General features: G+C 69.5%; 417 protein-coding genes, 9 tRNA genes and 10 pseudogenes. 161 read left to right on the forward strand and 275 right to left on the reverse strand.

Annotation, left to right across the window (positions count from 1 at the left end; all coding sequences use genetic code 11):
• Positions 1–167 precede the first annotated feature (167 nt).
• Both CKW28_RS12600 and CKW28_RS12605 read left to right on the forward strand, forming a co-directional pair.
• Positions 168–473 (forward strand): hypothetical protein, encoded by a 306-nt coding sequence (locus CKW28_RS12600; protein WP_003925406.1) that lies wholly within the window; start codon positions 168–170, stop codon positions 471–473.
• 177 nt (positions 474–650) lie between these two features.
• Positions 651–1,022: a hypothetical protein gene (locus tag CKW28_RS12605; RefSeq protein WP_003925407.1), complete on the forward strand. Its 372-nt coding sequence runs from the start codon at positions 651–653 to the stop codon at positions 1,020–1,022.
• 20 nt (positions 1,023–1,042) lie between these two features.
• Here CKW28_RS12605 and ppc read toward each other — a convergent pair whose 3' ends face one another.
• Complete coding sequence (gene ppc / locus CKW28_RS12610) at positions 1,043–3,850, reverse strand: phosphoenolpyruvate carboxylase (RefSeq protein WP_003925408.1); 2,808 nt, start codon at positions 3,848–3,850, stop codon at positions 1,043–1,045.
• Between the two features lie 154 nt (positions 3,851–4,004).
• Between ppc and CKW28_RS12615 the strand changes: the two genes are divergently transcribed.
• A complete protein-coding gene (locus tag CKW28_RS12615; RefSeq protein ID WP_050811962.1) occupies positions 4,005–4,712 on the forward strand; it encodes a hypothetical protein in 708 nt (235 codons plus the stop codon).
• Positions 4,713–4,741: 29 nt separating this feature from the next.
• Here CKW28_RS12615 and CKW28_RS24150 read toward each other — a convergent pair.
• Together CKW28_RS24150 and CKW28_RS12625 are read right to left on the reverse strand one after the other, a co-directional pair.
• Positions 4,742–5,077 (reverse strand): annotated as a pseudogene (locus CKW28_RS24150) (helix-turn-helix transcriptional regulator); the annotation flags it as partial.
• Positions 5,058–5,804 (reverse strand): SDR family oxidoreductase, encoded by a 747-nt coding sequence (locus CKW28_RS12625; RefSeq protein WP_040546697.1) that lies wholly within the window; start codon positions 5,802–5,804, stop codon positions 5,058–5,060. The gene CKW28_RS12625 and the pseudogene CKW28_RS24150, both read right to left, overlap by 20 nt.
• Positions 5,805–5,891: 87 nt before the next feature.
• Here CKW28_RS12625 and CKW28_RS12630 point away from each other — a divergent pair, with 87 nt between their 5' ends.
• Positions 5,892–6,773, forward strand: a complete 882-nt coding sequence (locus CKW28_RS12630; protein ID WP_003925411.1) for a LysR family transcriptional regulator — start codon at positions 5,892–5,894, stop codon at positions 6,771–6,773.
• Between the two features lie 18 nt (positions 6,774–6,791).
• Here CKW28_RS12630 and CKW28_RS12635 read toward each other — a convergent pair whose 3' ends face one another.
• Positions 6,792–7,880, reverse strand: coding sequence for a methyltransferase (locus tag CKW28_RS12635; RefSeq protein WP_040546887.1), 1,089 nt, complete (start codon positions 7,878–7,880; stop codon positions 6,792–6,794).
• Between the two features lie 177 nt (positions 7,881–8,057).
• On the opposite strand from CKW28_RS12635, the gene CKW28_RS12640 reads away from it, so the two are divergent.
• On the forward strand, positions 8,058–8,459 hold the full coding sequence (locus CKW28_RS12640) for a hypothetical protein (RefSeq protein ID WP_003925413.1): 402 nt from the start codon (positions 8,058–8,060) through the stop codon (positions 8,457–8,459).
• Positions 8,460–8,462: 3 nt separating this feature from the next.
• On the opposite strand, the gene secG is transcribed toward CKW28_RS12640, so the two are convergent.
• The 9 genes from secG to uvrC are packed head-to-tail and all read right to left on the reverse strand — an operon-like array spanning position 8,463 to position 17,550.
• Positions 8,463–8,696: a preprotein translocase subunit SecG gene (secG, locus tag CKW28_RS12645; RefSeq protein ID WP_040546889.1), complete on the reverse strand. Its 234-nt coding sequence runs from the start codon at positions 8,694–8,696 to the stop codon at positions 8,463–8,465.
• Between the two features lie 37 nt (positions 8,697–8,733).
• Positions 8,734–9,519: a triose-phosphate isomerase gene (tpiA, locus tag CKW28_RS12650; protein WP_003925415.1), complete on the reverse strand. Its 786-nt coding sequence runs from the start codon at positions 9,517–9,519 to the stop codon at positions 8,734–8,736.
• Positions 9,516–10,730 carry a phosphoglycerate kinase gene (locus tag CKW28_RS12655; RefSeq protein ID WP_003925416.1) on the reverse strand — a complete coding sequence of 405 codons (1,215 nt, stop codon included), beginning with the start codon at positions 10,728–10,730 and terminating at the stop codon, positions 9,516–9,518. Before CKW28_RS12655 ends, tpiA begins: the two co-directional genes overlap by 4 nt.
• 4 nt (positions 10,731–10,734) lie before the next feature.
• A complete protein-coding gene (gene gap / locus CKW28_RS12660) occupies positions 10,735–11,757 on the reverse strand; it encodes a type I glyceraldehyde-3-phosphate dehydrogenase (RefSeq protein ID WP_003925417.1) in 1,023 nt (340 codons plus the stop codon).
• A gap of 42 nt (positions 11,758–11,799) precedes the next feature.
• The gene (locus tag CKW28_RS12665; RefSeq protein WP_003925418.1) at positions 11,800–12,510 is read right to left on the reverse strand and encodes an ABC transporter substrate-binding protein; all 711 of its coding nucleotides are present in this window, start codon (positions 12,508–12,510) and stop codon (positions 11,800–11,802) included.
• A gap of 39 nt (positions 12,511–12,549) precedes the next feature.
• The gene (gene whiA / locus CKW28_RS12670) at positions 12,550–13,527 is read right to left on the reverse strand and encodes a DNA-binding protein WhiA (protein WP_003925419.1); all 978 of its coding nucleotides are present in this window, start codon (positions 13,525–13,527) and stop codon (positions 12,550–12,552) included.
• Positions 13,524–14,585 (reverse strand): uridine diphosphate-N-acetylglucosamine-binding protein YvcK, encoded by a 1,062-nt coding sequence (yvcK, locus tag CKW28_RS12675; RefSeq protein ID WP_003925420.1) that lies wholly within the window; start codon positions 14,583–14,585, stop codon positions 13,524–13,526. The genes whiA and yvcK overlap by 4 nt, the downstream gene beginning before the upstream one ends.
• On the reverse strand, positions 14,582–15,538 hold the full coding sequence (gene rapZ / locus CKW28_RS12680) for an RNase adapter RapZ (protein ID WP_003925421.1): 957 nt from the start codon (positions 15,536–15,538) through the stop codon (positions 14,582–14,584). Before rapZ ends, yvcK begins: the two co-directional genes overlap by 4 nt.
• Positions 15,535–17,550, reverse strand: coding sequence for an excinuclease ABC subunit UvrC (gene uvrC, locus CKW28_RS12685; RefSeq protein ID WP_003925422.1), 2,016 nt, complete (start codon positions 17,548–17,550; stop codon positions 15,535–15,537). Before uvrC ends, rapZ begins: the two co-directional genes overlap by 4 nt.
• A gap of 60 nt (positions 17,551–17,610) precedes the next feature.
• On the opposite strand from uvrC, the gene ggt reads away from it, so the two are divergent.
• Complete coding sequence (gene ggt, locus CKW28_RS12690) at positions 17,611–19,578, forward strand: gamma-glutamyltransferase (RefSeq protein ID WP_003925423.1); 1,968 nt, start codon at positions 17,611–17,613, stop codon at positions 19,576–19,578.
• Between the two features lie 226 nt (positions 19,579–19,804).
• Here the strand turns inward: ggt and CKW28_RS12695 are convergent, their stop codons facing one another.
• From CKW28_RS12695 to CKW28_RS12710, 4 genes are all read right to left on the reverse strand, one after another.
• Positions 19,805–20,278, reverse strand: coding sequence for a PH domain-containing protein (locus CKW28_RS12695; protein ID WP_003925424.1), 474 nt, complete (start codon positions 20,276–20,278; stop codon positions 19,805–19,807).
• Positions 20,275–20,754 carry a 6,7-dimethyl-8-ribityllumazine synthase gene (ribH, locus tag CKW28_RS12700; protein ID WP_003925425.1) on the reverse strand — a complete coding sequence of 160 codons (480 nt, stop codon included), beginning with the start codon at positions 20,752–20,754 and terminating at the stop codon, positions 20,275–20,277. The genes CKW28_RS12695 and ribH overlap by 4 nt, the downstream gene beginning before the upstream one ends.
• Positions 20,751–22,076, reverse strand: a complete 1,326-nt coding sequence (locus CKW28_RS12705; protein ID WP_003925426.1) for a bifunctional 3,4-dihydroxy-2-butanone-4-phosphate synthase/GTP cyclohydrolase II — start codon at positions 22,074–22,076, stop codon at positions 20,751–20,753. Before CKW28_RS12705 ends, ribH begins: the two co-directional genes overlap by 4 nt.
• An 87-nt stretch (positions 22,077–22,163) precedes the next feature.
• Positions 22,164–22,772, reverse strand: a complete 609-nt coding sequence (locus tag CKW28_RS12710; RefSeq protein WP_003925427.1) for a riboflavin synthase — start codon at positions 22,770–22,772, stop codon at positions 22,164–22,166.
• An 88-nt stretch (positions 22,773–22,860) separates the two neighbouring features.
• Here CKW28_RS12710 and CKW28_RS12715 point away from each other — a divergent pair, with 88 nt between their 5' ends.
• The 3 genes from CKW28_RS12715 to CKW28_RS12725 all read left to right on the forward strand — a co-directional run bounded on the left by CKW28_RS12715 (position 22,861) and on the right by CKW28_RS12725 (position 25,916).
• Complete coding sequence (locus CKW28_RS12715; protein WP_003925428.1) at positions 22,861–23,604, forward strand: LppX_LprAFG lipoprotein; 744 nt, start codon at positions 22,861–22,863, stop codon at positions 23,602–23,604.
• The gene (locus CKW28_RS12720; protein WP_003925429.1) at positions 23,604–25,280 is read left to right on the forward strand and encodes an MFS transporter; all 1,677 of its coding nucleotides are present in this window, start codon (positions 23,604–23,606) and stop codon (positions 25,278–25,280) included. Before CKW28_RS12715 ends, CKW28_RS12720 begins: the two co-directional genes overlap by 1 nt.
• A 75-nt stretch (positions 25,281–25,355) precedes the next feature.
• Positions 25,356–25,916 (forward strand): type 1 glutamine amidotransferase domain-containing protein, encoded by a 561-nt coding sequence (locus CKW28_RS12725; protein WP_003925430.1) that lies wholly within the window; start codon positions 25,356–25,358, stop codon positions 25,914–25,916.
• Positions 25,917–25,966: 50 nt separating this feature from the next.
• On the opposite strand, the gene CKW28_RS12730 is transcribed toward CKW28_RS12725, so the two are convergent.
• From CKW28_RS12730 to CKW28_RS12760, 7 genes are read right to left on the reverse strand one after another with little or no spacing between them, the layout of a single operon-like run.
• Positions 25,967–26,938, reverse strand: a complete 972-nt coding sequence (locus CKW28_RS12730; protein WP_110844409.1) for an endonuclease/exonuclease/phosphatase family protein — start codon at positions 26,936–26,938, stop codon at positions 25,967–25,969.
• Positions 26,939–26,964: 26 nt separating this feature from the next.
• Positions 26,965–27,966, reverse strand: coding sequence for a bifunctional diaminohydroxyphosphoribosylaminopyrimidine deaminase/5-amino-6-(5-phosphoribosylamino)uracil reductase RibD (gene ribD / locus CKW28_RS12735; protein WP_003925432.1), 1,002 nt, complete (start codon positions 27,964–27,966; stop codon positions 26,965–26,967).
• Positions 27,963–28,640: a ribulose-phosphate 3-epimerase gene (rpe, locus tag CKW28_RS12740; protein ID WP_003925433.1), complete on the reverse strand. Its 678-nt coding sequence runs from the start codon at positions 28,638–28,640 to the stop codon at positions 27,963–27,965. Before rpe ends, ribD begins: the two co-directional genes overlap by 4 nt.
• 4 nt (positions 28,641–28,644) lie before the next feature.
• Positions 28,645–30,078 carry an RsmB/NOP family class I SAM-dependent RNA methyltransferase gene (locus CKW28_RS12745; RefSeq protein WP_003925434.1) on the reverse strand — a complete coding sequence of 478 codons (1,434 nt, stop codon included), beginning with the start codon at positions 30,076–30,078 and terminating at the stop codon, positions 28,645–28,647.
• Positions 30,075–31,019, reverse strand: a complete 945-nt coding sequence (fmt, locus tag CKW28_RS12750; protein ID WP_003925435.1) for a methionyl-tRNA formyltransferase — start codon at positions 31,017–31,019, stop codon at positions 30,075–30,077. Before fmt ends, CKW28_RS12745 begins: the two co-directional genes overlap by 4 nt.
• A gap of 58 nt (positions 31,020–31,077) precedes the next feature.
• Positions 31,078–33,024 carry a primosomal protein N' gene (locus CKW28_RS12755; RefSeq protein WP_081475497.1) on the reverse strand — a complete coding sequence of 649 codons (1,947 nt, stop codon included), beginning with the start codon at positions 33,022–33,024 and terminating at the stop codon, positions 31,078–31,080.
• Positions 33,025–33,074: 50 nt separating this feature from the next.
• Positions 33,075–33,782 carry a lysoplasmalogenase gene (locus tag CKW28_RS12760; protein ID WP_085975126.1) on the reverse strand — a complete coding sequence of 236 codons (708 nt, stop codon included), beginning with the start codon at positions 33,780–33,782 and terminating at the stop codon, positions 33,075–33,077.
• Here CKW28_RS12760 and CKW28_RS12765 point away from each other — a divergent pair.
• Complete coding sequence (locus CKW28_RS12765; protein ID WP_040546901.1) at positions 33,781–34,770, forward strand: alpha/beta hydrolase; 990 nt, start codon at positions 33,781–33,783, stop codon at positions 34,768–34,770. The two genes, CKW28_RS12760 and CKW28_RS12765, sit on opposite strands and share 2 nt — an antisense overlap.
• Positions 34,771–34,772: 2 nt before the next feature.
• Here CKW28_RS12765 and metK read toward each other — a convergent pair whose 3' ends face one another.
• The 12 genes from metK to pyrR form a co-directional block, all read right to left on the reverse strand.
• On the reverse strand, positions 34,773–35,981 hold the full coding sequence (metK, locus tag CKW28_RS12770; RefSeq protein ID WP_003925439.1) for a methionine adenosyltransferase: 1,209 nt from the start codon (positions 35,979–35,981) through the stop codon (positions 34,773–34,775).
• An 80-nt stretch (positions 35,982–36,061) separates the two neighbouring features.
• Positions 36,062–37,315, reverse strand: a complete 1,254-nt coding sequence (gene coaBC, locus CKW28_RS12775) for a bifunctional phosphopantothenoylcysteine decarboxylase/phosphopantothenate--cysteine ligase CoaBC (protein WP_003925440.1) — start codon at positions 37,313–37,315, stop codon at positions 36,062–36,064.
• 15 nt (positions 37,316–37,330) lie between these two features.
• Positions 37,331–37,645 carry a DNA-directed RNA polymerase subunit omega gene (gene rpoZ, locus CKW28_RS12780; protein WP_003925441.1) on the reverse strand — a complete coding sequence of 105 codons (315 nt, stop codon included), beginning with the start codon at positions 37,643–37,645 and terminating at the stop codon, positions 37,331–37,333.
• Positions 37,646–37,814: 169 nt separating this feature from the next.
• Positions 37,815–38,387: a guanylate kinase gene (gene gmk, locus CKW28_RS12785; RefSeq protein WP_040546704.1), complete on the reverse strand. Its 573-nt coding sequence runs from the start codon at positions 38,385–38,387 to the stop codon at positions 37,815–37,817.
• An 8-nt stretch (positions 38,388–38,395) separates the two neighbouring features.
• On the reverse strand, positions 38,396–38,713 hold the full coding sequence (gene mihF / locus CKW28_RS12790) for an integration host factor, actinobacterial type (RefSeq protein ID WP_040546706.1): 318 nt from the start codon (positions 38,711–38,713) through the stop codon (positions 38,396–38,398).
• Between the two features lie 369 nt (positions 38,714–39,082).
• Entirely contained in the window at positions 39,083–39,934 is an 852-nt protein-coding gene (gene pyrF / locus CKW28_RS12795; protein ID WP_003925444.1) for an orotidine-5'-phosphate decarboxylase, read from the reverse strand.
• Positions 39,931–43,284: a carbamoyl-phosphate synthase large subunit gene (gene carB, locus CKW28_RS12800; protein ID WP_003925445.1), complete on the reverse strand. Its 3,354-nt coding sequence runs from the start codon at positions 43,282–43,284 to the stop codon at positions 39,931–39,933. The genes pyrF and carB overlap by 4 nt, the downstream gene beginning before the upstream one ends.
• Complete coding sequence (gene carA / locus CKW28_RS12805) at positions 43,284–44,513, reverse strand: glutamine-hydrolyzing carbamoyl-phosphate synthase small subunit (protein WP_003925446.1); 1,230 nt, start codon at positions 44,511–44,513, stop codon at positions 43,284–43,286. The genes carB and carA overlap by 1 nt, the downstream gene beginning before the upstream one ends.
• Positions 44,510–45,010 carry a PH-like domain-containing protein gene (locus CKW28_RS12810; RefSeq protein WP_003925447.1) on the reverse strand — a complete coding sequence of 167 codons (501 nt, stop codon included), beginning with the start codon at positions 45,008–45,010 and terminating at the stop codon, positions 44,510–44,512. The genes carA and CKW28_RS12810 overlap by 4 nt, the downstream gene beginning before the upstream one ends.
• A gap of 13 nt (positions 45,011–45,023) precedes the next feature.
• The gene (locus CKW28_RS12815) at positions 45,024–46,328 is read right to left on the reverse strand and encodes a dihydroorotase (protein WP_003925448.1); all 1,305 of its coding nucleotides are present in this window, start codon (positions 46,326–46,328) and stop codon (positions 45,024–45,026) included.
• The gene (locus CKW28_RS12820; protein WP_003925449.1) at positions 46,325–47,278 is read right to left on the reverse strand and encodes an aspartate carbamoyltransferase catalytic subunit; all 954 of its coding nucleotides are present in this window, start codon (positions 47,276–47,278) and stop codon (positions 46,325–46,327) included. Before CKW28_RS12820 ends, CKW28_RS12815 begins: the two co-directional genes overlap by 4 nt.
• Complete coding sequence (gene pyrR / locus CKW28_RS12825; RefSeq protein ID WP_040546905.1) at positions 47,275–47,832, reverse strand: bifunctional pyr operon transcriptional regulator/uracil phosphoribosyltransferase PyrR; 558 nt, start codon at positions 47,830–47,832, stop codon at positions 47,275–47,277. The genes CKW28_RS12820 and pyrR overlap by 4 nt, the downstream gene beginning before the upstream one ends.
• A 121-nt stretch (positions 47,833–47,953) precedes the next feature.
• On the opposite strand from pyrR, the gene CKW28_RS12830 reads away from it, so the two are divergent.
• Positions 47,954–49,159: a serine hydrolase domain-containing protein gene (locus tag CKW28_RS12830; RefSeq protein WP_003925451.1), complete on the forward strand. Its 1,206-nt coding sequence runs from the start codon at positions 47,954–47,956 to the stop codon at positions 49,157–49,159.
• 98 nt (positions 49,160–49,257) lie between these two features.
• On the opposite strand, the pseudogene CKW28_RS12835 reads toward CKW28_RS12830, so the two are convergent.
• The 3 pseudogenes from CKW28_RS12835 to CKW28_RS24510 all read right to left on the reverse strand — a co-directional run.
• Positions 49,258–51,172 (reverse strand): annotated as a pseudogene (locus CKW28_RS12835) (fumarate reductase/succinate dehydrogenase flavoprotein subunit); the annotation flags it as partial.
• Positions 51,169–51,486: pseudogene (locus tag CKW28_RS12840) on the reverse strand (ABC transporter ATP-binding protein); the annotation flags it as partial. The pseudogenes CKW28_RS12835 and CKW28_RS12840, both read right to left, overlap by 4 nt.
• A 280-nt stretch (positions 51,487–51,766) precedes the next feature.
• Positions 51,767–51,913: pseudogene (locus tag CKW28_RS24510) on the reverse strand (hypothetical protein); the annotation flags it as partial.
• Between the two features lie 162 nt (positions 51,914–52,075).
• On the opposite strand from CKW28_RS24510, the gene CKW28_RS12850 reads away from it, so the two are divergent.
• A complete protein-coding gene (locus CKW28_RS12850; protein WP_003925454.1) occupies positions 52,076–53,041 on the forward strand; it encodes an ERCC4 domain-containing protein in 966 nt (321 codons plus the stop codon).
• 6 nt (positions 53,042–53,047) lie between these two features.
• Here the strand turns inward: CKW28_RS12850 and nusB are convergent, their stop codons facing one another.
• The 3 genes from nusB to CKW28_RS12865 are packed head-to-tail and all read right to left on the reverse strand — an operon-like array spanning position 53,048 to position 55,203.
• Complete coding sequence (nusB, locus tag CKW28_RS12855) at positions 53,048–53,530, reverse strand: transcription antitermination factor NusB (RefSeq protein ID WP_003925455.1); 483 nt, start codon at positions 53,528–53,530, stop codon at positions 53,048–53,050.
• A 2-nt stretch (positions 53,531–53,532) separates the two neighbouring features.
• Positions 53,533–54,096 carry an elongation factor P gene (gene efp, locus CKW28_RS12860; RefSeq protein ID WP_003925456.1) on the reverse strand — a complete coding sequence of 188 codons (564 nt, stop codon included), beginning with the start codon at positions 54,094–54,096 and terminating at the stop codon, positions 53,533–53,535.
• Between the two features lie 21 nt (positions 54,097–54,117).
• Positions 54,118–55,203, reverse strand: coding sequence for a M24 family metallopeptidase (locus CKW28_RS12865; RefSeq protein WP_003925457.1), 1,086 nt, complete (start codon positions 55,201–55,203; stop codon positions 54,118–54,120).
• Positions 55,204–55,236: 33 nt separating this feature from the next.
• Here CKW28_RS12865 and CKW28_RS12870 point away from each other — a divergent pair, with 33 nt between their 5' ends.
• Positions 55,237–55,779: a B-4DMT family transporter gene (locus CKW28_RS12870; protein ID WP_003925458.1), complete on the forward strand. Its 543-nt coding sequence runs from the start codon at positions 55,237–55,239 to the stop codon at positions 55,777–55,779.
• Between the two features lie 42 nt (positions 55,780–55,821).
• On the opposite strand, the gene aroQ is transcribed toward CKW28_RS12870, so the two are convergent.
• Genes aroQ through aroC form a run of 4 tightly spaced genes read right to left on the reverse strand, consistent with a single transcriptional unit; the run spans position 55,822 to position 59,241 of the window.
• The gene (gene aroQ, locus CKW28_RS12875; protein ID WP_003925459.1) at positions 55,822–56,271 is read right to left on the reverse strand and encodes a type II 3-dehydroquinate dehydratase; all 450 of its coding nucleotides are present in this window, start codon (positions 56,269–56,271) and stop codon (positions 55,822–55,824) included.
• A complete protein-coding gene (aroB, locus tag CKW28_RS12880) occupies positions 56,268–57,359 on the reverse strand; it encodes a 3-dehydroquinate synthase (protein WP_003925460.1) in 1,092 nt (363 codons plus the stop codon). The genes aroQ and aroB overlap by 4 nt, the downstream gene beginning before the upstream one ends.
• Positions 57,356–58,027 carry a shikimate kinase gene (locus CKW28_RS12885; RefSeq protein WP_040546708.1) on the reverse strand — a complete coding sequence of 224 codons (672 nt, stop codon included), beginning with the start codon at positions 58,025–58,027 and terminating at the stop codon, positions 57,356–57,358. The genes aroB and CKW28_RS12885 overlap by 4 nt, the downstream gene beginning before the upstream one ends.
• A complete protein-coding gene (gene aroC, locus CKW28_RS12890) occupies positions 58,027–59,241 on the reverse strand; it encodes a chorismate synthase (RefSeq protein WP_003925462.1) in 1,215 nt (404 codons plus the stop codon). The genes CKW28_RS12885 and aroC overlap by 1 nt, the downstream gene beginning before the upstream one ends.
• Before the next feature lie 156 nt (positions 59,242–59,397).
• On the opposite strand from aroC, the gene CKW28_RS12895 reads away from it, so the two are divergent.
• A complete protein-coding gene (locus tag CKW28_RS12895; protein ID WP_003925463.1) occupies positions 59,398–60,933 on the forward strand; it encodes an HNH endonuclease signature motif containing protein in 1,536 nt (511 codons plus the stop codon).
• A gap of 982 nt (positions 60,934–61,915) precedes the next feature.
• On the opposite strand, the gene CKW28_RS12900 is transcribed toward CKW28_RS12895, so the two are convergent.
• The 6 genes from CKW28_RS12900 to CKW28_RS12925 all read right to left on the reverse strand — a co-directional run bounded on the left by CKW28_RS12900 (position 61,916) and on the right by CKW28_RS12925 (position 68,145).
• Positions 61,916–62,356 (reverse strand): prepilin peptidase, encoded by a 441-nt coding sequence (locus CKW28_RS12900; RefSeq protein ID WP_003925464.1) that lies wholly within the window; start codon positions 62,354–62,356, stop codon positions 61,916–61,918.
• Between the two features lie 10 nt (positions 62,357–62,366).
• On the reverse strand, positions 62,367–63,200 hold the full coding sequence (locus CKW28_RS12905; protein WP_040546712.1) for a shikimate dehydrogenase: 834 nt from the start codon (positions 63,198–63,200) through the stop codon (positions 62,367–62,369).
• Positions 63,190–64,434 (reverse strand): endolytic transglycosylase MltG, encoded by a 1,245-nt coding sequence (locus CKW28_RS12910; protein ID WP_003925466.1) that lies wholly within the window; start codon positions 64,432–64,434, stop codon positions 63,190–63,192. The genes CKW28_RS12905 and CKW28_RS12910 overlap by 11 nt, the downstream gene beginning before the upstream one ends.
• Entirely contained in the window at positions 64,427–64,945 is a 519-nt protein-coding gene (ruvX, locus tag CKW28_RS12915; protein ID WP_003925467.1) for a Holliday junction resolvase RuvX, read from the reverse strand. Before ruvX ends, CKW28_RS12910 begins: the two co-directional genes overlap by 8 nt.
• Positions 64,946–64,947: 2 nt before the next feature.
• Positions 64,948–67,656, reverse strand: coding sequence for an alanine--tRNA ligase (gene alaS / locus CKW28_RS12920; RefSeq protein WP_003925468.1), 2,709 nt, complete (start codon positions 67,654–67,656; stop codon positions 64,948–64,950).
• 87 nt (positions 67,657–67,743) lie between these two features.
• Positions 67,744–68,145, reverse strand: coding sequence for a secondary thiamine-phosphate synthase enzyme YjbQ (locus tag CKW28_RS12925; protein WP_040546714.1), 402 nt, complete (start codon positions 68,143–68,145; stop codon positions 67,744–67,746).
• A 165-nt stretch (positions 68,146–68,310) separates the two neighbouring features.
• On the opposite strand from CKW28_RS12925, the gene CKW28_RS12930 reads away from it, so the two are divergent.
• Both CKW28_RS12930 and CKW28_RS12935 read left to right on the forward strand, forming a co-directional pair.
• Positions 68,311–68,934 carry a hypothetical protein gene (locus CKW28_RS12930; protein WP_040546716.1) on the forward strand — a complete coding sequence of 208 codons (624 nt, stop codon included), beginning with the start codon at positions 68,311–68,313 and terminating at the stop codon, positions 68,932–68,934.
• 64 nt (positions 68,935–68,998) lie between these two features.
• Complete coding sequence (locus tag CKW28_RS12935; protein WP_003925471.1) at positions 68,999–69,292, forward strand: GlsB/YeaQ/YmgE family stress response membrane protein; 294 nt, start codon at positions 68,999–69,001, stop codon at positions 69,290–69,292.
• 43 nt (positions 69,293–69,335) lie between these two features.
• On the opposite strand, the pseudogene CKW28_RS12940 reads toward CKW28_RS12935, so the two are convergent.
• The 3 genes and pseudogenes from CKW28_RS12940 to CKW28_RS12950 all read right to left on the reverse strand — a co-directional run.
• Positions 69,336–69,512: pseudogene (locus CKW28_RS12940) on the reverse strand (gas vesicle protein K); the annotation flags it as partial.
• 148 nt (positions 69,513–69,660) lie between these two features.
• On the reverse strand, positions 69,661–71,001 hold the full coding sequence (locus CKW28_RS12945) for a replication-associated recombination protein A (RefSeq protein WP_003925473.1): 1,341 nt from the start codon (positions 70,999–71,001) through the stop codon (positions 69,661–69,663).
• 61 nt (positions 71,002–71,062) lie between these two features.
• A complete protein-coding gene (locus CKW28_RS12950; protein WP_003925474.1) occupies positions 71,063–71,899 on the reverse strand; it encodes a DUF3097 domain-containing protein in 837 nt (278 codons plus the stop codon).
• 84 nt (positions 71,900–71,983) lie between these two features.
• Between CKW28_RS12950 and CKW28_RS12955 the strand changes: the two genes are divergently transcribed.
• The 3 genes from CKW28_RS12955 to CKW28_RS12965 are packed head-to-tail and all read left to right on the forward strand — an operon-like array spanning position 71,984 to position 74,128.
• The gene (locus CKW28_RS12955) at positions 71,984–72,775 is read left to right on the forward strand and encodes an SDR family NAD(P)-dependent oxidoreductase (RefSeq protein ID WP_040546718.1); all 792 of its coding nucleotides are present in this window, start codon (positions 71,984–71,986) and stop codon (positions 72,773–72,775) included.
• A gap of 1 nt (position 72,776) precedes the next feature.
• The gene (locus CKW28_RS12960) at positions 72,777–73,634 is read left to right on the forward strand and encodes an LLM class F420-dependent oxidoreductase (RefSeq protein WP_003925476.1); all 858 of its coding nucleotides are present in this window, start codon (positions 72,777–72,779) and stop codon (positions 73,632–73,634) included.
• Positions 73,631–74,128 (forward strand): nuclear transport factor 2 family protein, encoded by a 498-nt coding sequence (locus CKW28_RS12965; protein WP_003925477.1) that lies wholly within the window; start codon positions 73,631–73,633, stop codon positions 74,126–74,128. Before CKW28_RS12960 ends, CKW28_RS12965 begins: the two co-directional genes overlap by 4 nt.
• 263 nt (positions 74,129–74,391) lie before the next feature.
• Here CKW28_RS12965 and aspS read toward each other — a convergent pair whose 3' ends face one another.
• Together aspS and CKW28_RS12980 are read right to left on the reverse strand one after the other, a co-directional pair.
• Positions 74,392–76,158, reverse strand: coding sequence for an aspartate--tRNA ligase (gene aspS, locus CKW28_RS12975; protein ID WP_003925478.1), 1,767 nt, complete (start codon positions 76,156–76,158; stop codon positions 74,392–74,394).
• Between the two features lie 74 nt (positions 76,159–76,232).
• Positions 76,233–77,768 carry a carboxylesterase/lipase family protein gene (locus tag CKW28_RS12980; protein ID WP_003925479.1) on the reverse strand — a complete coding sequence of 512 codons (1,536 nt, stop codon included), beginning with the start codon at positions 77,766–77,768 and terminating at the stop codon, positions 76,233–76,235.
• Here CKW28_RS12980 and ypfJ point away from each other — a divergent pair.
• The 4 genes from ypfJ to CKW28_RS13000 all read left to right on the forward strand — a co-directional run bounded on the left by ypfJ (position 77,767) and on the right by CKW28_RS13000 (position 81,536).
• Complete coding sequence (ypfJ, locus tag CKW28_RS12985) at positions 77,767–78,654, forward strand: KPN_02809 family neutral zinc metallopeptidase (protein ID WP_003925480.1); 888 nt, start codon at positions 77,767–77,769, stop codon at positions 78,652–78,654. The genes CKW28_RS12980 and ypfJ overlap by 2 nt on opposite strands.
• Positions 78,641–80,296, forward strand: coding sequence for a DUF885 domain-containing protein (locus CKW28_RS12990; protein WP_003925481.1), 1,656 nt, complete (start codon positions 78,641–78,643; stop codon positions 80,294–80,296). The genes ypfJ and CKW28_RS12990 overlap by 14 nt, the downstream gene beginning before the upstream one ends.
• A complete protein-coding gene (locus tag CKW28_RS12995; protein ID WP_003925482.1) occupies positions 80,289–80,987 on the forward strand; it encodes an MBL fold metallo-hydrolase in 699 nt (232 codons plus the stop codon). Before CKW28_RS12990 ends, CKW28_RS12995 begins: the two co-directional genes overlap by 8 nt.
• A 105-nt stretch (positions 80,988–81,092) precedes the next feature.
• Complete coding sequence (locus CKW28_RS13000) at positions 81,093–81,536, forward strand: DUF1801 domain-containing protein (protein WP_110844424.1); 444 nt, start codon at positions 81,093–81,095, stop codon at positions 81,534–81,536.
• Positions 81,537–81,551: 15 nt separating this feature from the next.
• Here the strand turns inward: CKW28_RS13000 and CKW28_RS13005 are convergent, their stop codons facing one another.
• Together CKW28_RS13005 and CKW28_RS13010 are read right to left on the reverse strand one after the other, a co-directional pair.
• Positions 81,552–82,451, reverse strand: coding sequence for an acyl-CoA thioesterase (locus CKW28_RS13005; protein WP_040546721.1), 900 nt, complete (start codon positions 82,449–82,451; stop codon positions 81,552–81,554).
• 28 nt (positions 82,452–82,479) lie between these two features.
• Entirely contained in the window at positions 82,480–83,328 is an 849-nt protein-coding gene (locus tag CKW28_RS13010) for an LLM class flavin-dependent oxidoreductase (protein ID WP_003925485.1), read from the reverse strand.
• Between the two features lie 47 nt (positions 83,329–83,375).
• On the opposite strand from CKW28_RS13010, the gene CKW28_RS13015 reads away from it, so the two are divergent.
• The 4 genes from CKW28_RS13015 (at position 83,376) to CKW28_RS13030 (ending at position 87,779) form a co-directional block, all read left to right on the forward strand.
• Positions 83,376–84,017, forward strand: a complete 642-nt coding sequence (locus CKW28_RS13015; RefSeq protein ID WP_003925486.1) for a TetR/AcrR family transcriptional regulator — start codon at positions 83,376–83,378, stop codon at positions 84,015–84,017.
• A 101-nt stretch (positions 84,018–84,118) separates the two neighbouring features.
• Positions 84,119–85,351, forward strand: coding sequence for an amidohydrolase family protein (locus CKW28_RS13020; protein WP_003925487.1), 1,233 nt, complete (start codon positions 84,119–84,121; stop codon positions 85,349–85,351).
• Positions 85,352–85,353: 2 nt separating this feature from the next.
• Positions 85,354–86,514 carry an acyl-CoA dehydrogenase family protein gene (locus tag CKW28_RS13025; RefSeq protein ID WP_003925488.1) on the forward strand — a complete coding sequence of 387 codons (1,161 nt, stop codon included), beginning with the start codon at positions 85,354–85,356 and terminating at the stop codon, positions 86,512–86,514.
• The gene (locus tag CKW28_RS13030) at positions 86,511–87,779 is read left to right on the forward strand and encodes an acyl-CoA dehydrogenase family protein (protein ID WP_003925489.1); all 1,269 of its coding nucleotides are present in this window, start codon (positions 86,511–86,513) and stop codon (positions 87,777–87,779) included. Before CKW28_RS13025 ends, CKW28_RS13030 begins: the two co-directional genes overlap by 4 nt.
• A gap of 12 nt (positions 87,780–87,791) precedes the next feature.
• Here CKW28_RS13030 and CKW28_RS13035 read toward each other — a convergent pair whose 3' ends face one another.
• The 3 genes from CKW28_RS13035 to CKW28_RS13040 form a co-directional block, all read right to left on the reverse strand.
• Positions 87,792–88,808 carry an Rv2578c family radical SAM protein gene (locus CKW28_RS13035; protein ID WP_003925490.1) on the reverse strand — a complete coding sequence of 339 codons (1,017 nt, stop codon included), beginning with the start codon at positions 88,806–88,808 and terminating at the stop codon, positions 87,792–87,794.
• Between the two features lie 176 nt (positions 88,809–88,984).
• Positions 88,985–89,113, reverse strand: coding sequence for a hypothetical protein (locus CKW28_RS24315; RefSeq protein WP_003925491.1), 129 nt, complete (start codon positions 89,111–89,113; stop codon positions 88,985–88,987).
• A gap of 161 nt (positions 89,114–89,274) precedes the next feature.
• Positions 89,275–90,219 (reverse strand): helix-turn-helix domain-containing protein, encoded by a 945-nt coding sequence (locus tag CKW28_RS13040; RefSeq protein WP_003925492.1) that lies wholly within the window; start codon positions 90,217–90,219, stop codon positions 89,275–89,277.
• Between the two features lie 89 nt (positions 90,220–90,308).
• On the opposite strand from CKW28_RS13040, the gene CKW28_RS13045 reads away from it, so the two are divergent.
• The gene (locus tag CKW28_RS13045) at positions 90,309–92,021 is read left to right on the forward strand and encodes a thiamine pyrophosphate-binding protein (RefSeq protein WP_003925493.1); all 1,713 of its coding nucleotides are present in this window, start codon (positions 90,309–90,311) and stop codon (positions 92,019–92,021) included.
• Between the two features lie 7 nt (positions 92,022–92,028).
• Here the strand turns inward: CKW28_RS13045 and CKW28_RS13050 are convergent, their stop codons facing one another.
• Positions 92,029–92,451, reverse strand: a complete 423-nt coding sequence (locus CKW28_RS13050) for an Rv2576c family protein (RefSeq protein ID WP_003925494.1) — start codon at positions 92,449–92,451, stop codon at positions 92,029–92,031.
• A gap of 231 nt (positions 92,452–92,682) precedes the next feature.
• On the opposite strand from CKW28_RS13050, the gene urtA reads away from it, so the two are divergent.
• From urtA to urtE, 5 genes are read left to right on the forward strand one after another with little or no spacing between them, the layout of a single operon-like run.
• Positions 92,683–93,948, forward strand: coding sequence for an urea ABC transporter substrate-binding protein (gene urtA / locus CKW28_RS13055; protein ID WP_061252289.1), 1,266 nt, complete (start codon positions 92,683–92,685; stop codon positions 93,946–93,948).
• 4 nt (positions 93,949–93,952) lie between these two features.
• Positions 93,953–94,837 (forward strand): urea ABC transporter permease subunit UrtB, encoded by an 885-nt coding sequence (gene urtB / locus CKW28_RS13060; RefSeq protein WP_003924344.1) that lies wholly within the window; start codon positions 93,953–93,955, stop codon positions 94,835–94,837.
• A gap of 20 nt (positions 94,838–94,857) precedes the next feature.
• A complete protein-coding gene (gene urtC, locus CKW28_RS13065) occupies positions 94,858–95,964 on the forward strand; it encodes an urea ABC transporter permease subunit UrtC (RefSeq protein ID WP_040546215.1) in 1,107 nt (368 codons plus the stop codon).
• Positions 95,961–96,761, forward strand: coding sequence for an urea ABC transporter ATP-binding protein UrtD (urtD, locus tag CKW28_RS13070; protein ID WP_003924342.1), 801 nt, complete (start codon positions 95,961–95,963; stop codon positions 96,759–96,761). Before urtC ends, urtD begins: the two co-directional genes overlap by 4 nt.
• On the forward strand, positions 96,761–97,453 hold the full coding sequence (urtE, locus tag CKW28_RS13075; RefSeq protein ID WP_003924341.1) for an urea ABC transporter ATP-binding subunit UrtE: 693 nt from the start codon (positions 96,761–96,763) through the stop codon (positions 97,451–97,453). The genes urtD and urtE overlap by 1 nt, the downstream gene beginning before the upstream one ends.
• A 92-nt stretch (positions 97,454–97,545) precedes the next feature.
• Here the strand turns inward: urtE and hisS are convergent, their stop codons facing one another.
• Both hisS and CKW28_RS13085 read right to left on the reverse strand, forming a co-directional pair.
• Positions 97,546–98,805: a histidine--tRNA ligase gene (hisS, locus tag CKW28_RS13080; protein ID WP_003924340.1), complete on the reverse strand. Its 1,260-nt coding sequence runs from the start codon at positions 98,803–98,805 to the stop codon at positions 97,546–97,548.
• A 36-nt stretch (positions 98,806–98,841) separates the two neighbouring features.
• On the reverse strand, positions 98,842–99,507 hold the full coding sequence (locus tag CKW28_RS13085; protein WP_003924339.1) for an MBL fold metallo-hydrolase: 666 nt from the start codon (positions 99,505–99,507) through the stop codon (positions 98,842–98,844).
• Between the two features lie 108 nt (positions 99,508–99,615).
• On the opposite strand from CKW28_RS13085, the gene CKW28_RS13090 reads away from it, so the two are divergent.
• Positions 99,616–100,512, forward strand: coding sequence for a peptidylprolyl isomerase (locus CKW28_RS13090; RefSeq protein WP_003924337.1), 897 nt, complete (start codon positions 99,616–99,618; stop codon positions 100,510–100,512).
• Positions 100,513–100,595: 83 nt separating this feature from the next.
• Positions 100,596–101,189, forward strand: coding sequence for a TetR/AcrR family transcriptional regulator (locus CKW28_RS13095; protein WP_110844378.1), 594 nt, complete (start codon positions 100,596–100,598; stop codon positions 101,187–101,189).
• Here the strand turns inward: CKW28_RS13095 and CKW28_RS13100 are convergent.
• Positions 101,186–102,358: a PucR family transcriptional regulator gene (locus tag CKW28_RS13100; RefSeq protein WP_162292334.1), complete on the reverse strand. Its 1,173-nt coding sequence runs from the start codon at positions 102,356–102,358 to the stop codon at positions 101,186–101,188. The genes CKW28_RS13095 and CKW28_RS13100 overlap by 4 nt on opposite strands.
• A gap of 172 nt (positions 102,359–102,530) precedes the next feature.
• Here CKW28_RS13100 and CKW28_RS13105 point away from each other — a divergent pair, with 172 nt between their 5' ends.
• Complete coding sequence (locus CKW28_RS13105; RefSeq protein WP_050811894.1) at positions 102,531–106,109, forward strand: indolepyruvate ferredoxin oxidoreductase family protein; 3,579 nt, start codon at positions 102,531–102,533, stop codon at positions 106,107–106,109.
• Here CKW28_RS13105 and CKW28_RS13110 read toward each other — a convergent pair.
• The 16 genes from CKW28_RS13110 to CKW28_RS13185 form a co-directional block, all read right to left on the reverse strand.
• Positions 106,001–106,897 (reverse strand): fumarylacetoacetate hydrolase family protein, encoded by an 897-nt coding sequence (locus CKW28_RS13110; protein ID WP_040546201.1) that lies wholly within the window; start codon positions 106,895–106,897, stop codon positions 106,001–106,003. The genes CKW28_RS13105 and CKW28_RS13110 overlap by 109 nt on opposite strands.
• A gap of 34 nt (positions 106,898–106,931) precedes the next feature.
• Entirely contained in the window at positions 106,932–107,465 is a 534-nt protein-coding gene (locus CKW28_RS13115; protein WP_003924332.1) for a YceI family protein, read from the reverse strand.
• Positions 107,466–107,477: 12 nt separating this feature from the next.
• Positions 107,478–109,175, reverse strand: a complete 1,698-nt coding sequence (locus CKW28_RS13120; RefSeq protein ID WP_003924331.1) for an FAD-dependent monooxygenase — start codon at positions 109,173–109,175, stop codon at positions 107,478–107,480.
• Complete coding sequence (locus CKW28_RS13125) at positions 109,172–109,684, reverse strand: VOC family protein (RefSeq protein WP_003924330.1); 513 nt, start codon at positions 109,682–109,684, stop codon at positions 109,172–109,174. Before CKW28_RS13125 ends, CKW28_RS13120 begins: the two co-directional genes overlap by 4 nt.
• A 147-nt stretch (positions 109,685–109,831) precedes the next feature.
• Complete coding sequence (locus CKW28_RS13130) at positions 109,832–112,159, reverse strand: RelA/SpoT family protein (protein ID WP_040546212.1); 2,328 nt, start codon at positions 112,157–112,159, stop codon at positions 109,832–109,834.
• Positions 112,160–112,218: 59 nt separating this feature from the next.
• Entirely contained in the window at positions 112,219–112,761 is a 543-nt protein-coding gene (locus tag CKW28_RS13135) for an adenine phosphoribosyltransferase (RefSeq protein WP_003924328.1), read from the reverse strand.
• Entirely contained in the window at positions 112,758–114,398 is a 1,641-nt protein-coding gene (locus CKW28_RS13140) for an ABC transporter substrate-binding protein (protein ID WP_234785043.1), read from the reverse strand. Before CKW28_RS13140 ends, CKW28_RS13135 begins: the two co-directional genes overlap by 4 nt.
• Positions 114,399–114,420: 22 nt before the next feature.
• A complete protein-coding gene (gene secF / locus CKW28_RS13145; RefSeq protein WP_003924326.1) occupies positions 114,421–115,707 on the reverse strand; it encodes a protein translocase subunit SecF in 1,287 nt (428 codons plus the stop codon).
• A gap of 6 nt (positions 115,708–115,713) precedes the next feature.
• Complete coding sequence (gene secD / locus CKW28_RS13150) at positions 115,714–117,579, reverse strand: protein translocase subunit SecD (RefSeq protein WP_003924325.1); 1,866 nt, start codon at positions 117,577–117,579, stop codon at positions 115,714–115,716.
• A 69-nt stretch (positions 117,580–117,648) separates the two neighbouring features.
• Positions 117,649–117,975, reverse strand: a complete 327-nt coding sequence (gene yajC, locus CKW28_RS13155; protein ID WP_040546200.1) for a preprotein translocase subunit YajC — start codon at positions 117,973–117,975, stop codon at positions 117,649–117,651.
• A gap of 213 nt (positions 117,976–118,188) precedes the next feature.
• The gene (locus CKW28_RS13160) at positions 118,189–118,950 is read right to left on the reverse strand and encodes a hypothetical protein (protein ID WP_095176450.1); all 762 of its coding nucleotides are present in this window, start codon (positions 118,948–118,950) and stop codon (positions 118,189–118,191) included.
• A gap of 61 nt (positions 118,951–119,011) precedes the next feature.
• Positions 119,012–119,476, reverse strand: a complete 465-nt coding sequence (locus tag CKW28_RS13165) for a hypothetical protein (protein WP_003924322.1) — start codon at positions 119,474–119,476, stop codon at positions 119,012–119,014.
• Between the two features lie 93 nt (positions 119,477–119,569).
• A complete protein-coding gene (gene ruvB / locus CKW28_RS13170) occupies positions 119,570–120,646 on the reverse strand; it encodes a Holliday junction branch migration DNA helicase RuvB (RefSeq protein WP_003924321.1) in 1,077 nt (358 codons plus the stop codon).
• Complete coding sequence (gene ruvA, locus CKW28_RS13175) at positions 120,643–121,236, reverse strand: Holliday junction branch migration protein RuvA (protein ID WP_003924320.1); 594 nt, start codon at positions 121,234–121,236, stop codon at positions 120,643–120,645. The genes ruvB and ruvA overlap by 4 nt, the downstream gene beginning before the upstream one ends.
• Entirely contained in the window at positions 121,233–121,811 is a 579-nt protein-coding gene (gene ruvC / locus CKW28_RS13180) for a crossover junction endodeoxyribonuclease RuvC (protein WP_040546199.1), read from the reverse strand. The genes ruvA and ruvC overlap by 4 nt, the downstream gene beginning before the upstream one ends.
• Positions 121,812–121,930: 119 nt before the next feature.
• Complete coding sequence (locus tag CKW28_RS13185; RefSeq protein ID WP_003924318.1) at positions 121,931–122,686, reverse strand: YebC/PmpR family DNA-binding transcriptional regulator; 756 nt, start codon at positions 122,684–122,686, stop codon at positions 121,931–121,933.
• Positions 122,687–122,891: 205 nt separating this feature from the next.
• On the opposite strand from CKW28_RS13185, the gene CKW28_RS13190 reads away from it, so the two are divergent.
• Entirely contained in the window at positions 122,892–124,103 is a 1,212-nt protein-coding gene (locus CKW28_RS13190; RefSeq protein ID WP_003924317.1) for an acyl-CoA dehydrogenase family protein, read from the forward strand.
• A gap of 55 nt (positions 124,104–124,158) precedes the next feature.
• Here CKW28_RS13190 and pdxT read toward each other — a convergent pair whose 3' ends face one another.
• From pdxT to CKW28_RS13245, 11 genes are all read right to left on the reverse strand, one after another.
• On the reverse strand, positions 124,159–124,758 hold the full coding sequence (gene pdxT / locus CKW28_RS13195; RefSeq protein ID WP_003924316.1) for a pyridoxal 5'-phosphate synthase glutaminase subunit PdxT: 600 nt from the start codon (positions 124,756–124,758) through the stop codon (positions 124,159–124,161).
• Positions 124,755–125,630, reverse strand: a complete 876-nt coding sequence (gene tesB / locus CKW28_RS13200) for an acyl-CoA thioesterase II (RefSeq protein WP_003924315.1) — start codon at positions 125,628–125,630, stop codon at positions 124,755–124,757. Before tesB ends, pdxT begins: the two co-directional genes overlap by 4 nt.
• Before the next feature lie 9 nt (positions 125,631–125,639).
• The gene (pdxS, locus tag CKW28_RS13205) at positions 125,640–126,575 is read right to left on the reverse strand and encodes a pyridoxal 5'-phosphate synthase lyase subunit PdxS (protein ID WP_050811895.1); all 936 of its coding nucleotides are present in this window, start codon (positions 126,573–126,575) and stop codon (positions 125,640–125,642) included.
• Positions 126,576–126,635: 60 nt separating this feature from the next.
• Entirely contained in the window at positions 126,636–127,688 is a 1,053-nt protein-coding gene (locus CKW28_RS13210) for an NUDIX hydrolase (RefSeq protein ID WP_040546209.1), read from the reverse strand.
• A gap of 28 nt (positions 127,689–127,716) precedes the next feature.
• Positions 127,717–128,841 (reverse strand): glycosyltransferase family 4 protein, encoded by a 1,125-nt coding sequence (locus CKW28_RS13215; protein ID WP_003924312.1) that lies wholly within the window; start codon positions 128,839–128,841, stop codon positions 127,717–127,719.
• Positions 128,842–129,759 carry a phosphatidylinositol mannoside acyltransferase gene (locus tag CKW28_RS13220; RefSeq protein WP_003924311.1) on the reverse strand — a complete coding sequence of 306 codons (918 nt, stop codon included), beginning with the start codon at positions 129,757–129,759 and terminating at the stop codon, positions 128,842–128,844.
• A complete protein-coding gene (pgsA, locus tag CKW28_RS13225) occupies positions 129,756–130,448 on the reverse strand; it encodes a phosphatidylinositol phosphate synthase (protein ID WP_040546208.1) in 693 nt (230 codons plus the stop codon). Before pgsA (CKW28_RS13225) ends, CKW28_RS13220 begins: the two co-directional genes overlap by 4 nt.
• Positions 130,449–130,464: 16 nt before the next feature.
• Positions 130,465–131,073 carry an ATP adenylyltransferase gene (locus tag CKW28_RS13230; RefSeq protein WP_003924309.1) on the reverse strand — a complete coding sequence of 203 codons (609 nt, stop codon included), beginning with the start codon at positions 131,071–131,073 and terminating at the stop codon, positions 130,465–130,467.
• Positions 131,070–133,148, reverse strand: coding sequence for a threonine--tRNA ligase (gene thrS / locus CKW28_RS13235; RefSeq protein WP_003924308.1), 2,079 nt, complete (start codon positions 133,146–133,148; stop codon positions 131,070–131,072). The genes CKW28_RS13230 and thrS overlap by 4 nt, the downstream gene beginning before the upstream one ends.
• Before the next feature lie 69 nt (positions 133,149–133,217).
• Positions 133,218–133,718 (reverse strand): TIGR02611 family protein, encoded by a 501-nt coding sequence (locus tag CKW28_RS13240; RefSeq protein WP_003924307.1) that lies wholly within the window; start codon positions 133,716–133,718, stop codon positions 133,218–133,220.
• Positions 133,719–133,744: 26 nt separating this feature from the next.
• Positions 133,745–134,377: a PaaI family thioesterase gene (locus CKW28_RS13245; RefSeq protein WP_003924306.1), complete on the reverse strand. Its 633-nt coding sequence runs from the start codon at positions 134,375–134,377 to the stop codon at positions 133,745–133,747.
• Positions 134,378–134,455: 78 nt separating this feature from the next.
• Here CKW28_RS13245 and CKW28_RS13250 point away from each other — a divergent pair, with 78 nt between their 5' ends.
• Positions 134,456–134,722, forward strand: a complete 267-nt coding sequence (locus CKW28_RS13250) for a hypothetical protein (RefSeq protein WP_003924305.1) — start codon at positions 134,456–134,458, stop codon at positions 134,720–134,722.
• Here CKW28_RS13250 and CKW28_RS13255 read toward each other — a convergent pair.
• From CKW28_RS13255 to CKW28_RS13270, 4 genes are all read right to left on the reverse strand, one after another.
• Positions 134,719–135,711: a 1-phosphofructokinase family hexose kinase gene (locus CKW28_RS13255; protein WP_040546198.1), complete on the reverse strand. Its 993-nt coding sequence runs from the start codon at positions 135,709–135,711 to the stop codon at positions 134,719–134,721. The genes CKW28_RS13250 and CKW28_RS13255 overlap by 4 nt on opposite strands.
• A 101-nt stretch (positions 135,712–135,812) precedes the next feature.
• The gene (locus CKW28_RS13260; protein ID WP_003924303.1) at positions 135,813–136,304 is read right to left on the reverse strand and encodes a hypothetical protein; all 492 of its coding nucleotides are present in this window, start codon (positions 136,302–136,304) and stop codon (positions 135,813–135,815) included.
• A 76-nt stretch (positions 136,305–136,380) separates the two neighbouring features.
• Positions 136,381–136,932 (reverse strand): RNA polymerase sigma factor SigC, encoded by a 552-nt coding sequence (gene sigC, locus CKW28_RS13265; protein ID WP_003924302.1) that lies wholly within the window; start codon positions 136,930–136,932, stop codon positions 136,381–136,383.
• A gap of 66 nt (positions 136,933–136,998) precedes the next feature.
• A complete protein-coding gene (locus CKW28_RS13270; protein WP_003924301.1) occupies positions 136,999–137,766 on the reverse strand; it encodes a zf-HC2 domain-containing protein in 768 nt (255 codons plus the stop codon).
• A gap of 190 nt (positions 137,767–137,956) precedes the next feature.
• Here CKW28_RS13270 and mspA point away from each other — a divergent pair, with 190 nt between their 5' ends.
• Positions 137,957–138,595: a porin MspA gene (gene mspA / locus CKW28_RS13275; protein WP_040546197.1), complete on the forward strand. Its 639-nt coding sequence runs from the start codon at positions 137,957–137,959 to the stop codon at positions 138,593–138,595.
• A gap of 167 nt (positions 138,596–138,762) precedes the next feature.
• A complete protein-coding gene (gene phoU / locus CKW28_RS13280) occupies positions 138,763–139,425 on the forward strand; it encodes a phosphate signaling complex protein PhoU (protein ID WP_003926734.1) in 663 nt (220 codons plus the stop codon).
• Between the two features lie 28 nt (positions 139,426–139,453).
• Here phoU and CKW28_RS13285 read toward each other — a convergent pair whose 3' ends face one another.
• Positions 139,454–140,383 carry a universal stress protein gene (locus CKW28_RS13285; RefSeq protein WP_040547289.1) on the reverse strand — a complete coding sequence of 310 codons (930 nt, stop codon included), beginning with the start codon at positions 140,381–140,383 and terminating at the stop codon, positions 139,454–139,456.
• 105 nt (positions 140,384–140,488) lie between these two features.
• Here CKW28_RS13285 and CKW28_RS13290 point away from each other — a divergent pair.
• Positions 140,489–141,157, forward strand: a pseudogene (locus tag CKW28_RS13290) (phosphoribosyltransferase); the annotation flags it as partial.
• Positions 141,158–141,193: 36 nt separating this feature from the next.
• Here CKW28_RS13290 and CKW28_RS13295 read toward each other — a convergent pair.
• Positions 141,194–141,961, reverse strand: coding sequence for a ribosome hibernation promotion factor (locus tag CKW28_RS13295; protein WP_040547291.1), 768 nt, complete (start codon positions 141,959–141,961; stop codon positions 141,194–141,196).
• Between the two features lie 164 nt (positions 141,962–142,125).
• Between CKW28_RS13295 and CKW28_RS13300 the strand changes: the two genes are divergently transcribed.
• Together CKW28_RS13300 and CKW28_RS13305 are read left to right on the forward strand one after the other, a co-directional pair.
• Complete coding sequence (locus CKW28_RS13300; protein WP_003926738.1) at positions 142,126–142,530, forward strand: phage holin family protein; 405 nt, start codon at positions 142,126–142,128, stop codon at positions 142,528–142,530.
• Entirely contained in the window at positions 142,523–142,831 is a 309-nt protein-coding gene (locus CKW28_RS13305) for a DUF3618 domain-containing protein (RefSeq protein ID WP_003926739.1), read from the forward strand. Before CKW28_RS13300 ends, CKW28_RS13305 begins: the two co-directional genes overlap by 8 nt.
• 42 nt (positions 142,832–142,873) lie before the next feature.
• On the opposite strand, the gene CKW28_RS13310 is transcribed toward CKW28_RS13305, so the two are convergent.
• Positions 142,874–142,948 (reverse strand) — tRNA-Val (locus tag CKW28_RS13310).
• A 174-nt stretch (positions 142,949–143,122) separates the two neighbouring features.
• On the opposite strand from CKW28_RS13310, the gene CKW28_RS13315 reads away from it, so the two are divergent.
• From CKW28_RS13315 to CKW28_RS13325, 3 genes are all read left to right on the forward strand, one after another.
• A tRNA-Gly gene (locus CKW28_RS13315) sits at positions 143,123–143,195 on the forward strand.
• A gap of 36 nt (positions 143,196–143,231) precedes the next feature.
• A tRNA-Cys gene (locus CKW28_RS13320) sits at positions 143,232–143,305 on the forward strand.
• Positions 143,306–143,317: 12 nt separating this feature from the next.
• Positions 143,318–143,392, forward strand: a tRNA-Val gene (locus CKW28_RS13325).
• Between the two features lie 551 nt (positions 143,393–143,943).
• On the opposite strand, the gene CKW28_RS23620 is transcribed toward CKW28_RS13325, so the two are convergent.
• The 3 genes from CKW28_RS23620 to CKW28_RS13335 all read right to left on the reverse strand — a co-directional run bounded on the left by CKW28_RS23620 (position 143,944) and on the right by CKW28_RS13335 (position 146,243).
• The gene (locus CKW28_RS23620) at positions 143,944–144,291 is read right to left on the reverse strand and encodes a DUF732 domain-containing protein (protein ID WP_157997569.1); all 348 of its coding nucleotides are present in this window, start codon (positions 144,289–144,291) and stop codon (positions 143,944–143,946) included.
• Positions 144,292–145,322: 1,031 nt separating this feature from the next.
• Positions 145,323–145,871 carry an RES domain-containing protein gene (locus CKW28_RS13330; protein WP_003926741.1) on the reverse strand — a complete coding sequence of 183 codons (549 nt, stop codon included), beginning with the start codon at positions 145,869–145,871 and terminating at the stop codon, positions 145,323–145,325.
• Entirely contained in the window at positions 145,872–146,243 is a 372-nt protein-coding gene (locus CKW28_RS13335; protein WP_197700589.1) for an antitoxin Xre/MbcA/ParS toxin-binding domain-containing protein, read from the reverse strand.
• Between the two features lie 506 nt (positions 146,244–146,749).
• Between CKW28_RS13335 and CKW28_RS13340 the strand changes: the two genes are divergently transcribed.
• Positions 146,750–147,733, forward strand: coding sequence for an LLM class flavin-dependent oxidoreductase (locus tag CKW28_RS13340; RefSeq protein ID WP_003926743.1), 984 nt, complete (start codon positions 146,750–146,752; stop codon positions 147,731–147,733).
• 27 nt (positions 147,734–147,760) lie between these two features.
• On the opposite strand, the gene CKW28_RS13345 is transcribed toward CKW28_RS13340, so the two are convergent.
• Both CKW28_RS13345 and CKW28_RS13350 read right to left on the reverse strand, forming a co-directional pair.
• Positions 147,761–148,144, reverse strand: a complete 384-nt coding sequence (locus CKW28_RS13345; RefSeq protein WP_040547296.1) for a heme-binding protein — start codon at positions 148,142–148,144, stop codon at positions 147,761–147,763.
• A gap of 193 nt (positions 148,145–148,337) precedes the next feature.
• On the reverse strand, positions 148,338–148,577 hold the full coding sequence (locus CKW28_RS13350) for a hypothetical protein (RefSeq protein WP_040547298.1): 240 nt from the start codon (positions 148,575–148,577) through the stop codon (positions 148,338–148,340).
• Between the two features lie 144 nt (positions 148,578–148,721).
• Between CKW28_RS13350 and CKW28_RS13355 the strand changes: the two genes are divergently transcribed.
• The 5 genes from CKW28_RS13355 to CKW28_RS13375 all read left to right on the forward strand — a co-directional run bounded on the left by CKW28_RS13355 (position 148,722) and on the right by CKW28_RS13375 (position 151,464).
• Entirely contained in the window at positions 148,722–149,441 is a 720-nt protein-coding gene (locus CKW28_RS13355; protein ID WP_003926746.1) for a Clp protease N-terminal domain-containing protein, read from the forward strand.
• Positions 149,442–149,502: 61 nt separating this feature from the next.
• Complete coding sequence (locus CKW28_RS13360) at positions 149,503–149,847, forward strand: ArsR/SmtB family transcription factor (RefSeq protein ID WP_003926747.1); 345 nt, start codon at positions 149,503–149,505, stop codon at positions 149,845–149,847.
• Positions 149,848–149,865: 18 nt separating this feature from the next.
• Complete coding sequence (locus CKW28_RS13365) at positions 149,866–150,363, forward strand: SRPBCC family protein (RefSeq protein ID WP_003926748.1); 498 nt, start codon at positions 149,866–149,868, stop codon at positions 150,361–150,363.
• A gap of 62 nt (positions 150,364–150,425) precedes the next feature.
• Positions 150,426–150,926 carry a hypothetical protein gene (locus CKW28_RS13370; RefSeq protein WP_040547300.1) on the forward strand — a complete coding sequence of 167 codons (501 nt, stop codon included), beginning with the start codon at positions 150,426–150,428 and terminating at the stop codon, positions 150,924–150,926.
• A 10-nt stretch (positions 150,927–150,936) separates the two neighbouring features.
• Positions 150,937–151,464 (forward strand): GNAT family N-acetyltransferase, encoded by a 528-nt coding sequence (locus CKW28_RS13375; RefSeq protein WP_003926750.1) that lies wholly within the window; start codon positions 150,937–150,939, stop codon positions 151,462–151,464.
• Here CKW28_RS13375 and zapE read toward each other — a convergent pair.
• Positions 151,440–152,477, reverse strand: coding sequence for a cell division protein ZapE (gene zapE / locus CKW28_RS13380; protein WP_003926751.1), 1,038 nt, complete (start codon positions 152,475–152,477; stop codon positions 151,440–151,442). The two genes, CKW28_RS13375 and zapE, sit on opposite strands and share 25 nt — an antisense overlap.
• A gap of 35 nt (positions 152,478–152,512) precedes the next feature.
• On the opposite strand from zapE, the gene CKW28_RS13385 reads away from it, so the two are divergent.
• From CKW28_RS13385 to msrB, 4 genes are all read left to right on the forward strand, one after another.
• Positions 152,513–153,322 carry a pyrimidine reductase family protein gene (locus tag CKW28_RS13385; RefSeq protein WP_081475544.1) on the forward strand — a complete coding sequence of 270 codons (810 nt, stop codon included), beginning with the start codon at positions 152,513–152,515 and terminating at the stop codon, positions 153,320–153,322.
• Between the two features lie 25 nt (positions 153,323–153,347).
• Positions 153,348–154,919: an alpha/beta fold hydrolase gene (locus tag CKW28_RS13390; RefSeq protein WP_040547781.1), complete on the forward strand. Its 1,572-nt coding sequence runs from the start codon at positions 153,348–153,350 to the stop codon at positions 154,917–154,919.
• Between the two features lie 21 nt (positions 154,920–154,940).
• Positions 154,941–156,266 carry an arabinofuranan 3-O-arabinosyltransferase gene (gene aftC, locus CKW28_RS13395; RefSeq protein WP_081475545.1) on the forward strand — a complete coding sequence of 442 codons (1,326 nt, stop codon included), beginning with the start codon at positions 154,941–154,943 and terminating at the stop codon, positions 156,264–156,266.
• Between the two features lie 83 nt (positions 156,267–156,349).
• Positions 156,350–156,766, forward strand: coding sequence for a peptide-methionine (R)-S-oxide reductase MsrB (gene msrB / locus CKW28_RS13400; RefSeq protein WP_003926755.1), 417 nt, complete (start codon positions 156,350–156,352; stop codon positions 156,764–156,766).
• A 24-nt stretch (positions 156,767–156,790) separates the two neighbouring features.
• Here msrB and hemQ read toward each other — a convergent pair whose 3' ends face one another.
• Genes hemQ through hemE form a run of 3 tightly spaced genes read right to left on the reverse strand, consistent with a single transcriptional unit; the run spans position 156,791 to position 159,913 of the window.
• On the reverse strand, positions 156,791–157,486 hold the full coding sequence (gene hemQ, locus CKW28_RS13405) for a hydrogen peroxide-dependent heme synthase (protein WP_003926756.1): 696 nt from the start codon (positions 157,484–157,486) through the stop codon (positions 156,791–156,793).
• Between the two features lie 4 nt (positions 157,487–157,490).
• The gene (locus tag CKW28_RS13410; RefSeq protein ID WP_040547306.1) at positions 157,491–158,852 is read right to left on the reverse strand and encodes a protoporphyrinogen oxidase; all 1,362 of its coding nucleotides are present in this window, start codon (positions 158,850–158,852) and stop codon (positions 157,491–157,493) included.
• A complete protein-coding gene (hemE, locus tag CKW28_RS13415) occupies positions 158,849–159,913 on the reverse strand; it encodes a uroporphyrinogen decarboxylase (protein WP_003926758.1) in 1,065 nt (354 codons plus the stop codon). Before hemE ends, CKW28_RS13410 begins: the two co-directional genes overlap by 4 nt.
• 108 nt (positions 159,914–160,021) lie before the next feature.
• Here hemE and CKW28_RS13420 point away from each other — a divergent pair, with 108 nt between their 5' ends.
• The 3 genes from CKW28_RS13420 to CKW28_RS13430 all read left to right on the forward strand — a co-directional run bounded on the left by CKW28_RS13420 (position 160,022) and on the right by CKW28_RS13430 (position 163,707).
• Entirely contained in the window at positions 160,022–160,615 is a 594-nt protein-coding gene (locus CKW28_RS13420) for a DUF3000 domain-containing protein (protein WP_003926759.1), read from the forward strand.
• Positions 160,616–160,617: 2 nt separating this feature from the next.
• Positions 160,618–161,931, forward strand: coding sequence for an HRDC domain-containing protein (locus tag CKW28_RS13425; RefSeq protein WP_003926760.1), 1,314 nt, complete (start codon positions 160,618–160,620; stop codon positions 161,929–161,931).
• A 72-nt stretch (positions 161,932–162,003) separates the two neighbouring features.
• Complete coding sequence (locus CKW28_RS13430) at positions 162,004–163,707, forward strand: alkaline phosphatase D family protein (RefSeq protein WP_003926761.1); 1,704 nt, start codon at positions 162,004–162,006, stop codon at positions 163,705–163,707.
• Here CKW28_RS13430 and dxs read toward each other — a convergent pair.
• From dxs to CKW28_RS13450, 4 genes are all read right to left on the reverse strand, one after another.
• Complete coding sequence (dxs, locus tag CKW28_RS13435; RefSeq protein ID WP_003926762.1) at positions 163,688–165,607, reverse strand: 1-deoxy-D-xylulose-5-phosphate synthase; 1,920 nt, start codon at positions 165,605–165,607, stop codon at positions 163,688–163,690. The two genes, CKW28_RS13430 and dxs, sit on opposite strands and share 20 nt — an antisense overlap.
• 29 nt (positions 165,608–165,636) lie before the next feature.
• On the reverse strand, positions 165,637–167,007 hold the full coding sequence (nhaA, locus tag CKW28_RS13440; RefSeq protein ID WP_435405796.1) for a Na+/H+ antiporter NhaA: 1,371 nt from the start codon (positions 167,005–167,007) through the stop codon (positions 165,637–165,639).
• Positions 167,008–167,074: 67 nt separating this feature from the next.
• Positions 167,075–168,295: a class I SAM-dependent RNA methyltransferase gene (locus tag CKW28_RS13445; RefSeq protein WP_003926764.1), complete on the reverse strand. Its 1,221-nt coding sequence runs from the start codon at positions 168,293–168,295 to the stop codon at positions 167,075–167,077.
• Positions 168,292–170,289, reverse strand: coding sequence for an APC family permease (locus CKW28_RS13450; protein ID WP_003926765.1), 1,998 nt, complete (start codon positions 170,287–170,289; stop codon positions 168,292–168,294). Before CKW28_RS13450 ends, CKW28_RS13445 begins: the two co-directional genes overlap by 4 nt.
• Positions 170,290–170,400: 111 nt before the next feature.
• Between CKW28_RS13450 and CKW28_RS13455 the strand changes: the two genes are divergently transcribed.
• Together CKW28_RS13455 and CKW28_RS13460 are read left to right on the forward strand one after the other, a co-directional pair.
• Positions 170,401–171,072, forward strand: coding sequence for a potassium channel family protein (locus CKW28_RS13455; protein WP_040547308.1), 672 nt, complete (start codon positions 170,401–170,403; stop codon positions 171,070–171,072).
• Positions 171,072–171,737, forward strand: a complete 666-nt coding sequence (locus tag CKW28_RS13460) for a potassium channel family protein (protein ID WP_003926767.1) — start codon at positions 171,072–171,074, stop codon at positions 171,735–171,737. The genes CKW28_RS13455 and CKW28_RS13460 overlap by 1 nt, the downstream gene beginning before the upstream one ends.
• A 4-nt stretch (positions 171,738–171,741) precedes the next feature.
• On the opposite strand, the gene CKW28_RS13465 is transcribed toward CKW28_RS13460, so the two are convergent.
• Positions 171,742–172,356, reverse strand: a complete 615-nt coding sequence (locus CKW28_RS13465) for a DUF3159 domain-containing protein (RefSeq protein WP_081475572.1) — start codon at positions 172,354–172,356, stop codon at positions 171,742–171,744.
• Positions 172,357–172,442: 86 nt separating this feature from the next.
• Complete coding sequence (locus tag CKW28_RS13470; protein WP_003926769.1) at positions 172,443–172,814, reverse strand: OB-fold nucleic acid binding domain-containing protein; 372 nt, start codon at positions 172,812–172,814, stop codon at positions 172,443–172,445.
• Positions 172,815–172,992: 178 nt separating this feature from the next.
• Between CKW28_RS13470 and CKW28_RS13475 the strand changes: the two genes are divergently transcribed.
• Positions 172,993–173,748 (forward strand): serine aminopeptidase domain-containing protein, encoded by a 756-nt coding sequence (locus CKW28_RS13475; RefSeq protein WP_003926770.1) that lies wholly within the window; start codon positions 172,993–172,995, stop codon positions 173,746–173,748.
• Here the strand turns inward: CKW28_RS13475 and CKW28_RS13480 are convergent, their stop codons facing one another.
• Positions 173,749–174,531, reverse strand: coding sequence for a DUF3710 domain-containing protein (locus CKW28_RS13480; RefSeq protein ID WP_003926771.1), 783 nt, complete (start codon positions 174,529–174,531; stop codon positions 173,749–173,751).
• A complete protein-coding gene (gene dut / locus CKW28_RS13485; RefSeq protein ID WP_003926772.1) occupies positions 174,531–174,995 on the reverse strand; it encodes a dUTP diphosphatase in 465 nt (154 codons plus the stop codon). The genes CKW28_RS13480 and dut overlap by 1 nt, the downstream gene beginning before the upstream one ends.
• 42 nt (positions 174,996–175,037) lie before the next feature.
• On the opposite strand from dut, the gene CKW28_RS13490 reads away from it, so the two are divergent.
• Entirely contained in the window at positions 175,038–175,526 is a 489-nt protein-coding gene (locus tag CKW28_RS13490) for a DUF3093 domain-containing protein (protein ID WP_040547310.1), read from the forward strand.
• 11 nt (positions 175,527–175,537) lie between these two features.
• Here CKW28_RS13490 and CKW28_RS13495 read toward each other — a convergent pair whose 3' ends face one another.
• The gene (locus tag CKW28_RS13495; protein WP_003926774.1) at positions 175,538–175,840 is read right to left on the reverse strand and encodes a DUF4193 domain-containing protein; all 303 of its coding nucleotides are present in this window, start codon (positions 175,838–175,840) and stop codon (positions 175,538–175,540) included.
• Positions 175,841–176,001: 161 nt separating this feature from the next.
• Here CKW28_RS13495 and cei point away from each other — a divergent pair, with 161 nt between their 5' ends.
• Positions 176,002–176,652: an envelope integrity protein Cei gene (gene cei / locus CKW28_RS13500; RefSeq protein ID WP_003926775.1), complete on the forward strand. Its 651-nt coding sequence runs from the start codon at positions 176,002–176,004 to the stop codon at positions 176,650–176,652.
• Positions 176,653–176,715: 63 nt separating this feature from the next.
• Here cei and CKW28_RS13505 read toward each other — a convergent pair whose 3' ends face one another.
• Positions 176,716–177,588: an inositol monophosphatase family protein gene (locus tag CKW28_RS13505; protein ID WP_003926776.1), complete on the reverse strand. Its 873-nt coding sequence runs from the start codon at positions 177,586–177,588 to the stop codon at positions 176,716–176,718.
• 113 nt (positions 177,589–177,701) lie between these two features.
• On the opposite strand from CKW28_RS13505, the gene ppgK reads away from it, so the two are divergent.
• Both ppgK and CKW28_RS13515 read left to right on the forward strand, forming a co-directional pair.
• Positions 177,702–178,523 carry a polyphosphate--glucose phosphotransferase gene (gene ppgK / locus CKW28_RS13510; RefSeq protein ID WP_003926777.1) on the forward strand — a complete coding sequence of 274 codons (822 nt, stop codon included), beginning with the start codon at positions 177,702–177,704 and terminating at the stop codon, positions 178,521–178,523.
• Between the two features lie 127 nt (positions 178,524–178,650).
• Complete coding sequence (locus tag CKW28_RS13515) at positions 178,651–180,240, forward strand: RNA polymerase sigma factor (protein WP_081475546.1); 1,590 nt, start codon at positions 178,651–178,653, stop codon at positions 180,238–180,240.
• Positions 180,241–180,294: 54 nt separating this feature from the next.
• On the opposite strand, the gene CKW28_RS13520 is transcribed toward CKW28_RS13515, so the two are convergent.
• The gene (locus tag CKW28_RS13520) at positions 180,295–180,657 is read right to left on the reverse strand and encodes a DUF952 domain-containing protein (protein WP_003926779.1); all 363 of its coding nucleotides are present in this window, start codon (positions 180,655–180,657) and stop codon (positions 180,295–180,297) included.
• A 169-nt stretch (positions 180,658–180,826) separates the two neighbouring features.
• Between CKW28_RS13520 and CKW28_RS13525 the strand changes: the two genes are divergently transcribed.
• Both CKW28_RS13525 and CKW28_RS13530 read left to right on the forward strand, forming a co-directional pair.
• Entirely contained in the window at positions 180,827–181,018 is a 192-nt protein-coding gene (locus CKW28_RS13525; protein WP_003926780.1) for a DUF7455 domain-containing protein, read from the forward strand.
• Between the two features lie 87 nt (positions 181,019–181,105).
• The gene (locus tag CKW28_RS13530; protein WP_003926781.1) at positions 181,106–182,128 is read left to right on the forward strand and encodes a YihY/virulence factor BrkB family protein; all 1,023 of its coding nucleotides are present in this window, start codon (positions 181,106–181,108) and stop codon (positions 182,126–182,128) included.
• Here the strand turns inward: CKW28_RS13530 and CKW28_RS13535 are convergent.
• The gene (locus CKW28_RS13535; RefSeq protein WP_003926782.1) at positions 182,118–182,354 is read right to left on the reverse strand and encodes a DUF3039 domain-containing protein; all 237 of its coding nucleotides are present in this window, start codon (positions 182,352–182,354) and stop codon (positions 182,118–182,120) included. The two genes, CKW28_RS13530 and CKW28_RS13535, sit on opposite strands and share 11 nt — an antisense overlap.
• Positions 182,355–182,431: 77 nt before the next feature.
• Between CKW28_RS13535 and CKW28_RS13540 the strand changes: the two genes are divergently transcribed.
• From CKW28_RS13540 to CKW28_RS13550, 3 genes are all read left to right on the forward strand, one after another.
• Entirely contained in the window at positions 182,432–182,830 is a 399-nt protein-coding gene (locus CKW28_RS13540) for a DUF3099 domain-containing protein (protein WP_003926783.1), read from the forward strand.
• Between the two features lie 150 nt (positions 182,831–182,980).
• Positions 182,981–183,940 (forward strand): sigma-70 family RNA polymerase sigma factor, encoded by a 960-nt coding sequence (locus CKW28_RS13545; RefSeq protein ID WP_003926784.1) that lies wholly within the window; start codon positions 182,981–182,983, stop codon positions 183,938–183,940.
• Positions 183,941–184,080: 140 nt separating this feature from the next.
• A complete protein-coding gene (locus tag CKW28_RS13550; RefSeq protein ID WP_003926785.1) occupies positions 184,081–184,770 on the forward strand; it encodes an iron-dependent transcriptional repressor DtxR in 690 nt (229 codons plus the stop codon).
• Between the two features lie 46 nt (positions 184,771–184,816).
• On the opposite strand, the gene CKW28_RS13555 is transcribed toward CKW28_RS13550, so the two are convergent.
• Positions 184,817–185,857, reverse strand: a complete 1,041-nt coding sequence (locus tag CKW28_RS13555; protein WP_003926786.1) for a DUF4192 domain-containing protein — start codon at positions 185,855–185,857, stop codon at positions 184,817–184,819.
• Between the two features lie 156 nt (positions 185,858–186,013).
• On the opposite strand from CKW28_RS13555, the gene sthA reads away from it, so the two are divergent.
• The 3 genes from sthA to CKW28_RS13570 all read left to right on the forward strand — a co-directional run bounded on the left by sthA (position 186,014) and on the right by CKW28_RS13570 (position 189,359).
• The gene (gene sthA, locus CKW28_RS13560) at positions 186,014–187,423 is read left to right on the forward strand and encodes a Si-specific NAD(P)(+) transhydrogenase (protein ID WP_003926787.1); all 1,410 of its coding nucleotides are present in this window, start codon (positions 186,014–186,016) and stop codon (positions 187,421–187,423) included.
• Positions 187,424–187,594: 171 nt separating this feature from the next.
• Complete coding sequence (locus tag CKW28_RS13565; RefSeq protein WP_040547312.1) at positions 187,595–188,590, forward strand: proteasome assembly chaperone family protein; 996 nt, start codon at positions 187,595–187,597, stop codon at positions 188,588–188,590.
• 82 nt (positions 188,591–188,672) lie between these two features.
• Positions 188,673–189,359 carry a PhzF family protein gene (locus CKW28_RS13570; protein WP_003926789.1) on the forward strand — a complete coding sequence of 229 codons (687 nt, stop codon included), beginning with the start codon at positions 188,673–188,675 and terminating at the stop codon, positions 189,357–189,359.
• 6 nt (positions 189,360–189,365) lie between these two features.
• On the opposite strand, the gene nrdR is transcribed toward CKW28_RS13570, so the two are convergent.
• Both nrdR and CKW28_RS13580 read right to left on the reverse strand, forming a co-directional pair.
• A complete protein-coding gene (gene nrdR, locus CKW28_RS13575; RefSeq protein ID WP_040547313.1) occupies positions 189,366–189,839 on the reverse strand; it encodes a transcriptional regulator NrdR in 474 nt (157 codons plus the stop codon).
• 127 nt (positions 189,840–189,966) lie between these two features.
• Positions 189,967–190,500 carry a LysM peptidoglycan-binding domain-containing protein gene (locus CKW28_RS13580; protein WP_003926791.1) on the reverse strand — a complete coding sequence of 178 codons (534 nt, stop codon included), beginning with the start codon at positions 190,498–190,500 and terminating at the stop codon, positions 189,967–189,969.
• A 218-nt stretch (positions 190,501–190,718) separates the two neighbouring features.
• On the opposite strand from CKW28_RS13580, the gene lexA reads away from it, so the two are divergent.
• Positions 190,719–191,423, forward strand: coding sequence for a transcriptional repressor LexA (lexA, locus tag CKW28_RS13585; RefSeq protein ID WP_003926792.1), 705 nt, complete (start codon positions 190,719–190,721; stop codon positions 191,421–191,423).
• 1 nt (position 191,424) lies between these two features.
• On the opposite strand, the gene CKW28_RS13590 is transcribed toward lexA, so the two are convergent.
• The 5 genes from CKW28_RS13590 to CKW28_RS13610 form a co-directional block, all read right to left on the reverse strand.
• Positions 191,425–193,656, reverse strand: coding sequence for an LGFP repeat-containing protein (locus CKW28_RS13590; protein WP_003926793.1), 2,232 nt, complete (start codon positions 193,654–193,656; stop codon positions 191,425–191,427).
• Positions 193,657–194,366: 710 nt separating this feature from the next.
• The gene (gene hflX, locus CKW28_RS13595; RefSeq protein ID WP_003926794.1) at positions 194,367–195,803 is read right to left on the reverse strand and encodes a GTPase HflX; all 1,437 of its coding nucleotides are present in this window, start codon (positions 195,801–195,803) and stop codon (positions 194,367–194,369) included.
• 25 nt (positions 195,804–195,828) lie between these two features.
• Positions 195,829–196,746, reverse strand: a complete 918-nt coding sequence (dapF, locus tag CKW28_RS13600; protein WP_003926795.1) for a diaminopimelate epimerase — start codon at positions 196,744–196,746, stop codon at positions 195,829–195,831.
• Between the two features lie 4 nt (positions 196,747–196,750).
• On the reverse strand, positions 196,751–197,692 hold the full coding sequence (miaA, locus tag CKW28_RS13605) for a tRNA (adenosine(37)-N6)-dimethylallyltransferase MiaA (protein ID WP_003926796.1): 942 nt from the start codon (positions 197,690–197,692) through the stop codon (positions 196,751–196,753).
• Positions 197,689–198,399 carry a class III extradiol ring-cleavage dioxygenase family protein gene (locus CKW28_RS13610; protein WP_003926797.1) on the reverse strand — a complete coding sequence of 237 codons (711 nt, stop codon included), beginning with the start codon at positions 198,397–198,399 and terminating at the stop codon, positions 197,689–197,691. The genes miaA and CKW28_RS13610 overlap by 4 nt, the downstream gene beginning before the upstream one ends.
• 201 nt (positions 198,400–198,600) lie before the next feature.
• Here CKW28_RS13610 and CKW28_RS13615 point away from each other — a divergent pair, with 201 nt between their 5' ends.
• Positions 198,601–199,932, forward strand: a complete 1,332-nt coding sequence (locus CKW28_RS13615; protein WP_050812009.1) for a DUF349 domain-containing protein — start codon at positions 198,601–198,603, stop codon at positions 199,930–199,932.
• On the opposite strand, the gene CKW28_RS13620 is transcribed toward CKW28_RS13615, so the two are convergent.
• Entirely contained in the window at positions 199,929–200,615 is a 687-nt protein-coding gene (locus CKW28_RS13620) for an Rv2732c family membrane protein (RefSeq protein WP_003926799.1), read from the reverse strand. The two genes, CKW28_RS13615 and CKW28_RS13620, sit on opposite strands and share 4 nt — an antisense overlap.
• Positions 200,603–202,141: a tRNA (N6-isopentenyl adenosine(37)-C2)-methylthiotransferase MiaB gene (gene miaB / locus CKW28_RS13625; RefSeq protein WP_040547316.1), complete on the reverse strand. Its 1,539-nt coding sequence runs from the start codon at positions 202,139–202,141 to the stop codon at positions 200,603–200,605. The genes CKW28_RS13620 and miaB overlap by 13 nt, the downstream gene beginning before the upstream one ends.
• Positions 202,142–202,280: 139 nt before the next feature.
• On the opposite strand from miaB, the gene CKW28_RS13630 reads away from it, so the two are divergent.
• From CKW28_RS13630 to CKW28_RS13645, 4 genes are read left to right on the forward strand one after another with little or no spacing between them, the layout of a single operon-like run.
• A complete protein-coding gene (locus tag CKW28_RS13630; RefSeq protein ID WP_003926801.1) occupies positions 202,281–203,009 on the forward strand; it encodes an amino acid ABC transporter ATP-binding protein in 729 nt (242 codons plus the stop codon).
• A 25-nt stretch (positions 203,010–203,034) separates the two neighbouring features.
• Positions 203,035–203,868: a glutamate ABC transporter substrate-binding protein gene (locus CKW28_RS13635; RefSeq protein WP_003926802.1), complete on the forward strand. Its 834-nt coding sequence runs from the start codon at positions 203,035–203,037 to the stop codon at positions 203,866–203,868.
• Between the two features lie 13 nt (positions 203,869–203,881).
• Positions 203,882–204,562 carry an amino acid ABC transporter permease gene (locus CKW28_RS13640; RefSeq protein WP_003926803.1) on the forward strand — a complete coding sequence of 227 codons (681 nt, stop codon included), beginning with the start codon at positions 203,882–203,884 and terminating at the stop codon, positions 204,560–204,562.
• On the forward strand, positions 204,559–205,440 hold the full coding sequence (locus CKW28_RS13645) for an amino acid ABC transporter permease (protein WP_003926804.1): 882 nt from the start codon (positions 204,559–204,561) through the stop codon (positions 205,438–205,440). Before CKW28_RS13640 ends, CKW28_RS13645 begins: the two co-directional genes overlap by 4 nt.
• 39 nt (positions 205,441–205,479) lie before the next feature.
• Here the strand turns inward: CKW28_RS13645 and recX are convergent, their stop codons facing one another.
• Both recX and recA read right to left on the reverse strand, forming a co-directional pair.
• A complete protein-coding gene (gene recX / locus CKW28_RS13650) occupies positions 205,480–206,037 on the reverse strand; it encodes a recombination regulator RecX (RefSeq protein WP_003926805.1) in 558 nt (185 codons plus the stop codon).
• Positions 206,003–208,138, reverse strand: a complete 2,136-nt coding sequence (gene recA, locus CKW28_RS13655) for an intein-containing recombinase RecA (RefSeq protein ID WP_003926806.1) — start codon at positions 208,136–208,138, stop codon at positions 206,003–206,005. The genes recX and recA overlap by 35 nt, the downstream gene beginning before the upstream one ends.
• 278 nt (positions 208,139–208,416) lie before the next feature.
• Between recA and CKW28_RS13660 the strand changes: the two genes are divergently transcribed.
• The 16 genes from CKW28_RS13660 to hypD all read left to right on the forward strand — a co-directional run bounded on the left by CKW28_RS13660 (position 208,417) and on the right by hypD (position 221,413).
• Positions 208,417–209,307 (forward strand): alpha/beta hydrolase, encoded by an 891-nt coding sequence (locus CKW28_RS13660; RefSeq protein WP_003926807.1) that lies wholly within the window; start codon positions 208,417–208,419, stop codon positions 209,305–209,307.
• Between the two features lie 239 nt (positions 209,308–209,546).
• A complete protein-coding gene (locus CKW28_RS13665) occupies positions 209,547–210,602 on the forward strand; it encodes an NADH-quinone oxidoreductase subunit B family protein (RefSeq protein ID WP_003926808.1) in 1,056 nt (351 codons plus the stop codon).
• An 87-nt stretch (positions 210,603–210,689) separates the two neighbouring features.
• Positions 210,690–212,489, forward strand: coding sequence for a nickel-dependent hydrogenase large subunit (locus CKW28_RS13670; protein WP_003926809.1), 1,800 nt, complete (start codon positions 210,690–210,692; stop codon positions 212,487–212,489).
• Between the two features lie 3 nt (positions 212,490–212,492).
• Positions 212,493–213,386 carry a NifU-related iron-sulfur-binding protein gene (locus CKW28_RS13675; protein WP_003926810.1) on the forward strand — a complete coding sequence of 298 codons (894 nt, stop codon included), beginning with the start codon at positions 212,493–212,495 and terminating at the stop codon, positions 213,384–213,386.
• On the forward strand, positions 213,383–214,033 hold the full coding sequence (locus tag CKW28_RS13680) for a DUF5947 family protein (protein ID WP_003926811.1): 651 nt from the start codon (positions 213,383–213,385) through the stop codon (positions 214,031–214,033). The genes CKW28_RS13675 and CKW28_RS13680 overlap by 4 nt, the downstream gene beginning before the upstream one ends.
• Complete coding sequence (locus CKW28_RS13685) at positions 214,030–214,686, forward strand: DUF6084 family protein (protein ID WP_003926812.1); 657 nt, start codon at positions 214,030–214,032, stop codon at positions 214,684–214,686. Before CKW28_RS13680 ends, CKW28_RS13685 begins: the two co-directional genes overlap by 4 nt.
• On the forward strand, positions 214,683–216,053 hold the full coding sequence (locus CKW28_RS13690) for a hypothetical protein (RefSeq protein WP_003926813.1): 1,371 nt from the start codon (positions 214,683–214,685) through the stop codon (positions 216,051–216,053). Before CKW28_RS13685 ends, CKW28_RS13690 begins: the two co-directional genes overlap by 4 nt.
• On the forward strand, positions 216,044–216,163 hold the full coding sequence (locus CKW28_RS24515) for a DUF6893 family small protein (protein ID WP_085975143.1): 120 nt from the start codon (positions 216,044–216,046) through the stop codon (positions 216,161–216,163). The genes CKW28_RS13690 and CKW28_RS24515 overlap by 10 nt, the downstream gene beginning before the upstream one ends.
• Positions 216,160–216,681 (forward strand): hydrogenase maturation protease, encoded by a 522-nt coding sequence (locus CKW28_RS13700; RefSeq protein WP_003926815.1) that lies wholly within the window; start codon positions 216,160–216,162, stop codon positions 216,679–216,681. The genes CKW28_RS24515 and CKW28_RS13700 overlap by 4 nt, the downstream gene beginning before the upstream one ends.
• 3 nt (positions 216,682–216,684) lie before the next feature.
• Positions 216,685–216,945, forward strand: coding sequence for a HypC/HybG/HupF family hydrogenase formation chaperone (locus CKW28_RS13705; RefSeq protein ID WP_040547320.1), 261 nt, complete (start codon positions 216,685–216,687; stop codon positions 216,943–216,945).
• A 46-nt stretch (positions 216,946–216,991) separates the two neighbouring features.
• Complete coding sequence (locus CKW28_RS13710; RefSeq protein ID WP_003926817.1) at positions 216,992–217,342, forward strand: hypothetical protein; 351 nt, start codon at positions 216,992–216,994, stop codon at positions 217,340–217,342.
• Between the two features lie 117 nt (positions 217,343–217,459).
• The gene (locus CKW28_RS13715; RefSeq protein ID WP_003926818.1) at positions 217,460–218,206 is read left to right on the forward strand and encodes a HypC/HybG/HupF family hydrogenase formation chaperone; all 747 of its coding nucleotides are present in this window, start codon (positions 217,460–217,462) and stop codon (positions 218,204–218,206) included.
• Positions 218,203–218,904, forward strand: coding sequence for a D-sedoheptulose-7-phosphate isomerase (locus CKW28_RS13720; RefSeq protein ID WP_003926819.1), 702 nt, complete (start codon positions 218,203–218,205; stop codon positions 218,902–218,904). The genes CKW28_RS13715 and CKW28_RS13720 overlap by 4 nt, the downstream gene beginning before the upstream one ends.
• The gene (hypE, locus tag CKW28_RS13725; RefSeq protein WP_003926820.1) at positions 218,901–219,986 is read left to right on the forward strand and encodes a hydrogenase expression/formation protein HypE; all 1,086 of its coding nucleotides are present in this window, start codon (positions 218,901–218,903) and stop codon (positions 219,984–219,986) included. Before CKW28_RS13720 ends, hypE begins: the two co-directional genes overlap by 4 nt.
• Positions 219,987–220,004: 18 nt before the next feature.
• Entirely contained in the window at positions 220,005–220,277 is a 273-nt protein-coding gene (locus CKW28_RS13730; RefSeq protein WP_003926821.1) for a HypC/HybG/HupF family hydrogenase formation chaperone, read from the forward strand.
• Positions 220,278–220,288: 11 nt separating this feature from the next.
• Positions 220,289–221,413 (forward strand): hydrogenase formation protein HypD, encoded by a 1,125-nt coding sequence (hypD, locus tag CKW28_RS13735; RefSeq protein WP_003926822.1) that lies wholly within the window; start codon positions 220,289–220,291, stop codon positions 221,411–221,413.
• A gap of 81 nt (positions 221,414–221,494) precedes the next feature.
• Here hypD and CKW28_RS13740 read toward each other — a convergent pair whose 3' ends face one another.
• Together CKW28_RS13740 and CKW28_RS13745 are read right to left on the reverse strand one after the other, a co-directional pair.
• Entirely contained in the window at positions 221,495–221,689 is a 195-nt protein-coding gene (locus tag CKW28_RS13740; protein WP_003926823.1) for a DUF3046 domain-containing protein, read from the reverse strand.
• A 10-nt stretch (positions 221,690–221,699) separates the two neighbouring features.
• A complete protein-coding gene (locus CKW28_RS13745; RefSeq protein WP_003926824.1) occupies positions 221,700–222,872 on the reverse strand; it encodes a glycosyltransferase in 1,173 nt (390 codons plus the stop codon).
• Between the two features lie 74 nt (positions 222,873–222,946).
• Between CKW28_RS13745 and CKW28_RS13750 the strand changes: the two genes are divergently transcribed.
• Both CKW28_RS13750 and CKW28_RS13755 read left to right on the forward strand, forming a co-directional pair.
• Complete coding sequence (locus tag CKW28_RS13750; RefSeq protein ID WP_040547797.1) at positions 222,947–223,372, forward strand: limonene-1,2-epoxide hydrolase family protein; 426 nt, start codon at positions 222,947–222,949, stop codon at positions 223,370–223,372.
• A gap of 60 nt (positions 223,373–223,432) precedes the next feature.
• Entirely contained in the window at positions 223,433–223,870 is a 438-nt protein-coding gene (locus tag CKW28_RS13755) for a DUF5313 domain-containing protein (RefSeq protein WP_003926826.1), read from the forward strand.
• Positions 223,871–223,912: 42 nt separating this feature from the next.
• Here the strand turns inward: CKW28_RS13755 and pspM are convergent, their stop codons facing one another.
• From pspM to pgsA (CKW28_RS13780), 5 genes are all read right to left on the reverse strand, one after another.
• Positions 223,913–224,731 carry a phage shock envelope stress response protein PspM gene (gene pspM / locus CKW28_RS13760; protein ID WP_003926827.1) on the reverse strand — a complete coding sequence of 273 codons (819 nt, stop codon included), beginning with the start codon at positions 224,729–224,731 and terminating at the stop codon, positions 223,913–223,915.
• 10 nt (positions 224,732–224,741) lie between these two features.
• Positions 224,742–225,587 (reverse strand): phage shock protein PspA, encoded by an 846-nt coding sequence (gene pspA, locus CKW28_RS13765; RefSeq protein ID WP_003926828.1) that lies wholly within the window; start codon positions 225,585–225,587, stop codon positions 224,742–224,744.
• Positions 225,588–225,701: 114 nt separating this feature from the next.
• Positions 225,702–226,073, reverse strand: a complete 372-nt coding sequence (clgR, locus tag CKW28_RS13770) for a transcriptional regulator ClgR (protein ID WP_003926829.1) — start codon at positions 226,071–226,073, stop codon at positions 225,702–225,704.
• A 167-nt stretch (positions 226,074–226,240) separates the two neighbouring features.
• Positions 226,241–226,732 (reverse strand): CinA family protein, encoded by a 492-nt coding sequence (locus CKW28_RS13775; RefSeq protein WP_003926830.1) that lies wholly within the window; start codon positions 226,730–226,732, stop codon positions 226,241–226,243.
• The gene (gene pgsA / locus CKW28_RS13780; RefSeq protein ID WP_040547323.1) at positions 226,710–227,315 is read right to left on the reverse strand and encodes a CDP-diacylglycerol--glycerol-3-phosphate 3-phosphatidyltransferase; all 606 of its coding nucleotides are present in this window, start codon (positions 227,313–227,315) and stop codon (positions 226,710–226,712) included. Before pgsA (CKW28_RS13780) ends, CKW28_RS13775 begins: the two co-directional genes overlap by 23 nt.
• A 50-nt stretch (positions 227,316–227,365) precedes the next feature.
• Here pgsA (CKW28_RS13780) and CKW28_RS13785 point away from each other — a divergent pair, with 50 nt between their 5' ends.
• Positions 227,366–227,884 carry an amino-acid N-acetyltransferase gene (locus CKW28_RS13785; RefSeq protein ID WP_085975144.1) on the forward strand — a complete coding sequence of 173 codons (519 nt, stop codon included), beginning with the start codon at positions 227,366–227,368 and terminating at the stop codon, positions 227,882–227,884.
• Between the two features lie 60 nt (positions 227,885–227,944).
• Here CKW28_RS13785 and CKW28_RS13790 read toward each other — a convergent pair whose 3' ends face one another.
• Positions 227,945–230,539 carry an FtsK/SpoIIIE family DNA translocase gene (locus tag CKW28_RS13790; protein ID WP_085975145.1) on the reverse strand — a complete coding sequence of 865 codons (2,595 nt, stop codon included), beginning with the start codon at positions 230,537–230,539 and terminating at the stop codon, positions 227,945–227,947.
• Between the two features lie 138 nt (positions 230,540–230,677).
• Here CKW28_RS13790 and CKW28_RS13795 point away from each other — a divergent pair, with 138 nt between their 5' ends.
• Together CKW28_RS13795 and CKW28_RS13800 are read left to right on the forward strand one after the other, a co-directional pair.
• Positions 230,678–230,992 carry a putative quinol monooxygenase gene (locus CKW28_RS13795; protein WP_003926834.1) on the forward strand — a complete coding sequence of 105 codons (315 nt, stop codon included), beginning with the start codon at positions 230,678–230,680 and terminating at the stop codon, positions 230,990–230,992.
• Positions 230,985–231,845: a mycofactocin-coupled SDR family oxidoreductase gene (locus CKW28_RS13800; RefSeq protein WP_003926835.1), complete on the forward strand. Its 861-nt coding sequence runs from the start codon at positions 230,985–230,987 to the stop codon at positions 231,843–231,845. Before CKW28_RS13795 ends, CKW28_RS13800 begins: the two co-directional genes overlap by 8 nt.
• Before the next feature lie 24 nt (positions 231,846–231,869).
• On the opposite strand, the gene CKW28_RS13805 is transcribed toward CKW28_RS13800, so the two are convergent.
• The 3 genes from CKW28_RS13805 to thyX are packed head-to-tail and all read right to left on the reverse strand — an operon-like array spanning position 231,870 to position 235,275.
• Positions 231,870–233,561, reverse strand: coding sequence for a ribonuclease J (locus CKW28_RS13805; RefSeq protein WP_003926836.1), 1,692 nt, complete (start codon positions 233,559–233,561; stop codon positions 231,870–231,872).
• Entirely contained in the window at positions 233,562–234,464 is a 903-nt protein-coding gene (dapA, locus tag CKW28_RS13810) for a 4-hydroxy-tetrahydrodipicolinate synthase (protein ID WP_003926837.1), read from the reverse strand.
• A 58-nt stretch (positions 234,465–234,522) separates the two neighbouring features.
• Positions 234,523–235,275: an FAD-dependent thymidylate synthase gene (thyX, locus tag CKW28_RS13815; protein WP_003926838.1), complete on the reverse strand. Its 753-nt coding sequence runs from the start codon at positions 235,273–235,275 to the stop codon at positions 234,523–234,525.
• Between the two features lie 105 nt (positions 235,276–235,380).
• Between thyX and CKW28_RS13820 the strand changes: the two genes are divergently transcribed.
• Positions 235,381–235,947 carry a hypothetical protein gene (locus tag CKW28_RS13820; protein WP_003926839.1) on the forward strand — a complete coding sequence of 189 codons (567 nt, stop codon included), beginning with the start codon at positions 235,381–235,383 and terminating at the stop codon, positions 235,945–235,947.
• A gap of 10 nt (positions 235,948–235,957) precedes the next feature.
• Here the strand turns inward: CKW28_RS13820 and CKW28_RS13825 are convergent, their stop codons facing one another.
• Positions 235,958–237,343, reverse strand: coding sequence for a glycine--tRNA ligase (locus CKW28_RS13825; RefSeq protein WP_003926840.1), 1,386 nt, complete (start codon positions 237,341–237,343; stop codon positions 235,958–235,960).
• 88 nt (positions 237,344–237,431) lie between these two features.
• Between CKW28_RS13825 and CKW28_RS13830 the strand changes: the two genes are divergently transcribed.
• Together CKW28_RS13830 and CKW28_RS13835 are read left to right on the forward strand one after the other, a co-directional pair.
• Complete coding sequence (locus CKW28_RS13830) at positions 237,432–237,803, forward strand: ArsR/SmtB family transcription factor (protein ID WP_003926841.1); 372 nt, start codon at positions 237,432–237,434, stop codon at positions 237,801–237,803.
• On the forward strand, positions 237,800–238,210 hold the full coding sequence (locus CKW28_RS13835) for a Fur family transcriptional regulator (RefSeq protein ID WP_003926842.1): 411 nt from the start codon (positions 237,800–237,802) through the stop codon (positions 238,208–238,210). Before CKW28_RS13830 ends, CKW28_RS13835 begins: the two co-directional genes overlap by 4 nt.
• 44 nt (positions 238,211–238,254) lie before the next feature.
• Here the strand turns inward: CKW28_RS13835 and CKW28_RS13840 are convergent, their stop codons facing one another.
• Positions 238,255–239,187 (reverse strand): decaprenyl diphosphate synthase, encoded by a 933-nt coding sequence (locus tag CKW28_RS13840; protein ID WP_003926843.1) that lies wholly within the window; start codon positions 239,185–239,187, stop codon positions 238,255–238,257.
• Positions 239,138–240,001, reverse strand: coding sequence for a DNA repair protein RecO (recO, locus tag CKW28_RS13845; RefSeq protein WP_003926844.1), 864 nt, complete (start codon positions 239,999–240,001; stop codon positions 239,138–239,140). The genes CKW28_RS13840 and recO overlap by 50 nt, the downstream gene beginning before the upstream one ends.
• A 63-nt stretch (positions 240,002–240,064) precedes the next feature.
• Between recO and CKW28_RS13850 the strand changes: the two genes are divergently transcribed.
• Both CKW28_RS13850 and CKW28_RS13855 read left to right on the forward strand, forming a co-directional pair.
• Positions 240,065–241,552: an amidase gene (locus tag CKW28_RS13850; RefSeq protein WP_003926845.1), complete on the forward strand. Its 1,488-nt coding sequence runs from the start codon at positions 240,065–240,067 to the stop codon at positions 241,550–241,552.
• Positions 241,553–241,706: 154 nt separating this feature from the next.
• The gene (locus CKW28_RS13855) at positions 241,707–242,168 is read left to right on the forward strand and encodes a hypothetical protein (protein WP_003926846.1); all 462 of its coding nucleotides are present in this window, start codon (positions 241,707–241,709) and stop codon (positions 242,166–242,168) included.
• Positions 242,169–242,180: 12 nt separating this feature from the next.
• Here CKW28_RS13855 and era read toward each other — a convergent pair whose 3' ends face one another.
• The 19 genes from era to CKW28_RS13950 all read right to left on the reverse strand — a co-directional run bounded on the left by era (position 242,181) and on the right by CKW28_RS13950 (position 274,105).
• Entirely contained in the window at positions 242,181–243,134 is a 954-nt protein-coding gene (gene era, locus CKW28_RS13860) for a GTPase Era (protein ID WP_003926847.1), read from the reverse strand.
• Positions 243,131–243,448, reverse strand: a complete 318-nt coding sequence (locus CKW28_RS13865; protein WP_003926848.1) for a cytidine deaminase-like protein — start codon at positions 243,446–243,448, stop codon at positions 243,131–243,133. The genes era and CKW28_RS13865 overlap by 4 nt, the downstream gene beginning before the upstream one ends.
• Positions 243,441–244,754: a hemolysin family protein gene (locus CKW28_RS13870; RefSeq protein ID WP_003926849.1), complete on the reverse strand. Its 1,314-nt coding sequence runs from the start codon at positions 244,752–244,754 to the stop codon at positions 243,441–243,443. The genes CKW28_RS13865 and CKW28_RS13870 overlap by 8 nt, the downstream gene beginning before the upstream one ends.
• A complete protein-coding gene (gene ybeY / locus CKW28_RS13875; RefSeq protein ID WP_003926850.1) occupies positions 244,751–245,287 on the reverse strand; it encodes an rRNA maturation RNase YbeY in 537 nt (178 codons plus the stop codon). The genes CKW28_RS13870 and ybeY overlap by 4 nt, the downstream gene beginning before the upstream one ends.
• A 57-nt stretch (positions 245,288–245,344) precedes the next feature.
• Positions 245,345–246,388, reverse strand: coding sequence for a PhoH family protein (locus tag CKW28_RS13880; RefSeq protein WP_003926851.1), 1,044 nt, complete (start codon positions 246,386–246,388; stop codon positions 245,345–245,347).
• 121 nt (positions 246,389–246,509) lie between these two features.
• Positions 246,510–249,422 carry an MMPL/RND family transporter gene (locus CKW28_RS13885; protein ID WP_003926852.1) on the reverse strand — a complete coding sequence of 971 codons (2,913 nt, stop codon included), beginning with the start codon at positions 249,420–249,422 and terminating at the stop codon, positions 246,510–246,512.
• Positions 249,419–249,811, reverse strand: coding sequence for an MmpS family transport accessory protein (locus CKW28_RS13890; RefSeq protein WP_040547809.1), 393 nt, complete (start codon positions 249,809–249,811; stop codon positions 249,419–249,421). Before CKW28_RS13890 ends, CKW28_RS13885 begins: the two co-directional genes overlap by 4 nt.
• A 152-nt stretch (positions 249,812–249,963) precedes the next feature.
• A complete protein-coding gene (locus tag CKW28_RS13895; RefSeq protein ID WP_003926854.1) occupies positions 249,964–250,713 on the reverse strand; it encodes a 16S rRNA (uracil(1498)-N(3))-methyltransferase in 750 nt (249 codons plus the stop codon).
• 54 nt (positions 250,714–250,767) lie between these two features.
• The gene (gene dnaJ / locus CKW28_RS13900; RefSeq protein WP_003926855.1) at positions 250,768–251,925 is read right to left on the reverse strand and encodes a molecular chaperone DnaJ; all 1,158 of its coding nucleotides are present in this window, start codon (positions 251,923–251,925) and stop codon (positions 250,768–250,770) included.
• A 42-nt stretch (positions 251,926–251,967) separates the two neighbouring features.
• On the reverse strand, positions 251,968–253,002 hold the full coding sequence (hrcA, locus tag CKW28_RS13905; protein ID WP_003926856.1) for a heat-inducible transcriptional repressor HrcA: 1,035 nt from the start codon (positions 253,000–253,002) through the stop codon (positions 251,968–251,970).
• A gap of 355 nt (positions 253,003–253,357) precedes the next feature.
• A complete protein-coding gene (locus CKW28_RS13910; protein ID WP_040547811.1) occupies positions 253,358–254,056 on the reverse strand; it encodes a phytanoyl-CoA dioxygenase family protein in 699 nt (232 codons plus the stop codon).
• A gap of 104 nt (positions 254,057–254,160) precedes the next feature.
• Positions 254,161–254,373 carry an MbtH family protein gene (locus CKW28_RS13915; protein ID WP_003926858.1) on the reverse strand — a complete coding sequence of 71 codons (213 nt, stop codon included), beginning with the start codon at positions 254,371–254,373 and terminating at the stop codon, positions 254,161–254,163.
• Positions 254,354–255,664, reverse strand: coding sequence for an NADPH-dependent L-lysine N(6)-monooxygenase MbtG (gene mbtG / locus CKW28_RS13920; RefSeq protein WP_003926859.1), 1,311 nt, complete (start codon positions 255,662–255,664; stop codon positions 254,354–254,356). Before mbtG ends, CKW28_RS13915 begins: the two co-directional genes overlap by 20 nt.
• On the reverse strand, positions 255,661–260,073 hold the full coding sequence (locus CKW28_RS13925; protein ID WP_003926860.1) for a non-ribosomal peptide synthetase: 4,413 nt from the start codon (positions 260,071–260,073) through the stop codon (positions 255,661–255,663). The genes mbtG and CKW28_RS13925 overlap by 4 nt, the downstream gene beginning before the upstream one ends.
• Complete coding sequence (locus CKW28_RS13930; protein ID WP_003926861.1) at positions 260,070–265,424, reverse strand: non-ribosomal peptide synthetase; 5,355 nt, start codon at positions 265,422–265,424, stop codon at positions 260,070–260,072. The genes CKW28_RS13925 and CKW28_RS13930 overlap by 4 nt, the downstream gene beginning before the upstream one ends.
• Positions 265,421–268,501: a mycobactin polyketide synthase MbtD gene (gene mbtD / locus CKW28_RS13935; protein ID WP_003926862.1), complete on the reverse strand. Its 3,081-nt coding sequence runs from the start codon at positions 268,499–268,501 to the stop codon at positions 265,421–265,423. The genes CKW28_RS13930 and mbtD overlap by 4 nt, the downstream gene beginning before the upstream one ends.
• Positions 268,498–269,826 (reverse strand): beta-ketoacyl [acyl carrier protein] synthase domain-containing protein, encoded by a 1,329-nt coding sequence (locus tag CKW28_RS13940; protein ID WP_003926863.1) that lies wholly within the window; start codon positions 269,824–269,826, stop codon positions 268,498–268,500. Before CKW28_RS13940 ends, mbtD begins: the two co-directional genes overlap by 4 nt.
• Positions 269,823–270,569, reverse strand: coding sequence for a thioesterase II family protein (locus tag CKW28_RS13945; protein ID WP_003926864.1), 747 nt, complete (start codon positions 270,567–270,569; stop codon positions 269,823–269,825). Before CKW28_RS13945 ends, CKW28_RS13940 begins: the two co-directional genes overlap by 4 nt.
• A complete protein-coding gene (locus CKW28_RS13950) occupies positions 270,566–274,105 on the reverse strand; it encodes a non-ribosomal peptide synthetase (RefSeq protein WP_040547330.1) in 3,540 nt (1,179 codons plus the stop codon). The genes CKW28_RS13945 and CKW28_RS13950 overlap by 4 nt, the downstream gene beginning before the upstream one ends.
• A gap of 99 nt (positions 274,106–274,204) precedes the next feature.
• Here CKW28_RS13950 and CKW28_RS13955 point away from each other — a divergent pair, with 99 nt between their 5' ends.
• Positions 274,205–275,881 (forward strand): (2,3-dihydroxybenzoyl)adenylate synthase, encoded by a 1,677-nt coding sequence (locus CKW28_RS13955; protein ID WP_003926866.1) that lies wholly within the window; start codon positions 274,205–274,207, stop codon positions 275,879–275,881.
• Positions 275,882–275,914: 33 nt separating this feature from the next.
• On the opposite strand, the gene CKW28_RS13960 is transcribed toward CKW28_RS13955, so the two are convergent.
• Positions 275,915–281,191 carry a type I polyketide synthase gene (locus CKW28_RS13960; RefSeq protein ID WP_003926867.1) on the reverse strand — a complete coding sequence of 1,759 codons (5,277 nt, stop codon included), beginning with the start codon at positions 281,189–281,191 and terminating at the stop codon, positions 275,915–275,917.
• A 140-nt stretch (positions 281,192–281,331) separates the two neighbouring features.
• Positions 281,332–282,504: a radical SAM family heme chaperone HemW gene (hemW, locus tag CKW28_RS13965; protein ID WP_003926868.1), complete on the reverse strand. Its 1,173-nt coding sequence runs from the start codon at positions 282,502–282,504 to the stop codon at positions 281,332–281,334.
• Between the two features lie 412 nt (positions 282,505–282,916).
• Here hemW and CKW28_RS13970 point away from each other — a divergent pair, with 412 nt between their 5' ends.
• The 4 genes from CKW28_RS13970 (at position 282,917) to CKW28_RS13985 (ending at position 287,451) form a co-directional block, all read left to right on the forward strand.
• The gene (locus CKW28_RS13970; RefSeq protein ID WP_003926870.1) at positions 282,917–284,602 is read left to right on the forward strand and encodes a nitrite/sulfite reductase; all 1,686 of its coding nucleotides are present in this window, start codon (positions 282,917–282,919) and stop codon (positions 284,600–284,602) included.
• Positions 284,603–284,606: 4 nt separating this feature from the next.
• Positions 284,607–285,341, forward strand: a complete 735-nt coding sequence (locus CKW28_RS13975) for a phosphoadenylyl-sulfate reductase (RefSeq protein WP_003926871.1) — start codon at positions 284,607–284,609, stop codon at positions 285,339–285,341.
• Positions 285,338–286,090, forward strand: coding sequence for a sirohydrochlorin chelatase (locus tag CKW28_RS13980; RefSeq protein ID WP_003926872.1), 753 nt, complete (start codon positions 285,338–285,340; stop codon positions 286,088–286,090). The genes CKW28_RS13975 and CKW28_RS13980 overlap by 4 nt, the downstream gene beginning before the upstream one ends.
• A 152-nt stretch (positions 286,091–286,242) precedes the next feature.
• The gene (locus tag CKW28_RS13985; protein WP_040547817.1) at positions 286,243–287,451 is read left to right on the forward strand and encodes an NAD(P)/FAD-dependent oxidoreductase; all 1,209 of its coding nucleotides are present in this window, start codon (positions 286,243–286,245) and stop codon (positions 287,449–287,451) included.
• Between the two features lie 12 nt (positions 287,452–287,463).
• On the opposite strand, the gene CKW28_RS13990 is transcribed toward CKW28_RS13985, so the two are convergent.
• The 5 genes from CKW28_RS13990 to CKW28_RS14010 all read right to left on the reverse strand — a co-directional run bounded on the left by CKW28_RS13990 (position 287,464) and on the right by CKW28_RS14010 (position 291,811).
• Positions 287,464–288,489, reverse strand: coding sequence for a sulfate/molybdate ABC transporter ATP-binding protein (locus CKW28_RS13990; protein WP_003926874.1), 1,026 nt, complete (start codon positions 288,487–288,489; stop codon positions 287,464–287,466).
• A 14-nt stretch (positions 288,490–288,503) separates the two neighbouring features.
• Positions 288,504–289,343 carry a sulfate ABC transporter permease subunit CysW gene (cysW, locus tag CKW28_RS13995; protein ID WP_003926875.1) on the reverse strand — a complete coding sequence of 280 codons (840 nt, stop codon included), beginning with the start codon at positions 289,341–289,343 and terminating at the stop codon, positions 288,504–288,506.
• On the reverse strand, positions 289,340–290,188 hold the full coding sequence (cysT, locus tag CKW28_RS14000) for a sulfate ABC transporter permease subunit CysT (protein ID WP_003926876.1): 849 nt from the start codon (positions 290,186–290,188) through the stop codon (positions 289,340–289,342). The genes cysW and cysT overlap by 4 nt, the downstream gene beginning before the upstream one ends.
• The gene (locus tag CKW28_RS14005; RefSeq protein ID WP_003926877.1) at positions 290,185–291,243 is read right to left on the reverse strand and encodes a sulfate ABC transporter substrate-binding protein; all 1,059 of its coding nucleotides are present in this window, start codon (positions 291,241–291,243) and stop codon (positions 290,185–290,187) included. Before CKW28_RS14005 ends, cysT begins: the two co-directional genes overlap by 4 nt.
• 343 nt (positions 291,244–291,586) lie before the next feature.
• Positions 291,587–291,811: a hypothetical protein gene (locus tag CKW28_RS14010; RefSeq protein ID WP_003926878.1), complete on the reverse strand. Its 225-nt coding sequence runs from the start codon at positions 291,809–291,811 to the stop codon at positions 291,587–291,589.
• A gap of 186 nt (positions 291,812–291,997) precedes the next feature.
• Here CKW28_RS14010 and CKW28_RS14015 point away from each other — a divergent pair.
• The 4 genes and pseudogenes from CKW28_RS14015 to CKW28_RS14030 all read left to right on the forward strand — a co-directional run.
• Positions 291,998–293,929 (forward strand): annotated as a pseudogene (locus tag CKW28_RS14015) (glycoside hydrolase family 15 protein); the annotation flags it as partial.
• A gap of 92 nt (positions 293,930–294,021) precedes the next feature.
• Entirely contained in the window at positions 294,022–294,957 is a 936-nt protein-coding gene (gene cysK, locus CKW28_RS14020; RefSeq protein ID WP_003926880.1) for a cysteine synthase A, read from the forward strand.
• A 7-nt stretch (positions 294,958–294,964) separates the two neighbouring features.
• Positions 294,965–295,549 carry a serine O-acetyltransferase EpsC gene (epsC, locus tag CKW28_RS14025; protein ID WP_003926881.1) on the forward strand — a complete coding sequence of 195 codons (585 nt, stop codon included), beginning with the start codon at positions 294,965–294,967 and terminating at the stop codon, positions 295,547–295,549.
• A 21-nt stretch (positions 295,550–295,570) separates the two neighbouring features.
• Positions 295,571–296,497 carry an amidohydrolase family protein gene (locus tag CKW28_RS14030; protein ID WP_081475547.1) on the forward strand — a complete coding sequence of 309 codons (927 nt, stop codon included), beginning with the start codon at positions 295,571–295,573 and terminating at the stop codon, positions 296,495–296,497.
• A gap of 13 nt (positions 296,498–296,510) precedes the next feature.
• On the opposite strand, the gene CKW28_RS14035 is transcribed toward CKW28_RS14030, so the two are convergent.
• The 3 genes and pseudogenes from CKW28_RS14035 to lepA all read right to left on the reverse strand — a co-directional run bounded on the left by CKW28_RS14035 (position 296,511) and on the right by lepA (position 300,515).
• Positions 296,511–297,635, reverse strand: coding sequence for a CapA family protein (locus CKW28_RS14035; RefSeq protein ID WP_003926883.1), 1,125 nt, complete (start codon positions 297,633–297,635; stop codon positions 296,511–296,513).
• A gap of 28 nt (positions 297,636–297,663) precedes the next feature.
• Entirely contained in the window at positions 297,664–298,416 is a 753-nt protein-coding gene (locus tag CKW28_RS14040) for a sensor domain-containing protein (RefSeq protein ID WP_003926884.1), read from the reverse strand.
• Between the two features lie 164 nt (positions 298,417–298,580).
• Positions 298,581–300,515: pseudogene (lepA, locus tag CKW28_RS14045) on the reverse strand (translation elongation factor 4).
• An 11-nt stretch (positions 300,516–300,526) separates the two neighbouring features.
• Between lepA and CKW28_RS14050 the strand changes: the two are divergent.
• Complete coding sequence (locus tag CKW28_RS14050) at positions 300,527–301,138, forward strand: type II toxin-antitoxin system PemK/MazF family toxin (RefSeq protein WP_003926887.1); 612 nt, start codon at positions 300,527–300,529, stop codon at positions 301,136–301,138.
• Here CKW28_RS14050 and CKW28_RS14055 read toward each other — a convergent pair whose 3' ends face one another.
• Together CKW28_RS14055 and CKW28_RS14060 are read right to left on the reverse strand one after the other, a co-directional pair.
• Positions 301,139–301,576, reverse strand: coding sequence for a CBS domain-containing protein (locus CKW28_RS14055; RefSeq protein WP_040547336.1), 438 nt, complete (start codon positions 301,574–301,576; stop codon positions 301,139–301,141). It abuts the gene before it with no gap.
• Between the two features lie 58 nt (positions 301,577–301,634).
• The gene (locus CKW28_RS14060) at positions 301,635–302,246 is read right to left on the reverse strand and encodes a GNAT family N-acetyltransferase (RefSeq protein WP_003926889.1); all 612 of its coding nucleotides are present in this window, start codon (positions 302,244–302,246) and stop codon (positions 301,635–301,637) included.
• A 129-nt stretch (positions 302,247–302,375) separates the two neighbouring features.
• Between CKW28_RS14060 and CKW28_RS14065 the strand changes: the two genes are divergently transcribed.
• Positions 302,376–303,245, forward strand: a complete 870-nt coding sequence (locus CKW28_RS14065) for a ribonuclease Z (protein ID WP_003926890.1) — start codon at positions 302,376–302,378, stop codon at positions 303,243–303,245.
• An 89-nt stretch (positions 303,246–303,334) separates the two neighbouring features.
• Positions 303,335–303,595: a 30S ribosomal protein S20 gene (gene rpsT / locus CKW28_RS14070; RefSeq protein WP_003926891.1), complete on the forward strand. Its 261-nt coding sequence runs from the start codon at positions 303,335–303,337 to the stop codon at positions 303,593–303,595.
• 72 nt (positions 303,596–303,667) lie between these two features.
• Here rpsT and holA read toward each other — a convergent pair whose 3' ends face one another.
• The 4 genes from holA to CKW28_RS14090 form a co-directional block, all read right to left on the reverse strand.
• The gene (holA, locus tag CKW28_RS14075; RefSeq protein WP_040547820.1) at positions 303,668–304,630 is read right to left on the reverse strand and encodes a DNA polymerase III subunit delta; all 963 of its coding nucleotides are present in this window, start codon (positions 304,628–304,630) and stop codon (positions 303,668–303,670) included.
• Positions 304,631–304,647: 17 nt separating this feature from the next.
• Positions 304,648–306,213, reverse strand: a complete 1,566-nt coding sequence (locus CKW28_RS14080) for a ComEC/Rec2 family competence protein (protein WP_003926893.1) — start codon at positions 306,211–306,213, stop codon at positions 304,648–304,650.
• Positions 306,214–306,219: 6 nt separating this feature from the next.
• A complete protein-coding gene (locus CKW28_RS14085; protein WP_003926894.1) occupies positions 306,220–307,149 on the reverse strand; it encodes a ComEA family DNA-binding protein in 930 nt (309 codons plus the stop codon).
• A 101-nt stretch (positions 307,150–307,250) separates the two neighbouring features.
• On the reverse strand, positions 307,251–307,670 hold the full coding sequence (locus tag CKW28_RS14090) for a RidA family protein (protein WP_003926895.1): 420 nt from the start codon (positions 307,668–307,670) through the stop codon (positions 307,251–307,253).
• Positions 307,671–307,854: 184 nt separating this feature from the next.
• On the opposite strand from CKW28_RS14090, the gene CKW28_RS14095 reads away from it, so the two are divergent.
• Positions 307,855–308,160 (forward strand): hypothetical protein, encoded by a 306-nt coding sequence (locus CKW28_RS14095; RefSeq protein WP_003926896.1) that lies wholly within the window; start codon positions 307,855–307,857, stop codon positions 308,158–308,160.
• A gap of 55 nt (positions 308,161–308,215) precedes the next feature.
• Here the strand turns inward: CKW28_RS14095 and CKW28_RS14100 are convergent, their stop codons facing one another.
• The 8 genes from CKW28_RS14100 to CKW28_RS14135 are packed head-to-tail and all read right to left on the reverse strand — an operon-like array spanning position 308,216 to position 315,202.
• Positions 308,216–309,052: a DegV family protein gene (locus tag CKW28_RS14100; protein ID WP_003926897.1), complete on the reverse strand. Its 837-nt coding sequence runs from the start codon at positions 309,050–309,052 to the stop codon at positions 308,216–308,218.
• 1 nt (position 309,053) lies between these two features.
• Entirely contained in the window at positions 309,054–309,803 is a 750-nt protein-coding gene (octT, locus tag CKW28_RS14105) for a diglucosylglycerate octanoyltransferase (protein WP_003926898.1), read from the reverse strand.
• Complete coding sequence (gene gpgP, locus CKW28_RS14110; protein WP_003926899.1) at positions 309,793–310,485, reverse strand: glucosyl-3-phosphoglycerate phosphatase; 693 nt, start codon at positions 310,483–310,485, stop codon at positions 309,793–309,795. The genes octT and gpgP overlap by 11 nt, the downstream gene beginning before the upstream one ends.
• Complete coding sequence (gene rsfS, locus CKW28_RS14115) at positions 310,485–310,880, reverse strand: ribosome silencing factor (protein WP_003926900.1); 396 nt, start codon at positions 310,878–310,880, stop codon at positions 310,485–310,487. Before rsfS ends, gpgP begins: the two co-directional genes overlap by 1 nt.
• Positions 310,877–311,551 (reverse strand): nicotinate-nucleotide adenylyltransferase, encoded by a 675-nt coding sequence (nadD, locus tag CKW28_RS14120; protein WP_081475549.1) that lies wholly within the window; start codon positions 311,549–311,551, stop codon positions 310,877–310,879. The genes rsfS and nadD overlap by 4 nt, the downstream gene beginning before the upstream one ends.
• Before the next feature lie 42 nt (positions 311,552–311,593).
• Positions 311,594–313,036: a vWA domain-containing protein gene (locus CKW28_RS14125; protein WP_003926902.1), complete on the reverse strand. Its 1,443-nt coding sequence runs from the start codon at positions 313,034–313,036 to the stop codon at positions 311,594–311,596.
• Between the two features lie 8 nt (positions 313,037–313,044).
• The gene (locus tag CKW28_RS14130) at positions 313,045–313,935 is read right to left on the reverse strand and encodes an AAA family ATPase (RefSeq protein WP_003926903.1); all 891 of its coding nucleotides are present in this window, start codon (positions 313,933–313,935) and stop codon (positions 313,045–313,047) included.
• A gap of 19 nt (positions 313,936–313,954) precedes the next feature.
• Positions 313,955–315,202, reverse strand: coding sequence for a glutamate-5-semialdehyde dehydrogenase (locus CKW28_RS14135; RefSeq protein ID WP_003926904.1), 1,248 nt, complete (start codon positions 315,200–315,202; stop codon positions 313,955–313,957).
• Between the two features lie 140 nt (positions 315,203–315,342).
• Between CKW28_RS14135 and CKW28_RS14140 the strand changes: the two genes are divergently transcribed.
• The 3 genes from CKW28_RS14140 (at position 315,343) to CKW28_RS14150 (ending at position 317,772) form a co-directional block, all read left to right on the forward strand.
• Positions 315,343–316,248 (forward strand): ribokinase, encoded by a 906-nt coding sequence (locus CKW28_RS14140; RefSeq protein ID WP_003926905.1) that lies wholly within the window; start codon positions 315,343–315,345, stop codon positions 316,246–316,248.
• Positions 316,245–317,075, forward strand: a complete 831-nt coding sequence (locus CKW28_RS14145; protein ID WP_003926906.1) for an enoyl-CoA hydratase/isomerase family protein — start codon at positions 316,245–316,247, stop codon at positions 317,073–317,075. The genes CKW28_RS14140 and CKW28_RS14145 overlap by 4 nt, the downstream gene beginning before the upstream one ends.
• 70 nt (positions 317,076–317,145) lie before the next feature.
• Positions 317,146–317,772: a methyltransferase family protein gene (locus CKW28_RS14150; protein ID WP_003926907.1), complete on the forward strand. Its 627-nt coding sequence runs from the start codon at positions 317,146–317,148 to the stop codon at positions 317,770–317,772.
• 4 nt (positions 317,773–317,776) lie between these two features.
• Here the strand turns inward: CKW28_RS14150 and CKW28_RS14155 are convergent, their stop codons facing one another.
• Positions 317,777–319,819 carry an NAD(+) synthase gene (locus CKW28_RS14155; protein ID WP_003926908.1) on the reverse strand — a complete coding sequence of 681 codons (2,043 nt, stop codon included), beginning with the start codon at positions 319,817–319,819 and terminating at the stop codon, positions 317,777–317,779.
• 42 nt (positions 319,820–319,861) lie between these two features.
• Between CKW28_RS14155 and CKW28_RS14160 the strand changes: the two genes are divergently transcribed.
• Positions 319,862–320,401 carry a cysteine hydrolase family protein gene (locus CKW28_RS14160; RefSeq protein ID WP_003926909.1) on the forward strand — a complete coding sequence of 180 codons (540 nt, stop codon included), beginning with the start codon at positions 319,862–319,864 and terminating at the stop codon, positions 320,399–320,401.
• A gap of 35 nt (positions 320,402–320,436) precedes the next feature.
• A complete protein-coding gene (locus tag CKW28_RS14165) occupies positions 320,437–321,279 on the forward strand; it encodes an NAD-dependent protein deacetylase (RefSeq protein WP_003926910.1) in 843 nt (280 codons plus the stop codon).
• Between the two features lie 14 nt (positions 321,280–321,293).
• Here CKW28_RS14165 and proB read toward each other — a convergent pair whose 3' ends face one another.
• The 21 genes from proB to CKW28_RS14270 form a co-directional block, all read right to left on the reverse strand.
• Entirely contained in the window at positions 321,294–322,394 is a 1,101-nt protein-coding gene (proB, locus tag CKW28_RS14170) for a glutamate 5-kinase (protein ID WP_003926911.1), read from the reverse strand.
• Positions 322,391–323,839: a GTPase ObgE gene (gene obgE / locus CKW28_RS14175; protein WP_040547338.1), complete on the reverse strand. Its 1,449-nt coding sequence runs from the start codon at positions 323,837–323,839 to the stop codon at positions 322,391–322,393. The genes proB and obgE overlap by 4 nt, the downstream gene beginning before the upstream one ends.
• 78 nt (positions 323,840–323,917) lie before the next feature.
• Positions 323,918–324,184 (reverse strand): 50S ribosomal protein L27, encoded by a 267-nt coding sequence (rpmA, locus tag CKW28_RS14180; protein ID WP_003926913.1) that lies wholly within the window; start codon positions 324,182–324,184, stop codon positions 323,918–323,920.
• Between the two features lie 12 nt (positions 324,185–324,196).
• The gene (gene rplU / locus CKW28_RS14185; RefSeq protein WP_003926914.1) at positions 324,197–324,520 is read right to left on the reverse strand and encodes a 50S ribosomal protein L21; all 324 of its coding nucleotides are present in this window, start codon (positions 324,518–324,520) and stop codon (positions 324,197–324,199) included.
• A gap of 190 nt (positions 324,521–324,710) precedes the next feature.
• Positions 324,711–327,938, reverse strand: coding sequence for an Rne/Rng family ribonuclease (locus CKW28_RS14190; protein ID WP_003926915.1), 3,228 nt, complete (start codon positions 327,936–327,938; stop codon positions 324,711–324,713).
• Between the two features lie 464 nt (positions 327,939–328,402).
• Complete coding sequence (gene ndk, locus CKW28_RS14195; protein WP_003926916.1) at positions 328,403–328,813, reverse strand: nucleoside-diphosphate kinase; 411 nt, start codon at positions 328,811–328,813, stop codon at positions 328,403–328,405.
• A 17-nt stretch (positions 328,814–328,830) separates the two neighbouring features.
• Positions 328,831–329,223: a DUF4233 domain-containing protein gene (locus tag CKW28_RS14200; protein WP_003926917.1), complete on the reverse strand. Its 393-nt coding sequence runs from the start codon at positions 329,221–329,223 to the stop codon at positions 328,831–328,833.
• Between the two features lie 82 nt (positions 329,224–329,305).
• Positions 329,306–330,727 carry a bifunctional tetrahydrofolate synthase/dihydrofolate synthase gene (gene folC / locus CKW28_RS14205; protein WP_040547825.1) on the reverse strand — a complete coding sequence of 474 codons (1,422 nt, stop codon included), beginning with the start codon at positions 330,725–330,727 and terminating at the stop codon, positions 329,306–329,308.
• Between the two features lie 40 nt (positions 330,728–330,767).
• Positions 330,768–333,437, reverse strand: coding sequence for a valine--tRNA ligase (locus tag CKW28_RS14210; RefSeq protein ID WP_234784924.1), 2,670 nt, complete (start codon positions 333,435–333,437; stop codon positions 330,768–330,770).
• A gap of 58 nt (positions 333,438–333,495) precedes the next feature.
• Positions 333,496–334,752 carry a saccharopine dehydrogenase family protein gene (locus CKW28_RS14215; RefSeq protein ID WP_003926920.1) on the reverse strand — a complete coding sequence of 419 codons (1,257 nt, stop codon included), beginning with the start codon at positions 334,750–334,752 and terminating at the stop codon, positions 333,496–333,498.
• Between the two features lie 78 nt (positions 334,753–334,830).
• Positions 334,831–336,852 (reverse strand): S9 family peptidase, encoded by a 2,022-nt coding sequence (locus CKW28_RS14220; protein ID WP_003926921.1) that lies wholly within the window; start codon positions 336,850–336,852, stop codon positions 334,831–334,833.
• A 96-nt stretch (positions 336,853–336,948) separates the two neighbouring features.
• Positions 336,949–337,464 carry a transglycosylase family protein gene (locus CKW28_RS14225; RefSeq protein WP_003926922.1) on the reverse strand — a complete coding sequence of 172 codons (516 nt, stop codon included), beginning with the start codon at positions 337,462–337,464 and terminating at the stop codon, positions 336,949–336,951.
• Positions 337,465–337,680: 216 nt separating this feature from the next.
• Positions 337,681–338,001: a transglycosylase family protein gene (locus CKW28_RS14230; RefSeq protein ID WP_003926923.1), complete on the reverse strand. Its 321-nt coding sequence runs from the start codon at positions 337,999–338,001 to the stop codon at positions 337,681–337,683.
• 999 nt (positions 338,002–339,000) lie between these two features.
• Positions 339,001–339,606: a molybdenum cofactor guanylyltransferase gene (mobA, locus tag CKW28_RS14235; protein ID WP_081475550.1), complete on the reverse strand. Its 606-nt coding sequence runs from the start codon at positions 339,604–339,606 to the stop codon at positions 339,001–339,003.
• A gap of 11 nt (positions 339,607–339,617) precedes the next feature.
• Positions 339,618–340,721, reverse strand: coding sequence for a 2-oxoacid:ferredoxin oxidoreductase subunit beta (locus tag CKW28_RS14240; protein WP_040547342.1), 1,104 nt, complete (start codon positions 340,719–340,721; stop codon positions 339,618–339,620).
• Positions 340,718–342,679, reverse strand: coding sequence for a 2-oxoacid:acceptor oxidoreductase subunit alpha (locus CKW28_RS14245; protein WP_003926926.1), 1,962 nt, complete (start codon positions 342,677–342,679; stop codon positions 340,718–340,720). The genes CKW28_RS14240 and CKW28_RS14245 overlap by 4 nt, the downstream gene beginning before the upstream one ends.
• 541 nt (positions 342,680–343,220) lie before the next feature.
• Positions 343,221–344,501, reverse strand: a complete 1,281-nt coding sequence (gene clpX, locus CKW28_RS14250) for an ATP-dependent Clp protease ATP-binding subunit ClpX (RefSeq protein ID WP_003926927.1) — start codon at positions 344,499–344,501, stop codon at positions 343,221–343,223.
• 373 nt (positions 344,502–344,874) lie between these two features.
• Positions 344,875–345,537: an ATP-dependent Clp protease proteolytic subunit gene (locus CKW28_RS14255; RefSeq protein WP_003926928.1), complete on the reverse strand. Its 663-nt coding sequence runs from the start codon at positions 345,535–345,537 to the stop codon at positions 344,875–344,877.
• Positions 345,530–346,117, reverse strand: coding sequence for an ATP-dependent Clp protease proteolytic subunit (locus CKW28_RS14260; RefSeq protein WP_003926929.1), 588 nt, complete (start codon positions 346,115–346,117; stop codon positions 345,530–345,532). Before CKW28_RS14260 ends, CKW28_RS14255 begins: the two co-directional genes overlap by 8 nt.
• Positions 346,118–346,252: 135 nt before the next feature.
• Positions 346,253–347,686 carry a trigger factor gene (tig, locus tag CKW28_RS14265; protein ID WP_003926930.1) on the reverse strand — a complete coding sequence of 478 codons (1,434 nt, stop codon included), beginning with the start codon at positions 347,684–347,686 and terminating at the stop codon, positions 346,253–346,255.
• Between the two features lie 74 nt (positions 347,687–347,760).
• Positions 347,761–347,837: transfer RNA gene (locus CKW28_RS14270), tRNA-Pro, on the reverse strand.
• A gap of 134 nt (positions 347,838–347,971) precedes the next feature.
• Here CKW28_RS14270 and CKW28_RS14275 point away from each other — a divergent pair.
• The 3 genes from CKW28_RS14275 to CKW28_RS14285 all read left to right on the forward strand — a co-directional run bounded on the left by CKW28_RS14275 (position 347,972) and on the right by CKW28_RS14285 (position 350,308).
• Positions 347,972–348,042: transfer RNA gene (locus tag CKW28_RS14275), tRNA-Gly, on the forward strand.
• A gap of 258 nt (positions 348,043–348,300) precedes the next feature.
• A complete protein-coding gene (locus tag CKW28_RS14280) occupies positions 348,301–349,545 on the forward strand; it encodes a serine hydrolase domain-containing protein (RefSeq protein WP_003926931.1) in 1,245 nt (414 codons plus the stop codon).
• 10 nt (positions 349,546–349,555) lie between these two features.
• Entirely contained in the window at positions 349,556–350,308 is a 753-nt protein-coding gene (locus CKW28_RS14285; RefSeq protein WP_040547829.1) for a hypothetical protein, read from the forward strand.
• A gap of 33 nt (positions 350,309–350,341) precedes the next feature.
• On the opposite strand, the gene CKW28_RS14290 is transcribed toward CKW28_RS14285, so the two are convergent.
• The 4 genes from CKW28_RS14290 to CKW28_RS14305 form a co-directional block, all read right to left on the reverse strand.
• Complete coding sequence (locus CKW28_RS14290; RefSeq protein WP_003926933.1) at positions 350,342–351,148, reverse strand: Fpg/Nei family DNA glycosylase; 807 nt, start codon at positions 351,146–351,148, stop codon at positions 350,342–350,344.
• A complete protein-coding gene (locus CKW28_RS14295) occupies positions 351,149–351,628 on the reverse strand; it encodes a ribose-5-phosphate isomerase (RefSeq protein ID WP_003926934.1) in 480 nt (159 codons plus the stop codon).
• 51 nt (positions 351,629–351,679) lie between these two features.
• Positions 351,680–353,548, reverse strand: a complete 1,869-nt coding sequence (locus CKW28_RS14300; RefSeq protein ID WP_003926935.1) for an AMP-dependent synthetase/ligase — start codon at positions 353,546–353,548, stop codon at positions 351,680–351,682.
• 128 nt (positions 353,549–353,676) lie between these two features.
• Complete coding sequence (locus CKW28_RS14305) at positions 353,677–354,285, reverse strand: mycothiol-dependent nitroreductase Rv2466c family protein (protein WP_003926936.1); 609 nt, start codon at positions 354,283–354,285, stop codon at positions 353,677–353,679.
• Positions 354,286–354,508: 223 nt separating this feature from the next.
• Between CKW28_RS14305 and pepN the strand changes: the two genes are divergently transcribed.
• The gene (gene pepN / locus CKW28_RS14310) at positions 354,509–357,094 is read left to right on the forward strand and encodes an aminopeptidase N (protein ID WP_003926937.1); all 2,586 of its coding nucleotides are present in this window, start codon (positions 354,509–354,511) and stop codon (positions 357,092–357,094) included.
• A 13-nt stretch (positions 357,095–357,107) separates the two neighbouring features.
• Here the strand turns inward: pepN and CKW28_RS14315 are convergent, their stop codons facing one another.
• From CKW28_RS14315 to CKW28_RS14390, 15 genes are all read right to left on the reverse strand, one after another.
• On the reverse strand, positions 357,108–358,637 hold the full coding sequence (locus CKW28_RS14315; protein ID WP_003926938.1) for a class I adenylate-forming enzyme family protein: 1,530 nt from the start codon (positions 358,635–358,637) through the stop codon (positions 357,108–357,110).
• A gap of 9 nt (positions 358,638–358,646) precedes the next feature.
• Positions 358,647–358,943 (reverse strand): hypothetical protein, encoded by a 297-nt coding sequence (locus CKW28_RS14320; RefSeq protein WP_003926939.1) that lies wholly within the window; start codon positions 358,941–358,943, stop codon positions 358,647–358,649.
• An 82-nt stretch (positions 358,944–359,025) separates the two neighbouring features.
• Positions 359,026–359,448 (reverse strand): Zn-ribbon domain-containing OB-fold protein, encoded by a 423-nt coding sequence (locus CKW28_RS14325; protein ID WP_003926940.1) that lies wholly within the window; start codon positions 359,446–359,448, stop codon positions 359,026–359,028.
• Positions 359,445–360,626, reverse strand: coding sequence for a thiolase C-terminal domain-containing protein (locus CKW28_RS14330; RefSeq protein WP_003926941.1), 1,182 nt, complete (start codon positions 360,624–360,626; stop codon positions 359,445–359,447). Before CKW28_RS14330 ends, CKW28_RS14325 begins: the two co-directional genes overlap by 4 nt.
• Positions 360,619–361,791 (reverse strand): CaiB/BaiF CoA transferase family protein, encoded by a 1,173-nt coding sequence (locus CKW28_RS14335; RefSeq protein WP_003926942.1) that lies wholly within the window; start codon positions 361,789–361,791, stop codon positions 360,619–360,621. Before CKW28_RS14335 ends, CKW28_RS14330 begins: the two co-directional genes overlap by 8 nt.
• Positions 361,791–363,101 carry a CaiB/BaiF CoA transferase family protein gene (locus CKW28_RS14340; RefSeq protein ID WP_003926943.1) on the reverse strand — a complete coding sequence of 437 codons (1,311 nt, stop codon included), beginning with the start codon at positions 363,099–363,101 and terminating at the stop codon, positions 361,791–361,793. The genes CKW28_RS14335 and CKW28_RS14340 overlap by 1 nt, the downstream gene beginning before the upstream one ends.
• A 65-nt stretch (positions 363,102–363,166) precedes the next feature.
• A complete protein-coding gene (locus CKW28_RS14345) occupies positions 363,167–363,937 on the reverse strand; it encodes an SDR family NAD(P)-dependent oxidoreductase (RefSeq protein WP_003926944.1) in 771 nt (256 codons plus the stop codon).
• 25 nt (positions 363,938–363,962) lie between these two features.
• Positions 363,963–364,901: a PDR/VanB family oxidoreductase gene (locus tag CKW28_RS14350; protein WP_040547833.1), complete on the reverse strand. Its 939-nt coding sequence runs from the start codon at positions 364,899–364,901 to the stop codon at positions 363,963–363,965.
• Between the two features lie 76 nt (positions 364,902–364,977).
• Positions 364,978–365,364 (reverse strand): ester cyclase, encoded by a 387-nt coding sequence (locus CKW28_RS14355; RefSeq protein WP_003926946.1) that lies wholly within the window; start codon positions 365,362–365,364, stop codon positions 364,978–364,980.
• 34 nt (positions 365,365–365,398) lie between these two features.
• A complete protein-coding gene (locus CKW28_RS14360) occupies positions 365,399–366,628 on the reverse strand; it encodes a cytochrome P450 (protein WP_003926947.1) in 1,230 nt (409 codons plus the stop codon).
• 16 nt (positions 366,629–366,644) lie between these two features.
• Entirely contained in the window at positions 366,645–366,845 is a 201-nt protein-coding gene (locus CKW28_RS14365; RefSeq protein ID WP_197700591.1) for a ferredoxin, read from the reverse strand.
• Positions 366,846–366,849: 4 nt separating this feature from the next.
• Positions 366,850–367,683: a mycofactocin-coupled SDR family oxidoreductase gene (locus tag CKW28_RS14370; RefSeq protein ID WP_003926949.1), complete on the reverse strand. Its 834-nt coding sequence runs from the start codon at positions 367,681–367,683 to the stop codon at positions 366,850–366,852.
• Positions 367,684–367,959: 276 nt separating this feature from the next.
• Positions 367,960–369,753, reverse strand: a complete 1,794-nt coding sequence (locus tag CKW28_RS24160) for a TIGR03619 family F420-dependent LLM class oxidoreductase (RefSeq protein WP_003926950.1) — start codon at positions 369,751–369,753, stop codon at positions 367,960–367,962.
• 133 nt (positions 369,754–369,886) lie between these two features.
• Positions 369,887–370,267, reverse strand: coding sequence for a hypothetical protein (locus CKW28_RS14385; protein ID WP_040547345.1), 381 nt, complete (start codon positions 370,265–370,267; stop codon positions 369,887–369,889).
• On the reverse strand, positions 370,264–370,632 hold the full coding sequence (locus tag CKW28_RS14390; protein ID WP_040547347.1) for a hypothetical protein: 369 nt from the start codon (positions 370,630–370,632) through the stop codon (positions 370,264–370,266). The genes CKW28_RS14385 and CKW28_RS14390 overlap by 4 nt, the downstream gene beginning before the upstream one ends.
• A gap of 109 nt (positions 370,633–370,741) precedes the next feature.
• Between CKW28_RS14390 and CKW28_RS14395 the strand changes: the two genes are divergently transcribed.
• Positions 370,742–372,649: an oxidoreductase gene (locus CKW28_RS14395; RefSeq protein ID WP_040547839.1), complete on the forward strand. Its 1,908-nt coding sequence runs from the start codon at positions 370,742–370,744 to the stop codon at positions 372,647–372,649.
• A 48-nt stretch (positions 372,650–372,697) separates the two neighbouring features.
• Here the strand turns inward: CKW28_RS14395 and CKW28_RS14400 are convergent, their stop codons facing one another.
• The 11 genes from CKW28_RS14400 to CKW28_RS14450 all read right to left on the reverse strand — a co-directional run bounded on the left by CKW28_RS14400 (position 372,698) and on the right by CKW28_RS14450 (position 386,987).
• The gene (locus CKW28_RS14400) at positions 372,698–373,183 is read right to left on the reverse strand and encodes a nuclear transport factor 2-like protein (protein ID WP_003926954.1); all 486 of its coding nucleotides are present in this window, start codon (positions 373,181–373,183) and stop codon (positions 372,698–372,700) included.
• Between the two features lie 39 nt (positions 373,184–373,222).
• Complete coding sequence (locus tag CKW28_RS14405) at positions 373,223–374,887, reverse strand: FAD-binding protein (protein WP_003926955.1); 1,665 nt, start codon at positions 374,885–374,887, stop codon at positions 373,223–373,225.
• Complete coding sequence (locus CKW28_RS14410; RefSeq protein WP_003926956.1) at positions 374,884–377,625, reverse strand: PEP/pyruvate-binding domain-containing protein; 2,742 nt, start codon at positions 377,623–377,625, stop codon at positions 374,884–374,886. Before CKW28_RS14410 ends, CKW28_RS14405 begins: the two co-directional genes overlap by 4 nt.
• Positions 377,626–377,792: 167 nt before the next feature.
• On the reverse strand, positions 377,793–379,769 hold the full coding sequence (locus CKW28_RS14415) for an oxidoreductase (RefSeq protein WP_162292335.1): 1,977 nt from the start codon (positions 379,767–379,769) through the stop codon (positions 377,793–377,795).
• A gap of 402 nt (positions 379,770–380,171) precedes the next feature.
• The gene (locus CKW28_RS14420) at positions 380,172–380,984 is read right to left on the reverse strand and encodes a tyrosine-protein phosphatase (protein WP_050812011.1); all 813 of its coding nucleotides are present in this window, start codon (positions 380,982–380,984) and stop codon (positions 380,172–380,174) included.
• A 155-nt stretch (positions 380,985–381,139) separates the two neighbouring features.
• Positions 381,140–381,688 carry a nuclear transport factor 2 family protein gene (locus CKW28_RS14425; RefSeq protein WP_003926959.1) on the reverse strand — a complete coding sequence of 183 codons (549 nt, stop codon included), beginning with the start codon at positions 381,686–381,688 and terminating at the stop codon, positions 381,140–381,142.
• On the reverse strand, positions 381,678–382,784 hold the full coding sequence (locus CKW28_RS14430; RefSeq protein WP_003926960.1) for an alpha/beta fold hydrolase: 1,107 nt from the start codon (positions 382,782–382,784) through the stop codon (positions 381,678–381,680). The genes CKW28_RS14425 and CKW28_RS14430 overlap by 11 nt, the downstream gene beginning before the upstream one ends.
• Before the next feature lie 27 nt (positions 382,785–382,811).
• Positions 382,812–384,017, reverse strand: coding sequence for an LLM class flavin-dependent oxidoreductase (locus CKW28_RS14435; RefSeq protein WP_003926961.1), 1,206 nt, complete (start codon positions 384,015–384,017; stop codon positions 382,812–382,814).
• A gap of 66 nt (positions 384,018–384,083) precedes the next feature.
• Entirely contained in the window at positions 384,084–385,151 is a 1,068-nt protein-coding gene (locus tag CKW28_RS14440; protein WP_003926962.1) for an LLM class flavin-dependent oxidoreductase, read from the reverse strand.
• A complete protein-coding gene (gene ribB, locus CKW28_RS14445; RefSeq protein WP_278044447.1) occupies positions 385,148–386,542 on the reverse strand; it encodes a 3,4-dihydroxy-2-butanone-4-phosphate synthase in 1,395 nt (464 codons plus the stop codon). Before ribB ends, CKW28_RS14440 begins: the two co-directional genes overlap by 4 nt.
• 4 nt (positions 386,543–386,546) lie before the next feature.
• A complete protein-coding gene (locus tag CKW28_RS14450) occupies positions 386,547–386,987 on the reverse strand; it encodes a nuclear transport factor 2 family protein (protein WP_003926964.1) in 441 nt (146 codons plus the stop codon).
• A 237-nt stretch (positions 386,988–387,224) separates the two neighbouring features.
• Between CKW28_RS14450 and CKW28_RS14455 the strand changes: the two genes are divergently transcribed.
• The 3 genes from CKW28_RS14455 to CKW28_RS14465 all read left to right on the forward strand — a co-directional run bounded on the left by CKW28_RS14455 (position 387,225) and on the right by CKW28_RS14465 (position 390,147).
• A complete protein-coding gene (locus tag CKW28_RS14455; protein WP_003926965.1) occupies positions 387,225–388,070 on the forward strand; it encodes a nuclear transport factor 2 family protein in 846 nt (281 codons plus the stop codon).
• Positions 388,071–388,246: 176 nt separating this feature from the next.
• Positions 388,247–389,506: a PucR family transcriptional regulator gene (locus CKW28_RS14460; protein ID WP_131588061.1), complete on the forward strand. Its 1,260-nt coding sequence runs from the start codon at positions 388,247–388,249 to the stop codon at positions 389,504–389,506.
• Positions 389,507–389,607: 101 nt separating this feature from the next.
• Positions 389,608–390,147, forward strand: coding sequence for a flavin reductase family protein (locus CKW28_RS14465; RefSeq protein ID WP_003926967.1), 540 nt, complete (start codon positions 389,608–389,610; stop codon positions 390,145–390,147).
• A gap of 45 nt (positions 390,148–390,192) precedes the next feature.
• On the opposite strand, the gene CKW28_RS14470 is transcribed toward CKW28_RS14465, so the two are convergent.
• The gene (locus CKW28_RS14470; RefSeq protein WP_003926968.1) at positions 390,193–390,960 is read right to left on the reverse strand and encodes an SDR family NAD(P)-dependent oxidoreductase; all 768 of its coding nucleotides are present in this window, start codon (positions 390,958–390,960) and stop codon (positions 390,193–390,195) included.
• Positions 390,957–391,313, reverse strand: coding sequence for a putative quinol monooxygenase (locus CKW28_RS14475; protein WP_003926969.1), 357 nt, complete (start codon positions 391,311–391,313; stop codon positions 390,957–390,959). The genes CKW28_RS14470 and CKW28_RS14475 overlap by 4 nt, the downstream gene beginning before the upstream one ends.
• Positions 391,314–391,607: 294 nt before the next feature.
• Here CKW28_RS14475 and CKW28_RS14480 point away from each other — a divergent pair, with 294 nt between their 5' ends.
• The 9 genes and pseudogenes from CKW28_RS14480 to CKW28_RS14515 all read left to right on the forward strand — a co-directional run bounded on the left by CKW28_RS14480 (position 391,608) and on the right by CKW28_RS14515 (position 399,475).
• Complete coding sequence (locus CKW28_RS14480; RefSeq protein WP_003926970.1) at positions 391,608–391,961, forward strand: EthD domain-containing protein; 354 nt, start codon at positions 391,608–391,610, stop codon at positions 391,959–391,961.
• A gap of 46 nt (positions 391,962–392,007) precedes the next feature.
• A pseudogene (locus CKW28_RS24320) lies at positions 392,008–392,136 on the forward strand (cytochrome P450); the annotation flags it as partial.
• A 191-nt stretch (positions 392,137–392,327) separates the two neighbouring features.
• Entirely contained in the window at positions 392,328–393,884 is a 1,557-nt protein-coding gene (locus CKW28_RS14485; RefSeq protein WP_003926971.1) for an aldehyde dehydrogenase, read from the forward strand.
• A gap of 90 nt (positions 393,885–393,974) precedes the next feature.
• A complete protein-coding gene (locus CKW28_RS14490; RefSeq protein ID WP_003926972.1) occupies positions 393,975–394,766 on the forward strand; it encodes an enoyl-CoA hydratase/isomerase family protein in 792 nt (263 codons plus the stop codon).
• A 147-nt stretch (positions 394,767–394,913) separates the two neighbouring features.
• Entirely contained in the window at positions 394,914–395,693 is a 780-nt protein-coding gene (locus tag CKW28_RS14495) for an SDR family NAD(P)-dependent oxidoreductase (RefSeq protein ID WP_003926973.1), read from the forward strand.
• Positions 395,694–395,750: 57 nt separating this feature from the next.
• Positions 395,751–397,256 (forward strand): class I adenylate-forming enzyme family protein, encoded by a 1,506-nt coding sequence (locus CKW28_RS14500; protein ID WP_003926974.1) that lies wholly within the window; start codon positions 395,751–395,753, stop codon positions 397,254–397,256.
• Positions 397,257–397,324: 68 nt separating this feature from the next.
• The gene (locus tag CKW28_RS14505) at positions 397,325–397,966 is read left to right on the forward strand and encodes a TetR/AcrR family transcriptional regulator (RefSeq protein ID WP_003926975.1); all 642 of its coding nucleotides are present in this window, start codon (positions 397,325–397,327) and stop codon (positions 397,964–397,966) included.
• Between the two features lie 73 nt (positions 397,967–398,039).
• Positions 398,040–398,372 carry an EthD family reductase gene (locus CKW28_RS14510; protein ID WP_003926976.1) on the forward strand — a complete coding sequence of 111 codons (333 nt, stop codon included), beginning with the start codon at positions 398,040–398,042 and terminating at the stop codon, positions 398,370–398,372.
• Positions 398,369–399,475: an MBL fold metallo-hydrolase gene (locus tag CKW28_RS14515; protein ID WP_003926977.1), complete on the forward strand. Its 1,107-nt coding sequence runs from the start codon at positions 398,369–398,371 to the stop codon at positions 399,473–399,475. The genes CKW28_RS14510 and CKW28_RS14515 overlap by 4 nt, the downstream gene beginning before the upstream one ends.
• Before the next feature lie 34 nt (positions 399,476–399,509).
• On the opposite strand, the gene CKW28_RS14520 is transcribed toward CKW28_RS14515, so the two are convergent.
• From CKW28_RS14520 to CKW28_RS14530, 3 genes are all read right to left on the reverse strand, one after another.
• Entirely contained in the window at positions 399,510–400,238 is a 729-nt protein-coding gene (locus CKW28_RS14520) for a TetR/AcrR family transcriptional regulator (RefSeq protein WP_234784925.1), read from the reverse strand.
• 219 nt (positions 400,239–400,457) lie between these two features.
• Complete coding sequence (locus CKW28_RS14525) at positions 400,458–401,081, reverse strand: MspA family porin (RefSeq protein ID WP_003926979.1); 624 nt, start codon at positions 401,079–401,081, stop codon at positions 400,458–400,460.
• A 150-nt stretch (positions 401,082–401,231) separates the two neighbouring features.
• A complete protein-coding gene (locus CKW28_RS14530; RefSeq protein ID WP_003926980.1) occupies positions 401,232–403,193 on the reverse strand; it encodes an ATP-binding cassette domain-containing protein in 1,962 nt (653 codons plus the stop codon).
• 303 nt (positions 403,194–403,496) lie between these two features.
• On the opposite strand from CKW28_RS14530, the gene CKW28_RS14535 reads away from it, so the two are divergent.
• From CKW28_RS14535 to CKW28_RS14565, 7 genes are read left to right on the forward strand one after another with little or no spacing between them, the layout of a single operon-like run.
• A complete protein-coding gene (locus CKW28_RS14535; protein WP_050812012.1) occupies positions 403,497–404,660 on the forward strand; it encodes an acyl-CoA dehydrogenase family protein in 1,164 nt (387 codons plus the stop codon).
• A complete protein-coding gene (locus CKW28_RS14540) occupies positions 404,657–405,031 on the forward strand; it encodes a Zn-ribbon domain-containing OB-fold protein (RefSeq protein WP_003926982.1) in 375 nt (124 codons plus the stop codon). The genes CKW28_RS14535 and CKW28_RS14540 overlap by 4 nt, the downstream gene beginning before the upstream one ends.
• The gene (locus CKW28_RS14545) at positions 405,028–406,188 is read left to right on the forward strand and encodes a thiolase family protein (RefSeq protein WP_003926983.1); all 1,161 of its coding nucleotides are present in this window, start codon (positions 405,028–405,030) and stop codon (positions 406,186–406,188) included. The genes CKW28_RS14540 and CKW28_RS14545 overlap by 4 nt, the downstream gene beginning before the upstream one ends.
• A 17-nt stretch (positions 406,189–406,205) precedes the next feature.
• On the forward strand, positions 406,206–407,387 hold the full coding sequence (locus CKW28_RS14550) for an acyl-CoA dehydrogenase family protein (RefSeq protein ID WP_003926984.1): 1,182 nt from the start codon (positions 406,206–406,208) through the stop codon (positions 407,385–407,387).
• Positions 407,384–408,355 carry a phosphotransferase family protein gene (locus CKW28_RS14555; RefSeq protein ID WP_040547351.1) on the forward strand — a complete coding sequence of 324 codons (972 nt, stop codon included), beginning with the start codon at positions 407,384–407,386 and terminating at the stop codon, positions 408,353–408,355. The genes CKW28_RS14550 and CKW28_RS14555 overlap by 4 nt, the downstream gene beginning before the upstream one ends.
• Before the next feature lie 20 nt (positions 408,356–408,375).
• Positions 408,376–409,584 (forward strand): acyl-CoA dehydrogenase family protein, encoded by a 1,209-nt coding sequence (locus CKW28_RS14560; protein WP_003926986.1) that lies wholly within the window; start codon positions 408,376–408,378, stop codon positions 409,582–409,584.
• On the forward strand, positions 409,577–410,335 hold the full coding sequence (locus CKW28_RS14565; RefSeq protein ID WP_040547353.1) for an SDR family NAD(P)-dependent oxidoreductase: 759 nt from the start codon (positions 409,577–409,579) through the stop codon (positions 410,333–410,335). Before CKW28_RS14560 ends, CKW28_RS14565 begins: the two co-directional genes overlap by 8 nt.
• A gap of 270 nt (positions 410,336–410,605) precedes the next feature.
• Here the strand turns inward: CKW28_RS14565 and CKW28_RS14570 are convergent, their stop codons facing one another.
• From CKW28_RS14570 to CKW28_RS14580, 3 genes are all read right to left on the reverse strand, one after another.
• The gene (locus CKW28_RS14570) at positions 410,606–411,091 is read right to left on the reverse strand and encodes a DUF5130 domain-containing protein (RefSeq protein WP_003926988.1); all 486 of its coding nucleotides are present in this window, start codon (positions 411,089–411,091) and stop codon (positions 410,606–410,608) included.
• Positions 411,078–411,311: an aa3-type cytochrome oxidase subunit CtaJ gene (gene ctaJ / locus CKW28_RS14575; protein ID WP_003926989.1), complete on the reverse strand. Its 234-nt coding sequence runs from the start codon at positions 411,309–411,311 to the stop codon at positions 411,078–411,080. The genes CKW28_RS14570 and ctaJ overlap by 14 nt, the downstream gene beginning before the upstream one ends.
• A gap of 96 nt (positions 411,312–411,407) precedes the next feature.
• Positions 411,408–412,082, reverse strand: a complete 675-nt coding sequence (locus CKW28_RS14580; protein ID WP_040547355.1) for an HNH endonuclease — start codon at positions 412,080–412,082, stop codon at positions 411,408–411,410.
• A gap of 208 nt (positions 412,083–412,290) precedes the next feature.
• Between CKW28_RS14580 and CKW28_RS14585 the strand changes: the two genes are divergently transcribed.
• Positions 412,291–412,686 (forward strand): globin, encoded by a 396-nt coding sequence (locus CKW28_RS14585; RefSeq protein ID WP_040547357.1) that lies wholly within the window; start codon positions 412,291–412,293, stop codon positions 412,684–412,686.
• A 27-nt stretch (positions 412,687–412,713) separates the two neighbouring features.
• Positions 412,714–414,311: pseudogene (locus CKW28_RS14590) on the forward strand (glycoside hydrolase family 13 protein).
• Positions 414,312–414,337: 26 nt separating this feature from the next.
• Here the strand turns inward: CKW28_RS14590 and CKW28_RS14595 are convergent.
• From CKW28_RS14595 to CKW28_RS14635, 9 genes are all read right to left on the reverse strand, one after another.
• The gene (locus CKW28_RS14595; RefSeq protein WP_003926994.1) at positions 414,338–414,997 is read right to left on the reverse strand and encodes a DUF8185 domain-containing protein; all 660 of its coding nucleotides are present in this window, start codon (positions 414,995–414,997) and stop codon (positions 414,338–414,340) included.
• A complete protein-coding gene (locus CKW28_RS14600) occupies positions 414,994–415,407 on the reverse strand; it encodes an acyl-CoA thioesterase (RefSeq protein ID WP_003926995.1) in 414 nt (137 codons plus the stop codon). Before CKW28_RS14600 ends, CKW28_RS14595 begins: the two co-directional genes overlap by 4 nt.
• Positions 415,404–420,272 carry an NAD-glutamate dehydrogenase gene (locus tag CKW28_RS14605; protein WP_040547860.1) on the reverse strand — a complete coding sequence of 1,623 codons (4,869 nt, stop codon included), beginning with the start codon at positions 420,270–420,272 and terminating at the stop codon, positions 415,404–415,406. The genes CKW28_RS14600 and CKW28_RS14605 overlap by 4 nt, the downstream gene beginning before the upstream one ends.
• Positions 420,273–420,367: 95 nt before the next feature.
• The gene (gene ettA, locus CKW28_RS14610; RefSeq protein WP_003926997.1) at positions 420,368–422,044 is read right to left on the reverse strand and encodes an energy-dependent translational throttle protein EttA; all 1,677 of its coding nucleotides are present in this window, start codon (positions 422,042–422,044) and stop codon (positions 420,368–420,370) included.
• 85 nt (positions 422,045–422,129) lie between these two features.
• The gene (locus CKW28_RS14615) at positions 422,130–422,660 is read right to left on the reverse strand and encodes a single-stranded DNA-binding protein (RefSeq protein WP_003926998.1); all 531 of its coding nucleotides are present in this window, start codon (positions 422,658–422,660) and stop codon (positions 422,130–422,132) included.
• Between the two features lie 181 nt (positions 422,661–422,841).
• Positions 422,842–424,857: a bifunctional copper resistance protein CopD/cytochrome c oxidase assembly protein gene (locus tag CKW28_RS14620; protein WP_003926999.1), complete on the reverse strand. Its 2,016-nt coding sequence runs from the start codon at positions 424,855–424,857 to the stop codon at positions 422,842–422,844.
• A gap of 51 nt (positions 424,858–424,908) precedes the next feature.
• The gene (locus CKW28_RS14625; protein WP_003927000.1) at positions 424,909–427,266 is read right to left on the reverse strand and encodes a glycerol-3-phosphate 1-O-acyltransferase; all 2,358 of its coding nucleotides are present in this window, start codon (positions 427,264–427,266) and stop codon (positions 424,909–424,911) included.
• Positions 427,263–428,942, reverse strand: a complete 1,680-nt coding sequence (locus CKW28_RS14630; RefSeq protein WP_003927001.1) for an HAD-IB family hydrolase/lysophospholipid acyltransferase family protein — start codon at positions 428,940–428,942, stop codon at positions 427,263–427,265. Before CKW28_RS14630 ends, CKW28_RS14625 begins: the two co-directional genes overlap by 4 nt.
• Positions 428,939–430,438, reverse strand: a complete 1,500-nt coding sequence (locus CKW28_RS14635) for a wax ester/triacylglycerol synthase family O-acyltransferase (protein WP_003927002.1) — start codon at positions 430,436–430,438, stop codon at positions 428,939–428,941. Before CKW28_RS14635 ends, CKW28_RS14630 begins: the two co-directional genes overlap by 4 nt.
• Positions 430,439–430,574: 136 nt before the next feature.
• On the opposite strand from CKW28_RS14635, the gene CKW28_RS14640 reads away from it, so the two are divergent.
• From CKW28_RS14640 to CKW28_RS14655, 4 genes are all read left to right on the forward strand, one after another.
• Positions 430,575–430,648: transfer RNA gene (locus CKW28_RS14640), tRNA-Arg, on the forward strand.
• A gap of 135 nt (positions 430,649–430,783) precedes the next feature.
• Entirely contained in the window at positions 430,784–431,644 is an 861-nt protein-coding gene (locus CKW28_RS14645; protein WP_003927003.1) for a TspO/MBR family protein, read from the forward strand.
• A gap of 103 nt (positions 431,645–431,747) precedes the next feature.
• Positions 431,748–432,887, forward strand: a complete 1,140-nt coding sequence (locus CKW28_RS14650; RefSeq protein ID WP_131588062.1) for a hypothetical protein — start codon at positions 431,748–431,750, stop codon at positions 432,885–432,887.
• 23 nt (positions 432,888–432,910) lie between these two features.
• Complete coding sequence (locus CKW28_RS14655; RefSeq protein ID WP_040547361.1) at positions 432,911–433,663, forward strand: enoyl-CoA hydratase; 753 nt, start codon at positions 432,911–432,913, stop codon at positions 433,661–433,663.
• A 90-nt stretch (positions 433,664–433,753) separates the two neighbouring features.
• Here CKW28_RS14655 and CKW28_RS14660 read toward each other — a convergent pair whose 3' ends face one another.
• The 8 genes from CKW28_RS14660 to CKW28_RS14695 all read right to left on the reverse strand — a co-directional run bounded on the left by CKW28_RS14660 (position 433,754) and on the right by CKW28_RS14695 (position 443,256).
• Complete coding sequence (locus CKW28_RS14660; RefSeq protein WP_003927006.1) at positions 433,754–434,944, reverse strand: dihydrolipoamide acetyltransferase family protein; 1,191 nt, start codon at positions 434,942–434,944, stop codon at positions 433,754–433,756.
• Positions 434,941–435,966, reverse strand: a complete 1,026-nt coding sequence (locus CKW28_RS14665) for an alpha-ketoacid dehydrogenase subunit beta (RefSeq protein WP_003927007.1) — start codon at positions 435,964–435,966, stop codon at positions 434,941–434,943. Before CKW28_RS14665 ends, CKW28_RS14660 begins: the two co-directional genes overlap by 4 nt.
• A gap of 2 nt (positions 435,967–435,968) precedes the next feature.
• A complete protein-coding gene (gene pdhA / locus CKW28_RS14670; RefSeq protein ID WP_040547363.1) occupies positions 435,969–437,066 on the reverse strand; it encodes a pyruvate dehydrogenase (acetyl-transferring) E1 component subunit alpha in 1,098 nt (365 codons plus the stop codon).
• Between the two features lie 102 nt (positions 437,067–437,168).
• Positions 437,169–437,987, reverse strand: a complete 819-nt coding sequence (locus tag CKW28_RS14675; RefSeq protein ID WP_003927009.1) for an HpcH/HpaI aldolase/citrate lyase family protein — start codon at positions 437,985–437,987, stop codon at positions 437,169–437,171.
• Positions 437,988–438,014: 27 nt separating this feature from the next.
• Positions 438,015–438,509 (reverse strand): MaoC family dehydratase, encoded by a 495-nt coding sequence (locus CKW28_RS14680; protein ID WP_003927010.1) that lies wholly within the window; start codon positions 438,507–438,509, stop codon positions 438,015–438,017.
• Positions 438,506–439,666 carry an acyl-CoA dehydrogenase family protein gene (locus CKW28_RS14685; protein WP_003927011.1) on the reverse strand — a complete coding sequence of 387 codons (1,161 nt, stop codon included), beginning with the start codon at positions 439,664–439,666 and terminating at the stop codon, positions 438,506–438,508. The genes CKW28_RS14680 and CKW28_RS14685 overlap by 4 nt, the downstream gene beginning before the upstream one ends.
• Before the next feature lies 1 nt (position 439,667).
• Positions 439,668–441,686: an acetyl/propionyl/methylcrotonyl-CoA carboxylase subunit alpha gene (locus CKW28_RS14690; protein ID WP_003927012.1), complete on the reverse strand. Its 2,019-nt coding sequence runs from the start codon at positions 441,684–441,686 to the stop codon at positions 439,668–439,670.
• A 7-nt stretch (positions 441,687–441,693) separates the two neighbouring features.
• Positions 441,694–443,256 carry a carboxyl transferase domain-containing protein gene (locus tag CKW28_RS14695; protein WP_040547367.1) on the reverse strand — a complete coding sequence of 521 codons (1,563 nt, stop codon included), beginning with the start codon at positions 443,254–443,256 and terminating at the stop codon, positions 441,694–441,696.
• Between the two features lie 94 nt (positions 443,257–443,350).
• On the opposite strand from CKW28_RS14695, the gene CKW28_RS14700 reads away from it, so the two are divergent.
• Positions 443,351–443,983: an SACE_7040 family transcriptional regulator gene (locus CKW28_RS14700; protein WP_003927014.1), complete on the forward strand. Its 633-nt coding sequence runs from the start codon at positions 443,351–443,353 to the stop codon at positions 443,981–443,983.
• A 33-nt stretch (positions 443,984–444,016) separates the two neighbouring features.
• Here the strand turns inward: CKW28_RS14700 and CKW28_RS23815 are convergent, their stop codons facing one another.
• From CKW28_RS23815 to CKW28_RS24325, 4 genes are all read right to left on the reverse strand, one after another.
• Positions 444,017–444,172 (reverse strand): DUF6131 family protein, encoded by a 156-nt coding sequence (locus CKW28_RS23815; protein ID WP_085975147.1) that lies wholly within the window; start codon positions 444,170–444,172, stop codon positions 444,017–444,019.
• On the reverse strand, positions 444,169–444,432 hold the full coding sequence (locus tag CKW28_RS14710; RefSeq protein WP_003927016.1) for a hypothetical protein: 264 nt from the start codon (positions 444,430–444,432) through the stop codon (positions 444,169–444,171). The genes CKW28_RS23815 and CKW28_RS14710 overlap by 4 nt, the downstream gene beginning before the upstream one ends.
• Before the next feature lie 82 nt (positions 444,433–444,514).
• Entirely contained in the window at positions 444,515–446,398 is a 1,884-nt protein-coding gene (locus tag CKW28_RS14715; RefSeq protein WP_003927017.1) for an alpha/beta hydrolase family protein, read from the reverse strand.
• A 3-nt stretch (positions 446,399–446,401) separates the two neighbouring features.
• On the reverse strand, positions 446,402–446,536 hold the full coding sequence (locus tag CKW28_RS24325; RefSeq protein WP_003927018.1) for a hypothetical protein: 135 nt from the start codon (positions 446,534–446,536) through the stop codon (positions 446,402–446,404).
• On the opposite strand from CKW28_RS24325, the gene CKW28_RS14720 reads away from it, so the two are divergent.
• Positions 446,535–447,296: an MmpS family transport accessory protein gene (locus CKW28_RS14720; protein WP_003927019.1), complete on the forward strand. Its 762-nt coding sequence runs from the start codon at positions 446,535–446,537 to the stop codon at positions 447,294–447,296. The genes CKW28_RS24325 and CKW28_RS14720 overlap by 2 nt on opposite strands.
• Positions 447,297–447,299: 3 nt before the next feature.
• On the opposite strand, the gene CKW28_RS14725 is transcribed toward CKW28_RS14720, so the two are convergent.
• Positions 447,300–448,619: an MFS transporter gene (locus CKW28_RS14725; RefSeq protein WP_040547369.1), complete on the reverse strand. Its 1,320-nt coding sequence runs from the start codon at positions 448,617–448,619 to the stop codon at positions 447,300–447,302.
• A 25-nt stretch (positions 448,620–448,644) separates the two neighbouring features.
• Between CKW28_RS14725 and cmrA the strand changes: the two genes are divergently transcribed.
• Positions 448,645–449,451, forward strand: coding sequence for a mycolate reductase (gene cmrA / locus CKW28_RS14730; RefSeq protein ID WP_003927021.1), 807 nt, complete (start codon positions 448,645–448,647; stop codon positions 449,449–449,451).
• A gap of 25 nt (positions 449,452–449,476) precedes the next feature.
• Here cmrA and CKW28_RS14735 read toward each other — a convergent pair whose 3' ends face one another.
• Complete coding sequence (locus tag CKW28_RS14735) at positions 449,477–451,084, reverse strand: helicase HerA-like domain-containing protein (protein WP_003927022.1); 1,608 nt, start codon at positions 451,082–451,084, stop codon at positions 449,477–449,479.
• A 174-nt stretch (positions 451,085–451,258) separates the two neighbouring features.
• Here CKW28_RS14735 and orn point away from each other — a divergent pair, with 174 nt between their 5' ends.
• Both orn and CKW28_RS14745 read left to right on the forward strand, forming a co-directional pair.
• Positions 451,259–451,906, forward strand: coding sequence for an oligoribonuclease (gene orn / locus CKW28_RS14740; protein ID WP_003927023.1), 648 nt, complete (start codon positions 451,259–451,261; stop codon positions 451,904–451,906).
• Between the two features lie 40 nt (positions 451,907–451,946).
• Positions 451,947–452,019 (forward strand) — tRNA-His (locus tag CKW28_RS14745).
• 268 nt (positions 452,020–452,287) lie between these two features.
• Here CKW28_RS14745 and CKW28_RS14750 read toward each other — a convergent pair.
• The gene (locus CKW28_RS14750) at positions 452,288–453,508 is read right to left on the reverse strand and encodes a L,D-transpeptidase (RefSeq protein WP_003927024.1); all 1,221 of its coding nucleotides are present in this window, start codon (positions 453,506–453,508) and stop codon (positions 452,288–452,290) included.
• A 163-nt stretch (positions 453,509–453,671) separates the two neighbouring features.
• On the opposite strand from CKW28_RS14750, the gene CKW28_RS14755 reads away from it, so the two are divergent.
• A tRNA-Lys gene (locus CKW28_RS14755) sits at positions 453,672–453,744 on the forward strand.
• A 681-nt stretch (positions 453,745–454,425) separates the two neighbouring features.
• Here the strand turns inward: CKW28_RS14755 and CKW28_RS14760 are convergent.
• Entirely contained in the window at positions 454,426–454,806 is a 381-nt protein-coding gene (locus tag CKW28_RS14760) for a hypothetical protein (protein ID WP_131588063.1), read from the reverse strand.
• Positions 454,807–454,927: 121 nt separating this feature from the next.
• Here CKW28_RS14760 and CKW28_RS14765 point away from each other — a divergent pair, with 121 nt between their 5' ends.
• Positions 454,928–455,470, forward strand: a complete 543-nt coding sequence (locus CKW28_RS14765) for a TetR/AcrR family transcriptional regulator (RefSeq protein WP_040547371.1) — start codon at positions 454,928–454,930, stop codon at positions 455,468–455,470.
• Positions 455,471–455,940 lie beyond the last annotated feature (470 nt).

Consider the following 455,940-nt stretch of genomic DNA (forward strand, 5'->3'; position numbering starts at 1 on the left):
GGCACGACCGCACGATTGCTGCGCCGTCACCAACGGCAGGCCCCGTGCTGGTACCCATATCCGCTGCTCAGGACGGTGCGGGCACGTCACGCCAGAAGTGTGGTTTAGCCAGTAGGTGACACCACCTGCTGAAGACCTTCTGGACCGGCGGACGCGGATGGAGCGATGTGCAGCTTCCGGACGGCACGGTGGTGTGGCGGGCGCCGAGCGGCCGGACGTACACCACCACTCCGGCCGGCGCGGAGTTCTTCGCACAGCTCGGCCGGCCGACCGGCGAGGTCGAGGTCTCGCAGACCAAGCCGCCGGACGGCGCCGACCGCGGCGCGAAGATGCCGCTGCGCAACCGCACCCGCGCCGAGGACGAGGCCTACCGCATCGCGCTGGAGCGGCAACACAACGCGGCGCGCATCGCCCGCCGGGATCTACTCCTCGCCGAACGGCTCGCCCGGAACGACAAACCGCCGCCGTTCTGACTCCCGGCGCCCGTCGCGGAATCCCCGCTCGAAGTCGGCGCCGGTCTGGTTCGGTCCGCGCACGACGCGAAGCGGGTCGTCCCGGCAGCGCCGGGAGGCGGTATCTGGCGTCTCCACATCCGGTCAGACGCCGCGTTATGCCCAGCGGTTCCCGCTGGGGCCGTCATAATGTGCGGCATGGCGGACAGAAGCGGTCGACCTGCGCGGACCGGACCGGAGCGGATCAGGAAACTCGCGCAGGCGGCGCTCAACGCCGACGTCACGGTCGAACAGGTCGACACCATCCTCGAGGGGCTCAGCGAAACCCTCGAAGACCTGGACAAGTCGACGGCCAACCTCGACACCACGTTGGAACGGTTCAACAACACCATCAGCCGCATCGACGAGCTGGCCCCGCGGCTGATCGCGGTGGTGGACCGGATGGAGGGGATCGTCACCCGGGTGGAACGGCTGGTCGAGCTCGGCGAGTCGGTGTTGTCCCCGGTGGCGATGACCGAATCGGCGGTGCGCGGCGTGGTGAACGCATTGCGCGGCAAACCCGGGCGCTAGCCGAGTCCGGGCTCCGGTGCTCAGCCGCTGTTGCGCAGCGCGGTGGCCAGCCCGCTCATGGTCAACAGGATGCCGCGTTTGACCCGTTCGTCGTCCTCCCCGGAGCGGTACCGGCGCAGCAGCTCGACCTGCAGGTGGTTGAGCGGTTCCAGGTACGGGAACCGGTTGAACACCGAGCGGGCCAGCGCGGGGTTGTCCGCCAGCAGTTCGTCGTCGGTGATCAGCCGGTGCATCCGGAGGGTGCGGGCGTGTTCGGCGACGATCTTGTCGAACACCCGGCGGCGCAGTGCCTCGTCCTCGACCAGTTCGGCGTAGCGGGCGGCCAGCCCCATGTCCGACTTCGCCAGCACCTGGGCCATGTTCGACAGCACACTGGCGAAGAACGGCCACCGCCGGTACAGATCCTGCAACAGCCGCAGCCGCTCCTCGGCGGGTTCCGGGCCGGCGTCGATGAACTCCTCGAACGCGGTGCCGGTGCCGTACCAGCCGGGCAGCATCACCCGCGACTGGCTCCAGGCCAGCACCCACGGGATCGCCCGCAGATCCGCGATCGAGGTGGTCGGCTTGCGGGACACCGGGCGACTGCCGATGTTGAGTTCGCCGATCTCGCTGACCGGTGTGGACGCCTTGAAATAGTCCACGAAACCCGGTGTCTCATGGACCAGTTCGGAGTAGGCGCGGCGGGCCCGGGCGGCCAGCTCGTCCAGCGCCCGGTAGGCGGGTTCGGCGGCGTCCCCCAGCCCCTCCACGTCGAGCAGGGTGGCTTCGAGGGTGGCCGCCACCAGGGTCTCCAGGTTGCGGTAGGCCAGGCGCGGTTCGGCGTACTTCGCGGCGATGACCTCGCCCTGCTCGGTGAGCCGCAGCGATCCGCTCACCGCGCCGGGTGGCTGCGCCAGGATCGCCTGGTAACTGGGCCCGCCGCCGCGGCCGACGGTGCCGCCCCGGCCGTGGAACAGCCGCAACCGGATCCCGGTCCGGCGGGCGGTCTCCACCAGGTCGAGTTCGGCGCGGTACAGCGCCCAGTTCGCCGCCAGATATCCGCCGTCCTTGTTGGAGTCGGAATACCCGAGCATCACCTCCTGGGTGTTCCCCCGCGCCGCCACCAGCGTCCGGTACAGCGGAACATCCAGCGCCGCTTCCAGAATCGAAGCGCCGCGCTCCAGGTCGTCGATCGTCTCGAACAGCGGCACGATCCCGATCGGGCAGTACGGGCGCTCCCCGGCCGCGTCGAGCAGCCCCACCTCCTTGAGCAGCAACGCCGGTTCGAGCATGTCCGACACCGACTGACACATCGAGATGATGTAGTTCGGGATCGCCGGCGGACCGTACACCCGCACCGCCCGCGCCGCCGCGGCGAAGATGTCGAGTTCCTTCCGGGTGAGCTCGGACAGCCCGGACCGGTCGTCGGGCCGGGTCAACGGACGGCGGATGCTCAGTTCGTCGACCAGCAGCTTGATCCGCTCGGACTCGGTCAGCGCACGGTAGTCCGGGTGCACCCCGGCCCAGGCCAGCAGTTCGGCGACGACCTCCTCGTGCACGTCGGAGTTCTGCCGCAGGTCCAGCCCGCACAGATGAAACCCGAAGGTGCGCACCGCTTCGCGCAGCCGGGCCAGCCGATCGTCGGCGATCACCGCGCTGCCGTTGCGACGCAGCGAGTCGTCGACGACGTCGAGGTCGGCCAGCATCTCCGCCGGGCTGTGATAGCGGGGCAAGCCCAGGTCGAGGGTGTGTTCCGGCCGGCGGTCGAGGATCTCGGCCGCGGTGGCGGTCAGCCGGCCGTGGATGACCCGCAGCGCGCGGCGGTACGGTTCGTCGCGGCGGGCCGGTTCATCGCACCGGTCGGCGAGTTCGGTCAGCTCGGGGGTGACGCGGGCGAGCCGGGCCGACAGCGACAGTTCCTGCTCCAGGGCGGTGAGCTCGTCGAAGTAGTGCCGCAGCGCGGTGTAGGCGGCGTTGGAGGCGGCCGACCAGACGATCTCACCGGTGACGTTGGGGTTGCCGTCGCGGTCACCGCCGATCCACGAGCCCGGCCGCACGATCGGCTCGTCGAGCACCCGGGTCTGCGGCCAGCGAGCCTGCAACGCGGACCGCACCTCGGCGTTCAATTGCGGGATGACCTGGAAGAACGCGGCCTCGTAGTAGCGCAGTCCGGTGTCGATCTCATCGGATATGGTCAGGCGCGACAGCCGGATCAGCGCGGTCTGCCACAACGTGTGGATGTGCCGGCGCAGTTCCCGCTCGATCTCGCGGCCGTCCTCGGTGTGGGTGTGACCGTGCAGCCGCAGCCGCATCAGCTCGGTCACCCGGTGCTGGGCCTCGAACACGGTGCGCCGCCGGGTCTCGGTGGGGTGTGCGGTGATCACCGGTGACACCACCGCCCCGGTCAGCGCCGCGGCCACCCGGTCGGCGGGCAGGCCGGCGGCGTCGAGTTTGCGATAGGTGGCGGCCAGCGTGCCGTCCGGCGGCGGTTCCCCGGCCGCGACGTGGACGGCCCGGCGTCGTTCCCGGTGGATGTCCTCGGCGACGTTGGCCAGCAAGGCGAAGTAGGTGAACGCGCGGATCACCGGGATCGCCTGCTCGGGGGCGATACCGCGGAACTTGGCCGCCAGTTCGGCGCGGTCGATCTCGGAGCGGCGCACCCGGAACGACTCCACCCGCGCCCATTCGACGAGGTCGAACACCTCTTCGCCGTGGTGTTCGCGGATGGTGTCGCCGAGGATAGCTCCGAGCAGCCGGATGTCCTCCCGCATCGGCTCGGTCGCCTCCCGGCCGACGTGCGTTCGGGTCACCGACCCGATCGGTTCCAGGGAGTCAATGGATTCAGCCATATCCCCCAGTATGTCCGCCGCCAGAATTCGAAAGCAGATGCCGTCGCGTGCCACTAGCGTCGGTTCGACGGAAAATCACATAAGGAGGATGATGACGCTGGTTATGGCGCGCGGTTCTGCCGCCGTGTTCCTAGGCACGGTTCTCACGCTGTTCATGACCTCGTGTGGGAGTACTTCCGACACCGCAGACGGTCCCGAATCCGCCGGCCACGACAAGCACTATTGCGCCCACAACGCCGACCCGAACTGTCCGACGGGCAGCTATGTGGGACCGCACGCCGCGCTGGATCGCGGCGTGGGCCATTGGGACGCCAATGGCCAACCGGTCAACGGCGGACCGGTCGGCGCCGACGGCTCCACAGGTAACAACCTGACCCTGGAGTACTGTGCCCGACACGAGGATCCGGCCTGCCCGGCCGGCAGCTTCGTGGCGGCCGACGCGATCCCGAACCCGGACGGTAGCGCCAGCTACGTCACGTGCGAGGGCACCATCTGCACGAACCCGAACCACGGTGCCGGCGGCGCGCCCGGGGCGTGGGACGCCAATGGACAGCCGGTCAACGGCGGACCGACCGGCGCCGACGGTTCCACCGGAAACAACCTCACCCAGGAGTACTGCGCGCAGACGGAGGACCCGGCCTGTCCGGCCGGCAGTTACGTCCATCCCTACGCCATCCCCAATCCGGACGGCAGCAACAGCTACGTGCCGTGTGAGGGCACCATCTGCACGAACCCGAATCACGGCGGCGGTGACGACCCTGCCGGCGCGGATTCGGCGCCGGAGGACACCGCAGAAGACACCGCAGAAGACACGGCACCCGACGGGACTGAACCCGACGAAGCACCCGAGGATGCTGGGTGAGGCCCCGCTGAGGAGCCATTGCGGTACGCGCTGGGCGCCATGCCCACCCGGTTCTTGAATGTGGTGGCAAAGTGGCTCGGCGTCGAAAAGCCCACCGCAGTAGCGACATCGGTGATCGCCCGCGCCGTGGTGCGCAGCAGCACCTTGGCGCGGGCGATGCGTCGGTCCAGGACGAACTGATACGGGGACGTGTGGAAGGCCGCACCGAAGGCCGCGGTGAATTCTCGGACCGTCAAGCCGACGTGTTCGGCCAGCGTGGCCAGGTTGATGTCGGCGGCGAGTTCATCGTCCAGATACTGCAGCAGTCGGGCCCGGTCGGTCGCGTCCAGCTTGGCGCCGCCCGGGTCACCGGGTCGTGTATCCACCGTTGGCGAAGATCGTCTGACCGGTGATCCAGTGCCCTTCGTCGGTGAGAAACGCCACCAGCGGGGCGATGTCCTCGATGCGGGTCAGCCTGTTGCCCAGACCCTGCGACTTGTGGAACGTCACCCGCTCGGGTGTCTCCTGACCGTAGAAGAACGGAGTGTCCATCGGCCCCGGCGCCACGTTGTTCACCGAGATCTGCCGTGGTGCAAACTCTTTGGCGGCGGCACGGGTGAAGTGTTCGACCGGGCTCTTCGCGCCGGCGTAGGTGGAGTATCCGTCGGTGAATGCGGCCAGCAGAGCGGTCAGGATCGTGACCACCGAACCACCGTCGTTGAGCCGTTTACCGGCCTCCTGCAGGAAGAAGTAGGCGGCTTTGGCGTTGATGTCGAACATCGCGTCGTATTCGGCCTCCGTGGTTTCCACGATCGGCTTACGCAGCACCCGACCGACCGTGTTGACGGCGATGTCCACCCCGCCGAACGCCTCGACGGTGGCGTCGAACAGCCGGGTGACGTTCGCCGGTACCGTCAGATCGCCCTGCACCTTGATGGCGCGGGCGCCGGTGGCTTCCACGGCCGCGACGGTCTTGTCTGCATCCGGTTCGGTCGCCGCGCTGTGATAGTGCACCGCGACGTTCACTCCACGCTCGGCCAGCGTGGTGCTGATCAGGCCACCGAGGTTCTTGGCTCCGGCCGCCACGACTGCTGTTTTCTGCGGTTTCGTCATAAACAGGACGGTAGGGCGAACATGCACAAATGAAAAACAGAAAAAACCGTGATATACACAAGAGAAGTTTGTGGATAGGCTGACAGCGTGCCTTCGCCGAAGATTGATCTACGGCGGCTCGCCCAGTTCGTCGCGGTCGCCGAACTGGGCAGTTTCACCCGGGCCGCCGCCACTTTGCACCTCAGCCAACAGGCGCTCAGCAGCGCGGTGCGGGCGCTGGAGAACGACGTGGGCGCGGACCTGTTCACCCGCGATGGGCGGCGTATCTCATTGACGACGGCGGGCCGGACGCTGCTCGCCGAAGGCAAGCCGTTACTGGCGGCGGCGCGCACCGTCGCCGAGCACGTCCGGCAGACCGAAGCGGCCGCGCAGGCACACTACGTGATCGGTCACACTCCCGCGCTCAGCGGCGCCGAGGCGTACGCATTGATCGAACCGGCCGTCACCGCGTACCCGAGCACCTCGTTCACGCTGCGCCAACTTTATCCGGATGCGTTGACCGACGCGGTTTTTGACGGCACGGTGCAGCTGGGATTGCGCCGCGGGGTGGTCCCGACCCCGGAACTGGCGACGGCGGTGATCGGCTACCACCGGGTCCGGGTAGCGTTCGTCGACAGCCATCCGCTGGCGGCGCGGGAGTCGGTCGACATCACCGAACTCGCTCGCGAGCAGGTAGCGCTGTGGGCTCCACCCGGGACGTCCTACTACAGCGATTTCCTGATGGGCGCGTGCCGGCGCGCCGGCTTCGAACCCGACTACGTGGTCAGCCGGGTGCAGGGTGCCGCAACGGTGGCCGCCCCGTTGACCACGGGTGGCATCGCCTTCGTCACCGCCGCGGCCGGTCCGACGATGAACGGTCGAGTACAGGTCGTCGACCTCACTCCACCGCTACTGGTTCCGGTACAGGCGCTCTGGCAGCGTCACACGCTGTCCGCGATCCGGGATCGCATCCTCGAGGGACTTGGCTAGCTTCGCTTCCCGGTACGCCTATGCCGCGCGCGCCTCGATCACGCTGTAGGGGCCGGCAGTGGCCACGACCCGGGTCATCCGCAGGTTCGCCCGAGCAAGCAGGCTGCGGTATTCGTCGGCGGTGCGTTCCCGGGCGTTACCGCCGTTGAGCATCTCCAAGTCGACCATGTTGCCCAAGAATTCGCGATGGTGCGACGGTATCACCATCTCCACCAGCAAGATTGCGCCCCGGTCGGACAGGGCGGAGCGGATGTTCCCCAGAATCGGCAGTGCTTCGTCATCGTCCCAATCATGGATGACGTTCTTGAGTACGTATGCGTCTCCGTCTGGCACCGCGTCGAAGAACGAACCTCCGACGATGTCGACGCGGTCGGCGACTCCGTGGGCGCGCAACAGCGCCGGAGCATCAGCCACCACGTCGGGAAGGTCGAACAACACTCCGCGCGCGGTCGGCGTCGCCGCCAGGATGGCAGACAAGAGTCGGCCGTGCCCGCCGCCCACGTCCACGATCGTCGGGAACGGTGAGAAATCGTAGGCCGCCGCCACCACGGGGGCGCTCAACTCCGAGATGCTCGTCATCGCCCCGTTGAAGAGATCGCCGAATTCGGGGTTGGCGGCGCTGAATTGCCACCAGTCCATCCCGCGCAGCGTGGGGACACCGGGTTTTCCGGTCCGCACCGAGTCCGTCAGCATGCTCCAATGCTCGCGATGCAGCCGCGATCCGTAGAACCGCGCCGCACCCGCCAGCGACGCCGACGCATCCGACCGCAACGTCGTCGCCAGCGCATTGAGCGCGTATCGGCCGTCGCGGCGCTGCCGGAAGACTCCCCTACTGGTCAAGGCGCACATCAACCGTGCGAGCCGCTCCGGGTCGGCGTCGACCTTTCGCGCCAGATCCCCGATGGCCAGCGGACCGTCCGCCAGCGCATCGGCCACCCCGAGGTCGGCGGCGGTAGTGAGGGCCTGTGATGTCCAGCCCGCGAGGATCATCTCGAGCATCACCGCCTGCGGCGCGGTGAGCTTCTGCTGCAACCGCAGCAGGTAGTGCCTCGCGGCGTCGGCCGTCCGGGCAATCCTGGCTGGCGGGACCCGCACACGTGCAGACATCACGACCCCCCCCGATCGGGTGATCGGATCGTACCGCCGGGACCGGACCGGCGCGATCCGTGTGACCTCGACATATTCCGTTTGCAACGATCTCTGGGGCGGTGGTCGGAAATTACCGAAAGGCCACCCTGCGACCATCTCCGGCGCATGCTGAAAGCGGCAACGGGGAGGACGAACATGACCGACCACATCTCCCACCGCAACACCCGATATCTCGGTCGTTTGGCGACCGCGTGCGGTACGGCACTCCTGGCGTTCGGCCTGGCGGCGAACGCCGCGGCCGTGCCCGACGACGACCCCTGGGACATCGAGGAGTACGACAACTGCATGAAGAAGACGATCCGCGACCCGGTCAAGTGCTGCTTCGACTCGGGCGGGATCCCCGATCCCACCACGCCGGACGAGTACGGCTGGCCCACCTGCCGGGCCCCGTCAGCCGAGACCCAGGGCGACCAGCCGGGTCCGCGCGGAATTCCACCCGGTCAGATCAGCGACCTGCCGGCCGTGGTGCTCGATCCGGCCCAGCCGCCACCGGCCGTGGTGCCGCCGACCGTTCCGGTCGGCCCGGCGATGGGGTGACGGTCAGCCGTACTTGATCTGCAGCGCGACGCCGATGATCGCCACCAGCCAGATGCCGGTGACGAACAGCGTCAGCCGGTCCAGGTTCTTCTCGACCACCGTCGAGCCGGACAGGCTGGACTGCACACCGCCGCCGAACAGGGTGGACAGACCGCCACCCTTGGCACGATGCAGTAGCACCAGCAGGATCACCAGAACGCTGGTGATCAACAGGGTGATCTGCAGGGCCAGAATCATGGCCGCCACCTTACCGGACCCGTCACGGCGGGGCGCCTCACGGTAGCGGCCCGCCTGCTGCGATGGCCGACAGCGTCGCGAACTGCTCCCCGTCCAGGGACGCACCGCCGACGAGGGCGCCGTCGACGTCCTCCTGCGCGACGATCTCGCCGACGTTCTTGGCGTTCACCGACCCGCCGTAGAGCACCCGCACCCCGGCGGCGATCTCCGGCGAGGTCAGGTTGCCCAGCTCGTCGCGGATCGCCTTGCACACCTCCTGCGCGTCGGCGGCGCTGGCCACCCGGCCGGTCCCGATCGCCCACACCGGTTCGTAGGCGATGACCGCGCGGCCGATCTGTTCGGCCGACAGCCCGGCGAGCGATCCGCGCAGCATCTCGAGGTTGTGTGCGACGTGGTTGCCGGCCTCGCGGACCTCCAGCGGCTCGCCGATGCACACGATCGGGATCAGATCGTGGCGGAACGCCGCCCTGGCCTTCGCGGCCACCAGCGCATCGTCCTCGTGGTGGTAGGTGCGCCGCTCGGAGTGGCCGACGATCACGTAGGTGCAGCCCAGCTTGGCCAGGAACGCCCCGCTGATCTCACCGGTGTAGGCCCCCGAGTCGTGCTGCGACAGGTCCTGGGCCCCGTAGGTGAGCCGCAGATCGTCGCCGTCGACCAGGGTCTGCACGCTGCGCAGGTCGGTGAACGGCGGCAGCACCGCGACGTCGACCTTGTCGAAGTACTTCGCCGGCAGCGCGAAGGCGATCTTCTGAACCAGTGCGATCGCTTCGAAATGGTTCAGATTCATCTTCCAGTTGCCGGCGATCAGCGGCTTACGGCTCACGATTCCAGTACCTCCAGACCCGGCAACACCTTGCCCTCAAGGTATTCCAGTGACGCTCCGCCACCGGTCGAGATGTGGGAGAACCCGTCTTCGGGCAGCCCCAGTTGCCGCACCGCGGCGGCCGAATCCCCGCCGCCGACAACGCTGAACGCGCCCTTGGCGGTCGCCCCGATGATCGCCTCGGCCACCCCCTTGGTGCCCGCCGCGAACGCCGGGAACTCGAACACGCCCATCGGGCCGTTCCAGAACACCGTCTTTGCGTTGGACAACAGGTTGGTGAATCGCTGCACCGTGCCCGGCCCGATGTCCAGACCCATCTTGCCGTCGGGGATTTGGTCGGCGGCAACGATTTCCGACGGCGAGTCGGCGGCGAACTCGTCCGCGACGACGATGTCCACCGGGACGTGGATGACGTCGGCGTAGGTGTCCAGCAGCTGCCGGCAGGTGTCGATCATCTCCGGCTGCACCAGCGACTTGCCCACCGAGAGTCCTTGCGAGGCAAGGAAGGTGAAGCACATGCCGCCGCCGATGACGAGGCTGTCGGCCTTCTGCGCCAGTCGCTCGATGACCGCCAGCTTGTCCGACACCTTCGAGCCGCCGAGCACCACGGCGTACGGCCGGTCGGTGGACTCGGTGAGCTGCTCGAGCACCTTGACCTCGGTGGCCACCAACGTGCCGGCGTAGGCCGGCAGCAGCTTGGCGACGTCGTAGACCGAGGCCTGCTTGCGGTGCACCACGCCGAACCCGTCCGAGACGAAGGCCGCGTCGTCTCCGACCAGCTCGACCAGCGCGCGGGCCAGCGCCGCCCGCTCGCCGTCGTCCTTGCTGGTCTCCCGCGGATCGAACCGGACGTTCTCCAGCAGCAGGACGTCACCGTCGGTGAGGCCCTCGGCGCGGGCCAACGCGTCGGCGCCCACCACATCGCCGGCCAGCTGCACGTGCCGGCCCAGGCGCTCCCCGAGCGCGGCGGCCACCGGAGCGAGCGACAGCTTGGGATCCGGGGTGCCCTTGGGCCGGCCCAGGTGTGCGGTGACGACCACCTTGGCGCCGGCTTCGGCCAGCGCCTTCAGGGTCGGCACCGAGGCGATCACCCGGCCCGGGTCGGTGATGTCGCCCGAGTCGTCCAGCGGCACGTTGAGGTCGGACCGCACCAGCACGCCGCGGCCCGACACCCCTTCGGCCAGAAGGTCTTCGAGGGTTTTGACCGTCATCGGGCTACAGCGACTTACCGACCATCGCCACCAGGTCGACACACCGGTTGGCGTAGCCCCACTCGTTGTCGTACCAGGACACGACCTTGACCTGGTTGTCGATCACCTTGGTCAGCCCGGCGTCGTAGAGCGAGCTGTGCGGATCGGTGACGATGTCCGACGACACGATCGGCGCGTCGTAGTACTTCAGGATGCCCTTGAGCGGACCCTCCGCGGCCGCCTTCATCGCGGCGTTGATCTCGTCGACGGTGGCGGCCTTGGCCAGCTCGGCGGTCAGGTCGGTGGCCGAGCCGGTGGGGATCGGCACCCGCAGCGCGTAGCCGTCGAGCTTGCCCTGCAGCTCCGGCATCACCAGACCGATCGCCTTGGCGGCGCCGGTCGAGGTCGGGACGATGTTGATCGCGGCGGCGCGGGCGCGGCGCAGATCCTTGTGCGGGCCGTCCTGCAGGTTCTGATCCTGGGTGTAGGCGTGCACGGTGGTCATCAGGCCCTTGACGATCCCGAACTCGTCGTGCAGCACCTTGGCCAGCGGCGCGAGGCAGTTCGTGGTGCACGAGGCGTTGGAGATGATGTTCTGGCTGCCGTCGTACTTGTCGTCGTTGACGCCGAGCACCACGGTCAGGTCCTCACCCTTGGCCGGTGCGGAGATGATCACCTTCTTGGCGCCGGCCTCCAGGTGGCCGCGGGCCTTGGCGGCGTCGGTGAAGATGCCGGTCGACTCGAGGACCACGTCCACCCCGAGATCGCCCCACGGCAGCGCCGACGGGCCCTCCTTGATGGCCAGCGCCTTGATCTTCGTGGAACCGATGACGATGGTGTCCTCACCCTCGAGCGACACCTCCTCGGGCAGCCGGCCGAGGATGGAGTCGAACTTGAGCAGATGCGCCAGCGTGGCGTTGTCGGTGAGATCGTTGACCGCCACGATTTCAACGTCGGTGCTCTTGCCTTCGGCCTGCTGCGCGGCCAGAGCCCGGTAGAAGTTGCGTCCGATGCGGCCGAAGCCGTTCACGCCTACCCGGATCGTCACGGTTCTCTCCCTTAGTCGCTGATCAAACTGCTATCGGCCAGCCTAATGGGCTGCAAGACGCTGGTCGGTATAGGGGTTGCCGAGCCATTTGCGGCGTAATCGCTGCAAGGTGCCGTCGTCCTCGAGTTCTGCCTGCGCGACGGTGAGCCGGCCGAGTAACCGCTGATCGTCGGGCCGCACCGCGATCGCGATCTCCTCGGTGGTCAGCCGGCTCTGCACCACGTCGACGCCGGAGACCGGACCGGCCGCCGCGGTCAGCACCGGGGCGAGTTCGAGCACCGCATCGCATTCGCCGGCGGCCAGGCCGGCCAGCACGGCGGCGAGGTCGCCGTAGTCGTACCTGCGCACCCCGGCCGCCGCCCCGTCGGCGACCAGCTGTTCTGCCAGCCGGACCGCCGAGCGGCCGCGCTGCACGCCGATCGTGCGGCCGGCCAGCTCCCCCACCGAGGTCACCTGCGGCAGCCGCGCGGCGGCGACGGCCAGCGCCTGCCCGGAGATGAGGTAGGGCGGGGCGAACGCCACCCGGGCCGAGCGCTCCGGCAGCACGCTGACGCCGGCCGCCACACAGTCGCAGGCGCCGGCGGTCAGCTCGTCGAAGACGCCGCTGAAGTCGGCGCCGCGGAACTCGACGAACCGGACCTCGGTGCCGAGCACCCGGCCGACCTCGGTCATCAGGTCGACGTCGAGCCCGGCGCCGTGGCTGTCGCAGAACGGCGGGGTCGACGGTGCGATCCCGACCCGCAGACATTCCATGAGTCGACGGTAATTCGTTCAGGTGGTGCACACCACCCGCTAGGCCTCTTCGAGCAGCTCCGGGGTGACCGCCGACTCGGTGTCGGGAATGCCCTCCTGCTTCGCCTTGCGGTCGGCCATCGACAGCAGCCGCCGAATTCGGCCTGCCACAGCGTCTTTGGTCATCGGCGGATCGGCCAGCCGACCGAGTTCCTCCAGTGACGCCTGGCGGTGCTCGATCCGCAACCTCCCGGCGGCGGCCAGGTGTTCCGGCACCGAATCACCGAGGATCTCCAGGGCCCGCTCCACCCGCGCGGCGGCGGCCACCGCGGCGCGCGCCGAGCGGCGCAGGTTGGCATCGTCGAAGTTCGCCAACCGATTCGCCGTCGCACGGACCTCGCGGCGCATCCGCCGCTCCTCCCAGGTGAGCCTGGTGTCCTGCGCGCCCATCCGGGTCAGCAACGCGCCGATGGCGTCTCCGTCGCGCACCACCACCCGGTCACTGCCGCGCACCTCACGCGCCTTGGCGCTGACCCCGAGCCGCCGGGCCGCACCGACCAGCGCCAGCGCCGCCTCGGGCCCCGGGCAGCTCACCTCCAGCGCCGACGACCGTCCCGGCTCGGTCAACGATCCGTGCGCCAAAAACGCACCACGCCAAGCGGCTTCGGCATCGGCGATGCTGCCGCCCACCACATGGGCCGGCAGTCCACGCACCGGCCGGCCCCGCATGTCCAGCAGGCCGGTCTGTCTGGCCAGCGCCTCGCCGTCCTTGACCACGCGTACCACATAGCGGGTGTTCTTTCGCACACCGCTGGCCGAAAGTACCTGCACCGCAGCGGTATAGCCGTACAGGTCATAGATCGCCTGCCGTAGGCGGCGGGCGGTGATACCGAGGTCGACCTCGGCCTCCACCACGACCCGGCCATTCACGATGTGCAGCCCGCCTGCGAAGCGCAGCAACGACGCCACTTCAGCCCGACGGGCGGTCACCGACGTGACCACCAACCGGCTGAGTTCGTCCTTGACCTCGGCTGTCATCGCCACGGGTCGTCACCTCTCGGTCCGTTCAGTGTCTGCTGTTCACGCGCACCCTCGCCCGTCAGGCTGACGGGAGTGGGGACGGTTGGTTCCTGCGAATTCCTGCTGGCAACCGCTCGGTGCGCAAGAGCACCGGACAATGCCTCGGCCAGCTTCGCCGGGTCATGTAAAGGTGTACCAGGTCGGGCCACGTCGGCAAATTCGACCTGAGCCCGAAGGATTTTCGCGGTGCGGCTGAGCTGCTCGCGCTCCCGCGCACTGGGAACCCGGCTGGCGTCGACGATGATGTCGTGCACGGTGAAGTCCGGCGCGTGCTGCGACAACACATGGATGTGGCGTTCCACCGAGAACCCGGCGGTCTCCCCGGGCTCGGCGGCCAGATTCAACACCAGGGCCCGGCGGGCAGCGGTGGCCTTCAGCGCGGCCGCCAGGTCGGGCACCAACAGATGCGGGATGACGCTGGTGAACCACGACCCGGGACCGAGCACCACCAGATCGGCGGCCATGATCGCGTCCACCGCCTGCCTGGTGGCCGGCGGGTTCCCGGGGAGCAGCCGCACCCGGCGCACCTTGCCGACCGTGGTGGCGATGGCCACCTGCCCGCGGATCACCCGGCTCATCCGCGGATCGGCCTCCAGACCGGAGACGTCGGCCTCGATCTGCAGCGCGATCGGGCACATCGGCAGCACCCGGCCCTTGACCCCGAGGATCCGGCCGAGTTCATCGAGTGCGGCCACCGGATCGGCGAGCACCTCGTTGAGTCCGGCGAGCATCAGGTTGCCGATCGGATGACCCGCCAGCGCGCCGCTGCCACCGAACCGGTGCTGGATGATCGTCGCCCACAGCCTGCCGTGCGGGCTGTCGGAAGCCAATGCCGCCAACGCCATTCGAAGATCCCCGGGTGGGATCACGTCCAGTTCGGCGCGCAGCCGCCCCGAGGAACCGCCGTCGTCGGCGACCGTCACCACCGCGGTGACATGGGGCGTGATCCGCCTCGCCGCCGACAACGTCGCATACAGGCCGTGCCCACCACCGAGCGCAACGATCCGCGGGCTCATTCGCGGCCCAGATCCCGGTGCAGCACCCGCACCGTCAACTGATCGCCGCCCTCCAGACGCGCTGCCAACGCCTCGGCGATGGCGACGCTCCGATGTTTGCCGCCGGTGCACCCGATGGCAACGGTCATATATCGCTTCCCCTCCCGGCGGTACCCGTCGATGACCAGGTTCAGCAACCGATGGTAAGTGTCCAGAAAGTCCGCGGCGCCGGGTTGACTCAACACATAGTCCCGGACCGCCTCGTGCTGACCCGAGTACGGCCGCAGCGCGTCGACCCAGTGCGGATTGGGCAGGAACCGCACGTCCATCACGGTGTCGGCGTCCATCGGCAGCCCGTACTTGTAGCCGAACGACTCCACGGTGACGTTGGTGTGCGCCACGGTGTCCCCACCGAACGCCCGCTCGATGTTCTCCCGCAGCGCGGGCACCGACAGCGCCGACGTGTCGATGACGAGATCGGCGGCCGCCCGCACCGGCGCCAGCATGGCGCGTTCGGCGGCGATGCCCTCGGCCAGCGTCTGACGCCCCTGCAGCGGGTGGCTGCGCCGGTTCTGCTCATAGCGGCGCACCAGGATGTCGTCGGAGGCGTCGAGGAACAACACCCGCGGGACGATGTTGCGGGTGGCCAACTCCTGGCGCACCCCGTCGAGGTCCCCGGTGAACCCCCGGGACCGCACATCCATCACCACCGCCAGCTGGGTGATGCGCGACCCGGCGGCCAGGCCGAGTTCGACCATGCGGGCGATCAGCTCCGGGGGCAGGTTGTCGGCGACATACCAGCCGAGATCCTCGAGCACCTTGGCGGCCGTGCCGCGGCCGGCCCCGGACAGCCCGGTGACCAGCACGACATCGATGCCCGACTCGGTACCGGCCTCCGGATCTGTCCCAGAATCCAAGGTGGCCCCAACCCCGGGGCCACCGCGCAGTTCGTCGTCTGAGTGGTAGTCCGTCATCCCGATGCCCTGTTCTGATCATCGCCCATCACGACCGGCTGTGCACCGGATTCCGGCCGCACCGGCGCCGGGCGCAGCTGCTTGTCGAGTGCCTCCTTGACCGCTTTCGCGGTGGCGATTCCGATTCCGGGCACCTCGGTGATCTCCTCCAGCGTCGCCTCACGCAGCCTGGCCACCGAACCGAAGTGGGTCACCAACGCCTTGCGGCGGTGCTCCCCCAGCCCCCGTATCGAGTCCAGCGCGGACGCGGTCATCCGCTTGGATCGTTTGCTGCGGTGGTAGGTGACGGCGAACCGGTGCGCCTCGTCGCGCACCCGCTGCAACAGGTACAGCCCCTCGCTGTTGCGGGGAAGGATGACCGGATCCGGTTCCCCGGGCACCCACACCTCCTCCAACCGCTTCGCCAGTCCGATCACCGCGACATCGGTGACCCCCAGTTCGTCGAGCACCCGTTGCGCGGCGTTGACCTGAGGCGCACCGCCGTCGACCACGAACAGGTTTGGCGGATAGGCGAATTTGCGGGACCGCCCCTCCGCGGCCATCTCGGTGACCGACTGGGTGTCGAGCAGATGCCGCTGGAACCTCCGCCGGGTCACCTCGGCGATCGACGCGACGTCATCGGACCGACCGTCACCGGCCGCCTCCCGGATGGCGTAGCGGCGGTAGTCGGACTTGCGCGGCAGGCCGTCCTCGAACACCACCAGCGAGGCCACCACATCGGTGCCCTGAATGTGACTCACGTCAATGCATTCGATGCGCAACGGGGCTTCGGACAGCCCGAGGGCCTCTTGAATGTTCTGCAACGCAGCGGATCTGGCTGTGAAATCGCCGGCGCGCCGAAGTTTGTGCTGCGCCAACGCATCCTGTGCGTTGCGTTTGACGGTGTCGGCGAGCGCCTTCTTGTCACCGCGCTGCGGCACCCGCAACACCACCTTGGAGCCGCGCAACTTCGACAGCAACGCCTCGATCTCGTCGGCGTTGTCCGGCAGACACGGCACCAGCACCTGCCGCGGCACCGGGTTCACCAACTCGTCCCCGCCGCCGTCGCTGGCGCCGCCGAGTTCTGCCTGTTCCCCGTAGAACTGGGTGAGGAACTGCTCGACCAACTGTTGTTCGCCGGAATGCTCCGGATCACCGGACTTCTCGACGATCCAGCCGCGCTGCCCACGCACCCGGCCGCCCCGGACGTGGAACACCTGCACGGCCGCCTCGAGCTCGTCGTCGGCGAACGCCACCACATCGGCGTCGGTGCCGTCGCCGAACACCACGGCCTGCTTCTCCAACGCGCGTTTGAGCGCCGAGATGTTGTCCCGCAGCCGGGCCGCGCGCTCGAAGTCGAGCTGCTCGGCCGCCGCGTTCATCTGCTGCTCCATGTCCCGCGCCAGCCGGTCGGTCTTGCCGGCCAGGAAGTCGCAGAAATCGAGCACGATCCTGCGATGCTCCTCGGCGCTGACCCGCCCGATGCACGGCGCCGAACACTTGTCGATGTAGCCGAGCAGACACGGCCGGTCGATCTGCCTGTGCCGCTTGAACACTCCGGGGGAGCAGGTGCGCGCCGGGAACACCCGGGTGAGCAGATCCAGCGTTTCGCGGATCGCCCAGGCGTGCGAGTACGGGCCGAAGTACCGGACCCCCTTGCGCCGCGGCCCGCGGTAGACCATCAACCGCGGGAACTCCTCGTTGAGTGTGACCGCCAGCACCGGATAGGACTTGTCGTCGCGGTAGCGGACGTTGAACCGCGGGTCGAACTCCTTGATCCAGTTGTATTCGAGCTGCAGGGCCTCGACCTCGGTGCTGACCACCGTCCACTCCACGCTGGAGGCGGTCATCACCATCTGCCGGGTCCGCGGCGGCAGGCTGCTGACGTCGGCGAAGTACGAGGTCAACCGGCTGCGCAGGCTCTTGGCCTTTCCCACGTACAGCACGCGGCCGTGGGGATCCCGGAACCGGTAGACGCCCGGCTCGACCGGGATGGACCCGGGTGCAGGTCGGTACGTCGATGGATCGGGCACGCCCCCAGGTTAGTCGGCTACCCGCACCCCCCGGCCAGGGCGATGTTTTACCGTCGAACAATGCGGATTCTGCGTTCCGCCCGCACCGTGACGGCGCTTCTCGCCGGTGGGGCCCTCGTGCTGGCCGGGTGCGCCGGTGACGGACCGCGTCCGATCCCGGCGGCGACCGTGCCGTGCGACATCATCTCCAACGGCACCCCGGTGCCGCCGACGCCGACGGCCCCGCCGTCCCCGATGGCCGAACGCGAACTGGCGATCAACCCGGAGCTGGCCATCGGCTACCGCAAGAACATGACCGCGGTCCACACCAAGCGGTATTCGGTGGTGACCGCCAACCCGCTGGCCACCCAGGCGGCCTGCCGGGTGCTGCGGGACGGCGGCACCGCGGCCGACGCGCTGGTGACCGCGCAGGCGATGCTCGGGCTGGTGGAACCCCAGTCGTCGGGGATCGGGGGCGGCGGCTTCCTGCTCTACTACGACGCGGCGACCGCGACGGTGGAGGCCACCGACGGTCGCGAGGTGGCGCCGGCCGCGGCCACCGAGGACTATCTGCGGTGGGTCAGCGACGCCGACCGCACCGAGCCCAGACCCGACGTCCGGGCGTCCGGCCGGTCGATCGGGGTGCCCGGGATCGTGCGGCTGCTGGCCGATGTGCACGCCAAGCACGGGGCGATGCCGTGGCGGGATCTGTTCGCGCCCGCCGTGAAGCTCGCCGACGACGGGTTCGATGTGAGCCCGCGGCTGGCCGCGGCGATCGCCGACGCCGCCGAGCAGTTGCGGCTGGACCCGGACGCCGCGGCGTACTTCCTGGACGAGAACGGTGAGCCGAAACCGGCCGGCACCCGGCTGACCAACCCGGCCTACGCCAAGACCCTGACCGCCATCGCATCCGACGGTCCGGATGCCTTCTACACCGGGCCGATCGCGGAGAACATCGTCGCCGAGGTCGCCGACGCCACCGACGGCCGGACCCCGGGCCTGATGACCACCGAGGACCTCGCCCGGTACACGGCGAAGCAGCGCGAACCGCTGTGCACCCCGTACCGGGGGCGGCAGGTGTGCGGGATGCCGCCGCCGTCGTCGGGCGGGCTGGCGGTGGCGGCCACCCTGGCCATGCTCGAACGCTTCCCGATGGGCGACCACCGGCCCACCGACATCGACCGCAACGGCGGGCGGCCCACCGTCGCGGGGGTGCACCTGATCACCGAGGCCGAGCGGCTCGCCTATGCCGACCGGGACCGCTACGTCGCCGACACCGATTTCGTACCGCTGCCCGGCGACGGTCCGCGGACCCTGCTCGATCCGGGCTATCTGGCCGCGCGGGCCGCGATGATCTCCGCCGACCACACCGTGGGCACCGCCCCGCCGGGCGAATTCGACGCACCCGCCGGAGCGCCGGTTCCGGTCCCCGAGCACGGCACCAGCCACATCAGCATCGTCGACGCGCACGGCAACGCCGCGGCGTTGACCACCTCCATCGAATCGTCGTTCGGCTCGTTCCGGATGGTCGACGGGTTCATGCTGAACAACCAGCTGACCGACTTCGCCGCCGAACCGGTCGACGAGGACGGGACGCCGGTGGCCAACCGGGTCCAGCCCGGCAAGCGCCCGCGCAGCACGATGGCCCCGACGATGGTGTTCGACCCGGCACCGGCCGGGCCGCCGGGGGCCCGCGGACAGCTGTTCGCGGTGCTGGGCTCGCCGGGCGGCGCCGCGATCATCCAGTTCGTGGTCAGAACGCTTGTGGGGGTTCTGGACTGGGGGCTGGACCCGCAGCAGGCGGTGTCGCTGGTCGCGTTCGGTGCGGAGAACTCCCCCACCACCAGGATCGGCGGTGAGCACCCCGGTATCGACACCGCCGACGACGGCGCTCACGACCCGCTGGTACAGGGACTGCGGGCGCTGGGCCACCACGTCGACCTGGCCGATCAGTCCAGCGGGCTGGCGGTGCTGGTGCGCGACCGCGACGGCTGGGCCGGTGGGGCCGATCCGCGGCGGGAAGGCCTGGTGGCCGGCGACACCCGCTGAGCAGCCGCCGACCCGGAAGCGCAGACCGCGGCCCAGCCTTCGGTGTGCCGCGGTGACGTCGAGTGTGAGGTGGTGGCGACGACAGTGAGGTGGTGGCGACGAGAGTGCCACCACGGTGCGATTCGGCGCGATTCGCCACCGCGGCCGCACCATCAGATCAGTCAGCGCACAGTCACCACGAGCCGCGCACACTCAGCGACGGGACCGGTCGAGGCGCAGCGCCCGGTCAGTTCGCCGACCGGGTCTTCGACTGATGCTGGGCCTTGTAATAGGCGACGCGCTCGCGCACCCGCTCCATCGCATCCGCGGCGTGCTCCTTGTCGACGAGCTGGATCGCCATCGCGGGCACATACTCGTCGTCGGGCAGATCGACGCGCGCCCACCGCGCCCCGGGATGCAACGACACGTCGATCACCTCGGACCACGGCAGCACCCGGTACCCGAACAGGTTCCGGACCGCGACGCCGGGCGGGCCGACCCGCAGCCGCGGCCGGGTGAAGAGCAGAATCGCCCCGCCGAGCACGAGGCCGAGCAGCACGAACGCCACCTGATCGGCGGTCCGGTAGATCACCCCGGTGGGCTTGACCGGAAGCAGGATCGCCAGCACGACGTTGACCGCGACCATGATCGCCGCCGCGACGTAGGCGAACCGCGGTGTCATCCGGGGCCGGACCTCGATGTCCCAGCGTGCCTTCGTCATATCTGCGAGCGTAGCTCGCGCAGCGTCAACGCGGTGGACAGCGCGGCGGCCGCGGCCTGACCGCCCTTGTCCTCGGCCGAACCCGGCAGCCCGGCGCGGTCGAGCGCCTGCGCTTCGGTGTCGGTGGTCAGCACACCGTTGGCCACCGGCGTGGACGCGTCCAGCGACACCCGGGTCAACCCCTGGGTCACCGCGTCGCACACGTAGTCGAAATGCGGTGTCTCCCCGCGGATCACCACACCCAACGCGATCACGGCGTCATGGTTGGCGGCCAAAGCCTGTGCCACCACGGGGATCTCGATCGCGCCGAGGACCCGCACCACGGTGGGGTCGGTGATGCCGGCGTCGGCGGCCACCTTCCGGGCCCCGTCGAGCAGCGCATCGCAGATCTTCTGATGCCAGGTGCTGGCCACGATCGCCAGCTTCAGTCCGGAGGCGTCCAGCTGCGGCAGATCCGGGACACCGGCTTTGCTCACAGCGCCCCGCCCAGGTCGAGATCGGTGGGACGGCGATCGCCGAGCAGGTAGACCCCCTCGTCGTAGTCGTCCATCCGCACCGATTCGTCGAAATCCTCCAGCCCGACCAGGTCGTGACCCATCCGGTCCCGTTTGGTCATCAGGTAGCGGATGTTGTCGGCGGTCGCGCGGACCGGCAACGGCACCCGTTCGATGATGTGCAGACCGTAACCGTCCAGGCCGGCGCGTTTGGCCGGATTGTTGGTCAGCAGCCGCATCGAGCGCACCCCGAGGTCGACGAGGATCTGGGCGCCGATGCCGTAGTCGCGGGCATCCGCCGGCAGGCCCAGCTTGAGGTTCGCGTCGACGGTGTCCTCCCCGGCATCCTGCAGCTGATACGCCTGCAGTTTGTGCATCAGCCCGATGCCGCGGCCCTCGTGCCCCCGCATGTAGAGCACCACGCCCCGGCCCTCGCGGGCCACCATCGACAGCGCGGCGTCCAGTTGCGGCCCGCAGTCGCAGCGGCGGGATCCGAACACATCCCCGGTCAGGCATTCCGAGTGCACCCGCACCAGCACGTCGTGCCCGTCGCCGTGCGGGCCCGCGATGTCGCCCATCACCAGCGCGACATGTTCGACGTCGTCATAGATGCTGGTGTAACCGACCGCCCGGAACTCGCCGTGCCGGGTCGGAATCCGGGCCTCGGCGACCCGTTCCACGTGCTTCTCGTGCTTGCGCCGCCACTCGATGAGATCGGCGATCGAGATCATCGCCAGGCCGTGGTCGTCGGCGAAGACCCGCAGTTCGTCGGTCTTGGCCATCGCGCCCTCGTCCTTCTGGCTGACGATCTCGCAGATCGCGCCGGCGGGCTGCAGACCGGCCAGCTTGGCCAGGTCGACGGCCGCCTCGGTGTGGCCGGGCCGGCGCAGCACCCCGCCTTCCTTGGCGCGCAGCGGCACCACGTGGCCCGGCCGGGTGAAGTCATCGGCGACCGCGTTCGGATCGGCCAGCAGCCGCATCGTGGTGGCCCGGTCCGCCGCCGAGATCCCGGTGGTCACACCGTGCTTGGCGTCCACCGTGACGGTGTAGGCGGTGCCGTGCTTGTCCTGGTTCATCGCGTACATCGGCAGCAGGCCGAGCCGGTCGCAGATCTCGCCCTCGAGCGGTACACAGAGGTAGCCGGAGGTGTAGCGGACCATGAACGCCACGAGCTCGGGCGTCGCCTTCTCGGCGGCGAAAATCAGATCGCCCTCGTTCTCGCGGTCTTCGTCATCGATGACGACGACGGCCTTGCCGGCCGCGATATCGGCTACCGCCCGATCGACGGAGTCCAGCCTCACCATGTACCTGCCACCTTCGCCGGTTCCGCGGTGGAACCTGTCCTGATCCCTCAAGTATGGCCCACCACGTCGGAAGGGTCCTGCCCGCGCTCAGCGGCCGTCCGGGCGCATCAGCCGTTCCACATACTTGGCGATGACGTCGACCTCGAGGTTGACCGGGGCGCCGACCTCGACGGTTCCCAGGGTGGTGAGCTCCAGCGTGGTGGGGATCAACGACACCTCGAACCAGTCCGGACCCAGGTCGGACACGGTCAGCGACACCCCGTCGACCGTGATCGACCCCTTGTGCACCACATACCGGGACAGCTCCGCCGGCAGCGCGATCCGTACCACCTCCCAGCCCTGCGCCGGAGTGCGGGAAATCACATTTCCGGTGCCGTCGACATGGCCCTGCACGATGTGGCCGCCCAGCCGGCTGTTGACGGCCGCGGCCCGCTCCAGGTTGACCCGGCTGCCCGGCTTCAGCACAGCGAGGCTGGACCGGTTCAGCGTCTCCCCCATCACGTCGGTGCTGAAGGCCCCGTCGGCGACCTCCACCACGGTGAGGCACACCCCGTTCACCGCGATCGAATCGCCGTGCCGGGCGTCGCTGGTGACGACCGGGCCCCGGATCACCAGGCGGGCCGACGACCCCGCCGGGCCGACGAAATCCTCCCGTTCGACGATCTCACCCAACTCTTCGACGATTCCGGTGAACACCAGGTCAGGCTAGTCGACCGGGGAACGCCCGCCGCGGGCGGCGCGTCGACCCCTCGGTGCACTCGGTCACACCCTCTACGATGCACTCATGCAGACGCGCTTCCGCCACGCTGGACGAACCGTTCCGGTCCGAAATCTCTTTGCCCTGTTCGCGCTCGTCGCCCTGATCGTGGGGGTCGCGGGCTGCTCCTCGGGGGAGGATCAGGCCGACCAGTCCGAGCAGCCGACCCCGGATGCCGCGACGCTCCTGGAGGAAGCCGCTCAGACCACCCGCGACCTGCAGAGCGTGCGCCTGGATCTGACGGTGCAGGGCGAGATTCCCGAACTGCCGATCGAGACGCTGCAGGGAGACCTGACCAACGTGCCCGAGGTGGGCGCCACCGGCACCGCCGACATCATCATGATGGGGCAGCGTTTCGAGGATGTGGACTTCGTCGTCGCCGAGGGCAATCTGTTCGCGGCGCTGGCCGCCGGCGACTACATCGACTTCGGGCCCGCCGCCGACATCTATGACGTCTCGGCGATCCTGAACCCCGACACCGGCCTGGCCAACCTGCTGGCCAACTTCTCCGACGACGCCACCGTCGAGGGCCGCGAGACCATCAACGGGGTGCGGACGCTGCACGTCACCGGCACGGTCACCCCGGAGGCGGTCAACGCGATCGCACCGCAGATCGGCGCCGAGGCCCCGGTGCCGGCCGGCGCGTGGATCCGCGCCGACGGTGCCCGTGATCTGGTCCAGGCCCAGCTGGAGCCCGACTCGGGCACCACGGTCACCATGACGCTGTCCGAGTGGAACAAGCCCGTCACCGTCGTCAAGCCGGAGGTGTGATGCGGCGCGCCACCGCCGCCGCCATCAGGCCGCCGCGCGGCCACAACCGCACGATCGCGATCAGCGCGGGCAGCCTCGCAGTGCTGCTGGGTGCGCTCGACACCTATGTGGTGATCACGATCATGGTCGACATCATGCGGGATGTCGGCATCGCGCTGAACAAGATCCATCAGGTCACGCCGATCATCACCGGCTATCTGCTCGGCTACATCGCGGCGATGCCGCTGCTGGGCCGGGCGTCGGACCGGTTCGGCCGCAAGATGCTGATCCAGGTCGGGCTGGCCGGGTTCGCGATCGGTTCGGTGGTCACCGCGCTGGCCGGGGATCTGCAAAGCCTGCACATGCTGGTGACCGGCCGCATCATCCAGGGCGCCGCCAGCGGGGCACTGCTGCCGGTGACGCTGGCCCTGGCCGCCGACCTGTGGGCGGAACGCAACCGGGCCGGGGTGCTCGGCGGGATCGGCGCCGCGCAGGAGCTCGGCGCGGTGCTCGGCCCGTTGTACGGCATCGCGATGGTGTGGCTGTTCGGCGCCTGGGAATCGGTGTTCTGGGTCAACGTGCCGCTGGCCGCGCTGGCGATGGTGATGATCCACTTCAGCCTGCCGGCCCGCGATCCGGACGGGCCACGCGAGAGGATCGACGTCGTCGGCGGGGTGCTGCTGGGGATCACGCTCTTCCTGATCGTGGTGGGCCTGTACAACCCGCAACCCAGCGCCCGGGAAGTGGTGCCGACCTGGCGGTTGTGGCTGTTGGCGGCCGCTGCTGTCACGCTGATCGGGTTCTTCGTCTGGGAGCGGCGGGCCCGCACCAAACTGATCGATCCGGCGGGTGTCCGGTTCCGGCCGTTCCTCGCCGCGCTCGGGGCCTCGTTCGTCGCCGGTGCGGCGTTGATGGTGACCCTGGTCAACGTCGAACTGTTCGGCCAGGGCGTGCTCGGCAAGGATCAGTTCGAGGCGGCGATGCTGCTGCTGCGGTTCCTCATCGCGCTGCCGATCGGCGCGCTGATCGGCGGCTGGCTCGCCACCCGGGTCGGCGACCGGATCGTCACGTTCGTCGGACTGCTCATCGCCGCGGGTGGATTCTGGTTGATCTCGCACTGGCCGGTGGATCTGCTGGCGGCCCGCCACGACCTCGGCGTGGTCACGCTGCCGGTGCTCGACACCGACCTGGCGATCGTCGGTATCGGGCTCGGTCTGGTGATCGGACCGCTCACCTCGGCGGCCCTGCGGGTGGTACCGGCCGCCGAACACGGCATCGCCTCGGCGGCGGTCGTGGTCGCCCGGATGATCGGCATGGTGATCGGACTCGCCGCGCTGTCCGCGTGGGGCCTGTACCGGTTCAACCAGCACCTGCAGAGCCTGGCGGCCCGGGAGCCCGGCGGCGACTCGCTGGCGGCCCGGCTGGCCGCGGAGGCCGCCCGCTACCGCGAGGCGTATGCGATGCAGTACGGCGAGATCTTCGCGATCACCGCACTGCTGTGCGTGGCCGGCGCGCTGCTGGGGCTGTTGATCGCCGGCCACGGTGACCGCGCCGACGACACCGGTACACCCGACGGCAGCGTCTGGGACCTGCACGGGTCCGGGGACGACGACACACCCACCCGGGTGATCGGTCGACAGGTGCCGCTGCCCAGCATGGAGCAGACGGTGCGGATGCCCCGCCCACCCGGAGACTGACCCGAGATTGCCGCCCCGCGAGGTGGGGTACTCCCGCTGAAATTCCTCTGCCCCATCCTCGTGAGGGAGGCGTGTATGACAACCGCACTGAACGGCAAGAAGGTCGCATTCCTGGTCGCCCCCGAGGGGGTCGAACAGGTCGAGCTCACCGAACCGTGGAAGGCGGTCGAACAAGCCGGTGGCACACCGCAGCTGGTGTCCACCGAGGTCGGCAAGGTGCAGGCGTTCAATCACCTGACCCCGGCGGACACCTTCGACGCGGAGGTGGCCGCCGACAGCGTGTCGGCGGCCGACTACGCCGGGCTGGTGCTGCCCGGAGGCGTCGCAAACCCGGACATCCTGCGGATGCACCCCCCTGCGGTGGCGTTCGTGAAGAGCTTCTTCGACGCGGGTAAGCCGGTGGCGTCGATCTGCCATGCCGCGTGGACGCTGGTGGAGGCGGACGTGGTCCGGGGCCGGACGCTCACGTCGTGGCCGAGCGTGAAGACCGACCTGATCAACGCCGGCGCGAACTGGGTCGACAAGGAAGTGGTGGTGTGCACCGACGGCCCCAACACCCTGGTGTCCAGCCGCAGACCCGACGACCTCCCCGCGTTCTGCACCGCCACCCTGGAGGCGCTCGCCGCGTCCGGTTAGCTAGGGACGTCGCCCGGGCCTCAGGAGTGCAGGGCTCAGGAGTGCAGGGCTCAGGAGTGCAGGGAAATGTCGCTGATGACGCCGTGATGATCGGAGCCGGCGATGCCCACCCGGCGGAACGACAACGGGGTGGCGCCGCGGGTCAGGATGCGGTCGATCGCCAACAGCGGCGGGGTGCGCCGGCCGACCGGATAGGTCGGCACGATGCCCGCCCCGGTGACGACGGCGGCATCGCTCAGCCCGGGTGAGCCGGGATGTCGGGATCCGGCCAGCAGATCGCGGAACCGCTTGTGGTCGTAGGTCGCATTGACGTCGGCGCCGATCACCAGGGGACGGTCCTCGAGGGCGAGCACCTCGGCCAGCCGATCGACCTCGGCGGCCCACCGCCACGGCGGCTCCGGGAATGGCGGCAGCAGGTGCAGCGCGTACACCCGCAGCGGCGCGGCGCCGGGCGCCGCGACGTTCGCCCGCACATTGTGCAGTTCGAAACCCGGCAGCAGTTCGCCGTCGGACAGCGGGTAGCGCGCATAGATCCCCACACCGCCACCGCCGGGGCGGCTGCGCAGGAAGGCGTGCGGCAGTTCATCGCCGATCCCGGCGGCCGCCAACGCCGGCACCGCCTCGTCGGTCAGCTCGCTGACGGTCAGCACATCGATCCGCTCGGCCCGCACCCTCGCGACCAACGCCGCCGGATCCGCCCGGCCCAGAAAGATGTTGGCCTGCATCACGCGCAGTTGCGGCCCGGCCGCGGACGCGTCGGCGAAGACCCCGACGGCCCGGTAGAGCGGCCACTGCCCCCACAGACCCACCGCCAGCACGACCGCGGCGAGCAGCGCCGCGACATGCCACCGGCTCAGGATCAACACCACCGCGGCGACCAGCGCACCGATCAGGAACACCGGGGTGAACGACGCGATCCGGATGAGCCGCGGCGCGTCGGTGAAATGGGTGGCGATCCCGGCGGCGCAGCCGGCGAGCAACAACACCCCTGAGGTCCCGGCGATCCATCGGACCCATCGCACGCCACCATGCTGCCGCACCGTCGGCGTCAGCGGGGCACCAGGCTCAGCAGCACATCCGGTCCGACGGAGGTCATCCCGTCGAACCGCCAGCGGTGCGCGTTGCCGATCGTGGTCACCCCGACGTCGTCGACCACCGTGACCGGGCCGCCGAGCAGCACCGGCGCCACATACGCCAGGATCCGGTCGACCAGACCGGCCCGCACGAACGCGCCGGCCAGGGTGGGGCCGCCCTCCAACAGCACATCGGTGCGGTCGGCGAGCGCGCGGACCACCTCGTGCGGGTCGTGGGTGCGGATCACCATGGTGCGGGAGTCGTCGTTGAGCACGTTGGCGTCCGCGGAGATGTCGCGGGTCCCCACCACCACCCGCAGGGGCTGGCGTTCGGCCAGGCTGCCGTCCGGGCGCCGTGCGGTCAGGGTCGGGTCGTCGGCCAGCACGGTGCCGGTGCCGACCACGATCGCGTCGGCGGCGGCGCGGCGGCGGTGCACGTCAGCGCGGGCCTCCTCGCTGGTGATCCACTGGCTGGTGCCGTCCGCGGCGGCGCTGCGCCCATCGACGCTGGCGGCGAACTTCCACGTGACATGCGGGCGCCCGGTGCGGGTCTTGTGCAGCCATTCCCGCAGGGGACCGGCCGCGACCTCGTCGGCCAGCACCCCGCCGGTCACCCGCACCCCGGCCGCCGCGAGCCGCCGCGCACCGCCGGACGCGACCGGATCCGGGTCGGCGACCGCGTAGATCACCGTCGAAACACCTGCCGCCAGAAGGGCATCCACACACGGCGGGGTCCGTCCGTGATGATTGCACGGCTCCAGGGTCACCACCGCGGTGCCGCCGGCGGCGCGTGCACCGGCCTGGCGCAGCGCCACCACCTCGGCGTGCGGGCCGCCGGGCGGTGCGGTGCCGCCGGCACCGACCGGCTCCCCGGCGCGGTCCAGGATCACCGCCCCGACCGGCGGGTTGGGGTAGGTGGCCCCCTTGACCCGGTCGGCCTGCTCGAGGGCCGACCGCATCGCCGCCTCCGGGGTCATGAGGTCAGGTGTCTGGAGGCCGCGGCGGCCTTGCGCCGCAGCAGCTCCACCGCGGCCGCCGGGTCCTCGGCGCTGTAGACCGCCGACCCGGCCACGAAGCAGTCCACCCCGGCCTCGGCGGCCGCCTCGATAGTGTCGGCGTTGATCCCCCCGTCGATCTCCACCAGGATCGTCAACTCCCCGGCGTCCACCAGCCGGCGGACGATGCCGACCTTCGGCAGCACCTCCGGGATGAACTTCTGCCCGCCGAACCCGGGTTCGACGGACATGATCAGCAGGGTGTCGAAGTCGCGCAGGATCTCCAGGTAGGGCTCGAGCGGGGTGCCGGGTTTGATCGCCAGCCCGGCCTTGGCGCCGGCGGCGCGGATGTCGCGGGCCACCGCGGTCGGGTTGTCGGTCGCCTCGGCGTGGAACGTGACGTTGTACGCCCCGGCCTCGGCGTACGGCGGCGCCCACCGCTCGGGGTTCTCGATCATCAGATGGCAGTCCATCGGGATGTCGGTCGCGTTGAGCAACGACTCGACGACCGGCAGGCCCAGGGTCAGATTGGGCACGAAATGGTTGTCCATCACGTCGACGTGCAGCCAGTCCGCGCCCTTGACCGCGGCGGCCTCATCGGCCAATCGGGCGAAGTCGGCAGCCAGGATCGACGGCGCAATGAGGGGTCGTGCCATACCGTCAGCCTACTTTGAGCGCGGCGGCGAACATCGCGTCGGTGCCGTGCCGGTGCGGCCAGAGTTGCACGTGCGGCCCGGCGCCAATCCGGTCGACCGGCGCGAACAGGTCCCGGGTGTCCAGCGCGGTCACCGGGTGCCGGCGCAGGGCGTCGTTGACCACCCCGACCGTCTCGGCCAGATGCGGTGAACAGGTGGCGTAGAGCACCACGCCGCCGGGCCGGGTCAGCGCGATCGCCGCGCTCAGCAGTTCGCGCTGCAGCCGGGTCAGGGCGGGCACATCGCTGGGGGTGCGCCGCCAGCGGGCCTCCGGGCGGCGGCGCAGCGCACCCAGCCCGGTGCACGGCGCGTCGACGAGGACCCGGTCGAAGCCGGGCGCGAGCCCCGGGTCCCGCCCGTCGACGCGCAGCACCTCGACGTTGAGTCCACGGGTGTTCTGTTCGACCAGTTCGGCGCGCCGCGGGTTGGGTTCCACCGCGGTGACCCGCGGCACGGAACCATCCGGGGTGCAGTGGGTTCCGCTCGCCGCGATCGCCGCCAGCAGAGCGGTCTTGCCGCCGGGGCCGGCGCACAGATCCAGCCACCGCCCGGTGTCCCGGCCGTCCAGCGGGGCGAGCGTCAGCGCCCGCGCGACCAGCTGACTGCCCTCGTCCTGCACCAGCGCCGCGCCGTCGCGCACCGGCGCCAGCGCGGCCGGATCACCTCCGATCAGGTAGACCGCCCACGGCGAGTATCTGCCCACGGTGCCGCCCACCTGCTCGGCGAGGTCGGCGGCGGTGAGCACACCCGGCCGGGCCGCCAGATGCACCAGCGGGCGGTCGTCGTCGCTGGCCAGCAGGTCCTCCAGTTCACCGGCGTCGGGGCCGAGCGCGTCGGCGAACGCCTGGGCGATCCACCGCGGATGGGAGTACCGGAAAGCGAGGTGTCCCACCGGATCCCGATCGGCCGGCGGGGCCAGTTCGGCGACCCACGACCGTTCATCGCGAGAGGCGATGGTGCGCAGCACCGCGTTGACGAATCCCGCACGGGCGGAATCGAATTCGGCGCCGGCATGTTCGACCGTCGTCGACACCGCGGCATGCGGTTCGACCCGGGTGCGCAGCAGTTGGTAGGCGCCCAGCCGCAGCAGGTCCAACAGCACCGGGTCGATCTTCTCCACCGGCCGGCCGGCGGCGTGGGCGATCACCGCGTCGAGCAGCCCGCGGGTGCGGCACGCGCCGTAAGCCAGTTCGGTCGCGAACGCGGCGTCCCGGCCGGTGATACCGCGTTCCCGCAGCAGGGCGGGCAGCACCAGGTTGGCGTAGGCGTCGCGTTCGGACACCGCCCGCAGCACGTCGAAGGCGGCCCGGCGGGCCGGGTCGAGGCGGCGCCGCGGGGGCCGCGACGACCGGGTCGGCCGCTTGGCCCGATGGGGCCGCGACGGTCTGCGGTCGGTCATCGGGCCCGTGCGGTGTCGTCGAGGCGGGCTCCGCGGGCCCAGTCCGGGGCGTTCATCGGTTTCTTGCCGGGCGGCTGGATCCAGCCCAGCCGCACCGGGTGGGTGCCGGTGCCGAACCACACCGCCTGCTTACCGGAGCCGTCCCGGCCGGCCCGGATCTCCCCCGGCGCAAGCGGTTCGGCGTCGTCGTCGACGGTGACCGGGCCGAGTTTGACCCGCAGGTCGCCGATCATCGTCCACGCGCCCGGATTCGGGGTCATCGCGCGGATCCGGCGTTCCACCACGTGGGCCGGCAGATCCCAGCGGATGCGGGCGGCCTCCACGGTGATCTTCGGCGCGTAGCTGACCCCCTCGGACGGCTGCGGCACCGCGGTCAGGGTGCCGTCCTCGATCCCGTCGAGCGTGCGCTCCAGCAGTTCGGCGCCCGAATCCGCCAACCGGTCCAACAGATCCCCTGCGGTGTCGGTGGGCCGGATGGTCTCGGTGACGACGCCGTAGATCGGGCCGGAGTCCAGGGCCGGTTCGATGCGGAAGGTGCTCGCCCCGGTCACGGTGTCGCCGGCCGCGATCGCCGCCTGCACCGGCGCGGCGCCGCGCCAGGCCGGCAGCAGCGAGAAGTGCAGGTTGACCCAGCCGTGCCGGGGCACCGCCAGCAGCCGCTCGGACAGCAGCGCACCGTAGGCCACCACCGGGCAGCAGTCCGGCGCCAGCTCGGTCAACTCGGCGATGAACTCGTCGGTGTTCGGGCTCGGCGGCCGCAGCACCGGAATGCCGTGTTCCGACGCCAATTTCGCCACCGGTGACGGTGCCGGGCGGGCGCGGCGGCCGGCCGCGGCGTCGGGCCGGGTGAGCACCGCCACCACCTCATGGCGGGGTGAGTCGATCAGCCGGCGCAGCGACGGCAGGGCAGCTTCCGGGGTACCGGCGAACACGAGGCGCATCCGACTCAGTCTAGGAGCGGTGATCCGCCGCACCGGACACCCCGGCGCCGGTCCGGCGTCAGCCGATGTGCAGCGGGTCGATCTGCACCCGCACCGGTGCGTGGTCGTGCCGCGCGCTGAGCACCCCGGTGGCCCGGCGCAACGCCGCCGCCAGCGCCAGGCCGCTCTCCCGCGGCACCCGCACCAGCATCCGGTGCACCGGACTGTCCGGGCCGATCCCCGGGGGCCGGCGCGCCCCGAACGGCAACTCGACAGGGCCGAGCGGTTCGGCCTCCGGCGGCAGCTCGGCGACCTCGAGCAGGGCGCGCACGGCGTCGGGGGTGCCGTCCAGCGCGGCGATGTGCACCGCCGGCGGCAACCCCACTTCGGCGCGGGCGTCCAGCTCGGCCTCGGCGTGGCCGACCGGATCCCAGCGGATCAGTGCCTGCACGGTCGGCAGCGCGGATTCGGCGACCACGGTGACCACCCCGCCCGCGCCGCGGGGCCGGACCAGCGCCGCCGCGATCATCCAGCGTCGCAGGGTGTCCTCGGCGGCGCGCAGGTCCTGGCGGCCCAGCAGCGCCCAGGCGTCCAGCAGCAACGCCGCCCCGTACCCGCCGGCCGCGACCGGTTCGGCGCCCGGGGTGGCGACCACCAGCGCGGGGCGGCCGTCGACGCTGGGCACCACGGTGTCCCCGCCCGAGGTCACCACGGTCACCCCCGGAAACGCCCGGCCCAGTTCCTCGGCGGTCCGGCGGGCGCCCACCACCACCGCGCGCACGGCGTCCGAACCGCACCGGGCGCAGCGCAGCGCCGGATCCTGGCGGCCGCACCACCGGCACACCACCCCCGGCGCATCCCGGTCGGGCAGCGACAACGGACCGGTGCAGTGCCGGCACCGGGCGATCTGGCGGCACCGCGCGCACGCCAGCGCGGGCACATACCCCCGCCGCGGCACCTGCACCAGCACCGGGGCGCCGGCGTCCAGCGCGCCGCGCGCCGCCCGCAACGCCACCGACGGCAGCCGCGCGGTGCGGGCCGCCGGATCACGCTCGTGCTGAAAGTTGCTGTCGTCCAGCGCGATCACCCGAGGTGTGCGGTCCCGCACCACCGGCCGGGTGGCCACCAGATCGTGCGCCCAGCGGCTGCGCACCAGCGCCTGCGCCTCGGCGGTCCGCGCGTAGCCACCGATGATCGCCGCGCAGCGCAGCTGGTGCGCCCGCAGCATCGCGACCTCGCGGGCATGCGGGTAGGGGGCCCGCGGTTCGGCGAGGGTGTCGTTGCCGTCGTCCCACACCATCACCAGGCCCAGGTCGGCGACCGGCGCGAACACCGCGCTGCGGGTGCCGACCACCACCCGGGCCTGCCCGCGCAGCACCGCCAGCCACCGGCGGTAGCGTTCCGCCGGCCCCAGCCCCGCCGACAACGCCACCACCCGGCCGGTGTCGAGCCGATCGGCGAGCGCACCGTGCAGGTCGTCGACGTCGCGCTGATCGGGCACGATCGCCAGCACACCGCGGCCGGCCCGCACCGTCACCAGCGCAGCCTCGGCGAGCCGGTCGACCCACCGCTCCCCCGGCAGCGCCTGCCACACCGCCCGGGCGGCCCGCCCGTCGCGCAGCGCCGCCAGGAACTGCGCACCGCGCCCGTAGGCCGCCCACCCGGACTCGTCGGGCGGTTCGACCGTCATCACCGGCAGGTCGGGGACCGGTTCCCGCTCGACCCTGGCGTGCCGCGGCGGCACCGCCAGCCGGATGACGTCGGCGCGGGTGCCGGCGTACCGGGCGGCCACCGCGTCGACCAGCCGCCGCACCTGGCCGGTGAGCACCGGTTCGGCCGAGATCACCCGGTCCAGCCAGCCCAGCTTGCCGGTGTGGTCGGTCTCCGAGCGCCGTTCCAGGATGAACGCGTCGACCAGCCGGCCCCGGAACCGGACCCGCACCCTCACCCCGGGCTGGGCATCGTCGGACTGCTCCGCCGAGACCAGGTAGTCGAACTCGCGGTCCAGGTGCGGCACCTCGAGCATCGGCAGCACCCGCGCGACCGGTTCGTGCTCGGCGGGTGTGCGCTGCAGCGTCACGTGGCTTCGGCATGCCGGCCGAAGAAGAAGCCGGCGGTGATCAACAGCAGCGCCGCGGCGTAACCCCACCAGATCGGCACCGCCAGCGCCTCGGAGCCCAGCACGAACTTGTTGATGCCGATCATCGCGTCCGAGGCGGCGAAACACACCGCGCCCAGCGCCGTCCACGGGGTGGGCAGCCGGGCCAGCAGCGCCGCGCACACCATCGCGCCGAGCACGGCGATGTACAGCGTCACCGGGACCGCCATCCCCTCGGCGAGCAGTTGCGGCCAGAACCACACCAGCAGGCCGAGGCACGCGGCCACCACCACACCCGCCGCCACGAGCCGGCCGGTGCTGCGCCGCACCAGCGGGATCAGCGCCGCGAGGAAGAACAGGTGGGCGATCAGGAACGCCGACAGCCCCAGCAGGAACGACATCTCCCACCACGGCAGCGCCAGCAGGAAGTCACCGGCCGCGGAGAACACCAGCGCCGCGATCAGCCGGCGGCGTTCCCGCGGGACCGGATGCCAGCACGCCGCGACGGCCAGCAGCACCGCGGTCAGCGCCTTCACCGCGGGCTGCAACACGAACTGCCCGGTGAGCTCCGCGCCGGCCGGCACCCGCAGGGCGGTCACGATCAGGAACAACCCGTACGCCACACCGGCCGCCAGTGCCGCCACCCACAGCGCCGTGGTCTGGCGGCGTGCGTACGGTGTGGCTATGTCAAACTCCGGACCTGTGTCTGCTGCGAAACCGGGCGTCGATCCCACGCTGTTGAAGGTACTTGAAGCGGTCCCGTTCCAGATCAGGACTGACGACGGCGTGGCGGCGCTGCGTCAGCAGTTCCGTGATCTGCCGCGCCGCCCGGTGTATCCGGAGGTGCTCAGCGAGGACCGCCGCATCGACGGGCCGGCCGGTCCGATCCCGGTCCGGTTGTACCGGCCGCCCAACACCGGCGACCGGCGGCTGCCGGTGGTGGTGTTCCTGCACGGCGGCGGCTGGTCGATCGGCGACCTCGACAGCTACGACGGCACCGCCCGCGAACACGCGGCCGTCGCCGAGGCGTTGGTGGTGTCGGTGGACTACCGGCTCGCGCCGGAGCATCCGTATCCGGCGGCGGTGGAGGACTGCTGGGCCGCGGTGCGGTGGACGGCCGCGCACGCCGCGGAGCTGGGCGGTGACCCGGCCCGGATCGCGGTGGCCGGTGACTCGGCCGGCGGGAACCTGTCGGCGGTGATGGCCCTGCTGGACCGCGACCACGCCCGCGCCGACGGGTCGGCACCGATCCTGCGGTTCCAGCTGCTGTGGTATCCCGCGACCACATGGGACACCTCGCTGCCGTCGTTCTCCGAGAACGCCGACGCCCCGGTGCTGGGGCTCGACGCCGTCGCCGGGCTGTCCCGCTGGTACGCCGGCCACGTCGATCTGTCCGATCCCCCGGTGACGCTGGTGCCGGCCCGCGCCGACGACCTGTCCGGTCTGCCGCCGGCCTATATCGCCGTCGCCGGGCACGACCCGCTGCGTGACGACGGCGCCAAGTACGCCGAACTGCTGACCGCGGCGGGGGTTCCGGTCGAACTGCACAACGCCGACACCCTGGTGCACGGCTATCTCGGCTATTCCGGGGTGGTGCCCGCCGCCACCGAGGCGACCGAGCGTGCGCTCAAGGCGCTGCGCGCCGCCCTGCACGGCCCCGGTTCGGCGTCCTGACGCTAGATGACGGACTTGAGCGCCTCGACCTTGTCCAGCCGCTCCCACGGCAGGTCGACATCGGTGCGGCCGAAGTGGCCGTACGCGGCGGTCGGCGCGTAGATCGGGCGCAGCAGGTCCAGATCGCGGATGATCGCGCCGGGCCGCAGGTCGAACACCTCGAGGATGGCCCGCTCGATCTTGGCCGGGTCCACGGTCTCACTGCCGAAGGTCTCCACGAACAGGCCCACCGGGGCGGCCTTGCCGATCGCGTAGGCCACCTGCACCTCGATCCGATCCGCCAGCCCCGCGGCGACGACGTTCTTGGCCACCCAGCGCATCGCGTACGCGGCGGACCGGTCCACCTTGGACGGATCCTTGCCGGAGAACGCGCCGCCGCCGTGGCGGGCGAATCCGCCGTAGGTGTCGACGATGATCTTGCGGCCGGTCAGCCCGGCGTCGCCCATCGGGCCGCCCAGCACGAACTTGCCGGTCGGGTTGACCAGCAGGCGGTAGTCGGAGGTGTCGACGGTGTCGTGGCCGAGGTCGTCGAGCACGGTGTTGACGACCTTCTCCCGGATCTCCGGGGCCAGCGTCTCGTCCAGATCGACGTCGGGGGCGTGCTGGGTGGACAGCACCACGGTGTCCAACCGCACCGGCCGGGTGCCGTCGTACTGGATGGTCACCTGGGTCTTGCCGTCGGGCCGCAGATACGGCAGCACACCGTTCTTGCGCACCTCGGTCAGGCGCCGGGCCAACCGGTGGGCCAGCGCGATCGGCAGCGGCATGAGTTCGGGGGTGTCGCGGATCGCGTAGCCGAACATCAGGCCCTGGTCGCCGGCGCCCTGGGTGTCCAGCGGATCGGCGGCGCCCTCCACCCGGGCCTCATGGGCGGTGTCGACCCCCTGGGCGATGTCGGGCGACTGGGCGCCGATCCCGATGTTCACCCCGCAGGTGGCGCCGTCGAAACCCTTCTCCGACGAGTCGTAGCCGATGTCGAGGATGCGTTCGCGCACCGTGTTGGTGATGTCGGCGAACGCCTCCTTGGCGTTGGTGGTCACCTCGCCGACCACATGCACCTGTCCGGTGGTGACCAGCGTCTCGACCGCGACACGCGAATTGGGGTCCTGCGCCAGCAGCGCGTCGAGCACCGAGTCGCTGATCGCGTCACAGATCTTGTCGGGATGTCCCTCTGTGACGGATTCACTGGTAAACAGCCGACCTGTGCTCACTGCGCCATCCTTCCGAATACTTAGTTAGCCGAATAGTAGGTCAGGTGCAGCCAACCGCCTGCGCGGCCCCGGCGCAATGGTTACGCGCTGCCTGAGGTTTGCAGGAAGGCTGCGATCGCGTCCACGATACGACTCGCCATCAGCGTCTTCGAGCCGTGTTCGAGCTGCGATTCGGCGCCGTCGGCGGCCAGCAACCAGCCGGCGTTGTCCTCGACCTCGAACGCCCGGTTCTCACCGACCGCGTTGACCACCAGCAGATCGCAGCCCTTGCGTTTCAGCTTCGCCCGGGCGTGGTGGAGCACATCACCGCTGGCGTCCCCGGTCTCGGCGGCGAACCCGACGATCGCGCGCATGTTCGGCAGCTGCCCGTCGGCTCGGGACCGCACCACCCCGGCGAGCACATCGTCGGTGCGGGTCAGTTCGATGACCGGCGCGGGCGCATTCGGATCGCTGGACTTCTTGATCTTGGTCTCGGCCGGATGCGCGGGCCGGAAATCGGCCACCGCGGCGGCCATCACCAGCACATGTGCCTCGGGGGCGGCCTTGTTGACCGCATCGCGCATCTGGGCGGCGGACCCGACGTGCGACACCTCGACGCCGGCCGGGTCGACCAGCCCGGCGGTGTTCCCGGCGATGAGTTTCACCTCGGCGCCTCGCTGGGCCATCACCCGGGCCATCGCGTAACCCTGCTTACCGGAACTGCGGTTGCCGATGAAGCGCACCGGGTCGATCGGTTCCCGGGTGCCGCCGGCGGTCACCACCACCTTGACGCCGGGCAGGTCGTAGGGCAGGGCGTCGGCGCGGTCCAGCAGCAGCTTGGCCAGCGTGGTGATCTCCTCGGCCTCCGGCAACCGGCCGGCGCCGCTGTCCGCGCCGGTGAGCCGGCCGGAGGCGGGTTCCAGCACCACCGCGCCGCGCCGGCGCAGGGTGGCGACGTTCTCCACGGTCGCCGGGTGGAACCACATCTCGGTGTGCATGGCCGGTGCGAACAGCACCGGGCAGCGCGCGGTGAGCAGGGTCGCGGTGAGCAGATCGTCGGCCCGGCCCGCCGCGGCACGCGCCAACAGGTCGGCGGTGGCCGGCGCCACCACCACCAGATCGGCCTGCTGTCCGATGCGGACATGGGCCACCTCGGGCACGTCCTCGAACACCCCGGTGTGCACGGGGTTCCCGGACAGCGCCTCGAAGCTGGCGGCTCCGACGAATTTCAGCGCGGACTCGGTGGGCACGACCCGGACGTCATGGCCGGCCTCCGAGAGCTGCCGGACCACGGTGCACGCCTTGAAGGCGGCAATACCTCCGGATACGCCGACGACTATCCGCTTGGAGTCCACCCGGCCAGCCCCGGCCTATTCGCCTTCGGTGTGCTCGAGCAAGTCGGCGTGGATCTCGCGAAGCGCTATCGACAGCGGCTTCTCGTGCAGACCCGGCTCGACCAGCGGCCCGACGTATTCGAGGATGCCGTCGCCGAGCTGGTTGTAGTAGTCGTTGATCTGCCGGGCGCGCTTGGCGGCGAAGATGACCAGCGCGTACTTGCTCGACACCCGTTCGAGAAGTTCGTCGATGGGCGGATTGGTGAGGCCCAGCGGGGTGTCGTAGACGGCGGTGGCCGACGAGTCACCGGCCACGGCGTTCGACCGCGCGTCGGCGGACGGGGTGCTCACGTAAAACTCTCCTGCTGTTCAGCGGAATGCTCGATGGTTCGTCAGACTTCTTCAGGCTGTCGTCGAGCTTCTTCGGTGGCTCAATTCTCTTCGGGTTTCGTCGGGGCTGAATCCCCGGGACCCAAATCGCCGAGCACGCTCTGCATCAGGGCATCAGGCGCGGGGGTCATCAGGGGTCCACCAGCAAGGATACCAATTCGGCGCAGGCGGTCTCCAAATCGCTGTTCACCACGATCCGGTCGAATTCGCTCTGCGCGGCCAGTTCGGCCCTCGCGGTGTCCAGCCGCCGGGCGATCACCTCGGGCGTCTCGGTGCCGCGACCGACCAGCCGCTCCTCGAGGGTCTGCCAGTCGGGCGGGGCGACGAACACCGTCATCGCCTCCGGCATGGCCGCCTTCACCGCGCGGGCGCCGGCCAGATCGACCTCGATCAGCACCGGCCGACCGTCCTTCACCGCCCGCCGGATCGGTTCGGCCGGAGTGCCGGAGCGGTGCAGACCGCCATGGATCTCAGCCCACTCCAACAACTCGCCGCTGTCGATCAGTTCGGCGAACCGTTCGGGGCTGATGAACGAGTAGTCAACGCCGTCCACTTCGCCGGGGCGGGGCGCCCTGGTCGTGACCGAGACGGAGAAGTACAGGTCGGGAACCCTTTCTCGGATGCAGCGCACCAGAGAGGTTTTCCCGACGGCAGAGGGACCAGACAGCACCATCACCCGCCCGGCCCCCCGGCCGACGTTCACTTGCCTCCTCAGGCCTGGTCGAACTTCTCCAACAGCGCCTTGCGCTGACGATCGCCCAGCCCGCGCAGCCGGCGGGTCGGAGCGATCTCGAGTTCGGTCATGATCTCCTGCGCCTTGACCTTGCCGACCTTCGGCAGGGCCTCCAGCAGCGCGGAAACCTTCATCTTGCCCAGGACCTCGTCGGTCTCGGCGTCCTTGAGCACCTGCTTGAGGGTCGTACCGCCGCGCTTGAGCCGATCCTTGAGTTCGGCACGGGCTCGACGTGCGGCAGCAGCCTTCTCCAACGCCGCCGCGCGCTGTTCGTCGGTCAACTGGGGAAGGGCCACGGGTTCCTCCGTCTCTCGCCTATTGGGCCATCGGGATCAATTTTATTTTGGCTGGTCGTGGAATCAGCCAGCGACGACGACCGTACCCACGCCGTCCGACGAATGCGAACCCCACCCCCCGGCGAACAACCTCAAAATCCCAGCTTGTAGTGGGCAACATCACCAGTGTCGCAGCCGCCGGCACCGGCCGCGACCGTTGCTCGCCACCCCGATTCCGGACGGAATTTCCTGCATATCGGGGGTTTTGCGGTGTTCGCCGGACCCGCCCGGCCGAACCCCGCCGGCCGCGGCGCGCTCGGCGGGCGGCTGAAAGAGAATTTTTAGAAAGTTCTCGCTGGTCACGGCGTGTCGGGCGTGTCGCCGGGGCGGTCAGGCCAGATGGGCGACCGCATCGCGGATGCGTTCGGCGGCGCTGCGCAGCGCGGTGGGATCGGGTCCGGACCGCAGCACCGCCCGCGACACCGCGGGCAGCAGTTGCCCGCGACCTGCTCCACCGAGGCCGGAGAGCTGCTCCGGCCGGCCGCCCTGCGCCCCCACGCCCGGAACCAGCACCGGGCCGCCCAGCCCGCTCAGATCGGGCGGTTCGGCGACGGTGGCACCCACCACCACCCCGACCGAGCCGGAGGCGGCCTGGTTCGCTCCCGCCGCGGAGGCGGCCTGGTTCTCCGCCGCCGCGGAGTCGACGATCCACTGGGCCACGGTGCGGTCCCCGACCCGCGCCCGCTGCAGCGGCACCCCCTCCGGATTGGAGGTGGCGGCCAGCACGAACACGCCGCGGCCGTGGGCGGCGGCGGTGTCGAGCAGCGGCCGCAGCGACTCGAACCCCAGATACGGGGAGGCGGTCACCGCGTCGGCCGCCAACGGTGAGTCCCCCGCCCACGCGGCGGCGTAGGCGGCCATGGTGGAGCCGATGTCGCCGCGTTTAGCGTCGGCCAGCACCAGCACCCCGGCCTCGCGCAGCGCGCCGATGGTGCGTTCCAGCACGGCGTAGCCGGCCGCGCCGTACGCCTCGAAGAACGCCACCTGCGGTTTGACGATCGCCAGTTCGGCGAACGCCGTCACGCAGATGTCGCTGAACCGGCGCAGCCCGTCGGCGTCGGTGTCCAGCCCCCAGGCCCGCAGCAGCTCCGGGTGCGGGTCGATACCGCAGCACAGCGGGCCGCGGCGGGCCACCGCATCGGCGAGCCGGGCGCCGAATCCGCGGGCCGGTGCGGCCGTCAAGCCGACCCCAGGGTGCGGTGCAGCTCCTGCAGCGAGCGCACCCCGATGTCGCCCCGGATCGCCGCTTCGATGCCCTGCACCGCCGCGGAGGCGCCCTGCACCGTCGTCACGCAGGGAATGTTCATCGACACCGCGGCCGCGCGGATCTCGTAGCCGTCGCGGCGGGGCCCGGAGTTGCCGTACGGGGTGTTGATCACGATGTCGACCTCACCGGCCCGGATCGCGTCCACCGCGGACATCGCCGGTCGGTCCGGGCTGGGTTCCTCGAAATGCTTGCGCACCACATCGCAGGGGATGCCGTTGCGGCGCAGCATCTCCGCGGTGCCCTCGGTGGCCAGCACCCGGAAGCCGAGGTCGGCCATCCGTTTCACCGGGAACACCAGGGACCGCTTGTCGCGGTTGGCCACCGACACGAACACCGTGCCCTCGACCGGCAGCGACCCGTAGGCGGCCGTCTGGCTCTTGGCGAACGCGCTGCCGAAATCGGAGTCGATGCCCATCACCTCGCCGGTGGACTTCATCTCCGGCCCGAGCAGGTTGTCGATGCCGGTGCCGTCGGCGCGGCGGAACCGGTGGAACGGCAGCACGGCCTCCTTGACCGCGATCGGGGCGTCCGGCGCCGGGGTGGCACCGTCACCGTCGGCGGCCAGCAGTCCCTCGGCGCGGAGCTCGGCGATGGTGGCGCCCAGCATGATCCGGGCGCAGGCCTTGGCCAGCGGCACCGCGGTGGCCTTGGACACGAACGGCACGGTACGGCTCGCCCGCGGGTTGGCCTCGAGCACGTACAGCTTGTCGTCCTTGAGGGCGTACTGCACGTTGAGCAGCCCGACGACGCCGATGCCGTGGGCGATCGCCTCGGTGGCCCGGCGGACGGCGTCGATGTCGCTGCGGCCCAGGGTCACCGGCGGCAGCGCGCACGCCGAGTCGCCGGAGTGGATGCCGGCCTCCTCGATGTGCTCCATCACCCCGCCGATGTAGACCTCGGTGCCGTCGCACAGCGCGTCGACGTCGATCTCGATGGCGTCCTCGAGGAACCGGTCCACCAGCACCGGATGTTCCGGCGACAGTTCGGTGGCCCGGGTGATGTAGGCGTGCAGCGTCTCCTCGTCGTAGACGATCTCCATCCCCCGCCCGCCGAGCACATAGGACGGCCGCACCAGCACCGGATAGCCGATGCGCTCGGCGATCTCGCGGGCCTGCTCGAAACTCGTCGCCATCCCGTACTTCGGCGCGGGCAGTCCGGCGCGGGTCAGCACGTCGCCGAACAGGCCGCGGTCCTCGGCCAGGTCGATCGCCTCCGGGCGGGTGCCGACGATCGGCACTCCGGCGTCGGCCAGCCGCTGCGCCAGCCCGAGCGGGGTCTGCCCGCCGAGCTGCACGATCACCCCGACCACCCCGGGCCCGGTGCCGTCCGGTCCGCGTCCGGAGGCGTCCTCGGCGTAGTACACCTCCAGCACGTCCTCGAACGTCAACGGCTCGAAGTACAGCCGGTCGGCGGTGTCGTAGTCGGTGGAGACCGTCTCCGGGTTGCAGTTGATCATCACGGTCTCGAACCCGGCCTCGGACAGCGTGGTCGCGGCGTGCACGCAGCTGTAGTCGAATTCGATGCCCTGGCCGATGCGGTTGGGCCCGGAACCCAGGATCAGCACCTTGGGTCTCTCGGTCTGCGGCGCCACCTCGGTCTCGGCGGCCGGGTCGAGTTCATAGCTGGAGTAGTGGTACGGCGTCTTCGCCTCGAACTCGGCGGCGCAGGTGTCGACGGTCTTGAACACGGGGTGGATGCCCAGCCGCTGCCGGAGCGCACGCACCCCCAGTTCGCCGGCCAGTTCCGGGCGCAGCGCGGCGATCTGCCGGTCCGACAGCCCGCAGTGTTTGGCCCGGCGCAGCAGATCGGCGTTCAGCACCGGCGCGTCGACCAGTTCGGACCGCAGCCGCACCAGTTCCTCGATCTGCGCGACGAACCACGGATCCACGCCGGAGGCCTGGGCGACCTGCTCGACGGTGCCGCCCAGGCGCAGCGCGTGCTCGATGTCATACAGCCGGCCGTCGGTGGGGACCTTCAGCCGCTCCAGCAGCTCGTCGAGCGTGACGTCGTCGTCGGGTGCGGTCCAGAACCCGGCCCGTTTGGTCTCCACCGAGCGCATCACCTTGCCGAGCGCTTCGATGAAGTTGCGGCCCAGCGACATCGCCTCGCCCACCGACTTCATCGTGGTGGTGAGCAGCGGGTCGGCGCCCGGGAACTTCTCGAACGCGAACCGCGGCGCCTTGACCACCACGTAGTCCAGGGTCGGCTCGAAGCAGGCCGGGGTCTCACCGGTGATGTCGTTGACGATCTCGTCGAGCGTGTAGCCGATCGCCAGTTTCGCGGCGATCTTGGCGATCGGGAAACCGGTGGCCTTCGACGCCAGCGCCGACGACCGCGACACCCGCGGGTTCATCTCGATGACGATGAGCCGACCGGTCTTCGGGTTCACCGCGAACTGGATGTTGCAGCCCCCGGTGGCGACTCCGACCTCCCGCAGGATCGCGATGCCCAGGTCGCGCATGCGCTGATACTCGCGGTCGGTCAGCGTCATCGCCGGGGCGACGGTCACCGAGTCGCCGGTGTGCACACCCATCGGGTCGACGTTCTCGATCGAGCACACCACGACGACGTTGTCGTTGCCGTCGCGCATCAGCTCGAGCTCGTATTCCTTCCAGCCGACGATGGATTCCTCGATGAGCACGTTCGCGGACGGGGAAGCCGCGAGTCCATCCCCGGCCATCCGGTCGACGTCCTCGACGGAGTGCGCGATGCCGGAGCCGAGCCCGCCCATGGTGAACGACGGCCGCACCACCACCGGCAGGCCGAGTTCGGCGACCGTCTCCCGGACCTCGTCCATCGTGTAACACACCCGGGACCGGGCCGATTCGCCACCGACCTTGGCGACGATGTCCTTGAACCGCTGGCGGTCCTCACCGCGCTGGATGGCGTCGATGTCGGCGCCGATGAGTTCCACGCCGTGGCGTTGAAGCGCGCCGTTCTCGTGCAGCGCCACCGCGGTGTTCAGCGCGGTCTGCCCGCCCAGCGTGGCCAGCAGGGCGTCGATCTTGTTGCCCCGCTCGGCCTGCTGGATGATCACCCGCTCCACGAAGTCCGGGGTGATCGGCTCGACGTAGGTGTGGTCGGCGTACTCCGGGTCGGTCATGATCGTCGCCGGGTTGGAGTTGATCAGGCTGACCTGCAACCCCTCGGCGCGCAACACCCGGCAGGCCTGGGTGCCGGAGTAGTCGAACTCGGCGGCCTGACCGATCACGATCGGCCCGGACCCGATCACCAGGACGTGGTTGATATCGGTGCGGCGTGGCATTAACGCGTCTCCCCATCCCCGTGAGAGTCCCCATTTGTACGCGACACGCCGCTGGTTGGTGTGCAGACACGGTCGCTCGCGGCAGAGGCCATGACATCGATGAACTGATCGAACAGATTGTTGGCGTCGTGCGGGCCGGCCGCCGCCTCCGGGTGGTACTGCACCGAGAACGCGCGGCCGCTCACCAACCGGACACCCTCGACCACCCCGTCGTTCGCGCAGGTGTGGCTGATCTCGGCCCGGCCGAACGGGGTGTCGAACACCTCCCCGGCCTCACCCTCGAGCGCGAACCCGTGGTTCTGCGCGGTGATCGCGACCCGGCCGGTGCGGTGGTCGATCACCGGCACGTTGTGACCGCGGTGGCCGAACACCATCTTGTAGGTCGACCGGCCCAGGGCCCGGCCCAGGATCTGGTTGCCGAAACAGATGCCGAACAACGGGATCCCGGCCTCGAGCACCGATCGGGTCACCGCCACCACGTGGTCGGCGGTGGCCGGATCGCCCGGACCGTTGGACAAGAACACCCCGTCCGGTTTCAGATCCCTCAGCTCGTCGAAGGTGGTTCCCGCCGGCATCACGTGCGTCCGTACCCCGCGCTGCACGAAGTTGCGCGGGGTGTTGGTCTTGATGCCCAGGTCGATGGCCGCGATGACGAAACGGTGCGGGCCCTCGGGTTCGAGCACATACGGCTCCGGTGTGGTGACCTCGCCGGACAGGTTGGCGCCCAGCATCGACGGCTGCTCGCGCACCCGGGTCACCAGTTCGTCGATGTCGGCCAGCGCCGGCCCGGAGAACACCCCGGCCTTCATCGTGCCGCGGGTGCGCAGATGCCGCACCACCGCGCGGGTGTCGATGCCGGCGATGCCGACGATGTTCTGCCGGACCAGTTCCTCCTCGAGGGTGCGGGTGGCGCGCCAGTTCGACGCCCGCGGCGACGGGTCGCGCACCGCGTAGCCGGCCACCCAGATCTTGTCGCCGCGGCTCTCGCTGTCCTCGTCGTTCCAGCCGGTGTTGCCGATGTGCGGTGCGGTGGCGATGACGATCTGCCGGTGAAAGCTCGGATCGGTCAACGCTTCCTGGTACCCGGACATCCCGGTGGTGAACACCGCTTCGCCGAGCGTCTCCCCGACCGCACCGAACGCGACACCGGTGAAGACCCGGCCGTCCTCGAGAACCAGGACCGCCCTGGTCGCCGCTGTGGTCGCCTGCGTGGACGCTGTCATGGTCATGCCACCTCTCCCAGCCAGGGCGCGTACTCCGTGCGGTCGTCACCGCGGAACCCGGTGTCGATCTCGGTGCCCGACGGCAGGCGCCATCGGATCACCAGGATCGCGTCGGGCGCGATCACCTTGCCGGCCAACGCTTTCTCAGTGCGGATATTGACGATCGACTCGTCGGGGATCCAGATCGGGTGCGCGCCGCTGCGCTGCAACATGATGCCTTCCGGGTAGCGGGTGAGCACGGCCTTGGTGCGGTAGCCCAGATCGCCGAAGGCGATGCGGTCGTTCCAGTGCGGCACCAGGGTGCTGCCGACGTAGAGCCCCTTCGTCGGCGGGACGAGGGCCGGGCCGACCGTGTCGGGCAGGGGCGGCAGGCTGCCGATCAGCGCGGCCTGCCGTTCGGCCCGTCGCCGCCAGCCGCGCATCATCGCCTGGATCACCAGCGCGATCAGCACCACGACGACGAGCGCCATGATCAGCGATCCGATCAGGGTGCCGGTGTTCATCAGGTCCCCGCGCTCATGACGTCGCGGCCTTCCCGTCGCGGGCGGTGATCTTGCCGCGCAACATGGTCAGCGTCACGGTGGCCGGCAGCGTCATCGATTCGTAGGGGGTGTTCGCCGATCGGCTGGCCAGCCCGGAGCCCTCGACCACCCAGCTGGCGTCCGGGTCGACGACGGTGAGGTTGGCCGGTTCCCCGACCTCCAGCGGGCGCCCCTGATCGGGCAGCCCGACGATGCGGGCCGGGTTCTCGCTCATCACCCGCGCCACCCCGCGCCAGTCCAGCAGCCCGGGCGTCACCATGGTCTGCACCACCACCGACAACGCGGTCTGCAGACCCAGCATGCCGGGGCGGGCGGCGGCGAACTCGCACATCTTCTCGTGTTCGGCGTGCGGCGCGTGGTCGGTGGCCACACAGTCGATCACACCGTCGGCCAGCGCCCGCCGCAGCGCCTCGGCGTCTCCGGCCTCGCGCAGCGGCGGGTTGACCCGGTTGCGGCCGTCGTAGCTGGCCAGCCGGGAGTCATCCAGCATCAGGTGGTGCGGGGTGACCTCGGCGGTGATCGAGATTCCTTGGGCCTTGGCCCATTTCACCAGTTCGACGGTCCCGGCGGTGGAGGCGTGGCAGATGTGCACGCGCGCGCCGGCGTCGCGGGCCAGCAGGGCGTCGCGGGCCACGATCGACTCCTCGGCCGCCCGCGGCCAGCCGGTCAGCCCGAGCCGGGCCGCGTTGGGCCCCTCGTGGGCGACGGCGCCGACGGTCAGCCGCGGCTCCTCGGCGTGCTGGGCGATCAGCACCCCCAGCCCGCGCGCGTATTCCAGGGCGCGCCGCATCACCAGCGGGTCGTGCACGCAGAGGCCATCGTCGGAGAACATCCGCACCCGGGCGGCGCCGGCGGCCATCAGGCCCATCTCGGTGAGCTGTCTGCCCTCCAGGCCGACGGTCACGGCGCCGACCGGATGCACGTCGACCAGCCCGACCTGCTGGCCGCGCCGCCAGACGTGGTCGGTGACCACCGGGCTGTCGGCCACCGGATCGGTGTTGGCCATCGCGAACACCGCCGTGTAGCCGCCGAGAGCCGCTGCCGCCGAACCGGTTTCGATGTCCTCGGCGTATTCGCGGCCGGGCTCGCGCAGGTGGGTGTGCAGATCGACGAAGCCGGGCAGCAGGATCTGACCGTCGGCGTCGATGACGTCACCGAGTTCACCGTCGCCGGGAATCGGCAGCTTCTCGCCGATCTCGGCGATCTGACCGTCGGCGACCAGCACGTCGACGGGTTCACCCTCGCCGTAGGGTCGCACGTTGCGGATCAAAACCCTCATACACTCACCTGTTCGTCGGCACCCACGAGCAGGTGGAACAGCACCGCCATCCGCACGTGGACCCCGTTGGAAACCTGTTGCAACACCGCCGATTGCACCGAATCGGCCACCGTGGACGCGATCTCCATGCCCCGCAGCATCGGACCCGGATGCAGCACCACCGCGTCGCCGGACAGCATGGCCTGCCGCTGCTCGCTGAGCCCGTAGAGCACCGAGTACTCCCGCGCCGACGGGAAGAAGCCGCCGTTCATCCGCTCGGCCTGCACCCGCAGCATCAGCACCGCGTCGGCGCCGGGCAGTTCGGCGTCGAGATCGTGCGACACGGTGGCCGGCCAATCGGTAACCCCCACCGGCAGCAGTGTGGGCGGGGCGACCAGCACCACCTCGGCGCCCAGGGTGTGCAGCAGCGACACATTGGACCGGGCCACCCGGCTGTGCAGGATGTCGCCGACGATGACGACCCGCCGGCCCTCGATACCGCCGAGCCGCTGCCGGATCGTCAGCGCGTCCAGCAGCGCCTGGGTGGGGTGTTCGTGGGTGCCGTCCCCGGCGTTGATGACGCTGGGCCCGCCGCCGTCCCCGTCGGCCGTCCAGTGCGCCAGCTGCTGGGCCGCCCCGGACGCCGGGTGGCGGATGACCAGCGCGTCGGCGCCGGCCGCCCGCAACGTCAGCGCGGTGTCGCGCAGCGACTCCCCCTTGCCCACCGAGGACCCGGTGGCGCTGACGTTGATCACGTCGGCGCTCATCCACTTGCCGGCCACCTCGAACGACACCCGGGTGCGGGTGGAGTTCTCGTAGAACATCGTGATGATGGTGCGGCCGCGCAGCGTGGGCAGCTTCTTCACATCCCGGCCGAGCAGCGCCTGCCGGAACCGGTCGGCGTCGTCGAGGATGGCCACGGCCTCGTCACGTGACAGATCGGCCGCCGACAGCAGATGCCGAGCCGTCATCTGGAGATCACCACCCCGTCCCGGTCGTCGTGTTCACGCAGCAGCACCCGCACGCTCTCACTGCGGGAGGTCGGCACGTTCTTGCCGACATAGTCGGCGCGCAACGGCAACTCGCGGTGCCCGCGGTCGACCAGCACCGCCAGCTGCACCGCGCGCGGCCGGCCGATGTCGCGCAGCGCATCCAGCGCCGACCGCACCGAGCGGCCGGAGAACAACACGTCGTCGACGAGGATCACCAGCGCGTCGTCGATCCCGCCCTCGGGGATGGTGGTGTCCTCCAACGGGCGGGGCGGTTTGATGTTCAGGTCGTCGCGGTACAGCGTGATGTCCAGTGCGCCGTGCGGCACCTGCACGCCGGAGAATTCGCGGATCTTGGTGGCCAGCCGGTCGGCCAGCGTCACCCCGCGGGTGGGGATTCCCAGCAGCACCACCCGGGGCGCGTCCGGACCGTCGAGCGCGGTCTTCTCGATGATCTGATGGGCGATGCGGGAAATGGTTCGGCCGACGTCCGCCGCGGACAACAATTCCCGGGCGGCATCTGAACCGTCAGCCATCGAGCCCACGAGTGACCCCTGACCTCCTTCTCCGCCTCACGGGACGGATCGTTAAAGGACGTCGAACTGCGGCGAGCTTAGCACCCGATGGCCGCTGCGCCGAACGTCGTAGGCTGGCTCGGTGCAGCTCGACGCGAATCGATCCTCGATCATCGAAGCCATCGACTCCGGTGTCCTGGCCGGGGCCGTCACCCTGGTGTGGCGGGGCGGACAGGTGCTCCAGGTCAATGAACTCGGTCACCGCGATGTGGAGGCCCGGCTGCCGATGCGCCGCGACACCATCTTCCGCATCGCCTCGATGACCAAACCGGTCACCGTCGCCGCGGCGATGACGCTCGTCGACGAGGGCCGGCTGGCGCTGACGGACCCGGTGACCCGCTGGCTTCCCGAACTGGCCGACATGCGGGTGCTCGACACCCCGGGCGGACCGCTGGACCGCACCCATCCGGCGCGGCGGGCGATCACCGTCGAGGATCTGATGACCCACCGCAGCGGGCTGGCGTACTTCTTCTCGGTGACCGGTCCGCTGGCGCGGGCCTACTCGCGGATCTCCACCCGCCAGCATCCGGACCACTGGCTGGCCGAGCTCGCCGAGCTGCCGCTGGAACATCAGCCCGGTGAGCGGCTGACCTACTCGAACGCCACCGACGTCCTCGGCATCCTGCTGGAACGCATCGAGGGCAAGACCCTGCAGGACGTGCTCGCCGAACGCATCTTCGGGCCACTGGGCATGGTCGACACCGGGTTCTATGTGGCGGCGGCCAACCGCAACCGCACTGCGACCATGTACCGGCTCACCGACGACGACACGCTCAGCAACGACGCGATGGGTCCGCCGGCGGTCACCCCGCCGCCGTTCTGCATGGGCGGCGGCGGGCTGTTCTCCACCGTCGACGACTATCTGACCTTCGCCCGGATGCTGTTGGGCGGCGGGGCCGTCGACGGGGTGCGGGTGCTGTCCGAGGAGTCGGCGCGGGCGATGCGCACCGATCGGTTGACCGCCGAGCAGAAGCAGCACCCGTTCCTGGGCATGCCGTTCTGGCTGGGCCGCGGCTTCGGGCTGAACCTGTCGGTGGTCACCGATCCGGCGCAGTCCCAGCGGCTGTACGGACCGGGCGGGCCGGGCACCTTCAGCTGGCCGGGCGCCTACGGCACCTGGTGGCAGGCCGATCCCAGCGCCGATCTGATCCTGATCTATCTGATCCAGAACTTCCCGACGCTGGGTGTGGACGCGGCCGCGACCATCGCCGGCAACACCTCACTGCTGAAGCTGCAGTCGGTGCAGCCCAAGTTCGTCCGCTGCACCTATCAGGCGCTGGACTTGTAGAGCGCGCGGCGGGCGTAGGCACGCACGTCGGCGTCGGTGTCCTTGAGCGCGAGTTCCAGCGCGTCGCGGGCCGCCGGGTCGTCGGCCCAGCGGGTGAGGCTGGGCACGTACACCGCTACCGACCGCACCAGCGGGTCAGGTAATTTCAGGTGCACCGCAACAACTTCGGGTCGCGGTAACACGTCGACCAGTTCCCGCAGCCCATCCGCGGCGACACGGCGCACCTCGCCGTCGTCGTCGTGCAGGGCGTGCAGCAGCACGGCCGAATAGCCGTCCGGCAAGTGCTCGACCAGGGTGGCGACGGCGGTGCGGCGCACCCCGGCGTCCGGGTCGGCGAGGTAGCTGCCGAGGTCGTCGACGGTGGGTGCCTCCAGGGCCAACACCTGCGCGATCCGCGGCGACGGCGGCGGTCCGGCGGTTTTCCGGATCCTGGTACCCGCCGCGGTAGACGCCGGCCCGCCCACCAACGGCGGCTGCTCGACGGCCACCACGGGCCGCTGCGAAGGCACATGCTGCAGCTCCGGCACCGGCACCAGATACAGGGCGACCGGGCGTTTACGGAACCGCATCTCGCTGTCGTCGTCACACCTCCACCGCGCGCATCAACTCGTGTGGGGTGCGCGCGCCCATCTCGGCGATCTCGTCACGCATCCGCTCGAAGGTTTGCACCGCGATGGACAGTTTCGTCGCTGTCTTCGGCGGTGCGACGTAGTCGTTGACGAACCGCCGCAGCTTGTACTCCACCTGCGGTTGCGGTGGGCCGTCGGGATGGCGCAGCGGCCGGTAGATCAACTAGTGGGCTTCGCGCAGTTGGTCCTCGGGAAGCTGCTGCGGTAGTTGGGTTTCGGTCAGTGTCGAGGCGGCGTGTTCCCCGGCCAGATCACCGTGGACGAAGGCACCGATCATGTAGTTGTGCTGCACGCAGGCCAGGTCACCGGCGGCGTACAGGCCGGGCACCGTGGTGCGGGCATGTTCGTCGACCCACACCCCGGAGGCGGAATGCCCACTGCACAGCGCGATCTCGGAGATGTGCATCTCGATATCATGGGTGCGGTAGTCGTGGCCGCGGTTGGCTGGAATGTGCCGCGGGTGGGCCGTTCGGTGGTATGCAGGATGTTCTCCAGCGTGCTCAACGTCTCGTCGGGCAGATGGGAGACCTTCAGGTAGATAGGCCCACGGGCGGATTCGATCTCGCTTTTGACCTCGGCCATCATCTGGCCGGACCAGTAGTCGGAGTCGACGAACCGCCCCCCGCTGCGTTGACCTGATACCCGCCGAACGGGTTGGCGACGTAGGCGCAGGCCGGGCCGTTGTAATCCTTGATCAGCGGGTTGACCTGAAAGCATTCGATACCCGACAGTTCGGCACCGGCGTGATACGCCATCGAGTAGCCGTCACCGGCGTTGGTGGGGTTCTCATAAGTGCCGTAGAGATAGCCGAGGCCGGCAGACCGAGGCGCCCGCATGCACCGGTGGCCAGGATCACTGCCTTGGCGGCCACCGCGACGAAGTCCCCCGTGCGGGTGTGCAGGGCGGCGGCACCGACGGCCCTCGTGCCATCGGTGAGCACCCGCACCGGCGTCAACCGGTTCTCGATCTGGATCTTCTCCCGCATTTTGCGTTGCCGCAGCACCCGGTACAGCGCCTTCTTGACGTCCTTGCCCTCCGGCATCGGCAGCGCATAAGAGCCGGACCGGTGCACCCGACGCACCGCGTACTCGCCGTGTTCATCTTTCTCGAATTTCACGCCGTAGCGTTCCAGCCGCTGGACCATCGCGAATCCGCGGGTGGCGGTCTGATAGATGGTGCACTGGTTGACGATGCCGGCGTTGTTGACACCGTCCATGCCCATGGCCAGCGCACCGGAGTGGCGCACATGCGCCTTCTCCAGCAGCAGCACCCGCGCACCGTGTTCGGCGGCGGTCAGCGCGGCCATGGTGCCGGCGGTGCCGCCGCCGATCACCAGCACATCGGTGTCGAACCGAACGGTTTCGCTCAGTTCCGGTATTCTCATGAATTCTCCAGTGCTGCAATTAATTTCTTGCGTAAGGCGACGCGGGATATGTGCTCGGTGCGTGGTTCGGAGACGTCGAGCACCGCCCGCAGCGGTTGGCCGGCGCGACCGAGCACAGCCACCCGATCGCCGAGGATCAACGCTTCGTCGACGTCGTGCGTGACGAACACGATCGTGGTGGGATGGGCCCGCCAGGTGTCGATCAACAGGCGTTGCATTGCGGCGCGGATCTGGGTGTCCAGCGCGGCGAACGGTTCGTCCATCATCACCGCGCGCGGCGCCCCGGCCAGTCCGCGAGCCAGCTGCACCCGTTCCGCGGAGATGACGCAGATCCAGGCCACCCCCATGCCCACCGACAGCCCGCCGAACAGCCCAGGCAGGAACCACCTGTGCGCCGGGCTGCAACCCCAACCGGCGCGCCACGGCGGGCGGGGCGGCAAGGGTCATCGCGGCACGGACTCGTTGCGTACCTCGCCGTAGTTTGGACGTCTCCTTGAGGCCGACCAGGGCGTCGAGCCCATGCTCGTACTTGCGCACCAGTACGTGCGTGCCGACCTTCGGGCCGCGACCGATCAGGCCCTCCGCCTTGAGCGCGGCGAGCGCTTCGCGAACGGTGTTACGGGAGACGAAGAAATCCGCCGCCAGCTGCTGCTCGACGGCAGTCCGTCGGGATAGGCCCCGGCGTGAATTTGCTGGCGCAGCACGCAGCTCATGGTAGGTGCGCCAAAGGCACCGCTTCACGCCGTCACTTCGGGCGTTGAGAAGCCGAGCCGCAATGCGCCGCCCCGTGTAGTGCCGCTACCTGCAAGAACGCAGCCGGCGGGGCGCTATACGCCACCGCAGCCGGCGGAACGGCCTTTTGATCGCGCTGATCCGAATCGGGCACCGACTAACCTCACCCACGTGGAACTGCTCATCGCGGCGAACCCGAACCCCGAGTCGCGGTTGCCCTACCTGATCCGCCTCCCCCTCGGTGCAGGACTGGTGTTCTCGACGTCGGGGACCTGGCCGCGAACGAAGGCGTTGTACTGTCACCCGCTGGACCTCGAGCAATGGCCGGCCGACGCCGAGGTGGTCGAACGGATCGAACTGCGGGCGTGTCAGCGGCGCGGCGCCGCGATCGACATCATCGCCGCCCGGGGCCGGGAGAACCGCTCCCAGTTGGTCTTCACCACCGCGCGCGGACGCGAGGTGGTGTTCTGGCAGGGCCCACGCACCACCAGGCAGTCCCGGCCCGGGGTACGCACCCCGTCAGCCCGGGCCGCGGGCATCGCCGACCTGCACGTCGTCGTGGACACCCATGAGCGCTACGCCTACGACTTCGCGGACAAACCCGTCACCGTGAGCCGACGCGCCCTACCCTGCGGTGATTACGGCGTGGCCGTCGGCGAGCGGCTGGTGGCGGCGGTCGAGCGAAAGTCGTTGTCGGACCTGACCAGCGGTCTGCTCAACGGCAAGCTCAAATACCAACTCACCGAGCTCGCCACGCTGCCGCGGGCCGCGGTGGTGGTGGAGGATCGGTATTCGGAGATCTTCAAGCTGACCTACGCCCGGCCTTCGGTGGTCGCCGATGCGCTGGCCGAACTGCAGATCGCGTTCCCGACGGTGCCGATCGTGTTCTGTCAGACCCGCAAGCTCGCGCAGGAGTACACCTATCGGTATCTGGCCGCCGGCCGCACCTGGGCCCTCGACAACGCCGATGCGGCCGCGGCCTTCGGTGTCGACGCGACAGCCGATCACGGATCTCATCGAGTCGAGCCGAGCTCCGCGCAGATCCGCACCTGGGCACGCGACGCGGGCCTGCCGGTGGCGGACAAGGGGCGACTACGCGCGGAGATTGTCGCCGCCTGGCGCGAAGCCCATACGTAACGGGAGTCACTCGGTACCGCGCACCGCCTGGGCGGCCGCGCGGATCTGCGGGGTCACCAGCATCACCTGTCCGAGCACCCCGTTGACGAAGCCCGGCGACTCGTCGGTGGACAGTTCCTTGGCCAGTTCCACCGCCTCGTCCACGGCCACCGGCTCGGGAACGTCGTCGGCGTGCAGCAGCTCCCACACCGCCACCCGCAGGATGGCCCGGTCCACCGCGGGCAGCCGCTCCAACGTCCAGCCCTGCAGGTGCGCGGAGATGAGGTCGTCGATGTGCGCGAGGTGCTCGGTCACCCCGCGCACCACCTTCACCGTGTACGGGTTGAGCGGCGCGATGTCGGGTTGCTTCTCGGCCAGGGCGTTTCGCTGCTCCGCCGCCTCGGCGGGAGTGATCTGCCTGGCCTCCGCCTCGAACAGAAGGTCGACTGCTCGTTTACGGGCTTGATGCCGGCCCCGGTCGGCGCGACGTTCGGGCTTCTTGTCGGTCACAGCTAGTTGGTCACACGTCCCAGGTAACTGCCGTCGCGGGTGTCCACCTTGACCTTGTCACCGGTGTTGATGAACAACGGCACCTGAATCTCCGCACCGGTCTCCACGGTGGCCGGCTTGGTTCCGGCGCTGGACCGGTCGCCCTGCAGGCCCGGCTCGGTGTGGGTGACCTCCAGCTCCACCGACACCGGCAGCTCCAGATACAGCGGGGAGCCGTCGTGGAAGGCGATCTGCACAGGCAGGCTCTCCAGCAGGAACTTGGCCGCGTCGCCGACCATCGACTCGGGCAGCGGGTGCTGCTCGTAGTTCTCGGAGTCCATGAACACGAAGTCCGAGCCGTCCCGGTACAGATAGGTGGCGTCGCGCCGGTCGACCGTGGCGGTCTCGACCTTCACCCCGGCGTTGAAGGTCTTGTCGACGGTCTTGCCCGACACCACGTTCTTGAGTTTGGTCCGCACGAACGCCGGCCCCTTACCCGGCTTGACGTGCAGGAACTCGACGATCTGCCACAGCTGGCCGTCGATCACCAGCACCAGCCCGTTCTTGAAGTCGGCGGTCGTTGCCACAGTCGGTTCGTCTCCTAAATCTCAGTCGAGAACAGCCAGATCCTTGGGGAACCTGGTGAGCAAGTCGGGGGTCGTCTCACCTACGACCAGCGTGTCCTCGATGCGGACACCGCCACGGTCGGGCAGATAGACACCTGGCTCCACGGTAACCACAGAGCCAGCAAGCAGTGTACCGACGGCGGCGGCGTTGATCCCCGGCGCTTCGTGGATGTGCAGTCCGACGCCGTGCCCAAGACCGTGGCCGAAGTTGTCGGCATACCCGGCGTCGGCGATCACCTGCCGCGCCGCGGCGTCCACCTCGCGCAGCGGCGCCCCCGCCCGCAGCGCCTCGGTCCCGGCCCGCTGCGCGGTCGCCACCAGCTCGTAGAGCTCGTGCTGCCACTGCGCCGCCGGACCGAGCACGAAGGTGCGGGTCATATCGGAGTGGTAGCCGGCCACCAGCGCCCCGAAGTCGATCTTGACGAAGTCCCCGGCCTTCAGCTCGGCGTCGGTCGGGCGGTGGTGCGGGATCGCCGAATTGGCTCCGGCCGCCACGATGGTCTCGAACGACGGCCCGTCGGCGCCGTGGTCGAGCATCAGCGACTCCAGGTCGCGTCGCACCTGCTTCTCGGTGCGGCCCGGACGCAGCCCCCCACCGGCGACCAGATCCGTCAGCGCCGCGTCGGCGGCTTCGCAGGCCAGCCGCAGGATCGCGATCTCCCCGGCATCCTTGACCTCGCGCAGCCGTTCGACGATCCGCGGGGCGCGCACCAGCTCGACACCCTCGGCGGCCTGCTGCAACGCCGTGTGGGCGTCCACGGTGACCACATGGCTCTCGAAACCCAGCCGGCGGATCCCGTCGGCGGCGGCGCGGCCGGCCAGGTGGGGCCCGCACGCCCGCTCGATGACCAGTTCGACGTCGGGCGCCTGCCGGGCGGCCTGGGTGCGGTAGCGCCCGTCTGTCGCCAGCACGGCGGTGGCGCCGTCCGCCTTGACCAACAGTGCGGCATTCGACCCGGTGAACCCGGAGAGATAACGGACGTTGGTCAGATCGGTGACCAACATCGCGTCGAGTTCGGCGTCGGCGAGGTGGTGTCGCAGTCGATCCCGTCGTTGTGAAATAGTCACAGTTGATGAAGCTACTCGCTACGCTGAGGCCCCATGAGTAAGTGGCTGCTGCGCGGACTGGTGTTCGCGGCCCTGATGGTGGTGGTTCGACTCTTCCAGGGCGCGTTGATCAATGCCTGGCCCGTCCGGGCGACATTGATCAGTGTGACCCTGGTGGTGGCGTTCGCCATCGTCGCCTTCGTGTGGGGCTATCTGGACGGCAGGTCCGACGCACGAGCCAACCCCGACCCGGATCGCCGCTCGGATCTGTCGATGGCCTGGCTGCTGGCCGGGTTGTTCGCCGGGGTGGTCAGCGGTGCGGTCTGCTGGTTCATCGGGCTGTTCTACGAGAGCCTGTACGTGGAGGCCCTGATCAACGAGGTCACCACGTTCGCGGCGTTCACCGCGCTGCTGACGTTCCTGGCGGCGCTGAGCGGGGTGGCGCTGGGCCGCTGGCTGGTCGACCGCAAGACGCCCGACCAGCCGCGCCGCCGGGTCGGAGCCGACGGTGACACGAACGCCGACACCGACGTGTTCGCCGCGGTGCAGAACGGCGGCGGCACGACCGTCGAGGCCCCGCCCCAGGACCGCACCTAGATCTTTCCGGGGAGTTTCCCGGCTTTCGGGGAGTTTCCGGGTTCAGGCGCTCTTGCCGGTGTTCGCGAGGTAGCGGAGTGCCAGCAGGTAGCCCTGCACGCCGAGCCCGACGATGACCCCGGTCGCCACCGCGCTCAGATAGGAGTGGTGCCGGAACTCCTCCCGGGCGTGCACGTTGGAGATGTGCACCTCGATCAGCGGTGCGCGCAGTTCCGCGCAGGCGTCCCGCAGGGCGATCGACGTGTGGGTGAACGCGCCGGCGTTGAGGATCACCGGCACCCCGGCGTCGGCCGCGTCATGGATCCAGCCGAGCAGCTCGGCTTCGCTGTCGCTCTGCCGGACAACGGCTTTCAGCCCGAGGTCGGTGGCCTCCCGTTCGATCATGGCAACCAGATCGTCGTGGGTCGTACTGCCGTACACCTCCGGTTGACGGCGGCCGAGCCGGCCCAGGTTCGGCCCGTTGATGACGTACACCGTGGACTGCGCGGTCATGCCTTGCTCCCCTGTGCGGCGATCTCCGAGTAGGCGGCGGTCAGCAACGACGGGTCCGGGCCCTCCAACCGTCCCGGTTTGGCCAGGCCGTCGAGCACCACGAACCGCAACACCCCGGAGCGGGTCTTCTTGTCGCCGCGCATGAACTCCAGCAGCTCCGGCAACGCATCGGCGTCGTAACTGACCGGCAGCCCCAGCGCGGTCAGCACCGAACGGTGCCGATCGGCGGTGGCGTCGTCGAGCCGGCCGGCCAGCCGGCCCAGTTCGGCGGCGTACACCAGGCCCACCGACACCGCCGCGCCGTGACGCCACTGGTAACGCTCGCGCCGTTCGATCGCATGAGCCAGGGTGTGGCCGTAGTTGAGGATCTCCCGCAGTTGCGATTCCTTCTCGTCGGCGGCCACCACCTCGGCCTTGACCGCCACCGCCCGCCGGATCAGTTCGGGCAGCACGTCCCCGGCCGGGTCCAGCGCGGCCTGCGGATTGGCCTCGATCAAGTCCAGGATCTTCGGGTCGGCGATGAATCCGGCCTTCACCACCTCCGCCATACCGGCGACGATCTCGTTGCGCGGCAACGTCTCCATCGTCGCCAGGTCGATCAGCACCCCGATCGGCTGATGGAACGCCCCGACCAGGTTCTTGCCGGCATCGGTGTTGATGCCGGTCTTCCCGCCGACCGCGGCGTCGACCATGCCCAGCAGCGTGGTGGGGATGTGCACGATGTCGACCCCGCGCAGCCAGGTGGCCGCGACGAATCCGGCGACATCGGTGGCCGCTCCCCCACCCAGGCTGACGATCGCGTCTTTGCGGCCGAGCCCGATGCGGCCCAACACTTCCCACACGAAACCGACGACCGGGAGGTCCTTGCCCGCCTCGGCGTCGGGGATCTCGATGCGGTGGGCATCGACGCCGCTGTCCGCCAGCCGGGACCGGATCGCCTCGGCGGTCTGGGCCAGCACGGGCTGATGCAGCACGGCCACCTTGTGGCGGCCGCCGAGCAGGCGGTCCAGCTCCCCCAGCAGCCCGGTGCCGATGATCACCGGGTAGGGCGGGTCGACCTGGACGTCGACGGTTACCGGTTCAGTCATTCTCTTCGCTCCGCGTGACGGACGGCCAGGGCCGCGGGGGTGGGCGGATTGTCGGTGCTCGGTTCCGCTGTCAGGGTGGCCGGCTCTCTTCGGGAGCGGCCGGAGCCGCCACGGCGACGACGGCGCCGTCGCGGCGAGGTGTTCTGAGCGTTCTCCGGCCGGGAATCCTCCAGCCGGCTGACGATCTGGCGGACCACGGCACCCGGATTGCGCCGGTTGGTGTTGATCCGCATGGTCGCCACCTGCCGGTACAACGGACCGCGTTCGGCCATCAGCTTGCGGAACTTCTCGGTGCGGTCCCCGCCGGCCAGCAGTGGCCGCACGGTGCTGCCGCCGGTGCGGCGAACTCCCTCGGCCAGACCGATCTCCAGATAGATCACGGTGTGCCCGACCAGCGCCTCCCGGACTCCGGGTGTGGTGACGGCGCCGCCGCCCAGGGACAGCACACCGTCGTGGGTTTCCAGCGCCTCGCGGATGACCTCCTCCTCGATCCGGCGGAACTCCGGTTCGCCGTCGGTGGCGAAGATGTCGGCGATGGTGCGGCCGGTGCGCTCCTCGATCACGACATCGGTGTCGAGCAGGGTGAGATCCAGGGCCTTGGCCAGCCGCCGGCCGATGGTGGACTTGCCGGAGCCCGGCAATCCCACCAACACCGCCCTGGGCGCCATCAGCCCGACGCCTGGGCCGCCGGGCGCGCTGACGGTTCGCGGGCCGCCACCGCGCGCAGGTAGTTGTCGATGTTGGTGCGGGTCTCGGTCAGCGAGTCCCCGCCGAACTTCTTCAGCGCGGCGCGGGCCAGCACCAGCGCGACCATCGTCTCCACCACCACGCCGGCGGCCGGGACGGCGCACACGTCCGAACGCTGGTGGATGGCCGACGCCTGTTCACCGGTGGTCATGTCCACGGTGGACAGGGCGCGCGGCACGGTGGAGATCGGTTTCATCGCCGCCCGCACCCGCAGCGGCTGGCCGTTGGTCATGCCGCCCTCCAGCCCGCCGGCCCGGTTGGTCGACCGGCTCACCCCGTCGGGTCCGGGATACATCTCGTCATGGGCCTGGCTGCCGCGGCGACGGGCGGTTTCGAAACCGTCGCCGATCTCGACGCCCTTCATCGCCTGGATGCCCATCACCGCGCCGGCGAGCTGACTGTCGAGGCGGTCGTCGCCGCTGGTGAACGATCCGAGCCCGACGGGCAGTCCGGTGGCGACCACCTCGATGACACCGCCGAGGGTGTCGCCGTCGCGTTTGGCGGACTCGATCTCGGCGATCATCGATTCCTCGGCGTCCTTGCCGAATGCCCGCACCGGGCTCTCGTCGATGGCGGCAAGGTCGGAGGGTTGCGGCGGCGGGCCGTCGTAGGGGGTGGACGCACCGATCGAGATGATGTGGGAGATCACCTCCACGCCGAGCGCCTCGCGCAGGAAGTTGCGGGCCACCGTGCCCGCGGCGACGCGGGCGGCGGTCTCCCGGGCGCTGGCCCGTTCCAGCACCGGCCGGGCGTCGTCGAACCCGTACTTGAGCATGCCGGCGTAGTCGGCGTGGCCCGGCCGCGGGCGGGTCAGCGGCGCATTGCGCGCGACGTCGGCGAGTTCGGCGGGATCGACCGGGTCGGGAGCCATCACGGTCTCCCACTTGGGCCACTCGGTGTTGCCGATCTGGATCGCGATGGGTCCGCCGAGGGTGACACCGTGCCGGACGCCGGCCAGCATGGTGACCTCGTCCTGCTCGAATTTCATCCGGGCGCCCCGCCCGTAACCCAGCCGCCGGCGCCGCAGTTGCTCGGCGATGTCGGCGGAGGTGACGGGCACACCGGCGACCATCCCCTCGAGCACGGCCACCAACGCGCGCCCGTGGGATTCACCGGCCGTTATCCATCGCAACACGCGTCCCATCTTCCCATGACGCCGCGCACCGGCCGAATCGCTGGTGGCCGGCACACGCGGGTGAACGACATGACGGTTGTCCCCAATCGCCGATTCATCCACAGCTCGCCGTTCGGTCGGGGTCTGTTGTCACACCCCCGCACTATATTCGCACATATGTTCGAAAGAACACGACCGGACACCACCGCCCTCCCGGAGATCGAAGACCTCGCGTCGTTGAGTGACGCGGAGCTCATCGCCGCCGGGGTCGGCTGGGCCCGCGCCGAGAATGCGGCGGCCGCCCGCAAATTGGCGGTCATGGCCGAGTTGTTCGCCCGCCGCACCGGCTTGGCCGCGGGCGAACGGGAGGACTGGTTCGTCGACCCGGCAGCCGAGCTCACCGCCGAGCTTGCCGCCGCCCACGGCATCAGCCAGGGGCTGGCGATGGCGCAGACCCACCGGGCGGTCGCATTGCGGGACCGGCTGCCCGAGGTCGCCGCCCTGTTCGCCGCCGGCCGGATCAGCGATCTGCTGGTTCGCACGATCGTGTGGCGCACCCATCTGATCGTCGACGCCGAGGCGCTGGCACGGGTGGACGCCGCCGTGGCCACCTGCGCCACCGACTGGGGCGCGTTGTCGAAGAAGAAGGCCGAACAGGCCGTCGACGCGCTGGTCGAACTCTACGATCCGGGGGCGCTGCGGCGCGCACGCACCGCAGACCGCAGCCGCGACGTGGTGATCGGATCGCCGGCCGATGAACCCGGCATCACCAACATGTGGGGACGGCTGTCCGCACCCGACGCCGCCGCGCTCAAGAAGCGTCTGACCGCGATGGCCCGATCGGTGTGCCCCGAGGACCCGCGCACTCTGGCCGAGCGGCGCGCCGATGCGCTCGGCGCGCTGGCCGACGGCCTCGACCTCGTGTGCGAATGCGGCGCCGATGACTGCCCGGCCGTCCGGAACGGTGCACCGGAGCAGAAGCCCACGCCCGACACCGTGATCTATGTGATCGCCGAGTCCGGCACCGTCGACGCCGCGAGCCAGGCCCCTGTTGACGACGACGGCCAGGCCGCTGTTGACGACGAGGGCGCCGAACCACCGGCGGCGCCACCGGCTTTCATCGTCGGACACGGCGTGTTGCCCGCACCCCTGCTGGGTCCTCTGCTCGACCGGGCCCGGCTGTGTCCGCTGCGGCATCCTGGCTCCGCACCACCCGAACCGCGATATCGGCCGTCCGCGGCACTGGAGGCGTTTGTCCGCTGCCGCGACCTCACCTGTCGGTTCCCGGGTTGTGACCGGCCGGCCGACGTGTGCGATGTCGACCACACCGTCCCCTATCCGGACGGACCGACGCATGCCTCGAATCTGAAGTGTCTCTGTCGTTTCCATCATCTGTTGAAGACGTTCTGGGCGGGCTGGAAGGACTGTCAACTGCCCGATGGCACCGTCATCTGGACGTCGCCGACCGGCCAGACCCACACCACCAAACCGGGCAGCGCCTTGCACTTCCCGTCGTTGTGCGCACCGACCGGGACACTGAATCCGCCCGACACCACATCGGCCTCCACCGCAGGGGCCTCCACCGCAGGCCGCGACCTGAAGATGCCCAAGCGGCGCCGCACCCGCGACGAGGACCGCGCCTACCGGATCGAGGCCGAACGCCGACTCAACGCCGACCTGGTCGCCGAACGCAACCGGCCCCCTCCGTTCTGAGGCCAGGGGATGTCAGAGGATCGCCAGCGCGCCAGTTCCGAACCGCCGGCCAGTTGCGGACTGCGGTTGCCGGCGACCTGTTCTCTCGTTACGGGCGGCGGCGATAATGTGTGAAGCCATCGCGGGCCGCTGCCAGCGGACCCTTCCTGTGCAGAAGGTCTGTGGCCGCCCAGTGTGCCGTAGAACGGCGACCGTGGCATACCGCCAGCCCGTTACGTTCCAGGTACTTCAGTCCTTCCTGCACCTGATTCTGTTCCAGTTTCACCGCTCTGGCCAACTCGCGCACGGTGATTCCGGAGCCCCGCTGATAGAGCTGCCGGGCGATTCTGTAGTGCTGCTCCGGTACCGGAACAGGGGGCTCCTTGGGCGGCTTCCACGTCTTCTTCGTAGGCGGCGTCTTCGCAGGCGGTCGTGGTGGAGTCGGCTTATCATCGCCGACGTACTTCCTGCAGGTTAGGCAGATATCCTCGACGGTTGTGGTGCGGTGGATGCACCCGGCAGATTCCAGTGGGGCGCCGCGCTTGCCCAGCAAAATGGGCTTGCCTTCACGTCGACGCCGACGTCGCGGCGCTGCAGGCGGAGTCGCAGCCATGCTTCACGGTAACGAACCGCGTGACCGACACAGAGAAACTTCCAGCTATTCAGTTCGTGGGGCGGTCGTGTAGCGGGTGTCGTCCGACGCCACGGTCGCAGGGGATCTCGGCCAGACGCGCTGGCCGTCGGCAACGGGGCGCAACCCAGAACCGAGGAGGGTCTGTTCACGCACGGTGTCCTGACGTCGCTTCACGGCGTCAACAACCTATGGCGTCAGCGTCGCTGATGGTGTGGCGCCCACAGGTCCACACCGTCATTGATGTTCTGATGTAGGCGATGTTCTGAGGTAGGCGGGCCCCGCGCCTACCGGATCGAGACCGAACGCCGACTCAACGCCGACCTGGTCGCCGAACGCAACCGGCCCCCTCCGTTCTGAGGCCAGGGGATGTCAGAGGATCGCCAGCGCGACAGCGCCCGCGCTGGCGACACACATCGACGGGCCGTGCGGCACCGTTCGCGCGGCGGAGCGGATCAGCGCGATGACGCCGAGCACCCCGGTCAGCAGCGGCGCGGCCAACGCGGCCAGGGTCCACACCTCGGGTCCGAACGCGCCCGTCATCCCCCCGAGTCCGAGGGCGAGTTTGACGTCCCCGGCGCCCATCGCCGCCGGAGCCAGCAGATGCACGATCAGATAGACACCGGTCAACGCCATCGACCCCAACAGCGCCGGCACCCCATGACCGGCCGCCGCGGCGGCCATGAGCACCACGACGGCGCCCGGCAGGGTCAACCGGTTCGGCAGCCGCCGCCAGCGGATGTCGCAGACGCTCAGCGTCGCCAACCACCCGAGCGCCACGACGGCGCCGGCCCACCCCATGGCCCACCCCATGGCGTCCAGGCTATGGCTGGTTCAGCGCCGCCCTCATCGCTTCTTTGGGCGCGGGCCGGCCGGTGAACAACTCGACCTGGGTGAACGCCTGATTCAGCAGCATCTCCAGCCCGCTGATCACCCGACCGCCGGCTTCGGCCACGGCCGCGGCCAGCGGCGTCGGCCACGGATCGTAGATCGCGTCCACCAGCACCGGCGTGGCCGACAGCGCCGCCGCGTACCGGGCGGCCGCATCGGCGGGAATCGTGCTCACCACCGCGTCGACCCCGGCGGCCGTGACCCCGGCGAGGTCCTGCCAACGGGCCGAGGCGCCCAGCCGCTCGGCCAGTTCCACCAACGGGGCGGCCTTCTCACGATTGCGGGCGGCGACGGTCACCTGCCGGGCGCCCGACTCGACCACCGCGACCACCGCCGCGGGAGCGGTGCCGCCCGAACCGACCACCATCACATGCTCACCGACGGCGCCCAGCGCGCCCTTGACACCGTCGATGTCGGTGTTGTCGGCCAGCCAGCCGCCGTCCCGGCGCACCAGGGTGTTGGCCGATCCGACCAGCTCGGCGCGCGCGGTGCGCTGATCGGCGAACGTCAGGGCGGCGAACTTGCCGGGCATCGTCACCGACACCCCGACCCATTCCGGGCCGAAACCGCCCACGAGCACGGGCAGCTGCTCGGCGTCGCATTCGATGCGTTCGTAGGTCCAGCCGGTCAGGCCGAGCGCGCGGTAGGCGGCCAGATGCAGTTGCGGAGACCGGGAGTGCGCGATCGGCGATCCCAGCACCGCCGCCTTGCGCGCCGAACTGTCGGGCCGCGCCGAACTATCGGGCCGCGCCGAACTACCGGGCACTGTCGAGCACACCGTTGCGCAGGGCCTCCTGGATGTTGATCAGATGCTGCTCGTAGTCGCGGGTGAACAAGGTGGTGCCCTCCATGTCGATGGTCACGAAGAACAACCAGTCCCCCGGCTCGGGCTGTTCGGCGGCGAGCAGCGCGGACTTGCTGGGCGAACAGATCGGCGTGGCGGGCAGCCCCTCGCTCATGTAGGTGTTCCACGGCGTCACCTGGCCGCGGTCCTCGTCGGTGGTGGCCACCTCCTGCCGGTCCAGCGCATAGTTCACCGTCGAGTCGAACTCGAGCTTCTGGTTCACCGCCAGCCGGTTGTAGATCACCCGCGCGACCTTCGCGAAATCCTCCGGGGTGGATTCCCGCTGCACCAGCGACGCCACGGTGAGGATCTCGTAGGGTGACATGTTGGCCCGTTCCGCGGCCTCGAGCAGACCGTTCTGCGCATACAGCGCCGCACTGGCGGAGATCAGTGTCGAGAGGGTCTGCTGCGGGGTGGCCGCCGGGTTGATGTTCCAGGTGCCGGCCGCGATCAGCCCCTCCAGCCGGCGCGGATCGTCACCCATGGCCCGTACCGCCGGCTCGGCCCAGTGCGGCACCGACAGCGCCGCCGCCGGCGCGGTGCTCGCGACCTCGCGCAACTGCTCCACCGACATACATCGCTCTTCGCCGTCGAGATCCACACAACTGGCGCGCGCGATCATGGTGAGGATGCCTTCGGTGACCCGGTCGGTCTTGACGTCGCGGGTGTCGTCGAGTTGACGGCCCTCCGGGATCACCAGTTTGCCGACCCGGTTCTCCGGATCCGCCAGCCGGGCGACCGCATCGGCCGCCGGGATCTCGGTGCGCATCTTGTAGAAGCCGGGCTGGATCGACGAGATCGCCGCATTACCGGCGGCCGCGTCCACGAACGCCTTCACGGTGGCGACCACATTGTGTTCCTGCAGGGTCTGGCCGATCGCGGTGGTGGTGTCGCCGTCGCGCACCTCGATCACCACATCGGCCACCCCGTCGCCGCGGAAATCGGTCGGGGTGCCGAACATGCTGTGCCACAGCCGCGACCCCAGGAACACCGCGCCGATCATGACCACGATCAGCACGCTCAGCGACATTCCGATGGTCAGCCGTCTCCGGCGTCGCGCCCTCGCCTCACGCATCCGCTCGGCACGGGATCGTCCGGGCCGGGGCGGTCCGACCGCCGTCGGCTGGGCCCGGTACTGCGTCCACCCGTCAGTCATCCCCTGCCTCTCCGCGCGCCGACAGCGCCGCCCGGCGCTGATCCAACCAGCCCTGCAGGATGTCCACCGCGGCCACCTGATCGATCATCGCCCGTTGATCCCGGCTGCGGACACCGGCCGCCCGCAGGGACCGCTGGGCCGTCACCGTGGTCAGTCTCTCATCGGCCAGCCGTACCGGTACCGGATCGATCCGGCGCGCCAACTCATCGGCCAACGCGATCGCGTCCTGCGCCGCGGGTCCCATCCGGTCGGCGAGTGTGCGCGGGAGCCCCACGACCACCTCGACCGCGGACAGCTCGGCCACCAGCGCGGCCAGCCGCCGAAGATGCCGGCCGGACCGTTCACGGCGCACCGTCTCCAGCGGAGTGGCCAGCACGCCGTCCGGATCGCTGGCGGCCACCCCGATCCGCACCTTGCCGACGTCTACGCCGAGCCGCCGGCCGGGACCGGGATCAGGGGGCTGCAACGCGTCCCCGGGACGGTCCGGACGGCGCTCGCGGCTGTCATCCACACCTAGCTCCGGGCAATCTCCGCGCGTAGCGCGGCCAGTGCCGCATCGATGCCCGCCGCCTTCTTACCGGACCCCTGAGCCAGGTCCACCTTGCCGCCGCCGCGACCGTCGACCTCCGGGGCCAGCACCTTGACCAGGTTGTTGGCCCGCAGCCCGAGGTCCTGGGCGGCCGGGTTGACCGCCACCACGAACGGCACCGAGCCGTCGTCGGTGGCCGCCATCAGCGCCACCACCGCCGGATCCGAGCCCAGCTTGCCGCGGATGTCGCCGACCAGGTTGCGCAGCTCACCGGCGTTCAGGCCGGCGTCGATGCGCCGGGCCACCAGCCGCACCCTGCCGACCTGCTCGGCCTGGGCCACCGCATCGCTGACCGCCGCCTTGGCGTTGGCCAGCCGCAGCCGTTCCAGTTCCTTCTCGGCGGCCCGTAGCTTCTCCACCAGATTGGCCACCCGGTCGGGCACCTCCTCGGAGGGCACCTTCAGCGTCGAGGCCACCGCGGCCATCAGCGCGCGTTCCTTGCTCAGGTGGCGGAAGGAGTCGAGCCCGACGTACGCCTCGACCCGGCGCACCCCCGAACCCACCGAGGACTCGCCCAGGATCGTCACCGGGCCGATCTGCGCGGAGCTCTCCACATGGGTGCCGCCGCACAGTTCCAACGAGAACGGACCGCCGATCTCCACCACCCGGACCCGCTCGGGGTACTTCTCGCCGAACATCGCGATGGCGCCCATCGACTTGGCCTTCTCGAGTTCGGTGATGAAGGTGTTCACCTCGAAGTCGGCCTGGACCGCCTCGTTGGTCACCTCCTCGATCTGGGTGCGCTGCTGCTCGGACAACGGGCCCTGCCAGTTGAAGTCGAACCGCAGATAACCCGGCCGGTTCAGCGAACCGGCCTGAACCGCGTTGGGGCCCAGCACCTGCCGCAGCGCCGCATGCACCATGTGGGTGCCGGAGTGGCCCTGGGTCGCCCCGCGCCGCCACTCGGGGTCCACAGCGGCGATCACGGTGTCCCCCTCGACGAACTCGCCGGACTCCATGCTGACCCGGTGCACGAACAGTGTGTTGGCGATCTTCTGCACATCGGTGACCCGGGCGCGCGCGGCCATCGACGAACCGGTGCCCGTGATGGTGCCCTCGTCGGCGATCTGCCCACCGGACTCGGCGTAGAACGGGGTGCGGTCCAGCACGATCTCGACCTGTTGCGGAGGCGGGCTCTGCGAGCGCACCCGCGGCAGATGCGACACCACCGGCACCCGCTGACCGTCCACGAAGATACCGAGAATCTTTGCCTCGGAAGTCAATTCGTCGAACCCGGTGAACTCGGTGGGTCCGGCGTCGACCAGTTCGCGATACGCCGACAGGTCGGCATGGGCCTGTTTGCGGGCGGCGGCGTCGGCCTTGGCGCGTTCGCGCTGCTCGGCCATCAGGGTCCGGAAACCCTCCTCATCCACCGACAGCCCGGCCTCGGCGGCCATCTCCAGGGTCAGCTCGAGCGGGAAGCCGTAGGTGTCGTGCAGCGTGAACGCGTCCTTGCCGCTCAGCACGGTGGCGCCGGCGGCCTTGGTGGCCTTGGCGGCCTCCTCGAACAGCTTCGACCCCGACGACAGAGTGCGGTTGAACGCGGTCTCCTCGGCCACCGCGATGCGGTGGATCCGGTCGAAGTCGCTGATCAGGTTGCCGTAGGCGGGGCCCATGGTGTCCCGCACCGTGGCCATCAGATCGCCGACGATCGGGCGGTCCACGTCGAGCAGCTTGGCCGACCGGATGACCCGCCGCAGCAACCGGCGCAGCACATAGCCGCGGCCGTCGTTACCCGGGGTCACCCCGTCCCCGATCAGGATCGCCGCGGTACGGCTGTGGTCGGCGATGATCCGGTACCGCACATCGTCGGAATGACTGCCCTGGCCGTAGCCCCGTGGCGCCAGGCCGGCGACCAGATCGATCACCGGGCGGATCAGATCCGTCTCGTAGACGTTGTCGACGCCCTGCAGCAGGCAGGCCACCCGCTCGATGCCCATGCCGGTGTCGATGTTCTTCCGCGGCAGCGGGCCGAGGATCTCGTAGCCCTCCTTGGCCGGCCCGGCGCCGCGCTCGTTCTCCATGAACACGAGATTCCAGATCTCGATGTAGCGGTCCTCGTTGGCGATCGGGCCGCCCTCGACGCCGTAGTCCGGCCCGCGGTCGTAGTAGATCTCCGACGACGGTCCGCACGGCCCGGGGATGCCCATCGACCAGTAGTTGTCGGCCATGCCGCGGCGCTGGATCCGCTCCGGCGGCAGACCGGCGATCTCCTGCCACAGATCCGCGGCCTCGTCGTCATCGAGATAAACGGTGGCCCAGATCTTTTCGGGATCGAAGCCGTAGCCGCCGTCGTCCACCGACTTGGTCAGCAGGCTCCAGGCGTACTCGATCGCGCCGCGTTTGAAGTAGTCGCCGAACGAGAAGTTCCCGGCCATCTGGAAGAACGTGTTGTGCCGGGTGGTGATACCGACCTCGTCGATGTCCGGGGTGCGGATGCACTTCTGGATGCTCGTCGCCCGGGTGTACGGCGGGGTGCGCTGCCCGAGGAAATAGGGCACGAACTGCACCATGCCGGCGTTGACGAACAACAGATTGGGGTCGTCGAGGATCACCGAGGCGCTCGGCACCTCCGTGTGGCCCGCCTTCACAAAATGATCGAGGAACCGCTTCCTGATCTCGTGTGTCTGCACTTCCTTGTCGTCCTGTTCTCGGCGTCCGGCGAATCCATCGACCGCCCTACAGTACCGGTACGGGCTCGGGCGCCCGTGTCGGCGCAGTCAGCCGTTTATGAAGCTCAACCGCACCGAGCGGCGCGGGTTGTCCCGATTGAGGTCCACCAGCACCACGCTCTGCCAGGTGCCAAGCAGGGGTTCACCGCCCTGAACCGGGATCGTCACCGACGGCGCCACCAGCGCCGGCAGCACGTGATCGGCACCATGTCCCGGGGAGCCGTGCCGGTGCCGGTACCGGTCATCGCGCGGCAGCAACCGGTCCAGGGTATCCACGAGATCCTCGTCGGAACCCGACCCGGTCTCGATCAGGGCGAGCCCCGCCGTCGCGTGCGGTGCGAACACATTGCACAGCCCGTCGCCGCGGCCGGCGCAGAACTCGCGTACCTGTGGGGTCAGGTCGACGATGCGACGACGTGCGGTGTCGACGTCGAGCACCTCGGTCTTCATTCCTCCAGCCTAGCGGCCCGGATCTGCAGATTCCGTTCCGGAACCTCCCCCGAACCTCCCCCGAACCTCCCCCGAACCATTGCCACGGGGCCGGCGACGGAGGACGCTGATAACTGAACCGGTGGCGCCCACCGGGGCGCTGCCCCGAGGTGACAGGGGGGAATCGTGTTCGCACGTTCATCCACATTCATGGCGCGTCCGAGCTGCATCGACGCCGGGATCGCCCACATCCGCGACGAAGTGATGCCCCAGCTCTCGCTGCAGAGCGGTCATGTCGGGCTGTCGTTGCTGGTGGATCGGCGGTCCGGGCGCTGCATCGCCACCAGCGCCTGGGACCGCGAGGAGGCCCGCCGGGACAGCGCCGGCCCGGCCGAGCGGTTGCGGCACCGTGCGGCCGAGGTGTTCGGCAGTCCCGAGCCGAAGGCCGAGGACTGGGAGATCGCCGTGCTGCACCGGGACCACGCGGCCGGCGACGGCGCCTGTGTGCGGGCGACCTGGATCAAGCTGGTGCCCGACCAGAGGAAGCGTTCGCTGGAGTACTACCGCACCGCGGTGCTGCCCTCGGTCGAGGAGCTCGACGGCTTCTGCAGCGCCAGCCTGCTCATCGACTCGGCGGCCCGGCGTGCGGTGTCGTCGACCACATTCGACAGCCACGAGGCGATGGAACGCAACCGGGAGCAGGCCACCGCCCTGCGCACCGCGCGGCTGCGGGAGCTGGGTGCGGAGCTGCTCGACGTGGGCGAGTTCGAGCTGGCCATCGCGCAGTTGCGGGTGCCCGAGCTGGTGTGAGACCGGTTTACTGACGCCCGCGAAAGGGCACCTCCGCTGCACCTGAAAGCACTGGAGGAATCTCATGACCATCACCGGCGTCATCAGCGCAATCCTGGTGGGAATCGTGGTCGGCGCGTTGGGCCGACTGCTCCTGCCCGGTAAACAGAACATCGGGATCCTGGTGACCATCCTGGTGGGCATCGTCTCGGCCTTCATCGGTACCGCGATCGCCCGGGCGGTCGGCATCCCCACCGCGACCCGCGGGATCGATTGGCTGGAACTGCTCGTCCAGGTGGTCGTCGCGGTGATCGGAGTCGCGATCGTGGCGTCGCTGATGGGACGCAGAAGTCGCCGTCACGGGGTACTCGGTCACTGATTGTCGAGCCGAACCCGGCCGGTCGACCACCGGCCGGGTTCCGCTAGGGGGGCTCGCGGGGCAGCAACGGTCCCAACGGACCGAGATCGATGTTGAGATCCTCAGGTGTCAGGCCGAAATGGTCCCGCAACTCCGCCATCTTCTCCTCGAGCAGCATCAGCGTCGTGCCGATCCGCTCGATCTGCTCATCGGTGAGATCACCGGCGTCGACCCGCCGGATCGGACGAGCATGCGGTGTGCCGCACACTATTTGCTGTCTGTTTCCGGTGCACCGCGGCGGGTCCGGCCGGTCCACCACGCGGCGGGTTCCCCGGGAAATCACCGATGGTGTGCGGTGGCGCGGCGGCCGCAGGACGGTGGCAAACCGGTCAGGACCGCCCGCGCAGGCCGCGGATGATCGCACGCAACCGGTCGACCCGGCCGGCGATCTCCCGTTCGGCGCCCCGGCCGGTCGGCCGGTAGTAGTCCACGCCCACCAGGGTGTCCGGCGGATACTGTTGCGCCACAACGCCGTCCGGATGGTCGTGGGAGTACTTGTACCCCTGGGCGTGGCCGAGCCGCGCCGCGCCCGAGTAGTGGCCGTCGCGCAGGTGGGCCGGCACCAGCCCGGCCTTCCCGGCCCGGATGTCGGCCATCGCGGCGCCCAGCGCGGTGGTCACCGCATTGGACTTCGGCGCGGTGGCCAGGTGCACGGTGGCGTGCGCCAGCGTCAGTTGCGCCTCGGGCATCCCGATCAGCTGCACGGTCTGGGCCGCTGCCACCGCGAGCGGCAGTGCCGTCGGATCGGCCATCCCGATGTCCTCGCTGGCCAGGATCATCAGCCGGCGTGCGATGAACCTCGGATCCTCACCGGCCACCAGCATCCGGGCCAGATAGTGCAGAGCCGCGTCGACGTCGGAGCCCCGCACCGACTTGATGAACGCGCTGACCACGTCGTAGTGCTGATCCCCGTCGCGGTCGTAGCGCACCGCCGCCTGATCCAGGGACTGTTCGATGGTCCCGACCGTGACCCGCTCGCCCGCCTCGGCGGCCACCTCGAGCGCGGTCAGCGCACGGCGGGCGTCACCGGCCGACAGCTGCACCAGCAGCTCCACCGCGTCGTCGCTGACCTCGACCTTCCCGCCGAGACCGCGCGGGTCGTCGATGGCGCGGCGCACCACGGTGCGGATGGCGTCGGTGTCCAGCGGCTGCAGCTGCAGGATCAGCGACCGGCTCAGCAGCGGCGCGACCACCGAGAACGACGGGTTCTCCGTCGTCGCCGCCACCAGCAGCACCACCCGGTTCTCCACCGCCGCGAGCAGCGCGTCCTGCTGGGTCTTGGAGAACCGGTGCACCTCATCGATGAACAGCACGGTCTGCTCACCGCGCATCGCGGCGCGGCGGGCGGTGTCGATGACGGCGCGCACCTCCTTGACGCCCGCCGACAACGCGGACAGCGCCTCGAACCGCCGGCCGGTGGCCTGGGAGATCAGCGACGCCAGCGTGGTCTTGCCGGTGCCCGGCGGTCCGTACAGGATGACCGAGGCCGCGCCCGAGCCCTCGACGAGGCGGCGCAGCGGGGCGCCGGGCTGCAGCAGATGGTCCTGGCCGACGACCTCGTCGAGGTTGGCCGGCCGCATCCGCACCGCCAGCGGCGCCGGGGTGGTCGGTGCCCCGGGTTCCGCGGTGGAGGCCGGTTCACCGGGCAGATCGAACAGGCTGTCGGACACGCCTCAGGCTTACCACGACCGTCGGTCACTCGTCGCGCGTGTGTGGGGGCTGCTGCACGCCTCAGGTCCCGGGCGCCGTCACGAAGTCGATCAGCTCCTCGACCCGGCCGATCAGCGCCGGCTCCAGATCCATCCAGTTGCGCACCTGACCGCGGATCCGTTGCCAGGCGTGCGCGATGTCGGCCTGGGTCTGATGCGGCCAGCCCAGCGCCGCGCACACCCCGGTCTTCCAGTCGGTGCCGCGCGGCACCGTCGGCCAGGCCTTGATGCCCAACCGTTCCGGTTTGACCGCCTGCCAGATGTCGATGAACGGGTGGCCGACCACCAGGGTGTGCGCACCGAACGGTCCCTGCTCCACCTCACCGGCGATGCGGGCCTCCTTGGAGCCGGTGACGAGATGGTCGACCAGCACCCCCAGCCGCCGGCCGGGGCCGGGCCGGAACTCCGCGACGATGTCGACCAGATCGTCGATCCCGCCGAGATACTCGACCACCACCCCCTCGACCCGCAGATCATCGCCCCACACCTGTTCGACCAGCTCGGCGTCGTGGCGGCCCTCCACGTAGATCCGGCTCGGCAACGCGACCCTCGCCCGTCCGCCCCGCACCGCCACCGACCCGGATGCGGTGCGGGCCGGCGCCTTGGGCGCCTCGCGCCGCGGCGGCGTGAGGATCACCGGTTCACCGTCGATCAGATAGCCGGGCCCGATCGGGAACGGTTTGGTGCGGCCGTGGCGGTCCTCCAACCGCATCCGGCCGAACTCGATGTGCACCACCGCGCCGACGAATCCGGTCTCCGCATCCTCGACGACCAGGCCCAGCTCGACGGGACGTTCGGTGGAGCGGGGCCGCCGATGCGGATTGTTGGTCAAGACATCACTGCCATAGCGATCAGCCACCCGGGTGATCGTAGGGAAGCCCGCGATGAATAGGTCTCACCACCGCCAGCGTGTTGGCTTCGGCGCACCTGAGACCATCGGAGGGTGACCGATCTGACTCGATACGGGCCCACGGCGGTGATCGCGGGCGGTTCGGAAGGTGTGGGCGCGGAGTTCGCCCGGCTGCTCGCCGACGCCGGCATCGACCTGGTGCTGATCGCCCGCAAACCCGGTCCGCTGGAGGACACCGCCGCCGACTGCCGGGCCCGCGGTGTCGAGGTGCGCACCATCTCGGCGGATCTCACCGACCCGGCCGCGGTGCACCGGGTGCTCGCCGAGTGCGCCGGCCTCGAGGTCGGACTGCTGATCTACAACGCCGGCGCCAACACCTGCAGCGAGGAGTTCCTCGACGGCGAGCTGGCCGACTTCGACAAGGTGCTGCGGCTCAACATCGACACCATGCTCACCCTGGTGCAGCACTTCGGCCGGCCGATGCGGGAGCGGCGCTCCGGCGGCATCCTGCTGGTCGGGTCGATGGCCGGCTACCTCGGCTCGGCCCGGCACACCGTGTACGGCGGGGTCAAGGCGTTCGGCCGGATCTTCGCCGAGAGCCTGTGGCTGGAGCTGCGCGACCACGGTGTGGACGTCCTCGAACTGGTACTCGGGGTCACCCGTACCCCCGCGATGGAGCGGGCCGGGCTGAATTTCGATGTCCCCGGGCTGCGGGTGGCCGATCCCGCCGATGTCGCCCGCGAGGGTCTCGAGCGGCTGCCGCACGGTCCGGTGCACGTCGCCGGCGGGAACGCCGAGGACGTCGCCCGGCGCAACGATCCGGACCGGGCCAAGGTGGTGCTGGGTGCCCACCGGTTCGTGCAGAAGCTGATCGGGCAGGCCTGACATGCGCATCGGGATCTCCACCCCGGTGGTGATGCAGATGCCCGGCGTGGCCTCGGACTGGGAGCGCACCGCCGGCCCCGACGAGCTGGCCCGCGTCGCGGCCGCCGCCGACGACCTGGGATTCGAGTTCCTCACCTGCGCAGAGCATGTCGTGGTGCCGGAGGCCGACGCCGCGGTGCGCGGTGCGACGTACTGGGATCCGGTGGCCACGTTGGGTTTCCTGGCCGCCCACACCACAAGGATTCGGCTGGCCACCTCGGTGATCGTGCTCGGCTACCACCATCCACTGGAGGTGGCCAAACGGTACGGCACCGTGGACCGGCTCAGCGGCGGGCGGGTGATCCTCGGCGTCGGTGTCGGATCGCTGAAGGCCGAGTTCGATCTGCTCGACGCCGCGTGGTCGGACCGCGACGCCCGGGCCGACGAGGCGATCCGGGCGTTGCGGGCGTCACTGTCGCAGAGCCGTCCGCACCATGACGGCGAGCACTACCGCTACTCCGGGTTCATCGTCGAACCGTGCGCGGTGCAGGACCGGGTGCCGATCTGGGTGGGCGGCAGGACGCGGCGATCGCTGCGCCGGGCGGTGACGCTGGGTGACGGCTGGATGCCGTTCGGGATCAGCGCCGCCCAGATCTCCGAATGGCTCGGCTCGGTTGAACTTCCGGACGGCTTCGAGGTGGTCCTGGCGACCTCGGCGCTGGATCCGCTGGGTGATCCCGACGCCGCTCGCCGGCGGCTGGACCGGCTGCGGGAACTCGGTGCGACGGCCGTGACCGCGACCGTCTCGGCGACCTCGGCCGCCCACTACTGCGAACAACTCGCCGCACTGCGGGATCTGGCGATGGGAGACGCGCTGTGAGTGACCGGGAGAGCCGAGACCGGCTGGCCGCGCTGGAACGGCGGTTGCAGCGGATCGAGGACGAACGCGCGATCGAGCGGATGATCGCGTCCTACGGTCCCCTGGTGGACGCCGGGGAGGCCGACGCCGCTGCGGAACTGTGGGCCGTCGACGGCGGTTACGACGTCGAGGGCTGGCCGATGCACAGCCGTGCCGAGGTGGCCGCGATGGTGCGCTCGGACGCCCATCAGGGTTTGATCCGCGGCGGCTGCTGCCACTTCCTCGGTCCGGCGGTGGTCACCGTCGACGGCGACGAGGCGGTCGCGGTGTGCGACTCGATGCTGATGGTGCACCGCGACGGCCGGTTCGTGGCCGCGCGGGTCGGCGCGAACCATTTCCAGCTGCGCCGCATCGACGGCCGCTGGCAGATCACCAAACGGATCATCCGCGGCCTGGACGGCAGATCCGAGGCGCGCGAACTGCTCTCCGACGGGGTCGCGGGCCGCACCCGCTGACCGCTGGGCCCCGGCCAGCACCGCCTGGGTCTGCGTGACCCGGGCCACCGGCCTGCCACGGTCGTCGGTCAGCGTGGTCCGCACGACGATCGTGGTGCGGCCGACGTGCAGCGGTGTGCAGGACGCGGTCACGTCGCCACCGCGGACGGCGCGGAAGAACGCGGAAGAACGCGGAAGAAGGTGTCGGCGAACGCCATTAACGCACCGCCGTGCAGGATTCCGCCGGTATCGATGTCGATTACCTGACAGGTAACCGGATTCGGTCAGTCCGTCTCGGGTTTGGCGTCGATGCCGGACTCCTTGCGCTGCTCCGGGGTGATCGGCGCCGGCGCATCGGTCAACGGATCCACCCCGCCGCCGGTCTTGGGGAACGCGATGACCTCGCGGATGGAGTCGAACCCGGCCAGCAGCGCGGTGATGCGATCCCACCCGAAGGCGATGCCGCCGTGCGGTGGCGCCCCGAAGGTGAAGGCGTCCAACAGGAATCCGAACTTCTCCTGCGCCTCCTCCGGACCGATGCCCATCACGTCGAACACCCGCTCCTGGACGTCGCGGCGATGGATACGGATGGAACCGCCGCCGATCTCGTTGCCGTTGCACACCAGGTCGTAGGCATCGGCCAGCACCACGCCGGGATCGGTGTCGATGCGGTCGACGAACTCCGGTTTGGGTGCGGTGAACGCGTGGTGCACCGCGGTCCAGGCGCCCGAGCCGACCGCGACGTCGCCGTGCGCGGCCGCCTCGTCGACCGGTTCGAACAACGGCGGGTCCACCACCCAGGTGAACGCCCAGGCGTCGGGGTCGATCAGATCGAGACGTCTGGCGATCTCGTTGCGCGCGGCGCCCAGCAACGCCCGGGACGACTTCGGCGGCCCCGCGGCGAAGAACACACAGTCACCCGGCGCCGCGCCGACGTGCGCGACCAGTCCGGCGCGTTCCTCGTCGGACAGATTCTTGGCCACCGGACCGCCCAGCGTGCCGTCCTCACCGACCAGGACATAGGCCAGCCCGCGCGCGCCACGCTGTTTGGCCCACTCCTGCCAGCCGTCCAGGGTGCGCCGCGGCTGCGACGCACCGCCGGGCATCACCACCGCGCCCACGTACGGCGCCTGGAACACCCGGAACGGGGTGTCCTTGAAGAACTCCGTGCACTCGACGAGCTCCAGCCCGAACCGCAGATCGGGCTTGTCGGTGCCGAACCGGCGCATCGCCTCGGCGTAGGTGATCCGCGGCAGCGGGGTCGGGACGTCGTAGCCGATCAGTCTCCACAGCGCGGTGATGATCTCCTCGGAGACGGCGATGACGTCCTCGGCGTCGACGAAGCTCATCTCCATGTCGAGCTGGGTGAACTCCGGCTGCCGGTCGGCGCGGAAGTCCTCGTCGCGGTAGCAGCGGGCGATCTGGTAGTAGCGCTCCATCCCGGCGACCATCAGCAGCTGTTTGAACAGCTGCGGGCTCTGCGGCAGGGCGTAGAAGGTGCCGGGCCGCAGCCGCGCGGGCACCAGGAAGTCGCGCGCGCCCTCCGGGGTGGACCGGGTGAGGGTGGGGGTCTCGATCTCGACGAAGTCGTGCCGGGCCAGCACCTCGCGGGCCGCGGCGTTGACCTTGGAGCGCAGCCGCAGCGCGTTGCCCGGCCGTTCCCGCCGCAGGTCCAGATAGCGGTACTTGAGCCGGGCCTCCTCGCCGGGGGCCTCGTCGAGCTGGAACGGCAGCGGCGCGCACTCCCCCAGCACGGTCAGCTTGGTGGCGTTGACCTCGACCTCGCCCGTCGGGATCTCCGGGTTCTCGTTGCCCTCCGGGCGGATCTCCACCACCCCGTCGACGGCGATGCAGTACTCGGCGCGCAACCGGTGCGCCTGCTCGAGCACCTCACCCTCGCGGAACACCACCTGCGAGACCCCCGACGCGTCGCGCAGATCGATGAAGATGACGCCGCCGTGGTCGCGGCGCCGCGCCACCCACCCGGCCAGGGTCACGGTCTGGCCGGCGTCGGTGGGCCGCAGTGAACCGGCGGAATGACTGCGCAGCACGAAAACTCCTGTTGATGGCCGGACGATCGGGACTGCCACAGTCTAGAGGTGGCCGGGTGAGCGGAATCCGCGGCTCAGTACACGCCCTGCCAGGCCGTGCGCCGGACCACATCGGGATCGTCGGCGACGAGGTCCTCGCCGGTGCGGATGAGGCGGGTGCGCCGCCGCCCGGTGTCGTAGCGCGGCCAGTCGGACCCGGGGTGATCGTCGGTGGCGAAGGCCAGCCAGGCGCGCTGCATGCGCCGCCCCACCGCCGGCGTCCGGCGGGCACCGAGCGGGTGCAGCCGCCGGCCCGGGTACGACGCATAGGTGTGCTGGATGTGCACGATCTCACTGCCGTGGGTGGCGCCCAGACCGAGTGCCCGCAGGGCCGGCGGGGCGTGCTCGAAGCGGTACAGGTAGGTCGGGGCGTGTGCGCTGTAGGCGTCGGCGAACGCCCAGGTCGGCGCGGCGAACATGACGTCGGCGCCCACGGCCACCGCGGCCCGGCGGCGCGGATATCCCGGGTAGGCGGCCAGCACGGTGTCGCGGGCGTGCGGCGCGTGGCGCCGGAAGTAGTGCTCCACCCGGTCGGGGGTGGTGGGCAGCATCGGCGGCCGGCCCCAGGCGAACATCGACGCCTCATCGCTGTTGGTGCCGATGATCAGCGGCACCGGGTGCACCGTCCCGGCCCGGGCCGCCGCGATCGGATGCCGCGGCAGCAGGTCCACGCCGTGGGTCAGGCCGTACGCCAGGGCCGGACTGTCGGCGATGCTGTCCAGCTGTACCAGCCCGGCCGCCCGGCGCAGCGCACGCTGCGGCAGTTCCCGGATGTCGTCGACCCCGACACCGAGCCGCTCGACGAAGCGGGCCGCCCGTCCGGCGCGCAGGTCGGCATCGGCGATCAGCGGCAACGCCGGGCTCTGGGCGATGGCCCGGTGGAACAGCCCCCGCGCGGCCGGGCTGGCCAGCAGCGCGAGCACCGATGTGGCCCCGGCGGATTCGCCGAACACGGTGACCCGGCCGGGATCGCCGCCGAACGCGGCGATGTTGTCGCGCACCCACCGCAGTGCGGCGACCTGATCGCGCAGCGCCAGGTTGTCGTCGAAGCCGGCGCCCAGGCCGCTCAGTTCGAATCCGCCGAACACCCCCAGCCGGTAGGTGACGTTGACCACGACCACATTGCCGTTGGCGGCCAACCGTGAGCCGTTGTAGAGCTGCAGATGCCCGGCGCCGTACACGAACGCGCCACCGGGAATCCACACCATCACCGGCAGCGATCCGCCGGGATCGGGTGACCAGACGGTCAGCGTCAGACACGCCTCGTCGCGGATCCTGGGGTCGTCCTTACCGCCGCCGACGAACGACCTGCCCTGGGGCGGGATCGGCGCCGGTTCCACCGCGTCCCGCACGCCCGACCACGGCCGCGGCGGCTCGGGCGCCCGGAACCGCAAATCCCCCACCGGTTGTCGGGCGTACGGCACACCCCGCCACACCGCGACCCCTTCCGCGGCCTGTGCGGGGACGTTCTCGTAGCTGCCGCGCAGCCGCCCCAGCGGCGTGTCCGCGATGGGCGAACGTTCGACGACGGCGGTCACACCGGCATGGTAGTTGTGGGACGCTGAACCCATGACCTTCAACGAGGGGATGCGCATCGACACCAGCACCACGTCGACCGGCGGCGGGGGCGGTGGCCGGCGGATCGCCGTCGGCGGCGGTATCGGCGGGTTGCTGGTGGTGGTGGTCGCGTTGCTGCTCGGTGTGGACCCCGGCACCGTCACCCCGCAGCAGCAGCGGCTGGACCCCGGCGGCGCGGCCTCCGAGGGCTTCGACCTCAGCCAGTGCCGAACCGGCGCGGACGCCAACCGGCTGGCGGAGTGCCGGGTGGTGGCCACCGGGAACTCGCTGGACGCGGTCTGGGCGCAGCTGCTGCCGGGATATCAGCGCCCGCGCATCATGCTGTTCACCGATGCGGTGAACACCGGCTGCGGAGCGGCGACCAGCGATGTCGGACCGTTCTACTGCCCGGCCGATCAGACCGCGTACTTCGACACCGGCTTCTTCGATGTGCTGCGGGATCAGTTCGGTTCCAGCGGCGGGCCGTTGGCGCAGGAGTACGTGGTGGCCCACGAGTTCGGGCACCACGTGCAGAACCTGCAGGGCACGCTCGGCCGGGCGCACGGTCCGGCCGCGCAGGGCCCGCAGGGAGCCGGGGTGCGCACCGAGTTGCAGGCCGACTGCTACGCGGGGGTGTGGGCGCATTACGCCGCCATCACCGAACAGGAGGACACCGGGGTGCCGTTCCTCGAGCCGCTGAGTGATCAGGACATCGCCGACGCGCTGTCGGCCGCCGCGGCGGTCGGCGACGACCGGATCCAGCAGGCGGCGACCGGCCGGGTGAGCCCGGAGTCGTGGACGCACGGGTCGTCGGCCCAGCGGCAGAAATGGTTCACCGTCGGCTACCAGACCGGCGACCCGCAGCGGTGCGACACGTTCGCGACCGATGACCTCGGGTAGGACCCCGACGGCCGTCGACGCCGCCGCCGAACGCCACCTGGCGCGCTTTGCGGCGCTGGACCCGTGCGCGGCCACCGAGATGGGTCTGGCCGGCTACGACGACCAGATCACCGACTACTCCCCCGACGGGGTGCGGGCGCGCGCCGAACTGGCCCGGTCCACGCTGGCCGAGGTGGCCGCGCTGGAACCGGCCGACGACGTCGACGTGGTCACGTTGGCGGCGCTGCGGGAACGGCTCGGCACCCAGGTCGAACTGCACGAGGCCGGACTCGATGTCGGCGAGCTGAACAACATCGCCTCACCGCTGCAGACCATGCGTGACGTGTTCGACCTGATGAGCGCCGACAACGAGGAGGACTGGGCGCTGATCAGCACCCGGCTGTCGCGGCTGCCGGACCGCGTCGCCGGGTACGCCGAGGCGCTGCGGACCGCCGCGAACGGCCCGCAGCCGCCGGCCATCCGCCAGGTGCGCCGCGGCATCGAGCAGGCCGGCCAGATCCAGCGGTTGTTCGTGGAGATGGCGACCGACGCGCCGGTGCACGACCCGACACTGCGGGCCGAGTTGCTGCGGCACTCCCGGGCCGCGGCCGCCGCCTACCAGGGGTTGGCCACCGTGCTGGCCGAGGAGATCGCCCCGCGGGCCCGCACCCGCGACGCCTGCGGTCGCGACGCCTACCGGTTGTTCTCCCGCTGGTTCCTCGGCGCCGCCGTCGACCTCGACGAGACCTACGAGTGGGGCCTGGAATTGCTGAAAAGCATTCAGGCCGAGCAGGAATCGACCGCCAACCAGCTCTACCCCGGCGTCTCGGTCGCCGAGGCGCTGGACCGGTTGGACACCGAACCCCGGTATCTGGTGCGCGGCACCGATGCGCTGCAGGCCTGGATGCAGGACCTGTCCGACCGGGCCGTGCAGGCGCTGGCCGATCACCACTTCGACATCCCGGAGCCGCTGCGCCGGCTGGAATGCCTCATCGCGCCCACAAACACCGGCGGCATCTACTACACCGGCCCGTCCGAGGATTTCAGCCGGCCCGGCCGGATGTGGTGGTCGGTGCCGCCGGGGGTGGACACCTTCCACACCTGGCAGGAGACCACCACGGTGTTCCATGAGGGGGTGCCGGGGCATCATCTGCAGATCGGCCGCGCGGTGCTGATGTCCGACCGGCTCAACCGGTGGCGCCGGCTGGGCTGTTTCGTCTCCGGCCACGGTGAGGGCTGGGCACTCTACGCCGAACGGCTCATGGCCGAACTGGGCTGGCTCGACGACGCCGGAGACCGCATGGGAATGCTCGATGCGCAACGCTTCCGGGCTGCCCGAGTGGTCATCGACATCGGCGTGCACTGTGAGCTGACCGCACCGGACGGCACGGTGTGGGATGCCGCCAAGGCGGCCGACTTCCTCGCCCGGCACACCGTGCAGACCGAGGAGAAGCTCCGCTTCGAACTCGACCGCTATCTCGGCTGGCCCGGTCAGGCGCCGTCGTACGCGGTGGGACAACGGATCTGGCAGCAGCTGCGGGAGGAGATGACCGCGCGCGGCTGGCCACTCAAGCAGTTCCACAGCCGCGCACTGGATCTCGGCGGGCTGCCGCTCGACGTGCTGCGGTCGGCCCTGCTCGACACCGGGGCCGCCGATGGCTGAGCCGTCGGCCGAGCCGGTGCGGGCCGTCGAGGTGACCGCCGAATTGAGCCTGCTCCACATCGACGGCTGGCAGGTCTACGTGTGGCGGGACGGGGACGAGGTCACCGTGATCGACACCGGCCAACCCGGATCCGGTGCGCGGATCCTCGCCCACACCGGAACGGTCACCCAGGTGGTGCTGACCCACGGGCATGTCGACCACTGCGGGTCGGCCGCCGAACTGCAGCGGGCCACCGGGGCGTTCGTGGCGGCGGGTGCCGGGGACACCGACGCGATCCAGGCCGGCGCCGCGCTGCCACCACCGGTGTTCGAGGACTGGGAACGGCCGATCCACGAACAGGTCGCCGCCGGGCTGCCCGAGGCCGCGCCGGCGGTCACGGTGCACCGCGACCTCATCGACGGCGATGTGCTGGATTTCGGCGGCGGTGCACGGGTGCTGGCGGTGCCCGGCCACACCGACGGCAGCATCGCGATCCATCTGCCCGAACACGGGGTGTTGTTCACCGGTGACACCGTCGCCAACGTCGGCACGCTGTCGTTGGGGGTGTTCAACCGCGACCGGGCCCGCACCATCGAGGCGTTCCGCCGGCTGGCGGCGCTCGACGTCGAGACCGTCTGCTTCGGGCACGGCGACCCGATCGTCGAGGGCGGCGGGCACCGGCTCCGCGAAGTCGCGGCCGAACTGGGCTGATCTCACCGTCTCTCACCGTCTCTCAGCGTTGATGTCGACAACCTCGCGCTGCAGGCGCCGGTGTGGTCTTGACAAGCCGGGTGGCCACCGGCGAGGTTGGGTGTGGTGGCGGCATCGAAGAAATCCTCAGCTGACAACCCGGCCGGGCCGAAACTGCTCTCCGGCGGCAACCCGCAGATCCCCAAGGGCGACGGCGACGGCCCGGTGCAGGCGTACATCGCAGCGATGCCGGGCTGGAAACGACCGCTCGGTGAGCATCTCGACGAGCTTATCGGGCGGACCGTGCCCGGCGTGCGCAAGGCGGTGAAATGGAACCAGCCGTTCTACGGACATCCCGACAGCGACGGCTGGTTCTTGGCCTTCCGCTGCTACACGAACTACGTGCAGCTGCAGTTCTTCCGCGGCACCTCGCTGGAGCCGGTGCCGCCGAAGGCGTCCAGACATCCGGAGGTGCGCTACCTCGACATCCGCGCGGACGACGAGCCCGACGACCGTCTGCTGGCGTCCTGGGTCGAACAGGCCGCCGCATTGCCCGGCGAACCGATGTAGCGGAGATCCAGCGGGCTACAACCGGGCCTGCTCCTTGATCGCGGCGTCGATCTTGCGCAGCGGCCGGATCAGCGCATCCTGGGTGAAGGACGCGATCAGCTCGCCGGCCTCAGTGTGCACGGTGCCGCGGACATAGGACATCCCGGCGCCCACCTGGGTGCTCTCATGGCTGTAGAGCAGCCAGCCGTCCCAGCCGGCCGGTTCGTGGAAACTCACCGAGATCGTCATCGGCGCGGTGGACACCGTCACATGCGATTGGGCGGTGCCGATCCCGTCGTGAGCGCGCATCGTCGTCGAAATACCGAGGTGGCCGGTGAAATACGCCAGCAGCGCCTTGGCCAGATCGCTCCGCTGCGGCACCGGGTCATAGTGCAACCAGGCGTGGATCTCCGGCGGGCCGACCTCGTCGGGACTGTTCACGTCGACGATGTCGACGAGTTTGACCTGACGGCCCACCATCGGCATGTCGCAGACATTGGCCTCGTCCGGGCCGACGACCTGCGGGCGCGGCAGATGATGCCGGATGACGTCCTCACTCGGCACATCGGCCAGCACGGTGACGGTGACGCACCGCTTGCCGTTCTGCGAAGCGGTCACCACCGCGGTGGTCGTGGACCGGCCCTCGCTGATGACGTCGATGTCGAATTCGATCGGCGGGCCGACCAGCACGACCCGGGCGAAGACCGCGTACGCCGAGCGGATCGACTTGTCCCCGAAGCGTTTCGCCGCCGCCACGAGCGCCGCCGACAGCACCTGGGAGCCCTCCACCACCTGCCGCTCGTCGGTGCCGGCGATACCGGACGGCGCGGTGAACCGGTTCTCCCCGGCGGGTTCCACGTCGAACAGGTCGAGCAGCATCTGCAGTGTCCACTCCGTACGCTGCGTGGTGGACTCCTCAGTGGAATGTGTTGTCATGCTTGTCCTTTCAGATCGTGTGGACTGTTCAGCGGGCCCGGATCACGGTGTCGGCGAATTCGGCGAGCGTCTGCGGTTGCGCGAAGTCGGCGAACCAGACGTAGAAGCGTTCGACTCCCTGCGCCGCCAGCGCGCCGAAGTGGTCGGCCAGCTCAGCGGCGTCACCGCACCTCAGCCCGTCACCGAGGTGGCCGAACCGGCGCCGGCTGACCTCGGTGACCGCGTCGCGGTCGGCGTCCTCGCCGACGAACCCGACCATCTGCTGCACCGACGCGCGCGCCGAACCGATGGTGGGCAACAACTCGGGCAACCGGTCGAGTTGATGTGACGGGACATTCCACCAGTGCGCGTACTGCCGAACCAGCTCCATGGTGCGTTTGCCGGTTCCGCCGAGCACCAACGGGATCGGGTGTTCGGGGACGGGCTGCTGGACGAGGTCGTCGTGGTCGTCGGCGCCCCAGTATCGGGGCAGCAGTTCCAGTGTGCGGGCCAGCCGGCGCACCCGCGCCGGGGCGTCGTGGCCGTCATCGATGCCGAACCGGTCGAACTCCTGGGGCCAGGAACCCCAGCCCAGCCCGAGTTCGAACCGGCCGCCGGTGGCCGCGGCAAGCGTGACCGCCTGCTTGGCCAGCACCGCCGGGTGCCGGAAGGCGTCGCACAGCACCAGATGGCCGATCCGCAACCGCTCGGTGTGCGCGGCCACCCACGTGGCGACCGTCATGGCCTCCCAGATCCCCTGGTGGGTGGCGCCGGGCGCCTCCAGATGGTCGATGAACGCGATCCCGTCGAAACCGCTCGTCTCGGCGACCCGCGCCCGCTCGACGATCTCGGCGAGACGGAACCGCACCTGCGGCAGGAAGAGGAACCATTCGGCCACGAGGCAACACCTTAACGCCGATCTTCACAAACGGTAACGTCATTCTCATGGCGAATCCGACCAGCGCCGACACCGAGTCGCGGGCCGACCGGTTCCTGCGTTCGGCGCTGACGATCCTGGGCGAGACCGGCCGCACCGACTTCACCGTGCTCGAGGTCGTGGAACGCTCGAAAACCTCGCTGCGGTCCTTCTACCAGCACTTCTCGACGAAAGACGAGTTGCTGCTGGCACTGATCGACACCATCATGGCGGAGTCCGCCGCCCGCTGGCGGGCCGAACTCGAGGGGCTGCCCGCGGCGCAGGCGCTGCGCACGCTGATCGAACGGATCTGCACCCCGGCCGGATCCAGCAGGCAGGACTACATCAACCGCGGTCTGACCTCGTACAACGACCGGCTGGCCGACACCCTGCCACGCGAATACGCCCGGGTGCTGGCACCGCTGCACCAGCTCATCGTCGACATCCTGCGCCGCGGAGTGGCCGAGGGCGCCTTCCGGGGTCCCGGCGAGACCGCCCCCGACGGCGGCGTCGACGCCGACCTCGACGCCGTGGCCGCCCTGATCATGCAGACTGCGCTGGGTGCGATGCGGTTGCGTGCCCTGGGCGCCGAACTCGGCGGCGCCCCGATCGACGCCGAGCTGATCTACACGTTCTGCCTGCACGGTCTGGCCCGGACCACCGATTCCTGAACCCGGTCCGTCGAACATGACTTGCCTCAGGATCGTTTTCCCTGCTACACAAGTGGTAACGTCATTACCGAATGCGGAAATCCCACTCTCAGGAGGCGAACATGCCGTCACGCGAGCTTCCCTACCCGGTGTTCGATGCCGACAACCACTTCTACGAGCCCCAGGAAGCGCTGACCAAGTTCCTTCCGGAGCACCGCAAGGGCGTCATCGATTACATCGACGTGCGGGGACGCACCAAGATCGTGGTGCGCAACCAGATCAGCGACTACATCCCGAACCCCACCTTCGAGGTGGTGGCGCGCCCCGGCGCCCAGGAGGAGTACTTCAAGTACGGCAGCGGCGGCAAGAGCTTCCGTGAGGTGATGGGCAAGCCGATGAAGGCCATCCCGGCCTTCCGCGACCCCGAGGCACGCCTGGAGGTCCTCGACGGCCTCGGCCTGGACTACACGATCATGTTCCCGACGCTGGCCAGCCTCGTCGAGGAACGGATGAAGGACGATCCGGACCTGATCCTCGACGTCATCCACGCGCTGAACCAGTGGATGTACGAGACCTGGCAGTTCGATTACGAGGGTCGCATCCTGTCCACCCCGGTGATCAACCTGTCGGTGGTCGACCGTGCGCTCGAGGAACTCGAATGGTGTCTCGAGCGCGGCGCCAAGACGATCCTGGTCCGGCCTGCGCCGGTGCCCGGCTACCGCGGCACCCGGTCGCTCGGCCTGCCGGAGTTCGACCCGTTCTGGGACGCCTGCGTCAAAGCCGGCATCCCGGTGTGCATGCACGCCTCGGACAGCGGTTACGCCCAGTACCTCAACGACTGGGAACCCGCAGACGAGTTCCTGCCGTTCCGGCCCACCGCGTTCCGGATGGTGGCGATGGGCAAGCGTCCGATCGAGGACACCATGGCCGCGTTGGTCTGCCACGGCGCGCTGTCGCGCAACCCGGATCTGCGCATCCTCTCGGTCGAGAACGGCGCGTCCTGGGTGCCGTACCTCTTCTACCAGTTCAAGGACGTCTACAAGAAGATGCCGCAGGAGTTCGCCGAGGACCCCATCGAGGCGTTCAAACGGTGCGTGTACGTCGCCCCGTTCTGGGAGGACAACTTCAAGGAGATCGCCGACCTCATCGGCATCGACCGGGTGATCTTCGGTTCGGACTGGCCGCACCCGGAGGGGCTGGCCGACCCGATCCGGCTGGTCGATGAACTCGAGGAGCACGGCCTCGATGACGAGGGTATCCGGAAAGTCATGGGCGCCAACCTGATCGAACTGTTCGGGGTGGAGAACAAGAAGGTGCACAACCCGAACGTGCCCGCGCTGGAAATCCCCGCCTGACCATGACCGACGTCGCATCCCCGGAGCGGCTGCTCTTCGCATCGACCGCACAGTCCTTCCTGGAGAAGGAAGCGTCCCTGACGCGGGTACGCGAACTCCACGACGACGGCGTCTCCTTCGACGCCGACTGGTGGCGCCGCGCCGCCGAACTCGGCTGGGCCAGCCTGCTGGTTCCCGAGGAACTCGGCGGCGGCAGCGTGTCGGGCGGCCCCGCCGGTGGTGTGGCCGATCTGGCGCTGATCGCCGAGCAGGCCGGCCGGTCGGTCGCCCCGGGACCGTTGCACCCGGTGAGCACCGTGCTGGCCGGCCTGGCCGAGGCGCCCGACCGACACACGGACGCCATCGAGGCGCTGATGTCCGGTGAGGCGGTCGCGTCGTGGGCAATCTACGCCCCGGGCCGGTCGTTCGACCCGCTCAACCCCGGCGTCACCGCCACCCCCACCGACTCCGGATTCCGGCTCGACGGTGTGTCCGACCGGGTCGAGGCCGGTGACCGCTGCGATCTGCTGTTGGTGACGGCCCACTGTGACGGTGCCGTCCGCCAGTTCCTGGTCCCGACCGACACGACGGGTGTCACGCTGACCCCGCAACAGTCGATCGACCTGGTGAAGAGGTACGCTGCAGTGACTTTCGACGGGGTGACGGTCGATGCGGCGGCCGCCGTCGGCACCGCCGAGCAGACCCCCGCGGTGATCGCCCGCCAGACCCGGATCGCGCAGATCCTGCAGTGCGCCGAGCTCGTCGGGGTGCTCGACACGGTGATCGGATTCACCATCCAGTGGGCGTTCGACCGGTATTCGTTCGGCCGTCCGCTGGCGTCGTACCAGGCGCTCAAGCACCGGTACGCGGATCTGAAGATCAAGCTCGAGGCCTGCCGCGCGACCGCCGCCGCCGCGGTCAAGGCGGTCGGAACCCGTTCCGCAGACGCGGATTTCGCTGTGAGTGTGGCGAAGTCCTATATCGGTGAGAACGCGCCGGCCATGATTCAGGACTGCGTGCAACTGCACGGCGGCATCGGGGTCACCTGGGAACACGATCTGCATCTGTTCCTGCGCCGCGCGATGCTGTACCGGTCGATGTTCGGCACGCCCGAGGAACACAACGTGCGCGTCTACACCCTGACCAAGGAAGCCGGCAGCAAGGAAGTGGAATCGGCGTCATGACGGAGACCACGACGACGTCCCAGGGCCGCCCGGCCGAAATCACCGAGACGGTCGAGGAGTTCGCGGCCCGGGCCCGGGCCTGGCTGGCCGAGAGCATGCCCCGCATCGATCCGGACAACCCGCCCAACGCCGACCGCGGCGAGGAGGAACCGTGGCTTCGGGCGCGGGAACTGCAGAAGCGGTTGTACGAGGGCGGTTTCGCCGGCATCTGTTTCCCGCGCGAATACGGCGGGCTGGGCCTGCCCTATGAGTACCAGAAGGCGTTCGACGCCGAGACGGCCGAATACGAACTGCCGCTCATCCTCAACACCCCGACGTTCACGATCTGCTGCGCCACCATCCTCGACACCGGCAGCGAGCAGCAGAAGCGCAAGCACATCTCGGCGGCGATCCGCGGCGACGAGGTGCTCGTGCAGTTGCTCTCCGAGCCGAGCGGCGGATCCGATCTGGCCGGGGTCATCACCCGCGCCGACCGGCGCGGCGACAAATGGGTGATCAACGGCGCGAAGACCTGGAGCACAAGCGCTTTCGCGGCCGACTACGGTCTGCTGCTGGCCCGCACCAACTGGGACGTCCCCAAGCACGAGGGGCTGACCATGTTCCTGGTCCCGCTGGATGCGCCCGGCATCACCATGCGCCGGATCAAACAGGTCGACGGCGGCAACGAGTTCTGCGAGGAGTTCTTCGACAATGTCGAGGTCGGCGACGACGCCGTCGTCGGTGAGGTCGACAAGGGCTGGGAAGTCGCCTCCCGGCAGCTCTACCACGAACGGCGCGCGGTCGGCGGTGGTTCGGAATTCGCCAGCGGGATCGGCGCGGAGGGCAGCACCGATCAGCCGGTGGATTACGTCGCGCTGTTGGCGGCGACCGGCCAGTCCGACAGTCTGCGGGCCCAGGAGCTGGCCGGGCGGGCGCTGGTGCACCGGGCCGTGCAGGACCAGCTCGTCGAGCACGTGTACCACGCCGTGAACGACGGCACCCTGCCCCCGGCGGGCGGTTCGATCATCCGGGTCACCCACGCCGAGCACATCCAGGTGGAGGTCGACACCGCGCTGGCGCTGGCCGGGTCCGGCGGGGTGGTCGACGACAGCCGAGATCTGTTCCGGTTCGGTGAACGCTATCTGTCCCGACAGGCAGCCGCCCTGGGTGGCGGCACCACCGAGATCGCCCGCAACATCATCGCCGAACGCATCCTCGGTTTCCCGCGGGAGCCCGCGGCCGACCGGGGGATGCCGTTCAAGGACGTCAAACGCAACCGCGGTTAACCGTCCACCGGCTCAGTCGAACAGCGACGGCTGCACGGGTTCGGCCGGCTCCGCTGCGCGCGGCCGCGCCGGCAGCGGGCGTTCCCGGCGGTTCAGCCGGTGTTTCGCGATGAGCGGGACCACCCGGTCCTGTAGCTCCTCGCGGTAGCACGCCGGCAGATAGGCGCCGCGCCGATACAGCTGCCGGTATGGGGTGACGAGCTGCGGATGGGTCCGGGCCAGCCAGTTCATGAACCAGCCGCGGGTCGAGCCCCGCAGATGCAGGGCGAACACCGTCACCCCGGTGGCCCCGGCCGCGGCGATCCGGCCGAGCAGATCGTCGAGATGGTCGGTGGAGTCGGTCAGATACGGCAGCACCGGCGCCACCATGACGTGACAGTCCAGCCCGGCCTCGCGGATCGACGAGATGAGCGCGAGCCTGGCCTCGGGTGTGGGTGTCCCGGGTTCGACGGAGCGGTGCAGATCCGCGTCCCCGACCGCCAGTGAGACCGCGACGCTGACCGGAACCTGTTGTGCCGCATCGCGTATCAGCGGTAGATCGCGGCGAAGCAGGGTGCCCTTGGTCAGGATCGAGAACGGGGTGTGGGAATCGGCGAGCGCCCGGATGATGTCGGGCATCAACGCGTACCGGCCTTCGGCGCGTTGATACGGGTCGGTGTTGGTGCCGAGCGCGACGGTTTCCCGCGTCCAGGACGGGCGGCGCAGCTCCCGGCGCAACACGTCGGCAACGTTGACCTTCACCACGACCTGGGTGTCGAAATCGGTGCCGCAGTCCAGGTCGAGGTATTCGTGGGTGGGCCGGGCGAAACAGTACCGGCAGGCGTGTGAACAGCCCCGATAGCCGTTGACCGTGTAGCGGAACGGCAGCATGGCGGCGTTGGGAACCTTGTTGAGTGCCGATTTGCACAGGACCTCGTGAAACGTGATGCCGTCGAACTGCGGTGTCCGCACGCTGCGGACCAGGCCAACCCGTTGCAGCCCGGGCAACGCGCCGTCATCGATCGCGACGCTCTGACTCGCCCACCGCATACCACATTCGAACATATTTTCGATATCGAGGTCAAGTGGGGCGGCCGCTCTTGTGGACCACGTTCATCGGGCCGCCTTGATCGGGGCGCCCTTGATCGAACCGGGGTGCCGGCCAAATGCCTGTGGGCCAGCGATCTCGCTGGCCCACAGGCTATCTGGTCACTCCGATGGTCAAACTACTTCTCCCGCCGGCGGTGCTTCTCGGGTGCATCCGAGAAGGTCGGGTTCTGCACCGGGGTGTTGTCGTGCGCACGCTCAACGTGCTCGGCGACCACGGGGTGCGAAAACAGATCGGTGTACTGCAATGGAAGACCTCACATAAACATCATTCGGGCGAGTTGCCCGGAAAACACCGTTCGACGAACGGTACGAACCCATCCTACGCCTGTGCGTCCCGATGCGCTCGCTCGCGACGGCCTATGCGAGTCGATAGACGGCTGATAATTCTGCGAAGTCTCACCCCGCCTCACCGGGACTCAGGACGCAGGACGCGCCGATCGTCCGGAACCCGTCCGTGCAGCGTCTCGGTGAGCCGGCCCGCCACGGAAGCCACCCGGCGCCCCAGATCATCGACGCGTCGTCCGGTGAGCGGTTCGGGCGCGTCGACCAGGCAGAGCACCAACGCCGGCACCGCCTCGGCGGTGAACACCGCGGCGTTGATCGAGATGGGCTGATAGCGCCGCTTCGGCTCGATCTCGCCGATCAGCACATCGACGGTGGGTCGCCCGGCCACTGTTCGCAGGGTGACCGTCTGCCGGCCCCTGCCCAGCGGCCCGCCGTCGCCCCTGACCTCCGCCACCGCGTCGGCCAACCGCCGCTCCTGCTGATCGAGGCATTCCACGGCGAAACCGCGCTTCCGGACGAGCTCCAGCACCGGTCCGTACGCGGCCTCCACCGCGTCGGGGTCGACACCGAATTCCTCCGCCCCCGCGCGATACCACTGCCATCGTGCGTCCTCGGAAAACCACGCCGCCACAACGGAACCCAACGGCGGGATGATCTGCACCCGGTCCCCCAACCGCAGGCCGAGCGTGCCGCGGCGACCACCGGCCGGCTGCACGATCTCCGACACCACGAGGTCGGCGCCGGAGGGCACGAAGGCCACACACGCCATATCGGCGGTGTCGGCGAGTTCCTGCATGCCCGGCCGGGCGAGGTCCAGCACGTCGAGAGCGGCCGCGGCGGCGGCGCCGATCGGCACCAGCGCGGGGCCGAGTTGGTAGGTCTTGCGGGTCGGGTGGCGGACCAGCCAGCCGGCCTCGGTCAACGCCACCACCATCGGATAACACGTCGCCTTGGCGACGCCCAGGTGGCGAGCGATGTCAGCGAGGCTGCGCCCGGTGCGGGGCTGACTGCGCAGCAGTTCGACCAACGAGACGATGCGCTCGGTCTGCGGTGAAGGACGGGCCATATGTTTGCACTATGCCACTCTTGCGATGGTATATGTAACCACATAACCTGACTTATGAGGTCTGTATCACGATTGCGGCGGAGGTTGCGGTGACAGTCAACGGCGGCGAACTACTCGCCCGGGCGTTGTCCGACGGCGGTATCACCGAGGTGTTCACCCTGCACGGCGGGCATCTCGACGCGTTCTACGTGGCATGCGGAGATCACGGCATCCGCCTCACCGACACCCGCCATGAGTCCAGCGCCGGGCATGCAGCCGACGCATATGCCCGGCTGACCGGGAATGTGGGCGTCTGTGTGGTGACCTCCGGTCCCGGGTTCACCAACGCCTACACCGCGATCGTCAACGCCTACCTGGACCGCACCCCGACGCTGTTCATCGTCGGCGCACCGCCGCTGCGGGAGACCGAGACCAACCCCCTGCAGGGCGGCTTCGATCAGGTCGCGGCGGCCGAACCGGTCACCAAATGGGCGTACCGGCTCACCGAGGCCCGCCGCATTCCAGAGATCGTCGCGCTGGCCATCCGCAAAGCCACCTCCGGCGCCCCCGGGCCGGTGCTGCTCGAAGTGCCCATAGACGTGATGTTCGGCCAGACCGACGCGGCCGCCGTGCGCCGCCCGGCGACCGGCGCCGTCCCGAGCGCGCCGGCGCCGGACCGGGCCGCGGTGCAGCAGGCCCTCGATGTGCTGGCCGAGGCGAAGAACCCGGTGATCATCAGCGGCGGCGGGGTGGTGTTCGCCCGGGCCGCCGAGGAGCTGGTCTCCTTCGCCGAGACGGTCGGGGTGCCGGTGTTCTCTCCGGGCAAGTCCGACGGCGCGATCCCGGCCGGGCACCGGCTGGCCGCCGGCGGTCTGCTCGCGCTCGGCGCTCTGCCGATGCTCGGCGCCCCCACCCCCGACGTGGTGTTGCTGCTGGGCGCGCGGACCGGGATGTTCACTGGCGGACGCGCCAGCATGTTCCCCGGCGCCCGGATCATCCAGGTGGATCTGGACGCCGCCGAGATCGGCCGCATGCACGATGTGGCGGTGCCGATCGTGGCGGACTGTCGCGCCACCCTGGAGGCCCTCACCGCGGCCGCGGCCGAGCGCAGCTGGCCGGACTGGTCGGAGTGGGTCTCGGTGGCGACCGGTGCGCAGCGGTTCCACGAAGCGCTCTACACCGACGACACCACCGCCAGCGGCCGCATCCACCCCTACTTCGCGGCCAAGGCCGTCGTCGAATCATGCCCGCCCGGGACGATCTTCGTGCTGGACGGCGCGGAAGCCCCGGCGTGGGCGGAGTTCTTCGCACGCACCGAGATCCCCAGCGGTGTGCTGCGGCTGGGCTATCTGGGCGCGCTGGGGGTCGGACCGGGCTTCGCGATCGGCGCGGCCCGCGCCCACCCGGACGCCCCGGTGGTGCTCATCACCGGCGACGGCGCCGCCGGGTTCCATCCGCAGGAGTTCGACACCATGGCCCGGCACGGCATGCCGGTGGTGACCGTGGTGTTCAACAACGCGGTGTGGGGCATGTCCATCCACGGCCAGCAGGCGGTGTACGGCGAGAAGTGCGCCGTGGTCACCGAACTGGCCGACAGCGCCTACGAGAAGGTCGCCGAGGCGTTCGGCGGCCACGGCGAACGGGTGCGCACCGCCGACGCCATTCCGGACGCGATGAGACGCGCGCTGTCCGCCGGCGTGCCGGCCTGCCTGAACCTGGAGATCGATCCCGCGGTGGTGCACCCGCTGACCACGATGATGCTCGGCGACGTCAAAGCCACCGACGAGATCGTCATCCCCTACTACGAGAACCTGCCGCGCTGACCCCGGCTCACCAGGGCTTCAGCGCACACAACGCGCTGGTGTCGCCGGCCTGCTCGACGACCACTTCACCGTCGATGGCGATCTCGCACCGCGGGGTCGCCGATCCGGTGTACCGCGCGGCCGCGCCCGCGCTGACATAGGCCCAGCTGGTGTCGTTCAGGGTGGTCTCGAAGACCCAGGGCGCGCCCGGCACGATCGTCACGCGCTCATTGCGCAGGTATGCGTTCGGGTCCGCGTCGTAGCTCGCCTGGCTGTCCGGTTCGGTCGCCAGGTAGTAGAGGCCGACGGTGGCCTCCTGACCCGTCGTGACGGTGTACCGAACCACCCGTCCGTCCTGCCCTTCCGGCTCGGCGCCGGCGATCGCGGGGCTGGACATGAGACCCGCGGCGACCAGTGCCGCCGCGCCGACCGTGGATGCCACTTTTCGCATATCCCTCACATCGAGCCATCATGCCGAATCGTTACCACCCGCGGCCACCCCCGGCCCGGACCAGACCGGCTGCGAACACGACCGCGCCCGCTACGCCGCCCGTAACGCCGCTGTCACACACAGACATTCCGAAGAAACACAGACGTCCTAACGTCCCGACTCGGCACAGCAGATTCGTCGCGAGTCGTCACGAGGTCAGGAGTAGGGACGTATATGCGCAGACATACGGGTATGCGGGGACCACGGCGTTCCCGGTTCAACACATCGGCACTGCGAGCGGGCGCGGTCGTGTTCGCCGCCGGTCTGGTCCTGGCCGGCTGCGGCAGCAGGGCCGGTGACGCGCCGTCCAGCGGGGCCGCCTCGTGCGTCGACACCTCCGGCCCGACGATCAAGGTCGGCTCGCTCAATTCGCTGTCGGGCACCATGGCGATCTCCGAGGTCACCGTCCGCGACGCGATCAAGCTGGCCGTCGACGAGATCAACGCCGACGGGGGCGTTCTGGGCAAACAGATCGAACTCATCGGCGAGGACGGGGCCTCCGAGCCGACGGTGTTCGCGGAGAAGGCCGAGAAGTTGATCAGCAGCGACTGTGTGGCCGCGGTGTTCGGCGGGTGGACCTCGTCGAGCCGCAAGGCGATGCTGCCGGTGTTCGAGAGCAACAACGCGCTGCTGTACTACCCGGTGCAGTACGAGGGGCTGGAATCCTCACCGAACATCTTCTACACCGGCGCCACCACGAACCAGCAGATCGTCCCGGCCCTGGACTACCTCAAGGAGCAGGGCGTGACATCGCTGTATCTGGTCGGCAGCGACTACGTGTTCCCGCAGACGGCCAACCGGATCATCAAAGCCTACGCCCCGGCCAACGGTATCGAGATCAAGGGTGAGGACTACACCCCGCTGGGGTCGACGGACTTCTCCACGATCGTCAACAAGATCCGCACCGCCGACGCCGACGCGGTGTTCAACACCCTCAACGGAGACTCCAATGTGGCGTTCTTCCGGGAGTACCGCAACGTCGGGCTGACCGCACAGGAGATGCCCGTGGTGTCGGTGTCGATCGCCGAGGAGGAGATCGGGGGCATCGGGGTGCAGAACATCGAGGGTCAGCTCACCGCCTGGAACTACTACCAGACCGTCGACAACCCGGTGAACAAGGCGTTCGTCCCCGCCTACAAGGACGAGTTCGGCGCCGCCAAGCCGACATCGGACCCGATGGAGGCCGCCTACGTCTCGGTGTATCTGTGGAAGAACACCGTCGAGAAGGCGAACTCGTTCGACGTCGACGCGATCCAGGAGAACGCCGACGGCGTGAGCTTCGACGCCCCGGAGGGCACCGTCACCATCGACGGCGAGACCCACCACATCACCAAGACCGCCCGCATCGGTGAGATCCGTCCCGACGGCCTGATCTACACCGTGTGGGAATCACCGGCCCCGATCGAACCGGACCCCTATCTGAAGTCCTATCCGTGGGCCGCCGGCCTGGCGAGCTGACCGGATGGACATCCTGATCGGACAGCTGGCGACGGGATTGAGCCTCGGCTCGATCCTGTTGCTGGCCGCGCTGGGTCTGGCGCTGACGTTCGGCCAGATGGGCGTCATCAACATGGCGCACGGGGAATTCATCATGGTGGGCTGTTACACCGCGTACGTGGTGCAGCAGATCGTCTCCGATGCCGGTGTGTCCCTGTTGGTTTCACTATTCGTCGGTTTCCTGGTCGGCGGGGCCATGGGCGCACTGCTGGAAGTCACCCTGATCCGCCGGATGTACCACCGTCCGCTGGACACCCTGCTGGTGACGTTCGGGGTCGGGCTGATCCTGCAGCAGGTCGCCCGCGACATCTTCGGCGCGCCCGCCGTGAACGTGCTGGCCCCGGCCTGGCTCGGCGGGGGCGTGGAGATCTTCGGCGCGGTGGTGCCCAAGACGCGGTTGTTCATCCTGGTACTGGCGGTGGTGTGCGTGGCGGCGCTGGCCGCGGTGCTGAAGTACAGCCCCGCCGGGCGACGGATCCGCGCGGTGGTACAGAACCGCGACCTCGCCGAGACCAGCGGCATCTCATCCCGAACCACCGACGTCACCACGTTTTTCATCGGATCGGGGCTGGCGGCGGTCGCCGGGGTGGCGTTGACGTTGATCGGGTCGACCAGCCCCACCATCGGGCAGAGCTATCTGATCGACGCGTTCCTGGTGGTGGTCGTCGGCGGCTTGGGCCAGATCAAGGGCACGGTGATCGCGGCGCTGGGGCTCGGGTTCCTCAACTCGTTCATCGAATACAGCACCACCGCGTCGCTGGCCAAGGTGATCGTGTTCGCGCTCATCGTGATCTTCCTGCAGGTCCGCCCGCAGGGGCTGTTCACCGTTCGGACAAGGAGTCTCGCGTGAGAACCGCTGTGCTCGACCGGATGCCGGGAGGGGTGCTGGGACGTTGGCAGACCTGGGCCGGGTTCGGGCTCGCCGCGCTGGTGCTGTTCGTCGTCGCACCGATGGTGTTGTCCGACTTCCGGCTCGGGCTGTTCGGCAAATTCCTGTGCTTCGCGATCGTCGCGGTGGGCATCGGGCTGGCCTGGGGCCGAGGCGGCATGCTGGTGCTCGGTCAGGGCGTGTTCTTCGGCATCGGCGGATACCTGATGGGCATGCACCTCAAGATCGCCGACGCGCAGATCTACGGCACCGGGGTGCCCGACTTCATGCAGATCGCCGGCGTGCGTGAGCTGCCCGGATACTGGGAGCCGTTCGCCTCCCCCGTCGTCACGCTCGCCGCGATCGTGGTGCTGCCGACCGGTATCGCCGCGGCGCTGGGATTCGGTGTGTTCAAACGCCGGGTGAAGGGCGCCTACTTCGCGATCCTGTCGCAGGCGCTGGCCGCGGCGCTGGCGATCTTCCTGGTCGGGCAGACCAGTCTGGGGGGAAGCAACGGCCTCAACAGGTTCCGCACCTTCTTCGGGTTCACCCTGAGTGACCCGGCCAACCGTCGGATGCTGTACTTCATCGCCGCGGCGACACTGCTCATCGTCGTCGCGGTGGCCCGGCAGCTGATGCAGAGCCGGTACGGCGAACTGCTCGTCGCGGTGCGCGACAACGAGGAACGGGTCCGGTTCCTGGGCTACGACCCGGCCAACGTCAAGGTGGTCGCCTACACCGTGGCGGCGCTGTTCGCCAGCATCGCCGGCGCGTTGTTCGCCCCGATCGTCGGCTTCATCGCGCCGTCGCAGGTGGGCATCCTGCCGTCGATCGCGTTCCTGATCGGGGTGGCGATCGGCGGACGCACCACCCTGCTCGGCCCGGTACTGGGGGCGATCGGCGTGGCATGGGCACAAACCCTGTTCTCCGAACGGTTTCCGTCGGAGTGGACCTACGCCCAGGGGCTGCTGTTCATCGTGGTGATCGGGTTCTTCCCGGCCGGGCTGGCCGGACTCGGAGCGCTGCGGTCCCGGCTGCGTCGTCGCGTCCCGGACCCGGCGGTGCCGGTGAAGCATGCGCAGGAGGTCAAAGTGGAGGCCGCGGTATGACCACGGCGGCTCGCGAACCGGTCGCCGGCGGCAACGCCGGGATGCGTGCCGAATACCTCGAGGTCCGCGGCCTGACGGTGGATTTCGACGGGTTCAAGGCGGTCAGCGGTGTCGACCTCACCCTGTTCCAGGGTGACCTGCGGTTCCTGATCGGCCCCAACGGCGCCGGCAAGACCACGGTGATCGACGCGATCACCGGGCTGGTGCCGGCCACCGGGTCGGTGAACAAGTCCGGGGTCGAACTGCTCGGCAAGAAGGTGCATCAGATCGCCCGGCTCGGCGTGGGCCGAACCTTCCAGACCGCCAGCGTGTTCGAGACGCTGACCGTGCTGCAGAACCTCGACATCGCCGCGGGAGCCGGCCGCTCGTGGCGGACCCTGCTGCGCCGCCGCGGCGCCGTGCTGCCGCAGATCACCGAGACGTTGCAGACCATCGGTCTGGCCGACCTGGCGGACGAGCCGGCCGGCACCCTGGCCCACGGGCAGAAGCAGTGGCTGGAGATCGGCATGCTGCTGGTGCAGAACGCCGACGTGCTGCTGTTGGACGAGCCGGTCGCCGGGATGAGCCACGAGGAGCGGGAGCAGACCGGAAACCTGTTGCGCCGCATCGGTGGTGAGCGCACCGTCGTCGTCGTCGAACACGATATGGACTTCATGCGCGCGTTCGCCACCTCGGTGACGGTGCTGGCCCGCGGGCAGGTGATCGCCGAGGGCACCGTCGAGGAGGTGCAGGCCAACCCGAAGGTGCAGGAGGTCTACCTCGGCACCGCCGCCGAACTGCCCGAGGAGGCGCACTGATGCTCGAACTCGTCGATGTGCGAACCGGATACGGCCGGTCGGAGGTGATCCACGGCGTCAGCCTCGAGGTGCCGCCCGACGGTGTGGCGGCGGTGATGGGGCACAACGGCGCCGGGAAGACCACCCTGCTGCGGGCCGCGGTCGGCCTGCTCAAGTGCACGTCGGGCCGGGTGTTCTTCGACGGGGCGGACGTCACCCGGCTGCGCCCCAGCGCCCGGGTGGCACGCGGGCTGGCGTATGTGCCGCAGGGTCAGCAGTCGTTCGGTCAGCTAACCACCGCGGAGAATCTGCAGGTGGTCGCCGACCGGCGGCGCGACGGCCGACGGCTGATCGATGAACAACTGGACCTGTTCCCCGGCTTGCGCGAGGTGTTGAACCGGCGTGCCGGACTGCTGTCCGGCGGGCAGCGTCAGCAACTCGCGATCGCCCGCGCGCTACTCACCCGGCCGAAGATGCTGATCCTCGATGAACCGACCGAGGGGATCCAACCGTCGGTGGTCGCCGAGATCGAGGCTGTCATCACCGAACTGACCGGCCGCGGCGGTCTGGGCGTGCTGCTGGTCGAGCAGCACATCGGGTTCGCGCTGCAGTCCGCGCAGCGGTACTGCGTGCTCGAATCGGGCCGGGTCACCGCCAGCGGAACCGGCGGTGCGGGCGCCGAGGCGATGGTCCGCACCGCGCTGACGATCTGACCGGGACCGTCGCGGGTCGCGAGCGTCCGAGAATGCACGCCCGCCGCGGCGTGTCGGGGTGCAAACACGCGCGCTCGCGGGTGGGTGGGCGGTCAGTTCAGGCGGGCGAGGATGTCGTCGAGGACCGCATCCATCGGCACGTCGACCTGTTCGCCGGAGGCCAGATCCTTGACACCGAACGTCCCGGCCTCGATGTCGCGGTCCCCCGCCACCACCGCCACCGCGGCGCCGGAACGGTCGGCCGCGCGCATGGCGCCCTTGAGCCCGCGATCGCCGTAGGCCATGTCCACCCGTATTCCGGCCGCGCGCAACTTCGCGGCCAGCACCGCCAGCTTCAGTTTGGCCTCAGCGCCGAGCGGGACACAGAACACCTGAACCCGGGCCGTCTCGCCCACCTGCTTGCCCTCGGCCTTCAGGGCCAGCATGGTGCGGTCCACGCCGAGCCCGAACCCGATGCCGGACACGTCCTGTCCGCCGAGCTGGCGCATCAACCCGTCGTAGCGGCCGCCGCCGCCGATGCCGGACTGCGCGCCGAGCCCGTCGTGGACGAACTCGAAGGTGGTCTTGGTGTAGTAGTCCAGCCCCCGCACCATGCGCGGGTTGATCACATACGGCACCTCGAGCGCATCCAGATATGCCAGCACCGTGTCGAAATGCTGCTTGGCGGAGTCGGACAGGTGGTCGAGCATCACCGGCGCGTCGGCGGTCATCTCCCGGACGTGCGGGCGCTTGTCGTCGAGCACCCGCAGCGGGTTGATCTGCGCGCGGCGCCGGGTCTCCTCGTCGAGGTCCAGCTTGAACAGGAACTCCTGCAACAACTCCCGATACTGCGGCCGGCAGGTCTCATCCCCCAGCGAGGTGATCTCCAGCCGGAAATCGGTCAGCCCCAGCGACCGGAAACCGGCGTCGGCGACCGCGATGACCTCGGCGTCCAGCGCCGGATCATCCACCCCGATCGCCTCCACCCCGACCTGCTGCAGTTGCCGGTAGCGGCCGGCCTGCGGCCGTTCGTAGCGGAAGAACGGCCCGGCGTAGCACAGCTTGACCGGCAGCGGCCCGCGGTCCAGTCCGTGCTCGATGACGGCCCGGATGACGCCGGCGGTGCCCTCGGGACGCAGTGTCACCGACCGGTCGCCCCGGTCGGCGAAGGTGTACATCTCCTTGGTGACCACATCGGTGGATTCGCCCACACCGCGGGCGAACAGTGCGGTGTCCTCGAAGATCGGCAGTTCGATGTGGCCGTAGCCGGCCCGGTGCGCGGCCCGCAGCAGACCGTCGCGCACCGCGACGAACTGGGCGGATTCCGGTGGAAGATAGTCGGGCACGCCCTTGGGCGCCTGAAATGACGACACGTCAGTCACGGATGTACACCTTCGCAGGGCAGAACTTCACAGGGGTAGACCTTCGAGGAAGGGGTTGGTGCGGCGCTCCTGTCCGATGGTGGAGGTGGCGCCGTGGCCGGGCAGCACCAGGGTGTCATCGTCGAGCACCATCAGTTTGTTCACGATCGAGGTGAGGAGATCACGCCCGCTGCCGCCGGGCAGATCGGTGCGGCCGACCGACTGCTTGAACAGGGTGTCGCCGGTGAACGCGACCTCGGTGGAGTCCCCCGCCACCCGGAACACCACCGAACCGCGGGTGTGGCCCGGCGTGTGGTCGACGGTCACCAGCAGCTCACCGAAGTTCAGCTGCTCCCCGTCGACGGCCAGTTCGATCACCTGCCTGGGTTCGGCGAACAGGGCGCCGAACAGCAGCTGCCCGATCCGGGGCCCGAAGCCCTTGATCGGGTCGGTGAGCATGAACCGGTCCTCGGGGTGGATGTAGGCCGGGCAGCCGTAGGTGTCGGCAACCTTCTGCGCCGACCAGATGTGGTCGACGTGGCCGTGGGTGAGCAGCACCGCGGCCGGGGTGAGCCGGTTCTCGTCCAGAATCCGCCGCAGCGGGCCCATCGCCCGCTGACCGGGGTCGATGACGATGGCGTCCGCACCGCGCCGCGGCGCCAGGACGTAGCAGTTGCACTGCAACATCCCCGCCGGGAAACCGGTGACCAACACGTTGACCAGTGTCCCATCGGCGAGGGTTCGAGGGTTGCGAGGGCCGGAATCGGCCGCGCCTGGCACACTCGTTGCCGACCGAGTGAGCACACGAGGAGGACTCCAGGGGTGCCGACCACCAACGCAGAGCGGCGCGAAGCGGCAAAACGCAAACTCGAGGAACAGCTCGCCCGGCGGGAGGCGAGGGCCCGCCGGAACCGGCTGCTGGCCGTCATCGGGTCGGTCGTCGCCGTGATCGCCCTGGTCGGCGCGGCGGTGTACGTGTTCGTGCTGGACCGCGACGACGCCGAGTCGGACACCACGGCGCAGTCCGAGACCCCCGACACCCAACTCGCCGGGCCGACACCGTTGCCGGCCGGCGGACCGGGCCAGCTGCCGGCCTTCAACCCGCCACCCGATCTGGGGGCCGACTGCCAGTACCCCGCCGCCGCGACACCGGCGAGCAAGGAGGTCAACCCGCCCCGCACCGGGAAGGTGCCGACCGATCCCGAGTGGGTCAGCGTCAGCATGAGCACCAACCAGGGCAATCTCGGGCTGTGGCTGGACAACGGCAAGGCGCCGTGCACCGTGAACAGCTTCGTGAGCCTGGCGCAGCAGGGCTACTTCGACGACACGACCTGCCACCGGCTCACCGCCACCCCGGCGTTGTCGGTGCTGCAGTGCGGTGACCCGACCGGCACCGGCGCCGGCGGGCCCGGCTATCAGTTCGGCAACGAGTATCCGACCAACCAGTACCCGCAGGGCGACCCGGCGCTGCAGGAGCCGGTGACCTACCCGCGCGGAGCGCTGGCGATGGCGCACTCCGCCGGCCAACACAACAACGGCAGCCAGTTCTTCCTGGTGTATCAGGACTCCCAGCTGCCGCCGGACTACACCGTGTTCGGCGTCATCGACGAGACCGGGCTGGAGACCCTGGACAAGATCGCCGCCGCCGGGATCGCCGGCAACGCGATGGACGGCGCCCCGGCCGAAGAGGTGCGGGTGACCAGCATCCTGATGGACTGAGGCCCGATCGGCTGAGCCGGGCACGCCGCGCCGCCTCTTGTTCGGGGGTCAACAGACGCGCGGCGTGCCCTAGACTCGGCGGCGTGCCCAGGAACAACCAGACGGTGCCCAAGGCCGAACGCGAGGCGGCCGTGCTCATGCGGGCCGTGGAACTGTTCAAGGCATACGGATACCGAGCGACCAGCATCGCCGCCGTCGCCAAGGCCGCGGGCCTCGCCCCGGCGGCCGTGCACTGGTACTTCCCCACCAAGGACGACCTCTTCGCCGCGGTGCTGCGGCACATGATCGGGGAGACACAACGGCGCATCGAGTCGGACCCCGACGTGGCCGGTGATCCCTATCTGGAGTTGACGACGTTCCTGGATCTGCTGGCCCCGTACCGCAGCCTGCACCGCGAGGCCTACGAACGGATGGACGACAGCGCCGCCCTGCACGCCGTGTACACCGAGACCCACGACTGGTTGCAGGAGCGCCTGATGGCCGTCGTCTCCCCCGAGCTCCCCGCAGACGTCGATCCGGCGCACGTGGTCGACGTCGCCAACTTCTTCTTCGAAGGGCTGCTGGTGAGCGTCCGCCGCGTCGACAAGCCGGCCGCGCATTACATCGACCTGGTGACGAGCGCGGTGGTCGGCGCGGCCGCTGCCCGGCCGCGAAGCGGTCAGCAGCATCCGGCCTAGCCGCTCGCGGTGGCGGACGGGCCGGACGCGCGGCGCGCCGAAAGCGCGATGCACACCACCGATCTGGCCAGCCCCTCGAAATCGTTCAGCTCCCAACCCGTCAACTGTGTCCAGCGGTCCAGCCGGTACGACACGGTGTTGGGATGCAGGTGCAGAACCCGCGCCGCCGCCGCGGTGGAGAAACCGTTGTGGGCGAAGGCGACGACCGCCTCACTGAGATGCGGGTGCTCGGAGGCGATCTCGGCTCCCCGGCCGAGATGATCGAGATGGTCGGCCGACGCGAGGACCGACGCCAAGAGCCAGTGCCGGCTGAACACGACGTCATGGCCCAGCACCGCGGCCAGCCCGGCGGCACGTCTGGCATCGCCGATCGACAGCGCCGCCCCCTGCAGGCCGTAGCGGGGCTCGCCGATTCCGAACACCCCGCCGGCGGCGTGCGGGCGGCACAGCTGCGTGACGACGCCGGTGCGGTCGTGCTGCTGGAGCACCACGAACATGCCGTCGTGCACGCCCGCGACGACCGGTCCCGCGTGGATCCGCAACCGCACGATCACCCGTTCCAGTCGATGGGGGTCGACAGAGGGCGTGAAGCCCACGGCCTGGAAGGTGCCACCGGTGTCCAGGCCCAGTCTGCCGGCCAGCACCAGAGTCTGGGCGCCGGCCGGATCGGCAGTGATGAGGTCGAGCAGTTGCGCCTGCAACCGCACCTCGTTGGCCAGCTGGCTCGTCGTCACGATCTGATGTCCGGTGGCGGCGGCGCCGCCGAGCTGATGCAGCCACCGCAGCAGCGACGGCGCGAGCGCGATGAGCTCCTGCGCCTGCTTCCCGTCGCACACCAGTCCGGCATACCGCTGCCACAGTTCCTGCAGCGGAAGCTCATACGCGCGCATCAGCGCCGAGATGTCGATCCCCTGCTCGGCCCTCCGCCGCCCCAGCCGTTCCGCGGTGATCAGGTCCGCCGGTCCGGGCCCGCGCATCTCGCGCAGACCGGTGAGGATCACCGACAGCTGATCCTGCACCGCCGCCCGATGGTCGTCGAGGGGGATCGCCGCGTAGGCCGGCAGCTCGGCACGGATGATCGCGGTCACCTGTGCGGCGATGTCCTCGAGCTCGTCGAGCATCGAGCTTGTCGCGGACCGGGCCCACCGGCTGTCCGCAGGCGACGACATGGGCATCAGTGTCACCCGGGCTCAGTGTTCGTGCAAGCCACGAACATCCGGCCGATGCGTCCGGTCACGGCGGCGCAGCCCGCTGTCGGTTCGTGGAAACCACGAATTTCCGTGGTCAAGTTGGTGGGCTTGTCCATGGCTTCGGATCCGGGTCTGCAGCACACTCAGAGTCATGGCGACGCCAGTGATCGGGACCCGGTTGTCGGGCTACCGCCTCGAGGACCGCTTCACCGCCACCACCGGAAAGGTGTTGATGACCGGGGTCCAGGCGGTGTGCCGCGTGCCGCTCGACGTCCGGCGGATCGACGACCGGCGCGGACTGGCGACCCGGGGGTTCGTCACCGGTTACCAGGGCTCACCGCTGGGCACCGTGGACTTCACCATGCGCGACATCAGCGCGTTGCTCGACGAGTGCGGTGTGGACTTCCGCCCCGGCATGAACGAGATGCTCGCCGCGACGTCGGTACAGGGCACCCAGACGGTCCCGGCGCTGGGTTCGGATCTGGCCGGCGTCACCGGCTACTGGTACGGCAAGACACCCGGTGTCGACCAGGCGCTCGACGCCATCCGGCACGGCAACCTGATGGGCACCAGCGCGGCAGGAGGTGTGCTGGCCTTCTGCGGCGACGACCCGAATGCGAAGTCGTCCACCGTGCCCGGCGGCTCGGAGACCGTGCTGCGCGCCGCGCTGGTGCCCACCCTGGCCGCCGCCGACCCCGATGATGTGCTGCGCCTCGGCCTGCACGCCGTGGCGATGTCGCGTGCGACCGGCACCTGGACGGCGCTGAAGATCAGCACCCATGTGGCCGATGCATACGGTGTCGTCACGCCGGCCGTCGAAACCTTCGACCCCGTACTGCCGCTCGTCGACGGCAAGCCCTATCAGCACACCATCACCCCCGCGCCGGCCGCGGCCACCGCGGTGGCGGCCGAACAGAATCTGCACCGGATCCGGCTGCCGTTGGTGGTGCAGTACGCGCGGCTCAACGGTCTCAACACCGTCACCGCACACTCCGACCGAGACCGGATCGGCATCGTGGCCGCCGGCCAGGTGTACGCCGAAGTCCGCCAGGCGCTGGCGGACCTGGGTCTGCGCACCGCCGCGGACTGCGCGGCCGCGGGAGTCCGGTTGCTCAAACTCGGCCTGGTCTGGCCGCTGGAGCCCGGGATCGTCACCGAATTCGCCGACGGTTTGGACGAGATCGTCGTCGCGGAGGACAAAGGACCCCACCTCGAACTGCTGATCAAGGACGTCCTGTACGACTGCGGGTGCCGCGCCGCGGTTTCCGGCACCACCGACCGCGACGGGCGTGCGCTGCTGCCGGCACACGGCGGCCTCGACGCCGAGATCATCACCCGCGCCGTCGAACCGTTGTTGCGACGGAAAGGCGCCGTGCCGCGCGGCGACGGAGCACAGGCCGCACCGGCGCCCCCGCGGGTCCCGCTGTCGCTGACCGTGGCGAACCGCACCCCGTACTTCTGCTCGGGCTGCCCGCACAACACCTCCACCAGGGTCCCGGACGGATCGGCGGTCGGAGCCGGTATCGGATGTCACGCCATGGTCTCCATGATGGATCCCGAACATGTCGGCCGCATAACCGGTTTCACCCAGATGGGCGGTGAGGGGGCGCAGTGGATCGGTCAGCAACCCTACGTCCACGCCGACCACGTCTTCCAGAACCTCGGTGACGGAACGCTGTCGCACTCCGGCCTGCTGGCCATCCGAGCGTCGATCGCCGCCGGAACCAACATCACCTACAAGATCCTGTTCAACTCCACAGTGGCGATGACCGGAGGACAGGACGCCGTCGGCGGATACACCGTGACCCGGCTCGCCGAAACCCTCGCCGCCGAAGGGGTCGAGCGCATCGTCATCACCACCGACGATCCGAGGCGCTACCGGGGCCATCGGCTGCCCCGGATCGCCACTGTCGAGGACCGCGCCGAACTGAACGCCGTCCAGGAGCGATTGCGCACCATCCCGGGCACCACCGTGCTCATTCACGACCAGCCCTGCGCCGCCGAGTTGCGCCGCGCCCGCAAACGCGGCAAAGCGCCCACGCCGCGGCGACGCATCGTGATCAACGAGCGGATCTGTGAAGGCTGCGGAGACTGCGGCCGGAAATCCAACTGCCTGTCGGTGATCCCGGTCGACACCCCGTTCGGCCGTAAGACCCAGATCCATCAGGCGTCGTGCAACCTCGACTTCTCCTGTGTGCAGGGCGACTGTCCGTCGTTCATGGAGGTGATTCCGGGGCGCGCGGTCCGCCACCGGCCGCCGCCCCCGATCGGCGCCGACGATCTGCCCGCACCCGAGCCGGCCGCGCCGGCGGACGAATTCACGATCCGGCTCACCGGAATCGGCGGAACCGGCATCGTCACGGTGGCGCAGATCCTCGGCACCGCAGCCTTTCTCGACGGTCTTCAGGTGTGTGGGCTGGACCAGACCGGGTTGTCGCAGAAAGCCGGACCGGTGGTCAGCGACGTCAAGATCCACCGATCGGGCGAAACCCTCTCACCGAGGATCACCGCCGGCGGATGCGATCTGTACCTGTGCTGCGACGTCCTGGTGGGCGCCACGCCCGCCAACCTCGCGGTGATCCGGCCCGGCCGCACCGTGGCGGTGATCAACACCGCCGAAACGCCGACCGGAGCGATGATCCGCCGGCCGGAGACGGCGCCGCCCACCCTGGATCCGCTCGTCGCCGGCATCGACGAAGCCACCCGCCGCGACGACAACCTTCGCCTGGACGCCGACCGGATCAGCCAGGAGTTGTTCGGCAGCAATCAGTTCGCCAACATGCTGCTGGTCGGGGCCGCCTATCAGGCCGGTGCCCTCCCGCTGTCGCCGTCGGCGGTCGAACGGGCGATCGAACTCAACGGTGTGGCAGTCGAAACCAACATCGAGGCCTTCCGGTACGGGCGCAAGGCGGTCAGCGCGCCCGAGGAACTCGCCGCGCTGATCGAACCCGCGGCGGTGACCGCCGCACCGGCACCACCGACCGGAACGGCAGCGACCCTGCTGGCTGCCATCGACACGTCGGCGGACGACGACCTGGCGCGCACCCTGGCCGCACGCATCTCCGACCTCATCGACTACCACAGCGTCGGATACGCCCGCCGCTACGCCGAAACGGTGTCGAAGGTGCGCACCGCCGAACGTCGCACCGGGCTCGGCCGAACGTCCCTCACCGTGGCGGTGGCCGAGAACCTGTACCGGCTGATGGCGTACAAGGATGAATACGAGGTCGCCCGGCTGGCCCTCGACCCGGACGAAAAGCGCAAAGTGACAGCACGATTCGGCGCGGACGCCAAGGTGATGTGGAAACTGCGGCCGCCGATCCTCACGGAGCTGGGGCTTTTCCGCAAGAATCCCGGCCGCAAGATCTCGGTCGGCCGATGGTTCACCCCGGTGTTCCTCGTCCTGCGCCGGGCCAGAAGGTTGCGCGGCACACCACTGGATCCGTTCGGCCACACCACGGTCCGCAAGACCGAACGGCGGCTGATCGGCGAATACCTCGACGTCGTCGACCTGCTCATCGGGCGGCTCGACTCCGCCAACTACGACGTGGCGGTCGAGATCGCCGGGCTGCCGGACACCATCCGCGGCTACGAGCAGATCAAGTTCGACAACGTCGAGCGCTACCGCCGGAGACTGGCCGAACTGACCGACCGGCTCCAGCCGACCGGGTTGCGCAACACGCCGAGCCGTTCCACCTCGACCTCCACCACGTCACCCTCGGTCAGGTAGGCGTCACAGAACGCGCCGGCGCCGCTGGGCGTCCCGGTGAGAATCACGTCGCCGGGCTCCAGCCGATACCGCCGGGAGACCGCCGAGACCAGCGTGGGGAAGTCGAACAGCATGGTCGCGGTGCGATCATCCTGGCGTAGTTCCCCGTTGACCCGCGTGCGGATCCGCAGATCGACCGGCAGCGTGAACTCGTCGGCGGTCACCAGGCACGGCCCCATCGGTTTGAAGGTCGGGAAACTCTTCGCATCGGCGATGCCGGCGATCGAGCCGCTGAGCAACGCCGACAGCTGCACATCCCGGGCGGACACGTCGTTGGCGATGGTCAGGCCGGCCACACAGTCCCACGCCCGCTCCACCGGCACGTCGTCGGCGGTGCGGCCGATGACCACGGCGACCTCCCCCTCGTAGTCCACCTGGTAGGGTGCCGCCGCGGGCACCCGGATCGCGGCGTCCGGGTCGTGCGCCGCGGTGATCGGCAACAGCTGGAAGCTCGGCTCCGTGGGCAGCCCGGAAAACTCCCGGCCCAGGGAGGCGGCGAGCTCGCGGGCCTCCTCGGCGTGGCTGGGATAGTTCAGGCCCGCGATGACGACCTGCCCGGGAGCCGGCACCGGCGCCCGCAGGGTGACGTCGTGCACCGGACGGGTGGAGGTCACCGCGGCGGTTCGGGCCGTCTCGAGATCGCCGCGGCGCAGCACCTCACCGACATCGGTGTGGTCGAGCGCGAGCAGCGACAACATGCCCGGGCTGTCCTCGCGCGCCACGCCGGCATCGGTGCTGTAGAGACGCATACGAACTCCTCGAGGGTTGTGGTGTGCCGGTCGGCTATCGCGGGGTGCGCCGGAAGGACAAGTCAGCCGTCAGGTCGACCTCGTTGACGACAAAGCCGAACCGGTTGTACGGCACGCCGAAACGGGTGCGGTCGATCGTCACCGCGGTGCTGATTTGGACGGTGTCGGGCGGGCTCACCGACACGTCGACCGGCACCGAGAGGTCGTTGACGACGTCCTTGACCCGCAGGGAGAGGTGCATGGCGTTCCGCTGCGGGGCCTCGCGGCGCAGACCCGTGACGGCAACGTCGATGTGCCGGAATCGCTGCGCGTCGAAGAAGTCGGCCGACCGCAGGTGCTCGTCGCGCCTACCCATCCCGGTCCGCAACGACGCCACCTCGATTCTCAGGGCGCCCGAGACCCGTCCGTCGGCGGACAGCTCTCCGGTTCCGGTCACCTCGGCGAAGTGGCCGCGCACCGGGAGCAGCCCCCAGATCGATCTGGCGGTGAAGGTGATGCGTGACCGGGAGGCGATGAGGTGGTATCCGCCGACGAGTTGGGGATCGTCGGTGAGGTCAGGAGCGGTCAATCGTCACAGCCCTCATCTCGAGGCGCCTTGTCCGGAGGCACTTCTCGCGGCGTCGGCGGACAGGTGGACGCCGCGCAGCGCGGAGGTCAGCTCGGCGGCGGGATCAGCGGGCAGATGCGTCGCGATCCAGGCGATGTGGCCGTCCGGCCGGACCAGAACGGCGCCGTCGTCGGCGAGGAACGTGGTGTCGGACGGGCCGGTGAAAGCGAAATCCACACCTGCGGTGAGGGTGCGCACCGGCACCGCGACATCGCGAACGCCCGCCGTCCACGCCGCACCGGCGGGTCCGGTGAGGAGAGTGAACCCGTCGCCGAGCAGATCGAGGGTGGACGCGGTGCCCTGCCCTGGTGTGATCCGGGTGATCCACCTGTGCGGCAGCCTGCCGCCGACGACCGGTGTGCTGACCGGATCGCCGTCCGAAGCGTCACCCGGGTACACGTACCCGATCTCGAGCTCGAGATGGTCGAAGTGCGGCCGCTGTTCCGGTATGGCGTTTCTGATCCGGTCGCGCACGGCGGCGGCGACCGACGGGTCGTCGCTCTCCAGTTCGGCCGCGAACTGCGGACCGGTCGGCCCGATGCCCGTGCTCGCCATCTTGAGCGCGTTGGTGACGCTGAACTCACTGTTGGCCAGGGCGACGGGACGGCGTTCGGACTCGTAGGTGTCCAGCAGCTCCTCATCCGCCCAGCCGTGCAGCACCGCGGCCAGTTTCCAGCCCAGGTTGTCCGCGTCGGCCAGGCCGGTGTTCATCCCGAATCCGCCGGTCGGGGGGAACTGGTGCGCGGCGTCGCCGACGAGGAACACCCGGCCGGCGCGGTAGGTGCGGGCGGTGGTGGCACAGAGGGTCCAGGATCCGGCCGAACGGAAGTCGATGTCGACGTCGGAGCCGGCGGGCCCGATGGCGAGCCGGATCAGCTCCACACAGCGCTGCGGATCGAGCGCCCGGCGCGCCTCATCCGTCGCGCCGAAGCCGATCGTGAACGTCCACCGGTTCTGCCCCATCGCGATGAACGTCCCCTGGACATCGGTGTTGATGATCCATTGCAGCAGCGGCGGACGCTCGCCGGTCCACTCGGACAGATCGGCGTGGAAGTAGCTGGTGACCTGATCGGCGATGAAGGGAATGCCGTCCATCTCGATTCCCAGCGCGGACCGCAGCCGACCGCCCGCTCCTTCGGCGTTCACGACATAATCGGCGCGGAAGCGCCTGGGCTTTCCCCGGGACTCGGCGGTCACCTCGACACCGGTTGCGGCGTCGGTGATCTCCACGACGCGGGTGTCATAGTCGATACGGGACATACCCTGCCTCAGGACGGCGTCGACCATCAGCCGCTGGATGCGATCCTGCGGGCACGAGATCAGACCGACCGGCGATGCGGCACGCCGTCGCTCGATGCTCTCCACGGGTGCGTCCAGTAGGTCGATGCACCCGAGTTCCTCCCCGGACACGCTGTGCTTCCACACGATCCGCACACCCGCACCGGCGTCGAACGCCTGCTCGTCCCGCGCGATCGCGTCCGCGATGCCCCACGAGCGGAACAGCTCCATGGACCTGGTGTTGATGACGTGGGCCCGGGGATGCGGATGGATCCCGCTGTGCTGGTCGCAGACCACGCTGGGAATTCCGTTCCGCCCCAACACGTATGCCGTGGCCAGCCCGGCCGGGCCGGCCCCCACGATGAGAACCGGGGCCTGTTCGGGACCGCTCACAGCCGCACGAGCTCCTCGAAGGGTTCCCCGGCCCGGTACCGCGCCGCCAGCTCCTCCGGATCGAACAGCACCCCCACGGGGTTGGCTGCGAACTGCGGGGACTCGATGAAGCGCTGGACGTCCTCGGCGGTGGTGAAGTTGTCGACCTGTAATTCGACCTGGTTCCCGTCCGGATCGCGGTAGTACATCGATGTGGTCGGCCCATGGTTGATGCACATGATCGGTTCCACGCCTTGGGATTTGAGCCGGAAGTAGGTGTCGAGCAGATCGTCGAGGCCGGCGTAGGTGAACGCGACGTGGTGCAGTCCGGTGTGCGCGTCGGTCGGCGGTTCGTCCGCGCCGGTGGCGATGAAGGCCACCCGGTGGTGCTCGTCGTCATAGGTGAGGAAGGCGAACGTGTCGTCGGCGAACGCCACCTGGGCGTCGAGCACCTTGACGTACCAGTCGACCTGCCTCGCCAGCTGACTGGTCTTGAACACGACGTGGGCGAGTTTCGACGGCGATGCCATGAGGTGAGCTCCTCGGTCCAGTCGGGTCACAGCGACCGCGAAGTGATGCGGGTCATACTAGGGAGCTCATGAATGATAGTCAAGAGAAACGACAGCGATTTCGGCGTGCTGACGCTCGCTCAGCGAACGTGAGCACGCCGAAATCGCTCAGGCAGCGGAGGTGACGCGGTAGACGTCGTACACACCCTCGACGTTGCGCACCACGTTCAGCACATGGCCGAGGTGTTTGGGATCGCCCATCTCGAAGGTGAACCGGCTGATCGCCACCCGGTCGTTGGAGGTGGTCACCGACGCCGACAGGATGTTGACCTTCTCGTCGGCCAGCACCCGGGTCACGTCCGACAGCAGCCGGTGCCGGTCGAGCGCCTCGACCTGGATCGCCACCAGGAACACCGACGACGGCGACGGCGCCCACTTCACGTCGATGATGCGTTCGGACTGCTTCTGCAGCTCGGCCGCGTTGGTGCAGTCGGTGCGGTGCACGCTGACCCCGCCGCCGCGGGTCACGAACCCCATGATGTTGTCGCCCGGGACCGGGGTGCAGCACTTGGCCAGCTTGGTCAACACGCCCGGCGCGCCGGGAACCGACACGCCGCAGTCCTCCGGGGTGCGCTGCCGCACCGGCATCGTCGACGGGGTGGACCGTTCGGCGAGTTCGTCCTCGGCCTCGTCGTCGCTGCTCAGCCGCGCCCGCAACCGCTGCACGACATGGCGCGCCGAGACGTGGCCCTCCCCCACCGCGGTGTAGAGCGCCGACACGTCGGCGTAGCGCAATTCCCCGGCCAGCTCCGACAACGCCTCGGCGGTCACCAGCCGCTGCAACGGGAGCCCGCCGCGGCGCACCTCCCGCGCGATGGCCTCCTTACCCGCCTCCAGCGCCTCCTCGCGGCGCTCCTTGGCGAACCACTGGCGGATCTTGGCCTTGGCCCGCGGCGACGCCACGAACGACTGCCAGTCCCGCGACGGCCCGGCGTTGGCCGCCTTGGAGGTGAAGATCTCGACGACCTCGCCGTTCTCCAACTGCCGTTCCAGCGCCACCAGCCGGCCGTTGACCCGCGCGCCGATACAGCGATGCCCGACCTCGGTGTGCACCGCGTAGGCGAAGTCCACCGGGGTGGAGCCGGCCGGCAGGGTGACCACATCCCCCTTCGGGGTGAACACGAAGATCTCCTGCACCGCCAGGTCGTAGCGCAGCGACTCCAGGAACTCACCGGGGTCCGCGGCCTCCCGCTGCCAGTCCAACAGCTGCCGCATCCAGGCCATGTCGTCGATCTCCGCGGCGGCATGCGGATGCGGAACACCGTTGCGGCCGCGGGCCTCCTTGTACCGCCAGTGCGCGGCGATGCCGTACTCGGCGGTGCGGTGCATGTCGTGGGTGCGGATCTGCACCTCCAGCGGTTTGCCCTCCGGCCCGATCACGGTGGTGTGCAGCGACTGGTACACGCCGTAGCGGGGCTGGGCGATGTAGTCCTTGAACCGCCCCGCCATCGGCTGCCACAGCGAGTGCACCACCCCGACCGCGGCGTAGCAGTCCCGAATCTCATCGCACAGGATGCGCACCGCGACCAGATCGTAGATGTCGTCGAAGTCGCGGCCCTTGACGATCATCTTCTGATAGATCGACCAGTAGTGTTTGGGCCGGCCCTCGACGACCGCGTTGATCTTCGACTTGGCCAGCGTGTTGGAGATCTCCGCGCGGACCTTGGCCAGGTAGGTGTCGCGCGACGGCGCCCGGTCGGCCACCAGCCGCACGATCTCCTCGTACTTCTTCGGGTGCAGGATCGCGAACGCCAGGTCCTCGAGCTCCCACTTCACCGTCGCCATGCCCAGCCGATGCGCAAGGGGCGCAATGACTTCCAGGGTCTCCCGGGCCTTGCGCGCCTGCTTCTCCGGCGGCAGGAAACGCATGGTGCGCATGTTGTGCAGCCGGTCGGCGACCTTGATCACCAGCACCCGCGGGTCGCGGGCCATCGCGATGATCATCTTGCGGATGGTCTCGCCCTCCGCGGCGCTGCCCAGCACCACCTTGTCCAGCTTGGTGACGCCGTCGACCAGATGGGCGACCTCGGAGCCGAATTCGGCGGTCAACTCCTCCAGGGAGTAGCCGGTGTCCTCGACCGTGTCGTGCAACAGCGCCGCCACCAGCGTGGTGGTGTCCATTCCCAGCTCGGCCAGGATGTTGGCGACCGCCAGCGGGTGGGTGATGTAGGGGTCACCGGACTTGCGCAGCTGATCGGCATGTCGGCGTTCGGCCACCTCGTAGGCCTTCTGCAACAACGACAGGTCGGCCTTCGGGTAGATCTGGCGGTGCACCGCGACCAGCGGTTCGAGCACCGGGTTGATCGCGCTGCGCTGTGCCGTCATGCGGCGGGCCAACCGGGCCCGCACCCGCCGCGACGCGCTGGTCGGCTTGGGCGGCTCGACCGGCTCCTGCGGCGGCTGGACGGCCTGCGTCGACCGGGGATCGTCGGCCATCATCACCTCCGCAGTCCACTCGTGAAGCGATCAGGTACCGCCTGCCACGAGGATATCGCTCACGTCGTGTACAGGCTGCTCACCGGCAGCGGTTCCAGCGCCGCCCGGCCACCGAGCCCACCGAGTTCGAGCACCACCGCAACCCCCGACACGGTCGCGCCGGCGCTGCGCAGCAACCGCGCAGCGGCCGCCACCGTGCCCCCGGTGGCCAGCACATCGTCAACGATCACAACGCGTTGACCGGTGAGATCGATTCCCTCGGCCGGGATCTCCAGCGAAGCGGTGCCGTACTCCAGGACATAGCTCTCCGAGCGCACCGGGGGTGGCAGCTTGCCGCCCTTGCGGACCGCGAGCACACCGGTGCCCAGCCTGATCGCGACCGCGGCGCCGATCAGGAACCCGCGCGCGTCCAGCCCGGCCACCAGGTCGGCGCCGCCGATGTTCGCCGCCAGCGCGTCGGTCACCACGGTGAGCGCGCGGGCGTCGGCGAGCACCGGGGTCAGATCCTTGAACTGGATGCCCGGTTCGGGGAAGTCCGCCACCTCCCGCAGATGCGCGGCGATCAGTGCCGCCGCGTCGGCCGCGTACCCGGCACCGCTCATCGCCGCAGCACCCAGCGGTCCATGTTCCAGCCCGCACCCCACCGGGTCGGATTGCCGCTCACCGCGTACATGTCGTTCGACGTCACGATCGTGCGCTGCTGACGGTACAGCGGCAGGGTGGGCAGATCACCCCACAGCATAGGGGCCCCCTCGGCCAGCAGCCGGGCCACTTCCTTCGGGTCGCTGGTGACCGCCAGCGCGTCGATGATGCCATCGACGCGTTCGTTGCGGTAACCCGACAGGTTGTTGCCGTTGCCGCTGTGCAGGGTGTAGGCGTCCATCGTCGACGCCCCGGTGGAACCGGATCCGGCCGCGCCGCCGGTGCCGGCCAGCAGCACGTCGATCTCGTTGTCGCGCAGCGTCAGCGGCCCGGTGGTCTCGGTGGCGGCGTCCTCGACGGTGATCCCGGCCGGGGTGCAGGCCTCGGCGATCACGCCGACCGCGGCCGCCATCCGCGGGTTCGGGCTCTGATACCCGATCCGCACCCGCAACGGTTCGCCGCCGAGGGCCTCGCGCGCCGCCTCCGGATCGGCGGCGGTGAACTGTCCGCCCTCGGCGCCCGCCTCGGCGACGCCGAACGCGTCCTCCTCGGCGGCGTTGAGGCGGGCGTTGACGATCGGCACCCCCGCGTTGCGGGCCAGCACGTCGCGCGGTGTGCACAACGCCAGCGCACGGCGCGCCGGCGGCGCCGCCAACGGTCCGCCGGGGGCGAAGATCATCTGCTGCACCCCGGCCGACGGGGAGGTACTGGCGTCGTAGTCGTCGGGCAGGTTCAACGTGCCCGCCGACCCCGCCGCGATGTCCACCACGTCGAGCTCGCCGCGGCTGATCCGGTCGCCGGTGTCGGCGGAGTGCGGCCACACGGTGATGGTCGGGGTCTGCGGCGGCGCGCCCCACCACTTGTCGTTGGCGACCAGCACCACGGCGCCGTCCTCGGTGACCTTGTCGAGTTTGTACGGCCCCGACGACGGGAATTTAGCCAGGTCGATGTCGGGGCTCAGATCCCAGATCGTGTTCCAGACCTCGGCGACGCGTTCCATCGCGGCGGCGTCCTGGGTGCGGATCGCCGCGATCACGTCGATGCCGAGCTCGTCGGCGATGACGTGCGCCGGCATCAGGGAGGTGGCGTCGAACAGCTGCCCGTAGGCGACGATGCCGCGGTCCGGCGCGAACGACACCCGCGCCTTCTTCTGGCCCGGCGCGCAGTCCACCGTGAGGATGTCGCGATAGCCGGCCCGGCTGGCGGCGTCGAAACCGGGAAACCGGCCGGACTGCGCCGCCCACGCCAGCACCATGTCGTCGCAGGTGACCGGTTTGCCGTCGGAGTACACCGCGTCGGGGTTGATCTCGTAGTCCAGCACCAGCGGGCTGCGCCCCACCACCGAGACGGTGCCGAAGTCGGTGTCCCCGATGATCTGGCCGTCGGGCCCGCGGTAGTGGAAACCGGTCAGCACCCGGGCGAACGCCTGCGGCCCGCCCGAGGCCGCACCGGCCACGGTGTTGGTGTTGTAGGTGGTCAGCCGACCGTCGATGGCGTAGTCGATCTCGTCGGCGGTGCCGCCACCGCAGGCCGAGACGCCCCCGCCGACCGCCAGCAGCACCGCGATCAGCACCAGGGCACGTCGTAACCGCGCCAGAGGCACCGCTGGAACCATCGGGCTACTGCCGCCGGGTCTTGCGCTTACCTGCCGGTCGTCCGGTGCGGCTCGAGGTCGGCCGCACCGGTCGGGCGCCCGGCGCCGGCTTGTCCGCGGCGGGCACACTGACCGTCGTCGCGGCGGCCTCGGTGCCGGTCCGCGCCGGCCCCGCACCCTCGTCCGCGCCGGTGTCCGGCTCCCCGCCGGCGTCGGCGGCCGGGGACGTCAGCCGCTCGCGGCGGTTCAGCACCCGGCGGGTGTGCTTGCGGACCTTGTCGTCGAACCGTTCCCGCAGCGACACCAGCAGCGGGGTGGCGAAGTAGATCGACGAGTAGGTGCCCACGATGACGCCGACCAGCTGGACCAGGGCCAGGTCCTTGAGGGTGCCGACCCCGAGCATCCACACCGCGATGATCATCAGCGCCACGATCGGCAGCACCGAGATCAGGCTGGTGTTGATGGACCTCATGAAGGTCTGGTTGACCGCCAGGTTGGCCTGTTCGGCGTAGGTGCGCCGGGTGGTGTGTTCGAAGCCGTGGGTGTTCTCCTCGACCTTGTCGAACACGATCACCGTGTCGTAGATCGAGAAACCCAGGATGGTCATCAGGCCGATCACCATCGCCGGGGTGACCTCCCAGCCGACCAGCGAATAGATGCCGGCCGTCACGATGATGTCGAAGAACATCGCAGCCAGCGCCGACAGCGCCATGTAGCGCTCATAGCGGGCGGTGATGTAGATCGCGGCGAGCACCACGAACACCACCAGCGCGATGATCGCCTTCTTGGTGATCTGGTCGCCCCAGGTCTCCGACACCGCCGAGTCGCTGATCGCCGCCCGGCTCGGGGTCCCGTCGGGGGTGGCCGGCTGGAACCGGTCGAACAGCGCGGTGCGCAGATCCTCGGTCTCGTCGTTGGTCAGCGTCTCGGACCGGATCTGCACGGTGGCGGTGCTGCCCGACCCGACGACCACCACCGACTCCGGTGGGGTGCCGATGACGTCGGTGAAGATCGACTCGACCTCCTCCACCGCCACCGGTCCGTCGGCCCCGGTCGCCGGCATCGACACCGTGGTGCCGCCCTCGAAGTCGATGCCGAGGGTGAAGCCGCGCAGCACGATGCTGGCCACCGCGACCGCCAGGATCAGCCCGCTGACGATGAACCACAGCCGGCGTTTTCCGACGACCTCGAAGGCGCCGGTGCCGGTGTAGAGCCGGACGAAGAAGCCGTGCTGTTTGGGCGCGGCGGTGTCCAGCGCGGGCGCCTCGACGGCGGTGGACTCGGTGGTGGTGTCGGAATGTTCAGCGGCCATGCCTTCTCAGATTCCCTGTCCCGTGGTGGCGCGTGCGGCGCGGCGTTCCCGCGCGATCTGCTGGACCGCGCCCAGACCGTTGAGCGACGGTTTGGCCAGCGTCGGCGACTTGGACGCCAGATAGACCAGCGGCCAGGTCACCAGGAACACCACCATGACGTCGAAGATGGTCGTCAACCCCAGTGTGAACGCGAAACCCTTCACCTGGCCGATCGCCAGGAAGTACAGCACCGCGGCGGCCAGGAAGGTGACGGCGTTGCCCGACAGGATGGTCTTGCGGGCACGCGCCCAGCCTCGGGGCACCGCCGACCGGAACGAACGGCCTTCCCGGATCTCGTCCTTGATGCGTTCGAAGAACACCACGAACGAGTCGGCGGTGGTGCCGATACCGATGATCAGACCGGCGACACCGGCCAGGTCCAGGGTGTAGTTGATGTATCTGCCGAGCAGCACCAGCACCGCGTAGACCAGCGCCCCGGCGGCGACCAGCGACAACGCGGTGAGCACGCCCAGCAGCCGGTAGTACAGCAGCGAGTACAGCAACACCGCGGCCAGGCCCACCGCACCGGCGATCAGCCCGGCCCGCAGCGAGTTCAGCCCGAGGGTGGGCGAGACGGTCTCGGCCTCGGACGCCTCGAACGACAACGGCAGCGAACCGTACTTGAGGACGTTCGCCAGTTCCTTGGCTGTCTCGGCGTTGAACCGTCCGGTGATCTGGGTGCGCCCGCCCGGGATCGGCTCCTGGATCTGCGGGGCGCTGACCACCTTGGAGTCCAGCACGAACGCGGTCTGGGTGCCGACGTTGGCGGCGGTGAAGTCGGCCCAGATGTCGGTGGCGTCCCCCTTGAACTGCAGGTCCACCACATACTCGCCGCCGCGCTGCGGATCGCGGCCCGATGACGCGTTCTCGATCTGCTCACCGCTGATGATCGACTTGTTCAACAGATAGACCGTCTGACCGTCGGTGGAGCAGGTGATCAGCGGCAGTTCCGGGTCGTCGTTGCCGGCGAGCACATCCTCCTCGCCGCACCGGGTGGCCTGGAACTGCAGTGCCAGCAGCTGAATCTGCGGATTGGTGTTCTGCCGCAGCTCCTTCTCCGCGGCGATGCGTTTGGCGATCGCCTCCCGGGTGCCCGGCGCCGGTTCCGGTTCGGGCTCCGGTGCGGGTTCGGCCGGGGGCGGTGTGCCCGGCGCCGGCTCGGCCGGGGGCGGTGTGCCCGGATCGGGCTCGGGAGTCGGGGCCGGCTGCTCCGGATAGGGCCGCGGCTGCGGGCCGGGCGCCGGGGTGGGCGCCTCACCCGGCTGGGCCGGCGCCTCGCCGGGGGCCGGGGCCTCACCCGGGGTGGGCAGCAGCGGGTTGGCTGGCTGTTCGCCCGCGCCCGGCAGGCCCGGGAGCCCGGGGATGGCGGGTGCGCCCTCGTCAGCGGGCGGCGCCTCCTCTGACCCTTCGGGGCCCTCTGACTCCTCCGGGCCCTCCTCGGACCGCGGCTGCGCGGGAATCGCGTGGATGACCGGGCGGATGTAGAGCCGTGCGGTCTGGCCGAGGCTGCGCGCCCCGCTCCCGTCGGTACCCGGCACGGTGATGACGAGGTTGTCCCCGTCGATCACGACCTCCGAACCGGACACCCCCAGCCCGTCGACGCGGGCGCCGATGATCTGCTGCGCCTGCTCGAGCGCCTCGCGGGTCGGTGCGGAGCCGTCGGGGGTTCGGGCGGTCAGGGTCACGCGGGTGCCGCCCTGCAGGTCGATGCCCAGTTTCGGTTCGGGCTCGCGATCTCCGGTGAAGAACACCAGCAGGTAGGTGCCGATGAGTATCACCAGGAACAACGTGAGGTAGCGGGCAGGGTACACCGGCGCCGAAGGCGATGCCACGTGCTTGTGTCTCCTCGAGATCAGTTCGTCAGCACAGCAAAGGGTACGTGGTCGAGCTGAGCGTCACCCTCAGGACAGCCGGTCCTGACCGGTCGAGTCGGAGGTGCTGACGTCGGTGACGTCGTCGGTGTCCGCGGTCTGTGGCTCGATGCGGTCCCGCACGGCCAGCTTCATCCAGGTGGTGACGACGCCGGGGGCGATCTCCAGGTCCACGTAGTCATCATCGATGGCCCGGATGGTGCCCTTCAGACCCGCGGTGGTGTGCACCTGATCTCCGACCCGAAGGGATTCGTGCAGGTCGATCATGGCCTGCATGGCCTTCTTCTGGCGCCGCGACGCGAAGAACATGAAAGCGCCCAGCACGATGAGCAGGGGTAAAAAGACGACCAAGTCCATGAAGCGTTTGTCTTTCGTGTCGGTCTTGTGGTCACGAGCGCCCGACCGGGCACACGAATCCTCGTAAGTGACCAGTGTGCCATTGCGGCACTGCGGGGCCGACTGCACGGTACGCCATCACGGACCCCGAACAGCGGAATTCCCGGTCGTCACCCCTCGAGACGTGGAAGGACGACTGACGACCGGGAACTCCGCGGGGCCCAGACCCCGTGGTCAGTGGGCGGTGGTGTGCCGGCGGCTGAACGGATTCGTCCACCGGCGACGCTTCGGGGCAGCGGCCACCGGCTCGTCGGACGCCGCGGCCCGAGCGGTTGTGGCGGTGGGACCGGTCCCGGGCCCCGTCGTCTCGGCAGGCCCCGTCGTCTCGGCAGGCCCCGTCGTCTCGGCAGGCACTGTCGTGTCGGCCGGGGCAGGCGTGGTGACGGGGGCAGCCGCCGGCGTGGCGGAGCCGGCGGCCGTGGCCGTGGTCGCCGGTGTGGTGGCGTATTCGATGTCCCGCACGCTGCGGATGGAGACCCGGCCGACCGCCATCCCGCCCAGCAGGATGATCAGCGCGCCCAGCCCGTAGAAGTGCGTCATCTCCAGCCACAGCCGTTCGGTCTCATTGCTCGCCACCGGCGCTCCGGCGTCGCCCAGGCCGAGCAGCCCGGCGAAGGCGCGGCCCACCACGAACCAGGTGCCGCCGGCCACGGCGAGCCAGCCCCCCAGCATCGCGGTGGCCCGGCTGCGGGAGACCATCAGCATCAGCCCGCCCAGTGCGACGACGGCGCCGGGCAGCACCTGCAGCCAGCCCCGCCCGACGGTCCACGTCCACGGCTCGTCCGGGGTGAACGCGAAGTCGACATACGGACCCACGAACGGGATCAGCGCACCCCACAGGCCCAGCAGTAGCAGCAGCAATCCGGTGACGGCCCCGCGGCTGCGGCGCATGTGCATCCTGCCGCCGCGGGGACGCACGGTGTCGGTGTCGGTCATGATGGCCTCCTTCGCTGAGCTGTCGGGTACCCCGTCGGCAGCTCCTCTAACGAAGGACCGATCAGCCGGCCGGTCTGACCCGTACCACCGGCGGTGCGGCCAGCATCAGCACTCCGATGAACACCAGCCACCCGAGGGTGGACCACGCGGCGGCGGTCGGCGCCCAGCCGTGCGCCAGCGGCAGGATCCCCAACACCGCGCCGAGCGCCGACCATCTCGGGAACACGTTGGTACGCCAGACCACCACGGAGGTCGCGAAGATCAGCAGCGCGGCCCCGATCTGAGCGGCCTGCGCCGCACGGTCGGTGTCGAGGCCGGTCGCCGCGACGGCGAAGTGGACGAGCCCGCCGGCGAACGCGATGTGAGCGGCCGCGCCGAGCCCCTCGGTGGCGCGCAGAACCGCCACCAACACCCCGAGGAAGACCAGGCCGGAGAGCAGCTGGAGCAACGGCCGGTCCCCGAGCAGTGCGGCGGCCGACAGCAGGGCGCACAGTCCCCCGAGCCGGATCGGGGCGCTCGCCCCCACGGGTCCCCCGGCACTGTTTCCGGCCCTGTCCGGGCCGGTGTCTGTGGTGTTGTCCCCGGCGATGGCGTCCTCCCTTGATTCAGGGACCGGCGGTCAGGGTTCCTCGAACAGTGCGGGCTGACCGAATGCGGTCACCCCAGCCGGCGGGCTGAGCCCCAGATGGGTCCACGCCTGCGCGGTGGCGACCCGGCCGCGCGGGGTGCGCGCGATCATCCCGGCCCGCACCAGGAACGGTTCGCACACCTCCTCCACCGTGGTGGCCTCCTCCCCGACCGCCACCGCCAGCGTCGACACCCCGACCGGGCCGCCGCCGAAGCTGCGGGTGAGCGCGGTCAGCACCGCCCGGTCCAGCCGGTCCAGCCCGAGCTCGTCGACGTCGTACACCTCCAGCGCGGCCTTGGCGACGTCCCGGGTGATCACCCCGTCGGCGCGGACCTCGGCGTAGTCGCGGACCCGGCGCAGCAGCCGGTTGGCGATCCGCGGCGTGCCGCGCGACCGCCGGGCGATCTCGGCGGCGGCCTCGGCGCCCAGCTCGATGCCGAGGATGCCTGCGGAGCGGGCCAGCACCTGTTCGAGTTCGGCGGGTTCGTAGAAGTCCATGTGCGCGGTGAAACCGAACCGGTCACGCAGCGGTCCGGTCAGGGCGCCGGACCGGGTGGTGGCGCCGACCAGCGTGAACGGCGCGACCTCCAGCGGAATCGACGTCGCGCCCGGACCCTTGCCCACCACCACGTCGACCCGGAAGTCCTCCATCGCCAGATAGAGCATCTCCTCGGCCGGCCGGGCGATGCGGTGGATCTCGTCGATGAACAGCACATCGTGCTCGACGAGATTGGACAGCATCGCCGCCAGGTCGCCGGCCCGCTCCAGCGCCGGACCCGAGGTCACCCGCAGCGAGGAGCCGAGCTCGGCGGCGATGATCATCGCCAGCGACGTCTTGCCCAGGCCGGGCGGCCCGGACAGCAGGATGTGATCGGGGGTGCCGCCCCGGTTCTTCGCCCCCTCGATGACCAGTTGCAGCTGTTCCCGCACCCGCGGCTGCCCGATGAACTCGTCGAGCGAGCGAGGACGCAGGCCGGCGTCGATATCGCCCTCCCCGACGGTGAGCGCCGGCGACACCTCACGTTCGGGCTCGCCCTGCTCGGCGGCGTGTGCGTCGAATCGGCTCATTTCCTCCCCAGCATGGACAGCGCCGACCGTAACGCGGTGGACGTGCTCGCGTCCGGATCATCGGCGAGCACCTTGTCGGTGGCCTCCTCCGCCTGTTTGGCGGAGAACCCCAACCCCACCAGGGCCTCGACCACCGGTCCGCGCACCGCGTGGCCGCCTGCCGCCGCGGCGCCCGCGGCGGCGCCCGCCACCGGGCCGACCTTGTCCCGCAGTTCGAGCACCATGCGTTCGGCGCCGCGTTTCCCGATGCCGGGCACCCGGGTCAGGGCCTTGACGTCCCCGTCGGCGAGCACCTGCCGCAGGGTCGGCGGGTCGTACACCGCCAGGGTGGCCAGTCCGGTCTTCGGCCCCACCCCGGTCACCCCGATCAGGGTGAGGAACAGATCGCGCGCGTCGGTGTCGGGGAAGCCGTACAACGTCATCGAGTCCTCGCGCACGATCATCGCGGTGATCAACCGTGCCTCGCCGCCCCGCCGCAGCGTCGACAGGGTCGCGGGGGTCGCCATCACCTTGTACCCCACCCCGGCGGCCTCGATCACCGCGTGGTCCAGCGCGATCTCGAGCACCTCACCGCGCACCGAGGCGATCACCGGGCACCCCGCGACGTCCGCTGCGGCGCCGCCTTCAGGCGGGCGCGGAACATGCGTTGCTGTTGGGCGGCCAGGGCCTCGGCCTTGGCCATCCGCGCGAGCATCGGCGCCCGCCAGCAGTGGCAGATCGCCAACGCCAACGCGTCCGCGGCATCAGCCGGTGTCGGTTTTGTCTGTAGCTCAAGGATTTTCGTCACCATCGCGGTGACCTGCGCCTTGTCCGCGCGACCGTTGCCGGTGACCGCCGCCTTGACCTCGCTGGGAGTGTGGAAGTGCACATCGATGTCACGTCTGGCGGCGGCCAGGGCGATCACCCCGCCGGCCTGCGCGGTACCCATCACCGTCGACACATTCTGCTGCGAGAACACCCGCTCGATGGCGATGACGTCCGGCCGGTGGGTGTCCATCCAGTACTCGACGGCGTCGCTGATCATCAGCAACCGCTTGGGCAACGGCTCCCCGGTCGGGGTACGCACGACGTCGACGTCCAGCGCGGTGACCTGCCGCCCCCGGCCTCCCTCGATGACCGACAACCCGCACCGCGTCAACCCGGGATCGACTCCCATCACCCGCACATCGACCCTTCCCTAGAACAGCTGTTCGAGAGCCTAGCCGGTGTTGTGGACAGTCCCCAACCAGACACGCCCCGGGGCGGGCAGCGGGTCAGCCCGCAGGCCGACGCGCGAGGTGGCCGTCACTCCTCGTCGAGTTCGGCGAGCACCTCGTCGGGGATGTCGGCGTTGGTGTAGACCTCCTGCACGTCGTCGCTGTCCTCGAGCGCCTCGACGAGCTTCATCACCTTGCGGGCGCCGTCGGCGTCCAGCGGAACCGTCACCGACGGTATGAAACTGAGTTCCGCAGAGTCGTAGTCGATGCCGGCGTCCTGCAGTGCGGTGCGCACGGCCACCAGATCGCCCGGTTCGCAGACGACCTCGAACCGGTCCCCCAGATCGTTGACGTCCTCGGCGCCGGCGTCCAGGACCGCGGTGAGCACATCGTCCTCGGTGAGGTCGTTCTTCTCCAGGATGACCACACCCTTGCGGTTGAACAGGTAGGCCACCGAACCCGGATCGGCCATGTTGCCGCCATTGCGGGTCATCGCCACCCGGACCTCGCTGGCGGCCCGGTTGCGGTTGTCGGTGAGGCATTCGATCAGCACCGCCACCCCGTTGGGGCCGTAGCCCTCATAGGTCACGGTCTGCCAGTCGGCGCCGCCGGCCTCCTCGCCGGCGCCGCGCTTACGCGCACGCTCGATGTTGTCGTTGGGGACCGACGCCTTCTTGGCCTTCTGGATGGCGTCGTACAGGGTCGGGTTGCCCGCCGGGTCGCCACCGCCCACCCGGGCGGCGACCTCGATGTTCTTGATCAGTTTGGCGAACATCTTGCCGCGGCGGGCATCGATGATCGCCTTCTTGTGCTTGGTAGTGGCCCACTTGGAATGGCCGGCCATGCTGTCTACCCACTTCCGCGGTCGTACTGAAGTCTGCGCCCGACGAGTTTACGGGCATCGCCGCACACCCGGCTTTTCGCCGCCGCGGGGCGACGTCGGTCTGTTAGCTGCACCACAGCGCTTTCCTCTCGAACTTACTCCGCAGTAAGATCGTGGTTGACCGTACAGCAGCGCGGATCATCACGTGTGAAAGGACCGCGACTCCATGTCGTTCTCGCTTGAACTACCGCCCGACCTCGTCCACATCCAGAACTGGGTGCACGAGTTCGCCCGCGATGTCATCCGCCCCGCCGCCGCCGAATGGGACGAGCGGGAGGAGACGCCGTGGCCGATCATCCAGGAGGCCGCCAAGGTCGGCATCTACTCGATGGAGTACTTCGCCGAACAGGCCGCCGAGCCGACCGGGCTGGGCATGCCGATCACCTTCGAGGAGATGTTCTGGGGCGACGCCGGCATCGGGCTGTCGATCCTGGGCACCGGGCTGGCCGCGGCCGCACTCGCCGGCGGCGGCACCCTCGAGCAGCAGGCCGAGTACCTGCCGCAGATGTTCGGCACCGTCGACGACCCCAAGGTCGCGGCGTTCTGCGCCTCGGAGCCGGGCGCGGGCTCCGATGTCGGCGCGATCCGCACCCGCGCCCGCTATGACAAGGCCACCGACGAGTGGGTGCTCAACGGCACCAAGACCTGGGCCACCAACGGCGGCATCGCCGAGGTGCACATCGTGATGGCGTCGGTGTATCCGGAGCTGGGCGCCCGCGGCCAGGCGGCGTTCATCATCCCGCCGGGCACCAAGGGCTTCAGCCAGGGCCAGAAGTTCAAGAAACACGGCATCCGGGCCTCGCACACCGCCGAGGTGGTGCTCGAGGACGTCCGGCTGCCGGGCCGGTTGATCGTCGGCGGGCGGGAGAAGTTCGAGGAACGCATCGCCCGGGTGCGTGAGGGCAAGAGCTCCAAGAGCCAGGCCGCGATGGCCACCTTCGAGCGCACCCGCCCGACGGTCGGCGCCATGGCGGTCGGGGTGGCCCGCGCCGCCTACGAGTACGCGCTCGAGTACGCCCTGCAGCGCGAACAGTTCGGCCGCAAGATCGCCGAGTTCCAGGCGATCGCGTTCAAGCTGGCCGACATGAAGTCGCGCATCGACGCCGCGCGGCTGCTGGTGTGGCGGGCCGGATGGATGGCCCGCAACGGCAAGTCGTTCGACAACGCCGAGGGTTCGATGGCCAAACTGGTCGCCAGCGAGACCGCGACCTACGTCACCGACGAGGCGATCCAGATCCTCGGCGGCAACGGCTACACCCGCGACTACCCGGTCGAACGGATGCACCGCGACGCCAAGATCTTCACGATCTTCGAGGGCACCAGCGAGATCCAGCGGCTGGTGATCGCCCGCGCGCTCACCGGGCTCCCCATCCGCTGAGACGCCGGCGGTTTCGGCGCGCGACCGGACCGACGCACCCGTCAGCGCGCCGAGATCACCGTGCCGAGATCACCGTGTCGACAAAGAGTTCGTGGACGCGGCGGTCACCGGTGATCTCCGGGTGGAACGCGGTGGCCAGCACCGCGCCCTGCCGCACCGCGACGATGTGGCCGGCGGCGCGTGCCAGCACCTGCACACCCGGTCCGACCCGCTCCACCCACGGCGCCCGGATGAACACCGCGTGCACCGGGGCGTCGAGGCCCTCGAACTCGATGTCCCCCTCGAACGAGTCGACCTGCCGGCCGAACGCGTTGCGCCGCACCGTCATGTCGATGCCGCCCAGCGGGACGGCGGCCCGCCCCTCGGCGCCGGCGTCGAGGATCTCACTGGCCAGCAGGATCATGCCGGCGCACGATCCGTAGGCCGGCATCCCGGCGGCCAACCGCGCCCGCAGCGGGTCGAGCAGTTCGAACTCGCGCAGCAGGTGGCTCATCGTGGTGGACTCCCCGCCGGGGATGACCAGCGCGTCCACCGCGTCGAGGTCGCTGCGCCGCCGCACGGTGACGGCCTCGGCGCCGGCGGCGTCCAGCGCCGCGAGGTGCTCGCGGGTGTCCCCCTGCAGCGCCAGGACGCCGATGGTCACCCGGGCGCTCACGGCCGGGTCTGCGTCTGCTCGGTCTGGATCTGCTGGGTCCTGGTGAAGTTGCGCGGGTAGCGGGTGAGCCCCTCCTGCATCACCGCGGCCACCATCTCCCCGTACTGGTTGAAGATCTGGCCCTGGGTCAGCGCCCGGCCGCCGCAGGCCGACGGCGAGGACTGGTCGTAGAGCAGCCACTCGTCGGCGCGGAACGGCCGCATGAACCACATCGCGTGATCCAGCGACGCCACCTGCAGGTGGGGCCGCTCCGCGACGTGGTTGACCTGTGCCGACCCCAGCAGGGTCAGGTCGCTCATGTAGGCCAGCGCGCAGATGTGCAGCACCGGGTCGTCCGGCAGCGGGTCCCGGTGCCGGAACCACACCTGCTGTTGGGACGCCTTGCCGGCGACGCGCTTCAACTTGTCGCGCGGCACCACCCGCACATCCCATTCGTCGAACTGGGCGAAGCCGGCGTCGTCGAACGCCCGGGCGGACCGGAAACCGGGCAGATCGTCCGGGGGCGGCGCCTCGGGCATCGCGTCCTGGTGCTCGATCCCGCTCTGGTCGGTCTGGAACGACGCCGACATCGAGAAGATCACCTCGCCGTGCTGGATCGCGCTGACCCGGCGGGTGCAGAACGATCCCCCGTCCCGCAGCCGCTCCACGAAGTACACCGTCGGCGCCCGGGCGTCCCCGGGGAGCAGGAAATAGCCGTGCAGCGAGTGCACCTGGAACTTCGGGTCGACGGTGCGCACCGCCGACACCAGCGACTGGCCGGCGACGTGACCGCCGAACGTGCGTTGCAGGAAGCCGGACTCCGGGCTGAACACCTTCCCGCGGTAGATGTTGACCTCGAGCTGCTCGAGATCGAGGATCTCCTCGATCGCCATAGGCGGCGCTTACCAGCCGCGTTCGGCGAGCCGATGCGGAACCGGCACGTCGGCGACGTTGATGCCGACCATCGGTTCGCCCAGATTGCGCGACACCTTCGCCAGCACGTCCGGATCGTCGTAGAACGTCGTCGCCTTCACGATCGCGGCGGCCCGCTGCTCCGGATTGCCGGATTTGAAGATCCCCGAGCCGACGAACACACCCTCGGCGCCCAGCTGCATCATCATCGCCGCATCGGCCGGGGTGGCGATACCGCCCGCGGTGAACAACGTCACCGGCAGCTTGCCGGTCCGCGCGACCTCGGCGACCAGTTCGTAGGGCGCCTGCAATTCCTTTGCCGCAACGTACAACTCGTCTTCGGGCAGCGCCGACAGCCGACGGATCTCGGCGCGGATCTGCCGCATGTGGGTGGTGGCGTTGGACACGTCGCCGGTGCCGGCCTCACCCTTGGACCGGATCATCGCCGCACCCTCGGCGATGCGCCGCAGGGCCTCACCGAGGTTGGTGGCGCCGCACACGAACGGCACGGTGAACTTCCACTTGTCGATGTGGTGGGTGTAGTCGGCCGGGGTGAGCACCTCGGACTCGTCGATGTAGTCGACGCCGAGGCTCTGCAGGATCTGCGCCTCCACGAAGTGGCCGATGCGGACCTTGGCCATCACCGGGATGGTGACCGCGTTGATGATGCCCTCGATCAGGTCGGGGTCACTCATCCGGGCCACACCACCCTGGGCGCGGATATCCGCAGGTACCCGCTCCAGCGCCATCACCGCCACCGCTCCGGCGCCCTCGGCAATGCGGGCCTGCTCGGGGGTGACGACGTCCATGATGACCCCGCCCTTGAGCATCTCGGCCATGCCGCGCTTCACACGGGCCGTACCGGTCTGCGCACCGTCGGCCGAACCGTTCGGGCCGACGGCCTTATCGCGGGTCTCCACTGTCATCTCCTCCACTTAGGTGCTCCCGCCAGTCTAAGGGTGCCGCCAAATCGGATATTCCCGCAGTCAGCGGATCGATTCGGGCTCCGCGGCCCGTGTGGCGCCGAACGCCGCGGGGTGATCGGCCAATTCGTTGGCCCGGGCCAGCAACTCGCCCAACTGCAGCGGATAGACGGTCTCCCCGCGGGCGGCCAGCTCGGTGATCGTCGCCGCATCACACCAGCGGTGCCCGTGGATGTACTGCCGCTCCAGACCGCTTCGCCCCGACGACGACGGTTCGAACCGGCGGGTGCGGTAGATGAAGAACGTCTCCTCGCTGCGCACCACCGCGCCGTTGAAGTCCAGCAGCGCATCGCGCCGCCACACCGGGCCGATCAGATCGCCGGGATCGACGCGCAGCCCGGTCTCCTCGGCCAGCTCACGCGCCGCGGCCTCGGCCAACGACTCCTCCTGCTGGACCGCGCCGCCCACGGTGAACCACCACCGCCGGGGCGGTTCGTCACCGTCGCGGGCCGGGTCGGACCCGCAGAACAGCAGCACCGCACCGTGCTCGTCGAGCAGGATGACCCGTGCCGAGGACCGCCGGGTCACCGCAGTGGCGTCCCGCGCGATGCCCACCCCGGCCCGTTCGACGATCTCGAAATAGGTTGGCAGCGGAGCCCTTCCGCCCAGCCGCAGCAGGCGGACCAACGTCCGCTCACGCAGCGCCAGGGTGTCGCGCACCGCGTCGTTGTGGAACCGGCGGGCCAGCACCACCCGTGCCTCGGCGTCGGCCAACTCGGCCACCAGCCCCACCGGCAGCGACACCGGATCCACCAGCGCCAACTCGGCGGACAGTTCGTTCTCGGCGTTCTCCCGCAGCGACCGCGGCGCCCGCTCGGCGGCGTCGGCCAGGGCGGTCAGCCGGCGGGCCTGTGGACCCGCCCCGTAGGCCTCGATCGCGACGGCGCGGGCCACCACCGCGCGCCGGGCCAGCGCCGCGTCCAGGGCCTGCCAGGACAGGTCGTAGCGCACGTGCAGCCGGTCCAGCCGGTTGGCGGTCTGATACGCCCACACCCCCGCGACCGCCAGCACCACGACCAGCACCGCCAGGGTGGCGAAAATCACCCAGGTGATCACCGGCACACCACCGTCGGGGCGCGGGCGATCACGTGGCGACCCTCACCTTGGCGCCGGCGCTCGCGACGGTCTCGTACACCCGCATGATCTGACCGGCCACCACCGACCAGTCGTAGCGCCGGACCGCCTCCGCGGCCACCTCGATGTAGCGCTGCCGCAGCGCGTCGTCGCCGAGCACCTCCAGCAGACCCTGCGCCAGCGCGGCCGGGTCGTCGACCGGCACCAGGCGGCCGGCCTGCCCGTCGAGCAGCACCCGGCGGAATGCGTCCAGCTCGCTGGCCACCACCGCGGTGCCGGCGGCCATCGCCTCCACCAGCACGATGCCGAAACTCTCACCCCCGATGTGGGGTGCGCAGTACACGTCGGCGCTGCGCATCGCCGACGCCTTGGTGGCGTCGTCGACCTGACCGAGGAACCGCAGATGCCGGGCGTAGCGGCCGGCCTTTCCGCGCAGCTCCTGCTCGTCACCGCGGCCGACGATGAGGATCTCGATCTCCGGATACCGTCCGACCAGCGCGGGCAGGGCGCCGAGCAGCACCGCCATCCCCTTGCGCGGCTCGTCGTAGCGGCCGAGGAACAGCACCGTGCGGCCCGGCCGTGGGTATCCGTCCAGCAGCGGCGCCTCGGCGAACGACGCCACGTCGACCCCGTTGGGGATCTCCACCGCATCCGAGCCGAGCGCCTCCATCTGCCAGCGCCGGGCCAGATCCGACACCGCGATCCGGCCCACGATCTTCTCGTGGTAGGGCCGCAGGATTCCCTGGAAGACGCTGAGCGTCAACGACTTCGTCGTCGACGTGTGGAAGGTCGCCACGATCGGACCCTCGGCGGCCTGCAACGCCAGCATCGACAGGCTCGGCGCGTTGGGCTCATGCAGATGCAGGACGTCGAACTGTCCCTCGGCCAGCCACTTCTTGACCTTGCGGTGGGTGGCCGGACCGAACCGCAGCCGCGCCACCGATCCGTTGTAGGGAATCGGCACCGCCCTGCCGCCGGAGACCACGTAGTCGGGCAACCGCACCTGCGGCGAGAACGGCGCCAGCACGCTCACCTCGTGGCCGCGGGCCCGCATCACCTCCGCCAGCTGAAGCACATGGGCCTGCACCCCGCCGGGCACGTCGAACGAGTAGGGGCACACCATCCCGATGCGCACTCAGCTCGCCTCCAACTTCCTCCGACGCTGCTCCGGCAAATCCGCCAGCCACTGCGGCTGCAGCATATGCCAGTCGGCGGGGTGTGCGGCGATGTTGGCGGCAAACACATCGGCCAGCGCCTGGGTGATCACGCCGACGTCCCCGGAGGACACGTCGATCGGCGGGTAGACCTGCATGCCCCAGCCGTCCGGCTCGAACCACAGGTGAGCGGGCAGCAGCACGGCGCCGGTCTCCAGCGCCAACCTGGCCGGCCCGGCCGGCATCCGGGTCAGCTCACCGAAGAAGTCCACCTGCACCCCGGACCGGGTGAGGTCACGGTCGGCCATCAGGCACACCACCCGGTTGGCGCGCAGCCGCTCGCACAGCACCTCGAACGGCGGCCGGTCGCCCCCGGTGTGCGGCAGCACCTCGAATCCCAGGCTCTCCCGGTAGGCGATGAACCGGTTCGCCAGCGACTCGGGCCGCAGCCGCTCGGCCACCGTGGTGAACGGGCCGTGGTTCTGCACCAACCACACCCCGGCCATATCCCAGTTGCCGCTGTGCGGCAACGCGATCACCGCCCCGCGCCCGGCGTCCAGCGCCGCCCACAGGTAGTCGATGTCGTTGACCGTCAACTGCCGGCCCAGCGCCCGGTGGTCCATGGTGGGCAGCCGGAACGCCTCCCGCCAGTACCTGGCGTAGGAGGACAGCGACGCCCGTATCAGGTCGTCGGGCACCTGCTCCGGGGCCACCCCGAGCACCCGGGCCAGATTGCGGCGCAGCTGGTCGGGACCGCCGTCGCGGGCCGCCCAGCGGGCACCGGCCTCGAACGCGCCGCGGGCCACCGATTCGGGCAGCGCCCGCACCAGCCGCCAGCCCGCCGCGTAACTCCAGTCGCTGAGGCGACCGGTCAGCGGACTGTCGGCGCCGTCGCTCACGACTCCCCCGGTTCGGACCGGTCCCCGGGCCCGTCGGACCCGTCGGCGCCGCCCGCGGGTTCCAGCGGGTCCGTCGCGCCGGGTGAGCGCCGCACGGTGTGCAGCCGCTGCAGCACGGTGATCACACTGGCCACCGCCAGCACCCACAACGCGACCGGCAGCGCCCACGGCAGCGGCACCACCGGCAGATCGCTCAACCCCGCACCGAGCGTGACGATCACCAGCCGCTCCGGGCGTTCGATGATGCCGCCGTCGCCGCGCAGGCCGCTCGCCTCCGCGCGGGCCTTGATGTAGGAGATGACCTGCGAGGTCACCAGGCAGATCAGGATGGCGACCGCCAGCGGCGCGTCGTCGAGGCCGAACACCGCCCACCACAGCAGACCGCAGAACACCGCCCCGTCGGCGATCCGGTCGCAGGTGGCGTCGAGCACCGCGCCGAACCGCCGCCCGCCGCCGCTCTCCCGGGCCATCGCCCCGTCGAGCATGTCGGCCAGCACGAAGAACGCCACCACCGCCGAACCCCAGAACAGCTGCCCCATCGGGTACAGCGTCAAGGCGCCCAGCACGGTGCCCGCGGTGCCCAGGATCGTGATGCTGTCCGGGGTGAACCCGATCCGCAGCGCGGCCCGGGCCGCCGGCCGGGACAACCTGGTGTAGGCCGCCCGGGTCATCAGATAGAAGTTGCTCAGCGTTCGCCCCCCGTCGTCACTGTTGCTCGGACTGTCTGGCCCACTCGGCGGCCAACAGGCGACGGGTCTCGCGGAGAAGCTGCGGAACCACCTTGGAACCGCCGATGATCGTGATGAAGTTGGCGTCCCCGCTCCACCGCGGCACGACGTGCAGGTGCAGATGGTCGGCGAGCGAACCACCGGCCGACGCACCGAGGTTCAGCCCGACGTTGAACCCGTGCGGCCGGGACACCGCCTTGATGACGCGGATCGCCTTCTGGGTGAACGCCATCAGCTCGGCGGTCTCCTCGACGGTCAGGTTCTCCAGTTCGGCCACCCGGCGGTACGGCACCACCATCAGATGCCCGGGGTTGTACGGGTAGAGGTTGAGCACCGCGTACACCAGTTCGCCGCGCGCCACCACCAGGCCGTCCTCGTCGGTCATGGCGGGGATGTCGGTGAACGGCTGCTCGGATCTGGCCGATCCGCTGCCGTCCCGCCGCTTGGGCGCCTCGGCGATGTAGCTCATCCGGTGCGGCGTCCACAACCGCTGCAGATGGTCGGGCTCGCCCGGACCCTGGTCGACGATCGTCCTCTCGTCGCCCAGCTCGCGGTCCCGGCCCTCATTGTTGTGTCCGGCCGTCACGACACCTCGCCCGCCTTCGCGCCCGGCTCCACGTCCGCCTTCACCAGTTCGGCTGTCGGAGTGGAGTTCTCCCGCCGCGCGATCCACGCCACGATCGCCTCGACGGCCGCGTCGCGCGGGACGCCGTTGAGCTGGCTGCGGTCCCCGAACCGGAAGCTCACCGCGCCGTTCTCGATGTCGCGGTCCCCCGCCAACAGCATGAACGGCACCTTCTGGTTGGTGTGGTTGACGATCTTCTTGGCCATCCGGTCGTCGCTGGTGTCCACCTCCACCCGCACACCGTGGGAGCGCAGTTGGGCGGCAACGTCTTCCAGATAACCGATGTGGTCGTCGGCGACCGGGATGCCGACCACCTGCACGGGCGCCAGCCAGGCCGGGAACGCGCCCGCGTAGTGCTCGGTGAGCACCCCGAAGAACCGCTCGATCGAACCGAACAGCGCGCGGTGGATCAGCACCGGACGCTGCCGGCTGCCGTCGGCGGCGGTGTACTCCAGCTCGAACCGCTCGGGCATGTTGAAGTCCAGCTGGATGGTCGACATCTGCCAGTTGCGGCCCAGCGCATCCTTGACCTGCACGGAGATCTTCGGGCCGTAGAACGCCGCCCCGCCCGGGTCGGGCACCAGCTCCAGCCCCGACCCCTCGGCCACCTCGCGCAGCGTCTCGGTGGCCTGCTCCCACAGCTCCTCGGAGCCGACGAACTTCTCCGGATCCCTGGTGGACAGCTCCAGGTAGTAGTCGTCGAGCCCGTAGTCGGCCAACAGGTCCAGCACGAACCTCAGCAGCGACGCCAGCTCGTCGCGCATCTGCTCGTGGGTGCAGTAGATGTGCGCGTCGTCCTGGGTCATCCCGCGCACCCGGGTCAACCCGTGCACCACCCCGGATTTCTCGTAGCGGTACACCGACCCGAACTCGAAGAGCCGCAACGGCAGTTCGCGGTACGACCGCCCCCGCGACCGGTAGATCAGGTGGTGCATGGGGCAGTTCATCGGCTTGAGGTAGTAGTTCTGCCCCGGTTTGCGCACCGTGCCGTCCTCGTTGTATTCGGCATCGATGTGCATGGGCGGGAACATGCCGTCGGCGTACCACTCCAGATGGCCGGAGGTGACGTACAGCTGTTCCTTGGTGATGTGCGGGGTGTTGACGAACTCGTAGCCCGCCTCCAGGTGCTTGCGCCGCGAGTAGTCCTCGAGCTCACGGCGCACCACACCGCCCCTGGGATGGAAGACCGGTAGGCCCGAGCCCAGTTCGTCGGGGAAGCTGAACAGGTCGAGCTCGACCCCGAGCTTGCGGTGGTCGCGCCGCTGGGCTTCCTCGAGCAGCTCCAGGTAGCGGTCCAGCGCCTCCTGGGACTCCCAGGCGGTGCCGTAGATCCGCTGCATGCTGGCGTTGTTCTGATCACCGCGCCAGTAGGCGGCCGACGTCCGGGTCAGCTTGAACGCCGGGATGTAGCGGGTGGTGGGGATGTGCGGGCCACGGCACAGATCGCTCCACACCCGCTCCCGGGTGCGCGGGTTGAGGTTGTCGTAGGCGGTCAGCTCGTCCCCGCCGACCTCCATCACCTCCGGGTCGCCGGACTTGTCGTCGACGAGTTCGAGTTTGTACGGCTCGTCGGCCAGGTCCCGCCGGGCCTCGTCCTCGGAGGCGTAGACGCGGCGGGCGAACAGCTGGCCCTCCTTGATGATCTTGCGCATCCGCTTCTCCAGCGCCTCGAGGTCCTCGGGCGTGAAGGCGCGGTCGACGTCGAAGTCGTAGTAGAAGCCGTCGGTGATGGGCGGGCCGATGCCCAGCTTGGCCTCGGGAAACATCTCCTGCACCGCCTGGGCGAGCACGTGGGCTGCGGAGTGCCGGATAACGCTGCGGCCCTCCTCGCTGTTGGCGGGCACCGGGATCACCTCGACGTCGGTGTCGGGCGTCCAGCTGAGGTCACGCAGTTTTCCGGAGGGATCGCGGACCACGACGACGGCGTCGGGGGCGCCCCGGCCGGGCAGCCCCGCAGCCCGGACCGCCTCGCCGGCAGTGGTCCCCGCGGCGACCCGGATCGGGGCTGCGGGGGCGGCGGTTGCGACGGCACTCATCGGGCTCTCTCCATCACGTCGAAGGTGGTCAACGGGGTCGGACGCGACCCATGCTATCGGGACGCGCGGTCACGACCCGATGCCGATGGGGCTTCTCAGCCACGGCCGATCGACGCCGAACAGGGCCGCGCCCCAGCCGACCGCACCGACCACCCACAGCGTCACGATCACCACCACGGCGGTGAGGACCGCGCCCAGGGCCTGCACCGCCGGATGCTGCCGGCCCAGCCAGTCCATCACCGCGTCGTAGCGGGCCTTGGTGAACCGCAGCGAACGCTGCGCCCAGGCGAACTCGGTGGCCAGCAGCGCCAGGCCGAGGAAGAAGATGGCCCAGCCCGGACCCGGGTACGGGATCGCGATGATGCCGATCACCACCACCACCAACCCGACCACCCCGACCGTGCTGCGGTAGACGGCGTTGAGGATCCGCCGCCGGCGCAGCTGTTCGCGCCGGGCAGCCAGCCACTGCCGCCGGGCGGTCAGCCGGTGTCGCCACCCGGAGGTCGGTGCGGCGGAGAACCCGTCGGTTTCCGGTGCCGGCCGGTGCTGTTCGGATGGTTGTACGCTCACCCCACCACGGTATGGGGTCGCGGCGCTCACGGCTGCCCGGGTTTGAGCCGGACGCACAGCGCCTCCCCGTCGGCGAGCACGGTGGCGCCGTCGAGCAGCCGGCCGGTGACGAAGGTCTTGCGGCCTTCGATCCGGTCGATCTGGGCGCTCACCTGCAGCGGCCGCTCGATCGGCGCGATCTTGCGGTAGTCGACGTGCAGGTACGCGGTGCGCTGGTACCGGTTCCCGGTGAGGGTGGCGGCGGTGTAGCCGAGCAGCGAGTCGAACAGCAGCGACACCGCACCGCCGTGGGCCGCCCCGTTGCGGCCGAGGTGGAAGCGCCGGAACCGGGTGGTGCCGACGACGCGGTCGTCGGACCGCCGCACGTCCAGCGGCACCGACAGCACATTGCCGCGGTTGGGCAGATCCAGCCGCCGCCCCGACGGCGACGTCCACTCATCCGCCCAGTACGGCTGCAGCAGTTCGTTGACCGCCTCGACCATCGCGGCGGCCCGGCTGATCACCTCATCGGGGGCGTCGGCGGCGCGGGCGTGGTCCTGCAGTGTGCGCACCGCCTCGATGAACCGGCCGTAGTCGGGGCCGCCGCGGGTGGTGGGCTCCGACGGTTTGAATCCACCGCCCGGATGCGCACCGACGGGGTGTCTGTCTGCGGATTCCATACTCGCCGCAGCGTAGCCAACCCGCATTCGGGCCCGGGATTTGGCATGGTGACGGCGTGAAGCTCGGCAATCTGGTCTGTGAGTTGGGTTTTCGCCACCACGATAGGACCGTTCGAGACGACCCGGTTGCTGACGATCCTGCTCACCGAGTCGTTGCCGGTGGTGGTGGTGGTGGAGGGCCGGCCCCGCGAGGAGGTGATCGGCGACCTGTTGCCCGCGGGGCTGGACTGGTGGGCGGCGCTGCTGCCGTTGCCGGCGGTCGCGGCGATCTGGGCGATCGAGGCGTGGCGGCTCGACGGTTTCGCCCATGTGCGCGAGTTCGTGGCGAAACCGACCGGCCGCTAGTTCCGGGCCGGCGAGCGGGTGACGTCGACCGGTGGGGCGGCCTGGGCGAAGAGCCGCTCCACGTCCTCCGGCCGGCACGGCGCGGTGCCCGGTGTCAGCAGCATCGCCGACCCGGTCGCCACCCCGTAACGGACGGCGTCCGACAGCGACCACCGTCGGCTCAGCGCCACGGTGATCCCGGCGACCATGGCGTCACCGGCGCCGACCCCGCTGAGCACCACCGGCACGTCGATCGCCTCGAACTTCTGGTCGACGTCGGCGGTCGCGAGCAGAGCGCCGTCGGCGCCGAGCGAGACGACCACCGCCTGGGTGACCCCGCGGTCGATCAGCTCGTGCGCGGCCGCGATTTGATCGGCGGTGGTGGGGATGTCGCGGCCGACGTATTCGCGTAGTTCCCGTTTACTCGGCTTGACCAGGAACGCGCCGTAACGCACCTGGGTGAGACCGCCGCCGGAGCTGTCCAGGATGAGCAGCACCCCGAGTTCGCGGCACAGGTCGGCGACGCGCTGGTAGAAGTCGGCGGGCACCCCCGGGGGCAGGCTGCCGCTGGCGACGAGGAACTGCGCCGACGCGGCCACCTCCCGCAGCCGCTGCAGCACCGCGTCCTGTTCCTCGTGGGTGACGAACGGGCCGGGCAGCACGAACCGGTACTGGTGTCCGGTGCTCTCCTCGTTGACCGTCAGGCTCTCGCGGGTCAGATCGGCGATCGGCACCGAGTGGTACGACACCCCGCTGTGTTCGAGCATGTCGGTGAGCAACTCGCCGGTGTGGCCGCCGATCGGGAACACCGCCGTCACCGGGGCACCCAGCACATGCGCGATGCGGGCCACGTTGATGCCACCGCCACCCGGGTCGTGGCGCACCCCGTGGCACCGCACCTTGCTGGTGTGATGCACCCGGTCGGTGGTGGTGCTGATGTCCAGGGCCGGGTTCATCGTCAACGTGACGATCGTGGGCCGGCCGGGGTCCGATGGCGAGGTTTCCGGCAAGGTCTCCGCCCTATCGCTGCTGTGTCGGTCGTCGGGGGTCGGTCAGATCGAGAGTCGGATGACTCGACCCTATAAGCCCCCGAACCAGCGGGTGCGACGGTCTAGCGTCCGGCGGTGTGCCACACCCGCATGTCCGGCTGCGACCTCTCCACCGGGGTCAGCAGCACCACCAGCCACGTCACGGTGAGCACCACCACCGCGACCGTGCACAACACCGTCCACACCAGCGGATCGGGCGCCGGGGTGGTGCGGTGCCACCACAGCGCCGCCATCCCCGTCACGCTGCCCACCCAGCAGATGATCACCGCCGCACAACACCACCGGAACCGGCGCTTGCGCAGCGCGACCGCCGAGAGGAACGCGGCCAGCAGCAGCACCGCCGTCGTCGCGGGCAGCACTGCCCCGCCACCGTGGGCCACCGGATGGATCGCGCCGGCACTCCACCACCGCGCCACCGCGGCCACCGCGAGCACGCCGACCGCCCACGTGGCGGCGATCCGCCACGCCCGTGTGATCTTGATCTCCTGCAGTACCCGCCGTTCGATACCGCGCAGCGTGTTCTCGATGTAGGCGTCTTGCCGCCCAGTACTCACCCGAACTCCTCGTGCTCGCTCTGTCCCACTACGGAGGCAGGCGCTTACCTGTCAATTTCTCGTTCCAGCCCTGCTCTCAGCCGGTACGGTCGACCGGCCTGGCCTGCTGGAGCAGATCGTCGCGGGCCCGGGCGACCCGGGAACGGATCGTGCCCACCGCGCAGCCGCACACCTCGGCCGCCTCGGCGTAGGACAACCCGAGCACCTGGGTCAGCAGCAGGGCGTGTCGCCGGTCGGTGTCGAGCCCGTCGAGCAGCAACTTGATCTCGACGATGTCCTCGAACCGCCCGTCGGGGCGGCGCTTGTCGAGGACCGTGTGCACGTCGACGGCATAGCTGGTGCGGGGCCGGCTCTGGTTGTGCCGAATCTGGTCGACGACCACCCGCCGGGCGATCGACAGCAGCCAGGTGCGCGCCGAGGATCGGCCGTTGAACTTCGGCAGGGACCGGATCGCTCGCAGGAACGTCTCCTGGGTCAGGTCGTCCGCGCTGCCGGGATCGGCCAGGTAGGCGACCGTGCGCCAGACATCCCGCTGGGTCGCCCGGATGAACTGTTCCAGCGCCGCCGGGTCACCCCGACCGGCGGCCAGCGCGAGCCGGGTGACCCGGTCGTCGTCACGCAAACCCACGCGCCGACCCTATGCGATCGGTGACCGGACCCCGGCGCCCGGTCGGGCCGGCGGCCCTGCCGCCCCTCACGCCGCCGACCTGTTGACCGGCCACAGATGGCGTCGCCCCGTGGGTTCGAGGTCACCCGGTCCGGACGGATCCTCGACCGGCTCGGCCTCCCCCGCGCCGTCCGGCAGCCCGATGGAGCCGTCCCACGGATCGCCCGGGTCACGCTGGGCCCGCCAGACCAGCAGCGCCAGCACGGTGCCCAGTACCACCGGCAGATGGCTGAGCACCCGCGCCGGGGTGACCAGGCCGGCCAGCCAGTCGGCGATGACGTAGACGGTCAGCGCGACGGTGAACACCGTCGACACCCCGGCCAGACCGGTCGCGGCGACGGGCCGGACCGCGGCGGCGATCATCACCGCGCCGAGAGCCAACGACCAGGCGGTGGACTCGTTCAACAGGTGCACACCCTGGTGGGCGCCGTGATGCGTCCCGTGATGCGCGAGCATCCCGAAGTTGGTCCCGGTGGCCTGCGCGACGCCCAATGCCAGTTGCAGCACCCCCACCACCCCCAGCGCCCAGCGCGGCCACGGCACCCGGACCGGACGGGTCAACACCGGGATGCGCGGGAGGCGCCGCCGGTTCCGCGGCGCCGGTGCGAGACCGATCGCCGAGCGGGTCGCACCGGCCAACCGCCGGATCTCCGCGGCCTGCCGGGACACCAGCAGATACCAGGCGGCGCAGGCCTGACACGATTCGAGATGTTCGTCGACCCGGGCGGGCGGCACCGGTTCCTGTTCGTTGTCGATCCGCGCCGACAACGCCTCACGCGCGACATGACAGTCCATACCCTCATAGTCGGCGCCGGGCCGCAGTTGGTTCCCGGCGGTCCGGCTGTGCCCGGCGGAACACGCCGCCGAAGTTGTGAGATAGCGCTCAGTCGAGGAACTTCCGGGGGCTTCATCCGACAGCTACGGGTGGGACCGGCAGGGTCCGCGCCGGGGCAACCGCACCGGCCCACCGACAGTAAGGGAGCAGATGAAGTCCGTCAGACGTCGAGTATGGATCGCGTTATCACTGGCCGTGGCAATGCTTTTCGCGGGAGCGCCGGTCGCCCACGGCGGCTTGGACAATGAGCTGTCGCTGGTCGACGGGCAGGACCGGACGCTGACGGTGCAGCAGTGGGACACCTTCCTCAACGGGGTGTTTCCGCTGGACCGCAACCGGCTGACCCGGGAGTGGTTCCACTCCGGCCGCGCCAAGTACCGCGTCGAGGGACCCGGCGCCGAGGACTTCGAGGGCACCCTGGAACTGGGCTATCAGATCGGGTTCCCGTGGTCGCTGGGCGTGGGCATCAACTTCAGCTACACCACCCCCAACATCCTCATCGACGGCGGCGACATCACCGGCCCGCCGTTCGGGCTGGACTCGGTGATCACCCCGAACCTGTTCCCGGGGGTGTCGATCTCGGCGGACCTGGGCAACGGTCCGGGCATCCAGGAGGTCGCCACGTTCTCCGTCGACGTGGCCGGCCCCGAGGGCGGGGTCGCGGTGTCCAACGCCCACGGCACCGTCACCGGTGCGGCCGGCGGGGTACTGCTGCGGCCGTTCGCCCGGCTGATCGCCTCCACCGGCGACAGCGTCACCACCTACGGCGAACCCTGGAACATGAACTGAATCAGGGACCAATGGCCCTGCCGGTCCGATCAGACACCACCTAACTTGATGTATGCCCGGGCGCGGGCGGCGAACGGGGGGTGCGCCACCCGCGCCCGGCTCCACGTCGGCCCGGTGCGCATCGTGGCATCGTCCCGTAGCGTGGAAAGCGATTTCCGGGGGCGGCAATGCGGAACATCTACCACGAGCAACTCGATTCGCTCGGCAAGGAACTGGCCCGGGCGTGCGGGCTGGCCGGACGGGCGATGGCCCGCGCCACCCGCGCGCTGCTCGAGGCCGATCTCGCCGAGGCCGAAGGCGTCATCACCGATCACCGCGAGATCGCCGCGGTGAGCAGCCGTGCGGAGTCCACCGCGGTGTCGCTGCTGGCGCTGCAGCAGCCGGTGGCCGGTGAACTCCGTGCGATCGTGTCCTGCCTGAAACTGGCGTCCGACATCGATCGGATGGGCGGGCTGGCGGTGCACGTCGCCAAGATCGCCCGCCGGCGGCACCCCCGACCGGTGCTGCCGGAACCGATACGCCCCCTGTTCGCCGAGATGGGCCGGGTCGCCGAGGAGATCAGCACCACGGCGCGCGACGTGTTGCTCTCCGGTGACGCCGAGACGGGAGCCCAGCTGCGCCAGCACGACGACGCGATGGACGACCTGCACGACCGGCTGTACGAGCAGATCCTCGACGACTGGCCGTACGGGGTGCAGGCCGGTGTCGACGCGGCGCTGCTCGGCCGGTTCTACGAACGGTTCGCCGACCATGCCGTCGAGATCGGCCGGCGGGTGGTGTTCGAGGTGACCGGAACCCTGCCGCCGGAACAGGAAGTGTCCACCTACTGAGGCCGGCTACCGGTCTCGGCTGTCGGTCTCAGCGCGCCACGATCACCGGGGTCGTCACGGCGTTGACCACCGCGCGGCTCACCGAGCCGAGCAGCATGCCGGTGAATCCGCCGCGTCCGCGACTGCCGACCACCACCAGTTGCGCGTCCTCGGAGGCTTCCACCAGATGGCGGGCCGGTTCCGAGCCGACGATGCGCCGGTGGACGCTGACGTCGGGATAGCGTTCCCGAAAGCCGGCGAGGCGCTCGGAGAGGACCCGCTCGGCCGACTGCTGCACCGCCGAGAGTTCCAGCGTGGGGATGTCGGCGATGTCGGCGTCGCTCCAGGCGTGCAATGCGATCAGGTCGACACCCCGGAACGACGCCTCCTCGAACGCCACCGCGGTGGCCCGCTGCGCCGACTCCGATCCGTCGATGCCGACCAGCACCGGCCGCTTGGCGAAGTCCGGGGTGTGCGGGGTGCCCTCCCGGATGACGGCCACCGGGCAGTGCGCGTGGTGCACCAGACCGCTGCTCACCGAGCCGAGCAACACCCGGCGCAGCGGTCCCTGACCGCGGCTGCCGACCGCCACCAGTTTCGCCTGCTTGGACGCGTCCACCAGGGTCGGCACCGGCGCCGCGCGGACCACGCCGGTGACCACCCGCACCGCGTCGTCGCCGGCGGGCCCCGGCCCGGCGGCCCGGGCCTCCTGGAATGCGTTCTCGGCGATCTCGGCCGAGTCCGCGAGGATCTGCCGCGCCTCGTCCTCCTGCCACTGGATCAGCGAATCGGGGATCGGGCCGGCCGGCCACACCAGCGGTGCCCCTATCGAGGTCGCGGTCATCACATGCACCAGCGTGAGCTGCAGGTTGCGCAGCGCCGCCGACCGCGCGGCCCACCGCACCGCGTCCGCGGACGCCGCGGACCCGTCCACCCCCACGACGATCCCCTCATAGGCGGCCGTACTGGACACTGGCATGCCTCCTGCGGTCCCGCGGCCCGGAGTCACTGTCGGGCCCCTACGGATTCGACCCTAGAGCCCAAAACGGTGTCGTGGCAGCGTAACGCGGGCACACTCATCAAGATGGGACCGTTTGCGAACCGACGAGAAGCGGGACGGATGCTGGCCGACCGGCTGGCGCCGCTGGCCGGCCGCGACGTCGTGGTGCTCGGCCTCCCGCGCGGTGGTGTGCCGGTGGCGTTCGAAGTGGCGCAGCGGTTGCGGGCGCCGCTGGACGTCCTGCTGGTGCGCAAACTGGGGGTGCCGTTCCACCCGGAGTTGGCGTTCGGCGCGATCGGTGAGGGCGGTGTCCGCATCCTCAACGACGCGGTGGTGCTGCAGGCGCGGCTCTCCCCCGCCGACATGGCCGGCGTGGAGCAGAAGGAAGCCGCCGAACTGGCGCGCCGCGCCGAACGGTACCGGCGGGGCCGGGCACCGGTGCCGTTGACCGGGCGGACCGCGGTGGTCGTCGACGACGGACTGGCCACCGGGGCGACCGCCAAGGCCGCCTGTCAGGTCGCCCGGGCGCAGGGCGCCGGACAGGTGGTGCTGGCCGTGCCGATCGGGGCCCGCGACACCGTCGCCGAGTTGTCCCGGTACGCCGACGAGGTGGTCTGCCTGTACTCACCCGAGGTGTACTACGCGGTGGGCCAGGGGTACCGGGACTTCTCGCAGACCTCCGACGAGGAGGTGGTGCGGTTGCTCGACGAGGCGCAGCGCCAGTCCGGTGCCGCGCCAACCGATTCCGACCCGCGGTGAGCGTCCGGTGCGGGTTTGCCGCCGGGCGGCTCAGGCGTCGGCGGGAGTGAGCAGCCCGTAGTGCCCGTCGTAGCGGTGGTAGAGCACGTTGCCGCGGCCCGACTCGGCTTCCACGAAGTACAGGAACGGCACCCCGAGCATGTTCATCCGCTCCGTGGCTTCGTCCACGGTCAGCTTCGGGGCCGGGTGCGGGCTGATCGACACCTCCACGGTGTGCGGAGCGAGTTCCTCCGGGCTGGTGGGGGTGATCTGCGCGATCCGGTAGCCCTCGTCGTCGTGGTAGAGGACGCAGTCCTGCCCGGTGCCCTTCTCGGTGAACAGGTGGAAGTCGTAGTCGAGCAGCTCCATCTCGGTCACCGCCTCGTCGAGGGTGGCGGTGGCCAGCGTGTAGGACTTGCGGCGGATGATCTGCCGCTCCTCCTTGGCCCGTGGGAAGAAGCTCGGGCGGTGTAGCGGGCGGGGCTGCTCCCGTTTGGCCTCCCATTTGCCGGTGATCCGGTCGATCTGCAGACGCAGACGATCCTCGAGGCGGTCCACCGCCTCACGGACGTTGTCACCCTCCACCTGGGCCCGGATGAACCTGCCGCCGACGTTGATGTTGGCCTGCGCGACGACGGGCCGCTCCGGTGACCCGTCCTGGTGGCGGGTGAGCCTGACCCGGGCGTGCAGGATCGGCCGGCGGGTGTACTTGTTCAGCCCGCCGAGCTTGCTCCGCACGTAATCCTCGGCGCCGGGCATGGTGCCCTGCGTCGAGATCTCGATGTCGAATGCCTGGGTCACGTCCGCAGTATCAGCCATGCCCAATTTCTACACGCTCGGCGGGGCAGCAAACAGGGTCCAAGGTCCTGGTGTTTCGGCCCGGGGTGTGGAGGGCATCACAGTGCGCAGACGGCCACGACGAAGGCCGGCGCGAAAATCGGGCCGGCGCGCAAACCTGGCCGGCGCGAAATGAGGGTTGCGACATGAGTCTGGAAACCAAACCGGCTGCGGACGCCTCGATCGGTGAGTTGTTGAGCCAACTGTCCGCGCAGACGTCCCGGCTGGTACGCGATGAACTGCGGCTGGCCCAGCAGGAGTTCCGGGAATCGGCCAGACACGCCGGCATCGGCGCCGGGTTGTTCAGCGCCGCCGGGGTGCTGGCGTTGTTCGGGGTGGCGGCGCTGCTGACCGCCGCGGTGGCCGCGCTGGCGCTGGTGCTGCCGGTGTGGGCGGCGGCGCTGATCGTGGCCGCGGCACTGTTGTTGATCGCCGGGATCGCCGCGCTGATCAGCAAGAAGCAGGTGGACAGCGTCACCCCGGCGGCGCCGCGGACGGTGCAGACGGTCAAAGACGACATCCGAGAGGTGAAAGAGGCCCGTCATGGCTGAACCAGATGCCGATCGGTCCGGTCGGCCGGCCCGGCCCGAACCGGGACCCGAGGCGGGAATCGCCGACCTGGAGGCCGACATCGAGACGACCCGCCGGGAGATCAGCGCGACGGTGCAGGCGCTGTCGGACAAACTCGACGTGAAGGAGCGGGCCCGGGAGAAGGCGATCGACACCAAGGACCGGGCGGTGCACCGCGCCCAGGAGGTCACCCACGATGACCGGGTGCGACGCGCGGCGATCGTCGCGGCGCTGGCCGCAGTGGTGGTGACGGGATTGATCCTCTGGCGTCGCCGGCGCTAGAGACGCCCGGCAGCTTCCCCCGGATCGGGGTGAGGTGCTTCGTGGTGGTCCCGACTGGGATCGAACCAGTGACCTTCCGCGTGTGAGGCGGACGCTCTCCCGCTGAGCTACGAGACCGTACGGACCGTTCGGCTAGTGCAACGGCCGGACGACGTCGAAGATTAGCACGCCTTCCCGCCACGCCGAGAATGCCCTGGTCAAGACAACGCTCGATGGGGGGAATTTGTGCCGCGTCGTCACCGTCTACTATTGTCAGCGATCGCAGGCGAGCGACAGGTTCGCACGCGGCACGCGGATGTAGCGCAGTTGGTAGCGCATCACCTTGCCAAGGTGAGGGTCGCGGGTTCGAATCCCGTCATCCGCTCGAGGTCCACGTTGATGCGGCGGCATCGACCCCCACGGTGGAGTGGCCGAGTGGTGAGGCAACGGCCTGCAAAGCCGTGCACACGGGTTCGATTCCCGTCTCCACCTCCAAGAGTTCGACACGCGCGATTAGCTCAGTGGGAGAGCGCTTCCCTGACACGGAAGAGGTCACTGGTTCAATCCCAGTATCGCGCACCACGTTCTACCTGCGGGTATATCCGCAAAATCGGACGGCGTGACCTAGATATGACCTGACTCGGTGCAAACCCGAGGGAGACATCTGGTCATGACCACCACCGAACCGACCACCACCCCGACTGAAGATGCCGCCGACCACGCTTGGGCTGACCCGGCCTGGCAGGGCAAACAGCACCGTTCACCCCTGCTGCAACACCATCGGGCAGCACCGCGTCGAGCAGTGCTCGGGTGCGCCACTGCCGCGGGGCCGCGGTCCTAACCTATGAGTGGCAGGCCCAGGACTACCGCGTCAAGATCAAGAAGTCTGGCCTTTGCCGAATATCCTGCGAGCTTCGGCGATGAGCGATAAGTTGCAAATGCAAGAAGGCCCCGGCGACGGCTGCCCCACCGCCCTGGGGCGATAACGAACGCCGCACCGCCGCGTGTGTCGCTGAAGCCACCACTGACCGCCCGATCATTTGTGGGAAATATTTTTGCGGGGAGAGATACGCGCCTACGCCATCCGGGGCGGACGCGGTCGGATTGAAGTCATGCCCCAGGTGGCCGGGTCGCTACGGGCAGAGGTGAGTGGCTGCGGCGTCGACGATGATCGGTGCGCTATAGGACGACGGCATCAAGCCTTCTCCGTGGCTGAGCCAGTCCACTAGCAGCGCCCGGGGCTTACCGACCTTGCGCATTTGTTCACAGACCCAGCGTCCTGTTTGTAGTGCCGCGTCGGCGTCGTCGAACTGTCCGAAGCACACATCGGCGCGGCAGTGGTAGGGGTCGCCGTCGTGGTCGATGAGTTCGGCGGCTTCGAGCGCTCTGACGTATCCCTCTACGTCAGCGGAGGCCGGCGCTGCCGTTCCGAGTAGAAGCAGACCGGCGGCAGCTACCGGCAGCCATGTCTTCACTCGCATGTTGGCGATGGTAAGCGGTTCGCTGGCACGGTGCGGTGGATCTGAGATCAGGCGCGGCCTCGTCGCTCGGTGATTGCGCTCATCGAAAGTCCCCAGGTGTGCTCTTTCAAATTCCTCACCTGTGAGCAGTGGTGAGTCAGTGTAGTTGTTGGGCGCCATCGTGGCCCGGAGGTCTCCACGCCGACCCCGTCTCCCACAGGCACCGAGCATCTGGCGACGTCTCCACACCATGTAAACGGTAAATCGGACAGCGGATCCGGTTCGGATCCACGGCGATCCCGAGGGCCGCATTAGCTTTGGCCCGACTGTTCGAACTGAGGCCCCGAGATGGCGCGGGTCCGGGTTGGTCGGGTTGCTCGTGGCCGACCGCTGACAGCACAAGAGATCCAACCGCACCAAGGACCGCCACCATCAACGTCGCCGCTGCACACCGCATCGATTAACGCCTTCCCATCTCCGTCCGGGTGAGGACACCCCATAGACCGACTGGGATTCTCTGCAGGGATCCCAAAACCGCCCGCTACTTTCAGGCTTCCCGGGAATCAGCGCAATGGGGTTGAGGTGGCCGTTGATTACACAGGTGATGGAACCTGCAGTCAGCGGTTGTCCATAACCTGGACAGGAAGCACGCCGGGGAACCCCGAGTCGGGAAAACAGTTCGCCGTCACCGCCCTACCTTCATGTAAGAAGAAGCCGGTCACCGACCCCGGCTGGCAGTCGGGCTGGACTTGGGACTTGTAGCTGTTCTGGCGGACCTCACAGAAACCGCGCACAACGACATCTTCGCCGATCTCACAGGCTGTGTTCCCGGTCCTCGACTGGAAACGGGAAAAAGTATCAGCCGCCCCGGATTCGGGAGGATCGGACGGCGGATGCGCTCCGGGCGCTGGCGGTCGACTCAATGTCGCTTGGGCGCTGGGATCACTGCGCCCCGGAGGGGGCACTCCACTCGACTACTGTAATTCCTACACACCCGACGGAACCGACGTAGGCGGCGACTGCACCACCACAGCGCTTCTCGCGTCAGAGTGTCACAGTGGCCGGTTGAGACTGTCGGCCGCGGCGACCACCGCTGGATGGCTGGCACTGAGCGGCTCGCATTCGACGAAGGTGGGCCTCTCCCAACTGGCGATCACCCTCCAGGTCGGCCGGTGGAAGGACCACCACTGCACCGCCTGCCATCTCCGCTCGCCGTCGAACCGCTCGGACCATATCCGATGTGCCCACTCCGAAGTCACAGCAAGGTTGCGTGTGACCACCTGCGTGGGCCGCAGCCCCAGTTCCACCAGGCGGCGGGGATCATCCAGATCGCAGATCCGCAGATCATCCGGCAATCTGTAGGTGCCCAGCGCGCGGCGCGCGCCGGGCACGGCGGGGAAATCGAACATCGAATCGCCCCAGACGGCGAGGTTCCCGAACACCTCTCCGCAGGCGGCGTCGGGTTCGCGGGTGACATACCAGACGTAATAGTCCGGATGATCGGCTCTGCTGCCGCGTTGAGGCTGGTGTTCGTAGAGCGGGTGTCCGGGCTCGCCCGGTTCGGCCTTCGGCAGGTAAGGGAAGACCCGATAGACCAGCACTCAGGCGGCTCCGCCCCACATCTCGGCATCGAGCGCTTCGAGAACTCGGCCCGGGCCTTCCGTGCGGAGTACGTCCAGGGGGCGGGCGCCGGCAAGGAATGCGTTGCTGCTCTCCATCCAGATGCGCGCCGTTTCGCTACCCCACACCAGTCGAGCTCTCGCATAGACGTGTTCGAGGTCGATGAGGGCGGGGGCCGCGGAGGGACTGGGACGCTCCTCGCCGGAGGTCCACCTTGAGGTTTGTGACGGGCTCACTCCGACCAGCTTCGCCAACTGCGTCTGCGTGAACGCTTCACCCAGGAGCTTCATCCGGTGGGCTGACAACGGATCGTCGGCCGCCACACGCCCGCCCTTGTCCCGCACACCTCTCATGACAGCTCCTCCCTCGTACCCATTCACCGATGCTACCCAAAATTTTCTTTGGGCAGAAGATCGGAGTCCGCCTCCACCGTTCGGTCTGCTCCCCGGTCTCCGGGTCGCCGTCGTAGATGGTGCCCTCGTTGAGCACCACGCGCGCCCGGACCCGCACCGACGGTCGTGTCGGTTTCCACGCCGTGGGCGCCGTCAATCGCGCTGACGTATCGGCATGTCGAGACCGTCTCGTCCTGATCCTCACTGTTGCGAGCCAGGGCCGGCTCGGCCGTTTGTTCGGCCGCCTCGGTCAGCAAGGCGAGGTGTCAACGTCCTCATCGTCGGCGGCGACGGCCGCCGCTCACGATGCGACCTCCTCGATACAACCCGCTTCGATGCAGCCCGCCCTGCGCAGACGAGGTACTCGATCTTCAAACCCGCGACGTCCCCGGAATAACCCGCCGCGCCGAAACTGTTAGCCCGTAGAAGTACTGATTTCCGCTAGCGACAGGAACTTGTCATTGTCTGTGCCCCTGAGCATCCTCGACCTGGTCCCGATCTCGGAGGGCTCCACTGCCCGCGACGCCATCGCCGCGTCGATGAACTCGGCCCGCCTGGCCGATCAACTCGGCTATCACCGGCTCTGGTTCGCCGAGCACCACAACACCCCGAACCTGGCGGCCAGCGCCACCGCGCTGCTCATCTCGCAGGCCGCCACGGTCACCGAGCGGATCCGGGTCGGCGCCGGCGGGGTGATGCTGCCCAACCACGCGCCGCTGATGGTGGCCGAACAGTACGGCACGCTGGCCAACATCCACGGCGACCGGATCGACCTCGGCCTGGGCCGCGCCCCGGGCACGGACATGATGACCGCCCGCGCGCTCAGCCGCTCGTCGGCCGAACCGCAGGATTTCGCCCGCAACATCTACGACCTGCAGGGCTGGTTCAGCGACACCGGCACCGCGCACAGCATGCCGATCGTGTCGGCGGTGTCCGCCGGTACCCGGGTGCCGATCTGGGTGCTCGGCTCCACCGTCAACGGCGCGGCGATCGCCGCCCAGCTGGGCTTGCCGTTCGCGGTCGCCTCGCACTTCGCCCCCGACCAGCTCGATGCGGCCCTCCGCACCTACCGGGAGATGTTCAGCACCGAAGCGCCGACCGCGCAGATCGACCGGCCCCGCGTGATGGCGGGCATCAATGTCATGGTCGCCGACACCGACGAGGAAGCGCGGCGTCAGTTCACCGTGGTCGAACAGATGTTCCTGGACCTCAAACACAACCTGCGCCGAAAGATCCAGCCGCCGGTGGACCCGGACACCCTCGCCGCGCAGGGCGGCGGCAACGAGCCCATGCTGCGGATCAAGGCGGTCGGCTCACCGCCGACCGTCAAGGCGCAACTGGACGAGTTCGTGGCCCGCACCGGCGCCGACGAGCTCATCACGGTCACCTACGCCCACGACCCGGCCGTGCGCGACCGCTCGCTGGAGTTGCTCGCCAAGGCCTGGTTCTGAGAAACCGGTGACGAGCGCACCGCGAACCTAACTGGCCATCGCGTCGAACAGCCGGGCGATCTGCGCCGGCGCCACGTCGACGTCGCACTGCTGACGCAGATTGCGCAGCGGGGTGGCGATCGACTGCAACTCGGCCCACTCCCCCGGATTGGCGACGAAGTACTGGCGAATGGCGTTCTCGGCTTCCCCGTCGGGCAGCGCGCCGGCATTGGTGATCACCTCATTGGCCTCCGGGTGGCTGGACAGGAAGTTCCCCGTCGCCGACGACACCGTGCCCAGAGCACTGCTCAAACCCGCTGCGGTGCACTGGGGTTGCGCAGCCGCTGTCGGAATCGCGATGGTGGCCGACACCAGGAGGACACCCCCTGCGAGGGCACCCAGAACTCCGCCACGCCGATTGAACGTAACCATCTGCCTTGCTCCTTAGTCCCCGACTTCCCGACGCTTCTCACATTCGTCGTCATGAAACGACATCGAGTAACTACCCGGCACCCGACAGGTCAAACGCGGTCGTGTGATCGGTGGACCGCCTGCCGGCCACCCGCAACGCGAACGGCCGCCGCGAGAATTCGCGGCGGCCGTTCCCGGTCGTGGTTGTTTCGGATTACAGGTGGTTGACCCAGCCGGGGTTGATCTTCACCGGCCCGACATGCCAATGACCCGGCGGAACGCCGGTGATATGGCCGATGTGGCCCGGCGGCGGGAGAATCCCCGGCCCGGGTGGGTTCGGCCACGGCCAATGAGGATGCGGACCCGCCTGGGCGGCACCGGCGCCGAAGCCCAGCGCGCCGAACGCGAGCGCCCCGGCCATCGCCCCACCTGCGGCAATTTTCTTCAGGTTCATGGGCGTTTCCCTTCGTCGGAGTCCCCCGACCCTGGAACCAACTCGACGGTAACAAGTGTTCCCGTTCCGCGCCCACCCCAATCTCGGCATCAAATCGTCAACCCAGGGTTGACGTATCAATATCGTCAACCCTGGGTTGACGATATGACCGAACCGACCCGCATCACCGCTCCGGTGCGACTCGACGACCTGATCAACGCGATCACCACGGTGCACAGCGAACCGCTGGAACAACTGGCCACCGCGGTGCTGACCGCCGAGGCGCTCGGCGACCTCGCCGACCACCTCATCGGGCATTTCGTCGATCAGGCCCGCCGATCCGGGGCCTCCTGGACCGACATCGGCCGCAGCATGGGCGTCAGCAAGCAGGCCGCCAAGAAGCGGTTCGTCCCCAAGACCGGCACCGCCCCGCTGGACCCCCACGACGGCTTCAACCGATTCACCCCGCGGGCGCGCAACGTCGTCGTCGGCGCCCAGAATCGCGCCCACGACGCCGGCAATCCCGAGATCGGCCCGGAGCACCTGCTGCTCGGCATGCTCGATGACGCCGACGCCCTCGCGGTCCGGCTGATCGACGCCCAGGGCGTCGATCCGGTGAGCCTGCGGGGCGCGATCCGGCTGCCGGACCGCAGCGCCGACGTCCCGAAGCTGATCCCGTTCAACGCGGCGGCCCGCAAGGTTCTGGAGCTCACCGTGCGGGAGGCACTTCGGTTGGGGCACAACTACGTCGGCACCGAACACATCCTGCTGGCACTGCTCGAACACGAGGACGGGGAGGGTCCGTTGCACACCGCCGGCATCACCAAGGACCGCACCGAGAGGGACCTGGTGCGCATCCTCGATTCGCTGACACCGAAGCGCTGACGCCGATCGCAACTCACATATTCCTTGACGGGAATATGTCGAGGCGGTTAGGTTGACATGCGTGCAGGCGACGATCTTCGGGGCGCTCGGCGAGCCGAGCCGGCTGCGGATCGTCGAACTGCTGCGGGCCGGGCCACACTCGGTGGGCGAGATCGCCGAGGCGCTCGGTATCCGTCAGCCGCAGGTCAGCAAACACCTTCGGGTACTGGCTGATTCGGGCATCGTCACCGGCGAGGCCCGGGCTCGGCAGCGGATCTACCGCCTCGAAGCCGCGCCGTTCGAGCAGATCGGCCGCTGGGCCGAATCGTTCGAGCAGGTGTGGGAAGCCCGCCTGGACAGCCTGGGCGAGTTCCTCGAATCGATCACACCCGAAGGGACTGCTGATGACGTCGACCCGGACCGCTGACCGAGCAGGGAGCGCAACATGATCCTGCAGATGTTCAAGAAGACCAAGGTGCTCAACCTGGAACGCTCCTACCGGGCGCCGATCGACACCGTATGGCGGGCATGGACAGAACCCGACATGCTGCGGCAGTGGTGGGGCCCGGAGAAGACCTTCGTCCCCGAATGCGACGTCGACCTGCGGGTCGGCGGCGCCCTCCACATCGTGATGGAAGCCGGCCCGGAGATGGGCAAGTACCAGGGCACCCGGTGGCCGATGTCGGGCACCTTCACCCACATCGAGCGGCCCACCCGGCTCACCTACGACGCGCGGTCCTGGACCGAGGGTGAGGAGGAGGGAACCACGATCCACCACACCAACGACATCACCCTCACCGGAAACGACGGATCCACCACGGTGCGAATGCACATCACCATCAGCAGGATCGGGCCGAAGGCCAAAATGGCGGCGTTCGGCATGAAGTGGGGCTACAAGGCGCAACTCGGCAAGCTGGAGAAGCTGCTGTCCGACCAAGCCTGACGCGGCGCGGTGACCGGGCCGACGGGGTGTGTCATCATGCCAGACACACACAAGGAGGGCGGATGACGCGGATACGGCGGTGGTTGGTGGCACTGATCGCGGGCCTGACGGTGCTCGGCGGTGTGGTGGCCGGCCCGGCCACCGCGGCCGACAGTCCGATCGGGCGCATCGGCGACACCCTGCGCGTCGAATACGAGGGGCTCGTCGTCGACGTCACCGTGCACCGGGTGCTGCCGTCGCCGGTCCCGCCCGGCTTCGGCTACCCGCCCCGCCCGCCGCGGCACGAGGTGTGGCGCGCCGACGTCACCGTGCACCCGATCCGGGTGCCGATGGCACACCTGCTGTCGACGGTGTTCTCCTTCCGCGGCATCACCCCGACCGGTGACGCGTACGAGCCGCGCAACACCGACGCACCCGACGACCTGCGTCTGGCGCTGCTGAACGCACCGGCCGGATCCACGGTCAGTGGCGGGGTCTGGTGGGACTGCTACCGCGACCTGGTCAGCAATGTGGTGCTGATCGACCGGACGACGGGATTCCATCTGGCGCAATGGAATCTGTGACGGGAGAGCCGTGACGGTCCAGCCGGCCGGTGCGGCCGACGCCGCCGAACTCGCCGAGGTGGCCCGGCGCACCTTCCCGCTGGCGTGTCCGCCCGCGGTGAGCCCACAGAACATCGAGGCGTTCATCACCGAGAACCTCTCCGAGCAGCGGTTCGCCGAATACCTGGACGACCCGGACCGGGTGGTGCTGGCCGCCCGCGACGATGCGGGCGCCGTCATCGGCTACGCCATGTTGATCCGTGGCCGGCCCGACGACCCGCAGGCGCGGCGCGCGGTGCCGGAGCAGCCGGCGGTGGAGCTGTCCAAGCTGTACGTGCTGCCCGAACACCACGGCCGCGGCGCGGCCGGCGCGTTGATGACGACGGCGCTGGCCTGGGCCGCCGAACTGGGCGCCACCTGCCTGTGGCTGGGCGTCAACCAGCACAACCACCGCGCCCGGCGCTTCTACACCAGACACGGGTTCACCGTCGCCGGCACCCGCACGTTCCGGCTCGGCGACCAGGTCGAGAACGACTACGTGATGATCCGCCCGTTGTGACCGGCGGCGGTCAGCGCCAACAGCCGCGACATCGCCCGCAGATATTTCTTGCGGAATCCGCCGGCGAGCATCTCGTCGCTGAAGATGGTGTCCAGCTTGGCCCCTGACGCCACCACCGGAATGCCGGCGTCGTAGAGCCGGTCGGTCAGCGACACCAGCCGCAGCGCCACATTCTGATCGTCGAGCGGCCGCACCCCGGTGAGGAACACCGCCCGCACCCCTTCGATCAACGTGAGATAGCGCGACGGATGCATGCTCGCCAGATGCGCGCACAGCTCGTCGAAGTCGTCGAGCGTCGCGCCGGGCACCTCGGCCGCCCGCGCGGCCACCTCCGCATCGCTGAGCGGCTCCGGCGCCGGCGGCAGACCACGGTGCCGGTAGTCCGGGCCCTCGATCCGAATGGTGGTGAAAATACTTGCCAGCGTGTTGATCTCACGCAGGAAGTCCTGCGCGGCGAAGCGGCCCTCCCCCAGCTGCTCGGGCAGCGTGTTCGACGTCGCCGCGATCGACACACCCCGCTCCACCAGCGCCGACAACAGCCTCGAGATCAACGTGGTGTTCCCGGGATCGTCGAGTTCGAACTCGTCGATGCACACCAGCACGTAGTCGGCCAGCAGATCGATGCACTCGGTGAACCCGAACACCCCGGCCAGCTGCGTCAGCTCACCGAACGTCGCGAAGGCCTTCGGCGCGGGCACCGTGTAGTACATCGACGCCAGCAGGTGGGTCTTGCCGACCCCGAACCCGCCGTCGAGGTACAGCCCCACCCCAGGCAGCACCGTGCGCTTGCCGAACAGCCGCTTCTTGCCGGCCCGCCGGGTGACGGCCTGCTCGCAGAACTCCCGGCACGCCCGCACCGCGGCGGCCTGCGACGGCTCGGCCGGATCGGGCCGGTAGGAGTCGAAGCTGACGTCGGCGAAGGTGGGCGGTGGCACCAGCTGAGCGATCAGCCGTTCCGGCGTGACACTGGGGTGGCGATCCACCAGCTGCGAAACACCACTCGACCCGGGCATAGCTCGCAGCGTAGCGACGTGCTCCAATTCACTTCATGCCCGATACCGCTGCTGCGACAGAGCTCACAGCGTTGGGGCCGGTCGGCGCCGCCCTCAGCGTCGCCGACGCGGACCGGCTGACCGCGTTCTACAGCTACCCCGAGAGCTACCCCGACACCGCTCCCGGCGACCCACGCGGCTGCTGGGTGCGGGCCAACATGATCACCAGCCTCGACGGCACCGCCACCGCCGACGGCCGCTCCGGCGGGCTGGGCGGGGCCGGCGACCGGGCGCTGTTCGCGCTGCTGCGGGCCGCCGCCGACGTCATCCTGGTCGGCGCGGCCACCGTGCGCACCGAGAACTACTCCGGCGCGCAGCCCACCGCGGCGCAGCGGCAGGCCCGCACCAGCCGCGGGCAGGCCGAGGTGCCGCCGATCGCCGTCGTCACCCGCTCCGGCGACCTCGACCCCGGGTCCCGGCTGTTCACCCGCACCACGGTTCCCCCACTGATCTTCACCGCCGCGTCCGGCGCCGCCACCGTGCGGCGGCGGCTCGGCTCGGCCGCCGAGGTGCTCGACGCCTCCGGCGCGAATCCGGACAGCGTCGATCCCGCCGTCGTGCTGCGCATCCTGTCCGAGCGGGGTCTGTGGCGGGTGCTCGCCGAGGGCGGGCCGACACTGCTGAGCCAGATGCTCGCCGCCGGACTGCTCGACGAACTGTGCCTGACCGTGGCCCCGGTCCTGGTGGGCGGGACGGGGCCGCGCATCGTCGACGGCCCCCACCGGGTCCACCAGCGGATGCGGCGCACCCATGTGCTCGCCGACGACGACGGCTATCTGTACACCCGCTACGTCAAGGGGGACTGACCGGACGGTCGCTACTGTGGTGACCATGCGTCGGCCCCGTCAGCTCACGCGGATACTCGGTGTGTCCGCGGTCGCCCTCTCGACCGTGGTCGCCGGATGCGCCCCCGGTCTGGCCGCCAACCCGCGCTACGCCACCGACTCCGGCGCCGCGCCGCAGGGCGAACCGCCACCGCCGCAGAACGAATCGGGTCCGCCGCCGATCGAGGCCCCGAAGAACGACCTGTCTTGGCGGGAGTGCACCACCCGGGTGTTCGGCGATGCCGCCGTCCCACCCGTGCCCGGGGTGCGGCTGGAGTGCGCCACCTACGACGCCGACCTGGACCCGATCAAGGGGGCGACCGGGATGGTGACCATCGGCGCGGTCAAGGCCAGCACCGATCAGACCCCACCCGACGCCGGCCCGCTGGTGCTGACCACCGGATCGGATCTGCCGTCGTCGACACAGCTGCCGGTGTGGTTGGCCCGCTCCGGCACCGACGTGCTCGACAAACACCCCATCGTGGCCGTCGACCGGCGCGGCATGGGCATGTCCGGCGCCCTGGACTGCCGCGACGTGTTCGACCGCCAGGAGATGATCGACCAGGCCCAGTTCCAGGCCGGTGACGACACGGTCGCCAACCTCAACGCGGTCACCGTCCGCGCCACCACCGACTGCACCGACATCATCGCGCCGGGCGACTCGGCCTACGACAACGCCCGCGCCGCCGAGGATCTCGAACGGCTGCGCAGCACCTGGGACGTGCCCGGGCTGGCGCTGCTGGGGGTCGGCAACGGTGCACAGGTGGCGCTGGCCTACGCCGGCTCACATCCGAACAAGGTGGCCCGGCTGGTGCTGGACTCACCGCTGCCGCTGGCGATCGGCGCCGAGGCCGCCGCCCAGCAGCGCATCGCCGGCCAGCAGGCGGCGCTGGACGCGTTCGCCGCCCAGTGTGTGGCCACCGACTGCCCGCTGGGACCGGACCCCAAGGCCGTCGTCGACTCCCTGCTCAACGACGCCCGGGCCGGCCGCGGGCCCGGCGGCGCGTCGGTGGCCGCGCTCACCACCGCCATCACCACCGCGCTGGCCTATCCGCGCGGTGACCGCATCGCCGCCGCCAACAACCTGGCCTCCGCACTGGCGGCGGCCCGCGACGGCGACAGCGGCCCGATCACCGACCTGATCCGGGAGGCCGAGGCGCTGCGCGACACCGACGGGCAGTTCGTCAACCGGTGCAGCGATGCGCTCAACCGGCCCACCCCCAACCGGGTGCGCGAACTGGTGGTGGCGTGGGGCCGGGAGTATCCGCAGTTCGGCGCGGTCGGCGCGCTCGATCTGGTGGAATGCCTGCCCTGGCCGAGCGGGGAGGCCCCGGCCGACCCGCAGGGCCTGGAGATCCCGATGCTGCTGCTCGGCGGGCAGAACGATCCGATCGTCGGCGGCGACGGGGTGGCCGCCGTCGCCGCCACCGCGATCAACGCCGGCACCAACAGCCGGCGGGTGATCTGGCAGGGCATCGGCCACGGCGCGAGCATCTACTCCCCGTGCGCATTACGTCCGGTGGTCGACTACCTGGAATCCGGACAGCTGCCGGCGACCGACACCTACTGTCCGGCCTGACGAAAGATCTGCGGCCGCACGGTGTACGGTGCGCTCGTGGCGATGACAGATGCATTGCGCGCAGGGTTGCTCAACGCGTTCCGGCCGCGAACTTCCCCCCCGAGCGCGGCCACCGTGCTGCGGTCGGTGCTGTGGCCGATCGCGATCATGGCGGTCATCCACCGCAGCTGGGTGCTGAGCACCAACCGGTCGATCACCGACGACTTCACCCCGGTGTACAACGCCGCGGTCGCGTTCCTTCGCGGGCAGCCGGTGTACACCGCCAACTTCAACCACGTCGACCCGCACTTCCTGTATCCGCCCGGCGGCACCCTGCTGATGGCGCCGTTCGGTTACCTCACCCCCGACGTGTCGCGCGGCTGGTTCATCTTCTTCAACACCGTCGCCATCGTGCTGGCCGCCTATTTCCTGCTGCGGCTGTTCAACTTCACCCTCGCCTCGGTGGCCGCACCCGCGCTGCTGCTGGCGATGTTCTGCACCGAGACGGTCACCAACACGCTGGTGTTCACCAACATCAACGGCATCCTGCTGCTGTTGGAGGTGCTGTTCCTGCGCTGGCTGCTCGACGGGGAGAAACGCCACGAGTGGCTGGCCGGGGTGTCCATCGGGTTGACCCTGGTGGTCAAACCGCTGCTGGCGCCGCTACTGCTGTTGCCGGTGCTCAACCGGCAGTGGCGGGCCCTGGTGACCGCGTTCGCGGTGCCGCTGGCGTTCAACGCCGCCGCCTGGCCGCTGGTCGCCGACCCGATGAACTTCGTCACCCGCACGGTGCCCTACATCCTGAGCACCCGCGACTACTTCAACAGCTCCATCCTCGGCAACGGCGTCTACTACGGCCTGCCGACATGGCTGATCATCCTGCTGCGCATCGGATTCGGTCTGCTGGCGGTGGTGGCGCTGGTGCTGCTGTACCGCTACTACCGCACCCGCGACCCACTGCTGTGGATGACCACCTCCGCCGGGGTGCTGCTGATCGCGTCCTGGCTGGTGCTGTCGCTGGGCCAGGGCTACTACTCGATGATGCTGTTCCCGTTCCTGATGACGGTGGTGCTGCCGAACTCGGTGATCCGCAACTGGGTGGCCTGGCTGGCGGTGTACGGGTTCATGACGATGGACCGCTGGCTGATCGTGCGGCCGGTCGAGATGCTGACCACCGGCAGGTTCCTGGAGTACATGAAGATCACCTACGGCTGGTCGCTGATGCTGATCGTGGTGACGACGGTGCTGTACTTCCGGTACCTCGACGCCAAGGCCGACGGCCGACTCGACGAGGGCATCGACCCGCCCTGGCTCCAGAAGTCGAAGGCCGAACCGGTGCCCGCCACGACTTCTGCATCAGGGTCGTGATCTGCCGCTCGGCCACAGCCCTGGTGCGGAACTGGCCGGGCCGGCAGGTGTCGCGCCGGACCACGAGTCGCTAGCGTGGAGTCATGACCATTCCGGAGCCGAAGGTTCAGCTGTCCGACGACGAGTGGCGTGAGCGCCTCACCCCCGAGGAGTACTACGTGCTGCGCCAAGCCGGCACCGAACGGCCCTTCACCGGCGAGTACACCGACACCAAGACCGAGGGTGTGTACACCTGCCGGGCGTGCGGGGCCGAGTTGTTCCGCAGCGCCGAGAAATTCGAATCGCACTGCGGCTGGCCGTCGTTCTTCGACCCGGCCAGCTCCGACGCGGTGATCACCCGACCCGACGACTCACTGGGCATGCGGCGCACCGAGGTGCTGTGCGCCAGCTGCCACAGCCATCTGGGACACGTCTTCGAGGGTGAGGGATACCCGACCCCGACCGATCTGCGCTACTGCATCAACTCGATCTCGCTGCGGCTGGTGCCGGCCGCCGACTGACAGCTTGAGTCAGGGCAGCTTGAGTCAGGGCAGCTTGGCGACGAGCTGTTCCACACTGACCCGCGGGCCGGTGAAGAACGGCGTCTCCTCACGCACGTGCCGGCGCGCCTCGGTGGCACGCAGATCCCGCATCAGATCGACGATGCGGTGCAGTTCCGGCGCCTCGAACGCCAGCAGCCACTCGTAGTCGCCGAGCGCGAACGCCGGCACCGTGTTGGCCCGGACGTCCTTGTAGCCGCGGGCGGCCATGCCGTGCTCGGCGAGCATCTGCCGGCGCTCCTCATCGGGCAGCAGATACCAGTCGTAGGACCGCACGAACGGGTACACGCAGACGTAGTTGCCGGGCTCCTCACCGGCCAGGAACGCCGGGATGTGGCTCTTGTTGAACTCGGCCGGCCGGTGCAGCGCGACGCTGCTCCACACCGGGTCGCTGATCTTGCCCAGCGTGGTGGTACGGCGGAAGTCCGAATAGGTGGACTGCAGCGCCTCGACGGTGTCGGCGTGCGTCCAGATCATGAAGTCGGCGTCGGCCCGCATCCCGGCCACGTCGTAGAGGCCGCGCACCACGACACCCTTGTCCTCCTGCTGTTTGAGGAAGGTCGCGGTCTCGTCGATGACGGCGTCCCGCTCCTCCCCCAACGCGCCGGGTTCCACGGCGAACACCGAGAACATCAGATAGCGGATCGTCGCGTTGAGGGCGTCGTAGTCGAGCTTGGCCATGCCTCTATCGTGCCACGCCGGTGGTCAGCAGTTCCGCGGCCGCCCGGGTACCGGAGGCCACACAGGCCGGCACCCCGATCCCGTCGAGGTAGCCGCCGGCCACCGTAAGGCCGGACGGCAGGCCGGCCCGCAGGTCGGCGATCAGGTCGGCGTGCCCGGGGGCGTACTGCGGCATCGCGTCGACCCACCGCCGGACCAGCGTGTCGACCGGGTCGACGTCGATTCCGAACACCGTGGCCAGATCCTGTCGTGACCAGGCCAGCAGGTCGTCGTCGCCGACCGTGCGGGCGACCTCGTCGCCGAACCGGCCGAACGACAACCGGAGCAGCTCGACACCGCCGCGCTGCCCCCATTTCCGCGACGACAGGGTGATCGCCTTGGCGTGCAGATGTTCGCCCGGAGCCACCAGCACCCCGGACTGTTGCGGCAGCGGGGTGTCGCCGGGCAGCGCCAACGCCACCACGGCCACCGACGCCACCTCGATCCGCCGGGCCGCGGCCGCGCTGCGCGGCGCGAGATGCTCGATGAGCGGGACCAGCCGCGGAGCCGGCACCGCGAGCACCACACCGTCGGCCCGCCGGCTGCCGCCCCGCTCGTCGACGACCAGCCAGCCGCCCGCCTGCTGCTCGATCCGCTGCACCGCGGCCCGCTCCCAGGTCAGCGCCGACTGCCGGACCAGTTCGTCGACCAGCACCGTGTACCCGCCGTCGATCGAGCCGAACGGGGATCCGGTCCGCGGGCCGGCGCCCGCCAGCGCGTCGCGCACCGCCTCGGTGAGGCTGGCCGCCCCGCGGTCCAGCGCGGCGGCCAGCGGCGGCACCGCCGAACGCAGGCCGATGCTCTCCGCCGAACCGGCGTACACCCCGGCCAGCAGCGGATCCACCGAACGGCGCACCACCTGCTCCCCGAACCGGTCGCCGACCAGTTCGGCGACACTCGGGTCGGCGCCGGGGCTCCAGGTCAGCGGCCGGGACGGTTCGTCGGCGATCCGGGCCAGGGTGGCGTCGTCGACCAGCCCGGTCAGCGCCGCGGCGTGCGCGGGGATGCCCTGCAGGGTGTCCTGCGGCAGCGGATGGGTGCGGCCCTGGCTGTAGATCAGCGGCCGCGCCCCGGTGGTGGTGCGCTGTCGGTCGGTCAGCCCCAGCTCGGCCAGCAGGGCCGGCACCTCCGGGCGCCGGACGATGAACGCCTCGGCGCCGACGTCCAGCGGTTGCCCGCCCAGCCGTTCGGTGCGCAGGATTCCGCCCAGCCGGTCGGCCGGGTCGAACAGGACGATCGACGCGTCCGGGCCGGCCGACACCCGCAGCCGGTAGGCGGCGGCGAGCCCGGAGATCCCGCCGCCGACCACACAGAACGTCGTCGTCACAGTGAGTGCACCAGGGCCACCACCTCGGTGATGACGCCCGGGTCGGTCGAGGGCAGCACCCCGTGTCCGAGGTTGAAGATGTGCCCGGCGGCGCCGGCGTCGACCGCGCGCCGGCCGTCCTCGACCACCGCACGGACCGCACGCTCGGCGACCGGCCAGCCCGCCAGCAGCGCCACCGGATCGAGGTTGCCCTGCAGCGCGGTTCCCGGGCGGACCCGGGTCGCCGCATCGGCCAGCGCGGTGCGCCAGTCCACCCCGACGACGGCGGGCGTCCCGTGCCCCGACACCGCCTCCGACATCGCACCCAAAAGTTCCGCGGTCCCCACCCCGAAGTGCGTCATCGGCACCCCGGCGTCGGCCAGCGTCGTGAACACCCGGGTGCTGTGCGGCAGCACGTATTCGCGGTAGTCGGCCAGCGACAGGGTGCCGGCCCAGGAGTCGAACAGCTGCAGCGCGTCCACCCCGGCGTCGACCTGGACGCGCAGGAACTCGATCGTGATGTCGGTCAGCTTGGTCATCAGCGCGTGCCAGGTGTCCGGCTCGCCGAACATCATCGCCTTGGTGTGCGCGTGATGGCGGCTCGGACCGCCCTCCACCAGATAGGAGGCCAGCGTGAACGGCGCCCCGGCGAAACCGATCAGCACCGTCTCACCGAGTTCACCGACCAGCTGGGTGACCGCCTGCGAAACCGGCGCCACCTGCTCGCGCTCCAGCGGCCGCAGCGCCGCCACATCGGCGGCGGTCCGCACCGGCTCGGCGATGACCGGCCCGACGTCGGCGACGATGTCCAGGTCCACCCCCGCGGCGCGCAACGGCACCACGATGTCGGAGAACAGGATCGCCGCATCCACCCCGTGGCGGCGCACCGGTTGCAAGGTGATCTCGGTGACCAGGTCGGCGTCGAAGCAGGCCTGCATCATGGTGTTCTGGGCCCGCAGCGCCCGGTATTCCGGCAACGATCGCCCGGCCTGGCGCATGAACCACACCGGCACGCGGGAGGGTTTGCGGCCCGCGGCCGCGGCCAGATAGGGAGACTCGGGCAGTTCACGACGGTTGTTCATCGCCACCATCGTCTCACGGGTGGCCAATCGGGCGGATTTCCAGCAGGTCGGGTAGTCTCCCGGCGCGTCGGACGACACCGGTCGGTAAATGGACTAGCGTCGATTGTTGTGACCTCTGCCGAACCGGATCAATTCCGGGCGGCGGTGGCGGCGATGAATGCGACCACCGTGCGACCCGAGATCGAACTCGGCCCGATCCGCCCGCCGCAGCGGCTGGCGCCGTACAGCTATGCGCTGGGCGCCGAGGTGCGGCATCCCGAGACCGGAACCATGCCGGAGACCGCGGATCTGCCCGCCGACGGTGAGGCGTTCGGTCGGCTCATCCTGCTGCACGACCCCGACGGCGCCGACGCGTGGGACGGTACGCTGCGGTTGGTGGCCTACATCCAGGCCGACCTCGACTCCAGCGAGGCCGTCGACCCGCTGCTGCCCGAGGTGGCATGGAGTTGGCTGGCGGAGGCGTTGGACAAACACACCGACCAGGCGACCGCGCTGGGCGGCACCGTCACCGCCACCACATCGGTTCGCTACGGTGACATCAGCGGACCGCCCCGCGCGCACCAGCTGGAGCTGAGGGCGTCCTGGACGGCGACCACCACCGCGCTGGGCCCGCACGTGGAGGCCTTCTGTGAGGTCCTCGAACACGCGGCGGGGCTCCCGCCGGTCGGCGTCACCAGTCTGAAGACACGCACCCGCGCTTGAGAATGACAGAAGCGACACCCCACCAGCCGAACGACGCCGTCGTCGGCGGGTCGGGTGACACCGGATCCACCCCGCACGTCCAGGGCACTCCGGAACCGGAGGCCACACCGCTGCTGCAGCCCGCCGACGGGGTGCCCGAACTCGCCGTCAGCGCCGCGGACATCGCCCGGGCGGCCGAACAGCTCGACCGCGGTCACGGCGCGTTCGCCGTCGACGCTGAACGCGCCTCCGGGTTCCGCTACTCCAACCGCGCCTATCTGGTGCAGATCCGCCGGGCCGGCGCCGGGACGGTGCTGATCGACCCGGTCAGCCACGGCGGCGATCCGGTGCGGACGATGGCCCCGATCGCCGAGGTGCTGGGCAGCGACGAATGGGTGCTGCACGCCGCCGATCAGGATCTGCCCTGTCTGGCCGAGCTCGGGATGCGCCCGCCCCGGTTGTACGACACCGAGCTGGCCGGCCGGCTGGCCGGGTTCGCGCGGGTGAACCTGGCGACGATGGTGCAGCAGCTGCTCGGACTGCAGTTGATGAAGGGGCACGGCGCGGCGGACTGGTCCAAACGTCCGCTGCCGGCCGAATGGCTCAACTATGCGGCGCTGGACGTCGAGGTGCTGCTGGAGCTGCGCGCCGCGATCGCCGAGGTCCTCGACGATCAGGGCAAGGCCGAATGGGCCGCCGAGGAGTTCGAGTATCTGCGCACCTACGAGGCGCCGCCCACCCGGCGCGACCGCTGGCGACGCACCTCGGGCATCCACAAGGTGCGCAACGGACGCGCGCTGGCCGCGGTGCGGGAACTGTGGGTGACCCGCGATCAGATCGCCCGGCGCCGCGACATCGCACCCGGCCGGATCCTGCCCGACTCGGCGATCATCGACGCCGCCACCACCGATCCGAAGACGATCTCCGAACTGACCGCGCTTCCGGTCTTCGGCGGCGCGAAACAGCGCCGCAGCGCCCACATCTGGCTCGAGGCGCTGGACCGGGCCCGGAAGAGCACGGACGTGCCGGACAGCAAGGAACCGACCAACGGGCCACCGCCGGCGTCGCGGTGGGCGCGGCGCAAACCCGAGGCGGCCGAACGCCTCGACGCCGTCCGCGACGCGCTGGCGAAACTCTCCGAGCGGGTGTCGGTGCCGGCCGAGAACCTGCTGTCCCCCGACACGGTGCGCCGGCTGTGCTGGGACTGGAAGCCCGCCGACGATCCGGTCGCCGCGATCGACGAGTTCCTGCGCGCCGCCGGCACGCGCCGGTGGCAGCGTGAACTGGTGGTGCCGGTGTTGGCCGACGCGCTGGGTTCGCCCACCGAGCAGGCGTGACATCGTCGGCGATCGGGTGCTCTTCGTGCGGGTGAGCCTGCTCGCTCCCCCTGCCGCGCATAGGCTGACGTGATGGGGCTTCTGCTCGGACCGGTTCTGCGGCATGTGAGCGAGACGACCGCGCAGGTCTGGGTGCAGACCGATCGGCCCGCCACCGTGTCGGTGCTGGGCTGTTCCGCGTCGACGTTTCAGGTGCAGGACTACCACTACGCGCTGGTCCCGGTGACCGGGCTGACACCGGGGACCACCACCCGCTACGAGGTGCACGTCGACGGCGAACGGGTGTGGCCGCTGCCGGACAGTTCCTTCCCGCCCGATTCTTCCCCGCCCGTCTCCTTCCCGCCGAGTGTGATCCGGACCCGCGGTCCGGAGTCGGCGCACCGCGCGCGGGCGGTGTTCGGATCCTGCCGTTACCCCAAGACCGGTGTCGACGACGTCGACGACAAGCTCGGCCACGACGCGCTCGACCGGTACGCCGCCCGGATGGCGCAGCAACCCGTCGACGACTGGCCCGACATGCTGGTGCTGCTCGGCGATCAGGTCTACGCCGACGAACTGACCCCCGAGGCCCGCCGACAGTTGACCGGGCGGCGGCGACGCAAACAGACCCGGACCAAACGTCCACCCGACGAAGTGGTCAGCTTCACCGAATACGAACGGCTGTACCGGCATTCGTGGACCGATCCGGAGATCCGGTGGATCATGTCGACGGTCCCCACCGCGATGATCTTCGACGACCACGACATCCGCGACGACTGGAACACCTCGGGGCGGTGGCGCGAAGAGATGAGCGCGCAACCGTGGTGGCGGGAGCGGATCCGGGCCGGGCTGGCGTCGTACTGGGTGTACCAGCACATCGGCAATCTCAGCCCCGAACAACTCGAGGAGGACCCCGACTATCAACGGATCCGCGGTATCGACGGGGACGCCTGGCCGGCGCTCGTCGAGCTCGCCGACCGGGCCGACGCCGAGGTCGACGCCAACAAGGGGGTGCGGTTCAGCTACCGCTGGGACCTGGGCTGCACGCGGTTCATCATGATGGACTCCCGCAACGGCCGGATCCTGGACTCCGGGGAACGGATGATGCTCGGCGAAAAGGAGTTCCGCTGGGTCGAGGAGCAGGCCGCCGACGGCATCGAAAACGTCGAACACCTGGTGCTGGGATCGTCGGTGCCGTGGCTGATGCCGCCGGCGCTGGCCGACCTGCAGGCCGTCAACGAACTGGCCGCCGACCGGCCCGGCTGGCGCGGCGCGCTGGCAGAGAAGATCCGCCAGGGCGCCGACCTCGAGCACTGGCCGGCGTTCATGAAGTCGTTCCTGCGGCTGACGACGATGATCCGCGCCGCGGCCGACCATCCCGACGGGCCGGCCACCGTGACGGTGCTGTCCGGCGACGTGCACCACAGCTATGCCGCGCGGGCAGACTTCGACGGTCTCGGCGCCGACGCGGCCGCGGTGCACCAGCTGGTGTGTTCACCGGTGCACAACTACGTGCCGGCGTTCGTGAAACCCGTGTTCGCGCTGGGCTGGTCGCGGCGGCTGGCCCCGCTGACCCGCCGCTGGGCCCGCCGCCACGGCGTTCCGGCCCTGCCGTTGACTTGGACGAACACCTGCGGGCCGATCTTCGGTAACACGATCGCCACCCTGCGGGTGGACGGCCCGCAGGCCGAGGTGGTGTTCGAACAACCGGACGACGCGGGCGATCTGGGCCGGGTGGCCCGGGTCGGGCTCACCGGGTCGGCGGCGTCGCCGCCGATCAGTCCAGCCGCTCGCTGATCTGCGACTGCTCCTCGGCCATCTCCGGGCTCAGCGCGGCCACCCACCCGGTGATCCGGCGGGCCACGTTCTGTTCGGTGAGTCCGACCTCGGCCAGCACCTCACTGCGCGAGGCGTGGTCGAAGAACTGCTGGGGCAGCGCCAGATCGCGGCACGGCACGTCCACCTCGGCGGCGCGCAGGGCGGCCGACACCGCCGACCCGACCCCGCCGTGCCCGCCGTTGTCCTCGACGGTGACCACCAGCTTGTGGTCGCGGGCCAGCTCGGTGATCACCTGCGGGACCGGCAGCACCCAGCGCGGGTCGATGACCGTCACCCCGATGCCCTGGTTGCGCAGCCGCTCGGCGGCCGCCAGCCCCATCGCGGCGAACGGGCCGACCGTCACCAGCAGCACGTCGGCGGACAGTCCGTCGTCGGGCAGCGACAGCACGTCGACTCCGTCGCGCCGCTCGACCGCCGGGATGTCCTCGCCGATGTCGCCCTTGGGGAACCGGATGGCCGTCGGGCCGTCCTTGACGTCGAGCGCCTCGCCGAGCTGCTCCCGCAACCGCAGCCCGTCACGCGGCGCGGCGACGCGCATCCCGGGCACGATGCCCAGGATGGACAGGTCCCACATGCCGTTGTGGCTGGCCCCGTCGGGTCCGGTGATCCCGGACCGGTCCAGCACGATGGTCACCGGCAGCTTGTGCAGCGCGACGTCCATCAGCATCTGGTCGAACGCCCGGTTCAGGAACGTCGAGTAGACCGCCACCACCGGATGCAAGCCGCCCATCGCCAGGCCGGCGGCCGAGGTCATCGCATGCTGTTCGGCGATGCCGACGTCGAAGAACCGGTCCGGGAAGCGCTCCCGGAACGCGGTCAGGCCGGTGGGTCCGGGCATCGCCGCGGTGATCGCCACCACGTCGCGGCGCCTGGCCCCGATCCGCACCAGCGCATCGGAGAACACCGACGTCCACCCCGGCGCGGAGGCCTTCGGCGGCTTGCCGGTCTCCACGTCGATCACCCCGCAGGCGTGCATCTGTTCGGCCTCGTCGGCCTCGGCTGGGCCGTAACCCATGCCCTTGCGCGTGACGACGTGCACCACCACCGGGGCGTTGTAACCGCGGGCGCGGCGCAGCGCCACCTCCACCGCGTGCTCGTCGTGGCCATCGATCGGGCCGACGTACTTCAGCCCCAGGTCGGTGAACATCTCCTGCGGGGCCAGCGCATCCTTCAGCCCGACCTTGACGCTGTGCATGGCCCGGTAGCACAGCTCGCCGATCATCGGGATGCCGCGCACCGCCTGCCGGCTCTGCTCGAGCAGGTTCTCGTACTGCGGCTGCAACCGCAGGGCGGCCAGATGTTCGGCAAACCCGCCGATGGTCGGGGCGTAGCTGCGCCCGTTGTCGTTGACGACGATGACGACGGGCCGGCGGGCGGCCGCGATGTTGTTGATCGCCTCCCAGCACATGCCTCCGGTCAGGGCGCCGTCCCCCACCACCGCGACGACGTGGCGGTTGCGGTGGCCGGTCAGCTCGAACGCCTTGGCCAGACCGTCGGCGTAGGACAGCGCCGCGCTGGCGTGGCTGGACTCCACCCAGTCGTGCTCGCTCTCCGCCCGGGACGGATAGCCCGACAGGCCGCCCTTCTTCCGCAGCGTGTCGAAATCGGCGGCCCGCCCGGTGAGCATCTTGTGCACATAGGCCTGGTGGCCGGTGTCGAAGATGATCGGGTCGTGCGGGGAGTCGAACACCCGGTGCAGGGCGAGGGTGAGCTCGACCACACCGAGGTTGGGTCCGAGGTGCCCCCCGGTGGCCGCGACCTTGTGTATCAGGAACTGGCGGATCTCATCGGCCAGATCCCGCAGCTGCGCCTTGGAAAGGTGCTGCAGATCAGCGGGACCGCGGATCTGTTCAAGCATTCCGTCAGTCTACGCAGGGCAGGCAAGCGTCATGTGTTGGGCGACTGGTAGATGTCGGGCACCCCGTCGCGGTCGGCGTCCTCGGTCTCCTGCTGGTGCAGTATCCGGTAGTAGCGGTTGCGCATCCGCAACACCGCCGCCGCCAGCGCCGCCGCGGTCACCGACCCGAGCAGCACCCCGACCTTGACGTGATCGTCGCGGATCGATCCGGTGCCGTAGGCCAGATCCCCGATCAGCAGCGACACCGTGAACCCGATGCCGGCCAGCAGCGACACGCCGAACACGTCGACCCACCGCAGGGTGGCGTCCAGCCGGGCCCGGGTGAACGCGGCCAGCAACCGCGTGGTGAGCCAGATCCCGACCGGTTTGCCGACCACCAGCCCGCCGATGATGCCCAGCGTGACCGGGTCACGCAGGGCATCTCCGAGACCGGACAGGCCGCCGAAGTCGACGCCGGCGGCGAAGAACGCGAACACCGGCACGGCCAGCCCCGCCGACAGCGGCCGCAGCCGGTGTTCGAAGTGTTCGGCCATCCCCGGTCCGGCCGCCGGTCCCCCGGCGGCGGCCGAGCGGCGCACCGGGACGGCGAATCCGAGCAACACCCCGGCGACGGTGGCGTGCACCCCGGACTCGTGCATCAACACCCAGGTGGCCACGCCCAGTGGGATCAGCAGCCACCAGGCCCGGATGCGCCGCTGCACGCACACCGTGAACGCCGCCAGCGGCACCAGCGTCAGCCCCAGCGCGGTGGTGTTGATCTCCTCGGTGTAGAACACCGCGATCACCGTCACCGCGAGCAGGTCGTCGACGACCGCGAGGGTGAGCAGGAAGGTGCGCAGCGCGGCCGGGAGGTGGGTGGACAGCACCGCCAGCACCGCGACCGCGAAGGCGATGTCGGTGGCGGTCGGGATGGCCCAGCCGCGCAACGCGCCCTCCCCGCCGCCGGCGGCCACCACCACGAAGATCAGCGCGGGCGCCACCATGCCGCCGACCGCCGCGACGATGGGCAGCACGGCACGGGCCGGGTCCCGCAGGTCACCGGCGACGAACTCGCGTTTCAGCTCCAGCCCGACGACCAGGAAGAAGATCGCCAGCAGACCGTCGGCCGCCCAGGTGCCCACGGTCAGGTTCAGGTGCAGCCCGAGCGGCTCCCCGCCGACGGTCGCGTCCCGCAGCCCGAAATAGCCCGCCGACCAGGGCGAGTTGGCCCACAGCAGCGCGGCGGCCGCCACCACCAGCAGGACCCCGCCGCCGACGGTCTCCCGCCGCAGGATCGCGGTGATCCGGCTGGTCTCCGCCCATGATCCGCGGGTGAGCAGTCGCCGGGGCGGGCGGCGGAGCGGTCTGGCGATCACGGTGCGGCCTCTTCGGGTAGCGCCCTCATCGGGGGCAGGGGTCAGCGATCGCCGACCAGACTTCCCGGCACACCGTGCACACACTCTAGGGGACCGGGGAGGGATCGGTCGCTCACCGGGTGAGCACCGCGACGCACTCGACGTGGTGGGTCAGCGGGAACGAGTCGAACACCCGCAAGTCCTCCACCGTGTAGCCGTGGCCGCGATACAGCCCGATGTCGCGCGCGAAAGACGCTGCCTCACAACCAATATGGATGATGCGTGGCACCTCGGCCGCGGCCAGCAGGTCGATCACCTCCCGGCCCGCGCCGGTGCGCGGCGGATCCAGCACCGCGACGTCGGCCCGGTCCGGTTCGGCGCTCAGGGCGCGTCGCACCGGATCGGTCACCACCGACACACAGCCCAGATCGGCCAGCGCGGTGCGCGCCGCACGGGACGCGCCCGGGGCGGTGTCGACGGTGAGCACCCGCCCGTGGGCCCCCACCGCCTCGGCGAGCACCGCCGCGAACAGCCCGGCGCCGCCGTACAGATCCCACGCCGTCATCCCCGGCGACAGCTGTGCCCATTCGGCCACCAGCGCGCTGTAGCTGTGGGCGGCGTCCCGGTGCGCCTGCCAGAACGCCGTCACCGGCACCCGCCACTCCCGGCCGCCCACCCGCTGCACCGCCTCGTAGCGGCCGAACCGCACCTGGGTGGGATTCCTGCGCCCGCGGCGTGGACCGACCTGCACCACATGCCGGTCGTCGTTGTCGTCGACCGCGACATGCACCTGGGCGCCCGGGGTCCACCCACCCTGATCCAGCCCGGTGAGCATGCCCGGCGCCAACTGGCCGCACCGCAGGTCGGTGACCACCTCGTTGCTGCGGTAGCGGTGGAATCCGGCGTAGCCGTCGGCGGTGGTGCCCAGCCGCACCCGGGTCCGCCACCCCGTCGGCTCACCGGCGCCGAGCGGTTCGGCCGCCGCCTCGGCCTCGTCGCGCCACCGGAACCCGCCCAGCCGGGCGAGCTGATTGGCCACCACCTCGCCCTTGAGCCTGCGGACCGCCTCCGGCGTCGCGAAGGCCAGATCGCAGCACCCGGCGCCGTCGACGCCGGCGATCGCGCACAGCGGGGCGATCCGGTCCGGGGACGGGTCGATCACCTCGACGGTCTCGGCGTGCCAGTAGGAGCCGCGGTCGCGGGTGATTCGGGCCCGCACCGTCTCGCCGGGCAGCGCGTACCGCACGAACACCACCCGGCCGTCGTGGCGGGCCACGCAGCTGCCGCCGTTGGCGGGCGCACCGACGGTCAACGTCACCACGGTGTCGGAGGAGAGCACTGAATCGGACGTCATTCCAGAAACCCCCGCCGGGCGTCGCCGGGAGCCCACTGCGGCTGCAGCTTGCGGCGCCGCTCCGACGAACTGAGTTGCCAGGGAACCGATGTCACCATCACGTTCGGCATGAACAGCAGCCGGCCCTTGAGCCGCAGCGCACTCTGGTTGTGCAGCAACTGTTCCCACCAGTGGCCGACCACATACTCGGGGATGAACACCGTGACCACCGTCCGGGGTGACTCCTTGGTGACCCGTTTGACATAGTCCAGTACCGGCCGGGTGACTTCCCGGTACGGTGACGCGATCACCTTGAGCGGCACGGTGACATCGCTTTCCTCCCACTTGTGTACCAGTTCGCGGGTTTCCGCGTCGTCGACGCTGACGGTGACCGCCTCCAGCACATCGGGCCGGGTGGCGCGGGCGTAGGCCAGCGCCCGCAGCGTCGGCAGATGCAGATTCGACACCAGCACGATGGCGTGGTTGCGGCTGGGCAGCACCATCCCGTCGTCGTCGGCGGCCGCCCGCTCGTCGAGTTCGCGAGCCACCGTCGCGTAGTGCCGGTGGATGAGTCGCATCAACATGAACAGCACCGCCATGGTCAGGATCGCCATCCACGCGCCGGCGGCGAACTTGGTGACCACGACCACCAACAGCACCGAACCGGTGGCCACGCAGCCGACCGCGTTGACCGCCCGGGCCCGGTGCATGGTGCGGCGCACCGCCGGCTCGGTCTCGCCGCGCAACGACCGGGTCCAGTGCCGCACCATGCCCAGCTGGCTGAACGTGAACGACACGAACACCCCGACGATGTAGAGCTGGATCAGCGCGCTGACCTCGGCGCCGAACGCCACCACGAAGGCGCTGGCCACCAGCGACAGGAACAGGATGCCGTTGGAGAACGCCAACCGGTCGCCGCGGGTGTGCAGCTGTCGCGGCAGATACCGGTCCTGGGCCAGAATCGAGCCGAGCACCGGGAATCCGTTGAACGCGGTGTTGGCCGCCAGCAGCAGGATCAGCGCCGCCGCGATGACGGTCGCCAGGACGGCCGGTCCCCAACCGTCGAACACCGCGCCCGCCAGCTGGGCGATCAGCGTCTTCTGCTGATAGTCCGGCGGCGCGCCGACGAACTGTGCGTGCGGGCGTTCGGCGATCTGCACCCCGGTCCGCTCGGCCAGCACGACGGTGCCCAGAAACATCGGCACCGCGATCAGACCGAGCACCAGCAGGGTGGTGGCGGCGTTTCGCGCCTTGGGTTTGCGGAACGCCGGCACACCGTTGCTGATCGCCTCGATACCGGTCAGCGCGGCCGAACCGGACGAGAACGCCCGGGCCACCAGGAACACCAGGGCGAACCCGACGATCTCGCCGTCAGGGGGGATCATCTCGAACGCGGCGGATTCGGCGCGCAACGGCGTGTCGAACAGGTAGATCCGGATCAGCCCCCAGCCGAGCATGACGACCATGGCGAAGACGAACACGTAGGTCGGTACGGCGAACGCCGTGCCGGACTCGCGCACTCCGCGCAGGTTCATCGCCGCCAACAGCAGAATCGCCGCGACCGCGAACCACACCTTGTGCTCGCCGATGAACCCGATCACCGACCCGATGTTCGACATCGCCGCCGAGATCGACACGGCGACGGTCAGCACGTAGTCGACCATCAGCGCGGCCGCCACCGTCAGCCCGGCGGTGCGGCCCAGGTTGGTGCTGACCACCTCGTAGTCGCCGCCCCCGGACGGATAGGCCTGCACGGTGTGCCGGTAACTGGCGATCACCAGCGCCATCACGGTGGCGATCGCCAGACCGATCCACGGTGTCATCGCATAGGCGGCCACCCCCGCCACCGACAACACCACGAAGATCTCCTCCGGGGCGTAGGCCACCGAGGACAACGCGTCGGAGGCGAACACCGGAAGGGCGATCCGCTTGGGCAGCAGGGTGTGGGACAGCCGGTCGCTGCGGAACGGCCGGCCGAGCAGCAGACGCCGCGCAGCGGTCGAAACCTTGGACACGAGAGCCAAGACTAAGCGCCGGGGCCACCGGCCGCCGGAAAGCTGTAGCGTTCGCAGTGCGCAGGTGAGCCGACGGTAGGAGACCACTCGCTTCCGGAAGGACGGATCTAGTTGCGGATTGTGGTGATGGGATGCGGTCGGGTGGGCGCCATGCTGTCCGACAGCCTGTCTCGGATCGGCCACGACGTCGCGGTGATCGACCGGGACAGCACGGCGTTTCACCGGCTCAGCCCGGACTTCTCCGGGGAACGGATCGTGGGTATGGGCTTCGACCGGGATGTGTTGCTGCGTGCCGGGATCGAGGAGGCCGGCGCGTTCGCCGCGGTATCCTCCGGCGACAACTCCAACATCATCTCGGCGCGGGTGGCGCGGGAGACGTTCGGGGTGCCCCGGGTGGTGGCCCGGATCTACGACGCGAAACGTGCCGCGGTGTACGAGCGGCTGGGCATCCCGACGGTGGCGACGGTGCCGTGGACCACCGACCGGCTGCTCAACATCCTCGTCCAGGAGACCGAGACCGCGCTGTGGCGTGATCCCACCGGCAACGTCGGCGTCACCGAACTGTCGCTGCACGAGCAGTGGGTGGGTCGGCCGGTGGCGGATCTGGAGGCGGCCACCGGTGGACGGGTGGCGTTCATGATCCGGTTCGGCAGCGGGCTGCTGCCCGACGGCCGCACCGTCATCCAGGCCAGTGATCAGGTATATCTGGCGGCGGTGTCCGGTCGCATCGCCGAGGCGCTGGCCATCGCGGCGTTGCCGCCCGCCGACTCGGAGGAGGGCTGATGAAGGTCGCGATCGCCGGCGCGGGCGCGGTCGGCCGTTCGATCGCGCGGGAACTGCTCGCCAGCCACGAGGTGCTGCTCGTGGAGCGCAATCCGGACCATTTCGAGCCCGATGTCATACCGGGTGCGGAGTGGCGGCTCGGTGATGCGTGCGAGTTGAGCCTGCTGGAGTCGGTGGGGCTGGAACAATACGACGTGGTGATCGCGGCGACCGGCGACGACAAGGCCAACGTGGTGGTCAGCCTGCTCGCCAAGACCGAGTTCGGCGTGTCGCGGGTGGTGGCCCGCGTCAACGACCCGCGCAACGAGTGGTTGTTCGACGAGAACTGGGGTGTGGACGTGGCGGTGTCCACCCCCCGCATGCTGGCGTCGCTGGTCGAGGAGGCGGTGGCGGTCGGCGACCTGGTGCGGCTGATGGAGTTCCGGCAGGGTCAGGCGAACCTGGTGGAGATCACCCTGCCCGACGACACGCCCTGGGGTGGGCGGCCGGTGCGCCGGCTGGACCTGCCCCGGGATGCGGCCATGGTGGCGATCCTGCGCGGTCCGCGGGTGATCGTCCCGGAGCCCGACGAGCCGCTGGAAGGCGGTGACGAGCTGCTGTTCGTGGCGGTCGCCGAGGTCGAGGACGAACTGCGGGAGATCATCCTGCGCCCGCCGCGTCAGTGACCGCTCAGCCGGAGGCCGGCGCGCCGCCGGCGGCCCGGTGGTGTTCGAGGGCGCGTTGGGCGGTGCGGATGGCCAGATAGGTGACCAGGGCGGCCACCGCCGTCAGCGGCCACCCCATGGCGATGCGGGCCACGCCCAGCCAGCCGGTCTCGTCGGCGTCGTACAGGTACCGCTGCACCAAAAAGCGGGAGCTGAACACCAGCACCCAGGTCAGGGTCGCGATGTCGAACGCGAGCACCGCTCGGCGCACCCCGCGCCAGTGGGCGCCGTGCCCGCTGAGCCAGCCCCACAGATAGCCGACCACCGGCCGGCGGATCAGCACCGACACCCCGAAGACCGCCGCCCACAGCAGCGACATCCAGATGCCCAACAGGAAGTAGCCCTTGGATTCGCCCATCAGGTAGGCGATCAGCACACAGACGCCGACGCCGAAGAAACCGGATATCGCGGGCTGGGCGGATTCGCGCCGGATCAGCCGCCACACCAGGATCGCCGCGGCGGTGCCGAGCGCCGCCACGATGGCGGACGTCAATCCGAACATGTTCGAGATCGGGACGAACGCCACCACCGGTAGCGACGAGTAGATCAGGCCGCTGAACCCGCCCATCTGTTCCAGCATCGTGTGGGCGCCGACGGAGCGCTCGTCGGTCGCCTTCTCGGGTGGCTGGTCGCCGGTTCGGGTCTCTGATTCGTCTGCGGCCGGGTTCACTTCTGAATCTCGTAGTGCGGGTTGTAGATCGCTTTCGCTCCGTTGTCGAGTTCGCCGACCCGGCCGCGTACGCGCAGTTTCCGGCCGGGTTCGATGCCGGGGATCCGGCGCTGGCCGAGCCAGACCAGCATCACCGAGTCGGTGCCGTCGTACAGTTCGGCGCGGACGCCGCCGGCGCACGCCTTGCCGCCGGTCTCCACGCTGCGCAGGGTCCCGATCATGGTGACTTCCTGGCCCCGGCGGCAGTCGATCGCCCGCTGCGCCCCCGTGTTCTCCGCCTCGTCGGTGAGTTCCGCGGCGTCGATTTCTTCAGGATCTGCCGTCAGTCGCCGGGTGAGCCGACGCAGATACCCTTCGGCCGTGGCCATGGCGTCCCTGCCCTTTCGTATCGCCCGTGATCGTGGTCTGCCCGCCAGATCACCCGCCACCGTAGACCTCTTGGTGCCGTCCCGCCACGCCCGCCCGGGCGCGCCGCGCACCTGGAGTTCTCATCCTTTCCGGTACCCCGGCCGCGCGCCGCGACACCGGCCGGGCACCATCGGTGGAATGGCGGTCGATCTGCGCGACGTGGTGACTGTACTGCTGCCCGGCACCGGTTCCGACGACGACTATGTGCGACGCGCGTTCGGCGCGCCGCTGCGGGCGGCGGGTGCCACCGTCATCGCCCCGGCACCGCAGCCGGAGCGGCTGCTCGAGGGGTATCGACAGGCGCTCGGCGAGGCCGCCCGCGACATCGCCGGCCGGGGCGGCCGGATGGCGGTGGGCGGGGTGTCGATCGGCGCCGCGGTCGCGGTGGAGTGGGCGCTGGCCCATCCCGACCGGGTGGTGGCGGTGCTGGCGGCGCTGCCGGCCTGGAGCGGATCCCCCGACACCGCTCCGGCCGCCGCGGCCGCGCGCTACTCGGCGCACCGGCTACGCGAGGACGGTCTGGCCGGGGCGACCGCGCAGATGCGGGCGACGAGTCCGGCCTGGCTGGCCGAGGAACTGAGCCGATCCTGGGCCGCACAATGGCCTGCGCTGCCCGAGGCGATGGAGGCCGCTGCCGGCTATGTCGCCCCCACCACCGCCGAACTCGCACGGCTCACCGTGCCGCTGGCGGCGGTCGCCGCCGAAGACGATCCGGTCCATCCGATCGAGGTGGCCCGGGCCTGGGTGGCCGCCGCGCCGCGGGCGGCGCTGCGCACCGTCACCCTCGCCGAGATGGGCGCCGACCCGTCGGTGCTGGGCGCGGGATGTGTCGCCGCGCTGCAGGGGGTGGCCGATGCCCGCACCGCAACGGCGGTGGAGGGCGCCGAACGCTGATCAGCCGCCGGTGATCGTGCTGCGCAGCTGCTGCATCGCCGAGCCCTGGGTGCGCCGCGCCCCCGGCTGCTGGGTCTGCTGCTGGGCCGGTGCGCTCTGCTGGGCTTGCTGCGCGGCGGCGGCGCGCAACTGGGCGGCCATCGGCTCCGGCAGTTCGACCGGCAACGGGGTACGCACCGGCAGTGGGGTGTCACCGCGCCGAACCACGGTGTCGGCCAGCGCATCTCGCGCTTCCTCCGCCAAGGCGTGCATCTTGTCGGCCGCTCCGTTGACCACGCAGCGGATCATCCAGCGGTAGCCGTCCACCCCGATGAACCGCACCAGGGTCGGCTGGCCGGACTCGTTGGCCTGGCCGGGCGCGGTGCCGACCACCTCACGCCCCCACGGTCCGTCTTCGATGCGCACGTCGGTGGCGTCCTTGCGCAGCGACTCGGCCAGTTCGGCGGCCACCTCGCGCCACAGCCCCGCGCTCTTGGGCGCCGCGTACGCCGCGATGGTGAACCGGCCGTTCGGGGTGACCACCCACACCGCGCTGGGCGCCCCGACCTGGTTGAGCTCGACCTGCACCTGCCCGGTCGCCGGGGTCGGGATCAGCACCGACCCCAGGTCCAACCGCGCCACCGCGGCCGTCGCCGGATCGTCGAAGTCCTCGATGTCGAACGGGCCCTCGAGTTCGGTGTCCTCGCCGGGGCCGGCGACCTCGTCGGGTTCGGCCGGGACCGTCTGCTGTTCGACGACCCGCTCGCCGGTCTTGTCCTTACGTCTGCGTTTACCGAATGCCATCACAAACTCGCATGTCCGCCGGAGGAACCGTAGCCACCATCGCCACGGGATGTATCAGCCAGACCAACCTCGTCGAATGAGGCCACCTCCACCAACTCGGGTAGTTCCACGCGCTGCACCAGCAACTGGGCGATCCGGTCGCCGCGGCGCACGCTGATCGGGGTTTCGGGGTCCAGATTGATCAGTGCCACCTTTATCTCGCCACGGTAACCGGCGTCGACGGTTCCCGGCGCGTTGACGATCGACAGGCCCAGCCGGGCGGCCAGACCGGAGCGCGGGTGAATCAATCCCACCATCCCCACCGGGATCGCGACCGCGATGCCGGTGGGCACCAGCGCGCGCTGCTGCGGCGCCAACTCGACGTCGACGGCGCTGAACAGATCGACACCGGCATCACCGTGGTGTGCGCGGGTCGGCATCGGCAGATCGCGGTCCAGCCGCACGATCGGCAGAGAGGTGGACACGCCGAGAAAGACTACCCTGGGGCAGCGATTAGTCTTGGCCGCGTGTCGGACACGCGCGCAACCCCGCAAACCGTTCGCTACCGCGAGCGTCTCTGGGTGTCGTGGTGGTGGTGGCCGCCCGGGCTGGGGCTCGCCGCACTGATGGCCGCGACGGTCACCCAGGCGGCGCCCGAGCTGCCGGTCTGGTTGCCGTACGCGGTGTTGACGGCGGTGGCTGCGGTGGTGCTGCTGTGGCTGGGCCGGTTCGAGGTGCGGGTGGTCGGCACCGGACCGGACGACACCGAGCTGTGGGTGGGCGACGCGCACCTACCGGTCAGCGTGATCTCCCGGATGGCCGAGGTGCCGGCGTCGGCCAAGTCGGCCGCGCTGGGCCGGCAACTGGACCCGGCCGCCTACGTGGTGCATCGCCCCTGGGTCGGGCCGATGGTGCTGGTGGTGCTCGACGACCCGGACGATCCGACACCGTACTGGTTGGTCAGCACCCGGCATCCGGATCGAGTACTGGCCGCACTGGGCGGCGACAGCGGATGAACCGGCAACGGTCAGGCCGCGCAGTCGGTGCAGAGCATCACGCCGTTCTTCTCACTGGCCAGCCGGCTGCGGTGGTGCACCAGAAAACAACTCGAGCAGGTGAACTCGTCGGCCTGCTTGGGGATCACCCGAACCGACAGTTCCTCGCCGGAGAGGTCGGCGCCGGGCAGCTCGTAGGACTCGACGGTCTCCGAATCGTCCACGTCAACGACGGCCGACTGGGCCTCGTTGCGCCGCGCCTTCAGTTCCTCGAGGGAATCCTCGGAAACGTCATCGGTCTCGGTGCGCCGTGGGGCGTCATAGTCGGTAGCCATCGCCATCCCCTCCGTAACAGTTGCAGCAAGGCTTTGTACCAGCGTCGAACGCGTCAACCAAATGATTCGTGCCCTAATAACCGACCCGGGGGTGTGAGTTATATCACAGCGCGTGGAGTCGGGTGGGGATTTCCGATGCACGGTGGTTCTACAGTGCAGGAGTGGTCGCGCTCATCACCGACGGCACCGCGTTCGACAAACACGGTCGCCCCTTCCGACGTCGTAATTTCCTGCCCGCGATCGTCATGTTCGCGGTGCTGGCCGTCGCCACGGCGGTGGTGTGGTCGGTCGCGCTGAACCAGCCGACCCATATCCAGGAGGTGAAGGCCTGCAATCCTCCGCCGCCGGCCGAGGGCGCCCCGGCGCCGTCGCTGGGCGAGCGGATCGACCCGGAGGAGATGTCGCAGATCGCTCCCGCCCGGCTCGCCGACACCAGGATCCGCGTCCTCAACGCCACCGGACGCGCCGGCCATGCCGCCGAGATCGCCGGTGCCCTCGGCGATTTGGGCTTCGCCCAACCCGAGGCCGCCAACGACGGGGTGTACTCGGCCGTGCGCCTGGAATGCCGGGGGCAGATCCGGTTCGGGCTGGAGGGCCGCTATGCGGCTGCCGCGGTGTGGCTGGTGGCCCCGTGCACCGAGCTGTACCAGGACGGCCGCCCCGACGCCGTGGTCGACCTGGCGCTGGGCACCGACTTCGAGGAGCTGAGCTCCAGCGACGACATCAGAACCGTGCTGGCCAGTCTGGGCCCGGACGCCACCGCTCCGCCCGATCCGGAGTTGCTCGAACGGATCCACACGACAACCTGTTAGACGACCTGTTGGACGGCCTGGCAGCAGGGGCTCGGCTCGAGCCTAGCCGGCCCCGTGCGGTGGTCAGCCCGCGGCGGCGCGCAACGCGTCCCGCAGGGCGGCGTCGATACCCGGCGCGGCGGCGGTCACCATGCCGTCGGGTTCGCCCACCCGCTCCGGCGGCGGCACCCGCACCCGGGCCCCGGCCTCGGCGGCGATCAACGCCGCGGCGGCCCAGTCCCAGACCTGCACCCCTTCCTCGTAGTAGGCGTCGAGCAGCCCGGCGGCGACCATGCACAGATCCAGTGCGCACGAACCGATCCGCCGGATGTCGCGGACCCGGGGCAGCAGCGTGGCCACGATCCGGGCCTGGCTGCGGCGCAACTCGGCCGAGTAGGCGAACCCCGTTCCCACCAGTGCCATCGACAGCTCGGTGGCGGCGCTGCAGCGCAATCGGCGGGTGACCCCGTCCCGGTGCAGGTGGGCCCCGTGGCCGCGGGCCGCCGAGTACACCGCCCCGGCGGCCACGTCGGCGACGGCGCCGGCCACCGACTCGCCGTCGATCTGCACCCCCACCGAGACGGCGTACGCCTCGATGCCGTAGACGAAGTTGACCGTGCCGTCGATCGGGTCGAGCACCCACACCGGCCGGCCGCGCTCCGCCGCACCGGACTGGCCGCCCTCCTCGCCCAGGATCGGCTCGCCGGGCCGCAGCCGGGTCAGCCGGTCGCGCAGCAGCCGTTCGGTCTCGGTGTCGACGATGGTCACCGGATCGGTGGGTGTGCTCTTCGACCGCACCGCCGGCCCGGATTCGGTGGCGGACCCGGTGGACGCTCCGGTGGCGCCGGTGTCGCCGAACACCTCGGCGCGGCGGCGGCGGACGAAGTCGGCGGCCTCGGCCGCCAGCCGTTCGGCCACCGCCCGCAGTTCGGTCAGGTCAACAGGTGCAGACGTCATGGGGATATCGCACCACTTCGCACCAAATATGTCCGCGCCGGCCTACTAAGGTGGCAGACGCGATTGCCCCGTAGCGGGGCTTGCTGCCAGGAGCCCGGTACGAGGAGCCAGAGATGACCGCCACCGATTCATCCGTCACCCCGCCGGCCGCCGACGGCGCGGAGCGGCGCGCGTTCGGCATCGACATCGGCGGCAGCGGTGTCAAGGGCGGCGTCGTCGACCTCAACACCGGCCGGCTGATCGGCGACCGGTACAAGCTGCCCACCCCCCAGCCGGCCCTCCCGGACGCCGTCGCGGAGACGGTCGCCGCGGTGGTGCGGGAGTTCGGCTGGACCGGCCGGCTCGGCGTGACCTACCCGGGGGTGGTGATCGACGGTGTCGCGCACACCGCGGCCAACGTCGACAAGTCGTGGCTCGGCACCAACGTGCGTTCGGTGCTCGAACGTGAGCTCGACGGCCAACCGGTCACCGTGCTCAACGACGCCGATGCGGCCGGAATCGCCGAGGAACGGTACGGCGCCGGGCGGGATCAGGACGGGGTCGTGGTGTTGCTGACGTTCGGCACCGGGATCGGCTCGGCGGTCATCCACAACGGCGTGCTGCTGCCCAACACCGAGTTCGGCCATATCGAGGTCGGGGGCATGGAGGCCGAGCACCGGGCCGCCTCGTCGGTCAAGGAACGCAACGACTGGAGCTACAAGCGGTGGACCACCGAGGTGACCAAGGTGCTGATCGCCATCGAGAACGCGATCTGGCCGGATCTGTTCATCGTCGGTGGCGGTATCAGCCGCAAGGCCGAGAAGTGGGTGCCGCTGCTCGAGAACCGCACCCCGGTGGTTCCGGCCGCGTTGCGCAACACGGCCGGAATCGTCGGGGCGGCGATGGCCGCGGAGTTCGACGTCACCGCGACGACGGCGGCGTCGCGCAGTATGTGACGGCCCGCCCGACCTGCGACACGCCGCTCCGGCCACGGTTGATGCGGGCGATCGTTACAATGGTCGTCGGCGGCCGCCTACCGAATAGCGGCGAATATCAGACCTGATAGGGACGCCAACATTCGACATATGTGACGCTTTTCGGTGGTGCACGCTTACCGCGAGTGGGTGCCCGCGCCACCGGAGCACGCAAGAGGAAAGGGTGTACGTGGCAGCGACAGAGGCAAGCCCGGCAACAGACGAGCCGAAGCGCACCGCTACCAAGACTCCCGCGAAGAAGGCAGCCGCAACCAAGAGTGCGAGCGGCACGACCAAGAGTGGGAACGGGTCGGCGCCGGCCAAGCGGGCCGCCAAGTCCAGCCGAACCAAGAGCGAGTCGGGCTCGGCGACCAAGAGCCGGGCCACCAAAGCCACGAAGGCCACCAAATCGACGGCCACCAAGGCGACCAAGTCCGCGGCCAAGGCGGCCGGTAAGACCACTCGCGCCAAGTCCGGCGCTGCGAACACCCGTGCCCGCACCAAGAAGGACGCCGACGAGACCCTGGTCGACGACGTCGACGCGGTCGACATCGAACCCGACGTAGCCGAGGACATCGACGAGGCCGACCTGGACCTGACCGACATCGACGTCGACGACGAGGACGACGCCACCGAGGCGACCGCCGAGGATGACGACGACGAGGACGACGACGAGATCGACGAACCGTCGGAGAAGGACAAGGCGTCGGGCGATTTCGTCTGGGACGAGGAGGAGTCCGAGGCGTTGCGGCAGGCCCGCAAGGACGCCGAGCTGACGGCTTCCGCGGACTCGGTGCGCGCCTACCTCAAGCAGATCGGCAAGGTCGCGCTGCTCAACGCCGAGGAGGAGGTCGACCTCGCCAAGCGGATCGAGGCCGGGCTGTTCGCCGCCCAGAAGCTGGCCGAGTACGCCGAGAAGGGCGAGAAGATCCCGACCCAGCTGCGTCGCGACATGCAGTGGATCTGCCGCGACGGCGAGCGCGCGAAAAACCATCTGCTGGAGGCGAACCTGCGCCTGGTGGTGTCGCTGGCCAAGCGCTACACCGGACGGGGCATGGCGTTCCTGGACCTCATCCAGGAGGGCAACCTGGGCCTGATCCGCGCGGTGGAGAAGTTCGACTACACCAAGGGCTACAAGTTCTCCACCTACGCCACCTGGTGGATCCGCCAGGCCATCACCCGCGCCATGGCCGACCAGGCCCGCACCATCCGGATCCCGGTGCACATGGTCGAGGTCATCAACAAGCTCGGCCGCATCCAGCGTGAGCTGCTGCAGGACCTCGGCCGCGAGCCCACCCCCGAGGAGCTCGCCAAGGAGATGGACATCACGCCGGAGAAGGTGCTGGAGATCCAGCAGTACGCGCGGGAGCCCATCTCACTGGACCAGACCATCGGCGACGAGGGCGACAGCCAACTGGGCGATTTCATCGAGGACTCCGAGGCCGTGGTGGCCGTCGACGCGGTGAGCTTCACGCTGCTGCAGGATCAGCTGCAGTCGGTGCTCGAGACGCTCTCGGAACGTGAGGCCGGGGTGGTTCGGTTGCGCTTCGGGCTGACCGACGGCCAGCCGCGCACCCTCGATGAGATCGGCCAGGTGTACGGCGTCACCCGCGAACGCATCCGCCAGATCGAGTCGAAGACCATGAGCAAGCTGCGCCACCCGAGCCGTTCTCAGGTCCTGCGCGACTATCTGGACTGAGTCACCCGCACCGCCCGGTCCGAATCAGCCGCTGCCGGGGTGGGTTTCACCCCGTCACGGCTCGGTCAGGAGCGGGAATCGGCCGTCCGCACCGGGCCGGTAACTCGTCACGTTGAACACCGCGAAAGTGGGTACAGATCCATACAGGTGTGGGAACGCCATACCTGCGGGATCGGACGGGACGCCGGGCTCCCAGCGGATCGGAGAAGTCAGCCGTGCGGGATCTATGTGCAGCAGCACCAGGTCGGTGCGACCGGCGTACAGCCGGTTCGCCGGCAGATGCACCTGCGCCGGTGTCGACAGGTGCACGAACCCCTCAGTGGTCAACGACTCCGGCCGGTACTCGCCGAGCGCTTGCGCGCGTCGCCAATCCTCCGCACTGCACAGGTGCAGCAGAACCGCTGCGGGCTGATCCATGCTGTCAGCCTGCCGGTCGAGATCCCCGGCGCACAGGTGAGACACGACACATCCGTGCGCGCGGGGGAACAACGCGGGAATCTGTTTCGTCTGAGACAGTAGAGATACGTGTCGGACCGAACGACGGACGATACGGCGCCTGCACAATCGGCAGGAGGATGGAGGAGCCATGAACGCAACTCTGACCAGTCCCGAGCTGACCAGAGCTGACCGGTGTGACCGCTGCGGCGCGGCCGCTCGCGTTCGGGCCAAGCTTCCGTCCGGCGCCGAGTTGTTCTTCTGCAAGCATCACGCCAACAAGCACGAAGCGAAGCTGATCGAGATGTCGGCGGTGCTGGAGGTCAGCCCGATCGAATCGTGATCGCCGCGGCACCGGGTCAGGTGATCGGCAACTCGCCGGGGCGTAAACCGCGGCGCGGCCCGATTCGTGGGTAATCCTGAACGGGTCATGACTGACCAGGTGCGACCGGCGCGACCGTCTCGTCACCATGTCCGCCGCATCACCCGGCGGACGTTGACGAAGAGCTGGGACGATTCGATCTTCTCCGAATCCGCCCAGGCGGCGTTCTGGTGCGCGTTGTCGCTGCCACCGTTGCTGCTCGGCATGCTCGGCAGCCTGGCCTACATCGCCCCGCTGTTCGGGCCGGCCACGCTGCCGAGCATCGAGGAGTGGCTGCTCAACACCGCCAACACGTTCTTCTCGTCGAATGTGGTGACCGAGATCCTGGAGCCGACGGTCCACGACATCGTGGCCGGCGCCCGCGGTGAGGTGGTGTCGCTCGGCTTCATCATCTCGCTGTGGGCCGGGTCGTCGGCGATCTCGGCGTTCGTCGACTCGATCGTGGAGGCCCACGACCAGTCGCCGCTGCGTCACCCGGTGCGGCAACGCTTCTATGCGCTGGGGCTGTACGTGGCGATGCTGCTCTTCGCGATCGCCACCGCACCCCTGCTCGCCCTGGGGCCGCGCAAGATCGGCGAGTTCCTGCCCGACGAGTGGTCGGACATCCTGCGGTTCGGCTACTACCCGGTGCTGGCGCTGAGCTTGATCGTGGCGGTCAACATCCTCTACCGGGTGTCGTTGCCCAAACCGCTGCCGTCGCACCGGCTGTTGTGGGGTTCGGTGCTCGCGGCCACGGTGTTCATGATCGCGACGGCCGGGCTGCGGGTGTATCTGGGCTGGATCACCAGTACCGGCTACACCTACGGCGCGCTCGCCACCCCGATCGCGTTCCTGTTGTTCGCGTTCTTCCTGGGGTTCGCGATCATGCTGGGCGCCGAACTCAACGCCGCGATCGAGGAGGAGTTCCCCGCGCCCGGCACCCGCACCGAACGCCTGCGCCGCCGGATTCAGGAGCGGATCGAGAACGGGCGCGGACCGGCGCCGGCCACCCCGGCACCCGCCTCGCCCCCGGGCCCCGCCCCGAAGAGGTCAGCCCCGATCACACCGAACGCCGGATCGGTCACTTCTTGAGCTGCTCGTAGATCCGTTTGCACTCCGGACACACCGGTGACCCCGGCTTGGGCGAGCGGGTGACGGGGAACACCTCGCCGCACAGCGCGACCACGTGGGTACCCAGCACCGCGCTCTCGGCGATCTTGTCCTTCTTGACGTAGTGGAAGTACTTCGGGATGTCACTACCGGTGCCGTCGTCGACGCGTTCCTCGGTGTCGGTACGTTCGATGGTCTGGGTCTGCATGACCTCTATTCTGCCCCGCCGAATTTTCACAGGAAACCGGCTGACACCTGCGACCGCAGATGTGAAACAGTGGAGGTATGAAACACGGCCGCGAGCTGAGTTTCGACGAAGATGGTCGGCCAGTTCTCATCACCACCGCAGCCATCCCCTACGAGGTGGAGCACCGCCAGCGGGTACGCAACTATCTGATCATGATGTCGGTGCGCGTCCCGGCGCTCATCGGCGCCGCGATCGCCTACGGCATCTGGCACAACGGATGGATTTCGCTGGCCATCATCGTGGCCTCGATACCGCTGCCGTGGGCGGCGGTGCTGATCGCCAACGACCGCCCGCCGCGCAAGGCCGAGGAGCCCCGTCGTTACCAGGCCCGGGCCACCACCGTGATCGAGCCCACCACCGAGCAGACGGCGCTGCAGCAGCGACCATCGGTTCCCCCGCAACAGGGGGCCGACGATTCGCCCTACGACGTTCCCTGACCCGGCCGATCGGCGCCCATTCTCAGGGCATTCTCAGGTCACCGCGGAAAAGCCGCAGATCAAAACGTGTGAACCGGGAAGGCGCCGGGAACTCCTATCGGCACTTGAGCGTTGTAGCTCATGACAGTTGTAGCCGATCAGGAGGCCGTCATGGCAAATGCCACCACCAGCCGCGTCGACAGCGACCTGGACGCCCAGAGTCCGGCCGCTGACCTCGTACGCGTGTATCTGAACGGCATCGGCAAGACAGCTCTGCTCGATGCCGCAGAAGAGGTGGAGCTCGCGAAGCGGATCGAAGCGGGTCTTTACGCGCAGCATCTGCTGAAGACCAAGAAGCGGTTGGGACAGAACCGCAAGCGTGATCTGGAAGCGATCGTGCGTGACGGTGAAGAGGCGCGCCGCCACCTGCTGGAGGCCAACCTCCGGTTGGTGGTGTCACTGGCCAAGCGCTACACCGGTCGAGGGATGCCGCTGCTGGACCTGATCCAGGAGGGCAACCTCGGGTTGATCCGGGCGATGGAGAAGTTCGACTACACCAAGGGGTTCAAGTTCTCCACCTACGCCACCTGGTGGATCCGCCAGGCCATCACCCGCGGTATGGCCGACCAGAGCCGCACCATCCGGCTCCCGGTGCACCTGGTGGAGCAGGTCAACAAGCTCGCACGGATCAAGCGCGAGCTGCATCAGACGCTGGGCCGCGAGCCCACCGATGAGGAGCTGGCCGAGGAGTCGGGCATTCCGGTCGAGAAGATCGCCGATCTGCTGGACCACAGCCGCGATCCGGTGAGCCTGGACATGCCGGTCGGCAGCGACGAGGAGGCGCCGCTCGGTGACTTCATCGAGGACGCCGAGGCGATGTCGGCGGAGAACGCGGTGATCGCCGAGTTGCTGCACACCGACATCCGGCACGTGCTGGCGACCCTGGACGAGCGGGAGCAGCAGGTGATCCGGCTGCGGTTCGGCCTGGACGACGGTCAGCCCCGCACCCTCGATCAGATCGGCAAGCTCTTCGGCCTGTCCCGGGAGCGGGTCCGACAGATCGAGCGTGAGGTGATGGCCAAGCTGCGTCACGGCGAACGGGCCGACCGGCTGCGTTCCTACGCCAGCTAGCATCCATATCGAAGCCACCGCGCCCGCCGGTCCGACCGGCGGGCGCGGTCGCGTGTGGGCCGCGGGGAAAGCGGCACGGAAACGAAGGGCCGCAGTTCAGACGGCATTCACGGTAGACTCGCGGCAACGGAGGGTGCCCCATGAATGATCTTGTCGATACCACCGAGATGTATCTGCGCACGATCTACGACCTCGAGGAAGAAGGCGTAGTCCCGCTGCGCGCACGTATCGCCGAACGGCTCGAGCAGAGCGGGCCGACGGTGAGCCAGACCGTCTCCCGGATGGAACGCGACGGCCTGCTCCAGGTCGCCGGAGACCGGCATCTCGAACTCACCGAGAAGGGGCGCGCCCTGGCGATATCGGTGATGCGCAAGCACCGGCTGGCCGAACGGCTGCTGGTCGACGTCATCGGCCTGCCGTGGGAGGAAGTGCACGCCGAGGCCTGCCGCTGGGAACACGTGATGAGCGAGGACGTCGAGCGACGCCTGGTCAAGGTGCTCGACAACCCCACGACCTCACCCTTCGGCAACCCCATCCCAGGGCTCTCCGAACTCGGGGTGGTCTCCACCGAGCCCGAGGACATGAACCTGGTCCGGCTCACCGAACTGCCGGCCGGCACCCCGGTGCCGGTGGTCGTCCGCCAGCTGACCGAGCACGTGCAGGGTGATGTCGAGCTGATCACCCGGCTCAAGGAGGCCGGCGTGGTGCCCAACGCCCGGGTGACCGTTCAGGTCAACGAGAACAAGAGCGTGTCGATCATCATCCCGGGACACGAGCAGGTCGATCTGCCGTACCAGATGGCCCACGCCGTCAAGGTGGAGAAGGTCTAGACCCGGAGACGTCCCGTCCCGCGACCGGCGGCCGAGCCGGCGGGGCTCACCCTGCCCGGCCGAAGGCGCGCCGCGGCGGCAACCGCACGCCGAGCCGATCGGCCATCCGGTACCCGGTGAGCGCCAGCTCCCGGATCCGTTCCGGGCGCAGCCCGGACTGCAACGCCGTGTCAAGCATGCCCGCCATCCGGTGGTTCGGATCGCCCCGCAGCGCGGCGTCCAGCGACACCCCGGCCAGCGGTCCGTCACCGCGCGCGTAGGCGCTGAACGCCAGCAGCACCAGCGCCTCGGTCCGCCACGGTTCCGGCAGCATGCGGGCCAGCCACGCCCACAGGTTCTCCGCGATGGCCGCGTCGTCGCCGACCGCCAGCGCGTACAGCGTGTCGCGCACCCGGCCGTCGGTGAGGGCGCAGGCCAACGCGCACAGCTGCGGTTCGCCGATGTCCGATCCGGCCGCGATCCGGCCGGCCGCGGCGATCATGTCCTGCACATCGCGGCGGGCCTGCGCATCGGTCCGCAGTTCACCGCGCCGCTCGGCGGTCCGGGTGATCGCCTCGGCGAGATCCGGGTCGCGGTCGGGCGCGGGTTCGACGACCGCCACCAGCTCGCTGCGGCGGGTGTACAACCGGCGGCCGTCCAGCACCGCGGCGGCGGCCAGCGGTGAGGCCGACGGGTCCTCCACCCGGCCGCCGGCCCCGCACCCGTCGGCGCAGTGCCAGCGCCCACCGGCCGCGACCCGATCCACCACGTGGGCGGCCAGCAGTTCGATGCCGTGCCGGGCCAGCTCGTCGGTCAGCTCGGCCGCCAGCTGACGGTATCGGTCGTTGCACACCCCGCAGGCCGCGCCGGCCCGGTCGACGATCACCGCGATCGCCGCCGCGGGCGCCGCGGCGGCCGCCACTTCGGCGAGCCGCTCGATCGACGGTGCATCGGAGAGGTCGATGCGCAGGACACAGCCCAGCTCGCCGTCGTCGACGGTGACCAGGACCAGGGAGTGCTCGGGAACGAAACCCAGCACGGCGGGTAACGCGGCGATCAGTTCGCCGGGGCGGTTGAGGTTGAAATCGGGTGTGCGTGAAGTTGGCATGGCCCGACGCTGTCAGCCGGCCACGACGGCGACCGGCCACCGACCGCGCGGCGGCCGGCGGACTGGGGATCAAGTCGGGATTGGGGATCGCACGGATTCCGGCGGCGCACCGCGCGTTGGGCTGCATCCGGACCCCGAGTCGCGTACACCTTGTGCATGGGCGCGAAGTACGACCTGATCGTCATCGGCTCCGGACCGGGCGGACAGAAGGCCGCGATCGCCGCCGCCAAACTCGGGAAGACGGTGGCGGTGGTCGAACGGGGGCGGATGCTCGGCGGGGTGTGCATCAACACCGGCACCATCCCGTCCAAGACGCTGCGCGAAGCGGTGCTCTACCTGACCGGGATGAATCAGCGGGAACTGTACGGCGCGGGGTACCGGGTCAAGGACCACATCACCCCGGCGGATCTGCTGTCGCGGACCCGACACGTCATCGAGCGGGAGATCGAGGTGGTGCGTGATCAGCTGACGCGCAACAACGTCGACCTGCACACCGGCCACGGCCGGTTCCGCGACCCGCACACGATCGTCGTCGAGGACGCCGCCCGCGCCGAGCTCACCACCCTCACCGGCGACTACATCGTGCTCGCCCCCGGCACCTCCCCCGCCCGTCCGCAGGGGGTGGCGTTCGATGAGCGCCGGGTGCTCGACAGTGACGGCATCCTCGACCTCGAGGCGCTGCCCGGTTCGATGGTGGTGGTCGGCGCCGGGGTGATCGGCATCGAGTACGCGTCGATGTTCGCGGCGCTCGGCACCCGGGTCACGGTCGTCGAGAAGCGCGCGTCGATGCTGGACTTCTGCGACCCGGAGATCGTCGAGGCGTTGACATACCACCTGCGCGACCTCGCCGTCACCTTCCGGTTCGGGGAACAGGTGACCGGCGTGGAGGTGAGCCCGGCCGGCACCGTCACCAGCCTGGCCAGCGGTAAGCGGATCCCTGCCGACGCCGTGATGTACTCGGCCGGCCGGCAGGGCCAGACCGCCCGGCTCGATCTGCACAACGCGGGCCTGGAGGCCGACGACCGGGGCCGCATCGCCGTCGACGACAACTACCGGACCGCGGTCGACCACATCTACGCGGTGGGCGATGTGATCGGGTTCCCGGCGCTGGCCTCCACCTCGATGGAACAGGGGCGGGTGGCCGCCTGTCACGCGTTCGGCGAACCCGTCGACCAGCTGCCCGAACTCCACCCCGTGGGCATCTACGCCATCCCGGAGATCTCCTATGTCGGGTCGACCGAGGTGGAGCTGACCCGCGACGCCGTCCCGTACGAAACCGGGGTGGCGCGCTACCGCGAACTGGCCCGCGGCCAGATCGCCGGCGACAGCTACGGCATGCTCAAACTGCTGGTCTCCACCGAGGACCGCACAGTGCTGGGCGTGCACATCGTCGGCACCCACGCCACCGAACTCGTGCACATCGGGCAGGCGGTGATGGGGTGCGGCGGCACGGTGGACTACCTGGTGGACGCGGTCTTCAACTATCCGACCTACGCCGAGGCGTACAAGGTGGCCGCCCTCGATGTCGCGAACAAGCTGCGCACCCTGGACCGTCTGCAGTCTTAGATTTCGCGGTGCGCAAAACGGGCATCCACGGTGGAATGGCCATGGAAATCGACGCGTTGTTGCATCTCGAACGGGGTCCGCGAATGCGGTCCCGGCAAATAGGCGAAACTGGTATCAGCGGTAGACACCAACCGGACGTGTCTTGGCCACACAGGCAAGGAGGCAAGCGGGATGGCTGATCACGCAGAAAGCCCAGAGCAGCATTATCAACCCGAACAGTCGGGAATGTACGAACTGGAGTTCCCGGCGCCGAAGCTGTCCTCGGAGGACGGCAAGGGCCCGGTCCTGGTACATGCGCTGGAAGGGTTCTCCGATGCCGGGCACGCCATCCGGTTGGCCGCCGAGCACCTCAAGAACACGCTGACCACCGAACTGGTCGCCTCGTTCGCGATCGACGAGCTGCTCGACTACCGGTCGCGGCGGCCGCTGATGACGTTCAAGACCGATCACTTCACCCGCTACGAAGAGCCCGAACTGAACCTGTACGCGCTGCACGACACCGCCGGCACACCGTTCCTGCTGCTGACCGGACTGGAGCCGGACCTGAAATGGGAGCGGTTCGTCAGCGCGGTGCGGTTGCTGGCCGAGCGACTCGGGGTGCGCCGCGTGATCGGGCTGGGCACCATTCCGATGGCGGTGCCGCACACCCGGCCGGTGACGCTGACGGCACATTCGAACAACAAGGAACTGATCGCCGAGCACACCGCGTGGGTGGGCGAGGTGCAGGTGCCGGGCAGTGTCTCGAACCTGCTGGAATTCCGGATGGGCCAGCACGGTTTCGAGGTCGTAGGTTACACGGTCCACGTGCCGCACTATCTGGCGCAGACCGCATATCCGCCCGCCGCCGAGGCGTTGCTGGCCGAGGTCGCCAAGGCGGGGTCGCTGGAGCTGCCGCTGGCGGAACTGGCGAAGGCCGGGGCGGAGGTGCACGACCGGATCAACGAGCAGGTCGAGGCCAGCCCGGAGGTCGCCCAGGTGGTGGCCGCGCTGGAACGCCAGTACGACGCGTTCATCACCGCCCAGGAGAACCGATCGCTGCTCGCCCATGACGAGGACCTGCCCAGCGGTGAGGAACTCGCCGGCGAGTTCGAGAAGTTCCTGGCGCAGCAGAACCGGGAGTCCAATCCGGACGGGTTCCGCGACGACGGCGACACCCCGGGGTTCTAGCGCGGGGGTTCCAGCGCGGGCCCTCGCTCGAAGCGGGCCCAACATGATCGTCGGGCGCCGGTCCTCGACGTAGCATCGGGGCATGGGCCTCGACGTGACCGTACTGCGGGTGTTCACCGATCCCGACGGCAAATTCGGCAACCCGTTGGGGGTGGTGGACGACGCCGCGGTCGACCCCGCTGACCGCCAGCGAATCGCCACCGAACTGGGTTACAGCGAAACGGTATTCGTCGAGGTTCCGCAGTCCGGCACCAACACCGCCCAGGCCCGCATCTTCACCCCGGTCACCGAAATGAGGTTCGCCGGACACCCGACCGTCGGGGCGGCCTGGTGGCTGCGGGAACAGGGCCGCCCGATCCACACGCTACAGGTGCCGGCCGGCATCGTGCAGGTGAGCTACCGGGACGATCTCACCGAGGTCAGCGCCCGCGCCGAATGGGCGCCGGAGTTCGTCATCCGCGAACTGGAGACGGCCGAGGAGCTCCTTGCCGCGGACCCCGATGAGTATCCCGATGACATCGGGCACTACCTGTGGACCTGGACGGATCGGGAACACGGTCAGATCCGCGCCCGGATGTTCGCCAACAATCTGGGCATCCCCGAGGATGAGGCCACCGGATCCGCCGCGGTGCGCATCACCGAGTTCCTCAGCCGCGATCTGACGATCGTGCAGGGTAAGGGGTCGATCATCGAAACCCGCTGGAACCCCGAGGGGTGGGTGCAGATCGCGGGGCGGGTGGCCCGGGACGAGATCCGGACGCTGGACTGAGACGGATCAGTTCGACTTCTGCTCGGCCGACGCCGCCCGATGGGCCCGCAGTTCCCGGATTTCGCGCTCGAAGTCCTCGGCGGAGGTGAACGACCGGTACACCGAGGCGAACCGCAGGTAGGCGACCTCGTCGAGTTCCCGCAACGGCCCGAGTATCGCCAGGCCGACCTCATGGCTGGGCACCTCCGGTGACCCGGTGGCCCTGACGGTGTCCTCGACCTGTTGTGCCAGCAGATTCAGCGCGTCATCGTCGACCTGACGGCCCTGGCAGGCGGCGCGCACACCGCGGATCACCTTCTCCCGGCTGAAGGGTTCGGTGACGCCGCTGCGCTTGACCACCGCAAGCACGGCGGTCTCCACGGTGGTGAACCGCCGGCCGCATTCCGGGCATGCGCGACGCCGCCGGATCGCCTGACCCTCGTCGGTTTCCCGGGAGTCCACCACGCGCGAATCCGGGTGACGGCAGAACGGACAATGCATCACCGCTCCTTCGCCACGTCGGCACGTACGTACGTCGAACGCCTCTGAGCCTACCCGCGACGAAATGCGATGGCACAGCGCCCCACTACCGTTGGACGACACGGTCTTCCACAGCGACCGGCGCGCGTCAGCCGATGGGAGCGATCAGTGTCTGCCCAGCGGCCAGCGCGGCGGAGTCGAGCTGATTGAGCTCACGGATCCGTTCCACCACGGCGGCAACCGGGGCGTCCGGCGCGACCCGCTGCGCCACCTGATGCAGCGTCTCCCCGTGCTGCACCTGCACCACGGCGACAGTGGTAGGCACCGCGGCATCGGTGGCCGTCACCCCGCCGAGCTGGGCCACCAGCCCCAGCCACACGGTGATCGCGGCGGCCACCAGCGCCAGCGCCACCGTACCGGCCGGGGTGATCGGGCGCCGCCGGTGCGGGGCGCGCGAGACCAGCACGCCGGTTCCCCGGTGGCGCAGGGCGGCGCCGCCGGGGCGTGGGTGCGCCGGACGCCGCCGGGACACCGGCGCCGGCCGCAGGATTGGTGCCGCCGCGTCCGTCCGGCGCTGGCTCGTCGCACGCCCGCCGGGCAGGCGGGCCTCGGTGCGGCCCGGATGGCCGGCACGCGACTCAGTGCGGGCCCGGGTACGAGTGCGGGTGTCGAGGACTGTCATGTGTTCGCCTTCCGCTCGGCGTGTTCGCTCGCCTGTTCGAATGGTAGTCGATCATGCGTTCGATGAATAGAACGCGTGATCGAACTGTGTCGGAGACTAGGACGCCCCACCGACAGTCCGAAGGCGGAACGGGTCGGCGCGGGTGCAGGCGGATCACAGTCCCGACACACCTCGAACACATGTTTGATCATTGTCGGGTCCGCGGCTAGATTGAGGTCATGAGTGACAGCCACGATTCCCCGGGTGCCGCAGACACCGCCGGCCGCAGACGCGCCGCCGACAGCGGTCTGACCGAGCGTCAGCGCACCATCCTGGAGGTGATCCGCGCGTCGGTGACCACCCGCGGGTATCCGCCGAGCATCCGGGAGATCGGCGACGCGGTGGGGTTGACGTCCACCTCATCGGTGGCTCACCAGCTGCGCACGCTGGAACGCAAGGGCTATCTGCGGCGGGATCCGAACCGTCCGCGCGCCGTGGACGTCCGGGGCGTCGACGACCCCGCAAAACCCGCCGTGACCACTGACGTCGCCGGCTCGGACACGCTGCCGGAACCGACGTTCGTCCCGGTGCTGGGCCGGATCGCCGCCGGTGGTCCGATCCTCGCGGAGGAGGCGGTCGAGGATGTCTTCCCGCTCCCCCGCGAACTGGTTGGTGAGGGTTCGCTGTTCCTGCTGAAGGTGGTGGGCGACTCCATGATCGACGCCGCCATCTGCGACGGCGACTGGGTCGTGGTGCGCCAACAGAACGTCGCCGAGAACGGCGACATCGTCGCGGCGATGATCGACGGCGAGGCCACCGTCAAGACGTTCAAACGGTCCCGCGGCCAGGTCTGGTTGATGCCGCACAACCCGGTCTACGATCCGATTCCCGGGAACGAGGCCGCCATCCTCGGAAAAGTCGTGACGGTGATCCGCAAGATCTGAGTCAGTCGCTGCGGACGAAACCGTTCGTCCGGGCCAGTTCCTCGCTGGCGAACCAGATCTCGGCGTCTACCTCGTCGTAGTCCGCGCTGCCCGGCACCCAGTACAACCCGTCGGTGATCCGGGCCTTGATCGGATATCCCTCCGGCGGCCGGCGCGGGTCGCCGTCGGCCGGGAGCCGTAGCGCGGTCTGACCGTACTCGGGTTCATCGACGTCGATCGCGGCGTGCCGTCCGGTGGTCTCCGAATCCGGGCGGGTCGCGCTGGGCCTCGGCTCAGCCGCCTCGGGCGCCACGATCGGTGTCGGCGCGGTGTCGACGTCGTCCTGGTCCTTCTCGAAAAACGGATCCTCGGAAGGTGTCTCGCGTTCCGGCTCGGTGGACTCGTCCTGCCCGGGAAGCTGATCCGGTGGGGCCCCGAGTGTTTCGGCCCCGCCTGTCGCGGCCGCCGTCGTTCGGGTCTGCCCGGATTCGGCTGAGGCCGAATCGGCCCGGTGTGGCTCGGGTGGAGCTTTGTCACCCAGTTCACCCGGCGGTGTTGCGGTGCGGGCCTCGTCGGCAGGCGTCGCCGGATCGCCGGTGTATCCCCATCCTCTGAAATCGGCTTGTGCGGGCGGGGTTCCCAACCCGAACAGTTCGGACGGCTGTGGTGCGGCGTCACCCGACAGCGTCTCGTGGCGCCGGTCGAGGTCTTCACGCGTGTCGTATCCGCCCGGGTCGTGAACGTCCGAGTCGAAGGCGTCCGGGCCCTGGTCATATCGCTCGGGGTCATATCGCTCGGAATCGTGATGCTCGGGGTCATACCGCTCGGAATCGTGATGCTCGGGGTCGTATTGCCCGGATTGCAGGTGCCCCGCGCCGGCGTAGCGGCGTCGCCGGTTCCAGATCGTCAGCCCGATCAGCGCCGCGGCCAGCACCAGCACCGGAATCAGCACGAGTAGCCAGCCGACCCCCACCCCCGGCCGGGAGGGCCCGCCGCCGTCCTCGGACTGCGCCAGCGGCGCTTCCTCGATGTCGGCCGGCGGCTCGACCCCCGGAACCTCCAGCCCGGTCAATTGTGCTGCCAGACCGGCCGGTTCGGTGCGGAAGCTGCCGTCGGACCGATTCCAGGTGATCGAGCCTCCGCTGAACCGCTGGGTGATCTCGTCACCGTCCTCGGTCTGATCGTCCACCGGCACACCGAGTTCCCCGGCGGCGCCGCCGAGTTTGTCCCACGCGGCCTTCATCGCGCCCCGGACGATGACGGCACCGTAGTCGGGGGTCCAGAAGATGATCGGCTCGTCGGCGGCCGCGAAGCCGGCCATCCGCCCGCCAGCGCCGCCGTCGTGTTCTCCGCTGATCGGGAAGCCGAGGTCGCCCTCCGGGCCGCCAACACTGCGGTACTTCTCCAGCACCTGACCGGTGAGCACATGGGCGCCGGTCGCCGGGCTGTAGAAGATGGTGCCGCCGGTGAAGTCCTGGGCGACACCGTCGTCGCCGATCGGGTACTCGTCGCCCTCCTTGGCCCCCAGCGGGCCCAGCGCGCCGCCGGCAGCGCGGCGGGCGGCGTTGATCTCCGCGGTGGGATTCTGCGGCACGTCGAGATCGGCCAGTTGATCGGCGAGTTCGGGTGGGACGGTGCTGAACTCTCTGGTCTTGCGGTTCCAGCTGATCTCTCCGCCGCTGAAGCGTTGGGTCACCACATCACCGCGGTAGGCCTCGTCCTCGGCTGGCACGCCCAGCACGCCGGCGGACCCGCCGAGCCTGTCCCAGGCCAGGTTGATGGCCCCGCGCACCACACGGGCCCCGGTGTCGGGCGTCCAGAAGATCACCGGACGGTCCGGTGCGCTGAAGATGACGTTGCGGCTGTCCGGGCCGACGCGTCCGGGGCTTTCACTCAGCGTCGGGAAGCCGAGGTCGCTGTCGGCGGGCCCGCCCAGCGACTCGTACTTGGCGAGTATCTCGCCCTGCATGAAGTGGGCGCCGGTCTGCGGCGTGAAGAACATCTTGCCGTGCGCGTAGTTCTGGGCGAACCCCGCACCGATGGGATAGACGCCGCCGTCCGGCGGCCCCAGCGGCCCGCCCGGCCCTCCGCTGGCGTCGTAGGCCGCGCCGATCGCGGCGCCGGCGTCCTCCTCCGGGGTGGCCGCCGCCTCCGGAGCCGACAGGAGGCCGGCCAGCGTCATGGTCGCGACCGCCAGGAGGCAGGCTGCGAAGCGCCCCAATGCGGTTTCCGTCCGGGCCCACTGCCCGTTCATGTCCGTCCTCCCGGAGGTCTGGCAAAGTCCTTCGTAACGTATCGCGTTCGTCCACTCTGCGTCAGAGGACGTTCATATCAAAGCGGACACGGCCGTTACGCGAGGACGGATTTCCCTCTCGGCGCAGGGCCACGGTGGGATCGTCGGCGCTGTTCAGACCCACAAACACCGCCACCGGTCTTTGCCAGTACCGGCTGTTCGGTGTGGACACAAGGGTTCTCCGCGACGCTGCCGTCACGCGGCGCCACAACCGGCCTCCCGCCGCGCCGCCGGATGCCACGCGGCATCCCCCGGGCTGCTCGGGATCGCGAACGGACCAGCGGCGCAATGTGTTGCGAGCCCGCCTCGGCGCCTCGCCGCCACACCACCCGCCCGGCAGCGGATTCTTCCAGCCGGATACGGCGGACGCATCGGTGAGAGGACGAAAAGAGCTGCGCCAGAGGATCTCCGGCCGCCAGGTCGCAGATGTCCGGAGGCTCGGCGTCGCACCCGCACCGCGCAGGTGTCGCCGCAGGCAAACCCGCACCGACGGCGCCGCCGAGCCACTCCCCCAGCGCGGGAAACCGGCCGGGCGGCGGCGGATCGGTCCTGTGCGGCCGGCACGTCGGTGGCCGTCTCGCAGGTGGGCCGATCCGGGTGGTCCGTCAGGCGCTGCCGGCGGCCGGAATTTCTTTGCCTGTCGCCGGCGCGCACCGCGCCGGGAGCCGGGATCAGACCGTCGCGAAGTCGCGCAGGCTGGCGGCCAGCGCCACCGGAACCCGGGCCTTGATGCGGGTCCCGTCGGCGCGGTGCTCGGTGGCGTCGACGCGGCCGTCGGAGTGCACCCGGGCCACCAGATCACCGCGGTCGTACGGGATGGTCACATCCACCGCGGTCTCGGTGGGCGCCACCAGTTCGGACATCCGCTGCCGCAACCGGTCCAGCCCCTCACCGGTGTGGGCGGAGACGAACACCGCGTCGGGCAGGGCTCGACGCAGCTGCGTCAGGGTCAGATCCGACGCGGCGTCGATCTTGTTCACCACCAGCAGTTCCGGCGCGGGCGGTGCGTCATGGTCGGCGTGGACGTCGCGCAGCACCTCCCGCACCGCGTCGATCTGCGCCAGCGGGTTGGCGTCGGCGCCGTCGACCACGTGCACCAGCAGGTCGGCGTGGATCACCTCCTCCAGGGTGGACCGGAACGCCTCCACCAACTGGGTGGGCAGGTGTCGCACGAAGCCGACGGTGTCGGTCAGCACGAACGGCCGCCCGTCGTCGAACCGGCCGCGGCGGGTGGTCGGCTCCAGGGTGGCGAACAACGCGTCCTCGACCAGCACCCCGGCGTCGGTCAGCGCGTTGAGCAGGCTCGACTTGCCGGCGTTGGTGTATCCGACGATCGCGATCGACGGGATCGCGCTGGCGAGCCGGCGGTGCCGCTTGGTGTCGCGGACCTTCTTCATCTCCTTGATCTCGCGGCGCAACCTGGCCATCCGTTCCCGGATCCGCCGACGATCGGTCTCGATCTTGGTTTCACCCGGGCCACGCAGGCCGACACCGCCGCCGCTGCCACCGGCACGGCCACCGGCCTGCCGTGACATCGATTCACCCCAACCGCGCAGCCGCGGCAGCATGTACTCCATCTGCGCCAGCGACACCTGCGCCTTGCCCTCCCGGCTGGTGGCGTGCTGGGCGAAGATGTCGAGGATCAGGGCGGTCCGGTCGACGACCTTGACCTGCACGACCTTCTCCAGCGCGGTCAGCTGCGCCGGGCTGAGCTCACCGTCGCAGATCACCGTGTCGGCGCCGGTGGCGACCACGATGTCACGAAGTTCCCTGGCCTTACCGGAGCCGATATAGGTTGCCGGGTCGGGCTTGTCGCGCCGCTGGATGACGCCCTCGAGCACCTGGGAGCCGGCGGTCTCGGCCAGCCGGGCCAGCTCGGCGAGGCTGGCCTCGGCGTCGGCGATGGTGCCTTCGGTCCACACGCCGACCAGCACGACGCGTTCCAGCCGCAGCTGCCGGTATTCGACTTCGGAGACGTCGGTCAGCTCGGTCGACAGACCGGCGACCCGACGCAGCGCGGCGCGGTCCTGCAGCTCGAGCTCACCGACGCTGGGCGCCTCGGCGGTACGGACCGTCTCGGGTGTTTCGGGGGTCTCGGGATATGTCATAGGCGAAGCAAGGTTCGCATGGAGATCACTGTTCATGCACCTCAATTAACGCGCCGGCCGGGCCGGCCATTCCGTCCCGCTGCGCCGCCCACCAGTCCGCCGAGATGTCGCCCCGCGCCACCAACACCGACGGTCCCCGCAGATGGCTGGTGGTCTCGGTGACGGTGACGGTGACGGTGCCCCCGGGCACCCGGACCCGCATGGTGCCGGTGTCGGCGCCCAGATGACGCAGCGCCGCGACCGTGGCCGCGACCGTGCCGGTGCCGCACGACCGCGTCTCGCCGACACCGCGCTCGTGGACCCGCATCGACACCACCGAATCCACCGGCGGGGTCAGCACTTCGATGTTCACCCCGTCCGGGAACTGCTCGGTGTCGAACTGCACCGGGGCCGCGACGTCGAGCGCGGCGAGCGCGTCCTCGGTCAGTTCGGGATCCACGCAGGCCAGGTGCGGGTTACCGACGTCGACCGCCAATCCGGTGAACCGCCGGCCGCCGACCACCGCGGTGCCGGTGCCCGACTGGTTGGCCTTGCCCATCTCGACGGTGACATCGGCGGTGGTGGCGTCGCTGTGGTGCAGCACCACCGGCCGGGGTCCGGCCGGCGACCCGACGACGAACTCGTCGCGGGACTCCAGCCCGGACGCCCGCAGGTAGTGGGCGAACACCCGCACCCCGTTGCCGCACATCTGCGCGATGGAGCCGTCGGCGTTGCGGTAGTCCATGTACCAGTCGTCGGCGGCCACGCCGTCGGGCAGGCGGTCGAGGACCCCGGCCGCCCGGGCGGCGCCGGCCGTCGTCACCCGCAGCACCCCGTCGGCGCCGAGTCCGCGGCGCCGATCGCACAGGGCCGCGACGCCGGCCGGCGTCAACGTCAACCGGGCGTCCGGATCGGGCAGCACCACGAAGTCGTTCTCGGTGCCGTGCCCCTTGGCGAATCTCACTGCCTCAGGATACGTTCCGCCAGGTCGCCAGGGCCCGTTCGACGTTGTCGGGGGCGGCGCCGTCCAGCCAGATGATCCGGTGGTCCCGGCGGAACCAGGACCGCTGCCTGCGCACGTAGCGGCGGGTGCCGATGAAGGTGCGTTCCCGGGCCTCGGCCAACGCCTCCCCCGCCGCCGACTGCGCTGCGGGACCCGTCCCGGTGTCCAGCGCGGCCAGCACCTGGGCGTAACCCAGCGCCCGCGAGGCCGTCACCCCCTTGCGTAACCCCCGCTCGATCAGCCCGCGCACCTCGTCGACCAGCCCGGCGGCGAACATCTTGTCGGTGCGCTGACGCAACCGTTCGTCGAGAGCCTCGGTGGCCCAGTCCAGCCCGATGATCACGGTGTCCCAGCGCGGCGGCCCCACCGGCGGTTTGGACGCCGCGAACGGTCTGCCGGTCAGTTCGATCACCTCCAGCGCCCGCACGATCCGCCGGCCGTCGGTGGGCAGGATGGTGTCCGCCGCGGCGCTGTCCACCCGCGCCAGTTCGGCGTGCAGGGCGCGAGCCCCGATCTCGGCGAGCCGGGCTTCCCAGCGGGCCCGGACCGCCGGATCGGTGGCCGGGATCGACCAGTCGTCGAGGAGCGCCTGGATGTACATCATCGACCCGCCGACGATCACCGGCACCCGACCGCGCGCGATGACGGCCTCGACGTCGGCGGCCGCCGCCTGCTGGTAACGGGCGACCGTGGCGGTTTCGGTGACCTCGAGGACGTCGAGCTGGTGGTGCGGGATGCCGCGGCGTTCGGCCACGGTGAGTTTGGCGGTGCCGATGTCCATCCCCCGGTACTGCTGCATGGCGTCGGCGTTCACGATCTCCCCGCCGATCCGCTCCGCGACCGCCACGGCGAGGTCGGACTTGCCGGTCCCGGTGGGGCCGACGATGGCGAGCGGCCGGTCCGTCATGGCGTCCAGAGACCGGTGAAATAACCGACGCCGTACGGCGCGCCGCGGTACAGCTCCCGGGCGGACCGCGGCGCCGGCTCGACCAGCCCGGTCAGCAGCTGGTACGCGGCGCGCCCGACGATGGCGCCGGGCAGGTCGGTCAGCGCCGCGGTGTCGCCGGCGGCCAGCGCATCGTCGAGGGCCCGCTGGATCGGCACCGAGTCCGGGTCGTGACCGCCCGGCGCGGACGGGGTCAGGGTGTTCGCGCCGTCGGCGACCAGCAGCACCCCCACCGGTTCGGCCGACCGGTCGATCTCGGCGCGCAGGGCCCGGCCCCGGTCCCGGGCGGCCGGTGCGGGCAGATCGGCGGCGCAGACCCGCACCTCGGCGCGAGCGTGCGGCGCGGCCTGCCCGCGCACCCAGCCGGTGATCAGCGCGCACAACGGCAGTTCGGTCGGCTGCTGCCCGTTCCACCCGGGACCGTCCGGCCCGGGGTGTGGCGCCAGCCGGACCCGGACGTCGACCCCGTATCCGGCGAAGGTTCCCACGCTGTCGGCCGGCACGGTGGCATCGGCCGGCCCGACCCCGACCGCCAGCCACCGCTGCGGCAGCGCGGCGGCCGCGGTGAACACGGCGTCGCGCAGCCCGGACAGCTCGGCCGCCGCGGCGCCGGCCAGTTCGGGGACCATGACCGGCGCCGACGGCACGATCGCAATGGCGCTCAGCACACCACCAAACTATCGATGTCGGCCGGATGGGCGCCCGGCGCACCCGGCCGAGGACCGCCGCGACGTCCGGAGACGCGAAGGCGCGGGCGTAAGCCGCGACGACCTGTTTCAATAGCGTTCGACAGACCTGTCACCCAGAGCATGGCGCCGCGTTGCGCGGCAGGAGCGCGAACACTCGCGCGGAAGGCAGAAGGAACCGATATGACCAGCAGCGAGCCCACCCGGCCGACTCCGAAGCCGACCCCCCGGCCGGGACCACGCGGACCGGTCCCCGGTCCCGTTCCGGGGCCCCGCCCGACGGCCACGGTGGCCGCGCCACCGGCCAGCGATCCGCACAAGTTCGGCCGGGTCGACGCCGACGGCACGGTGTGGCTGATCACCTCCGAGGGTGAGCGCGTCATCGGATCCTGGCAGGCCGGTGACGCCGAGGCGGCGTATGCCCACTTCGGCCGCCGCTACGACGATCTGCACACCGAGGTCGCGCTGCTGGAGCGGCGGCTGGCGTCGCGGACCGGTGACGCCCGCAAGATCCGGGCCGCGGCCGCCGCGCTGGCCGAGAGCCTGCCGACCGCCGCGGTGCTCGGCGATGTGGACGCGCTGGCGGTGCGGCTGTCGGCGGTCCTCGAGCAGGCCGAGGAGGCCGCGAACGCCGAGAAGGCGCGGCGCGAGGAGTTCCGCAGGGCCCAGATCGCGCGCAAGGAGGCGCTGGCGGCGGAGGCCGAGGACATCGCCGCCAACTCGATGCAGTGGAAGGCGGCCGGTGACCGGTTGCGCGCCATCCTCGACGAGTGGCGCACGATCACCGGGGTCGACCGCAAGACCGACGACGCCCTGTGGAAGCGCTACTCGGCGGCCCGGGAGATGTTCAACCGGCGCCGCGGATCGCACTTCGCCGAACTGGACCGGGAGCGGGCGCAGGCTCGCCGCGCCAAGGAGGCGTTGTGTGAACGCGCGGAGGAGCTCGCCGATTCGACCGACTGGGGTCCGACGTCGGCAGCCTTCCGGGAGCTGCTCGCCGAGTGGAAGGCGACCGGCCGGGCGGCCAAGGACGTCGACGACGCGCTGTGGCAGCGGTTCAAGGCGGCCCAGGACAAGTTCTTCACGGCCCGCAACGCGGTGCACGCCGAACGCGACGCGGAGCTGCGCGCCAACGCCGAGGCCAAGGAGAAGCTGCTCGAGCAGGCGGAGAAGATCGACACCGGCGATGTGGATGCGGCGCGCGCGGCGTTGCGCGCGATCGTCGAGAAGTGGGATGCGATCGGCAAGGTGCCGCGGGACCGCACCGCCGAGCTGGAACGGCGGTTGCGCGCGGTGGAGAAGCGGGTGCGCGACGCCGCCTCGTCGGGGTGGACCGATCCGGAGGCGCAGGCCCGCGCCGACCAGTTCCGGATCCGCGCCGAACAGTACGAGCAGCAGGCCGCCAAGGCGGAGGCGGCGGGCCGCACCAAGGACGCCGAGGAGGCGCGGGCCAACGCCGCGCAGTGGCGGCAGTGGGCTGAAGCCGCCGCACAGGCGCTGGAGAAGCGCCGCTAGCGGCCGTGCTCGTCGCCCCGGTCGTCCGGGCCGGTGACGTCGGGGCTGTCCAGGTGAGCCTCGCGGTCCACCGCGGGATCTGACGCGTCCGGGTCGAGGCTGCGCAGATGTCGTTCGGCGGCCCGGCGGCGCCGGTCCGCCTCGGCGGCCATCTGCAGGTCGGTGCGCGCCCACACCGCCCGCGCCCAGTGGAACGTCAGCACCATCACCGCGATCCAGGCGATGACCAGTCCGAACCCGGGGCCCGGATACTGTTCGGCAGCCGTCTGACGGGACCAGATCGCCAGCATGCCGAATGCCGACGCCACCGCGGACCCGGCCAACGCCACCCAGGCCAGCGCCCAGCGGCGGGTCAGCAGCGCGATCATCGAGAACCCGACCGAGAACACCAACGTGCACCAGCCGAACACCCGCGACGGCAGGGACACCCCGGCAGCGCCGGCGGCCTCACCACCGAGCAGCACATCCCAGCCGCGCACCCCGCCGGTGTGCGGCAGGACGAAGGTCACCAGGATCACGAACACCAGGATGGCGACCACCAGCGCGCGGGCGCCCGGGTCGAACTCGCCGGCGAGCCGGCGCTCGGCGGCTTCGATCTCGCTGCGGAACTCGTCGAGGTCGTCGTGTTCGCGGCGGCCGCGGGAATCATCGCGGTCGGAACCCTCGGCGCTCAACAGCCACACCCCCTGGTCGGTTCGGCGTCGGGTTTCGGCCCGCCGATGCGCGGCAGGCCCAGCCCGACGGTTTTGGGCCGCAGCCCGGCGGCGTGGGCGTCGCCGGCGCGGGTGCGGCGATGGCCGGCCGGCTCGGCGTCGGCGATCAGATAGTGCGGCGCGGCCGCGGTGACCGTGGTCGTCACGATGTCGCCGGGCCGGATGTCGAGCCCGCCCGGGGTGAAATGCACCAGCCGGCCGTCGCGGGCCCGCCCGGACATCCGGGCCGTGCTGGCGTCCTTGCGGCCCTCACCGGTTGCGACCAGCAGTTCGACCGCGCGGCCGATCTGTGCGGTGTTCTCCTCCAACGCGATCCGGTCCTGCAGCGCGATCAGCCGTTCGTAGCGTTCCTGCACGACGGCCTTGGGCAGCTGATCGGGCAGGTCCGCCGCCGGGGTGCCGGGCCGGCGCGAGTACTGGAAGGTGAACGCACCGGCGAACCGGGCCTGTTCGACCACGTCGAGGGTGGCCTGGAAGTCCTCCTCGGTCTCCCCCGGGAACCCGACGATCAGATCGGTGGTGATCGCGGCGTGCGGGATCGCGGCCCGCACCTTGTCGAGGATGCCGAGGAAGCGTTCGGCCCGGTACGAGCGGCGCATGGCCCGCAGGATGCGGTCCGAACCGGACTGCAGCGGCATGTGCAGCGCCGGGCACACGTTGGGCGTCTCGGCCATCGCCTCGATCACGTCGTCGGTGAACTCGGCCGGATGCGGTGAGGTGAACCGCACCCGCTCCAGACCGTCGATCTCCCCGCAGGCGCGCAGCAGGTCGGCGAAGGCGCCGCGGTGGCGGGGCAGATCCGGATCGGCGAACGACACTCCGTAGGCGTTGACGTTCTGCCCCAGCAGCGTGACCTCGAGCACCCCCTGGTCCACCAGGGCGCGCACCTCGGCGAGGATGTCGTCCGGCCGCCGGTCCACCTCCTTGCCGCGCAGCGCCGGCACGATGCAGAACGTGCAGGTGTTGTTGCATCCGACGGAGATGGAAACCCAGGCGGCGTAGGCCGATTCCCGCGCGGCCGGCAGGTTGGACGGGAACTCCTGCAGCGCTTCGGCGATCTCGACCTGTGCGGTCCTGTTGTGCCGGGCGCGTTCCAGCAGCGCCGGCAGCGAGCCGATGTTGTGGGTGCCGAACACCACGTCCACCCACGGCGCCCGGCGCAGCACCGCGTCGCGGTCCTTCTGGGCCAGGCAGCCGCCGACGGCGATCTGCAGGTCCGGATCGGCCTGTTTGCGCGGCGCCAGGTGGCTGAGGTTGCCGTAGAGCTTGTTGTCGGCGTTCTCCCGCACCGCGCAGGTGTTGAACACGACCACGTCGGCGTCGGCGCCGTCGGACGCGCGCCGGTATCCGGCGGCTTCCAGCAGCCCGGCCAGCCGCTCGGAGTCGTGCACGTTCATCTGACACCCGTAGGTGCGGATCTGATAGGTGCGCGCCGATGAGCGTTCCCGCGCAGCCCCGGAGGCGCCCCCGGCGCCGGTCCGGGAGCGCGTCACCATCGAAGTCACGCGCCCATGGTACGGCCGCCCCGATCGGCGAGTGGCGGGCGTGGGGCCACCGACGTCGGTAAGGTTTGCGCCCATGGACAGCGCTGGCGCGGATGTCGCGGTCGCCGATCCGGCCGCCGAGGCGGTCCCGATGATCTCGATGCGGGGTGTCAACAAGTACTTCGGGAGCCTGCATGTGCTCCGGGACATCAACCTCGACGTCGCGCGAGGTCAGGTGGTGGTCGTGCTCGGCCCGTCCGGCTCGGGTAAGTCGACGTTGTGCCGCACCCTCAACCGGCTGGAGCCCATCGACTCCGGTGCGATCTCCATCGACGGGGTGGCGTTACCGGCCGAGGGACGCGAGCTGGCCCGGCTCCGCGCCGATGTCGGGATGGTCTTCCAGCAGTTCAACCTGTTCGCCCACAAGACCATCGTCGACAATGTGGCGCTCGGGCCGATGAAGGTGCGCAAGACCCCCAGGGAGCAGGCCCGCGCCGAGGCGATGGCCTTGTTGGAGCGGGTCGGCGTGGCCGATCAGGCCGACAAGTACCCCGCCCAGCTGTCCGGGGGTCAGCAACAGCGGGTGGCGATCGCCCGCTCGTTGGCGATGAACCCGAAGGTGATGCTGTTCGACGAGCCGACCAGCGCGCTGGACCCGGAGATGATCAACGAGGTGCTGGCGGTGATGAGCGCGTTGGCCGCCGACGGGATGACGATGCTCGTCGTCACCCACGAGATGGGCTTCGCGCGCCGCGCCTCCGACCGGGTGGTGTTCATGTCCGACGGCGCGATCGTCGAGGACGCCGAACCCGCCCGGTTCTTCGAGGACCCCCAGACCGACCGGGCCCGAGACTTCCTCGGCAAGATCCTGCACCACTGACCGCTTCGGCGAAAGGAAACCATCGATGCCGTTCACATCCACGTCGCTGCTGGGACGCTGTCTCCGCCGCGGGGCAGCCGTCGCGCTCGCCGTCGGGCTGGCGCTCACGGCCACCGCCTGCGGCGCCGACCGCGACGAGAACACCGTGGTGATCGGCACCAAGTTCGATCAACCCGGGCTGGCGATGAAGAACGAGGACGGCTCGATGAGCGGCTTCGACGTCGCGGTGGCCGAGTACGTGGCGCAGGAGCTCGGCTACGCACCGGAGGACATCGAATGGAAGGAGGCCCCGTCCAACCAGCGTGAGACGCTGATCCAGAACGGGCAGGTGGACTTCATCGTCGGCACCTATTCGATCACCGACTCCCGCAAGGAGCGGATCGACTTCGCGGGCCCGTACCTGATCACCGGGCAGAGCCTGCTGGTCCGCGCCGACGACACCGACATCACCGGGCCGGCCTCGCTGGAGAACAACAAGCTTTTGTGTTCGGTGACCGGTTCCACCCCGGCGCAACGCATCAAGGACGAGTACCCGGGGGTGCAGTTGCAGGAGTACGACACCTATTCGGCGTGTGTGGAGGCGTTGCGCAACAACGCCGTCGACGCGGTCACCACCGATGAGGTGATCCTGGCGGGTTATGCGGCGCAGAGCCCGGACGACCTCAGGGTGGTCGGGCAGCCGTTCTCCGAGGAGCGGTACGGCATCGGCCTGGCGAAGGGCGACACCGAACTCAAAGAGAAGATCAACGCCGCGATCGAGAAGATGCAGCAGGACGGGGAGTGGCAGCGGGCGTTCGAGGTGAACCTGGGTGACGCCGGCATCGACACCCCGACACCGCCCACCGTCGACCGGAATTGAGCCCACCGACCAGGTGCAGGTTTTCAGCGAGTACAGCGGACAGATATTCCAGGCCTTCTGGACGACGATCCAGCTGACGGTGCTGTCCGCGATCGGGGCGCTGGTGCTCGGCACGGTGCTGGCCGCGATGCGGCTGGCGCCGGTACCGGTGCTGAACTGGCTGGGCGCCGGTTACGTCAACGTGGTGCGCAACACCCCGCTGACGTTGATCATCCTGTTCTGCGCGTTCGGTCTGGGTCAGACGCTGTCGATCACCCTGGCCGACCGGGGTTCTCCGACATTCCTGCAGGACAGCAACTTCCGGTTGGCAGTGCTCGGTTTCACCGTCTACACCGCCGCTTTCGTGTGCGAGACCATCCGGGCCGGGGTGAACACCGTGCCCGTCGGTCAGGTGGAGGCGGCCCGCGCCCTCGGCTTCACTTTCGGCCAGAACCTGCGGATCATCGTGCTGCCGCAGGCGTTTCGCGCCGTGATCATCCCGTTGGGCACGGTGCTCATCGCGTTGACCAAGAACACCACGATCGCGTCGGCGATCGGGGTGGCCGAGGCTGCGCTGCTGATGAAGGAGATGATCGAGAACACCTCGGCGGTGCTGATCGTCGGTGCGATCTTCGCGGTCGGGTTCCTCATCCTGACCCTGCCGCTGGGGTTGCTGTCCGGGCGGTTGTCGAACCGGTTGGCGGTGCGGCGATGAGCACGACGTCGGTGCTGTTCGACGCGCCCGGCCCGCGGGCGCGGCGCCGCAACCGGATCGCCACGGCCGTCACCGTCGTGGTGGTCGCCGCCGTGTTCGGAGTCGTCCTGCACCGGTTGGCGGCCCAGGGACAGTTGGCCGCCGACAAGTGGACGCCGTTCCTCAACGCCAATGTGTGGAAGACCTATCTGCTTCCCGGGCTGCGGGGAACCCTGGTGGCGGCGGGCATCTCGATCGTGTTGGCGATGATCCTGGGCGTGCTGTTCGGGGTCGGACGGCTCTCCCCGTGGCGGGTGGTCCGGTGGCCGTGCGCGATGCTCGTGGAGTTCTTCCGGGCGGTCCCGGTGCTGATCATGATGATCTTCGCCTGGCAGTTCTATTCGCTGTTCAATGTGGTGCCGGCCCGGCACTCGGTGCTGGCCGGTGTGGTGACCGGGTTGACCCTCTACAACGGGGCGGTGATCGCCGAGGCCATCCGCACCGGGGTGAACAATCTGCCCCGCGGTCAGGCCGAGGCGGCGTATGCGCTGGGGATGCGCTGGCGGCAGACCATGTGGTCTATCGAGCTGCCCCAGGCCATCACCTCGATGCTGCCGGTGCTGGTGTCGCAGATGGTGGTGGTGCTCAAGGACACCGCCCTGGGGTATCAGATCTCCTATCTCGAAGTGGTCCGGCAGGGCCGCATCGTCGGCACCGCGTTTCAGAACTACATTCCGACCCTGATCGTGGTGGCGGTGCTGATGATCGCCCTGAACTTCGCGTTGTCGGCGCTCGCCGGGTGGATCGAGCGCCGGATGCGCCGATCCCGTCGCGGCCCGGCGCCGGCGCGAGCCCACGCGGTCGAACAGGACGGGGTGCCCGGCGCTCCGGTGCGGTAACGCGGCACGCCCGGTCCGGCTCGAGCGGGCGGCCGGGGGTCAGACCCGCCGGCGCTCCCGCTCGCCGGCCAATTCGACGGTGACGACGTCCAGCGCCATCGACTGGCTGTAGCCGCGGCGCGCCAGCATGCCGACCAGCCGGCGCGTCACCTTGAGGTCATCGTCGTCGCCCAGCTTCTCCCGCCGCAGCCGGTCCCGGACCAGCTGTTCGGCCCGGCTCCGTTCGGCGCCGGCATCGATGTCGGCCAGCGCGGCGGTGATCACCTCGTCGTCGACACCCCTCTTGCGCAGTTCGGCGGCCAGCGCCCGTCGGCCCTTTCCGGCGTGCGTGTGCCGGGACCGGACCCACTGTTCGGCGAAGTCGGCGTCGTCGATCAGGCCGACGTGTTCGAGCCGGTCCAGCACCCGGGCGCTGAGGTCTTCCGGGTAGCCGCGTTGGGCCAGCTTGTCGCGCAGCTCGGCGCGGGTGCGTGCCCGCGCGGTGAGCAGGCGCAGGCAGTATGCCCGCGCCTGCTCTTCGCGGCGCGCCTCGGTCGATTCAGCAGTCGACCCGGGAGTCGACTCAGAAGTCGACCGGGGCGGGCAGGGCTTCGTCATCGGTGATCACCGGGCCAATGCCGAGCTTTTCCTTGATCTTCTTCTCGATCTCGTTGGCCACGTCGACGTTCTCGATCAGGAAGTTGCGGGCGTTCTCCTTGCCCTGGCCCAGCTGCTCACCCTCGTAGGTGTACCAGGAGCCGGACTTGCGGATGAAGCCCTGCTCGACGCCCATGTCGATGAGCGAGCCTTCCTTGCTGATGCCCTTGCCGTAGAGGATGTCGAACTCGGCCTGCTTGAACGGCGGCGACACCTTGTTCTTCACGATCTTCGCCCGGGTGCGGTTACCCACCGCTTCGGTGCCGTCCTTGAGCGTCTCGATCCGCCGAACGTCGATGCGCACCGAGGCGTAGAACTTCAACGCCTTTCCGCCCGTTGTCGTTTCGGGCGAGTTGTGCACCATGACACCGTCAACGAAGTAGTTGTGGTTGCCCTCGACCTCGATGTCGTACCGGTTCATCGACCGGGTGTGCGGCTCGACATGCACATCAAGGATGCGCGCCGGCACCAGACGCTGGGTGGGCTCGACGAACTGAGGTACCACCCGGCTCTGACCGCGGAACCTCGGCAGCAGCTTGTACTCCATCGACGGCGCCATGTACGGCGCCACCAATTCCTGGAACTCCGCAGTGGCCGCCGTAGAGAACACCAGCACCGCCTTGCCGCCCGCACCGGCCTGCCGCAACCGCACGTCCAGGCCGTGGGTATCGCGCAGATGATCGCGCAGTCGGATTCGAGACCCCTCGGTCATCGCCTCGACACAGATCTCGATGCGTCCGCTGCCGCCGGCAGTACCCTGCTGCAGGCCCTCGGACCGCACCGTCAACGAGCCATCGTCCATGTACCAGATGGCCAACGCGAGCGGGGTGAGCGCCTTCAGATACTCCTCGGAGATGAACTTCCTGCCGTCGTCCCCGAGGTAGACCGCACGTCGCAATTCAGCCAACTCGGGCAGCGGGGTGAAGTCGACGAACCGGGCCCCCTCGGCGTTCTCACCGGTGGAGTGCTTGATATTGCCCAGCAGAGCGGTCTTCCATTCCAGATAGTCCACCCGGTCGGCGCCGTGACCCATCCGGAATCGGACGCCATTGCGGCCGCGCGGGTCGGGTGACAGGGTGCCGTCACCCATGAGCGATCCGAGCACGATCTGGAACTGCTGGTCGCTGAGCCGATGCGGTTCGGCGGCCAGCACCCGGTCACCGGCGATGAGGTCACCGGCCTCGGTCCAGCCACCCGGCGTGCGGATCAGGTGGTTGGGCGTCGCGGCGAACCGAGCTCTGCCGTTTCCGCCTGACTTCTCGACAGTGAACTGCAGGAACTGCTCAGCCGGTCCGTTGTTGAACCAGTTCACCACCTTGCGGGGCACGATCCGGTCGGTGTCCGGATCGTAGGACAGCACCTCGACGTCCATCTTGTTGTCGACGATCTTGCCGATCTTCTCGGTGGTGCCGTCAGCGAGCTGAACCCGGGTGCTGTAGTCGAAACACCCGAACATCACCCCGATCTTCTCGCGGAGCTGGTTGATGAAGATCGCGGTGGTCCCGGAGTTGCTCAGCGCACCGGTGATCTTGCGCAGCGCCTGGCTCATCAGCCGGGCCTGCAGACCCACGTGGCTGTCGCCCATCTCGCCCTCGATCTCGGCGCGCGGAACCAGTGCGGCCACCGAGTCGACGACCAGGATGTCCAGCGCACCGGAGCGGATGAGCATGTCGGCGATCTCCAGCGCCTGCTCACCGGTGTCGGGCTGGCTCACCAGCAGCGCATCGGTGTCCACACCGAGCTTCTTGGCGTATTCGGGGTCCAACGCGTGCTCGGCGTCGATGAACGCCGCGATCCCGCCGGCGGCCTGCGCATTGGCCACCGCGTGCAACGCGACCGTCGTCTTACCCGAGGACTCCGGGCCGTAGATCTCGACCACCCGCCCCCGGGGCAGACCGCCGATGCCCAGCGCCACGTCCAGGGCGATGGAGCCGGTGGGGATGACTGAGATCGGCTGGCGAGCTTCGTCGCCGAGCCGCATCACCGACCCTTTGCCGTGATTCTTCTCGATCTGCGCGAGCGCCAGTTCAAGGGCTTTCTCGCGATCAGGGGCCTGCGCCATGATGGTCTCCGTCCTGGTGGTGTTCGTTCGATCGGTTTCGATCTGCTGGCGGTGACGATAGGGGCACCCACCGACAAGTCGGCCCGACCATCGCCGTCGAACACCGCCAACTCTAGACGAACATCTGTTCGACTCAAGTTGACACGCCGGGGCGGGTACCCGGCAGGATCCGGCACGACCGCGAGGACGGCACACCGCGAGGACCCCAGCGCGCAGCAGAGGCACACGAGCAGACGCACACGAGCAGACGCACACGAGGAGAGGCACAAGGAGAAACGATGGCCACAACCGACCGCCGGGACCTCCGCATCCCGGCCCACGGCGAGCAGCTCGCCGCGTATTTCTACCCGCCGGCCGGAGCGGGCCCGACGACGCCCTGCATCGTCATGGCGCACGGGTTCACCGCGACCCGCGACGACGGTCTGCCGGCGTATGCCGAGGCGTTCCACGCCGCCGGCTACGCGGTGGTGCTGTTCGACTACCGCCACTTCGGGGCGTCCACCGGCGAACCGCGCCAGCTGCTGGACATCACCCGCCAGCACGACGACTACCGCGCCGTGGTGGCCTGGGCCCGGACGCAGCCCGGCGTGGATCCCGACCGCATCGTGCTGTGGGGGTCGTCCTTCTCCGGCGGCCACGTCCTGGTGGTCGCCGCCGACGACCCCCGGATCGCCGCGGTCATCAGCCAGGCGCCGTTCACCGACGCCGTCCCCACCCTGAGGAAGGTGCCGCCGGCCACCATCGCCCGACTCGCCGTCGCCGGCCTGCGCGATCAGATCGGCTCCTGGCGGGGCCGCCCGCCCCGGACGGCGTCCGCGGTCGGCGCTCCGGGCGCCGTCGCCGCGATGACGACACCGGACGCCGAACCGGGATTTCGGGCCATTGTCGAACCGGATTCATTGTGGCGTAACGAATTCGCCGCCCGGCTGATGTTACGGTTCCCGTTCTACCGGCCGGTGCGGGTCGCCGGGCGCATCAACGCGCCGCTGCTGGTGTGCGTGTGCGACGACGACGCCGTCACGCCGCCCGAACCGGCGATCGAGGCCGCCCGCCGGGCGCCGCGTGGGCAACTCAGGCGCTACCCCTACGGCCATTTCGACATCTACCACGACCCTCAGGTGAAATCCGACCAGTTGGACTTCCTGCGGCAGGTGCTGGGAACCGGCTGATCGCCCCCGGTCGATACGGCACCGGTTGCCGCAAACGAGGGTGGGTCGCAACGGGTGGCAATGGTACGCGTCCGGGTACGCCGGGTCGCGGCTTCCACCGAAATCGGAGCATCCGTCCACGACCCGTTGACAAGGCACTCCGCCGGGAGTAGACCCGGATCTACCGGCATGCAAGTGGGCCGAAGGTCGACTCCTGTGCCGCAGGGGTTCTCAGCCCGGACCCCGGAAAGCTGTGACACATGCCCACTGAGGCTGCAGTCAAAGCGGAAGAGGCCTTGATCCACGTGTTGTGGATCAACGCCGGATTGAGTTGTGACGGCGATTCGGTGGCGTTGACTGCCGCCACCCAACCCAGCATCGAAGAGATCGCCCTGGGCGCGCTGCCCGGCCTGCCCAAGATCGCCGTCCACTGGCCCCTGATCGACTTCGAGTGCGGACCGAACGGGGGCGCCGACGACTTCCTGGAATGGTTCTTCAAAGCCGACCGCGGCGAACTGGAACCGTTCGTGCTGGTCGTCGAGGGGTCGATCCCCAACGAGCAGATCAAGAACGAGGGGTACTGGTGCGGGTTCGGCAACAACCCGGCGACCGGTCAGCCGATGACCACCAGCGAGTGGCTGGACCGGCTCACCCCGAAGGCGACCGCGGTGGTGGCGGTCGGCACCTGCGCCACCTACGGGGGCATCCACGCGATGGCCGGCAATCCGACCGGGGCGATGGGGGTTCCCGACTATCTCGGCTGGGACTGGAAGAGCAAGGCCGGTATCCCGATCGTCTGCGTACCGGGCTGCCCGATCCATCCGGACAACCTGGCCGAGACGTTGACGTATCTGCTCTACATGACGACCGACCAGGCGCCGATGATCCCGCTCGATGACGCGTTACGCCCGCAGTGGTTGTTCGGCCAGTCGGTGCACGAGGGGTGCGACCGGGCGGGCTACTACGAGCAGGGTGACTTCGCCACCGAGTACGGATCTCCGAAATGCATTGTGAAACTTGGCTGTTGGGGACCAGTAGTCAAGTGCAATGTGCCGAAGCGCGGGTGGATCAACGGCATCGGCGGTTGCCCGAACGTCGGCGGCATCTGCATCGGGTGCACCATGCCGGGCTTCCCGGACAAGTTCATGCCGTTCATGGACGAACCTCCGGGCGGCAAGGTCTCGACGGCGGCGTCGACCCTGTACGGCTCGGTCATCCGCAGCCTGCGGCACATCACCGGCCGCACCGTCGACAAGGAACCCAGGTGGCGTCAACCCGGCACCACCCTGGAGTCCGGCGCGACCCGTACCTGGTAGCGGATCCGCACCAACCGCCGCCGCCGGCGCCCCGCGAGAACGGCGATCCGGCCGGCGTTCGCTGAGAAGAGAGAAATCATGACTGACATGATCCGCGGGACCCGTTCCGAATCGGCCCACGCCAAACGGGAACCCGGCCAACTGGTCGAGATGGCCTGGGATCCGATCACCCGCATCGTCGGCAGCCTCGGCATCTACACCAAGATCGATTTCGACAACCGCGAAGTCGTCGAGTGCTTCAGCACCTCGTCGATCTTCCGCGGCTACTCGCTGTTCATGAAGGGCAAGGACCCGCGGGACGCGCACTTCATCACCAGTCGCATCTGCGGGATCTGCGGTGACAACCACGCCACCTGTTCCTGCTACACGCAGAACATGGCATACGGTGTGCAACCGCCCCACCTCGCCGAATGGTTGGTCAACCTCGGTGAGGCCGCTGAATACATGTTCGACCACAACATCTTCCAGGAGAACCTGGTCGGGGTCGACTACTGCGAGAAGATGGTGTCGGAGACCAACCCCGGCGTGCTGGCGAAGGCCGAGAACACCGCCGCACCGCACGCCGACATGCACGGCTACCGCACCGTCGCCGACATCATGCGCGCGCTCAACCCGTTCACCGGCGAGTTCTACCGGGAGGCGTTGCAGGTAAGCCGGATGACCCGGGAAATGTTCTGCCTCATGGAAGGTCGGCACGTACACCCGTCCACGCTGTACCCGGGCGGCATCGGGGTGTCGGCCACCGTGCAGTTGATGACCGACTACATGAGCCGGTTGATGCGCTACGTGGAGTTCATGAAGAAGGTCGTCCCGATGCACGACGACCTGTTCGACTTCTTCTACGAGGCGCTGCCCGGCTACGACCAGGTCGGGCTGCGGCGCACGCTACTGGGCTGTTGGGGCTCGTTCCAGGATCCGGAGGTGTGCAACTTCCGCTACGCCGACATGGAGGACTGGGGCCGCAAGATGTTCGTGACCCCGGGCATCGTGGTGGACGGCAAACTGATCACCACCTCACTGGTCGACATCAACCTCGGCATTCGAATCCTGTTGGGCCACAGTTACTACGACGACTGGGAAGATCAGGAGATGTTCGTCGAGACCGATCCCCTGGGCAACCCGGTGGATCGGCGTCATCCGTGGAACCAGCACACCAACCCGCGTCCGCAGAAACGGGATTTCGACGAGAACTACAGCTGGGTGATGTCGCCGCGCTGGTTCGACGGCACCGACCACCTGGCGCTGGACACCGGCGGCGGGCCGTTGGCGCGGCTGTGGTCGACGGCGCTGGCCAACCTCGTCGACATCGGCTATGTCAGGTCGACCGGGCACAGCGTGCAGATCAACCTGCCGAAGACCGCGCTGAAGGGCCCGGTCGAACTGGAGTGGAAGATCCCGAGACACGGCAGCAACACCATCGAACGCAACCGGGCGCGGACCTACTTCCAGGCCTATTCCGCGGCGTGCGCACTGCACTTCGCCGAGAAGGCGCTGACCGAGATCCGCGCCGGGCGCACCAAGACCTGGGAGCCCTTCGAGGTGCCCGATGAGGGCATCGGGTGCGGGTTCACCGAGGCGGTGCGCGGCGTGCTCAGCCACCACATGGTGATCAGGGACGGCAAGATCGCCAACTACCACCCGTACCCGCCGACACCGTGGAACGCCAACCCGCGCGACGTCTACGGCACACCGGGTCCGTATGAGGATGCGGTGCAGGGCCAGCCGATCTTCGAGGAGAACGACCGGGAACACTTCAAGGGCATCGACATCATGCGCACCGTGCGCAGTTTCGACCCGTGTCTGCCCTGCGGGGTGCACATGTACCTCGGCAAGGGCAGGAAACTGGAACTGCTGCACTCCCCCACCCAGACGATCACCGGGGAGTAGGGCATGGGCCCGCCCGAGCAGATCGCCGATCACCGCTCCGTCCCCGGCGCGGCGCACTGGCACACCGCGGGCGAGCGGATCCAGGGGCTGCTGGACGCCACGGCGCTGGGCGGGCCGGTGGTACGGGAACGCGCCGAACAGCTGGTCCGGGAGGTCACCGACCTGTACGGCGCCGCGCTGGAGCGGATGCTGGCCCTGGCGACGGCCGCGGATCCCGCGCTCACCGAGGTGTTCGCCGCCGACGAACTGGTGGCCAGCCTGCTGCTGGTGCACGGTCTGCACCCGCACGATGTGCGAAGCCGGGTCGCCGAGGCGCTGGACAACGTGCGGCCGTACCTGGGGTCACACGGCGGGGACGTCCACCTGGTGGAGGTGACCGGCCACTCGGTGCTCCTGCGGTTCGACGGCAGCTGCCGGGAATGCCCGTCCTCGGCGGTCACCCTCGAATTGGCCGTGCGGGATGCGATCCGGACGGCGGCGCCGGAGATCGAGACCGTGGAGGTCGTCACCGTCGAGACCGCTTCGCAACCTCAGGTGATCCCGGCGGAGTCACTGCTGAACCGGATTCACCGGCGGCCGAGCTGGCAGCCGGTCCCGGACCTCACCGAACTGACCCCCGGTGAGGTGGGCGGCTTCCGGGTGGCGGGCACGGCGGTCCTGGCGTGCCGGGTCGGCGGCGGGGACATCCTGGTCTACCGGGACCGCTGTCCGCGCTGCACCCACTCGATGGCCGGGGCGACGTTGACCGGGGTGGTGCTGCGGTGCCCACGGTGCGGCACCGGGTACGACGTGGTCCGGGCCGGCGCCCAACTCGACGGCGATCTGCATCTGGAACCGATCCCGGCGCTGACCCGCGACGGGGTCCTCTCGCTGGCCCTGACCGAGGGGGTGGCGTGACGAACGTCGGCGAAACCCCCACGGCCACCAACGTGTTGGCCCGCATCCGCGCGGCGCGCAGTGCGCCGCAGCCGGTCGGCGAGCGCTGCGAGATGTGCGCGGAACCCATCCCCGATGCGCATCAGCACGTGGTGGATGTGGCGGGCCGGCAACTGATGTGCGTGTGCCGGGGCTGCTATCTGCTGTTCACCGACGTGACGGCCGGTCTGCGCTACCGCGCGGTGCCGGACCGCTATCTGGCCTTTTTGGGGTTCGCCCTGGACCGGCGCCGGTGGGAGGCGCTGCAGATCCCGGTCGGGTTGGCGTTCTTCTTCCGGAACTCGCAGCTGGGCCGCACCGTGGCGTTCTATCCGGGTCCGGCCGGTGCCACCGAATCCGAACTGGACCTAACCGCCTGGAACGACGTCCGCAACGCCGACCCGCGGGTGGACCTGCTCGCCGTCGACACCGAGGCCCTGCTGATCCGCGTCCCCGACCACGAGCCGGGTGAACCGCGGTGCCATCTGGTGCCGATCGACGCCTGCTACGAGTTCGTCGGCCGGTTGCGGATGCTGTGGCGGGGTTTCGACGGCGGATCGGACGCCCACCGCCACATCGAGGAGTTCTTCACGACCCTCGCCGAACGATCCACACCGGTGCCGCCATGATCGACGACCGGATCCCCGACGTGACGTTCGCGGTGCTGACCGTGCACCCCGAACCGTATGCGATCACACCCACTCTCAGCGCGCAGGTCGGGATCGCCACGACGGGTGAGCTTCCGGTGCACGCCATCGCGCTGCGCGCGCAGGTGCGGATCGATCCGGTGCGCCGCGGCTACTCGGACGCCGAAGCCGAGGGGTTGACCGACCTGTTCGGCTCACGCGAACGCTGGGCCGCCACCCAGCACACGTTCTTGTGGCAGCACACCGCGACCATGGTGCCGGGGTTCACCGCGGCGACCCGGATCGACCTGCCGCTGGTCTGCACCTACGATTTCGACGTCGCCGCCTCGAAGTATCTGCATGCGCTGCGGGACGGGGCGGTGCCGCTGCAATTCCTGTTCAGCGGCACGGTGTTCTACCGCGGCGCACACGGTTTCACCGTGCGTCAGGTGCCGTGGGACCGGGAGGACCGCTACGACCTCCCGGTGCCGGTGTGGCACGACCTGATGCGGCTGCACTATCCGGGCACCGGATGGCTGCGGGTGCAGCACGACACCCTGGACGCGCTCGCGAGATTCCGCTCGGCGCGGGGGCTGTTGTCCGCCGACGACGCGATCTCCGCGCTGTTGTCGGCCGCCGCGGAGGACGTCCGATGAGCTCCGACGAAGACCGGGTGCGGGCGGTGGCCGATGCGGTGCTCTACGAGGGGTATCTGCTCTACCCGTATCGGGCCGACTCGCGGAAGAACCAGACCCGCTGGCAGTTCGGGGTGCTGGGACCGCCCGGGGCACAGGCCGCCGGGATCGGCGAGAATGATTCGCTGGCAACGCAATTCCTGGTGTACAGCGGCCCGGCGACGACGCTGACGCTGACGGTGCGGTTCCTGCAGCTGCAGCACCGGTCGGCCGAGCGGGCCACCGCAACCGGCTACACCCCGGTCCGGGCGCTCACCGCCGGCGATCGGTCCTGGCTCAGCTGGGACGAAGCGGTGGAACACGAGCTGCGGTTCGGGCCGCTGCCGCTCACCGCGGCGCCGCTGCGGCACCGGATCTCGGTGCCCGACGGCGCCGATGTCGAATCCGTGACCGGCGGCCGGCTGGTCCGCAGCCGCCGGGCCCTGCATGGCGAGCTGACGGTCACCGCCGAACCCGGCACCGCACCGGGCAGGGAGCTGCGTGTGGTCGAGGTGACGGTACGCAACACCGGCACACCGACCACCGACCGGGACGACGCCATCGCGCGGTCGTTGATCGGCGCCCACGTCATCGCCCGGACCGGCGACGGTGAGTTCGTCTCCCTGCTCGATCCGCCCGCGCACGCCGCGGCCGCCGCGGCGTCGTGCCGTCAGCACCGCTGCTTCCCGGTGCTGGCCGGACCGCCCGGAACCCGGGACCTGCTGCTGGTGTCGCCGATCATCCTCTACGACCACCCGGAGATCGCCGAACAGAGCCGCACCTCGCTGTACGACTCCACCGAGATCGACGAGATCCTCACCCTGCGCGTGATGACGCTGACCGACGAGGAGAAGGCGGTGGCCCGCGCCACCGACCCGTTGGCGGCACAGCTCATCGACCGCTGCGACTCCATGTCGCCGGAAGACCTGCTGCGACTGCACGGGGTGCTGCGCGACCCGCACGCCGGTGCACCGCCGCCGACCCTGATCCCCGAGGTACCCGACGGCATAGACTGGTGGGATCCGTCCGCCGACACCGCGGTCGATCCGGGGTTGGATGCGGTGCTGGTCGACGGTGTCGCGGTGCGGCGCGGCAGCCGGGTGCGCCTGCGCCCGTCGCGGCGCGCCGACGCCCAGGATCTGTTCTTCGCCGGCCGCACCGCGCAGGTCACCTCGGTGCACCAGGACGTCGACGGCGCCACGCACATCGGTGTGGTGCTCGACGACGACCCGGCGGCCGAACTGCACGACTGGTACGGGCGGTACCTGTACTTCGCGCCCGATGAGGTCGAACCGCTCACCGACACCCGCGAGGACACCCGCGAGGAAAGGAGTCCGACATGGAAGTAGTGGGCTGGATCGCCGTGATCTTCTTGGCGGCCGTGCTGTTGTTCGCCGTGCTGCTGGGCATCCGATCCATTCCGGACGCCCGCCGCTACCTGAAGATCCGACGGATGTGACCGGCTTGACCGACAACAGGCCGGCCATCCTGGTGGCCGGCATCGGCAACATCTTCCTCGGTGACGACGGGTTCGGTTCCGAAGTGCTGCGCCGGCTGCCGCGGAACCTGGCACCGCACCGGAGAAGCGCGCGGGTCCGCGCCACCGACTATGGCATCGGCGGAATGCACCTGGCATACGACCTGCTCGACGAGTGGGACGCACTGGTGCTCGTCGACGCCCTGCCCGTGCAGGGCCACCCGGGCCGGCTGCACGTCTTCGAGGCCGACACCGAGGGCCACACCGGCGCCGCCGGTCTGGACGCACACGCCATGGACCCGACCGCGGTGTTCGCCGGCCTCACCGCCCTCGGCGGCGTGGCGCCCCACACCGTGGTGGTCGGCTGCGAGGTGGCCTCAGTCGACGAGGCGATCGGTCTGTCCGCCCCGGTCGCCGCGGCGGTGCCGGATGCGGTGCGCGCGGTCCGGGAGGTGGTCAGCCGACTGCTCGACCGCACCGCGCTACCCGGGACGGGCTGACCGGTGTGCCTCGGGATCCCCGGACGGGTGGTGCGGATGCTGGAGGGTTACGGCGGTCAGCTCGCCCTCGTCGACGTGGCCGGTGAGCACCGCAAGGTCAACGTCGGCATGCTCGCCGACCAGGCCGTCGGGCCCGGCGACTGGGTGATCATCCACATGGGATTCGCCCTGGAGCGCACCGACGAACAGGGCGCCGCGGCGGCGCTGGCCGGCCTGAGGCTGTTGGGCAACAACTCGAATCCCGCCGCCGGTGCCGACCCGTGACGGGTCGGCACCGGCGGCCGGAAGAACACCCGGAAGGGGAACACCGATGAACACACCCGACGACCAACGGTCCGAGGAACCACAGGAGCAACGCGGCGCACCGGGCTCCCGCGACACCGGAGCGGACGAGCCCTCGGGCGGGCCCGCCGACCGGCCATCGGGTACCTACCGGGGTGACGAGTCCGTGCCCACCCACGGTGCACCGGGCGGGACCGAGAACACCGGGACCGAGAACACAGGCCCCGCGAAGACCGGCGCGAAACCGACCGACGCCGAACCGGCGGTTCCGCCCTACGAGGGCCGTCAGACCACCGCGAAACCAGCCGGGGAACACACCGAGGGCGGGGGCGCGAAGACCGGGGGCGCGGTCAAACCGACACCGGATTCCGGTCCCTAGCCGCCATTCGAATCAGATGCCGAAAACCTGTCATCTCCGGACGTTTCGGAGCAGACTGAGAACCATCGAACGGGCCCGCCGGGCATCCGTCCGGCGGCCCGGGAACAAGGAGTTCCGGTGACCGCCCTCGCGAACCCGAACGGATCGGTGGTGAACGCCGATCTGTCGGCGGATCTGGCCGCGGCGGCGCTCGACATGGCCCGCCGATTCCACGACGGCGCGACGCTGTGGGTGGTCTCGCCGCAGTGGGAGCCGCACGCCCACCACGTCGCGGTCGAGTTCGTCCATCCGGTGATCATGGGAAAGCGGGCGCTGCCGTCGGTGGCCCTGGTGGACCCCGATCCGGTGGCGCAGGCCCGGGTCGCCGCCCAACCGGGCGACCTCCTGCTGGCGGTGGCCTCCGCCGACGACCCGGCGGTGCGCGACGTCATGCGGCGCTGCCCCGCATGGGGGGTGCGCAGCGTGTGGATCGGCTCGGGTCCACGACCACCGGCCGGCGCGGCCGACCACGTGCTGTGGATCGACTCCGATGACCCGATGGTGCCCGCCACCGGCCGGTTCGTGCTGCTGTACCACCTGCTGTGGGAACTGACCCACGTCTGCTTCGAACACCCCGGCCTGCTGCGGCCCGACCTCGGCACCGAGACCGGTGAGGTCTGTGTCACCTGCGGTGACGAAGGCACGCTCGGCGAGGTGGTGTGCGCACCGGCGGCGCCGGCCGCGCCGGCGTTGGTCCGCACCGCCGGTGGCGAGCGGTGGGTCGACGTCAGCCTGCTCGGCGCCGACGTCGCCGTCGAAGACCTGGTGCTGGTGCACGCCGGCGCGGCGATCACCCGCCTGGAGCGACCGGGAGGCGCCCGATGACCCCCTCACCCGACCACCCGGAAGACACCGGCGCCGACGGCACCAACTTCCTCTACCCGTTCATCGACTCCGAAGAGCACGACGCGGCCGCCCTGCTCGACGACCTCGCCGCGTCTGCTCGGTCGAAATCCGCCGAAAGCGCTCGGCTGCAGCAGGAATCGCTCGACCTGTATGCCGACCGGTTGGCATCGGCGGGCGCGGCGATGGCCGAGCGGTTCCGCCGCGGCGGCCGGCTGTACACCTTCGGCAACGGTGGAAGTTCCACCGACGCGGCGACATTGGCGGCCCTGTTCAGCAGGCCGGCGCGGGGACGCGCGGTCCCGGCGTGGTCGTTGGCCGCCGACGAGGCGGTGGTGACCGCGCTGGGCAACGACGTCGGATTCGAGTTGATCTTCAAACGCCAGATCATCGCCCACGCCCGCGACCGGGACATCGCGATCGCACTGTCGACGTCGGGCAACTCCGACGATCTGATGACCGCGATCACCGAGGCGCATCGACGGGGGTTGCTGACCATCGGGTTCTCCGGCCACGACGGGGGCCGGATGGCGGTGGCCGACGACCTGGACCACTGCTTCACCGTGCACTCGCAGAGCATTCACCGCATCCAGGAGAGCCACGCGATGCTCGGCTACCGGCTGTGGTCGGTCGCCCAGGATCAGCTGGCCCGGCGCCCGAGCACCGTGGACGTCCGATGAGCACCGACGCGGCCCGCGAGGAACAGGTGCGCAACCGGATCGACAGGTTCCGGCGACGCCGCCCGCGGCTGCTCGACGAGGTGGTCACCCTCGCCCACGGCGCCGGCGGGAAATCCTCGGCGGCGCTGACCGATGCGGTGTTCCTCGACGCGTTCCGCAACGCCGAGCTCGAACAGCTCGACGATGCCGCCGTGTTGGCCACCGCATCCGGGCAGCGGCTGGCTTTCAGCACCGATTCGTATGTGGTGCAGCCGCTGCGGTTTCCCGGCGGTTCCATCGGGGAGCTGGCGGTGCACGGCACGGTCAATGATCTGGCGGTGTCGGGCGCGATACCGCAGTGGCTGGCAGCGGGATTCGTCATCGAGGAGGGATTCCCGATCGCCGACCTGCGGGCCATCGTGGCGGACATGGCCGCCGCCGCGGCCCGCGCCGGTGTGCTGATCGTCACCGGCGACACCAAGGTCGTCGGCCGGGGCGCCGCCGACGGCGTCTACATCACCACCACCGGGGTGGGCGTCATTCCCGAGGGCAGACACCTCGCCCGCGAACGGATCCGGGTGGGTGACAAGGTGGTGCTGTCCGGTTCGATCGGCGCCCACGGGATGGCGGTGATGCTGGCCCGCGGCGATCTGGCCATCGACGCCGACATCGTCTCCGACACGGCACCGGTGCACGAACTGGTCGAGGCGCTGCTGGCGGCCGCACCGTCCACCCGGTGGATGCGGGACGCCACCCGGGGCGGGGTCGCCACGGTGTGCAACGAACTGGTGTCGGGGGCGCCGTTCGCGGTGGTGCTCGCCGAGGACCGGGTGCCGGTGCAACCGCAGGTGCTCGGCGCCTGCGATCTGCTCGGCATCGATCCGCTCTACGTCGCCAATGAAGGCGCCTTCATCGCGGTGGTGCCCGCCGACGAGGCCGCGGCCGGGGTGGCGGCGCTGCACGACCACCCGTCGGGCCGGCACGCCGCCGTGGTCGGCGAGGTGGTGGGTGAACCGACCGGGATCGTCGCGCTGCGAACGTCTTTCGGCGGTAGCCGGATCGTCGACATGCTGGTCGGCGATCCGCTGCCCCGGATCTGTTGAGCTGGAGGAGGTACGCCGATGTGTCTGGGGATACCCGGTCGGGTGGTCGACATCGTCGATCCCGAACAACATCTGGCCACCGTCGACGTCAACGGGGTGCGCCGACGGATCAGCGTCCGGCTGCTGGCCGACGACAACCTGCGGATCGGTGACTGGGTGCTGGTGCATGTCGGCTTCGCGATGGCCCGGATCGACGAACACGAGGCGGCGCTCACCCTGAGCCAGGTGCAGAAGATGGGCGCGGACTACGTCAACGAGATCGAAGCCTTCACTTCGTCCGAAATCGCGTGAGAGGACATCCGATGAGGTTCGTCGACGAGTTCCGGGACCCTGCCGCGGCGCGTGCTCTGGTCAGATCGATCACCGAGCTGGCCGGTGCGGACGAGTTCAAGTTCATGGAGATCTGCGGCGGCCACACCCACACCATCTACCGGCACGGCATCGAGCATCTGCTGCCCGAATCGGTGCAACTGGTGCACGGCCCCGGGTGTCCGGTGTGCGTGATCCCGATGGGCCGCATCGACGACGCGATGTGGCTCGCCGAGCAGCCCGGCATCATCTTCACCACGTTCGGGGACATGATGCGGGTGCCCGGTTCGAACGGGTCACTGCTCGACGCCAAGGCGCGCGGCGCGGATGTGCGGTTCGTGTACTCACCGCTGGACGCACTCAAGGTCGCCCTCGACAACCCGGACCGCCGGGTGGTGTTCTTCGCGGTCGGGTTCGAGACGACCGCCCCGTCCACCGCGGTCACCCTGGTGCGGGCCCGCGAGCTGGGGGTGCGCAACTTCAGCGTGTTCTGCAACCACGTCACGATCGTCCCGCCGATCAAGGCCATCCTGGAATCCCCCGACCTGCGCCTGTCCGGGTTCCTCGGTCCGGGTCATGTGTCCACGGTGGTGGGGCTGCGGCCGTACCGGTTCGTGCCCGCGGTGTACGGGAAACCGTTGGTGGTGGCCGGGTTCGAGCCGTTGGACATCCTGGCGTCGGTGCACATGCTGCTGCGGCAGATCCGCGACGGCCGCTGTGAGGTGGAGAACCAGTACCGCCGGGTGGTGCGGCCGGAGGGCAACACCCAGGCGTTGAAGCTGCTGGCGACCACGTTCGAACTGCGCCCGCACTTCGAGTGGCGCGGGCTGGGCTTCATCTCGCAGAGCGCGCTGAAGATCCACCGTGACTTCGCCGACCACGACGCCGAACTGGTCTTCGACATGCCCGGGGTGCGGGTGGCCGACCCGAAGGCCTGCCAGTGCGGCGAGGTGCTCAAAGGTGTCATCAAACCGTGGGAGTGCAAGGTGTTCGGCACCGCCTGCACACCGGAGACCCCGATCGGCACCTGCATGGTGTCCGCCGAGGGAGCGTGCGCGGCGTACTACAACTTCGGCCGGCTGCACCGGGAGACCGCCCAGCTGCTCGGCCAGGGCTGACCGGACCCATCCCGCCGAGGGGCCCCACAATCGCGCGGATCCCCCGCGATCATGCGAGTTCGCGGCTGCTCGGCAGGGCTGTCACCACTGATCCTTCGGCACGTCGAAATCCGCGCACAGGGCCCGCCACACCTCGCGGGGGTCCACCCCGTCCTCGATCGCCTGTGCGGCGGTGCGGCCACCGAGTGCGGTGAGCACATGGTCGACGAGCAGCGACGCTCCGCGGACTTCGCCGAACTGTTCGGTGACGAGTTCGTGGAATTGGGTCAGGCGCACAATGTCAAAGTTACGCGGACCCGATCAACGCTTCCTGGCACACCCGTACCGGATCCTCGACGTCGGCCACGCTGGCTCCGGCCCGGCGCGCCGCCGCCCGATAGCCGGGATCGGACAGCACCGTGCCGACCGCGGCGACCAGCGCGTCGCCGGTGAGGGGCCGCACCAGCCGTCCACTGCCCTGCCGCACAACCCGATTGGCGATCTCCCACTGATCACCACCGCCGGGCACCACCACCATCGGCACACCGGCCAGCAGCGTCTTGGACACCATCCCGTGCCCGCCGCCGCAGATGACCAGGTCGGCCCGGGTGAGCAGTTCGTCCTGACGGCCCAGCCCGACCACCGCCCACGGCGGCACCTCGGTGTCCGGGCCGGCCAGCCGGGACACCACCACCCGCGCACCCGCCGGCAGCGTGTCGCCGGGGCGCAGCCGGTCCAGGGCCAGTTCGGCCAGTCCACCGGCGCCGGTGGTCGCCGTCGACGGGGCCACCACCACGACCGGCCCGGACCCCGGCGGCACCGACAGCGTCGCCGAGGTCGGTTCGAAGTGCAGCGGGCCGACCACCACCGCCTCGGACGGCCAGTCCGGGCGGGGCACCTCCAGCGCGGGCAGGGTGGCGATCAACCGGCGCAGCGGCCCCGGGTCGGCCGCCGGCAACCCGATCCGCGTCCGCGCCTCCGACCGTTGCCGCTGCCCGGCCCGCAGCGCACGGGCGGTCAGCGCCCGCAGCGCCGCGTCGCGCAGCCGGCCCCGCAACCCCACCCCGGGGGCGAGCCCGCTGCCCACCGGCGGCAGCCCCTTGGACGGCAGATACAGCGGATGCGGGTTGAGCTCGACCCACGGCACACCCAGCAGTTCGGCGGCCAGTCCGCCGCAGGCCGTGATCACATCGGAGACCACCAGATCCGGGGCCAGATCCCGGATCCGCGGGGCGTTGAGCACCGCCATCCGGGCGGCGCGCTGATGGATCTTGGCGCCGGCGTCGCTGTCGTCATCGCCGTCGGCGGGGTCCAGCCCGTCGAGTTCGACCGCTTCGACGCCGGCTGCCCGGGCGGTGTCCAGCCACTGCACACCGGTGAGCAACACCGGCTCGGCGCCGGCGGCCCGGAATCTCAACGACAGTGCGATCGCCGGGAAGGCATGCCCGGGATCGGGGCCGGCGACCACCGCGACGCGCATTCTCCCACCTTCCCACAGGTCGCCGCCCTTCCCACCGGTCGGTGCGCGACTACGCTTACCCCATGACCGACCGAATCGACGAACTGACCGCTGTCGAGAACACCCGGGTCGTCGAGGTTTTCCTCGAATCCCTGCAGCAGCGCGACTACGACACGGCGGACGCCGCGCTGGCCGACGACATCGTCTACCACAATGTCGGCGTCTCGGTGATCCGCGGCCGCGGCCGCACCATGAAACTCTTCCGGTCCATGCCGGAGTGGATGCGGTTCGAGGTCAAGATCCACCGCATCGCCGCCGACGATGTCAACGTCCTCACCGAACGCACCGACGCCCTGGAGTTCGGCCCGCTGCGGCTGCAGTTCTGGGTGTGCGGGGTATTCGAGGTGCGCGACGGCAAGATCACACTGTGGCGTGACTACTTCGACATGTTCGATATGGCCAAGGCCACAGTGCGTGGCCTGCTCGCACTGGTAGTACCGGCGCTGCGGCCGTCACTGTAACTGGCATTATGGAAGGCGTTCGACGTTCGACCAGACAAGCAGGTTGCGGTGAGGACAAACGTGAGTAACGGCCCCGAGCGCGCCACCGCCGGACGCACCCGTCCCAACGCCTGGGAGTACATCACGTACTGCTACGGGCGTCGACTTCCGGATTCGATGCGCGACTGGGTGCGCCAGGATCTGGCCGGTAAGGGCGCGGTGCGCCGGATGATGACCAGGATGTTCATCCCGGCCTTCCTGGTGCTGGCGCCGTTCTGGCTCATCGACACGACGCTGTACGTGAAGTTCAGCATGACGATGCCGATCCTGGTCTGGGCGGTGCTGTTCTCTCATGCGCTGAACAAGGTGTGGCGTCGGCACATGCTGCGGATGCACAACCTGGACCCGAACCTGGTCGACGAGATCCGCCGGCAGAAGACGGCCCACATCGACCGGGCCTACATCGCCAAGTACGGGCCCCGCCCGGCCGACGCGCAGTCCAACAGCAGCGCGGTCTGACCACCCGCGCTCGGGTTCATGCCGGCCGCAGGCGGCTCAGGTTCATGCCGACCGCAGGCGGCCGAGTTCGTCGAAGGCCTGCGCCCACCCCACCAGCCGATCGGTCGCGCCGGTGAGCTCGTCGCGGTAGCGCCGCTGCGACATCGGGGAACTCGACATCTGCCCGGTGTTCGCCGCCGACACCAGCTGCGCGGCGGCGGTGACCATCTCGTTGTACTGGCGCACCCCGTGGTCGAGTTGGCGGGTGAACGCGTGAATTGTCGGCTCCAGATGGCCGCGTGACTGCGGAGCGGCCCTCAGGGCGCGTTCCATCGACACCACCTCGCCGGCGGTGGCGGCCATCGTCGCCGCAGTCCGCTGCGCGGCAGCGGTCAGCTCCCGAAGTTCGTCCGGAGGCAGCATCCGGCCCCGCTCCATCACCCCGAGCAGCGAGAAGAACCCCCGCTCAGAAGCCGCCAGCGCCGCCATCGGCGGGCGGGCCGCCGACCCGCGCGGCGGCAGCCGCCGGGTGGACCGGGAGCGCGGCGGCGGCAGCGGTTCGGACCGCAACCAGCGGTAGCGCAGGAACAGCAGGGTGGCCGGGAACGCCGCGCCCGCGGCGATCATGCCCGTGATCAACAGCACCCACACCGGGGTGCTCCACACCGCCAGCAGCGCCGTCACCAGCACCCAGAACAGGGAGGAGAACGCGAAGAACACCCCGCCGCGCAGCGCCCACCGCCGCTTCCGCAGCATCTTGGCGCGCGGATCGGCCGCGGCGTTGAGCCGGTCGGCCACCACGTCGGACAACTCGGCGGCGGTGTCCACCGCGCGTTGCAGCGCGGACTGCCAGGCCGGCGATCTCGACTTGCGGGTGTTCATCGGCGGCGGGCTACTGGGACAGCGGGTTTTCGGGCTTGGCGGGATTCGCGGCCGGTTTCGCGGTTTCCTGGCTCGGGGTCGGCGTGGCCTGCGGGGCGGCGGTGCCCGATGCCGCGCCGCCTGCGGGGAGCGGCTCGCCGCGCATCTGGGCCCGGATCTGCTCCAACCGCGCGTGCCCGGCCATCTGCACCGTGGCCTGCTGGACTTCGAGCATGCGGCCCTGCACCGAGTTCTGCGCCAGTTCGGCCTCCCCCATCGCGGTGGCGTAACGCTGTTCGATCTTCTGCCGCACCTCGTCGAGGCTGGGCGTGGTGCCCGGGGCGGACAGCTCGCTCATCGACCGCAGCGACGCGCTGACCTGCTCCTGCATCTTGGCCTGCTCGAGCTGGGACAGCAGTTTGGTGCGTTCGGCGATCTTCTGCTGTAACACCATGGCGTTCTGCTCGACGGCCTTCTTGGCCTGCGCGGCGGCGTTGAGCGCCTGATCGTGCAGCGCCTTGAGGTCTTCGACACTCTGCTCGGCGGTCACCAGCTGGGCGGCGAACGCCTCGGCGGCGTTGGTGTACTCGGTGGCTTTGGCGGTGTCACCGGCGGCGGTGGCCTGATCGGCCAGGGTGAGCGCCTGCCGCACGTTGACCTGGAGCTTCTCCACGTCGGCCAGCTGCCGGTTCAGCCGCATTTCCAGCTGCCGCTGGTTACCGATCACCTGCGCAGCCTGCTGGGTCAGCGCCTGGTGCTGCCGTTGCGCCTCCTCGATGGCCTGCTGGATCTGCACCTTCGGATCGGCGTACTCGTCCACCTTGGAGCTGAACAGCGCCATCAGGTACTTCCAGGCTTTGACGAACGGATTGGCCATGGGTTCATTCCGCCTTCGTGTCTGTTGGCTGCCGGTCCGCAGCCGGGCTCTGCGCTTGCCTCAGTGCCAACTTAGTGGGTTGATCGGCCCCGCCACACCCCAACACCCTGACGGTCAGGCGACCGCCATGGACACCGGCTGCGGGATGACCACCTTGGTGGTGACGTCGATGCTCGAACCGGCGGACGCGGCGGTTTCCCTCTCGTCGCGGGCTGACTCGGCCGCAGTGCCGACCAATTCGGCACCCGCCTCATCGCGGGCCAATTCGGCGCCCGCGTCGGTGAGGACACGCCACAGCGGAACATCCAATGCCGCGCAGATCGCGCTGAGCAGTTCGCTGGACGCCTCCTTGCGGCCGCGTTCCACCTCGGACAGATAGCCGAGGCTCACCCGGGCCGAGTCGGAGACCTCCCGCAGGGTGCGTCCCTGCTCGATTCGGGCGCGACGCAGCACGTCGCCGACCACCTCGCGCAGCAATGCCGCCATCGTGCCCCTCCTTCATGGGTTCGCTCCGGGGGTTCCCTGTGGCACAGGGTTCTCTCAGCGCAACGTCCGAGCGCACCCCGGGGTTCCCGGATCCGCGCCATCCACCCCCAATTGTTCCAGTGATCTCCGGATGCGATCCGGGATCGAGCGGTCCCGGCCGCGGGACATCACACGTCGCGGGTGATCAGGGAGCGCAGACCCGCGACGGCCTCGTGCACCGCCGCCAGCCGGATGTCCCAGCGCGATCCGTCCAGCCGCAGCTCGACGACCTCGGTGTCGCGGGGGCCGGCCCAGCCGATGAACACCGTGCCCACCGGATGGCCGCCGTGCGGTTCCGGGCCGGCCACCCCGGTCAGCCCGATGCCCCAGGTGGCCCCGCACCGCTGTCGCGCGCCGACGGCCAAGGCGCGGGCGGTGGGCGCGGCGACCGGCCCGACCGCCTTCAACACCTGCGGCGGAACGCCGGCCAGCGACATCTTGGTGTCCTCGGTGTAGGTGACCAGCCCGCCGCGCAGCACCGCGCTGGCCCCGGCCACCCCGGCCAGGGTGGCGCTGAGCAGCCCGGCGGTGAGCGACTCGGCGGTGGCCAGCGTCTCGCGGCGCACCGTCAGATCCGCGATCAGCGCGCGGGCGTCATCAGTGACCAGCGGATCGTCCACGTGAATCCCGGACAGCCGACACGACGTAATCCACTCCCGTGAACACCGTGAGCACCACTGCCACCGCCATGATGCCCCAGGCCACCGTCGACCACACCGGGGCCCAGTTCGCCAGCGGCAGCACGAACAGGCCGATCGCCACGGCCTGGGCGAGGGTCTTGAGCTTCCCGCCCCGGCTGGCCGGGATCACCCCGTGCCGCAGCACCGCGAAACGCAGGGCTGTGATGCCGATCTCGCGCACCAGGATGACCGCTGTCACCCACCACGGCAGATCGCCGAGCAGCGACAGCCCGATCAGCGCCGCGCCGATCAGCGCCTTGTCGGCGATCGGATCGGCCAGCGTGCCGAATTCGGTGACCATGCCATAGCTGCGCGCCAGCGCGCCGTCGAACCGGTCGGTGATGACCGCCACCGCGAACACCGCGAAAGCACCGATCCGCCAGGACGTCTCATGGCCGTCCCCGACGAACAGCAGAATCAGGAAAACCGGGACCAGAAGCAGCCGCACGCCGGTGAGCGCATTGGCCAGGTTGGCCACCCGGGCGCGCGGGACCGCAGGTTGAGTTTGAGGATGTCCCGGCACCGACCCAGAATATCGGTAGCTAGAACCGATACTCTCGCACCGTGAGCGCCATGGACGAGTCACGTGCAGATTCTCCTGCTGTCACCGTGCGCCGGGCCCGGACTTCCGACGTTCCCGCGATCAAGGCACTGGTCGACATCTACGCCGGCCGCATCCTGCTGGAAAAGAACCTGGTGACGCTCTACGAGTCGGTCCAGGAGTTCTGGGTCGCCGAGCGCGACGGTGAGCTGGTCGGTTGCGGCGCACTGCATGTGATGTGGTCCGACCTCGGTGAGGTGCGCACCGTCGCGGTGCACCCGAAGGTCCGCGGTCAGGGCGTGGGCCACATGATCGTCGAACGGCTCCTCGACGTCGCCCGCGAGCTGGAGCTCGAGCGGATCTTCGTGCTCACCTTCGAGGTGGAATTCTTCGCGCGGCACGGCTTCCGGGAGATCGAGGGCACCCCGGTGACCGCCGAGGTCTACGAGGAGATGTGCCGGTCCTACGACACCGGTGTGGCGGAGTTCCTCGACCTGTCCTACGTCAAGCCGAACATCCTCGGCAACACCCGGATGCTGTTGAACCTCTGACCCGGCGATTTCGGCGTGCTCACGATCGCTGAGCGAACGTTTGCACGCCGAAATCGCTGATCAGTCGGCGGTGTCGTCGGTGTCGTCGGTGTCGTCGGGCTCGCCACCGCCGCGGATCGACGCCAGCGTGGCCGCGAGGTCCTCGGGTTTGACCAGCACCTGCCGGGCCTTGGACCCCTCGGACGGGCCGACGATCCCGCGGGTCTCCATCAGGTCCATCAACCGGCCCGCCTTGGCGAAGCCCACCCGCAGCTTGCGCTGCAGCATCGAGGTGGACCCGAACTGGCTGGACACCACCAGTTCGACGGCCTGCAGGAACAGGTCCATGTCGTCGCCGATGTCCGGGTCGACGTCCTTGCGTTCCCCGGTCTTGACCGCGGTGACGCCCTCGGTGTACTCCGGTTCGGCCTGTTCCTTGCAGGCGTTGACGACGGCGTGGATCTCGTCGTCCCCGACGAACGCGCCCTGCAACCGGATCGGCCGGCCGGCGCCCATCGGCAGGAACAGTCCGTCGCCCATGCCGATGAGCTTCTCCGCACCGGCCTGGTCGAGGATGACCCGGCTGTCGGTCAGCGACGAGGTGGCGAACGCCAGCCGCGACGGCACGTTGGTCTTGATCAACCCGGTCACCACGTCGACCGACGGCCGCTGGGTGGCCAGCACCAGGTGGATGCCGGCGGCCCGGGCCTTCTGGGTGATCCGCACGATCGCGTCCTCGACGTCGCGCGGGGCGGTCATCATCAGATCGGCGAGCTCGTCGACGATGGCGAGAATGTAGGGATACGGGCGGTATTCGCGCTTGCTGCCCAACGGTGCGGTGATCTCACCGGACCGCACCTTCTCGTTGAACACGTCGATGTGCCGCACCCGCGACGCCTGCATGTCCTGATACCGCTGCTCCATCTCCTCGACCAGCCAGGCCAGCGCGGCGGCGGCCTTCTTGGGTTCGGTGATGATCGGCGTGATCAGATGCGGAATGCCCTCGTAGGGAGTCAGTTCCACCATCTTCGGGTCGATCAGGATCATCCTGACCTCGTCCGGGGTGGCCCGGGCCAGCAGCGACACCAGCATCGAGTTGACGAAGCTGGACTTACCCGAACCGGTTGAACCGGCCACCAGCAGGTGCGGCATCTTCGCCAGGTTGGCCGAGATGTATTCGCCCTCAATGTCTTTACCCAGCCCGATGACCAGCGGATGATCGTCGCGGCGGGTGGACGGGGCGGTCAGCACGTCGGCGAGCCGCACCATCTCCCGGTCGGTGTTGGGAACCTCGATGCCGACCGCGGACTTGCCCGGGATGGGCGCGAGCATCCGCACGCTCTCGGTGGCCACCGCATAGGCGATGTTGCGGTGCAGCGCGGTGATCTTCTCCACCTTGACGCCGGGGCCGAGCTCGACCTCGTAGCGGGTGACGGTGGGGCCGCGGGTGCAGCCGGTGACCGCGGCGTCGACCTTGAATTCGTGCAGCACCTGGGTGATCGCCTCGACCATGCGGTCGTTGGCGGCGCTGCGCTTCTTGGGCGGGTCGCCGGCGGTCAGCAGACCCAGCGACGGCAGCGTGTACGAGCCCTCCACGACCCGGCCGAGCGAGCCGGTCTGCGGATCGCGCGCCGTGGCGGTCTTGGCGGTCTTGGCGGACTTGCGCTTGCTGGTCCGCGCCGGCGGTTCCGGCACCGTGGGCGCCTCGTCGGACAGCGGGTAGTTTTCCATCGGGCTGCCGCCGGGCCACGCCGGCGGCTCCTCGGCACCGTAGGCGGAGGCGTCGTCGTAGTAGCCGTCGGAGAAGTCCGCCCCGGCAGCCTGCGGGGAGCGGCGGCGCCCGGCGGATCCGTCCGCGTGACCCCGGTCGTCATCCCGGTCATCGTCGGCCCCGTGATCGTCCCCGTAGTCGTCCTCGGCGTAGTCCCCGTCGTAGTCGTCCCCGTCGTCGTGGTGCGCGGTGAACAACGACCGCAGCGCGGACGGCACCTCGCGGATGGTGGTGCCGGTGATCAGCAGCAGGCCGAACAGCACCCCGAGAATCAGCAGCGGCGTCGCGATCCACACCGACAGACCGTCGGCGAGCGGCCCGCCGATGGCGAATCCCACGAAGCCGGCGGCGTGCCGGCGCGCGACCGGATCGTCCGGGGCGCCGGACCACAGATGCCACAGCCCCAGCACGGGCAGCGCGATCATGGTGGCGCCCAGGATCAGCCTGGGCCGGGTGTCCGGATCGGGTTCGCTGCGCATCAACACCACCGCGATGCCGCCGACGACGATCGGCACCAGGACCACCGCGGAGCCGATCACCATCCGCAGCACGGTGTCGAGCCACTCGCCGACCGGGCGGGCGGCGTCGAACCAGGAACTCGCCGCGACCACCACCGCCACCGCGAGCAGCACCAGCGCGATGCCGTCGCGCCGATGGCCGGGATCGATGTCCCGGGCGCGGCCGACCGACCGGGCGGCCGATCCGACGCCCTTGGCGACCATGAACCAGCCCGCGCGGGCGCCCCGACCGACCGCCGCGCCGGCTCCGGCCAGCGGTGACGGGGCCGGACGGCGGGCGGGTTTACGGCGGGGTGCCGCGGGCCGCGCCGGCCGGGCGCCGCCCCGCGATTTGGCTTTTGACCTGCTGTTACGCGCGCCGGACCGGGTGGCGGTCTTACTAGCCATGATCGCAAGCCTAGTCGCAAACACCCCTTTGGCACCATCTGCAACACCGGTCACAAGCCAGGGTGGCCCGCCCGGTGGACCGCCGCGCTCAGTACAGTCGCCTGTTGTCCCGATCACATCGTGTCAGGAGTTCGCACCATGCCTGTTGTCGTCGTCGCCTCGCTCACCGCCAAACCGGAGTCGGTCGACACCGTCCGGGAGGCCTGCAAACGGGCCGTCGAGGCGGTGCACAAGGAGCCGGGATGCGACCTGTACGCGCTGCATCAGACCGATCGCACCTTCGTGTTCATCGAACAGTGGGCCGACGAGGAGGCGCTGAGGACCCACAGCGCCGCGCCCGCGGTGACGACGATGTTCGCCGAGATCGGGGAGCACCTCGACGGCGCCCCCGACATCAAGATGCTGCAGCCCGTCCCGGCGGGTGACCCCGCCAAGGGTCAGGTCCGTGGCTGACCGGCAGCCCGGGCCGGACCTCCCGCCCGGCAGGTCCGATTCGCTGCGCGGCAGGGTGGCGTTCATCACCGGGGCCGCGCGCGGGCAGGGCCGGGCGCATGCGGTGCGGCTGGCCTCCGAGGGCGCCGACGTGATCGCGGTGGACCTGTGCGATCAGATCGCGTCGGTGCCCTACCCGCTGGCCGGCGCCGACGATCTGGCGGAGACCGCCAGGATGGTCGAGGAGGCCGGCGGGCGCATCGTGGCCCGGCAGGCCGACGTCCGGGACCGCGACGGGCTGCAGCAGGCCCTGCAGGCCGGTCTCGACGAACTCGGCCGGCTGGACATCGTGATCGCCAACGCCGGCATCGCTCCCCTGCAGAGCGGCCCCGACGGATGGCGCGACGTCATCGACGTCAACCTGACCGGAGTGCACCACACCGTGGAGGTCGCCGTCCCCACCCTGGTGGAGCAGGGCGACGGCGGGTCGATCGTGTTGATCAGCTCGGTGGCCGGTCTGGTCGGGATGGGCGGCGCCAAGCCCGGTGCGCTCGGCTACACCGCGGCCAAACACGGCATCGTGGGGTTGATGCGCCAGTACGCCAACCTGTTGGCCCCGCACCACATCCGGGTGAACTCGGTGCATCCGACCGGGGTGGACACGCCGATGATCGACAACGAGTTCACCCGGCAGTTCCTGCAGCAGGTGCTCGCCGAGGCGCAGCGGCCGATGGACATGGGCAATGCCCTGCCGGTGCAGGCGATCGAACCCGAGGACGTCGCCAACGCGGTGGCGTGGCTGGTGTCCGACGCGGCCCGGTATGTCACCGGGGTGGCGCTGCCGGTGGACGCCGGCTCGGTCAACAAGCGCTGACGCGGCCGCCGGCCGGCAGGCGGCTCAGATCTCGATGACGGTCGGCACGATCATCGGTTGCCGGCGGTAGGTCTCCCCCACCCACTTGCCGACGGTACGCCGCACCGCCTGCGCGATCCGGCCGGGATCGGTGACCCGCTCGGCGGCGAGCTTCTCCAGCTCTTCCTCGACCTTCTGGGCGGCCGGTTCCAGCGCCTTCGGGTCCTCGGAGAATCCCCGCGACAACAGGTGCGCCGGGCCGGCGGGACGGCCGGTCCCGCGCCGCACCACCACGGTCACCGCCACGAAACCCGACGACAGGATCAGCCGTTCGCCCAGGGTCGCGTCCCCGACGTCGCCGGTGATCAGACCGTCGACGAACATCTTGCCCACCGGCACCGCCCCGGCGATGCGCGCCTTGCCGGCGACCAGATCGACGCTGACCCCGTTCTCGGCGAGCAGCACCGACTCCGGCGGCACGCCGGTACGCACCGCCAGCGCCGCGTTGGCGCGCAGATGCCGCCAGGTGCCGTGCACCGGCATCACGTTGCGCGGCCGCACCCCGTTGTAGAGGAACAGCAACTCCCCCGCATACGCGTGGCCCGAGACGTGAACGCGCACTTGCTGATTGGTGACGACGCGGGCGCCGATCTTGGCGAGCGCGTCGATCACACCGTAGACGGCCTCTTCGTTGCCGGGGATCAGCGAGGACGACAGCACCACCAGGTCGCCGGGCGTCAGGGTGATGCTGCGGTGCTCGCCGCGCGACATCCGGGACAGCGCCGACATCGGTTCGCCCTGGGTGCCGGTGGTGATCAGCACCACCCGCTCGGGCGGCATCATCTCCGCGGCCCCGATGTCGAGCAGATCCTCGTCGGCCACCCGCAGATAACCCAGTTCCCGGGCGATGGTCATGTTGCGCACCATCGACCGGCCCACGAACGCCACCCGCCGGCCCAGCGCGACCGCGGCGTCGATGATCTGTTGCACCCGATCGACGTTGGAGGCGAAGCAGGCGATGATCACCCGGCCCTCGGCGCCGCGGATCAACCGGTGCAGGTTCGGTCCGACTTCGCTCTCGGACGGCCCCACACCCGGGATCTCGGAGTTGGTGGAGTCGCACAGGAACAGGTCCACGCCCTCGTCCCCGAGCCGGGACATGCCGGGCAGGTCGGTGGGGCGCCCGTCCAGCGGCAGCTGATCGAGCTTGATGTCACCGGTGTGCAGCACGGTGCCGGCGCGGGTGTGCAGGGCGATCGCCAGGGCGCCGGGAATGGAGTGGTTGACCGCGAAGTACTGCGCCTCGAACACCCCGTGCCGGCTGCGCTGCCCCTCCGCGACCTGGACCAGCTTCGGTTTGATGCGGTGCTCGCGGCACTTCTCCCGCACCAGCGCCAGGGTGAACTCCGAGCCCACCACCGGGATGTCGGGGCGCAGTTTCAGCAGAAACGGCACCGCCCCGATGTGGTCCTCGTGGGCGTGGGTGAGCAGCAGCGCCTCGACGTCGTCGAGCCGGTTCTCGATGTGACGCAGATCCGGCAGGATCAGATCGACGCCGGGCTCGTCGTGTCCGGGGAACAACACCCCGCAGTCGATGATCAGCAACCGGCCGCGGTGTTCGAAAACGGTCATGTTGCGGCCGATTTCACCGATTCCGCCGAGCGCCGTGACCCGCAGCCCGCCACGCTCGAGCGGACCGGGCGGACCCAGATCTGGCGGTGGAATCGGTACCGACATCTAGCGCAGCACCGCCGCGGCCCGCATGTCGTCGGCCAGCAGCCGGAGTTGTTCGGGACCGGGCGGCACCTGCGGCAGCCGCGGATCCCCCACCTCGATTCCCAGCAGCCGCAGCCCGGCCTTGGACATGCTCACTCCACCCAGCCGCGTCTGGGCCGCGTTGAGCGGGCTCAGCGTGACGGCGATCTTGCGGGCGGTGGTCATGTCGCCGGAATTGAACGCCGTCAGCATGTCTCGCAGCTGACCGGCTGCCAGATGCCCCCACACGCTGATGAACCCGACGGCGCCGACCGCCAGCCACGGCAGGTTCAGCGAATCGTCACCGGAGTAGTAGGCCAGGCCGGTCTCGGCGATGATCTGAGCCGCGCCGTGCAGGTCGCCCTTGGCGTCCTTGATCGCGACGATGTTGCGGTGCTCGGAGAGTCGGCGGATGGTGTCCCACGCCAGCGGCACGACAGAGCGCGGCGGAATGTCGTAGAGCACGATCGGCACCTCCACCGCATCGGCGATGGTGGTGAAGTGTGCGTACAGACCGTCCTGCGGGGGCCGCGAATAGTACGGCGTGACCAGCAGCAGGCCGTGCGCGCCGGCGTCCTGACAGGCCTTGGCCAACCGCACGCTGTGGGCGGTGTCATAGGTGCCGGCGCCGGCGATGATGCGGGCCCGGTCCCCCACCGCGTCCAGCACGGTGCGCAGCAGTTGCAGCTTCTCGTCGTCGGTGGTGGTCGGGGCCTCACCGGTGGTGCCCGACACCACCAGGCCGTCGCAGCCGGCGTCGACGAGCCGGTTGGCCAGGCTCGCCGCGGCGTCGAGGTCCAGCGAGCCGTCCTTCTTGAACGGAGTAACCATCGCGGTCAGCACGGTGCCCAGTTGGGCCGTCACATCGAATCCGCCGGTACTCACGGGCGTTAGATTACCCGCTCGACCTCCGGATTCCGTAGTCCGGATGGCACCGGCTGCGTCACGCTTCGGTGGCCAGTGGGCTGGTGGCCACTTCGGTGCCGTCAGCGAGCGTCGCGATCTCGAAGTCGGCGAAGGCCGCCGGGGCGACCTCGGTCAGCCGACGCAGACATTCGATGGCCAGCCTCCGGATCTCCAGATCAGCCTGTTCGCTGGCCCGCACCGCGATGAAATGCCGCCAAGCCCGGTAGTTTCCGGTCACCACGATGCGCGTCTCGGTCGCGTTGGGCAGCACCGCTCGGGCGGCTTGACGTGCCTGTTTGCGGCGCAACACGGCGTTGGGCTGGTCGGCGAGCGCGGCCTGGAGCCGGGTCAGCAGTTCGGTGTAGGCGGCGTGGCCGGCGTCGGCGGCCGCGGTGAAGATCTCCTGCAGCTCGGGATCGTCCTCCAGACCGGGCGGCAGCACCACGCGGGCGTCGCCGTCCGGGACGTAGCGCTGCGACAGCTGCGAATAGGAGAAGTGGCGGTGCCGGATCAGCTCGTGGGTGCAGGACCGGGAGATCCCGGTGATGTAGAACGACACCGACGCGTGTTCGAGCACCGACAGGTGCCCGACGTCGATGATGTGGCGGATGTAGGCCGCGTTGGTCGCGGTCTTCGGGTTGGGTTTCGACCAGCTCTGGTAGCACGCCCGGCCGGCGAACTCCACCAGCGCCTCACCACCGTCGGCGTCGGTGCTCCACGGCACGTCGGGGGGCGCCAAGAACTCCGTCTTGGCGATCAGCTGCACTCGAAGCGGCGCGATCTCGGCCACCGGCTCACCTTAACCAGTCGCCGCCGGCCGGCGGCCGAGGTGGGCTGCGGCACCGCGGGTTCGCCGTGCGGCCAACGGCTAGATTCGACGGTGGAAGGGGTCCGGATGTTCAAGAGCCTGCACGCGATGCGGGATTTCCTGGAGCTGCAGCGCCGAATCACCGCTTCGGAGCTGGGCGATCAGCCGATGGGGGCCGCCTCGTGTGCGGTGCTCGGCGATCTGCTCGCCCGGGTCCGGGTGCTGACCGACCGGCTGCCGGCCGATGCGCCGCTCACGCTGAGCGTCCTGGACCGGCACGGCGAGGCCGCGGTGGAGACCTTCGAGCTGGTCGCCCGCGTGCTGGGGGAGATGGCGGACCTGACCCGGGAGGGCATCCGCGCCGCCGAACGTCACCGCCGGCCGTTCATCGAACGGCTGCGCACCATCGAGTCGGACGGGTTCACCGTCGACACCGTGACGTTCACCCAGGTCAGCGACGGCCGGGACTGGTCGATCCTGGACCGCGTCGAGGACCCGGCGGTGCGGGTGCAGCTGGCCGCGGAGAAGATCGCCCGCGCCGAGCAGGCCGCGGTGTATCGGGACCAGCTCAGGCAGCTGGGCGCCGAGATCACCGCGGTCGAGGTCGACTACGCCGACCGCATCCGCCGGCTCACCTCCGGCGGCGCCGGCTGAACCCCGGGGTTCAGCAGCCCTTGAGCCGGACGGCCAGGTAGTCGGTGACCTGGTCGATCGAGATCCGCTCCTGGGCCATGCTGTCGCGCTCCCGGACCGTCACGGCGTTGTCCTCCAGGGAGTCGAAGTCGACGGTCACGCAGTACGGGGTGCCGACCTCGTCCTGGCGGCGGTAGCGCCGGCCGATCGCGCCGGCGTCGTCGAACTCGACGTTCCAGTGCTGCCGCAGTTCGGCGGCCAGGTCCCGGGCCTTCGGCGACAGGTCGGCGTGCCGGGACAGCGGCAGCACCGCCACCTTGACCGGCGCCAGCCGCGGATCGAACCGCAACACCGTGCGCTTGTCGACGCCGCCCTTGGCGTTGGGCGCCTCGTCCTCGGAGTACGCGTCGATCAGGAACGCCATCAGCGACCGGGTGAGCCCGGCTGCCGGTTCGATGACGTACGGCACGTAGCGGGTGTCGGTGGCCTGGTCGTAGTACGACAGGTCGACGCCGGAATGCTTGCTGTGGGTGCTCAGGTCGAAATCGGTGCGGTTGGCGATGCCCTCCAGCTCACCCCAGGGGTCGCCGGCGAACCCGTACTTGTACTCGATGTCGACGGTGCGTTCGGCGTAGTGCGACAGCTTCTCCGGCGGATGTTCGTAGAGCCGCAGGTTGTCCCGGTCGATTCCGAGGTCGACGTACCACTGCAGCCGGGTGTCGATCCAGTACTGGTGCCATTCCTTGGCGGTGGACGGCTCGACGAAGAACTCCATCTCCATCTGCTCGAACTCGCGGGTGCGGAAGATGAAGTTGCCCGGGGTGATCTCGTTGCGGAAGCTCTTGCCGGTCTGGGCGATGCCGAACGGCGGCTTCTTGCGCGCCGTGGTGACCACGTTGGCGAAGTTGGTGAAGATGCCCTGCGCGGTCTCCGGCCGCAGATAGTGCAGACCCTCGTCGCTCTCGATCGGCCCGAGGTAGGTCTTGAGCATCATGTTGAACTCGCGGGGCTCGGTCCAGCGGCCCTTGGTGCCGCAGTCCGGGCAGACCACCTCGTCCATCGGCACGTCGTCCGGGTTGTCCAGCCCCTTCTTACCGGCCAGCGCCTCCTGGAGGTGGTCCTGACGGTGCCGCCGGTGGCAGTTGAGGCACTCCACCAGCGGGTCGTGGAAGACGTCGACGTGGCCGGACGCCACCCACACCTCGCGGGGCAGGATGATCGACGTGTCGATTCCGACGACGTCCTCGCGGGCGGTGACCATGGACTTCCACCACTGCCGCTTGATGTTCTCCTTCAGTTCCACCCCGAGCGGACCGTAGTCCCACGCGGAGCGGGTACCGCCGTAGATCTCGCCGGACTGGTAGACGAAGCCGCGCCGTTTCGCGAGGTTTGCAACCGTGTCGATGATGGACGCCACGGATCAACAGCGTAGCCGCGCCCGCCGGAGCCCCTGCCACCGGCGGGCGCGTTGACATGCGTGGTCGTGCATGTATCGTGAACCTCACATGAAAACCATTTCCGATTTCGCCTCCGCGGAGCCGTCGGTGGCGCACGGTCACCACCACGGTGTGCCGCCGTCCGAGCTGCCCCCGCGAGCGGTGCTCGAGACCGCCGGCGACCTGCTGCGGGCGCTGGCCGCCCCCGTGCGCATCGCGATCGTGTTGCAGTTGCGCGGGGCGACGCGGTGCGTCCACGAGTTGGTCGACGCGCTGGGGGTGCCGCAGCCGCTGGTCAGCCAGCATCTGCGGATCCTGAAGGCGGCCGGGGTGGTGGCCGGGGAGCGGTCCGGCCGCGAGGTGATGTATCGCCTCGTCGACGAGCATCTGGTGGACATCGTCGTCGCCGCGGTCAGCCACGCCGGTGAGGGCGAGCCGTGAGCCGAGCCACCGGCCTCCGGTCCACCCGGCAACGGGCCGCGGTGTCGGCGCTGCTGGACAAGATCGACGACTTCCGATCCGCTCAGGAACTGCACGACGAACTCCGCCGGCGCGGTGAGGTCATCGGCCTTACCACGGTGTACCGCACCCTGCAGTCGATGGCGGCGGCCGGGCTGGTCGACACGCTGCGCACCGACACCGGTGAATCGCTGTACCGGCGGTGCTCCGAGGACCACCATCACCATCTGGTGTGCCGGGCGTGCGGCGCCACGGTGGAGGTGAAGGGCCGGGAGGTGGAGGCCTGGGCCGCCGCGGTCGCCGACGAGCACGGCTACTCCGACGTCAGCCACACCATCGAGATCTTCGGGCGGTGCCCACGCTGCACCGCGCCCCCCTCGAACAACTAGATCCGCCTGGATCCGCCGCCGCGAGAGCGATCAGGCCCGAGAGATCAGGCCCGGCCGAAGCGCCGGTTGCGCCGCACGTACTCCTCACACGCCGCCCACAGATCGCGCCGGTCGTAGTCGGGCCACAGCTTGTCCTGGAACACGAACTCGGCGTAGGCCGACTGCCAGAGCAAAAAGTTGCTGGCCCGCTGCTCACCGGAGGTGCGGATGAACAGGTCCACGTCCGGGATGTCGGGGCGGTGCAGATGCCGGGCGACGGTCTTCTCGGTGATCCGGTCCGGATTGATCCGGCCGGCGACCGCCTCCTTGGCGATCGAGCGGGCCGCCTCGGTGATCTCGGCCCGGCCGCCGTAGTTCACGCAGTAGTTGATGGTGATGACGTCGTTGTCCAACGTCATGTTCTCGGCGATCTCGAATTCCTTGATCACGCTGCGCCACATCCGGGGGCGGGAGCCCACCCAGCGCATCTTCACACCCATGTCGTTGAGGTTCTCCCGACGGCGCCGCACCACCTCCCGGTTGAAGCCCATCAGGAAGCGCACCTCTTCGGGGCTGCGTTTCCAGTTCTCGGTGGAGAACGCGTAGACGGTGAGGTGTTTGATGCCGATCTCGATCGCCCCGCAGGTGATGTCGATGAGCACCGCCTCGCCCATCTTGTGACCCTCGGTGCGGTGCAGGCCCCGTTGGGTGGCCCAGCGGCCGTTCCCGTCCATCACCACCGCGACGTGGTTGGGCACCTGATCGGCCGGAATCCGCGGCGCGACCGCCCTGGAGGGGTGTTGCGGGGGACGGGCGAACCTGCCGTTGGTGTTGGGCGGCAGCTCCGGGAACACCACCGGCCACGTCGACTTGTCCGGGAAGGTCGGATAGTCCGCCGGCGGCGCCGGGAGCTGCGGATACACCTGTGACGAGCCCGTGTGCCCGCGCTCAGCCGACCACCGCTTGGCCGTCCGGTCCCCTTCCCGCTTCGACACCATGGGCCATATCCTGCCCGAACCCCGCGGCGCGGTGATCGGCAGCCACCGCGGCGCGGTGCTCAGCAAGGGTGCGGTCCACCCGGTGGGATCGCTCGACCAGCGGCAACGTTCGCAGCTTGCGTTCGAGGTGCCACTGCAGGTGCGCCGCGATCAGACCGCTGGCCTGACTGCGGTGCGCCGGCGAGGAGGCCTGGGCGAACTCCCAGTCCCCGTCGTGCAGCGCGCTCATCAACTCCAGCACCGCCTGCGGCGGGGTCACCGCCCCGGCCGGCCGGCAGTGCAGGCAGACGCTGCCGCCGGCGGCGATGTGGAAGGCCCGGTGCGGGCCCGGCGCGGCGCACCGGGCACATTCGGTCAACGCGGGCGCCCATCCGGCGATCCCCATGGCGCGCAACAGATACGCGTCGAGCACCAGATCGCGCGGGCGGCTGCCGTCGGCCACCGCGCGCAGGGCGGCGACGGTCAGCCGATGCAACGCCGGCACCGGGGCGCGCTCCTCCCCGGCGAGCCGTTCGGCGGTCTCCAGCATGGCGCAGGCGCAGGTGTAACGGCCGTAATCGCTGACGATGTCGGCCGCGAACGCGTCGATGGCCTGCACCTGGGTCACGATGTCGAGGTTGCGTCCGGGATGGAGCTGAACGTCGATGTGGGCGAACGGTTCCAGCCGGGCGCCGAACTTGCTGCGGGTGCGCCGCACCCCCTTGGCCACCGCGCGCACCAAACCGTGCTCACGGGTGAGCAGGGTGACGATCCGGTCCGCCTCGCCGAGCTTGTGCTGGCGAAGCACCACCGCACGATCCCGGTACAGCCGCATTGCACCAGTCTCCCATCGCGACCCCACACCGCCCGCACGCAGCGCCGGATATCCTCGAAAACGATGGTCGACGCGTACAAACCCCCAGCCAAGCTGCCGACCCTCACCGACCTGCTCTACCAGCTGGCGAGCGGTGCCGTCACCTCCCAGGAACTGGTACGCCGGTCGTTGCGGGCAATCGAGGCCAGCCAGTCGACCCTGAACGCGTTCCGGGTGGTGCTGGCCGATCGAGCGCTGGCCGAGGCCGCCGAAGCGGACCGCAAACGCGCTGCGGGCGAACATCTTCCGCTGCTGGGCGTGCCGATCGCCGTCAAAGACGACGTGGACATCGCAGGGGTACCCACCCGGTTCGGCGCTGTCGGCGATGTGCCGCCGGCCACCGAGGACGCCGAGGTGGTGCGCCGGCTGCGCGCCGCCGGGGCGGTCATCGTCGGCAAGACCCACACCTGTGAACTGGGCCAGTGGCCGTTCACCAGCGGCCCGGCGTTCGGCCACACCCGCAATCCGTGGTCGCCCCGGCACACCCCGGGCGGCTCCTCGGGCGGCAGCGCCGCAGCGGTGGCGGCCGGCCTGGTCACCGCCGCCATCGGCTCCGACGGCGCGGGCAGTGTGCGGATTCCCGCCGCCTGGACACATCTGGTCGGGATCAAACCGCAGCGCGGCCGGATCTCCACCTGGCCGTTGCCGGAGGCGTTCAACGGCATCACCGTGCACGGGGTGCTGGCCCGCACCGTCACCGACGCGGCGCTGGTGCTCGACGCGGCGTCGGGCAATGCGCCCGGTGATCTGCACCAGCCGCCACCGGTCCGGGTGTCGGACTATGTCGGGCAGGCGCCCGGCCCACTGAGGATCGCGGTGTCGACCAAGTTCCCGTTCACGCTGTTCCGCGCGAAGCTGCATCCGGAGATCCGGGCCGCCGTGCAGACCGTGGCCGACCAACTCGAACAACTCGGCCACACCGTGTTCCCCGCCGATCCGGAATACACCGTGGGCATGTCGTGGAGTTTCCTGTCCCGGTCCACCGCCGGACTGCTGGACTGGTCCCGCCGGCTCGGTGACAACGTGCTGTGGGACAAACGCACCGTGGCCAACATGCGGCTGGGCCGGCTGCTGTCGGAGAGCGCGCTGCGCAAGGCGCGGGCCCGGGAGGCGGCCGCCCAGCGGCGGATGAGCTGGATCTTCAACATCGCCGATGTGGTGTTGGCGCCGACGACGGCGCTGCCGCCGCCGGAGGTGCACGCCTTCGATCAGCTCGGCGGGCTGGCCACCGACCGGCTGATGATCAAGGCCTGCCCCGTCACCTGGCCGTGGAATCTGCTCGGCTGGCCGTCGATCAACGTGCCGGCCGGTTTCACCTCCGACGGACTGCCGATCGGGGTGCAGCTGATGGGGCCGGCGAACAGCGAGCCGCTGCTCGTCTCGCTGGCCGCCGCGCTGGAGGGCATCAACGGCTGGGCCGCGCGGCAGCCCCGGCCGTGGTGGCTCACTCCCCCGGCCGCCCCGCCCGCCCCGGCGCCCGCGCCGGCCCGCGAGTTGCGGGCGTCGGCCTGACCGGAAACCCCGGCCGGCGGGCGGCACCCGGGCGGGCGGCACCCAGGAGATGAGTGGCCCGGTACTCACGGCTGCGCGCTGACCGGTCGTAACGTCAAAGTGCACGGGGGGTTCTGCCGTGCCGTCCCGTCCATGGAGTGAACGGAGGGGATCCATGGCCACCACACCATCGACGTTGCTGGCACCGGCCGCGGCGGCGCTGACCGTCTTCGCCGGCGCGGTCGTTCCGGTCCCGGCACACGCCCAACCACTGCCCTACGGTCCCGACACCTGCATCCAGGGTTTCGTCTGGCGGGAGGCCCGTCCCGGTGACACGGTGTGCGTGACCCCGGCGGTACGCACCCGCACCGCCCAGGAGAACGCCAACGCCGCCCAGAACCGGGAACCGGGCGGCGGCGCGTACGGACCGGACACCTGCAAGCAGGGTTTCGTCTGGCGAGAGGCGTTTCCGGGCGACACCGTGTGCGTGACCCCGGCGGTGCGGTCCGAGGCGGCCGCCGACAACGCCGCCGCGGGATCGCGCAAACAGGCCAACGCGCCCGCGCCGGCAGCACCGGCGGCGCCGCCACGTAACCCGATCTGCGACTTCAACATCCCGTTCGCCCCCGGATGCTGACCCGACGAGCGATCAGAAGCCCAGGCGGCCCAACTGTTTGGGGTCGCGCTGCCAGTTCTTGGCGACCTTGACCCGCAGGTCCAGAAACACCTTCGTGCCGAGCAGTTTCTCGATCTGCTGACGGGCCGCGGTGCCGACCTCACGCAGCCGGGAGCCGCCCCGGCCGATCACGATGCCCTTCTGGCTGTCGCGTTCGACGTAGAGGATCGCGTGCACGTCGATGAGATCATCGCGGTCGGGCCGCTTCTCGACCTCGTCGATGACCACGGCCAGCGAGTGCGGCAGTTCGTCGCGGACGCCTTCCAGCGCCGCCTCCCGGATGAGTTCGGCCATCAGCGTCTCCTCCGGCTCGTCGGTGAGCTCACCGTCGGGGTAGAACGCCGGCCCCGGGGGCAGCTGCGCGGCCAGCACCTCGATCAGCACATCGGTCTGTTCCCCGGTGACCGCCGAGACGGGCACGATCTCGACGTCGGGACCGACCAGTTCGCTCACCGCGATGAGCTGTTCGGCGACCCGGTGTTTGGGCACCTTGTCGATCTTGGTGACGATCGCGACCAGGGTGGTGTCGGGGGCCACCGCCCGGATCTGATCGTGAATCCAGCGGTCCCCCGGCCCGATCGCCTCGTCGGCCGGGATGCACAACCCGATGACGTCGACCGTCGAGTAGGTGTCCTTCACCAGATCGTTGAGCCGCTGACCCAGCAGGGTGCGGGGGCGGTGCAGACCGGGGGTGTCGACGAGGACGATCTGGAAGTTCTCCCGGTGCACGATGCCGCGAATGGTGTGCCGGGTGGTCTGCGGCCGGTTCGAGGTGATCGCGACCTTCGCACCCACCAGCGCGTTGGTCAGCGTCGACTTGCCGGTGTTCGGCCGGCCGACCAGACACACGAAACCGGACCGGAATTCGCCGTTCCCGCGGGAGTCCTCCGGCCCCGATCCGCTCGGGCTGACATCCTGCGCGGTCACACCGGACGCCCCGATCGATCCGTCACGATCACCGCGGCGTCGGCCGACAGCTCGCGCACCGCCGCCACCCCGGCATCGTCGTGTGACCCGCCGACGAGCACGGCGGCCTCCACACCGGTCGCCCCACTGGACACCGCGGCGGCCACCGCCGATTGCAGAGCGGTCAGCCGCAGCGCCGACAGGGCCACCGGCGCACCGGCGTAGGTGCGGCCGTCGACGTCTCGGACCGCGGCGCCACTGGCCGCCTCGGCCCGCGCCATCGCCCCGCGGGCCAACACCACCAATTTGGCGTCCTCGTCGGACAGTTCAGTCATCGGCTCCGTCCCTGTCTTCGGTGTCGTCAGCGTCCTCCGGTTCCACGGGGCTGACCAGCACCGTACCGATCCGTACCCGGCCGCGGTGGTCCGGTCCGCCCTCGGCCCGCAGCCGCAGCCCGTCCCAGGTCACCTCGGCGCCGGGCAGCGGCACCCGGCCGAGCTCCAGCGCGACCAGCCCACCGACGGTGTCCACGTCGAGATCACCGTCGAATTCGCGTCCGTACAGTTCGCCGAGATCCTCGATCGGCAACCGGGCCGACACCCGGTACCGGTTGTCGCCCAGGTCCTCGATCGGCGCCACCTCGTCGGTGTCGTACTCGTCGGCGATCTCACCGACGATCTCCTCCAGCACGTCCTCGATGGTGACCAGCCCGGCGATGGCGCCGTACTCGTCGACCAGCAGGGCCATGTGGTTGCGGTCGCGCTGCATCTCCCGCAGCAGCTCGTCGAGCGGTTTGGAGTCCGGCACGAACACCGCCGGCCGCATCACCTCCGACACCAGCGTGCCGCGCCCACCGTCGGTGGAGTAATAGGTGCGCTGCACAAGGTCTTTCAGGTACACCACCCCGACGATGTCGTCGACGTTCTCCCCGATCACCGGGATCCGGGAGTGCCCGCTGCGCACCGCGAGCGAGGTGGCCTGCCCGGCGGTCTTGTCCTGTTCGATCCAGACCATCTCGGTGCGCGGCACCATCACCTCCCGCGCAGGGGTGTCGCCGAGTTCGAACACCGACTGGATCATCCGGCGTTCGTCGTCGGCCACCACCCCGCGCTGCTGGGCCAGGTCGACGACCTCACGCAGCTCGATCTCGGAGGCGAACGGGCCGTTGCGGAATCCGCGACCCGGTGTCAGCGCGTTGCCGAGCAGCACCAGCAGCCGGCTGATCGGGGTGAGCAGCACCGAGATCGTCTGCAGCGGAAGGGCGGCCATCAACGCGATGCTGTAGGCGTTCTGCCGTCCGACGGTGCGCGGCCCCACCCCGATGGCCACGAAGCTCACCACCACCATCACCGCGGCGGCGGTCACCATCCCCCAGCGCAGGCCCAGGTACCCGTCCAGGAAAGCCACCAGCAGCACCGTCGCCGACACCTCGCAGGCGATCCGCAACAGCACGATCAGGTTGACGTATTTGGGCCGGTCGGCGACCACCCGGGCCAGCCGCACCGCGCCCGGACGCTCATCGCGCACCAACTCCCCGACCCGCGCCGTCGACACCGTGTTCAGCGCCGAGTCCACCGCCGCCAGCACCCCGGCGAGCGCGACCAGGACGACCGCCGCGACGAGTTGGGCCAGGCCGCTCACAGCTGGTCGAAGTACCTGGACTTGTCCAGCAGCCGCCGGTCCTTCTCGCTCTGCAGCTCCTGGTGATAGGCCTCCACCTGGTCAGCCACCCACTCCTCGAGCAGCCGCCGTTGCAGCGCGAACATCTCCTTCTCCTCCTCGGGCTCGGCGTGGTCGTAGCCGAGGAGATGCAGCACACCGTGCACGGTGAGCAACGCCAGCTCCTGACCCAGCGAATGACCGGCCGCGGCGGCCTGCTCGGCGGCGAACTCCGGGCACAGCACGATGTCCCCGAGCATCGCCGGCCCCGGTTCGGCGGCGTCGGGCCGGCCACCGGGTTCCAGCTCGTCCATCGGGAAGCTCATCACGTCGGTCGGTCCCGGCAGATCCATCCACCGCATGTGCAGATCGGCCATCGCGGCGGGATCGAGCAGGACCATCGACAGCTCGGCGGCCGGATGGACGTTCATCTTCTCGATCACGAACCGGGCGACGCTGATCAGTTCCTCTTCACAGACGTCGATACCGGACTCGTTGGAGACTTCGATACTCATCGGCTCCGCCTGGGGATACTCATCGGCTCCGCCTGGGGATACTCATCGGCGCCCTCGCTACCGCCGCGGGCGCGAACCAGCCGCCCGCCGCTGCGCCCGATTCATCAGAGCCGGCGTCTCGGCCTTCTCATAGGCGTCGACGATCTCCGACACCAGCCGGTGCCGCACCACGTCGGCGCTGGTCAGCTCGGAGAAATGGATGTCATCGATGTCGCCGAGGATCTTCATGGCCGCCCGCAACCCCGAGGTCGCGCCGCCGGGCAGGTCGACCTGGGTGACGTCACCGGTCACGACGATCTTCGACCCGAAGCCCAACCGGGTCAGGAACATCTTCATCTGCTCGGCGGTGGTGTTCTGCGCCTCGTCGAGGATGATGAACGCGTCGTTGAGCGTGCGGCCCCGCATGTAGCCGAGGGGTGCGACCTCGATCACCCCGGCGCTCATCAGCTTGGGGATCAGCTCTGGGTCCATCATGTCGTGCAGCGCGTCGTAGAGCGGCCGCAGATACGGGTCGATCTTCTCGCTCAGCGTCCCGGGCAGAAAGCCCAGCCGTTCGCCGGCCTCCACCGCCGGGCGGGTGAGGATGATCCGGTTGACCTGTTTGGCCTGCAACGCGCTGACCGCCTTGGCCATCGCCAGATACGTCTTGCCGGTGCCGGCCGGCCCCACCCCGAACACGATGGTGTGCGCGTCGATCGCGTCGACGTAACGCTTCTGGTTCAGCGTCTTGGGCCGGATCGTCTTGCCGCGGCGGGACAGGATGTCCAGCGTCAGCACTTCGGCCGGCGATTCGTTCCCCGACCCGGTGAGCATCGAGACGCTGTGCCGGATCGCGTCCGGGGTCAGCGGATGGCCGCTGCCGACGATGGTGACCAGTTCGGAGATGACCCGCTCGGCCAGCGCGACGTCGGCGGACTCGCCGGTGAAGGTGATCGCGTTGCCGCGCACGTGCAGATCGGCGGCCAGGAGGTCTTCGATGGTGCGGAGATTCTCGTCGGCGGAGCCGAGCAGGCCCACCACGAGGTCGGGCGGAACGGTGATGCTGCTGCGGACGGCGGCGACCGATGCGTCCGAACCAGCGGAGGTCTCGCGGGGCGTCACGTGGTGTTTTCTGCCTGCCTTCTTTCTCGAGCCTGGGTTGACCGCCAGTTTAGCCTCGCCCGACGCGCCGTCCCAACACATGACCGTCGGGCGCAGCGGGTGCGGCGCGACCGCCCGGCGGTCACGGCGACGGCGCACCGGAGCCGCCGGGCCCGACCGGGATCGGTTCGGTGGCGGCGGCCGATCGGGACACCGGCGGGCGCGGCGGACGGTTGTACACCACCAGCGGCCACCAGAACCACCGGCCCAGCAGCGCCGCGATCGACGGCATCATGAACGCACGCACGATGAACGTGTCGAACAGCAGGCCCAGCCCGATCGTCGTCCCGACCTGCGCCATCACCCGCAGATCGCTGACCACCATCGACCCCATCGTCGCCGCGAACACCACGCCCGCGACGGTGACCACACTGCCGGTGCCGCCCATCGACCGGATGATCCCGGTCTTCAACCCGGCCGGGATCTCCTCCTTGAACCGCGACGCCAACAGCAGGTTGTAGTCCGAACCGACGGCCAGCAGCGCGATGATCGACATCGCCAGCACCATCCAGTGCAGCTCGATCCCCACGACGTACTGCCAGACCAGAACCGACAACCCGAACGAGGCGCCCAGCGACAACGTCACCGTCCCGACGATGACCAGCGCCGCGATGAGGCTGCGGGTGACCGCGAGCATGATCAGGAAGACCAGGCAGATCGCCGAGATGAGCGCGATCAGCAGGTCGTAGCGGGAACCGTCGGACATGTCCTTGAACGTGGCCGCGGTGCCGCCCAGCGAGATCTTGGCGTCCTCCAGCGGTGTGCCCTTGAGCGCCTCGATCGCCGCGATCTTGATCGGTTCCACCCGGGAGATGCCCGCCTCGGTGGCGGGGTTGTCGCGGTGGGAGATGATCATCCGCACGGTCTTGCCGTCCGGGGAGATGAACGCGTCCATCACCCGCTTGAAGTCGGGGTTCTCGAACACCTCCGGCGGCAGGTAGAACGAGTCGTCGTTCTTCGCCGCGTCGAACGCCTTGCCCATCTCGGTGGAGTTCTGGGTCAGCTCGTCCATCTGGTCGTAGAACCCGGCCATGGTGGAGTACGTCGTCAGCAGCATGTGCTGCATGTTCTCCATGGTCGCGATCATCGGCGGGAACGACTCGAGCATCTGCGGCATCAGCACCGCCATCTGGTCCATGTTGCCGATCGACGCGTCGAACGTGTCGGTCATCGCGCTGACGCCGTCCAGGGCGTCGAACATCGACCGGAACGCCCAGCAGATGGGGATGTTGTAGCAGTGCGGTTCCCAGTAGAAGTAGTTGCGGATGGGCCGGAAGAAATCGTCGAAATCCGCCATCGCGTCACGCAACTGGTGGACGGTCTCCTGCATGCCTTTCATGTCGGCGATCATGTCGGTGCTGACGCCGGTGAACTGGGTCATCAACCGGTACAACCGCTTCATCGTCTGCACCGTCTCCGCGAGCTCCTCGGCCTGGGTGCGCATGTCGGTGATGCGGTCCTTCATGAGCTTCATGTTCTGCTGCTGACCGACCCCCTGCATGCTGATCAGGAACGGGATCGAGGTGTGGGCGATCGGCATGCCGTCGGGGCGGGTGACGGACTGCACCCGGGCGACGCCCTCCACCGCGAACACCCGTTTGGCCAGCCGGTCCAGCACCAGGAAATCGGCGGAGTTGCGCAGATCGCGGTCGGTCTGGACCAGCAGCACCTCCGGACTCATCCGCGACATCGAGAAGTGCTCGGTGGCCGCGCGCAGGCCGACGTTGGCGGGGATGTCGCCGGGAACGTAGCGGGTGTCGTCATAACTGGTCTGATAGCCCGGCAGGGCGGCCAGACCGATCAGCGCCAGCGTCAGCGACGCCACCATGATCGGACCGGGCCAGCGCACCACCATGGTCCCGATCCGCCGCCAGGTGCGGATCCGCATGGCGCGTCTGGGTTCGAGCAGCCCGAAGCGGCTCGCGACGGCGACCACCGCCGGGCCCATCGTCAGGGCGACCGCCACCCCCGCGGCGACGCCGACGGCGCACGGCACCCCCATGCTCTGGAAGTACGGCATCCGGGTGAAGCTCAGGCACAGCATCGCGCCGGCGATGGTCAGGCCGGATCCGAGCACCACGTGCGCGGTGCCCCGGAACATCTCGTAGTAGGCGCTCTCCGGGTCGGCGCCGGCCACCCGGGCTTCCTGATACCGGCCGACCATGAAGATCGCGTAGTCGGTGCCGGCGGCGACGGCCAGCGCGACCAGCAGGTTCACCGCGAACGTCGACAGTCCGATGATCTGGAAGTGGCCGAGTGCGGCGACGATGCCCCGCGCGATCGACAGCTGAACGATGACCATCGCGATCAGCAGCACGACGGTCGGGATCGACCGGTAGAAGAACAGCAGCACGACGGTGATCACCGTGAAGGTGACCAGCAGGATGATGGCCATGCTGCGCTCGCCGGCGATGTTCATGTCGGCGGTCAGCGCGGCGGGGCCGGTGACGTGGACCTCCACCCCCGGCGGCGGCGACGACGCGTCGACGATCGCGCGGACGGCCGCCACCGACTCGTTGGATTTGGTCTCGCCCATGTTCCCGGCGAGGTTCAGCTGCACGTAGACGGCCCGGCCGTCCGAGCTCTCGGCGCTGGCCTCGGTCAGCGGGTCGCCCCACATGTCCTGGACGTTGCGGACGTGGTCGGTGTCGGCCTCGAGCCGGTCGACCAGGTCGGTGTAGTAGGCGTAGGCGTCGTCGCCGAGCGGATGATCGCTCTTGAGGACGATCATCACCATCGAGTCGGAGTCCGACTCCTCGAACAGCCGACCCATATCGGCCATGGCCTGCATCGACGGTGCGTTGCTCGGGCTCATCGACACCGCGTTCTGGGCGGCGACGACCTCGAGCTGCGGGGCGACGCTGTTGAGCGCGACCATCACCAGCAGCCAGCCCAGGATGATCGGGAGGGCCAGGCGGCGGATCCAGCGCGCCACCGCGGTGGGCTCGCGGAGCGGCTTGCGGGTCACGGTCGGCTGGCCGAAGGGACGGGTCATGCGGACTTCGTGAAGCAGTAGACGTAGGCCGAGACGCGCTGCGTGGTCCGTTCGTCCTTCACCACGCCGTCCGAGACGATGCGGCAGCCGATGAAATCGCTGTCACCCTGGGCCAGAACGTTGCCCGCCATCGCCGGGGAGTTGGTGACGATCTCGATCGACCAGGGCAGCGTGGCGCCGTTGACCTGGTGCGGATCTCCCTCGGCGTCGATGTAGTTGATGTCGGCCACCGTGCCCGGGGCGCCGAAGATCTCGTAGCGCACCCGTTTGGGGTTTGCCTTGTCGGTGTCCACAGACGTACTCCCCGCGTAGGTCGGTAGCTGTTCAGAGCCGAAGATGCCGCGTATGCGCCACACCGCGAATCCGCCGATGGCGACCACGACCACCATGACGAGCGGAATCCATGCTCGGGCCAGACGGGTGAGAATCGCCGAATCCTTCGCCTTCGAGGTCCACAATCGTTCACATACGATCCGAAAGGGAAGGCTAACCTACGAAATCACCGGGGAGGCAAGTACCCCTGGCGATACCCCTGGGAGTTTCACCGCCAGCGCGGGGTGAGCACACCGATCGCGCCGAGGGCCACCGCGGCCGCCGTCGAGGTGCGCAGCACGGTGGGCCCCAACCGCACCGCCCGGGCCCCGGCCTCCTGCAGCTCGGCGATCTCGTCGTCGGTGATGCCGCCTTCCGGCCCGACGATCAGCGTCACCGCCTCGACCGGCTGCCACCCGACCGCGGTGAGCGGTACCGCCGCCGCCTCGTGCAGCACCAGCGCCACCGCCCCGCCCGCCACGTCGTCGGCCACCCGGGCGGTCAACTCGGCGGTGCTCACCACCCCGCCCACGGCCGGGATGTGGGCTCGGCGGGACTGCCGGGCCGCCGACCGGATCACCGCGCGCCAGCGCCGCAACCCCTTGTCCACCTTCTGGGGGCCGTCCCAGCGGGCGACGCACCGCGCGGCCTGCCAGGCCAGAAACGCGTCGGCGCCGGCCTCGGTCGCGGTCTCCACCGCGAGTTCCGCGCGATCGGACTTGGGCAGCGCCTGGACCACGGTGACGGTCGGGGTGGGCAGGTCGACGGTCCGCCGGTCCAGCACCCGGGCCGCCAGCCTGCCCCGGACCGCCTCCTCGACCACACAGTGCGCGATCACCCCGGCGCCGTCGCCGAGGTCGATCTCCTCGCCCACCCGGATGCGCCGCACGTTGGCGGCGTGATGGCCTTCGTCGCCGTCGACGACGGCGGTGTCACCGACCGCGGGCACGGTGTCGATGTAGAACAGGGCGCGGCTCACCGCCGGTCACCCCGCGCCGAGAGACGTCATGGCCCGAGAGGTCATGGCCGCCGGTCAGCGGCCGGTGAAGGTTTCCCGCAGCCGGCTGAACAGGCCGCCGCCGCTGGACGACGACTCGCCGCTGAGCCGGGAACGAACCTCCGCGACGTCACGGCTGCGGTTGCTCTTGACCTTGCGCAGCAACTCGGCGTCGTCGGGGTCGAGTCGGGTGGGGACCACCACCTCGATGTGGGCGTGCAGGTCGCCCCGCACCCCGGAGCGCAGATGCGGCATGCCGTGGCCGCGCAGCGTGATCACCGCGCCCGGCTGGGTGCCGGGCGGGATGGTCAGCTCGATCGGGCCGTCCAGAATCGCGTCGACCACCACGGTGGTGCCCAGCGCGGCGTCGACCATCGGCACCGACACGGTGCAGTGCAGGTCGTCGCCGTCGCGGACGAACACCGGATGCGGTTTCTCGTGCACCTCGACGTAGAGGTCGCCGGCCGGCCCGCCGCCGGGACCTACCTCGCCCTGGGCGGCCAACCGCACCCGCATCCCGTCGCCGACACCGGCCGGGATCTTGACGCTGATCTCCCGGCGGGCGCGCACCCGCCCGTCCCCGCCGCAGCGGTGGCACGGATCGGGGATGACCTCGCCGACCCCGCCGCACACCGGACACGGCCGCGAGGTCATCACCTGGCCGAGCAGCGAACGCTGCACGGTCTGGATCTCGCCGCGACCACCGCAGGTGTCGCAGGTGACCGGGGTGGAGTTGCCGTGGGTGCCCTTGCCGTGGCACAGGTCGCAGAGCACCGCGGTGTCGACGGTGACCCGTTTGGTCACCCCGGTCGCGCACTCCTCGAGGTCCAGCTGCAGCCGCAGCAGCGAGTCCGAGCCCGGCCGCACCCGGCCGATCGGGCCGCGGCTGGCGGTTCCGCCGCCGAAGAAGGCCTCGAACACGTCCCCGAGACCGCCGAACCCGGCGAACCCGTTGCCGGCGCCGGCCGCGCCCGGCGACTCCAGCGGGTCACCGCCCATGTCGACGATGCGGCGCTTCTCCGGGTCGCTCAGGACCTCGTAGGCGACGCTGATCTCCTTGAACCGAGCCTGCGCCTCCTCGTCGGGGTTGACGTCGGGATGCAGTTCCCGGGCCAACCGCCGGTAGGCGCGTTTGATCTCGGTATCGCTCGCGCCCTTGCTCACCCCGAGCAGGCCGTAGTAATCGCGTGCCACGCTTGACCTTCCTGTGCCGCTGCCGGCGGCGCTGTCTGAGCTTTACCGGTTACCGAGGACTTCGCCTATATAGAGAGCAACTGCGGCGACGTTGGCCATGGTTCCCGGATAGTCCATTCGAGTGGGACCCACCACACCCATACCGCCGTACACCTTGCCCGCGCTGCCGTAGGCGGTGGTGACCACCGAGGCGCTGGCCATCTCCTCGGCCTCGGTCTCATGCCCGATACGCACCGTCACCTTGCCGGCCTGCTGCTGCTTGTCGAGCAACTTGAGCACCACCACCTGTTCCTCGAGTGCCTCGAGGACCGACCGTAGCGAACCACCGAAGTCGGCGGTGTTGCGGGTGAGGTTCGCGGTGCCGCCCAGCAGCAGCCGCTCCTCGTGGTGCTCGACCAGCGTCTCCACCAGCACGGTGGACGCCCGGCCCACCGCATCGGAGAACCGGCCCTGACCGCCGAGCTGCGCGACCAGGTCCGACACCGCAGCCGAGGCTGCCGCCAGCGGTTTGCCCTCCAGTGCGCCGCCGAGCACCTCCCGCAGCCGGGACAGATCATGCTCGTCGATCGGGTCGCCGAGTTCGACGATGCGCTGATCGACGCGGCCCGTGTCGGTGATGACCACCAGCAGCAGCCGCGCCGGCGTGAGCGCCACCACCTCCAGGTGGCGCACCGATGAGGTGGACAGGGTCGGGTACTGGACGATCGCGACCTGCCGGGTCAGCTGTGCCAGCAGTTTGACCGCGCGCCGCAGAACGTCGTCGAGGTCGACACCGGACTCGAGGAACTTCTGGATCGCGCTCCGCTCGGAGGCGGACAGCGGTTTGATCTCATCGAGCCGGTCGACGAATTCGCGGTAGCCCTTCTCGGTGGGGATCCGCCCCGAACTGGTGTGCGGCTGGGTGATGTACCCCTCGGCCTCCAACACCGCCATGTCGTTGCGCACCGTTGCGCTGGACACCCCGAGATTGTGGCGCTCGACCAGTGTCTTGGAGCCGATCGGCTCCTTGGTGCGGACGAAGTCGGCGACGATGGCCCGCAGCACCTCGAACCGGCGTTCTTCGGCACTACTACCCATGTGATCACCTACCCCTTCCCTAGTTGGCCTCCATTTTACGGCCATAAACAGCGCCAACAGGGGTTGCGGCGGGTGGAGCGGAACCGGGGGCCGGCCCCCCAGGGGGGGTCCCAGGGCGGCACCGGGCGGCACTGGGGGCACTGGGGGCGGGATCGAGTGTTCGATACCGGTGGCGAGTGGGCGGTCACGGAGTCGCCGGTGCATCCGCGGAATCGACCGTGCACCCGCGGAGTCGACCGTGCGCAGGGCGCGGCGGATCGGCTGATATCCCGCAGCACACGCACAACCAACACCACCTCCGCACGCTCACCGCAGGGAGCGCACGCTCACCGCAGCGGGCGCACGCTCGCCGCGGTCACCGCCCAGCCGACAGCCGGGCGTCGACCGGTTCGGCGAGCATGATCGGCGTCTGGGCCATGAAGCGCGGGACCCCGCCGCGGTGTTCGTCGGCGGCGTGGACGGTCAGCGGGTGCAGCAGGTACATGTCGCCCGGCGCCCCGGTCGCCACACTCACCGGGCAGTCGGCCGTGGCCGGTTCGAGCAGCCGGCAGGCCGTCCCGTGGTCGATCGGTTCGCCGGGGAGGGTGGCGGCGGCGATGCGGTGGGAACCGACGCGGATCCGGGTCGGCGCGTCGTCGGGCCCGACATCGGACAGCAGGGTCAGCAACAGCAGGGTGCACGGCCTGCCGGTGACAGCCCACCCGCCCTCGGGCAGCTCGACGTTCAGATCGATGTGCCAGCCCCGGTCGTCGGCGGGCGGCGACACCGGGAACCGGACCGGGATGTTGCCGAGCGAGCCGCGCGGTGTCCAGCCGCCGCGCCCGCACAGCGTGTCGAGCACGGTGGCCAGCCGGGGACTGCGGACCAGTGTGCCGAAGGGCCCGGCCCCGGTGTGGTCGGCGGCCCAGCGGACCGGGCTCGTCCATCCGCTCGGGTCGTCGGGTGAGAGCCCGAGTTGCTCCCAGAGCAGGGCGCGGGCGGCGTCCGCGACGGGCCTCGCCACCGCCTGTTCGATCTTGACGAACCCGGCCCGGCTGAATTCCTGGATGACGATCTCGTGCCGCACCCTGCCAGCATGCGCGACCACCGTCGTGGCGGAGAAATCGCCCGCGAGAACGCGCACGCAACCTCACGTCCGACGGCACCGTCGGCCTGGCCTCAGTCGGCCATCGCCGCGCGCAGACTGCGCGGCCGCAGATCCGTCCAGTGCTCCTCGACGTAGGCCAGGCAGTCGGCCCGGCTCGACTCCCCGAACACGATGCGCCAGCCGGCGGGCACATCGGCGAACGTGGGCCACAGACTGTGCTGGCCCTCGTCGTTCACCAGCACGTAGAAGGTGCCGTTCTCGTCATCAAATGGGTTGGTGCTCATCACTTCTCCACTTCGTCCGGTCGGCGCTGGTCACGATGTCGGCACCGAGGATGCGGTCGGACAGCAGGCCGAGACAGCTGAGGTTGGGAAAGCCGGGCCCCTGGTTGAGGCCGGCCAGATTCGGCAGGAACAGTTTCGGGGTGACCCCGGCGACGGCGAGGTCGTGGCCGATCGACTGCTGCAGCAGATCAGCGGTGAGCGGGCCGCCCAGCGCGAGTTCGAGCAGATCTCGTGCGTCCTGTCCGAGCAGGTTCATGAACCAGGTCGAGTCGGCACCCTGACCGTCGATGACCAGGTCGAACCCGTGCACCGTCTCGATCCGTTCGCCGCCGGCCTGATCGGTGTGCAGGGTCAGCCGGATCCGCCCGTCCTTGGGCACCGCATGCGCGACCCGGCCGCGCAGATGCCGGATCCGGTCGTCGGCCAGCAGCGCCTCCTGCACCCGCGCCGAGAACACCCCGCGGTCGGTGCGGGTGATGGCGTCCTGACGTTCGGCCAATGTCAGACTCGTCCACCCGGTGGGATCGGAGAACAGGCTGTTCTCGAAGAATCCCTCACCCCGGGTGAACAGGGTGACCTGCGGGGAGATCACCGTGATCGTCGAAACCCGGTGCCGGAACAGTTCATTGAGCATCGAGGCGGCGGTCTCCCCACCCCCGATCATCGCCACCCGTTCGGCGACGATCAGTTCATGTGCGGCGGCGCGCCGCCAGAACTCGGCGATCGACATCACCCGCGGATCCCCCGGCAGCAGGGTCCGTTCGGCCTGCCCGGGCCCGGTGATCATCACCGCGTCGGCGGAGACGGTGGCGTCGGCGGAGACGGTGGTGTCGGCGGTGTGCAACTGCCATCCCGGTCCCCCGACCGAGATGCGTGTCACCTCCCCGTGGTGGACGTTCAGACCGATCCGGTCGGCGACCCACCGCAGGTAGGCCGCCCATTTGCGGTGGGTGGGCGCGGGCCGGCCCCGGTCCACCCATTCGGCGAACTGCGCGGTGTCGATCAGGTAGGCCTGCCAGCTGTGCCGGGTCATCCGCTCGTCGAGTTCGGCGTTGCGCCGCGGCACCAGCGTCGAGCGGTACGGGAATCCGACGTCCTTCTCCGGGCTGGTGCCCAGCCGGTGTTCGCCGTCGGTCCAGCCGCCGGCCGCGGTCCAGTTCGCCGCGATACCGGTGCGCTCGACGACCACGATCTCGGGGGTGTCCACGCCCATGTCGCGCAGCTCGGCGGCCTTGGCGGCCACGGCGATGGCCTTGGGTCCCGCCCCGAGCACGGCCAGGGTGCCGGTCATGGTGCCACCTCTTCCAGCGACTGTTGCCAAAGCGATTGGAGGACGGCGATATCCGCGGCCGACAGGATCTCGGGCAGAGTCCGCCACTGGGTGGCCAGCACCGGCCCGTCTTCACCGGGCAGGATGACCGCCATCACCGTCAGCTCATGGCGCACCGACAGATCGGGTTCGGGCAGCACCGACACGTCGGTCAGCAGACCGCGGTCGACCGGGAACGCACCGCCGGCCCCCACATCGGCGCGGCCCAGATAGTTCAGCAGCAGCTGCGGCTCGGGGTGGGCGGCCAACCGCTCGGCGGTGTCGGGCCGCAGGTACCGCAGCAGTCCGTAGTCGATCCCGTGCCCGGCCACCTCGGGCACCCCGCCGGCGTCCGGGTCGACCCGCAGCGGATAGATCGCGGTGAGCAGGCCGACGGTCTGGCTGGTGTCGGCGCCGTCGTCGACCACGGTGTCGGCGCGGCCGTGGGTCTCCAGCGCCAGCAGCGGCGTCGGTGTCGGCTGTCCGCGCCGCCGTCGCCACGCGGTGACGGTGCGCGCGGCCGCGGCGGCCAGCAGATCCGGGGTGCGTTCCGGCGCCGCCAACAGCCGCCCGGTCAGCGCCGCCTCGGTGATCGCCACGCTCACCGTCAGATCCGCGGCCCGGTCGAGGTCCGGTCGTATCCGCCGCGCCCCCAGCTGCGGATCGTCCCCGTCGAGTTGGCGGATCCAGAAGTCCACGGTGTCGAGATGCTGCGCCCGCTCGGTCAGCCGCGCCGACCACCGGCGGTAGCTGGTGTGTTCGGCGGTGGGCGCGGGTGTGCGGCCGGCGGACAGTGCGTGCCAACCGGCGTCGAGGTCCCCGAGCACCACCCGCCACGAGGCCGGGTCCATGGCGATGACGTGGGCGGTCCACACCAGCACCCCGGGCCCCTGCTCGGGACGAAGCCAGACCGCCGACCACAGCCGGCCGCCCTCCGGGTCGAGCGTCCGCACCGAGAGGTCGACCTGTTCGGCGACCGCCGCGGTCAGGTCGCCGCGCACCGTCACCTCCCGCAACCGGTCGCCGATGTCCCCATCATGCTGCGGGACGAGCGTCATCGTCGTGCGGTCCAGCCGGGTGCGGAGCACCTCGTGGCTCGCGACGACGGTGGTCAGCAACGTGCGCAGGTCCGCGCCGGTGATGCCGTCGGGCAACCGGATGGCCTCGGTCTGCGCCAACCGCCGCGGATCGCCGTGCTGATAGAGCCAGTGCACGGCCGGCAGCACCGGTATCGGTTCGCCCGCACCGGCATCCGCCGACTCGGTGTCCGGTGCGGCGTTCGCCTCCGCGTCGATCGCGGCGGCCAGTTCGCGGATCGAGCCGCATTCCAGCATCAACCGGGCCCGCAGCGCCAGACCCCGGCGGCGGGCGGCCTGCACCACCGACAGCGCCACGATGCTGTCGACCCCCAGCGACAGCAGCTCGGCGTCGACGTCGACCGGGGTGGGGCCGAGCAGGTCGACAACCGCCTCGACCAGCGCCTTTTCCGTCGGAGTCTCCGGTTCGGCCACCGGAGAGCCGGTGGCGTCGTCGTGTGCGGCCAGGGCGGCGTCGTCGATCTTGCCGTGCGGGGTGAGCGGGAGCTGGTCCAGCACGGTCACCCGGTGCGGCACCAGGTAGCGCGGCAGCCGCGCGACCAGCATCCGCCGCAGCTCGTCGACGTCGACCTCGGCGCCACCGGTGGCGACGTATCCGACCAGCCGCGGGCCGCTGCGGTGCCGACGGACGGCGACGTGCGCGGCCCGCACCGCCGGATGGGTCTGCAGTACCGCCGCGACCTCGCCGGGTTCGACCCGGAACCCGCGGATCTTGACCTGATCGTCACTGCGGCCGAGGTACTGCAGCGCACCGTCGGCGGTGCGGCGCACCACATCGCCGGTGCGGTACATCCGCCGGCCCGGATCAAACGGGTCGGGCACGAACCGGGTCGCGGTCTCCCCGGCGCGGCCGAGATACCCGCGGGTCAGCTGGGCGCCGGCCAGATACAGTTCGCCGGCCACCCCGTCGGGCACCGGGCGCAGCCAGGCGTCGAGCACATACGCGCGGGTGTGCCGGGTGGGCAGCCCGATCACGGGCTGTTCGTGGGCGGCGAACCGGCCGACGACGGCCTCGACCGTGGTCTCGGTCGGCCCGTAGCAGTTGTAGGCGGCCATCCCGGTGCGTTCGCATTCGTCGCGGATGAACCGCCAGGTGCCGATGCCGACCGCCTCACCGCCGAGCGCGAGTACGGCCAGCGGCACCCGGCCCAGCAGACCGAAGGCCCGGAGTTGTTCGAACATCGACGGCGTGATGTCGATCATGTCCACCCGGTGCCGGTCGATCGTGTCGACGAGCGCCTCGGCGTCGCGCTGCACGTCGTCACCGATGATGTGCACCGCATGCCCCTCGAACAGCGCGGCCAGCGGCTGCCACGCCGCGTCGAAGGTGAACGACCAGGCGTGCGCGATCCGCAGCGGGCGGCCCAGCCGGGCGGCGGCCGGCCGCAACACGTTTCGGGCGTGGTCGTCGGCGTACGCCAGCAGCGCGTCGTGGGTGCCGACCACCCCCTTGGGCACCCCGGTGGTCCCGGAGGTGAACACGGTGTAGGCCGCCTGTCCCGGATGCACCGGCGGGGGTGACCAGGCGGCGGAGGAGGCGCGCACCGCGTCCGACACCGCCTGGTCGACGACGATCGGCGCCGAGGTCTGCCGCAGGATCTCGGCGATGCGGTGCCCGGGCATCGACGGATCCAGCGGCACGATGACACCACCGGCCTTCAGGATCGCCAGCATGGCGATCACGTACTCGGGTCCACGCGGAAGCAACACGGCCACCGGCGTTTCCGCGCGCACCCCGCGGCCGGCCAGTGCGGCGGCCAGCCGGTCGGCCGCCGCGTCCAGCTCGGCGTAGGTCAGCGCACCGTCGGCCCAGCTGAGCGCCACGGCGTCCGGGGTGCGGCGGACGGCCGCGCTGATCGCCCCGTGCACGCCGCCCCGCGTGGACACCGCGGCACCGTCGGGCCGGTCGGATGCCGCGGCCGCGACGGCGGTGCGCTGTTCGTGGCGTTCCTCGTCGAGGAGGATGCTCACCTCGCGAAGCGGCCTGTCCCACATCGTGATCAACCGTTGCACGGTGGTGAGCAGGCGGCGGCCGAGTTGTTCGGGGCACACCGGGCCGAGCGCCCCCTGCAGGGTCTCGACCAGCACGGTCAGCTCGTCGCCGGCCAGGTGCGCGGCGATCGTGACCGGGAAGTGCGACAGGCTCTCCAGTGCGGCGGGGACGAAGGTGGCGCCGTTGGCCTCGAATCGGTGTTCGCCGACCAGCCCGCCCGGTGGGAAGTTCTCGTAGACCAGCAGCGAGTCGAACAGATCCCCGACACCGCCGAGGGTGCGCAGTTCGGTGTGGGTGAGGTAGCTGTGGTCGCGCAGCCGGGCGGCGGTCCGTTGCAGCGCACGGCATTGCGCGCCGACCGTCCCGGCGGGGTCGAGGCGGACCCGCAGCGGCACCGTGTTAATGAACAGCCCCACCATCGACTCGACACCGGCCAGCTCGTCCGGGCGGCCGGACACCGTCATCCCGAAGGTCACGTCCCGGCGGTCGGTGAACACCGACAGCAGTGCCGCCCAGCCCATCTGGACCAGGGTGTTGAGGGTGACCCCGCGGGTCCGGGCGTCGGCGACGAGCCGCCGGGTGGCGTCGGCGGGCAGCCTCACCTCGGTGCGGCTCGGCAGTCCGGGCGCCGGTTCGGCGTCCGACAGCGCCGGGGTCAGCAGGGTGGGGCCGTCGAGCCCGGCCAGGTGCTCGGACCACAGCGCCCGGCCGGCGTCCTGATCGCGGTTCGCCAGCCAGCCGATGTAGTCGCGGTACGGCCGCGGCGGGGTGCCCAGCGCCTGCGGTTCGCCGCCGGCCCGGTACAGGGTGAGCAGTTCGGAGACGAACAGCGGCAGCGACCAGCCGTCGATCACGATGTGGTGCGCCACGATCACCAGCCGCCAGCGCGGGCCGGGCACCTCGATGAGCAGGAACCGGATCACCGGCCCCCGCTCCAGGTCGAACGGGCGGCGCCGTTCCCGTTGCTCCAGTTCGGCGGCCTCGGCGGCGGACCGCACCCGGACGTGCCGCCACGGCAGGGTCACCCGGCTGGGCACGATCTGCACCGGATGCGGCAGGTCCCCGTGGACGAAGCTGACCCGCAGATTGGGGTGGCGGTCCAGCATCGCCGCCGCGCACCGTTCGAGCAGTGGCACGTCGAGCGATCCGGTCACGTCGGCGGCCATCGCGATGACGTAGGGGTCACCGTCGGCGTATTCGGACTCGCTGAGCACGGTCATCGAGTACAGACCCCGCTGCAGCGGGGTCAGCGCCATCACGTCCTCGATGGTCACCGCGCGGTCGGCATCGGTGCGGGTCACGGCGCGTCCTCACCGGCCGGGTTCCACGACGCCGTCAGCGCCGAGAGTTGTTCTGCGGACAGGCCCGACGTGCTCATCGGCGCGTGGCTGGCGGCGCCGTTCCCGGAATCCCCCGCGGCCGCACCCCGCTCGGCGCCGTCGGCACCACCCCCGCTCTCGGCGCCACCGGCTTCGGCGCCACCGGCTTCGGCGGTTTCTCGAGCTTCGACGGCTTCTCGAGCTTCGACGGCAGCCGCCAGTTCGTGCAGGGTGGGGTGTTCGAACACCATCCGGGCGGTCAGCTTGAGCCCGGTGTCGCGGGCCCGGGCGGCCAGTTGCACCGCCAGGATGCTGTCCCCGCCGAGGCTGAAGAAGTCGTCGTCGCGTCCGGTCACCTCGGTGTCGAGCACCTCGGCGAGCAGCGTCGCCAGCGCCCGTTCGGTGTCGGTGGCCGGCGGCCCGCCCGGTCGCTGCCCGCTGTCCGGCCGCACGGCGGGGATGGTGGGCGGCTGTGCGTCGACGAACTCCAGCACACCGTCCGCGATCCACCGGGCCCGGTCACCGGTGCGGTACAGCCGGGCGCCGGGACGGTTGCCGACCGGGTCGGCGACCAGCCGGGTGGCGGTGACGCCGGCCCGGGTCCAGTGCGCGGCGGCCAGCGCGGGTCCGGCGGTGTAGACGTCGCCCACCACCCCGACCGGCACCGGCTGCAGGGTCTCGTCGAGCACGTAGACGGTGCCGCCGCCCCACTCCTCGAGGATGCGCCGACGCTCACCGGGGGCGCCGATCTCGAGTTCGCGCAGCGTGATGTCGGGACGTTCGGCGAATGCGGTGACGACCCGGCCCAGCCAGTCGGCGAACCGCTGCGCGGTGTCGCGGCTGTACAGCTCGGGCCGGTAGATGACATGGCCGCGGTATCCGCCGCCGTCCTCGGCGGCGAAGAAGTTCAGCGACAGATCGGCGTGCGCGGCGTCGAACGGTGGTTCCAGCACGGTGACGGTGGTGTCGCCATCCGGACCGTGGTCGATCACCCGGTTCTCCGGAAGCTGTTCGCGCACATGCACCACCACGCTGAACAGAGGGTTGCGGGCCAGCGTGCGCACCGGGCTGACCGCGTCGACGACCTGGTCGAACGGCAGGTCCTGGTGGGCGTAGGCGGCCAGCGCCATCTCCCGGGCGCGCCGGCACACCTCCCGCAGGCTGGGGTTGCCGCTCAGGTCGTTGCGCAGCACCAGGATGTTGATGAAGAAGCCGACCAGCTGGTCGAGTTCGGGTTCGGACCGGCCCGCCACCGGGGTGCCAAGCGGGATGTCGGATCCGGAACCGGCCTTGTGCAGCACCACCGCCACCGCGGCCTGCAACGCCATGAACTCGGTGATGCCGAGATCGCGGCACAGCCCGGCGAGCTTCTCCCGGACCGCGGCGTCGATGGTGAACTCGACCGCCTCGGCGAGCCCGCTGGGCACCGGCGGGCGCGGGAAGTCCGGCCGCAGCCCGGTCTCCTCGGGCAGGCCGGCCAGCTGACGGGTCCAGTACTCGCGCTGCGGTCCTGCGATGCCGGTCTCCTCGGCGAGCAGTTCGGATTCCCAGGCGCCGAAGTCGGCGTACTGCACCGGCAGCGGCGCCCAGGCCGGCTCCTGACCTGCCGTCCGCGCCCGGTAGGCGGTCAGCAGGTCGGTGAACAGCACGGTCGCCGACCAGTGGTCCCCGGCGATGTGGTGCATCACCAGCGACAGCACGTGCACGTCGCCCGCCGGCGAGTCGGGCGAGCCGGCATCCGGCCGCAGCGACAGGATCGCCGGCCGGATCGGCCGCTCGTTCTCCAGGTCGAACACATGGCGGCGTTCGGCGTCCAGTTCGGCGCGCAGCCACTGTTCGCCCTGTCCGTCCGCCCGCCGCACCGGCACCGGCTCCGTCGGCAGCACGATCTGATAGGGCACACCGTCGATCTCGCGGTACACGGTGCGCAGGATCTCGTGCCGCGCGATCACATCGCCGATCGCGGCCTCCAGCGCGTCGACGTCGACCGGGCCGTGCAGCCGCGCCGCGAACGGGATGTTGTTGACGACGCTGGGGCCGTCCACACGGTAGGCGAACCAGGACCGGAGCTGCGACGAGGACAGCGGCGCCGGGCCGTCGAAATGCTGTGGGGTCAGCCGGGGGCGCAACGGTCCGCCGCTGCCCGAACGCAACTCGTCGATGCGTCCGGCCAGCCGGGCCACCGTGCCCAGTTCGAAGACGTCCTGCACCCCGATGTCCACCCCGAAGGCAGACCGCACGGCCGCGACGAGCTTCGTCGCCAGCAGGGAGTGCCCGCCGAGGTCGAAGAACGAGTCGTCGGCGCCGATGCGCTCGGAGCGGCCGAGCAGGTCACCGAACAGCCGGGCGACCTCGCGTTCGGTGTCGGTGGCCGGCTCCCGGTACTCGATCATCGAGGCGATCTGCGGTTCGGGCAGCGCCGCCCGGTCGATCTTGCCGTGGGTGGTGATCGGGATCTCGTCGAGCACCACGTAGGCGGCCGGCACCATGTACTCCGGCAGCGCGGCGGCGACCCGCGCGCGGATGCGTTCCACCGCAACCGAATCGGTGGACTCGCCGCTCACCGGGGTGAGATATCCGACCAGGCTCCGGCCGACGTTGGGCAGATCGGTGGCCACCACCACCGCCTGACCGACGCTGGGATCCACCGAGATCGCCGCCGCGACGTCGCCGAGTTCGATCCGGAATCCGCGGATCTTCACCTGCTCGTCGGCGCGGCCGACGAATTCGATGTCGCCGTCGGCGTTGCGCCGGGCCAGGTCGCCGGACCGGTACAGCCGCCCGCCGGGGTTGAACGGGTCGGCGACGAAACGCTCCGCGGTCAGGCCGGGCCGCCGGTGGTAGCCGTGCGCGACATGGGTTCCGCCGATGTAGATCTCACCGATGACGCCGACGGGCACCGGCTGCAGCGCGTTGTCGAGTAGGTGCAGCTGGGTGTTGATCTTCGGCCGGCCGATCGGCACGATCCGGGTGCCCTGCTTGCCTTCCACCTTGTAGCGGCTGGCGTTGATGACGGTCTCGGTCGGGCCGTAGAAGTTGTGCAACAGGGCGTCGAAGGTGGCGTGGAACTTGTCGGCCACCTCACCCGGCAACGGTTCGCCGCCGATGGGCACCCGCTGCAGGGTCCGCCACTGGTTCACCCCGGGCAGCGACAGGAACAGGCCCAGCAGCGACGGCACGAAGTGCATGGCGGTGATGCCTTCGTCCTGCAGCAGGGCGGTGAGGTAGCCGATGTCGTTGAGCCCGCCGGGCCGGTGGATGACCAGCCGGGCGCCGCAGGCCAGGGTGCCGAAGATCTCGGCGATCGACACGTCGAAGCTCGGGGAGGCCACCTGCAGCAGCCGGTCGTTCGCGTCGACCTGATAGTCGCCCTTGAACCAGACGAAGTACTCCGCGACCGGCCGGTGCGGCACCGGAACCCCCTTGGGCAGACCGGTGGTGCCCGAGGTGTAGATGAGGTACGCGGTGTTGCCGGGCAGCAGCCGACGCACCCGGTCGGTGTCGGTCGGATCGGTGGTCGGCTGCCCGTCGAGGTCCGAGACGGGTTCGCGCAGCACCAGTCTGGCGTCGCAGTCGCCCAGGATGAACGACAACCGGTCGTCGGGGTAGGTGGGATCGATCGGCAGGTACACCGCGCCGGCCTTCAGCACACCCAGCGCGGTGATGACGAGCTCGGGTGACTTGTCGAGCAGTACCGCGACCCGGTCCTCGGTGCCGATGCCCTGGCCGATCAGCCAGTGGGCCACCCGGTTGGCGGCCTCGTTGAGTTCCCGGTACGAGTAGTGCCGGCCCTCGTAGACGACGGCGACGGCGTCCGGGGTCTGCCGGACCTGGGATTCGATGAGGTCCGGCAGGGTGCGGGCCGGGGTGTCGAACCGGTCACCGCGGGAGACGTCGCGCAGCCAGGCGAGGTCGGCGTCGTCCATCAGCCGCAGGCGGGACAGCGGGGTGTCCGGGCGGCGCAGCGCATCCTCGAGCAGCACCACGAAGTGCCTGAGCAGTTGGCGGCCCAGCGCGGGTTCGATGACCTCCACCAGGTGTTCGATCTCGACGGTCGCGCCCGGGTCGGCGGGGTCGGGGTCGAATTCGATCATCACGCCCAGCGGCAGCTGGGTCAGGTGGCTGCGCAGTTCGGCGCGTTCACACCGCACCCCGGGCGGGGTGAAGCCGAAGCGGTCGGGCCCGCGGAATCCGAAGCTGACCCGGGTCATCCGCTCGGTGCCGTGGCGCCGGTCGGGGTTGAGTTCACGGACCACCCGGTCCAGGTTGATGCCCTGGTGGGCGAATGCACCCAGGGCGGTGTCGCGGGACTGGGCCAGCATGTCACGGAACGACATCGCGGCGTTCGGGCGCAGCCGCATCGCCACCGTGTTGCCGTAGTAGCCGATCCGCTGTTCGGCGCCGCTGTCGCGGTTGAGCACCGGGGTGGCGACCAGGAAGTCGTCGGCGTGGGTGTAGCGGAAGATCAATGTGCCGAACACGGCCAGCAGCACCGCGTACGGAGTGCAACCGGTCTCCTGGGCGAGCTCCACCACCCGGCGGGCGGTGTCGGCGCCCAGCGTGACACTGTCGCGGGCCGAACGCCAGCCGCTCGGCACCGCGGACCCGTGGGGACCCGGAAGTTCCAGCGGCTCCGGCGGATCGGCGAGCACCTCCCGCCAGTAGGCCAGGTCGGCGTCGGGGTCGCGCGGGCCGGGCGGCAGCTGGGGTGCCAGCTCCTCCCCCAGGTCCACGCCGGTGTAGGCGCGGGTCAGATCGTCGAAGAACACCTCCCACGACCCGTCGTCCCAGGCGATGTGATGCGCGACCAGCAGCATGATGTGCTCGTCGGCGCCGGTGCGGATCATGGTGATCCGCAACGGGGAATCGACGCTCAGGTCGAACGGCGCGGTGAATTCGCGTTGGGCCAGCACCTCGAGCCGCAACCGCCGGGCCTGCTCGGATTGATCGGCGAGGTCGGTCAGATCGTGTTCGGTCCAGCCCGGGCGGAGCTCGGCGTGCACGGTGGGCCGTGGCTCGCCGTTCTCGTCGGCGGCGTAGGTGGTGCGCAGCACGGGGTGGCGGCGCGCCACGGCGTCCAGCGCACCGCGCAGCGCGGCCAGGTCGACCGGACCCGAGATGCGGTACGACAGGCAGATGTTGAGCAACGCGCCGGACGGGTCGGCCTGGTGGACGAACCACATCCGCAGCTGACCGTCGGACAGCCGGTCCTCGCTGGCCGCCCCGGTGGTCTGCTGCGCCGACAGTCCGCGCTCACTGAGGCGGCGGCGCAACAGTGCCAGGCGGGCCTCGTCGTCGGCGCCGGCGGGCCGGGTTTCGGTGGTGTCAGTCACTGAGGAGAGTTCACTTTCTTGGGCGGTTTTCTGGGCGCTTCGCGGATCGTCGGCCGGATCGCCGCGTCGAGTTCGTCGACCAGTTCGGTGCCGGTGATGCCGCTGAGCAGGCTGGCGAGCGGCACGGTCCGACCGACGACCTTCCGGAATCGTTTTCGCAGGTCGACCGCCAACAGGGAGTCGACGCCGAGGTCGAACAGCGAGGCCTCGAGGTCGATGGTGTCGGGGTCGGGGATGCCGAGCACGGCGGCCAGTTCGCCGCGCACGGCGGCGTCGGTGTCCACCGCGGGCCCGGTGCCACCGGTCGGCGCCGACGCGGTGGTGTCCGGCTGCGCAACCGAATCGGGTTCCCCGAGGAACAGCCGCAGCCGGTCCGGGTCGGCGGCGAACACCAACGGGTCGTGGGTGTGGGCGAGCAGGCTCGCCTCGACCGCCTCGGCCGGCGCCATCGGCAGCAGCCCGGACCGTCGGATGCGGGCGGCCTCGTCGGCGTCCACGATCCCGCGACCGGTCTCGGGACCGGACTGCCACAATCCCCACCGGATCGCCACCGCGTCGCGGCCCTCGGCGCGCAGCCGGTGGGCCGCCACATCGAGCATCCGGTTGGCCGCGGCGTACACGGTGTGTCCCTGCCCGCCCCACCGGCCGGACACCGACGAGCACAGCAGCAGCCGGGCGTCCGGCCGCAGCGGCCAGTCCCGGACCAGCCGGGACAGCCCGATCAGCTTGGCGGCCAGTGTGTTCGCGGTGGCCTGCGGGTCGATCCGGTCACCGGTGTCGAACGTCGCCGCGCCGGCGGCGTGGATCAGCAGCGACGCCCCGGCGCCGCCGTACCGTCCGGCCGCGGCCGCCACCGCATCCGGGTCGGTGAGGTCACAGGACACCGACAGCACCTCGGCGCCGGTCGGGGCGGCGAGCGCGGCGAGCTCCGCGGGGTCCACCGGGCGGCGGCTGAGCAGCACGATCCGCTTCGCCCCGCGGCGGGCGAGTTGGCGGGCGTAGTGCAGACCGATCGCTCCGGCGCCGCCGGTGATCACCACCTCGTCGAGCAGGCCGGGACGGTCCAGCGGCGGCGGGGCGGGCACGTCGCGCAGGCCGCGCCGGTACAGCACCGCGCCGGCGCCGGTGGTGCGGATCGCCAGTCCTCCCCCACCGGTCGCAGACAGCACGGCGTCCATCAGCAGGGCCGCGACGGCCGGGTCGGTGTCCCGAGCGGTGTCCGACCCGACGCCCTGCTCGAGATCGAGGTGGTGGAACGGGATCTGCGGATTCTCCAGGCCCAGGCTGCGGTGCATCGCGGCCACCGCGGCGGGCACCGGAGCCACCGGATCGTCAGGGTGGACCTGCTCGGCGCCGACGGTGACGAGCCACACGTCCCGGCAGTGCGGGCCCGGCGCGGCCGGATAACGCAGCCCGCCGGCCCTGACCAGCTCGGTGATCGCCGCGACGCCGGCCTCCGGGGCGGCAGTGTCGGACTCCGGCGCGGCGACCACGGCGACCTCCGCGGCCTCGGGCCCCACCAGGACCACGTCCGGACGGTTCCCGAGCAGCTCACGCAGCCATCCGCCGAGCCGGCCGGTGTCGCCGAGTTCCAGCAGGGCGACCGGTACCGGCGTCGCCGCGGACGCCGGACCGGGCTGTGCCGCAACGGGTTCCCACACCTCCGCGGCAATCCTCAGGCCGGGCGCCTCCTCCCCCCGTACACCTCCGGCGCGACCGATGCGGCGGGGCGCGGCGGTCGCCCACATCGGGATGGCCCGCATCGGCGCGTTGGGGAAGCCGGTCAGGCGGTCCGGACCGGCCGGCGTCACCGCGCGCCAGTCGTAGCCCGGATCGGACACCGCGGCCGCGGCGAGGTTGGCGGTGAACGTCTCGGCGATCGGTTCATCGCGCCGGGTCGAACCGAGCAGCGTCGCGGGGGTGTCGCCGAGCAGTTCGGACATCGCGAACAGCAGCGACGGGTGGGCCGACAGTTCGACGAAGGTGCGGGCGCCGCAGCGCAGCGCGGTCTGGAAGGCACGGTCGAACCGCACCAGGTGGCGCAGGTTGCCGTACCAGTAGGGGCCGAACCCGGTGCCGGCCGGCACCACGTCACCGGTGGCGGCGCCGATGAACTGCACCGGGCTGTCGGCGAACTCGGCCTGCGGCAGGTTGCGCAGCAGGTCGTCGCGCAGCGGTTCCAGGATGCTGGTGTGCACCGGGAACCCGACGGTGATCTCCCGGGCGAACCGGCCCTGCTCGCGGACCCGGGCCACCGCGGCGGACACCGCGTCGCGGTCCCCCGAGACCGCCACCGACGACGGTGCGTTGACCACCGACAGTTCCAGCCAGCCGGGGGTGGATGCGATGACGTCCCGGGCGGCGTCGGCGTCGACGCCGAGCACGGCGACGGCGTATCGGCCGGGTAACCGGTCCACCACCCCGGCGCGGGCGATGACCACCGACACCGCGTCGGCCAGCGTGATCGCGCCGGCGATGTAGGCCGCACCCACCTCGCCCAGGCTGTGTCCCACGGTGATGTCGGGTAGCACACCGTGATGCCGCCACATCCGGGCCAGCGCGACCGCATGGGTGAACTGCGCGCCTTCGACCTCGGTCTCGCAGAACGACTCCGGGTCGTCGGGAGTGGTCAGATACCGCAGCGGAGCGGGCGCCCCGGCCGCGGTGAACGCCGCCGCACAGGCGTCCACCCCGGCTCGGTATTCGGCGAACTGCCGGTAGGCGGCGGCACCCATTCCGGGCCACTGGCTGCCCTGCCCGGGGAACACGAACGCGAGGCGGGGCGCGGTGCTGTGGTCGCTGCGGGCGACCAGTCGGTGTTCGGCGCCGTCCGCGACCGCACGCAGGCCGTCGGCGAGTTCGGTTCGGTCCGCGGCCCGGATCACCGCCCGGTGCCGCCGGACCCGGCGGGTGGCCGCGAGCCGGCCGGCCACGGCGTCCACCGCGGCGGCCGGTTCCCGGTCCAGATAGTCCAGCAGGGCGCGGGCGTCGGCGCGCAGCAGATCCTCGGCGTGGGCGCTCAGCAGCACCGGGATGCGCCCGTCGGGCCAGCTGTTCGCCCGGGTGATCGGCGTCATGACGGCTCACCCCGTTCCGGTATCGACACCACCACATGGGTGTTGGTGCCGCTCATCCCGAACGCGGACACCGCGCCGATTCGCTCGCCGTCGCGGGCCGGCCACGGCGTCAGCTTGTCCGCCAACCGCAACCCGCAACTGTCCCAGTCGATCTCGCGGCTCGGTTCGTCGGCGTGCAAGGTCGGGGGGATGGTGGCGCGCTGCGCCGCCACCAGCACCTTGGCCAGCCCGAGCGCACCGGCTGCGGACTGGCTGTGGCCGATGTTGGATTTGACCGAGCCGAGCAGCGGACCCCGGCCGGGGGGCGCGGCGCCGTAGGTGGCGGCCAGCGATCGCAGTTCGGTCCGGTCGCCGAGCCGGGTGCCGGTGCCGTGGCCCTCGATCATGCCGACGTCGCCGGGTGCGACCCGGGCCTGTCGCATCGCCCGGGTGAACAACTTCGCCTGGGCCTGCTCGCTCGGGGCGGTCAGGCCGACGGTGCGGCCGTCGGAGTTCAGGCAGCTGGCCCGCACCTCGGCCAGCACCGTCCGGCCGTCGCGCCGCGCACCGGATCTGTGTTGCAGCACGAACATTCCGGCGCCTTCGGACCACACCGTGCCGCTTGCGTGGGCGCTGTAGGCGCGGCAGTGCCCGTCGTCGGACAGTGCGTGCTGTTTGGCGAACTCGACGAAGTACCCGGGTGAGCCCATCACGCACACCCCGCCGGTCAACGCCATGTCGCAGTCGCCGGACCGCAGCGCCCCCACCGCCAGGTGGAAGGCCGACAGCGCCGACGAGCAGGAGGTGTCGACGGTGACCGCGGGACCGGCCAGGTCGAGCAGGTAGGCGATCCGCCCGGAGATGACCCCCAGCGACGTGCCGGTGATCAGATGTCCGGCGTGTTCGGAGAATTCGTCGAGCCTGGGCCCGTATTCCAGCGCGGAGGCGCCGATGTAGCAGCCGACGTCGTGGCCGGCGAGGTCGTCGGGGTTGATCCCGCTGTTCTCCAGGGCCCGCCAGGCCAGCCGCAGCGCCACCCGCTGCTGCGGATCCATCGCGACCGCCTCGCGCGGCGAGATCCCGAAGAACTCCGGGTCGAAATCCGCTGCGCTGGCGAGGAATCCACCGAGGTCGTGGATCGGTTTGAACCCCTCGGCGCGGGTGCGGGCGAACAGTTCGTCCAGTGCCCAGCCGCGGTCGGTCGGGAACGGGCTCAGCGCTTCGCGCTGTTCGGACAGCAGCGTCCAGTAGTCCTCGGGGGTTTCGATGCCGCCCGGCGCCTCCACCGCCATACCGACGATCACCACCGGGTCGTCGGCGGTTCCGGTCTGCCGGGGGTCCGTCATCGTCCGCTCACCAGCGCTGCGACGTCGGTCAGATGATCGTTGAGGTAGAAGTGGCCGCCGTCGAAGGTCGACAGGGTGAACCGGCCGGAGGTGTGCGACGCCCAGCGGTCCGACCATTCGCGGCTGATGCGGTGGTCGCGGTCGCCGCGCAGGGCGTGGATGTCGGCGCGGATCCGTTCGTCCGGACCGCACCGGTATCCGCTCAACGCCCGGTAGTCGGCCCGCACCGCCATCACGAGGAGTTCGACGAAATCCTCGTCATCGAGCAGGCGCGGATCGGTGCCGCCCAGATCGACCATGTCGGCGAGCACATCGGCGTCGGTGGTGGGCAACGGCGGCCCCTCGCCGACCGTCGAAGGCGCCTGCCCGGCCGACGCCCACAGGGTGCCCACCGGAACCGCGTGCCGTTCGGCGACCCGGGCGAATTCGAACGCCACCACCGCGCCCATGCAGTGGCCGAACAGATCCAGCGGGCCCACCGAGCCCCACGGCCCGGCCTCGAACAGCTGCGCCGCGAGGTCGCTGATGCTGTCGGCTGCGGGGTGCCGCAGCCGCTCCGCGCGCTGCGGATACTGCACGATGTAGGTGTCGGTTCCGTTGTCGGACAGCGCCTTGGCCAGCGTGCGGTAGGCCGCGGCGGCGCCGCCGGCGTGCGGGAACAGCACGGCCGCCCGGCCGGTGCGTTCGCCGCCGGCCGGGAACCGCTTGATCCACGGTGCGAAGTCCTGTCGTAAAACCGTCATGACGCCTTTGCGGAGGTGGACTCCAGTTCGGACGCGACGTCGGCGGCGGTCATCTCCATTACTTCGAGGTAGACCCGGGCGACCTCGTCGAGGCGCTCGCGGCCCGATTCGGCGTCGATGAGCCGGCGGGCCAGTGATCCGACGTCACGGGCGGCGAAGATGTCGGTGACCATGACGCCCGGGGAGTCGAGCCAGTCCCGGATCCGCGCCACGGTCTGGGTCGCCAGCACCGAATCACCGCCCAGTTCGAAGAAGTCGTCGTCCAGGCCGACGCGGTCCCGGCCCAGCACCTTGGCGACGATGTGGGCCAGCGCCCGCTCCAACGGGGTCGACGGCGCCCGGTACGACGGCGCCCGGTTGTCGGCCTTCTCGGCCAGGCTGTCGGCCAGCAGGGCCGACACCGCGCGCCGGTCGATCTTGCCGCCGACGGTGAACGGGATCTGTTCGACGGTCAGCAGATGGCTCGGAACCATGTGCGGCGGAACGAGTTCCCCCATCCGGGCGGTCAGCTCCTCGACGGTGAGCTGCGGGTCGGTGACACGCACGATCGCGGCCAGCTGCTCGCCGCGGCCGTCGCCGGGAGCGGGCAGGACCGCGGCGACCGCGCCGTCCACCCCGGCGACGCGACGCAGCGCCGCCTCCACCTCGCCGAGCTCGATGCGGTAGCCGCTGACCTTGACCCGGTGGTCGGCGCGGCCGACGAAGTCGATCTGCCCGTCGGGCAGGTAGCGCACCAGGTCGCCGGTGCGGTACCAGATGCGGCCGTCGTGTTCGACGAAGCGTTCGGCGGTGAGATCGTCGCGTCCCCGGTAGCCGCGGGCGATGCCGCGGCCCGACACCCACAGTTCGCCGGGCACCCAGTCCGGGCAGTCCGATCCGTCGGCGGCCACCACCCGGCAGGCGTTGTTGGGCAGCGGGCGGCCGAACGGCACCGCGGTCCAGGTGTCCGGCAGCGGGTCGGGCGGTTCGCAGATGGTGTTGTGGATGGCGGTCTCGGTGGCGCCGCCGAGTCCGGCGAACCGCACGTCCGGGGCGGCGCGGCGCAGCGCGCGGACCATCTCGGCGCGCACCCAGTCGCCGCCGGTGGGCACCACCCGCACGGTGGACAGCGAGTCGGTCACCGACAGCAGCATCTCGAGCCAGCCGGGCATCCAGTGCAGGACGGTGACCCGGTGCTCGGCGATCATCCGCGCCCAGGCGTCCGGGTTGCGGCGGTCGGCCTCATCGACCACGACCAGGGCGGCGCCGGCCCGCAGCATGCCGAAGATGTCGAGCACCGACAGGTCGCCCTCCAGGGTGGACAGCGCCAGGCAGCGGTCGTCCGGGCCGATCCCGAAGTGGGCGTTGATGAACTCGACGGTGTTCATCGCCGCGTCATGGCTCACCTCGACCCCCTTCGGCTCGCCGGTGGAGCCGGAGGTGAACAGCACGTAGGCGATCTGCTGCGGGTCGATCGCCGCCGGGGTGACCCCGGTCTCGTGGGACCCGACGCGCAGCGCCTCCGCCACGGTCAGGGCGGGCAGATCGGCCGGCAGGTCACCGCCGGCGCAGACCAGCGCCATCCGCGCCCGGGCGTTGCGCAGGATGCCCGCGGCCCGGTCAGCCGGCTGATCGGCGCCGACCGGAACGTAGGCCGCCCCGGCGGCGTGGATGCCCAGCAGCGCGATGACCTGGTCGACGCCCTTGGGGCCGACCACCGAGACGGTGTCGCCCGGTTTGATGCCGGCGACCCGTAGTGCGCCGGCGACCGCCAGGACCTGTTCACGCAGTTGTGCGTAGGTCAGTTGACCCGCCGAGCTGATGACCGCGACGGCGTCGGGGGCGGCCTGGGCACGGCGGAAGAAGCCGTCGTGCAGCGCCTCCCCGCTCGGTCCCGCGGTGACGGAGTTGAGCCCGGCGCGCACGGCGAGTTGTTCAGCCGGTACCGCCGGCGGGTCGGGGGCGTCCCACGCCGCGTCGTCGGCGGCCAGCCGTTCGAGTTCGGCCAGCTGGTAGGCGAACATCGCGTCGACGACGCCGGGGCGGAACGCGTCCTCCCGGACGTCCCAGTTGACCAGCAGCCCGCCGTCGAACGGGGTGACCTGCGCGTCCACCAGCACCTGGGGCCCCTGGGAGATGTGCCAGACCGGGGTGCCGAACTGTTCGGTGACATCCCCGGCGAACAGGTCGCCCAGGCCCAGGGCGCTGGTGAACACGAACGGGGCCAGCTGCGGTTTGCCGTGCAGGCGGCTCAGATCGCGCAGCACCGACAGCCCCGAGTAGGTGGCGTGCGCGGCGGAGGTGTGCAGCGCCGCCTGCATCACCCGGGCCCGCTCGGCGGGGGTGTGCGCGGCGGTGAAGTCCACGTCGAGCATCAGCGACGACGAGAAGTCACCGACGAGCTTGTCGACGTCGGGATGGAACGGCTCCCGGCCGAACATCGGCAGGTTCAGCAGGAAGTGCCGGTTGGTCGACCAGCGGGCCAGGGTCCCGGCGTAGGAGGCGGCGAACGCCATCGCCGGAGTGATGCCGCGATTGCGGGCGGCGGCGAACAGCCGGTCGCGCATCTCGCCGTCGAGGTAACGCCAGCGGCGGGTGCCCCGGCGCGGGTCGCGCTGTTCGGGGCGGGGCACCAGCGGCAGCGCCGGCGCCTCGGGCAGGTGTGGGAGCCGGTCGGTCCACCACCGCCGGTCCGCCTCGGCGTCGGCCGGCTCGGTGGCGGTCAGCGCGGCCCGGTACTCGCGGTAGGTGTAGCCCAGTTCCGGCAGCTCGACGCCCTTGTAGAACCTGGCCAGGTCGGCCATGAAGTTGCGGTAACTGACGGCGTCGGCGGCCTGCATGTCCAGGTCGACGTGCAGCCGGGTGCGCCCGCCGGGCAGCAGGGTGAGCGCCAGTTCGAGGACCTCGCCGTGCAGCATCTGATGCGATTTGGCCTGCCGGATCTCCTCGAGCTGCTGTTCGGCGGCGGCCTCGTCGAGGTGCCGCAGGTCGGTCACCTTGACCGGTAGGGTCCGGTCGCTGATCCGCTGCGTACCGTCGCCCAGGATCTCGACGCGCAGCATCGGGTGGCGTCGGGCCAGTTTGGCGGCCGCGGCGCCGAGCCGCTCCGGGTCGACACCGACCCCGTCGAATTCCACGTACAGGTGGGCGGCGACCCCGCCGAGTTCGGTGAGCTCGTCACGGCCCACCCACAACGCGTGCTGGATGGGGGCCAGCGGGAACGGCGCGTTCGGGTCGTCCGCTGACGCTTGTCCGGCGTTCTCGCGATCCGGGTCTCCGGCGCCGGGGTCGCCTGCCGTGGGCTCCCCTGAACCGGGGGCGCCGGTGTGTTCGGCGACGAGCCGGGTCCAGGCCGCGACGGTCGGTTCGGCCGCCAACGCCGCGAATCCGACGTCGATGCCCTGGCGGCGCCAGCGACCCGACAGCGTCATCATGCGAATCGAATCCAGGCCTGAGGCAATGAGATCAGCGTGTGGATCGAGGGACTCGGGGGAAACGCCGAGCAGTTCGGCGACCTCGGCACGGACGGTCAGCGCAGTGGTCGCTGCAGCACCCACAATGCTCCTCTGATTAACGAAGCCTCACCTAACTTCGCAGAGGCTACCCTATTCTCGTCTCACCGGACACACCTATCCCAGAGGGGCTGACACAGGCCGATGACCACCGAGTTCCAACCCGTCGAAAGCGATCTGACCAGCGACTTCCGCACCGGATTCGTCCCGTTCCCACCGGACCGGGTCGAGGAGTATCGACGCGCCGGGTACTGGACCGGACGTCGGCTGGACAGCATCCTTTCCGACGCGGCGGCGGCTCAGCCCGACAAGGCCGCGGTGATCGACCCGGACCGCAGCCACACCTTCGCCGAGCTGGATGCCCTCGCCGACCGGGTCGCCGCCGGACTGGCCGATCTCGGCATCGCCCCCGGTGACCGGGTGCTGCTGCAGATGCCCAACGACACCCGGTTCGCGGTCGCGTTCTTCGGGTTGCTGCGGGCGGGCGCCATCCCGGTGATGTGCCTGCCGGGCCACCGGTCGGCCGAGATGAGCCATTTCGCCGAGGTGTCCGGCGCGGTGGGGCTGATCATTCCGGAGCGGGCGAACGGCTTCGACTACCGCGAACTGGCCAGAGCGCTCACCGCGAGCCGTCCACGGTTGCGCCATGTGATCGTCGACGGGGCCACCGACCCGTCGGGCGACGGGTTCGTGCCGTGGTCCGCACTCGCCGAGTTCGCCGGGCCGGCCGTCCCCCGCCCGCCGGTCGACACCACCGCGCCGGCCCTGCTGCTGGTCTCGGGGGGCACCACCGGCCTGCCGAAGCTGATCCCGCGGACCCACGACGATTACGTCTACACCGCGGTGGCCAGCGCCCGGGCCTATGAGATGACGTCCGACGACGTGTACCTGGTGGTGCTGCCTGCCGCCCACAACTTCCCGCTGGCCTGTCCGGGCATGCTGGGCGCGATGACGGTCGGGGCGTCCACCGTGTTCACCGCCGACCCGAGCCCCGAGGCGGCGTTCCCGCTGATCAACCGGCATCGGGTCACGGTGACCGGGCTGGTCAACGCGCTGGCCAAACTGTGGGCGCAGGCCTGCGAGTGGGAACCGGAACTGCCCGAGTCACTGCGGGTGGTGCAGGTCGGCGGATCACGGATGTCCCCGCAGGAGGCCCAGTTCATCCTGGACCGGCTGACCCCGGGGATGTCGCAGATCTTCGGGATGGCCGAGGGCATGCTGAACTTCACCCGGCCCGGTGACCCGATCGACGTCGTGGTGCACACCCAGGGCCGGCCGATGTCGCCGCACGACGAGATGCGGGTGGTCGATGAATCCGGTGCCGAGGTGGCCCCCGGTGAAGAGGGTGAACTGCTGGTCCGCGGCCCCAACACGCTCAACGGGTACTACCGCGACGACGAGGCCAACGCCCGCTCGTTCAGCCCGGACGGGTTCTACCGCACCGGTGACCGGGTGCGGATCTTCGCCGACGGACCGCGGGCCGGCCATGTCGAGGTGACCGGGCGGGTCAAGGATGTGATCCACCGCGGCGGAGAGACCGTGTCGGCCACCGACCTCGAGGACCATCTGCTCACCCATCCCGCGATCTACGCCGCCGCGGCGGTCCCGCTCCCCGATGAGTTCCTCGGCGAGAAGATCTGCGCCGCAGTGGTGTTCCGCGGTGCTCCGGTCTCGCTGACCGAGCTCAACGGCTATCTCGACGAGCGCGGGGTGGCCACCCACGCCCGCCCCGACGTGCTGGTGGCGTTGCCGTCGCTGCCGATGACCGCGGTCGGCAAGGTGGACAAGAAGAAGGTCGTCGAGCAGGTGCTGTCGCAGTGATCCGCTGACCGGAGAGCGCCTCCGGGCCGCGGATCAGCCTCGGGCGCGCAGCATCTCGACGATCCGGTCGCTGACCGCGCCCGCGGTCGGATGCTCCCACAGCAACGTCGGCGGCAGCGTCAGGCCGGTCTGCCGTTCCAGCTGCCGGCGCAGTGCGACCGTCATGATCGAGTCGACCCCGATCTCCACCAGCGGCAACCGCGGATCCACGTCGGTCTCGGCCAGCCCGAGTTCGCCTGCCACCGCGGCGATCACCCGGCGGTGCACCCATTCGGCGAGGTCCCCGTCGTCAGGGAATCCGTCGGCGGGGAATCCGTCGGAAAGACCGTCCGGAACTTCCCCGCCGGGCGCATCGGCGTCCGGGTCGGCCGGTGCGACATCGGCGAACATCGGCACCGCCGCGGCCGCCGGGGACAACGGCAGCACCACCACGTTCGGGTCGCCGTCGCGGATCGCCGCGTCCAGGGCCCGCATCGCGTCGTCGACGTCGACCGTGCCCATCCCCAGCGCATCGAGTTGTGCGGCGACGAAGTCCGATGCCGACCCCATGCCGAGGCCGCGCCAGGCGGTCCACGCCACGCTGGTGGTCGCGTCCCCGGATGCGCGCCGGTACCGGGCGAACGCGTCGAGGTAGGCGTTCCCGCACGCATAGGCGCCCTGACCGGGGAACCCGCCCAGATATCCGCACGAGGAGAACAGCACCAGCCAGTCCAGCCGGCCGGGCGGGAACACCTCGTGCAGCGCCAGCACCCCGTCCACCTTGGGGCGCATGGTCGCCTCGATGTCTTCGGCGGTCGTGTTCGTCAGCAGCGCACCGGCTTCCACACCGGCGGCGTGGATCACCCCGCGCACGTCGGGCAGGTCGGCCAGCACCTCGCGCAGCCGGGCCGCGGCGCCGGGAGCGCCGATGTCCAGGGCGGCGACCCGCACCGACACCCCCCGTTCCTCCAGGGCGGTGATCGCGGCGACGGTGTCTGAGTCCCCGGCGCGGCCCCAGCTGTCCCGGGCCGGCATCCCCGACCGCGACACCAGCACCAGTCGGCGGGCCCCGAGGTCGGCCAGCCGGTGCGCCAGCCGCAGGCCGAGCGCGCCGGTTCCGCCGGTGATCAGATAGGTGCCGCCGGGCGAGCAGCGCAACCCCTCCCCCGCGCTGTCCCGTGCCCCCGGACCGGCCGGCGCCAGCCGCGCCGTGTGGGCCACCCCGTCGCGCACCACGACCACACCGTGTCCGGTCAGGGCGGTCAGCGCCCGCACCGGCAACCGGTCCTCACCGATGTCGAGCAGCCCGCCCCACAGCTGCGGATGCTCGGCCGCGGCCACCCGGGCCAGCCCCCACAGCGGCCCGTGCCCCGGGTCGGTGCCCTCGTGCACGCCCCGGGTCAGCACCCACAGCCGGGCCCCGGAGTTCGTGGCGCTCAGCCGCTGCAGGGTGTGTAGCACCAGCTGCGCCGACGCGGCCGGGCGGGCGGCGGTCCGCGGCAGCACCAGCACGACGGTGCCGGCGGTCAGGTCGGGCGGCAGTGCGGCCGGATCCGCGTAACTGCGGTGCGCCACGCGGGCCTCGTCGAGGTCGCGGGTGACGAACGCCCGGGTTCGAGCATCGCCGCCGACCAGCACCACCGCGGCGGGCGGGTCGGTGTCGGGCCAGTCCACCGGATGCCACCGCAGGTGGTGCAGCATGCCGGTGAGATCACCGGAACTGCCGCCGCCGCCGGGATTCTCGAGTTCCTCGAAACCCATCCCGGTCAGCGTCACCGAGACCGCGCCGCTCTCCTCGGCGATCGTCACGTCGGTGACGGTGCCCTCCGGGCGGCGGCGCACGTGCAGCAGCGCGATGGCGGGCGGTTTGTCGCGGACGTGCACCCGTTCGATGCGGGCGGGCATCCGCAGCCGCGGCGGCCCGTCGAAGATGGTCGAGGCCGTCGACGTCGCGGCGTCGATGAGCCCGGCCCAGGTGGCCGGGGCCGACTTGTCGGGTTCCGCGGCCACCCGGGCGAACAGTTCGCCCTCGCCGCGGTGCAGTTCCAGCACCTCCCAACCGAATCCCATGGCGGCCACCCCGAGACCGGCCAGGGTGTCCACGACGTGTCCGGCCGGCAGCGGCTGCGGGCACCTGGCCCGGATCGCCTCCTCGTCGAGGACGCCCTCGGCGCCGACGTGGTCGTCGGCGACCCGGGCGGTGCAGTGCGTCAGCCAGACCCCCGGATCGTCGCAGGCCGTCGTATCGCGGTCTGTCGTGTCGCAGGCCGTCGTATCGCGGTCTGTTGTGTCGCGGCCCGCTGTGGCGCGGGCGGTGGTGTCCTCCCCGACGATCCGGGACGCCAGCGCCAGTGCGCGGTCCTGCAGCACGACCTGCACGTCGCGGGTCCGCGCGGGCGCGACCGGCGTGCGCAGCCGCACATCGGCGATGTCGCTTCCGGCCGCGGTCAGGAACGTGTTCAACAGCACCGCGGCAGGCACGATCTCGGTGCCCTGGACAGGATGGTCGCCCGGGTACGGCCGGGTGGACAGGTCGAGCCTGGTCTGCCAGACCCGGGCGGGCACGGCGCCGGCCACGTCGATCCGTCCGCCCAGCAGGGTGTGCGAGTCGACGTCGTGCACCCCGACTCCGCCCGGCGGTGTGCCGGGGGTGCGCCAGAACCGGCGGTGCTGCCACTGGGTTCCGGGCAGCCCGGTAGCCCACCGGGTGCCCGGCGGGAATGCGGGGCGGACCGGGGCGCCGTGGCAGTACAGCGCCCCGACCACCGCGGCGACGGCCGGCAGTTCCGGTTGTTCACGGCGTAGCACCGGCAGCACGGCGTGCTCCCCGACCTCGGCCAGTGCCAGCGTCTCGGCCATGGAATGGCAGACCACCGGGTGTGCCGAGACCTCCAGGAACAACCGGTGCCCGTCCTCGGCCGCGGCGGTGACCGCTTCGGCGAACCGCACCCGGCCGCGCAGGTTGGCCACCCAGTAGTGCTCATCGCGCGCGGCGGTGGACCGCGGGTCGGCCAGCGCCGTGCTGTACAGCGGAACGGCGGCCGGCTTCGGTGTCAGAGTGCTGGTGAGGCGGGCGAGTTCGGCGGTCAGCGCGTCCATGGCGGGACTGTGGAAGGCCACGTCGGTGTTGACCTTCCGCACCATCACGCCCTGTTCCGCCCAGGCTGCCGACACCTCCCCGACCGCGTCCACGGTGCCGGAGATGACGGTGGAGAGCGGTGAGGCGCTGATCGCGGCGACGACGTCGGTGCGTTCGCCCAATCGCTGTCGTGCGTCCTCGAACGGCAGCCCGACCAGTGCCATCGCCCCTTTCCCGGCGACCGACCGGAAACCGCGGGCCCGGTAACAGGCCACCGCGGCGCCCCGGGCCAGGTCGAACACCCCGGCGGCCACACACGCGGCCACTTCGCCGACCGAATGTCCGATCACCGCAGCGGGTTTCACGCCCCGGTCGCGCAGCACCGCGGCGAGCCCGGCCTGCACCGCGAAGGTCAGGGCCTGCACCCGGTCGGTTCCGCCGAGTTCCCCGGACTGCAGCGCCTGCCGCGGCGAGAATCCCAGTTCGGCGCGGAACACCGGTTCGATCTCGTCGATCACCGCGGCGAAGACCGGTTCGTGCTCGAGCAGTTCGCGCCCCATGCCGGGCCAGTGTGATCCGTGTCCGGAGAACACCCACACCGCCCCGGCTTCCGCCGCCGGCAGCACGCTGCCGGCGACCACCGCGGGGTGGCGGGTGTCGGTGGCGATCGCGTCCAGGCCGGCAACAAGTTCGCCGGGGTGCCGGGCGATCACCGCGGCGCGGACCGGTTCGTGGGAGCGCCGTTGCCACATCGTGGCCGCCACCGCGGTCAGATCGGCCCCGGCACTCAGGTGACCGCGCAGTGCGGCGGCGTGGCGCGCCAGCCGGGCACCGGACCGTGCGGACACCGGAATCACGTGGAACCGAGGAGAATTCGCGTCCGCCGCATCGGCCGCCGGGGCCGGCGCGGCCGCCGGCGTCTCGTCCACCGCCGGCGCCTCCTCGAGCAGCAGGTGCGCGATGGTGCCGCCGTAGCCGTAACTGCACACCGCCGCGCGCCGTGGCGAATCGGCGCGCCGCGGGAACGGTTCGACCGTGGTGGGCACATGCAGACCATTGGTCGCCCAGTCCACCGCGGGCGTCAACTCGCGGATGCCGGCCGTCGGCGGAATCACCCCGTGCTGCAACGCCAGTGCGGCCTTGATCAGCCCCACCACCCCGGCGCCGCCCTCCAGGTGCCCGGTGTTGGGTTTGACCGAACCCACCCGGCACGGATCGTCCGGACCGTGTGCGGCGCCGTACACCGCGGCCAGCGCGTCGAGTTCGACCGGATCCCCGGTCGGTGTGCCGGTGCCGTGGGCTTCGACGAAATCGACTGTGGCCGGCGATGTCCCGGTGATCTCACAGGTGTGCCGGAACAGGTCCCGCTGGGCGGCGCCGTTGGGCGACATGATGCCGACGGTGCGGCCGTCCTGCGCCACCGCGCCGCCGCGGATGACGGCGATCACCCGGTCGCCGTCGCGCAGCGCATCGGGGAGCCGCTTGAGGATCACGACCGCGGCGCCCTCGCCGCGACCGTAGCCGTCGGCGGAAGCGTCGAAGCTCTTGCACCGGCCGTCGGGCGCGGTGGCGCCGGCCTTGTCGAGCACCCGGGTCAGGCCCGGTCCGATCAGGGCGCTGACCCCGCCGGCGATGGCCAGGCCGGTCTCACCGGCCCGGAGCAGCTGACAGGCGTTGTGCACGGCGACCAGCGAGGCGGCGCAGGCCGCGTCCAGCGCGACGGACGGGCCGCGCAGGTCCAGCAGGTGCGACACCCGGTTCGCGATGCCGCACAGGGAGGTGCCGATGCCGGTCCACGCCTCGATGCCGGGCAGATCCTCCATCAGCAACCTGCCGTAGTCGTCGGAGTTGACGCCCATCAGCACGGCGGTGTCGGTCCCGGCCAGCGAACGCGGCGGCACCCCGGCGTGTTCGAGCGCCTCCCAGGACACCTCCAGCGCCAGCCGCTGCTGCGGGTCCGTCAGTTCGGCCTCGCGCGGGGAGACGCCGAAGAACTCCGCGTCGAAGCCGGCCAGGTCGTCCAGGAAGGTCCCCCACGGGGTGATCTCCCGGAGCACCGCCGCGTTGCGTGGGTCCCGCCGCAGATACGGTTCCCACCGCTCGGCCGGGATCTCGCGGACGTTGCTGCCGCCGGCGAGCAGGAAGCCCCAGAACTCCTCCGGGGAGGTGATGCGACCGGCCAGCCGACAGCCGATGCCGATGATCGCTATCGGGTCGTCGGGCCGGGCCTTCGCGGTGACGTCGACGGACATGTCAGCGGGACCCTGCGCACGGCACAGTGTGGATAGCCTTCCCTAACTTCCCGAGTCGCATGCGAAGCATCTTGGCACACCCCGAACCAGCGTGGGGTGGCAACATCCATCGGGCGTCCATCGGGGGGGTCGGCGGGCGGTCAGCCGAGCAGGTCGCGCACGATCCCGTCGGCCAGCAGCCGGCCGCGGTCGGTCAGCACCAGCCGGTCGGCATGCCGCGACACCAACCCGGCATCGGCCGCGGTACCGGCCCGGGTCCGCTCGGCGGCGGTGAGCAGGCCGAGGGGCAGCCCGCTGCGCAACCGCAACCGCAGCATCACCTCCTCGGTGTGCCGGTCGTCCTCGTCGAGTTCCTCGAAATCGGCGATCGGCAACCGACCGTCGGCGAGGATCTCGGCGTAGCGGGCCGGGTGTTTCACATTCCACCAGCGGGTCATTCCCAGATGGCCGTGTGCGCCGGGGCCGGCGCCCCACCACTCCCCGCCGTTCCAATAGCCCAGGTTGTGCCGGCACTCGCCGCCCGGCCGGCTCCAGTTGGACACCTCGTACCACCCGAATCCGGCGGCCCGCAGCCGCTCGTCGAGCAGCTGATAGCGGTCGGCGAGCACGTCGTCGTCCGGCGCGGCGATCTCCCCGCGCCGGATGCGCCGGGCCAGCGCGGTGCCGTCCTCGACGATCAGGGCGTAGGCCGAGATGTGGTCCACCCCGGCGGCCACCGCGGTGTCCACCGAGCGGAGCAGATCGTCGTCGCGCTCCCCCGGGGTGCCGTAGATCAGGTCGATGTTGACGTGGTCGAACCCCGCCGCCCGGGCCTCGGCGGCCGCCGCCGGCGCCCGTCCCGGTGAATGCACCCGGTCCAGCACCGCCAGCACGTGTGGCGCCACCGACTGCATGCCCAGCGACACCCGGGTGTATCCGGCGGCCCGCAGCTCGGCGAAGAACCGCGGCGACGTGGACTCCGGGTTGGCCTCGGTGGTGATCTCGGCATCCGGGGCGATCGGGAACTGCTCGCGCACCGCGTCGAGGACCGCGGTCAGCCCGTCGGCTCCCAGCAACGACGGTGTGCCCCCGCCGACGAACACGGTGGCCACCGGCGGCGGGTCCCCCAGGGTGCGGGCCGCCAGCCGCAGTTCGGTGCGCAACGCGGCCAGCCAGCCGTGCGGATCGGCGCCGCCCAGCTCACCGGGCGTGTAGGTGTTGAAATCGCAGTATCCGCACCGGGTGGCGCAGAACGGGACGTGGATGTAGACGCCGAACGGCCGCCCGCGGGTGGCGGACAGGACCGGCGTGGCCGGTGCGGGGCGGACCGTCATGCCTCAAGTGTTCCATCGCCGTGTGTGCCCGCCGGTGTTCCGGTCCGACCGCCCGCACCGGGCCGGCCGGGCACCCGATCTCCGGGTGAAACAGGTCACCACGAATCACCACGAATCACGGTGAATGCACATCCGGGCCGGTGAACGCCCCTCCGGTTAGTGCCCGAGCCGGTGTCCATGGCACAATGGCGGGCGTGATTGCCGCCCTTACTCCCATCCGCGTCTCGTTGGTGGCGCGGCGGCATGTCGACTTCAAGCGCGTCTGTACCTGTTGTTGTCCGTCCTGACGCGCGCTTGATCTAGGACCCCAGCCCCACCGACATATTCAGCTGGCTGCCGGATCTGCGCCGCCGGACAGCCCCCCGGTGAACGCATGCGGTCCGAAAAGCCGGCTCCCGAAGGAGCCTGTTCCATGACTGAGGCGAAGACCCAGGCCAAACCCCGTCCCGCGCGCAAGCCCCGCTCCGAAGGGCAGTGGGCGCTCGGCGAACGGGACCCGCTCAACCCCAACGAGCAGTTCAAGCAGGAAGACGACGCGCTCAACGTGCGCGATCGCATCATCAACACCTACGCCAAGAACGGCTTCGACAGCATCGACAAGACCGATCTGCGCGGCCGGTTCCGCTGGATGGGCCTCTACACCCAGCGCGAACAGGGCTACGACGGCACCTGGACCGGCGATGAGAACGCCGACCTGCTGGAGGCCAAGTACTTCATGATGCGGGTGCGCTGCGACGGCAAGGCGCTGTCCGCCGCCGCGCTGCGCACCCTCGGCGAGATCTCCACCGAGTTCGCCCGGGACACCGCCGACATCTCCGACCGGATGAACCTGCAGTACCACTGGATCGAGATCGAGAACGTGCCGGAGATCTGGCGCCGGCTCGACGAGCACGGTCTGCAGACCACCGAGGCGTGCGGTGACTGCCCGCGCGCGCTGCTCGGGTCGCCGCTGGCCGGGGAGTCCCTCGACGAGGTGCTCGACCCGACCCCGGCGCTCGACGAGATCGTGCGGCGCTACATCGGCAACCCGGAGTACTCCAATCTGCCACGCAAGTACAAGACCGCGATCTCGGGTCTGCAGGACGTCGCGCACGAGGTCAACGACGTCGCGTTCATCGGCGTGAACCATCCGGAGCACGGCCCCGGCCTGGACCTGTGGGTGGGTGGCGGACTGTCCACCAACCCGATGCTCGCGCAGCGCGTCGGCGCCTGGGTGCCGCTGGACGAGGTGCCCGACGTGTGGGAGGCGGTCACCGCGGTGTTCCGTGACTACGGCTACCGCCGGTTGCGCTCCAAGGCCCGGCTGAAGTTCCTGATCAAGGACTGGGGCGTGGAGAAGTTCCGCGAAGTTCTCGAGACCGAGTACCTCAAGCGGCCGCTGATCGACGGGCCGGCGCCGGAGCCGGTCAAGCATCCGATCGACCACGTCGGGGTGCAGAAGCTGAAGAACGGCCTGAACGCGGTGGGTATCGCCCCGATCGCCGGCCGGGTGTCCGGCACCATCCTGCAGGCCGTGGCCGACCTGATGGCGCAGGCGGGTTCGGACCGCGCCCGGTTCACCCCGTACCAGAAGCTGATCGTGCTGGACATCGCCGACGACAAGCTCGACGAGTTCACCGCCGGGCTGGATCGCCTCGGCCTGCAGTGGCAGCCGTCGCACTGGCGACGGAATCTGATGGCCTGCACCGGGATCGAGTTCTGCAAGCTGTCGTTCACCGAGACCCGGGTGCGGGCCCAGAGCCTGGTGCCCGAGCTTGAGAAACGGCTCGAGGACATCAACGCCCGCCTCGATGTGCCGATCACCGTCAATATCAACGGCTGCCCGAACTCGTGCGCCCGGATTCAGGTGGCCGACATCGGGTTCAAGGGCATGATCGTCGACGACGGCGACGGCCCCGAAGAGGGTTTCCAGGTGCATCTCGGCGGCGGCCTCGGGCTGGACAGCGGTTTCGGCCGCAAGCTGCGCCAGCACCGGGTGCTGTCCAGCGAGCTCGGCGACTACATCGACCGGGTGGTGCGCAACTTCGTGAAACAGCGCGAGGACGGTGAGCGTTTCGCGACGTGGGCTCTGCGTGCCGACGAAGCGGATTTGAGGTGACCGAATGACCGACCTGATGACCGAGACCGATCTGCGGGCACTTGCCGAGCGCGGTGCGGCGGAGATGGCCGGCGCCGGCGCGGAGGAACTGCTGCGCTGGACCGATGAGCACTTCGGCGGCGCCCCGGCCGGCTCCGCCGGCGCGCGGTCCGGCTATGTGGTGGCGTCGAACATGCAGGATGCGGTGCTGATCCACCTCGCCGCCAAGGTGCGGCCCGGGGTCGATGTGTTGTTCCTCGACACCGGGTACCACTTCGCCGAGACCATCGGCACCCGCGATGCGGTGCAGGCGGTCTACGACGTCAACGTGGTCAACGTGACGGCCGAACACACCGTCGCCGAACAGGACCGGCTGCTCGGCAAGGACCTGTTCGCCCGGGACCCCAACGAATGCTGCCGGCTGCGCAAGGTGGAGCCGCTGAGCCGGGCGCTGCGCGGTTACTCGGCGTGGGTCACCGGGATCCGGCGGGTGGAGGCGCCCACCCGGGCCAACGCACCGTTCATCAGCTTCGACGAGTCGTTCGGGCTGGTGAAGATCAACCCGCTGGCCGCGTGGACGGACCAGGACATGCAGGACTACATCCAGACCCACGGCGTTCTGGTCAATCCGCTTGTCGACGAAGGCTATCCGTCGATCGGTTGCGCTCCGTGCACCACGAAGCCGGCGCCCGGCGCGGATCCGCGCAGCGGCCGGTGGCAGGGCACGGGCAAGATCGAGTGCGGATTGCACAGCTCGTGACTCGGGCACTCGCTCCGGCTCCGGCGTCGGTCGCCGGCCCGCCGGCGCTGATCCTGACCGCACACGGCAGCGCCGATCCCCGGTCGGCGGCCAACGCCCACGCGATCGCCGGCCATCTGCGCCGGTTGGCGCCGGACGTCGAGGTGCGGGTGGCGTTCTGCGAGCAGAACACCCCCAACCTGGCCGATGTGCTCGCGCAGATGCGGACCGGGGCGGTGGTGGTGCCGTTGCTGCTGGCCCGCGCCTACCACGCCCGGGTCGACATCCCGGAGCTGATCGCCGCCTCCGGCGCCGACGTCGCGCAGGCCGATGTGCTGGGCGCCGACCCGCGGCTGCTGCACGTGATGCGGGGACGGTTGTCGGCGCTGGGCGTCTCCCGGTTCGACGCCGGACTGGGCGTCGTCATGGTCGGGGTCGGGTCCTCCCACGCCGACGCCAACGCGCGCACCGCGGCGGTGGCGCAGGCGCTGGGTGAAGGCACCCGGTGGACCGGTGTCGAGGTGGCGTTCGCCACCGGGCCGGCTCCGTCGGTGCCCGACGCCGTCGCGCGGCTCCGCGCCCGCGGCGCCGACCGGATCGCGATCTCCCCGTGGTTCCTCGCCCACGGCCGGATCACCGACCGGGTCGCCGGATTCGCCCGTGGCGCAGGCATCCCGATGGCCGAGCCGCTCGGGCCGCACCGGCTGGTCGCCGCGACGGTGCTGGACCGTTACGAGGAGACGGTGGCGGCCGCCGCGCTGGCCGCCTGACGGCGGGTGGCCACACGCCGCCACATCCGCCATCCTTGACCTATATACCCTCCCGGGTATATTGAACTCCGGGAAATACCCCCGGAGGTATCTCCCCCATGTGATCGTCGGCCCGGCGACCGACCGCCCGGACCCGAGGGGAAGTGACGATGATGTCCACCAGAACCACCGCCAGGCACCGCATCCTCATCATCGGTGGCGGCACCGCCGGCATCACGGTGGCAGCCCGCCTGCTGCGCAGAGGACACACCGACGTCGCCGTGATCGAACCGTCCGAGACGCACTACTACCAGGCGATGTGGACGCTGGTCGGCGGCGGGCAGGCGCAGGCCGTCCGCACCGCCCGTCCGCAGGCCGCGGTGATGCCCAAAGGCGCCACCTGGATCAAGAAGTCCGCGGCGACCGTCGATCCCGCCGCCGGCACGGTCGGGTGCACCGACGGCTCGTCCTATGGATACGACGTCCTCGTGATGAGCCCGGGTATCCAGTTGGACTGGGACCGCACCGACGGCCTAGTCGACGCACTGGGGCATGACGGGGTGTCGTCGAACTACCGCTACGACCTCGCTCCCCGCACCTGGGAGTTCATCCGCACCACCCGGTCGGGCACCGCGGTGTTCGCGATGCCGTCCGGGCCGATCAAATGCGCCGGCGCCCCGCAGAAGATCGCCTACCTGGCCTGCGATCACTGGCGCCGCGAGGGGGTGCTGTCCCACATCGACGTGCACTTGGTGCTGCCCACCCCGCGTGCCTTCGGCATCCCCGAGATCGCCGACAGCCTCGAGGAGATCATCGCCGGTTACGGCATTCATCTGCACACCAACACCGAGGTGACGGCGGTGGACGGCGGCGCCCGGAAGGTCGCACTCACCAGCCTCGGCGACGGCGGCACCGACACCACGCTGCCGTACGACCTCCTGCACATCGCACCCCGGCAGTCCGCGCCGGACTGGATCAAGGCGAGCCCGTTGTCCACCGGTGACGCCGGTGGATACGTCGACGTCGACAAGCACACCCTGCAGCATGTGCGGTACCCCAACGTGTTCAGCCTCGGCGACGCCGCATCGACTCCGAACTCCAAGACCGGGGCGGCGATCCGCAAACAGGCGCCGGTCGTGGTCGACAACGTCGACGCGTTCCTGGCCGGCCGACCGATCACCGCGCACTACGACGGATACGCGTCCTGCCCGATCGTCACCTCCGCACGGTCGGTGCTGCTCGCCGAGTTCGACTACTCGTTCGCGATGAAGCCGACCTTCCCACTGCTCGATCCGGCCCGCCCGCACCGCGCGTACTGGTATCTGAAGAAGTACGGGCTGCCGTTCATGTACTGGAACCTGATGCTCAAGGGCCTGGTCTGACCGGCGACCGGCTCACCGCGCCGCCACCCGCTCGTCGACGTCGCCGGTGGGCAGCGCCGGCACCCGGGTGGCCCGCACGTAGACGGTGTCACCGCTGCGCAGGCCGAGCGCCTCGGCGTCGCCCCGGGTGATCTGCGCGGTGAAAGGGGCGTTGTTGGTCGCACTGGTCAGCTCCAGCCGGACCTCGAAGCCCAGCATCACCACCCGGTCGATGCGGGCCCGCACCACCCCGGTGGCCTGCAGGGTGCTGTCGGAGGTGGGCAGTTCGGGGTGGCGGCCCACCCAGATGTCGTGCGGACGCACCAGGGTGCCGTTCAGCGACGACACCGCGCCGAGGAACGACATCACGAACTCGTTGGCGGGGCTGTCGTACACCTCGGCCGGTGAGCCGACCTGTTCGATCCGGCCGTTGTTGAGCACGGCGATCCGGTCGGCGACATCGAGTGCCTCGCTCTGGTCGTGGGTGACCAACACCGTGGTGACGTGCACCTCCTCGTGCAGTCGCCGCAGCCAGGTCCGCAGGTCCTCACGCACCTTGGCGTCCAGTGCGCCGAACGGTTCGTCGAGCAACAGCACCTCGGGGTCGACGGCCAGCGCCCGGGCCAGCGCCATCCGCTGCCGCTGCCCGCCGGAGAGCTGGTTCGGATATCGGTTCTGGAAGCCCGCCAGACCGACCACTTCCAGTAGGTTGTCGACCTTCTCGGCGATCTCGCGTTTGGGTCTGCGGCGGATCTTGAGGCCGAAGGCGACGTTGTCGCGCACGGTGAGGTGTTTGAACGCCGCGTAGTGCTGGAACACGAAGCCGATCCCGCGGCGCTGCGGCGGCACATCGGTGACGTCACGGCCGTTGATGGTGATGGTGCCGGTGTCGGGGCGGTCCAGGCCGGCGATCGCTCGCAGCAACGTCGACTTCCCCGACCCGCTGGGGCCGAGCAGGGCGGTCAGCGACCCGGCCGGGACCGCGAAATCGACATTGTCCAGCGCCGCGAAATCCCCGTAACGCTTGTTCGCGCCGCGCACCGTGATCGCATCGGTCATGTGATTCTCCTGAACTATTGATTGCTCTTGGCGCGGCGGGCGTCAAGGATCACCTGGAAGATCAGCACCACCACCGCGACGGCCATCAACAGGGTGGATATCGCGTAGGCGCCGTATTCCGCACCTCGGTTGTAGCGGTCGTGCACCAGCAGGGTCAGGGTCTGCGAGACGCCGGGCAGGTTCGAGGACACCATCAGCACCGCCCCGAACTCGCCGAGCGTGCGGGCCACGGTGAGTACCACACCGTAGGTCAGGCCCCACCGGATCGACGGCAGGGTCACCCGCCAGAAGGTCTGCCACCAGGTCGCGCCGAGGGTGGCCGCGGCCTCCTCCTGGTCGGTGCCGATCTCGTGCAGGACCGGTTCGACCTCCCGGATGACGAACGGCACGGTGACGAAAATGCTGGCCAGAACGATGCCCGGGAATCCGAAGATGATCTTCAGCCCGAGACTGTTCTCGACGAAACCGAGGAATCCGGCGGTGCCCCACAACAGGATCAACGCCACGCCGACGATGATCGGTGACACCGCGAACGGCAGATCGATCACCGCCTGCAGCGCTGCCTTGCCGCGGAATCGGTTGCGCGCCAACACCAGTGCCGTCGGCACCCCGAACACCACGTTGAGCGGCACCACGATGGCCACCACCAGCAGCGACAGCTGCAGCGCGGAGATCGCCGCCGGGGTGGTGACCGAGGCGATGAACTCGCCCAGCCCGGGCGCGAACGTGCGCCACAGAATGAGCCCCACCGGCACCGCGACCAGCACCACGACATAGCTCAGTGCGACGAACCGCAGCAGATAGCGAGCCGGGCGGGCCGGCGTCAGTCCGGAACCGTTGGATCCAGAGGTCACGCCGTCTGCTCCTCCCGTTTGGCCGCGCGCGAGCCGATGACCCGCAGCACCAGCAACACCAGGAATGAGATCACCAGCAGCACAATGGACACCGCCGCCGCGCCGGTGCGGTCGTCGTTCTCGATCAGGGTGCGGATCCACTGCGAGGCGACCTCGGTCTCGCCCGGGACCGCGCCACCGATCAGCACCACCGAACCGAATTCGCCGATGGCGCGGGAGAACGCCAGCCCGGCCCCGGACAACAGCGCCGGCAGCAACGCCGGCAACACCACCCGGGTGAAGATCGTCAGGTTGTTCGCCCCCAGCGACGCGGCCGCCTCCTCGGTTTCGCGGTCCAGCTCGAGCAGCACCGGCTGCACCGACCGCACCACGAACGGCAGCGTCACGAACAGCAGCGCCACCCCGACACCCCATCTGGTGTGCTGCAGGTGGATGTCGACCGGGCTGGCCGGTCCGTACAGGGCCAGCATCACCAGGCTCGCGACGATGGTCGGCAGCGCGAACGGCAGGTCGATGACCGAGTTCACCAACCGCTTGCCGATGAACTCGTCACGGGTCAACACCCAGGCCACCATCAACCCGAAGACGGTGTTGACCACCGTGACCCCGGCCGCGATGGTCAGCGTCACCCGGAGCGAGGTCAGGGCCGCGTTGGCGGTCACCGCGTCCCGGAACGCGTCCCACCCCCCGTTGGTGGACTGCCACAGGATCGCGGCCAACGGCAGCAACACGATGATGCTGAGCCAGACGGTGGCGATGCCGACCCGCAGCGAGGTGGCGCCGCCGCGCCCCCACCCCGGTGGTGCGGCCGGGGTGGTCTCGGATCGTGGCAGGACAGCGCTCACCCGGTCGCCTGGATGTAGATCTTGGTGATCGCACCGCCGTCCTTGTTGAACAGTTCGACGTCGACCTTCTCCCAGCCCCCGAGATCATCGATGGTCCACAGCTTCTCCGGCGCCGGGAACTGGTCGGCGAAGTCAGCCGCCACCGCGGGGTCGACCGGCCGGAACCCGGCTTCGGCCCACAGCCGCTGGGCCTCCGGGGTGTACTGGAAGTTCACGAACGCGGTGGCCTTGTCGAGGTGTCGGCTGGTGGTCACCACCGCCACCGGGTTCTCGATCTTGAAGGTCTGCGGCGGGGTGAGGTAGTCGAATCGGTGGCCCTGGCGCCGCGCGTTGATCGCCTCGTTCTCGTAGGCGAGCAGCACGTCGCCGCTGCCCTGCAGGAACACGTCGGTGGCCTCCCGTCCGGAGCCCGGGCGCAGCTTGATGTGTTCGTTCACCAGCCTGGTGACGTAGTCCAGACCGGCCTGCCGGTCCTGCCCGCCCGCGCTCTTAACCGCATACGGCGCCAACAGATTCCATTTGGCCGAGCCGGAACTCAGCGGGCTGGGGGTGATGACCTCGACGTCCGGGCGCAGCAGGTCGTCCCAGTCCCGGATGTTCTTGGGGTTCCCCTCCCGGACCATGAACGTCACCACCGATCCGAACGGGATGCCCTTGGTGGCGTTGGCGTTCCAACCCTCGGCGACCTTGCCGGCCTCGACCAGCCGGGTGATGTCCGGTTCCACCGAGAAGTTCACCAGATCGGCCGGTTTACCGGATTCGACACCGCGGGACTGATCGCCGGACGCCCCGTAGGAGGCCCGCACCTGCACCCCGGTGCCCTCCTCGGTGGCGGCGAACGCCGGGATCACCTTGCTCCAGCCCGGTTCCGGCACGGCGTAGGCGACCAGGGTCAGCGTGGTGTCGGCGTCCGCGTCGCCACCTCCGCCCGGGACGTCGCTGGCGCCGCCGCCGCAGCCGGCGAGCAGCAGGGCGCCGGCGGCGAGGACGCTGAGCGTGCGGGCGCCGCGCCGCCGGAGTGATCTCGCGGGCCGCGGGGACTTCTGACCGGACATCGGGTGACCTTTCCTTCTCTGGGCTTGCAGATGGCCTCAGCTGGACGGGACCTGGAGCCGTCGCACGGAAAGGTGAGATTCTCAGCTGGCAGAACGCGCCGTCGCCGACACCAGACCGCGGACGGAATCGGTGTCAGCAACAACAGCAGGCAGCAAGAACAGCGCACTGGATGCAGGCCGCTGTTTGCATGGCGGGAAGAATAACAGAGCCCTCGACGGGTGCGCAGAACCGCGCGCGCAGATCACCGGCGGCCGGGGCCTCAGCGGCTGAACCACCACATGAGGATCACCAGCAGCACCAGGACGACCAGCACCAACGTCACCCGGGACCGCGGCATACCATTCACGAACGCTCCTGTTCCTCGAGTCCGGCCCGGCGCGCCGGCGGCATCGACCGCAGCAGCCGGACGCCGCGGATCCCGAACCGCAGCGCGACGTCGAGCAGCACCGCGATCCCGAACGCCAGCGCCAGCACCACCGGCATCACCACCGCGGTCTGCGCGACGAAGCCGAGCCCGGACAGCCACAGCTCGACGCCGTCCCACCAGCTCAGGATTCCCGCGACCATCCGACCAGCTTAGGTGACCAAATCGGGGCCGCACCCCACCCCAGTGGACGGCAAGCCCCTCGGCAGTCGATGATGGCGGATATGGTTCTGCAGCACAGCTCCGCCGACGAGTCGGCTGCCCGGGCCCGCCGCGCGTCCCCGGCCGGGCTCGGGGCGCAAAGCAAGGCTTCGTTCTCGGTGACGGAGCCCGTGCCGTATGCCCCGACCGGCACCCTGCGCAATCCCTTTCCGCCGATCGCCGACTACGGGTTCCTGTCGGACTGTGAGACGACATGCCTGATCTCGTCGTCGGGCTCGGTGGAATGGTTGTGCGTGCCCCGGCCGGACTCGCCCAGTGTGTTCGGCGCCATCCTCGACCGTGGCGCCGGGCATTTCCGGCTCGGCCCGTACGGCGTGTCGGTGCCGGCCGCCCGGCGGTACCTGCCCGGCAGCCTGATCCTGGAGACCACCTGGCAGACCCACACCGGGTGGTTGATCGTGCGCGATGCGCTGGTGATGGGCCCGTGGCACGACATCGAGACCCGCTCGCGCACCCACCGCCGCACCCCGATGGACTGGGACGCCGAGCACATCCTGCTGCGGACGGTGCGCTGTGTCAGCGGCACCGTCGAGTTGGTGATGAACTGCGAACCGGCGTTCGACTACCACCGCAACAACGCCACCTGGGAGTATTCGGCCGCCGCCTACGGCGAGGCCATCGCGCGGGCGACCGAGAACCCCGACTCGCATCCCACGCTGCGGTTGACCACGAACCTGCGTATCGGGCTGGAGGGCCGCGAGGCCCGGGCCCGCACCCGGCTCAAGGAGGGTGACAACGTCTTCGTCGCGCTGAGCTGGTCGAAACACCCGGCCCCGCAGACCTACGAAGAGGCCGCCGAGAAGATGTGGCAGACCAGCGAGGCGTGGCGGCAGTGGATCAACATCGGCAACTTCCCGGACCACCCGTGGCGGGGCTACCTGCAGCGCAGCGCGCTGACGTTGAAGGGGCTGACGTATTCGCCGACCGGTGCGCTGCTGGCGGCCAGCACCACGTCGCTGCCGGAGACACCGCAGGGCGAGCGGAACTGGGACTACCGCTACGCCTGGGTGCGGGACTCCACGTTCGCGCTGTGGGGGCTCTACACCCTGGGCCTGGACCGGGAGGCCGACGACTTCTTCGCGTTCATCGCCGATGTGTCCGGCGCGAACAACGGGGAACGTCATCCGCTGCAGGTGATGTACGCGGTCGGCGGCGAGCGGACGCTCGTCGAGGAGGAACTGCCGCATCTGTCCGGTTACGACAACGCCCGGCCGGTGCGGATCGGCAACGGCGCCTACAACCAGCGTCAGCACGACATCTGGGGCACCATGCTCGACTCGGTGTATCTGCACGCCAAGTCGCGCGAGCAGATCCCGCCCACGCTGTGGCCGGTGCTCAAGCAGCAGGTCGAGGAGGCGATCAAGCACTGGCGGGAACCCGACCGGGGCATCTGGGAGGTGCGCGGGGAACCGCAGCATTTCACCTCCAGCAAGGTGATGTGCTGGGTGGCGCTGGACCGCGGCTCGAAACTGGCCGAACTGCAGGGCGAGAAGAGCTACGCCCAGCAGTGGCGCGCCATCGCCGAGGAGATCAAGGCCGACGTGCTGGCCAACGGGGTCGACGAACGCGGCGTGTTCGTGCAGCGGTACGGCTCCAAGGCGCTGGACGCGTCGCTGCTGCTGGTGCCGCTGGTGCGGTTCCTGCCGCCGGACGATCCGCGGGTGCGGGCCACCGTGCTGGCGATCGCCGACGAGCTCACCGAGGAAGGTCTGGTGCTGCGGTACCGGGTCGAGGAGACCGACGACGGTCTGTCCGGCGAGGAGGGCACCTTCACGATCTGCTCGTTCTGGTTGGTCTCGGCGCTGGTCGAGATCGGTGAGGTGCGCCGCGCCAAGCATCTGTGCGAGCGGTTGTTGTCGTTCGCCAGCCCGCTGCACCTGTACGCCGAGGAGATCGAACCGCGCACCGGGCGCCATCTGGGCAACTTCCCGCAGGCGTTCACCCATCTGGCGCTGATCAACGCTGTCGTGCACGTGATCCGCGCCGAGGAGGAGGCCGACGGGTCCGGGGAGTTCATCCCGGCCAACGCGCCCATGTGATCCAGACGTATTCGACGGTGGCCGTGTCGAGGGGCACACCATCGATCGCTACGCTCGGTCGGAGCGATCTGGGTCCATCACAAAGGGCGGAAATGGGCAATATCTACAACGACGTCACCGAAATCGTCGGACGCACACCACTGGTCCGGCTCAATCGCCTCACCGAGGGTCTCGACGCCCAGGTGCTGGCCAAGCTGGAGTTCTACAACCCGGCCAACAGCGTCAAGGACCGTATCGGTGTGGCGATCGTCGACGCGGCGGAGGCCTCCGGCGCGCTCAAACCGGGCGGCACCATCGTGGAAGCCACCAGCGGTAACACCGGTATCGCGCTGGCGATGGTGGGCGCGGCGCGTGGCTACCGGGTGATTCTGACCATGCCGGACACCATGTCGGTCGAACGCCGGGTGATGCTGCGGGCGTTCGGCGCCGAGATCGTGCTCACGCCCGGCGCCGAGGGTATGGCCGGCGCCGTCGCCCGCGCCGAGCAGATTCTCGCCGAGACCGAGAACGCGGTGGCGGCGAAGCAGTTCGCCAACCCCGCCAATCCCGACATCCACGAGCGCACCACCGGCGAGGAGGTGTGGGCCGACACCGACGGCACGGTCGACATCTTCGTCGCCGGGATCGGCACCGGTGGCACGCTGACCGGTGTCGGCCGGCTGCTCAAGTCCCGCAAGCCCGGGGTGAAGATCGTCGGCGTGGAGCCGCTGGACTCCCCGATCCTCAACGGTGGCCAACCCGGTCCGCACAAGATCCAGGGCATCGGGGCGAACTTCATCCCCGAGGTGCTCGACCGCGATGTCTACGACGAGATCATCGACGCCGGATTCGAGGACGCGATCTCCGTCTCGCGTGCGCTGGCCACCCAGGAGGGCATCCTGGGCGGCATCTCGGCGGGGGCCAACGTGTGGGCCGCACTGGAGGTGGCGAAGCGTCCGGAGAACGCCGGGAAGGTGATCGTGGTGGTCATCCCCGACTTCGGCGAACGCTACGTGTCCACAGCGCTGTTCGAACACATCCGGGACTGAGACCGTCATGGCACTGTTCGCCGTACTCCGGGAGGATCTGCGCAACGCCCGGGCCCATGATCCGGCCGCGCGTGGGGACCTGGAGAACGCGCTGGTGTATTCGGGCCTGCACGCCATCTGGGCGCACCGGGTGGCGCACCGGATGTGGGCCCGGCCGGCGCTGCGGGGGCCCGCCCGGGTGCTGATGCAGATCGTCCGGGCGGTCACCGGTATCGAGATCCACCCGGGCGCCACCATCGGCCGGCGCTTCTTCATCGACCACGGCATGGGCGTCGTGATCGGCGAGACCGCAGAGATCGGCGACGATGTGATGATCTACCACGGGGTGACGTTGGGTGGCCGCACCCTCAAGAAGGTCAAGCGCCACCCGACGATCGGCAACCGGGTCACGATCGGCGCCGGCGCCAAGGTGCTGGGCCCGATCACGGTCGGCGACGACAGCGCGATCGGCGCCAACGCCGTCGTCACCCGCGATGTTCCCCCGGAGTCGATAGCGACCGGCATACCCGCGGTGGTGCGGCGTCGCACCGATCGGGAGCGCGAGGAGGCCGTCGACCCCACCTGCTACATCGACCCGGCCATGTACATCTGATCGTGGGTCGAACGTGAGCTCATGAGTCATATCGGGCCTGGTTCTGGCACACAGGCTGACGTTCGGCGGCCGAATGGTGAGGCCGGGGCGGTGCGCGAGCTGTGGCGCGGGCTCGGTCTGCCGGGTCTGATCGACGTGCACACCCACTTCATGCCCAAACGGGTGATGGACAAGGTGTGGCGGTACTTCGACTCGGCCGGACCCCTGGTCGGCCGCGAATGGCCGATCAGCTACCGCCTGGCCGAGACCGAGCGGGTCGAGGTGCTGCGCGGTTTCGGTGTCACCCGGTTCACCTCGCTGGTGTACCCCCACAAACCCGACATGGCGGCGTGGCTGAACCAGTGGGCGGCCGAGTTCGCCCGCACCACACCGGATTGCCTGGCGACCGCCACCTTCTATCCGGAACCCGGTGTCGCCGAGTACGTCACCCGGGCGATCGACGACGGCGTGCGGGTCTTCAAGGTGCACGTCCAGGTCGGCGGCTACGACCCCACCGACCCGCTGCTCGACGACGTGTGGGGTGTCATCGAGGACGCCGGGGTCCCGGTGGTGATCCACTGCGGGTCGGGTCCGGCGCCGGGCGAGTTCACCGGGCCGGAGCCGGTCCGATCGCTGTTGGGGCGACACCCCCGGCTGCGGCTGATCATCGCGCACATGGGGATGCCCGAATACGTCGACTTCATCGATCTGGCCGAACGATTCGACGGTGTCCGGTTGGACACCACGATGGCCTTCACCGATTTCGCCGAGAAGGTCATGCCGTTTCCCGCCGACCAGTACCCGCGGCTGGCCGGCCTCGGTGAGCGGATCGTGTTCGGCAGCGATTTCCCGAACATCCCGTATCCGTATCCGCATGCGCTGCAGGTGCTGACCGAACTGCCCGGCATCGACGACGACTGGTTGTGCAACGTGCTGTACCGCAACGCCGCCGAGCTGTTCAGGGTGTGACGCGCCCACCGGCTCACGGGCCCACGTCCACCGCCAGCATGCCGTCGGCGGCGCGCCGCACCACGGTGCCGAACCGGCGACTCGCATGCTCGAGCGTGCCGCGCAGCCACTCCGCGTCGGAATCCGAGGCGTGCTCGAGGCGCATCCGCCGCATCCGCATCGGCGCCATCGTCAGCGCCGTGAGCCGCCCGTCGCGACGGTCGATCGACGCGAAGTACATCAGCCGCAGTTCCGGGCGGAACATCTCGTGGCCGCCGATGCCCTCGTAGTCGTCGATCATGTCGCCACATCCGTGAAGGATGAGCTTGCCGCGGTACACCTCGATCGGCCGCGGGTGGTGCGACGAGTGCCCGTGGACCACGTCGACGCCCTCGTCGATCAACCGGCGCCCGAACCGGATCTGTTCCTCGTCGACGTCATATCCCCAGTTCGAACCCCAGTGCACCGACACCACCGCGATGTCGCCGTCGCGCGTGCCGGCCAGCACCCGGCGGGCCACCGCCGCCGCGGTGTGTTCGGACAGATCCGGCAGCAGCGCCACCCCGGGACGCCGGTGGCCGGCCGCCCACCCGGCGGGGACTCCGCTGGTGGTGGCGCCCACCGAGGCGACCACGACCCGGGTGTGCTCCCCGGCCGGCACGGTCGCGGGCCGTTCGGCTTCGTCGAGGTCCAGACCCGCGCCGGCACAACCGATTCCGGCGTCGTACAGGGTCCGCAGCGTGTCCGCGAGTCCCGCGCGGCCGAAGTCGAGGACGTGGTTGTTGGCCAACGCGCACACGTCGGGGCCGACCGCCGTGAGGCAGTCGACATTGGCGGGGTGCATCCGGTAGTGCACCGCCTTGCCCGGCGCGAACTCGGCGCTGGTGGTCACGCTGGTCTCCAGGTTGATCACCCGGACGTCGGGCCGCACGTCGGCGAGGACCGCCAGTGCCTCCCCCCACGGCCAGGTCGAGTCGACCGGCGCCGGGATCGCGCCGTTGACCCGTTCCGCCAGCCGCACATAGGTTCTGGCGTCCTTCACCACCGGCTCGCGCAGCGTCGGGTCGCCGGGACGGGCGAGGATCTGGTCGACGCCGCGCCCGGTCATCACGTCACCGGTCAGGAAGACGAGGACGTCCGACGCGGTCCGGGAAGTCACAGCACCAGTATCCGGGCAGCCGGGTCGGTCAACCGATCTTGCGCAGCATCAGGTCGGCCACCGCGACCGCTCCCCTGGTGTCGCCGGCCGCTGCGCCGCCGGTGAGCTCATCGGTGATCTCCCCATCGGTGATCTCGATGTCCACGACGTAATCCCGCGCCACGCCGAGGGCGCGCTGCATCGCCGTGCCGGTGTCGCGCATGACCACGGCGGACACCACGGCGTGCTCGCCGGCATGATCGACCGTCACGCCGGTGATGCGGCTCGCTCCCCCACCCCGCTGGTCCAGTACCAGGGTCTGCCCGTTGCAGCGGTACCAGGTGTCGGCCGCCGCGGCGAAGAACGCCTCGGCGTCGGTTGGGGTGGCGAACCGGACCACGCCGAAGAAGCCGGACATCGTCGGCTGCTCGCCGGACCCGCCGGCCCACGATCGGCTGGCCACGCCCCGGACCGGGCCGGTGCCGTACACCGACTTCTGCAGGCGGTAGGCGGGCCCGACACACTCGGGAGGGCTGGCGGCGGCGTCGGTGATCCCCGCCAGCAGGGCGTCCGCGTCGCCGTCGACGAGCGGTCCGGTGAACCCCGCGGTGCCCAGCAGATCGCTCAGTTCCTCGGCGGTCGGCAGGATCGGCGCCAGCGGCCGCGACTCGGACGGCACGACAGCCGGATCGATCCGCACGGCGGGCGGCGACTCGGCCGCCTGCGGGTCGGCGGTCACCGTGCAACCGGCGAGGCAGACACCGACGGCCGCCACCGCGACCGTCGCCCCGAATCGCCGCATACCGTCTCCTGGAACCGAACCCGCGCATCGAGAACCGGCGCATTCGCCGTACTCCTCGATAACACGTCCCCGGCGGCGCTGCGGGCGTTTTCCCCAAGCCGGGCGGCGGCCCCGGTTTCGGCCGCCGGCGTCGGTCTCGGTCCTGCTTCTGGTTTTCCGGCCGCCTATTTCTTGGCGTTCTTGTCCCCGGCCGCGTCGGTGGACAGGGCCGCGACGAACGCCTCCTGCGGCACATCGACCCGGCCGATCGTCTTCATCCGCTTCTTGCCCTCCTTCTGCTTCTCCAGCAGCTTGCGCTTACGGCTGATGTCGCCGCCGTAGCACTTGGACAGCACGTCCTTGCGGATGGCGCGGATGTTCTCCCGGGCGATGATCTTGGACCCGATCGCGGCCTGCACCGGCACCTCGAACTGCTGACGCGGGATCAGTTCACGCAGTTTGGTGGTCATCTTGCTGCCGTACTCGTAGGCCGCGTCCTTGTGCACGATCGCGCTGAACGCGTCGACCGGCTCACCCTGCAGCAGGATGTCGACCTTCACCAGCGACGACTCCCGCTCGCCAGCCTCCTCGTAGTCCAGGCTGGCGTAGCCGCGGGTGCGCGACTTCAGCGAGTCGAAGAAGTCGAAGATGATCTCGCCCAACGGCATGATGTAGCGCAGCTCGACGCGTTCCGGCGACAGGTAGTCCATGCCCTGCAGTTCACCGCGCCGGGCCTGGCACAACTCCATGATCGAGCCGATGAACTCGCTGGGCGCGATGATGGTCACCTTCACCACCGGCTCGTACACCGCCCGGATCTTGCCCTCGGGCCAGTCGGACGGGTTGGTGACCTTCACCTCGGTGCCGTCCTCCTGGATCACCCGGTAGACGACGTTCGGCGCGGTGGAGATCAGATCGAGGTCGAATTCACGTTCCAGCCGTTCCCGGGTGATCTCCAGGTGCAGCAGGCCCAGGAATCCCAACCGGAACCCGAACCCGAGCGCCACCGACGTCTCCGGCTCCCAGGTCAGCGCCGCATCGTTGAGCTGCAGCTTCTCCAGCGCGTCGCGCAGCACCGGGTAGTCCGAGCCGTCGACCGGATACAGCCCCGAGTAGACCATGGGTTTGGGTTCGCGGTAGCCGGTCAGCGGTTCGGTCGCCCCGTTGCGGGCGGCGGTCACGGTGTCGCCGACCTTGGACTGGCGCACATCCTTGACCCCGGTGATCAGATATCCCACCTCGCCGACGCCGAGGCCGTCCGACGGTTTGGGTTCCGGTGAGACGATGCCCACCTCGAGCAGTTCGTGGGTGGCGCCGGTGGACATCATCACGATGCGCTCGCGCGGCGTGATCTTGCCGTCGACGACACGCACATAGGTCACCACGCCGCGGTAGATGTCGTATACCGAGTCGAAGATCATCGCCCGGGTCGGCGCGTCCGGGTCACCGACCGGTGGGGGAACCTGGCGCACCACCTGGTCGAGCAGTTCGGCGACGCCCTCCCCCGTCTTGCCCGACACCCGCAGCACCTCTTCGGGCTCGCATCCGATGATGTTGGCGATCTCAGCGGCGTACCGGTCCGGGTCGGCGGCGGGCAGGTCGATCTTGTTGAGCACCGGGATGATCACCAGGTCACGGTCCAGCGCCAGGTACAGGTTCGCCAGCGTCTGCGCCTCGATGCCCTGGGCGGCGTCGACCAGTAGCACCGCACCCTCGCACGCCGCCAGGGCGCGCGACACCTCGTAGGTGAAGTCGACGTGCCCGGGGGTGTCGATCAGGTGCAACACGTGGTCGACACCGTCGACCCGCCACGGCAGCCGGACGTTCTGCGCCTTGATCGTGATGCCACGTTCACGCTCGATGTCCATCCGGTCCAGGTACTGGGCCCGCATGGTGCGGTCGTCGACGACCCCGGTCAACTGCAGCATCCGGTCCGCCAACGTCGACTTGCCGTGGTCGATGTGGGCGATGATGCAGAAGTTCCGGATCCGCTCGGGATCGGTGAATGTCTTGTCAGCGAAGCTGCTGATGGGAATCTCCTGGTGAAGACCGGTCGGGTATGCCTCACCAGGGTATCCAGCGACGGCTTCGGCGGCACAATCGCGGGCCGTCGTTCACATATGCTCGAAACATGGCGTCGCAGTGGAAGCCGTTCCAGCGCTTCGTGCAGGCCACCGAGAAGCTGGTGTTCGACGAAGCGCCGAGACTCATCCGCCAACTGCAGAAGCCCGACGGTCTGCCGCGCAATGTGCAGCGCGGTCTGCGGATGGGCCTCGACGCCGGGCTGAACGCGCTGGCCGGCGCCATCGCCGAGGAGGCGACCCCCACCCTCACCGGCCGTCCCATCACCCGGCACAGCGTGCCGACCGCGCAGCGGGCCCGCAGGGTGGTCTACGCGCCCGACCTCGACGGCCGCGCCGACCCGGGCGAGATCGTGTGGACCTGGGTGGCCTACGAGGACGACCCGACCCGCGGCAAGGACCGCCCGGTGCTGGTGGTCGGCCGGGACCGGAACACCCTGCTCGGTCTGATGCTGTCCAGTCAGCAACATCACGCCGACGACCCGGAGTGGGTGAACATCGGGTCGGGCAGCTGGGACTACGAGGGCCGGACCAGCTGGGTGCGGCTGGACCGGGTGCTGGACGTGCCCGAGGAGGGCATCCGCCGCGAGGGCGCGATCCTCGAACGGCACACATTCGAACTGGTCGCCGCGCGGCTGCGCGCCGAATACTCCTGGAGCTGACTATCCGCCGGTGATGTAGGCGTGCAACTGCTCCTGCTCGGCCTCCAGCTCCTCCAGCCGGGTCTTGACGACGTCACCGATGCTGACGATCCCGGCGAGCCGGCCGTCCACCAGCACCGGGACGTGGCGCACCCGGTTGTCGGTCATCATCGCCGCCAGATCGTCGACCGCGTCGTCGGGCGAACACGTCACCACCAGGCTGGTCATGATCTCCGACACCGGCTGATCGAGCAGGTTCGCGCCCCGTTGGTGCAGTTTGCGGACGACGTCGCGCTCGGACACCATCCCGGCGATCCCTCCGGACCCGTCCGGACGGACCACCACCATCGCGCCGACATTGTGCGTCGCCATCTCGGCGAGCAGCCCGGTGATCGTCGTGGTTTCGGTGACGGTGGCCACCGTCGAGCCCTTCCGACGAAGTACGTCCGCGATACGCATGGCGCCCCCGCTGGTGAAGTGATCTATTTCACATCGATTCCCACAGCCTACCGTGTCGTCAGCGCGCCGGGCGCCACATCAGAAACATGCGCGGACCCCCGTCGGGGAGTTCGATCTCGGCGGTGACGTCGAATCCGAACCGCTGGTAGTAGGCCACGTTGTCGGGGTTGGTGCACTCCAGGTAGGCGGGTGCGTGCTCGGCGTCGACCCGGTCCAGCCGGGACCGCATGAGCGCCTGCCCGAAGCCCCGGCCGCGCACCGCCGGGTCGCTGCCGATCACCGCGAGGTACCAGTGCGGCTCTTCGGGATGGTGCTTCTTCATGAGCTCGTCGGCCTGCCGGGCGGCGGCCGCCCGGCGACCGAATGCGCGCAGGAACGCGGGCATCATGAGCAGGTCCTGCCACCAGGCCGACTTCCAGTGCCCGGGCGGATCCCACAGCGCCGCGGCCGCGACGGGATGTCCGGCCGTTCCCGCCACCTCGCTGGCGTCGAGACCGAGGAAGTGATGGCGGGTCATGGCGGCGAAGATCCGGGGCAGGCCGCGGGCCCGCGCACCGGGGTCGGGCAGCATCCACACCATCAGCGGATCGTCCTGGAACGCCCGGCCCAGGGTGGAACCCAGCCGGTTGGCCATCCCGCGCCGGGCGGGCTGCACCTCGACCTGCACCATCGAACGACCTCCACCATCGAACGACCTCCACCATCGAACGACCTCCACCATCGAACCCTGCCACACGTCTCCGGTCCGACCGTCTCGTTTCGGCCCCGGGACGGGGCCGGAACCGGTAGGCATGGGGTCATGATCGAGGTCACTCTGCTCGGCACCGGAAGCCCGGTCCCCGACGCCCACCGCGCCGGTCCGTCGACGTTGGTGCGCGCCGGCCACCAGACGTTGTTGATCGACTGCGGCCGCGGGGTGCAGCAGCGGATGGCGGGCGCCGAGACCAGCGCCACCGCCCTGACGGCGTTGCTGCTGACGCATCTGCACAGCGATCACATCGCCGACCTGGGCGATCTGCTCATCACCCGGTGGATCAGCAATTTCGACCCGCAGCTGCCGCCGTTGCCGATCATCGGCCCGCCCGGTACCGCCGAGGTGGTGTCGGCGACGCTGCGCGCGTTCGGCCACGACATCGGCTACCGGATGAAGCACCACGCGGATCTGACCACTCCACCGCAGGTCGACGTCAAGGAGGCCACCGAGGGCGTGGTATGGGACGTCGACGGGGTTCGGATCCGGGTGGCGCCGACCGACCACCGGCCCGTGACGCCGACCATCGGGTTCCGCGTCGAGCACGACGGGGCGTCGGTCGTGCTGGCCGGCGACACCGTCCCGTGCGAGAGCCTCGATGAGCTGGCGGCCGGGGCGGGAGCGATGGTGCACACCGTCATCCGCAAGGAATTGATAGCCCAGCTCCCCCAGCAGCGGATCCGCGAGATCTGCGAGTACCACTCCTCCCCGCAGGAGGCCGGTGCGACGGCGGAACGGGCGGGCGTCGGGATCCTGATCCTCACCCACTACCTCCCGCCGGTCCAGCCCGGCCAGGAGGATGAGTGGCGGGCGCAGGCCGCCACCACCTTCAGCCGGCAGATCGAGGTGGGTGATGACCTGCACCGGGTGCAGGTCCATCCGGGCGTCGGCTCCGCTCGCTTTGGGACTTCGCCGTAACCGCTGGTAACCTGATCCCTTGCTGCCCGCCCCCTGGGGGCGGCGTCACCGCTTGAAGACCCCAGCTGAGGAATACGAAGGACTTACGCGTGGCCAACATCAAGTCGCAGGAGAAGCGCAACCGTCAGAATGAGCGCCGTCGACTCCGCAACAAGTCGGTGAAGTCCTCGCTCAACACGGCGGTCCGTCGCTACCGCGAGGCTCTGGAGGCCGGCGACAAGGCCAAAGCCGAAGAGCTGCTGCACGCGACCAGCCGCAAGCTCGACAAGGCGGCCAGCAAGGGCGTCATCCACAAGAACCAGGCGGCCAACCGCAAGTCGGCGCTGTGGCAGGCGTTCAACAAGATCTGATCAACAGTCTGGAACCGCCGCTGATCGGCCTCTGATCGGCAGGCGATCACATCCGGAGCCGACGGGTCCGGGTCAGTCCGCGACCAGTTCGGCCACCTTCCGCACCGTCGACTCCAGGGCGTATTCGGCGTCGGCGGCCGCGCCTTTGACGTCGGCGTTGAGGGCGGCCACCAACCGGATGGCCTCGGCGACCGATTCCCGTGACCATCGCCGCGCCTGCTTCTGCGCCTTCTGCACCCGCCAGGGCGGCATGCCGAGCTCTCCGGCCAGCCGGTACGGATCGCCCGACACCGGCCCGACCCGGGCGATGCTGTGCACCGCTTCGGCCAGTGCGTCGGCCAGCACCACATGCGGTTCTCCCCGCATCAACGCCCACCGCAACGCCTCGGCCGCCCCGGCCACATCGCCGACCACTGCCTTGTCGGCGATGTCGTATCCCTTCACCTCCGCCTTGCCGCTGTAGTACCGGCGGACCGCGGCGGCGTCCACCTGACCGCCGGTGTCGGCGATCAACTGGGAGCAGACCGCCGCCAGCTCGCGGATGTCCGAGCCGACGGCGTCCAGCACCGCGGCGACGGTGTCGTCGGACACCTTCACCTTGCCCGCCCGGAACTCGCGCCGCACGAACTCGGCGCGATCGGCTTGTTTGGTGATACGGGCACACGGATACACCTGGGCGCCAAGCTTTTTCAACTTCTCCGCCAGGGCCTTGGCCCGGCCGCCACCGGAGTGGACGACCACCAGCACGATGCCCGCGGGCAGGTCGGCGGCGGCGTCGGAGATCAGCGCGACGGCGTCCTTCCCGGCTTCGGCGGCGGGCTCGAGCACCACCACCCGTTCGTCGGCGAACAGCGACGGGCTGAGTAGTTCGGCGAGTTCGTGGGTGCTGACATCGCCGGCCCGCATCCGGTTCACCGGAATGTCGGCGGATCCGGCGCGGCGCCTGGCATCCCGCAGCACCGCCGCGACCGCGCGTTCCACCAGGAACTCCTCGTCACCGAGCACCAGATGCAACCGGCCATCCTGATCACTCACGCCACGATCGTGCCATGTCACCCCGACGGTCCGGGCCCGGCCACCGTCCACGCGACGAGGCTCAGTACCGTCCCGGCGGTGGCCCACCGAATCCACGGCCGCCGCCACAGCAGCACCGCCGCGACGGCGCCGCCGGCCACCACGGTCACCCCGGCGACACCGGACGGCACCGGCACCGCCGAACCCGGCACGGCGGCCGACCACCGCGCCACCTCCAGTAACCACCACACCTCCGGGCCGGCGAACCGGATCAGCAGCTGGGCGCCGTCCGGCCAGCAGGCGCCGAGCGCCGCGGCCACCGTCCCCAACACCGTGATCGGTGGAATCACCACCGCCACAGCGAGGTTCGCGGCGATCGACACCAGGCTGAGCCGCCCGGAGATGCCGGCGATCAGCGGGGCGGTGACCACCTGCGCGGCAGTGGCGATGCTGACCGCGTCGGCCAGCGGTTTCGGCCAGCCCCGTGCGGTCAACCGCCGCGACCATGCGGGGGCGATGACGATCAGCGCGGCCGTCGCCGCCACCGACAGCGCGAACCCGGCGTCGACGGCGAGTTCGGGTGCGGCGACGACCAATCCGAGCACACTGGCCGCCAGCGCCGGAATCGCCTGGCGGCGGCGGTGCGACACCATCGCGAGCAGGGTGATGGCGGCCATCACCGCGGCCCGCAGCACACTGGCCGACGGCAACACCACGATCACGAACGCCACCAGCGCCACCGCGGCGGCCGCCACCGCGCAGCGGGGACCCACCACCGCCGCGGACAGCAGCACCGCACCGCAGACGATCGTGACGTTGGCGCCGGACACCGCGGTCAGATGGGTCAGACCGGCGGCCCGGAATTCCGCGGTCACCCGCCCGCTGACCGCCGAGGTGTCACCGAGCACCAGGGCGGGCAGCATCGCCGCCTGCTCGGCCGGCAGCACCGCCCGCGCCGATTCGGCGAACCCGGCCCGGACCCGATGAGCGGCGCGCAGCAACGCCGGGGCGTCGCCGGGCACCGGACTTCCCGTCGCGGACAGGGTCGCCACGGTCAGGTCGCGCCGCGCCGGCCGGCCGATCCGGGCGGTGAACCCGGCCGGCTGGCCCGCGATCAGCTCGCCGTAGCGGGCCGCGGACGCGAACACCACCACCCGCCCGGACATCCGCTGCCCGTCGGCGGACCGCAGCGTGCCCCGAAACATCAGCCGCCCGCCGCCGAGCGGACGGGGAATCTCGGTCGGGGTGACCACCACGCCGGCCACGGTGCCGTATCGGTCGGTCAGCGGGTGGCGGTCCAGGTGGTCGGTACGCAGGGTGATCGCGACCGCCATCGCCGCGCCGACGGCGGCGACCGCGACGACCCCGGCGGCGAGGGTGCGCCCGCCGGCCGCTGATCGGGTGCTCCCCCACCACCCCACCGCCACCGTGAGCGCCACCGAGAGCAGGGCCGCCGGCAGCGCACCGCCGCCGGGCCACACGATTCCGGCCGCGGTGACAGCCCACGCGGTCCCGGCAGCCGGGACCAACCGCAGGTCGTAGTGGTCTCGCTGGCCGCCGTTGAGGTCATGCTGGTCGCCGTCGCCCGGGCCCGGTCCGGACACCGCGCGTCAGACGTGGACCCGGTCGCGCAGCTTGTCCAGCCGCGCCGGGCCGATGCCGTCGACCTCGAGCAGCTGGTCGACACTGTCGAACCGCCCGTTGCGGTCCCGCCACGCCACGATGGCCTCGGCGGTGACCGGGCCGATGCCGGGAAGGGTGTCGAGTTGCTCCACCGTCGCGGTGTTGAGGTTGACCGATCCGCCGGCGGCGCCGCCCGGGTCGGGCGCGGTGGATTCGCCGGCCCCGCTCGCCGGGGCGCCGGCCGGATCGCCCGCCCCGGTACTGATCGAACTTCCCAGTGCCGCAGGCTCACCGGGCACGGCGGCGATACCCACGATGATCTGTTCCCCGTCGGTGACCCGGCGGGCCATGTTGAGTCCGATCAGGTCCGCCCCGCCGACGGCGCCGCCGGCGGCGGTGAGGGCGTCCGCCACCCGGGCGCCGGGCGCCAGCCGGACCAGTCCGGGTTTGTGGACCAGACCGACCACACTCACCACCACCGGTTCATCCGGGGCCGCAGTGGTCTGCGGTCCGGGTGCGGCGCTCGCGGACGAGACCATCTCCACCGGCGGCAGGTTGGCCGACATCACCGGCGGCGTCTCGTCACGCACCAGGGCGAAGATGGTGATCAGCACCGCGGTCACACCGACGGCAACGAGCGCGACGGCCCCGGCCCGGCCGGGATCGGCGCGGATCGCGGCCAGCCATCCACCGGATGCGCCGTCGGTGTTGTCGGGCAGCCACTTCGACAGCACCGCATCCGGCGCAGTCCCGGATTCGTTCGCGGCCGTCCCTTCCTCCCCGCGGTCCTCGCCGCGTTCTTCCCCGCGGTCCTCCCCGCGGTCTTCCCCGGTGTCGGTGCGGCCGGACCCGCTGTCGGGATGGTGGCCGGCGCCGAGGCGCCGGTACAACCGGGCGGCCGGGAGTTCGGTACGCATGTGCCCGACGGTAGGGCCGCCGGCCGACCGGTTGTGGTCAGCTCAGCACCGGCTGCGCCGGGCTGGGGACAAAGCCGCGATTGTGGATGATGCTCGGCCGGTCAGGATCCGTCCCGATCCCAGCCGTCGCTGCGCCAGCACACCCAGTCGATCTCGACCAGCGCTCCGACCGCCAGCCCGGTCACGCCCACACAGGTGCGGGAGGGCAACCGCTGCGGGAACCAGGACGCATACGCGTCGTTGAACGCCTCGTAGTCCGACCAGTTCAGCAGATACGCCCGCACCTGCACCACGTCGGCGATGCCGCCCCCGCACAACTCGGTGACCCGGAGAAGATTTCGCAGCACCTGATCGGTCTGCGTCGCGATGTCGTCGCCGACCAGCGCGCCGGTGGTATCGGTGGGCATCTGACCGGTGACGTACAACGTGGGCCCGGCCGCGGTGGCGTGGGCGAACGGCGCCACCGGCGGGGGCACACCGTCGTCCTTACCGAACGTGAACGATCGGATACCGGTGGTCATGAGTTCCTCACCACCGCGACAGCATAGGTCGGCCTGCGGACCGGATCGCACCGGCACGACTCGGTTTCTGCCAGGTGCCGATCAATTGCTGCCATCGCGAAATCAACCGCCGACGCCCGGGGTTCCACCGGACATCACTGACAGAAGCCCGAAACCGGGTGTCACAACGAAAGCGAGGCGTCTCATGACGAAGCTGGCCATCGCCACCCTGGTCGCCGGCGGATTGACCGCTGCCACAGCCGGACTGACCGGAACCGCCGTCGCTGCACCGGCCGAACCTGGCACCGCCGACACCGTCATCAGTCAGTTGCAGCGCGACGGTTACCGCGTCATCGTCAACCGCATCGGCACCGCACCGTTGAACCGCGCCACCGTTGTCGCCATCCGGCCGGGACAGACCTACAGCCGCACCGACTCCGGGGTGGCCGGCGCCGGTGACGACATCGTCACCACCGTGACCGGCCGAACCGTCTACGTCGACGTGAGATAGGCGGGTGCGGAGACTTTGCCGTCGTACGGCAAGGATCACTGTGCCGCAACGGGATTCACTGCAGCAGCCCGATGCACACGCCGACCGCGCCACCGCCGACGTGCACGCCCAGCACCGGCCCCATGTCCGACACCGTCAGCGATTCGATGTGCGGGAGTCGGCTGGTCAGTGCGGCGCCGACCGCGTCGGCGGCGTCGTGGTTGTCGACGTGGTGCACGGCCACCATCGCCCGCTGATCACCGATGGTCTCGGCCGCCTTGTCGATCAGGGCGGCGTGCGCCTTGGTGACCGTCCGGATGCGCTGGTCGAGCACCAGCCGGCCGTCTTCGTCCAGCGACAGCAACGGTTTCAACGCCAATGCGGTGCCCAGCCAGGACGACGCCGCGCCGATCCGGCCGCTGCGACGCAGATTGTCCAGCCGGTGCACCACGATGAAGGCGTGACTGCGGGACACCGCGGCGCGGGCGGCCGCCTCCACGGCGTCGAGGTCGGCGCCGTCGGCGGCCGCCCTGGCCGCGGCGAGCGCGACGAAGCCGACACCCATTGCCGCGGATCGGGAGTTGACCACCCGCACGGCGGGACCGAACTCCCGGGCGGTCTGCACGGCGGAACCGAAGGTGCCCGACAGCGCCGCCGAGATGTGCACCGCCACGACGCCGTCGCCGTCGCTGTCGGCCAGCGCGCTGCGATACGCCTCGCTCAGTTCGAGCGGGGTGGCGCCGGCCGTGGTGACATTCGGTCGGTTGTGGATGTCGTGCGGCACCGGATCGATTCCGTCCCGAAGATCGGTGCCGTCGACGAGCACATGCAACGGCACCTGCCGGATCGCCCACCGGGAACGGACCTCGGCGGACAGCCGTGCCGAGGAGTCGGTGACCACCACGACCGCCACGTCAGCGCTCCAGTCCGTCGGGCGGCACCCCCGCTTCGGCCAGTGCCTTGAGCATCAGATCGGCCACCGCCCGGTGCGCCTCGAAGTTCCAGTGGATACCGTCCGGATTCCCCCGGCCGCTCATGATGTGGTCCTCCACCGCCGCTTTGAAGTCCACCAATGCCACATCGTGCTCGTCGGCCCATCGGGTGATCGCCCGCGCGGTCGGCTCGCGCCCGTGGTGCGCCCGACCATAGGTGTCGGCGATGTGCACCGACGGCAGCGCCGCCACCACCGGGATCCCGGGCCGGTTGAAATCGATCGCGCCGCGGGTCATCTCGAGATACTGCACCGACACATGCGGGGGCAGCGCCGATCTCGCATACGGTGACAGCCGAGGCTGCAGCCAGCCGTAACCGTCGCGCACCCAGCGCCGCAGCCGCGGCGGGCGGACATAGCGGATCAACTCCCGCAGTGCCGTGGGCAGCGGTGAGGGCAGCGAATCCATGCCGCCGGTCGCGAAGATCACCGCACCGGCGCGGGGCAACGCCGCCCACGCCCTCGGGTCCTGGGTCGCCGCCCACCACACGTCGCGGGAGGTCCAGCCGATCCGCCCGATCAGCTCGACATCCCACCCCAGTTGCTGTGCAACGAGATTCGGCCAGATCCGGGGGTCATCGGCGGGCAGCCCGCCGGTGGGACCGTAGTACGCCAACGAGTCGGCGAACACCAGCAGGACGGGCGGCCGCCCGTCGCCACGGTCAGAGGACATCGCCGGCGACCTGTGCCGAAGCGTTCCACACGTCGAGCCGCCAGCGGATGCGGTCGAACACCGAACCGTCCGGATCGCCGCCGTCCGGATCGGCCGGACCGTGCCCGCTCAACTGCACCCAGCTGGCGTTGCCCATACCGCCCAGCGCCGGCCAGTTGTCCACCGGCAACCCGAGCAGGGCCGCGGTCAACGCGGCGATCAGACCGCCGTGCGCCACCAGAACCACCGGGCGGTCCTGACCGTCGGCGCCCCAGTCTCGGTGTTCGGCAACCAGCTCGGCGACCAGGGGCAGGCTGCGGGCCGCGACGTCGACGCGGCTCTCGCCGCCGTGCGGCGCCCACCGGGCATCGTCGCGCCAGGCCAGCCGCGCCCCGGGGGCCGCCGCATCGACCTCCAGATGGGTCAAACCCTGCCATTCTCCGAGATGGGTTTCCCGCAGCCGCGGGTCGACCTGCACCGGCAACCCGGAACGGTCCCCCAGTTCCACCGCGGTGTCGAACGCGCGCCGCAGATCCGACGACACGATCGCCAGCGGTTGACGTTTGGACAGCACCTCGGCGACCGCGACGGCCTGCGCCCGGCCCAGATCGCTGAGGTCGGTGTCGAGCTGCCCCTGCATCCGGCTGCCCGCGTTGTACTCGGTCTGCCCGTGCCGCAGCATCACCAGTTTGCGTACCCGCATCACGCGCCATCCCGATCGGCGGGGTCGACATCGGCGGGGTCCAGATCGACCGGGACGGTGGGGCAGTCCCGCCACAGCCGGTCGAGGGCATAGAACTCGCGCTCGTCCTGATGCTGGATGTGCACCACGACGTCGATGTAGTCCAGCAGTGTCCAGCGACCTTCGCGGGTGCCTTCCCGGCGGGCCGGTTTGTAGCCCGCGCGCCGCATCTTCTCCTCCACCTCGTCGACGATCGCGTTGACCTGACGCTCGTTGGAGGCCGACGCGATGACGAAGCAGTCGGTGATGACCAACTGCCCCGACACATCGATCACCACCACGTCTTCGGCGAGTTTGGCCGCAGCCGCACGGGCCGCCACCGTCGCCATCTCGATGGCTTCCTTGGACGCCGTCACTGATCTCCTTGGCTCTTCGCGCACGCGCGCTTCGCTGATGGTTGTGGGACGACCCGGTCCGGGTTCTGATACAGCTTGCGTTTGGCCACGTACTGCACCACCCCGTCGGGCACCAGATACCAGATCGGCCGCCCGGCCGCGGCCCGCGCCCGGCAGTCACTGGACGAGATCGCCAGCGCCGGCACCTCGACCAGGGTCAGCGCGTCGGCGGGCTTCTCCTTCAACGCGCCGAGGATGTGCTCCCCGTCCAGTTCGTACCCCGGCCGGCTCACCCCGACGAACCGGGCCAGCGAGAACATCTCCTCCCAGTCCTGCCAGGACAGGATCGATGCCAGCGCATCGGCGCCGGTGATGAAGTACAACTCGGCGTCGGGGTGCATGGTCTTGAGGTCGCGCAGCGTGTCCCGGGTGTAGGTGGGTCCCGGACGGTCGATGTCGACCCGGCTCACCCCGAAGCGGGGGTTGGACGCCGTCGCGATGACCGTCATCAGATAGCGGTCTTCGGCGGCGGTGACCTCGCGGTGCTTCTGCCAGGGCTGACCGGTCGGCACGAACAGCACCTCGTCGAGATCGAACAGATCGGCGACCTCACTGGCAGCGACCAAGTGACCGTGATGGATGGGATCGAACGTCCCACCCATCACACCGAGTCTCCGGGTCCGCGATTGCACAAATATCGAGCTTACGGTAGGCCTGCGCCGGGACGGCCGGGGTCAGACCGGCAGCAGCTGATCGATGACCGCGGCCAGCTGTTTGGCAGACCGGCATTCGTGCATGGTGATGACCTCGGAGTATCTCGGCACCGCGGAGTCGCCGCTGCCCCACAGGTGCCGCGGTTCGGGGTTGAGCCAGTGCGCGTGCCGGCTGGCGTCGACCATCCGTTCCAGCAGCTCCAATTCCGGATTGCGGTAGTTGTTGCGGCCGTCACCGAGGATCAGCAGCGAGCTGCGCGGCGACAGCGCGTTGGGGTACTTGTCCAGAAAGGACACGAACGCGTGGCCGTAGTCGGAGTGCCCGTCGCGGGTGAACACCTCGGCTTCGCGGGTGATGCGCTGCACCGCCACGGCCAGATCGGCGTCGGGTCCGAACAGGTCGGTGACCTCGTCGGTGGTGTCGATGAAGGCGAAGACCCGGACCCGGCTGAACTGTTGGCGCAGCGCGTGCACCAGCATCAGGGTGAAGTGGCTGAACCCGGCCACCGAACCCGACACATCGCACAGCACCGCCAGTTCCGGCCGGGCCGGATGCGGTTTCTTCAGCACCAGGTCGATCGGGACCCCGCCGGTCGACATCGATCTGCGTAATGTCTTGCGCAGATCGATCTCACCGGCGCGGGCGCGGCGGCGGCGCGCGGCCAGCCGGGTGGCCAGCATCCGGGCCAGCGGCGCCACCACCCGCTGCATCTGGCGCAGTTGTTCACCGGAGGCACGCAGGAATTCGACGTTCTCCGCCAGCTGCGGCACCCCGTACATCTGGACGTGTTCCCGGCCGAGCTGTTCGGCGGTGCGCCGCTTCGTCTCCGCCTCCACCATCTGCTTCAGCTGCAGGATTCGCTGCGCGGCAATGGCTTTGGCGATCTGCTCCTGACTCGGTGTGGGTTCGTCGCCGTACGGTGCGAGCAGCCCGGCAAGCAGCCGGCCCTCCAGGTCGTCCAGGGCCATCGCCTTGAGCGCCTGATATGACGAGTACGACGGTCCGCGGCTGGAGTTGTACCGGCCGTAGGCCTCGACGATCTTGGCGATCATCATGGCCAGCCGTTCGTCGAGATTCGCGAGTTCCTCGTTGTCGGCGAGCAGATCGAGCAGCGCGGCACGCATCGCCTCGATGTCCTCGGCCGGCAACCCGGGGTCGTCGGTGGGCTCGCCGTCCTCGTCGAGCACGGTGCGCGCCCCCAGCGCCGCAGGGAAGTACAGGTCGAACAGCGCGTCGTAGGTGTCGCGGTGATCGGGCCGGCGCAGCACCGCGCAGGCGATGCCCTCCCGCAACACCTCCCGGTCGCCCAGCCCGAGCACCGATACCACCCGGCCGGCGTCCACCGTCTCCGACGGCCCGACGTAAATCCCCTGTGCCCGCAGGGCTTCGATGAACTCCACCAGATGGCCGGGGATGCCGTGCGGCGCCAGCGGCTGCGGTGGGCGGGTGCGGCGGACAGCCATCGCGATCCCTAGTTCAGCTTCAGTTCGCTGATCGCGCGCTGCTGGTCGGACTGATGTTTGAGCACCACCCCCAGGGTGGCGGCGATCATCTCGTCGTCGATGGTGTCCATGCCCAGCGCCAGCACGGTGCGGGCCCAGTCGATCGTCTCGGCGACCGAGGGCAGTTTCTTGAGTTGCATACCGCGCAACACCCCGACGATGCGCACCAGTTCCGATGCGATCCGCTCCGGGAGCTCCGGCACCCGGGACAGCAGGATGCGCCGCTCCAGATCCGGATCGGGGAAGTCGATGTGCAGGAACAGGCAGCGGCGCTTCAGCGCCTCGGACAACTCCCGGGTGGCGTTGGAGGTGAGCACGACGAACGGGATGCGCTCGGCGGTGATGGTGCCCAGTTCCGGCACGGTCACCGCGAAATCGGAGAGCACCTCCAGCAGCAGACCCTCGATCTCGATGTCGGCCTTGTCGGTCTCGTCGATCAGCAGCACCGTCGGCTCGGTGCGCCGGATCGCGGTCAGCAGCGGCCGGGACAGCAGGAATTCCTCACTGAACACATCGTCTTTGGTGCGTTCCCAGGCTTCGCCGCCCGCACCCGCGTTTCCGGCCTGGATTCGCAGGATCTGCTTGGCGTGGTTCCACTCGTACAACGCACGGGCCTCGTCGACGCCCTCATAGCACTGCAACCGGACCAGTTCCGAACCGGTGGCCTGCGCCACCGCCCGGGCCAGTTCGGTCTTGCCCACCCCTGCGGGTCCTTCCACCAGCAGCGGCTTGCCGAGCCGATCGGCGAGGTAGACCGCGGTCGCGGTCGCGGTGTCGGGCAGATAGCCGGTCTCGGCGAGTCGCCGGGACACATCGTCGATGTCGGCGAACAGCGGCGCCGAGCGGGCAGGAAGGCTCACGGATATCTTCTCCTGTGGGTCAGGCCGGACGGGTGTGGCCGTGCCCCCACACGATCCACTTGGTGGACGTCAGCTCGGGCAGCCCCATCGGGCCCCGGGCGTGCAATTTCTGGGTGGAGATACCGATTTCGGCACCGAACCCGAACTGCTCACCGTCGGTGAAGGCGGTGGAGGCGTTGACCATCACCGCGGCGGCGTCGACCTCGTCGCTGAACTTCTGGGCCGCCGCCAGATCGGTGGTGACGATCGCTTCGGTGTGGCCGGTCCCGTACTCGTTGATGTGCTCGATCGCCGCGTCCAGGCCGTCGACCACGACCAGCGCGATGTCCATCGACAGGAACTCGGCCCGCAGGTCCTCCTCGGACGGGTCACGGCGCACGACGACACCGGCCTGCTCCAGCGCCCCGACCAGCCGCGGCAGCGCCTCATCGGCGATTCCGGCGTCGATCAGCAGCGACTCAGCGGAGTTGCAGACGCTGGGCCGGCGGGTCTTCGAGTTCAGCACGATCCGCTCAGCGATGTCGAGGTCGGCGGCGGAGTGGACGTAGACGTGGCAGTTTCCGGTGCCGGTCTCGATCGTCGGCACCTGCGCGTCACGCACCACCGCCTCGATCAACCCGGCGCCACCCCGCGGGATCACCACGTCGACCAGGCCGCGGGCCTGGATCAGATGCGTCACACTGGCCCGGTCGTCGCTGGGCAGCAGCTGCACCGCGTCGGGGTCGAGCTGTTGTTCGGTCAACGACGCCCGCAGCACCTCCACCAGCGCCGCGTTGGATCGCGCCGCCGACGAGCTGCCGCGCAGCAGCACCGCATTGCCGGACTTCAGCGTCAACCCGAAGGCGTCGACGGTGACGTTGGGCCGTCCCTCGTAGACGATGCCGACCACGCCGAGCGGCACCCGCTGTTGACGGAGTTGCAGACCGTTGGGCAGGGTGCGGCCGCGCAGCACCTCCCCGACCGGGTCGGGCAGGCCGGCGACCTGGCGCAGTCCGGCGGCGATACCGTCGATGCGCTGCGGATTCAGCGCGAGCCGGTCCAGCATCGCCTCCGGTGTGCCGGCGGCCCGGGCGGTCTCGAGATCTTCGGCGTTGGCGGCCAGGATGGCGTCCGCGCCGGCGAGGATCGCGTCGGCGGCGGCGTGCAGGGCTTGATTCTTGACCGTGGTGCCTAGCGTCGCCAGACCACGCGAGGCGCCACGCGCACGACGGGCCGCGTCGTGCACCTGTTGACGCAGCCCGGGCACCGAGGGGGCTTCCACACTCATCTGACCAGGATATCGGTTGTTATGTCATGACGAATGGCGCGGGTGCGCGGGCGGGCGCCCGACCGGCCGGGCGCGGGCGGGCGCCCGACCGGCGTGCGGCGGGTTGTGCTGGTGCGGTGCGCTCCCTAACGTCCGACATCGTGGCGGCCCGGGTCTGTGTGGTGGGAAGTGTCAACCTCGATCTGACGTTCAACGTCGATGCGCTGCCCGAGCGTGGCGAGACGGTGCTGGCCCACTCGATGTCCTCGGCGCCCGGCGGCAAGGGCGGCAACCAGGCCGTCGCGGCCGCCCGGGCGGGGGCCGACGTCGAGCTCATCGCGGCACTCGGTGACGACGCTGCCGGTGAACGGCTCCGCAGCCATCTGCGCGACAACGGGGTGGGCCTCGACGGGGTCACGACGGTGGCCGGGCCGAGCGGCTCGGCGGTGATCGTGGTCGACTCCGACGCCGAGAACACCATCGTCGTGGCTCCCGGGGCGAACGCGGCGCTGACCATCGACGCCGAGGGTGACGGCGCCGACGACAGCGCCTCGGCCGGCGCGATCATCGCCGCCAGTGACGTGGTGCTGATGCAGCTGGAGATCCCGGCGGCCACCGCGGTGGCGGCGGCGCGCCGGGCGCGCGCCGCCGGCGCGGTCGTCATCGTCAACGCGTCGCCGGCGGGGGCGCCGTCCGCCGAGTTGCAGACGCTGGCCGGGCTCACCGACGTCGTGGTGGTCAACGAAACCGAAGCGCGGCAGTGGCGTTGGCCGGTGCCGCATCTGGTGGTCACCCGCGGCGCGGCCGGGGCCCGCTACCAGGGCATCGCCGGGGCCTTCGACGTGCCCGCACCGGAGGTCGCGGCGGTGGACAGCACCGGCGCCGGCGATGTGTTCGCCGGGGTGCTGGCCGCCGAGTGGCACACCGGACCGCAGCGGGCGGTGCGGCGGGCGTGTGCGGCGGGCGCGCTGGCGACACTGATTCCCGGCGCCGGCGATTGCGCCCCTTACAGTAAGGCCATCGATGGCGCCATCAGAGGCGACGTGGAGAGGCTAGGAGATCCATGACGAGCACACCGACACCGGACGCACCCCGCCCGCCCCAAGGTGACTGGCTGGGCACGAAGTTCCTGCGGTTCGACCGGGAGGGCCCGTTCGGGATCTGCACACTGGACCGCCCGGAGGCGCGCAATGCGATGACGCCGGCAATGTACTTCGGCATCAAGTACGCGGTCAACCACGTCGGCTCGGATCCGGATCTCGCCGGGCTGCTGATCACCGGCACCGGGGACGTGTTCAGCCCCGGCGGCGACATGGGCGGCGGCGGTGAGGACAACTGGCTGACGTTCGGATCCGCGCTCGGGATGGACGCACTGCCGTTCGACACCCTGCGGCAGTCCGCCAAACCGGTGGTCGCCGCGGTCAACGGGTTGTGTCAGGGCGGCGGACTGCAGATCGCGTTGTGCGCCGACATGGCGGTGGTCAGCGACCGCGCCACCTTCCGGGTGCCGGAGCTGTACCGCGGGATCGCCGACACCTACTACAGCCACATGCTGGCCCGGTTGATCGGCCCGGTGCGCACCCGCGATCTGATGTTCACCGGCCGCACCCTGTCGGCTCAGGAGGCGCTGGACTGGGGGCTGGTCGCGCGGGTCGTACCGCACGACGAGCTGCAGGACGCCGCCCGCGAGGTGCTGGCCCAGTGCTGCCGCACCGCCCCCAGGGCGCGGGCCGTCGTCAAGTCGAGCCTGGACAACTACATCGGGCTGTACGACCGCATCGGGATGCAGTCCAGCCTGGGCGCACCGGAGTCGATCGAGGGGTTTTTGGCGTTCAAGGAACGCCGCTCGCCCGACTGGGTGCACCCGGACCTGCGCATCGACGGCCGGCTGTAGTCACCCCCGAGTCACCCCCGCACGGCGATACAGCCTTACCTGAATACACGATTGGATGTATTGTCGCGGTATGCGCACGATGTGGCCGGCGACGGCCCTGGTCCTCTTCACAGTGTTCGCGCTGCTGGGATTCGGTTGGCGCAGTTGGGTCCAATACCGCCGCACCGGTTCGACCGGTTTCCGGGGACTCAGCGGTCGGTTCGGTTCCGCGGAGTGGTTCGCCGGTGTGGGCTTTGTCGCGGCACTGGCGACGGCGGTGCTGGCGCCGATGCTGCAAGAGGTCGGTGTGGTGACGCCGCTGACCGACGCCGGGTGGCTGCACGGAGTCGGGGTCGTACTGGCTGTGGCCGGTATCGCGGCGACGGTCTATGCCCAGATCGATATGGGCGAGTCGTGGCGGATCGGTGTCGATCAGACCGAAACGACGACACTGGTTCGCGGCGGGGTCTTCGGCCTGGTGCGCAACCCGATCTTCACCGCGATGCTGATCTTCGGCTCGGGCGTCGCTCTGGTGACGCCCAATGTCATCGCCGTCCTCGGATTCGCACTGCTGCTCGGCTCCATCCAACTGCAGGTTCGGGTGGTCGAGGAGCCCTATCTGGCAGCGGTGCACGGCGCCGAATACCGCGAATACCTCGCCGAGGTGGGCAGATTCGTCCCTCGCGTGGGCCGAAGACGCACCGACAGCGGGGGGTGACCCCTCACCGCTGGGGGATGTCGCGTTCGATCTCGGCCAGCCAGGTGCGCGCCGACATATCCGACGGGGCCCGCCAATCGCCCCGCGGGGACAGCGAACCGCCGGCACTCACCTTCGGTCCGTTGGGCATCGCGGACCGCTTGAACTGGCTGAACGAGTAGAACCGCTGCGCGAACACCTGCAGCCAGTGCCGGATGTCCTCCAAGGAGTACTCGGGGCGTTTGTCCTCCGGATAGCCGGCCGGCCACTCCCCCCGGCTCGCGTCACTCCAGGCGTGCCAGGCCAAGAACGCCACCTTCGACGGCCGGAACCCGTACCGCAGCACCTGGAACAGGGTGAAGTCCTGCAGCACATAAGGACCGATCTTCGCCTCGGTGCTCTGGATCTCCTCGTCCTCGCCGGTCGGGACGAGTTCGGGGCTGATCTCGGTGTCCAGCACCGCCTGCAGCACCTCGTTCACGCTGTCGTCGAACTGTCCCGTCGAGATGACCCACCGGATCAGATGCTGGATCAGCGTTTTCGGCACCCCGGCGTTGACGTTGTAGTGCGACATCTGATCGCCCACCCCGTAGGTCGACCAGCCCAACGCCAGCTCGGAGAGATCACCGGTGCCCAACACGATTCCGCCGCGCTGACTGGCCAGCCGGAACAGATAGTCGGTCCGCAGGCCGGCCTGCACGTTCTCGAAGGTGACGTCGTAGACCTGCTCGCCCTTGGCGAACGGATGACCGATGTTGGTCAGCATCAACTCGGCGGTCGAGGAGATGTCGATGGTCTCGAACGTCACGCCGAGTGCCTCGGCGAGCCGGATCGCATTGCGTTTGGTGCGTTCTCCGGTCGCGAAGCCGGGCAGGGTGAACGCGAGGATGTCGCTGCGCGGCCGGCCCTCCCGGTCCATCGCCTTGGCGGCGACGATCAGCGCATGGGTGGAATCCAGGCCCCCGGAGACGCCGAGCACCACCTTCGGATAGTTCAGTGCCCGCAACCGCTGTTCCAGACCCGCAACCTGGATGTTGTAGGCCTCGTAGCAGTCCTGTTCCAGCCGAGCCGGATCCGAGGGGACGAACGGGAACCGCTGCACATCGCGACGCAGACCGATGTCTTCGGTGGGCGGATCCAGCACGAACTCGACCCGGCGGAAGAGCGTCTCGTCGATGCCGTGATGCCGCCGGTTGTCGTCGAAGGTGCCCATCCGGATCCGCTCATTGCGCAGCAACTCCAGATCCACGTCGGCCACCGAGCGGCGCTCCCCCTGCGGGAACCGCTCCGACTGGGCCAGGCAGACACCGTTCTCCCACACCATGGTCTGGCCGTCCCAGGCCAGATCGGTGGTCGACTCACCCGCCCCGGCCGCGGCATACACGTAAGCGGCCAGACACCGCGACGACGCCGACCGGGCCAGCAGGCTCCGGTCCTCGGCCCGCCCGATGGTGATCGGGCTGCCGGACAGGTTCGCCAGCACCGTCGCACCCGCCAACGCGGCTTCGGCACTCGGCGGCACCGGAACGAACATGTCCTCACAGATCTCCACATGCAGGACGAACCCGGGCATATCGGCGGCGGCGAACAACAGGTTCGGCCCGAACGGCACCTCCTGATCACCGATCCGGATCTCCCCCCGTTCGGTGTCGCCGGCTGCGATCTGGCGGCTCTCGTAGAACTCGCGGTAGGTGGGCAGGTACGACTTCGGCACGACCCCCAGCACCCGGCCGCGGTGGATCACCACCGCGGTGTTGTAGATGCGGTGCCGGTATCGCAACGGCGCACCGACGACCAGCACCGGCATCAGCTGCGTGGACCGGTCGATGACGTCGAGCAACGCCTCCTCCACCGCGTCCAGCAGCGCGTCCTGCATGACGATGTCCTCGATCGAATACCCGGTCAGGGTGAGCTCGGGGAACACCGCCAGCGCCGCGCTGTCCTCGTGGCAGTCGCGCGCCAACCGCAGCACCGCCTCGGCGTTGACGGCCGGATCGGCCAGCACCGTGTGATGGGTGCACGCGGCGACCCGGACGAAGCCGTGACGGTATGCCGAGTAGAAGTTCATGCCTCATTGTTGCCCGGAACCTCCGCTGGGTATGCAGACGACATGAGTGACACCGCCGTGGTCGTGGTCGACATGTTCAACACCTACGACCATGAGGACGCCGAACTGCTGACCCCGAACGTGGAATCGATCCTCGATCCGCTGGCCAAGCTCATCGCCGAGGCCCGCCACCGCGACGACGTCGACCTGATCTATGTCAACGACAATCACGGTGACTTCACCGCCGAGTTCAGCGATGTCGTACGCACGGCGCTGGACGGCGCCCGCCCCGATCTGGTCCGCCCGATCGTGCCAGATGACGGTTGCCGGGCCCTGTTGAAGGTGCGGCACAGCGTGTTCTACGCCACCGCGCTGGAGTACCTGCTGACCCGGTTGTCGGCCAGACGGGTCATCCTCACCGGTCAGGTCACCGAGCAGTGCATTCTCTACAGCGCACTGGACGCCTATGTGCGCCACTTCGAGGTCGTCGTCCCGCCCGACGCGGTGGCCCACATCGACGCCGGTCTGGGCGAGGCGGCGCTGCAGATGATGGCCCGGAACATGAGCGCGGAGCTGCCGCCCTCGGCTGACTGCCTGCCCTGACCCGGCCGCGGGCAGATCCACCTAGGCTGGAGCGCGTGGATGCCCCCGAACTGATCGCCGCGCTGCGGGGCCGTCGCCTCGCGGTGCTCACCGGCGCCGGCATCTCCACCGATTCGGGCATCCCCGACTACCGCGGTCCGGACTCGCCGCCGAGCAACCCGATGACGATCCAGCAGTTCACCTCCGACCCGGCGTTCCGGCAGCGATACTGGGCGCGCAACCACATCGGCTGGCGGCACATGGATCAGACGCTGCCCAACGCCGGGCACCGGGCGTTGGCGGCGCTGGAGGCGGCGGGGGTGGTGACGGGGCTGATCACCCAGAACGTGGACCGGCTGCACACCAAGGCCGGCAGCCGCACCGTGATCGAACTACATGGCAGCTATGACCGGGTGATCTGCCTGGACTGCCGCCACACCATGTCCCGCGCCGCGCTGGCCGAGCTGCTGGAGGCGGCCAATCCGGGTTTCCTCGAGCGCCCCGAAGCGGTGGGCGGCATCGCGGTGGCCCCGGACGCCGATGCGGTGGTGGCCGAGACCGGCTCGTTCCGGGTCATCGACTGTCCCCGCTGCGCCGGAATGCTCAAACCCGACATCGTCTACTTCGGTGAGAACGTGCCGAAACAACGGGTGCTGAAGGCACTCTGCATGGTCGATCAAGCGGACGCGCTGTTGGTGGCCGGGTCGTCGTTGACGGTGTTCTCCGGTTTCCGGTTCGTCAGACACGCCGCCTCGCTCGGGTTGCCGATCGCGATCATCAACCGCGGCCCGACCCGCGGCGACGAGCTGGCCACGGTCAAGGTGGACGCCGGATGCAGTGAGATGCTGGCGCTGCTGAGTTGCGAATTGGGCGTGCTCACGACCGCTGAGCGATCGTAACCACGCCGAAATCGCTAGACAGCGACCAGATCGTCGGCGTGGACGGCCGGCCGGCGCATGTCCGGCGGTAGCTCCGAGGTGGACCGGCCGGTCATCTTCGCCAGTTCGGTGGCGTCGTAGGCCACCACCCCGCGCGCGACCATGGTGGAATCCGGGCCGCGCAGCTCCACCACGTCACCGCCGTAGAACCGGCCGGACAGCGCCGTGATACCGGCCGGCAACAGCGAACGGCGGTGGCGCACAACCGCATTCACTGCACCCTCGTCGAGGGTCAGGGATCCGGCGGCCTCCGCGGCGTAACGCACCCAGAACTTGCGCGCCGACATCCGCTCCGGGCGGGCCGCGAACACGGTGCCCACCGACGCGTCGGTCAGCGCGGTGGCGGCATCGCCGGCCGCGGCCAGCAGCACCGGCACGCCGGCATCGGACGCCAGCAGCGCCGACGACAGCTTCGACGCCATACCACCGGTGCCCAGACGACTGCCCTCGCCGGCGATCACGCCCTCGAGGTCCTCCGGGCCGGTGACCTCCGCAATGAACCGGGCATCGGATTTGCGCGGATCGGTGGTGTAGAGCCCGTCGATGTCACTGAGCAGGATCAGGGCATCGGCCCCCACCAGGTGCGCGACCAGCGCCGACAGCCGATCGTTGTCGCCGAACCGGATCTCGTTGGTGGCCACGGTGTCGTTCTCGTTGACGATGGGCACCGCGTGCAGTGTCCGCAGCCGGTCCAGGGTGCGCTGGGCGTTGGTGTGCTGCACCCGCATCGAGATGTCGTGTGCGGTCAGCAGCACCTGCCCGACGGTGCGGTCGTAGCGGGCGAACGCCTTGCTCCACGAGTTGATCAGCGCCACCTGGCCGACGCTGGCCGCGGCCTGTTTGGTGGCCAGTTCGGTGGGCCGCTTGGTCAGGCCGAGCGGTTCGATACCAGCGGCGATGGCACCCGACGACACGATGACCACATCGGACCCGGCCCGCATGCGGCGCTCGATCGCATCGGCCAGGGTGGCCAGCCGGGAATCGTCGAACATCCCCGACGGGGTGGTCAGCGCCGTGGTGCCGATCTTGATCACCACCCGCCGGGCGGTACGGATCGCGTCGCGGTGCCGGCTCATGGCTCACCACCCGGTTCCCGACGGGCACGACGGGCGGCCTTGCGCTCCGCAGCGGTCACCCGCTCACTCTGCTCGAGCCGCGCGTCGGTGCCCCGGCCGGACAGCGGCACGTCATCGACCCCGGCCGGTGTCTGCGGTTCCCACTCGAACGTCATGTCACCGATGGTGACCTCACAACCGGGCTCCGCACCCAACTGCAGCAGCTCCTCCTCGACACCGAGCCGGGCCAGCCGGTCCGCCAGATAGCCGACCGCCTCGTCGTTGTTGAAATCCGTTTGGGTAACCCATCTTTCGGGCCTCACCCCACGGACGACGAACCCGCCCTCCCCGTCAGGATGGACGGTGAATCCGGTCTCATCCACCGGCACGGGCCGGATCACCGGCCGCCGCGGCGCCACCTCCGGTTGCGATGCGCGGTACTGCTTCATCATCTCCCACAACGCGAACACCAAGGGCCGCAAGCCCTCCCGGGTGGCCGTCGACACCAGGAACACCGGCCAGCCGAACCGCTGCACGATCTCGTCGCGGACGAATTCGGCCAGTTCCCGGGCCTCGGGAACGTCGATCTTGTTGAGCACCACCGCACGGGGCCGTTCGGTGAGATCATCCAGCTCCGAATCACCCTGCAATGTCGGCGTGTACGCGGCGAGCTCGTTCTCCAACGTCTCGATGTCCGACACCGGGTCCCGCCCGAGCTCCAGGGTCGCGCAGTCCACCACGTGCACCAACACCGCACAACGCTCGATGTGCCGCAGGAAATCCAGCCCCAGCCCCCGTCCCTCCGACGCCCCCGGGATCAGACCGGGCACATCGGCGACGGTGAAGGTCTCGTCGCCGGCGGACACCACACCGAGGTTGGGGGTCAGTGTGGTGAACGGGTAGTCGGCGATCTTCGGTTTGGCCGCCGAGATCGTCGACACCAGTGACGACTTCCCTGCGGACGGATAGCCGATCAGGCCGACGTCCGCGACGGTCTTGAGTTCCAGAACCAGATCGCGGGCCTGGCCGGGTTCACCGAGCAGCGCGAACCCGGGGGCCTTACGGGCGCGGGACGCCAGCGCGGCGTTACCGAGTCCACCGCGCCCACCCTCGGCGGCGACGAATCGGGTGCCGGCGCCGGTCAGGTCCGCCAGCAGGTTGCCGTGCTCATCGAGGACCACGGTGCCGTCGGGCACCTTCACCTCGAGGTCGGCGCCGGCGGCGCCGTCCCGGTTGCTGCCCTGCCCCGGCTTGCCCGAGGGGGCGACCACGTGGGGATGGAAGTGGAAGTCGAGCAGGGTGTGCACCTGCGGATCGACCACCAGGATCACACTGCCGCCGCGGCCACCGTTGCCGCCATCGGGCCCGCCGAGCGGTTTGAACTTCTCGCGGTGCACGGAGGCGCAGCCATGCCCGCCGTTGCCCGCGCGCACATGGATGACTACGCGGTCAACGAACCGAGGCATCTGAACTTCACTCCTTACGAACGTAACGCTACGGCGACCTCAGGCTTCGCGGGCCGCCGTGGCGTTACCTCGCGAAGCTCAGGCCTCCGGTCGGCTGGCTGGTACGACGCTGACGACTTTGCGTCCGCGCTTGCTGGCGAACTCGACCGCACCGGGAGCGGTGGCGAACAGGGTGTCGTCACCGCCGCGGCCGACGTTCAGGCCGGGGTGGAAGCGGGTGCCGCGCTGCCGCACCAGGATCTCGCCGGCCTTGACGATCTGGCCGCCGAACCGCTTGACGCCGAGTCGCTTGGCGGCTGAATCCCGGCCGTTGCGTGAGCTGGAAGCGCCCTTCTTGGTTGCCATGTCTGTCGCCTCCTACTTGATCCCGGTGACCTTCAGTACGGTCAGCTGCTGCCGGTGGCCCTGCCGCTTGTGGTACCTGGTCTTGTTCTTGAACTTGTGGATGCGGATCTTCGGGCCCTTGATGTGCTCGAGCACCTCGCCGGTGACGGCGACCTTCTCCAGCTCCTTGGCATCGCTGGTCACCTTGGCTCCGTCGACCACCAGCGCGACCGGCAGCGACACCGCGGAACCGGGTTCGGAATCGAGCTTCTCCACCTTGACCACGTCTCCGACGGCGACCTTGTACTGTTTGCCGCCGGTCTTGACGATTGCGTACGTGGCCTTCTCGGCTGCCATCACGTCCTCTATCTCGTGTCTGCTGCTATGCACGCGCCACCGCGGGGCGTGCGGGTCGGTCTGGGTGCGGATCCGCGGGTTACGGCAGGACCCACCGTCGCTCAGGTCTCCAGGCCCCGGCGACAACTGCTCAAGGGTACGTGAGCAGCAACGAAGCGGTCAAACCGGCACCGGGTCCGTCGGCGGTCCGTCAGCTCTGCACCGGCGGGCCCGCGGGTCGGACCGCGGCCCGGCGCCGCGGCCGCCGCGTCACGGTCGGCGCCGCATAGCGCCCCGCGGCGCGGTCGTCCCCCGAATCCTCGTCGTCGGCGTCGGCGTCCGAGTCGGAGTCGGCGTCGGCGTCGGCGTCGTAGGGGTCTTCGTAGGAATCGACATCCTCATCGGCCTCCTCGTCATCGGGGTCGCCGTTGAGCACTTCGATGTCGTCGTCGAGGTCCTCGTCGAGGTCGACGTCGATCTCCCCGTCCTCGAGATCCTCATCGTCATCCTCATCGTCGAGGTCCCCGTTCTCGAGGTCCCCGTCTTCCAGATCCTCGTCTTCATCCTCGTCGTCGAGGTACTCGTCCTCGAGGTCCCCGTTCGCCAGATCCTCGTCGTCCAGATCCCCGGCGGAAGCCTGGGCGTCTCCCGACACCGCGGTCCGGACTCTCTCGGCCCGGGTGGCCGCGGCGGCTTCGGTCTCGACTCCGTCCGGAGTCGCCTCCTCGACGCCGTCCTGAGCCCCCACCTTGGCACGGTCCTCCGCGGCGACCTTTTCCTTGACCTTCGCCGCGACCTTCGCCGCGTCCTTGCCGCCGTCTCCGGTCTCCTCGGTGTCGTCCTTGGCTTCCGAGTCGGCACGTTCACTGGCCGCGGCCATCGCCTTGAACAACGGATGCTCGCCGGGCGGATGCGGTGGCACCTTGACCACCTGCACATCGTCGGAGCGGCTGCGCTTACTGCGTTTGCTGCGCCGCGACCCGGAGTCGGACCGGCGGCTGGGCTGCGCGGAGTCCACCGGATCGGTGTGCAGCACGATGCCCCGCCCGTTGCAGTGCGTACACGTGGTGGAGAACGCCTCCAGCAGCCCGGTGCCCAGACGTTTGCGGGTGAGCTGGACCAGCCCCAGGGAGGTCACCTCGGAGACCTGGTGGCGGGTGCGGTCCCGGGCCAGCGCCTCGGTCAGCCGCCGCAGCACCAGATCCCGGTTGGACTCCAGCACCATGTCGATGAAGTCGATCACCACGATGCCGCCGATGTCCCGCAGCCGCAGCTGCCGCACGATCTCCTCGGCGGCCTCGAGGTTGTTGCGGGTGACGGTCTGTTCCAGGTTGCCGCCCGATCCGGTGAACTTCCCGGTGTTGACGTCGATGACCGTCATCGCCTCGGTGCGGTCGATCACCAGCGTGCCGCCCGACGGCAGCCACACCTTGCGGTCCATGGCCTTCGCCAGCTGCTCGTCGATGCGGTGCACCGCAAACACGTCCGGGCCGTCTTCGCTGGCCGGTTCGTACTTCGTCAACCGCGGCATCAGATCCGGCGCGACCGTGCTCACGTACTCGTTGATGGTGTTCCAGGCGTGGTCGCCGGAGACAATCAACCGGGAGAAGTCCTCGTTGAACAGATCGCGGATGACCTTGACCAGCACGTCGGGCTCTTCGTAGAGCGCGACCGCCTGACCGGCCTTCTTCTCGGTGAGCTCGGCGGCCTTGGCCTCGATCTGCGTCCAGCGCTCCTGCAGCCGGTTCACATCGGCGCGGATGTCCTCTTCTTTGACGCCCTCGGACGCGGTGCGGATGATGACGCCGGCGTCGGGGGGCACCACTTCACGCAGGATCTCTTTCAGCCGTTGCCGCTCGGTGTCCGGCAGCTTGCGGCTGATGCCGGTCGACGTCGCGCCCGGCACATAGACCAGGTACCGGCCCGCCAGCGACAGCTGAGTGGTGAGGCGGGCGCCCTTGTGCCCGACCGGATCCTTGCTGACCTGGACGACCACATAGTCGCCGGGTTTGAGGGCCTGCTCGATCTTGCGGTTCTGGCCACCGAGTCCGGCGGCCTCCCAGTTCACCTCGCCGGCGTAGAGCACCCCGTTACGGCCGCGGCCGATGTCGACGAACGCCGCCTCCATCGACGGCAACACGTTCTGCACGATGCCGAGATAGATGTTGCCGACCAGCGACGCCGAGGCCGACGAGGTGACGAAGTGCTCGACCACCACGCCGTCTTCGAGCACGGCGATCTGGGTGTAGCGGGCGCCCTGATGGGGTGGTTCGGTGCGGACCTTGTCCCGCACCACCATCACGCGTTCGACCGCTTCGCGGCGGGCCAGGAACTCGGCCTCGCTCAGGATCGGCGGGCGGCGCCGGCCCGCGTCGCGACCGTCGCGACGGCGCTGCCGCTTGGCTTCCAACCGGGTCGACCCGGTGATGCCCTGAATCTCGGAGTGGGCCTGGTCCCGTTCCTCCTTCTCGGTGCGGGGGACCCGTTCGTGGACGACGGTGTTCGGCGGATCGTCCGGCGACACCCCGTTGTCGGTGTCGTCCCCGGAACCGGACTTCCGCCGACGCCGGCGGCGACGACGTCGAGTCGTGCCCTCGGTGGTGGTGGACTCATCGTCACCGCTGTCGTCCGACCCGTCGTCGGACTCGTCGCTCTGGTCGGCGTCGCGCTGGTCGGCGGCCGTGGCGGCCACCTCCTCGGTGTCGCCGCCGCCGGGACCGGTGGAATCGCCGTCGGCGTCGTCACCACTCTGTTCCCCGCGTCCACGGCCCCGGCCCCGCCGGCCACGCCGGCGCCGGCGCGCCGTGGGGCGCCCACCCTGGTCGTCGTCCCCGTCCGGACCGGTGTCGGCCCGGTCATCGCCCCGGTCGTCATCGAGGTCGTCGAAGCCGTCGTCCTCGTCGTCGATGTCGATCTGGATCGGCTTCGGGGCGACGAACAACGGCAGGTAGTCCGGACGGTCGTCATCCTGCGGTGCCGCTGTCTGGGCCGTCGTATGGGCCGTTGTCTGGGCCTGGAAGGTCTCGGGGGCCTCGGGCGCGGCGGCCTCGACCCCGCCGCTGACCGGGCCGTCGGTCACCTCGGTGGGGGTCACCTCAACGGACGCTGCCGCATCCTCTGCGGGTGGGTCGTCCACGGTCACTGCCGGGGGAACCGGCTCCACCGCCGAATCGGGTGGGTCGACCTGCGGCTCGATCGGGGCCGCGATCGGATCGACGGACGTGGGTTCGGGCTTCTGGGGACCGGTCTCCTCCGGGCCGGCGTCCTCCGGGCCGGCGTCCTCCGGGCCGGGATTCCCCTGGCCGGCGCTTTCCGTACTGCTGTCCTCGGGGCTGCTGTCCTCGGGGCCGGCGGCCAGCACCTCGCGCACCCGGTCCGCCTCCTCCGGCCCCACGGTGGAGTGCGCACTGCGCACCCGGCCGTCGAACCGGCTCAGCACATCAAGCACCTGCCTGCTGGTGGTGCCGAGCGCCCTGGCCAGCGAATGGACCCTCAGCCGCTCCGGTTGGGGCTGCCCAGCACTGAGAACAGGGTTCCCAGCGGGCGGTGATGCTGTGGATAGGCTTTCGGTCGAGGCTTGAGTTTCGTCACTGTCGGCCACGTATTCTCCTCAAGCCCCCGGGCGCGTCGCAACGACGCGGCCACGCGAGGGCTTCCGCTATTGGCCCGGGGCACGCAACGCCCAGGCTTGTGATGGTCTCGCGCCAAGCGATTCACAGAACCCTCCCAGCGCCTTTTCGTACGAATGATGGCTGGACGGTCGGCGCCGCACCGGGTAGGTGGTCGCACACGTCTAAGTCTTCATTCGGGTGGCCGCACCGGGTCGGGAACGGTCACCCGCGTTCAGTATCCCACATCACCGTCCGCCTACCCACGAGGCGGCGGACGGCGGGCGGACGGTTGTCAGCGACCGGGGAACCAGAGTTCGATCTCGCGGGCGGCCGACTCGGGCGAATCCGAGCCGTGCACCAGGTTGAACTGGGTCTCCAGACCGAAATCCCCGCGGATGGTGCCGGGCGTCGCCTTCTCGACCGGATCGGTCCCGCCGGCGAGTTGCCGGAACGCCGCGATCGCCCGCGGCCCCTCCACGATGGCGGCCACCACCGGTCCCGACGTGATGAACTCCAGCAGGGAGTCGAAGAACGGCTTCCCGTCGTGCTCGGCGTAGTGGCGACGAGCCAGCTCGTCACTGACGGTCCGCAGCTCCAGCGCCGCGATGGTCAGACCTTTGCGTTCGATTCGGCTGAGGATTTCGCCCACCAGGCGCCGTTGCACACCGTCCGGTTTGATCAAGACGAGGGTTCGCTCAGTCACGGCGCTCAGCGTACCGGTCACTCCTCGCCGGCCTGTTGCCCAGGGAGCTCTCCGCGCGCCTCCCGGCGTTTGACCTCGGCGCGCAAGTAGGCGATGAACAGCCACACGGCCAGGAACAACACCCCCACGAAGCCGATCGCGCCGTGCACCAGCACGCCCGCGATGACCACGAACTGCATCGCGATGTTCACCCAGAGCGCCCACGGGCGGCCCTGCACACCGGCCAACGCCACCAGCGCCAGGGTCAGCGCGACGACGAAGCCGCCGCCGGTCGCGGTGAAGCCGTTTTGAGCCTGCACCACCACCGGCAGGGCGAGCACCATCACGATCGCCTCGAGCAGCAGTGTTCCGGCCATCACCCCGCGGAAGCTGCGCCACGGATCCGGGCGGCGCGCAGGTTGTTCACTCATAGGCTACCTTTTCGGGCTTTTCGGGCTCTTCGGCTTTTCGGGCTATTTCGGGTCGTCGTCGGTCACGCCGTCGGGCAGGCGGTCACTGGGGTTCCTTGCCGAACAGCGAGCGGGCCGCGCCCGCCGTCACCACCGAACCGGTGAACACGATGCCGCTCCCGGAGAAGCCTTCGCCTTCCATTCCGGCGTCCTCGACCAGGGCGGTGGCGGTCTCGATGGCGTCGGCGAGGGTGTCGGCGGTCAGCACGCGCTCCTCGCCGAACCGCTCTTCGGCCCGCGCGGCCAGCACCGGGATCTCCAGAGCGCGTGGCGAGCCGTTGTGGGTGATGATGATCTGGTCGAACACCGGTTCCAGGGCCGCGAGGATGCCGTCCACATCTTTGCCGGCGAGCACCGACACCACCCCGACCAGGAACCGGAAATCGAACTCCGACTGCAGCGTCTCGGCCAGCGCGGCCGCCCCGGCGGGGTTGTGTGCGGCGTCGACGAACACCGTCGGCGCCGAGCGCACCCGCTCCATCCGGCCGGGATTGATCACCGAGGCGAAACCCTCCCGCACCGCGTCGACGTCGAGTTGCCGTTGGGCGCCCGCGCCGAAGAACGCCTCGACGGCGGCCAGTGCCAGGGCGGCGTTGTGTGCCTGATGTTCGCCGTGCAGCGGCAGAAAGATCTCCGAATAGATGCCGCCGAGGCCCCGCAGCTCCAGCATCTGACCGCCGACGGCCACCTGACGCCCGATCACCGCGAACTCCGCGTCCGCCCGGGCGACCACGGCGTCGGCGCGGACCGCCTCCCGCAAGATCGCCTCCATCGCCTCCGGGGGCTGCCGCCCGATCACCGCCACCGTGCTCGGGTCGGTGCCTTCGGGGACCAGTCCGGGATCCTGCCGGGTGATGATCCCCGCCTTCTCGGCGGCGATCTCGGCCACGGTGTCGCCGAGGTAGTCGGTGTGGTCGACGCCGATCGGGGTGATCACCGCGACCGGGGCGTTGACGATGTTGGTCGCGTCCCACCGCCCGCCCATGCCGACCTCGACCACGGCGACGTCCACCGGGGCGTCGGCGAACGCGGCGAACGCCATCGCGGTGACCACCTCGAATTTGCTGAGAGCGGGCCCGCCGGCGGCCTGGGACTGTTTGTCGACCAGTTCGACGAACGGTTCGATCTCGCGGTACACCTCGACGTATCGGGCCGGGCTGATCGGCTCGCCGTCGATGGCGATGCGTTCCACCGCCGACTGCAGGTGCGGGCTGGTGGTTCGGCCGGTGCGGCGGTGCAGGGCCCGCAGCAGGGCGTCGACCATCCGGGCAACCGAGGTCTTGCCGTTCGTTCCGGCGATGTGAATGGTCGGATAGCCACGTTGCGGCGATCCCAGCATCTCCATCAGCGCCGCGATCCGCGCGGTACTGGGATCCAGCTTCGTCTCCGGCCACCGCTGGTCCAGCAGGTGTTCGACCTGCAGTAGGGCTGCGATCTCATCCGGCGTCGGTGCGGGCTGCGTCATCTCCATGCCATTTCAGCAACGCCCGGTCGGCTTCGCCACGTCAGCTGTCTTTCAGCGCGGCCAGCCGCGCCGTGAGCCGGTCCACTTCCTCGGCGGCCAACCGCTGCCGGTTGCGGATCTTCTCCACCACCTCGGCGGGCGCCTTGGCCAAGAACGCCTCGTTCTCCAGTTTCTTGGACGTGCTCTCCAACTCCCTACGGGCGGCGGCCAGGTCCTTCTCCGTGCGGCGCCGCTCGGCCTCCACGTCGACGCTGCCGCGGGTGTCCAGTTCGACCACCACGGTGCCCTTGGACAGCCGGACCTCCAGCGCCGCTGACGGGTTGAAGTCCGCCCCGGCGTCGGTGAGCCAGGCCAGCGCCCGGATCGCCGGCAGCTGGGCCTGCAGATCGGCGCCGGGGATGTCCGACAGCCGGGCCGGGACCTTCTGCCGGTCGGCCAGACCTTGATCGCTGCGGAACCGGCGAACCTCGGTGATCAGCCGCTGCATATCGGCGACACGTTGCGCCGCAATGGAATCCAGCGAGAATCCGGACGGTTGCGGCCACTTGGCGATGACCAGCGACTCACCGTCGGTCAACGTCTTCCACAGCTTCTCGGTGACGAACGGCATCACCGGATGCAGCAGTTTCAGCAGGGTGTCCAGCACCGCCGCGAGAACCGCGGTGGTATGTGAAATCCCTTCGGACAACTGGACTTTGGCCAGCTCAACATACCAGTCGCAGAACTCGTCCCAGGCGAAGTGGTACAGCGTCTCGCAGGCCCGGCTGAACTCGTAGCTGTCGAAGGCCGAGTCGACCTCGGTGCGCACCTCCTCCAGCCGACCCAGGATCCAGCGGTCGGCGTCGGTCAGCTCGGCGGCGTCCGGCAGCGGCGCCGGTGCGGCGCCGTTGAGCAGCGCGAACCGGGTCGCGTTGAACAGCTTCGTGACGAAGTTCCGCGACGCGCGGGCGTGGTCGTCGCCGATCGACAGGTCGCTGCCCGGGCTGGCGCCCCGGGCCAGGGTGAACCGCAACGCGTCGGCGCCGTAGGTCTGGACCCAGTCCAGCGGGTCGATGCCGTTGCCCGCCGACTTGCTCATCTTGCGCCCGTGCTTGTCCCGGATCAGCCCGTGCAGGAACACATTCCGGAACGGCACCTGCGGCCCGCGGGCACCGTCGAGGGTGATGGCCGGATGATCGCCGACGAATGTGCCGAACATCATCATCCGGGCCACCCAGAAGAACAGGATGTCGTAACCCGTGACCAGCACATCGGTGGGATAGAACTTGGCCAGCTCGGGGGTGTGGTCCGGCCAGCCCATGGTGGAGAACGGCCACAGCGCCGACGAGAACCAGGTGTCCAGCACGTCGGGATCCTGTTCCCAGCCCTCCGGCGGGGTCTCGTCCGGACCGACGCACACCTTCTCCCCGTTGGGGCCGTGCCAGATCGGGATGCGGTGGCCCCACCACAGCTGCCGGGAGATGCACCAGTCGTGCATGTCGTCCACCCAGGCGAACCATCGGGGTTCCAGGCTCTTGGGATGAATCACGGTCTCGCCGTTGCGCACCGCGTCACCGGCCGCCTTGGCCAGATCCGCCACCTTGACCCACCACTGCAGGCTCAGCCGCGGCTCGATCGGCTCACCGCTGCGTTCGGAGTGCCCGACGCTGTGCACGTAGGGCCGCTTCTCCGCGACGATGCGGCCCTGCTCGGCCAGCGCCTCACGCACCTTGACCCGGGCCTCGAAGCGGTCCATACCGTCGAACTGCGTTCCGGTGTCGGCGATCCGGCCGCGGGTGTCCATGATCGTGATCATCGGCAGCCCGTGCCGCATCCCGATCTCGAAGTCGTTCGGGTCGTGTGCGGGGGTGACCTTGACCGCACCGCTGCCGAACTCGGGGTCGACGTGTTCGTCGGCGACGATCACCAGCTCACGGTCCAGGAACGGATGCGGCAGGGTCTTTCCGACCAGGTGCTTGTAGCGCTCGTCCTCGGGATGGACCGCGATCGCGGTGTCACCGAGCATGGTCTCCAGCCGGGTCGTGGCGACCACGATGTGCGGCTCGTCGTCCGACATCGAGCCGTAGCGGAACGACACCAGCTCACCCTCGACGTCCTCGTATTTGACCTCGAGGTCGGAGATCGCGGTCTGGAGCACCGGCGACCAGTTGACCAGCCGTTCGGCCTGGTAGATCAGGCCGGCGTCGTAGAGCTGTTTGAAGATGGTGCGGACCGCGCGGGACAGGCCCTCGTCCATGGTGAACCGGTCCCGGCTCCAGTCCACCCCGTCGCCGAGACGGCGCATCTGGGCGCCGATGGTGCCACCGGACTGCCGCTTCCACTCCCACACCTTCTCGATGAACTTCTCCCGGCCCAGGTCCTCCTTGCGGATGCCCTGGGCGGCGAGTTGCTTCTCGACGACGGTCTGGGTGGCGATGCCGGCGTGGTCCATCCCCGGCAGCCACAGCACCTCGTAACCCTGCATGCGCTTACGCCGGGTCAGGGCGTCCATCAGGGTGTGGTCCAGCGCGTGGCCCATGTGCAGGCTGCCGGTGACGTTGGGGGGCGGCAGCACGATCGAGTACGACGGCTTGCTGCTCGACGGGTCGGCGGTGAAATACCCGGCGCGAACCCAGCCTTCGTACAGCTCCGTCTCCACGGCAGCGGGGTCCCAGGTCTTGGGCAGGGATTCCACTCCCGGACGGGGGGCCGGATTCGAGCTATTGGTCACTGCCACATTCTAGGAAGTCCGAAAGAGTGCCCGGCGGGCACGGTGGCCCGCCGCCGGTTCACGCCAGCCGCTCGACCGTCAGTGTGACGCCGGCCGCGGGCAGTCGGGTCAGCAGCACGTCCCCCATGGCGGCGGCCGGGGTCAGCACTCCGCGCAGATCGCTGAGTTTGTCGCGGTCCAGCGCCAGCGCCAGACCGCTCTCCCCGAGCAGCACCGACGTCGCCTGGTAGCCGGGATCGCCCTGCTGGGACATGCGGGCGACATACCGGGCGCCGGTCGTGGTGGTGGTGTAGGTCTCGACGGTGTAGTGCCCGCGTTCCCGGGTCCGTTCGCTCGGGCCGGTGCCCGGTTTGGGCATCACCTTCTCGATCAGCCGGTCCGGCACCCGGTGGAAGAACCGGCTGCCCAGACCGAAGGCGGCGGCGTTGCCGGCGGTGGCCAGCGCCGCGGCCACCGGGGCGGCGATCGACTTGCCGAGGCTCATCTGCTCGGCGTACTCGAACCGCCGGCCGTAGGCGTAGTCGAGTAAAGCGTTGGTGCGCCGAACGATTCGGGTGTTGGCCACTGCCATCACGAACGCCCCGGTCCAGTAGCCCTCGAGTTCCGGAGCGATCTCCCCGCCGCGCCGCCACCGGATGTCGGGTTGGCCGCCGAGTTCCGGTTCGGCCGCGCGGTCCGGGGACAGCGTGTACGGGTCGGTCATCAGCCGCCGCGCCTCCGGATCCTCCGATGCGGTGCGCATCACCTCCAACATCGACGCCGCGGTGCCGCCGGACACCCCGCCGGCGAAGCGGCGCACCACCAGATTGGTGTCGCCGAGCTCACCGGTGCCGTCCTCGACGGCACGCCGGTACAGCGCGTACACCGTGATGTCGGACGGGATCGAGTCGAATCCGCAGGAGTGCACGATCCGGGCCCCGTTGTCGGCGGCCTGCTTGTGGTACAGATCGATCGCGCGGCGGATGAACATGGTCTCGCCGGTCAGGTCGGCATAGTCGGTGCCGGCGACCGCGCAGGCCGCCACCAGCGGCATCCCGTATTTCGTGTAGGGCCCGACCGTGGTGACCACCACCTGGGTGCGCGACGCGAGCTCATCGAGGGTGGCCGGCTGGTCCGCGTCGGCGGTGAGCAGCGGCCAGGATGCCGCGGCCTCCCCCAGCGACTCGCGCACCGCCGCCAGCTTCTGCTCGGATCTGCCGGCCAGCGCGATCCGTGCCCCGACGCCGGCGCTCGCCAGGTAGCGGGCGGTGAGTTTCCCGACGAATCCGGTGGCTCCGTATAGGACGATGTCGAATTCCCGCTGCGCAGCTGTCATGGTTTTCGACGCTACCGGAGCAACCGCGGCCGGCACCGCCCGAATGGCGGCCGGAATCGCGGCCGGCGGCCGGGTCGGTCAGCCCAGGGTCTCCGGCGGCTCGACATCGCGGCCCAGCACGTGCCGGGCCAGGAACGCGATCACCACCTGATACCACAGCTTGGCGTGTTGCGGCTTGAGCACCCAGTGGTTCTCGCTCGGGAAGTAGAGGAAGCGGTGCGGGCTGACACCGTCGGCGTCGGCGGCCGGCTTCGAGCGGTGCAGCAGGTCGTACCACAGCCGCAGAGCCTCGCCGATCGGGACGCGGTAGTCCTTGTCGCCGTGGATGACCAACATCGGGGTGGCGATGTTCGCGACGTGTCGATGCGGTGAGTTGCGTTCGGCCATCTGCGGTGTCATCTCCCGGCCCCACCAGTAGGCGCTGTCGGTGGTGCCGCCGAACTGGTCGAGCGCCCACAGGCCGGCGTGGGTGACGATGGCGTCGAACCGGTCGGTGTGCCCGGCGATCCAGTTGGCCATGTAGCCGCCGAAGGAGCCGCCCATCGCCGCGGTGCGGGTGCCGTCGATCCGCGGATCCGCCGTCGCCGCGTCGACCGCGGCGAGCAGATCGGTGTAGGGCTCGGCGCCCCAGGCACCCCATCCGCGCTGGATGAACTCCTGTCCGTATCCGGTCGACAGACCCGGATCGGGCAACAACACGGCGTACCCCTGCGCCGCCAGCAGCCACGGATTCCACCGCCAGTGCCAGGAGTTCCAGCTGCCCAGCGGGCCACCGTGGATCCACAGCAGCAGCGGCGCCGGGTCGTCGCGCTCGGGCAGCACCAGCCAGGCTCGGATCGGGGTGCCGTCACCGGCGGACGCGACCAGTTCGGTGACGGTGCCGGGCAGGCGGGGACGGTCCACGCACGGGATCTCGGTGACGGTGCCGTCCGGGTCGATCCGCACCGGATGGGGCGGTGCGGCGTAACTGCTGCGCAACGCGAAGATCACCCCGCCGGGCGCGGGGCACACATCGGTGTAGGCGTGATCGTCGTGGGTGAGCCGGGTGACGGCCCCGGTGTCCGGGTCGACCCGGAAGATCGGCCGCCGCCCGTGGTCGTCGGCGGTGACCAGCAGCGCCGTCCCGTCCACCGTCCAGCTCACCGTCTCGGGCCAGCGATCCCAGTCCTCGGTGAGCACCTGCGGTTCGGAGCCGAACCGCAGCCGGCAGAGGGTCACCCGCGGCGCGGTGTCCGGGGTGGGCAGGGTCTCGCGCAGGTACGCCACCGCGGTGCCGTCGGGTGAGATCGCAGGTGAACCGAGGTTCGCCTCCGGCTCGGACAGCAGCGTGCTGCGCTCGCCGGTGGCGCGGTCGATGCGCACCAGCGTGACCCGGCGGGCCGCACCGGCTTCGGGCACCGCCCAGGTGGTGATGACGAACCGGCCGTCGGCGCTGACGTCGAAGGCCACCTCCCGCAGTCCGTCGCCGGGTCGCGGCGACAGGTCCCGCGGGCCGTCGGCGTCGAGCAGATGCGGCTGATCGGGTCCCAGGTCGTGGTCCCAGTGCCGCACCGGATAGCCGCTGTGCAGTATCGCCGTGATCTTGTTGTCCCGCCGCAACCCGCGTAGCCGGCGGTCGTCGTCGATGTCGGCGGCCGACGGCAGCATCGGCGCGGCAACCACGGTGGCCGGCGCGTTGCGGGCGGTGCGCACCGCGCTGATGGCGCCGGGCAGGGCCAGCTCGCTGACCGCTTCGCCGCCGACGGCCGGCAGCCGCCACAGCGTGACGGGCGGGTCGCCCTCGCTGCCCGCAGCGTCGGCACCGGCCCGGTTCTCACCGCCGGGTGCCGCCGGGAGGGGCCGAGCGGCCAGGAACAGCAGGTCGCCCTCGCCGGTGAACGCCGGGGAGCTCTCCCCCTTGGCGCCGCGCGTCAGCCGCCGCGCCGGTCGCTGCCCGGCCGGGTCGAGTTCCCACAGTGCGGTGACGAACGCGGTGCGGTCCGCGTCGAGTTCGGCGATGGTGGTCACCAGCCGGGAGCCGTCCGGTGCCACGGCCAACCCGGACACCCGTGGCACGGCGAGATAGTCGTCGAGGTCGTAGAACGGCGTCGGGGAGGTCACCTGTCTGTTGGTAGCACCCCGCTGTCGGCAGCACCAACGCCGCGTGCGCCGCGGCGCACCCCGGTTGGATTACCGGATGGTGTCGCGCGTGGCGGTTCAGCCGACACCCAGCGGGGTCAGGAAGGCCGCGCAGACCTGACGCAGATCCACCAGGCCGAGCACCGCACCCGGGCGGATGGCGCCGCAACCGGTGGTCGCGGTGGGGGTCGAGGCCGGAACGCCGCCGGCCGCGGGGGCGCCGGGGGTCCGGAACACGGCCGGGCGGGTGCCGTGGGCCCCGCACTTCGGCCATGCCTTGAGACCCTGGCTGGCCAGCACCCGTTCGGCGACGCGGATCTGCTCCTCGCGTGAGGCCCTGGCCGGTGAACCGGTGCCACCGTGGGCAGCCCAGGTGGACGGCTTGAACTGAAGTCCGCCGTAGAAACCGTTGCCGGTGTCGGAGGCCCAGTTGCCGCCCGACTCACACTGGGCGATCGCGTCCCAGTTCACCGTGTCCGCCTGCGCGGTGGCAGTGCTGAGCACCATCGGCACCAGCGCGAGCGCGGCAGTGCCCGCGATCAACAGGAGGGCTCTCTTCAGGCTGCTCGTCAACGCCTTGCGGATGTTGTTCATGCTTGCGGTCCTTCCCCGACCTCTGACACCAGGCCCGCGTCGCGGAGCGGTTCACGTTCCCGCCGCGGTTACCCGGCATGTCGGGTGACCCATCTCACTTCGTTACCACCGAGGCGCAAGTTTTAGCCGATACTTATCTGACGTAAGAGTGTGATGAGAAAGATGAGGCGGCGCCGGGAAATTTCCCGACACCGCCTCATCGATGCTGAAGTTGTGTTATCCGCGCTTCCCGCAGGTGGGCCAGGCACCGATGCCCTGGCTGCGCAGCGTGTTCTCCGCGACGCGGATCTGCTCGGCGCGGCTGGCCTGGTGTGGCATACCGGTGCCACCGTTGGCTCGCCAGGTGCTCAGCGAGAACTGCAGGCCACCGTAGTAGCCGTTGCCGGTGTTGATCGACCAGTTGCCACCGGACTCGCAGGCCGCGATCGCGTCCCAGTTCACGCTGTCCGCACTCGCGGTACCGGCCAGAGCGATCGGGGCCACTGCGAGCGCCCCGGCGAAGGTCGCCAGGCCGAGCGTCTTGCGGATGTGCTTCAAGATTTCGATCCTTTCGCCGAGCGTGCGCCGGCCGCTTTCCGCGCTCAGCGGTCGTGGCTGCCTGCGTTCAGGCGGATTCGGGTCGCACCGTCTCCGTCGGGTGCGACAGGGAGGTCGGAACCGTCTGCCGGCGCTTCATGCCCGGTGACGGCTGGGGCCGGTTGCCCCGAAACTCCCTCACACGCAGGTTCGTGGGTTTGAAGTTGTTTGCTCCTTTGCGAAGCCGCTGGGGACGCTACAAAGGCTCGCGGCAATAGTCACGTCGGCCACGCGCCGATATCGGGCAGATAACGAAACAATCACGACGGCGACGCACAAATGTCTACGCAGGTCATACGCGCATTCGTCCGGACGTATAGCGGAAATGCAATGAATTGTTTCTGTGAGTCAAATCACGGGATTTTTGTGACCCCGACCACGAAAAATGCGCCCGAAAAATGTCTCCGACGAGGACTTTTCCGCCACGGCGGGCCGGAATCCCCCCTCGGTGGTGACTTTCGACCCCTGGTCGGGTGTGGATCGGTTCGCTACGGCCGGCCACCGACCGGGATGAGTGCAGTGTGGTGTTTCCGTTGCGCGGCAGACGAACACACCGTTGTCGGGAGGTGGGTCGGACCGGCCGCGGTGCGGCTCCCGATCCGGATACCCGGTTGGAACATGCTGGTGGTCAAGGGATCACGACACAATTGGCTGCCTCGAGCCCACCGGTCGACGGGCGGCCGGCCGGCGTTTGGGCAGGCCGGGTTCTGCAATTCCCCGCTGTCGTCGAGGCCCGCGGCGTACCGGAATCGGAAGAAAGCAGCAGGTCGGCCCGACTGGGATCGGTAGACGTCCGGCCGAGATTCTAAGGGTGCGAACGAGATTCGTACGACGGTCGGCCAGAGCCATTTCCCGAGAACGTGGCCATTATCTCGATCACTTCAATCGAAAATCACGAAATGTTATCGACGCCGGATCGGCGAGGAATTTCTGAAATACGGCGGACATTTCGTGATTGAGTTAGCTCATCTCATTTGCTGGGCTGATCGTGGTGAGCGACTCGTACTCCGCCGGGGTGTTGACGTTGGTCAGAGCGCGTTGGGCGGGCAGCACGATCTGCTGGGTGTCCGACCGGGTGATCAACGCCTTCATGCTGCGCTCCCCCGCCTCGATCAGCCCGGTGATCCGGTCTGCCAGCGCGGTGCGGTAGATCCCGGCGAGGTACTGTTCCCGTCCGTCCCAGGGCAGGACGATCTCCACACCGGGAATCCGGGCGGCGGGCCCGGCGAGCGTGTCGATCACCTCGGGGGTCAGAAACGGCATGTCGACCGCGCAGACGAACGCCAGTTCACGGCCCGCTTCCGCGGCGGCTCGCAATCCCCGCCCGGTGGCCAGCAGTGGACCGACGCCCCGGAGCTCGTCGCGCAGCACCTCAGCGTCCAGCTCGGGCAGCGCCTGCCCCGGAGCGGCCACCACGAACACCGGCGAACAGCGAGCAGCGACCGCGTTGACGGTGCGCTCGACGAGCGTGCTGCCGTCGTAGACCAGGGTCGCCTTGTCGCGACCCATGCGACGCGAAGCCCCACCGGCCAGCACGACGGCGGCCAGTGGGGTTCGGGACGTCACGTCAGATCAAACTAGTCCACGGTCCAGGTGTCTTTACCGCGCAGCAGCGCCTGCAGCGCCTGCGTGTCGTGGGCCTTGTCCGCCCGGGCGGCGGCGATCTGCGCCCGCGCCGCGTCATCGTAGGTGGGCCGGCTGACCTGCCGGAAGATACCCATCACCATGTGTTCGAGGTTCTGCTCGGACAACCGGGACAGCGCGAACGCGTAGGCCGGGTCGTCGATCTGGGCGTCGTGCACCACGATCTGCTCGGCGGAGACGTCGGCGGTCTTGGCGACCTCGAGGCCGTACCCGGACTGGATCACGCAGTACTCCCCGTTGGCGCCGAAGACGATCGGCTCGCCGTGCTTCAGGTTGATCAGCCGTTCCTCCGAGCCCTCCTTGCGCAGCGCGTCGAAGGATCCGTCGTTGAAGATCGGGCAGTCCTGCATGATCTCGACCAGCGCGGCGCCCCGGTGCTGGGCCGCACCGCGCAGCACCTCGGTCAGGCCCTTGCGGTCGGAGTCCAGCGCCCGGCCCACGAAGGTGGCCTCGGCGCCCAGCGCCAGCGACACCGGGTTGAACGGATGGTCCAACGAGCCCATCGGAGTGGACTTGGTGATCTTGCCCACCTCGGAGGTCGGCGAGTACTGGCCCTTGGTCAGACCGTAGATCCGGTTGTTGAACAACAGGATCGTGATGTTCATGTTCCGGCGCAGCGCGTGGATCAGGTGGTTGCCGCCGATCGACAGCGCGTCACCGTCACCGGTCACCACCCACACCGACAGATCCGGACGGGCCAGCGCGAGACCGGTCGCGATCGTCGGCGCCCGGCCGTGGATCGAGTGGAAACCGTAGGTCTCCAGGTAGTACGGGAACCGGCTGGAGCAGCCGATACCACTGATGAACGCGATGTTCTCGCGGCGCAACCCGAGTTCCGGCAGGAAGTTGCGGATCGTGTTGAGGATGACGTAGTCACCGCATCCGGGGCACCACCGGACCTCCTGGTCGCTGGTGAAGTCCTTGCCCTTCTGGGGCTGGTCGGTGGTGGGCACCCCGGCGGTCTTCGGCAATCCCGCGGGAATGAGCCCCAGATCAGCACCGATCACGTCAGTCGATGCGCTACTCGCTGTAGTCATGCATTTGCTCCCACGCCAGTATCCACGGTGGCCGCCGCCGCCCGTGCGAGTTTGGCCTTGTCTGTTTCCTTTTCGCGCAGCGTTCCGTCCAACGCGGCGTCGATGATGCTCTCGACCTCGTCGGCCAGGAAGGCCATGCCTTCGACCTTGGTGACGGACTGGACGTCCACCAGATACTTGCCCCGGAGCAGCAGCGCGAGCTGTCCGAGGTTCATCTCCGGCAGCACCACCTTCGGGTAGCGACGCAGCACCTCACCCAGGTTGGCCGGGAACGGGTTGAGGTGCCGCAGATGCGCCTGGGCGACCTTGATGCCCCGTTGCCGCGCCCGCCGACACGCCTCGCCGATCGGACCGTAGGACGAACCCCAGCCCAGCATCAGCAACTCGGCGTCTCCGGTCGGGTCGTCCACCTCCAGATCGGGCACCTTGATGCCGTCGATCTTCTCCTGCCGCAACCGCACCATCAGGTCGTGGTTCTTGGGTTCGTAGGAGATGTTGCCTGAGCCGTTGGCCTTCTCCAGGCCCCCGATGCGGTGCTCGAGACCGGGCGTACCCGGGATGGCGAACTGACGGGCCAGCGTCTCCGGATCGCGGGCGTACGGCGCGAACGGCTCGCCGGCCTTGGCGAACGCGGACTCGATCGGCGGGTAGCTGGCGATGTCGGGGATCCGCCACGGCTCGGAGCCGTTGGCGATCGCCCCGTCGGACAGGATGACCACCGGCGTGTGATAGGTCACCGCGATCCGGGCGGCCTCGACGGCGATGTCGAAGCAGTCCGACGGCGACCGCGGCGCCAGCACCGCGACCGGTGATTCGCCGTTGCGGCCGAACATCGTCTGCAGCAGGTCGGCCTGCTCGGTCTTGGTGGGCAGACCGGTCGACGGGCCGCCGCGCTGGACGTCGATGACGATCAGCGGCAGCTCGGTCATCACCGCCAGCCCCATGGCCTCGGACTTCAGCGACACCCCGGGGCCCGAGGTACTGGTCACGCCGAGCGCACCACCGTAGGAGGCGCCGATGGCCGCGCCGATCCCGGCGATCTCGTCCTCGGCCTGGAAGGTGAGGACGTTGAAGTTCTTGTGCTTGGACAGCTCGTGCAGGATGTCCGAGGCGGGGGTGATCGGGTAGGTGCCGAGGATCACCTGGAGATTTGCGAGATGACCGGCGGCGACGATGCCGTAGGCCAGCGCGGTGTTACCGGAGATCTGCCGGTACTCACCGGACTTCAGCTTGGCCGGCGCGACCTCGTAGGTGGTGGCGAACGCCTCGGTGGTCTCGCCATAGTTCCAGCCCGCCTTCAGCGCGAGGACGTTGGCCTCGGCGATTTCGGGCTTGCGGGCGAACTTCTCGCGGATGAAAGCCACGCTGTGGTCGAGTTCGCGGCCGTACATCCACGACAGCAGGCCCAGCGCGAACATGTTCTTGGCACGCTGGCCGTCCTTCTTGGTCGCGCCGATGGACTCGACCGCCCCGAGCGTCAACGTGGTCATCGGGACGGCGTGCACGACGTAGTCGGACAGTTCGTCGGTTTCCAGCGGGTTGGCTTCGTATCCGACCTTGGCCAGGTTGCGCTTGGTGAACTCGTCGGAGTTGGCGATGATCAGCCCGCCGTGCGGGAGGTCGCCGACATTGGCCTTCAGCGCCGCCGGGTTCATCGCGACCAGCACGTCCGGCCGGTCACCGGCGGTGAGAATGTCGTAGTCGGCGATCTGGATCTGGAACGACGAGACACCGGGCAGTGTGCCCTGAGGAGCGCGGATCTCGGCCGGATAGTTGGGCTGGGTGGCGAGGTCGTTGCCGAACAGTGCGGCTTCGGAGGTGAACCGGTCACCGGTCAGCTGCATACCGTCGCCGGAGTCACCCGCGAAGCGGATGACGACTTTTTCCAGTTTCTTTCGCGACGTGCCCGAACCGTTCACCTGCTCGGCCGGATTGGCCCCGTTACCACTCGGACCCATCCCCCTGCCTTCCGCTCTTCAGCTGCGTCGGACCGGGGTTCGCAGAGCACCAGAACACCAACGGTCCGACGTCACTTGGATTTTTATGTCACTAGCAGTACCGATTATTGCACTTCTCTTAGGGTGTCCTTTACCCAGCCCCTCGTCGACACGCCGACGATCTGACGCAGAGTCCCAGCTCACACGCGTGAACACCGCCGACATTCAACAAAAGTGTGGTTTTGGTCACGCCAGGAGAATGCCATTCTTAAGAAAAGCAGCTACCGGTCGGTAGCGCGAGTCCGCCCGGTCGGCGGCCCTGCTCACCGGACGGTCAACCGGTTGCGCCGAGACGTGAGACGAAACGCCCCCGCCGTGCGGGGGGGGGGGGGGAGGAGTTTCGGTGGTCTCTGGCGCGCTCGCCGCTTGATCGTCGTCAGGCGGGTCCGATGGCCTGACTTCTCAACGCGACTCGCTGGCGCTCGCCGCTTGATCGTCGTCAGGCGGGTCCGATGGCCTGACTTCTCAACGCGACTCGCTGGCGCTCGCCGCTTGATCGTCGTCAGGCGGTCTTGTCGCGGCGTTCGGCGCGCGACGGCTTACGCGGCACGATCGTCGGCAGGACGTTGTCCAGGACGGTCTCCTTGGTCACCACGACCTTGGCGACGTCGTCGCGGCTGGGGATGTCGTACATCACCGGCAGCAGCACTTCCTCCATGATCGCGCGCAGGCCACGGGCGCCGGTGCCGCGGTGGATGGCCTGATCGGCGATCGCCTCGAGCGCGTCGTCGGTGAACTCCAGCTCCACACCGTCCATCTCGAACAGCTTGGTGTACTGCTTGACCAACGCGTTCTTCGGCTTGGACAGGATCTGCACCAGCGAGTTCTTGTCCAGGTTGGTCACCGAGGCGACGACCGGCAGCCGGCCGATGAACTCGGGGATCAGCCCGTACTTGATGAGGTCCTCGGGCATGACCTCGGCGAAGTGGTCGGTGGTGTCGATCTCGGACTTGGAGTGCACCTCGGCACCGAAGCCCAACCCACGTTTGCCGACCCGGTCCTGGACGATCTTCTCCAGCCCGGCGAACGCACCGGCGACGATGAACAGCACATTGGTGGTGTCGATCTGGATGAACTCCTGATGCGGATGCTTGCGCCCGCCCTGCGGGGGCACCGACGCCTGCGTCCCCTCCAGGATCTTCAGCAGCGCCTGCTGCACACCCTCACCGGACACATCCCGGGTGATCGACGGGTTCTCGCTCTTGCGGGCGATCTTGTCGACCTCGTCGATGTAGATGATCCCGGTCTCGGCCCGCTTGACGTCGTAGTCGGCCGCCTGGATCAGCTTCAGCAGGATGTTCTCGACGTCCTCACCGACATAACCGGCTTCGGTCAGCGCCGTCGCATCGGCAATCGCGAACGGCACGTTGAGCATCTTGGCCAGCGTCTGCGCGAGGTAGGTCTTGCCGCAGCCGGTGGGCCCGAGCATCAGGATGTTGGACTTGGCCAACTCGACCGGCTCGGAACGCGAATCCCGCGACTTCTCACCGGCCTGGATGCGCTTGTAGTGGTTGTAGACGGCGACCGCGAGAGTGCGCTTGGCGCTTTCCTGGCCGATCACGTAGCTCTCCAGGAACTCGTGGATCTCGGCCGGTTTCGGCAACTCGTCGAGTTTGACCTCGTCGGCGTCGGCCAGCTCTTCTTCGATGATCTCGTTGCAGAGATCGATGCACTCGTCGCAGATGTACACGCCAGGGCCCGCGATGAGCTTCTTGACCTGCTTCTGACTCTTGCCGCAGAACGAGCACTTCAGCAGGTCACCGCCGTCTCCAATGCGCGCCATGGTGGTGAGGTCCTACTTCCTGTTCGCAGTCGGTACTGATCGGTCATACGGGCCGCTCCGGAACCCGCACTCGGATGTGTTGGTCCCGACGCTACCCGTATGTCCCCACCCGGGGCGACCGATAAAGCCGAATCGCTCGAGTGGGTGTTTCAACTCTCTGCGCCGAACATAGCGCGTAGCCGCCCGGAGGTGCCCCGGAACGCGCCGCCGTGTCCTTGGCGTGTCGCATGCGTTACCGCATCAACGCCGGACACGACGATGCGCCGGGTGAACCGACCAGGCGTCGCGACGTTGGCCCCACCCACGATACCGCCCTGTTCGGCGCCGATGACCTGGGCAGACGGACCTTGGGGCCGGGTCGCCGGGCACCGTGTCAGGCGGTCTGGGCGGACAGCTTGCGGTACTCCAGGACGGTGTCGATGATGCCGTATTCCTTGGCCTGTTCCGCGGTGAGGATCTTGTCGCGGTCGGTGTCGCGACGGATCGTCTCGGGATCCTTACCGGTGTGGTGGGCCAGGGTGTGCTCCATCAGGGTGCGCATCCGCTCGACCTCGGCGGCCTGGATCTCCAGGTCGGAGAACTGGCCCTGAATGACACCGGCGAGCGCAGGCTGGTGGATCAGAACCCGCGCGTTCGGCAGCGCCATCCGCTTGCCCTTGGTGCCGGCCGCCAGCAGCACCGCCGCGGCCGAGGCGGCCTGGCCGAGGCAGACGGTCTGGATGTCGGCCCGGACGTACTGCATGGTGTCGTAGATCGCCATCAGCGACGTGAACGAGCCGCCCGGCGAGTTGATGTACATGGTGATGTCGCGGTCGGGATCCAACGACTCCAGCACCAGCAGCTGGGCCATGACGTCGTTGGCCGACGCGTCGTCGACCTGCACGCCGAGGAAGATGATGCGTTCCTCGAACAGCTTGTTGTACGGGTTGGACTCCTTGACACCGAAGCTGGAGTGCTCGATGAACGACGGCAGGATGTAGCGCGCCTGGGGCTGGACGCGGGGATCCAGGTGCGGCGGCAGGTGCAGGTTATGCATTAGAGACTCCATTGACATCGGCGCGGGTGATGACGTGGTCGACGAACCCGTATTCGAGCGCCTCCTGCGCGGTGAACCAGCGGTCCCGGTCGGAATCGGCCTCGATACGTTCGATGGGCTGCCCGGTGAACTCGGCGTTGAGCCGGAACATCTCCTTCTTGATGAGCGCGAACTGCTCGGCCTGGATCGCGATGTCGGCCGCACTACCGGTCACCCCGCCCAACGGCTGGTGCATCAGGATGCGGGCGTGCGGCAGCGCGTAGCGCTTGCCCTTGGTTCCGGCGGCGAGCAGGAACTGCCCCATCGAGGCGGCCATGCCCATCGCGTAAGTGGCGATGTCGCACGGCGCGAGCACCATCGTGTCGTAGATGGCCATACCGGCGCTGATCGACCCACCCGGGGAGTTGATGTACAGCGAGATGTCCTTGGTCGGGTCCTCGGCTGCCAGCAGCAGGATCTGGGCGCACAACCGGTTGGCGATCTCGTCGTCCACCTGGGAGCCCAGGAAGATGATGCGCTCGGCGAGCAACCGCTCGTACACCGAGTCAACCAGGTTGAGCCCCTGTCCCGCGGAACGCATGTCAGTCACGACTGGATACCTGCTTTCTTTCCGTCTTGGTAACGCGGCTTCGCTTGTTCACGACACTAACCAACCTGAAGCCTCAGACAGTCCCTGACCGGGCCGCGTTCGCTCAGAGCGTCACTTCGACTCGGCTCACGCCTCGTCTGCGGCGTTCTCCGGGGACTCGTCTGCGGCGTTCTCCGGGGCGTCGTCGGCCGCATCGCCGGACCCGGCCGCCTGCTCGGTCTCGCCGCCTTCGGCCTTCTCCCGGGGGCCGAAGAACTCGCTGGTGTCGAGCACATTGCCGTCGGTGTCGGTGACGGTGGCGCGGTGCACCACCGCCGCGATCGCCAGGCCGCGCCGCACATCGGCGAACATCACCGGAAGCTGGTTGTTCTGCTGCAGGAAGGCGAGCATCTGCTGCGGCTCCACGCCGTACTGGCGCGACATCAGCACCAGCCGTTCGGTGATGTCCTCCTGCCCGACCTGGATCTCGAGGTGATCGGCGATCGCGTCGACGAGCAACTGGGTCTTGATCGCCTTCTCCGCGTTGGCGCGGTTCTCGGCGTCGAACTCCTCGCGGCTGCTCCCCCGCGCGGCGAGCACCTCGGCGAACCGCTCCTCATCGTGATCGAGGTCGTGGATGGCGTTGTGCAGGGTGTCGTCGATCTGCGCCTGCACCGCCTTCTCCGGCAACGGCACCTCGACCTGCTCGAGCAACACCTCCAGCGCCTTGTCGCGGATCTGCTCGGCCTGCTGCACCCGCTTGACCCGGCGCACCTGCTCGGCGAGGCTCTCGCGCAACTCCTCGATGGTGTCGAACTCGCTGGCCAGCTGTGCGAACTCGTCGTCGGGCTCGGGCAGTTCACGTTCCTTGACCGATTTGACGGTGACCGTCACCTCGGCCTCCTTACCGGCATGCTCGCCGGCCACCAGCTTGCTGGTGAAGGTCTTGGTCTCGCCCTCGGTCATGCCGACGAGGGTCTCGTCCAGGCCCTCGATGAGCTGACCGGAGCCGACCTCGTGCGACAGCCCTTCGGTGGCGGCCTCCGGCACCGGGGTGCCGTCCACGGTCGCGGACAGGTCGATCGAGACGAAGTCGCCGTCCTGCACCGGACGCTCGACACCCTTGAGGGTGCCGAACCGGGCGCGCAGGTTCTGCAGCTCGGCGTCGATGTCCTCGTCGGTGACCTCGATCGGGTCGACCTTGATCTTCAGCGCCTCGAGGTCCGGCAGCTCGATGTCGGGCCGGATGTCGACCTCGGCGGTGAACTCGATGGTCTCGCCGTATTCCTTCTTGGTGATCTCGATGTCGGGCTGGCCCAGCGGGCGCACGTCGGAGCTGGCCACCGCCTCGGAGTAGCGGGCCGGGATCGCGTCGCTGACGACCTGGTCGAGCATCGCCTCCCGACCGATGCGGGCCTCCAGCAGTTTGGCCGGCGCCTTGCCGGGCCGGAAGCCGGGCAGCCGCACCTGCTTGGCGAGCTCCTTGTAGGCCCGGTCGAAGTCCGGTTGCAACTCGGTGAAGGGCACCTCCACGTTGATACGCACCCGGGTGGGGCTCAACTTCTCCACGGTGCTCTTCACGACGGTTGCTCCTCGCTGTCTCGGGGTCTGGTTGTCTCGGATGTCGGATGGTGCCGGATTCGCCGCCGGCGCGGTGGTCGGGGTGACAGGATTTGAACCTGCGACCTTCCGCTCCCAAAGCGGATGCGCTACCAAGCTGCGCTACACCCCGTGTGCTGGCACGTGGCCGGCGTCGCACGCGGCGGTGCAACACTGACCACGCGAGATACTACGGCCCCGTCATGCGAAGCTGTCAGTTGGATTTGATTCCAGGCTTCCCGGTAAAGTCTGCTGGTGCTGCACACTGCGGGCGTAGCTCAATGGTAGAGCCCTAGCCTTCCAAGCTAGTAGTGCGGGTTCGATTCCCGTCGCCCGCTCCGCAGGTCAGAGGGCGCCCCGCCCTCTGACCTTTTCTCTTTGGGTGCTCTTCGGGTCTTTTCGGGCCCACCGGCAGTCAGTTGGCTGCGATCCGGTCACGGAAAGATTGCACTCTCAACGGTCGTGGAGCGGGCGGTGAATCCGCCCCTACGATTTCGGAAAACTGCCCACAGCGCCGCGGTTCGGTTCCCGTCCACTCGAACACCGTCCGCCCGAACACCGTCCGCTCGAACACCGTCCGCTCGATCGGAGCCCTCATGAGCGAGACCTTCCAGCCCGTCCGGTCCATCCCGGCGGTGCACGGGACATGCGCGCCGGGGTTCGAGGGTGTCCGCACCGCCTTCGTCGACAACTTCACCGAACGTGGTGAGATCGGTGCCGCGGTGGCGGTGTGGGTCGACGGCGAACTGGTGGTGGATCTGTGGGGCGGCTCCGCCGATGCCGAGGGCCGCCTGTCCTGGCGCCGTGACACCCTGGCCAGCGTCTTCTCCGGGTCCAAGGGACTGACCGCCACCTGTGTCCACCTGCTCGCCGACCGCGGCGAGATCGATCTGGACGCCCCGATCGCGCGGTACTGGCCCGAGTTCGGGCAGGCCGGCAAGGACGCGATCACCACCGCGATGGTGCTGGGCCACCGGTCCGGGGTGATCGGGCCGCGCACCCCGATGCGCCCGGAGCAGACCCTGGACTGGGATGCGGTGTGCGCGGCGCTGGCCGCCGCCGGGCCGTGGTGGCCGCCCGGCGCCGCGCAGGGCTATCACATGGTGACGTTCGGATTCATCCTCGGCGAGATCGTGCGCCGGGTCACCGGCCGGTCGCCGGGCCGGTTCCTGCGCACCGAGATCGCCGAACCCCTCGGCGCGGACGTCCACATCGGACTGCCGCACACCGAACATCACCGGTGCGCCGAGATGGTCAACAAACCGCACATCCGCGACGTGCTGGCTGCCGGTGGCGCACCCGCGCACCCGGAACGGCTCGACGAGCATCCGATGGCGGGACTGGCCGTCGCGATGGGATTCATCCCCGACGATGAACTCGGTTCGGCCGACCTCACCGGCTGGCGGGCCGCCGAGTTCCCCGCCACCAACGGTCACGTCAGCGCGGTCGGGCTCGCGACCGTGTACCACGCACTGGCCCGGGAGCAGCTGATCAGCCGCGGACACCTGGAACGCTGCCGGATGTCCCAGGGCGGCTTCGACCCTGACCTGGTACTCGGTCCGCGCGTCGCCGACCACGGCTGGGGGCTGGGCTACATGCTCAACCAGCGCGGCCACGCCGGGCCGAACCGGCGGGTCTTCGGCCACGGCGGGTCGGGCGGTTCGTTCGGCTTCGCCGATCTGGAGCACCGGATCGGCTACGCGTATGTGATGAACAACTTCGACGCCACCAAGGCCCACGCGGACCCGCGCAGCGTGGCGTTGTCGGACGCGGTGTATTCCGCGCTCGGCGTAACGGCACACCGGTCGGCGGCACCGGTTGGGGCGGCGGGTCGTCGGTAGGCTGGTCGGCATGAACGGCGTGCTGTTGCTGCTGGTCGTGCTGGTGCTCGCGGCGATCGTGTTCGCCGTGTACACGGCATCGAAGTCCGCCGGTGAACGCAACGCGATGGCGCTGGCGGACGCCAAGGCGGAGGCACGCCGGCTGATCGAACGACTCGGCGGTCAGGTGCTCAACCTGACCGGGACCGACGACGCGTCCAGGCAGGCGCTGGCCGACGCGTCGGAGCGCTACACCGCGGCCGCCTCCCAGATCGAGCAGGCCACCAGCGTCAAACAGGCGATGCTGGCCAAGGAGAGCGCGCTGGAGGGGCTGTACTACGTGCGGGCCGCGCGGCTGGCGATGGGCATGGATCCCGGCCCGGAACTGGAACCGCTGGCCGGCCAGCGGGTGGCGGGCGCGGTCACCGAGGAACGCCGCATCGAATTCGAGGGCAGGGAGATCGCCGCATCCCCCACGCCGTCGGAACGTACCCCGAACTATTTCCCGGGCGGGCAGGTCGCGGGCCGCCCGGTGCCCGCCGGCTGGTACTCCGAGCCGTGGTGGAAACCCGCGCTGGTGGCCGGCGCCTGGGGTCTGGGCTCGATGATGCTGTTCAACATGATGTTCGCCGGGATGGCCGGCACCGCCTACGAACAGGGCTTCGACGCCGGCCTGGCGCAGGGCATGGCCGGTGACACCGGGGGTGACTTCGGGGGTTCCGACTTCGGGGGTGACGGTGGCGGCCTGGATTTCGGCGGCTTCGGCGACTTCGGCGGTTTCTGAGTCGGGGCGGTCGTCCGAGTCCGGACGTGAGCCTCAGCGTTGACAGCTGGGGCACCAGTAGACGTTGCGGGCTTCCAGCTGTGCTGTGCTGACCGCGGTCCCGCACACCCGGCACGGCTCCCCGGTGCGCCGGTAGACATAGGTCCGCGGCCGCCCGGGGGCGTAGGCGGGCGGGCCGTGATCGTGCTCGGGCCGCACCACGTGAATCCTGCCGGTGCGTAACCCGACCTTCATCAGCTCCACCAGATCGCGCCACATGGCGCAAAACTCGGCCTCCTCGAGCTGTTTCCCGGGCCGGAACGGGTCGATGCCGTGGCGGAACAACAACTCGCTGCGGTACACGTTGCCTATTCCGGCGATCACCTTCTGATCCATCAGCAGGGCGCCGATCGCCCTGCGGGAGTTGCTGATCCGTGTCCACGCACGGTCCGGGTCGGCGTCGGGACGCAACGGGTCCGGGCCGAGCCGGGCGATGATCTCGTCCACCCCGGGTTCGCCGATGACCTCGCACACCGTCGGCCCGCGCAGGTCGGTGCCGTACCGCCCGCCGATGATCCGCATCCGCACCTGGCCGACCGGCGGGGGTGGCTCCGCACCGTCGGGGATCTCGAATTCGGTGAAGGTGCCGTACAACCCGAGGTGCACGTGCACGACGCGGCCACCTTCGTAGTGGTGGAACAGGTGTTTACCCCAGGCGTCGGAACGCTGGAACACCCGGCCGCTCACCGCGGCCGCCCCCTCGGCGAACCGGCCCTGCGGACTGGTCACCCGCACCCGCACCCCGGCGAACCGGCGCTCGTGCAACCGAGCCAACCGGTGCAGGGTGTGGCCCTCCGGCATCTACGCCGGCGCGCCCGGCACCGGTGGCGCCTGCCTGGTGCGTTCGTACTCCGACAGGATGTCGATACGCCGTTGGTGGCGTTCGGCTTCCGACCACGGCGTGGACAGGAACGCATCCACGATGGCCAGCGCCTCCTCGACGGTGTGCATCCGCCCGCCGATACCGATCAGCTGGGCGTTGTTGTGCTCGCGCGCCAGCTTCGCGGTCTCCACGCTCCAGGCCAACGCGCACCGCGCGCCCGGAACCTTGTTGGCCGCAATCTGTTCGCCGTTGCCGGAGCCGCCGAGCACGATGCCGAGGCTGCCCGGATCGGCGACGGTCCGTTCGGCCGCCGCGATGCAGAACGGCGGATAGTCGTCGTCGGCGTCGTAGGTGTACGCACCGCAGTCGACCGGCTCATGGCCGTTCTCCCGCAGGTGCTCGATGATCTTCTGTTTGAGTTCAAAGCCCGCGTGGTCGGCCCCGAGATAGACACGCATGGCGCAGACTCTACTGACCGACCGCGCGGACCGTCGCCCCGCCCGCCGAGGTCAGGAGTAGAACGAGTCCAACAGCTCCTTGTTCTTCTCCTCGACCACGGCTCGCTTGACCTTCAGCGACGGGGTCAGCTCACCGCCCTCGATCGACAGATCGCTGGGCAGCAGCGCCCATTTCTTGATCGTCTCCCACCGGTTGAGCTCGGAGTTGAGCTGATCGACATATCCGCCGATGAGCTGTTTCACTTCCTCGGATTCGACCAGTTCCCGGTAGGACTTGTCGCCCAGACCGTTCTCCTTGGCCCAGTCGGCGATGGCGTCGGGGTCGACGGTGATCAGCGCGACGCAGAAGTTGCGGGCCTCGCCGAACACCAGCATGTGGCCGGCGTACGGGCACAACGCCATGAATCGGCCCTCGATCGCCGGCGGCGCGATGTACTTGCCGCCCGAGGTCTTGAACAGATCCTTGATCCGGCCGGTGATGGTGAGGAACCCGTCGGCGTCCAACTCGCCCTTGTCCCCCGTCCTCAGCCAACCGTCGGGGGTGATCGCCTCGGCGGTCTTGTCCGGCAGGTTGTGGTAGCCCTCCATCACATTCGGGCCCTTGATCTGCACCTCACCACTGTCGGCGATGCGCACCTGGGCGCCGTCGAACACCTGCCCGACCGTGCCGAGCCGGTAGTTGTCCGGCCGGTTGATGAACGCCCCGGCCGCCGTCTCGGTCAGGCCGTAGCCCTCGAGGATCAGCAGGCCCGCGGCGTGGAACCATTCGGCGATGTCCCGGTTCAGCGGGGCGGCTCCGGAGATCATGAACTTGATCCGCCCGCCGAACACCTCCCGGATCTTGCTGAACACCAGCCGGTCGAACAGGCCGTGGGCCAATTGCATTGGCAGCGGCACCTTCTCGCCGGCGAACCGGCGGCGGTCGACTTCCCGGCCGACGCTGAAGGCGGCGTCGAAGAGCTTCTTCTTGACACCCTTCTGCGAGGTGACGACCTTGGCGTGGGCCTTCTCGAAGATGCGCGGCGCCGCCCCCATGAACGTCGGCCTGACCACGCCCATGTTCTCGACGATCTTGTCCACCCGTCCGTCGATGGCGCTGGCGAAGCCGCAGGCGAGCTGACCCGAGATCAGCACCTTGCCGAAGGCGTGCGCCAACGGCAACCACAGCAGCTGGAGATCGTCCTCGCCCAGCGTGCCGAATTCGGCCACGGTGATGCCCTCGTAGACCCATGCGCGGTGCGGTAGCCGCACACCCTTGGGCTTCCCGGTGGTTCCAGATGTGTAGATCAGTGTGGCCAGCTGATCGGGGCGGACGCCGGCGACGGCGTCGCGCACCGAGGTCGGATGCTTCCGCAGGTGCTCTTCACCCAGGGCGGTCAGATCCGCGAGGGTCGTCACCCAGTCATCGCCGGGGGTGTCCGGGGCCGCGTCGAACAGCACCACCTTGTCCACATTCGGCAGTTCGCTGCGGCGTTCGGTGAGCTTGGCCAGCTGGGTGGCGTCCTCGGCGAACACCACCCGCGAACCGGAGTCACCGATGATGTAGGCCGTGTCGGCGGCGTTGCTGGTCGGGTACACGGTGGTGGTGGCCGCGCCGGCGCACATGATCGCCAGGTCGGCGAGCACCCACTCGTACCGGGTGCTCGAGGCGATCGCGACCCGGTCCTCGGGCGCGATGCCCAGCGCGAGCAACCCGGCGGCGACCGCCTCCACCTGTGCGGCGGTGTCGTTCCAGGTCAGCGACACCCAACGGTCACCGTCGAGCTTCCGGAACGCCTCCTTGTCCCCGGACCGCCGTACCCGGTCGAAGAACATCGCGGCGAGGTTCGCCGGGGCGTTCTCCGCAAGCCCGGCCCGGGCGGTGTCCGCCCGGGAGGTCGTCGGGGAAGAAGTGGATCGCTGATTGCTGTCGATGGACATCGTCGTCTCCGCGCTGGAATGTGTCGTTGGACTGCCCGCTGGGCGGTGCTGCTGTCGATCCTGCCCCGCCACCGCGCGACTCGAAGCGTTTTGGCGGTTCTGGCTGGCCCGCCCCCGGTGGGTTCCGGTCAATCGAACTCCGGCGCCTCCGTTCTGGTCCGCTTGAGCTCCCAGAAGTGGGGATAGGACGCGAAGGTCACCGAGGCGTCCCAGAGTTTGCCGGCTTCCTCGCCGCGGGGTATGCGGGACAACACCGGGCCGAAGAATGCGACGTTGTTGACGTGGATGGTGGGGGTGCCGACATCCTCGCCGACCGCGTCCATGCCCTCGTGGTGACTCTTGCGCAGCGCCTCGTCATACCGATCGGTGGTGGCCGCCTCGGCGAGCTCGGCCGGCAGACCGACCTCGGCCAGGGACTGGGCGATCACCTCGTCGAGATCCTTGTTGCCCTGGTTGTGGATGCGGGTGCCCATCGCCGTGTACAGCGGCGACAGCACCTCGCGTCCGTGGGCCTGTTCGGCGGCGATCGCCACCCGGACCGGTGCCCATGCCTTCTTCATCGTCTCCCGGTACTCGTCGGGGACGTCGCGGCCCTCGTTGAGCACCGCCAGACTCATCACCCGGAAGTTCACATCGATGTCCCGGACCTTCTCGACCTCCAGGATCCACCGTGAGGTGATCCACGCCCACGGGCACAGCGGGTCGAACCAGAAATCGGCGGTGTCTTTCGCGGCCATGACGTCCTTTCCTAGCTCTCGGCTACGGTCGTGCCCTCATCGGCGCACCCCGACGATTCGGAGGTCTCGCGCGCATCTCGGGCGGATCAGCCCGGCTGGTCCCACCACCATGCTAGTGACGTCCGCCGGATGCGGTCTTGGCTGAGGTTCAGCTCACCCTCGGCCCCGAGCCGGGCAGCCTGGTGCGCGGTTGCGCATCGGCCTGCAGCGATAGGTTGAACGGGTGGCACTACCGAATCTGACCCGCGACCAAGCCGTCGAGCGTGCCGCGCTGGTGACCGTCGACCGCTACCACATCGAGTTGGATCTGACCGATGGCCGGGGCAATCCGGGGGCCGAGACGTTCCGGTCGATCACCACGGTGGAGTTCGAATCCCTCCCCGGGGCGGAGACCTTCATCGACCTCGCCGCCCGACGCATCCGCAGCGCCACCCTCAACGGCCGGCCGATCGACGTGTCCGGTTACGACGAGTCGACCGGGGTGCCGCTCACCGTGCTGGACAAACACAACGTGCTGGTCGTCGACGCCGACTGCCACTACTCCAACACCGGTGAGGGACTGCACCGGTTCGTCGACCCGGTGGACGGCGAGGTGTACCTGTACTCGCAGTTCGAGACCGCCGACGCCAAACGGATGTTCGCCTGTTTCGATCAGCCCGATCTGAAGGCGGCCTTCGACGTGGTGGTGACCGCACCGGCGCACTGGGAGGTGATCTCCAACGGGGCGGTCGAGTCGATCCGCGGCGAGGGGCCGGCCCGGGTGCACACCTTCGTGCGCACGCCGCGGATCAGCACCTATCTGGTCGCCCTGATCGCCGGCCCGTATGCGCGCTGGGACGACGTGTACCGCGACGAGCACGGCGAGATCCCGTTGGGGTTGTTCTGCCGGCGTTCACTGGCCGAGCACATGGACGCCGAGCGGTTGTTCACCGAGACCAAGCAGGGTTTCGGCTTCTACCACAAACACTTCGGCGTGCCCTATGTGTTCGGCAAGTACGACCAGTTGTTCGTGCCGGAGTTCAACGCCGGGGCGATGGAGAACGCCGGCGCGGTGACCTTCCTGGAGGACTACGTGTTCCGCAGCAAGGTCACCCGCGCCTCCTACGAACGCCGCTGCGAGACGCTGCTGCACGAGATGGCCCACATGTGGTTCGGCGACCTGGTGACCATGCGGTGGTGGGATGACCTGTGGCTCAACGAATCGTTCGCGACGTGGGCCTCGGTGTTGTGCCAGGCCGAGGCCACCGAGTACACCGAGGCCTGGACCACCTTCGCCAACGTCGAGAAGTCGTGGGCGTACCGGCAGGATCAGCTTCCGTCCACTCATCCGGTGGCGGCCGACATTCCCGATCTGGCGGCCGTCGAGGTGAATTTCGACGGCATCACCTACGCCAAGGGCGCGAGTGTGCTCAAACAACTGGTGGCCTATGTCGGGTTGGACGAGTTCCTGGCCGGCCTGCGCGAGTACTTCCGTGACCATGCCTTCGGCAACGCCACCTTCGCGGACCTGCTGGGCGCGCTGGAGAAGGCGTCCGGACGGGATCTGTCCGGCTGGGGGCAGCTGTGGCTGAAGACCACCGGTCTCAACACGCTGCGGCCGGAGTTCGACCTCGGCGCCGACGGCCGGTTCACCCGCTTCACGATCTGCCAGAGCGGCGCACAGCCGGGGGCCGGGGAGACCCGGGTGCACCGGCTGGCCGTCGGCATCTACGACGACGACGGCACCGGCAAGTTGGCGCGGATTCACCGCGAGGAGCTCGACGTCGAGGGTGAGTACACCGATGTTCCTGCGCTACAGGGTGTTTCGCGTGGCAAGCTGATGCTGCTCAACGACGACGACCTCACCTACTGCTCGCTGCGGCTGGATCCCGAGTCGCTGCAGACGGTGCTGACCCGCATCGCCGACATCGCCGAACCGCTGCCCCGCACGTTGTCGTGGTCGGCGGCCTGGGAGATGACCCGCGACGCGGAACTGAAGGCGCGCGATTTCGTCGCACTCGTGTGCCGCGGTGTGCACGCCGAGTCCGAGGTCGGGGTGCTGCAGCGGCTGTTGCTGCAGGCGCAGACCGCGCTGACGTCCTACGCCGAGCCGGGTTGGGCCGCGGAACAGGGCTGGCCGGAGTTCGCCGACCGACTGCTGGGGCTGGCGCGGGCGGCCGCCCCCGGTTCGGATCACCAACTGGCCTACGTGAATGCGTTGTGCGCCTCGGTGCTCAGCGCCCGCCACATCGAGGTGCTCGAGGCTCTGCTGGACCGGGATCCGGCGGTCGAGGGACTCGACGGCCTGGTGGTCGACGCCGAGTTGCGCTGGCGCATCGTGACCGCGCTGGCCGCTGCCGGGCAGATCGACAACACCGGTGTGGCGACACCGTTCATCGATGCGGAGGCACAACGCGATCCGACCGCGGCCGGGCAGCGGCACGCCCGGGCCGCGGCGGCGGCGCGACCGCAACCGGCGGTCAAGGAGCAGGCGTGGCAGCAGGTCATCGAGGACGATACGCTGTCCAACGTCACCACCCGGGCGATCGTGGGCGGCTTCGTCCGCCCCGGGCAGGCGGAGGTGTTGGCGCCGTTCACCGAGCGGTATTTCGCGGCGATCCGCGGTGTGTGGCAGCGCCGGTCCAGCGAGGTGGCTCAGACCGTGGTGATCGGGCTGTACCCGTCCTGGGACATCAGTCAGGCCGGCCTGGACACCGCAGACCGTTTTCTGGCCGACCCCGATCTGCCGCCGCCGCTGCGCCGCTTGGTGCTTGAGGGCCGCGCCGGGGTGGAGCGCGCGCTACGGGCCCGGGAGTTCGACGCCCGGTAGTCGAGCCGTCCGGTCAGCCGGCGACCTGCTCCGTCGGCGTGCGGGCGTTCAACTCGTCTCGCAGCACGCGCCGAAGCAGCTTCCCGGTCTCGTTGTAGGGCAGTTCATCCCACTGGTGGATGCGGGCGGGAACCCGGGTCGAGCGGAGCCGTTGCCGCACCCAGTCCTGTAGTTCGGACTCCACCACCTGCGCTCCGGGCGCGGCGACGACGACGGCCTCGACCCGCTCGCCCCATTCCCGGTCGGCGACACCCACCGCCGCGGCTTCGGCGACCGCCGGATGCTCCACCAGCACGTCCTCGATCTCGCCGGGCGAGATGTTCTCGCCGCCCCGCACGATGACGTCGTCGGCGCGGCCGTCGAGGAACAGGTACCCCGCGTCGTCGAGGCGGCCCCGGTCGCGGGTGGGATACCAGCCTTCGGCGTCCAGGGCGCTGTGCGAGGTGTACTCCCCCGCCACCTGCTCGCCGCGCACATACACCTCGCCGAACTGACCGGGCGGAACCGGGGCACCGGTGTGATCGCGGATCTCCACCTCCACCGACGGGAGCGGACGACCCACCGAACCGAGCCGGGCGCGGACCGCGGGATCGTCGCTGCCGAACGCCGCGCGATGGTCCTCCGGCCCGAGAACCGCGATGGTGGAACTGGTCTCGGTCAGACCGTAGGCGTTGACGAAATCCACGTGGGGCAGCAGCCGCATCGCACGCTCGACGGTCTGGACCGGCATCCGGCCGCCGCCGTAGGACAGGGTGCGCAGCGCAGGCAGCTCGGTGCCGCGCTCCTCGAGCACGTCGAGGATCCGGCCGAGCATGGTGGGCACCACCATCGCCTGGGTGATCCGCTCGGCGGCCGCGAGTTCCACCCAGCCCTCCGGCGAGAACGCCGGCAACTGGACCATCCGGCGGCCGGCGTAGACCGAACTGAGCACCGAGCTGATCCCGGCGATGTGGTAGTTCGGCACCGACACCAGGATCGCTTCATCCTCGTCGGCGTTGAAGAACTCGACGGTGCCGACGATGTAGCTGGTCAGATGACGGTGCCGCAGCACGGCCGCTTTCGGCGCGCCCGTGGTGCCGCTGGTGAACAACAGGACGGCCGGATCGTCGGGATCCACGAACGGCAGTTCCGCACCGGCCGCGCCGGCGGCCGCCGAGCGGACCACGTCGTCGGTGCGACGCACCACCACGCCGTCCCCCGGGGGCACCCGGTGCGCCGCGTCGGTCCCCGCCACCACCATCACCGGGGTGAGCCGCCGCACGGCGTCGTTGACCTGGTCGTCGGTGAGGCGGTAGTTCAGCGGGGCGATGGGAACGCCGGCCGCCGCGGTGCCGAAGACCAGCATCGGCACCGCCGGGCTGTTGAGGTCCAACAGCGCGACGTTCTCCGGAGCCGCGGCCTGATCCGGTGCGATCAACTCGCCGGCCAGCGCGCGGGCACGGTCGAGCAACTGACGGTAGGTGATCCCGCCGTCACGGGGCCCGACGGCGACCCGGTCCGGTCCGGCCTCCGCCGCCATCTCCAGCAGCATGGTCAGGTTCATCGGGATACCTCAGTCGGACGCCGGAAGCGGTTTGGCGGACTTGAGCGTCAACGCACGGCCGCCGACGCTGAGCGATCCGGCTCCGGCCTTGACACACAGCAATTCCAGCCCGGTGTCCTGATCCTCATATCGCTTTCCGACCACGGTGCCGTCGGCGTGTCCGGGGGCGGGTTCACCGCTCTTCTCGGGAGCGGCGCCCTCGACCATCGGCTGCCCGCCGCACTCGATGACGGCGTCGCCACCCGGCCGGATGACCACCACCGATGTGTCGCACACCGCGCTGTACAGTCTCGTTCCCGGCTTCATCTGTCTTCTCTCTCCCGGCTTCGAAGGTCGGCGCCCGCACGGCGGGCCCGTTGGTGAAGCCGAGTCTATTCATCATGATGAACTAGGGCAAGTCCCGTATCCGCCACCGCGGCATGACAATCGGGTTGCCGTCGGAATCGGCTCCGAGATCTTCGAAATCCGCTTCCAGGACGGTGTTTTGGTCGATCGCGGCGCGTCCCGGCAGATAACCGATCATCCGCACACCGGGGCAGTCGTCGATGTCGATCACGACGACTGTGTACGGCGTCGGGAACCACGGGTGGACCTGATGTTCCACCACGGTCCAGGACCGGGCCCGCCCGCGGCGCGGAACGTCGCGCCAGTGCAGGTCGGCTCCGCCGCAGTGCACGCACCGTGGCCTGGGCAGATGGGTGCGCCCGCCGCAGTCCGCGCAGGTCAGCACGGCGAGCCTGCCCTCCGCCGCCGCCGCGAAGAAGCCGCTGCTGGCCGGATCGATGACGGTGGGTAGCAGTCGTTCGGTCATGCCGCCACCAGGATCAGCGCAGAGGTGGCCGGTGGCGGCGCGGAGGTCACCAGGGAGACGCTCGCTCCCTCGACCTGATTGCACGAGTCGCCGCGGAGTTGGCGAACGCCCTCGACCACATGGTTCATCCCGTGGATGTAACCCTCCGACAAATGTCCTCCACTGGTGTTGAACGGCAGTGCCCCACCGATTTCCAGTTCACCGGCGGCCGCGAACGCCCCGGCCTCGCCGGCCGCGCAGAACCCGTAATCCTCGAGTTGCAGCAGCGCGGTGATGGTGAAGCAGTCATAGAGTTGGGCCGAGTCGATGTCCTGCGGTCCCAGACCGGCCCGGCGGTAGAGGGTTTCGGCGCAGTACCGCGAGGGCATCGACAGCGGGTCGTCCCGCATCAGGACCGGATACATCATTCCGGGCTGCGGCCGTGGTCCGGTGGCCATTGCCGCGGCGCGGATCAGCGCCGGCCGCTGACGGAGATCCCTGGCACGATCGGCAGCGGTGACCACCACCGCGGCCGCGCCGTCGGTTTCCAGGCAGTAGTCGAACAGCCGCAGCGGCGACGACAGCATCCTCGAGTTCAGGTAATCGTCGAGGGTCATCTTGCGGGCGTGCATCTGGGCCCGCGGATTGTTGTTGGCGTGCCGCCGGGCCGCGAGCGCGACGTGGCCGAGCTGCTCGGAGGTCAACCCGAACCGGTTCATGTACTCGCGGGTGAGCAGCGCGAAGAACTGGCCGGGCGCCAACAATCCGTACGGAGCGAAGAATTCGAGGAAGCTCTCCTGACCACCGACCGTCCGCTGCACCTCGGCCGACAGCCCGAACCGGGTCCCGGACCGGCCGTTGAGCGATCGGAAGACCACCACCGTGTCGGCCTGTCCGCTGGCGATGGCGCCGACCGCCTGGGCCACCATCGCGCACGGTCCGGAACCACCCGGACCCGCTTCACCGAAATAGGTGACATCACGGGCGCCGATCGCGTCCGCGAGCGCCGCACAGGACACCAGATCCATGTCGTTGCGCACGATTCCGTCGACGTCGGCGGGATCCAGCCCGGCGTCCGCGAGCGCCGCCAGCGTGGCTTCGGCCGCCAGCGCGGTGACGCTCACCCCCGAGTTCTTCGAGTACTCCGTCTCGCCGATCCCGACGATCGCACAGGCGTCGCGCTGCCAGCCGTCAGACACCGGACAACACCTCGTCGGTGTGCTCACCGAGCAGCGGCGGCCGCGCGGGCGTGCCGTTGCCGTTGGAGAACCGGTAGGGCAGACCGGGGAAGGTGGCGGTGCTGCCGTCGGCGAGTTCGACGTCGACGAAGAAGTTCCGGGCCTTGAGGTGTTCGTCCTGCAGCACCTCCTCGGGTGCGCGCAGCGGCCCGATGGGCAGACCCCAGCGCTGACCGTCCCGATACACCGTCTCGGAATCCTGCAGCATGAAGAACGCTTCGAGCAGCCCCTGGATGTGGGCGAAGTTCGCCTGCCGGTGAGCCAGCGAGAGATACTCCTCCTCGATGAGGTCGGCGGCGACTCCGACCTCATCCATCCACGACGTCAACGCCTTCCACGCGTGCTGGTCGGCCAGGATCAGCGCGAAGTACACCCAGACCCCGTCGGCGCACTGGAACAACGCCGGCTGGGTCGGCAGCGGTTGGGCATGCCGGCAGGTCTGGCGCTTGACGATCGCCTTGGGGTAGAACCAGTACGGGTTGGCCAGTTCGCCGGTGACCGCGTTGGCCTCGTGGATCGACACGTCGACCAGCTGACCCCGTCCCGTCGCCTGCCGTTCGATCAGCGCCAGGGTGACCCCGCACAGCGCGAAACTCGCCGCGGTCATGTACGCCTGATTGCCGCCCGGGCGGATCGGCGGAATCGAGTGGTCGTCGTATCCGCAACTGTTGAGCAGACCGCCGGCAGCCAGCGCGACGAGGTCGGAGGTGCGGTAGTTCGCCCACGGACCGGTCAGGCCGAACGGGGAGATGGACAACGCCACCAGCTTCTCGTGGCGTTCGCACAGATCCTCCAGATCCAGCCCGGCCCGTTCGAGATCGACCGGACGGCCGGTGGTCAGCAGCACGTCGGCGTCGGCGATCAGGCGGTCGCGGGCGGCGCGTCCCTCATCGTCGTCGGGGAGCACCACCGACTTCTTCGACGTGTTGTAGGTCCAGAAGTGCAGACTGCGGTCGACGTCCTGCACCCCGCCGGCCCAGGGCCCGATGTGCCGGCTCGTCGCGCCACCCTCCGGTTCGATCTTGACGACGGTGGCGCCCTGGTCGGCGAGCAGCTTGCCGGTGTGTTCCCCGGCCGGATCATCGGCGATCTCGACGACCCGCAGCCCGGTGAAAGCCAGTTCCATCAGATCACGCCCTCCGCGGCGAGTTCGGCGATCTCCTCGGGATCCAGACCGAGGATCTCGCCGTACACGTAGTCGTTGTCCTCCCCCAGCAGCGGCGCCGATCGCCAGTTCTCCTGGACCGTCCGCTGGAAGTGGATCGGGGTGCCCTCGAACTTCGCCTCCCCGATCACCGGGTGGTCGAGCTCGAAGAAGGTTCCCCGGGCGGCGATCTGGGGGTCGAACTCGGCGAGGTCCTGGGAGTTCTGCACCGCGGCGGCGGGCACCCCGGCCTGCTGCAGCAGATGCATGGTGTCGTGGGCCGGCCGCATGGCGGTCCACCGCGCCAGGTGCTCGTCCAGCTCATCCTGGTGGGCGTGCCGGCCGGGGGCATCGGAGAACTGCGGCGCCGACGCCCACTCCGGGCGTCCCAGCGCCTCGACGAGCCGTTCCCACTGATCGTCGTCGAACACCGCGATGGCCACCCAACGGTCCTCTCCCTGTGCGGGATAGACACCGTGCGGGGCCGCCGGCGGATGGGTCAGCCGGTTACCGGTCGGGTAGCCCGGCCGGCGGGTCACCGCGCCGTTGACCGACACATCGAGCAGATCCGGCCCGATCAGGGTGATGCCGGCCTCGACGGCGGAGACGTCGATCTCCTGCCCCTTGCCGGTGCGGTTGCGCTGCAGGATGGCCATCAGCAACGCGGCGGAGTTGTAGTACGCCGCCTGGTTGTCCATGTAGGACAGCCCCCAGCCGGACGGTTCGCGGTCGGGCAGGCCGGAGATGAACGACAGCCCGGACACCGCCTGCACCACCGGCCCGTAACTCTTGTAGGTGTGGTGTGGCCCGCTGTGTCCGTAACCGCTCATCCGCCCGAAGATGACACCGGGGCTGAGCTTGTCGAGCTCCTCGTAGGTCAGCCCCCACTTCTCCATGACGCCGGGGGCGAAGTTCTCGGTGACCACGGAGCTGACGCTGATGAGGCGGCGCACCAGCTGCTGACCGCGCTCGGTCTTCATGTTGACGGTGATGCCGAGCTTGTTGCGGTTGTAGTTGTTGAACAGACCGCCCTTGTTGGGATCGGGATTCGGATCCTCCTCGCCGTAGGCGCGCACCTCGTCCTTGTAGATGGGCAGCCGGCGGGGCATGTCGAGGCGGTCCCGAGATTCGATCTTGATGACCTCGGCCCCGAAGTCGGCCAGCATGCGGGTGGCGACCGCACCCACTCCCATCCAACAGAAGTCGGCGATGCGGATTCCCGCCAGCGGGCCGACCCGCTGCCGCGGCCGGCGCGCGGCGGTCGCCGTCGACGGCTCATCGATTGCAGTCAATTGCTGTCTCCTACATCATCCTCGAAAGTCATCCGGGACATCCCGGCCGCAAGGTCACCGCGCAATCAGTACAGGGATTCCCCACCATCGACGATGTGGTTGGTTCCGGTCACGAAATTGGCCGCCGGCGAGCACAGGTAGACGGCGGCTGCGCCCATGTCGGCCGGGGTGCCTGCCCGTCCCATCGGCACCGTCGCGGTCATCTCGGTGAAGACATCCGGATTGCGTTGCAGGGCCATCGGAGTGGCGGTGATGCCCGGTGAGAGCGCGTTGATCCGCACTCCTGACCCGGCGAGCTCATAGGCGGCGACGCGGACGAACTGGTTGAGACCGGCCTTGGTGGTGGCGTAGTGGATGGTGCCCGGCCTGGTGCCCAGGGCACGGATCGAGGACACCACCAGGATCGCCGCGTTGGCGTCCCGGTCCGCGCGGTCGACCATGCGGCGGGCCGCGTGCTGGCAGGTGCGGAACGTGCCGCCGAGGTTGAGTTCCAGCGTGGATCGCCAGATCTCCTCGGTCATCTCGAGGAACGGCACCATCGACCCGCTTCCCGCGTTGGCCACGAAGATGTTCAGCGTCCCGAAAGTCTCATCACAGTGTTCGAACATCTTCTGGACCGAATCAGGTTGGGTGACATCGACTTCGACGATCTCGACCCGCTGATTCGGTCGTGCCAGCGCGCCCAGTTCCTGTTGTGCGCTCTCGAGTTTGGATCGCCGGCGTGCGGCGATCATCACATCCGCTCCGGCCTCGAGCATCGCCTGCGCGATGCCGAATCCGATGCCCTCGCTCGCGCCGGTGATCAAGGCCCGTTGACCGGTGAGGATGTCTCCCATGCTCACTTGACTGCTCACTTTCGCCTCACAGATCCAGCACCAGGCGCGGGGTCCGGCACCGCGACACACACGGCATCATGGTGGCGTTGGAGGCCCGTTCCTCCTTGGTGAGAACCGAGTCGCGGTGCTCTGGAATTCCTTCCAGCACAGGGGATTCACATGTTCCACAGGTGCCTTCGGAGCAGGAGGACAGGATGTCGATCCCGGCTTCCTCGGCGACCTCGAGGATCGACCGATCCGCCGGCACCGTCACCGTGACACCGCTCTGGGCGAACTCGACCTCGAATGCCGTGTCCCCCTCGGTGTCGTACTCCTTGGGCACGAACCGTTCGAGGACCAGGGTCCGGGAGTGCGCCGGATCGGCACAGACGGTCTCGAGCGTGCTCAACATCCCCTCGGGACCACAGCTGTACACGACCGTGTCCGGTGCGGTGGGCCGGATCAACCCGGCGAGGTCCGGAACTCCGTACTCGTCATCGGGTCGCACCACCACCCTGTCACCGAACTTCGCCAGTTCGTCGAGGTAGGCCATGCTGGTGCGGGACCGCCCGCAGTAGATCAGGTTCCAGGTCCGGGCCTGCTGCTCCAACTGGCTGATCATCGGCAGCATCGGCGTGATCCCGATTCCGCCGGCGATGAAGAGGATGTTGTCGGCGTCTGATCGCAGCGGGAAGTGGTTGCGCGGCAACGAAGCACCGATCGACGCGCCCTCGGCGAGAACGTCGTGGACGTATTGCGACCCGCCTCGGCCGGCGGGTTCGCGCAGCACCGACACCACCCACCGGTCGGGTCGGGCCTCCAGCCCGGTCAGTGAGTACTGCCGAACCAGATCACCGAGTCGCAGATCGATGTGGGCGCCCGGTGTCCACTCCGGCAGCGTGCCGCCGTCCGGTCTGGTGAGGGTGAGTTCGACGATCTGGTCGGCGATCGTGCGCTTCTGGGCGACGTGAAGTTCGAGATCCATGTTCATTTCCGAAGGAGCGAAGCGAGCGGTCCGGAGTCGGTGGAGGGGACCTTCCCTCCACCGACTCCGGGGGCGGTCATCCGTAGTCGCACCACTCGGTGAGACGACCGTTGTCGAACGTCATGATCGAGAGCACGTTGAGTTTGCAGAACTCACCGGCGGCGCCGAAGCCGGGGACGTCGGTGGTTGCGGTGCCCTGCCAGGTCGTCTCGCGCATCACGGTGTTGCCGGTGGTGGCCCAGCGGGTGGTCTCCCCGATCCTGCGGTCCGGGAAGACCTCGCTCATCTGCTTGACGGTCTCGAGCATCAGATCGCGTCCCTTGGCGGCGACGCCCCGGTTCTGGTGCACGACGACCACGTTCTCGTCGACGAGTTCCCGTAGGGCGTCGAGGTCCAGCCGGTTCCAGGCGTCCACCACCTGGTGGGCCAGATTCAGCAGTTCTTCCGGGTTGGCGGTAGTCATCTGTGACCCTTCACGTGCAGCACTGGCCGAGCCGTCAGTTCGGCTGGACGGTGATCATGAACTCGTGGATGCCGCGGGTGGGCATCGAGTGGTACTCGATGACCTGATCCGGCGCCAGCGTGAACCGCGGGATGCGTTCGATCAGACGCTCCAGGACCGTCAGCATCATCACCCGGGCGTAGTTCGACCCCAGGCAGCGGTGCGGCCCGATGCTGAACGCGAGGTGGTTCTTGTCCTTGCGGTGCAGGTTCCAGGTGTGCGGATCGGGGAACTTCGCCGGATCGCGGTTCGCGGCGTTGTAGGACGTCCAGACCTTCGCACCCTTGTCGAGCTCGGTGTTGCCGATCTGCACCGGGCAGGTGGTGGTGCGCTGCAGCACGGTCACGTTGGTGAACATCCGCAGCCCCTCCTCCACCGCGGCCGGCACCAGCGACGGATCGGCCACCAGTTCGGCCAGGTCGTCGGGATGGGTGGCGAGGTGGTGGATCGTCCCGCCCAGCACGGTGCCGGTGGACTCCAGACCCGCGATCGCCAACGGGAGGACGACGGCGATGCGTTCGGACCGGGTCGGTTCCTTGCCGTCGATCTCCTTCACGTGGCACACCAGGCTCACCAGATCGCCCTCGATCGGATTCTGGGTGCGCTCCTCGATGAGGTCGTTGATGGCGTTGTAGAGGCTGGTGTAGGCGTTCGCCGAATCCTCGGCGGTCTCACCGACGAAGATGTCGTGTCCCCACTTCATCCAGTCGTCGATCCGGTCGTCACCGAGATTGAGGATGTTGGTGAAGACCGACTTCAGCTGCAGCGGCCGCAGGAAGTCCTCCATGACCCGGAAGCTGCCCTTGGCGATGCCGGCATCGAGCAGCGCGTCGACCGAGGCTCGGATGGACGGGATGAACCGGCGCATCTTCTGTTCGGTCAGTTCGGGATTGAGGACCTTGCGCCAGTCGGTCTGGGCGGGCGGGTCGAGGTCCTCCGGAAGGAAGCGGCCCTCATTCTTCGGCGGCTCACTACGGTTGTCGTGACCGAGGATGGCCACCCCGTCCTCAGAGGAGAAGCGCTTCCAGTCCCGCAGGATCTTGAAGTTGTCCTCGTACCGGGTGGCGACGTAGCACGGGGTGCTGCCCTGCATGTGAACCGCCAGCTCGCCGCTTTCCTGCAGCCGGTTGATCTCGGTCCAGAAATTCTCGTTGAAGTGGTCCGACCACAGATCGATCGGACAACCGCCCGTCTTGGTGGCGGCATCCTGCAGTTGTTCGGTCATTGCGACTTTCTCCTTCTCAACCAACGGTGATCGCGGCCTCGGGACAGGATCCCGTCACGTCTGCCGGGTCGATCGAATCCGGCAGTTCCCCATCGCCTTTGACGACGGCGGTGCCGTCCTCCTGGGCGTCGAACAGATCGGGGAACAGCGCATAGCAGCGGCCGTGCGCCTGGCAGTACTCGATATCGACGGAAATTTTCTTCATCGGTGTCTCCAACCTCCTATGCTCGGGCCAACTGACCGCCGTCGACGGGGATGGCGGCCCCGTGGATGTAGCGGGCCTCGTCCGAGGCCAGCCAGGCCACGGCATTGCTGACGTCCTCGGGCTCGACCCACGGGATGGGGAGCAGAGTCAACTGGCTGAACAGTTCGGCGGCGTCTTCCCGCGTCGGGTTCTCCAGGTGCGGGAGGAACATCTTGAGCAGCTTCTCGTTGAGCGCCATCTCGGTGTTGACCGCACCCGGATTCACCGAGTTGACCCGGATGTTGTGTCGCCCCACTTCATTCGCCAGCGACAGCATCAGGCCCTGCACACCGTGTTTGGACGCCGCGTAGTGCGACTGACCGGGCGCTCCCCGTAGGCCGACGGTGGAGCTCACGAAGATCACCGAGCCGCCCTGACCGCGTTCGATCATCGACGGCAGCACCGCGCGGCAGGCGTGCCAGGCACCGATGAGGTTGGTCTGCAGGATGTCGGACCACTGTTGATCGGTGAGGCTGACGACCTCACCCTGGTTCGAGATGCCGACGTTGGAGACCAGGATGTCGATGTGGCCGAATTCGGCCAGGGCCTCGTCGACCACGGCCTGCAGCGAGGCCAGGTCGCGGACGTCGGCCTGGCGGGCGATGATCCGCCGGCCCTGCTCCTCGACGAGCCGGACCGTCTCCTTCAGCTCCTCGGGTGACCCCTGGGCGTAGTCGAGGTTCGGCTGCTGGCGGCAGAGATCGATGGCGACGATGTCGGCGCCGTCCTGGGCCAGTCGCACCGCGTGGGTCCGTCCCTGCCCGCGTGCGGCGCCGGTGATGAATGCGACCTTGCCCTGCAATCGGTTCATGCGCGCTCCCTGGCCACGTGCGGATACTCGAGTGCTTCGTCGTACCGGATCCACCCCGGCGTCGAGGCCGTGATCGGCATCACGAAGAAGCGTTGATCGACATGTTCGTCATGATGTTCCGGAAAGTCAAGAGATCATCATGATGAGTTTTCCGCACGGTGGGGTGCATTCTTTGCCGAAGCAACGCATTGGCGTGCTACAGCTGGGATTCAGCGCAGGCCGCAAACGGCGCCCGTTCGCTGCGACGGGTGGAGATCAGCGGACGAGATCAGGGTGTCAGAGCCATTCGATGGGCTGATCCAACGGAACCGGGATGTTCTCCCGGACGAAAGCGGTGACGCCCTCGAGGTGTGACCGCATCAGGGCGCGCGCCCGGCGGGCGTGACCGGAGATCACCGCTTCGGCGATGTGACGGTGTTCGTCGACGAGGACGTCACGCAGGCTGCGCGGGTCGCTGAGGACGGCCACATGGTGGGAGACGATCTGACCGTAGGTCTGCAGGCTGAGCGCCAGCACACGGTTGTTCGACAGATCCGCCACGGCGCGGTGGAAGGCGGTGTGCCCCTCCAGATACGGGGCGAGTCCCTCGGCCGAACCGTCGTGATCGGTGAGATAGGGTGTCATCCGCGCGGAACGCAGTTGCGCGTCGGGGTTACGCGCGGCACGCTCGGCGAGTTCGCCCTCGGCCCACACCCATGCCTCGAGCAGTTCCTCGTAGGTGGCGTCGGCCATGTTGTAGAACAGCGCCGACACCCGGCCGAGATGGCCGGCGTCGACGGTGCCCACCACCGGTCCGCCGCCGGGCCCGCGGCGGATCGAGATCATGCCCTGTACCTCGAGCAGCCGCAGGCCTTCCCGCAGTGATTCCCGGCTGACGCCGTACTGCTTGAGCATCGTGGCCTCCAACGGGAGGCTGTCACCGGGTTGCAGGCCCTTGGTCTTGATCTCGTCGACGATCATGCGCGCGACCGATTCCGCGGCCTTGAGCGGACGCAACAGCGAGACCTCACCGCGGTGCTCGTCCCTGGCCGTCCTGGCCCCGTTCGCACCCGCTCGGCTGTTCTGCGGCCTGGTGTCGCGCACCCCGGCGCTCCGGGCCCCGGTGTTCTGCACTCTGCGCGGCACGTCATCCCCCATCCGTAAGGCCGACCCGCTGCGCCGGCGCTGCGACCGTCCGGCCGCCGCAGCGGGTGGATCACCCGAGCTTCGGGACACCAACCCCAGCCGGTCGGCCGCTGCGGCGAGGCGATCCCGCTTCTCGTCGAGCGTACGGCCTTGCCACACAGTGTCGGCCCAGAGCACCAGATCTGTCATGTCGTGATCGCGGTACCGGCCGACCTCGTCGACGGACGGTATCCGCACGTAACAGGTGAACGGACCGGGGCGGCCGTGCTGCTCACGGACCCGGCGGATCTCACGCACCATCCGCAGGGCGTCGTCGAACTCGGGGGTACCGGAGGTGAACCAGCCGTCTCCCAACGTGGCCGCCCGGGCCAGCGCCTTCGGGCCGTTCCCGCCGAGCACCACCGGGATGTCGACCGGCCTGCTGTGCACCTGCACCCGGTCGATGCGGAAATGCCGGCCGTGGTGGGAGAACGGTTCTCCCCGCCAGGCCGCGCGAAGGATCGCGAGGCATTCCTCGGTGCGCGACACCCGGGTACGGAAGGGCACGTCGAAGGCATCGAACTCCTCCTCCAGCCAGCCCACCCCGACGCCGAAGACGACCCGTCCGCCGCTCAACTCCTGAACGGTGATCGTGGTGCGTGCGGTGTGCAGGGGGTGCCGCAGCGCAGCGACATAGACAGCGGTGCCGAGCTTGATCCCCGTGGTCACCGCGGCGATCGCGGCGTGCACCGCCCACGGGTCGATGAGTTCGGTGCGTTCAGCGACCAGCGGCCCGGAGTGGTGCTGTCTGGTTCCGCTGGTGGGATGCGCACTCCGCTGCGTCAGCGGGCGCACCACATGTTCGCCGAGCCACAGGGTGTCGAAGCCCAGCTCGTCCGCGCAGGCCGCCAGTTCCACCAGCTCGCCGCCGGCCATGCCGTACGCGCTCAGCCCGATCGTCGCCAACTGCCGCTCCTACTCCCGTTGTCCGGAACAGTAGCGAACAGTAGCGGCAATTCCTCATGATATGAAGAGGGTCCCGCCGGCCACCGCCCTTCCGGTCGGCCGCCGGCGGCCCCGGCACCGGATCGGTTTCGGCTCAGTCGCCGAGCGCGACCTCGGGTGTTCTGGCCATCAGGATCCGACGGACCTTGCCGGCGTCGTCCAGCGCCAGGGTGGCGTTGAACGACGCCTCGAACAAGCCTCCGCGAGTGGTCCGGCCGACGGCCAACTCGATTCCCCCCGTGCAGGCTCCGGCGTCGATGTGGTGGACCAGAACGCCCTTCTCCCGCTGTGCAAGATAGGCGATCAGCCCGTTCCGATCGCCGACGAACTCCGCCGATTCCCCCGCGCCCCGGGAGAACAGCACCGCCATCCGGAAATCGGCGCCGATCATCGACAGCACCCGGTCGGGGTCGTCGGAGTCCATGTACGCGAACCACCGGGCCAACACCGGCGTCGCCGCCGCTGCGGCCGTCATACCCTCCCCTCCCCGGGCAGCACGGCGAAGTCGGCGAGGAACGACACCTGATACCGGTCGATCAGACCGGCGCCGTCCATGTGCATCGCGCTGACGAAGTATCCGGTTGTGGTGGCGCCATTCTCGACGACTGCCCCGAAACCGAACTCGACGTCATCGTGGCGGGCGATCCGCATCAACCGGTGTACCCGCTCGACGGCGGGCCGGTTGCGCAGATAGTCCAACATGTCCGCTCGGCTGTGACCGCGTCGCTCACCGGTCGGCAGGATCATCACGAACTGCACATCGCCGGCCAGCATGGCCACCGCGTCGTCCAGCCGTCCGCTGTCGACGGCGGCGTAGTACTCCTCCATCGAGTAAGACATGAAATGAATTTAGTTCGTTACATGCCCGGTGTCGAGACCGTCTTGCGGTTCCGCACGCCGCTTCCTATGGTGAACTGAATCCAGTTTGAGGAGCAACGTGGCCGCTACCATCTCCGCGTCGGCACCCTTCCGGATCGGTGCACTCTCCCTTCGTAATCGCCTGGTGGCCACCGCACACGGTTCCGGTGTGGTGGCCGGCGGACTCGCCCGGCCCGGCGACGACGACTACTGGCGCCGCTGCGCCGCCGGCGGTGCGGCGATGGTGATCGCCGGCGGTACGGTCGTGAGCCCCGATTCGGCCAACCGCACAGGAAACATCACCGAAGCGTGGCGGCCCGAGGCCGTCGACGGTCTGCGACGTCGCGCATCGGCGATCGCCCGGGAAGGGGCGGTCCCGGTCTGCCAACTGGTGCACCTGGGCCGCGAGACCCTGGGAGCCGAGATCTGGGAACACCCCGTCGCTCCCTCCCCGGTGCGGTCACCGCGGGAACCCGTGCGCGCCAGGACCATGTCCGAATCCGACATCGACCGGGTGATCGACGACTTCGTCGTGAGTTCCCGCCACGCCGCGGAGGCCGGGTTCCGTGCGGTGGAACTGCATGCCGCACACGGTTATCTGCTGGGCCAGTTCCTGTCCCCGGCGATCAACCGGCGACCGGATGCCCAGAACACGGCCGGGCGGGTGCGGATCCTGCACCGGTTGCGTTCCGCCATCGTCGAAGCCTGTCCGGATCTCGTCGTCGGCGTGCGGGTCTCGGTTGAGGACGCCGACGAGGGCGATCTCGGCCTGGACCGGGTGTGCGAGATCCTCCCGCTGCTGGAACCCTTCGACTACCTCAATGTCACGGTCGGTGTGCGGACCACCTACGTCCGCGACATGGCGACCGCCGCACCGCCATTGCTGCCCCACATCGAGCGGCTGCGCGGGGCGACGAGCAAGCCGTTGCTGGTGTCGCAGGCCTTCCGCTCGCGGGACGACATCGAGTCCGCGCTGCACCGCGGGGCGGACCTGATCGGTCTGGCGCGTCCCCTGATCGCCGACCCGGAGCTGCCGCGAAAACTGATCAGCGGCGCGGACTCCCGAATCCGGCCGTGCGTGTCGTGCAACGAGGACTGCCGCTCGTTCACACCGGTGCTGCTGTGCACGGTCAACCCGACTCTCGCGCCGCCCGGGCAGAGCGCACGCCCGGCGACACCGCTGCGGTTCGGCACGGCGCCGGGCACCCCGGCGCGGGTGGCGGTGGTGGGTGCCGGCCCAGCCGGCCTGGAGGCCGCCCTCCGCCTCGCCGGCAGCCACGACGTCACGCTGTTCGAGAGCACCGACCGGATCGGCGGCCAGTTACGGATCGCCGCCGAGGCCCCGCACCGCACCGGCTGGGCGCGGCTGCTGCGGTTCTACGGTGAGAACCTCGACCGGGTGCGCCTCGAGCTCAACCACCGGGCCGGCCCGGATGATCTCACCGGGTTCGGGGAGGTCGTGATCGCGACCGGGGCGACCGAGGCGGCGACCGATCACACCATGTCGGCGACATCGCTGATCGGCGATCACAGCACGGAAACCATCGGCAACCGGGTGGTGATCGTCGACGACGGTTTCGGCTACTGGCTCACCATCAGCGCGATCGAAACCGCACTCGCCCGCGGGGCTCAGCACGTCACGGTCCTGGTGCCCGGGCCCGCGTTCGCCGCCACCATTCCGCCCGAATCGCGAGTCCAATTGCTGCGCAGGCTGACCGGCGAGCCGGTCGACATCGTCGTGCAGGCCGCTCTGAGCCATGTCTCCGCCGCCGGCAGCCGTTACCGGTTGACCTATCGGAACACCCTTTCCGGCCAGACCACCGGATTGACCTGCGACCGGGTCGTCACCGTCGGGGAACGGATCGCATCCGACTGGCAGGGGCTGGCCACCGCGCTGCCGCAGGCCCGGGTCCAGGTGATCGGAGACGCGGTGGTGCCGCGGCGCGTCGCTCACGCCGTCGCCGAGGGATACGCCGCAGCGCAACGCATCCGGGCCTGACTCGCCGGCGGATCCGCCGCGGGCGCTCCGGTCCCTGGGCAGCCGCTTCTAGTCGGGATCCGGAGCAGACGCCGCGTACAGCCGCTCCACCTGGGTGTACTCGGAATACCGCGAAACCAGTCCGCGCGGCCGGCACTGCACGCTGATGACGGCGGGCGTCACATAGAGCCGACCGGTGGTGCGCACCCTGCCCTTGATTGCGACCTCGGCGAAACCGACGTCGTCGCACACCGCCGCCCGGACGACGACGATCTCGAAACCGTCCGGGAACAACACCTCGGTCACGCTCTCGCCGGGGCCCACTCCGCCGATTCTGCTCCGGTCCAGACCGACGACGTCGATGACCGCGTCATCGTCGAAGTACGAACGGTAGGAAGGCTTGTCACCGCCGGCCACGGCGGTCAGGATCCCGGCCAGCACCGCCGCTGTCCGCCGGCCGGCCTGGCCCCGCCCACACGCCTCGAGGACGTCGAGGCCCCTCACCGCGGGGCCGGCCGGAGGCGACGAACTCCACTGGTCAAAGCCGTCGAACATCCGTCGCCTCCGGTCGTCGCCCTGCCGGGGAATCCGTCGTCACAGACTCTCCGCGATGAGGTAGGCGTGGGTGATCCCGCGACTCAGCGCGAACCCGCTGTTGTAGCCGGTGCCGGAGGTGGTGAAGGCCGCGCACGACCCGATCGCGTACAACCCCTCGATGACGGACCCGTCGGGTCGCAGCACACGGGCTTCGGCGTCGACGCCGATGCCGCTCATGCCGATTCCGGTACCGAGCACCTTCAGGCGCAGACCGTGGAAGGGCGGCTTGCGGATGGGTCCGAGCAACGGGTTGCCGTCGTTGTTCGGATCGCCCAGATTCCGCGCGATGTAGGCCACCGACCCGCGGCCGAAGTGCGGGTCCTCCCCGCGCTCGGCCCACCGGCTGAACTCGGCCGCGGTCTCGGTCAGGGCATCACCGTCGATACCCAGTGCCGTGCCGAGTTCCTTGAGGGTCGGGGCACTGGTCACCAACCCCTCGGGGTACTCACCGCCCGGCGGGGTCTCCTGCAGCCCGTACTTCTGGCGGTGGTCGTCGTCCCAGATCAGGAACATCGGCCAGTGCCGGTCGTTCTCGGCGAACGCCTTGTCCATGATGTCGACCCAGTACGAGTCGTCACAGAACCGTCGGCCCGAGGAGTCCACGATCATGCTGTGCGGCAGACACGCCTCGGGTCCGTGGGAGAACCCGGTGCCGACCTTCGACGGCCAGCCCGGCATCATCGGGACGGTTCCGGCCGGCCAGGTCATCGTCGCCGCGCCCACCGACCGGGCCAACAGCAGGCCGTCGCCCCGGATGCTGTCCGGCGCCACGCTGCCGAAGTCGCCCTCTTCGACCCCGATGAACTCGCGCATCAGTTCGGGATTCCAGTCGTAGCCGCTGGTGGACAGCACCACGCGCCCCTGCCGGGAGACGGACTGTCCCGCGTGCTGAGCGACCGCCCCGACGACCGCGCCGTCGCGGGTCAGCAGCTCGGTGACCCGGTGCCCGGTGAGGATCTCGACATCGCCGTCCACCTCGAGCAGCCGGCTCAGGAACGCCGCGACGACACCGGTGCCGAAGGTGAGGTGACGGGACCGGTCGTTGGCGAAGATCTCCTTCTCGTCACGGCTGGCGACCATCGCCCGATCGTCGATGATGTTCTCCGACCTGTCCCCTGCCGAGCCGTCCCGTGCCGGGTCGTCGAAGTTGCGCCGTCCCTTGGCCAATGCCTCCGCATAGGTCGTGCCCATCGGATGGTACGGACCGATCCTGAGCTTGTCGGCCCACGGCCCCAGACGCTGCCTGTCGACGGGCGCGGCGGTGATGTAACGGCCCTCGGGCAACGCTCCCTTGGCCTGCTCGTGGTAGTCGGCCAGCCCAGGGATGACGGTCCATGTGATGGCGCCGACGTCCTCCCAGTATCTGGCCGCCACCGGCGCGGTGGTGATCCACCGCTCCATCGCCTCTTCGTCGAGCAGTTCGGGATGCCGGGACGCGATGTCGCGGATGTAGGCCCGGACCCTGTCCAGGTCGTCATCGATGCCGGAGTCGATCGCCGCATGGTTGGCCCCGATCCACACCAACCCACCCGAGTACGCGGCGGCGCCGCCGAGTTTGTCGTCGCTCTCGAAGATCGTGACGGGAACGCCCTTCAGTGCTGCACCGAGCGCCACGGCGATGCCGGACAATCCGCCACCGACGACGATCAACCGATCCGTCACTGGACCGTCGCCTCCTGATGCACGATGACGGTCCCGGCCACACCGTCGACGGTGATGGTGGCGCCGTCGGGGATCCGTGTCGTCGCCGCCGGCGCGGTGACGGCGGGCAGGTTGTACTCACGCGACAGGCACGCACCGTGGGCCAGCAGCCCGCCGGTCTCCAGCACCAGCCCGCCGATCACCAGGAAGACCGGGGTCCACGCGGGGTCGGTGCTGTTGGTGATCAGCACATCCCCCTGCTCGACCCGGCCGATGTCATCGAGGCTGGTGATGACGCGTGCACGGCCGGTGTAGGTGCCGGGCGACGTACCGAAACCCTGGATCCCGGAGCCGTCGTCGGCCACCTGGAGCTGCTGGGCCTCGGGGTCCACCCATTCGCGGCCGTTCTGCATGAACTCGGGCGGCACGAATTTCCCACTGGCGTACTGCTCGAACGCGTTGCGGCGGCCGATCACCTTTGCCTGGCACAGCCGGGCGTTCCCGGTCCCGTGCAGCAGTCCGAACAACTCGTCCTCGGTGAGGAAGTAGAAATCGTCCTCCCGCGGCAGCAGGCCCCGCTCGTGCACCCGCCGGCCGACCTCGGTGAAGGCCAGCTTCTTGGCGTACGTGACGCGGTCGAGGTGGTGACGCTGGTTGTCACGGTGCAGCATGAACCGGACCACGTACTTGTACACCGTGTTGAAGGCGGCGACCCGCAGCGCGCCCATCGGCTGGTTGCGGAGCCGGTCGAGGACATCGGCCACCGCGGCCTCGCGTCGCCGCTGCAGTTCCTTCTCGGCCGCCACCGGATCGAAGCTGCCGTCGCCGGACAGCAACGCCTTCAGCAGGCGGTAGTCGATCGCCGGATCGTCGAGCCGCCGCGGGAAGTAGAAGTCACGGTCGGCATGTCCCCGATGACCATGGAGGTCGAGGAACTCACGGTACTGCGCGTAGACGGACGCACCCTCCGGAAGGTCGGCGAGCCGGTCGAAGAACTCGGTCTCCGAGCTCTTCTCGAACAGCTCCCGCACCGCGGCATTCGAGCGGATCGCCGAGGCCAGCTGCCAGAGGTCGATGTTCTCCTGCATGGTCCGGGTGCGTTCCGGCAGCCCGGTGATCAGGTCGGTGAAGATGTTGGCGTTGGTGCCGTCATACCACGAGGCAAGCATCTTGCCCAGGATCGTCATCGCGTTGGCGGCGTGGATGAACCAACCCGTCCACTGGCTGTAGTGCTTGTTCTCGGCGTAGTCGGTGTACTGCTTGATCAACCGCCGAAGTGCCTCATCCGACCAGAGTTTGAGCGCCTCCGGATCGAGTCTGCCCCGCTCCGGGACCTTTTCGAGGTCGTAGTTGTCGGCCTCCTTGAACCACTCGTAAAGGCCGTTCTGCGTCATGAACTGGATCCTGGCGAGCATCCGCACGTACTCCCGCCAGGAGAACGGCCAACTCGCCGCGGCTTTCCGGTCCGCACTGTTGAGCCAGGCCACCGACCCTTCCCGCATGCTCTTCGGGATGGCATGGCTCACCAACGCCTTCTGGTATTCGGAGTTGGTGTAGACCTCGGCCTTGAAGTACTTGTGCCGGCGCTTGGCGGCCACGTCGGCGAAGCCCCAGTCGAGCGCGGAACGCACGCCCGCGTTGGTGAAGCCCCGAGCCCGGACCGAATAGAACAGCGGCGTGATCGGGCCGGTCCAGAACTCGTCTGCGAACTTCCGCGTCCAGATCGCCTCGGGTTCGTCCTCGGCCTCCTGCCAGGCGTCGACGTCGGAGTCCCAGGTGAAGTCGACACCGGTGATGGCCCGGGACTGCAGGACGAAGATCTCATTGTCCTTGACCGCCCATTCGATGTCCTGAGGCAGACCGTCGAAGTACCGTTCGATCCTGCGCGCGAGCTCGCCGAGTCGCACGACGGTGTCGTCGGCGATCGACCACGCCTCCCGCTTGGGTTCGGGAGTGGGAACCGAGACGGTGCTGTCGGGCCCGTCCGGATTCCGCTTCACCGTGACGGCCTTGTCACCGAGCATGCGCTCCTTGATGGCCAACCTGTCCTTGCCCAGGACGAACTGGTCGGGGTTCACGATGCCGGACACCAATCCCTCGCCCAGCCCCCAGCAGGAGTTGACGACGATCTCGTCGGTGTTGCTCGTCAGCGGGTTGGCGGTGAACATCACCCCCGCCGCGTCGGCTTCGACCATCTGCTGCACGACGACGGCGAGCTTGGGCAGTGCCCCTGGGGCGTGGCCTTGTTCGCCGCGGTAGGCGATCGCCCGGGAGGTCCACAGCGACGCCCAGCACTTCTTGACCGCCTCCAGCAGCGCGTCCTCACCGGTGATGTCGAGGAAGGTGTCGTGCAGACCCGCGAAGGAAGCGTCGGCCATGTCCTCGGCGGTTCCGGAGGACCGGACCGCGACGTATCCGCCCAACTCCGAATACCTCGCCGCGACCTCTTCGGCCAGGGCAGGCGGGATCTGCCCGTTGAGGATCACCTCTTGGATGGCCGTGGCCTGTTGCTCCAACGTGTCGACGTCGTGGTAGACGAATGCCGCGGCGCTCTTCGCCACGGTGTCGGTGAGCTTGTTGTGGGCCAGGAAAGCGTCGTAGGCGTCCGTGGTGATGGTGAAACCGGGCGGAACCGGGAACCCTGCCGCGCTGCACAGCATGAGATGCCGACCCTTGCCGCCGACCAGGGCGCGCTCGGTCAGCTGCGCGCTTGCCGCGCTGTCGGTCGCCGCGCTGTTTATCTGAACGATATTCGGCATCGCTATCCCTCTCGATGAACCTGCCGTCACGACGCGGTGCGGGACTTTCGCGTCACCGGTCACCACGTCACCCACGGCAGACGATCCGCCGTCCGGAATCGTCCGGCGCCGGACGCCGCAATACATGAAGTGAACTCTGTTCATGTTGGAATGTAGTGACCTGCACCTCAATCGTCAAGAGGAATCATCCAACCCACATCTCGGACCGCCGGCGTCGGCGAGCACACCAGCCGAAGCGCCGCCGCCCGCCCCTCGGCGATGGCGTGCGAGACCCGTCGTGGCATCACACAGTCGCCGATGGCGAGGCTGGTCTGGCCGTCGAGATGCGGTATCGGCCGGGCGGTGCGCACCCCGGTCCGCACGGCGAGGTCGCCGCGGATGACCTCCGAAACGTCCGACCCGTTGTGCGCGATCGTCAACGTATCCGTGCCGGACGCGAGGACAGAGGCGTGCACGATCACCCGGACCGGTCTGCCGCGGAGGCGTTCCATCAGCTGGAGCCGCGACTCAGGCGGAACCCCGCCGGCGAAGCCGGATCCCGGGGTCAGGAAGGTCACCGAGGATGCGCCGCGTGCCAGCGCGGTCTCCACCAGGCCGACCGCCGGCCACCAGCCGAATCCGTCGTCGATCACGATGGGCGCCTCGGCCGGCGGCGCATCGAGCAGATACTCGGTGGTCGTCACCGTCGGCATGGCCAGATCCGGCCCCGAAGCCACCTCGGTGGCCCCGACGGCCCAGACCACCGCGTCGAAACCGGCGAGGGTGCGAGCGTCCTCGATCGGCGAACCGAGCCTCACCTCGACACCCGCGTCCGCGAGTTGACGCCGGTAGTAGTCGATCAACTGCGCCCACCCGCCGCGGCCCTCGGCGCGCAGCGCCAGCGCGAGTTGCCCGCCCAACCGGTCGTCGCGTTCGAAGAGCGTCACCTCGACATCGCCGGTCCGGACCAGTGACAGCGCACATTCCATGCCGCCCGGGCCCCCACCGACCACCGCGACCCGGTCACTTCGGCCGGGCGGGGTGCGCGACACGTGCAGCAGGGTCGGCTCGGCGGGTCTGCGCTCGGCTCCCGGCGGCGCCAGGTCGGGGTTGACCGAACACATCGCGGTCGGGTCGAATGTCCGGCAGTCCTCATTACACGAGACACACGGCCGGATCTCGCCATCGCGGCCGTCGAGCAGCTTGCGGGCGAACTCATGGTCAGCCATGTAGGGGCGGGCCGCGCCGACCAGTGTCGCCCCGCCGTCGCGTAGCACCGATTCGATGTCGGCACGGGTGCGGAATGAACAGGACACCAGCAGCGGCACGTCGAGGGCGTCCGACAGCGCCCGGGTCTGTCCGAGCAGCGGGGGCCGGGTGGTGGCCATATCGCGCACGTAGTACCCCCGCACGCCGAAGCTGACGTTGACATAGTCGACCGGGGCCCGCGCCTGCATCACCTCGCACACCTCGGCGATGTCGGTCACGGAGAGGCCGCCCGGATCGTTCTCCACCGAGAATCTGACCCCGAGGACCGTCTCCTCCGGGACCGCTGCCCTGATCGCCTCGATCGTCTCGAGCAGCATGGTGGCCCGCCCGACGACGTCACCGCCGTACCGGTCGGCGCGGTCGTTGACCACCCGGGAGAGGAACTCGGCGATCAGGTAGCCGTGGGCTCCGTGGATCTCGACCCCACCGTATCCGGCCGCCACCATGTTGGCCGCCGACCGCGCGAAAGCCCGGACCACACCCCGGATCTCGGTCTCGGTGAGGACGTGCGCGGCCACCGGCTCGCGGGGTCCCCGCACGGCGCTGGGAGCCTCGAACGGGAAGAACGTCTGAGCCCCGAGGGTTTCCCGGCCGAGGTGGCCGAGCTGGACGACCGCGAGCGCGCCGCCGGCGGCGATCGCATCGGCGCGCTTGCGGAATCCCGCTGCGGACCAGTCGTGCCACGCCTCGCCGAGGTAGCGGCTGCGCAGCGTGGCGTTCTTGGAAACCTGCACTCCACCGGTGATGATCATCGCCGGACCGCTGCGGGACAGCCGGGACCAGTACGCGGCATCCGTCTCGTTCGGCATTCCGTCGTCCACCGCGGCGATGCCGTGCGCGGTGGCGACCAAGCGGTTTCGCAGCCGCACGCCGCGCAGCTCCAGAGGCTGCGCCAACAGACTCCGCTCAGGACGTCCGGCCTGTTGCTCCATGGGGCTTCCGTTGGGGGTGGTCAACACCGCTCCTCACGAAATCAATTCTCACATCGAAGAATTCGACCGTCCGGCAAGAGTCTGACCACGAATCGCGCCGCAGCGGCCGGACGGCGCACCTACTGAAATGAATTCACTTTGAAGGCAACGCTAGTGCTCCCCGTCACCATCGTCAAGATGATGTCGTCCAGGGAAGCGCGACGGCACGACCGGCGACCTCGTCGGCGCGTGGCCGCTCGTACACCGAACCGCATCCTGAGAAAGAACACCGTCACCTCGGCGAGTTACGTTCTGCGGCAGCCAGATCCACCACTGCCTGGAGGTCGCCCGGAGGCGTCCATCACTGCAGGCCGGATCGGTGGGTTCTCAATCGAGGAACACCGCCTGCAACCGGCGCCTGCGCTCGGTGTCGAGGCCTCCGGCCCGGTGCAGGTATTCGTCGACACCGCCGAAATCCGAATCGATCACGTCGAAGGCCCGCCGCAGATACTCCGGGCGCACCCGCAGCGCTTCGATCGCCGCCTCACTCGGACCTTCGCGCTCATCGATGCCCGACAGCCGGCTGATCGTGCGACGGGCCCCGTCCGCATCGAAGTGTGGGGCGCTGAGCAGGTAATCGGCGACGATGGCGTCCCATTCCACCCCGAGCGCGGCGAGCAGCAGTGCGGTGACGAACCCGGTGCGGTCCTTGCCCTCCCGGCAGTAGATCAGCACCGGTACGCCGTCGTGATCGATGATGCCGGTGAACAGTTCGCGCAACGATCCGGCGACGGTGGCAGGCATCGAACCGTAGTTACCCAGGAGCACGTCACGGGCGGCAGCACCGGACGGGTCTTCCGCGATCCGCCGGAAAACCGCTGCCCCGGCTGCCCGCTCGTCGGGAAGCACCGGCAGGTGCAGCTGCCGCACCGACTCCGGCCACCGCACGTCGGCCTTCGCCCGCTCGGCCGGGCTGCGCAGGTCGCAGACCAGCCGGAGACCCACCGCCCGCACGGCGGCCCAGTCCCGGGCCGACAACTCAGCGAACGCCTCGCCGCGGAACAGCCGGCGCGGCGCGATTCGCCGACCATCGGTGGCCGCGATTCCACCGAGATCCCGGAAATTCGGGGCACCGGCCAGGCGGAGCGGCCGCGGCAACACCGCGTCCGCCCCGCCCGCAGCCGTCGATCGGTCCGTCATGCCGGCCGGATGCCGAAGGGTGCCCCGCCGCCCGGTCCGTTCAGAGCCGAGGTGTCCATCTGGCATCCCTTCTCATCCGCACACCACCCGCCGTTTTTGAACTGACTTCTGTTCAGCCCACTGTAGGTGGTGGCCCTCCCTGGTGTCAATCCGGATCAGCTTCCGCCGGCACCCGCGTACAGCTGGTACCTGGCATCGCTGCGGTCCCGGCGTCCCAGGCTCTCCGGATCCAACTCCAAAGCAGCGCCGGTGGTTTCGTTGCGGCCCCACTCGAACACGCCGCGCCGGCGGGCGATCCGCCACCGACCGTCGGACACCGTCAGTTCGTCGAGGAACCGAACGTAGACCACCACGAACCCGGCGCACCACGGATGATCCGGCGGCCCGCTGTGGTAGCAGGTGCAGTACGACTCCGCCACCGCACGGTCCCCGCGGACATCGATCGCGGACGTGGTGAGGGCGTGCATGGTCCGCTCCAGCGACGGCAACCCGCTCGGACTGCTGTTGGAGGCGATGTACTCGCTGATCGACCCGCGGAAGAAACCGCCGAGGTCGACGGTCGCATCCGAGGTGTAGCAGTCGGCGAGCAGATCCCAGTCCATCCGGTCGGTCGCGATGGCGGCCAGTGCCAGGCACTGCCGGATCTGATCCCGGGCGACGGCCTCTGACGTGAGCACGTCCGCCGTGATCGGGTCACCGGCCATGGCCGAGCCCCTCCAGGAACTCCAGGATCGCCGCGGTCGTCTCCGCCGGACGTTCCCGGGTGAACCAGTGGCCGCAGTTCTGCAGGATCACGCTGGGCCGGTGTTTCGGCACCGTGCGGTCGAAGGCGGCCACCGCCTCCACACTCCACTGCGTCGCCACGTCGAGGTCCGCACCGATGAACAGCGCAGGCACCTCGATGGGCCGGTCCGCATACGGTTCGAGTTCTTCCCAACTCAGATCCATTGCGCGGTACCAGTTCAGCGGCGCCTCGAGGCCGGTCCGCTCGAACTCTGCGACATACTCGTCCAGATCGGCGGCCAACCAGTCCGGGACCGGATCCGGCGTCAGCAGGCCGTCGCGCATCTTGGCGCCGGGGTCCAGGCAGGCCCCGCCGCTGCGGGTCTGTTCGGCCACCTCGGCCGGGTCCGCCTCCAGCGGGTTGGGCGCCTGATAATCCGGCGGGAACGGACCGGCCGAGAACGAGTAATACTGATCCCGCAGGAAGCCACGCGGGTCGGCCTCGAACTCCGACTCCAGCGCGCCCTTCTGCACCCAGTACTCCTGGTAGAAGACCTTGTCGGGCCCGGCGATCTCGCGTTGGACCTCGCTGGGGCGGCGGGTGCCGAACGAGTCGACGCCGGCAATCGGGATCAGCCCCCGGCCGCCGAACGCCACGCTCATACCGATCACCGCGGTGAAGACCTCGGGCCGGGTCCAGGCGGCCGTCCAGGCCACCATCGAACCCCAGTCGTGCCCCACGATCGTGGCCTCCTCGGCGCCGAGTGCGGTCACGATCGCGACACAGTCGTCGACCAGTTTCAGGATCGAGTAATCCTCGACGGCCGCGGGTTTCCCGGACCGGCCATATCCGCGCATATCGGGGGCGGCGACGCGATATCCGCGTGCGGCGATGGCATCGATCTGCTCACGCCAGCAGAACCACGACTCCGGGAAGCCGTGCACGAGCAGCACCAGCGGGCCGGAACCCTTGACGACGACGTGCAGGCGCTGATCACCGGCGAAGATCGTCGCGTGGTCGTAACCGTCGGCCTCCGTGACAATCTCGCACCGCGGTGCGGCAACGGTGTTGGACATGTTTCTCCTCGTGTCTCTCGATGGCGGTCAGCCGCGTGAGCGCTGGAACTCCGCGGTCGCCGCGGCGATCGCGGCGTTGGTCTGATCGCGCCAGATCGTGGTGTCCTCCTCGTTCTTCGCGCCGAGCACCCACTCATGGGAGGCCCGCAGCGCGTCGAGGTGTCCGGTGAACTCCGGGATCACGTACTCGGCGAACAGCTCGATGGACCGCAGTTTGGCGGCCGGCGCGGCGAAGTCGGCGAGGTTCATGATGAAGACCCCGAACCCGCCGGTCTGCTTCGCGAGTTTGCGGATCAACTCGATCGCGGTGTCCGGCGTGCCGATGCACACCATGCCGGATTCGATCGCCTCGTTGAGCTTGCCCTCGACGCTGGTCTCCTTCGACGGCGGCAGCGGTGAGATCTGACCCAGGTAGTCCCAGATCTCGGCGAACCCGTATTCGCAGTCGCGACGCGCCTGTTCCTCGGTTTCGGCGATGTGCATGATGGCGGCCAACCGCCACTGGTCCCGGGAGACCTCGGCCCCGCTCTTGGCTGCCTCGCTCTCGACGATCGACCAGTGGTCGCGCAGTGCCTCGAACGCACCGGGCCCGCTGCTCGCCAGGTTGATCATGCCGAGGCCGAGCTCACCGGCGGTCCGCGGACCCGACGGCGACGCCACCGACGCGACCACGGTTTCCAGCCCGGCGCCGTTGTACGGCAGCACCTGCAGGCGGGCGTCGCGCAACTCGAACCAGCTGGTCTTGGCGGTGACCGTCTCACCGCGCATCAGGCGCACGATGACCTCGGCGGCCTCGCGCATCATCTCGCGTTGTTCAGCGGTCTCGACCGCCATCATGTGCGCGTCGCTGGCCAGCTGGCCCGGACCGAAGCCCATGATCGCCCGGCCCCTGCTGAGGTGGTCCAGCAGCACATGGCGCTCCGCCACCATGAACGGATTGTGGTACGGCAGCGACACCACCCCGGTGCCGAGTTTGATGGTGTGGGTCCGTTGCGACGCCGCGGCCATGAAGACCTCCGGCGAGGCGATGGGCTCGTGGCCACCGGAATGGTGTTCACCGATCCAGGCCTCGTGGAAGCCGAGTTCCTCGGCCCGCTGGATCAGTTGCAGGTCCCGTTCGAACAGCACCGTCGGATGGATGCCGAACTTGTGGAACGGGGCCTGGAACACCCCGAACCGCTTGGGGTAGATGGACGTGTCGGTCGACGTATCCGCAGACGTGGATTCAGTCACTTTCTGATGCCTCTTTGTCATTCGGGCGCCGCGCGGCGGCGACTGTTGTTCGCTGGAGCGTGGTGGTCAGGAGGTGGCGGACGTCTTCATCCGGTGCCGCATGCGGGGCATGACCTCACGGCCGAACATCTCGATCCCGGCCAGCGCCTCGTCGAAGACCATGATCACGCCCTCGAGGTTCTCGATCTCGGCGAGCTCATCGAAGTAGGCGGCGACGGTTTCCGGTGAGCCGACAACCTTTTCGAGGTTCTGGAAGGTGGCGTTGCCGACGTTCTGCAGCAGGGCGGCAGTGGATCCCGCCGCGTCGAGACCGGCCTCCCGCTGCATGGTGGCGATCGCCTCGACATCGGCGTGCTCGACGTACCGGTCGACCTTCGCCTGGGCCTCCTCGTCGGTCTCGGCGAGCACGACCAGGGTGACCAGCAGTGCCTTCACCGAGCGCTGCGCGCGTTCACAGGCGGCCTCGACCCGGCGCACCACCTGGGCGACACCCTCCGGGCCGGTGCCCGTCCCGAGGATGTAGCTGATGTCGCCGTACTGGGCGGTGAAGTCCAGGCCCCGGTCGGACTGGCCGGCACAGATCAGGTTGATCGGCTTCTCGGGCATCAGCCCCAGCTGACAGTCGTCGAGCTGGTAGTACTTGCCCTTGAAGCTGCTCTTGCCGGTCGTCCACAGCTCCTTGAGGATGGTGGCGTACTCCTCGGCGTAGTCGTAACGCGTGGCGAAGTACTCGTCACCGGGCCACAACCCCATCTGGGCGTACTGCGGCTTGTTCCAACCCGACACCAGGTTGAGGTCGAAACGGCCGTTGGAGATCTCCGACACCGCGGCGCACTGCTTCGCCGCCATCGCGGGGTGCATCGCCGGGATGGCCACCGACCCGATCAGTCGGATCTCACTGGTCACCGCTCCGATGGCTGCCATCAGGGTCAGCGAATCGATCTGGTAGTCCCAGTGTTTCGTCGCACCGCCCCATCCCCGCAGGGTCACCTGGGTGAACGCGTAGTCGAAGCCGAACTGTTCGGCCTTGAGCGCCAGCTCGCGTTCGAAATCCCATTTGGGCAGCGGATGCTCGGAGGCCTTGGACAGGATCTGGGCCCCGTTGGCGATGGGCAGAACAACACCCAGTTTCATGGTGCAACCTTTCTCACGGTGTTGATGAGGGGTTTGTCGTCGGACGTAGACGGGTTCGAAGGGGTCAGCCGGATCGGATCGGGCTCCGCCGGCACCGGCAGAGTGGCGGGCAGCAGATGCCCCATCCGGTCCCGTTTGGTCTGCAGGTAGCTGACGTTGTCGGCGGTGACGTGCGGGGGGTGATGGACGGTCGAGCTCACCTCGACCCCGTGCCGGCTCAGCGCGGCGGACTTGGCGCCGTTGTTGGTGATCAGGCGCACCCGCCGGATTCCGAGGTGGTGCAGGATCGCCGCGGCGACGCCGTAGTCGCGGCAATCGACCGGCAGGCCCAGGGCGCGGTTGGCGTCGACGGTGTCGAGTCCCGCTTCCTGCAGTGCGTAGGCACACAGCTTCGGTCCGAGCCCGATTCCGCGGCCCTCCTGCCCACGCAGGTAGATCAGGACTCCGGCCGGCTCGGCCGCCAGCGCGGCGATCGCCGCGTCCAGTTGGGCACCGCAGTCACACCGCAGCGATCCGACCACGTCACCGGTCAGGCACTCACTGTGGATTCGGGTGAGCACACCCTCCGGCAGATCGTGCAGCTGCTCGAGGTCGCCGCGGACGAGCGCGAGATGTTCGTGCTCGCCGGTCTCGGACTGGTAGGCGATGGCCTGGAAACTCCCGTGGCGGGTGGGTATCTCGGCGATCCCGGTGCGACGCACACCACCGGGCTGTGCCGCCCCGACGAGACCGGGCGCGCCGGCCGGGGCACCGGCCGGCACGGTGACGAGATACTCGGCCAGCTGTTCGATCGTCACGAACGGCAGATCGTGCATCGTGGCGAACTCGGTCAGCCGGCTACCGGACAGCGGTGTGCCCGCGTCGTCCATCAGCTCGGTGATCACCGCGACCTCGCTGCAGCCGGCCAGGCGGGTCAGCTCCACCGCGGCCTCGGTATGGCCGGGACGTTCCGCGACCCCGCCGGGCCGGGCCCGCAACGGGAACACGTGCCCCGGCCGGCGCAGCTCATCGGGCTGCAGACCCGGTTCGCACAGCGACCGCACCGTCCGGGCGCGGTCGGCGGCGGAGATGCCGGTGCCGGTGTCCACGTGATCCACCGAGACCGTGAACGCGGTGCTGTGGTTGTCGGTGTTGTGGACGACCATCGGCGCCAGCCCCAGCCGGTTCGCCCGCGCATCGGACATGGGCGTGCACACGATCCCGCTCCCGTGCCGCAGGAAGAAGGCCATCAGCTCGGTCGTCGTGTGCTCCGCCGCGGCGATCAGGTCGCCCTCGTTCTCCCGGTCGGCGGCGTCGGCCACGACGACGGCCCGTCCCGCGGCCAGTGCGGCCACCGCCCGTTCGACCGGACCGTCGGTGTTGCTCGGTGACATCGGGTGTTTCGGCGTCACGGCGTTACCCCAGCTGCAGCCGTGAGACCGAGCCGCCGAACCCGAGTACCAGCCGACAGCTGTCGTAGTACTCCTGGAAATGGGTGATACGCCCGGAGCGCACCACGAACCGGCAGATGTAGTCGTTGGCGTAGGACTGGTTCGGATCGACGAACTTCATGTCGCTGCGGTAGGTCACGATGACCACACCCGGATCCGATGCGAGCGTGTCGAACTCGAAGTCGTGCAGGTTCTCGGTGATGACCGTCTCCGCCAGCCGGCGCTGGAAGTCCAGCAGCGCGTCCCGGCCCTCGTAGCGCTTCTGCATCCCCGGCGGGGCGAACAGCTGCTCGAACACGAAGTCGGGCGCCATCAGCTCGCGCATGCCATCGAAATCCCAGGTGTTGATCCCGTTCAGATAGGCGCGGACGACCTCGATGTTCGCCTTGCGCAAGTCATCGGACATGTGGCCTCTCTCGTTGCTCCACGGACGACTGGCGACCATGGTGTGTGAATCGCGCCACGTTTCTCTTGCGCTGTGAGTGCAATCGCAGAGGCCACACTCGGACGGTCTGCACAAATCTCCGCGGAAACCGCGTTGACTCATGAAATTCACTGTGTCCGAGCGATATTCGCCGTTAGCCTGGCGGGAGCCGTCGGCGTCCACCGCTGACGCCCGTCCCCACCCGTCGACAGGAGGCCGGTGTTGAGTAACAGCAACGTCCAGTTGATTCAGCGCTTCGAGGACTCGTTCATGAGCGGCGACATCGACGATGTCCTGCGGATCCTCGACGACGACATCGTCGTTCACGAGGCCGACAACACGCCCTACCCCGGCCGCCACCGCGGCAAGGACGGTTTCCTGGCGCTCGCGGAGGCGTTCAACACGACCTGGGAGCCGACCGCGCCGATCGACTACGAGATCCAGCCGGTGGGCGACGATCGGGTTCTGGTACTGGTTTCACTGCCGGTCCGGGCGCGCAACACCGGCCGGGAGCTGACCCTGCGCATCTCGGAGTTGCACACCATCGCGCACGGCAGGATCGTCGAGATCCGGGTGTTCTACTGGGACACGCTGACCCTCGTGCAGGCCACCGCGGGCGCCGTCACGCTGGAGGGACACCGCGAGCACGGGCCCTCGGCGCTGGAAGTCGCCCAGCGGTTCGAGAGCGCGGTGCTCAACGACGGCGACTTCGACAAGGCGATGGAGTGGGCCCACCCGGATTTCACCATCCGGGAGGCGCCGGGAATGCCCTATCGCGATGTGTACCGCGGCAAGCAGGGCCTGCACGATCTGATGACCGACTTCGGGGCGGTCTGGGAGTTCGTCGAGGGGCCCACCATCGCCTTCGAGGCCTCGGCGACCGATCCGAACCTGGTGTTCACCCTGGTGGAGGGTCGCGCCGTCCTGCGGGCAACCGGTGAGACCCACGATCTGCGCATCACCGAGCGCATGATCGTCACCGACGGCAAGGTCCGTGACATCGAGGTGTACTACTGGGATCAGGCGCCGGCCGTCCTGGCACATCACCGGCCCGCCGCGGTCTAGCCGCCCCCTCACGGGTGAGACCTCACGGGTGAACTGCCGGCACAGGTGCAGCCGGTATACCGGGTACATGGGAAGGAATAGGACCAAAGGCCACCCGTCCGTGATGCTCGTCACTATACTGAACTGAACTGAGCTCAAACACTGGCGGAGGCTGTATGTCCTACGAGGGTGCCTGGATGAGCGGGCTTCGGCCGCGGTCGACGCCGACCGTGGCGGCCGCATCACCGGAACCCGCGGTGCAGTGGGCGCGCCGGGTGGCCGGTGACGGCCCGGTCGATTGGGCGGTCGAACACGCCTACGAGTTCGCTCTCCACGTGCTGCAGGAGATCCCCGAGCTCGACGGCACCGGCGGCCGGACGCGGATGGTCCGGGTGGGCGCCGAGGCGTGCGTGCTTCAGGTGCTCATGCTGCTGTTCGACGACCGATCGGACGTCGAGATGCCCGACGAACAGGAACAGGTGGTCCGCGACTGCGTGCACCGCAAGGTGCCGTTGGACCGGCTGTTCTCCGCGATCCGCAACACCCACGCCTGGGTGACCCGGATCTTCATGGACGCCTGCATCGAACTGGCACCACCCTCGCAGCAGGTCGCCGAACTGCGCCGGATCTCGTCCATCACGCTGGCGGTGTTCGACCGGTACACCGAACGGGCCGATGTGGCGTACCGCGCCGAGGCGGAGCGGTGGTTCGCCGGTGACCAGGCCACCCGCGAGGAGCTGGTGCAGACGTTGCTGACCCGCGACGACGCCGACACCGACCGGATCTCCCAGCGGCTGCGGTACCCGGTGACCGGTCGCAACCACCTCGGCGTGGTGGCGTGGCGGGAGGCCGGCACCGATGCGGCCGACGACCTCGCCGAAGCCGCCGCGGCATGGTTGCGAGCCGCCGGCGCCGCCGAGGTGCTGGTGCTCAACCGCGCGGAGTCCGCGGTGTGGGCCTGGGGAGCCACCCCGTCACCGCCGCGGTCGGTGCCGACGGACTGGACCCACTCCGGCGGAGTGCGGATCGGCCACGGCACCTGGCACCCCGGACTCCAGGGGTTTCGGCTCACCCACCGTGAGGCCCGCTCGGCCGAACACGTCGCACATCTGTGTCCGCGGATCGACAGCCGGGTGGTCGACTACCGCGGCGTCGATCTGCTCGCCGTGCTCCTGGAGAACCCGGAACGGGCCAAGGAGTTCGCCGTCCGGGAACTGGGTCCGCTGGCGGCCGACGACGAGCGGTCCCGGGAGCTCCGTGAGACCATCCGCCACTACCTGGAACTGTGCAGCCCCAAAGCCGTGGCCGAACGGATGTTCTTGGCCCGCGGCACGGTCGCCTACCGGTTGCGGCAGGCGGAGCAGGCGCTCGAGCGGAGCCTGAGCGAGCGCCGGCTGCAGCTGTGGACCGCGTTGGTCCTCGCCGACGCGATCCCACCGGTGCCCGCCGAACGCTGAGCCGGCGGCCGCCCGGGTGGGCTGTCCGAGGGGACGGCACAAGAGCGCTCAGCGCATTGATACGGACCGTACAAGACCCGCGAAAGGAGCGAGGCTAACCTATGGCCATGGCACAGGAAGGCAGCCGAACCGCAGTGTTGGGTGACGGAGCCGGCTTCATCGGCGGCGCGGAACTCACCCCGGAGGTGTTACGCCGGTCATTCGCCCACTACCCGTCCGGAGTGACCGCGATCTGCGCGTTACTGGACGGGGAGCCCGTCGGCATGGCCGCGAGTTCGTTCACCTCGGTATCCCTGGACCCGCCGCTGGTGTCGGTCTGCATGGCGCACACCTCGGAGACCTGGCCGAAGCTGCGCAGTGCCGAACGCCTCGGCGTCAGCGTGCTGAGCCATCACCACGGAGCGGTCGCGCGGGCGCTGGCCGCCAAGACGGGCGACCGGTTCGCCTCGGTGGACTGGGTCGCCGACTCGCAGGGTTCGGTCTTCATCGGCGAGGCGACGCTGTGGTTGGACTGCACGCTGTCCGATCAGGTCCGCGCGGGCGATCACGACATCGTCATCCTCAACGTCGAACGGGTGGCGTCGAATCCGGACATCGCGCCGATCGTCTTCCACGGCAGCACGTTCCGCGCTCTCGCCTGACCGCGCTCGGCGGGCCGGGACTCGGGACGCCGGAACCCGCGGGGGTCACCGCGCCGTCCAGCCGCCGTCGGCGTAGACCTCCGATCCGGTGATGAACGAGGCGTCGTCGCTGACCAGAAAAGCCACCACCGCGGCGATCTCGTCGGGCCGACCGAGCCGGCCCAGCGGTGTGCCGGCGAGCATCCGCTCGTACCGTTCGGTCCCTTTGTACAGTTCGCGCAGCTGTGGGGTCTCGATGAAGCCGGGATGCAGCGAGTTGACCCGCACACCGTCCGGTGCCCAATGCAGCGCCGCGTTCTTGGTGAGAGTCCGCACCGCGCCCTTGGCCGCATGATAGGCCGCGCTGTCCCCGAATCCGCCCACCGTGCCGAAGATCGAGCAGATGTTGACCACCGATCCCCCGCCGCTGCGCCGGATCAGCGGTACGGCGTGCTTCATCCCCAGCCAGACGCCCGTCGCCCCGACATCGAGGATCCGGTCCCAGCGCTCCAGACGTTCCTCGGCGACGTTCCCGAGCGCTCCGATCGCGGCGTTGTTCACCAACGCGTGCAGGGCACCGTACTGCGCGGAGACCGTCGATATCGCTGAGATCCAGGCCGTTTCATCGGCGACGTCGAAGCCGAGCGGGTGATGCGCACCCGCCGGTGCGGGCAGTTCGTCGGCGAGCGCCGCGCACTGACTCTCCTGCAGATCGGCCAGCACCAACCGGGCGCCCTCGTCGGCGAGGCGCCGGGCGATCGCGGTGCCCAATCCCCCGCCGGCCCCGGTGACCAGCACCACCTTGCCGGCCAACCGCGTCGAGCCGGCCGTCATCGCAGGCTCACCGCAGGACGGAAGTAGGCCACCTCACCCCACGCGGCCAGCGCCGACCGCAGTTCGTCGGTGACCTCGCCGAAGACCTCCACCGACTCGACCGTGGTGTGTGCTCCCAGCGTGGCGGCCGCCTCCGGGTCCATCGCACCCAGGTGGGCGAGCATCGCCGCCGCACTGCGGTAGTGCTCGTGCACCACGATCGTCTCGCCGTCCGGGTCGACGTAATACGCCAGGTTGAGCACATCCGGCTCGCTCTCGGCCGCCTGGCGGACGAACGTCCGCGCGGCGTCGATGACTCGATCAAGGTCGCCGGGACGGACTTTCAGGTGGACGACTGCGCGCACTTCGGTCATGGGTTCCTCCGTATCTTTCTACCTACCTTAGTTTGTGAACTCACTTCACTTCAAGAAAATCGTGCTTTCGGTCGCGACCTGAAACCGCAGCTCAGACGGCATAACCCGCAGCCACCAAGGCGCCGCCGAGCGCCAGAAAGTGAGCCGTGCCAGCGACGACGTATGGTCGAGGCGGCGCCCACCCAGCCTTGACGCCTGTGACCACCCTCACTAGCATCCCAAACAGAATTTAGTTCAACTACTCGGCCACGTCACCTGCTCCGGTGCGTCCGACACTCACAGAAAGGACGGCTCATGTCAGCTCAGCCTGAGAACCTCCCCATCTACCTCTTCGGGCTCTACCGGTGGGCCGGAACCACCCCGGAGGAATTCCGCGACCACTACCTGAACAAGCACGTCGAGATCGGCAAGCGCATCCCCGGGGTCGCCTGGTACTACACCTTCCTCAATCGGGAACCGCAGACCGGCCAGGAAGGCGCGCCCCGTCCGGATGCCTTCGCGGTGTTGTGCTTCGAATCCGAGGAAGCGCTCCGAGAGGCTCCGAATTCCAGCGCCTGGGCCGACGCGATGAAGGACAACATCGGTTTCGTCAGCCACTTCGACACCTACTCGGTGCACCGGGTGACGCTCATCCCGGAGCAGAAGTAGCCGGGCCTCCCTCAGACCACGAAACCGGCGGGTCTTCGACGATCCCGACACCAAGAACTTCGACCGCACCGGCACACCGGCCAAATATGTGAGCTTCGGCGGCGGGCCACACCTCTGCCCGGGAGTGCTGCTGAGCCGGCTGGAACTCCGGATCATGTTGGAGGCGCTGACATCCCGCTTCGACGGGGTGAAGTTCACCACCGGCAAGTCACCGTCGAAGAAGAGCTTCCTGTTCTTCGGCCCGTCGGATCACACGTCCGGTTCAGCCCAACCGAATCCGAACAACGGAAGTGGGCGGTGGTCCGTTGAGTCGGCGGACCACCACTCACCCCTCCAAGTCGCTCACCGGTATCGAAGGATTTACAAATGCTCGCCAGAACCTATTCCAGCTTCTTCATCGATGGCGATTGGCGCGAACCCGCGTCCACCGAGACGTTCACCGTCATCTCGCCGGCCAGTGGAGAACCGATCGGCTCCGTTCCCTCCGCGTCGACGGCCGATATCGACGTTGCGGTAGAAGCGGCGCGCCGCGCGTTCTACGAGACCGACTGGCCGCGGCGTCCGGTCGAAGAGCGCGCCGCGCTGTGTGAGGCGCTGGCCGCCAAGATCCACGAGCACCGCGCCGATTTCATCGATCTCGTGGTCGACGAACTCGGCTGCACCCGGCAGCTCGCCGAGGTGTACCAGGCGGTCGCGCCGACGTTGCACTGGAACTACAACGCGGAAGTGGCGCGCAACTACCCGCTGTCCGAGGTTCGCACCGCAGATCTGGGTCCGCTGGCCGGCGGGTCCGAAGGCGGCATGATCATGCCGTACCAGACCCAGAGCCTGGTGGTCAGGGAGCCGGTCGGTGTCGTCGCCACGCTGGTGGCGTACAACTTCGCGTTCGCCGGCACCGCCCAGAAGGTCGCGCCCGCGGTGGCGGCGGGCTGCACCGTGGTGATCAAGGTGCCCGAACCCAACCCGCTGGCGATCTTCGCCATGGGCGAGCTGATCCGCGAAGTCGGTTTCCCGCCGGGGGTGATCAACATCGTCGCCGCCGGGCCGGCGGCCTCCGAGCACCTCGTCTCGCATCCGGACGTCGACATGGTCAGCTTCACCGGTTCCACCACGGTCGGCTCCAAGATCGGCCGGGTCTGCGGTGAGCGGATTCGACCGGCCGTGTTGGAACTCGGCGGCAAATCGGCAGCCATCGTCCTCGACGATGCCGACCTCGAGACCACCATCCCGACCCTGCTGGGTGTCAGTGTGATTCCCAGTAGCGGACAGAGCTGCGTGTGTCAGAGCCGCTTCCTGGTCCCGCGCAGCCGCCACGACGAGATCGTCGACAGGCTGGTGGAGGCACTGCGCGGGGTCAAGGTCGGTGATCCGCACGATCCGGACACCCAGATGGGACCGTTGATCACCGAGGCTCACCGCCGACGGGTGCTCGGATTCATCGATCGCGCCGTCGAACAGGGCGCCAAAGTCGCCTTCGGAGGCGGGATTCCGGAAGGCCTCGACCGCGGGTGGTATGTCGAGCCGACACTGCTCACCAACGTCCACACCGACATGGAGATCGCCCGGGAGGAGGTCTTCGGTCCGGTCGTCGCGGTGATCCCCTACGACGACGAGGACGACGCCGTCCGCATCGCCAACGACAGCCGATACGGCCTCGCCGGCTCGGTGTTCACCTCCGACATCGAACGGGGCTTCGAGATCGCTCGACGAGTCCGCACCGGAACCTTCTCGGTGAACTCGTTCTCGGCCGACTTCAATTCGCCCTTCGGCGGTTTCAAGGATTCCGGGATCGGCCGGGAGCACGGCGTGGCCGGCTTCGAGGAGTACCTCGTCCCGAAGACGATCTCCGTCGACCCGAGCATCCGGATCCCGGAGTCGGTGGTGGCGAAGGCGGACCGGGTCGTGGACGGGGCCGGACGCTGACCGGACTCTGACCCGACGGAGCGGTTGACACCGCTCCCCCGGAGATCCGATACTGAAGTGAATCCAGTTCAACCCAGAAGGGATGTTCCCATGGCTATCGACACCGACCACATCGTTCTCGAGAAGGATGGGCAGGTGGCGCGCGTCTGGCTCAACCGCCCGCACAAGCTGAACGCCGTCACCCCCGAACTGCTGTACCGCCTGGACGAGATCATCGTCGAGGTCGACAACGATCCCGACCTGCGGGTACTGGTGCTGCGGGGACGCGGCGGCACCTTCTGCTCCGGCTTCGACCTCGACGTGTTGCAGGCCGACTACGTCGGCTCGACCACCGCGATGGATGTCGCGGTGCTGTCGGCGAAGGTCTGCGACCGGCTCTACTCGATGAACACCCCCTCGGTCGCGGTCCTCGAAGGCTTCGTCACCGCCGGCGGTTTCGAGCTGATGATCTCGTGCGACTTCGCGCTCGCCGCCGAGGACGCCAAGATCGGCGACTTCCACATCCGCCGTGCCCTGTTCGGCGGCGCCGGCCCGATCTACCGGCTGCCACGCATGATCGGCATCCGCAAGACCAAGGAGCTGATGCTCACCGGTAAGCTGCTCTCCGGCAAGGAGGCCGAGGACTTCGACCTGATCAACGCCTCCGCACCGGCCGACCAGCTCGACAAACTGTGCGAGGACTTCATCGCCCAGCTCGTCGACAAGAGCCCGTTCACCATGAAGCTGACCAAGATGTGCATCGACCGCGGTCTGGACGCCGACATCCAGTCGCTGATGGTCATGGAGCATCTCGCGGTGGGCAACGCCCTGCAGTCCGAGGACGCCAAGGAGGGAGTCGCGGCCTTCCTGGAGAAGCGCGAACCGAAGTGGGTCGGCCGCTGAGCCACCCCACCCCGGCCCCAGGTGTCCGGCGACGGGCCACTCCTCCCACCCACCGCCGGACACCTGGGCCGGCCGTCCCGATCTGTGGGACAGTCCGTTGAATTGACCCGAGGAATCGATGCTGACAATGAGGCGAGGTACTCCCTGATGACCGCGAACACCGGCGCATCGGTGCTCGACATGTTCCGGCTCACCGGCCGGTCGGCAATCGTGACCGGCGCTTCCTCTGGTTTGGGCCGCGGCTTCGCGCAGACGCTGGCCGCTGCCGGAGCCACCGTCTACGCGGCGGCGCGACGCACCGACCGACTCGAGACCCTGGCCGCCGAGAACCCGGCCATCCGCGCCGTCACCTGCGACGTGACCGACGAGCAGGATCGGCGCGCACTCGTGGAGCGGGTGGTCGCCGAAACCGGTGGCGTGGACGTCCTGGTCAACAACGCCGGAAAGCCCGGCGGGCCGGACGCCGTCAAGGAATCGGCGGACGAATTCGCATCGATCCTCGACCTCAATCTGGCGGCCGGGTTCCACCTCTCCTGCGACGTGGTGCGCGCCAACCCGGAGAACCACCGGCTGTCGATCGTCAACGTGTCCTCGGTGATCGGCCTGGTGTCGACCGCACCGATCGGGGGCGCCGGATACGCCGCGTCGAAGGCCGGCGTGCTGGGCCTCACCCGCGAACTGGCCGGCCAGTGGGGCCGGCAGGGCATCCGGGTGAACGCGCTGGTGCCGGGATGGTTCGACACCGAGATGACCGACGGTCTGTTCACCAACGAACGGTCGGCCACCTGGGTCCGGCGCAACACCATGCTCAACCGCGGCGGCCGCGAGGGCGAGGTGGACGGCGCACTGCTGTTCCTGGCCTCCGACGCCTCGAGCTATGTCACCGGGCAGGCGATCGTCGTCGACGGAGGATGGACCGCACGATGACGACGACGATGACCTCCACCGCCGAACGCCTCACCGTCCTGCCGAAGGGAGTCAGCCGTGCAGCAGCTGGCAGCTGAGCTGGTCCGCCGCGCCGCCGACGAGCCCGACGCCGTCGCCGTCATCGACGATGCCGGCGTGCACACCGTCGCCGAGATCGTCGAGCACGCCGGGGAACTCGCCGAGGTCTTCGACCGAGAACTCGGTGGCTCCCCCACGGTTCTGGTGCAGGCCGACAATTCCTGGCGCACTCTGGCCGCCGCAGTGGCGGTGGGGCTGCGCGGCGGCTTCCTCGCGGTGTTCAGCCGCCAGGCGGCCGCATCCGAATTCCGGTTCGCGCTCGACGATGTCGCGCCCGATATCGTGGTCGCCGACGACCCGGTGTTCCGACAGTGGACGTCGGACGGCGCCCACGAGCGGTTCCCGCGCCGCGCCCGTGCGCTCGGCGACTGGGTCGTCGCCAGTGCGGACGGGCCACCCGGCGACGTCACCCGCTGGCGCGGAGGCTCATTGGCGGCGCAGACCTCGGGGTCGACTGGCCGGCCCAAATGCGTTGTGCACTCCGAGAGTTCACTGACCTACGCCGGGTCGTGCACCATCGACGCCGTCGGCCTGCGCCTCGGCGACCGAGTGGCGGCGCTGGTTCCGCTGTCGTCGGTGGCGGCCGCGTGTTTCGGGATGTATCTGCCGGCGCGCAACGGCTTCCCGATGGTCTGCCTGAACAAGTGGTCGCCGGACGTCGCGCTCGAACTGCTCCGCGAGCATGAGGTCGCGTGGACCATGCTGGTTCCGACGATGGCACTGCAGTTGTCGATCCAGGACGGCGCCGAGGGGGCGCTGCGATCGCTGCGCGCGATGACGGTGGGCGGGGGTCCGATGGACGCCGGCGCGCTCGAGCGGGCCGAACGCACCCTGGGCACCACGATCCTGCGGGTGTTCGGGATGAGCGAATGTCTGGGCCACACCACGCCGCATCCCTCCGATCCCCCCGAGATCCGACTCGGCCGCGACGGCCGACCGTTCCCGGGCACCACGGTCCGTGCCGTCGACGACGAGGGCCGGGTGTGCGCCCCGGGCGAGGTCGGCGCCGGTCAGGTCAAGGGGCCGTCGCTGTTCCTCGGATACGCCCGCGACGGTGCGCCCACCCCACCGGAATTGACCGACGACGGCTTCCTGCCCACCGGTGACCTGCTCGAAGTCGGTGCCGACGGCACCGTCATGGTACGAGGCCGACAGAAGCAGATGATCATTCGGGGCGGTCGCAACATCGACATCAACGAGGTCGAGGCGGCGGTGGCCCGGATGCCGCAGGCCAGCCAGGTCTGCGTGGTGCCGGTGCCCGATGAGCTGCTGGGTGAACGCGTTGCGGCGCTGGTGGTCTCGGAGGCCGGCGGACTCGGTCTCGCCGACGTCACCGAGTTCCTGGCGTCGACCGGGTTCCCGAAGAACAAGTGGCCCGAATTCGTGTTCTCGGTGCCCGAGCTGCCCTTGAACCGAGTCGGCAAACTGTCACGCGCCGACGCGATCGCGCTGGCGACACAGCTGGCCCGCGAGAAGCAGACCTGAGTTCACCTCAGGTCTTACACTGCAGGCACTGATCTGTTGGGCCGTATCCGTGGCCGGAGAGGGGCAACATGGCACCGAGAACGAAGACCGCCGACGCCGAGGTCGACACCGAGGGTCCGCGCTCGAAGCGGAAGATGATCCTCGAGGCCGCGATCGACCATTTCGGCAAGGTCGGTTTCGAGCAGACCAAGTGGTCGACGGTCGCGGACGAAGTGGGCATCGGGCAGACGGCGCTCTACCACTACTTCGAATCGAAGAACCACTGCCTGCTCACCATCATGCGGATGGAGCTCGACGACAGCCTCAAGCGGTTCAAGGCGGCGACCGCGTCCGCCTCGAATGCGACCGAGGCCCTGCGGGCCGCCGTCGCCTCGGCCTACGAGGGCAACTACCCACGGGACGCGCTGCAGCGCCGCATCCTGCAGAGCCACGTGGACATGCTGGCCTCACCCCGGCCGTCGGAGAAGGAGGAGACCGAACGCAATCTGTCGCGGACCCTGGTGCGCGAGATCGAGCAGGAGTGGGCCGACCTCATCCGGCGCGGCATCAAGGAGCGGGTGTTCGTCGACCGCGATCCGGACATGACCGCGGCACTGGTCCTCGCCATGATCGTCAGCGTGTGGCGGTGGTACCGCCCGGGCGGAAAGCGTTCGCTGCCGGACATCGCCGAGTTCGTGACCGAGTCCGTCATGCGGATGGTGCTGGCCTGATCCGATGAGCGCCGCGAATTCGCGGCGCGCCACACTGACCATTAAACTGAAGTGAATTTACCTCAGGAGAAAGATGTACAACCTCATCGTCTTGGCGACCCGGCCCAGCGACTGGACCCATGAGCAGTTCATCGAATGGTGGCGCGGCGAACACGCCGAGGTGACCCGCCCGCTGCCCGGCCTCAAGCGCTGGCTGCACACCGACGTGCAGGAGGCGATGGACGAGAAATCTCAAGGCTGGGACGGTGTTTCGATTCTCAGCTTCGAATCGCGCGAAGCTCTCGACAAGGCTCTGGCCAGTGACGAGTGGAAGGCCGCGGTGGCACATGTCGGCAACATGCGGGGCCGGCGCATCATCTTGATGGGCGAGGAAGCCACCATGGTCGACATCTCCGACAACACATGACCGCACCGCGGTGGGACACCGCCGGCTGTTACGCCGTCGCCGACGGCGTACACCGCATCCCGTTGCCCATGCCCGGCGACGGCCTCCGCGCGATCAACGTCTACGCGCTCGACACCCCCGACGGTCTCGCCCTGATAGACGGCGGCTGGAACGTTCCGGGCGCCCTTGAGCAGCTGCAGGCGGCCTTGTCGTCGATCGGTCGCGGAGTCAACGAGATTCACGATGTTTTCGTGACCCATATCCACCGCGACCACTACACGCTGGCGGTCGAGATGCGGCGCCGCTTCGGCACCCGGGTCCATCTCGGCGAGTCGGAGGCGCCCGGTCTCGCGGCGGTGCGGCAGCTCGGCTCCAACGTTCCGGTCGACTCGCTTCGCGAATTACACCGGGCGGGCGCACCCCAACTCGCCGCGGTCGCCGCCGAGTTGACCCGCGCCGAACCCTTCGACGCGTCCGGTTGGGCGCCACCCGATCAGTGGATCGAACCCGGCGAGATCCGGATCGGGTCCCGCCGGCTTCTCGCGATTGCCACGCCTGGACACACCAAGGGGCATCTGGTCTTTCACGACGAGGAGGCCGGACTGCTCTTCGCGGGTGATCATGTGCTGCCCACCATCACACCGTCGATCGGGTTCGAACTCGGCGACTGGGATCTCCCGCTGGTCCGGTTCCTGGACTCACTGACGATGCTGTTGGAACGTCCGGATGCCCGGTTGCTGCCGGCGCACGGCGCACCCGGCGACAGTGTGCACACCCGCATCCGGGAGTTGCTGCAGCACCACACCGGCAGGTTCTCGACCATCATGTCGGTGGTCGCGTCGATGCCGGGTGCGACCGCATACCAGGTGGCCCAGCGGCTCGAATGGACCAGACGCGACGTCGCGCTGGACCGGCTGGACGGGTTCAACCAGATGATCGCGGTGTGCGAGACGCTCGCCCATCTGGACGCGCTCGTCGAGTCGGGTCGACTGTCGGTCCGGCGCCGCAGGGGGGTGGAACGGTTCGAAGTCTGCTCGCCGGGCGCGGAATCGCAGCGGTCGGTCGACCCCGCATCGCGGTGGTTCAGCGCGATCCCGGACCGAGCCGCCATGGCGCGGAGATAGATTCTCCCGATCGCCCGACCGCGTCCCGGTGCGCTCAGGCGTGGGCCGGTTCGTGGTGGGCGGGCACCCGCACGCCCAGCGCGTTGGCCCACAACAGGGAAAGCTGCTCAGCAGCGGTGTCCAGGTCGTAATCGGCGTCTTGCACCGACCACCGGTACGCGAAGTTGCTCAACATCCCGGACAGCGCCGCGGCGGCATAACGTGGATCGATGGCCGGATCGGCGAGGCCCGCCTCCTGCCAGCGGATGATCGCCCGCTCGATCCGCGCCGCGAATCGGTCGCTGTACTCCCGGCGCAACTGCTCGACGTGCTCGTTGAGTGAGGCGACCTGCTCCCAGACGATCATGATCGCCCGGTTCGCCCGATAGGCCTCGAGGTAGGTGCGGTTCGCCCGCAGGATCCGCTCGTACGGATTCTTCGGCTCGGTACCGGCATCCGTCCGCACCGGTTGGCGGAGTTCTTCGACCAGCTCGCGCAGGAGTTCGATGAAGATCTCTTCCTTGGAGTCGAAGTACCGATAGAACGAGCCGTGCGCGGTGCCGGCGGCGTCGGCGATGTCGGTGATCCGCGCATCGGCGAATCCGTCGCGGGCGAACACCTCCTTGGCAGCATCCAGCAGGGCCCGCCTGCTGCGCCGACCCCGGGCAGTCGGCGGCAACGGCCGGTTCATCCGGTCGCCACCCGTCGCATCCGAAGCCACCCCTTGCTCGTTCGATCCGTTGTCGACGCGGCGCCGCGGCACCACACCTGAAGTTCGATTCACTTTACCGGCTCCTTTGGTGTCGACCCGCGCATATGCGCCGGGGGGTGTCTACGCCCCGACATTCGGGCCCCCACATTCGGGCCCAATATGTGAGCCCCCACATTCGGGACCCCGCATCAGGTCCCGTGCGTGGGTCGTCACACATGGTCTTCGTGCGTGGCGTAGACACCCCCGGCTCGGCGCCGGAGACGGCGCGGGTATTGGAGATCCGCCCTCCGATTACACGGGGTGGGAGATCCCGTAGTAGGCGACCACCGAATCGGCAGCCGACGTGGTCCGGGTCAGGATCGCGTAGCTCCGGATCAGGGCCGGGCCCAGGCAGTCGACCTGGACGCGGTAATCGCTGACCGCAGCGGACGGGTTGGCGCCGCTGAACTCCTCCTTGGACACCTGGATGGTGGTGGCGGCGGGCTTCATGGCGGCGAGCATGCCGCTGGGCACGCACTGCACCTGGTAGCCGACCTCCAGAGTGCCCTTGGGGGTGGGGCTGGTACCGCCGTACTCGTTGCGCAGGGTGCCGTTGAACAGTCCGCTGACGATGAAGTCACGGGTTTCCAACTCCGGCGACGGCGGCGTGGCCGGGGTCAGGGTCTCGCTGTTCGCCGACAGCGCCAGCGTCCACCCGTCGGTGGTCTTGGTCGAGACGGGCTCCGCGGACGGCACCGGAACCGGACCCTCCGGCGGCGCGGGTTCGGCCTGCACCTCGGCCGCCGGGTTCGCCGCGGCCAGTCCCGCGGCGCCCAGCACCGTCGCGCCGGTCACCATCGCCGCCGCCAGTGCGGCGGCGCCGACAGCCCGGCGCCGTGACCGGCGAGCGGTCACCGAGATCGATGTGTTGGTCATTGCTACCTCCATCTGTTCTCCGTGGTCGCCCAGTGCGGCCACGTGCAGGGACGAGCTCCGTCACCGCCGGAACCGGCGATGGGGTGCTCCGGCATCGGACTGCGTTCCGGCACGCGACGCTGCGCACCGAATCGGCATCCGACAGGTCGGCTATGCGATCCGGCCGTATCGCCGCTCCACGGCCCGGTCGCCGTCGGACACGAAGTGCGGAGCCCACAGGGCTGGCTCGCCGGATCGCGGCGGCCCGGGATCCCGGTCTGTCCACACCGTGATGACTTTCCTCGGTGCGGCGATGATCTGATCGATCCGCCGGTGGGCGTGCGCCGGGTCGCCCGGGGCCAGGATCGGCGGAACCGAGCCGGCGCGGCGGTGCCGTGGCGAGCGAACCGGGTTGCGGCTCCAGACTTTCAGCCGCAGCTGCCACCGGGTGACCGACAGCATGACGACCGCCAGCACTGCCAGCATCGCCATGTTGAACAACCACCAGCGGGGCTCGTGGGTCCACAGGATGTCGTCGGCAGGTGACAACGGCGCGATGTAGAGAAGATCCGTGGTGGCCGCCGAGGCGGCGAATCCCCACCGGGCCGGGACCAGCCAGGACATCTGGTCCAGCACCGGTCGGTCCGTCACCGGGATCAGCCCGCCGGAGAAGACGATCGACAGCATCACCGAGATCACCAGCGCGGGCAGGATCTGTTCCTGGGACCGCACCAGCGCCGACAGCATCAGCCCCATGATCGCGGCCGCGGCCGCGGTCACCGCCAACGTCGCGTACAGCTCCAGCACCGGGTGACCGAGCAGCAGTGCGCCGCGTGTCGGTGCGCCCTTGCCGGCCACCACGATCGCGGTGAGCACGGCGGTCTGCACGGCGGCGATGACGCAGTACACCGCGACCTTGGCGACCAGATATGCCGAGGCGGACAATCCGACGGCCTGTTCGCGCCGGAAGATGCTGCGTTCTCCCACCAGATCGCGGATGGTCAACGCCATACCCATGAACACCGCGCTGATGTTCAGCATCATCACGATCTGCGCGGGTTCATTGGGAGCGGGCCCGCGCGCATCGGCCACACCGAAGCCCACGTGACCGGGCACCACCAGGGTCAGCGCCCCCAGGACATAGGGCAACACCGCGAGGAACACGAAGTAACCGCGGTCGGCGACGATGAGCCGGAGCTGCCGACGGGCCACCGTCACCAGCTGCGCCCACCGTGCCCGCCGGGGCTTGCGCATCGGCGCCGGCAGCGGAGCGCTCGACGGAAGCTGGGCGGCGTCAGGGTCTTTCGCGCCGCAACGCGCCAGAAACCTGCGGTGGGCGGCCTCCGGATCGGCTCCGACCCCGGCGAAGATGTCGGCCCAGTCGTCGGCCCCCATCGCGCCCGCGATGTCGGCGGGCGGACCGCAGAACGCGATCTTGCCCCGCGGTGTCAGGAACAACACCTGATCGCACACATCCAGGTAGGTCAGGCAATGGGTGACGACCAGGACGACCCGGCCCGCATCGGCCAGCCGCCGCAGCGTGGTCATGATGTGGCGGTCCAGCGCCGGGTCCAGCCCGGAGGTGGGTTCGTCGAGGATCAGCAACGACGGTTCGGTGAGCAGTTCCATCGCCACCGACGCACGTTTGCGCTGCCCGCCGGACAGATCCGCCACCCGGGTTCCGGCGTGGTCGGTCAACTCCAGTTCGGCGAGCACGCGCTGGACAGCGCGCTGGCGGTCGTCCCTGGTGGCCTGCGCCAGCCGCAGCTCGGCGGCATAACGCAACGCCTGCTCGAGAGTCAGCTGATGGTGCACGACATCGTCCTGCGGCACCATTCCGATCCGCGAACGCAGCGCCGGGTACTCGGCATGCACGTCGTGACCGTCGAACCGCACCGTGCCCGACGTCGGCGCGAGCACCCCGCCGATCAACTTCGCCAAGGTGGACTTCCCCGCACCGGAGGGACCGATGATCGCCGTCAGCGATCCGGGCCCCGCGGTGAAGGTCACGTCACTGATCAGCTGACGCTGATCCGACACGGCAAAGCCGAGCGCATGCACGCTCAGGCGGTCGCCGCCCTGCGCGCTGTGCGTACCGACGTGCTCGTCAGCCAACATCTCGCCGGACGACATTTACCGACCCGTCCGAATCACGTTGGCGAGGAACGCCGATCGGTTTGCTGGGCGTGTCGCCATCAACAACCCTCCTACCGGTGTTACTCCGCTCACAGCCCGACTTTAACACGAACATGACATCGACTTCATGTATAACGGTCATATACATTCTGAGGAATGACTGGGCATGTACTCCTCCCGAGGAATTGAGGCTGCGGCGGGCCGCACGGCGTCTCCACAGCGGGGATGCCGCGCGACCGGCCGCCGCGGACCCGCCGACCAGTCACCCAGACCGCCGGCTCTGACCACTGAGAGGAATTCATGACACGTCCGGCAACCACCCCGTTGGCCCCTTGGCCGATCGGCGACCCAGCGACCATGGCCCCCAACGCCGAACGTGACGAACTGCGTTCGGTCGTCCGGAAACTGTTGAGCCAGCTCGCATCCCACGAAGATGTCCGGCGGGCCACCGAAACCGAGCGTGGGTGGTCCCCCGAGCTGTGGGCGACCATGCACGACGAGATGAGCTTCGGTGCGATGGCCGTGCCGGAGGCGCGGGACGGCGCCGGGTTCGGCCTCCGGGAGCTCGCGGCGGTGCTCGAGGAGACCGGACGGGCGCTGGTGAGCGAACCGTTCCTGACCGCCGCCGTCGCGGTTCAGGCGGTGACGCTCGCCGACGCCGACGAGGTGGGCGCCGAGTGGCTGCCCGCCCTGATGAGTGGCGAGACGGTCGCCGGCGCCGACCTGCGGTCCCCCGCGCCGGTGACGGTCACCGCTGACACCGCCACCGGGTCGCTCACCAACGTGGCGCACGGGGGCAGCCTCGACGTCCTGGTGATCGCGGCGACCGAGGCCGGCGCTGCAGGGCTGTACCTGGTGGATCTCCGCGCGCCGGAGGTCAAGCGGCAGAGACTGCAGTGCCTGGACACCACCCGGCCGTGCGCGACGGTGACGTTCGAGGCCGCTCCCGCGCGGCGGTTGGTGGGTCCGGACCGGTTCGGGCCCGTGCTGTCCCGGTTGCGTGACTTCCAGGCCGCCGCGCTGGCCGCCGAACATGTCGGCATCATCGACCGGCTGCTGTCCACCACCCGCGAGTACCTGATGACCCGGCGTCAGTTCGACCGCCCGCTCGCGTCGTTCCAGGCCATCAAACACCGGCTGGCCGATCTGCTGGTGGATTCCGAACGCAGCCGGTCCGCCGCGGAGTACGCCGCCGAGGCGTGGGACCAGTCCACCGACGACGCTCCGCTCGCCGCCGCGGTGGCGAGCGCGGTGTGCACCGACGCCGTGATCCGCACCGCCCACGAGGCGATCCAGCTACACGGCGGCATCGCCTTCACCTGGGAACACGAAGCCCACTACTACCTGCGCCGCGCACTCGGTGACGAGGCTCTGCTCGGTTCCGCCCGACAGGCCCGGGCCAGGATCGCCGAGCTCGTCGGGCTCAGGGCCGACCAGCCGACCGAAGAGAAGGAGTTGACATGACCGCGGTCAGCCCCGCGCTGGAGGGCAGTCGCTGCACGGCGTGCGGAACTGTCGCGTTCCCGATCGCCGAGGTCTGCCAGAAGTGTCGGCAGACATCCCTGGAGACCATCGATCTGGGCACCCGCGGCACGGTCTGGGCGTACACCGTCCAGCGCTTCGCCCCCAAATCGCCGCCGTACGTGCCGCCGGAGACCGGGTTCACACCGTTCGCGGTCGGTTACGTCGAACTCCCGGTCGGCATCAAGGTCGAGGCCGTCCTCGACTGCACCGATTTCGCCGAACTCGAGAACAACGCGGAAGTCACCCTCGTCGGCACCCGTCCCGTCCCCCGCTTCGCCACCGCCTCCGCGCTGAATGGAGCTCGCTCATGACCAGAGTCCAGATCGTCGGCGCCGGTCTGTCCCGGTTCGGCCGCCAACCCGACAAGACCGGACGCCAACTGGCCGTCGAGGCCATCCACGCCGCCCTGGCCGACGCCGGAATCGGGTGGGACGACGTCCAGATCGCGTTCGGCGGCAGTGACAGCGCCGGTCTGGCCGACACCCTGGTCAACGAAATCGGTTTGACCGGAATACCGTTCACGAACGTCAAGAACGGCTGCGCCACCGGCGGCAGCGCGCTGGTCTGCGCGATCAACGCGATCCGGTCCGGTGCGGCGGACATCGCGCTGGCCGTCGGCTTCGACAAACACCCGCGCGGGGCCTTCGATCCGCGTCCCGAGGACTGGGGCCTGCCCACCGGTTACGGCGAAGCCGGTCTGATGGTCACCACCCAGTTCTTCGGCATCAAGATCGCCCGGTACATGCGCGAACACGGCATCAGCTCGCGCACCCTGGCGTTGGTCGCCGAGAAGGCCTACCGCAACGGCAGTCTCAACCCCAACGCCTGGCGGCGTGAACCGCTGTCGGCCGACGAGATCGCCAACGCCGACATGGTCAACGATCCGCTCACCCGGTACATGTTCTGCTCCCCGGGTGAGGGCGGCGCGGCGATCGTGCTGGCCAGCGAGAAGGCCGCCGCCCGCCTGGACTCCCAGCCGGTCACGCTGGTGGCCGCGGCCACCCGCACCCGCCGGTTCGGATCCTTCGAGGTGTTCGCCCCCGCCATCCAGGGCACCGGCACGCCCAGCAGCGTCAGCGCCGACGCCGCACAAGCGGTGTTCGAGGCCGCCGGCGTCGGACCCGAGGACATGGACGTGCTGCAACTGCAGGACACCGAGAGCGGCGCCGAGATCATGCACATGGCCGAATGCGGGTTCTGCGAGCACGGCGAGCAGGAGAAGCTGATCAGCGCCGGCGAGACCGCGATCGGCGGCCGGATGCCGGTCAACACCGACGGTGGGTGCATCGCCAACGGCGAACCGATCGGCGCCTCGGGGCTGCGGCAGGTCTACGAGATCGTCACCCAGTTGCGTGGTCGAGCCGGGGACCGACAGGTTCCGAACGAACCCCGGTTCGGTTTCACCCACGTCTACGGTGCACCCGGCATCAGCGCGTGCACGGTGCTGGCCACTCAGGAGACATTGTGAGCAAACAACATCCGCCGATGGACGAGTTCGTCGCGCAGGCCCGGGAGTGGTTGGCCGGCGTCGCCGAACCGCGCACCGCGTCGGCCTGGGGCGAAGGCTCCGATTCGGTCGCGGTGTTCGAGAACTGGACCGAGGAGCAGGAACGCGCCGAGACCGACCGGATCCGCGCCTACGAGCGGGACAAATTCGACGCCGGCTGGGGGGCGCTGACCTGGCCCGCCGCCCTGGGCGGCCGCGACCTGCCGATGTCGTACGCGCTCGCGTTCCGCCGCGAAGAGGAAACGTTCGACGTCCCGCGGCGCACCGAATTGTTCTCGGTCACCCAGCAACTGATCGCACCGACGATCGCCACCTGGGGCACCGAGGAACAGAAGGACACCTACCTGCGGGCGATGCTGCGCACCGACATCCTGGCGTGTCAGCTGTTCTCGGAGACCGAGGCCGGCTCCGACCTCGCGGCGGTCCGGACCCGGGCGGTGCAGAAGGACGACGGCTGGGTGATCAACGGACACAAGGTCTGGACCTCCGGGGCGCGGGTGTCCGACCTCGGTGTCGCGGTGTGCCGCACCGATCCGCAGGCCCCCAAGCACGCCGGCCTGACCGTGTTCCTGGTGCCGATGGACGCCCCCGGGGTCACCATCCGGCCGATCCGCCAGATGACCGGGGGCGCCTCGTTCAACGAGGTGTACCTCGAGGACGTGGTGGTGTCCGACGCCATGCGGCTCGGACCGGTCGGGCAGGGCTGGAAGGTGGCGCTGACCGTGCTGGCGGCCGAACGCCTCGACTCCGGGCTGCTCGGGCTGGGCAACGCCGACCGCGCCGTGGAACTGGCCCGGAACCGCCCACAGCCGCTGACCGGGCTGGAACGCGATGCGGTGGGAGATCTGGTGGCGCGCAGCTTCGTTCAGCGCCTGACCAGCATGCGGGTGGCCGCGGCTCTGGTGGCGGGCGCCGACCCCGGCCCGGAGGCGTCGATCGGCAAACTGCTGGCCACCGACACCATGGCCCGGACCTCGGAGGTGGTGCGCCTACTGCTGGGCAGCGAGCTGATTGTCGACTCGGGCGCCTGGGGAACCTGGGCGTGGACCGAACACGTGCTCGGCGCCCCCGGATACCGGATCGCCGGCGGCACCGACGAAATCCAGCACAACATCATCGCCGAACGGGTGATGGGGCTGCCCAAGGAGCCGAGACCATGAGCGTGAACACGGCCAACGCGGCCTCGGCGGCCCTGGTGTCTCGCATCACCGAACGATTCGCCCGGGACCTCGATCTGCGGGTGTCGGAGGTCACCCCGATCGTCGGCGGGCACTCCGGGTTGACCTACCGGGTCGACACCGACGGGCCGGCCTACGTGGTGAAGGCCGTTCCGGAGGGCCAACGCCCCATCGGCCGGCACGACATGATGCGCCAGGCCCGGATCCTGCGTGCGCTGGCCGACACCCCGGTTCCCGTTCCGGCGGTCGCGGTCGTGGACGAGACGGCGCCGGCCTGGTTCGCGATGGAGCTGGTGCCCGGCGATTCGCTCGAACCGGTGCTCGACGATCCGCCGGTCCCGCCGAAGCGGGCCGCCCGCCGGATGCGGGCCGCCGCCGGTCTGCTCAAGACGCTGCATGCGGTCCCGGTCGACAGCATTCCCACCGACGCCGCTCCCCTGTCCCCCGAGGACGAACTGGCCCGCTGGGCCCGGACCATGGGCGCCGTACCCCCCGAACTGGTGCCCCGCGCCGAGGAGCTGCAGCGCCGCCTGGCCGAGGACGTTCCGGCGGCCATGCCGGTGACCCTGGTGCACGGGGACTTCCGGTTGGGCAACATCATCGCCGACAGTGACGACCTCGCGGCGCTGATCGACTGGGAGATCTGGAGCCTGGGTGATCCGCGCGTCGAGCTGGGCTGGTTCCTGGTGTTCGCCGACGGCACCAATTTCCCGGGCGCCGGTCGGGTGGTGCCCGGACTGCCCGGTGCCGACGAGTTGCGCGGCATCTACACCGAGACCCCGCTGCGCGACGTCGACTGGTTCGACGCCCTCGGCCGGTTCAAGATGGCGGCGATCATGGGGCACAACCTGCGGCGCCACCGCGAAGGCCGACATCACGATCCGGAGCAGGAGAAACTGCCGGCCACCATCCGCAGCCTGATCGACAACGGATTGCGGTTGCTCGGCTAGCGGCAGAAAGGAACGATTTCATGGACTTCGAATACTCACCGCGCACCCGAGAGCTGTTGACCCGGGTGCGGGACTTCATGGAGGAGTACGTCTACCCGGCCGAACCGGTGTACGACGCGCAGGTCGCCGAGAACGACAACTTCCACGAGCAACCGCAGATCATGCGCGACCTGCAGGCCAAGGCGCGCGAGCAGGGGTTGTGGAACCTGTTCATGACCCACGGCGACTACGGCGCCGGGCTGACCAACCTCGAGTACGCGCCGATCGCGGAGGAGATGGGTCGGTCGATCATCGGCAACGAGGTCTTCAACTGCTCGGCGCCCGACACCGGCAACATGGAGATCCTCGCCCTCTACGGCACCGAGAAGCAGCGCAAACAGTGGCTCGAGCCGCTGCTGAACTGCGAGATCCGCTCGGCGTTCGCGATGACCGAACCCGACGTGGCCAGCTCCGACGCGCGCAACATCACCGCCACCATCCGCCGCGATGGTGACGAGTACGTGCTCAACGGCCGCAAGTGGTACACCTCCGGAATCCTCGACCCGGACTGCAAACTCATCATCTTCATGGGTAAATCCGATCCGGATGCGCCCACCTACAAGCAGCAGAGCATGATCCTGGTGCCGGCCGACGCTCCCGGCATCGAGGTGCTGCGTGATCTGCCGATGTTCGGCTACAAGGACCGGCTCGGGCACGGTGAGGTTCAGTTCACCGACGTGCGGGTGCCGGCCGAGAACATGCTCGGCAACGAGGGCGACGGGTTCGCGATCGCGCAGGGCCGGCTGGGCCCGGGCCGGATGCACTATGCGATGCGCGCCATCGGATTCGCCGAACGGGCGCTGGATCTGATGTGCCGGCGCGCTCTGACCCGGGAGGCCTTCGGCGGTCCGCTGGCCCAGCGCGGTGTGGTGCGGGAGTGGATCGCCCGCAGCCGCATGGAGATCGACCAGATCCGGCTGCTGACCTTCAAAGCCGCCTGGTTGATGGACACCCGCGGTAATGCGGCGGCCCGGTCGGAGGTCGCGGCCATCAAGGTGGCGGCGATGGAGACCGCCCATCAGGTGGTCAACCGGGCGGTGCAGACCTTCGGTGCGGCCGGGGTGAGCGACGACACCGTGCTCGCCCGGCTGTTCGCCATCACCCGGGCGCTGCAGATCGCCGACGGGCCCAACGAGGTTCATCTGCGCACCATCGCCCGCCTGGAATTGGAGAGGTATCGCGATGAGTAGTCAGCTGTTGAAGGACAAGGTCGCGTTGGTCACCGGCGCGACCCGGGGACTCGGTCTGGCCATCGCCCGCGGTCTCGCCGACGCCGGAGCAGCGGTCGCGGTGTCCAGCCGCAAGGCCGACGCCTGCGAAGCGGTGGCGAACGAACTCGCCGAGGCCACCGGGGCGAAGGTGATCCCGCTGCCGCTGCACGTGGGCCGCTGGGACGACATCGAACCCGCCGTCGACCGGCTGTGCGCCGAATTGGGTGGGATCGACATCCTGGTCAACAACGCCGGCATCGCACCGTTGGCGCCCACCCTGGAAAGCGCCACCGAGGCACTGTTCGACAAGACCATCGAGGTGAACCTCAAGGGACCGTTCCGGTTGATGGCGGTCGCCGGGGCGCGCATGGCCGCCGCCGGAGGCGGTTCCATCATCAACATCTCCAGCATCGGCGCCTGGCGGCCGAGTCCCGCCGAGGCGATGTACGCGGCCGCGAAGAACGGTCTGAACGCGTTGACCATGGCGTTCGCCCAGGAATACGCACCCAGGGTGCGGGTGAACTGTGTGATGCCCGGGGCGTTCGCCACCGACATGGCCGAGAACTGGGATGAGGAGTTCCTCGGAAAGGTGATCGGCGGGCTGCCGGCCGGACGGCTCGGCAAACCCGAGGAGATCGCCGGCCTCGTCGTGCATCTGGCCAGCGATCAGGCCGGCTACACGACCGGGGCGGTCATCCCGGTCGACGGCGGACGCACCGCCGTGTACTGACATTCACCGATCTACCCGGTCCACCGGTCGGCTTCCCGCTCGGCCGGTGGACCGGCGTGCTTCTCGGGCCGTTCTTACTGGGTCCGTTTTTCCGGGGCCGATTTCTGGGGCCGATTTCTGGGCGCCGATTTCTGGGGGGTTCGTCTGACAAGCGCACATGACCCCGCACCGACGCGGCGGCAGGTCCGCGTCGGTGCGGGGTCATCGAATCCGATGTGCGGCGGCCCCGTGATGGAGCCCGCTACGGGGCTCTCACGATGGGAGCGGAGCTCAGTGCGGTGAGACGCCGGACGACATCACCCGCACGGCGCTGACCAGGCCGTCGATCAGGTTGCCGTCCTTGAAGGCGGCCGCCGCCGCCGAGACGCCCAACGGGGCGGCGGTCTCGATCCCGCGGCCCTTCACGTCCGCGCCGTAGACCACCTCGATCGCCCGCTGATCGGGCGACACCGCCAGGAGCACCGCGTTGTTCGGGGTGGGCACCCGGCCCAGGATCTCGCGGGCGGTGGCGGCGGTGTCCTCGCCCAGCGGGCCGATGTACACCGCGAACCGGGCCTTCGCCGCGCGCGAGCCGTACTTGAGCGCATCATCGAGCACCACGAGTTCCTTCGTGGTGAACGGATAGTCCAGGCAGCGGGTACCCGGCTCGACCACCGCCGAGATCCGGCCGCTGGACGTGACTACGGTCCCGACCGGCAGATCGGCGTGCTCGACCGCCGACCGCTCCTTGGTAGCCGTGACTTCACCACTTGCCACTGGCGCCGCCTCCAATCGTCACCGGTTCATCGCCGTGGCCTCCGTGTGCAGGCGCGGCGGGTTCGTCGGACGCCCACAGGATCGGATCGTGCGTCCACGGCTCGGACAACTGATACGACGCCGGACGGCGACCTTTGGGGCGGTAGATCAGGGCAGCCAGCACCAGAACCAGCAACCCGGGGATCACCACCAGGTAGAGGGCGTACTCAGCGATGCTCACGATAAAACCGTATCAGCCGCCGTTCGCCTGGTGACCATGACCTCGCTCTGATCACCGGGTGCCCTGATGAACGTGCGCCCTGATGACCGGTCGTGGTCAGGCCGCCCCTTCGCCACCGAGATACCGCACCCAGACCGGATCGAGTTCCTTGACCGTCGACAGCAGGCGCCAATGCTGCCCCTTCGGCGGCCGCGGCACGGCCCGCAACGTCCAGCCCAGTTCCGACAGCAGCCGGTCGGCCTTGCGGTGGTTGCAGGCCGAACACGCGGCCACGCAGTTCTCCCAGGAATGCGCGCCCCCGCGGCTGCGCGGGACCACGTGGTCGATGGTGTCGGCCTTGCCGCCGCAGTACGCACACCGAAACCGGTCCCGGTGCATCAGCGCCGCCCGGGTCATCGGCACCCGCGCCCGGTAGGGCACCCGCACGTAGGTGCGCAACCGGATCACCGACGGCATCACCAGCGCACGGGTGGCCGAGTGGATCACCGGCCCGTTCGGGTCGTCGTGCACCACGTCGGCCTTCCCGCACAGAACCATGACCAGCGCCCGTCGCATGGTCAACGCGGTCAGCGGCTCGTAGGTGGAGTTGAGCAACAGCACTCGGCGCCGGCCCCATATCGAGCCGTCCGAGCCGTCTGAGTTACCGGAGACGCCGTCGACGGGGTGCAGTGGGCGCGCCCCGGGGTGCCTGGCCGGGGAGCCGGTCAGGGTGGTGACCCCGGGCTGCCGGTGGCCGGCCCGGTCAGCACGACCTCTCTTACGCTGCGCCATTGGTCCTCCGAGGGAACAGTCCACCACGGATCGGCCCCGAACGCACGATAATTCTGCGCGTTCGCGCCGGTCGGGTCGGTGAACGGGGGGTGACCAACGCTCCGCCCGGGCTCTGATCGGGCGCTGCTCAGGCACTGTTCGGCCGGTGTCGACGCCGATCTGACGGCGGTCCGGGTTGCCGGATCCCGGAAACCGGGACAATGGTGGCGTGACGGAGACTGTGCAGTCGTTCTACGACGAAGTCGGTGGCCACGAGACCTTTCGCGCCATCGTGTCGAGGTTCTACGAGCTGGTTCGCTCGGACGAGATCCTGCGGCCGCTGTATCCCGAGGACGACCTCGACGGTGCGGAGGAACGGCTGCGGATGTTTCTCGAGCAGTACTGGGGTGGCCCGCGCACCTACTCCGAGCAGCGCGGGCATCCGCGGCTGCGGATGCGCCACGCCCCGTTCCGGATCGGGTATCTCGAGCGGGACGCCTGGCTGCGCTGCATGCACACCGCGGTGGCGTCCATCGACTCGCAGACCCTCGACGACGCACACCGCGAACAACTGCTGGACTATCTGGAGATGGCAGCCGATTCACTGGTCAACTCCCCGTTCTGAATGTCGGATACCGACGGTCGCGACCCGATGAGCGGACCGGCGCGGACCACCGGCCGACCCGACCGCACCTGGTGGCGGGACGCGGTCTTCTACCAGGTCTATCCCCGGTCGTTCCAGGACAGCAACGGCGACGGTGTGGGCGACCTGGACGGCATCACCGCCCGGCTGGACCATCTGCGGTGGCTCGGAGTGGACGCGCTGTGGCTCAACCCGGTCACGGTCTCGCCGATGGTCGACCACGGCTACGACGTCGCCGACCCGCGCGACATCGACCCGCTGTTCGGCGACCTCGCCGCGATGGACCGGCTGCTGCGGGCCGCCCGGCGGAGCGGAATCCGGGTCATCCTCGACGTGGTCCCGAACCACACCAGTTCGCAGCACCCGTGGTTCCGCGAGGCCCTGGCGGCCGGGCGGAACAGTCCGGCACGGCAGCGCTACCTCTTCCGCGACGGCCGGGGCACCGCGGGTGAGCATCCGCCGAACAACTGGGTGTCGGTGTTCGGGGGGCCGGCGTGGACCCGGATCACCGAACCGGACGGCACACCCGGGCAGTGGTATCTGCACCTGTTCGATCCCGCACAGCCGGACCTGAACTGGGAGAACCCGGAGGTGTTCGACGATCTGGAGAAGACGCTGAGGTTCTGGCTGGAACGCGGCGTGGACGGGTTCCGGATCGACGTCGCCCACGGCATGGCCAAACCGGGAGGTCTGCCCGACATGACCGTCACCGACACCAGACTGCTGGCCGAGAGCGGCGACGACCCCCGCTTCGACAACGACCACGTCCACGAGATCCACCGGTTCATCCGCCGGGTGCTCGACGACTATCCACATGCCGTCTCCGTCGGTGAGGTCTGGGTGTACGACAACACCCGGTTCGCCGCCTATCTGCGGCACGACGAGCTGCATCTCGGCTTCAACTTCCGGCTGGTGCGCGCGGAATTCGACGCCACCGACATCCGGGAGGCGATCGACAACTCGTTGGCCGCGGTGGCACTGACCGGCGCCGCACCGACGTGGACGCTGTCGAACCACGACGTCGACCGGGAGGTCACCCGGTACGGCGGCGGCACCCTCGGGCAGGCCCGGGCCCGGGCGATGGCGCTGGTGCTGCTGGCGCTGCCCGGGGCGGTGTTCATCTACAACGGCGCGGAACTCGGTCTGCCCAATGTCGACCTGCCCGATGAGGTGTTGCAGGACCCGGTGTGGCGGCGCTCCGGGGGCGGCGAACGCGGCCGCGACGGCTGCCGGGTGCCGATGCCGTGGTCGGGTGACACTCCGCCGTTCGGGTTCTCCACCACGCCCGACACCTGGCTGCCGATGCCGTCGCAGTGGGCGGGGCTGACGGTGCAACGCCAATCGGGAGAGACCCGGATTCGATGCTGTCGCTCTACCGGCGGGCCCTGCGGCTGCGGCGCTCCCGGGCCGAATTCGCCGGATCCGGTGTGCACTGGCTGGACCACGGACGCGATGCGGTGGTGTTCCGGCGAGACGGCGGGCTGATCTGCGCACTGAACACCGGGCCGGATCCGCTGCCGCTGCCGGCCGGGACGGTGCTGCTGGCCAGCGCGCCGGTGACCGACGGCGCGTTGCCGCCGAACACCGCCGCCTGGGTCAGCGGCTGATGCAGCACCGCCGCCTGGGTCAGCGGCTAACGCAACACCACCGCCGGATCGCCGCGGCGGCGGTAGACCGACCCGAACCGGGCGTCGATCCGCAGCCACGCCGGCAACACCCGCACCCGCACGATCTCGTCACCGGGCACCTGTCCGGGGTCGGTGGCGGGCAGGAAACCCATCGCGGTGAGCGCGAACACGCAGCGCATCGGGATGCCGACGGTGGTGTCGGCCGAACTGACCCGGACCACCTCCTGGTCGAGCAGGGACACCGGCGGGCCGTGTGCGCTGCCGTGTTCGCGGGCCAGCGCACTGCCCTGCTGCGCCAGTTCCAGAACCACCCGGGCCGGGACATCGTCGACCTGGACGAACCCGGTGGGTGGAGGCAGGACGCCCCGCCACACCGAATCCATCGGGAAACCCGCATCGACGTATCCGGTGGGCGCCATGGCGGTCAGGCCGCGCCGCAGCGCGTCGGCGCCGACGGACAGGTCTGCGGGACGCACCCGGCCCCGCACCGCCCGGGCGGCCAGCACGTCGAACCCGGTGGCCACCCACGCCACGACCAAACCGTCGCCCCGCTCCCGCAACCGGATGACCGCGGCCTCGTCGAGCCGCATCGCCCGGTCGGCGAACACGGCGAGATCGTCACGGTGTCCGGGCTCGAGCCACAGACCCCGCTCGGCGGCACTCACCGTAGATACTTCTCGAGATACTCCCGCTGCGGCGGCGTGAGCCGTAACAGCCGCTGCTCCTCGATGTGGAAGGCGGCCAACTGGGTCTCGGCGATCACGGCCGGTTTGGAGTCGGGATCGGCGAGCACCGAGCGCACCTCGTAGCCGAGTGTGAAATCCACTGCCCGTAACCGGTTCACCCAGATCGTGACCTGCAGCGGGGAGTCGGCCAGCCGCAGCTGCCCCTTGTAGCCCACCTTCACCTCGGCGATCAACAGGCCGGTGGTGGCGATGTCCGGTTCGAAGGCGGGACGCAGGAACGGGACCCGCGCCTCCTCCAGAATCGTCACCATCGTGGCGTGATTGACGTGTTGGTACATGTCGATGTCCGACCAGCGCACCGGCACCGGTGTGGTGAATCGTTCGGTCAAGCCGAGGACCCCGTTCCACTCGTACGTGTCATTGCCCGGATCTGCCGAGCCGCCACCGACAGCGTCGCCAGATCACGGATATCATCCTGGTAGATCTCGTCGAGCGTGCGACGGGCCCTCCGCAACCGGGAACTGTTGGTCGATTCCCACTCCGCGATCTTCTCCTCGCCGCTCTCGTCCGGTTCGCCCACGGCGAGCACATCGACCGTCAGCAACCGCAGGGATCCGTAGATGTCGTCGCGAATCGCCAACCGGGCCAGCGAGTGCCAGCGGTCGCTGCGGGGCAGTTCGGACACCGCGGTGAGCAGGGCATCGGCGTTGAGATGGCCCATCAACGCGAAATAGGTCTCGGCCACCTCGGCTGGTTCGCGATCGAGGATGTCGGCGATGTCGATGATGTCGAGCAGGCTGAACTGATACAGCGCGGAGGACACCAGATAGGCCAGCTGCCGCGAGGCGCCGTGTTCGACGAAGTCGGCGGTGCGCCGGGCGACGATGTCGGCGTCGGCGCCGCACAACCACTCCGACATCCGCGGGGTCAGGGCCGCCACCTTCGCGGCGAACCGGTTGATCTCGGCGCCGACCGCTAGCGGCTGCGGCCGGAAGTTGAGCAGCCAGCGCGCGGCGCGGTCGATGAGACGGCGCAGGTCCAAGGTCATCCGGTCCGAAACCGCCACCGGCAGAACACCTTCGGCACCAGCGGTGCGGATCGCATGCCAGATCTCGCCGACCCGGAAGATCGCGTCGACCGCGACGAAGCTGCGCACCGCGTCCACCGGTTCGACGCCGGCGTCCTCGCACACCCGGAACGCATAGGTCAAACCGGCGGTGTCCACCAGGTCGTTGACCAGCATGGTGCTGACGATCTCGCGGCGCAGTTGATGGCCGCGGATCTCGGCGGTGAAATCCCGCAGCGGACGCGGGAAGTAGGACGGCAGCCGGGCGGCGAACACCTCCTGATCGGGCAGTTCGCTTGCCAGCAGCGCGTCCTTGAGGGTCAGCTTGACGTGCGCCATCACGGTGGCCAGCTCCGGGGAGGTCAGACCGACTCCGGTGTCGGACCGTCGGGCGATCTCCTTGTCCGACGGCAACGCCTCCAGTTCCCGGTTCACACCGTGGTTCTCGACCAGATCGTCGATCAGCCGCGCGTGCACCGTTAGCATCGCGGCCGTGTTGGCGCGACTGGTTCCGATGAGGTCGTTCTGCCTGGCGTTGTGCGCCAGGACCATGTCGGCGACCTCATCGGTCATCGACATCAGCAGGTCGGTGCGCTGGTCGGCGCCGATCTTGCCGGCGGCGACCAGCGAGTCGATGAGGATCTTGATGTTGACCTCGTGGTCGGAGCAGTCGACCCCGGCCGAGTTGTCCAGCGCGTCGGTGTTGATCCGCCCGCCGGCGAGGTCGTATTCGACACGCCCCAGCGGTGTCACCCCGAGGTTGCCGCCCTCCCCTATCACCTTGGCCCGCACCTGATTTCCGTTCACCCGCACCGGATCGTTGGCGCGGTCGCCGACGTCGGCGTCGGATTCGGACTCGGCCTTGATGTAGGTGCCGATGCCACCGTTGAACAGCAGATCGACCGGGGCGCGCAGGATCGCCCGGATCATCGCCGGCGGGGTGAGCGCGTCGACGTCGCCGTCGAGCCCCAGCGCGGCGCGGACCTCGGCACTGACCGGGATGGATTTCTGCTGCCGGCTGTACACCCCGCCGCCCCTGCTGATCACCGACGTGTCGTAGTCGTCCCAGCTGGACCGCGGCAGCTCGAAGAGCCGTTTGCGTTCTTCCCACGACCGCGCGGGATCCGGATCGGGATCGAGGAAGATGTGCCGGTGGTCGAACGCGGCGACCAGCCGGATGTGCTTCGACAACAGCATGCCGTTGCCGAACACGTCGCCGCTCATGTCACCGATCCCCACCACGGTGAAGTCCTGGGTCTGGGTGTCCACCCCCATCTCCCGGAAGTGGCGTTTGACCGACTCCCACGCTCCGCGGGCGGTGATGCCCATCGCCTTGTGGTCGTAGCCGACCGAACCGCCGGACGCGAAGGCGTCGCCCAGCCAGAATCCGTACGACTGCGCCACCTCGTTGGCGATGTCGGAGAAGGTCGCGGTGCCTTTGTCGGCGGCGACCACCAGATAGGCGTCGTCGCCGTCGCGGCGGACCACCTCGGCGGGCGGCACGACCGCACCGGTGGTCTTGTCGACGTTGTCGGTGATGTCGAGCAGACCGGAGACGAACAGCCGGTAGCACGCGATTCCCTCGGCCCGTGCCGCCTCCCGGTCCGCGGCGGCGTCCCCGGTCGGCGCCGGCGGTCGTTTGACGACGAACCCGCCCTTGGCGCCCACCGGAACGATCACGGCGTTCTTGACAGCCTGCGCCTTGACCAGCCCGAGGATCTCGGTGCGGAAGTCCTCGCGCCGGTCCGACCAGCGCAGCCCGCCACGGGCGACGTGACCGAACCGCAGGTGCACCCCTTCCACCCGCGGCGAGTAGACGAAGATCTCGAACATCGGTCGCGGCAGCGGCAGTTCTTTGATCAGCGCGGGCCGCAGCTTCACCGAGAACACACCCCGCGCACGGTCCGAATCGTCCCGGGAGACGAAGTAGTTGGTGCGCAGGGTCGCTTCGATGAGAGAGGCGAACGCCCGCAACACCCGGTCGGTGTCGAGGCTGACCACGGCATCGATATCGGCGGCGACGGCGGCCGCCGCCGCGGCGGCGCCGCGCCTGGGTGCGGCCGGATCGTACGCAGACGGATCAAACAGCGCCTCGAACAATTGCACCAGGGACCGCGCGGTCCCCGGATGCTCGTTGAGCACGGTGGCGATGTGGTCCTGGCTGTAGGGGAAGGCGGCCTGACGCAGGTACTTGGCGTACGCCCGCAGCACCCCGACCTGCTGCCAGGTCAGTTCGGCGCGTAGCACCAGTTCGTTGAACCGGTCGATCTCGGCACGCCCGTACCAGATCGCGCTCACGGCGTCGGCGAAGCGTTCCCCGTCGTGCTCGTCTGCGGGGATCTTCGGATCCACGGCGATCTTGAACTGGTAGATCCACACCGGCAGCCCGTCGGGTCGGGTGACGGTGAACGGGCGCTCTTCGAGCACCACGACGCCCATCGACTGCAGCATCGGCAGCAACCGGCTCAGCGACGCCGATCTGCCGCCGACGTACCAGTTGAGCGGCATGATGCCGTCGTCGCTGCGCTCGCCGAGCTCCAACCGCACCGAGTCCTCGGTGAGCTCCTCGATGATCGCGATGTCGGTGATCGCGTCACCGGGGCTGACGGCCTGTTTGTAGAGCTCGCCGAACGCCTGGGCGTAGTGCTCGGCCTGGGTCCGGCTCAGCTGCACCTGCTGCGCCTCATCCAGGAGGCGGTCGCCCCAGGTGCGGGCCGCCTCGGTCAGCAGTTCCTCGATACGGGCTTCGTTGGCCGCCGACACGTCGACGTCGGCCGGATCTGCGCCGTCGGCCAAACGGACCGTGAAATGAACGACAGCCCAAGGTGATTCGCTGACCCGCGCGGTGTAGTCGATGCTGACCCCGCCCAGCTCGCGCATCAGGATGTCCTGCATCTGCAACCGCACCGCGGTGGTGTAGCGGTCCCGGGGCAGATACACCAGGCAGGAGGCGAAGTGTGCGAGGTGATCGACCCGGAGGAAGAGCAGGGCCCGTCGCCGCGATCCCAGTTCGATGACGGCCCTGGCGCGGTCGAGCAGTTGGCGGGCGCTCAACGCGAACAGTTCGGGCCGCGGAATGGTCTGGATGACGTCGTGCAGCAACTGGCCCCGGTGCTGCGGACTGCGCTGGGACAGCGCCAGCGCTTCGCGGACCCGCTGCGAGATCAGCGGGATCTCGAACACGTTCGCGTTCATCGCGGCGACGGTGAACAGGCCCACGAACCGGTGTTCCACCGCGTCTGAGGGTGACCCGTCTGAGCGTTCGCGGATCACCACGATGAACGGGTAGGTGCCGTACCGCAGATAGCTGGGGATGGTGGACTGGGCCAGCACCATCACATCCCCGGGTCCGGTCAACGGCGGCAGCACACCCTCGCGGTGCCGCAGCACCCCCAGCCGGCTGGATTCGTCCACCGTCGCGTACCCGTCGCGGATCGGGCACTGCTGGTAGCCGAGCAGCAGGAACCGTCCCTCGCCGAGCCAGCGCAGCAGCTCGGCGACCTCGGCGCGGTCACGTTCGGCGAACCGGTGCGGGGCGGTCTCCAGCCGGGTGGCGACCTCGGCGAACGCGGCGGTCAGCCCGGCGTGATCCAGTGCCACCTGCCGGGAGTCGGCCAACACCCCGGGAAGAAGTTCGGCGGCCTCGGCCACCGCGCGCCGATCGGCCGAGGGTGACAACTGCACGTGGATCCAGGCCTCTTCGACGGTCGTGCCGGCCGCATCGTCGGCGGGTGCATCGGATGCCGTCCGGACCGCGAGCAGCTCACCGCCGGGTCCGCGCCGCACCCGGAGCGCCGCGTGCATCACCGACGTGTACGGCACGCCCAGCCGGTGCAGCAGCACCGTCACCGAGTCCATGAGCAGCGCGGTGTGATCGGTGACGATCTGCAGCGCCGGACCGACACCGGCCGGGTCGTCGGCGAGGTGCACGGCCACCTCGGAGGTGCCCGGCGACCGCCGCCGGGCGAGCCGGAGCTGGGCCTGCACCAGCTCGGTACTGACGCCCCGGTCGGTGTCCGGTCCGGTCCCCGAGTCATCGGGTGGGCTGGTGTTCTCCGAGACGCCGGCGCGCGCCGCATGCCGGGTTGCGGCGTAGGCCTGGGCCAGCACGGCGTGGAGATCGGCGGTGTCGCCCGCTGTCCCGGTCCCCCCAGCGGCCTCCCCTGCCGCCCGGCGGTTGACCGTCATGCGGATCACCCCTGACTGCTGGCCTGCGTGTTGTCGGTCGTTCGCACCGACCAGCGTGACCTACATCACTGGCGCAGAGGTGCGGATCACCGACATTAGTCGCGGGTGAGGCGCCGGTGGGTGACCCGGTGCGGGCGTGCCGCCTCGGGGCCGAGCCGTGCGACCTTGTTCTCCTCGTAGGCGGCGAAGTTGCCCTCGAACCAGAACCACTGTGCCGGGTTGTCCTCGGTGCCCTCCCACGCCAGGATGTGCGTGCAGACCCGGTCCAGGAACCAGCGGTCGTGGCTGATCACGACGGCACAGCCGGGGAACTTCTCCAGCGCGTTCTCCAGCGAGCCCAGCGTTTCGACGTCGAGGTCGTTGGTCGGTTCGTCGAGCAGGATCAGGTTGCCGCCCTCCTTGAGGGTGAGCGCCAGGTTGAGCCGGTTGCGTTCACCACCCGACAGCACCCCGGCCGGCTTCTGCTGATCCGGGCCCTTGAACCCGAACGCCGAGACGTAGGCGCGGGACGGGATCTCGTTCTGGCCCACCTCGATGTAGTCGAGCCCGTCGGACACCACTTCCCACACCGTCTTGTTGGGATCGATGCCCGCGCGGGTCTGGTCGACGTAGCTGAGCTTGACGGTCTCACCGATCTTGACGGTGCCGCTGTCCGGCTCCTCCAGACCCACGATGGTTTTGAACAGGGTGGTCTTACCGACACCGTTGGGCCCGATGACGCCGACGATGCCGTTACGCGGGAGCGTGAACGACAGATCCTTGATCAGCGGCCGGCCGTCGTAGCCCTTGTCGAGGTTCTTCACCTCCACCACGACGTTGCCCAGCCGCGGCGGGGTCGGGATCTGGATCTCCTCGAAGTCGAGCTTGCGGCTCTTCTCGGCCTCCGCCGCCATCTCCTCGTAGCGCTGCAGCCGGGCCTTGCCCTTGGCCTGACGCGCCTTGGTCCCGGAGCGGACCCAGGCCAGCTCCTCCTTGAGCCGCTTGTGCAGCTTGGCGTCCTTACGGCCCTGCACCTCGAGGCGCTCGGCCTTCTTCTCCAGATAGGTCGAGTAGTTGCCCTCGTACGGGTACGCCCGGCCGCGGTCCAGTTCCAGGATCCACTCGGCGACGTTGTCCAGGAAGTAGCGGTCGTGCGTGACGGCGAGCACCGCACCCTTGTACTCGGCCAGGTGTTGCTCCAGCCACAGCACGCTCTCGGCGTCGAGGTGGTTGGTGGGCTCGTCGAGCAGCAACAGGTCCGGCTTGGACAGCAGCAGCTTGCACAGCGCGACGCGGCGCCGCTCACCCCCGGACAGGTGGGTCACCGGCTCGTCGGGCGGCGGGCAGCGCAACGCGTCCATCGCCTGCTCGAGCTGCGAGTCGAGGTCCCAGGCGTCGGCGTGGTCGAGCTCCTCCTGCAGCCGGCCCATCTCCTCCATCAACTCGTCGGAGTAGTCGGTGGCCATCAGTTCGGCGACCTCGTTGAACCGGTCGAGCTTGACCTTGATCTCGCCGAGCCCCTCCTCGACGTTGCCGCGCACCGTCTTCTCTTCGTTCAGCGGCGGCTCCTGGAGCAGAATGCCGACCGTCGCCCCGGGTTGCAGGAACGCCTCACCGTTGTTGGGCTGGTCCAACCCGGCCATGATCCGCAAGACGCTCGACTTCCCGGCCCCGTTCGGGCCGACGACGCCGATCTTTGCGCCCGGAAGGAAATTCAGGGAGACGTCGTCAAGGATGACCTTGTCGCCGTGCGCCTTGCGGACCTTCCGCATCGTGTAGATGAATTCGGCCATGCCGTGGTGTTGCCTTTCGAAAGCTTGCGGAGTTCGTCGTACCCGCGGCCCATCCTAGGCGTGGCCGGATAGTGGCGGGATGGCGCTAGGCCGTCAGTGGCAGACCCGCCCCCTCGGGTGGGTCCGGTTCGGCGCCCTCGGTCGGCTCGACTTCCGGCTCTTCTCCCGGCGGCTCTTCTCCCGGATCGGGGCCGACTCCGTTCGCGGCGTTGTGCGGACCGGCTGATTGCTGCCGGTCGCCGGCCGGACCGGGCTCCGGGTGCCGGCGATGCTCGATGCGGGCGACGCACCGCGCCAGATCCGGGCCGACCGAGGTGGCCTTCACCTCGACCGAGGATCGACGGACTCCTTCTCTGTCCTCATATTCGCTGGTGTAGACATATCCAACAACGATCACCGCGTCACCCTTCCCGAGTGCGGCGCCGACGCCGGTGACCAGTCTTCCCCAGCAGTTCACCGTGACGAACAACGTGTTGCCGGGTTCCCATTCCCCGGCGGCGTTGCGGCGCCGGGAGTTGCTCGCCATCCGGAATTTGATCAGCTCCTGATCGCCCACCCAGCGCCGGTCGGGTTTGGTGACGATGTTGCCGACGACGGTGATCGGTGTCTCGAACATTTCGGTTCCCTTCCTGCCGGCGGTCGCCGGCCCCCGCGGCGTGCCGGTGTGGCCGCCGTGGCCCCATTGACCGCGTGGGGACCGACGGCCGATGTCGCCTGCCGGTCGGCGGGACCGATGGTTGTGGATGACGCGGCGATTGTGGATGACCGGTCCGGTGCCGGACAGGGCGCCGGCCGAGTCAGCGTTCGGTGCGGGTGCGCTGCTGTTCGCGCCGGGTCAGTTCGGCGAGCATGGCGTTGTAGGCGGCCAGCTCCGCGTCGTGGTCACGGTCGGCGGCCCGGTCCATGCGCCGGGCGGCGCGTTGATCGCTGCGGCTCCACTGGATCAGCAGTGCCAGCATCACCAGGACCAGCGGAACCTCACCCGCGGCCCACGCGATCGCGCCGCCGAGCCGCTGGTCGGCGGCCAGGTCGGTGTGCCAGTCCAGCAGCAGCGACCGGTAGAACCGTTCGGCGAGGATGTTCTTCATCCCCATCAGCGCCACCCCGAAGAACGCGTGCAGCGGCAGCGAGGCGAACACCATCCCGACCTTGGCCAGATGGGGCACCTGACGCGGCGGCGGGTCCACCCCGATGGCCACCCAGTAGAACAGGTAGCCGCTGAGCAGGAAGTGGATGTTCATCGCGACGTGGGCGGCGTGCTCCTTGGCGGCCACGTCGAACAGCCCACCGAAGTACAGGCCGTAGAACCCGACCACGAACATGACGGTGGCCACCAGCGGGTGGGTGAAGAATCGCGACGGCGGCGAGTGCAGCGCGGCCAGCAGCCATTCCCGCGGGCCGGGCGGAGCGCCGCGGCCGGCCACCGGCAGCGCCCGCAGCGCCAGGGTGACCGGACCGCCCAGCGCGAGCAGCACCGGCACCAGCATCGACAGCAGCATGTGCGCGATCATGTGCACGCTGAACATCGCGGGCATGTACCGGCCCAGCCCGGACGAGGTGGTGAACAGCAGCAACGCGCAGCCCAGCACCCACGCCAGCGTGCGGCCGAACGGCCACGCGTCACCGCGGCGCCGCAGCCGCCGCACCGCGAGCAGGTACAGCACCGCCAGCAGGATCGCCGCAGTGCCGAAGATCAGGTCGAAGCGCCAGTCGAACAGGATCCGTGCCACCGTGGGGGGACCGGCCAGGTCGTACCCGATGGCGACCTCGACGGGGCTGGGCTGGCGGGGCGGCGGGGGCGGCGGGGTGCGGCCCAGGCCGACCGCGATCCCGAACGTCGCGCCGAAGATCACCGCTTCGGTCAACGCCAGCCGGATCAGCGGGCCCCGACTGTCCGGGTCGGCCTGCACCGCGGCGACACCTCGGCGTCGTTGTTGCCAGCCGATCACCCCGAGCAGCGCGAACGCGACGATCTTGGCGAGCACCAGTCGGCCGTAATTGGTGGACAGCAGGTCGGACACGTTCATCCGGACCAAGGCGTTGATCACGCCGCTGAGCGCCATCGCGATGTAGCACCAGAACGCCACCGCCGAGAACCGCCGGGCCGCCAGATCGGCGTGGTCGGCCGTCCGCGTCGCGTGCGCGAGCAGCGCGAGCAGCCCACCGGCCCACACCGCCGCCACGAACAGGTGCACGAGCAGGCTGTTGGTGGCCAGATCGTGGTCTCCGCCGGCGGCCGAGTGCCCGGTCAGACCCAGCGGGAGCAGCGTGATGAGCGCCCCGGCGAACAGGAACGGTGTCCAGCCCCACCGCAGCACCGGCCGGGCGGCCAGGGTCAGCGCGGCGGCGAGGAAGGCCGTCCACCGCCACGCGCCGGCGGTGTTGACCTGGTCGGCGGCCGCCCACAGGCTCACCGGTTCGAGGATGGTGAACACCGGTTGCCCGGACACGTCGGAAACGGTCAGCGGCACCATCAGCGCCGCGCACACCGCCCACACGCCCGCCGCCACGCTCCCGGTCTGCAGGGCGCGGTAACCGCTGACATCGAGGACGCCGTTGGGCTGTGGCGGAACGAGGAACGCGGCGAACATGAACGAACCGACCGCGATCACCGCGGCGATCTCGCCGGCCGCGCGGACGAACGGCAGACCGTATGTGGTGACCGGACCCGGGTTGGGCAGCCCGGTCGCGGTCAGTGCGTCCACCAGCGACATGGCTGCGACACCGGCGGCGACCGTCCCGGCGAGCAGGGCGACACCGACCAGTACCGGCCACGCCGCGCTGCTGCGCACACGGGACCCGACCGACGTCATGACCCCAGCGTATGGCGTCCGCCGCGGCGGACCATCACCCGATGGCCAACGTCACGCCTCGGCGCGGTCGGACGCCGCCCGCCGGGCCGCCTCCCGGACGAAGAACTGCCGCCGGGAGATCTGCTCGATGGTGTCCATGTCGGCCAGGATGTCGCGCAGTTCGGTGCGGAACGCGGCACGCCGCTCCATCAGATCCGGGCTGTGCGGACCGAACAGTTGTTGATCCGCGGCCACCTGCCGCGCGGTGGCGAACAACAACGCCGACACCGATTCGGTGCTGCGGACCCGGCCCTGGGCGACGTACTGCTTGCCGAGCCCGAGCGCGCGTGTGGTGAGGTCCTTCTCGTCGACGTGACCGGGTGCGTCCCGCAGCACGTCCGCGACGATCTCGTAGGCCTCGAAGAAGGGCCGCAGCATCGCCCCGGCCAGCAACGGTTTCTTGTCCGCCAGCAACGCCCGGACGTGATCGCCGCCCGTGGTCAGCGAGGACTCCCAGTCGTTGTGCCAGGACATCTCCTCGGCCACGTTCTCGCGGAAGGTGGCCGAGTCGGCGAAGTAGAAGTCGAACTTCAGCAGGTCCCGCAACCGCATGACCTGCGACCAGAACGCCTCCACCCGGTCCCCGTCGGCCCGGGCCGCGTGCGCCAACGCCAGTTCGACGATGGACGTCTCCAGGAACGCGTGAATCAGCGAGTTGCGGTAGAACGCCGCCTGATGTTCGTCGGCCGGTGCGATGTACCAGACCGGTTCGCGGCCGCTGTCGACACAGGTGACGGGGTGACCGTTGGACAAGGCGTCGACCGCCGCGCGAACCCCCTCCGGGGTACACAGCCGCAGGGCGCTGTTGGTCACCGGGGTCTGTTTGCGTTCCAGATAGTCCAGGGAATCCTGCAGGGTGTGATGCAGCTGGTCGAGGGTGAGCGCCACCCCGCGGGTGGCCAGCAGCAGCGCCGACACCAATCCGGTCGCGTTGACCGGTGTCGCCCGCAGGATCCGCCATGCCACCTCGAACGCCATCTTCTGCAGCGCCAGGCGTTTGGCGGCCTCGTCGTGCGCGATCGGCCCGTGCGGCGGGCCGAGGTATTCGCGCATCGAGACCGCCTCGGGGAAGCGGACATAGATCTTGCCGTAGTTGCGCTCCCCCTGCGCTTTGATGAAGTCGAACAACCAGCCCACGTTCTCGGGGGTCTTCTCCCCGCCCCGGGCGTAGGCCGCGTACTCGGCGGTCTCGTGCAGCTGGTCGAAGCTGATCGACACCGGCTGCAGCAGCAGGTCGTCGGTGCGGCCGTCGAGGTAGGCGTCGGCGACGTAACTGAGCAGTCCGAGTTTGGGCGGCAACATCTTTCCGGTCCGAGACCGGGTGCCCTCGATCGACCAGCTCAGGTTGAAGCGTTTCTCGACGATGTAGCCGATGTACTCCTTGAGCACGTACTTGTACAGCGGGTCGTCGCCGATGTTGCGCCGGATGAAGATGACCCCGGAGCGGCGCAGGATGCTGCCCAGCGGCGGGAACGACATGTTGATGCCGGCGAACAGGTGCGCCGGTGGCAGCCGGTTCTCGTGCAACGCGACGGTGAGCACGGCGCTGTCCAGATTGGACCGGTGGGACCACAACATCACCGCGGGGTGCGCCTCCAGCCCGCGTCGCATCACCTCGACCTGGTCGCGGTCGTAGTCGATCCGCGGATCGAAGCCGCGGCTGTAGATGGCCCGGCTGAGCATCGGGACCAGATCCACCGCCAGCCGACTCCACCCGGTGGCCATCTCGTCGAGCAGATTCCCGGCGGCCGCGACGGTGGCACCGGGGATCTTCTCCAGCCCGGCGCGGAATCTGGCCGAGGCCAACATCTCCGGTTTGACCAGTCGCGGCGACTTGTATTCCGGTCCCAGCAGCCGGTATTCCACCCGCTCGATCGCCAGCAGCGCCCGGCGCAGCACGAAGCGGGCGAAGTCGCGTTCGTTCTCGGCGACGGTGGTGTCACTCCACTGCTGCCGCATCTCGGACACCTTCGCCGGTTCACCGGCCACCACCCGCGCCCGGGACGGATCCCGTCTCAGGATGAGGCCCTGCAGCCGGTCCGGCGGGCGGTAGGTGTCCCGGCCGGTCATCAGCTGCATCAACGGGAACTTGGCGGGCAGTCCACCCGGCACCCAGAACACCCGGGCCGGCACGACCGCGCGGTCCTCGTCGGCGTTGAGAAGTTCCACCAGTTGTGCCACCACCCCGGGCGGTGGGTTGTCGTCGGCGGGCAGCCGCAGCACCTCGATCCGGCAGCTGGGGTTGCGGCGCCGCTGGGTCGCCAACCAGTCGTCGAGGAGGCGCATCTCCGCCGGCGAGGACACCGACGCCAGCACCAACGCGTCGTCGGTCGCGGTGAAACTGGCGAACGGGTCGGTGTACGGGGTCATGACCGCTCCTGCGTGCCGAGACCTGGCGGGTGATCGGCGGATTTCCCGGCCTGAGCCTTCTTGGCCTGAGCCTTCTTCGCCTGAGTCTTCTTCACCGGGGTCTTCTTGGCCTGGGTCTTCTTGGCCTGACTCTTCTTCACCGGGGCCTTCTTCGCGGGGCCGCGCGGCCGGGTGTACAGCTCGGGCAGCGGCAGATGCTTACGCGGCCACGCCTTGAGCGTGTCGAGGTAGAGCTGACGGACCTCGGCGATGCGCTCGGGCAGCTCCTCCACCGTCCAGTCGTCCACCGGTATCGGCGGATACACCACCACATCGACCTTGCCGGGATTGAAGGTGGTGGAGTTGCGGGCGGCCACCACCTCGGCATTGCGGATCACGATGGGCACGATCGGGATACCCGTCGCCATCGCGATGCGGAACGCGCCCTTCTTGAACGGGCCCACCTCGTTGGTGTCCACCCGGGTGCCCTCGGGCGCGATCAGAATCGAAACACCCTTGGCCGCAAGCTCTTCCACCTTGCGTAGACCCTCGACCGCGGCGGTCGGATCGGACCGGTCGATGAACGCCACATCCATCACCTTGCCCAGCATGCCCAGCAGTGGGTCGTCAGCGAGCTCCTTCTTGCCGACCATGGTGAAGTTGTCCTTGACCAGCCGGCCGGCGATGACCGGATCCACCTGATTGCGGTGGTTGAAGATGAACACCGCGGGCCGCTCGGCGGTCAGGTTCTCCTCGCCGAGCACATTGAGTTCGACACCGGTGGCCGCCAGCAACAGCTTCCCCCACACCGACGTCAGAAAGTTCACCCCGGCGCGACGACTGCGGCTGAGCAGCCCCACACCCACCGCCCCTGCCGCCACCGGCAGCAACGACGCCACCCCGACCGCGGTGCGCACCTGCGAGACGGGGTTGCTCCCCCGCCGGCTGGTGAACCGCAGGATCGGCCAGCCGCGTTTGGCCGCCACCGACGCCATCTTCCCGGCCGGGTTGGTGGGCCGCGGATTGCCGACCAGATACATCAGCGCGACGTCTTCGTCGCCGTCGGCGTAGAAGTAGCTCCTGGACAGGTCGATACCGCGCTCGGCGGCGAAAGCCTGTACCGCACGGGCCTTTCCCGGGCCCCAGATGATCGGGCGATTCACTTCTCCGGTGATGCAACCGTTCTCGTCCACCTCGAACTTGTTGCTGAGGATGTTCTCGATACCGAGGTAGCGGGCCACCGGCTCGACCTGCACCGTCAACGCCGACGAACTGAGCACCACGGTGTGTCCACGGGCCTGATGGGCGCGGACGAGTTCGCGCATCTCCGGGTAGATGCGGTTCTGGATCTTCTGCACGAACAACCGTTCGGCGAGCTCGTCGATATCGGAAAGTGAACTGCCGCGCAGCATCCGGGCACCCCTGCCGATCAGATCCTCGAACTCCGCACGGCCGAGCTGATGGTTGAGGCCGGCCTGGACCAGCCCGATGAACTCGCCGACGCTGAGTTCACGCCGCCGCAGCCGCTCCCGCGTCATGATCACCCCGGTGAACCCGGCCACCAGGGTGCCGTCCAGGTCGAAGAACGCGCCGATCTCGGGTCCGGGAGGGCTGGCTTCGATCTCGGCGACCGAACCCGGCAGCCGCAGCGTGCGCTCCTCCTCGTCGCGCTCGGCGCGGCGGTCCTCCGCGGTCATCGCATCGCGCTTTCACTCGGCACCACGGCATTCGACATCAGGGCCTCGAGCCGGGCGGGGTCGACCTCGAAGGATGCGGGTTCGGCGCGACCGTCCCCGCCGAGCGCGAGCACCTCGTTGAAACCGGCGAGCAGACAGTGGGCGAACAACCGGGCGTCGGTGATCGCGGCGCGGTCGTACCGGGCGGTGACGGTGAAGTAGCCGCTGCGCGACACCAGGACCACCATCATCGCCACCCCCGGCAGCGGGCCGAGCCCGTACTGGCGCAGCACTTTCGCCCCCGCGATGTAGGTGTCCTCCAGGATCACCGGGACGTTGCTGGCCTGGACGTCGGAATTGACCACCGTCCCCGCCAGCGCCTCCAGCACGGTGTCCGGAAGCAGACTGCCCACCGGAGCCACCATGCCGAGCAGATCCAGCGCCCGTTCCTCACGTTTGCGGGTCATCTGTGCGCGCACATCCTGCATGCGGTCCACCGGATCGACGATGCCGATGGGTGCTGCCAGATTCACCCCGGTGAACCGGTTGCCGCCGGCCGGATCGGCGTCGGAGCGCAGGTTGACCGGGACCGCCATCGGCAACGTGTCGACCGGCACCCCGAGCGCGTCGTGATAGAGCCGCAGCGCACCGCACAGGCCGGTCAGATAGGCGTCGTTGATCGACCCCCCACCGGCTTTCGCCGCCTTGCGCAGATCCTCGAACCGGATGTCGATCGCACCGGTCCGGGATGCCAGGCTGCGGCGGCGCAGGATCGGTGAGGGCTCGGCGACCGGGGTGACCAACCGGGCACTCGACGCCGCGTAGTCCAGCACGCCCTCGACGGTGGCCCGCGGATCCCGCAGCGTCTTTCCGACCGCACGGACGGTGTCGCCGAGCAACCCACGCACACCGCGCACCACCGACCGGGGCAGCCTGCCGACACCCTCCCACATCAGATCGTTGGGTGTGAGGTCCTGCGGGATGGGCAGCGGGGGCTCCTTGCCCGGCGGCGGGTCCCGTTCGAAGTCGTAGATGCTGGCGAACATCTCCACCCCGCCGACACCGTCGGTGACCGCGTGGCTGAGATGCAGCATGGTGGCGGCGCGGCCGTCGCGCAGCCCCTCCACCAACGTCGCCGTCCACAGCGGCCGGGAGATGTCCAGCGGCGACTGCATATCCACCTCGGCGAGGTCGAACACCTGCCGCAGGGTCCCGGGCTCGGGCACCCTCACCCGGCGCACGTGGTAGTCCAGGTTGAAGTCCGGGTCGACGACCCAGCGGGCCGGTGCGGTCGGCAGCGTCGGCATGACCACCTTCTGGCGCAGCCGAAGAACCCGGCGGGACGCGTGGTCGAATCGGGTGCGGAACCGGTCCCAGTCCGGGGTGGTGTCGAGCAGTTCGACCGCCATGATGCCCGAGCGGGTCCGCGGGTTGGCTTCGCCGCGGTGCAGGATCTGGTCCAAACCGCTGAGTTCCTCGGGTAGCCCGGCCGCGTCCAACTCCGGCACATCGCTCATCTGGTGTCGCTCTCCTCGGTCGCGCCTCCCCCGGCTTCGCCCACCACGCTAGCCCGCGGCGATGCGCCTCGGAGCGCATTTTGGGGCGTCGCGACAAGCCTGTGACCCGCCCGGCACGCTAGACTTCAGGCCCGTTGCCTCCGTAGCTCAGCTGGATAGAGCAAGGGCCTTCTAATCCCTAGGTCGCAGGTTCGAATCCTGCCGGGGGCGCTCATGTGCGAAGCGCCGCGACACCTCCGCGTGGGGCGGCTCGCGACGGTTGAAAGCCGCCGGAAACGGGCATGATCTTGTCCACGTCCCGGGAAGACACCCGGGGAGTATCGGCGTCCGGTGTGAGGAGACGGTATGGCGGGCGGCATGGCGATGCGCGACGGCCGCAGCGGCGGCGGTGTCGACGGCCGCAGCGGCGGCGGTGTCGGGACCGATTCCCGGGGCCGGCTGCTGTTGCCGCCGGCGGTGAGCCTGGCCACCGCGGCCACCCTGCTGGTCAACTATCTGGCCAACGCGTTGCCGATCAACGGTCAGCGCACCGGCGATGTCACCCGGCGCATCGACGTGTACTTCGCGCCGGCCGGCTATGTGTTCTCCATCTGGTCGATCATCTATCTGGGCCTGCTCGCCTACAGCGTCTACTTGGGTTTCGTCCTGATGCGTCGCCGGCGCGACAGTGGCGCCGCCCGCGCCGTCGCCCCGTGGTACCTGCTGACCGCCGCGGCCAACTGCACCTGGCTGGTGGCATGGCATCACAACCGGTTCGCGGTCAGCATGGCGTTGATGCTGGTGCTGCTGGTCAGCCTGATCGTGATCTATCGCCGGCAGGCCGCCCGCCCACCCGTCTCCACCGTGGAGAAGTGGTCGGTGCACATCCCGTTCCGGGTCTACCTCGGTTGGATCTCGGTGGCGACCATCGCCAATGCGACCGTGGCCCTCGACGCCGCGGGCTGGGACGGCTTCGGCCTCTCCGAACCGACCTGGGGCGTGATCATGGTGCTGGTGGCCGCCGCCCTGGGGTTGGTGATGCTCGTGCGGTTCGCCGACACCGCCTATGCGCTGGTGCTGATCTGGGCGCTGACCGGCATCGCCGTCGAGTTGCGCGACACCACCGCGATCCTGACCGCCGCACTGGCCGGCGCGGCCGTGTTGGCGGTGGCCCTCGCCGTCACCGTCCTGCGCAGGCGCGGCGGCCGGCCGGCCCCCGCGACCTGATCGGGCACCGTTGTCGGCAAGTTTCCGCCGTTCAATATCGTCACGCTGACCAGCAAATGTTGCTACGTTGACGTCGTTCAGCAATGTCGCTGAAGGAGTTGACGTGGCCCCGGTTCCAGTGGTCGGCCCGGCACATCCGCCACGCAGCGGTGTGCGCCGGTTCCCTCGGCTCTGCGCCTGGGTGGCCGTGGTGTGCATCGCCACCGCGGCGGTGGTCGCCCCGCCGGGCCCCGCCGAGTCCCGCCTCGGGATCTTCTCTGCGGACGGCCCCGGCGCGGGGCCGATGACCCTGACTGTCGCGGCGCTGCCCCTCGCCGACCGTTACGACGAGCTGCGCCCACTGCTCAATCACCGCGCGGCACAACTGCACTGGGTGACGCAGTTCCTCCCGGTGCCGGGCAATGTCCGGTTCCACACCTGGGCCTTCTACACCCACGTCGTCGACCCAGTGGTCGCCAGTGCCGTGCGCAACGCCGCGAACGTCATCGACGGCGCCGCATCCGTGGACACGGCGTTGGAACGCCTGGCCGTGGACACCCGCGCCGCCCTGCGGGACTTCGTGGCCGCCGAATTGTCCGGGCACACCAATGTGGTTCCGCCGGACTCGGATGCAAACGGCGCCGTCACACCGTGGCTGTACTGGGCCATCGAGGTCGCCACGGCCCCGCTGTACTACCTGCCGGTGCCGTCCGCGCTGATCGTCCAGGTGCCGATCGTGGCGCGATTCGCGGTCGACGTCGCCGCCGGCATCGCGGAGAACCTGTCAGCGGTGCTCCACGGCACGCGGACGCCGCATGATGCGTTGCGCAACCTCGCCGAAGTCGTCCAGACCGAGGCCGTGCCCCGGCTGATCGCCGCCGAGCGGGCCGTGTTCACCCCGCCGCCTCCGCCCGACACCCCGTCGAACCGACCGCCGGATGACGACTCCCTTCCGGCCCCTCTTCCGGCCCCTGCCCCGGCGACGAAGAGCGCCGCCGCGCTCCGCGTCGACGACCCGACCGGACCGAGGCGCCACCCACGGGGGATCCGGCCCCGGCCGTCCCGGTCCCACCCGTCCGGACCCCCGGTCTCGGACCGTGGCGGGACACAGCCTGATCAGACTGCTCAGACCGTCCCGCGCGGCGTGCACCGTCCGCCACGGTGGCACCGCGCCGACCTCGGTGCCGGCATCGGCGGTGGTGTCGGCACCGGCGGCGCACCTGCGCCGACACCGGATACCGGACCCGCCGGCGACCCGGGCTGACCCGTTCGGACTAGGCTGGGTCGGTGTCTGATCCGGTGCTGATGCAGGTGGATGATCGGGTCGCGGTCATCACCGTCAACGATCCCGACCGGCGCAATGCCGTCACCTTTGAGATGTCCGCGGCGCTGCGCCGCGCGGTCGAACAGGCCCAGGCCGATCCCGAGGTGCACGCGGTGATCGTCACCGGCGCCGGCAAGGCGTTCTGCGCCGGTGCGGACCTGAGCGCCCTGGGCGAGGCCACCGCCGAGGGGCTGCGCACGATCTACGACGGCTTCCTGGCCGTCGCCGACTGCACCCTGCCGACCATCGCCGCGGTCAACGGCCCGGCCGTCGGCGCCGGACTGAACCTCGCGCTGGCCGCCGACGTGCGCATCGCCGGCCCCCGCGCCCTGTTCGACGCCCGCTTCCAGAAACTCGGCATCCACCCCGGCGGCGGGGCGACCTGGATGCTGCAGCGGGCCGTCGGCCCGCAGGCCGCCCGCGCGGCGCTGCTGTTCGGGATGAGCTTCGACGCCGACGCCGCGGTGCGCCACGGCCTGGCGTTGAGCGTCGCCGACGATCCCGTCGCCGCCGCCCGCGACCTGGCCGCCGGCCCGGCGCAGGCCCCCCGTGAGGTCGTCCTCGCCACCAAGGCCTCCATGCGGGCCACCGCCAACCCCGGCGTCGTCGACACCGACCAGCACCGCATCGCCGTCGACACCGAGATCGGCCCCCAGGCGGCCTCCATCGAATCACCCGAATTCGCCCGCCGCCTCGCCACCGCACGCCGCCGATGACGTGCCGACGCTGCGCTGAATCGCGCTTTCGCCGGGTCGTGCGGTTCCGCGCGGCGTCAACTCAGGAAGAGCGTCAGCGCAGGGAGAGCGTCAGCGCAGGAACAGCAATGCCCGCGACGGGGATTCGATGAGCCCGCGCAGCTCGTCGAGGAACGCCGCGACCTGTGCGCCGTCGGCGACACGGTGGTCGAACGCACAGGTCAACGTCATGGTCGGGCGGGCCACCACGGCGTCGTCGATGACCACCGGCCGGGGTTTGATCATCCCCATGCCCAGGATCGCTGCCTCCGGGTAGTTGATCACCGGCACCCCGTCGTCGAGTCCGAGGGCGCCGAAGTTCGACACCGTGAACGTCGACCCGGTCAGCTCGGCCGGCGTCAGGGTGCCGGCCCGGGCCCGGTCGACCAGCCGCTCCACCGCCGCGCCGAGCTGCGGCAACGTCATCCGGTGGGCGTCGGCGACCACCGGCACGAGCAACCCGCGCGGCGCGGACACCGCGATCCCCAGATGCACCGCCCGGTGCCGGTGGATGCGGGGTCCATCGTCGGTGTCCCGCCAGGTGGCGTTGAGGTTCGGATGGTGTTGCAGCGCAATACCCAGCAGCCGCAGGGTCAGCACGAACGGTGTGACGGTGCGCTCCCCGAGCTGTGCGCAGAGCTCCAGCAGCGCACGGCAGTCCACCTCCACGCGGCCATGGGCGTCCGGTATCTCCCTGCGCGACTGCGTCATCCGACGCGCCATCGCCGCCTGCACCGCACCCACCTCGACCACGTCGGCGGCATCGGCGGGAGCTGCGGGAGCGTCGGCGCCGTCGGCACCGGCGGCGGCCAGCACGTCCTGGCGGGTGATGACGCCGTCCGGGCCGGAGCCCGGCGCCACCGCGGTCAGGTCCACTCCGAGGTCGGCGGCCAGTCTGCGCACCGGCGGTTTGGCCCGGGGCCGCCCGGTCGCCCGGTGCGGGGTGCGCCGGCTGGTGTCCATCGCGTCGTCCGCGCCGTAACCGACCAGCACCGGGTCCCGGTCGGCACCCGCGGACGACGTCTCGATGCGGACCAACACCGCGCCGACCGGCAGGGTCTCGCCCGCCGCGCCCCCGAGTTCGACGATGCGGCCGGCGTACGGGCTGGGAATCTCCACCTCGGCCTTGTTGGTCTCCACGGTGCACAGCGGCTGGTTGAGTTCGACCTCGTCGCCGACCGTCACCGACCAGTCGGTGATGGTGGCGTCCTCGAGGCCTTCACCGAGGTCCGGCAGGAGGAATTCGCGGATGCTGCCGTTCATGGATAGCCCAACGACCGTTCCACGCAGTCCAGCAGCCGGTCCGGGCCGGGCAGCCACAGCTTCTCCAGCCGGGCCGGCGGGTACGGGGTGTCGAACCCGGTGGCGCGCAGTACCGGGGCCTCCAGGTCGTAGAACAGCTCCTCGGTGATCCGGGCGGCCAGTTCGGCACCGAACCCGAGGGTTCTCGGTCCCTCGTGCAGCACGACGGCCCGTCCGGTCCGGCGCACCGATTCCGCGATGGTGTCGAAGTCCAGCGGGTTCAGCGACCGCAGGTCGACCACCTCCAGGCTCCACCCGTGGGTGTCGGCCGCCAGCTCGGCGGCCGACAGCGCGGTGGTGACCAGCGACCCGTACGTGATCACCGTGACGTCCGTGCCGCTGCGGGCCACCGCGGCGCGGCCCAGCGGCCCGGCCGGTGTCGTGGTGTCGACCGGTCCGCGCGCCCAGTACCGACGTTTGGGTTCGAGGTAGATGACCGGGTCAGGGCAGGTGATCGCGTGCCGCAGCAGCCAGTAGGCGTCCGCGGGGGTTCCCGGTGCGACCACCTTGAGCCCGGCGGTGTGCAGCCAGTACGTCTCGGTGGACTCCGAATGGTGTTCCACCGCACCGATTCCGCCGAACGACGGTATCCGCACCGTCACCCGCATCTCGACGTCCCCGCGGGTGCGCATCCGGTACTTGGCCAGGTGGCTGACGATCTGGTCGAACGCCGGATAGGAGAACCCGTCGAACTGGATCTCGGGCACCGGCACGAAACCCCGGATCGCCAGTCCGATGGCGATGCCGATGATCGCCGACTCCGCCAGCGGGGTGTCGAAACACCGTTCTTCCCCGAAGGCGGCGGACAGACCGTCGGTGACCCGGAAGACCCCGCCCAGCCGCGCGACGTCCTGGCCGAACACCAACACCCGCTGATCGGCGGCCATCGCATCGTGCAGGGCGCGGTTCACCGCCTGGGCCAATGTCAGCTCCGGCACCGGCGGCCGGGCCGTCACCAGCGGTCGTTCGATGAGTTGAGTCACGGTCATCCCCTCCCGTCCCGCCGCCGACAGCCCAGTTCGGCCAGCAGCTCATCGCGTTGCCGGGCGAGATCCGGGGTGATGTCGGAGAAGACCGTGTCGAACACCTCGGCGATGTCGATATCCGGTGCGCCGACCACCGCGTCACGCAGTTCGGTGCGCAACCGCGACGATTCGGCGGCGACGTGCTCCTCGAGGTGATCGGTCCACACGCCGACCGCGGTCAGATAGTCGCGGTAGCGCGACAGCGGATCCAGCGCCGCCCAGTGCTGCAGCTCCGCCTCGGACCGGTACCGGGTCGGGTCGTCGGAGGTGGTGTGCGGACCCATGCGGTAGGTGACCGCCTCGATGAGGGTGGGCCCGCCGCCGGTTCGGGCGCGTTCGACGGCCTCGGCCATGACCGCGTAGCAGGCCAGCACGTCGTTGCCGTCGACTCGGATGCCCGGCATGCCGTATCCGACACCGCGGTGGGCCAGGGTGGGCGCGGCGTGCTGCCGGCTGACCGGAACCGAGATGGCCCAGCCGTTGTTCTGCACGAAGAACACGCACGGCGCCCGGTACACCGCCGCGAGGTTCAGCGCTTCGTGGGCATCGCCCTCGCTGGTCGCGCCGTCGCCGAGGAACGCCACCGTCACCGAATCCTCCCCGAGCCGCTGGGCGGCCATCGCCGCGCCGACGGCGTGCAGGGTGTGGGTGGCGATCGGGATCGCGATCGGTGCGCACCGCTTGGCGGTGAATCCCGAACCGCCGTGCCAGCTGCCCCGCCACACCTCGGCGAGCTGCTGCGGGGTGATGCCGCGGGTCAGGAACGCGCCGAGCTCGCGGTACTGCGGGAACAGCCAGTCGATGTCGCGCAGGCACGCCGCGGCGCCGACCTGGGCGGCCTCCTGCCCACGGCATGACGGATACAGCGCCAGTTCGCCCTGGCGTTGCAGGTTGACGAATTCGGCGTCGAGATCACGGGTGACGACCATGAGCTCATACAGGCGGCGCAGGACGCCGGGCGGCAGGTCACGGGAGTATCGGTGCTCGTCGGTCGCCGTTCCGTCCGGCGCGACGAGCTGCACCGACGCTTCACAATCGAGGACGCCGGGGTGTCCCATACCGCCTCCTCAGGCCACCTCGACGGCATGTTCGGCCGTCAAGACCCGTAGAGCTGCTCAGCGCGTCGGCGGGTCAGAGCAAACCCGGGTCGCGGGGGTCCGCTAGCGGCCGGGGTCGGGCGCGAGCTGGACGATGCGCTCTGCTCGCCGGAGCACCGGGGCATCTACCATTATGCCCTCGAACTGGAAGACACCCCGCTCATCGCGGGCGGCGGCCAGCACGTGTCGCGCCCACCGTACCTGGTCGGGGGTCGGGGTGTACCCCTCCCGGATGACCGCGACCTGGGTCGGATGGATGGCCACCTTGGCGTCGAACCCGACCGCGACGGCGTCGTCGACCTCGGCCCGCAAACCGTCGAGGTCCTTGATGTCCAGATACACCGAGTCCAGCGCCAGCCGCCCGTGGGCCTTGGCGGCCAGCAACGACTGCGACCGCACGTGCCGGGCCACATCGCGATAACTGCCGTCCGGGTTGCGGTTGTCGGTGCCGCCGGTGACCGCGAACAGGTCTTCGGCGCCCCACATCACCGCCACCGCGTTGTCGGCGCGCGCCGACTCGACGACGTTCAACGCCCCCAGCGGGGTCTCGATGAGCACCACCACCTGCAGTGGCGCCAGCGCGCGCACCTGCTCGGCGGCGTCGGTCTTGGCCAGCATCACGGTCCGGTACGGCGTGCGGGTCAGCGCGTCGAGGTCGAGCCGATGGTCGGCGGTCCCGGCCGGATTGACCCGCACCACCGTGCGCGCCGGGTCCAGCGGTGTGCTCAGCAACGCCTCACGCGCGGCCGGCCGATCCTTGGCCGCCACCCCGTCCTCGAGGTCGAGGATCACCACATCGGCTGCCGCAGCGGCTTTTTCGAACCGCTCCGGACGGTCGGCAGGACAGAACAACCATGCCGGGCCGACGGCGGACAAATCCATGGGTCACTCCTGGTTCTCTCGGGCGTCCTACTGGGCCGGGTCGTCGGCCGGCCGCATCCGGACCATCGTCTTGCGGGTCGCGGTCGCCACGACGTCGCCGTGCTGATTGCGACCGGTGTGCGCGAACGTGACGATGCCCTCGCCGGGGCGGCTCTTCGACGGCCTCTTGTCGACCACCTCGGTCTCCGCGTACAGGGTGTCACCGTGGAAGAGCGGCTTGGGGAAAGCGATGTCGGAGAAACCGAGATTGCCGACGATGGTGCCCTGCGTCAGTTGGGTCACCGACAATCCGACCAGGGTGGACAGCGTGAACATCGAGTTGACCAGGCGGGCGTTGAACGGCGGCAACGCGTCGGAGAACGCGGCGTCCAGGTGCAGCGCCTGGGTGTTCATGGTCAGCGTGGTGAAGAAGACGTTGTCGGCCTCGGTGATGGTGCGGCCGGGGCGGTGCAGATAGAGCACCCCGGTTTCGAACTCCTCGAACCACAGGCCGCGCTGGACGACGACCTTCTTCTCACTCACAGCCCCAGCTCCCGTCCGATCAGCATCAACTGCACTTCCGTCGTCCCCTCCCCGATCTCGAGGATCTTGCTGTCCCGGTAGTGGCGGGCCACCGGGAACTCGTTGATGAAGCCGTAACCGCCGAAGATCTGGGTGGCGTCGCGGGCGTTGTCCATCGCGGCCTCGCTGGCGACCATCTTGGCGATCGCGGCCTGCTTCTTGAACGGCTTCCCGGCCAGCATCAGCGCCGCGGCGTCGTAGTAGGCGGTGCGGGCGGTGTGCGCGCGGGCCTCCATCCGGGCGATCTTGAACGCGATGGCCTGATTGGCGCCGATCGGCCGGCCGAACGCCTCACGCTCCTTGGCGTACTTGACGCTCTCGTCGACGCAGCCCTGCGCCGCCCCGACCGACAGCGCCGCGATCGCGATGCGGCCCTCATCGAGGATCCGCAGGAAGTTCGCGTAGCCGCGGCCGCGTTCACCGAGCAGGTTCTCCTCCGGAACCCGGACGTCGTCGAAGCTGAGCGGATGGGTGTCCGAGGCGTTCCAACCCACCTTGTGGTAAGCGGGTTCGACGGTGAACCCGTCGGTGGGCACCGGCACGATGATCGCCGAGATCTCCTTCTTGCCCGCGACCTCCCCGGTGACCGCGGTGACCGTCACCAACTTGGTGATGTCGGTACCGGAGTTGGTGATGAACTGTTTGGAGCCGTTGATCACCCAGTGCCCGTCGTCGAGGCGGGCGGTGGTCCGGGTGGCGCCCGCATCGCTGCCACCGCCCGGTTCGGTCAACCCGAACGCGCCGAGCGCCTTGCCGGCGGCCAACTCCGGCAACCACCGCTGCTTCTGTTCCTCGGTACCGAACCGGTAGATCGGCATCGCCCCCAGCGACACCCCGGCCTCCAGGGTGATCGCCACGCTCTGGTCGACCTTGCCGAGTTCTTCCAGGGCCAGGCACAACGCGAAATAGTCGCCGCCCATGCCGCCGTACTCCTCCGGGAACGGCAGGCCGAACAGGCCCATCTCGCCCATCGCGGCGACCACCTCGTATGGGAACGAACGTTCCTGATCGTGTTTGGCGGCGACCGGGGCGACCACGCTCTGGGCGAAATCGCGGACGGTCCCGGCCAGCTCGGCGTAGTGGTCGGGCAGGTTGCCGGTGGTCAGATAATCGGGCATGTCAGTCCTCCTGCTCGGTGGTGATCCTGGCCAGCGGCTGGCCCACCTTCACCTGGTCGCCCACGGCGACGAGTAGTTCGACCACACCGGCGACCGGCGCGGTGAGCGGATGTTCCATCTTCATGGCCTCGACGGTGACCACCAGGGTTCCGGCATCGACCGCGTCGCCGTCGGAGACACCCAGCGCGACAACCGATCCCGGCATCGGGCTGACCAGCTCGGCGTCGCCGCGGTGTTCGTCGTCGGGCCGCACCGGAGCCTCGCGCACCTCCGACACGGCCACGGCGCGGCCGGCGGCGGCCAGCCAGAGTCGCCCGTCGGCGGCGGCGACGGTGTAGTCGGTGCGCAATCCGTCGACGGTGACCGTCAGCCGGGACCCGGTCAGCGCCGCCGTCAGGGGTCGGGGATCACCGTCCTCGATCGCCACGGTGGCGTCGTACGGGTGGCCGGTCAGCCGGACATGATCGGTGCGGTCACCGGCCTCGAGCCGGTAGCTGGTGGCGGCCTGGGCGCCGACCCGCCAGCCGGACGGCTGCGACCACAGATCGTCGGCCGCGTCGGCCCAGCGCTGCAACCAGTGGTAGGCGCCGGCGGCGATCAGTTCGGCGTCGGTGGCCCCCGCGGGGGTGAAGTCGGGTGCGCACCGGTCCAGCAGGCCGGTGTCGAGCCGGCCGGCGGCCACGTCGTCGTCGGCGAGCAGGAAGCGCAGGAACTCGATGTTGGTGGTCAGCCCGAGAATCGCGGTGTCGGCCAGCGCACGGTCGAGGGTACGCAGCGCGGTGGCGCGGTCGGGGCCGTGGGCGATGACCTTGGCCAGCATCGGGTCGTAGTCGCTGCCGACCACGGTGCCGTCGAACAGCCCGGAGTCGACCCGGACGCCGGGATGGTCGGGTTCGGCGACGTGCAGCACGGTGCCGCCGGTCGGCAGGAAACCGGCGGCGGGATCCTCGGCGTAGATGCGCGCCTCGACGGCGTGTCCGGACAGCGTGACGTCGTCCTGGGCGATCGCCAGCTTCTCCCCCGCGGCGATCCGGATCTGCTGTTCCACCAGGTCGACACCCGTGACCATCTCGGTGACGGGGTGTTCGACCTGGAGCCGGGTGTTCATCTCCATGAAGAAGAACTCGTCCGGACGGTCCGCGGAGACGATGAACTCGACGGTTCCGGCGCCGGTGTAATCCACGCTGCGGGCGGTGTCGCAGGCGGCCGATCCGATCCGCTCCCGGGTGGCGGCGTCGAGCAGCGGTGACGGCGCCTCCTCGATGACCTTCTGATGACGGCGCTGCAGGCTGCACTCCCGCTCGCCGAGGTGGATGACGTTTCCGTGCTGATCGGCCAGGACCTGCACCTCGATGTGGCGCGGGTTGAGCACGAAGCGCTCCAGGAACAGGGTGTCGTCACCGAATGCCGCGGCCGCCTCCCGGCGGGCCGCGGCCAGCGCGGCGGGGAGGTCGGCCGGGTCGTGCACCACCCGCATCCCCTTGCCGCCGCCCCCGGCCGACGGTTTCACCAGCACCGGGAAGCCCACCTGCGCTGCGCCGTCGATGAGGTCGGCGTCGGTGAGCCCGGGCCGGGAGATGCCGGGCACCACGGGAACGCCGAACGCCGACACCGCGGCCCTGGCGGCGATCTTGTCGCCCATGGTCCTGATCGCCGCGGCCGGTGGGCCGATGAACACGATGCCGGCATCGGCCAGTGCGGCGGCGAACTCGGGGTTCTCCGAGAGGAATCCGTACCCGGGGTGCACGGCCTGCGCCCCGGTGCGGCGGGCCGCCCGCACCACCGCTTCGATGTCGAGATAGCTGTGCCGCGCGGCCGCGGGGCCGATGTGCACGGCGGCGTCGGCCTCGGCGACGTGCCGGGCCTGCGCGTCGGCGTCACTGAACACCGCAACCGAGCGGATGCCCATCCGGCGCAGGGTGCTCATCACCCGCACGGCGATCTCGCCGCGGTTGGCCACGAGCACGGTGTCGAAGGTCCCGGTTCCCGGTGTCGTCCCGGTTGTGGGGGCAGGTGTCATGGTGTGGTCACATCCTGAACACGCCGTAGGAGACCGGCTCCAGCGGGGCCTGGCCGACGATCGAGAGGGCGAGCCCGACAACGGTTCTGGTGTCGGCCGGGTCGATCACCCCGTCGTCCCACAGCCGTGCGGTGGAGTAGTACGGGTTGCCCTGATCCTCGTATTGCTGACGGATGGGCACCTTGAAGGCCTCTTCCTCCTCGGGGGTCATGTCGCCGCGCACGGTGGCCAGCACCGAGGCGGCCTGTTCGCCGCCCATCACCGAGATCCGCGCGTTGGGCCACATCCAGAGGAACCGCGGCGAATACGCCCGTCCGCACATCGAGTAGTTCCCGGCCCCGTAGGAGCCACCGATCACGACGGTCAGTTTCGGCACCCGGGCGCAGGCGACGGCGGTGACCATCTTGGCGCCGTGTTTGGCGATGCCGCCGGCTTCGTACTCCCGGCCGACCATGAACCCGGAGATGTTCTGCAGGAACAGCAACGGGATCTTGCGCTTGTCGCACAGTTCGATGAAATGCGCACCCTTGAGAGCGGATTCGCTGAACAGCACACCGTTGTTGGCGATGATGCCGACCGGGTGGCCGTGGATGCGGGCGAACCCGGTGACCAGTGTCGCGCCGTATTCGGCCTTGAACTCGGCGAAGTCGCCGCCGTCGACGATGCGGTCGACCACTTCGTGGACGTCGTACGGGATCCGCGGGTCGACCGGGACGACGTCGTAGAGCTCGGTCTGGTCGGCCACCGGGTCGACGGTCGGCGCGATCTCCCACGGTGACGGGTGACGCGGTCCCAGCGTCGCCACGATGCGCCGGACGATGCGCAGCGCGTCGCGGTCGTCGTGGGCCAGGTGGTCGGTCACCCCGGAGGTCTTGGCGTGCAGATCGCCGCCGCCGAGCTCCTCGGCGGTGACCACTTCGCCGGTGGCCGCCCTCACCAGCGGCGGTCCGCCCAGGAAGATGGTGCCCTGATTGCGCACGATCACCGCTTCGTCGCTCATCGCCGGCACATAGGCGCCGCCGGCGGTGCAGGAGCCCATCACCGCGGCGATCTGCGGGATGCCCTGCGCGCTCAGCGTGGCCTGGTTGTAGAAGATCCGCCCGAAATGGTCGCGGTCGGGGAACACCTCGTCCTGGCGGGGCAGGAACGCTCCGCCGGAGTCGACCAGGTAGATGCAGGGCAGGTGGTTCTGGGCGGCGATCTCCTGCGCCCGTAGGTGCTTCTTGACCGTGACCGGGTAGTAGGTGCCGCCCTTCACCGTGGCGTCATTGGCGACGATCATGCATTCGCGGCCCGACACCCGGCCGATGCCGGTGATCATCCCGGCGCCGGGACACTCGTCGTCGTACATCCCGTTGGCGGCCAGTGGGGCCACTTCCAGGAACGGGCTGCCCGGATCGAGCAGACCGTCCACCCGATCCCGGGGCAGCAGTTTGCCGCGGCTGACGTGGCGCTCCCGCGCACGCTCGGGGCCACCGCGCGCCGCGGCGGCCAGCTTGCTGCGCAACTCGCTGACCAGTTGCAGATGGTCGTCGCGATATGAAGCGCGAGGTGAAGACCGTGGTGGCACCGCTGCCCTGCTCCGATTGAGTTAATGACGAATAACTGGTGGTAGGTTAGTCGTCATTAACCGGAATGTCCAGCATCACCGATGGAGGGCGCTGATGACGAGCGACGCACCCGCCGCCGGGGCGGCGACCACCCGGCGCGGCCGGGCCAAGTCGGACCGTCGCAGCCAGATCCTCGCCGCCGCCGAACGGTTGATGGCCGAGCGGGGCTATCTCGCTGTGCGGCTGGAGGACATCGGTGCCGCGGCCGGCGTGAGCGGACCGGCGATCTACCGCCACTTCACCAACAAGGAGGCGCTGTTGGCCGAACTCCTGGTGGGCATCAGCACGCGGTTGCTGGCCGGGGCCCGGGCGGTCGCCGAGCGCGCCGACCGGGACGGATCGGGACCAGCGGAGACGCTGGACCACCTGATCGACTTCCACCTGGATTTCGCGCTGGACGAACCCGATCTGATCCGGATCCAGGACCGCGATCTGGACCACCTCCCGGTCGGCACCCGGCGTCAGGTGCGCCGGGCTCAGCGGCAGTACGTCGAGATCTGGGTGGACGTGCTGCGGCGGCTGCACACCGGGCTCGGCGAATCGGAGGCCCGGGTGATGGCGCACGCGGCGTTCGGATTGTTGAACTCGACCCCGCACAGCCTCAAGCCCGGCGCGAGCCGGACCGCGGTGGCGGCCTCCCGTCCGGTGTTGCGCGCGATGACGGTCGCGGCGTTACGCGGGTTCTGATCCGCGCACCGCCGCGACCGGCACCGTTTCGGATCAATACCAGGCCCGGCGTCCGGCCACCGGCCGGCCGGCCCGCCCGAGCAGCCAGAAGACCACCCCGACGACCGCCAGGACGATGCCGAGCACCCACAGCCAGTTCAGACCGAAAATCCAGCCGAGGATGGCCAGAATCACTCCGAGAATTATCATGCCGCTTCTCCATTCATCGAATGATGTTCCTGCCCAACGGATTCGAGCAGGCCACTACTGCTGGGCTCGGGGACGTTGATGTTGCAGTCAACTTGGGGGTTGACCCCCATGTAGTTGAGTGGTCCCGCCACCACCGTCAGAGCCACCTGCGCGGCAGTCGCACAGTTGGTCTCACCGGATCGGAAGTAGTCGCGCTGCCAGGCGGCGGCCACTCCGATCAGCAACCAGATCAGCACAACCAGGCCGATGAGTCCGCGCATGTTGGCCTCCGTTCGCACCAAGATCAGGTGCCAACGGGATTACCCATGCGTCACAAGTCCAAACCAGGTCGGCCCGCGACGGTCACGACGCTTCCCGGCGCCGTTCAGCGAAGGCCGACATGAGCCAGTGGCTCATCGCCTCGACCAGGGTGGCCCGGTTCTCCCGGCGCACGATCTCGTGACCGTCGTCGTCGAACATCAGCAGTTTCACCGGACGGCCGAGCCGTTCCAGTGCGGTGTGCATCTGTATCGACTCGCTCGGCGGCACGTTGGTGTCGCTCGCGCCGTGCACCAGCAGCAACGGTGCGGTCACCGCGGCGGCGTGGGTCAGCGGGGACAGTCGCTCCAGCAGATCGCGGTCGGCGACCGGATGGCCGTACTCGGTGTAGGACGACTGCGCTATCCACGGCTCGGTGGTCTGATACCAGGTGGTCAGATCGCTCATCCCGCACACGCTGATGCCCGCGGCGAACAGATCCGGATGGAACGCCAACGCCGCCTGGGTGAGATAGCCGCCGTATGACCATCCGGCACAAGCGATCCGGTCGGCCGGCGCCAACCCGTTGCGAACCAGGTAGTGCACACAGTCGGCGACGTCGTCGATGGCGCGGAACCGGTTCTCCTTGTCGTCGGCGTGCACGAACGAGCGGCCGAATCCCCCCGAGCCGCGGACGTTCGGGGTGAACACGGTGATGCCGCGGTCCAGCAGCGGCGGAAAATACTCGTTGTAACCGGGGCGGGACTGTCCCTCCGGCCCCCCGTGCAGGAAGATCATCGCGCCGACGGGCTGCACCCCCGTCGGCGGCCGGTACAGCCAGCCGGTCAGTTCCAGCCCGTCGCGGGCGGTGAGCCGCTCCAGCGTCGGCGTGCCGGTGACCGGCCCGGTGCTGGGCTCCCGGTCGATGAGCTCCCACTGGCGGGTCCGCGGGTCGACCAGTTCCACCGTCGGCGGCAGCCAGGGGCTCTCCACCGTCATCGCGACCATCGAGCCGCCCGCGCTGATGCTGAGCTCGCCGGCCACCATCCCGGGCAGCGGGATCGGCTCGCTCAACGTGTTGTCGGCGTACTGCAGGATCTGTAATTCGCTGGCGCCGTCGATGTTCCACAGCAACGCCACCGTGGACAGATCGTCGCTGACGACGAACTCGTCCAGATCGTGTCCGGGGCGTTCGGCCACCACCTGGTAGGCGACCCCGTCGGCGGTGGTGGTCACCTCCAGCAGCCGGGCGTAGCCGGCGCCGTTGTCGCTGCGGATCAACGCCCGCACGTAACCCTCGGTGCTCTCCCTCGGATACCGCTTGGCCGGCTGGTACAGCTTGGTGAGCTCCCCGTCCGGGCCGCGCCGCAGCCTCCGTGCGCTGTGGTCGTCGAGGATCACCCCGAAGTCGGTGGTCGAACCGGGATCGGATGGCAGCAGCGCCATCTCGGTGTTGCCGTGCAGCATGATCAGCTCGCGGTAGCCGCGCGGCCCGACCCTGATCAGTGCCGCCCCGGCCCAGGCGTCGACCAGGCGGCCGCCGGAGCGGCGATCCAGCACCACGGTGCTGCCGTCGGCCGGGTCGATCAGACAGGAGCTGCCCACACCGTCCTGCCCGGTGAGGATCGCGGCGATCCGGTTGCCGTCCCAGGCGATCAGTTCGGCGGCGCCCTCGGGGGCGTCCGGAGGCCAGGAATCGATCCGGTGTGCGCCGCGGTCGTCCGGGTCGGTGGTGACCACCCAGATCTGGCTGCGGTCGCTGCCGTCGGGTGCGACCTCGCACGCCAGCCAGCCGCCGTCCGGGGAGTGCAGCACCCGCCGGACCGGCCCGACGACGGGCAGTTCCACATCGCGCGAGGACGAGGCCCGCCAGCCGCGCAGGAACCGCTGCACGGCGCGCGGGAACCCGCCGTCGTCGACGAGATGGGCGAATGCGGTGGCATCGGGCGACAGTGACGCGCCGTACGTCGCGCGCACCTGTTCAGCCACGGCTCAATTCTGCATGCTCGCCGCCGGATGCACCGCGCGGGCGATGGCGTGGCGGCCGTGTCGGCGGACGACGAACCGGCCGGTGGTCCGGTGCGCTGGGCAGATGCGCAGGTACCCTCGCAGCCATGAGGTGGTCATGACCGAATCACCACGGCGCGGCGGGACCGACCCGACCGAACCGATGTACCCCGGATACAGCGATCCGGCCTACGCCAGTCAGGCCTACGGACCGACCTATCCGGCGTCCCCGCAGCCACCGCCGACCGAGCAGCTGCCGGCCTATCCGCCGTACGGCTACGACCCCTACGGAACCGGTCAACAGGGGTACGAGTATCCGCCGGCGGAGCCGCCCGAGCCGGAGAAGCCCAAGCTGCCGGGCTGGCTGTGGGTGCTGGCGGCGCTGGCGGTGCTGCTGGTGGTGGGTCTGGTCATCGCGCTGGTGATCACCAACAGCTCACAGCAGGACACGGTCTTCGCACCGGGCCCGTCGGCCACCGAACCGAGCTTCCCGATGCCGACTCCGCCCACCACGACCCGGCGGGCGCCGACCACCGTGCTGCCCCCGCTGCCGTCGCCGGGACCGACGACGGGGCCGACCACCGGCCCCCCGGGCGCCACCACCACCCCCGGGGCGACCGAGACCGTGGTGTACGAGGTGGCCGGCACCGGCCGGGCAATCAACATCACCTATATCGACACCGGCAAGGTGCTGCAGACCGAGTTCAACGTCCAGCTGCCGTGGCGTAAACAGGTCGAGTTGCCCAGTCCGGCCGCCAGTTCGGCCAGTGTGAGCATCATCAACGTGGGCCGCGACGTCACCTGCACGGTCACCGTCGACGGCGCGCTGATCCAGCAGCGCACCGGTTCGGGCCTGACCATCTGCGTGGGTGCGGGCTGAGGGCTAACCGGCGCGGCGCGGGACACGCACCGCCAGCATCGCCACCAGACCTGCGACCAGGACCACACACAGCCCCGCCATGCCCGCGCGGTCGGTGCCGAACAGGTCGATGAAGGTGAAGAACATCCACGGCGACAGGAACGACATCGCCCGGCCGGTGGTGGTGTAGAGACCGAAGGCCACCCCCTCCTTGCCCAGGGTGGCCATCCGCAGCATCAACGTCCGGGCCGACGACTGGGTCGGCCCGATGAACATGCACAGCAGCAGCCCGCAGATCCAGAACGCCGCCGCGCCGGACAGGTTCAGCAGCGTCAGTCCGGTGGCGATCATGGCGGCCAGGGAGCCGATGATCACCGGTTTGGACCCGACCCGGTCGTCGACCAGTCCGCCCAGGACGGCGCCGATCGCGGCGATCACCGACGCGCACACCCCGAACAACAGCACATCGGCTTCGGACACCCCGTACACGGTGACGCCGAGCACCGCGCCGAACGCGAACACCCCGGCCAGCCCGTCCCGGAACACCGCGCTGGCGATCAGGTAGTAGACCACGTTGCGGTCCCGGCGCCATTCGCCGGCGAGCTCGGCGGCCAGTCTGCGGTAGGCGCCCAGGAATCCGGTCCGGGCGCGGTGGCCGTCGTCGGGCGGGCTGGGCACGGTGATCAGCACCGGCAACGCGAACAGCAGGAACCACGCCGCGGTCAGCAGCATCGCCGCCCGCACGTTCAGACCGTCGGCCACCGGGAGACCGAGCAGCCCGCGCCGGTCCCCCTCGCCGGCGATGAATCCGGCATAGACCACCAGCAGCAGCGTGACGCTGCCGAAATAGCCCATCGCCCAGCCGAATCCGGAGACCCTCCCGGAGTTCTGCGGCGTCGACAGCTGCCGTAGCATGGCGTTGTACGGCACCGTGGCCAGTTCACTGGTGGCGGCCGCGCAGGCCAGCAGCACCAGCGCCGGCCACAGATATCGGTGGTCGTCGCGGATCAGGCTCATCGCCGCGGTCAGCGCCACCGTCAGACCGGTCAGCACGCCCAGCGCGGCGCGGCGCCGCCGGGGTGCCTCCACCCAGACGCCGGTGGCGGGCGCGAGCACCGCGACGGCCAGTCCCCCGGCGGCCATCGCCCGGCCCAGCCAGCCGGCCGCGGAGGTGTCCCCGGGCAGATCCGCACCGACCGTCCCGGTCAGGTAGACGGCGAACACGAAGGTGATGACGATCGCGTTGAAGCCGGTCGAACCGCAGTCCCACAGCGCCCACGCGAGAACCTGGGACCGCTGGGCCGGTTGGCTGGGTGGCCGGCCCACGCGGCGGGTCTGGCTCATGAGCGCCCACGATATAGTCCCGCGCATGCCCGTACCCGAGCCCACTCCGGACGCCCGCGCCGTCATCACCGGCGCATCGCAGAACATCGGCGCCGCGTTGGCCACCGAACTCGCCGCCCGCGGCCACAACCTGATCGTCACCGCGCGCCGCGCCGAGGTGCTCACCGAACTGGCCGACCGGCTCACCGATCGCCACGGTGTGACCGTCGAGGTGCGACCGCTCGATCTGGCCGACCCCGAGCAGCGCGGCACCCTGTGCGCCGAACTCGCCGAGCGGGAGATCTCGATCCTGTGCGCCAACGCCGGGGTCGCCACATTCGGCCCGGTGCACAAGCTCGACCCCGCCGAGGAGAAGGCGCAGGTGCAGCTCAACGTGCTGGGCGTGCACGATCTGGTGCTGGCCGTGCTGCCCGGGATGGTCCAGCGCCGTGCCGGCGGCATCCTGATATCCGGGTCGGCGGCCGGGAATTCGCCGATCCCGAACAACGCCACCTACGCGGCGACGAAGGCGTTCGCCAACACGTTCAGCGAGTCACTGCGCGGCGAGCTCAAGGATCTCGGCGTGCACGTCACCCTGCTGGCGCCCGGGCCGGTGCGCAGCGATCTGCCGGACCCGTCGGAGGCCTCGCTGGTGGACCGCCTGGTGCCCGACTTCCTGTGGATCTCCACCGAGCACACCGCCAAGCTGTCGTTGGATGGGTTGGCGGCCAACAAGATGCGGGTGGTGCCGGGGCTCACCTCGAAGGCGATGTCGGTGGCCAGCGGATATGCGCCCCGCGCGATCGTCGCCCCGATCGTCGGCGCGTTCTACAAGAAGCTCGGCGGCGGCTGAGGTTCCGCTGCCCTTCCGCAGCCGGTCAGCGGCGGCGCCGGCGTCGGCGGCCGGTGCCGAAGATGCTGCGGGTGATCTCGCGGCCGATCACCGTGCCGGCCGAGCGCATCGCGCTCTTGAACGCGGGGCTGTCCATCACCTTGTCCAGCAGGCCGGGCCCCTGCGGTTCGACCGGCGCGGGCATCGGTGGGAGATCGAGCCCGGCGGGCACGGGCGGCAGATCCGGCGCCGGGACGGGTGCGGTCGGCTCGGGCTCGGGTGGGGCCAGCGCGGCGGCCAGCCGCTCATAGGCCGATTCCCGGTCGATGGTCTGGCCGTACTCGGCCTGCAGGGGGCTGGACTTGGCGGCCGCCGCGATCGCGTCCTCCCCGATGGTGTCCATCAGCGAGCGCGGTGCGCGCATCAGGGTGCGGGCGACCGGGGTCGGCGCACCCTTCTCCGAGAGCACCGTGACCACCGCTTCGCCGATGCCCAGCGATGTCAGCGTCGACTCAAGGTCGTAGACATCGGTTTTCGGATAGGTGCGCACGGTCTTGCGCAGCGCCTTCTGGTCGTCGGGGGTGAACGCCCGCAACGCGTGCTGGACACGGGCCCCGAGCTGGCTGAGCACGTCGTTGGGCACATCGGTGGGCAGCTGGGTGCAGAAGAACACCCCGACACCCTTGGACCGGATCAGCTTGACGGTCTGCTCCACCTGTTCGAGGAACGCCTTGGAGGCGTCGTTGAACAACAGGTGCGCCTCGTCGAAGAAGAACACCAGTTTGGGTTTGTCCAGATCACCGACCTCGGGCAGGTTGGTGAACAGATCGGCCAGCACCCACATCAGGAAAGTGGAGAACATCACCGGGCGGGCCGCCTGATTGCCCAGCTCGAACAGGGTGATGACGCCGCGGCCCTGATCATCGACGCGCAGCAGGTCCTCGGGCTCCAGTTCGGGCTCACCGAAGAAGGTGTCGCCGCCGTCGGCCTCGAGGTTGATCAGCGCACGCAGGATCACCCCGGCGGTGGTGGGTGACACCGCACCGAGGGACTTCAGCTGCGGTTTGCCCTCATCGCTGACGAGGAACTGGATCACCGACCGCAGATCCTTCAGGTCCAGCAACGGCAACCCCTGCTGGTCGGCCCAGTAGCAGATCAGCCCCAGGGTGGACTCCTGAGTCTGGTTGAGCCCCAGCACCTTCGACAGCAGGATGGGACCGAAGCTGGAGACGGTGGCGCGCACCGGCACGCCGATGCCGCTGGTGCCGAGGCCGAGGAACTCCACCGGATATCCGGTCGGGGTCCAGTCGTCGCCGGTGTCGGCGGCGCGCTGGGTGATCTTCTCCCCCGGTTCACCGGGCCGGGCCAGACCGCTCAGATCGCCTTTGATGTCGGCCATCACGACCGGCACCCCGGCTGCGGAGAGCTGCTCGGCCATCAACTGCAACGATTTGGTCTTCCCGGTCCCGGTGGCGCCGGCGATCAACCCGTGCCGGTTGACGGTCGCCATTGGAATGCGGACCTGGGCGTCCGGGTCGGTGACGGGACCCTCGGGACCGTCCACCATGACGCTGCCCAACTGCAGTGCCGCACCGGACACCGCATAGCCGGCGGCGATGTCCTGCGCCGGGTTGGCTGTCGATCCGCTTGTCATGCCCGATCCCTTCTGCCCGATGCGGCCCGCTGATCGGCTCCTGACACTACTGAACGCACGCGGTCGCGGGTATGGCCCGCGGTGAGTCGTCCGGCGGGCTGCCCCGACGGGCATCTCCCGATGGGCCTCTCCCGATGGGCATCGGCCGGCCCGATGGGCATAGTCTGGAGCGCTGTGCGTGACGAACTGGTGTGGATCGACTGTGAGATGACCGGCCTGGACCTCAAATCCGACCGGCTCATCGAGATTGCGGTGTTGGTCACCGACGCCGACCTGAACATCCTCGGCGAGGGGCTCGACGTGGTCATCCACACCGACGACGAGGCCCTGGACAACATGATCCCGGTGGTGACCGAGATGCACACCCGGTCGGGCCTGATCGACGAGGTGCGGGCGTCCACGATCGATCTGGCGACCGCCGAGGAGATGGTCCTCGACTACGTCCGCAGCCACGTCAAACAGGCCAAGACGGCGCCGCTGGCCGGTAACTCCATCGCCACCGACCGCGGCTTCATCGCCCGCGACATGCCCAAGCTCGACGATTACCTGCATTACCGGATGATCGACGTGAGCTCGATCAAGGAGCTGTGCCGGCGCTGGTATCCGCGGATCTACTTCGGTCAGCCGGAGAAGGGTCTGGCCCACCGCGCGCTCGCGGACATCCACGAGTCCATCCGCGAGTTGCAGTACTACCGGCGCACCGCGTTCGTCCCCCCGCCCGGGCCGTCGACCAGCGAGATCGCCGCGATCGCGGCCGAGCTCGGCGGCACTCCGAGCAGCCCGGACGGGACCGATTCGTCGTCTGAACCTTCGACCGGCTAATATCGATGATGCGGGCGATGTTCCGACAGCGCTCGCGATGGTGGCTGTAGTTCAGTTGGTAGAGCACCAGGTTGTGATCCTGGGTGTCGCGGGTTCGAGTCCCGTCAGCCACCCCTACCGGTGACACCGCCCCATCCGCGAATCCGCGGGTGGGGCGGTGTTCGTTTTGTCGTGTTCGTTTTGTCGTTGCTCGTTTTGTCGTTGCTCGTTTTGTCGTTGCTCGTTTTGTCGTTGCTCGTTTTGTCGCGATCGTTTTGTCGTTGGTCGTCTTGTCGTGCTCGTGGCGCCGCTCGCGGAAGCCCTCCCTCTCGGTCCCGGAAACGCAGAACGCGGGCGCCGAGACTTCCCTCGGGCCCGCGTTCTGCGGAATTGCTCACACGATCACACGTTGGCGTTGCCGGCCTTCCACTGCTCCCACGGGATGTTCCAGTCACCGAGTCCGTCGGTTCCGGGCAGGACCGTGCCGACGGTGTTCACCACTTCGATGATGTCGCCGCGCTTGCTGTTCTCGTAGAACCATTTGGCGTTCGACGGGCTGACGTTGATGCAGCCGTGGCTGACGTTGCTGTAGCCCTGGCTGCCCACCGACCACGGCGCACTGTGGACGTAGATGCCGCTGTAGGACATCTGCACCGCCCAGTCGACCTCGGTGCGGTAGCCGTTCGGGGAGTTCACCGGCACACCGTAGGTGGACGAGTCCATCACCATGTGGGCCCGCTTGTCCCCGACGATGTACACGCCGTTGTTCGTCGGCGTCGAGTCCTTGCCCATCGACACCGGCATCGTCTTGACGACCTCGCCGTTGCGCCGCACGGTCAGCGTCTTGGTGTTGTCGTCGACGGTGGAGATCACCTCGTCGCCGATGGTGAAGTGGGTCTTGGTGTTGCGCTGGCCGAACAGCCCGTCGCCGAGGTCGACGCCGTAGGTGTTCACCTCGACCTCCACGGTGGTGCCGGGCTTCCAGTAGGACGCCGGCCGCCACCGCACCTCGCGGTTGTTCAGCCAGTAGAACGCGCCCTCCACCGGTGGGTTGGTGGTGACCTTGATCGCCCGCTCGGCGGCCGCCCGGTTCGGGATGTTCTCGTCGAAGCGGACCGCCACCGGCTGGCCGACGCCCACCACCTCACCAGGGCTGGGCACCACATACGGCATGGTCAGATTGGCCGGCGAGTGGGTCTCGAACGTCATCTCGCGGGTGGTGACCCCACCGAGGCCCAGCGACTGCGCGGTGATGGTGTACTGCCGGTTGTAACCCAGCGGTTCGGTCGTCGACCAGCTGACGCCGTCCTCGCTGAACTCGCCTTCCACGGTCCGGCCCTGCTCGTTGACCATCGTCACCGCGCCGAGCACCCCGTTCTCGGCGCTGACCGTCACCGGCTCGTCGACCGGAACGCCGACCGCCTTGTCAGTGACCGACGCAGTGACCCTGGGCACCAACAGATCGCCGTACGGTGTGCCCTTGTCGGTGATCACCTTCGGCTGATCGGAAGCGCCGCCGCCGCTGCATGCGCTGAGGGCGAGAACAACCACCGAGAGCAACCCGGTGATCAGCCACCAGCGACTGCGCCAGCGCGGTCGGGTCATCCCCCTGACCTGCCACATCTTTTGATCCACCTCACACCCACGACTGCTGCACGAAAAACCTGTCGGCAACAGTCTAGAGGCAGTCGGGCACTGCCACTGACCGGCGCGATGCGGCACACACCACAGTCCCGGCCTGGGAATTTCACGATCGGGCCCGACGTTTGTTATTGTCGCTCCCGCGGCGCCGTTAGCTCAGTTGGTAGAGCAGCTGACTCTTAATCAGCGGGTCCAAGGTTCGAGCCCTTGACGGCGCACAGGAACAGCGAAACCCCCGCTTCGGCGGGGGTTTCGTCGTGTTCGGGTGGTGTGTATGAGCGGCGGCGGGTGTGCCCTGGCTGCGGCGGGTGCGCACGTGCTGCGGCGGGTGTGTACGTGCTGCGGGAAATCGGCCGAATCAGCACCACGGACGCACCGTCGACTCAGCTGAGGCACCGGCAACTCAGCCGGCGCACGCTCAAGTCAGCCCACGCACGCTCTTGTCGGCCCACGCACGATCAGTGGGAGCCGACCGGGGACGTGCTGCCAGGAGAGGGTTCGCGTCCTGCCGTTCTGGGAAGCGATCCGGCATGCGCATTCAAGAGTGCGACCACCGCGACGGCTGTGCATCAGCTGTCGCAGCTGTGCGGACACCGTGGCGGGTGTGCACTGGCTGCGCCGAACGTGTCCGCGCTGCGGGAAATCGGCCGAATCAGCACCGTGGATGCACGGTCGACTCGGCTCACGCACGCTCAGGTCAGCCCACTCACCGTCGACTCAGCCGACGCACGCTCAGGTCGGCCGACGCACGCTCAACTCGGCCAATGCACGCCGCCCGGTGCACCCAAGGGAACGGGGCGACGGGCGCCACACAATGGCGTCCGTCACCCCGGTTGGCAACTCCGTGCGATCTTCTTGATTGCTCTGCGGCCCAAGCACAGCCGACGATCCGAAACCGGTCAGGCCGCCTGCGGTTGCGCTTCCGGCACGGCCTCGCCGGCCCGGCCGTCGATGCTCCGCAGCACACGGTCCTCGCCGCTCGGTTCGCCGCGGTACCGCAGCAGATAGCGGTCGACCTCTTCCTTCGTCATCGGCGGGCTGAAGATGTCCATGTTGTCCAACGTCGTCCCGGCGGTGTTCGCCGCCGCCCGCTGACGTGCCCCGATGCGGAACCCGGCCACACAGAGCACCATGCTCGCGACCGCCGCGGCGCCCAAGACCCACGCCAGCACGCTGCGCATCGCCAACGCGTTCACGAACAGTCCCAGGCCGGCGAACGTCAGCAAAAAGCCCAGATACCCCACATATGTCATCGGTATCCGCTTCAACGCCTTCATCATGACCCCTCCCTCACTCGAGCAACGCTACGTGTAGCGTAGCGCTACATCTAGTGTAGCGTTTTCCCGGTCGCGGATATTCCGATCGGGCGAAACAGCCGCAACAGACGCAAGGGAGTGTGAGATGGCGGTACGGGACGTGGACGACGGCATCGCGGACGCCACCCTGGCGCTCCTTCGCACCAAGGGCCCCCGCTCGGCCACGGTGCAGGCCGTCGCCGCGCAGTCCGGAATCGCCAAGACCACCATCTACCGGCGGTTCCGGGACCGGCGCGACATGCTGTCCGCCGCGCTGTCCCGGGTCGCCCACCCCGACCCGCTGGAACCGGACACCGCCGCACCGGACCGGCTGCGCTGGCTCATCGCCCAGGCCGTGAAGACCATCGAGGTGGGAATCGGCTACGGCGGTTTCGCCGCCATGCTCACCGATGAGGACCCGGACTTCACGGCGGTGTTCCGCGAGATCCTCGCCGGCCAGCGCGCCGAACTCGAAGCGGTGATCGACGGCGGCAAGGCCGATGGATCGATCCGCGCCGACGTCGACGGCTCGGCCCTCATCGACGCCGTGGTCGGCACCCACATCGCCGAACGCGCCCGCGTCGGAGAGGTCGCGGCCGACTGGGAGAACCGCCTGTTCGACCTGTTCTGGCCGACGGTCAGACCCTGAGCGCCGATGGCCGGCGCTCAGCAGGCACAGCCGGCACAAATGGCGCAGATAGCACAGATGGCACAGATGGCACAGATGGCACAGAAAGCACAGATGGCACAGCCATCACCGCCATCGTTGCCATCCCGCAATGTCACTTTGATTGCCCGCCGGATCCGGGGCCGACCCGCTCCAGCCCCGTCAGTCACATCCGACACACTGTGCTGACAGCCGTCAACGAGTCGGCCCGACGCCTGCCCGTGAATCGCGACTGATAGTTGCGAAAGTAGCTACCGGTGAGTATTTCCGCAGCTCGCGTCTGTGGATTCATGGCGTTCTGCTACCCTCTGCGTTAGCTGCGGCAGCGCAGCACCGGGGGTCGCGGGGGTTGACAGAGCGAATCGAGGTCTTAGCTGATGGCGACGGCAGGTGCGGTGAACGCGACCGACTCGCACACCGGCAATGAGGTAGCTCCGCAACAACCCGTCGCC

The organism is Mycolicibacterium thermoresistibile (assembly GCF_900187065.1).
In the GTDB taxonomy this organism is placed as follows: domain Bacteria; phylum Actinomycetota; class Actinomycetes; order Mycobacteriales; family Mycobacteriaceae; genus Mycobacterium; species Mycobacterium thermoresistibile.

What these genes read in the sequence shown, in the direction of transcription:
- CKW28_RS12900 (WP_003925464.1), bottom strand. Translation starts at nt 62,356, where the DNA reads ATGGGGTGGGCCATGGGGTGGGCCGGCGCCGTCGTGGCGCTCGGGTGG.
- CKW28_RS13985 (WP_040547817.1), top strand. Translation starts at nt 286,243, where the DNA reads ATGTCCACCAGAACCACCGCCAGGCACCGCATCCTCATCATCGGTGGC.
- CKW28_RS13885 (WP_003926852.1), bottom strand. Translation starts at nt 249,422, where the DNA reads ATGACCCGTCCCTTCGGCCAGCCGACCGTGACCCGCAAGCCGCTCCGC.
- CKW28_RS14295 (WP_003926934.1), bottom strand. Translation starts at nt 351,628, where the DNA reads ATGCGTGTCTATCTCGGGGCCGACCACGCGGGCTTTGAACTCAAACAG.
- secF (WP_003924326.1), bottom strand. Translation starts at nt 115,707, where the DNA reads ATGGCCGCTGAACATTCCGACACCACCACCGAGTCCACCGCCGTCGAG.
- CKW28_RS13035 (WP_003925490.1), bottom strand. Translation starts at nt 88,808, where the DNA reads ATGCGGTGGGCGAGTCAGAGCGTCGCGATCGATGACGGCGCGTTGCCC.
- CKW28_RS14465 (WP_003926967.1), top strand. Translation starts at nt 389,608, where the DNA reads ATGGCCATGGCACAGGAAGGCAGCCGAACCGCAGTGTTGGGTGACGGA.
- CKW28_RS13365 (WP_003926748.1), top strand. Translation starts at nt 149,866, where the DNA reads ATGATCCTGCAGATGTTCAAGAAGACCAAGGTGCTCAACCTGGAACGC.
- carA (WP_003925446.1), bottom strand. Translation starts at nt 44,513, where the DNA reads ATGACCATGACAGCGTCCACGCAGGCGACCACAGCGGCGACCAGGGCG.
- CKW28_RS14125 (WP_003926902.1), bottom strand. Translation starts at nt 313,036, where the DNA reads ATGGCTGTCCGCCGCACCCGCCCACCGCAGCCGCTGGCGCCGCACGGC.
- CKW28_RS13890 (WP_040547809.1), bottom strand. Translation starts at nt 249,811, where the DNA reads ATGGTGGTCGTGGTCGCCATCGGCGGATTCGCGGTGTGGCGCATACGC.
- CKW28_RS13100 (WP_162292334.1), bottom strand. Translation starts at nt 102,358, where the DNA reads ATGTCGTCGCCTGCGGACAGCCGGTGGGCCCGGTCCGCGACAAGCTCG.
- rpmA (WP_003926913.1), bottom strand. Translation starts at nt 324,184, where the DNA reads ATGGCAACCAAGAAGGGCGCTTCCAGCTCACGCAACGGCCGGGATTCA.
- CKW28_RS14010 (WP_003926878.1), bottom strand. Translation starts at nt 291,811, where the DNA reads ATGGTCGCGGGAATCCTGAGCTGGTGGGACGGCGTCGAGCTGTGGCTG.
- CKW28_RS13960 (WP_003926867.1), bottom strand. Translation starts at nt 281,191, where the DNA reads ATGTCCGTCGACGTCACCGCGAAGGCCCGGCCCGACGACCCGATAGCG.
- CKW28_RS13005 (WP_040546721.1), bottom strand. Translation starts at nt 82,451, where the DNA reads ATGACAACACATTCCACTGAGGAGTCCACCACGCAGCGTACGGAGTGG.
- CKW28_RS14350 (WP_040547833.1), bottom strand. Translation starts at nt 364,901, where the DNA reads ATGGATCTCGAACTTCACGTCGCCCAGAAGCGCACGATCGCCGACCAG.
- CKW28_RS13460 (WP_003926767.1), top strand. Translation starts at nt 171,072, where the DNA reads ATGAAGGTCGCGATCGCCGGCGCGGGCGCGGTCGGCCGTTCGATCGCG.
- CKW28_RS14385 (WP_040547345.1), bottom strand. Translation starts at nt 370,267, where the DNA reads ATGACGGCCGCAGCGGCGGCGACGCCGGTGTTGGCCCGGTGGTTCGCG.
- ggt (WP_003925423.1), top strand. Translation starts at nt 17,611, where the DNA reads ATGCGGATTCTGCGTTCCGCCCGCACCGTGACGGCGCTTCTCGCCGGT.
- CKW28_RS14090 (WP_003926895.1), bottom strand. Translation starts at nt 307,670, where the DNA reads ATGACCACCGGTATCCGATCGTTCACGTTCGGTAAGGACGACGGTGTG.
- CKW28_RS13670 (WP_003926809.1), top strand. Translation starts at nt 210,690, where the DNA reads ATGATCCGCGGGACCCGTTCCGAATCGGCCCACGCCAAACGGGAACCC.
- CKW28_RS13790 (WP_085975145.1), bottom strand. Translation starts at nt 230,539, where the DNA reads ATGGCTAGTAAGACCGCCACCCGGTCCGGCGCGCGTAACAGCAGGTCA.
- CKW28_RS14750 (WP_003927024.1), bottom strand. Translation starts at nt 453,508, where the DNA reads ATGTGGCAGGTCAGGGGGATGACCCGACCGCGCTGGCGCAGTCGCTGG.
- clgR (WP_003926829.1), bottom strand. Translation starts at nt 226,073, where the DNA reads ATGGCGGCATTGCTGCGCGAGGTGGTCGGCGACGTGCTGCGTCGCGCC.
- CKW28_RS13840 (WP_003926843.1), bottom strand. Translation starts at nt 239,187, where the DNA reads ATGGTGTCGAAGCGGGAAGGGGACCGGACGGCCAAGCGGTGGTCGGCT.
- CKW28_RS14555 (WP_040547351.1), top strand. Translation starts at nt 407,384, where the DNA reads ATGAGCGTGAACACGGCCAACGCGGCCTCGGCGGCCCTGGTGTCTCGC.
- CKW28_RS13570 (WP_003926789.1), top strand. Translation starts at nt 188,673, where the DNA reads ATGGGCCTCGACGTGACCGTACTGCGGGTGTTCACCGATCCCGACGGC.
- carB (WP_003925445.1), bottom strand. Translation starts at nt 43,284, where the DNA reads ATGCCACGCCGCACCGATATCAACCACGTCCTGGTGATCGGGTCCGGG.
- CKW28_RS12615 (WP_050811962.1), top strand. Translation starts at nt 4,005, where the DNA reads ATGACCTCGTGTGGGAGTACTTCCGACACCGCAGACGGTCCCGAATCC.
- CKW28_RS12665 (WP_003925418.1), bottom strand. Translation starts at nt 12,510, where the DNA reads ATGGAATGTCTGCGGGTCGGGATCGCACCGTCGACCCCGCCGTTCTGC.
- ypfJ (WP_003925480.1), top strand. Translation starts at nt 77,767, where the DNA reads ATGACCTTCAACGAGGGGATGCGCATCGACACCAGCACCACGTCGACC.
- CKW28_RS14335 (WP_003926942.1), bottom strand. Translation starts at nt 361,791, where the DNA reads ATGGAACTGGCTTTCACCGGGCTGCGGGTCGTCGAGATCGCCGATGAT.
- mbtD (WP_003926862.1), bottom strand. Translation starts at nt 268,501, where the DNA reads ATGACGCCGATCACCCGGGCGAACAGCTGGCCCGACGGGCGCATCCCG.
- CKW28_RS13245 (WP_003924306.1), bottom strand. Translation starts at nt 134,377, where the DNA reads ATGGAATCCGCAGACAGACACCCCGTCGGTGCGCATCCGGGCGGTGGA.
- pspM (WP_003926827.1), bottom strand. Translation starts at nt 224,731, where the DNA reads ATGAACACCCGCAAGTCGAGATCGCCGGCCTGGCAGTCCGCGCTGCAA.
- CKW28_RS14055 (WP_040547336.1), bottom strand. Translation starts at nt 301,576, where the DNA reads ATGCGTATCGCGGACGTACTTCGTCGGAAGGGCTCGACGGTGGCCACC.
- CKW28_RS14565 (WP_040547353.1), top strand. Translation starts at nt 409,577, where the DNA reads ATGAGTAGTCAGCTGTTGAAGGACAAGGTCGCGTTGGTCACCGGCGCG.
- CKW28_RS13130 (WP_040546212.1), bottom strand. Translation starts at nt 112,159, where the DNA reads ATGGCCGACGATCCCCGGTCGACGCAGGCCGTCCAGCCGCCGCAGGAG.
- CKW28_RS12720 (WP_003925429.1), top strand. Translation starts at nt 23,604, where the DNA reads ATGCGGCGCGCCACCGCCGCCGCCATCAGGCCGCCGCGCGGCCACAAC.
- CKW28_RS12960 (WP_003925476.1), top strand. Translation starts at nt 72,777, where the DNA reads ATGCGCATCGGGATCTCCACCCCGGTGGTGATGCAGATGCCCGGCGTG.
- CKW28_RS13675 (WP_003926810.1), top strand. Translation starts at nt 212,493, where the DNA reads ATGGGCCCGCCCGAGCAGATCGCCGATCACCGCTCCGTCCCCGGCGCG.
- CKW28_RS14615 (WP_003926998.1), bottom strand. Translation starts at nt 422,660, where the DNA reads ATGTTCGAGACACCGATCACCGTCGTCGGCAACATCGTCACCAAACCC.
- thrS (WP_003924308.1), bottom strand. Translation starts at nt 133,148, where the DNA reads ATGAGTGCCGTCGCAACCGCCGCCCCCGCAGCCCCGATCCGGGTCGCC.
- CKW28_RS13495 (WP_003926774.1), bottom strand. Translation starts at nt 175,840, where the DNA reads ATGGCTACCGACTATGACGCCCCACGGCGCACCGAGACCGATGACGTT.
- CKW28_RS14550 (WP_003926984.1), top strand. Translation starts at nt 406,206, where the DNA reads ATGGACGAGTTCGTCGCGCAGGCCCGGGAGTGGTTGGCCGGCGTCGCC.
- lexA (WP_003926792.1), top strand. Translation starts at nt 190,719, where the DNA reads ATGAGTGACAGCCACGATTCCCCGGGTGCCGCAGACACCGCCGGCCGC.
- hemE (WP_003926758.1), bottom strand. Translation starts at nt 159,913, where the DNA reads ATGAACAACCGTCGTGAACTGCCCGAGTCTCCCTATCTGGCCGCGGCC.
- urtC (WP_040546215.1), top strand. Translation starts at nt 94,858, where the DNA reads ATGCCGGGAGGGGTGCTGGGACGTTGGCAGACCTGGGCCGGGTTCGGG.
- CKW28_RS14345 (WP_003926944.1), bottom strand. Translation starts at nt 363,937, where the DNA reads ATGGGAGACATCCTCACCGGTCAACGGGCCTTGATCACCGGCGCGAGC.
- secG (WP_040546889.1), bottom strand. Translation starts at nt 8,696, where the DNA reads ATGATTCTGGCCCTGCAGATCACCCTGTTGATCACCAGCGTTCTGGTG.
- CKW28_RS14260 (WP_003926929.1), bottom strand. Translation starts at nt 346,117, where the DNA reads ATGCGTTCCGCGGGACAGGGGCTCAACCTGGTTGACTCGGTGTACGAG.
- CKW28_RS12605 (WP_003925407.1), top strand. Translation starts at nt 651, where the DNA reads ATGGCGGACAGAAGCGGTCGACCTGCGCGGACCGGACCGGAGCGGATC.
- CKW28_RS13915 (WP_003926858.1), bottom strand. Translation starts at nt 254,373, where the DNA reads ATGAGCACCAACCCATTTGATGACGAGAACGGCACCTTCTACGTGCTG.
- CKW28_RS14320 (WP_003926939.1), bottom strand. Translation starts at nt 358,943, where the DNA reads ATGAAGCCGGGAACGAGACTGTACAGCGCGGTGTGCGACACATCGGTG.
- CKW28_RS12935 (WP_003925471.1), top strand. Translation starts at nt 68,999, where the DNA reads ATGACCATCACCGGCGTCATCAGCGCAATCCTGGTGGGAATCGTGGTC.
- ppgK (WP_003926777.1), top strand. Translation starts at nt 177,702, where the DNA reads ATGACCGCCACCGATTCATCCGTCACCCCGCCGGCCGCCGACGGCGCG.
- urtB (WP_003924344.1), top strand. Translation starts at nt 93,953, where the DNA reads ATGGACATCCTGATCGGACAGCTGGCGACGGGATTGAGCCTCGGCTCG.
- CKW28_RS14540 (WP_003926982.1), top strand. Translation starts at nt 404,657, where the DNA reads ATGACCGCGGTCAGCCCCGCGCTGGAGGGCAGTCGCTGCACGGCGTGC.
- mspA (WP_040546197.1), top strand. Translation starts at nt 137,957, where the DNA reads ATGAAGTCCGTCAGACGTCGAGTATGGATCGCGTTATCACTGGCCGTG.
- sthA (WP_003926787.1), top strand. Translation starts at nt 186,014, where the DNA reads ATGGGCGCGAAGTACGACCTGATCGTCATCGGCTCCGGACCGGGCGGA.
- CKW28_RS12765 (WP_040546901.1), top strand. Translation starts at nt 33,781, where the DNA reads ATGTCAAACTCCGGACCTGTGTCTGCTGCGAAACCGGGCGTCGATCCC.
- CKW28_RS13855 (WP_003926846.1), top strand. Translation starts at nt 241,707, where the DNA reads ATGGCCACCACACCATCGACGTTGCTGGCACCGGCCGCGGCGGCGCTG.
- zapE (WP_003926751.1), bottom strand. Translation starts at nt 152,477, where the DNA reads ATGCCCGGGTCGAGTGGTGTTTCGCAGCTGGTGGATCGCCACCCCAGT.
- CKW28_RS13955 (WP_003926866.1), top strand. Translation starts at nt 274,205, where the DNA reads ATGACCACCGAGTTCCAACCCGTCGAAAGCGATCTGACCAGCGACTTC.
- CKW28_RS14145 (WP_003926906.1), top strand. Translation starts at nt 316,245, where the DNA reads ATGACGAGCACACCGACACCGGACGCACCCCGCCCGCCCCAAGGTGAC.
- recA (WP_003926806.1), bottom strand. Translation starts at nt 208,138, where the DNA reads ATGGCGCAGGCCCCTGATCGCGAGAAAGCCCTTGAACTGGCGCTCGCG.
- yvcK (WP_003925420.1), bottom strand. Translation starts at nt 14,585, where the DNA reads ATGAGCCCGCGGATCGTTGCGCTCGGTGGTGGGCACGGCCTGTATGCG.
- CKW28_RS13020 (WP_003925487.1), top strand. Translation starts at nt 84,119, where the DNA reads ATGCCGTCACGCGAGCTTCCCTACCCGGTGTTCGATGCCGACAACCAC.
- hypE (WP_003926820.1), top strand. Translation starts at nt 218,901, where the DNA reads ATGAGCACCGACGCGGCCCGCGAGGAACAGGTGCGCAACCGGATCGAC.
- CKW28_RS14400 (WP_003926954.1), bottom strand. Translation starts at nt 373,183, where the DNA reads ATGTTCGACGGCTTTGACCAGTGGAGTTCGTCGCCTCCGGCCGGCCCC.
- CKW28_RS12725 (WP_003925430.1), top strand. Translation starts at nt 25,356, where the DNA reads ATGACAACCGCACTGAACGGCAAGAAGGTCGCATTCCTGGTCGCCCCC.
- CKW28_RS13190 (WP_003924317.1), top strand. Translation starts at nt 122,892, where the DNA reads ATGTCGTTCTCGCTTGAACTACCGCCCGACCTCGTCCACATCCAGAAC.
- CKW28_RS14580 (WP_040547355.1), bottom strand. Translation starts at nt 412,082, where the DNA reads ATGGCGCAGCGTAAGAGAGGTCGTGCTGACCGGGCCGGCCACCGGCAG.
- CKW28_RS14710 (WP_003927016.1), bottom strand. Translation starts at nt 444,432, where the DNA reads ATGCGCGGACTCATCGGCCTGGTTGTGCTGATCTGGTTGCTGATCGGA.
- CKW28_RS14300 (WP_003926935.1), bottom strand. Translation starts at nt 353,548, where the DNA reads ATGTCCATCGACAGCAATCAGCGATCCACTTCTTCCCCGACGACCTCC.
- CKW28_RS13030 (WP_003925489.1), top strand. Translation starts at nt 86,511, where the DNA reads ATGACGGAGACCACGACGACGTCCCAGGGCCGCCCGGCCGAAATCACC.
- hflX (WP_003926794.1), bottom strand. Translation starts at nt 195,803, where the DNA reads ATGACATATCCCGAGACCCCCGAAACACCCGAGACGGTCCGTACCGCC.
- CKW28_RS12925 (WP_040546714.1), bottom strand. Translation starts at nt 68,145, where the DNA reads ATGAAGACCGAGGTGCTCGACGTCGACACCGCACGTCGTCGCATCGTC.
- CKW28_RS13390 (WP_040547781.1), top strand. Translation starts at nt 153,348, where the DNA reads ATGCGTCGGCCCCGTCAGCTCACGCGGATACTCGGTGTGTCCGCGGTC.
- CKW28_RS12695 (WP_003925424.1), bottom strand. Translation starts at nt 20,278, where the DNA reads ATGACGAAGGCACGCTGGGACATCGAGGTCCGGCCCCGGATGACACCG.
- CKW28_RS14215 (WP_003926920.1), bottom strand. Translation starts at nt 334,752, where the DNA reads ATGACAGCTGCGCAGCGGGAATTCGACATCGTCCTATACGGAGCCACC.
- CKW28_RS12705 (WP_003925426.1), bottom strand. Translation starts at nt 22,076, where the DNA reads ATGGTGAGGCTGGACTCCGTCGATCGGGCGGTAGCCGATATCGCGGCC.
- CKW28_RS14290 (WP_003926933.1), bottom strand. Translation starts at nt 351,148, where the DNA reads ATGCCGGAGGGCCACACCCTGCACCGGTTGGCTCGGTTGCACGAGCGC.
- CKW28_RS14620 (WP_003926999.1), bottom strand. Translation starts at nt 424,857, where the DNA reads ATGACGTCGGTCGGGTCCCGTGTGCGCAGCAGCGCGGCGTGGCCGGTA.
- CKW28_RS14005 (WP_003926877.1), bottom strand. Translation starts at nt 291,243, where the DNA reads ATGTCCGGTCAGAAGTCCCCGCGGCCCGCGAGATCACTCCGGCGGCGC.
- CKW28_RS13385 (WP_081475544.1), top strand. Translation starts at nt 152,513, where the DNA reads ATGCCCGATACCGCTGCTGCGACAGAGCTCACAGCGTTGGGGCCGGTC.
- CKW28_RS12655 (WP_003925416.1), bottom strand. Translation starts at nt 10,730, where the DNA reads ATGACGGTCAAAACCCTCGAAGACCTTCTGGCCGAAGGGGTGTCGGGC.
- CKW28_RS24325 (WP_003927018.1), bottom strand. Translation starts at nt 446,536, where the DNA reads ATGACCACCTCATGGCTGCGAGGGTACCTGCGCATCTGCCCAGCGCAC.
- CKW28_RS13525 (WP_003926780.1), top strand. Translation starts at nt 180,827, where the DNA reads ATGAACGCAACTCTGACCAGTCCCGAGCTGACCAGAGCTGACCGGTGT.
- CKW28_RS13850 (WP_003926845.1), top strand. Translation starts at nt 240,065, where the DNA reads ATGGTCGACGCGTACAAACCCCCAGCCAAGCTGCCGACCCTCACCGAC.
- CKW28_RS13520 (WP_003926779.1), bottom strand. Translation starts at nt 180,657, where the DNA reads ATGGATCAGCCCGCAGCGGTTCTGCTGCACCTGTGCAGTGCGGAGGAT.
- pyrR (WP_040546905.1), bottom strand. Translation starts at nt 47,832, where the DNA reads ATGGCTGACGGTTCAGATGCCGCCCGGGAATTGTTGTCCGCGGCGGAC.
- CKW28_RS13635 (WP_003926802.1), top strand. Translation starts at nt 203,035, where the DNA reads ATGCCGTTCACATCCACGTCGCTGCTGGGACGCTGTCTCCGCCGCGGG.
- CKW28_RS13355 (WP_003926746.1), top strand. Translation starts at nt 148,722, where the DNA reads ATGACCGAACCGACCCGCATCACCGCTCCGGTGCGACTCGACGACCTG.
- CKW28_RS12820 (WP_003925449.1), bottom strand. Translation starts at nt 47,278, where the DNA reads ATGACGGCTCGGCATCTGCTGTCGGCGGCCGATCTGTCACGTGACGAG.
- CKW28_RS12745 (WP_003925434.1), bottom strand. Translation starts at nt 30,078, where the DNA reads ATGACCGACCGCAGACCGTCGCGGCCCCATCGGGCCAAGCGGCCGACC.
- CKW28_RS14735 (WP_003927022.1), bottom strand. Translation starts at nt 451,084, where the DNA reads ATGACAAGCGGATCGACAGCCAACCCGGCGCAGGACATCGCCGCCGGC.
- CKW28_RS13940 (WP_003926863.1), bottom strand. Translation starts at nt 269,826, where the DNA reads ATGACGGACCCCCGGCAGACCGGAACCGCCGACGACCCGGTGGTGATC.
- CKW28_RS12640 (WP_003925413.1), top strand. Translation starts at nt 8,058, where the DNA reads ATGACCGACCACATCTCCCACCGCAACACCCGATATCTCGGTCGTTTG.
- proB (WP_003926911.1), bottom strand. Translation starts at nt 322,394, where the DNA reads ATGAGCCGGCACCGCGACGCGATCCGTACCGCCCGGCGGGTGGTGATC.
- yajC (WP_040546200.1), bottom strand. Translation starts at nt 117,975, where the DNA reads ATGGACTTGGTCGTCTTTTTACCCCTGCTCATCGTGCTGGGCGCTTTC.
- CKW28_RS12895 (WP_003925463.1), top strand. Translation starts at nt 59,398, where the DNA reads ATGTTCGAAAGAACACGACCGGACACCACCGCCCTCCCGGAGATCGAA.
- CKW28_RS13615 (WP_050812009.1), top strand. Translation starts at nt 198,601, where the DNA reads ATGACCAGCAGCGAGCCCACCCGGCCGACTCCGAAGCCGACCCCCCGG.
- CKW28_RS14050 (WP_003926887.1), top strand. Translation starts at nt 300,527, where the DNA reads ATGGCGTCGCAGTGGAAGCCGTTCCAGCGCTTCGTGCAGGCCACCGAG.
- CKW28_RS14485 (WP_003926971.1), top strand. Translation starts at nt 392,328, where the DNA reads ATGCTCGCCAGAACCTATTCCAGCTTCTTCATCGATGGCGATTGGCGC.
- gpgP (WP_003926899.1), bottom strand. Translation starts at nt 310,485, where the DNA reads ATGCGGGTACGCAAACTGGTGATGCTGCGGCACGGGCAGACCGAGTAC.
- pdhA (WP_040547363.1), bottom strand. Translation starts at nt 437,066, where the DNA reads ATGGGACACCCCGGCGTCCTCGATTGTGAAGCGTCGGTGCAGCTCGTC.
- CKW28_RS14200 (WP_003926917.1), bottom strand. Translation starts at nt 329,223, where the DNA reads ATGAGTGAACAACCTGCGCGCCGCCCGGATCCGTGGCGCAGCTTCCGC.
- CKW28_RS13335 (WP_197700589.1), bottom strand. Translation starts at nt 146,243, where the DNA reads ATGAGAGGTGTGCGGGACAAGGGCGGGCGTGTGGCGGCCGACGATCCG.
- CKW28_RS14560 (WP_003926986.1), top strand. Translation starts at nt 408,376, where the DNA reads ATGGACTTCGAATACTCACCGCGCACCCGAGAGCTGTTGACCCGGGTG.
- CKW28_RS13545 (WP_003926784.1), top strand. Translation starts at nt 182,981, where the DNA reads ATGGCAAATGCCACCACCAGCCGCGTCGACAGCGACCTGGACGCCCAG.
- CKW28_RS14430 (WP_003926960.1), bottom strand. Translation starts at nt 382,784, where the DNA reads ATGTCCAACACCGTTGCCGCACCGCGGTGCGAGATTGTCACGGAGGCC.
- CKW28_RS14545 (WP_003926983.1), top strand. Translation starts at nt 405,028, where the DNA reads ATGACCAGAGTCCAGATCGTCGGCGCCGGTCTGTCCCGGTTCGGCCGC.
- CKW28_RS14505 (WP_003926975.1), top strand. Translation starts at nt 397,325, where the DNA reads ATGGCACCGAGAACGAAGACCGCCGACGCCGAGGTCGACACCGAGGGT.
- CKW28_RS14085 (WP_003926894.1), bottom strand. Translation starts at nt 307,149, where the DNA reads ATGCGTACCGAACTCCCGGCCGCCCGGTTGTACCGGCGCCTCGGCGCC.
- CKW28_RS13445 (WP_003926764.1), bottom strand. Translation starts at nt 168,295, where the DNA reads ATGACGTCCGATTCAGTGCTCTCCTCCGACACCGTGGTGACGTTGACC.
- CKW28_RS14475 (WP_003926969.1), bottom strand. Translation starts at nt 391,313, where the DNA reads ATGACCGAAGTGCGCGCAGTCGTCCACCTGAAAGTCCGTCCCGGCGAC.
- CKW28_RS13975 (WP_003926871.1), top strand. Translation starts at nt 284,607, where the DNA reads ATGACCGACCTGATGACCGAGACCGATCTGCGGGCACTTGCCGAGCGC.
- phoU (WP_003926734.1), top strand. Translation starts at nt 138,763, where the DNA reads ATGCGGAACATCTACCACGAGCAACTCGATTCGCTCGGCAAGGAACTG.
- CKW28_RS13795 (WP_003926834.1), top strand. Translation starts at nt 230,678, where the DNA reads ATGCCTGTTGTCGTCGTCGCCTCGCTCACCGCCAAACCGGAGTCGGTC.
- cysK (WP_003926880.1), top strand. Translation starts at nt 294,022, where the DNA reads ATGGGCAATATCTACAACGACGTCACCGAAATCGTCGGACGCACACCA.
- rplU (WP_003926914.1), bottom strand. Translation starts at nt 324,520, where the DNA reads ATGGCAGCCGAGAAGGCCACGTACGCAATCGTCAAGACCGGCGGCAAA.
- CKW28_RS14470 (WP_003926968.1), bottom strand. Translation starts at nt 390,960, where the DNA reads ATGACGGCCGGCTCGACGCGGTTGGCCGGCAAGGTGGTGCTGGTCACC.
- CKW28_RS12815 (WP_003925448.1), bottom strand. Translation starts at nt 46,328, where the DNA reads ATGAGGGTTTTGATCCGCAACGTGCGACCCTACGGCGAGGGTGAACCC.
- CKW28_RS14525 (WP_003926979.1), bottom strand. Translation starts at nt 401,081, where the DNA reads ATGACCAACACATCGATCTCGGTGACCGCTCGCCGGTCACGGCGCCGG.
- CKW28_RS14225 (WP_003926922.1), bottom strand. Translation starts at nt 337,464, where the DNA reads ATGAACAACATCCGCAAGGCGTTGACGAGCAGCCTGAAGAGAGCCCTC.
- CKW28_RS14515 (WP_003926977.1), top strand. Translation starts at nt 398,369, where the DNA reads ATGACCGCACCGCGGTGGGACACCGCCGGCTGTTACGCCGTCGCCGAC.
- CKW28_RS14040 (WP_003926884.1), bottom strand. Translation starts at nt 298,416, where the DNA reads ATGCGGCGATTCGGGGCGACGGTCGCGGTGGCGGCCGTCGGTGTCTGC.
- CKW28_RS13370 (WP_040547300.1), top strand. Translation starts at nt 150,426, where the DNA reads ATGACGCGGATACGGCGGTGGTTGGTGGCACTGATCGCGGGCCTGACG.
- CKW28_RS13475 (WP_003926770.1), top strand. Translation starts at nt 172,993, where the DNA reads ATGGCGGTCGATCTGCGCGACGTGGTGACTGTACTGCTGCCCGGCACC.
- CKW28_RS12885 (WP_040546708.1), bottom strand. Translation starts at nt 58,027, where the DNA reads ATGGCGCCCAGGGCGGTGTTGGTGGGATTGCCGGGCTCCGGCAAGTCC.
- CKW28_RS14420 (WP_050812011.1), bottom strand. Translation starts at nt 380,984, where the DNA reads ATGACGGACCGATCGACGGCTGCGGGCGGGGCGGACGCGGTGTTGCCG.
- CKW28_RS14535 (WP_050812012.1), top strand. Translation starts at nt 403,497, where the DNA reads ATGACACGTCCGGCAACCACCCCGTTGGCCCCTTGGCCGATCGGCGAC.
- hemW (WP_003926868.1), bottom strand. Translation starts at nt 282,504, where the DNA reads ATGACGGTCCGCCCCGCACCGGCCACGCCGGTCCTGTCCGCCACCCGC.
- urtE (WP_003924341.1), top strand. Translation starts at nt 96,761, where the DNA reads ATGCTCGAACTCGTCGATGTGCGAACCGGATACGGCCGGTCGGAGGTG.
- CKW28_RS13720 (WP_003926819.1), top strand. Translation starts at nt 218,203, where the DNA reads ATGACCCCCTCACCCGACCACCCGGAAGACACCGGCGCCGACGGCACC.
- CKW28_RS13630 (WP_003926801.1), top strand. Translation starts at nt 202,281, where the DNA reads ATGATCTCGATGCGGGGTGTCAACAAGTACTTCGGGAGCCTGCATGTG.
- epsC (WP_003926881.1), top strand. Translation starts at nt 294,965, where the DNA reads ATGGCACTGTTCGCCGTACTCCGGGAGGATCTGCGCAACGCCCGGGCC.
- CKW28_RS13535 (WP_003926782.1), bottom strand. Translation starts at nt 182,354, where the DNA reads ATGCAGACCCAGACCATCGAACGTACCGACACCGAGGAACGCGTCGAC.
- CKW28_RS14155 (WP_003926908.1), bottom strand. Translation starts at nt 319,819, where the DNA reads ATGAACTTCTACTCGGCATACCGTCACGGCTTCGTCCGGGTCGCCGCG.
- aroB (WP_003925460.1), bottom strand. Translation starts at nt 57,359, where the DNA reads ATGACTGAACCGGTAACCGTCGACGTCCAGGTCGACCCGCCCTACCCG.
- CKW28_RS13805 (WP_003926836.1), bottom strand. Translation starts at nt 233,561, where the DNA reads ATGTCGGTACCGATTCCACCGCCAGATCTGGGTCCGCCCGGTCCGCTC.
- CKW28_RS14060 (WP_003926889.1), bottom strand. Translation starts at nt 302,246, where the DNA reads ATGGTGCAGGTCGAGGTGCAGCCCGCCCGGCGCGGGATGGCCAACCGG.
- CKW28_RS14355 (WP_003926946.1), bottom strand. Translation starts at nt 365,364, where the DNA reads ATGACTACCGCCAACCCGGAAGAACTGCTGAATCTGGCCCACCAGGTG.
- CKW28_RS12625 (WP_040546697.1), bottom strand. Translation starts at nt 5,804, where the DNA reads ATGACGAAACCGCAGAAAACAGCAGTCGTGGCGGCCGGAGCCAAGAAC.
- CKW28_RS13185 (WP_003924318.1), bottom strand. Translation starts at nt 122,686, where the DNA reads ATGGCCGGCCATTCCAAGTGGGCCACTACCAAGCACAAGAAGGCGATC.
- recO (WP_003926844.1), bottom strand. Translation starts at nt 240,001, where the DNA reads ATGCGGCTGTACCGGGATCGTGCGGTGGTGCTTCGCCAGCACAAGCTC.
- CKW28_RS14480 (WP_003926970.1), top strand. Translation starts at nt 391,608, where the DNA reads ATGTCAGCTCAGCCTGAGAACCTCCCCATCTACCTCTTCGGGCTCTAC.
- CKW28_RS13350 (WP_040547298.1), bottom strand. Translation starts at nt 148,577, where the DNA reads ATGAACCTGAAGAAAATTGCCGCAGGTGGGGCGATGGCCGGGGCGCTC.
- CKW28_RS14510 (WP_003926976.1), top strand. Translation starts at nt 398,040, where the DNA reads ATGTACAACCTCATCGTCTTGGCGACCCGGCCCAGCGACTGGACCCAT.
- msrB (WP_003926755.1), top strand. Translation starts at nt 156,350, where the DNA reads ATGACCATTCCGGAGCCGAAGGTTCAGCTGTCCGACGACGAGTGGCGT.
- aroQ (WP_003925459.1), bottom strand. Translation starts at nt 56,271, where the DNA reads ATGACCGCGCAGTCCACGGTGTACGTCATCAACGGGCCGAACCTGGGC.
- CKW28_RS13050 (WP_003925494.1), bottom strand. Translation starts at nt 92,451, where the DNA reads ATGCGAAAAGTGGCATCCACGGTCGGCGCGGCGGCACTGGTCGCCGCG.
- CKW28_RS13270 (WP_003924301.1), bottom strand. Translation starts at nt 137,766, where the DNA reads ATGGACTGTCATGTCGCGCGTGAGGCGTTGTCGGCGCGGATCGACAAC.
- folC (WP_040547825.1), bottom strand. Translation starts at nt 330,727, where the DNA reads ATGACGCAGCCCGCACCGACGCCGGATGAGATCGCAGCCCTACTGCAG.
- CKW28_RS14460 (WP_131588061.1), top strand. Translation starts at nt 388,247, where the DNA reads ATGAGCGGGCTTCGGCCGCGGTCGACGCCGACCGTGGCGGCCGCATCA.
- CKW28_RS14690 (WP_003927012.1), bottom strand. Translation starts at nt 441,686, where the DNA reads ATGACACCTGCCCCCACAACCGGGACGACACCGGGAACCGGGACCTTC.
- CKW28_RS13530 (WP_003926781.1), top strand. Translation starts at nt 181,106, where the DNA reads ATGACTGACCAGGTGCGACCGGCGCGACCGTCTCGTCACCATGTCCGC.
- CKW28_RS14245 (WP_003926926.1), bottom strand. Translation starts at nt 342,679, where the DNA reads ATGGGTCCGAGTGGTAACGGGGCCAATCCGGCCGAGCAGGTGAACGGT.
- CKW28_RS13040 (WP_003925492.1), bottom strand. Translation starts at nt 90,219, where the DNA reads ATGGCCCGTCCTTCACCGCAGACCGAGCGCATCGTCTCGTTGGTCGAA.
- CKW28_RS13465 (WP_081475572.1), bottom strand. Translation starts at nt 172,356, where the DNA reads ATGCTGGAACAGATGGGCGGGTTCAGCGGCCTGATCTACTCGTCGCTA.
- CKW28_RS13425 (WP_003926760.1), top strand. Translation starts at nt 160,618, where the DNA reads ATGACAGAAGCGACACCCCACCAGCCGAACGACGCCGTCGTCGGCGGG.
- CKW28_RS14605 (WP_040547860.1), bottom strand. Translation starts at nt 420,272, where the DNA reads ATGACGGTCAACCGCCGGGCGGCAGGGGAGGCCGCTGGGGGGACCGGG.
- CKW28_RS13505 (WP_003926776.1), bottom strand. Translation starts at nt 177,588, where the DNA reads ATGACGTCTGCACCTGTTGACCTGACCGAACTGCGGGCGGTGGCCGAA.
- CKW28_RS23620 (WP_157997569.1), bottom strand. Translation starts at nt 144,291, where the DNA reads ATGCGAGTGAAGACATGGCTGCCGGTAGCTGCCGCCGGTCTGCTTCTA.
- dxs (WP_003926762.1), bottom strand. Translation starts at nt 165,607, where the DNA reads ATGCTTGAACAGATCCGCGGTCCCGCTGATCTGCAGCACCTTTCCAAG.
- ruvB (WP_003924321.1), bottom strand. Translation starts at nt 120,646, where the DNA reads ATGAGCCGATTCGACGCACACGCCGCCGAGCAGGGCGAGCCCGAACGT.
- CKW28_RS14490 (WP_003926972.1), top strand. Translation starts at nt 393,975, where the DNA reads ATGGCTATCGACACCGACCACATCGTTCTCGAGAAGGATGGGCAGGTG.
- CKW28_RS13015 (WP_003925486.1), top strand. Translation starts at nt 83,376, where the DNA reads ATGGCGAATCCGACCAGCGCCGACACCGAGTCGCGGGCCGACCGGTTC.
- CKW28_RS13665 (WP_003926808.1), top strand. Translation starts at nt 209,547, where the DNA reads ATGCCCACTGAGGCTGCAGTCAAAGCGGAAGAGGCCTTGATCCACGTG.
- CKW28_RS14700 (WP_003927014.1), top strand. Translation starts at nt 443,351, where the DNA reads ATGACGAGCGACGCACCCGCCGCCGGGGCGGCGACCACCCGGCGCGGC.
- CKW28_RS12910 (WP_003925466.1), bottom strand. Translation starts at nt 64,434, where the DNA reads ATGACTGACGGGTGGACGCAGTACCGGGCCCAGCCGACGGCGGTCGGA.
- CKW28_RS13730 (WP_003926821.1), top strand. Translation starts at nt 220,005, where the DNA reads ATGTGTCTGGGGATACCCGGTCGGGTGGTCGACATCGTCGATCCCGAA.
- CKW28_RS14450 (WP_003926964.1), bottom strand. Translation starts at nt 386,987, where the DNA reads ATGTCCGATGACTTGCGCAAGGCGAACATCGAGGTCGTCCGCGCCTAT.
- cmrA (WP_003927021.1), top strand. Translation starts at nt 448,645, where the DNA reads ATGCCCGTACCCGAGCCCACTCCGGACGCCCGCGCCGTCATCACCGGC.
- CKW28_RS13285 (WP_040547289.1), bottom strand. Translation starts at nt 140,383, where the DNA reads ATGCCAGTGTCCAGTACGGCCGCCTATGAGGGGATCGTCGTGGGGGTG.
- CKW28_RS13295 (WP_040547291.1), bottom strand. Translation starts at nt 141,961, where the DNA reads ATGGCTGATACTGCGGACGTGACCCAGGCATTCGACATCGAGATCTCG.
- CKW28_RS14390 (WP_040547347.1), bottom strand. Translation starts at nt 370,632, where the DNA reads ATGTCTTACTCGATGGAGGAGTACTACGCCGCCGTCGACAGCGGACGG.
- CKW28_RS13745 (WP_003926824.1), bottom strand. Translation starts at nt 222,872, where the DNA reads ATGCGCGTCGCGGTGGTCGCCGGCCCCGATCCCGGGCATGCCTTCCCG.
- CKW28_RS13690 (WP_003926813.1), top strand. Translation starts at nt 214,683, where the DNA reads ATGAGCTCCGACGAAGACCGGGTGCGGGCGGTGGCCGATGCGGTGCTC.
- CKW28_RS13710 (WP_003926817.1), top strand. Translation starts at nt 216,992, where the DNA reads ATGAACACACCCGACGACCAACGGTCCGAGGAACCACAGGAGCAACGC.
- CKW28_RS14370 (WP_003926949.1), bottom strand. Translation starts at nt 367,683, where the DNA reads ATGAACCGATTGCAGGGCAAGGTCGCATTCATCACCGGCGCCGCACGC.
- CKW28_RS13345 (WP_040547296.1), bottom strand. Translation starts at nt 148,144, where the DNA reads ATGGTTACGTTCAATCGGCGTGGCGGAGTTCTGGGTGCCCTCGCAGGG.
- hemQ (WP_003926756.1), bottom strand. Translation starts at nt 157,486, where the DNA reads ATGGCCAAGCTCGACTACGACGCCCTCAACGCGACGATCCGCTATCTG.
- CKW28_RS14630 (WP_003927001.1), bottom strand. Translation starts at nt 428,942, where the DNA reads ATGACCGCGGAGGACCGCCGCGCCGAGCGCGACGAGGAGGAGCGCACG.
- CKW28_RS14240 (WP_040547342.1), bottom strand. Translation starts at nt 340,721, where the DNA reads ATGACTACAGCGAGTAGCGCATCGACTGACGTGATCGGTGCTGATCTG.
- nrdR (WP_040547313.1), bottom strand. Translation starts at nt 189,839, where the DNA reads ATGCATTGTCCGTTCTGCCGTCACCCGGATTCGCGCGTGGTGGACTCC.
- CKW28_RS14425 (WP_003926959.1), bottom strand. Translation starts at nt 381,688, where the DNA reads ATGGCCGGTGACCCGATCACGGCGGACGTGCTCACGTCAGAGGCCGTC.
- CKW28_RS14765 (WP_040547371.1), top strand. Translation starts at nt 454,928, where the DNA reads ATGGCGGTACGGGACGTGGACGACGGCATCGCGGACGCCACCCTGGCG.
- fmt (WP_003925435.1), bottom strand. Translation starts at nt 31,019, where the DNA reads ATGCGCCTCGTGTTCGCCGGTACCCCGGAAGCTGCCCTGCCGTCGCTG.
- ribD (WP_003925432.1), bottom strand. Translation starts at nt 27,966, where the DNA reads ATGACCCCGGAGGCGGCGATGCGGTCGGCCCTCGAGCAGGCCGACCGG.
- CKW28_RS13550 (WP_003926785.1), top strand. Translation starts at nt 184,081, where the DNA reads ATGAATGATCTTGTCGATACCACCGAGATGTATCTGCGCACGATCTAC.
- tesB (WP_003924315.1), bottom strand. Translation starts at nt 125,630, where the DNA reads ATGGCGATCGAGGAGATCCTCGATCTCGAGCAGCTCGAGGTCAACATC.
- CKW28_RS14645 (WP_003927003.1), top strand. Translation starts at nt 430,784, where the DNA reads ATGGCGGGCGGCATGGCGATGCGCGACGGCCGCAGCGGCGGCGGTGTC.
- CKW28_RS12980 (WP_003925479.1), bottom strand. Translation starts at nt 77,768, where the DNA reads ATGGGTTCAGCGTCCCACAACTACCATGCCGGTGTGACCGCCGTCGTC.
- hypD (WP_003926822.1), top strand. Translation starts at nt 220,289, where the DNA reads ATGAGGTTCGTCGACGAGTTCCGGGACCCTGCCGCGGCGCGTGCTCTG.
- CKW28_RS12715 (WP_003925428.1), top strand. Translation starts at nt 22,861, where the DNA reads ATGCAGACGCGCTTCCGCCACGCTGGACGAACCGTTCCGGTCCGAAAT.
- CKW28_RS14635 (WP_003927002.1), bottom strand. Translation starts at nt 430,438, where the DNA reads ATGAGCGATGTGCCGGAGTTGGACGCGGCCGGGCTACCCGAGGAACTC.
- CKW28_RS24515 (WP_085975143.1), top strand. Translation starts at nt 216,044, where the DNA reads ATGGAAGTAGTGGGCTGGATCGCCGTGATCTTCTTGGCGGCCGTGCTG.
- CKW28_RS13430 (WP_003926761.1), top strand. Translation starts at nt 162,004, where the DNA reads ATGGGGCTTCTGCTCGGACCGGTTCTGCGGCATGTGAGCGAGACGACC.
- CKW28_RS13645 (WP_003926804.1), top strand. Translation starts at nt 204,559, where the DNA reads ATGAGCACGACGTCGGTGCTGTTCGACGCGCCCGGCCCGCGGGCGCGG.
- CKW28_RS13830 (WP_003926841.1), top strand. Translation starts at nt 237,432, where the DNA reads ATGAAAACCATTTCCGATTTCGCCTCCGCGGAGCCGTCGGTGGCGCAC.
- CKW28_RS14660 (WP_003927006.1), bottom strand. Translation starts at nt 434,944, where the DNA reads ATGAACGGCAGCATCCGCGAATTCCTCCTGCCGGACCTCGGTGAAGGC.
- pspA (WP_003926828.1), bottom strand. Translation starts at nt 225,587, where the DNA reads ATGGCCAATCCGTTCGTCAAAGCCTGGAAGTACCTGATGGCGCTGTTC.
- CKW28_RS12870 (WP_003925458.1), top strand. Translation starts at nt 55,237, where the DNA reads ATGAGTAAGTGGCTGCTGCGCGGACTGGTGTTCGCGGCCCTGATGGTG.
- CKW28_RS14030 (WP_081475547.1), top strand. Translation starts at nt 295,571, where the DNA reads ATGAGTCATATCGGGCCTGGTTCTGGCACACAGGCTGACGTTCGGCGG.
- ybeY (WP_003926850.1), bottom strand. Translation starts at nt 245,287, where the DNA reads ATGAGTATCGAAGTCTCCAACGAGTCCGGTATCGACGTCTGTGAAGAG.
- pdxS (WP_050811895.1), bottom strand. Translation starts at nt 126,575, where the DNA reads ATGACAGTGGAGACCCGCGATAAGGCCGTCGGCCCGAACGGTTCGGCC.
- CKW28_RS14725 (WP_040547369.1), bottom strand. Translation starts at nt 448,619, where the DNA reads ATGAGCCAGACCCGCCGCGTGGGCCGGCCACCCAGCCAACCGGCCCAG.
- CKW28_RS14720 (WP_003927019.1), top strand. Translation starts at nt 446,535, where the DNA reads ATGACCGAATCACCACGGCGCGGCGGGACCGACCCGACCGAACCGATG.
- CKW28_RS14625 (WP_003927000.1), bottom strand. Translation starts at nt 427,266, where the DNA reads ATGACCCCGTACACCGACCCGTTCGCCAGTTTCACCGCGACCGACGAC.
- CKW28_RS13305 (WP_003926739.1), top strand. Translation starts at nt 142,523, where the DNA reads ATGGCTGAACCAGATGCCGATCGGTCCGGTCGGCCGGCCCGGCCCGAA.
- CKW28_RS14410 (WP_003926956.1), bottom strand. Translation starts at nt 377,625, where the DNA reads ATGCCGAATATCGTTCAGATAAACAGCGCGGCGACCGACAGCGCGGCA.
- obgE (WP_040547338.1), bottom strand. Translation starts at nt 323,839, where the DNA reads ATGCCTCGGTTCGTTGACCGCGTAGTCATCCATGTGCGCGCGGGCAAC.
- CKW28_RS14675 (WP_003927009.1), bottom strand. Translation starts at nt 437,987, where the DNA reads ATGGATTTGTCCGCCGTCGGCCCGGCATGGTTGTTCTGTCCTGCCGAC.
- CKW28_RS13565 (WP_040547312.1), top strand. Translation starts at nt 187,595, where the DNA reads ATGGCTGATCACGCAGAAAGCCCAGAGCAGCATTATCAACCCGAACAG.
- CKW28_RS14530 (WP_003926980.1), bottom strand. Translation starts at nt 403,193, where the DNA reads ATGTCGTCCGGCGAGATGTTGGCTGACGAGCACGTCGGTACGCACAGC.
- ppc (WP_003925408.1), bottom strand. Translation starts at nt 3,850, where the DNA reads ATGGCTGAATCCATTGACTCCCTGGAACCGATCGGGTCGGTGACCCGA.
- CKW28_RS14360 (WP_003926947.1), bottom strand. Translation starts at nt 366,628, where the DNA reads ATGACCGAACAACTGCAGGATGCCGCCACCAAGACGGGCGGTTGTCCG.
- CKW28_RS14685 (WP_003927011.1), bottom strand. Translation starts at nt 439,666, where the DNA reads ATGCCCGATTATCTGACCACCGGCAACCTGCCCGACCACTACGCCGAG.
- CKW28_RS13105 (WP_050811894.1), top strand. Translation starts at nt 102,531, where the DNA reads ATGGCGACGCCAGTGATCGGGACCCGGTTGTCGGGCTACCGCCTCGAG.
- rpe (WP_003925433.1), bottom strand. Translation starts at nt 28,640, where the DNA reads ATGGCACGACCCCTCATTGCGCCGTCGATCCTGGCTGCCGACTTCGCC.
- CKW28_RS13555 (WP_003926786.1), bottom strand. Translation starts at nt 185,857, where the DNA reads ATGCCAACTTCACGCACACCCGATTTCAACCTCAACCGCCCCGGCGAA.
- CKW28_RS13685 (WP_003926812.1), top strand. Translation starts at nt 214,030, where the DNA reads ATGATCGACGACCGGATCCCCGACGTGACGTTCGCGGTGCTGACCGTG.
- CKW28_RS14255 (WP_003926928.1), bottom strand. Translation starts at nt 345,537, where the DNA reads ATGCATAACCTGCACCTGCCGCCGCACCTGGATCCCCGCGTCCAGCCC.
- whiA (WP_003925419.1), bottom strand. Translation starts at nt 13,527, where the DNA reads ATGACAGCCGAGGTCAAGGACGAACTCAGCCGGTTGGTGGTCACGTCG.
- CKW28_RS13945 (WP_003926864.1), bottom strand. Translation starts at nt 270,569, where the DNA reads ATGACGGTTTTACGACAGGACTTCGCACCGTGGATCAAGCGGTTCCCG.
- recX (WP_003926805.1), bottom strand. Translation starts at nt 206,037, where the DNA reads ATGACGAAGCCCTGCCCGCCCCGGTCGACTTCTGAGTCGACTCCCGGG.
- CKW28_RS14440 (WP_003926962.1), bottom strand. Translation starts at nt 385,151, where the DNA reads ATGAAACTGGGTGTTGTTCTGCCCATCGCCAACGGGGCCCAGATCCTG.
- CKW28_RS14150 (WP_003926907.1), top strand. Translation starts at nt 317,146, where the DNA reads ATGCGCACGATGTGGCCGGCGACGGCCCTGGTCCTCTTCACAGTGTTC.
- CKW28_RS13660 (WP_003926807.1), top strand. Translation starts at nt 208,417, where the DNA reads ATGGCCACAACCGACCGCCGGGACCTCCGCATCCCGGCCCACGGCGAG.
- rapZ (WP_003925421.1), bottom strand. Translation starts at nt 15,538, where the DNA reads ATGACGGACTACCACTCAGACGACGAACTGCGCGGTGGCCCCGGGGTT.
- CKW28_RS13865 (WP_003926848.1), bottom strand. Translation starts at nt 243,448, where the DNA reads ATGACTGAACTGTCCGACGAGGACGCCAAATTGGTGGTGTTGGCCCGC.
- CKW28_RS13990 (WP_003926874.1), bottom strand. Translation starts at nt 288,489, where the DNA reads ATGACCGATGCGATCACGGTGCGCGGCGCGAACAAGCGTTACGGGGAT.
- CKW28_RS13580 (WP_003926791.1), bottom strand. Translation starts at nt 190,500, where the DNA reads ATGACAGTCCTCGACACCCGCACTCGTACCCGGGCCCGCACTGAGTCG.
- CKW28_RS14160 (WP_003926909.1), top strand. Translation starts at nt 319,862, where the DNA reads ATGAGTGACACCGCCGTGGTCGTGGTCGACATGTTCAACACCTACGAC.
- CKW28_RS14135 (WP_003926904.1), bottom strand. Translation starts at nt 315,202, where the DNA reads ATGAGTGTGGAAGCCCCCTCGGTGCCCGGGCTGCGTCAACAGGTGCAC.
- CKW28_RS14305 (WP_003926936.1), bottom strand. Translation starts at nt 354,285, where the DNA reads ATGGCCGCGAAAGACACCGCCGATTTCTGGTTCGACCCGCTGTGCCCG.
- CKW28_RS14065 (WP_003926890.1), top strand. Translation starts at nt 302,376, where the DNA reads ATGATCGAGGTCACTCTGCTCGGCACCGGAAGCCCGGTCCCCGACGCC.
- CKW28_RS14280 (WP_003926931.1), top strand. Translation starts at nt 348,301, where the DNA reads ATGAGCGAGACCTTCCAGCCCGTCCGGTCCATCCCGGCGGTGCACGGG.
- CKW28_RS12995 (WP_003925482.1), top strand. Translation starts at nt 80,289, where the DNA reads ATGGCTGAGCCGTCGGCCGAGCCGGTGCGGGCCGTCGAGGTGACCGCC.
- urtD (WP_003924342.1), top strand. Translation starts at nt 95,961, where the DNA reads ATGACCACGGCGGCTCGCGAACCGGTCGCCGGCGGCAACGCCGGGATG.
- CKW28_RS12755 (WP_081475497.1), bottom strand. Translation starts at nt 33,024, where the DNA reads ATGCTCGAGGTGCCGCACCTGGACCGCGAGTTCGACTACCTGGTCTCG.
- mbtG (WP_003926859.1), bottom strand. Translation starts at nt 255,664, where the DNA reads ATGACCGGCACCCTGGCCGTGCTCGGGGCGGGACCCAAGGCCATCGCC.
- CKW28_RS13540 (WP_003926783.1), top strand. Translation starts at nt 182,432, where the DNA reads ATGAAACACGGCCGCGAGCTGAGTTTCGACGAAGATGGTCGGCCAGTT.
- CKW28_RS12635 (WP_040546887.1), bottom strand. Translation starts at nt 7,880, where the DNA reads ATGTCTGCACGTGTGCGGGTCCCGCCAGCCAGGATTGCCCGGACGGCC.
- CKW28_RS13125 (WP_003924330.1), bottom strand. Translation starts at nt 109,684, where the DNA reads ATGGCATCGCCGTCGAAACTCGCCCACGTCGTGTTCAAGACCAGTCAG.
- CKW28_RS14315 (WP_003926938.1), bottom strand. Translation starts at nt 358,637, where the DNA reads ATGAACCTGACCATGCTGCTGGAGATGGCGGCGGAGGCCGGACCGGAC.
- CKW28_RS23815 (WP_085975147.1), bottom strand. Translation starts at nt 444,172, where the DNA reads ATGATAATTCTCGGAGTGATTCTGGCCATCCTCGGCTGGATTTTCGGT.
- CKW28_RS13480 (WP_003926771.1), bottom strand. Translation starts at nt 174,531, where the DNA reads ATGGCATTCGGTAAACGCAGACGTAAGGACAAGACCGGCGAGCGGGTC.
- CKW28_RS13470 (WP_003926769.1), bottom strand. Translation starts at nt 172,814, where the DNA reads ATGGCCACGGCCGAAGGGTATCTGCGTCGGCTCACCCGGCGACTGACG.
- CKW28_RS13025 (WP_003925488.1), top strand. Translation starts at nt 85,354, where the DNA reads ATGACCGACGTCGCATCCCCGGAGCGGCTGCTCTTCGCATCGACCGCA.
- CKW28_RS14760 (WP_131588063.1), bottom strand. Translation starts at nt 454,806, where the DNA reads ATGATGAAGGCGTTGAAGCGGATACCGATGACATATGTGGGGTATCTG.
- hrcA (WP_003926856.1), bottom strand. Translation starts at nt 253,002, where the DNA reads ATGGGTAGTAGTGCCGAAGAACGCCGGTTCGAGGTGCTGCGGGCCATC.
- urtA (WP_061252289.1), top strand. Translation starts at nt 92,683, where the DNA reads ATGCGGGGACCACGGCGTTCCCGGTTCAACACATCGGCACTGCGAGCG.
- CKW28_RS13135 (WP_003924328.1), bottom strand. Translation starts at nt 112,761, where the DNA reads ATGAGCGGTGCCGGGTACGCGGCCGACGCGGCGGCACTGATCGCCGCG.
- CKW28_RS13820 (WP_003926839.1), top strand. Translation starts at nt 235,381, where the DNA reads ATGTTCAAGAGCCTGCACGCGATGCGGGATTTCCTGGAGCTGCAGCGC.
- CKW28_RS13110 (WP_040546201.1), bottom strand. Translation starts at nt 106,897, where the DNA reads ATGCGTCTCTACAGCACCGATGCCGGCGTGGCGCGCGAGGACAGCCCG.
- miaB (WP_040547316.1), bottom strand. Translation starts at nt 202,141, where the DNA reads ATGGTGACGCGCTCCCGGACCGGCGCCGGGGGCGCCTCCGGGGCTGCG.
- CKW28_RS14325 (WP_003926940.1), bottom strand. Translation starts at nt 359,448, where the DNA reads ATGACCGAACGACTGCTACCCACCGTCATCGATCCGGCCAGCAGCGGC.
- CKW28_RS13590 (WP_003926793.1), bottom strand. Translation starts at nt 193,656, where the DNA reads ATGAACGGGCAGTGGGCCCGGACGGAAACCGCATTGGGGCGCTTCGCA.
- CKW28_RS12990 (WP_003925481.1), top strand. Translation starts at nt 78,641, where the DNA reads ATGACCTCGGGTAGGACCCCGACGGCCGTCGACGCCGCCGCCGAACGC.
- CKW28_RS13160 (WP_095176450.1), bottom strand. Translation starts at nt 118,950, where the DNA reads ATGACCGACACCGACACCGTGCGTCCCCGCGGCGGCAGGATGCACATG.
- CKW28_RS13970 (WP_003926870.1), top strand. Translation starts at nt 282,917, where the DNA reads ATGACTGAGGCGAAGACCCAGGCCAAACCCCGTCCCGCGCGCAAGCCC.
- clpX (WP_003926927.1), bottom strand. Translation starts at nt 344,501, where the DNA reads ATGGCGCGCATTGGAGACGGCGGTGACCTGCTGAAGTGCTCGTTCTGC.
- miaA (WP_003926796.1), bottom strand. Translation starts at nt 197,692, where the DNA reads ATGACGGACCGGCCGCTCGCCATCGTCGGCCCCACCGGGACCGGCAAG.
- CKW28_RS12810 (WP_003925447.1), bottom strand. Translation starts at nt 45,010, where the DNA reads ATGAACACCGGCACCCTGATCGGATCGCTGATCATGGCGCTCGTCGTC.
- CKW28_RS14285 (WP_040547829.1), top strand. Translation starts at nt 349,556, where the DNA reads ATGAACGGCGTGCTGTTGCTGCTGGTCGTGCTGGTGCTCGCGGCGATC.
- CKW28_RS13300 (WP_003926738.1), top strand. Translation starts at nt 142,126, where the DNA reads ATGAGTCTGGAAACCAAACCGGCTGCGGACGCCTCGATCGGTGAGTTG.
- CKW28_RS14495 (WP_003926973.1), top strand. Translation starts at nt 394,914, where the DNA reads ATGACCGCGAACACCGGCGCATCGGTGCTCGACATGTTCCGGCTCACC.
- CKW28_RS13785 (WP_085975144.1), top strand. Translation starts at nt 227,366, where the DNA reads ATGGACGAGTCACGTGCAGATTCTCCTGCTGTCACCGTGCGCCGGGCC.
- ettA (WP_003926997.1), bottom strand. Translation starts at nt 422,044, where the DNA reads ATGGCCGAATTCATCTACACGATGCGGAAGGTCCGCAAGGCGCACGGC.
- octT (WP_003926898.1), bottom strand. Translation starts at nt 309,803, where the DNA reads ATGTCCTCTGACCGTGGCGACGGGCGGCCGCCCGTCCTGCTGGTGTTC.
- CKW28_RS14095 (WP_003926896.1), top strand. Translation starts at nt 307,855, where the DNA reads ATGACGAAGCTGGCCATCGCCACCCTGGTCGCCGGCGGATTGACCGCT.